Genomic DNA, 461,373 nt, shown 5'->3' with positions numbered 1-461,373 from the left:
GACTAGAATCTTTTTTCCGAAGAAAAATGGAAAGAGCTTTTGCAAGTTTTCAAAAACGAATTTTAGCCGGGTTATCACTGCCAGCAAAAGAACGTTATCTCGCTTTTATTAAAGCGTATCCGAATATCGAGCAAAGCGTTAAAAACTATCATATCGCTTCTTATCTGGGAATTACTACAGAAAGTTTAAGCCGAATCCGTAAGGAAGTGAGCACATTCTGATTTCTTACCATAGATCAATTTTTGCGATTACTATTCAGGGTAATTTTGCGATGTAATAAAATTACAACTGAAATTATAAATCATTTTTTGTTAGTGCTGGCTTAATGAAGTTTGCATTATTAAGAAATATAAAATTGAAAATGTTATGAAAAAATTAGTGTTTGTTTTAACCAGTCATGAAGATTTAGGAGATACTGGAGAAAAAACTGGTTTTTGGATTGAAGAATTTGCTTCACCATATTATATCTTAAAAGATCAAGGTTTTGAAATTACTTTAGCCTCACCAAAAGGAGGACAACCACCAATCGATCCTAAAAGCTATGAACCAGACTTTCAGACCGCTTCCACAAAACGTTTTGATGAGGATAAAGAAGCGCAGCATCAGCTAGCGAATACCTTAAAATTAGAGGGTGTAAGACAAGAGGATTATGATGCAGTATTCTATCCAGGAGGTCATGGACCATTATGGGATCTGGCAGAAGATAAATATTCTATTGCCCTAATAGAAAGCTTTTACAACAACGCTAAGCCTGTTGCAGCCGTATGTCATGCACCTGGAGTACTTAAGCATGTGAAAAATACTGAAGGTGAAGCATTAGTAAAAGGTAAAAGGGTAACTGGTTTTACCAATGGCGAGGAAGAAGGTGTGCAGCTTACTAATGTTGTTCCTTTCTTGGTAGAAGATATGCTTAAAGAAAAAGGAGGAATTTATTCTAAAAAAGAAGATTGGCAGGCCTATGCTGTGGAAGATGGTCTTTTATTTACCGGGCAAAATCCCGCTTCTTCTGAATTGGTAGCAGAATATCTATTGAAAAAACTTAGCTAGTATTTTTAAAATAGAATTAATAAAAAAGGCAGTCTAAAATAATCTTTAGACTGCCTTTTTTAATTTTTAATGGTTAGTTTTGCTCAGTGTTAATCAACCGCATCCTCTACTGCATCGCCAACGTCATCAGCCGCATCTTCAACACTATCGGCTGCTTTTTCTACACCCGATTTATCTTCTCGGCATGATGTCAAAATTAGCGTGGTAACCAATGCCGTTAAAATAATTAAACCTCTTTTCATAATTTTGTTTTTGTCTTTGTTAATAATCGTCAGATCCATCAATTTCATCGGCAGCATCATTTACAGCATTTTCTGTCTCGTTTGCTGCTTCATCGATAGCATCTCCGGTTTCATTAGCCGCATTTTCAATGGCATCCCCAGTTTCATTAGCAGCATTCTCTATGGCATCTCCTGTGTCATCTGCAGCTTGCTCTAAATCTTCTTTAACACCGTTATCATCATCATTCATGTCGTCATAGTCATCTGACTTATCTTCTATCATACCGTCATTTACTTCAGTATCATCGGTATCTTCATTCGCAGTCTCTCTACAAGAATTCATCGTAAGAGAAATAGTAAGGAATGAAGCTAAAATTAAAAAGTAACGCTTCATAAAAATTAGTTTTTTTGGTTAGGATAAATGTAAGGTGTAGAAAGACAGACGGATAAAAAATTATTCTAAAATTTTATTAAGAATTTTCTAAATCTTTCCTTTTATCTGAAAATTTCTTAATACACTTTAATTATCATCGCCAATCTTATCAATTTCTTCATCTATTTCTTTGTTAACTTTTTTATCTACTTTTTTTGCTGTACGCTCTAGAATTCCTTCATTCTCTTGCTTCTCAACTTGTTTTTCCTTTACGACAGTTTTTTGAGGTTCTTCACGGCAAGACCAAAATGAACCCGTTGTTATAGCTAAAAATCCGCCTATTACCATTAATCGTTTCATATCTAAATATTCTTTTATAGATCGAAATTACGATTAATACTATCCAGAGGATATATTTTTAATCAATTTTAGTAACAAATGTTAAAATCGACTAAATTCAAGAGTTGTGTTTTTTTAAATAGGAAATAACAGTAGAAGTAGCCCCGGTATTGCTATTTATAAAGTGCCCACTTATCATTCCTGTTTTTTCTCGGAATGTTTTATCTTCAACAAGTTTAGTTGTAACATTTTTAAATTCATCTGAGGAAGCAACGGAAAATAATCCGGCGAGTTTCTGAAGTTGCCTGGCTTCTGGAAATTTTTCGAAGTTTTTACCGATAATTATCGGGATACCAAATGTTGCTGGTTCTAAAATATTATGCAAACCACTTGTACCCGCTGCACCACCAACATAAGCGATATCAGCATAATTATATATTTTGGTTAATAATCCAATCGTATCTATAATTAGCACTTGAAATTGGTTAATTTCAGCATCCTTTTTTGCTGAAAATAATACTGTTTTCTTTACAAATTGAGCTTTTAGTCGCTCAATTTTTTCAGGCTTAATCTCATGGGGAGCAATAATGATTTTTACATTTTCAGGTGCCGTATTTATATAATCTAACAAAATCGCATCATCTTCTGGCCAGGTGCTTCCGGCAACGATACAGGTTTTATTTTCTTTGAATTTGGCTACAAAATCAAGTTGATTATTATATTCTAGCTGCCTCGCCACACGATCAAAACGAGTATCACCGCTTACCGTGGTATTTTCAATATTAATCGTTTTTAAAAGCTGCTTTGAAGATTCATTCTGAAGAAATATGTGTTCAAATACCTTTAGGGACTCTTTAAAGAGACTTCCGTAGGACTTAAAATAGATCTGTTCTTTTCTAAATGCTCCAGAAATTAAAAATGTGCGAATTTTATTTTCTTTTAATTCCTTTAGAAAGTTTGGCCAAATATCGTATTTAATAAAAAAAGCAAGCTTTGGTTTTATAATAGATACAAAGCGTTTTGCATTCTTAGGAGTGTCGATGGGTAAATAAACAATTGCATCGGCTAATGGATGTTCTTTTTTGTTCTCGTAACCAGATGGAGAATAAAAACTTACCAGAATTCTATAATCTGGATAGTTGTTCTTCAATGCTTCCATAATTGGTACAGCCTGCTCAAATTCGCCTAATGATGCTGCATGAAACCAAGCCCAATCTTTAGAGAAATCTAATTTCTCCAGTTCGCTAAAAACCTGTTTTCTTCCGGCCACAAACAATTTAAGTTTTGGATTGAATTTTGCAGGAATAGGTAATGCTGCTTTAGTTAAATAAGTAAGTAAATTATAAATACCTCTCAAAACACCGAATTTAGAATACAAAAGTAGGGGTTTCAATAAAAATGTATGGCAATAGCTGCTATATTTCGTAATTTTGAATTCACAAGAAAAAACAAATGAGAAAGATACAGATGGTTGACCTTAAAGGTCAATACGAAGGAATAAAAGATCAAATTAACTCTTCTTTTGATGAGGTTATTTCCTCAACTGCGTTTATAAACGGGCCTGAAGTTCAGAATTTTCAGAAGGAAATGGAAGAATATCTTGGTGCAAAACACGTAATTCCTTGCGGTAATGGGACTGATGCCTTGCAGATCGCAATGATGGGCTTAGGCTTAAAACCGGGAGACGAGGTGATAACAGCCGATTTTACTTTTGCTGCAACGGTAGAAGTTATCGCTCTTTTAGGTTTAACTCCGGTTCTTGTAGATGTAGAGCCAGATACCTTTAACATCGATCCTGAAAAAATAAAAGAAGCAATTACACCAAAAACTAAAGCGATTGTGCCGGTACATTTGTTTGGGCAAACTGCAAATTTAGATGCCATTATGGATATTGCTGCGGCACATAATCTTTTTGTAATTGAAGATAACGCACAGGCGATTGGTGCGAGTTATCACGATAAAACTGGGAATTCTTATAAAACCGGAACAATCGGTCATATTGGAGCTACTTCGTTTTTTCCTTCTAAAAATTTAGGTTGTTATGGCGATGGAGGAGCTATTTTTACAAATGATGATGAATTAGCGCATACCATACGTGGTGTCGTGAATCATGGTATGTACGAGCGTTATCACCATGATGTTGTTGGGGTAAACTCAAGATTAGATAGTTTGCAAGCTGTGGTTTTAAGAGCAAAATTGCCGAAACTTGATGCTTATAATGCTGCCAGAAGAAAAGCAGCAGATCTTTATGATGCCGCTTTAAAAGGACAGGAAAATATAAAAATTCCTGTTCGAGTTGGAGAAGATGATACTCATGTTTTTCATCAGTATACTTTAAAAATTACTAATGGAAAACGAGATGCTTTGGTAAAGCATTTTCAAGAAAAAGGAATTCCTTGCGGTGTGTATTATCCAATTCCGCTTCATAAACAAAAAGCTTATGCTGATGAGCGCTATAATGAAGCCGATTTTGAAGTAACCAATCAATTAGTTAAAGAGGTAATTTCCTTGCCAATGCATACCGAGTTGGATGAAGAGCAAATTGAATTTATTACTAAAGAATTGATCGAATTTGTGAATGCTTAGAAAGCATGCTCTATTTTTATATTTAATTAGTACCAAAATATTCTAAATAAAAAAAGCCCAAATTCATTGAATTTGGGCTTTTTTTATACTTAGGTTATTCCTCTTTTAATAACTATATCGTCGCAGAAGAAGTTTCCATTTTGCGATCTACTTTTTTAACAAGTCCTTGTAATACTTTACCAGGGCCTACTTCTGTAAAGCTTGAAGCTCCGTCTTTAATCATATTTTGTACTGATTGTGTCCATTTTACCGGAGCAGTTAATTGAAATACCAGATTTTTCTGAATTTCAACCGGATCGGTAACCGCAGTAGTACTTACATTTTGGTAAATAGGACAGCTTGGATTCTTGAAGTTTGTAGCTTCAATGGCAGCTGCAAGTTCTTTTCTTGCTGGTTCCATTAGCGGCGAATGAAAAGCTCCTCCAACCGGAAGAAGCAGTGCACGTTTAGCACCACGTGCTTTCAATTCCTCACAAGCTTTTTCAACAGCTCTGATTTCACCAGAAATTACTAATTGTCCTGGGCAGTTATAATTTGCAGCAACAACGGTACCATCAACTTCAGCACAAACAGCTTCTACTAACTCATCTTCTAGACCTAAAACTGCGGCCATTGTAGATGGAGTGATTTCGCATGCTTTTTGCATTGCCGTTGCGCGTTGTGAAACTAATTTTAAAGCGTCTTCAAATTCTAAGGTGTTGTTAGCCACAAGTGCAGAAAACTCTCCAAGGGAATGCCCGGCAACCATATCTGGTTTAAAATCTGCTCCTAAAACTTTACTCAAAATAGCACTATGCAAAAATACTGCGGGTTGAGTAACTTTAGTTTGTTTTAAATCTTCAGCAGATCCACTAAACATTATATCCGTGATAGAGAAGCCCAGGATCTCATTTGCTCTTTCAAATAATTCTTTGGCTTCAGCAGATTTTTCATAAAGATCTGCTCCCATTCCTGAGAATTGTGCTCCCTGTCCGGGAAAAACGTATGCTTTCATTTTCTAAATTTTATCCTTTCAAAAAGGCTTTAATAGCTTTCTCGATCCTGTTATTGCAGTTTCGAAACTCGAAATTATAAATAATATCATCATTTCTTCCGAAGAAAAAATAAGGAATCTATGGCAAAAATAGCAAGAATAAAAAAGACCTCACAACAAAAAATAGTTGCGAGGCCTTCTTCGACAAATACATCTTTAATTACAAATCTAATTTTCCTTTTTCTCCAATATCTTTTTGATCGCCTGTAACCGCAGCTACACCCATTTTAAATAGTGAAACATATTTATTGGATTTGGTATCCCAAAAATAAGCTTCTTTTGGATCGATCTTAAGTGCGCTTAAATTTGGATCGTCCTCTCCTTTAAACCAAGTATCATCTACTTTGCTGTAAAGATCTTCCAGAATATCTTTTTCAGTTACTATAGAAGCCTGTCCATAGATACTTATAAATTCATAATCCTTTGGATCACTATATAAAAGTTGTACATCACTATCTTTAGCAATATTCCCGTTGTGATCACTATTCATACCGCTTAGAAACCAAATATTTCCCTCAGTATCCACTTTTTTAGTGGTCATTGGGATCGCATCTACCGGCTTAGAACCAATATTTGTAATCATCATGGCAGTTTTAATATCTTCTACCATAGATTTCATTTTCTTTCTTGCCTCACTATATTCTAAATTCTCTGTGCTCATAGTTTTAATTTTTAATGAAGATACGATTACAAAAATCGCTAAGGCGCTAAGAAACTGCTAAAAACCGCCAGTTTGCTGTTAAGAATTGTGAAATTAGGTATAGCGTTCTATAATGTTTTTGCATGAACCTAAGTAGCCGGTACCAAATAAGTTAAGATGAACAAGTAAATAGTAAAGTTGCCAAATAGAAATACGATTTTCAAAGCCTTTTTCTAAAGGAAATTCTTCAGAATAAGTATTGAATAATTCAGCATCAAATCCACCGAAAAGCTTCATCATCGATAGATCCATTTCTCGGGGTGCATAAGCAACAGCGGGATCGATAAGGCAGGGATTGCCTTGAGCGTTTACCAGGTAATTACCATTCCAGAGATCACCATGAATTAATGCTGGTTTTTCCTGCGGAATAATATTGTATAATTCTGAACAAAATTTGTTAGTATCACCTAGACTATATCCTTGCTCTTTAGCTAGTTTGAATTGGGGCTGAAGTCGTTCTTTTATATAAAAATCAATAATATTTTCATGCTCTTTATTTTGCTGAGGTAAGCTGCCAATATAATTGTCCTCAGAAAAACCGAATTTTGGTTGTGTATTTCTATGAAGATCGGCTATTTGTTTCCCAAAATTAGTCCAGAAATTTGAAGATTTAGGACCTGTTTCCCGATAGTCCATAAGAAGGCATGAGTATCCGGCTTCAGTATAAACATCGATCATTTTGGGAACGTCTATAGCTTTAGCCGCTTTTAAAGCTTTCATTCCTTCCATTTCAGCTTCAAACATTCCTGGAAAACGCTGCGCGCTATTTATTTTTATTACTTTTTTACCTTCCGAAGTATTTAGCAAAAAAACAATATTAATATCACCACCAGATAATTGATTGATATTGTTAATTTTTAGATCGTTTTTTTCTTCAATTAGTTTAAAAAGTGGTTGGTAAGTTTCATTTACGCTCATAAGTTAGGTAACTAAAAGAGTATTTGTGCTTTTCGTCTTTTTCATGAAAAACTTCTTCCGTTAACGTCCATTCTTCCTCATCTATTTCAGGAAAAAAAGTATCGGCATCATCAAAGCTTTCATGAACACGGGTAAGTTCAATTTTATCAGTTCTATCCAATCCCATTTTGTAAATCTCCCCACCTCCAATAATAAAAGGATTAGGATCCAGATCCTGAGCAATTTTTAAAGCCAGTGATAAACTTTTTACGACATACACACCTTTACCGGGATCGTAATTTTCATTTCTGGTAATTACAAAATGTGTTCTATTTGGGAGCATACCATCAAAACTTTCAAATGTTTTACGCCCCATTATTATTGGGTGGTGACTGGTAAGCTCTTTAAAACGCTTAAAATCGTCTGGCAGACGCCATAAGAGATCATTTTCTTTTCCTAGAGCATTATTTTCGGCTGCTGCCGCGATCATGGTAATCATATACTAGTGGTTGTTTGGTTGGTTTGGATTATCAGGAGAAATGGGTTTAAACTTTTCGTTAGTGCTATTTTCTCCAATATTTTGTTTATAGTTTTTTTCGGGCAGGGGGTAATCCTGTTCTACCTGTCGCCCAAGCTTAGCAATTTTTTCTTTTTGCTTAGCAACCAGTTTTTCTATTTGTTTGGCCTGCCATTCTTTACCCATAAATGTGTTCACTAAAAACACATTAAAAAAATGAATTAAGAAAATAAATCCCCAAATAAGCACAATCCAAACAAACCAATTATAGCCCAATAATAACAGGTCTTCTTTAAAACCTATCACCACATTTAGAATTATAGCCAAAATAGAGACACTAAGAAATACTATAAAATGCTGAAATAATCTTTTTTTCTGAAGAGTTCTTTTTCTGGCGTTTTCGTACAACTCACGCTGTTCGGCGTCCATTTTAGAAGTGTTTTTCTTTTTCGAGAACATAAATAAAGGTACTTTAGTGCTATTAACAAATTTACATTTTTTAGAACTGAATTCTTTAAGGCTTATGAGTAATTTAAGAAAAGGCTTTCCTGTTTTAGAGCGATATACTTACCTAAACACCGCAGCTTCAGGCTTGCTAAACGAGAAAGTTTTAGAATTTCGGCAAGAGCATGATCTCGATTTTTTAATTTCTGGAAGTGTTTTAAAAGAAGGACAAAGTAAACTTTTAACGAGCGTTCGTGAAAAAGTTGGCGAGGCTTTTAGTTGTGCCCCAAATAGAGTAGGGCTGGTGCCTAATTTCTCATATGGTTTTAATACGCTTTTAGAAGGTATTGAAAAACCTAAAAAAGTTTTATTGCTGAAAAATGATTACCCATCGATCAATTGGGCGGTAGAATCCAGGGATTTTGACATTTGTTATGCTGAAATTAATGAATTTTTAGAAGAAAATATTGTTGAAGCTTTAAAGAAAGAACAACCAAATTTCTTCGCATTTAGCATTGTGCAATATATCAACGGAATTAAACTAAGCACTGCTTTTCTTACTCAGTTGAAAAAAGACTTTCCTGAAGTTATTTTTATTGCTGACGGGACACAGTATTTGGGAACTGAAGCTTTCGATTTTGATGCTACCGGAATAGATGTTATAATTTCCAGTACTTACAAATGGTTAAATGCCGGTTATGGAAATGGTTTTATGCTTTTCAATGAAGACATCGAGGGTAAAGTTTCACCAAAGCATTTAGGTTTTGGTTCGTTACAGGGGAAATATAAAGCACACGAAGGCAATTTTTTAGGCAAATTTGAACCGGGCCATCAGGATACTTTAAACTATGGGAGTTTAGGGGAAGCATTGAAAATGATCAAACAAATCGGAATTTCTACGATAGAAGACCAGGTGAATATTCTTAAGGTTCAGGCTAAAAAAGTATTTACCGAGATGGATTTGCTGGAGCATACCGTTGCGAAAAGAGGCGATCATTCATCAATTTTCAATATTAAAGGCGACGATAAATTGTATCAATATTTACGAGAAAAAGATATTATTGTTTCTCAACGTGGTGAAGGTCTGCGGGTAAGTTTCCACTATTTTAATACCGAAGGAGAATTGGATATTTTGGTAAAGGCTTTAGAAAATTATAAAAGATAGATACTATCTAAGAAACCAAAATTCTAAGTTTCCAATATACTTTTTGTCACTCCTTAATCTCTACTCCGTTTTTAAAGGCGACGTGATTTTGGATAGGCTTGGCAGCGTAACTTGCTTTTGGATAATACCATGCGGCATCTTCGTTTTTCTCACCATCTATTTCTATGCTGAAATAGGAAGCTAAGCCTTTCCAAGGGCAGCGGGTTTGCTTTTGGCTATTTTTGAAGTATTCTTTTTTAATGCTTTCCATGGGGAAATAATGGTTGCTTTCTACTGTTTTTGTTTCAGTACTTTCAGCAATAACCGTATTTTTCCAAATGGCTTTCATCAATAATTCTTTTATACTTTTAATTTATCTGGCTGTTTCTAGGTGTATAGGGAGTGTTGCATCTCCGTCAGACTTAAATAAAAAATAACTTCTAAAGTTATTTTCGGTCTCTTGCTCACTGTATGTTTTAACGAGTTCCCATCCTAAACTCTCCATATAATTTAACGCATGTACAATTGAATTAAATGTTCTTTTATTTCCATCTTCATCCCTGATATAAGAATTTTTAAATAATGCCTGTTCCTGGCCATAGTCAATCTGGATGTCGATATATTTCGACAAAAATTTCCCAGAAGGAATAATCAAACAGTATTTTACGGGAATATCCACACGATCTTTATAAGTACTATCCATGGTTTCTTTAGTGGCGCTTTGGGAAGTGGCTACCTGCGTAAAGAAAAATAATAGAAGGAAAAGTGTTGAAAATTTCATGTTGTTATTTTAGTTCATTTTCGATAAAAACCTGAGGTTTTTTAGTAGGTTGCTGAATTAAAATTCCCATGCGATTATCCTTAAGTTTTGCTAAAACTACTTTAGATTTTCCATTAGAATAAACAAAGCCACTCCAAGTGCTTTCAAAAGCATTTTCAGTATGGTTGATCGTCATTTTAGATGAAAAGACATAAGTTTTATGATCAAATGAAATCTTATTTTCTTCAGTGTTTAGACTAAAATCGGGATAGGCTTTTGTAGTTGATCGAAATTCGATAATTTTTGAATTCTTTTCTATATCGTAAATAAAACTTTCTTTCAGTTTAACAATTTTGAGATATTCATTTTGACTATACGCTATATCACTTTTTATTCTGGTCTTTTCTGAAAGGTACTTTATTACATTACCGTTTTCGATATCAACAAATGTCAGTTTTGTTTCATTTTCGTTGTTTATAGCAGATTTTTCGACAGATTCTATCTCAGAAAAATTAATTTTTCCCTGCGGAATAAACTCTTGTATAGCTCTATTTTCTGATGTTTCAGAATAATTCTGAACGGGAATAAAAGCGAAACTTAAAAGAATTGCCAAAAAAAGGAGTAGTAACTTTTTCATATAAAATGGCTGTTTATTAGCAAATTCAAAAACCTTTTCTTCTAAAGATATAATTTTTATAGCAGTTTTCCGAATCGCTAAATTCTCCAGTAACTGCTAATCCAGCTTCTTCGGCTAGCCATTGTACAATATTATCATCGTATTTCTGTGAAATTTCGGTATGAATGGTTTCCCAGGCATCAAAATGAATATCTAGGTTAAGTTTGTCGATTTTTACCTGTTGTTCTTTTTTACTAACAAGGTAGCTGGCAGCGGTTCCTGTTTCGGGATTGTAGGTTTCCCAGTGTTTAAATTCATGGGTATTAAAGTCGGCCTCCAATTCGTTATTCATTCGCACCAAAAGATTTTTATTAAAAGCTTCGGTGATTCCATGGGGGTCGTTGTAAGCATCCAGGATCTTTTGCGGATCTTTTTTCTGATCAAATCCCATAAATAGCATATCTTCTTCACTCATCGCTTCGCAGATATTCTTTAAAAAATCGATGGCTTTTTCGTGCAAAAGATTTCCAATGTTAGAACCCAAAACCATGATCACTTTTTTGCGTGAATTATAATCGGCCAGTTTCTCTAAGGTTTTAAAGTAAGTTCCTTGTTGTGTTTTAATTTTTACACCGGGAATTTCAGTCTTTAAAGCTTCTTCTAATTCATCTAAAACATGCTGACTAATATCCACCGGTAAATAATTAAAATCATAATTTTTACCGACTAAATGTTTTAATAAAACCTTTGTTTTTTTACCGTCGCCGGCGCCAAGTTCTATAAGGTCGAAACCTTTTTTACTGTTGAAAGAATCTGCGATTGCTGCCGTATGTCGCTGAAGAATACCGAGCTCACAATTGGTTAAATAATACTCTGGCATATTCATGATTTGCTGAAAAAGCTTGTCTCCTTTTTCATCATAAATATATTTTGAAAGCAGATATTTAGGAAAGCTGGTTAAGCCTTTGGCAACATCTTCTTCAAAAGCAGTTGCGTATGTTGTGGTAGTTGGTGTGGATTTCATAATGTAAGTTGATCGTTATTTTGCAAGGCGAATTCCGGTGAATTGCCAGCGTAAAGGGGCATGAAAAAAGTTGCGATAGGTTGATCGGGTATGATTTTCTGAAGTTGCTACAGAGCCACCACGTAAAACTTTTTGATTCACCATAAATTTCCCATTGTATTCGCCTAAAGCGCCGGGAGCTTTACTGTACCCGGGATAAGGGGAATAAGCGCTTTCTGTCCATTCCCAGCGTGAACCCCAATCAAATTTTGTGCTCGCAATTTCCCATTCCTGCTCGGTTGGTAGGCGTAAGCCTTTCCATTGCGCAAAAGCAAAAGCTTCGTAATAACTAATATGGCTTAATGGAGCGTCAGGATTTAATTTTTGTAAACCTTGCAAGGAGAATTGATGCCATTGGCCATCGATTTTATGCCAGTATGATGGTGCTGAAATCTGAGTGGTATTTACCCAATCCCAACCTTCAGCATGCCAAAGTAAAACATCTTTATAACCACCGGCTGCGATAAATTCGATATACTCGTTATTGGTTACCAATTTGTTTGAAATTTGATAATCGTTTAAATATACGGTGTGACGGCCAAGTTCGTTATCATAACAAAAATCGTTGTTATTATGCCCAATCTCATAGTTCCCCTTTTCTACGGAAATCCATTCTTGTTGAAAATCTTGAATCGGGTTTTCTTGAAATTGATCGTTGTATTTAGGGAACAAAGGATTGTTACCTAAAATATATTTTATATCGGTATAAAGTAATTCCTGATGTTGTTTTTCGTGGTGACAACCAATCTCGATAACTTCAAGAACTTCTTTGCTTAGGTTAGCAGATTCGAGAAATTGTTTTAACGTTTTAGAAACATAATCACGATATTTATAGACCCAGGCAACGGTAGGTCTTGAAAGATTTCCGCGATCTGTACGTATCACTTTTTCACCAACGCTTTCGTAATAACTATTAAAAACGTAAGCAGAATGTTCATCAAAAAGCAGGTAATTGCTTTTATAAGGTTTAAGCACAAATTCTTCAAAAAACCATGTAGTATGCCCAAGATGCCATTTGGGTGGTGAGACATCTACTATTGGTTGCACAACGTAATCTTCAGTTTCTAAAAAAGAACAAATAAGTTCAGATTGTGCTCGTGTACTTTTAAAAAGATCTAATAATTCTGGCTGTGTAAGCATAAAAGAGAAATACGGTTAGTGCGTATCTCTCAAATTTACAATTTTTTAGAAGCTAGCGGTTTTCACCAGCGTTAATCCAAAGTTAAAAAAGGAATAGTGATAGAAAGCCGATGTATTGTGTTAATTAGGCTATAATCTATAATTGCAAAGGGATCGTATATTTTATAGAAACAGGCTTTCCTGCCTTTTTACCCGGAGTCATTTTAGGCAGTTCAGCGAGCATTTTTTGTACAGCAGATTTAATTTTTGGCTCTTTAGTTTCGATCTTGTCGATCTTAGCATTACCGTTTTCATCAATATGCATTTTTATAGTAGCCTTACCACGAATAAAATCTCCAGAATCTTTCCGCGGATATTTATAAGTGGTCTTTACGTGATTTAAGAATTTGCTATTAAAGCAATTGTCCTTATTGTCTTCATTCTCACAACCGGGCCATACTAGTGCGATTTCTTTTACGGTAACAGTATTACCTTCGGTTTTTACATTTTCTTGTGCGTAGCTCATCAAGCTTACTAACAAACAACCAATAAATAGTATTTTTTTCATAAAAACTGAAGGTAATAAGTTATAGTATAATTTTTTTAGAATTTATAAGAGACCGTAAATTCTCTTGCATCCACCTCGCCCTGTAATTTTCCAGGTTTCATTTTAGGCATTTTTTTAATCATTTTTTTCGCTGCTTCGTTAACTAAAGGTTCATTCCCTTCGATATTCAAAACATTTACTTTGCCTTCTTCATCAACTTCAAATTTGATGGTTACTTTTCCTCGAACATATTCTCCGGCATCGTTTTGTGGATATTCGTAATTTTCTTTTACGTGCTGACTAAGCTTCTGATTAAAACAAGCCTTTACATCTTCACTGTCTTCGCAACCTGGCCAAACCGGAGAGGTTTGTTGAGCTGCGATTGTTCCTACAGTTCCGAATACAAAACTTGCGATAAGCAATAACCTTTTCATGATAATAAAAATTTTAAATTAGAATTAGTTTACACCGCAACTTTACCTTTTATAGGTGGATGCGGATCGTAACCCTCTAATTTAAAATCTTCAAACTTAAAATCAAAAATATCTTTAATTTCTGGATTGATCTTCATTTTTGGTAAATCTCTTGGCGCTCTACTTAATTGCAAATTCACCTGATCCATATGATTGCTGTAAATGTGTACGTCTCCAAAAGTATGAATAAAATCTCCAGCTTCGTAACCACAAACCTGAGCCATCATCATCGTAAATAATGCATAAGAAGCAATATTAAACGGAACGCCTAAAAATACATCGGCACTACGTTGGTAAAGTTGACAACTCAATTTTCCATCTGCTACATAAAACTGAAAAAATGCGTGGCAGGGTGGAAGCGCAGCTTTGCCATTGGCTACATTTTCTGAAAATGAAACCGAGGTATCTGGCATTACTGAAGGATTCCATGCAGAAACCAACATTCTACGACTATTAGGATTTGTCTTTAGAGTTTCAATAATTTCTGAAATTTGATCGATTTCCTCACCATTCCAATTTCTCCATTGATGGCCGTAAATTGGTCCTAAATCACCATTTTCATCGGCCCACTCGTTCCAAATACGTACGCCGTTTTCTTTTAGATATTCAATATTTGTGTCGCCCTTTAGAAACCAAAGCAGCTCGTAAATTATGGATTTTAGATGTACTTTTTTTGTGGTTACCATTGGGAAACCTTCGCTAAGATCAAAACGCATCTGGTAACCAAAAACACTTTTGGTTCCGGTACCCGTACGATCGCCCTTTTCTGCACCGTTATCTAAAATATGTTGTAGTAAGTCTTGATATTGCTTCATAATTCTGCTGCCCTTTTTTCAAAAAATGAACTAACTAATAGGGCGCTAAAATAATGAATTTGGATTACAGTAATGCTAGATTACTCAAGCATTTATTATCCCTGATTTTTTAACTAATTATTTAGTTGTATATTGCTACTATAAAATTATCAATCATGAGCCATCGCAACTATTACTTCATACTTTTAATTTTTTTTATCCTTTCAAGCTGTAGTACTTATCATCATTTAGCTGAATATAACTATGTTAATGGGGCTAAGCTTATAAATAAAGAAGCAGCGATTTCTGTTCAATATTTTGGGGATACGCAGTTCCTTCCTTTAAAGCAAATTGACAAAATTTCACTTCGAAATTTACTGAAGAAATACTCTTTTCTAAATAAGAAAGATCTTCTTTCGTATTCCAAAATAACGATTGCACCCAGATATACGGCATATTTATTTCTTAGGGAGTATGAAAAAAATATAGATAATTTAGAATTTCCCATAAAAGATACGGTAACGAACTCAGTATTATTTCAAACTGCTAATAATCAAAAAAGGGCTTATCTATTATTAACAAGGGATGATAGTATGAATATTGAAGGTATTATTAAAGATGGAAAAGAAATTTTAAAAAGTATTCAATTTAAGATAGATAGTAGTAATGCTTTAACCTATTCCAGTGTTTTCGAAGGCGTAAGGAAAGATATTAATTATCTACGAGCAAGTGAAAAACTAATAAATGCGCCAGTTGAAGATAGCCTTGGGCAAGACTGGATGGAATACCAGTTTTTGACTACCATCAATTCTTTTATGCAGAATAATACAATGTATGATAGCCTGATTAATGTTTATGAACAGAAGAGAATAAGTAAACAAAAAGTAAATATAGCAAGTATTGATACCTCAAAGGTTTATTATAATATCTCTGCCTTGAATAAAATTGCAAAAGAATCGAAATCTACCAACGTAGTTATGGTGAATGAAAATCACTGGTATCCAAAACATCGATTATTTACAATTCAATTACTGAAGAAATTAAAAAAGAACGGATTTAATTATCTGGCACTTGAATCTTTGAGTAGTTCTTTTCAGGCTTCAAAGATTAATGAAAGCCGACCTTATCCTATATTGAGTTCCGGCTACTATATTCAGGAATCATATTTTGCACATCTTATAAGAATAGCAAAAGAATTGGGATATAAAATTATTGCTTATGAAAGTAGCGATAAGGCAATAGATAGAGAATTAGGGCAAGCAAAAAAACTTGCAGAGACCATAGAAAATGATCCAAAAGCTAAAATCCTGGTACACGCGGGGATCGATCATATTTTGGAAGAGCCAACCAAGAACGGGAAGCGAATGGCTGTTTACTTCAAGGAGATCACTGGTATAAATCCTTTGACGATAAATCAGGTTGAAATTATTGATAAAACGGCTAATAGCCTTACACTAATACCATTTGATGAACTGCCACCTGGGCAAAAAAAGATAAATGACTTTTTTGTGATAAACAATATACCTGTTAATCTAAAAAATACTTACCCAGAAAAAGAATTTAAAAACTATAAACTGAATTTAAAAAACTACGATTTAGAAGATACCTTATTGTTGAAAATTTATAATAAAGAAGAATTCGATATTTATAAAAAGAATGCAGTGCCGGTTCTTAATTTAAAGAAGGAAAATTCTGATGATCTAGAAATCGCACTACCCGTAAATGATTATGTCCTTATTGTTTTAGGTGAGCAAGGGGAAACATCTAAAGGAGAAATAAGTTTAAAAGCAGAAATATAAAAAGTATTAGACTTAGATCAGATTAATTATTCCTGAATGTTTTCATCATAACACACAAATTCGATAATATTATTTTCCGGGTCTTTGATAAAAACAGATTTCCATTTAATCCACGGGAAAACTTCAGTAGTAGATTTGAGATTTAGCTCTTCAATTTTCAACAAAAAATTATCATAATCTTCTTTTGCAATTTCAAGGGCAAAGTGATGTAATGACGAATTTTTAGAATTTATGTCGCTTAGTTTTTCCCCGAAAGCTGTTGCATTTTCATTATGAAATAATGCAAGTGTTTGATGATGCCCTGCATTCCCTTCTGCAATTTTGAAAAAGGTGAATTTTGCTGAGTTTCGAATAAGTTCTAAACCAATAGCTTTATGATAAAATTCAGTCATAATTTCCATGTTATTTACTCTAATAACAATTTCACCAAGACTTTTTATCTTTCCTTTGATCATGCTAAATTTCTACCCAATAATCATTCCTGCAATAGTTGCTGAAAGTAACGAAGCTAAAGTTCCACCAATTACCGCTTTAATCCCGAATTCAGACAAATTTTTACGCTGTCCCGGTGCTAATGAACCAATACCGCCAAGCTGAATACCAATAGAAGCAAAATTTGCAAATCCGCATAGCATATAAGTCGCCATGATGATTGATTTTTGATAAGTAAAACTTAAACCAGAAGCAGCATTTTTAAGTTCTGCCAGCTGAATATATCCAACAAATTCACTTGCAGCCAGTTTAATGCCTAAAAGTTGTCCCATTAACATCATATCTTCCTTTGCAACACCAATTAGCCACATCAAAGGAGCGAATATGGTTCCCAACACGGCTTCAATAGAAAAGGTTTGATATGGAGTGTTTTCAGCTAAAAAGCCGTTTAGGTGTGTGAGTTCACCAACTTTGGCAAATCCGTAATTGATCATTGCTATTAAGCCTACAAATACTAATAACATCGCCCCCACATTTGCGGCTAGTTTTAAACCTTCAGTAGTACCAATGGCAATCGCATCTAAAACATTTGAGCCTATTTTTTCTGAAGAAACTTCGACATCTGTATTTACTTTTTCCTGTTGAGGGTAAAGAATCTTCGATATAACAATCGCTCCTGGAGCTGCCATTACTGAAGCTGCTAATAAATGTTTAGCAAATTCTAGTCGTGCAACGGGATCGTCGCCACCTAGAAAACCAATGTATGCGGCAAGAACACCACCTGCTACGGTAGCCATACCACCAATCATTACCAATAAGATTTCAGAACGCGTCATTCGTTCCAAATAAGCTTTAATCATTAATGGTGCTTCAGTTTGCCCTAAGAAAATATTTCCTGCTACGTTTAAACTTTCTGCTCCCGATATTCCTAGAAGCTTGGTAAGTACCAGTGCAAAACCTCTAACAACAATTTGTATTATTCCGTAGTAAAAAAGAATAGAAGTTAATGCCGAAAAGAAAATAATGGTTGGTAATACCTGAAATAAAAATATATAACCAAAACTAGAGGTATCCATAAGTCCGCCTAAAAGGAATTCGCTCCCGGCAGCGGTAAACTCCAATATTTTCACGAAAATCTTACCTACAAATTCAAAAGTAGATTGTACCCAGCCAATTTTTAAAACTCCGTAAGCTAGCAACAATTGCATTGCCAGGCCGATACCAACTGTTTTCCAGTTAATGGCTTTTCTATTACTACTACATAAAAATGCTAATAAAAGCAGCGAAAACATACCTAATACACCGCGTAATATTCCTGTAGTTGTAATTCCCTGATTGGCGATAATTTTTTTTGAAGTTTCAGCAGGAATAATTTCATTAATTTCTTGCTGATGTTCGATAAGTTGAATTCCTTTTTTTCCACTTTTAAGCACCATGGAAGAGTCTGATAGTTTAGTGACTCTATAATTCACCATGTTCTTTTTGGGTTGGGTATAGAAGAATACCAAAATATCGTTTTGGAACATATAATCACCACGAGAAATAGTGTCTTCTTCTTTGGTGAAATTAAATCTTCCGTTGTTTATGGTGAGAATGCTGCCCTTTTGAAAAATGTCGTTAGAAAGGCTATCTACGTTCGTTTCGATCTTCCAGCTTTTCGTAATACTTTGAGCCTGCAATGTTGGAAAACTCAAAATTATAAAAAAAAGAAAGCATAATAATCTCTTCATATTTTAAGTGGGGTGTTATTGTCTCTTAGAGATTTCATCTCTTAAACTGGCAGCTTTTTCGTAATCTTCGTTTTGTACAGCCTGTGATAATAAACTTTCAAGTTCGCTTAAGGATAGCTTCTTATAATTATTATCTTCTTTTGAAATTTCTATGTCGTCTGATAGTAATTCTTCAGAAATAATTTCTTCACGATCTTCCTCTTTTTCTCTATGTTGTTTCTCTTCACCCTGAAGAAAAATACCTGCTTTTTCAAGGATATTTTTATAGGTAAAAATAGGAGCATCAAATCTTAAAGCCAATGCAATGGCATCGCTTGTTCGAGCATCGATAATTTCTTCGATTTTATCGCGTTCACAAATTAAGCTTGAATAAAAAACACCGTCTACTAATTTGTGAATGATGACTTGCTTTACGTTAATTTCAAAACGATCAGAGAAATTTTTGAAAAGATCGTGGGTTAAAGGTCTTGGAGGCCTAATTTCTTTTTCTAGCGCAATGGCTATCGATTGGGCTTCGAACGCACCAATTACTATAGGTAATTTTCTATCCCCACCAACTTCATTTAATATAAGAGCATACGCTCCATTCTGGGTTTGACTGTATGATATTCCCTTGATATTCAGACGCACTAAACTCATATTCCATAAATTAAAAAAGGCTGTCTAAATAGGGCATTTTACCGGATTTAGACAGCCCTTTAAAGGGGTGCAAGTTATAAAATTTATGCGTTTTTCTCTTTAAATTCTTTCAATTTTTCATTTAGTTTAGGAACAATTTCAAAAGCATCCCCCACAACTCCATAATCTGCTGCTTTAAAGAAAGGCGCTTCTGGATCGTTGTTAATCACAACTTTAGTCTTAGCGGCATTAATTCCTGCTAGGTGTTGTATTGCTCCAGAAATTCCAACCGCGATATAAAGATTAGACGCTACAGGCTTACCGGTTTGCCCCACGTGTTCGCTATGTGGCCTCCAGCCCATATCACTAACCGGTTTAGAGCAGGCAGTGGCAGCGCCAAGGATATCTGCCATTTCTTCTATCATTCCCCAATTTTCTGGACCTTTAAGTCCGCGACCACCAGAAACAACAACTTCTGCATCGGCGATTGTTACTTTATCTTTGGCTTTATCTACCGATTCCACTTGTATTTTAAAATCTTCTTCTGAAAATTGAGGTTCAAAAGCTTCACTTGATGCAGCACCTTCACTTTCTTTAAGTCCGAATGCGTTTTTGGATAAGCCTAAGACTTTAATGTCTGTAGTTATCTCTGTAAATTTAAAAGCTTTATTCGTAAAAGCTGTCCTTTTTACCTGAAATGGAGAAGTGCTTTCTGGTAAATCCGTAACATTTGATACATATCCAGCTTCTAATTGCACTGCCACTAGAGGAGCAATGTATTTGCCATTAGCAGATTGGCTTAATACAACCACTTTTGACGATTCTTTTTGCACTGCTTGTTTTATAGCATCGGCATAGGCACTTGCATTAAAGTTGTTTAGTTTATCGTTACTAACGCTCAAAACTTTGTCTACACCATATTTACCTAACTCGCTGGTGTCTTCTGTGTTAAAAGAGATCGCAGTTAAGCTGGTTCCCATAGCATCGGCAACACCTTTTGCATAAGAAGCAACTTCTAGCGCTCCTTTTTTAAATTTTCCGTCTTCTGATTCTGTATATACTAAAACTGACATTTTTCTAATTTTGAAATGATTAAAAATCTTCTTGAAAATCTGCTAAAGGAAATTAAATAACTTTAGCTTCATTGTGAAGAAGATCGATTAACTCGTCTAGATTATCGGCATCTATCATTTTAACTGATCCTTTTGGAGCAGGTTTTTCAAATTTAACTGCTTTAGTGGCTGTTTCAGCTCCTGCTGGCTCCATGACATTTAGAGGTTTTTTACGCGCTTGCATAATTCCTCTCATATTAGGGATTTTAAGATCACTTTCTTCAACAAGACCTTTTTGTCCTCCAATAACTAATGGTAAACTCGCGATTAGCGTTTCCTTTCCTCCGTCGATTTCTCTAGTTGCTGTTGCTTTATCACCTTCAACTTCAAGAGCAATACACGTATTTATAAAGTTAGCTTTAAGTAAACCTGCCAACATTCCAGGAACCATTCCGCCATTATAGTCTATAGATTCTCTTCCGCAGATAATAAGATCGTAATTTCCTTCACCTGCTACTTTGGCTAATTCTTTAGCTACCTGAAATCCATCAGTAGGAGTAGTATCTATTCTAATTGCAGAATCTGCGCCAATGGCAAGAGCTTTACGTAAGGTAGGTTCGGTTTCTGCACCGCCAACATTTATAACATCTACACTTGCGCCTTGTTTTTCTTTAAACCACATGGCACGGGTTAAACCAAATTCATCGTTTGGATTTATAACAAACTGAACTCCGTTAGTGTCAAATTTACTATCACCATCGGTAAAGTTGATTTTTGAGGTTGTATCAGGTACGTGGCTAATACACACTAATATTTTCATATTTTTAGTTCTTTTTATTAAACGTATTGATTACGAAGTTACATAAATAAATTCAGGAATACTATGCATGCATAGTAAAATTTTCCTAAAAATTAGCCTGTAATTTAATTAAAGCTTAAAATAAAGGGTATTAGTTGAGGTTTTAGTAATAAATTATAGGTTTTGTTGGTTATATTTAAGGTGTGAGAATTTTGATGAAATTAAGTTGATCGTAAATCTAAATTTTTAATGGTTTATGTGGTAAAAACTTTATTGAATTACTATTTTTGTTTTCCTAAAGTCATAAATATTAATATTAAGAACTATAATGAAGACAATTCAATTTAGGGAAGCCGTTCAACAGGCTATGAGCGAAGAAATGCGCAAAGATGAGTCCATTTACTTAATGGGTGAAGAAGTAGCCGAATATAACGGTGCATACAAAGCTTCTAAAGGAATGTTGGATGAGTTTGGGCCAGATAGAGTAATAGATACACCAATTTCTGAGCTTGGATTCTCAGGTATAGGTATTGGTAGTGCCATGAATGGTAACCGTCCTATTATAGAGTTCATGACCTTTAACTTTTCCCTGGTTGGAATCGATCAAATAATAAATAATGCCGCTAAGATTCGCCAAATGAGTGGTGGGCAATTTAATTGTCCTATCGTTTTTAGAGGGCCAACAGCTTCAGCAGGTCAGCTTGGTGCAACACACTCTCAGGCTTTTGAAAGTTGGTATGCTAACTGTCCTGGTTTAAAAGTAATTGTTCCTTCTAATCCTTACGATGCAAAAGGTCTTTTAAAGGCGGCAATTAGAGATGATGATCCTGTAATCTTTATGGAAAGTGAACAGATGTACGGTGATAAAGGTGAAGTGCCAGAAGAGGAGTACGTAATCGAGATTGGAAAAGCTGATATTAAGCGTGAAGGATCTGATGTAACTATCGTTTCTTTTGGTAAAATTATCAAAGAAGCTTACAAAGCTGCAGACGAATTAGAGAAAGAAGGTATTTCTGCGGAAGTAATCGATCTTAGAACTATTCGTCCTATGGATCATGCTACCATTATCGAATCTGTAAAGAAAACAAACAGACTTGTAATTCTTGAGGAAGCATGGCCATTTGGAAATATTTCTACTGAAATTACTTACCAGGTACAGGAACAAGCTTTCGATTTTCTTGATGCACCAATCATTAAAATAAACACAGCCGATACACCGGCACCATATTCTCCAGTTCTTCTTAAGGAATGGTTGCCAAATAGTGAAGATGTTGTTAAAGCTGTAAAAAAGGTAATGTACAAGTAATTCAGATAAACTATCTTTGACCCCTCATCCCCTAAAAGATGAGGGGTTTTTTGATTATATATATGAAGTACTTTCTTTTATCTACCCTGTTTATTTTTAGTTGTTTACATGTCTTTTCCCAAACGGATATTAGTGGAGTTGTAGTAGATGAAGACGGAGCAGGAATACCTTTTGCTAACGTTATATTTACTGGCTCTAGCGAGGGTACTACTACAGATGAAGATGGTAACTTTTCCTTATCATCTCAAAAAACATATACTTCAGTAAGCTTTTCTTTTTTGGGATATCAGTCCAAAGACGTTAGTCTTCAAAACAAATCTAATAAAGATCTACAAGTAACGCTATACGCTTCTTCAGAATCACTTTCCGAAGTTAAAATTTATAAAGGAGAAACTTCTAAAAAGAATAATCCGGCTATCGATATTTTACGGAAAATTTGGGCAAACCGTAGAGGAAACGGCGTCAAGAAATTTGATCAATATGCTTATCGTAGATACGAAAAACTCGAATTCGATTTAAATACTATTGATAGTTCGCTTATCGAAAGTAGAATTTTCAATGGGATGGAATTTATTTTCGAAGATCTAGATACCAATAGGATTACCGGGAAAACCTATTTGCCAATATTTTTAAATGAATCGGTAAGCAGAGTATATGGCGATAATGAAACCGGACAAGAATTAACTGAATTAAAGGGAAATAAAAACTCAGGATTTAGCGATAACCAAATGCTAATTTCTACCGTTCGTGATATCTACGATGAGATCGATGTTTACGATAACTACTTAAAATTTTTTGATAAGAATTTTGTGAGTCCGCTTTCAAAAACAGGAATTAACGTTTATAACTACGTTCTTGCAGATACCGCTTATGTAGATGGAAAGTACTGCTACAATATTGTTTACTACCCTAGACGGGAAAATGAACTAACTTTTAGTGGAGATTTTTGGGTAAATGATACCACTTGGGCAATTAAGGATATTAATCTTGATATGTCTGAAGGTGCCAATTTAAACTGGGTTAAAGGTGTTTATATAGAGCAAGAATTTGAAGTATTAAGTGATTCGGTTTTTCTTTTAAAAAGAGATTTCTTTCAGGCAGATTTTGCATTAAGAGAAAAAAAAGAATCACGGGGTGTTTACGGTAAACGAACTGTACTTTATGATGAATATGAGTTTGATAAAGAACGTCCTTCTTCATTTTATAATAAACAGGTTAATCGCTTTCGCGAAGAAGTTTATAACAGGGATAACGAATTTTGGGAAACCAATAGATTAGAAGAATTAAACGGTGACGAGCGTGGGGTCTATGATATGTTGGATACACTAAGAACGGTAAAACAATTTAAACGATTGTATAACGTCTCTACCGCTTTGGCTACCGGTTATATAGATTTTGAAGGTTGGGATTATGGTCCGGTTTTTTCTACTGTTGGGTTTAACGACGTTGAAGGTGTTCGAGTACGAGGAGGAGGTAGAACCTACTTTTCTCAGCATGATAAATGGCGACTAGAAGGTTACGGAGCTTATGGATTTAAAGACGATAAATTTAAATACGGTATACAGGGGAAAGTTTTGCTAGATCCAGAAAATCGTTTAATTATTACCGCTGGTAATCGTAGAGACGTAGAGCAATTAGGCGTTAATTTAACCAATACTACAGATGTTTTAGGGCGTAGCCTTGCTTCTTCAGCTTTAATAAGTACAAGTTCAAATAATAGTTTAAGTTCTATAAATCTTACTGTTTTTTCTGTAGAAATTGAACCCTGGGAAAATTTAAGTTTTAGAGTTAGCGGTTCTTATCGTGAAGTGGAAGCAGCTTCAGAAGGTTTTAGTTTAGATTATTATACAGATGCGACCAGGACAAATTTATCTTCAGAATTAAACCAGACAGAAATTTCTAATCTTATCATGTATACTCCGGGACGTACAACTTCTGGATATGGTGTAGAACGAGAAGTCGTAGACGATGATCACCCAACGCTTTTTTTAAATTATACATTGGGAATTAAAAACCTTTTTAATAGTGATTTTGATTATAAAAAATTACAGCTTTTTTATAATCAGCCAATAATGGTTGGAGGATTTGGTAGAGCAAATGCCAGTATAGAGGCCGGTAAGACATTTGGCGAAGTACCTTTAGCTTTACTAAGTGTGGTACCAGGTAACCAAACCTATTTTCAGCTTTATAACACATTTTCGCTATTAGACTATTATGAATTTGTAACCGATACTTATGTTGCCGCTCATTTTGAACATAATTTTAATGGTCGATTTTTTTCAAGGATACCTTTGTTAAGAGATTTGAACCTGAGAGAAATTGTAGGAATTAGAGGAGTTTGGGGACAAATTTCTGAGGATAATAAACAATTAAATGCATCTGGGATTCCTTTGGTAGCGCCTAATGGAGAACCATATTGGGAGTACAGTGCCGGTGTAGGAAACATTTTTAAAATTATTAGAATAGATGCCCATTTTCGTGGAAACTATTTTGATAATCCCGATGCGCGATCGTTTGGAGTTACCGTGAATTTCGGTTTTCACTTCTAAATCAGCCTTTTTAAATACATATTTCATTATATTTGATAATCTATTAAAGTTCAACAAAAACAAAAAAAATGTCAGAAACTTTTGATGTACTAATTGAAATTCCAAAAGGAAGTAGAAATAAATATGAGTACGATTTTCAATTAAAAAAAGTACGTTACGACAGGATGATCTTTTCTTCAATGATGTATCCTGCAGATTATGGTTTTATTCCAGATACTTTAGCTTTAGATGACGATCCTTTGGATGTATTGGTGCTTGTTAGCGAACCTACGTTCCCAGGGATTGTAATGGAAGTAAAACCAATTGGCGTTTTCCATATGGCAGATGAAAAAGGACCAGATGAGAAAATTATTTGTGTTCCTGTATCAGATCCTATTTGGAATCGCTTAAATGACCTTAAAGAATTAAATGGTCACTTAATTAAAGAAATCGAACATTTCTTTAAAGTTTATAAAGACCTTGAAAAGAAAAAGGTTGATGTTGGTGGATGGGGCGATGCTGAAGAAGCTAGAAAAATCATCGAAGAATGTGTTAAACGATACGAGAATTATGATGGCGATAAAAACCGTCTAAGATTGTAATTCTAGTTTATATTTAAGATTACAGATTAAAGCAATAACTAAAGGTTATTGCTTTTTTGTTTTCTAACGTTTCTTTTTTAACTTCTTTACAACGTATCGCGGCGATTATTTATACTAACTTTCCTTTAAATGATAATCTATGAGATCGATATGGAATGGTTCAATTAGCTTTGGACTGGTGTCAATACCAATTAAATTATATTCAGGTTCAGAAGATCGAAAGTTAGATCTTGATATGCTGGATCGTCGTGATAATAATAGAATACGATATAAACGCGTCAACGAAGATACCGGTAAAGAAGTAGAATGGAAGGATATCGTTAAAGGCTACAAAAAGGACGATGGTTACGTGGTACTCGAAAAAGAAGACTTCGAAAATGCCAATATGAAGAAAAGTAAAACCATAGATATCGAGGAGTTTATCGAAGAAAAAGAGGTAGCCGATGTACTTTTTAAAAAGCCTTATTTCTTAGAGCCGCAAAAAGAGGGCGGCAAATCTTACAATCTTTTAAGGGATGCTTTAAAGAAAACCAAAAAGCTAGGTGTTGCTACTTTTGTAATGCGTCAAAAAGAACATTTAAGCTTGGTAGGCGTGTATAATGATGCATTGGTGCTTCATGTAATTCGTTTTGCAGACGAAATTCGTGATCCTTCAGATTTAAAATTGCCTAAAACTAAAGTTCAGAAGAAAGAGGTAGATATGGCAATTTCTTTAATCGATCAATATACCACAGATTTCAGTTTCGATAAATTTAAAGATGTTTATAATGAACAATTGATGAAGATTATCAAATCTAAATCTTCAGGAAAAACCACTAAGCCAGAAGAGTTTGACAGCAAACCAACGCCTGCAAAAGATCTTATGGCACAATTAAAAGCTAGTTTAGATAAAAAGAAAAAGAATAAAGCTTCCTGATTTTGAGTCTAGACGAGTACAAAAAGAAACGAAATTTTGAAAATACTCCCGAACCTGAAGACGGTGAAACTAGTGATAATCTAAATCGTTTTGTAATACAGCGACACCAGGCAACACGTTTGCATTACGATTTAAGATTAGAAATTGGTGGCACGCTAAAAAGTTGGGCCGTTCCCAAAGGCCCGTCTATGAATCCGATGGATAAAAGATTAGCCGTGCATACCGAAGATCATCCAATCAAATATCTAAAATTTCAAGGGGAAATTCCAAAAGGAAATTACGGGGCCGGCCAAATGGATATTTGGGACGCTGGGACATTTTCTAGTAAGCTTGATTCTAAATCGGTTTTAGAACAATATGAAGATGGGGATTTAAAAATCACACTTTCAGGCGGGAAATTAAAAGGTGATTTCGCTTTGGTGCATACCAAACAAGGTAAAGAAAATCACTGGTTATTGATTAAAAAGAAAGATCAATTTTCAACCGATTTGATTTATGATGCTGAAGTTTATGCTGAAAAAACTTCCGAAGAAAAAGCAAGTAAAGCAAAGCCGAAGGTAAGAACACTAAAGCCTGAAGATACCGTAAAACCAATGTTGGCCACTACAGCCAAAGAAATTTTTAATCATCCCGATTGGATTTACGAATTAAAATGGGACGGTTATCGATTAATAGCCCACGTCGATGATGGCGATGTAAGGATTTATTCCCGAAACGGAATTAACTACGGTTCTAAGTTTCCATTATTAGTTAAGGATTTAAAACAATTAGACCATCAGGTGATTTTAGATGGAGAAGTTGTAATTGTAGATAAAAATGGGATTCCGAATTTTCAGGCGTTGCAAAATTACGATCAAAACACTCCGGGTACATTGAGATTCTATGTTTTTGATATGCTTTTTCTTAATGGTCACAGCATGTTGGAACTTCCGCTTAAAGATAGAAAAAGTCTAATTCCGGAGATTTTAGAAGATTTAGATTATACGTTTTACTGTGATCATATAGAAGGTATGGGAACAGCGTTCTACAAAAAAGCGGTCGATAACGGTACGGAAGGCGTAATAGCTAAAAAAGCAGATTCTACTTATGCTCCCGGCTATAGAACCGAAAGTTGGCTGAAAATTAAAGCTGTTGAAAGTGAGGAAGCCATAATTTGTGGATATACCAACTCTAAAGGCGCTGTTTTTGGATCATTGATTTTAGGAATGTATCAGGATGGAAAGTTAAAGTATGTGGGAAACTGCGGAAGCGGATTTTCTAATGCACAGCAAAAAGAATTACTTCAGAAAATGGATAAACTGGCTTCGAAAGAGTCGCCATTTATATCTAAAATTAATTTGAAAGGAAGAACACCAAATTGGATAAAACCCCAACTAATTTGTGAAGTAAAATTTTCTGAATGGACCAAAGCAGGCTCTATGCGCCATCCTGTTTTTAAAGGACTTCGCGAAGATAAATCAACTATAGAAATTAAGCCTGAGGAAAAAACCGAAGCCCCGGAGCCAGAAAAAGTGAATGGAACTTCAGGAAATTTGGATATTGGTGGGATTTCAGTTCCTTTTACGAATCTTAATAAAATCTATTGGCCAAAAGACAATATCACCAAATATGATCTTATAGAATATTACTTGCAGGTTTCAGAGGTTATGCTTCCATATTTAAAAAATCGCCCACAAAATTTACATCGACATCCAAACGGAATTCAGCAAAAAGGTTTTTATCAAAAAGACAACGAAAGTTTACCAGATTGGATAAAAACAACAAATATTTATTCTGATTCTTCGGAAAAAAATATAGAATACATGCTTTGTCAAAATGAAGCTACCTTACTTTATATGGCGAATTTGGGATGCATAGAAATTAATCCTTGGCATTCTAAAGTAGGAAATTTAGATACGCCTAATTATGGTGTGATAGATTTGGATCCTTCAGCTAAAAATACTTTTGAAGATGTTATTGAAACTGCTAAAGTTGTGAAAGAAGTTTTAGATTCAGCTAAAATAGATGGATATTGCAAAACTTCAGGATCAAAAGGCGTGCATATTTACGTTCCTTTTGGAAAGAATTATTCTTACGAAGAGGGTAGGGATTTTATAAAATTAATATGTTATCTGGTTCAGGAAAGATTGCCCGAGCTAACAAGTATGGAACGCGCAGTGAAGGCGAGAAAGGATAAAATTTATCTCGATTATTTACAAAATCGCAGAGGGCAAACTATTGCGGCTCCTTATTCGGTAAGACCAAAGGCAGGAGCAACAGTATCGACACCAGTAAGTTGGGATGAATTAAAAAGCGGACTTAAAATTTCAGATTTCACTATTTTTAATGTTCCCGAAAGAATTTCAGAAGTAGGCGATCTGTTTGAGGGCATTCTCAAATCTAGTATAGACATGGAGAAGGCCTTAGCGAATTTGAGTGAATAAATAGCAACCAACCCCAAAGCAACGAAACAAATTTAATGTTTAAAAGAGTAAAAAAATTATTAGGTAGATATAAGAATTTGGATCAGGTACTAGTTGTTCCTTATAGAAGTTATGGCACGTATTCCAGACTTTTTGTAAAAGGCCGTGTGTTAGATAATGCGCCTTTAAAGATCCATGAAGATCAAAATACCTGGAAAACATTCGTAAATACATACAAGCAATTTGATAGTTTTGAAATTCCCGATGCTAAGATCGAACTTGAACTTCCCGGTAAAATCAAATTGGAGACCACAACTGATGATGAAGGGTATTTTCTTTTCAATCAAACTTTAGAGAACAATATTTCTGAATTATCGAATGATGAAGGTTGGGTAGATTACCACTTGTATTATCGTGAAGAATTAGAGCCAAAAACCGAACTTTTAGGAGATCCTTTTGAGGGGCAATTTTTAATACCCGCTGCAGATGCCGAATATGGTATTATTAGTGACATAGATGATACTATTTTGCATACAGGAGTTACATCTTTCCTAAAATGGCGTTTGCTGAAAAATTCTTTGCTAACCAATGCTTATAAACGCATGCCTTTAAAAGGCGCACCAGATTTATACAAACTGTTACATAAAGGAAAAGCTGAGGGTAATCGTAATCCTATGTTTTATCTAAGCAACAGCCCGTGGAATATGTACGAATATCTAAAGTTGTTTCTTGATTATAATGGATTTCCCAAAGGACCAATTTTACTGCGTGATATAAGAACACCTTTTGATACGACTATAAAGCCTGAAAAGCCTCACAAACAGCGCGAGATTTTTAATATTCTAAATACTTATCCAGATTTGAAGTTTATTTTAATTGGCGATAGTGGCGAGCATGATGCTACGATTTATACTGAAATTGCTGCGCAACATTCTGATCGTATATTAGCTATTTACTTAAGAAGTGTATCTAGTAAAAAAAGTATGAATCGTGTAAAAAGTATTATCGATAATTTTGATTCTACGCCTGTGCTTATGGTAAACACCTCTGCCGATGCTTTGGCACATGCGCGTCATAATGGATATATTAACTAACTACTTGAAGAATAGAATAGGCTTAAAGAAACATAAAGATTAGAAAAACAAGAAGTTCTCTTCTAAGAAGCCGCATTGCTCTGGAAATATGGTCTTCCACGGTTTTTTCAGAAATTTTTAAATAAGCTGCGATTTCTTTATTTCTAAGATTTTCATTCTGCTTCAATAAAAACACTTCTTTACATTTTTCGGGCAATTTAGTAATGGCTTTATGTAGAAGTTGCATTTTATAAGCTGTTTTTTCATCTGATTCATTTTCAGATTCTAAAACGCTTTCAAGATATAATTCATCGGTAAGTAAAATCGTATTTCGTTCTTTTCTATATCTGTCTATAAAGTTATTTCTACAAAGGGTAAACAAGTAAGCGTCGATTACGGTATCTTCAGCCAAATTCTTTCTTTTTTCCCACAACTTTATAAAACTTTGTTGTACAATATCTTCAGCGACGGCTTTGTCTTTGGTGTATCCAATTGTAAAGGCTAAGAGTTTTTCATAAAATGCGTCAAAAATATACCCAAAAGTATTCTCGTCGCCTTTTTTTAGCGAAATAAGAAGTTCTCCATTTAAAGAATGTTGAGAGGTAGACACTTTATTTTCGATTTCCGGGAATGTCTTCAAAAGTAAGCAACTCTACGAAATTCTTCTTCCGTAGCGATAATTTTTGTTCTAAATTATATTGAACAGAAAGAATTGTTAAAAAATGCTTTGAAGATTTATTATTTATACTGCCTTTAATTCGAGTTAAATTAGTCATTTTTTAATATAATACATCTATTAACTATAATTTAATATTAATTTGAATAATGTGAAAAAAATCAAAATTTGAGCAGGGGATTTGCTGATTCCAAACGTTTTTAAGTAAAACAGTGCATAGTTGAAGCTGAAATGAAAGAATTAGAATATTTAATTGAAAGATATATCGATGGCAAAATTACCTCTAAAGAATTGGAGGAATTAAACCGTCTACTAGAACACGCTGGTAATAAGGACCATTTTAAAAAAATGGCAGGATTGAGTTATGAGCTAAATTTGGAGCGTACACGTAGAAGCAGTAATAAAGATGCTGTACTGAAAAACATCAAACAAGCTACAACTCCTGTTAAATCGATAAATTTTAGAAGCTACTTAAGTATTGCAGCGGTACTGATTGTGGCTCTGTGCGCCACTTTGTTTTTCTTTTTTCAGAAGAAGGCTGTTAGTGAAGAAGAGCAATATGTGACTATAGAAATGGAAGATGGCGCTAAAGAAGTGCTGAAAAATACAGATTTTCAGATAAAAACTGAAGCTGACGAAATTATAGTTCAGCAAAAAGGAGATACTATAAAATATTCAGCGCTAGCGAATACTATCGCTATTAGTCAAAACACCTTGAAGGTTCCTAAAGGAAAGAAAATGGTAGTTGAACTTGCAGATGGAAGTATTGTTCATTTAAATTCCAATAGTAAGTTATATTATCCAACTGGTTTTAAATCTAATCAAGATAGAGAAGTGCGATTAGAAGGCGAAGCATATTTTGACGTTTTTCATGATGAAAGTAGACCATTTATTGTGCATGGAGAGCAATTAGATGTAGAAGTGCTGGGGACAAGTTTTAATTTCAGCTCTTACAACAATAATTCTTACGCTTTTGCTGTGTTGATCGAAGGTAAAGTTGCAGTAGAAAGACAAAGAGAAGCTACGGTTTATTTAGAACCTGGAATGATGGCGAGCTATTCCAAAAAATCAAAAACACTTAAAACCTCTGAAGTTGATACTGATGTTTACACGGCATGGATGGACGGAAGATTGGTTTTTGAAGAACGCTCTTTTGAAGATATAGCAAATACTTTAGAGCGCAAATTTGATATACAAGTAAAATTTGAAGATGAAAAATTAAAGCATGAACGCTTTACGGCAAAATTTGAAAATGAAAGTATCGAAAAGATTTTGGGATCATTTAAACAAAGCTACGATTTTGAGTATGTTATAAATGATACCAATGTGATTATACGTTAAAAAAAACAGGATATGCTGGCACATATCCTGTTGGATTAGCGTGATTTATTAAACCACAATTATCTACAATTTAAAAGTATGAAAAAAAACTCTATTGCAGAAGGGCTCAGGTTGTTATGGGCTAAATTTAACGACAGTTTAAAAATAGGTTTAATAACCTTATTGTTTGCACTATTTAGTATGCAAACCTACGCATCCTCTCAATCTATTAAAATTTCTTTGGAGGAAAATCAAATAAGCTTAAAAAAGCTTTTTAATAAAATCGAGAAAATTACAGATTATTCTTTCTTATATCATGTAGGGGATATCGATTTGTCCCAAAAAGTAGATATAAAAGCAAATGAGGTTGCCCTGGAAGATGTTTTAAAACAAGTGCTTACAAAGACAAATATTGATTTTCAATTAAACGATAAGCAAATAATTTTAAAGCAAAAAGAAGAAAAAGAAATACCCGGTACATTAGAGCAGCCTAAAAGAAAAGCGCAGCAACAGAGCATTGTTAATGGTACGATTAGAGACCTTAGCTTAGAACCTCTAATGGGTGTTACAGTAAGAATAAAAGATAAAAATCGTGGTGTTATAACCAATGAAAAAGGAGAATTCTCCATAAGAGTAAGTATAGGAGAAACATTAGTGTTTACCTATATAGGTTTTGAGAATATTAGTCGGGAAATTAGTAATTATGAGCCTTTAGACATTGTGATGGAGGAAGCTGTAAATGGCTTAGATGCTGTACAGGTAACCGCTTATGGTAAAACTTCTAAAAGATTAACTACCGGGAATATTGTAACCATTACCGGGGAAGAAATTGAGAAAAGTCCGGTAACGAATGTTTTAGAAGCAGTTCAGGGAAAAATACCGGGTGTATTTATACAGCAAACAAATGGACAGCCAGGTTCTCCTGTAAGTATCCAAATGAGAGGACAAAATTCGATTAGTTCTGTAACTGATTTAGATCCATTGGTAGTTATCGATGGGGTAAGATATCCTTATGGGAATTTACCAACTGCTAGTGGAACCGGAGCTTTGGTTGGAGGGAATGCTTTAAATTTTATCGATCCTAATAATATTGAAACTATTAACTTCTTAAAAGATGCAGATGCAACGGCAATCTATGGATCTAAAGGTTCTAATGGGGTTATTGTTATTACTACGAAAAAAGGTCGACTTGGTACGCAACAAATTTCTTTTTCCTCCAGAAACGGAGTGTCTTTTAGAGGAAAGAGTCCTGATCTTTTAAATACACAGGATTATCTTAATTTAAGAAGAGAGGCTATAGAAAATACAGGACAAAGTGTTGGATTTGGTGATTGGGACTTAAATGGAACCTGGAATACAGATAATGAAACCGATTGGACAGATTATTTTCTGGATGGGGCTGCTTTTACCAGTGTGAATAATTTAAGTTACTCTGGCGGTACAGATCGTATTTCTTATTTAGTTAGGGCTAATTATAACAGTCAGGAAAATATACAAAACGCGAATGGTAATAATCAAACCGGGGGAATTCATTTTAACCTAAATGTAAATAGTGAGAATCGTAAATTTAATCTAGGCTTAACAGGTACTTATAATACCACTAAAAACACAGTTGTACCATTTAATAATAGTTATTTATTATATGCACCCAATGCGCCCGAATTATATAATGAAGACGGAACCTTAAACTGGACAACTTACGATGATGCAAATGTTGCTCGAAACCCCGCTTCGATTTATGAATTAATTCATGAGAATAAAACAGATAATTTAATCTCGAATATCGATTTAAAATATATTCCGGTTAAAGGCCTCGAAATTAATACTATGGTAGGAATTAATATTTTATCTTCTAATGAAATTTATGTAAAGCCAGACACCTATTATAGTCCTAATAGTTGGGAGGTAAACTCCAGCGAGTTAAGTGTTTCTAAGCTAAGAACTTTAACTGTGGAACCAAATATTAGTTATAATACCAGTTTAGGAGACTTCGGGGAAATTACGGCCAAAGTGGGAGCAACTATCATTGATGGACTGCGTGAAAAAAATGATGTATTAGGTACAGATTTATTAAATAAAGAAGTTGCCAGAAATCCAACAATGGCAAATGCAGATAACATAACGACCAATTACACTAGTTTAACAGAGAGATATATAGGTGGCTTTGGTATTTTAAATTATAATTTGGGTAATAAATACCTAGTTAATTTTAATATAAGAAGGGATGGCTCCACTAAATTTGGATCAGGCAATCGTTTTGGAACATTCTGGTCGTTAGGAGCAGGTTGGATAATAAGCGAAGAAAACTGGTTTAAAGATTCCTTTGATTTTGTAAGTTTTGCAAAATTAAGAGGAAGTTATGGTACCAGTGGAATCGATGGAATCAATAACTATCAATATAAAACCACATATTTCTCAAGCTTTTCGTATAATAGCAATAGAGGGTTTTTGGCAAGTGGACCTGCAGATCCATATTTGCATTGGGAGGAAACAAGAAAAGCCGAATTAGCTGTAAACTTAGAATTTTTAGAAGGTCGAATTTCCGTAACTGAAAGTTATTACGATAATAAATCTTCAGATCAATTGGTTAGATTTCCTTTATCTATTGTTACCGGTGTTAATTTTTTAACAAAAAACACACCCGCTGAGGTAAGGAATTGGGGACACGAAATTACTTTGAATACACAAAACATTGTTTCGGAAAACTTTAAATGGTCTACCAGTTTTAATATTAGTTTACCAAAAAATAAATTAGTCTCGTACCCCAAGGATATGACTCTAACCGATCCCAATCTTAAAATTGGGAAGTCTGTTAATGGTAAAAGATTGTATAATTATCAAGGGGTAAATCCAGAAACCGGAAATTATAATTTTTGGAAAGATCTAAATGGTGATGGTGTTATTACAGATGATGAAGTTGGCGAATGGGAATCGGGCACTGTTTTAGACTATAATCAGGATCGTACTGAGTTTTTAGATTTAAACCCTAAATTTTTTGGAGGCTTTCAAAATAATTTCAGTTATAAAAATTTTAATCTAAGCGTGTTATTTTCGTTTACCAAAAGAAAGGCTCTTAATTTTATTGGTTCTCAAACCGATCAACCTGGGACATTTAATACCAATATTGCTAAAGATATTTATGATGCTCGTTGGCAACAACCGGGAGACATTACTGATGTAGCTAAGCCAAGAGCAGGATATATGGGGTATACTAATTTTGCTAACTTTAAAAATAGTACCGGTGCATATTCTGATGCTACTTACGCACGATTACAAAATGTGAACTTAAGCTATAACTTTCCTTCAGAATTTACTGATAAGATAAATTTTAAAAATATCAGCGTTTACTTACAAGGTCAAAATTTATTGACTATTTCAAATTATGATGGGTACGATCCAGAGACGCTTGCTGCAGGCACAGCGCCTTTAAGAACAATAGTGTTCGGACTTAATTTTACTTTATAATTTAATATAAGAAATATAAAACATGAAATTTAATATAAAAAATATAAAACTATTTTTAAGCTTAGGTGTAGTCTTTTGCTTATCTGGTTGTGACGATTATTTGGATATTCCCGCACCTTCAGATGCCTTTTACGAAGAAAATACTTTTGTTAACGATGCAACTACTGCTACGACAATTAATGGTGTTTTAGCGCAGCTTTCAGTAAATTATCCCTTCACTAATTTATCGCTGTATACCGGCCTTTATACAGATGAGTTTACGCTTAATGTGAATAATGCGCTTACATATCAGCGATATTATAATAATGATTTAAACAGTAACAACGCGCCATCGGCATGGTCTGATTTTTATCCTATAGTATATCGTGTAAACGCGATAATGGAAGGAATCAATACCACAAATGAGACGCTTAGTAACAAAGACCAATACTTAGGCGAAGCTTACTTTTTAAGAGGTTTATGTTTTTATTATTTAACTACATTATATGGCGATATAGCGCTGCCAACCACTTCAGATTACCAAGTAAATAATAAATTGTCGCGAGCACCACAGCAAGAAGCTTTTCAACAAATCATAGCCGATTTAGAAATGGCAGAATCGCTGCTATCAGAAAATTATGTAACTAGTGATGGATTAGAAACTTCATCTCAGGCAAGGCCTAATAAAACTGCAGCGCAAGCTTTGCTAGCGCGAGTACTTTTATATAACCAAGATTGGGAAAAAGCGCTAGAAAAATCGGAAGCAGTTATAAATGGTACACAACAAAGTTTGGTAGGTTTAAATCAGGTTTTTAAAACAGATAGTGAAGCGATGATCTGGGAGTTAATGCCAAATAATAATCCAGATTCTTATATGAGGTATGTGCCAGATTATAATATCTATTTTGGATGGAATTATGGTTTTAGTTCGATTGAAATCGAATTTGCTAATGCACCGGTATATTTAAGCGAAAGTCAATTGTCTGTTTTCGAAGAAGGAGATCAGCGTTTTGAAAACTGGGTTTCCCCGGTAGAACTGAATGATAGTACTACCTATTATTTGCCTTATAAATATCAAACACAAACCGCAGGAGAGGAGGCTTCGGCTATATTGCGTATAGCCGAGCAATACTTAATTATTGCGGAAGCCAATGCGGAATTGGGTAATCTAGGCGAAGCCGTTGCAAAAATTAATGCGGTGCGTAATCGCGCAGATTTACCTGCAATTAACCCAACTTCTAAAGAAGAAATATTGGCCGCTATTTTAAAAGAACGTAGAGCTGAATTTTTTGGTGAAGGGAGTTTCCGATTTTTGGATTTAAAAAGAACAAACAAGCTTGATGTAATTATGAATCAAGCCGTGCAACAAAAAACTGAATTTGGAGAAGCAACCTGGGAAAGTTATAAGCAATTTTGGCCAATTTCGTATAGCGAAATAAATGCAAATCCAAACTTAGAGCAAACCCCGGGATATTAATATAAAATGACTAGACAAACTTTATATATCGCCGTAACCTTAGCATTGATAGGGTTTACGGCTTGTAAAAAAGATAAAAAACAGGTTGCTTTTGCAGATCAAAAGATCGAAATTATCCAATCTAAGCTAGATTCTCTGGCAGCTTTGAATAATAAAGTTTCAGATAGCCTGCTTTTAGAAAAGCTGGAGCAATTAAGTAAAAGTGACGAGGAAGCCAAAATAAAATTATCCTATAACTACTATTATCGTCTTGACGAGCCGGAAATAGTAGATTCACTCACAAAATTATCTATTAAAAAATTCCCAAAAGGAATTCAAACCAGATTTGCCGAATATCAAAAGATTTTTTCCAAGGATAGTTTAAACGAGCAAATCAATCAATACGATGCCTGGGTAAAGCAATTTCCACCAGAGAATTATTCGTTTGATGATCGCGATATTTACAATATTGCTATTTATTACCTTTTAGAAAAAAGTGTAAATCAAAATAAAGCAGCGCTCACTACAGCTTTGAAAAATCGACTTTTAGACCATCCTTCTAAGGTAAACACGCTTTATAACATGGCGGTTTTATATCTTAACAATGGGCAAATCGATTTATCTAAGACTAGTTTGGATAAAGGATTGGCTGAAATAGACAAGTGGTTTAATAATTCTAATCTCACGAAAGAATCAAAAAAGGTACTTGAAAGCAGGCATCTTGATCTTTTGCGGCTTTATGCATTTCTTTTAGCTGAAAATGACGAATGTAATAAGGCTATCGATTATTTTGAAGCCTATAAGAATGAGACCAATTTTATAGATACTGAAGCCAATTTAAAATATGCCGATTGCCTTGAAGCTACCGGACAAAAAACTAAGGCATTCGAGCAGCTTAAAGAAGTGGTTAAACTTCATGATCAGGTTGCAGAAGAAAATTATCCTCGGTTTAAAAGCTTGTTTTTGGAATCACAGGGCAACGAGCAGGATTTTGCTGCTTTGGAGAAAGCGATGCAGCAAGAATTAGATGCTTCATTAAAAGAAGAAGTAATTGAAAATATGATTACTGAAAAAGCGCCAGAATTTAGTCTTATTAAAATGAATGGTGAAAAGATTTCCTCTTCAGATTTAAAAGATAAAATTCTTGTGGTAGATTTTTGGGCTACATGGTGTGCTCCTTGCAAAGCTTCTTTTCCCGCAATGCAACAGGTGAAAGATCACTATAATGATGATCCGAATATCAAGTTTCTTTTCGTTAATACGATGGAATCTGGATTGCCATCTGAAGTGAAACCTAAAATTGAAAAGCTACTAAAATCAAATTCGTATGATTTTGAAATGTTTTTGGATACCAAGGACGATAGCAATACTTACAAAATGGCTAAAGCTTATCAGATTAAGGCCATTCCGTATAAATTTATAATTGACGGAGAAGGTAATATTAGATATAAGATCAAAGGTTATGAAGGCAACCTTGAAATAGAGAAAAAGAAGCTAATCGCAATGATCAATGCTGTAAAGGATAAACAATCATAATTAATCGATTTACGAAGTAACTACGTTCAGGTAGTTTTCAGTCGAGTTTTGGATTTTATAGTTTCAGTCTCAATTTAGAGAAACGCATTACTTCAGGTTAATGTTCATAGTACAGTAAATCTTCAGAATATAAATCACATAAAATTTAAAAAATGATTAGAAAGAAAATATGCTTATTACTAGCCTTTTTTACACTTGCGCTTAGCGCGCAAGACAATAAGCTGGAAAAAGCAAAACTTATCCATGATAGCTTAAGTAATGGTCTTAACTATTACATTATGCAAAATAATGAGCCAGAAAATCGAGCTTCGTTTTATTTTGCTCAAAATGTAGGTTCAATTTTAGAAAATGATAGCCAGCAAGGATTGGCGCATTTTCTAGAGCATATGGCTTTTAATGGGACCGAGAATTTTAAGAATAAAGAAATGCTTACCTATTTAGAGCAAAATGGCTTAAAATTCGGAACTGAAATTAATGCCTACACCAGCTTCGATCAAACCGTTTACAATATTAATCAGGTTCCTGTAACTAATGAAAAATTATTGGATTCTGTATTGTTGATATTACACGATTGGTCTGGATATTTATCGTTAACAGATGAAGAGATTGATAACGAAAGAGGAGTAGTAAACGAGGAGTGGAGAAGTTCTAATACTGCAAATTATAGAGCTTCTACAAAAATCTGGTTAGACGGTTATCTTAAAGATTCGAAGTATAGCAAGCGTATGCCGATAGGCAAAATGGATATCGTTAATAATTTCGAATATGATAAATTAAGAGATTATTACGAGCGCTGGTATAGACCAGATCAGCAAGCAGTAATTGTTGTAGGAGATATCGATCCAGAACTGATGGAACAAAAAGTAAAAGATATTTTTTCAGAAATACCCCTTAAGAAAGATTTACCTGCAAGAGAATCATTTGATGTGACTTTAAACAAAGAACCACTATTTATCGTGGCTACCGATAAAGAACTGGGAAATCCTAATGTAGAATATTTTATTAAGCATAAAAAAGAAGATCTGTCGGTACTCGAAAAAGAGAAAAGATCCTTAGTGGGAAGCTTAACAAATTATATTCTAAATAATAGATTATCTGAATTATCTGTTGAGGATGATAGTCCCGTATTAGGTGTAGGTTTTGGTATACAGGATTTTGTGAGACCTCTGGAAGTGTTGAGTATTAATATTAGTCCTAAAAAAGATAGTTTATTAGCAGGCCTGGAATTTGCACTTTCAGAATACAAGCGTTTTGCAGAATACGGAGCTACATCTGCAGAGCTTGAGAGAGCTAAAGCGGCTTTTAAAACTAGCTATACTTCGGCAATTAAAAATGTAGATAAACGAAGTAATGATTCTTATGCTTCAGCAATTATAGATGCTTATTTAGAAAATGAACCGGTATTCGATTACAAATCGAGTTTAGTGTACGGGGAAAATTTAATCGAAAAAATTAATAATAACGATATTCTTGATTACTTGTCTGATTTTGAAGGTGAGTATGGCCGCGGAATCGGAATTAAAGGAACTACTGATTATAATTATCCTGAAAAAAATGAGATAGAAATTATTTTAGAAAACATAAAGAACAAATCTTTAGCACCTTACGAAGAAAATCTTCAGGAGAAAACTTTAATCAATGAAGAACTTCAGAAAACTGAAGTAACCAGAGAAACGAAACTTAAAGGAATTGATGCCAAGCAATATACTTTAGCAAACGGATTAAAAATCGTGACTTTCCCTACAGATTTTGAGAAAGACCAAGTTTACATGAGTGCTTTTAGCCCGGGTGGTCAATCATTGATCGCTACTAAAAATTTACCAAATGTAAATGTAGCTTCTTATGTGGTTTCGCAATCTGGTTTAGGAGATTTGGATAAAATCGAATTACAAAAAAAGCTTGCGGGTAAAGAAGTTTCTTTGGGAGTTTCAATCAATAATTATTCTGAAAATATCTCTGGAGGTGCTAGTACCAAGGATTTGGAAATACTGCTTAAAGAGGTCTATTTGAATTTTACATCACCTCGATTTGATGCCAACGCCTTGGATATTCTAAAGCAAAATTTTGAAAACAGTTTAGAAGCAAAGAAAAACAATGTTAATAGCGCTTTTCAGGATTCTTTAACCCTGGCGACTTCAGGCCATAGTGAGCGAGCTTTAATTTTTGATCGTGAACTTATAGATAATATCAGCTTAGAAGGAGTAGAGAACGTTTTTAAAAATAGAATTGCTAATGCCGGTGATTTTACGTTCGTTTTTGTAGGAGATTTTGATGAGAAAATTTTAGTGGAATTAGCTCAAAAATATCTTGGGAATATCCCAAAAGGAAAAAAAGAGACGATTAAAAATCATAACATGGTTCCTAAAAAAGGACTTACTAAAGTTCATGTTTCAGAAACTATGGAAACGCCACAATCTACAATTAGCATTTACATGAATGGTGAGATGAAATATACCAGAAAAGCTAATTTAGAAGTATATATTATAGCTGAATTGCTGAATAAAAAATACATGAAGCGTATTAGAGAAGAAGAAGGCGGAAGTTATGGCGTTAGTGTTGGAGGTAATGTTGTAAATAAACCAAAAGGTAATTTTAATCTAAATATAAGTTTTCAATGTAATCCAGATAAAGCTGAAGAACTCTTAGAGATAGTTTATGAGGAGTTAGAGAATATTTCTAAAAACATTGATTCTTCTAATTTTTCAGAAATTAAAAGTAACATCAAGAAGAACCATAGAGAGCTGCAAAAAGAAAATGGTTTCTGGATGAGTACCATTGTATCTAGTTTAGAGAACGATCTTCCAATTGATTCTCAAGAAAAATTTGAAGCTTTAGTAGATAAAATAACTATAAGCGATATCAAGATTACAGCCGTTCGTCTAAATAAAAATCCTGCGATTGTGGAAGGTGTTTTAAGCCCAAAAAATCAAGAAGACGATTTAAATACAGCTGTAGATTAATTTTTCATTTGAATGTCCGTAATCATAAAAAGTTTTGGTTAACCTGAACTGGATTCAGGGGCTAATCCAGAACTGATTCTGGATCAGTCCGTAATTACGAAAACTAACAGATTACAGATAATCAAGATTTATTAATATTAGATTTAGCCTAAAAAGGGGTTCAGAATATTTTCTGAACCCCTTTTTTATTCTTGGAGTATAAATTTCCCTTGAGAATTAATTTTTAAAGTCTGAAAACCTTTTTCCAAAAAAAAATCTGTTCGGCTTAGGATAGGGAAGTTTACTTTTAATTATTTTTTTCTGAATTTAATGGGTATGTGCCGGTCCTTTATGTTGGTCGTCAATACTTTTACCTACTGCTGTTCTTTCGCTTGCAGGGCTTTTTCTAGGCATTGTTCTAAAAATATGATCCCAAAGTGGCGACGAAACGCCAAAGGCGCGATCTGGCTCACGATAATGATGTATGCTGTGATGATGCCATAAAATCTTCAAAAAGTTATCGGGAACTTTAAAAGCATGTACCGAATAGTGTACGGCTAGATATGCAGCGTAACCAACCAGGAAACCAGATAGAAAACCAAAAACATAGTCGCCCAAAATCGCACGATAAATAATAAACAGGATTGTAGCTACAATCAAACTTAACACCGGGGGCATTGCTAATCTGGTTTTGTCTTTTGGATAATCATGGTGTACACCGTGCATTGTATAAGATATTTTTTGTCGCCTTGGTGTGGTTGCGGGAATATGATAAAGATAGCGATGCGCTATATACTCAATCAGCGTAAAAAATGCTAATCCTCCTAGAAACCATACTAAAATCTCTGGCGCCTGAAATCCTTTTTGGAAAATCCCATAATAAATAAGTGCAGCAGCTGTACCAAAAAAGATTATTAAAGGCGCAGCAATATGAGTATGTGTTAACTTTTCTAATAATGGGTTTTCAAATAATTTGGGTGAGCCTTTATGCTTAGGCCTTTTAAGTTTAGTAGATTCCATAATCTAAATTTTAAAATAATCCGTTTATCTCTCCGTCAATTCTATTGATGATATTTCCCAGATCTTCCGGTTCATCAACAAAGTTTATATTATCAACATCAATAACCAGTAAATTACCTTTATCATAACCATGAATCCAGGCTTCGTATCTTTCGTTTAGCCTGCTTAAATAATCGATAGAAATAGAGTTTTCATATTCTCTGCCTCTTTTTTGTATTTGCGCAACTAAATTGGGAATACTGCTTCTTAGATAAATTAGTAAATCGGGACCTTTAACTACACTTTCCATAAGCTCGAATAACGACTTATAATTCTCGAAATCTCTATTGGTCATTAATCCCATGGCATGCAAATTGGGAGCAAAAATGTGGGCGTCTTCGTAAATAGTACGATCCTGAATAATCTTTTTCCCACTTTCTCTAATCTGTAATATTTGTCTAAATCTGCTGTTTAGAAAATAGATCTGAAGATTAAAAGACCAACGTTCCATTTTGTTGTAGAAATCTTCAAGATAAGGATTTTCTAAAACGTCTTCATAATGCGCTTCCCATTTATAATGTTTAGCAAGTAGTCTTGTGAGCGTGGTTTTTCCTGCGCCAATATTTCCTGCAATCGCTACATGCATGGTGTTGAAATGTTATAAGTTAGAACTATTTTTTATTTTAAGATCGTAAATATAAAGCATTTCAATCACAGCATTTTTTGTAATTCGTCTAATATACTTTTGAAATTGATATCTAATTTTTTACAATATTTAAACGAAAATATGCATTCTATAATGTGAAATCCTAATTGTATAAGGAATTTAATATTTTTTTACAACTTTAGCGAATTTTTCAAAATTTCAAAATCATGCGGAATATTCTATTTTTTCATAATTTATCTGATTCAATTTACTACTAAGTCATTTCTTCAATTTAACTAATCATTTAGAAAAAGATAAGATCCACTTATCAATGCTACCGGTTTTAGGAGAGAAGGGTGCTTGTCAATTTTTTAATTAGAAACGTTGATTTGGATTAGTTGTTTTAAAGCTGAATCATCATAACAAGATCCACATTTATAAAACGTAAAAAGACAGTCTAGAAAATCCGTAAACATATGAAAACTAAGCCCTATAAAAATGAGTTTAAAAATTCCTTTTTTTAGAAAAACGGCGCCTAAAATATAAAAAATGATCGCAATTTGGGAGTGCAGGGGATGGAATCCTATACCACAACGATGAGGGTCAAAAAGCGGATTAGCGAAAATATGATCTATATCTACCAGCATGGTTAGTGCGAGAATAATCCAATTGTGCTTCCAATTCTTTTTGTCAAAAAAATAGGCAATTATTCCAATAACCAAAAAGTGCATCGAATAATGAAAAATGCTTTGTATCAATATTGGTGTTTAAATTCAGGTGTTTTCAGAAGAATTATCTGGCTTTAATAATTTATTCAATTTTTTGTTAAGATGAATATATCTTATAATACCAATAGACAAAAATATAATACTTACTGAAAATGCACCATAACCCAGCCAATGTAATTCTGGATATTCTTTTATTTGTAATAAAGCGAGTCCGCCGATTAGCAAATATAGCGAAGCTCTTATATAGGCCAATAGCGTACGTTCATTGGCCAATTTAGTTCGTTCTAAAGCAAGATGTTCTCTTATGAGTTTTTCATCAATTATTCTAGTTTTAAAGGGATTGCTAAGTTTTACTTTTCTCATTTTATTTAATTTCAAAAGGGAAAAATATCGGAATTATAAAAGATGCTGCGATCCAAATTATTAGATTTAAAGGAGTTCCAAACTTTAAAAAGTCATTAAATTTATAATTTCCAGGTCCATACACCATTGTGTTTGTTGGGTAGCTTACTGGTGTCATAAAGGTTAATGAGCACGCAAACATTACTCCAATCAATAAAGGTTTTTCACTAATGCCTAAAGCCGCAGAGAGACTAATTACAATTGGAGCCATTAATGCTGCCGCTGCTTTGCTGCTAAGTACATTGGTTGAAAGAAAGGTAATAAGAAAAATTAAGCTTAATATAATCCTGGGATCCAAACCGCCAATTTGATCAAAAATAAATTGTGAAATAACATCTGAACCTCCGGTTTTTTCTAAAGCTTTTCCCATAGAAAGTACACCGGCCATCATGAAAATTACTTTCCACTCTATAGCATCATAAGCTTCTTTAGGTTTTAAAATCGATGTGGTAACGATTAGTAAACCGCCAATCATAGCACTTATAAGTATCGAGGTGAGATTTAATGCCGCAGATAAAACTACACCTAATGTTATTAGCAATGCAGGTATTGCTTTTTTATAATTAACTTTTTTAGTTTGATAATTAGAGAGGATAACTATTAATTTTCGTGATAATAAGGTCTGAATATTTTTTTCAGAAGCGTAAACTAAAAGCATATCACCTTCTTTTAAAATGACATTTGATACATCCTGAGTGATAATTTCTTTGCGATGTCGCAGCGCTAAAACCGATGCATAATAAATATTTCTAAAGTTAAGCTGCCTTAATGATCGCTCTGCAAGCGAGGAACCATAAGGGATCATTACTTCGTAAATTTGTTTTTGTTCTTTACCATCCTTAGATTTTTCATTTTCCAAAAGATTAGCCTTATCACCAATAAGTTCGTAACCACCTTTCTCCATAAGTTCGGTAAGATGCTGGGGATCTATAATAATTTTAATAGAGTCCTCTGCTCTTAATATGGTATCTCCGTTTATCTCATAAACCCTATGATGTTTCCGTTTAATAGATAAAACCTGTGCTCCATAATGGCTTACAAGTTTAGATTTTCCTATACTATGATCTACATCTGTACTTTCAGCTTTGAGAAAAACTTCTGCTAAATAACTTTGTGCTTCTTTGGTTAATCCGCTTTCATGCGCCTCTGCTCTTTTTGGCAAGAGTAAAGGGCCTACTATAATTATGTAAGCTAAGCCAATGGCCAGCAGGCATAAAGCTGGTAAAGTAAATTCAAACATATTAAATGCTTCTAACCCACTTTTCTTGGCAATACCGCTTATTAAGATATTTGTAGATGTGCCTATAAGCGTACACGTGCCTCCAAATAATGCTGAAAAAGATATAGGAATCAATAAACGAGCTGGGCTAATACCGGTTTCCCTGCAGACCAATAATGCCATAGGAATTAAAATAGCGACCACGGCAGTATCATTAATAAAAGCAGAAAATAATGCTGCAGAAAAACAGAATATCATCAAAGCAAATACATAATTGATTTTGGCGATGCTTATAATCCTATCACTGAAGCTTTCGATAATTCCGCTTTTAAAAATAGCTGCACTTATAACAAACATGCATCCAAGGGTAATAGTTGCAGGGTGGTTAAAGCCAGAAAAACCTTCTTCAGGACTCAAAACGCCGCTTACTATAAATAATGCCATAATCAGGATCGATGTAGTATCGATCGTAAAATAATCTTTAATAAAGAGGAAAATACCAATCAGGATAATAGCGGTGGTGATATAAAGTTCCATGTATTATGAAGACTATTTTTAATTTGAATGTTTAATAAACAATGTAGAATGCATAAATATGCTTAACCATAAAAACATTAAGTTGTTTTTCGTTAAATCTTTCTTCAATTCTAATGTTAAAGATACTATATCTTTTGCCTGATAATAGTATATTATAACATCACCTTAAGAGTTTTATATGGAAAATGAAAAATCTAGAGAGGTTTGGCTTCGAGGATCTTTACCAGATATACCTTTACTTTTGCAACCAGCCGCCCATGCGCTTTTGCAGTCTAAGGAAGAGGTTTTTAAATATACAGCAACTTTTCCTGAAGCACTACTTTGGAAGAAACCTGCCGGAAGAGCAAGCGTTGGTTTCCACTTGCAACACATTACCGGGGTTTTGGATCGAATGCTAACCTATGCCGAAGAAAAATCTCTTTCTGAAATTCAATTTGAATATTTACGAAAAGAAGGTGTTGAAGATCGCGAGGTGAAAATCGCTAATTTGAAAAAAGCTTTTGCTGAAAAAGTAGATGAAGCGTTGCAGACTTTTAAAAATACACCTGAAGCGATATTAACCGAAAAGAGAACGGTAGGGAGAAAGAAGTTACCTTCTAGTGTGATAGGATTGTACTTTCATGCCGCAGAGCACAGCCAGAGACATATTGGCCAAATGCTAGTTACTATTAGCGTATTAGAAAGTGAAATTTAATAATTAAAAAAGGCTGAGATATATTCTCAGCCTTTTAATAAATTATAGCAAACTACCTAAGGATAAAATCACTAGATTTTTATCAGAAAAATATTCATTATTTCTAGGCAATCCTCGGAGCATTTCATCTCGATTATCGAGTAAAAGTAATTATCTCATTTCAGGATTATCTCTAAGCTCTTTAGCTCTAGAAGAAGGAATAAATACCTGAATACCGAAGTTGAGACCTAAAGAGTTTTGGTATGTAGTGTTTCCTCCACCAACTAAACCATTATACTTAAGATTAGTTTCTAATGCTACGTTATCTGTAAGGAAGTAAGAATATCCTGGGCCTACACCAAAAGCAAATCCGTTGGTAGTATTTCCACCGGCAACATTAACACCAGCGATACCTGCATTTGCTTCAACGAAGAAACGACCGTGGCTTAAAAGATTATCAATTCCTTTTTCACCTGGGCTTAAGTAATATCTAGATAAAGCCTGAAATCCGTATACAGTAGTTTCAGTAGATCCTTCACTCTCTGCAGATTTACTAAATCCGATATTAGCTACAGCTCCCAGCATAAAATTATCTTTTACAAAATATCCAAGTTTTGGACTTAAACCTAAATTGTAACCTGCACCATCGTTTAATCCGAAGTTTAAACCAAGAATACTGCTGTTTCCAGTATTGATTAAGCCACTACCAAAATCACTTCCAACCATAAAATTACCTTCTTGGATTTGAGCATTAGAAATACCAATGCTTCCTAGTAATGCAATCGCGCTTAAAATAATTAATTTCTTCATTTTGATTTTTTTTTGTTTCGCGCAAATTTAGTCAGCTTTCGAGGTTGAAAAATATCATTTAATTCAAGTTTAATATTACTTTAAAATTGCTGTTAAATTTAATTGTTCTAAAGGTTAATTTGGTTAAAATCTACATTTCCGCCTGAAATTATTATCCCGATTTCTTGGTTTTTAAAATCTTCTTTTTTCTTCAAGATAGCTGCTAATGCTACAGCGCTAGAAGGTTCCACTATAATTTTCATTCGTTCCCAAATTAATTTTAGTGCAGTCTTTATTTCATCTTCAGTAACTCGGATTATGCTATCGACATGTTTTTGAATAATTGGAAAGTTTTTATCTCCAAGTTGTGTTTTTAATCCATCGGCGATTGTATTGGAGCTTTTATTAATCTCTATTTTTCCTGAAATTAATGAGCGATAAGCGTCGTCTACTTCAAAAGGTTCGGCTCCAAATGTTTTAGTTTTTTCAGTAAATAGATTCACGGCAAGAGCAGTACCGGCAATTAATCCGCCTCCACCAACGGGAGTTACTACACAATTAAGATTAGGCTTTTTTTGAATCAATTCAAAAGCCGCGGTACCCTGTCCTAAAATCACATCAATATCATTAGAAGGATGAACGAATGTAGCGCCTTTTTTCTCAACGATGTTTTGCGCGGTTTCTTCGCGGTCTTTTAAAGTTGGTGGACATTCAGTAATAATTCCGTTATAAGTTTTTACGGCATCTTTTTTTACCTGAGGCGCAGTAGATGGCATGACTATATAAGCAGGAATTCCTAAACTTTTGGCTGCTAAAGATAGTGCCTGGGCAAAGTTACCTGAAGAATGTGTAACCACTCCTTTTTGCTGATCTTTTTTGCTTAGTTGTAAGATTGCATTAGTGGCACCACGCATCTTGAAAGCACCCATTTTTTGGAAATTCTCACATTTAAAATAAATGGAACAACCTGCAATTTGATTTATTAATGAAGAGGTGAAAATTGGCGTTTCGTGAATATATGGTTTTATGCGCTCATGAACCTGTAATAAGCTTTTTTGAGTAAAATTGTCCATAAATATAAATGCTGAAATTGGTTGGGAAATTAACCAATTTCAGCATTAGGAAAAATGATTTGTTATATAATTCTAATAACCGCGATCCTGTTCTACCACATTTTTCAATTCTTCACCATCTTTAAAACGTTCGTAATTATCAACGATCTGAGGAATTACAGATTCAGCTTCGGTTAAACTTGCGGTATGCGGAGTAATACTAATTCTCTTGTGATCCCAAAAAGCATGATCTTCTGGTAAAGGTTCTTCTTTAAATACATCTAAAGAGGCGCCTGCTAAATGGCCATTATCAATCATTTCTATAAGGTTATTTTCTTCTAAATGTTCGCCACGACCTACATTTATAACATAAGCACCTTTAGGCAGTTTCTCGAATAATTCTTTATTTAAAATTCCGGTTGTCTCATCAGTTAGTGGAAGAAGACAAATAAGAATTTCAGAATTACTTAAAAAATCATCTAAACTGCCATCACCAGAATAGGATTTGATATCTTCACAATCTTTCTCGGTACGAGACCAGCCTGAAACCTGAAAGTTATTTTTTGCTAAGAGTTTTGCGGTGGCGGTACCAATAACACCCATTCCCATAACACCTATTTTCATATCGCTGTTACGGCAATACTTCATCACATTCCAGTTATGATCTTTCTCCTGATGTTTGTATGCGGAAAGATGTCGAGTGTGATTCATCACCAAAGCAAGAACAAACTCACTTAAATCGCTGGTTAATTGCTCATCTACAACTCTGGTAATTTTAACTCCTTCAGGAAATTCAGGATCTGATGTGATATGATCTACACCGGCACCCATTGAGGCAACAACTTTTAAATTTGGATAATTTTTGAATAGACCACGAGGATGTTTCCAACTAATGGCAAATTCAACTTCTTCAGTGTCGTGGTCTTCGGGATAAGTATAAACATTCATTCCAGGATGTTGACCTTTTAAATTTTCTACCCATTTAGATACATCTCTACCTGGGGCTACAACTAATACTGACATTTAATTCTAATTTTTGCCCTCATCGAGGGTTTTGATTTTTAATTTTTAATTTGAAGTTTGTTAACTAACAAAAGCACTATAACCGGTAATTGCTCTACCAACAATTAAAGAATTGATCTCTTTGGTACCCTCGTAACTGTAAATCGCCTCGGCATCTGCCACAAAACGAGCTACATCGTGTTCCAATAAAATTCCGTTACCGCCCATTACTTCACGAGCACGGCTCACTACATCTCGCATTCGCATACTACAATACACTTTAGCTAGAGAAGCATGTTCATCGGTTAGCATATCTGCATCTTGCATTTCAGAAAGTCTAAAACATAAGGTTTGCATCGACGTAAGGTTAGAAACCATTTCTACTAAATGATTCTGCACTAACTGGTATGAAGCAATAGGGCGCCCAAACTGTTCTCTTTTACGAGTGTATTTAAGCGCACTTTCGTAAGCACCGCGAGCACAACCTACGGCTTGCCACGCAACACCGGCGCGCGTCATACGTAATACATTGGCGGTATCTTTAAAAGAATTTGCATTTTGTAATCTATCACTTTCTGCAACTTTACATTCGGTAAGCGTGATAAGGGCATTTTGTACAATACGAAGCGCCATTTTATCTTCCATTTTTTCGGCTTTAAAACCGGGATTATCTTTCTCTACCAAAAAGCCTTTTACCTGGTTGCTGTCTACATCTCTCGCCCAAATTATGATCACATCGGCAAAAGTGGCATTACCAATCCATTTTTTTTGTCCGTTTAAAATCCAGTTCTCACCATCATATTTACAGGTGGTTTCTAAACCTCCGGCAACGCCAGATCCTACATTGGGTTCGGTTAGACCAAAAGCGCCAATTTTCTCTAGTTTTTGCATCTGCGGAAGCCATTTTTGCTTTTGTTCCTCGCTACCACATAAATAAATAGATCCCATTGCCAGGCCGCTGTGAACACCAAAAAAAGTTGAGGTAGAAACATCGACTCTTGCAATTTCTTGCGCGATAATTCCTTCCATTAAAAACGGAAGATTAGGGCAACCATAACCTTCGTATGGAATACCGGCAATATTTAGTTTTTTGAATTTTTCGATAATTTCGAAAGGAAATTTTGCGCGATTCCAGTGGTCATTAATTAATGGACGAATTTCGTCTTCCATAAGATTGCGCACTTTCATCTGAAGTTCGCGTTGTTCTTTGGTAAGTTTATAATCAAGATTATAGAAATCGCCATCGATAGGAGGAAGGTCACTTTGTGATTTGTGACGCTTGGTTTTTAACATTTTCATGAGTCCGGCAAGCTGGCGCTCATCTAAAGTACCTAAAGCTTTCATTGCTTCAGACAAATCGATTTGTTTATTAATTTTTGCCAGCTGATCCATATCAACCGACTTTAACAGGTTTACCGTGTTTCTTACTTTTTTAAAAAAAGACATGAGACTGCTTTTGTTGTAATCTCAAGTTAATGATTAAAAAGTCCCGCCGCTGTTAAGGAATTCCGAAGAAAAAGATAAAATCGGAAAGGGTTTAGTTAGAACATTTTTAAATAAAAAATCCCCTGAAATGATCAGGGGATTTTAGATGTTTATGGGCTGTATTTTTAAGATTATACCGATGGCTTGTTTTCTAAAAAGTTCATGTTTTCGACATTTCCTTTTTCGGTTTTTTTCTTCTTATATGTATTTACAAAAGTATCTTTTACCCTTTCAGAATATATAAAGTATGGAATCCAAATTATGCACGCAATTAGTGATTTAAATACCTCTTTATATAAATCGGGACCGGGGGCTGTAGCATATACAGACGGAATAAAGGACGCTACCAGCGTATCTAAACTTACACCTACAAAATTGAAAACATAAAAAGCAATAATTAGTTTTGGCGCTATTGTTCTTCTTTTGAAGAAAATAATCAATATAAAAATATTGAAAGCAAGAGAAATAGCATTAAACATGATTTCAAAAAAGACTAGTCCAACTAAAGCTTTATTTCCGGTAGACCAAAGTAATAAATAATCGGAGGTAAAATACTCATTATTTATCATTGGCGATAAGGTAAATAACGGAGAAAGGCAAAGCCCTATTGCTATTAAAATTAGCCAGCCACCTATTGGGCGATGATCGTCTGGATGCGCTTTAGATGGAATGTCGTAATTGGTGTAAATTAAACGGCATAAGAATACCACCCCGGTAAATACTACTAGGAATAAAAACAATGCAAACCAGGAAAGATCAGAAACATCGTTATTGGCATAACTTTCTGCAAGGCTTTGATTATAGGTGAGGTAATAGGAAATGTTTTCTGAAGCTTTTTCATGAGCTTTTAGAAATTCTGAATAATCTTTAGCAGGTACATGATCGCTTAAAGATTTGTATTTGTGAGTAATATCGATTCTAGCATTGGAATATTTAGATTGGTAAGTATATTCAAAATAAGGATTATCAGACTTATAATATTCGGTATTTACTTCCCATTTCTCAGGAGTGAAAATAACAATGTTATAATCGATATTGGTGCTTTCGTTTATATAATATGGTGATTTACGTTTTGCTGTTTTCTGCGGAAACATAAAATTATCGATGGGCAATGCATAGTATTGTGAATAGATCTGGCTTGGATCATCTGGCATTTCTGTCCAGTGATTTGGGATCCTGTATTCTTCGTAAACTGTAAAGGTGTTTTTTTGATCGCGCTCATCCTTAAAATAAAGTTCTTCGGAAACTTCAATATCAGCATAGGCCAAACTATAAAAATCTAGATAGCTTTTTTGAATGCTGCTAATCCCATTTCCGTTAAACTCAGCCCTTGTTATATCTGCCTTATAACCGCTATAAACCGTTTCGACTTTAAGGCGTGTTGGTCCGCCAATGGAGTCGATAATAAAAGTTTCTGTAATATTAGTTTTTCCGTAATCTGGCTTTTCAAATTTTGTAAGTGTTGAAGTACCTTCGTCTAAAATGAGTCCGTAGCCATAATCTGGTGCAAAAATTGCTTCAGCATTACCACCCTGATTATTAATGGTAGGATCTATAAAATAATCTTTATTAAATCTGTGATATTGCACGATACAGTGATCAAAAGAATTTGGCGATGGTAAGTCTTTGTTTACGGTATTTCCAAAAGTTGAATTAACCAAAATCGGGTGCGCATCTATATTGTATGCTTTTAAAAGTTCACTTAATAAAAAAGATTTGTCTTTGCAATCACCATACCGGCGGTTGAAAATTTCTTTTGGATTACTGGGTTTGTGAGAACTTAAGCCATTTTCGAAACCTAAATATCTTATTTTATCCTGAACAAATCTTGTTAGCGGCACAATGGGATCGTCGAAAACAGTATCGGCTTCTATAATTTCTTTAGCTTTCGCCCGTAACCATTTTCTATCTGAAACAGATATTTGATAATATTGATTATAGTTTTTAGCGACGTCATTCCAGCTGGTAAACTGTGAAACTTGGTAAGATTTTGAAGCGTCGTACCAGGCCGGCGTATTATTGTCGTAAACAGTAGTTTTTGGGTTATTGTTTTTTATTACGTATTCTGTGTAATTGGGATGTTCGGTAATCTTAGGTTTATCGATGCCATTAAAAAATTTGATCTCAAAATCCTTGTTTTTAGGTACCAGATATTTTCCGTAGATATTTACTACAGGAAGCGAATATTCTAAGTATTCTTCCGTAGAAAAAAATCCATTATGCACAGGATTAAAACCTTTGCGAGTGTAGCTATATTCTATAATATCTCCCACTCTTACGTCTGTTAGATTAAAAAGTGCAGAAAGGGAACCGTCGTATAAATGTCTTTCCAGATTTGTTTCTCGCTGTACGGTTTTTATCCGATTTAGGTCCAATTGGTCGATCACTTGATCATCGCGGTAGATATTGATTTTGTGTAAAAATAAACTTTGATAATCTGGATCAAATTCGATAGTGAAATCGCTCATTTCCTGCACGCCGTCATTATTAAGGATTTTAAAAGCCAGATGGCGATAAGCTTTTTCTTCCATTAAATTGAATTGTGCATCTACCAATAAATACAAAAAAGGCGAATTATCAAGTTCTTTCTTTTCTGAAGAAAGTTTCGCTTGTATTGGTGTAACCCAGTCTGGTGTTTTTGATTGAAAAACTTGGTCGCTTTGTGCTGAAATTGCACATAGCCAAAGGCACGCGAATAACGTGCAGATCGATTGTAAGCGCTTCATAGAGATGTTAATGAAATCTCAAATAAACGTTAATAAAATTAAAAAAGGAAATTTTGTGGTATAAAAAATCCCCTGATTATTCAGGGGATTTTATTTAATTTATAGGATGAAAATTACAATCCAAAAGCTTCTTTTACTTTCTCTACGTAATCTAGTTTTTCCCAGGTAAATAATTCGACTTCTTTTTTAACTTCTCCGCTATACGGACTCTTGAAAATTTTAGTAACCGTTCTCGATTCTTTTCCCATATGGCCATAAGCTGCAGTTTCGCGGTAAATAGGATTTCTCAGATTTAAGCGCTCTTCAATAGCAAATGGGCGCATATCAAAAATCTCTCTTACTTTTTTAGCAATCTCACCATTACTCATTTCAACTTTAGAAGTACCATAAGTATCTACTGAAATCGATGTTGGTTCTACAACACCAATAGCGTAAGAAACCTGCACCAAAACTTCATCTGCAACGCCGGCTGCAACTAAGTTTTTAGCAATATGTCTAGAGGCGTAAGCGGCAGATCGGTCTACTTTACTAGGATCTTTCCCAGAGAACGCACCACCACCGTGAGCTCCTTTACCACCGTAAGTATCTACGATAATTTTTCTTCCGGTTAGTCCGGCATCTCCATGCGGCCCACCAATTACAAATTTTCCGGTAGGGTTTATATGATAAGTAATATCTTCGCTAAATAATGTTTGAACGTATTCTGGCAATTGAGCGATCACACGAGGCATCAAAATTTCAATAATATCTTTTTTAATTTTCGTCAGCATTTCCTCGTCTACTTCCATAAACTGGTCATGCTGAGTAGAAAGTACGATAGCTACAATGCGCTGCGGAATGTTATCATCACTATATTCAATTGTAACCTGGCTTTTAGCATCAGGTCTTAAATAGGTAATATCTTTATTTTCACGACGAAGTTTAGCAAGCTCGATCATCATTTTATGAGAAATATCCAGTGCAAGTGGCATATAATTCTCGGTTTCAGAAGTGGCATAACCAAACATCATTCCCTGGTCTCCTGCACCTTGTTCTTCTTTCGAAGCGCGATCTACACCCTGATTAATATCTGGAGATTGTTCATGGATTAATGAAATTACGCCACAAGAATCGCCACTAAATTGATAAGCGCCTTTGGTATATCCAATATCGTTAATAACATCTCTGGCAATTTGCTGAACGTCTAAGTATGTATTAGATCGTACTTCACCAGCCAAAACTACTTGTCCTGTTGTCACTAAAGTTTCGCAAGCTACTTTAGAATCTTCATCAAAAGCTAAAAAATTATCTAATAAGGTATCACTAATCTGATCGGCAATCTTATCGGGATGTCCTTCAGAAACACTTTCTGAAGTAAATAAATAAGCCATAAACTTTATCCTTTAAATTATAAAAAGAGGAAAATTTGACGTAAAGGCAGGCTATATAAGTAGTACTGCTTTAGCATTTTTAACCATCTAAAATTAGAAAGTTATAGGGTTGCAATCAGTCAAATCTTTCCCTGTTATTATTTCAGGGACAAATGTATAAAATAGTTTTTTTAATAAAGCGCTCTTTAACGTCTTTTTATTGGCACTATTTTTTTGCCGATCCTTAATTTAATAAGTTTCTTTTTTGAAATGATTATCAATTTTTAACAGCATTGGTATCTGTTTACCTCTTAATTTTAAAACGTAATTTTTTGTTTTACAAATAGATATCAATATGATTAAAATTATTTTTGTTGCTGTTTCTTTTAAGCTTTTCACAGCGAATATATTCTCAACCAAAAAATTCTAATGATTCATTGGTATTCACTAAGCGAATCATAGCCGAGAATTTAAAAGATCCCTGGGCTATTGTTTACGGCCCAGACGATTATTTATGGGTTGTAGAATCCAAAAAGTATTTGCTTAGTCGAATACATCTAGAAACAAAAAAGAAAACTGTTTTAAAAGATTTTACACCAAATCGAAATTTTTCCGGAGAGAAAAGCTGGCCCATGGGCGGACTTATGGGCTTGGCCTTACATCCAGATTTTACAAAAGGAAAGCCTTTTGTGTATGTTGCTTACGTTTATCAATTTAATGCTGAAAATACCGAAGATGGCTGTAAGGATAATTTTGGAGGTTGTTTTTACAAGATAAAATTGGAGCGGTATCAATATGATAAAACAACACAGGAATTGAAAAATCCATTCACTATTTGCGATACTATTCCCGGAAGTAGCGACCATAATGGTGGCGATTTAAAAATAGCACATATAAATAATAAACCGTATTTGTTTTATAGCACCGGAGATATGGGTGCCGGTCAATATGGAAATGCAGGCAGAAAAAATCGAGTTCAGGATATCAATTCTTATGAAGGAAAAATTTTACGATTTAATCTAGAGCCTGATAGTACTGCAGTGAATCAAAATTCATGGATTCCGAAGGATAATCCATTTAGTGCTGAAAAGCGAAACGCGGTTTGGACGTATGGTCATCGAAATCCGGAAGGTATTGCTGAAGGGAAAATTAACGGGAAATATAGGTTATATTCTTCAGAACATGGTCCGTTTGGAGATGATGAGGTTAACCAAATTAAGAAAGGCAAAAATTACGGACATCCTTTGGTTATAGGATATAACGATGGTAATTATAATGGATTTGCTGCCGGGGTTTCCAATCATGATTATTTGCCGGGAAAATGGAATACTGCTTATCCATTAGTAGAGGATGAAAGTGAAAATGCAAAAAAAATGGGACAAATTTTTGAAGAACCTATTAAAGTTTTAGGGTTAATTTCTTCGGAAACCTTATCAAAAATTTTTGAACATCGGTTGAAAAATGAGGATGGTCCAGATTGGGAAGCGGTCGCTCCCAGTAGTATTGCTGTTTACGATAAAAAAGCTATTCCCAGCTGGCAAAACTCACTATTAATACCTTCCTTAAAACAAGGAGAATTATTGCAATTGAAATTGAACAAAAAAGGACATAAGATAATTGGTGAACCCAAAAGCTATTTTAAAGGAGAAGTACGATATCGTGAAGTAGAAGTTTCACCAGATGGTTCAAAAATCTATCTCACTACCGATTATAGTTCACAAAGTTCAAATCCTTCAAAAAACAATAAAAATAAAGTGAATTGTAAGGGATGTATTATAGAATACACAATAAAAAATGAATAACGCAAAGCTTTCGGAAAAAGAATATTAATTTTTAAATTAAATTTGGATAGGAAAAAAATCTGTGTTTATATTTGCAGATATAGAATTGTAAGAAAATGATTTTGAATACTATGATGCGCTTTATGTTTATGATGTGGAAATCTTCCGCAGCGCGCGCTATTGTATAAATTTAAATAGTTATAATATATAAAAGCCGCTGCCAAAAACAGCGGCTTTTTTTATGCTAAAAAATGACAATATGAATGTAGTACCCGTATTCTTCAAGGTTAGTGTACCGATGTATATGTGCAAAAAAATGCACTGCTATTACCTAAATTGAGGAATAATTTCAATAAGGTCTCCCTGGTAATAGCTCAAAACGGAGATCGTTTCATTTTACTTGATAATCGAGATTAAATGCTCCGAGGCTTGCCTCGAGATAATAAATAATTTTCTGATAAATGCCTTTTGGGCTTGCCCTTGCCCTGAGGTAGTTTATTTAAAAAACAAAAAATATGAGTACTACTAAATTTGCTACAAACGCGTTACATGCCGGTCACGACGTAACTACTAACGGAGGAACAAGAGCCGTTCCTATTTACCAAACAACGTCTTACGTCTTTAAAGATTCTGATGAGGCAGCCGGTAGATTTTCATTGGCGCAACCGGGTTATATTTATACCCGTTTAAATAATCCTACCAACGATGTTCTAGAACAGCGATTAGCTGCTTTAGAAGGTGGGATTGGCGCCGTAGTTACCGCATCGGGAACCGCAGCTATCAATACTGCTTTGTTAACCCTATTGAAAGCCGGAGATCATATAGTTGCTTCCAATAGTTTATACGGAGGAACTTATAATTTACTGAGTGTTACCTTGCCACGATTTGGAATTACTACCACTTTTGTAGATCCTTCTGATCCTGAAAACTTTGGTAAAGCAGTTAAAGAAAATACCCGTGCTGTTTTTGCGGAATCGTTGGGAAATCCAAAATTGGATGTATTAGACTTAAAAAAGATTTCAGCACAGGCAAAAGCGCACAATATTCCGTTTATTGTTGATAATACGGTAGCAACACCATATCTTCTGAAACCTATAGAATTTGGAGCTGATATTGTGATTGAGTCTCTTACAAAATATATCAGTGGTAATGGAACTTCTCTTGGAGGCGCTATAATCGATGCAGGTACTTTTGATTGGGTCAGTGGTAAGTTTCCTGAATTTACTGAACCTTCAGCTGGTTATCATGGTTTGGTGTATCACGAAGCATTAGGAAATGCTGCTTTTATTGCAAAAGTTCGTGTTGAAGGATTACGTGATCATGGTGCAGCTTTAAGTCCTTTTAATGCTTTTCAGATTATTCAGGGATTAGAGACTTTGAGAATCAGAATAAAACAACATAGCGAAAATGCATTGGCTTTAGCCCAATGGTTGCAGGAACAAGAAGTGGTAACATGGGTTAATTACCCTGGTTTATCAAGCAGTCCGTATTACGAATTAGCAAAAGAATATTTGCCTGAAGGTCAAAGCGGAATTATCACTTTTGGCGTAAAAGGCGGGTACGACTCGGCTAAAATTGTAGCTAACGATACCAAATTATTTTCTTTATTGGCCAATATTGGAGATACTAAATCCTTAATAATACATCCTGCGAGTACCACGCACCAGCAGCTTGATGAAAAAGCACAAAACGATGCTGGTGTTACTCAAGATTTAATCCGTTTGTCGGTAGGTTTGGAAGATATTTCCGATTTAAAAGACGACCTGTTAAATGTATTTTCAACAATAAAATAAGTAATTTTCAATTCTGAATTGAATTTCAAACAATAAAACGTTAAGGTATGTCTACCCCAAATTTTGAAACCGAAGCTATTAGAACGCAAATGGAACGTTCGCAACATTTAGAACATTCTGCGCCTTTATATTTAACCTCTAGTTATATTTTTGAAGATGCTGAAGATATGCGCGCTTCATTTTCTGAAGAAAAAGAACGGAATATTTACAGCCGATTTTCGAATCCAAATACATCAGAGTTTGTTGAGAAAATTTGCAAAATGGAAGGAGCAGAAGCGGGCTATGCCTTTGCTACTGGAATGAGTGCGGTATTTTCTTCACTAGCTGCGTTGTTAAATGCCGGAGATCATATCCTTTCAGCTCGATCGGTTTTTGGAAGCACACATTCGTTGTTTACCAAATTTTTTCCGAAGTGGAATATATCTCACACCTATTTCAAGGTAAATGAGGTAGATAAAATTGAAAGTTTAATTAAACCGGAGACCAAAATTATTTTTGCGGAAACCCCAACAAATCCTGGAGTAGATATTATAGATCTTGAAGTTTTAGGTGAAATTGCTAAAAAACACAATCTAATTTTGGTGATCGATAATTGTTTTGCCACGCCATATATTCAGAATCCGATAAAATACGGAGCCGATTTGGTGATTCATTCAGCTACCAAAATGATTGATGGGCAGGGAAGAGTTTTAGGCGGAGTTACCGTAGGAAATTCAGAATTGATTAGAGAAATTTATTTGTTTTCAAGAAATACAGGGCCGGCATTAAGTCCGTTTAATGCCTGGGTGCTTTCTAAAAGTTTGGAAACTTTAGCTGTTCGCTTAGAAAAGCATTGTGAAAATGCACAAAAATTAGCTGAGTTCTTAGAGGCGCATCCTAACGTACAACTTGTAAAATATCCATTTTTAAAATCGCATCCGCAATACGAAATTGCTAAAAAGCAAATGCGATTGGGTGGTAATATTATTTCTTTTGAAATTAAAGGGGGAATCGATGCCGGGAGAAAATTTTTAAATTCCGTAAAAATGTGTTCCAGAAGTGCCAATCTTGGCGATACCCGTAGCATTGTAACACACCCGGCAAGTACCACCCATAGCAAATTAAGCGAAGAAGATCGATTAGAAGTGGGGATTACAGACGGTTTAATAAGAACTTCTGTAGGTTTAGAGCATATCGACGATATTATTGCCGATATTAAACAAGCCTTAGATTAAAATAGTATTGAAAGTATAACGGCGAATGGAAAGATTAAAATTATTTATATTCGCCGTATGCTTTCAAAGAAAACGAAATACGGAATTAAGGCACTTACTTTTATTGCCAGGCAACCAGGACGAAAACCGGTGCAAACTTCAGAAATTGCCAAGAGCGAGAATATCTCTCAAAAGTTTTTGGAAAGTATTCTTTTAATCCTTCGGAAGTCAGGCTTTTTGGGTTCTAAAAAAGGAAAAGGTGGTGGATACTATCTTATTAAAGAGCCAGAAGATATTCAAATGACTGCTGTTATTAGAGTTTTAGAAGGTCCTATTGCCATGGTTCCTTGTGTAAGTCTTAATTATTACGAGAAATGTGATGATTGCCCAGATGAAAAAACATGTTCTGTTCATAAACTAATGATTCAGGTTCGTGACAGTACTTTAAATGTTTTTGGTGAAAATACATTAGCCGACTTGGCTTTGTAGTAGTTATTTAAAACGTAAAATGTTAAAAATCAAAATTTAATCAACAAATTGTTGGTCTATATTAAAATGAAAGTTACTTTTGCTTTAATAACCTACTAAATCTATAGGTTATTAGATTTAAAATATAAAAGTGGACTTCAGGAAAGATAAGATTATGAAAAGGTATACAGAGAAAGAACTAAAAATCCTTAATCAGCAACTAAAAGGTATAAGCCCTGAAGAAATTATCCAGTGGGTAATTCTTAATAGTAAGCGTCCGGTGGTGACAACTAATTTTAGACCTTACGAAGTGGCAATTTTACATGCTGTCTCAAAAATTAAATCTGATGTTCAGGTGGTATGGTGTGATACGGGGTATAACACGCCGCAAACATATAAGCACGCTAGAGAAGTAATCGATACTTTAGATCTTAATGTGAAGGTTTATATGCCAAAGCAAACTGCAGCTTATAGAGATGCAATGTTTAACGGTATCCCGCAGGTAGACAGCGCAGATCATGATGAATTTACCCGGCAGGTTAAGTTAGAACCTTTCCAGAGAGCGATGAGAGAGCAGCAACCAGATATTTGGTTTACAAATCTTAGAAAAGGACAAACTGCGTTTCGTAATAGTATAGATATTCTTAGTTATAGTAAAGATGGTCTTTTAAAGGTGAGTCCGTTTTATCATTGGAGTGACCAAAAACTAGATCTTTATCTGGAAGAACACGGCTTACCTAACGAGCATAAATATTTTGATCCAACAAAAGTATTGGCAAATAGAGAATGTGGACTTCACGCTTAATATTATATTTTAAAAGAAGACTGAAAAATGACAAATTTTAATACAAAAATGATCTGGTGTAAATCGATGTGCATGCGCAGTTATTCCTGCACTTAAAAGTGTTTTTGTATTTAGTTATATAGGAAGTCCTTTTAAGTGTAAAACACAAAAAAGGACTTTTTTATTTACATCTGTTTCTAGCAGATAGCTCATTAAAATTATATTATCCATGCAAAGTTTTAGAACCGAAATTGAAAATCCTGTTGTCGAAAAAGACATCATCGATTTAGAAAAGAAAATTCGGCTGTTCCGTGAGGGACAAGCAGACGAAGAAAAATTCCGAAGCCTGCGCTTGGCGCGTGGAGTTTACGGCCAAAGGCAGGCTGGTGTACAAATGGTTCGTATAAAACTGCCTTTTGGAAAAGTAACTTCAGAACAATTGCATCGAATTGCCGATGTGTCTGATGAATATTCTACCGGAAGATTGCATATCACTACCCGTCAGGATATACAGATTCACTATGTAAGTCTCGATCGAACGCCAGAGCTTTGGGCGCAATTAGAGAAAGATGATATCACGCTTCGTGAAGCCTGCGGTAATACAGTAAGAAATATTACAGCTTCGCCAACGGCCGGTATCGATGTCGATGAACCTTTTGATGTTTCACCGTATGCCGATGCTGCGTTTCGATTTTTTCTACGGAATCCTATTTGCCAGGAAATGGGACGTAAGTTTAAAATCGCTTTTTCTGCAACCGATGAGGATACAGCACTAAGTTATATCCATGATCTGGGTTTTATCCCGAAATTAAAAGATGGAAAACGCGGCTTTAAGGTAATGTTAGGAGGCGGACTAGGTTCACAGCCACGTCACGCCGATAAATTATATGATTTTATTGAAGCTGAAGAAATTATTCCGCTGATAGAATCGGTGCTTCGCGTTTTTGATCGTCATGGCGAACGTGCTAAACGATTAAAAGCCAGGATGAAGTTTTTAATTAAAGATATTGGTTTAGATGCTTTTTTAGATTTAGTAGCAGAACAGAAAAAAGCACTTTCTACAAAGCAACCTGAATTTCATATCGAAAAGTTTGAAGCGGCTCCAGTACTTCAGGAAGTTGAAATTTCTTCCGTAGAAATTGAAGATCAAAAAGAGTTTGAAGTTTGGCGAAACACCAATGTTATTCCTCAGAAACAACAGGGATTATTTGCTATAGGAATTCGAGTTCCGTTAGGCGATTTTTATACTGGTGGTGCTAGAAAGTTGGCCGATTTGGTCAAAAAATATGCAGGTAACGAAATTCGTTTAAGCTTACGCCAGGATATTTTAATTCGTCATGTTCGGGAGCCATTTTTACCATTTTTCTATACCGAATTAAAAAAGTTGGGCTATGCGGAAACGGGATACAATAAAACAGTCGATATTACCGCTTGCCCAGGAACCGATACCTGTAACTTAGGAATCGCCAGTAGTACCGGAATTGCAGACGTATTGGAAGATGTTCTAAAAGAAGAATATCCGCAGTTTATTAACGGAAAAGATATTACTATAAAGATTAGCGGTTGTATGAATGCTTGCGGTCAGCACAATATGGCTGAAATTGGTTTTCAGGGCATGTCAATTAAATCGGGTAAAGCCGTAGCTCCGGCATTGCAAGTATTACTTGGTGGCGGTGTTCTTGGAAATGGTGAAGGTCGTTTTGCCGATAAAGTGGTAAAAGTTCCTAGTAAACGTGGCCCAGAAGCTTTACGATTATTGCTGAATGATTTTGATACTAATGCTGGAACTGATGAAAAATTTATCCATTATTACGATCGTCAGGGGAAAACGTATTTCTACGATTTACTAAAAGACTTAGCGGATACATCGAATCTTAATGAAAATGATTTTATCGATTGGGGCCACGAAAAACCCTATATCAAAGCCGTTGGTGTTGGTGAATGTGCGGGCGTGGTGATCGATCTTATTGCCACCTTACTATTTGAAAGTGAAGAGAAAATAGACAATGCACAGAGTGCGTTGGATCGCAAGGCATGGTCAGATTCTCTTTATCATTCCTATACTTCAATCGTAAATTCTGCAAAAGCATTGTTGTTAGCCGATGATGTAAAAACGAATACTCAAGCGGGAATTATCGCCCAGTTTGACGAATTGTTTGTAGAAACCGGAAAAATAGAACTGTCAACTACGTTTAAAGAATTTGCTTATCAATTGAATGAGCATGAACCTAGCGAAGAGTTTGCTCAAAAATATATTGAAGATGCGCGTTTATTCTTAAAAAGAGTAGATGCCTATAGAACGAAGGAGGTGCAAAATGTATAATTTACCAAAATTAAGTGTAGTTGGTGCCGGTCCTGGAGATCCGGAACTAATCACTCTAAAAGCTTTAAATACACTTAAATCTGCAAAAGTTGTGCTTTACGATGCACTCATTAATCGTGAGCTACTCGAATACGCACCGCAAGCCGAGCATATTTATGTTGGGAAACGGAAAAATAAACATCGGTATTCTCAGGATGAGATCAATGAGCTAATCGTGAATTATGCCAATGAACGGGGGCATGTTGTACGATTAAAAGGAGGTGATCCTTTTATCTTCGGAAGAGGTTCTGAAGAGATTAATTATGCCAAAAGCAAAGGCTTGGATACAGCGGTAATTTCAGGAATAACTTCATCTATTGCGGTTCCGGCCAATGTTGGAATTCCGCTTACACAACGCGGAACTTCAGAAAGTTTTTGGGTAATTACGGGAACAACTTCGGCTAGAAAATTATCGAATGATGTCTATCTGGCTGCGCAATCTACGGCTACTGTTGTGATTTTGATGGGAATGAGCAAGTTATCTGAAATTGTAAAGATTTTTAGCGAATTTGGGAAAGAAGATACGCCAGTAGGGATTATTCAAAACGGTACCACTATCAACGAGCAATCTGGTTTTGGAACCATTAAAACTATAGAAAAAGTAGTTGCTGAAAAAGAACTTACGGCACCTTCAATTATTGTAATTGGTGAAGTGGTGAAAGAAAGTCATCAATTACCGAAAGAACTAAAAGAAGCAAGCGGTTTTTCAGCTTCAGAATATTCAAAATTTCTTAAAATAGGAGCAGCATAGTTAGAAGTTAGATTTTAGAGCGCTATCGCTGTTAGAATTTTGAAATTTGACGAAAGAGGATCGAAATAAATGATTTCATGATGTCGATAGGATTGTCAGGCATCAAAGAAACAACACTAATTAATTTTTGAATTTTAAATGTTGGATTCCGATTTTAATTAAGTAGTTAGATTTTAAAAACAAGAACTTATATCATATTATTTCAAATTTAAAATATTGAATTTTGAATTTATTTTGAAAGCCAATCGCTAAAAAAATATGCAACCAAGAAATGAATTATATCCCGTATTTCTAAAAGTGAATAACTTGAACATTCTCGTTGTTGGCGGAGGAAATGTTGGGCATGAAAAGCTGCACTTTTTATTGAAATCAAGCCCTAATGCTAATGTTGAAGTAGTTGCCAAATGGTTCGCTCCTGAAACTGCTGCACTTGCTGAAAAACATGGGATTAAATTGACCAAAGGCAGATATCGAAAAAAATATTTGAAAAAAAGGCATATTGTAGTGGCAGCAACTAATGATGCGAGATTAAACAAAAGAGTACATCGCCACGCCAAGAGAAGATATTTGCTAGCGAATATTGCCGATACACCCGAACTATGTGATTTTTATATGGGCGGGATCGTCAATAAAGGCAATGTAAAAATAGCGATTTCTACTAATGGCAAATCGCCAACAACGGCCAAACGTTTACGTCAGTTTTTTGAAGAGGTAATTCCGGAAGATGTTAATCGAATGGTAGAAAATCTTAATGAATATAGAAAAACCATTAAAGGTGATTTTGAAGCCAAGGTGGAACAATTAAATACAATAACCGAATCTTTAATCGTAAAGAAAGATAAAAATGATTAAAACAGATATCCTAATTATAGGAGCAGGCCCCACAGGATTATTTACCGTTTTTGAGGCGGGATTATTAAAATTAAAAACACATTTAATCGACGCTTTACCGCAGCCAGGTGGTCAATGTTCAGAAATTTATCCCAAAAAACCGATTTATGATATTCCGGCTTTCCCGGAAATCAACGCAGGCGATTTGGTGAATAATCTAATGGAACAAATTAAACCTTTTGAACCTGGATTTACTTTAGGTGAGCGTGCTGAAACTTTAGAAAAGTTAGATGACGGTACATTTATCGTAACCACAAACAAAGGAACAAAACATCATGCCCCGGTTGTAGCCATTGCTGGAGGTTTAGGTTCTTTCGAGCCACGTAAACCGCCTATCCCAAATATCGCTGATTATGAAGATAAAGGCGTGGAATATTTTATTAAAGATCCTGAGATTTATCGTGGTAAAAAAGTAGTGATCGCCGGTGGTGGAGATTCCGCTTTAGATTGGGCAATTTATTTAGCGGATGTTGCTGAAGAAGTAGCGCTGGTACATCGTAGAAAAGAATTTAGAGGTGCTTTAGATTCTGTAGAAAAGGTTTCTGAATTATCGAAACTCGGTAAAATTGAAATGATCACTAATGCTGAAGTTGTTGGTATTAAAGGAAATAATGACCTGGAGCAGGTAGTGATTCGCCATAAAGATGAAGCCAGAGGTGAAGAGCTAAGAGAAGTAGATCATTTTATTCCATTATTTGGCTTGTCTCCAAAATTAGGACCAATCGGAAATTGGGGCTTAGAGATCGAAAAAAATGCTATAAAAGTTGATAATTCTTATGATTATGCGACTAATATCCCTGGAGTTTACGCCATTGGCGATGTCAATACATACAAAGGAAAATTAAAACTGATTTTATCTGGTTTCCACGAAGCAGCGATTATGTGCCAGAGTGCGTATCAGCGAATTTTCCCAGATAAAAAATATGTGCTTAAATATACGACAGTGGGCGGAGTAGAAGGATTCGACGGATCTAAAAAAGAAGCCAAGAAAGAAGTAGTACAGAGTATAGGCTAGAAAATCGATATTAGATCGCTTTGCTGTTAGATTTTAGATATTAGACATTAAAAAAGAAAAATGATTTTTAAATGTCAAATTTTTAAAAAAGATAGAAGCTCTAGATGAAGTCTAACTAGGAATTGAAGTTTTCGATTGCTAATTGAAATCGGCCTATCGAAAATTGCTTGTAAAATTGGAAATGAGAGAAGCGTAAAATTTTAGTCTGCTTGATCGCAGCGAGTTCCTAAAATTTAGCTTCCGAATGCACAATTTCAAGGAAGTTTCGTAAGCCTAGACTTTTTTGATTCTTTTTTCGTCAATGGAAAAAAGAAAATGTATAAACTAATATTGAAAGCGTCATTTCCTTTATAGAAATGGCGTTTTTTTAAATAGCTTCAAAGTAGCAAAGATTACAAAAGAATCACAACACGTTTCGTATATTTGAATCAAAATTAAAATAGATGAAAATCTTTCTGAAAAGGCTTAACGATGCCTATCACTTTGAGACTAAAAATGAACGTGGAGATATTGTTCATTTAGATAATAAATCTGAAGAAAATCCGCAAGGAGGAAGTCCGATGGACTTAATTCTTCGTGGTATTGCCGGTTGTAGTAGTATTGATGTGGTGATGATTCTTAAAAAACAAAAAGTAGAACTAGAAGATTTGCAGGTAGAAGTTGAAGGCTTCAGAGAAGATGGTGCAATTCCTAATGTTTTTAAAAAGATTCATTTAAACTTCATGCTAAAAGGCGATGTTTCTCCACAAAAAGCTTTACGTGCTGTAGAACTTTCTATGGATAAATATTGTTCCGTAGCAAAAATGTTAGAGAAAGCTGCTGAGATCTCTTACGAAGTAAATGTAAATGGGGAAGCTGTAAAATAACACTTGGGTTTTATTTTTAATATGGAATAAAAATGGCCTATCGAAAATTGCTTGTAAATTTGAAAGTGAGAGAAGCGTAAAAATTTTAGGCTTTTTGAGCGAAGCGAGTTTCTAAAATTTAGCTTCCGAACATACAATTTCAAGCAAGATTAGTAAGCCTAGATTTTTTTGGTTCGTTTTTTCATCAATGGAAAAAATGAACAGAATTGATATAATTAATTTCTTCAATACTAATAAAGAAGAAGCGAATCAAGATTTTTACTCATTTTCTTGTAATTATAATAGATCGCCGTATATTAGCGGGCTGAGTTCATTAAAATAATAGCGTTATCAAGAAAGGTTGAGGGATTAGACCCGATGAAACCTTAGCAACCCTCTTTGTCTCTAGTACAATGGAGAAGGTGCTACCTTCTACTACGTTTTTTCGTAGATAGATAACATCAAGACTTCCTTTTTCTTCTTTTTTGATAGCGTTTAGAACAGAATAACATGTCGAAATTAGAAGAAATATTAGCCGAAAAAATATTGATCCTTGATGGTGCAATGGGAACCATGCTTCAGGAATATAAATTTACTGAAGAAGATTTCCGTGGCGATCGTTTTAAGGATTGGCCGGTGTCGTTACAAGGAAATAATGATCTCCTTTCCATCACACAACCAGAGGCAATAGCCACAATTCATAAAAAATACTTTCAGGCAGGAGCCGATATTGTAGAAACCAATACGTTCTCGGGAACTACGATAGCTATGGCAGATTATCAAATGGAGGAACTTGTGGATGAATTAAACTACGAGTCCGCCAAAATCGCTAAACAAGTAGCTACTGAATTAACCGAAGCCAATCCCGACCAACCAAAATTTGTGGCCGGTGCTATGGGGCCTACCAATAAAACGGCAAGCATGTCTCCAGATGTAAATGATCCTGGATTTCGTGCCATTTCTTTTGATGAACTCCGACTTGCGTATAAACAACAGGCCAGCGCCTTAATAAGAGGAGGAGTAGATATTTTGTTGGTAGAAACTGTTTTTGATACCTTAAATGCTAAAGCAGCTCTTTTTGCAATCGATGAGCTTAAAGAAGAATTAAATCTAGATATCCCGGTGATGGTAAGCGGTACAATTACCGATGCTTCGGGTAGAACCTTATCTGGACAAACCGCAGAGGCTTTCTTAATTTCGGTTTCTCATATTCCATTATTAAGCATTGGTTTTAATTGTGCGCTTGGTGCAAAACAATTAACTCCGCATTTAGAGGTTTTAAGCTATAAAACACAATATGGTGTTTCAGCTTATCCTAATGCCGGTTTGCCAAATGCTTTTGGAGAGTATGATGAATCACCCGATGAAATGGCGATTCAAACGAAAGAATATCTCGATAAAAGTTTAGTCAACATCTTAGGAGGATGTTGCGGAACAACTCCAGCTCATATAAAGGCAATTGCTACCATTGCTAAAGATTACAAACCAAGACCTATAAAAAGTCTTCAACATAAAAAAGCTTCGGCCTAAAATGGAAGGATTAGATCATAATTTAGCTAATAATACTTCAGGGAAAACGGATTATCGCCCCTTGCAATTATCGGGTCTGGAACCTTTAATTATTACGCCCGACAGCAATTTTGTAAATGTGGGGGAACGTACCAATGTAGCCGGTTCTAAACGATTTTTACGATTAATTAAAGAAGAAAAGTTCGATGAAGCTTTAGATGTTGCTAGAGATCAGGTAGACGGTGGTGCGCAGATTATTGATATTAATATGGACGACGGACTTATCGATGGTAAAGAAGCCATGGTAAAGTTCCTAAATCTTATTGTTGCGGAACCGGATATTGCTCGTGTGCCAATCATGATCGATAGTTCGAAATGGGAAATTATCGAAGCTGGTTTACAAGTGGTACAAGGGAAATGTGTAGTGAATTCGATTTCCTTAAAAGAAGGCGAAGCGCAATTTATAGAACATGCCCGAAAAGTAAAGCGTTACGGAGCGGCAGTTATTGTAATGGCTTTTGATGAGGTTGGACAAGCTGATAATTACGATCGAAGAATTGAAATTTCAAAACGCTCTTACGATATTCTTGTAAACAAAGTAAATTTTCCGCCAGAGGATATTATTTTCGATTTAAATATCTTTCCTGTAGGAACAGGTATGGACGAGCATCGTAGAAATGCAATAGATTTTATCGAAGCAACCGCCTGGGTAAAAGAAAACTTACCATATTGTAGTGTAAGTGGTGGCGTTAGTAATGTATCTTTTTCTTTCCGCGGGAATAATCCGGTGCGTGAAGCGATGCATTCGGTATTTCTATACTACGCGATTAAAGCCGGAATGAATATGGGAATTGTAAACCCCGCATTATTGGAAGTTTACGATCAAATTCCAAAAGATTTACTGGAGCATGTAGAAGATGTAATTTTAGATCGTAGAGACGATGCTACCGAGCGTTTGTTAGATTTTGCTGAAACCGTAAAAGGCACCGCAAAAACCAGTAAAGTCGATTTAAGTTGGCGAGAAGGCAGTATTCAAGACCGGATAACCCATGCGCTGGTAAAAGGAGTAGATGCTTATATTGTTGAAGATGTTGAAGCAGCCAGACTGGAAGCAGAGCGGCCTATCGATGTAATTGAAGGTTCGTTAATGATTGGTATGAATGTGGTTGGAGATCTCTTCGGAAGCGGTAAAATGTTTCTTCCGCAGGTAGTAAAATCGGCGCGAGTAATGAAAAAAGCCGTAGCCTACTTATTGCCTTTTATTGAAAATGATAAAACCAGTAAACGCGAACCTGCCGGAAAAGTCTTGATGGCTACCGTAAAAGGAGATGTGCACGATATTGGGAAAAATATTGTAAGCGTAGTTTTAGGATGTAATAATTACGAAATTATTGATTTAGGTGTAATGGTGCCGCCAGAGAAAATTATTGATGCCGCAAAAGCTAATAATGTAGATGCAATAGGTTTAAGCGGATTAATAACGCCTTCTTTAGATGAAATGGTTTTTTTGGCTAAAGAAATGCAACGTCAAAATTTTAATGTGCCTTTGCTAATTGGTGGGGCTACAACTTCTAAAGCACATACAGCGGTAAAAATCGATCCGCAATATATGCACGCAGTCGCGCATGTAAACGATGCTTCACGAGCAGTTACGGTTGTTGGGGATTTATTAAATAAAAAAACAAGAGAAGCCTATAAAGAAAATCTTAAGGCAGAATATGAGGTTTTCCGCAAAAATTTTGGAAAACGTAGTAAAGTAAAAAGTTTTCTGTCTATTGAAGAAGCTCGCGAAAACAACTATAAAATAGATTGGAAAACCACCAATATCACAAAACCAAACCGTCTAGGAATTCAGATTCTTGAAGATTTCGATTTAAATGAATTAGTAGATTATATCGATTGGAGTCCGTTTTTTAGAAGTTGGGATTTACACGGGCGTTATCCTAATATTTTAGAAGATAAAGTAGTAGGTGAACAGGCAACATCTCTTTTTGAAGATGCTAAAGTTTTGCTGAAGCGTATTTTAGATGAAAAACTGCTAAAAGCGAAAGCAATTTACGGTTTATTTGAAGCGAATACCGTAAATCATGATGATATAGAGGTGTACTATAATCAAGATTCCGAAGAAAAAACAGCAATTTTTAGAACGCTACGGCAGCAATTAAAAAAGCATGCCGGAAAGCCCAATTTTGCACTTTCAGATTATATCGCACCTAAAGAAACTGGAATAAAAGATTATATAGGTTGCTTTTGTGTTTCTACCGGTTTTGGTACACAGGAACTAGCGGCAGAATTCGAGAAAAATCATGACGATTATAATTCAATTATGATCAAAGCGCTAGCCGACAGATTTGCTGAAGCTTTTGCCGAATACTTGCACAAAAAAATCAGGAAAGAAGATTGGGGATATGCTTCCGAAGAAAATCTAAGTAACGAAGAACTGATTAAGGAAAATTATAAAGGAATTCGTCCTGCGCCAGGATATCCGGCTTGTCCCGATCACCTAGAAAAATTAACGATTTGGGATATTTTAAAGGTTGAAGAAAATATTGGCGTCAAGCTTACCGAAAGTCTGGCCATGTGGCCGGCAGCCAGCGTAAGTGGTTATTATTTTGCCAATCCTGAAGCTCGCTATTTTGGTTTAGGGAAAATTAAGGACGATCAGGTAAAAGATTTTGCCGAGCGTAAAGGAATTGAATTAAAAAAAGCCGAAAAATGGCTGAATCCTAATATTGCAGATTAGGGTTATTGATGGGAAGGGTCGTCATTCCAGACTTGATCTGGAATCTCATCATATTAGTCAAACAAGATGAGACACTAAATCAAGTTCAGTGTGACGATTTTTTAAATGACAGCTATTAACAGCTAACAGCTTAAAACAATGAAAGTAACTGAGCATATAGAAAACGCAAAAGGAAAAACGCTTTTTTCATTTGAAATTGTTCCGCCGCAAAAAGGGAAGAACATTCAGGAATTATACGATAATATCGATCCTTTAATAGAATTTAATCCTCCATTTATTGATGTAACTACTTCTCGAGAAGAACATATTTATATAAAACGAGAAGATGGGTTGTTAGAACGTAAAATTACTAGAATGCGCCCAGGTACGGTTGGGATTTGTGCTGCGATCAAACAGAAATATAATGTAGATACCATTCCGCATGTATTATGTGGTGGTTTTACCAAAGAAGAAACTGAATATTTATTGGTGGATTGTCATTATTTAGGAATCGAAAATGTGATGGCATTGCGGGGTGACGCCATGAAACATCAGCGTTATTTTGAGCCTACAAGTGGCGGGCATTGTTATGCTAACGAGCTGGTAGATCAGATAAAAAATCTTTCTAGAGGAAAATATTTAAATGAAGTTATCGATTCTGAAAATCATGCCGATTTCTGTGTAGGAGTAGCCGGTTATCCTGAAAAGCATTTAGAATCCCCTTCCTTAGAAACCGATCTTAAAAAGTTGAAAGCAAAGGTTGATGCGGGAGCAGATTACGTGGTAACTCAGATGTTTTTTAATAATCAGGCCTATTTTGAATTTGTAGAGAAAGCAAAACAAATGGGAATAAACGTGCCCATAATTCCGGGGATCAAGCCTATTGCCGTAAAAAAGCATTTGCAATTATTGCCGCATGTGTTTAGCATCGATCTTCCGCAAGATTTAATTGATGGTGTAGAAGCTTGTAAAAATAATAAGGAAGTACGCGAAGTAGGAATCGAATGGGCTATTCAACAAACCAAAGAACTAAAAAAAGCTGGCGTACCGGTATTGCATTTCTATTCTATGGGAAAAAGCTCGAATATAAAAAAGATTGCTGAAGCGGTGTTTTAGTAATCAGAATTTAGATCGCTGGCGCTGTTAGATTTTAGAAAATCGATTATTAAAAATGTTGAATTTTAGATTCTAAATTTTGAATGAGATAAAATTTTATTATCAGTTAACTGAAAAATCTAATTACTCAATTCTCATTACTACCTTCTAAACTAAAACTCAAAAAAAATGTTGGTTGATCGCAAATTATTACCGTAATTTGTAGAGACAAAGTTCAAAAACTTACTGATTGTTATCAAGAAAGGCCGAGGGAATAGACCCGCTGAAGCCTTAGCAACCCTTTGCCAACAAAGAAGGTGCTACGTTCTACCGATTTCCGGATAGATAACAGATAGATTCTTCATCGAATTATTCTCACAAACTTTTCTTGATTGTAACAGAGCACGCACCCAGCAAATGGATGTTTAGCTTTTTTCAGTCTGTTTTAAGCTTTTAAAGTTTAAAAAATAGAAAAGTTGAAACAGGATTTATTACAAGTACAACTTCATAATTTTACCACGTTAAGTGGCGTAACTCAAGATATCACCTTGTCGTATCATGTGTTTGGCCAGCCGTTACATTCGGCGCCTATCGTGATGATAAATCATGCGCTAACGGGAAATTCTGAAGTTGCCGGAGAAACCGGTTGGTGGAAAGATGTTGTAGGACCAGAAAAATGTATCGATACCGATAAATATACCATCCTGGCTTTTAATGTTCCCGGGAATGGTTACGACGGAATCCTAATCGAAAACTATAAAGATTTTGTAGCGAGAGATATCGCCAGGATCTTTCTGTTAGGCTTAAATTCGTTAAAAATCGAGCATCTTTTTGCATTGGTTGGTGGTTCGCTTGGAGGCGGTATCGCCTGGGAAATGGCAGCTTTAAGTCCGGAGATTACCGATAATCTAATTACCGTGGCGACCGATTGGAAATCGACCGACTGGCTAATCGCGAATTGCCAGATTCAGGAGCTGTTTTTAAATAATTCTAAAAATCCGGTGCACGATGCTCGTATGCACGCGATGCTGTGTTACCGCACGCCCGAATCTTTTAAATCCCGTTTTAAAAGGACCCAAAATGAGGAACTTCAGGTTTTTAATGTAGAAAGCTGGTTGCTACACCACGGTGCAAAACTTCAGGAAAGATTTCAGGTGGGCGCTTATAAATTAATGAATCAGCTTTTAAAAACAATCGATGTTTCTCGTGGCAGGCCAGAGCTGGATAAGGTTTTAGAAAGTATCAATGCGAATATCTGCATTATCGGGGTAGATTCAGATCTCTTTTTTACTGCGGAAGAAAACAGGGAGACTTATAAACAACTGGCGCAAAGCAGCAATAAAGTGACGTATGGGGAAATACATTCGCTACACGGTCACGATGCATTTTTAATCGAATTTAAACAACTGGAAAATATAATTGCAGGCATTTTTCAAAAAGCAAATAAGATGAAAGTAGTAAAGTTTGGCGGAAAATCTCTAGCCAACGGAGAAGGTATCAATACGGTTTTAGAAATTATTGAAGAAAAAATCAAAAATGAAGAACGTATTGCGGTAGTGGTTTCAGCACGAGGAAAAACCACAGATCAGCTTGAAAATTTATTGGAAAAAGCTTCTGAGAATGAAGATTTTGCTTCAGCTTTCGATAAATTTAAAGCTTACCAGATCTCAGAATATGATTTTGTAGATTTTTCCGAAGAATTTAAAAATATCGAAAAACTACTTGAAGGTGTTCGTTTGCTTGGTGATTACAGCGCGAAGATCAAAGATCAGTTACTATCTCAGGGCGAATTAATGTCGGCTAAATTAATCACTGAAATTCTGAAAAAACGTGGTTACAAAACCAATTTTACCGATACTCGTAAATTGATTAAAACCGATGATATTTTTGGGAATGCACAGCCATTGGATGCACTTTCAAAAGAAAATGTTTTGCAGCATTTTGAAGAATTTAATGGCAAAACGGTGAATATCGTTACCGGTTTTATTGGCTCGAACGCTAAAAACGAAACCACAACTTTAGGTAGAAATGGTAGTAATTACACCGCTTCATTAATTGCAAATTATCTGGATGCTGAAGAGTTGCAGAATTATACACATGTAGACGGAATTTACACCGCGAATCCAGATTTGGTGCCGAGTGCACAACGAATCGACCAGCTTTCCTATAACGAAGCGAACGAGCTTGCGAATTTTGGAGCGACGATCTTGCACGCCAAAACCATTATTCCGTTAATCGAAAAAAATATTCCGCTTAGAATCCTGAATACATTTAATAACGATAATCAGGGAACTTTAATTACAGCAAAACCGAATAAGGAAGGAATGAAATCCCTTTCGGTTTTAGAACATACGGCTTTGCTGAATTTAGAAGGTCGTGGTTTACTTGGTAAATCTGGTGTGGATGCGAGGATTTTCCGTCCGCTTGGTGATGCACAAATAAGTGTGAGTATTATTTCTCAGGGTTCTTCGGAACGTGGAATTGGTTTGGTGGTAGATGCCGAAAATGCCGTACGTGCGGTAAAAGCTTTAGAGCGAGAATTTGAGAGTGATTTTTATTCAAAAGATGTGAATAAAATTTCGGTAGTAGATGATGTTTCTGTGATTTCAATAGTTGGGCAAGATTTAAGTACGTTTCATAAACCTTACGATGCGCTGATAAGAAACCAGATCGTTCCTTTGCTTTTTAACAATACGGTAACCGGGAAAAACGTGAGTTTGGTGGTGAAAAAATCACAGCTTAACAAAGCGTTAAACGTAATTCACGGAGAGATTTTTGAGATTTGTAAAAAAATCAATATTGCGATTTTTGGCCATGGAACGGTTGGAGGAACTTTAATCGATCAGATTTTAAATTCGGCAGCTTCAATAGAAGAGCGTAAAAAGGTAAAACTGAATATTTTTGCCGTATCTAATTCCAGAAAACTATTGCTTCATGCTACCGGAATTGGCGAAGATTGGAAAACACAGCTAGAAAACACAGAGCAGGAAGCTTCTTTAGATGAAGTGATTAATTACACCAAATTATTTCATTTAGAAAACCTGATCGCAGTCGATAATACAGCGAGTGAAGCTTTTGTTCAAAATTATAACAAACTGGTAGACCATGGTTTTGATCTGGTTTCTTCAAATAAAATTGCAAATACATTAAGTTTCGATTTTTATTCAGCATTACGGGAGAATTTAGAGAAAAATCAAAAGCAGTATTTATATGAAACCAATGTTGGTGCCGGGTTACCGTTAATCGATACTATTCGAATTTTACACCTTTCCGGAGAAAATATTACCCGAATTCGTGGCGTGTTTTCAGGAACATTAAGTTATTTATTCAATACTTTTTCTGAGGAAGATCGAAAATTTAGCAGTGTTTTAAAAGAGGCGATTGATAAAGGATTTACCGAACCCGATCCGCGTGAAGATTTAAACGGAAATGATGTTGGCCGTAAATTATTGATTTTGGCAAGAGAATTAGAGCTGAAAAATGAATTCAGTGATGTGAAAATAAATAATTTGGTGCCAGAAGATCTGAGAGGTGGCGATGCAAAAACCTTTGTGTCGAGATTGGAAGAATTAGACGCTACTTATCAAAAGATAAAAGAGCAGCAAGAGCCAAATCACGTATTGCGATATATCGGTGATCTATCTGGCGATTTACAGCAGGACAAAGGTGAATTGGAAGTAAAACTCGTTTCTGTACCCGATGAAAGTAGTTTGGGGCAAGTAAAAGGAGCCGATTCTATTTTCGAAATTTATACAGAATCGTATGGTGATCGCCCAATTGTAATTCAGGGAGCCGGAGCTGGCGCTGCGGTAACCGCTCGTGGTGTATTTGGTGATATTTTAAAACTTTCAGAAAAAAAGTAAAATTCCACCAAACCCCCGAAGGGGGCTTTTATAAAAATCACTAGTGATTTTATCAAATATGTTCTTAAACTCCGCTTTCGGGGGGCGGGAGAATAAAAGTACGAATGACGAGGTTAGAAAAGTTAAATTTTTAATGCTGAACATAAATTGAAGAAAATAGGATCAATAATCAAGATGTTGAATGTTTGATTCTGATGATTTTTATGTTAAATGAAATCCTGGCCTATCGAAAATTGCTCGTAAAATTGGAATTGAAAGAAGCGTTTAAATTTTAGGTGTTTGAGCGTAGCGAGTTCCTAAAATTTAGCTTCCGAACGAACAATTTAGAGCAAGGTTCGTAAGCCTAGACTTTTTTGGTTCTTTTTTCGTCAATGGAAAAAAGAAAGGAGTAATAGAAATTGGAATTAAGTAGTTAGTAGAAGGATCAAAACCTGATTTCTAATGTTGAATTCTGAATGAATTGAACACAAACACAATTATCTTCTAAGGATTTCTCAAATCTAAATTGATCTTTTTCTCGAGTATTTGTTTTAACTGAAAGCACTAAAAAGAAAACAAGATATGCTCTTAAACTCCGCTTTCGGGGGCTGGGGGGATAGAAGTCAGCTCCGTAAATAAACTTTCCAGATTTTTAGTTTTTTGATTAAGCTGAAGTGTTTTTAGTCCATTATCATGGGCAAAATCAAAAACCGCCGGGCGCATATCTTCAGACGTGGTAAATGTAAGCTCATACACAAAACCAGCAGGGTTTTTTACTTGTTTTAGATGCGGGAGTTTTTGCAGCGCGACTATTTCAATACGATAATCAAATTCAACTTCAATAATTTGTTCCTGGCCTTTACGAAGATCGGTTAGTTTTTGGTTGGCGATAATTTCGCCATGATTAATAATAATCACGCGATCACAAAGCGCTTCAACTTCCTGCATAATATGAGTAGAAAGAAAAATCGTTTTGTTTTTGGCGATATTTTTTATCAGACTACGAATTTCTACAAGCTGGTTAGGATCCAGTCCCGTGGTTGGTTCATCCAAAATTAAAACCTGTGGATCGTGCAATAAAGCCGCCGCCAAACCAACTCGCTGGCGATAACCTTTAGAAAGCTGATCGATTTTTTTATTAGCTTCGGGAGTAAGATTGGTTAATTTAATCACCTCTTCTATACGTTCTTTTGTGATTCCGTAAACTTTTGCATTAAAGCCCAAATATTCCCGAACATACATTTCAGTATATAAAGGATTATGTTCTGGTAGGTAGCCAATACTTTTTTGTAGCTCGTGAAGCTGATGCTCTACAGAAAATCCATTTACAGTTGCTTTTCCTTCTGAAGCTTGTAAATAACCGGTTAAAATTTTCATCAATGTAGATTTACCAGCACCGTTTGGACCAAGAAAACCAACAATTTCACCTTTTTCAATAGAAAAGGAAACCTGGTTAAGGGCTTTTTGATCCCCATAAAATTTTGATATTTTTTCTACTGAAATCGACATGTTGGAAGCTTTAGGCCAAAAGTAAGCATAAAATTGGCGCAGTAAAAACAGGTTTAGAGTATTAACGCACACTTTATTAAAACTGATTTTTTGGTTTTAATATTTATTATTTAAAAACACCCTGGTTAAAATTGTATTCGCTGCAAGATTTCTTCTGAAAAAACTTAAATATAAAAAGATTCGTAAAAAGTAAGATTATCTCAAAAAAAATATAAAAATGGTTTTTAATATTAAAATATAATTATACTTTAGTCAGCGTAATAACGAACAGATGAACAACTTATTTACTTGGAACGCATTCTTTTATTTTTATTTCTTTTTTAAGGAATAGAGATCGGGAATGGTATGTAATTAAGCAAACAATATTATATAAAAGTCTCGATCTAAAAATCGGGACTTTTTTTTATATCAAATTTTGAATGAATAAAGTCATAGGAATACAGGGAATTCAGGGATCTTTCCATCACTTGGTTGCTCAGCAATATTATGGTGAGGATGTAGCGATTTTGGAATGTATGTCTTTTCAGGAACTGGTAAGAAGTCTGGTTGCCGGAGAAACCCAGGAAATTGTGATGGCGATCGAGAATTCTATAGCAGGATCGATTCTTCCTAATTATGCATTGATCGATGAAAATGATCTGCATGTGGTTGGTGAACATTATATCCCAATTGCAATGAATATGATGGCCTTAAAAGGGCAACAGATCGACCAGATTAAAAAAGTATATTCTCACCCAATGGCTTTATTGCAGTGTAAAGAATTCTTCAAAAAATATCCCAATATTAAATTAATAGAAGATACAGATACTGCGGAGGTTGCCAGAAGAATTTCAGAAAAACAATCAAAGCATGTAGCGGCTGTTGCCAGCACTGCAGCGGCTTCAATTTTTGGACTGGATATTTTGGCTTCAGATATTCATACAAAAAAGAGTAATTCTACTCGATTTTTAATTATCAGTAAAACTAAAAAAGAGCCTAACGGAGAGAAGATAGATAAAGCTTCTTTGAAGTTTGAGTTAGAAAGCCGTACCGGGAGTTTAGTTTCAGTATTAAATATTATGCGTGATTTTGATCTTAACATGACCAAGATCCAAAGTATGCCAATTATTGAAACTCCCTGGAAATACAGCTTTTTTATAGATATCACTTTCGGTGATTACGAGCGATTTTCTAAAGCTATGGAAGTTTTGGGAATGATGACCGAGCAATTAAGAATTTTTGGAACATATAAAAACAACGTTTAATAATGATACCAGCCAATAGGTTAGAACATGTAAAAGAGTACTATTTCTCTTCAAAATTAAGAGAAGTTCGTGCCTTGCAGGCCGCAGGTAAACCCATTATCAATTTAGGAATTGGTAGTCCAGATTTACCGCCACCGCCACAGGTGATTGCCGCCTTAAATGAAGGATTAACTCAAAATGGTGCGCATCAATATCAGCCTTATAAAGGAACTGCTGATTTTAGGAATGCGATTGCCGGGTTCTATCGTAAGTATTATCAGGTATCATTAGATGCAGAGTCTGAGGTGATTCCATTAATGGGAAGTAAGGAAGGGATTTTGCATATTTCTATGGCTTATTTAAATGAAGGAGATGAGGTTTTAATTCCTAATCCAGGATATCCTACCTATACTTCGGTTTCAAAATTGGTTGGTGCAAAGGCGGTTTTTTATGATCTAAATGAAGAAGGAAACTGGTTGCCGAATTTTGACGAATTAGAACAGCAGGATTTGAGTAAAGTGAAAATTATGTGGGTTAATTATCCGCATATGCCAACAGGAGCATCAGCTACAGATGAAGTTTTTGAGCAATTGGTAGCTTTTGGAAAAAAGCATCAAATCCTTATTGTAAATGATAATCCGTATAGTTTTATCCTGAATGAAAACCCGAAAAGTATTTTAAAGGTTGAAGGAGCTAAAGAAGTTACATTGGAACTGAATAGTTTAAGCAAAAGTTTTAATATGGCAGGATGGCGTGTTGGGATGCTTAGCGGAAGCGCAAAAAATATCGATACGGTATTAAAAGTGAAAACCAATATGGATAGCGGTATGTTTTATCCTGTACAGGCCGGTGCTACTGAAGCATTGAAATTAGAGAAGGACTGGTTTGATTCTATGAATGCTATTTATAAAAGCCGAAGGGCTAAAATTCTAGAATTAGCTGAAGCTTTAGAATGTACGCCGGGAAAAGAGCAGGCAGGGATGTTTATTTGGTGCAAAGTGCCTGAAGGAAAAACTTCTGAAGAGTTTGTAGATGGTCTTTTACATGAGCACAGCATTTTTACCGCTCCCGGATTTATTTTTGGAGATATGGGAGAGGGCTACATTCGTTTTTCACTGTGTACAGACGAGAAAAACGTAGATGAAGCCATTAAACGAATAAAAGGATGAAAGTAAGTGTAATAGGAGTAGGCCTTATTGGTGGTTCGTTTGCTTTGGCAATTAAAGAATCTTTCCCTGAAAGTACCATTTTTGGTATCGATAAGAACGAAGGGCATGTAAAGGAAGCCTTAAAGATTGGATTTATCGATAAAGCAGGTAAGATGGAAGATCTGGCCGATAGTTATGTAGCGATTGTGGCAGTGCCTGTAGATATTAGTATTAAAGTCTTATCTGAGGCTTTAGATCATGCCGGTGATGATACTTTGGTAATCGATGCCGGTTCTACAAAATTCAAATTATGTGAAGCAGTAAAAGATCATCCAAAACGTAGAAATTATTTATCGGCACACCCGATTGCCGGGACCGAATTTTCTGGCCCTTCAGCGGCTATAAAAGATTTATATAAGGAAAAGACCAATATCGTTTGTGAAGTAGAGAAAACAGCTTTTAAACTTCAGGAGCGAGGTATGGAAATCTTTAGAAGAATAGGCATGCGTATTCGATATATGGATCCTGAGTCTCACGATCGCCATATTGCTTATGTATCGCATTTATCGCATATCAGCTCTTTTATGCTGGGAAAAACAGTGCTCGAAAAAGAGAAAAACGAGCGTGATATTTTCGATTTGGCGGGAAGTGGATTTGCTTCAACTGTTCGGCTGGCAAAAAGTTCGCCGGCGATGTGGTCGCCCATTTTTCAGCAGAATAAAGAAAACGTGCTGGAAACCTTAAATGAATATATTCAGAATTTAAGCTCTTTTAGAGACTTAATCGCCAACGACGAATTTGGCGAGGTGTACAATGAAATGGAACGTACAAATCATATTAAATCAATTTTAAACGGAATTAGCTAAATTTTTTATCATGGAAAACAAGAAAGAATTAAGAAACTGGTTAGACGCATTCGGATTAGATCATCCGTTGGTAATCGCAGGGCCATGTAGTGCAGAGACTGAAGAGCAGGTGTTAAAAATCGCTCATCAGTTAAAAGATACCGATGCAACAGTTTTACGTGCCGGAATCTGGAAACCAAGAACAAGACCAGGAAACTTTGAAGGTGTTGGTGCTTTAGGTTTAAAATGGTTACAAAAGGCCAAAGAAGAAACCGGGATGTTAACCACTACAGAAGTTGCAAATCCGCATCACGTAGAGTTAGCTTTAAAACATGATATCGATATTCTTTGGATTGGCGCCAGAACAACAGTTTCTCCTTTTATGATCCAAGAAATCGCAGATGCACTTAAAGGAACAGATAAGCCTGTTTTAATTAAAAATCCGGTAAACCCAGATTTAGCGTTATGGTTAGGCGCAGTAGAGCGTATGTACACTGCAGATATTAAAAATCTTGGTGTAATTCATAGAGGTTTTTCCAGCTACGAGAAAACAAAATATCGTAATAATCCAGAGTGGCAAATTGCAATCGAACTGCAAAACAAATTTCCAGATTTGCCTTTAATTTTAGATCCTTCGCATATTGCAGGGCGTCGTGATATTATTTTTGATCTTTGCCAAACTGCGCTAGATCTTAATTTCGACGGATTAATGGTTGAGACTCATTGGGATCCAGATAATGCATGGAGTGACGCTAAACAGCAAATAACTCCTGCTACATTAGTACAGATCATGAAAGATCTTGTTATAAGAAAAGAAATTTCTGAAAGTGAGGATTACCAAAATAAATTACAAAACCTTAGAGCAAAAATCGATATCGCAGATAATCAATTGATCGAGCTTTTAGCAAAACGTATGAAAATTTCTGAAGATATAGGTCATGTGAAAAAATCACAGAACGTAGCCATTCTTCAAACTAAGCGATGGAATGAGATTTTAGGAAAAATGGTTTTAGAAGGAGAGCAGGTAGGTTTAAGTGAAGAGTTTGTTTTAAAATTATTTAAAGCCGTTCATCAGGAATCAATTAATCACCAGCAAACTATTTTGGATAGTTAAGCAGCTAGTTTTGGATTGGAATAGTTAAATAACAGTTCTTGATTTTCCATAAATAAAGAAGGCTGTTCAGAATACCTGAACAGCCTTTCATCTTGAAGTTTAATCTAGTTTTACTTGGTATAAGCTAATCTTCTGGATGCTTTTCTCATTAGTTTATTAATAAGCTGGTCGTTAGAGCTTCCTAAGCTTCCAACAACACGTTTGTTGTAATTCCAAAGTAAGGTTCCATCTTCAGCATTATTTATACTCATATTTACTGTAGCCGAATTAGTCGTTCCCCAGAAACCAACAAGCAGTCCCAAAGCGACAGATGCTCCCTCAGACATGGGCTTGTCGGTTTCGAATTTACCAGTTATTACAGCATCTACCTCTAATAATTTGGCAAGTTCCTCGGGAGTGGTAATTTCCATATCTATTTCATTTTTCTTTAAAATAGCATTAGTCGTGTTTGGATCCTGAACATCGATTAAAAGTTTTCCACGTTTTTTTCTTTTCAAAAACCAAGAGTACATTGCAGTTTGGATGGACTGCCCCTCGCTAATTTCCATTTCTTTCAATTGTTCGGCAGTAATTTCTTTCATTTGTTTAGGACGAAGACTTACCTTTGCTGAAAATGGAATAATTGCTATAGATTTGTGATCTTTAGCAATAGTTTCGAAATCTGGATGCTCAAAAAGATTCGTTTGAGCTTCAACGCTTAGGCCTACTATCGAAGTAAGCATGATGAATAATGTAAATGTAATTTTGTTCATTTGTTAAAAATTGATTGGCGCTAATATATCTTAAAAATTTGTTAATCTGCAAATTTATTTAATGAAAGGAACGGTTTATAAATCTACAGGAAGTTGGTACCAGGTAAAGGCAGATGATGGTGTGTTTTACAACTGCCGTATCAAAGGGAAATTCCGCATAAAAGGGATCAAAAGTACCAATCCTGTTGCAGTAGGAGATAGGGTAGAAATCGATATTGATAAAGACTTAGAGGAAATTCAAGGGGTTATTAAAAACATTGGTGAACGCGATAATTATATTATCAGGCGATCTGTAAATCTTTCTAAGCAAACACATATTATCGCTGCAAATATCGATCAGGTTTTTCTGATGGTCACTTTAAACAATCCACCAACATTCACCACGTTTATCGATCGTTTTCTGGTTACTGCAGAAGCTTATCATGTAAAAGCGGTGTTGTTGTTTAATAAGATCGATACGTATAACGAAGACGAACTTTTAGAGATTAAATTCCTCGCAAAAATGTATCGAGAGATTGGTTATGAGTGTGTTGGTATTTCAGCAAAAGCAGGGAAAAATGTCGATAAAGTAAAAGAAATGATGTTAGGGAAAACTTCGATGTTTTCTGGACATAGCGGTACCGGTAAATCGACGTTGATCAATGCTTTAGAACCTTCCTTAAATTTAAAAACCTTAGAAATTTCAGAACAGCATAAACAAGGACAGCATACTACTACTTTTGCTGAAATGTTTGATTTGAGTTTTGATGCTCGAATAATAGATACGCCGGGAATAAAAGGATTTGGAGTTGTAGATATTGAAAAAGAAGAGCTTGGCAATTATTTTCCAGAATTCTTTGAATTAAAACAAGATTGTAAATTTCATAACTGTCTACATCTCAATGAGCCAAAATGTGCGGTGAAAGATGCTTTAGAGGAAGGTGAAATTCCATGGTCGCGATATAAAAGTTATTTACAAATTATTGAAGGGGAGGATGATCCTTATCGCATAGATCAATACAAAAAATGAGAGTAGTACTTCAACGGGTAACAAAAGCTTCGGTTACAATAGAAAATAGACTAAATGCGGAAATTGGACTTGGTCTTTTAATGTTAATAGGTATTGAAGCAGAAGATACTTCTGAAGATATAGAATGGCTGTGTCGTAAGATCGTAAATATGCGAATTTTTAATGATGAAACCGGAGTGATGAATAATTCGCTAATAGATGTTAGTGGGGATGCAATTATTGTAAGTCAGTTTACGCTACACGCCAGTACTAAGAAAGGCAATCGTCCAAGTTATATTAAAGCTGCAAAGCCAGATATTGCGATTCCGCTTTACGCAGAATTTATCCAAACTTTCGAAAGACATCTGGGGAAAAAGGTCGGTACAGGTGAGTTTGGTGCCGATATGCAGGTAGAACTTTTAAACGACGGTCCCGTAACTATCTTAATAGATTCTAAAAATAAAAGTTAAAATATCTTAAAATTTTGATATATTGCAAAACGAAATCCATCCGTTTTTGTAATGAAATTTTTATTCTCCAGCTTAATGCTCTTCACGGGAATATTGTGTTTTGCACAAGATTCTTATCAAAGTATCGTACTCAAAAATGAACTTACCGAGCATGCAAATGCTATTTTAAGGTACGAACATGTGCTCATCGAAATTGAAGATGTAGACGATATGACCATTACTACAAAAAGAGTGGTCACTGTTTTGAATAAATATGGCGATGATTATGTGAGAGCTTACGATTTTTACGATGATAATGATGCAAAGATAAAGAAGCAAAATGCATTGGTTTTAAATAAGTTAGGGGAGGAGGTTAAGCAATTTAAACAGCGTGATTTTAAAGATCAAAGTGCCGTAGGTTCTTCAAATTTATACTCAGATAATCGCGTAAGTTATCTAAATTATTCCCCTGCAGATTATCCCTATACGGTGATTTACGAAAGTGAAGTAAGCATGTCGACTACCGTTTTTATAAAGGCTTTTCAGCCAATTAATAATTACTTTTTAAGTGTCGCTTCAAGCAAATATGAATTGAAAAATCCAAATCATATACCAATACGTTACGTAGAGACAAATTTGGATAGCATTCAGGTAGAAAAAAAAGTAAGTGATTTTGAGCTTACATACACCTTTAAAAATATACCAGCCTATAATTATGAACCTTACAGTCCTAAAGTTGCAAATATGGCACCAATGGTAAAGGTTGCTTTAAATGATTTTAGCTTAATGGGTGTTATGGGAAGTGCAAGTGAATGGAGTACTTTTGGGAAATGGCAATTTGAAAATCTTTTAAAAGGAAGAGATGAGCTTAATACTAATACTATTGCAGAAGTTTCAGAGCTGGTAAAGGATGCCGCCAATGACTACGAGAAAGCTAAGATGATTTACGAATATATGCAAAGTAAAACCCGCTATATAAGCGTACAGCTTGGTATAGGTGGTTGGGAGCCGATTTTGGCCAGCGAAGTAGATCGTGTAGGATATGGCGATTGCAAAGGCTTAACCAATTATACAAAGGCTTTGCTAGCTTCACAGGGTATTAAGTCTAATTACGCTGTAGTTTACGCCGGTAACGAGCAAAAAGATATCGATCCGGGATTCGCATCGATGCAGGGAAATCATGTGATCTTAAACATTTCTAATATTGCAGAAGATGATGTTTGGTTAGAATGTACAAGCCAATCAATGCCTTTTAACTATTTGGGTGATTTTACCGATAATCGTCATGTTCTTTTAATAAAGGAAGAAGGTGGGGAAATTGTAAAAACACCACAATATACATGTCAAAAAAATCTTGAAGAGACATTTTGTAAAATCGAGCTTTCAGAAGATTCCTTCACGGCAACTGTGAAGCGGGAGAGTAAAGGGATTTCATACGGTAATAACTATCATATTCAAAATCAAAAAGAAAAGGATAAAAATATATACTATAAAGAGATTTTAGGGAATTTGCCTGGTATTCATATCAATACGTTGAATTTTGAAAATAACAAGGATCAAGTTAGCTTTTCAGAACAATTGGATTTTAGTGGCAAAAAATTTCACACCACAGCGGGAAACCGAATTTTACTTCCATTAAATTTTATACAGCCTGAAATTGATGCTGTAACTAGAGATGAAGATAGAAAGTATCCAATAGAAATATTGCGGGGCTTTACAAATAGAGATCAATTTGATTTTAAAATTCCAGAAGCCTATACGATAGAAGCTTTACCAAATGCTATAAATATTGAAACCGATTTTGGTAAGTTTAGTTTTTCAGTTGAGGTTGCTGATGATGATCCCAGACTTCTTCAGGTGAAGCGATCTATAACTATAAATGAAGGCAAGTGGTCTCCAAATCAATTTAGTGATTTTAGAGAATTTTTAAATAAGATCAATATTTTAAGTAATCAAAAAGCTGTCTTGATTAAAAACGGCTAAAACCTATAATTATGCTTTCGAAATTTTATCTTTTAGTTGCATTTCTAATCATAGGAAACGCAATGCAGGCTCAGAATTACAAATTTGGAAAAGTTTCTGAAGAAGAAGTTGCAGAGACTGAACATCCTTCAGACAAAGAAGCTAATGCAGCTTATCTTTATAAAAAACAATATACGTATTACGACTATAACAGTAATAATGGTCTATCGTTAGTAACTAAATATCGCTATCGTATAAAAATTTATAATGAAGATGGATTTGATTGGGCAACTGTGAACTTAACAAAACACATTAGCGGTAATGATAAAGAAGAAATTTACGGAATAAAAGGATTTACTTATAATCTGGAAGATGGAAAACTTGTTGAAGAAAAATTAAGAAAGGATGAAATTTTTCAAGAGGAAACGTCAAAATATCGCGAATCAGTGAAGTTCACAATGCCTTCTTTAAAGCCGGGTAGCGTGGTAGAATTTCAATATGAAAAAAGATCTCCTTTTTTAACCTCTTTAGATGAGACAGAATTGCAGGCTAGAATACCAACTAAAAAACTGGATGTAAAAATTGAAATACCAGAATTTTTTGGTTTTGTGGCTCATTATAATCAACTCTCTTCACTATTTTTTCCAATAGAGAAAAATAATGAGCAATACAATATGCATGCGCAGACCACTAAATATATGCAAACGGTTTATGAAATATCCGAGGAAAACATTCCTGCGTTGAAAGAAGAGGTATATATCGATTATTTAGACAATTATGCTGCAAGTATTAAATGGGAATTGCAGTATACTAAATTCCCAGATACTCCGATGGAATATTTTAGTGCTAATTGGGACGATGTAGCTAAATCTATTTATGATGAAGGAGGTTTTGCAAGTGAGCTTAGAAAAAGTAGCTTTTTTAAAGATGATCTTGAAGCTTTGTTGCAGGGTGTAGATAAACCTCAAGATAAGATTTTCGCAATTTATAATTTTGTAAAATCCAAAGTGGTTTGGAATGACTATATAGGTTTTATTGCGGAAAATGGTATTCGTAAAGCATATAAAGAAGGAAGTGGAAATACTGGCGATATAAATTTATTACTTACTGCGATGCTTAGATACGCTGGTTTGAATGCAGATCCTGTATTAGTAAGCACAAAAAGTAACGGCATACCTGTTTTTCCAACAAGATCTGGTTTTAATTATGTAATTACCAGTGTAGATTTCGATGGCCAAATAATTTTATTAGATGCGACAGATCTTAACGCTGCACCAGGGCAGTTACCCGAGAGAGCGAGAAACTGGCAGGGTAGAATTATTAAAGATGATGGTAAGTCTGGCTGGGTTTCTCTATTGCCTAACTACAGTTCTTTAAAGAGAAATTTCATAAATATTAAGATTACTGAAGATTTTAAAATTAAAGGAAAATATACAGGAATGTATAGTCAATTTGTAGCAAAAAGTTATCGTGATAAATACAAAGGTGTCGACGAAGAAAATTATAAACAACTTTTACAGGAAGATAAGGGAGATATCGTTATTACCGATATTAAAAAAGAAAATGTTAAGAAAGTAGGTGCAGATATAAAAGAAAGTTACCAATTTGAATTGAATCATGGCGTAGAGGTTATTGGAGATAATATTTATTTTAACCCTCTTTTATTTTTAGCTGAAAAAGAAAATCCTTTCAAAGCAGACGAGAGAACGTATCCTATATACATGGATTTTCCTGTAAATTATGTTTCGGTAATCAATTTTATGGTTCCAGAAGGCTATGAGTTAGAATCTATGCCAGAAAGTACCATTGTCAATATAAACGAAGACGGCGCTGTTTTTAAGTTTATAATTAATAAGAGCGCAAATTTCCTAAGATTAGAATCTTCAATCCTTTTAAATAAGTCTATTTATCCAGCTGAAGATTATGCTCATCTAAAAAACTTTTTCGATGAAATTGTGAGTAAACATTCAGAAGCTATAGTTTTGTCTAAAATTGAAAAAAGCGATGAATCTACAGAACTCACAAAAAGCCGTTGATAATTGGATTAAAGAACACGGAGTACGATATTTTAACGAATTAACCAATATGGCGCAGCTAACTGAAGAAGTTGGCGAAGTAGCTCGTATAATTGCGCGTCGTTATGGCGAACAAAGCGAAAAAGAAAGCGATAAGAATAAAGACCTTGGCGAGGAACTTGCAGATGTTATGTTTGTAGTTTTATGTCTTGCCAACCAAACCGGGGTAGATCTTCAGGAAGCTTTTGATAAAAAGTTAGATATTAAAACCAAACGAGATCATAACAGACATCATAATAACGAAAAACTGAAATAGCATGAAGTTTAAAGAAATTATGTCCAGTAAAAAATACTGGAAGTCTGTAGCTATTTTGGGCTTTTTATTTGTTTTAATTTATAATGTGGTGATGATGGTTATCGATTATGGAGGATTTGCCTTTAAAGATTACTATCAAGAGAAGATGGCAGACGGTAAAATGATTACTTTTGTTATAGGTCAGATTGTAGGAATGATTGTTTATGGGATGATTGTATCATACGGGCAATTCCGCAGAAAAGATAAAGACCAACTAAAAAAATAATCAACTTTACTTTCTATGAAATTTAAAGTAAACCATTCAGAAAAGAATATAAAAGGAACTCTGCAAATCACAGGATCCAAAAGTGAATCTAATCGCTTACTAATTATAGAGTCATTATTCAATAATCTTGAGATTACAAATCTTTCGAATAGTGACGACTCTCAGGTAATGAAAAAGGCTTTGGCTTCTAACGAAGTTGAGGTCGATATTCATCATGCAGGTACCGCCATGCGTTTTCTTACCGCTTATTTTGCTGTTAAGGAAGGTAGAGAGACGGTTTTAACCGGTAGTAAGCGTATGCAGGAGCGGCCAATAAAATTATTGGTAGAAGCGCTTCGATCTATGGGAGCTGAAATTACCTACGAGAAAAACGAAGGATACCCACCAATTCGAATTCAAGGTAAAAAACTTCAGGCAAATTCGGTTAGTTTACAGGCAAATATAAGTAGCCAGTATATTTCAGCATTAATGCTTATTGGCGCTTCACTTCCGCAGGGATTAACCATAAATCTTGAAGGCCAAGTAACCAGCGCACCATATATTCTTATGACGCTAGAGATGCTTCAGCGTTCGGGTATTCAGGGAAGTTTTGAAGGGAATACTATTAAAATTGAAGCTTGCTCAACATTAAGTCCTAAAACTATTCCGGTAGAATCAGATTGGAGTTCAGCTTCCTATTTTTATAGCATAGCTGCCTTATGTGAAGAAGCTGAAATTACTTTATCGAATTATAGAGAAGAAAGTTTACAGGGAGATTCTTGTCTGGCTAAAATTTATAAGCAATTTGGGGTGAAAACTAGTTTCGATGAAAATAGCATTACCCTTAAAAAATCGAAATGTTCGAAGCCCGCAAGTATCGCGGAAGATCTTAGAAATTCGCCAGATATTGCACAAACTATAGCAGTTACTTGTCTAGGCTTGGGAGTGGGATGTAAACTAACAGGATTACATACGCTTAAAATCAAGGAAACCGACCGTTTAGTGGCGCTTAAAAACGAAATAGAGAAATTGGGTGGAGAAGTTGTAATCTCCAAAGATCATTTAGAATTACTTCCTTCAAAAAGCTTAAAAGAAAATATTGAAATTGCAACTTACAACGATCATCGCATGGCAATGGCTTTTGCTCCAATTGCCTTGAAAACACCTGTGATTATAGACGATGCAATGGTGGTATCAAAGAGTTATCCCGATTTTTATAGTGATTTAGAAAGCTTAAAATTTGTGGTAGAAAAGGCTTAATGAAATTAAATTCTCAAATAATGTCGCAATTACTTGACAACCCCTGTTTTGAGGTTGTATATTTGCAGCCTTTAAAATTTCAAATATGGGAATGAAACTTTCAAACTTCAACTTCGAACTTCCGCCAGAATTACTTGCTGAGTATCCGGCTGAAAATAGAGATGAAGCGCGCCTAATGGTTCTTAACCGAAAAGAGCAAACTATAGAGCACAAACAATTTAAAGATCTTATTAGTTATTTTGAGCCAGAAGATGTGATGGTTTTAAATAATACAAAGGTTTTTCCCGCTCGTTTGTATGGGAACAAAGAAAAGACCGGTGCCAGAATTGAAGTTTTCTTGCTAAGAGAATTAAATCCTGAAACTAAACTGTGGGATGTTTTAGTAGATCCTGCACGTAAAATTAGAATTGGGAATAAACTTTATTTTGGAGACGACGAAAGTTTAGTTGCCGAGGTAATCGATAATACCACTTCTAGAGGAAGAACATTACGTTTTCTTTACGATGGGTCTTACGAAGATTTCAGAAGAAAATTAAAGGAGCTTGGGGAAACACCGCTTCCTAAATATATAAAAAGAGATGTGCAGCCTGAAGATCAGGAGCGCTATCAAACTATTTACGCAAAAGAAGAAGGAGCTGTTGCAGCACCAACGGCAGGACTTCATTTTTCTAAGCACCTACTTAAACGTTTAGAAATTAAAGGCGTTAATTTTGCTGAAGTTACTCTTCACGTAGGCTTAGGGACCTTTAGCCCAGTTGAAGTAGAAGATCTTAGCAAACATAAGATGGATAGTGAAGAAGCATTTATTAAAGGTGATGCTGTAAATACCATTAATAAAGCTAAAAACGAAAAGCGTAAAATTTGTGCAGTTGGTACTACCGTAATGCGCGTTTTAGAAAGTTCTGTTTCTTCTAATCAAACTTTAAACGAATTTGGTGGATGGACAAATAAATTTATTTTCCCTCCTTACGATTTTAGTATCGCTAATTGTATGGTGACAAACTTCCATACTCCAAAATCGACATTAATGATGATGATTTCTGCTTTTGCTGGTCATGATTTTATGATGAGAGCGTACGAAGAAGCAGTAAAAGAAAAATATAGATTCTATACTTATGGCGATGCCATGTTAATTATATAAGTAATTAGAATATCAATTAAAAAGCCGCAATTATTTCAATTGTGGCTTTTTGCATTTAATGAGGTAATAAATTATCCTTAGAATCTTTGTAATTTTGTAGCGTGGAAAAGAAGAAAAAAGATATACGAGCATTAACCAAAATACAACTGCAAGAGTTTTTTGTAGAAAACGGAGATAAATCATTTAGAGGATCGCAAGTCTACGAATGGCTTTGGAATAAGGGAGCGCATAGTTTTGACGAAATGACGAACATTTCTAAGCAAACACGAGCAATGCTATCTGATAATTTTGTGATCAACCACATTCGTGTCGATCAAATGCAGCGAAGTAGTGATGGCACCATTAAAAATGCCGTAAAATTACATGATAATCTTACCGTAGAATCTGTTCTAATTCCCACAGCCAAGCGTACAACGGCTTGTGTGTCTTCTCAGGTAGGATGTAGTCTCGATTGCCAATTTTGCGCAACAGCACGTTTAAAACGTATGCGAAATTTGAATCCGGACGAAATTTACGATCAGGTTGTTGCTATTGATAATGAAAGTAGATTATATTTTGACCGTCCTTTGAGCAATATTGTATTTATGGGTATGGGAGAACCGCTTATGAATTATAATAATGTGATGAAAGCTGTAGATAAAATCACCTCAGATGAAGGCTTAGGGATGTCTGCAAAACGAATTACGATTTCTACCTCTGGAGTTCCTAAAATGATTAAGAAACTGGCAGATGACGAGGCCAAAATAAAACTCGCAGTGTCTTTGCATGCCGCCACCGATGAGGTTCGGACAAAGATTATGCCTTTTAATGAAACTTTTCCACTAGAAGACCTAAGAGAATCCTTAGAATATTGGTACTCCAAAACGAAGAGTAGAATAACTTACGAATATATTGTTTGGAGAGATGTGAATGATACTCGTAAAGATGCAATGGCTTTAGTTAGATTCTGCAAATATGTTCCATGTAAAGTGAACTTAATCGAATATAATCCTATCGATGATGGTGATTTTCAGCAAGCTTCTTCACAAGCTACAGATATGTATCAAAATTTATTAGAACAAAATGGAATCACGGTAACCGTTCGTCGTTCTCGCGGTAAAGATATCGATGCTGCATGTGGACAGTTAGCAAATAAATCGGCGTCTTAATTTAACTTCAATTTTTCCGAAATAACCTATCTTTGGGCTCTTTATGAAGATAATCTCTCAAATAAAACTTCCTGTTGAAAAGGAAATGGAACTTTTTGAAAAGAAGTTCTTCCAATCGATGTCTTCACAAGTAGCGTTACTTAACAGGATCACACATTACATAGTAAATCGAAAAGGGAAGCAAATGCGTCCCATGTTCGTGTTTTTGGTAGCTAAGATGGTTTCCGAAGGGAAAGTGAATGAGCGAACTTATCGCGGAGCTTCTGTAATTGAATTAATTCATACTGCTACATTAGTGCATGATGATGTTGTGGACGATAGTAACCGTAGGCGTGGATTTTTCAGTATAAATGCACTTTGGAAAAATAAAATTGCAGTGCTGGTTGGGGATTATTTATTGTCAAAAGGATTATTGCTTTCTATAGATAATAATGATTTTGATTTGCTTAAAATTATTTCGGTAGCGGTGCGAGAGATGAGTGAAGGCGAATTATTGCAAATTGAAAAAGCCCGTCGCTTGGATATTACAGAAGAAGTTTACTACGAAATAATAAGACAAAAAACAGCAACCTTGATTGCGGCTTGTTGTAGTTTGGGAGCAGCTTCTGTAAAACCAGATTCTGAAGATGTAGAAGAAATGCGACGATTTGGAGAGCTTATAGGGATGGCATTTCAGATTAAAGATGATCTATTTGATTACGGTGATGATAAAATAGGCAAACCTACAGGTATTGATATTAAGGAACAGAAAATGACATTGCCTTTGATTTATGCCTTAAATAATTCAGATAAGAAAGAAAAGGCCTGGGTGATTAATTCGATTAAAAATCACAATAAGGATAAAAAACGCGTAAAAGAAGTTATTGCGTTTGTAAAGAAAAAGGGAGGATTGGATTATGCGACTAAAAGAATGGAAGCCTTTCAGGAAGAGGCTTTAAAAATCCTTAAAAACTATCCGCAATCTCAATTTAAAGATTCTCTAGAGCTAATGGTTAATTATGTGATAGAAAGAAAAAAATAAAGGCTTCAAAACTTGAAGCCTTTATTTTTGTTTCGATTTTTTACATATCGTCATTAGCCTCTTCGCCGTTGATATCATCGGTTTCATGAATTTCTTCATCTACCTCTTCTTTAACCTTATCGGCTCCTCTTTCAATTTTCTCTCCAGCCTTTTCTACGTTGTCTTCGATATCTTCGCCAATGGCTTCTACCGCTTCCTCTGTTTTTTCTCCAGTGGATTCTCTACATGAATATAGTGATAAAGCGAAAATAGCAACAAATAATGCTAAAATTTGTTTTTTCATGATTATATAGTTTAATGATAAATTAAAATAGCTAAAAAAAGCCACTACAGAGAGTGGCTTTTGTTTTTATTTTCACAGTAAGTGAAAATTACATATCGTCGTTGTTCTCTACTTCATCTTCAATTTCTTGACCAGCCTCTTCTACAGCATCTTCAGTATCTTCGGCAGCGTCTTCAACGCCATCTTCGATATCGTCACCCATTTGTTCCATATTTTCCTCAGCATTCTCTTCAGTAGTTTCTCTACAAGAATACATTGAAATTGTCATTGTTGCTACAGCAAATAATAAAAATAATCTTTTCATCGTTATAATGTTTAATTAGTTGAACAAGCAAATTTAAACTATTTTTTATTACATGACAGTGGTCTTTTCCGTTAAATATTTCCAATAACGTTTAGGGATATGTTGAAGGTGTAATTTAGAGTTTTTTCGAGATTTTATATTGGTTGAGGTGAAATATGATTTCCATAATTTTTGAAAGCTAATTTCTTCATTATGGAGAATATCGGCTTCATTTTTTGAATTATTGTTAAAATTAAGGCTTATAGGTTCTACTTTTTTTAAATTATAATAAAGGCCGAATTTGCGTTTTTCATCATAAATTATCCATTTTTGATCGGCATATCGGTTCTTAAAATGTTTTAAAATCAGGAGTAAAACGTTAAAATCTGGGGCTATTTTTGCAAAAAATATTCCATCTTTTAGCATTTCGAATCTAATAAAAGCTTCCATTCTATGCTTTTCGCGTCCTACTTTTCGATCGATCTGCGCAATTTTTAAGATCGGTGGATAGGAGAAATCATCGGAAAGATCAGTTTTATGTTTAAAAATATGCTGAAAAAAGGCGACAATATCAATTTCAATTCCTGGAATTTCTGAAAGAAAAGATCTATAAATACGATTTACCGCTTTTTTAGATGTGTACGATTGAAAACTTTGCAGTACTCTTTTTGATTTTTCAGTATCTGTATATATAAGTTCTTTCTCAGCGAAAAAGTCGGGTTTTTCGTTTCCTTCAGGATGAATGTTAAAATCCACGATTTTTTCTTCATATATCTGGAATATACATGTGAGCAACCCCTGAAAGGTGCCATCATAAATAAGAATTTTATGAGGCATGATCGAATAAATTTAATTGCGTAGAATAGTCTTTTCTGAACTTGCTCGAACTTGTTTTTATAATCTTAGATTTAATTTGCTCTGCAGTTAGATCTTTTTTCTCCCATAATCGCGAATCACAAACAATAAAATATTTTGCACGATTTAGTGCAAGACCAATAGCTTTAAGATGTTCCCAGTTCAGTTTTCGATATTTTCTAGCCTGTAAAATTTTAAAAACCGATCGCATTCCTAAACCGGGTACTCTTGCTAACATAGATTTGTCGGCAGAATTAATATTGATTGGAAATAAGTGCTGATTCCTAAGGGCCCAACTTAATTTTGGGTCTATATCTAAATCTAAATTGGGATGATTTGTGTTTAATAATTCCCTTACGTCAAAACCGTAGAAACGCAGAAGCCAATCGGTTTGGTATAATCTGTTTTCGCGTAGCATAGGCACCTGAGAGGTGATTGCAGGGAGTCTGGGGTCTACTGCAACAGGAACATATCCTGAATAATAAACTCTCTTCATATTGTATTTTTTATAATAGTAATGAGCAGAGTACATGATATCGCGGTCACTTTCTCCCGTTGCGCCAACGATCATTTGTGTACTTTGGCCCGCCGGCGCATACTTAGGCGTACTTCGTATTAACTTACGGTCTTCTTTAAACTGAATAATTTCATTTTTGACCTTCTCCATCGGTTTGGTGAAATCCTCATGCTTTTTTTCCGGAGCAAGTAGTTTTAAGCCCGAAACTGTAGGTACTTCAATATTTACACTTAAACGATCGGCATAGAGACCTGCTTCATACATTAGCTCATCACTAGCGCCGGGAATAGATTTTAGATGAATATAGCCATTAAAATTTTCTTCTTCTCTTAATTTCTTAGCCACTCTAATTAAGCGCTCCATAGTATGATCTGGACTTTTAAAAATGCCGGAACTAAGAAAAAGCCCTTCTATATAATTTCGTCTATAAAAGTTGATTGTTAAATCGACCACTTCCTGCACCTTGAAAGCAGCTCGTTTAATATCATTACTTCTTCTAGTAACGCAATATGCACAATCAAAAATACAATGGTTAGTAAGTAATATTTTAAGCAAAGAGACACATCGACCATCCTCTGTATAACTATGGCAAATTCCCATTCCAGAAGAATCTCCTAAGCCATTATTCTTATTTTTCCGATTACTTCCGCTGCTAGAGCATGAGACATCGTACTTAGCAGCATCAGCTAAAATTTCCAGCTTCTCATTTATTCTTTCGAAATTCATACTCTTCTTTTTTCAAAAATAGGAATAAATCCTATTGTAAGGATATATTCCAATGTTAAATATTTAGATAGGTGATTTTGGCTTATTTTATTCAATTTTTGTTGTAATTTTGAGACATGAAATGCATTAACCCTACTTGCTCAAATAGAATTTTTATAAACTTTCTATTGTTTTTCAATTTATTGTTGATCAGTATTTTAAGCACCAAAGTTTCTACTGCACAGCAATTAAATCCACCTATACAAAATTATACTTCATTCGAATACAGTGCGGCTAGTCAAAATTGGGATTTATCAATAGATGAACGCGGAATTATATACAGTGCGAACAACAAAGGTCTTTTAGTTTTTAATGGTTTAAAATGGAAAATTTTCAATTTAGAAAGTGGTTCCATAATTCGCTCTGTTTTTGCGTATAAAGATAGAGTTTATACAGGGTCATATTTAGAGTTTGGCTATTGGAAACGGAACTCTAAAGGCACTTTTGTCTATCATTCTTTAAAACATCTTTTTAAAGACATAGAACTTAGTAATGAAGAATTTTGGGGTATTAAACAATATCATGGCAATATCTATTTTCGATCTTTCGCAGGATTATATAAATATAACGGCGAAGAAATAGTGAAGATTGAAAGTGGTGTTTTTACCAGTATGATATTGTTCAAAGATCGGTTGTTTGTCGCTAAGGGCAGGGATGGTTTGTTTACAGTAGGTATGAATGATAAATTGACTCATTTTGAACCTTCAGAAATAATTAAAAATACTATTGCAGATATAATTGTACATAATAAGAAATTAATTGTAGGCTCTAAAGATCGGTTATATCAGTTAGATGAAGAGCTCAATCAGTTTGAACTAATTAGTCCTGAGGTTAATGATTTTATTAGTAGAGCTGAACTTAATAAACTTAGTTCTTTGTCAAGTAATGTTTTAGTAGTAGGAACTTTAAAAAATGGTTTTTTAACTTGGAATATTGATACTGGCAAGATCCAAACATTTGATAGAACAAACGGCTTGCAAAACAACACCATTCTTTCTATGGACGTCTTCAATGGAAATTTGTGGCTTGGTCTTGATAATGGGATTGATAGGGTAGAGGTGGAATCTCCCATAAACTTTTATACAGATAGTTATGGAGAACTAGGTACTGTTTATGATATGATTAAAGAAGAAGATCATTTTTTCCTTGCAAGTAATACGGGTGTCTATTATTTAGATGATGAAGGTCTCAAATTACTTAAGGGTGCCGAAGGTCACTCTTGGAATCTAACTAAAACAAAAAACAGGATTATAAGTAATAGTAATGCTGCGACTTTTCAGATATATAAAGACCGAGCTGTTGCTTTAGATAATTCTACGGGAAGTTTTGAAAGTGAATTGTCCCCTAACAAAGATTTTTGGATAGGAACTTATACCGGTTTAGCGAAGCTGAGTGATACCGCTTTCACTCGCTTCGAAAAACTGGATTTTCCGGTTAAAAAGATTGTGTTTGAAAATGAACGGGTTTTATGGGCGGCACACCCTTACGAAGGAATTTATAGGATTAGCCTGAGCGAAGATTTAAAAGGAACAACTGAAGTATATTCATTACCAAGTTCAGATAGTCTGGAGTTTTTTAATCCTGAAATTTATAAGATTAATAATCAAATTGCGGTTTATTCTAATTCAAAATGGTATCGATATAATTCATTTTTAGATAAATTAGAAATTTTCGATGAATTGAAGCACCTTAATTCAAATCGACTTTTAGAAGAACGGAATGGTTATTATTGGTTCATAAATGCTAAGAATAATGATTTGGTGTATACAGATCTTAAAAACCAAAACCTAATTTTGCCTTCCCATAGATTAGAAGATCGATTAGTTAAGGATTATGAGAATATTATCTCCACTTCAGATTCCATATATTATGTTACTCTTAAAGATGGTTTCGCAAAATTAAATATTAAAGGTTTGCAACAAGAGCAAAAAAAGGTATTTATAGCGAAGCCTTATGTAGCAGGTCTCGAGGGTGTTAAATTAGAATATGATATAATTGAGCATCCCGATATTGCCTTCGAGGATGCTAAATTCTTAACTTTTGATATAGGTTATCCACTTTCTGATTCTCAGAATATTCAATACCGTTTAATAGGTAACGATACGGTAAACGGGCTCTTGGATAGTGGCAATTTAGAATTTCAGAATTTATCTTCCGGTGAATACGAATTGCAACTACAACCCATTAGCAGTGAAGAGGATATGATTGAAACTTTCAATTTTAGAGTGCTTCCGCCATGGTATTTATCAACTATAATGAAGATAGTTTATTTTCTCTTTTTTGTGTGTTTAATAACGCTAATCTACTGGTACAATCGAAAACGCTTAAAAAAGCACCGTATTCTTATAGAACAGAAATTTGAAAAAGAGCATAACGAACGAATTAATCGTTTGGAAAAAGAGCGTTTGATGGATGAGATCGACATGAAGCGTAAAGAATTGGCGAATACAACCATGATCGCTGCTAAGAAGAATGAAGTGCTTATGGAAATTCAGGGTGAATTGAATAAGGATAAGTCTAAAATGAACGAATATCGCTTAAAAAACATTATGACTAAAATTAATGCTGCGATAAAAAACAAAGATGAGTGGCAGGTTTTTGAAACCAATTTTAATGAAATACACGAAGATTTCTTTAAAGATATTCTAGAGGTTTATCCAGCCTTAACAAGTAAGGATTTAAAATTATGCTCTTATCTAAAAATGAATCTCACTTCAAAAGAAATTGCTCCACTAATGGGAATTTCAGTAAGGGGCGTAGAAGTACATCGATATCGCTTAAGAAAGAAAATGGATTTGGATAAAAACGAGAATCTAACAAACTATCTTATTAAAAATTTCTAAATTTTTAAAAATTCACGCTTAATTTTCTAATTTATTACTACTACAACACTACATCACCGCTGTATTTTGCCCTTTGAATTTTACTACAAAATATATTTATAGTACTGATTTTTAGAATTTTAAAAATATAAATCTCTTGATGTAGTAGATGTGTACTATATCGTTTGCGTTGTTTTTGCTTCTAAAGCTATATTTCGGCAAAATTAAGTAAACATTAAACCGTATGAAATTCAAATTAATTACTGTTTTCGTCATGCTTCTATCCTATATAGGTATGGCACAAGAAACCAAGACCATTAGCGGTACTGTTACAGATACTGCTGATGTGCCGTTGCCTGGTGCTCAATTAAAAGTACAAGGGAAAGAGATTTTTACAGTTACCGATTTTGATGGTAATTTCTCTTTAGAAGACGTGGTTGAAGGTGATACTTTTCGAGTAACCTTTTTAGGTTTTCAACCTACTGATATTACTGTTGATTCCCAGAATCAATATAGTATTAAACTTAAGGAAGAAGCTGCAGCTTTGAACGAGGTTGTTGTAATTGGGTATGGAAAAGCTGAATCTCGTGATTTAGCGGGAACAATTTCAAACCTTAAGGCCGAAGAAATTAATGATTCCCCTACAACGTCTGCGTTGCAGGCTGCGCAAGGTAAACTTCCTGGTGTACAGGTCGTAAATGACGGATCTCCGGGATCTGTTGGTAATGTAAGAATTAGAGGTGCAATTTCAGTACTTGGTGGTGCAGATCCGCTTTATGTAGTTGATGGAGTTATTACTCAGGATATAAGTGGTATTGCAAACTCAGATATTGAAAGTTTTGATGTCTTAAAGGATGCTTCTTCTACTGCTATATATGGTGCTAGAGGTGCGAATGGTGTCGTTTTAATCACCACTAAATCAGGTAAGGGAAAAATGAACATCTCTCTTTCTTCTACTACAGGTATTAATACTTTGGTGAATGGAGTAGACATGGCTAATGCACAGGAGTATGCGCGTTATACAAATGAAGCTTTAATTCGTGGAGGCAACGAACCTGCATTTTCTGACTCAGAAATTGGAGGCCTTCAAACTACAGACTGGATGGACCAGATCACTAGAGAAGGTTTATATCAAAATTATAATATCTCTGTTTCAGGAAGTAAGGAAGATGTAGATTACTACGTTTCTGCCAACTATTTGGACGAAGAAGGAATATTAAAAGATAACGATTATGAACGTTTAACTGTACGCTTAAACAATACTTATCATCTAAGTGAAAATATACGTATTGGTCATAATTTAAGTTTAGTGAGACAAAGAGGGTTTAATCCTTCATTTGCCAATTTCACCAATGCTTATAAACAATCACCACATATTCCTGTAAGAGATGAAAATGGGAACTATAGAAGTACTAACGTGAATAATGTTGGTAATCCTGTAGCAAATATTGAAAATAATAAGAATGTTAACGAACAAGTTCGAATTTTAGGTAATGCTTGGGGTGAAATTGACATTTTTGATTGGTTAACCTATCGTTCTAGCTTAGGTGTGAATGTGCTTAGAGAGAAAAATAGAAGTTATGGTGCTAGATATATTGTAGCTAACGAAAGTGGTAATCAAATTAATAATCAAAATCAGGTTTTAACAATTCGTGATTATGATGAAGAGCGATTTAACTGGGATAACTTTTTAACTTTCGATAAAAAATTCGGTAAACATGACATTAATCTTACTTTAGGATTAACTTCAGAAAGAATAGCATCTGAGGAATTAGAAGCTGCGCGTCGAGGTGTACCACCTTCAGATAACTTATTGTATTTAGGTATAGGTGAGCAAGAAGGGCAAACGATAACTAATGAGGGTGACCGCTCTAGTCGTCTTGCTTATTTCTCACGTTTACTTTATAATTTTGATAAGCGATATGTTTTTAATGCAACAATTCGTAGAGAAGGATCTTCAAAATTTGCAGAATCTCAGCGTATAAAATACTATCCATCTTTTGGTGTAGCCTGGAATATTGATAACGAAGAATTTTTCAGCAATCAAAACTTCCTTAGTAATCTTAAATTAAGAGGTAGTTATGGATTGGTTGGTAATGATCGTATCGATTCTGGTCTCTTCCTTCAATTAATAGATTTTTCAGCTTATCCATTCCCAGGTGGTGTAGCTATCGGAGGTTCTTCAATTCAGCAGTATGATGAGAATCTTACTTGGGAAACTACTACAGAACTGGACTTAGGTATTGAGTTTGGATTGTTGGATAATAGATTGAGTGGTGAATTCACGTATTACGACAAAAAAACCGATGATATACTATTCCCATTGGCTTTGCCACAAACTTCAGGTGATGATAGTTTTGTAACCAACGCTGGAAGCATCCAGAATACAGGTGTCGAGTTTGCTCTAAACTGGTCTGATGTTTCAGAGAGTGGAGATTTTAGCTATAATATTGGTTTCAATATTACTAAAAATGAGAACGAGCTTACTAACATTAATCCGGTGATAGCAAATGCAACTCCGTTTATTGATAGTGGAAATTTAGAAAATGGACAGATCGTTACTAGAACCGTAGAAGGTAATGAACTTGGTACATTTTGGTTATATAAAACAGATGGTGTTTTTGAAAATCAAACGGAAATCGATAACAGCGCACAACCAGGAGCTAAAGTTGGAGATTTTAGATATGTAGATACTAATGGCGATGGCTCTATTACGCAAACCGATAGACAATACATGGGATCTTATCAGCCAGATTTTTACTACGGAATTAATTTGGGAGTAACATATAAGCAAGTGGACTTTTCTACCTCTTTATTCGGAAACTCAGGAAACAAAGTATTTAATGGTTTAAGAGCACAAAGATTTAGTGGAGAGAACATAGATTCAGATTTGTTTGGAGAGAGATATACTGGAGGTAATGCTAACGGAGGACCGGCAGCTTTTAATGAAGTGCCTCTTCCATCAGATTATTACTTAGAAGACGGCGATTTTCTTCGAGTAAATAACATCACTGTAGGTTATAATTTCTCAGACAATATTCTGGAAGCGATTCAACTTTCTCGCTTAAGAGTGTATGCTACAGCACAAAATGCATTAACGTTCACAAAGTATAGCGGATTTAATCCTGAATTACCAAGGGGAATTCTTGATAGCGGTTTAGAATTGGATGCATATCCAACGACAGCTAAATTTCTTTTAGGATTGAATATTGACTTTTAAAAAATAGTATGATAATGAAAAATTTAAGACTTCAATATAAAACAATGACAAAAACCTTAGTAGTGGTTTCTGCACTGCTGGCAATGTCTTGTTCAGATGATTATTTAGATGTAAAACCTGAAGGCCAGGCCACAACAGGCAGTGGGTATTTTCAGGGAGAAAATGTAGAGCAGGCAGTGGTTGCTTCTTATTCTCACTTGTTAGATTATAGTCAGCATTCTTTTTCTTTCTCTGGTATCTTCAGTATAGCATCAGACGATGCAGATAAAGGAAGTTCGCCAGGAGATACAGGAGCAGATAAAGCTAAATTGGATAATTTTACTCACGAGCCTACAGATGTTTCTGTAGCTGGAATATGGGGAGCAAATTATCGTGGTGTTGCTACTGCAAATACCGGGATTGATATTGTAAATGAACCTTCAAATAATCTGGCTGAAGCAACTATAGCAGAATATCAGGCAGAATTCAAATTCTTTAGAGCATACCATTATTTTACGTTGGTGAAAGTTTTTGGGGGAGTGCCAATTATTACTGAAGAAACAGATCCTAGTGATCAGGAAGCGCTACTTGTAAGAGACAGTAGCGAAGATGTTTACAATTTTATCGTAGAAGATTTAACTGAAGCTTCAGAAAACTTACCACAAACGCCTGCGCAAACAGGTAGAGTTACTAGAGGAACAGCTAAAACTTTACTTGCCAAAGTGCAAATGTATCAAGGGAACTGGGAAGAAGTTTTGGAACTTACTAATGAAGTGATTGCTTCAGGACAGTATGCTTTACATCCTAATTACGAAGAGCTATGGAGAATCCAGAATGAAAATACTGTTGAATCAATATTTGAAGTTCAGGGAAGCTCTTCAGAAAATTTAGGAATTAATAACCTTGCAGAACACCACGGCGTACGTGGCCAGTGGGGATGGGGATTTGATGTACCTTCACAAAGTCTCGTAGATGCTTATAACGCTGCTGGAGATGATATTCGTAAGGATGCAACCATTATTTTCCGTGGAGAAGAAATGTACGATAATGATCTTTACGACAGTGATCCAAATATCTCTGCAGTGGTAAGTGAAGATGCGCCTAATCCTTACTATAGTGAGAAGATGTATTTTGGGCCACTTGCAGCTAATGCCTTGGATAAAAATCTAATATTGCTTCGTTATGCAGATGTATTGCTTATGAATGCTGAAGCTAATAATGAGTTAGGAAATTCAAGTGCAGCCCTGGCCAGTCTTAATGAAGTAAGATCTCGTGTAGAGTTACCAGCAATTACTACCACCTCTCAATCTGAACTTAGACAAACTATTTGGAAAGAAAGAAGATTAGAATTTGGTATGGAATTCGATCGATATTTTGATGTAATTCGACAAGGAAGAGGACAACAGGTTTTTGGACCGCTTGGTTTCCAGGCTGGCAAAAATGAAGTTTTCCCTATTCCTCAAGATCAGATAAGCCTTTCAGGAGGTCTACTAAAACAAAACCCTGGATACTAATAAATCTATTTTAAAAGGTGTTTCGGGAGATTTCTGAAACACCTTTTTTATTTTAAGCTTAACCGATGAATCTAAATAAACACATTATATATCTTCTTTTTTTGGGCTTCGCATTTACCGCATGCAATGACGCTTCAAAAGAAAAATCAGAAGACAAAAAAGAAACTGCTCAGGATTCAACCAAACTGAGTGAAGAAGCTTTAATGGACACCGTCCAGAAGCAAACCTTAAAATATTTCTGGGATTTCGCTGAATCTAATAGCGGAATGGCCAGAGAACGATACCATCCAAACGGAGATTATGGAGAAAATGATCCTGATATTGTCACAACAGGAGGATCTGGATTTGGATTAATGGCAATTGTTGCTGGTGTAGAACGTGGTTTTATTCCTCGAGCAGAAGCCGTTAAGCGTTTTGATAAAATCGCAACTTTCCTAGAAGAAACACCAAAATATCACGGTGCTTTTCCTCACTGGATCAATGGAAGAACTGCCGGAACTCAGGAATTTGGCAACGACACTAAAGACAACGGTGGTGATATTGTAGAAACCTCATTTTTAGCTCAGGGATTTCTGGTAGTGCGCCAATATTTGCAAGATGGCAATGAAGAGGAAAAAGCTGTAGCAGCGAAATTCGATAAATTATGGAAGAATATTGAATGGGATTGGTACACCAATAATAAAAACGGCATTTTTTGGCATTGGTCACCAAATTATGAGTTTCAGAAAAACTTTATGATTGAAGGTTATAATGAATGTCTAATCACTTATATCATGGCAGCAAGTTCTCCAGAACATGCCATAAAACCCGAAGTTTACCATGACGGATGGGCAAGAAGCGGAAATATCACAACAGATAAAAAAGCTTACGGAATTCCGCTAATATTAAAATTTAATACTAATGGCGATAAAGCGGGACCACTTTTTTGGGCGCACTATTCTTACTTAGGTTTAAATCCAAAAGGGTTGAGCGATCGTTATGCAAATTATTGGGATTTAAATGTAAATCACAGCAATATTAATTATGAATATGCTCAGGAAAATCCTAATAACTTCAAAACATATAGCGAGAATAGCTGGGGCTTAACTGCAAGTTATACTAAGAATGAAGACGGAAGTGTAGGGTATACAGCACATTCTCCAGATGATGATAAAGGTGTAGTAGCGCCAACTGCAGCAGTAAGTTCTATCCCTTATACTCCCGAAAAGTCTTTAAAAGCAATAAGATATTTTTACGAAGATCAGCATGATTTACTTTGGGGACCTGCCGGTTTTTACGATGCCTTCAGTTTAGATGGCGGTGATTGGGTGGCTGAAAGATACTTAGCGATCGATCAGGGACCTATGATGGTTATGATTGAAAATTATAGAAGCGGACTCATTTGGGATCTATTTATGAGTGCTCCTGAAGTTAAAAATGGGCTTGAAAGACTCGATTTTAAAAGATAAGGGAATCAGAGTTCAGTTAAGATAAACTCACAAAAAGTAAATATGAAAATATCGAAAATCGTAATATTAGGACTGTTTATTTTCTTCGGAATTTCTGCGGAAGCACAAACCGACGGTATTTCAGAAAATCAATTTAAAGAGAAAGTAGAAATCCCTGTAGATATGGGCTATTTACTTTACAAACCTGAAGGCTATAAGAATTCTAAAAAAGATTATCCTTTAATTGTATTTCTACACGGTGCCGGGGAGCGTGGCACAGATCTTCAGAAAGTAAAAGTAGATGGACCATTTCAATATTTAAAAGATGGCAATGAAATTGATGCTGTAATACTTGCCCCGCAGTGCCCGGAAGGTACGTATTGGCAACCCGATGAAGTTGCAGGTCTAATAAAGAAAATTATTAAAGAAGAACATATTGATCCTAGTAGAGTGTACTTAACCGGTCTAAGTATGGGCGGTTATGGTGTGTGGGCTACCGGTGGAAAATATCCTGAATTATTTGCTGCAATGGCTCCGGTTTGTGGTGCAATTTACAGACCAATTTATAGAAATGCACAACATCTTAAAACAATGCCAATCTGGGTTTTTCATGGAGCGATGGACGATGTAGTTTTACCGCAAAACAGTAACAATATGGTGATGGCTTTAAAACAAGCCGGTAATGCAGATGTAAAATATACTATTTATCCTTTTGCAAATCACAACAGCTGGACAGAAACCTATAATAATCCAGAATTATATGACTGGTTGTTAAGTCAGGAGAAAAAGAAATAAAAAAGTATATTCTATTAGCAATATTAGGAATCTGGAAAGCATTTAAAAAGATTTTAGAAAAAAATAGACAATGCCTATAATTTTAAATAATGCGTGGCAAATCTATCTAATAATACTTAGTACAACCCTAAATAAATTTACATGATAAAGAAAAGTTTAATCACATTATCACTAATTACCGGATGCTTTTTTGCCCCAACAAAAAGCGCTACTGCACAAATTACAAGTGATTCGAAAATGAATGCTAAAGTTGATGAGATTTTAGCCGAAATGACCATCGAAGAAAAGATAGGTCAGCTTAACTTATTAAATCCAGGTGGCGGTGTTGCTACCGGTGCTGTAGTAAGTGATAACGTTCAGCAAAAAATTAAAGACGGGGAAGTAGGCGGACTTTTTGGAGTGGCCGGTCCCGATAAAATTAGAATTGCACAGGATTATGCAGTAAATGATACCCGATTGGGAATTCCGTTGCTAATTGGGTCAGATGTGATTCATGGTTATAAAACAACCTTTCCAATTCCGTTAGGAACTGCAGCTAGCTGGGATTTAGAGATGATCAAAAGAACTGCAGAAATTGCCGCTCAAGAAGCTACAGCAGATGGGATTAACTGGAATTTCTCTCCAATGGTAGACATCGCTCGCGATCCAAGATGGGGAAGAATTGCTGAAGGTGCAGGAGAAGATCCTTATTTAGGTTCTCAAATTGCAAAAGCAATGGTAGAAGGTTATCAGGGTGACGATCTTACTAAAGAAAATACAATGATTGCTACCGTTAAGCATTTTGCGTTGTACGGAGCTTCAGAAGCTGGTCGTGATTACAATACGACCGATATGAGTAGAGTAAAGATGTTCAATGAATATTTACCTCCTTATAAAGCGGCGATCGATGCCGGTGCAGGAAGTGTGATGAGTTCTTTTAACGATGTAGATGGTGTTCCTGCAACCGGGAATAAATGGTTGTTGACAGATCTGCTTCGTGACCAATGGGGATTTGATGGTTTTGTAACTTCAGATTATACTTCTCTAAATGAAATGATCGCTCACGGAATGGGAGATCTTCAGGCAGTTTCAGCATTAGCTTTAAAAGCCGGTTTAGATATGGATATGGTAGGTGAAGGTTTTTTAAATACTTTGAAAAAATCTTTAGATGAAGGAAAAGTAACCGAAGAAGAAATTACCACAGCAGCACGTAGAATCTTAGAAGCTAAATATAAGCTTGGTCTTTTTGAAGATCCTTATAAATACCTAGACGAAAGCCGACCTAAAAAGGATATTCTTTCTGAAGAAAATAGAGCTTTTTCAAGAAAAGTAGCAGCACATTCTTTTGTATTACTGAAAAAAGATGCCGGAGTTTTTCCGCTTAATAAAAAAGCTAAGATTGCACTTATCGGGCCTTTAGCTAACAACAAAAATAATATGTTAGGAACTTGGGCGCCAACTGGTGATCCGCAACTTTCTATTCCGGTTTTAGAAGGAATGAAAAATGTTGCTCCAAAGGCAAAGATTAGTTACGCTCAGGGAGCAAATATTACCGATGATAAGCAATTTGCTGAAAATATAAATGTTTTTGGTCCTCGTGCTGAAATTAGTGAAACTTCTCCTGAAAAAATGTTAGAAGAAGCATTAAAAGTAGCTAAAAAATCTGATGTTATTGTGGCTGTTGTTGGTGAAGCAAGTGAAATGAGCGGAGAAGCTGCAAGTAGAACTAACTTATTAATTCCTGAAAGTCAGAAAAAAATGATTCGTGAATTGGCTAAATTAGAAAAGCCAATGGCACTAGTTTTAATGAGTGGTCGTCCTTTAAATATTTCAGAAGAGTCTGAAATGAATTTAGATATTCTTCAGGTTTGGCATCCAGGTGTAGAAGCAGGTAACGCAATCGCCGATGTTATTTTTGGAGATTACAATCCTTCAGGAAAAATTACTGCATCTTGGCCAAGAAATGTTGGGCAGGTGCCGGTTTATTATTCTATGAAAAGAACAGGAAGACCTGGGGAAGCAGAAGGTTTTGAGAAATTTAAATCTGAATTTTTAGATGTAGATAACTCACCTCTTTATCCTTTTGGATACGGTTTAAGTTATACCAATTTTGAATATAGCGATGTAAAAGCAAGCGCTGATGAATTAAAAATGGACGGAAATATCACGCTAAGCGCTACAATAACTAATACTGGAGATCATGATGGTGAGGAAGTGGTTCAGCTTTACATTCATGATAAAGTGAGAAGCATCACACCGCCAATGAAGCAGCTTATAGGTTTTGAAAAAATTATGCTGAAAAAGGGTGAATCTAAGACGGTTACTTTTGACATGAGTGCTGAAGATTTAAAATTTTATAACAGCAGTTTAGAACACGTAGCCGAGCCAGGCGAATTTGATTTCTTTATCGCAGGAAGCTCTGATGCTGAATTTGAAAATAGCTTTATGCTTACAGAATAATTTGAAGCTTAACTAATTGATTATAATTCCAAAAAAAACCGATGCTAAAAGCATCGGTTTTTTAATTTTAAGATTTTTCGGTCTAAAAAGTATTCTCCATCTGTTGATTTTCAGAATTTAAAAATACATCATCGAAATATTGAAAAACCATTTGTAAATGATCAAAAGGGATTCTTGATATCTCATGTCCTGCTTCAGGGAAGGTATTTAGCATGTAAGATGTATTTAATTTCTTCAATTTATCAGATAAACTTCTGGAGCCATCTAAAATTAGATAGCCAGGTTCATTTTTTTTGCAAAAATGATGAGGTGCGGTAGCGTAAGGAACTAAATTATCAGCAGTTCCGTGGAAAAATATTGCGGGTACAGCATTTTCTTTATCGATATAACGCTTATCGACAATCGCGCCCGCTAAAGATAAAATACCCTTAAATTTAAGATTCTTGTATTCTGAAGCATTTTTTAAAAGCAAATCACGGTTAAAAGCAGCACTTAAAACAGCTTCAGCCCCGGCGCTACTTCCACCAATAATAATTTTATTAGGATCGATATTAAACTGGTCTTTTTTATCAATCATAAAGTTCACGGCATCCAAAAAATCTTCAGCAGCCAGCTGAAAAGTCTCGATTTTTCCCTTAGCATCAAAATCACAACCAAAAGATTGGTCTTTTCGTGTTAGCCGATAAGAAATTTGCACGGCAACATACCCATAACTGGCAGCGATTTTGGCCAATTTTACCTCGTCATCATTACGCGGACTTCCATAGCCAAAACCGCCACCATGCATAAAAATAAATACGGGTCGGTTTTTAAAAGTATTTTCAGGTTCGTAAACATCGAGATATAGTTCTTCATTATCTTTTTCAGCATAAACATGTGTTTTTCGATCTTTTGATCTGTAAATACTTTCGGTAAAATGTTGTTGCGCAGAAACTTGCAGGCTTATAAGGATAACTAAGCCAAAATAGAGGATTCTCATTACTTTATTATGTTTTGATATAAGCTGAAATTAGCGATTTTTGGCTGAATTTAATGTGGTTTTTTTGATTTTAAAATTTTATCTTCGCACTTCAAATTTATTACGATGAGCTTAGAAAAAGACGTAATGACACAGATGAAGGCTGCGATGAAAGCAAAAGATTCAGCAGCTTTAGAAGCTTTAAGAGCAGTTAAAGGAGCAATACTTTTAGCAAAAACTGAAAATAGTCAGCAGGAATTAACTGAAGAGCAAGAAGTGAAAATTGTTCAGAAGTTAGTAAAGCAGCGTAAAGATAGCGCGCAGGTTTACAGAGAGCAAAATAGAGAAGATTTAGCTGAACCGGAAGAGAAGCAGATTGAAGTAATTGCTCAATTTCTACCAGAACAGTTAAGTGAAGCTGAAATTGAAGCTAAAGTAGAAGCAATTATAGCTGAAACCGGAGCTGATGGAATGAAAGATATGGGAAAAGTTATGGGAATAGCTTCTCAACAACTTGCTGGTAAAGCTGACGGAAAAACGATTTCTATTGTAGTTAAGCAAAAGCTTAGCAACTAATAATATTTTCTGACTTTAGTCGGAAAAAAGGCCCCGTGGCGCAACTGAATAGCGCATCAGATTTCGGCTCTGAGGGTTGCAGGTTTGAATCCTGCCGGGGTCACTTTTGAAGAAGATAAATGATTACAAAACCACGCAAATCCTAGGAATTGCGTGGTTTTTTGTTTTGATATTTTAAATTAAATTTAGATCTTTCTTTTTCCAATAAATTGCTATATTGATCTAGTTTATTGTTTTTCGGTATAGAATTCTTTGCGTAATCTACTAAGCCTCTTTTTTAATTTTCTTCGACTCTTTTTCTATTCAAGCACTTGTCTCAAGATATATTTTTCTGAATTCTAAATAAATGCATAAGTGGAAAAAGTGAATGCTGTGATGCGCCTTCAATTATAAATATTACTCAAATTTCAATTCTTCTAAAATTCGTGCTTTCTTTCTAAAGACACTAGAATCAGCTTTTTTAAGTAACCGTTCTTTATCCGTAAAATAATATTTGTATTTGGCGCGGGTGATCGAGATATCATAATCGTCGAAATCTTTGCCGCTAACGTCAACGCCGGTTTTAAAAGGTACGGGAGATTTTAGTACCGAAATGTGATAATCATAGGTCATATCTAAATGTTGTACGCCGCCAATAGCTAAGCGATAGCGATCAATTTCAAGTAAAGCCGGAAGGATGTGTACATCATCTTCTTCAAATTCCATTTCGACTTCTAAATTTTTAACCGGGTTTTTCGCTTTGCTTTTAAACATAAACGTTTTGGCGAGTTCTCTAAACGTCGGCCCATCAAGAACCATAATATCTTTGGCTTTTAGTGCAGCAATACCGCGTAAACTTGAGGTTTCAAAATCTAATTGGTTAGTAAGGTTCACTTTACCTTTAATTCTAAAATCAGCTTTTCCTTCAAAAGCCTTGGCAGCAGGTAGTAAAGAATCTAATGCAGGAATTACTTCATCTAGTTTTCCCATTTCAATATCGGTCATATAAAACTCAAAATCGAGCGAAGGTTTCTGTTTCTCTTTTGCCGTATAGGTTAAGCTGGCATCTAAATTGGCAGCAAGCGTAGTAAAGTGTAAATGATTGAGCTTAAGATTGCCATTTTCAACCTTTGCTTTTCCGTAAATTTTGTTCAATTCCATCTTCCCAAATTCCAATTTTTTAATATTGGTGTTCAGCTGAAAAGCTGAATTTTCCGGTACTTTAAATGCGTGTTTTTCTTGGGCTAAGCTATCACTTGTATCGGTTGTGGTTGCATTCGTATCTTTTGTATTGGCAACTTGGTCTTCGATGCCTGCAAAAACTTGCATTAATTGGTTGGCATTAATCTTAGTAGAATTAACCGATAAATTAGCAGTAACTTGTTCTCCGTTTTTAAATCCTATGGCGTGATCAAGATTTCCGGTGAGTTCAACATCAGAATCTCCAAAGGTCAATTTAGTTTTATCTAACCTAAGGTTGTCATTTTCAAAAGCAATGGTAGAAGTTGGCATTTCCAAACGATGTATTAATTTAGGATTGTAAGCCATTAAATTTTTAAAACGTACCGAACCTTTAGGGAGCCATTTTTTAGGTGCTTTTTTGGTAAGCTCTAGCTCATAGTTTCCTTTGGCAATGGCTATATACGATTTATGGAGTCCTACCGCAACGCTATCAATGCTAAATTGAGAATTGATAGAAGCTGGGCGATCTTTTTCTTTGGTCTGTAATTCGGCATCAATTTGTGCATTTTCAACAAAACCCCAAATCGAATCTTGTGCGTCGAATTTTAATTTTTGAAGTTCAATTTTACTGTTTATATGCGCTTTTTGTTTTCCGGTTTTTGCTATCCAAACTTTTCCTGCTAATTTTTCTGCGGAAGCTTTCAATTGATTTTTAAATTCAACATTAGATTTGATAAGATCAATTTTAGAGGCTAAAGTGTTGTATTCTTCTTTATCTTTAAAGAAGTGAAGATCTAAACGTTTTGAATTAATCGACAGGCTGTCTTTTATCGAGGCAATGGCTAAGTCTTTCAGGTGAACTTCACCTTCAATTTCTAAATCTTTAAACTCGCTATTTTGAAGTTGAGAGGCTAAAAAATGAGTGTTTATTTTTGTATAAATAGTTCCAGCAGCTTTTATGATCTCATCAAAAGGAAAAGCTTGGTAAAGTTGCGTAAGGTTAAGATTTGCGTTCACCTGTACTTGAACTCGCGGATCTAGTAATATTTGCTGAATATTACCGGAACTTTGCAAATTAATTCCGGTACCCAATACTTTTAAATTCTGGATAGTGGCGAAAGAGTTTTCAGGGTTTTGAGCATCTATTTCTGAAGTGATATGCGCGGTCAAATCACTAATTTTTCCTGGAAATCTGTGTATGTCGAAGCGGCATTTTCTAGTTGTAAATTAGCACTAAGTTTAGCATATTCATTTTTAGCATAAAAACCTTCCGTATGCAATTGAAGTTGTAAATCTCCCTGTGTAGAGACTTCTCTTTTCTCTAAAATGGTATGTGGAATTAAATCGATAATATTCTTCAAGTATTTCGTTTGGAGTTCACTATCAATATTGATAAAAGTGCGCTTTTGATTAGGATAGAATTGAATTTCACCTTTATTCTGAAAATCAATATTGTTCACTATAAAATTACTTTTTTGAAGGCTCAATAAGGTGTCTGAAAATGAAAAATACAGCTCGGCATCCATTCTGGTTTTTTCAATTTTAAACTTTTTCTCCGGAACGCGATAAACGGCAATTTCTTTATTCAGATTTTTAAATTTAAGTTTTAAACCCTTGTCGTCTTTAGCAAGATTTAAAAGCATATTAAAATCGTTAACGGCTTAATTTAGCTGAGAAACGCCATCTTTATAGCGTGCTTGGGCGTGATTAATTTCTAATTTTTCAATAGCAAACGCCCTAATCTCTAGTTGCTCGGTAGTGTCTTGAGCTTCTTCTTCTGCGAATTCATGTTTTAAAATGTTCCAATTAGAATCGCCTAAAGAATCTAACTGAAAGTAAATTTGAGGCGCATCAAGTTGAATATTCTTAATATTAACTTCGTTATGTTTTAAGAATTTATAGAGATTAAAGGAAAGTTTTGCTTCTTTAAATTTCACTAAGGTATCTTGTTCGGGATAGCGAGGATTTGGCAATAAGGCGCCTTTCTGAAATTTTAATCCGAGATTAGGAAAGCTTGAAAAAAAGTAAGTTCAATACGTTTACAATCTACTTCACTTACTAAAAATTCGTTGGCAATAGCCAATGCTTTTGGAGTTTTTTTCGGCGTAACTATAAAATTCAGTAAAATGCCTATTGCTAAATTAAGTACTAAAACGAGCGTAACTAATATTCTTAGACTTCTTCTTATTATTATCTTTGTTTTCATTCTAGTATAGAATACAATTTTCTGAGGCTAGGAGAACGTATTTCTTTTATTACAAATATTGAAATCTTTCAACGTATTGTAAAATCTAATAATTTAAAAACGTAATTAATCTGCTGACAGATTTTAAAAATAAGAAAAGATTTTTTTGGAATAAGACCGCCTATTTTGAAGAAATAATCTAGTAAACAATGAGACATATCTTGATATTATAAAAAGAATATAAATATGAGTTACGACTAATTTCTTCATTAATTATAAATGAGTAAAGCTATGAATGACCACATTAAATATCTGAATTTTGCATAATATGAGAATTTCTTAAAACCATTCGATTTCATTTTAAATGAATTGAACGATACAGATTTGCAGCTTGTCGAATAAAAGGCATTAAGCCAAGGTTTTCAAAATAAATTTGTCTGGCTAAAAACCCTACAATATGAAAACCAATAAAATTTTTATAATAATCTGTCTTTTAATGTCAGGTTTTGCTTCAGCACAAATAGGTATAAATACAACCAAACCCGATCCTTCTTCTATAGTGGATATTAGAAGTAAACATGCCGGAGTATTAATCCCCAGAGTAGAATTGACTTCTTTGACCGATAGAATTACTGTTCCTAATCCTGTACTTGGGCTATTAGTTTATAACGATATTAAAAATAGAGATTTAGAAGAACGTTTTTATTTTTGGGATGGTGAAAAATGGGATAAAATTCAATCTCAAAATGATTTTGATTTTCTAAAAGCAAGAATAGATGATTTATCTTCTGGAGCTGGTAATAATGCCTCTGGATCTTGGTCTTTGGAAGGTAATGATCTTGGTTACTCTGGTAATTCAGAAAAGTATATAGGTAGCACTACTTATGCAGAATTAAATTTCCGAGTTAACGATAAGCAAATTGGTAAATTTCATCCTAATGGAGGCGTAAGTTTCGGTATAGGATCTGTGATAGATAATAGTCAGCGTTCTTTTGCGCTAGGACAAGAATCTGATGCCAGCGGAAATCAGGATGCGTTTGCCATAGGTACAAAAGCCAAAGCTAATACCAATAGATCTGTAGCCTTAGGTTATAATGCAGAAACAAATCAAACCAATGCTTTTGCTATGGGTGTAAATTCACGGGCAGATGGTACAAGTTCTTTTGCTGTAGGTAGCAATTCAAAAGCTTCAGCAACCGATGCTTTTGCTATAGGTACGGGATCAAATGCATCTTCTAGCGCCTCTTTAGCGATAGGAAAGAATAGTAAATCTTCCAATGTAAATTCATTAGCTATTGGAGTTTCAGCGAATGCATCAAATCAATTTAGTATCGCACTAGGTAATGGTGCTGCTTCTAGTGGAATGCACGCAATGGCCATTGGAGGAAGTTCTACCGCGACCGCAGACAAATCTATAGCATATGGTTTTAAATCTCGAGCAGATGGCGTAAATTCTATAGCTCTAGGTTACGAGGCTAATACAAAAGGCTTAAATGCTGTTGCTATCGGCTATGGAGCGAAAGCTGATCAAGACAATACTGTAATTATAGGAAATGCTGGATATGACAGTAACGGTGGGAAGAATGATTGGTATAAATCTAAAATAGGAATAGGCACCTATAAACCTGAAGCTAGTTTAGATCTTCACGGAAGTTTTAAATTAGTGGATGGGACTCAAGGAGCTGGTAAGGTATTAACTTCAGATGGCAACGGTAATGCGAGTTGGAAAGAATTTTCTAGTGGTGGAGGTGCTGCCGATAATAGTGCAGAAGTTTTTGGAGATCTTTATAATAATGGGACTCAATTTTTGAGAAACGATAGAAATGCTTTTAGTATCAAATTCAATAAATCTTCTTATTTGAAAAATTCTAGTATGTCTGGAGATGGCATACAGGTACAAAAGTCCGGAGTTTACGAAGCTAATTCTACTATCTCGTTGAAAATAGAAGATGATGATGCTGAAAATACAGTTTACGAATTCTATTTTGCAAAGTGGGGAAGTAAAATTGAAGGATCTTCAGTTTTTATAACAATAGATAGTGCAGTTAAAAATGGCGAAATTTATACAATCAGTTTAAATAAGCTTGTAGAACTTAATCAATGGGAACAATTAGCGGTCTATGCTAGAAAATATAATACTCGTGGGGAAGGCGATAAATTATCTGTGGTAAGTGGAAGTTCTAATTTCAACTTGAAAAGAATAGGAACACTCTAAAATAAAAATATCTTAATTCAAATTGCAATGTTTGAACAATAACTTTAAAGCCCCTATCATGGGGCTAAATTATTTTTAAAGAAATCTAATTATATCAAATCAGTAATTTTAGAGTTCAGCAATAACTAAATCTTAATATTGTTTAAATTTAATTGCGAATTTATTTTAATATTCGTTTTCCTCATTGTTTCAATAATAACAAGGTATTCAGAAAGTATTAAGTTTTATGAAGTAGAAAAGTTGATTAAAATTACAATGCTTCTTTTTGAAACTTGTAGAAAATGCTGTAATATTGCTTTTAAATGAAACAATAAATTATCTCGAAAACGATGTAACTCCCATGAGTGAAAAATTATTCAAACCTTTAGTTATTATTGCGATTCTGCTAGTTAATAGCATGTTTGCTCAGCAAAATAAAAAGCAGCCTAATATTATTTGGATTACATGTGAAGATATATCTCCTTATATGGCAACATTTGGTGATGATATTATCAATACACCAAATATAGATAAACTTGCGGAAGAAGGAGTGAAGTATAATTCTACCTACACTATCGCTGGTGTTTGTGCGCCTAGTAGGGCAGGTATAATTACAGGTATGCATCCAATCTCTGTAGGTGCGCAACATATGCGTACCAGAGCTATTGAAGAAAAATTTATGCCGGAAGGTGTGCCTTTATATGATGCTGTATTGCCGGAGAATGTGAAAGCATTTCCTGAGTATTTAAGAAAAGAGGGATATTACACTACAAATAATTCCAAAGAAGACTACCAGTTTCAAGCGCCGGTGACGGTTTGGGATGAAAGTAGTTCTGCTGCTACTTATAAGAACAGAGACAAAAATCAGCCTTTCTTCAGTATATATAATATTTTTATCACGCACGAGTCTCAGGTGATGAACTATCCAGATAATTTTAGAGTGAGCCCTGAAAGTATGAAGGCGAAAATTCCTGCGTATTACGAAGATTCTCCAACAGTACGTAAAGATTTTGCGAATTTATTTTCGCATATAGAAATGATGGATGATCAGGTAGGAGAGATTATCGCGCAGTTAAAAGAAGACGGAGTTTACGAAGATAGTTATATTTTCTTTTTTAGTGACCACGGCGGTAATTTACCATGGATGAAACGAGAAATTCTAGAAAGAGGAACACATATTCCTTTTTTAGTGAAATATCCTAAAGGTGAAAATGCTCATGCAGAAATAAACGACTTAATTAGTTCAATAGATTTTGCTCCAAGTGTACTTTCTATAGCCAATATCCAGCCACCAAAATATATGCAGGGAAAAGCATTTTTAGGTGAATTTGCAGAAGATACTAAAAGAGATTACGTATATGCTGCGCGTGACAGAATGGATTCCGAATATGATAGAGTGCGTTCTGTGAGAGATAAAGATTTTAGATATATTTATAATTTTAATCCAGAGATACCCAAATATCAAGATATTAAATACCGAAAAGGTATTCCTACAATGAAGGAATTTTTAGATAAAAAAGAAGCTGGAGAAATCACAAATCCTTATTTAGCAGATTGGTTCGAGCCTACAAAACCTGTCGAAGAATTATATAATGTAAGCGAAGATCCGGATGAAGTTCATAATCTAGCCGACAATCCTGAATACAAAGATAAGTTAGAAGAATTGCGTAGAGCCTATCAAAATTGGGTGTCTAGAGTTGGTGATCTTTCTTATATGTCTGAACCTTATATGGTTAAGGAATATATGTGGAATGGTGAAGGAGAAATACCACAAACCAAACCAGTCCAAATTATTCAGGCTAAAGAAGGAATTTACTTAAAAGAGCAAACTCCGGGAACTTCTATTGGTTATAGAGTTGTGAAAAAATCTGATAAAGAAAAAACTGAACTACACGAAGTGAAATCTTGGGATCTTGAAATTATTTTCAACATGAAATCTCAAGGTGAAAAAATAGAAGCTCCTAAACAATTTAAAGTTTATGATGGCGAAGCTATAAAGCTAAAAAAAGGAGAACAATTAGAAATTAATGCTCAGCGAATAGGTTACAAGCCATATTCAACCTTATTCAAAAACTAAAAAGATGTACAATCGTTTAAGCTACATATTTGTAATATTTATACTATTTGTTTCTTGCAAAAATGAAAAACATCAAGAAACAACATCTGTAACGAAAACGGTATCGAAAAAAGATTCCACGTATCTCAGTTGTCACGCTAATTTGCCGAGTCGATTTTCAGTTTCAGAAAAGTCCAACATTTCTGAAAAGAAAAGCGATAGAATTTCTACTAAAGGAATGGTGAAACTTGAAGGTGGTGTGTTTTTAATGGGGGCTTCAGATAATAGAGGTAGAGCAGATGAGTACCCTCAGCATAAAGTAAAAGTAGATCCTTTTTATATGGATGTAACTTCTGTAACGAATGCTCAGTTTGCTGAATTTGTAAAAGCAACAGGTTATGTAACCACTGCCGAAAGAGATGTAGACTGGAACGAGATGAAGAAACAATTACCTGCCAATACCCCAAAACCTGCGGATAGTTTTTTAAAAGCATCATCATTAGTATTTAAAGGTACTAAAAATGAAGTTCCTTTAAATAATCCTTCAGTGTGGTGGGAATGGAAAAGAGGGGCAGATTGGAAACATCCTCAAGGACCTCAAAGCTCTATTGAAGGGAAAGAGAATTATCCGGTAGTACATGTTTCTTGGGAAGATGCGAACGCTTACGCTAAATGGGCAGGAAAACGATTGCCTACAGAAGCTGAGTATGAATACGCTGCTCGCGGCGGATTAAAAAATCAACCCTATCCTTGGGGAAAAGAGGAGCCTTATCATGGTAAGCCTAAAGCCAATACTTGGGAGGGGGAATTTCCTTACAAAAATACAGAAAACGATGGAGCTTATGGAATTGCTCCTGTAAAATCCTATGCGCCTAATGATTTTGGTCTATACGATATGGCCGGTAATGTATGGGAATGGACTGCAGATAATTATAATTTCAATTATTACAAAACAATAACAGAAGAAGTACAGAATAATCCCTCCGGCTCTAAGAATAGCAACGACCCTCGTCAACCTGGAGTTCCGGTAAAAACAATAAAAGGTGGTTCTTTTATGTGTAATGAATCGTACTGTTCTGGCTATAGAGTTTCTTCTAAAATGGCCTCTTCATCAGATACAAGTTTAGAAAACACAGGATTTCGCTGTGTAAAAGAAGTAGTTAGTCAATAATCTATATGAAGTAGAAAAGAATTAAAGAGTTTAAAAAAGTCTTTTCTCATGTAGGGTGAGAAAATTTTATATCAATTTTTAAAAGTTTCAAAATGAAGCATTATATGAACAGGAATTTTACAAAAACAAGTTTAAGCTTATTCTTCGCAGGCTTTTCTTTATTTGCTTCGCAATCGATATTTGCGCAAGAAGATAAAGATAAAAATATAAGTGTTCAGGATTCCATTGCGTTACAGCAAGACTTGAAGGGTGATAAAGAAGTAGAAGGTAAAAAAAATGGCAGCGACAGAAACGTTATGCTAAATGCAGCTAATAATTCTGGTCCAAGAGATGTAAATATAGGTTTACCGGGAAGCGTTGGTGGTATTACTATTCTCGAAAACGATTTACCCGTGGTTTATCTTTTTTGGCCAGAATTGCCAAATAAAACCTGGAGACAAAGTGTAAGCCTTCAAAAAACTGGCCTTTTAAAAATGGATGAATTAGCAGGAACCATGGGAGATTTAGGTTTTGCAGTTAATTCTTACACACAAACAGGGACTGAAGAATTTCAATTAAAAGGAAAGCTTTCAGGAAGCCATTTTGGATGGTTTCAGGGGGATATTAATGTTTCTGGACCAATTTCAGAGAACGGATGGTCCTACACTGCTGGTGCATTTGTAAACTTTGATCCCAGTACTTACGATTTAGGATATAATAATTATGCCGATCAAACTAAAATATTTAGAGCTGGTTTAACCAAACGATTTAAGGATGGAAAAGGCATTTTTAATATTTCTTATAAATATGCGGATTCTTATACCACTACTAATTATGCGGTGGTCGAATACGGTCCAGATGGTGAAGCTAATGAAATAGATGATTTTCGCATTGGTCGTGATTCGTATATAGTTAGAGACGGTAAAGTTCGTTTTAAAGATGTAGATGGGGGAGATTATTATTGGGCATCTATGGATGGTAAAGAAAATACCAATACATCTCATAATATTGATATTTTCGGTAATTATCTTATGGATAATGGTTGGAATTTTAAATATTCTACGCGTTTACACTTGGCTAAAGCTTCTCTATTGAATATTATACCTATTAGTATCCTTTCTAATGATTTGGAAAGCGACGATCCAAATTATAAAGAATTTAGATATCCATCAAATGGAGATTTATATTCTGGGCCAGTAGGCACCCAGTTGGCTATGAATTCTCCTGAAATATCGACGACAGCAATTATGGGAAGATTTTCAATCAATAAGAAAATCGAAAATCACGATGTAACTTTAGGTGTTTTAGAACAATATTATCATGTAGATAATTATGTATCTAATCGTTCGTTGTTTTATCAAACTGTAGAAAATCAACCACAACGTTTGATAGGTTATGGAAATAATCAAGATTTGGTATTAAACCAAATTACTGATGATTATGGATTTTATGGTTATAATGGCAGTGCAGAGTTTCATACCGGAAAGGAAAACAAATTAGCAGCATACGCTAGTGATGATTGGCAAGTAAGTGATCGATTTAATTTAAGTTATGGTCTATTTTTTAGACACCATTATATCAATGGTGAATATTCTTTACAGGATAGAGGAGTAGATTTTACCATTCAGGATGCAGATATTGAATCGGTTAATAAAAACTGGTTTCATATAGCCGGTAAAGTAAACGCTACCTATAATGTAACCAACAAATTTGGAGTATTAGCAAATCTTCAATATACCGAAGAGAATCGTAGGTTAGAAAGTTATTCGGCAAATTTAACGCCAAATGCTAAAACAAGTAAGAGTCCTATGGGAGCTTTTGGTGTATTTTATAATGATAAATGGATAAGTTTAGTCTCACAAGTATCTTATTTAACTAAGAATAACTACTTAAAACGATTTAATTTAGTTAATCCGGACGACGATACTCAGCAACAACAAACTACTACGTACTATGATATTGAAACTTTAGGATGGACTACAGATGTAGTGCTTACGCCTTTTAAAGGCTTTAGTTTTCATGGTTTAGTAACGGTACAGGATCCAAAATATAAAGATTTTACTTTTGAAGCTTTTGGTAATACCTACGATGATAGTGATAAAACCGTATTAGAAATTTCTAAAGTATTGTTAGAGCTAGATCCAAGTTATACCTACAAAGACTGGAGAGTTTGGGCTAGTTTTAGATATTTTAGTAAACAATATGCTAATATCAATAATGCTTTAACTTTTGCACCACGTTGGGAAAATTTTGGAGGAGTTAACTATAAGTATAATGACCATTTAAATTTTGGTCTTACATTGGTAAATTTCTTAAACCAAGTTGGAGCTAAAGGAACTATTAATGGAGCTGAATTAAAAAATGATCCGAGTGAATATTATGGTAATTTATTAACAAGTTCTTATATCAGACCATTTACCGCACAGCTTTCAGTAAACTTTAACTTCTAAAAAACATCAACCAAAAGCATTCAAATTGAATGCTTTTGGCTTTTTTAAAAAGTATTATAATGAAAACAAAAACTTGCTTAGTACTAAGCTTAGCCTTAGGAATTCAAATGGGATTTTCACAACAAAATGATATAAAAACAGTAACCAGTAAATCGGGTACTGTTTTGAAGTATCATAAAAATTCTGGTGTAAAAATCATCAAAGACGGTAAAGAATCGTTTAAAGATTTAAATAAAAACGGAAAGCTAGACGCTTACGAAGATTGGCGTCTTCCTGTAGAAGAGCGTGCTAAAGATTTGGCTTCAAAAATGTCTGTCGAGCAAATCGCAGGATTAATGTTGTATAGTCAGCATCAATCCATTCCTTCCGGAGAGGTTGGTTTTGGAGCCGGAACTTATAATGGAAAACCGTTTTCTGAAAGCGGAGCTGAAGCTTCTGCAATATCAGATCAGCAAAAACAATTTTTAAAAGACGATAATTTACGCCACGTTTTACTTACTGCGGTAAAATCGCCGGAAGTTGCGGCGAAATGGAATAACAATGTGCAAGCTTATGTAGAAGGTTTGGGCTTAGGGATTCCTGCAAATAACAGTTCAGACCCAAGAAATACGGCAGAAGTTACTTCAGAATTTAATGCCGGTGCCGGTGGTACGATTTCATTATGGCCTGATGGTTTAGCAATGGGCGCTACTTTCGATCCGGAACTGGTAAAACAGTTTGGAGAAATGGCTTCTAAAGAATATCGTGCTTTGGGTATTACCACAGCACTTTCGCCTCAGGTAGATTTGGGAACCGAACCACGTTGGTACCGTATTGCTTACGTATTTAGTGAATCTCCGGAATTGGTAAAAGCAATGGGGAAAGCTTATATCGAAGGTTTCCAAACTTCAGATAAAGACTCAGAAATTAACAGTGGTTGGGGCTACCAAAGCGTTAATGCGATGGTAAAACACTGGCCTGGCGGAGGTCCGGAAGAAGGTGGGCGAGATGCGCACTGGGCAATGGGAAAATTTGCGGTTTATCCGGGAGATAATTTTTCAGATCACTTAAAACCGTTTACCGAAGGAGCTTTTAAATTAGATGGTGGTACCGAAAAAGCTTCTGCGGTAATGCCATATTACACCATTAGTTTTGATCGTGACGATGTTTATAAAGAAAATGTAGGTAACGGTTTCAGTAAATATATGATTACTGAGTTACTTCGTGATCAATATGGGTACGACGGAGTGGTGTGTACCGACTGGTTAATCACTTCAGATGAAGGCGCAACACCAGCTACTTTTGCCGGAAAACCTTGGGGAACCGAAGAACTTTCTATAGCCGAGCGTCATTATAAAGTGCTAAAAGCGGGTGTAGATCAATTTGGTGGAAACAACGAAAAAGGCCCTGTTTTAGAAGCTTACCAAATGGGAGTTGAAGAGTTTGGAGAAGATTATATGCGTAAGCGCTTTGAGCGTTCTGCCGTTCGTTTACTAAAAAATATCTTTAGAACTGGATTGTTTGAAAATCCATATGTAGATGTGGAAGAAACCAAAGCGATTGTTGGGAATGCCGAGTTTATGAAAGCGGGTTATAAAGCACAGGTAAAATCTGTGGTGATGCTGAAAAACAAAAATCAAGTATTACCTATAAAAGAAAAGCAAACGGTTTACATTCCTAAAATTTATACGCCGGTTGCAACCGATTGGTGGGGAAATGCTACTGAAGCACATTTCGATTATCCGGTAGATATCGATTTGATCAAAAAATATTATAAGGTTACCGAAGACCCAAAAAAGGCAGATTTTGCACTAGTTTTTGTAAGAAATCCGCAAACTAAAGAAGCGGGTTATAGCGAAGTAGATCGTAAAGAAGGAGGTAACGGGTATGTGCCTATTTCATTGCAGTATGAAACTTACACGGCCACGACTGCAAGAGAACACAGTATCGCTGCGGGAGATCCGGTGATTGACCCTGAAATTAAAGATCGATCGTACAAAGGAAAATCTTCTACTTCTTCCTATATTATGGATCTACGAACCATAGAAGATACTAAAATGTTGATGGGAGATAAGCCGGTTATTGTTTCAGTAACCGCAAATAAACCAATGATTTTTAGTGAATTCGAATCTCAGGTAGACGGTATTGTACTCAACTTTGGGGTTTCAACGCAAGCAGTGCTAGATATCGTTTCAGGTAAAGATGAACCTTCAGGATTATTGCCAGTTCAAATGCCAGCTAATATGGAAACGGTAGAAGCGCAACAAGAAGATGTGCCTTTCGATATGATTCCATATGAAGATTCAGAAGGAAATACCTACGATTTCGGTTATGGTCTAGACTGGAATGGTGTAATTAAAGATGAAAGGGTAACGAAATATAAAAAATAAGATAAAATGAAAAATTTATCAAAAATAATAACTATTGCTGTTTTATTGCTGGCTGTTTTTCAGCTTAGCGCACAAGATCAGGTCATAAAACTTTATGACGGAAAAGCTCCTGGTTCTGAAGATTGGAACTGGCAGGAGGCCCAAAAGTACTCTGATTTATTTCAAACTCAAGTAGTTTATAATGTAACCGATCCTGAATTACTAGTTTTTAAACCCGAAAATCCAAACGGAACCGCAATTATTATTGCTCCGGGCGGTGGTTTTCAAACTTTATCGATTAATAGAGAAGGGATAGATGTAGCTAAAGAATTAGCGGCAAAAGGCATAACTGCTTTTGTGTTGAAATATCGTTTAATTCACTCAAAAACAGATACACCAGCAAAAGAGTTGATGGAAGGTTTAAAAGATCGTGATGTACATTATAAAAGATCTGCTGCCGTACAGAAACTAGCGGGTGAAGATTGTAAAGCAGCTATTCAATATGTAAGAAATAACGCTGATAAGTTTGGTATTAATACCGATAAAGTAGGTGTTATTGGTTTTTCTGCGGGAGCAACGGTGATTCTTAGAACTGTTTTAGGCGAAGCAAATTCAGCAACTTTACCCAATTTTGCAGCTTCCCTTTATGGCGGGCCTAGCGATGAGTTAATGGCTAAAGATGTTCCAGAAATTCCGTTGTTCATCTCAGCTGCAAGTGACGATCAATTAAAATTAGCACCAAAAAGTGTTGCTTTATATAGCAAATGGCTTCAAGCCGAATATCCGGTAGAGCTGCATATGTATGCAAAAGGTGGACACGGCTTTGGAATGAAAACTCAAAATTTACCGGTCGATACTTGGTACAAGCGTTTTGAAGACTGGTTAACTCAATATAAATACCTCAAATAAATAATAAGTAATGAAAAAGAATTTTAAGAAATTAGGACTCTTTGCTGTTGTTGCACTTGGAAGTGTTCAACTAACGACGGCTCAAAAAGCACCGCAGTTAGGGAAAGCTTCTGTAGATGAAGTGATCAAAGCAATGACACCGGAAGAAAAAGTAGATTTATTAGTAGGTCCCGGGATGCCGGGCTACGCAGGTTTGGTGCCTCTAGAAGGTGAGCCTGACGTACGTGTGTTAGGACAAGCCGGAGGAAATGAAGAAGTGAACCGTTTAGGAATACCTAAAACCGTTTTTGCCGATGGTCCTGCGGGATTACGAATTCAACCGAAAAGAGAAAATAACCCGAACACCTATTATGCTACGGCGTTTCCGGTAGGAACTGCCTTGGCTTCTTCTTGGAACACCGAGTTGATTGAAGAAGTTGGTAAAGCAATGGGTGAAGAAGTAAAAGAATATGGGGTAGATGTTTTATTGGCTCCTGCTTTAAATATTCATAGAAACCCATTAAACGGAAGAAATTTCGAGTATTATTCGGAAGATCCTTTAGTGGCTGGTAAAATTGCTTCAGCTTACGTAAAAGGAATTCAATCTCACGATGTAGGTACTTCTATTAAGCATTTTGCAGCAAACAATCAAGAAACCAATCGTTTGTCAGTTAATGCACATATTACCGAGCGTGCAATGCGTGAAATCTATTTACGTGGTTTCGAAATTGCGGTAAAAGAAGCACAGCCTTGGACGGTAATGACGGCTTACAATAAAATTAATGGCGTGTATGCTTCTGCCAACGAAGATTTACTAACCAAAGTGTTAAGAGACGAATGGGGGTATAAAGGCTTGGTAATGACCGATTGGTTTGGTGGTTACCCTGGTTTTACTTCGATTAATGAAAAAACTAGCGTAAGTGATGTTGTTGCTCAGATGGAAGCTGGTAACGATTTATTGATGCCAGGTACTCAAAACCAAAAAGATGCTTTAATCAAAGCCATTAAAGAAGGTAAAGTAGATGAAGCAGCGATCGATAGAAATCTGCGTCATATTTTAAATTATATTTTAGAAACACCTACTGTAGCTAAATATAAGTATAGCGATGATCCAGACTTAAAAGCGCACGCTGAAGTAACACGTAACGCAGCTACAGAAGGAATGGTTTTATTAAAAAACGAAGACAACGCATTGCCTTATACCAGTAAAAAAGGCACCGTAGCTGTTTTTGGAGATACCTCTTACGATTTTATCGCCGGTGGTACGGGTAGTGGCGATGTAAATGAAGCCTATACCGTTTCTTTAATCGAAGGTTTAACCAATGCAGGTTATACCATCGATAACGATCTTCAAGAAGCTTATGTTCCTTTTGTGAAAGAAGCTACAGCAAAAGAAATGAAGCGTCGTAAAGAAGAAGGTGGTTTATTAGCTTCTGTACAACGAATCCCAGAAATGCCTTTAGATAAAGAAATGCTAGCTGAAAAAGCAAAATCTTCTGAGGTCGCCGTAATTACTATTGGTAGAAATGCCGGAGAGCAACACGATAGAAAAATAAATAACGATTTCTATTTAGGGCAAGATGAAATTAAAATGATCAATTCTGTAAGTGATGCTTTTCACGCCGAACGTAAAAAAGTGATCGTCATTTTAAACATTGGCGGAGTGATTGAAACTGCCAGCTGGAAAGATAAAGTAGATGCTGTTTTATTAGCGTGGCAAGCCGGACAAGAAGGAGGAAACTCTGTTGCCGATGTATTCTCTGGAGCTAAAAATCCTTCCGGAAAATTAACAATGACCTTCCCAATGGATTATAACAACGAACCTTCTGCAGCTAACTTCCCAGGCGTTCCTGCAAACGATCCTAAAGAAGTATTTTACGAAGAAGATGTTTATGTTGGGTACCGTTATTTTAATACCTTTAATGTAAAACCATCTTACGAGTTTGGTTTTGGTAAATCGTATACCACTTTTGAATATTCAGATTTAAAATTCAGTACAAACAATTTTAAAGATGAAATAGAAGTTTCTGTAAAAGTGAAGAACACAGGTAAAGTTGCAGGTAAAGAAGTAGTACAAGTTTATGTTGCTGCTCCTGCAAAAATGGTAGATAAACCTTCAGCAGAATTGCGTGCATTTGGTAAAACAAAAGTTCTAAAACCAGGAAAATCAGAGAAGTTAACCTTTACTCTAAAAGCAAGAGACCTTGCTTCTTTTGTAGATGCAAAAAGCGCTTGGATTGCTGAAAAAGGAACCTATACCGTAAAAATTGGAGCTTCGTCTTTAGACATTAAAATGGCTAAGAATTTTACGCTAGATCAAGATATCACTGTAGAAGAAGTGAACAATACGTTTGATCTTGATGTTGAAATGGAAACTCTGAAAAATTAATTTTAAAACTATTAAAAATGAGCATTAAAAAATCTAATTTTTTAATGCTTCTTCTTGTTGTTGGAGCTCTTTTTTCCTGTAAAAATGAAAAAGGCAGTAGCGAAAACAAGGAAGAAGAAGCAACCAAAAAAAGGCCAAATATCGTATTCATCATCAGTGATGATCACGCATATCAAGCGATAAGTTCTTATGGAGGCCGTTTAGCTGAAATTGCCCCAACTCCTAATATCGATAGGATTTCTGAAGAAGGTATGCGGTTTAATAATGCCTTGGTTACAAATTCTATTTGTGGACCTTCAAGAGCAACGATTCTTACTGGGAAATACAGCCATAAAAACGGATTTGTAGACAATACTATTGGTACCAAATTCGATTTTAGTCAGCAAACATTTGGCGAATTACTACAACAAGCGGGTTATAAAACCGGAGTTTTAGGGAAATTGCATTTAGGAACTACGCCTACTAAAGGTTTTGATTATATCGATATTTTACCGGGACAGGGATCTTATTATAATCCTACTTTTGTTAATGAAGAAGGGCAATATCAGGTAGAAGGCTATGCTACTGAAATTATTACAGATAAAGCCATTGAGTGGATGGACGGTGTAAAAAATGATGAAGAACCTTTTATGCTGTTTTTAGGTCATAAATCTCCGCACAGACCTTGGCAACCCGGTCCTAATGAGTTAGGAATGTACGAAGGTGTAGAAATCCCCGAACCAGAAACATTATTTGATGATTATTCTGGGAATAGAGAAGTAGCTGCGTTAAATTATATGTCTATTTCTGATGCAATGAAAATGGAGCAGGACATTAAAATTACCGATCAGCCACAAGCCGGTTTTAACGAGAAGCAGCAAAAAGCCTGGGACTCTATTTACGATCCTATTATTAAAAAATTCAGAAATGATAAACCTACCGGTAAAGACTTAACCCGTTTTAAATATCAGCGCTATATGAGGGATTATTTAGCCTCGGTAGCTGGTGTAGATAAAGGTGTAGGGAAAGTATTGGATTATTTAAAAGAAGCAGGTTTGGATGAAAATACTATTGTGATTTATACCTCAGATCAAGGATTTTATTTAGGCGAACACGGTTGGTTCGACAAAAGATGGATGTACAAAGAATCTTTAAAAACCCCTTTACTTGTAAAATGGCCGGGCAAAGTAAAAGCCGGTACCGTTAATAACGATTTGGTTTCTAATTTAGATTTTGCTGAAACATTTTTAGATATCGCCGAAACCAAAATTCCTGATGATATGCAAGGTAGAAGTTTAGTGCCTGTTTTAGAGGGAAACACTCCTGAAGACTGGAGAGATGCACATTATTATCATTATTACGAGCATCCATCTGAGCATAATGTAAGACGTCATTACGGGATCACTACCGATAAATATAAATTAATACATTTTTATTACGATATGGATGTGTGGGAATTATATGATCTGGAAAAAGATCCTAATGAAATGCAGAATGTTTATGGAGATCCTGCTTACGATGAAGTAAAAAAAGAACTGCACAAAAGGCTTGAAGCTTTACGCGATAAATATGATGATAACGATAGTTTAAATCAAAAATATATCGAAGAATATAAAGAGAAAGTAAAAGAGAATCCTTTAGTAGAATACTGGAAATTAGAACCTGAAGAAATGAAAAGATTATATCAGGAATATTTAGAAAAACAGAAATAAAGGATTTGCTTAAAAACAAAAAGCCTTATCATTTTGATAAGGCTTTTTTATGCATTGAAATATTTTCTAAGTGAAAAACTTATTTCTTTAAATCACCAATAGATTTATCCATAGGCTCTTCGTTATATTCAGCGGCATCAGCTATGGTCATTTCGCTAATAAAATCTTCTTTAGGCGTACGTACTTTTTTCATGTTTACCAACCAGTCGTTTTCTTCTTCACGGTATCCCAATGGTAGTAAAAGCGTACTCTTATAACCACTTCCTTCCAATTTAAGAAGTTTGTCCAGTTGTTCAGGCACAAAACCTTCTACCGGTGTAGCATCAACTTTTTGCTCGGCAGCTGCGGCGATAGCCATGGCGAAAGAAATATAACTTTGCTTAGAAGCATGTTCGGCTTGCCAAGTTTGTCCTAATGGCTCGTATAAACTTAAGATATTAGCTTTGTAATCGTCCATCGTTTCGTGGGGTAAACCACGCTCGTCCATCGTGTAATTAAAAACTTCAGAAACACGTTCGTTGCTGTAATGATCCCATGCAGCAAAAACTAGAAGATGAGAACAATCGGTAATCTGACTCTGATTCCAAGAAATTCCTTTTATTTTCTCTAATAAAGCTTTGTCTGAAATTACAATAATCTTATACGGCTGTAAGCCTGAAGAAGAAGGAGCTAAACGTGCCGCTTCTAATATATAATCCAATTTATCTTGAGGCACTTTTTTGCCATTCATTTTTTTGGTGGCATATCGCCAATGTAAATCTTCTAATAAACTCATTGTGCTATTTTTTTAAGTAGTGCCTTAGGCGTTGTAAAGATCATTTGCTTACAAAATAAACAATTTTAGATCTTCGATTATAGATATTCTGAATTAAACCTGCATACTTTTACCGTTGCTAACAGAAGGTTTTTTTCCGTTTAAATAAAAATCAATTCGGCCTAGATAAAGTCCGTAACATCCTACTTGATTAATCATTACCTCTTTGTCTACTTTGTTTTTAATCACAGTAGGTTTGTTTAAAAAAGTATGGGTGTGACCTCCAATAATTAAATCGATATTATCGGTTTTAGCGGCTAATTTATGGTCATCCATTTTTTGGCTGTCATATTTATATCCCAGGTGAGAGAGACAAATAACGAGATCGCAGTTTTCTTCGTTTTTCAAAACGTTACTCATGTCTGTGGCCATTTCAACAGGATCCAGATACTTCGTTTCTTTGTATAGCTTATCGTTAACCAGACCTTTTAATTCTATTCCTACACCAAAAACGCCGATTTTAATATCGCTTTTTGTGAAAATTTTGTACGGTTTTGTGTGCCCGTCCATAATAGTATTACTGAAATCGTAATTTGAGATCAGAAAATCAAAATCTGCATGAGGAAGTTGAGCATATAAACCATCGATTCCGTTATCAAAATCATGATTACCTAAAGTAGAAGCATCATACTTTAATTTGCTCATTAATTTGAATTCCAGCTCGCCGCCATAAAAATTAAAATACGGCGTTCCCTGAAAAATATCTCCGGCATCCAACAAAAGCGTATTAGGGTTTTCACGCCTTATTCTTTCAATTAAAACAGCTCTTTTAGCTACTCCGCCCATGTTTGGATTCCTATGGTGATCTGGGCCAAATGCTTCGATATGACTGTGTACATCGTTAGTATGAAGTATAGTAATGTGTTTTGGAGCTTCAGTAAAACTAAGTGAAGATAAACCACCTAATCCTACAAATGCTGAAGCTGCTGATGTTTGCTGAATAAAATTTCTTCTTTTCATAATGTTTATTTTCAGCTATTCTTTAATAAATCTATCGTCTTGTGTAGCCGTAATGGTATCGGTTTTTTCAAAATAATCGATAATAGCATTTCTCAATTTATAATCGATATTGTATAAATTAACTGGATCTTTAAAAAAGTTCATACTATCTCCACCTTGTTGTAAATAATCTGAAGTTGCTATGAAATAATTTTGAGATTCATTAATTTTTTGTCCGTTTACACTGGCTTCAGTAATGTGATAATCTTTATCCATATTTATTTTTATGCCGCTAACAGGATGTGCAGATTTTCCTTTTTCAAGATAAGAAAGTAAGTCTTTTACCTTTTTCCCAGATAATTCAGCAATTACAATTTGATTTTCAAAAGGCATCATGTTGTAGGCATCACGCGTTGTAATATCCCCTTTATTTAATTCGGCACGAATACCGCCATAATTCAGCAAAACAAAATCAATAGAATTACCGGTGCGATTTTCAAAAACAGGATTAGATTGTTCCATCACAATATCGGCCATTAGATTACCAATACCGGTATTCATCCCCTTTTCTCCTTTGCTTAAGACAGTTGGATTGTAGGCTATGGGCGTATCTAAGGTTTCATTAAGATGTTCTTTATAGGGAGCAATGTAATCTTCGATTTCTTTATCTGCTGAAATTGTGCTATCGATAGGAATTTCTTTGGCTTCAATTTGAGTCTTGGAATTTCCGGGGCCAGATTTACAGGCCGAAAAAGTAAGTATACTTATTGCTGAAAAAAATAATAGAATGTTTCTTTTCATAGAAATTTAAAATTGCGCTACAAAGGTAAACAGATTCAGAAAGTATGCCGTTTTTCTTCCGAAGAAATTAATGAAGGTAGGCGATAATGTGTATTTATTGTAACAAAAAAAACAAACCTGTTAAATATAGAAATAGGTAGCGATATTGAGGATCTCCTGCTAGTAAAATTCTATATGAAATTATTTACATTTGTCGACCAGCATCATGTGAAATTTGCTTGAATAAAGCTTTTGATAAAATAGGAATTTATTAACTGAAGAGTGAGAGTTAGTATAGGTTACTATTTAAAAATGACGCTGAAATATTGATGAAATTAAACGAATACGAGAAGATGAGCGCGTTTGTAGGCACAGGAGTGGCATTAGTAACTCCTTTTAAAAATGATCTAAGTGTAGATTTTGAAGCTTTAGAGCGATTGGTAGAAGATCAAATCGCAAATGGTATCGATTATCTTGTAGTTTTAGGAACTACAGGAGAATATACAACGCTTACTAAACAGGAAAAAGAACAGGTAATTAAATGTATTGTTACAGTAAATAATGGTCGTCTTCCTTTGGTTTTAGGGATAGGAGGAAATAATACTATGGCTGTGGTAGACGAAGTTAAATCTACAAACCTTAAAGATTTTCAGGCAGTTTTATCGGTTTCTCCATATTATAGTAAACCATCGCAGGAAGGGATTTTTCAGCATTTTAAAATGATAGCAGAAGCATCACCGCTACCTATAATTTTATATAATGTACCTGGAAGAACAGGATCTAATATGTTGCCAGAAACTATTGCTAGAATTGCTCTGGAATGTGATAATGTAATAGGAGTGAAGGAAGCAGCGGGAGATATAGTACAGGCTATGAAGTTGATTAGTCTTGTGCCAGAAGATTTTAAAGTGATTTCTGGTGACGATATGATTACACTGCCAATGACGCTTGCTGGTGGAGCAGGAGTGATTTCTGTAATAGGGCAGGCATTTCCTGCTGAATTTTCCCAAATGGTACAATTAGGTTTGGAAGGAAACGCAAAAGAAGCCTACCAAATACATTACAAAATAGCGCCTTCTATAGATTTGGCTTTTGCTGAAGGTAATCCGGTAGGTATTAAAGCAATATTAGAGAAAAAAGGAATCTGCGATAAAAATGTAAGATTGCCTTTGGTAAATGCTTCAGAAGGATTGCAAAACAAAATTGGTGAATTTATTAATCAATTTCATACCGCTATCGTTTAGCAAGAATTTGATTAATTTCGATATAAATTAAAGCTGCTTTAGGCAGCTTTTTTTCGTTTAGAGCAGAAGAAAATTTCCGAATAGAAAAATAAACTTCGCTCAGCTATAATAAATAAAGGCTTTTACTGTTAATGTTGTAGGTACGGAAAGTTTTTTTTATAATTCCAAAAACTGTACTTTTGCAAGATGTTTTTACAAATGATGAGAAAAGGATTACTCTTACTAGGTTTTATTTTTATTCTTCAGTCCTGTAGTGACTACCAAAAAGTGTTAAAAAGTGAGAATGCGGGTGATAAATACACCTTTGCTGAAAAACTTTACAATGAGGCTAAAGAAGAAGATAGCAACCGTAAATATAGAAAAGCGCTTCGTCTTTTTGAACAGATTTTACCCCAATACCGTGGAAAACCTCAGGGTGAGAAATTAAGCTATCTTTATGCCGATTCTTATTATCAGGTTGGGGATTATTATTTGTCAAGTTTTGAGTTTGAGCGATTTGTTCAATCTTATCCAAATAGTGATAAGGTAGAAGAAGCATCTTTTAAAGCGGCTAAAAGTTACTATGAAGAATCACCACGTTTCGAGTTAGATCAAACAGATACAAATAAGGCTGTAGAGGCACTACAAAATTATCTTAACAAGTATCCTGATGGTGAATATGTAGAGGAAGCCAATGTTATGGCAACCGAGCTGCGATTAAAATTAGAGAAAAAAGCATTTGAAATAGCTAAACAATATTGGAGAATTGGGGGGAATTATCGCGAAGGAAACTTTACCGCGGCAATTACCTCATTCAATAATTTTATAGCAGATTATCCTGGGACACCATATCGCGAAGAAGCGTTTTACCTAAGATTTGACGCAGCATATTCTTATGCTATTAATAGTTATAGGAATTTAATGCAAGAACGTTTACAAGAAGCGAAAGAATATTATCAGGCATACAAGAAGAGTTATCCTGATGGTGAGTATCTTGCGAATGTAGACGAAGCATACGAAGAGATACAAGCAAGGTTGAAAACTTTTAATTAGTTTAAGGAAAATGGATATTAAAAAAACTGAAGCAGCGGTTAATACTACTACGCTCGACAAAAACAAGATTGATGCCCCTACAGATAACATCTACGAGGCAATTTCAATTATCGCTAAAAGAGCTAATCAGATCAATTCAGAAATCAAAAAAGAGCTATTGGAAAAGCTGGATGAGTTTGCAACTTACAACGATAGTTTAGATGAAATTTTCGAAAATAAGGAGCAAATTGAAGTTTCTAAGTTTTACGAAAGACTTCCTAAGCCACATGCTTTGGCAGTAGAAGAGTGGTTAAGCGATAAGATTTACTATCGTAACACCAAAGATTCAGAAGAAGCAATCTAATTAAGATTCTTAATAATAGATTCTAATATTATGTCTGTACTACGAGGCAAAAAAATACTTTTGGGTATAACCGGCGGTATTGCGGCTTATAAAACGGCCTCGTTAGTTCGACTTTTTATTAAAGCCGGCGCAGAAGTCCGTGTGGTGATGACGCCGGCTGCAAAAGAATTTATTACTCCGCTTACCCTTTCTACGCTTTCCAAAAACGAAGTTTATTCTTCTTTTACTGAAGAAGAAAACGAAGTTTGGAATAATCATGTAGAACTAGGATTATGGGCAGATATTATGCTTATCGCGCCCGCAACAGCCAATACACTTTCCAAGATGGTTTCGGGTAATAGTGATAACTTTTTACTCGCAACATATGCTTCGGCCAAATGTCCGGTTTATTATGCACCTGCTATGGATCTGGATATGTACAAGCATCCTTCTACTAAAAATAATTTCGAAACTTTAGAAAATTACGGTAATCTTATGATTCCTGCGGGAACAGGAGAACTTGCTAGTGGATTAAGCGGTAAAGGAAGAATGGCCGAACCCGAAGAAATAATTAGTTTTTTAGAAAATGATTTGTCGGCATCTTTACCTTTAAAAGGTAAAAAGATAATGGTTACAGCGGGGCCAACTTACGAAGCTATAGATCCCGTACGTTTTATAGGCAATCACAGTAGTGGTAAAATGGGGTATGAAATTGCAAAAGTTGCCGCAAATTTGGGCGCTGAGGTAATTTTGGTTTCTGGTCCCACACATTTGCAGATAGAAAAAGATCTGGTGAATTTAATAAAAGTCACCAATACCCAGCAAATGTACGATGCAGTTATGGAGCATTTTGGAAGTGTACACGCAGTTATAGCAGCAGCGGCAGTTTCAGATTATACTCCAGAAAAAGTATCTGATCAAAAAATTAAAAAAGCAGATGAGAATTTAACTATAAAACTCATCAAAACACAGGATATTTTAAAAGCTTTAGGCGAAAATAAGCGTCATCAGAAATTAATTGGATTTGCTTTAGAAACTAATAACGAGTTAGAAAATGCAAAATCTAAACTGAAAAGAAAGAATCTCGATTTTGTTGTGCTAAATTCTTTACAGGATAAAGGCGCGGGTTTTCAAAGCGATACGAATAAAGTAAGTTTTGTTTTTGCTGAAGAAGTTAAAACTTTTGGGTTAAAACAGAAGTCTGAGGTAGCGCAGGACATTCTAAACGAATTAATTAATCTGTTTCATGAATAGGATAATTGCAATATTAGTTTTGTTTTCTTGCTTTCAGTTGAAGGCACAGGAACTTAATTGCAGTATTCAAATTAATGCAGAGCAAACGGGACAAGCGAACTTAAGCGTATTTAAAACCTTAAAAAGTTCCCTTCAGGAATTTGTGAATACTACGAGTTGGACGGGCCGTGAATTACCACCAGAGCAACGAATTAATTGTAGTATGTTTATCACGATTAATTCCTTTGAAGGAGAAAATTTTTCAGCCAGTATTCAGGTGCAATCTTCAAGACCTGTTTTTGGTTCAGATATGGTCTCTCCGATATTCAATTATAATGACGACGATTTTAATTTTGCATACCGAGAATATCAGCCACTAAATTATAACCAGAATTCTTATAGCTCTAATTTAGTTTCTGTAGTAAGTTTTTATGTTTATACTATTCTTGGTTTAGATGCCGATTCTTTTCAGCAGGATGGTGGGACACCTTTTTTTGAAGAAGCTAAACAAATTGTTACCGTTGCCCAGCAAAGTAATAGTGGTGGCTGGCAACCAACCGGTAATACCAGCTCTCGTTTTAGGATGAATGCAGATTTACTTTCAAATTCATTCAAAGAATACAGGAACGCCATGTACACTTACCATAGGCAAGGTTTAGATAGAATGCATGAGAATCTTGATGAAGGAAAAAAATCTATAGCTGCAGCTCTAGAAGGTTTAAGAGCTATGAATTCTATACGTCGAAATTCGCTATTGTTACGAATGTTTTTTGACGCAAAATCAGACGAAATTGTAGCTGTTTTTACTGGCGGTCCCGATGTGGGTACCAGAGGTCTTACTCAAAAGTTAACCAGTATGGCGCCAAGTTATGCTCGTAAGTGGCGACAAATTAAGTAATAATATTTATTTAGCTGGCGGTTGATTACTGCCAATATCTCCCTTATATTTAGACTCAAATTCTAAGAAAATTGCTTACATCTTTATCTATTAAAAATTACGCGTTGATCGAAGATATCAACATGAATTTGCAACCCGGTTTTACCATTATTACTGGAGAAACCGGAGCAGGAAAATCTATTATGCTGGGTGCATTAGGTTTGCTTTTGGGAAATCGGGCAGATTATAGTTCGATTAAAAATCCCGATAAAAAATGTGTGATAGAAGGAGTTTTTGATGTTTCTAATTATGGCCTAACAAACTTTTTTGAAAAAGCCGACTTAGATTACGAACCTAAAACGATAATTAGAAGAGAGATCCTAGCTTCAGGCAAATCGCGTGCTTTCGTAAATGATACGCCGGTAACTTTGGTAAGTCTTAATAGTTTAGGGAATTATTTAATAGACATCCATAGTCAGCACGAAACTTTAAGTTTAGGAAATACCGATTATCAGTTTCAGGTGATCGATACTATTGCCAACAATGAAGCTTTAAATTTAGACTATAGGGAAGCTTTAAAAGAACTTCGGGCTTTACAAAAGCGTCAGGACGTTTTAAAAGAAGAGCAGGCGCAGGCAACTAAAGAATACGATTATAATGTGTTTTTGCTGAATGAAATAGATGAAGCAAAACTAGAATCTGGAATGCTGGAAGAGCTCGAGACGCGATATGAAGAGCTGAATAACGTTGAAGAATTAACAGAGCAATTAAATGCAGCGATCAACTTTATCACTCAAGAGGAGATAGGAAGTTTAAGCACGCTTAAAGAGGTTCGAAATAATTTAGCTAAAATTTCAAGATTTTCAGCAAATTACGAAAGTATGCACGAACGTGTGCAAAGTGTTATCATCGAATTAGATGATATTAATGCAGAGTTAGAAGCCGCTTTAGAAAATACCGAAGCTGATCCTCAGGAATTAGAGAAAACCAACGATAAGCTTCAGCTAATTTACAATCTTCAGAAAAAGCATAATGTTTCAGAGATTTCAGAATTACTGGAAATAGCAGAAGAACTTAGAAAGCAGGTGGCGGTAAGTGAAAATGCAGACGAAGCTTTAGCTGAAATTGCTTCAGCAATACAAAAACAAGAAGATCGATTATCAAAATTGGCTAAAAATCTTCACGATCGCAGACAGAAAATAATTTCCCCTTTTGTAAAAGAAACCGAAGAAATATTAAGCGGATTGGGCATGCCAAATGCCAAATTGAAAATTAGCTTAGAACAAGGAGAAAAGTTTTTTGCTAATGGAAACGATACTTTAGGATGGTATTTAGCCGCAAATAAGGGCGGAAGCTTTAAAGAAATACGCAAGGCAGCTTCTGGTGGTGAGCTGTCCAGAATAATGCTTGCTGTTAAAAGTATTTTAGCAGCTCAAAGTAATTTGCCTACTATTATTTTTGATGAAATTGACACCGGTGTTTCTGGAGATATTGCACAAAAAATGGGAGAAATTTTACAGAAAATGGGACAGAGTATGCAAGTACTTGCTATAACTCACTTGCCGCAAATTGCCGGTAAAGGAAGTGCTCATTTTAAAATCTTTAAAGAAGATACCGGCGAAATTACAAGTACCAAAATACGCAAATTAGAGCGCGAGGAACGTATAGACGAACTGGCTATGATGCTTGGTGGAAAATCCATAGGAGAATCTGCGCGGGCGCATGCGGTATCGCTTCTTGAGAATTAATAGATTTTAAAAAACCTTTGGCTGCAGTGAATTTTACTATATTTACCGGCTGAAAGAATCTAAAAACATATTTCGACATGTCATATAACCTTTTAAAAGGAAAAAAAGGAATCATTTTCGGGGCTTTAGATGAGAATTCTATTGCATGGAAAACAGCCGTTAAAGCACATGAAGAGGGTGCAGAATTTGTGCTTACTAACGCACCAATTGCCATGAGAATGGGAAGCATCAAAACATTAGCTGAGCAAACCGGATCTGAAATTATTCCTGCAGATGCAACAAAAGTTGAAGACCTTGAAAATCTAGTAGATAAAGCAGTAGAAATTCTTGGCGGAAAAATCGACTTTGTACTTCACTCTATCGGAATGTCTGTAAACGTAAGAAAGGGTAATCATTACACCAATCAAAATTATGATTTCACAGCAAAAGGTTGGGATGTTTCTGCAGTATCTTTTCACAAAACCATGCAAGCGCTTTATAAAAAAGACGCCATGAACGAGTGGGGGAGTATCGTAGCGCTTTCTTATATGGCAGCACAGCGTGTATTTCCAGATTATAATGATATGGCTGATAATAAAGCATATTTAGAAAGTATCGCTCGTAGTTTTGGTTATTTCTTCGGAAAGGATAAAAAAGTGAGAGTAAATACTATTTCTCAGTCACCAACACCAACAACTGCTGGGCAGGGTGTAAAAGGTTTTGATGGATTTATTGCATACGCCGATAAAATGTCTCCACTAGGGAACGCAACAGCACAAGAGTGTGCAGAGTACACCATTACATTATTTTCTGACCTTACAAAAAAAGTAACTTTACAGAATTTATATCACGACGGAGGTTTCTCTAATGTAGGAGTAAGCCAGGAAGTTATGGAAGCTTTTGTAGAGAAAGAAGGCGAAAAGTAATTTTTGCTGAAATTTAAAACTGAATTTATCTTGAAGTTATGGCTTGGCAATATCGTTAAGCTTAGCTTAATTTGAGATAAATTCAGTTTTTCTTTTTTAACTTCACTTATTAAATCATCTTGCTATTATTCATCAGATGAATAGAGAATATTCTTTTATCGTTCCTGTTTATAACCGTCCTCAAGAGACTAGAGAATTGCTACAAAGCATGACGGCTCTAAACTTTAATCGAAAATTTGAGGTGGTTATTATCGAAGATGGTTCTAGCCATACCTCAAAAGAGGTTATTAAAGAGTTTGAAGATAAACTTCATATTAGCTATTATTTTAAAGATAATTCTGGCCCGGGTAAATCAAGGAACTATGGAATGCAAAGGGCTAAAGGAAATTACTTTCTTATTTTAGATAGCGATGTTATTTTACCTGAAGATTATTTAGCACAAGTTGATGAAGGCTTAGAAGAGAATTATTGTGATTGTTTTGGTGGTCCCGATGGGGCTCATAAAACTTTTAGCAATATTCAAAAAGCGATAGATTTTAGCATGACCTCTTTTCTTACTACCGGAGGAATTCGTGGAGGAAAAAAGGCTGTTAACAAATTTCAGCCAAGAAGTTTTAACATGGGGCTTTCTAAAGAAGCTTTTGAGGTTACCGGCGGTTTTGGTAGTATTCATCCTGGTGAAGATCCAGATCTTTCACTACGTTTGGAAAAACTTGGTTTTAAAACCTGTCTTATTCCTAAGGCAGTGGTATTTCATAAAAGAAGAATAGATTGGGAAAAGTTTTATAATCAGGTTCATAAATTTGGACTTACGCGGCCAATATTAAACCGTTGGCATAAAGGTAGCGCTAAAATCACCTACTGGTTTCCGTCTATATTTATAACCGGTTTTGTAATATCTGCACTGGCTACTCGTTTAGATATTTGGTGGATGTTAGGATTATATGTATTATATTTCCTGATATTGTTTTTAGCAGCGAGCATAAAAACCAAAAGTCTTAGAATAGGCTTTTTAGCTGTTATTGCAACTATTATTCAGTTTTTTGGATATGGTTATGGATTCATAAAATCGTCATATACCATGTTAATTCGTAAAACAGATCCGGAGGAAGCTTATCCGGGATTATTTTTTAAAGATGCGTAGTTACGGAAACATAGGAGGTAAAAAAATCAAAAAAGCCAACGTACAGGTGTTTGGTTTCTTTTTAATTTTTTCTGCAATTTTATGGGTTTTAGTTCAACTCTCTAAAGAGTATAACCGTAATGTGGAAATTCCTCTTACGTATGTAAATATGCCTCTTGATAAAAGCCTGCAAGACTCTCCTAAAAGTTTAAAATTTAATCTGGAAGCAAAAGGATTTTTATTGATTTGGAAATATCAGCTATTTAAACCGGGATTAACGATAGATCTAAGCAATACAAAAGAAGTTGGTTCGCAATTGGTATACAATATTCGGGATAATAGAAATACTATAGAGAATCAGTTAAATATAGATTTTGATAATGCTAATTTCCTTAAAGATTCTCTAGTTTTTGATTTTCAGCCCAGAAAAGAAAAACGCATCGTGGTTTTACCGAAAACCGATTTAAATTATGATGTAGGATTCTCGGCTATAGAAAATGTGCATCTTCAACCCGATAGCGTAACAGTGAGCGGCCCTCAAAATATTATAGATACCTTAACCAGTATTACTACGAAGTCCATTAAAGGTGATAATTTGAATAAAAGCATTTCTGGTACGGTGGCTATCGATACCAGTAATCTTGGGATGCTTAATTTTTACCGAAATACAGTAGACTATAACCAGAAAATCGAAAAATTTACGGAAGGAAATGTTGAAATTCCTGTTGAGGTAATTAATGTTCCAAGAGGAACAAATCTTACAATATTCCCCAAAAAAGTAATGGTATACTATCAGGTAAATCTTAAAAATTACGAATACGTAAAAGGAGAACAGTTTAAAGTTATATGTGATTTTACTGAAATTCAGGAAGGTGTTGGGTATATGTTGGCTAAAGTAAGTAAGAAGCCTAGAATTGTAAATAATGTACGTTTAAACGAGCGGAAAATTCAATTTATCATTAAAAGATGATTAAAGTAGGGCTAACAGGAGGCATAGGTGCTGGGAAAACTACAATTTCTAAAATGTTTAAGGAACTTGGAGTTCCCGTTTATATTGCTGATGATGCGGGTAAAGAACTGATGAACACATCTGCCGAGATTCGTAAGAAAATAATCGATTTATTGGGTGAAGAATCTTACAACAAGGATTTGCCCAATCGAGCTTTTATTGCTTCCAAAGTCTTTAACGACAAAGAGCTCTTAGAAAAACTGAATGCTATAATTCATCCTGCTGTAGCCCAGCATTTTAAAGAGTGGTTTAAGCGACAAACTTACCCATATATCATATACGAAGCTGCAATTTTATTCGAAAAGGGTAGTCAGAAGAACTTTGATTATACTGTTTTGGTTTCAGCGCCAAAAGAAATAAGAATTAAAAGGCTGCTTAAGCGAGAGGATAGTCTAAAAAGAGAAGATATTGAATCCAGAATGGATAATCAATGGGATGATGCCACCAAGCGTAGAATAGCCGATTTTGAGATAATTAATGAAGAAATTGAAGATTCTAAGAAACAAGTTGTACAATTAAACGATATAATCTTAAAGTCGGCTAAAATTTCCTAAGTTCTCTGTTAACATTTGGTTAAACCAGTTATGCTCTAAATGTTAAAATATTACTTTTGGGACATGAATAAGAAGTTGTTTGTACTACTCGTTGTCTTAATGAGTTTATCCCTTATAGGTATCATTTTTGTACAGGGCTACTGGATTAAGAGTACAGTTGAAGACAGAGAGGAACAGTTTTCTTACAGCGCAAAACAGGTTTTAATTAAAGTCTCAGAACAAATTCAAAACAAAGAGTTTGAACGCTATATTTTTGAATACGAATCTCAGCTAAAAAATACTGAACAAACGATAGATAAGGTTACACTAACCGAATATCTAATTGCTACTCGGGACGAGCTGAAGAATGAAGAGGTTTTTAACTTTGGTAGTATACAGGAAGCAGATTATAAAATTTCTTCTGATTTTTTGGGTGCCGAAAAAAAGAACGATAGCATTCAGATGAAGAAACTTATAAACCGTAAAGTTACCAAAATTGTAAAAGATGTAGGTAAGGATACAGGTGCTGCTAGAACACCTTCAGATATTATGGAGCGTGTAATGCGTTTGGAGGATTATGAGAAAGAAATCTTGCGAGATGTTATATCTGAAGCAGCTGCAAGACAACCCTTAAGAAAACGAGTTTCAGAGAAAACGATACGTAACTTGCTAAGACGAGAATTAGCAAGCCGCGATCTTGATACTAAATTTGAGTTTGCTGTATATAGCAATTCAATAGAAACAGGAGTACATTCAGATGGCTTTGATGTAGCTCATCCTGCTACTTACGGAGTTCCTTTATTTTTAGATAGAGCAGGGGATAGTAGTTATCAATTGCTTGTAAATTTTAAAGGCAAAAAAGGGGTCGTATTATCATCAGTAACGTTAATGGCTGTTTTATCCATAGTATTTACTTTAATTATTGTAATAGCCTACTCTAGTGCGTTATCACAGTTAATCAGACAGCGTCAAATATCGCAGATAAAAACTGACTTTATTAATAATATGACGCATGAATTTAAAACGCCAATTGCTACAATTAATCTTGCATTAGATGCGATTAAAAATCCGAAAATTATTGCAGATGAAACTAAAGTGTTTCGGTATCTTAAAATGATTAGGGATGAGAATAAAAGGATGCATGCGCAGGTAGAAAATGTTTTACGAATTTCAAAATTAGAAAAAAACGAGCTCGATTTAAGAAAAGAGCGTTTGCAACTGCACGACATTGTTTTAGATGCAATAACTCATGTAGAGTTAATTGTTGAAGATCGAGGAGGATATATTCAAACTCATTTTGGTGCCTTAAAATCTTCAATATTAGCCAACGAAGATCATTTTACCAATGTTATAGTAAATATCCTTGACAATGCTATTAAGTATAGTGAAAACGAACCCAAAATCGATATTTATACTGAGAATGTTAAGAATTATATTATCGTGAAAATAAGAGATCAGGGTGCAGGGATGACGAGAAATGTTCAGAAAAAAATATTTGAAAAATTTTATAGAGAACATACCGGTGATATCCATAATGTAAAAGGACATGGATTAGGATTAGCTTATGTAAAGCAGATTTTAGATGATCACCACGGTCAAATTAGCGTTAATAGCGAAAAAGGAAAAGGAAGTACGTTTATAATTAAATTACCACTAATATCATAATATATGGAAACTGAAAACAAGAAAATTTTACTAGTAGAGGACGATCCAAACTTTGGAACCGTTCTTAAAGATTACCTAGCAATGAACGATTACGAGGTAACTCACGCAAAAAACGGAATGGAAGGATTCGAAAAATTCAAAAAAGATGATTTCGACCTTTGTATTCTTGATGTGATGATGCCTTACAAAGATGGATTTACTTTAGCGAAAGAAATTCGTGAAAAGAATGAAGAAATTCCAATTATCTTCTTAACCGCAAAAGCGATGAAAGAGGATGTATTAAAAGGATACAAAGTAGGAGCAGATGATTACCTAAACAAGCCTTTTGATAGCGAAGTATTGCTTATGAAAATTAAAGCAATCATGCAGCGTAAAGCTACAGATAGCGTTGCCGATAGTAAGCAATTTGAATTCGAGATTGGAGGTTTTCACCTAAACTCTAAACTTCGATTTTTAACTTATAAGGACGAAGAAGCTCAAAAACTTTCTCCTAAGGAAAATGAATTGCTTCGTCTGTTAGCTTTGCATGAAAATGACTTAATGCCAAGAGAGTTAGCCTTAACTAAGATTTGGAGAGACGATAACTACTTTACATCTAGAAGTATGGATGTTTATATCGCAAAATTGCGTAAGTATCTTAAAAAAGACGAAAACGTGGAGATTTTAAATATTCACGGTGAAGGATTTAGACTTGTTGTAAAAAACAAAGAAGAAGAAAGCAAAGCATAGTTTTAATAAATAAAAATTTTCAGTTTCGAGGGAAGGAATATTCTGTTTCATTGGAAGCAGAATATTCCGATACCTTTACTGAATTAGCTTTGTCTAAATTATCAAGTTATTGTAGTTTTTTTAATTCTTCGGAAATAAAAGCATTAATCTTTTCAGGTTTGGTTTGATAATCAAACCAATGAATGTTGTCATTTTTTCTAAACCACGTTAGCTGCCTTTTGGCGAAATGGCGCGTATTTTTTTTAATTTCAGAAATGGCAAAATCCAGTGCAATTTCGTTATCTATATAACTGAAGAGTTCTTTGTAGCCAACAGTATTTAAGGCGTTGAGATGTTTTTTGGGATAGAGGTTCTTGGCCTCTTCTAAAAGTCCGGCTTGCATCATCAAATCTACCCGTTTATTAATGCGATCGTAGATTATTTGTCGATCTGCTTTTAGACCAATTTCTATAGTTTTAAAATCTCTTTGCGATTTTTTCTGACTACGGAATGAGGAAAATTTTTTACCAGTTCCCATACAAATTTCAAGCGCTCTAATAATACGATGCGGATTTTCGATATCGGCATTAGCAAAGTATTCAGGATCTAAATGTTTCAGTTTTTTCTGAAGTGGTTTTAGCCCTTCGTTATTTAATATTTCATTGAGCTCTTTGCGAATTTCAGGATTGATATCTGGGAAATCATCTAAGCCCTCAATTATACTTTTTACATATAATCCACTTCCGCCAACCAGAACTACTACATCGTGATCTAAAAATAATTCAGAAATTTTAGAAATCGCCTCTTTTTCAAAATCCCCAACCGAATAATGGTCTTCTATCGATATGTGTTGTATAAAATGATGTTTTGCAGCTAATAATTCTTCAGGGTCGGGCACTGCGGTGCCTATATTCATTTCCTTAAAAAATTGTCTTGAATCGGCTGAAATAATTTCAGTATCAAAATAATTAGCAATTTTTATTCCCAGTGCTGTTTTTCCAATCGCAGTTGGCCCAACAACACTTATAAGTATTTTATCAGTCATTTAATTTATTTCCGCAGTTATGGCAAAATTCGGCATCGGCTAAATGCTGTTCTTCATGGCAATGAGGACAAACCTGAGTATTATCGGCGATACTTTCGTCGGTAGCTCTGCTATATTCAGCGCCTACAATTCCAGTAGGCACTGCTATAATGCCATAGCCCACAATCATTAACAGCGAAGCCAGTAGTCGCCCAAGAGGCGTAATAGGTGCGATATCCCCAAATCCTACCGTAGTAAGTGTTACAATACACCAGTAAATGCTTATAGGGATGTTTGTAAAGCCGCCGGCTTTTCCTTCTATAAGATGCATTAAAGTGCCGGTGATAATACAAATAATAAAAACTGCAAATAAGAAAACAAGAATCTTAGCTTTACTTTTTTGAAGTGCAATCATTAATTTATTAGACTCGCCAACATAACGGGTAATTTTTAGTACTCTAAAAACGCGTAGTAACCTTAAGGCTCTTATGGCAAAAAATAAATTTTTACCGCCCATAAAAAAGCCGAGGTAGCTGGGTAAAGTAGAAAGAAGATCTACAATTCCGTAGAAACTAAAGATGTAACTTTTAGGCCGTTTTATGACCACTATTCTGGCAATATATTCTATAGTAAAAAATATGGTGATGATCCATTCTGCAATAAAAAATTCCCAGTAATACTTTACGTGAAGATGAGTTATGCTTTCTAACATGACTAAGGCAACACTAAATACGATAAGCACTAATAGGACAATGTCGAATATTTTCCCCATCGGGGTATCAGCTTCGTAAATAATTTCGTAGAGCTTCTTTTTCCACTCTGGTCTATTGTCTTTGGTCTTCAAGCGCAATTAGTTTTAGCGAATTTAAATATTCTTTTCTTGCAACACAATGATAGACTGGGTTTGAATAGTGACCAATTTGTCCATAAACTCTTTAAGATAAGGATAATATTCTGAAGCATACATGGTTTGTGAAAATACTACTCTTAAATTTACAAATATATTATTAGCATCTAATTTTTGTGCCGTAAATTGAATTTTTGCAGCACTGTTAGGGACTGCCACAACTTCTTGCGAAGGTATTTCTTCGATATCATAATTAGCCGGTATGCTAATTAATATACTGCTGGAATAAACATCTTTATAACCAAAATCTATTGGATATTTTCTACTTTCTAATTTAAAAGGATTTTCTTTCCAAAATAGAAAAGTAAATGGATTAAGGTAAATTTTATTGTTGAGTTTTTGCGAAGGGTTTTTAACTTCGTAATTGATAATTAAATTTTCATCTGTATCTTTTTCGCCTTTATAACTTAAATCAATAAGGTTATAGGAATCACGAAGCTCATTTAGTGCTTTAAATAGATTTTCTTTTTCGGTATTTTTTTCAATTTTTTTTCGTGCTGTAGAGGCGTGATAACCTACAAGATTTTGGATAGATTTAGTGGTGGAAGTTCCATCATCATGCACAATTAAACTATCGCGGTAAGCGATTTGAGAATAGCCTTCAGGATTAATATCAATCCAGCTACTTTCGTTATCGAAATCTAGTTTTCGGCCATATTGGTTAAGTGCTCTAAATGGGAGTTGACCAAATTCAACAAACTCGTCTGTAGCATCTAGCATATATTCTTTGCCATCAATATCTAATAGTACAAATAGATAATTGAAATCGGATAGTACTGGGATTATTTTTTTAGGAAATCCTCTGTTGCGCGTAGCACTAATAACAGGATAAACTTTAAACCCTTCATTGTCGTAAAAATTATGTAGAAGTACGTTTAATGAAGATACGTTGCCTGTGTGCTCTTCCAAAAGATCTTTTAGATTCATTTTATCAAAAATCCCATATTCTTCATTCCATTTGTAATTTTCTCTTACAAAATTGTAAATGGCTTTAGCTTTATCAAGATTATTTTCTTGAGATGCAATTTCGGGGGGTAGCAATTCTTTAACCAGTCTGTTTTTTCTTAGTTGTCTACCAATGTTTTTATCTGTTCTAAATTCTTTGTCTACGTCTTTCCATTCTTTTGTGTACTTGCGTTCATAGCCATCTAACATGGTGATTTGCTTCAACTCGTATTCGATACGCGAGATATAATTATACTTAGATGTAAGATAATCCTCTTCAATAAATGCCGGAATTTCTTTCATCGCATAAGTGGTCACAACGCAATCTCCAGCATTTTGAGATTGGCCTGCATAAAAACAATTTTTCTTTATTTCAGCATCATTTTGGTCTAATTGCAATTCTCCCATTTTTACGATGCCATATTCGTAATTTGCTGGAATTTCAGTTTTATATCGGCTGTAGGCTTTTGGAATTTCCTTTTGAAACCACCAGGTATTAAAATTGAATTTATACGGAGTTTCCTTCGTGTAAGAATAAACCAATACAGCGCCAGGTTGAATGTCTGGAAAGGTGAATTTTATGTAATCATATTTTTCATCCTCTTCAGTAAAAATTTTATTTTGGGATAACGTGGTGCTTTTAATCTTTGAGCCGTCCAGATAATATGTAGAAGCTTTTAAATCATGAATTTTTTCAGATTTGCTACTTCCTTTATAAAGAGGTATAACAATACTGGCTTCATCATAGCCTTCTTTGTTTAAAATTTTAATTTTTGCTTCGTAATTGATAAATAAATGATAATCGTCACCATCTTCAATTTTGCTAAAACCATTTTCAAAAATGTAAAAAGCATTTGCAGTGGTGTCTGGCAAATAAGTTTTTGCAGCTAGATCTTCTTTGGTAACTCTTATGTTATCTACATTGAAGTTTTGTTTGTTGAAGAGAGAATCTGCTTCTTGAGCGAAAAGGCTAGTGCTGAAAATTAGCAAAAGCGCAAGTATTATTTTATTCATTTTACTAAAAATTGATGATTTTAAGTTTTTTGTTTCTTCTTAAGTAGCTTTGGATGATGTGTTGGGCATCTCTATCATTCGTCATAGGTGTAATGATAGATTTAATTATATCTAACTTATTTATTTGATGATTAAGATTATAATAACCAACACCTTTAAATTTTCCGTCTTCAATTAAAAGTGCACTTTTTTCGTCTATTTCCCGACCACGATCAATAACCAGCATATTTTGATCGGTATAAGAATATTTCTGAATAAGTTGTAGCACTCTCTCATTGTATTCTTCCGGATTTTCTTCGCCCACGCAAGCACCATGACAGTGTTTAATGGTGTAGTTGAAGCAACTTCCTGAACCGGGATGTTCACCACAAAGTCTTGCGCAAAGCTCATATTCTTCAATCCAGTTAGTAAGCGTATTTCTAGCAGATCTTAAACTGCTAAAGGTGGTGATACAATTTTTTGCAGTTCTTGCTTTGCTAATTTTTAAATTGATATAACCATCTTTATCGGTATAATGATAAAGGCCATGAGTAAATATATTCTTCTTTAGAGCTCTGTTATACTTAGGCTTATTATTTTTTATTTCTTGATTTTCGCGAAGTAGGGCTATAAGTTCATTTCCGGTAGATTCGTAAGAAACCGATGCTACTTCTTTTTGCATTTCACGAGCTTTCGCATGCTCATTTGTAAAATGCTGATTAATACGCTTCTTTATATTCTTACTTTTACCAATATAAATAATCTCGCCGTCCTCGTCATGTAGATAATAAATTCCGGTAATGGCCGGTAGGTCCTCGAGTATATACACTAATTTACTATCTAATTGCCGTTTGGGCTCTTGCCTAACGTTATCCTTTAAAATGTCCTTTTGGGTGTCTTTTGCCAAAAGCATCTTAAATAATTTAACGGTAGCCTGAGCATCGCCATTTGCACGATGCCTATCGCTAAGCGGAATACCCAAGGCTCTTACCAGTTTTCCTAAACTGTAAGAAGGCATATCTGGGATTAATTTTTTAGACAGCTCTACCGTACATAAAGATTTTCGCTGAAATTCAAAACCAAGACGTTTAAACTCTGTCCTTAAAATTCGGTAGTCAAATTTAGCATTATGAGCAACGATAATACAATCTTCCGTAATTTCTACGATTCGCCTGGCAACCTCATAAAATTTAGGCGCGTTGCGAAGCATTTCATTGTTAATTCCAGTAAGTCCAACAACAAAAGGCTGTATAGGACGCTCTGGATTGATCAAACTTATAAATTGATCGACCACTTTTTCGCCGTCGAATTTGTAAATAGCAATTTCGGTTATTCCTTCCTCGTTATACTTACCGCCAGTAGTTTCTATGTCTAAAATTGCGTACAAAAAATCTTCTTTCTTTTTTCTTAGTTATAATTACGAGCGCCAAAGATCGAACTTCCTATTCTCACCATGGTGCTTCCATGTTTTACAGCGATTTTATAATCACCACTCATTCCCATTGAAAGCTCTTTAATTGCTGGGTATTTTACTCTGAAATCTTTAAAAACCGAATGCAGGTAATCGAACTCTTCAGCGACTTTATCATCATTTTCAGTGTTTGTTGCCATTCCCATTAGGCCCACAACGGCTACATTTTCGAAAGCTTTATAATCGGCAGATTGCAAGATTTCTTCAGCTTCACCGGCAGAAATACCGAATTTAGAATCTTCTTCAGCAATTTTTATCTGAAGCAAACATCTAATCACCCGGTCATGTTTTTTTGCCTGTTTATTCACTTCTTTTAAAAGTTTTAGACTATCAACTGCATGAATCAAGCCAACATAAGGCGCCATATATTTCACCTTATTTCTTTGTACGTGGCCAACCATATGCCATTCGATATCCTTGGGTAAAGCTTCCCATTTATCCGTCATTTCCTGAATTTTATTTTCTCCGAAAATGCGTTGTCCCACTTCATAGGCTTCCATGATATCTTCATTGGGCTTAGTTTTACTTATCGCCACAAGATCTACGGTATCAGGAAGTTCTTCAGTATATTTTTTGATATTTTTAGCAACACTCATTCTGCGTTATTTCTTCGGTTAGTTAGGTACTTCTTTAACTACTGCAAGATAATAATTAATAGAATCAAATAAAGTTTTCCTACTTAAAACTCGTAAATGGTAAGTCCGCTTCTTAATTTCGGTTCGATATAGGTGCTTTTTGGTGGCATGGTAAGGCCTTCGTCTGCAATTTTTTTAATTTCTGAAATAGAAACCGGTAGCATACCAAAACCAACCGAAAATTCGCCACTATCAATTAATTTCTTCATTTCCAGAATATCTCTTTTTCCTGGAATGTAATTGATACGTTTATCTTTACGTAGATCGTTGATTCCTAAAATTGGTTTTAGCACAAGATCGTACAGAATTTGGCTATCTAATTGGCTAAGCGTATCGGTGAAATTCATGCTTGTTTTACGCAGGTATAACGAATAAAATTCGCCATCAAGATACATTTTAAAATGATGTTTTTTTTCTGGTTGATATGCATCTAGCTTTCTATTTTCAATTCTAAAATGCTCATCAAGTTTAATTAGAAAATCTTCTTTAGAATAGCCATTTAAATCGGTAATTAGACGTCGGAATTGATATATTTTCAAATCATTTTCAGGAATAAAATAGCTTAGAAAATGATTGTAAGATTCCTTGCCTGTATGATTTTCGTTATTTTTAGCAGATTCTTGCGATAATAAAAAAGAAGAGGCGCAACGATGGTGACCATCGGCAATATAGATACTATCCATATTCGAAAAGAACTGCTGAATTTGCTCAATTTCAGCCTTATTGTCAATTTTCCACAGATAATGCATTTCTCGTTGTCGCGTCGCAAATTCATATTCAGGATTTTGTTGCATAATTTTAGCAAGAAATGCCTGAATTTCAGGTCGGTTTTCATAAGTAAGTAAGACCGGCTCGGTATTAAATCCAACCGTTTTTACATAATCTTTAAATAAAATTTCGCGACTGGCGATAGTATCTTCATGTTTTTTAATAATACCATTTTTGTAATCTTCGGCACTTGCAGCAGCGATTATTCCGCAGCAGGAAAGATCACGAGATTCCATTTTATAAACATAAAAACAAGGATTTTCATCCTGAATAAAGGTGTCTTCTTCTTTAAATTCCATATACCTGTTTTTAATCAGCTGAAATTTCTGCGTACCGCTAATGGTGTGCTGAAATTTATAGCCAGGATTAAGAATGTGAAGAAAAGAATATGGATTATAATCTAATCTAGCACGCATTTCGGCCTCATTATATTCACCGTAAGGGCGCGAAGCTACCAGACCCGCCTTTGCGCGTTGAGGTCGTACTGCTTTAAAAGGAGTTATTTTCACCAATTCTTTTGGTCTTTTTAGTCGTATTTTACTGTAATTTCTAACCTGCCTTGCTAAAAGACATATTAAGCATGGCAAGTAGAAATAACAATATTAATTAAGTGAGATCCCGTAAGGTGTCTGGCATGAGAGACTAAATAATACTAATCTGAATTTTAAACAAACTGAGCTGATACTTTTTCAGCCTTTTTGTTTTCAGAATAATCATAAAATCCTTCTCCCGATTTTACACCCAATTTTCCGGCCTGTACCATATTTACTAATAAAGGGCAAGGTGCATATTTTGGATTTTTAAAGCCGTTATACATTACCTCCAGTATAGAAAGACAAACATCTAAACCAATAAAATCGGCTAATTGTAAAGGTCCCATAGGATGTGCCATGCCTAATTTCATTACCGTATCGATCTCGTAAACACCGGCAACACCGTTGTAAAGTGTTTCGATAGCTTCGTTAATCATTGGCATTAAAATTCTGTTGGCTACAAATCCCGGGTAATCATTTACTTCAACAGGAACTTTATTTAGTTTTTCTGAAAGTTTCATGATCTTTTCAGTCACTTCATCAGAAGTATTGTAACCTCTAATAATTTCAACCAGTTTCATAATCGGCACCGGATTCATGAAATGCATCCCAATAACACGCTCTTGATTTTTTACTACGGAAGCAATTTTAGTGATCGAGATCGAAGAAGTATTCGATGCTAAAATTGTATTCTCATCGCAAATATCGTTTAGCTGACTAAAGATTTTGAGTTTTAAATTTTCATTTTCGGTAGCCGCTTCAACAACAAGATCAACATTTTTTACACCTGAAGGGATATCGATAAAACTTGAAATATTAGCTAAAGTCTGTTCTTTATCTTTTTCAGAAATCTTCTCTTTGGCCAACATACGATCTAAATTTTTAGTGATCGTATCCACTCCTTTTTGAAGATTTTCTTTAGAAATATCAATAAGATGTACCTTAAATCCAAATTGGGCAAAAGTATGGGCAATTCCGTTTCCCATTGTTCCCGCGCCAATAACTGCAATATTTTTCATACTGTACCGTTTTTGTGTGGTTTAAAAATTAGCGATCACCGCATTGGCAATCTTAAGCGCTTTTGCGCCCTGTTCTAAAGTCACGATCGGGGTAGTATCGTTATTAATTGCATCGGCAAAAGTTTCTAGCTCATCCAGGATGGCATTGTTTGCAGAAACCGATGGGTTATCGTAATATATTTGTTTTTTAACGCCTTCAGCATTTTGCAGGATCATGGCAAATTCATCTGGCTCGCTAGGTGCATCTTTCATCTTTACCACCTCGCATTTTTTCTCTAAGAAATCTACCGAAATGTAGGCGTCTCTTTGGAAAAATCTTGATTTACGCATATTTTTCATCGAAATTCGGCTAGCCGTTAAATTGGCAACACAGCCATTTTCGAATTCAATTCTTGCATTGGCAATATCTGGAGTGTCACTAATTACAGAGACTCCGCTGGCGTTAATGCTTTTTACTTCAGATTTTACAACGCTAAGAATGGCATCGATATCGTGAATCATCAAATCTAAAACTACGGGAACATCGGTGCCACGAGGATTAAATTCAGCCAAACGATGCGCTTCAATAAACATAGGGTTTTCAATACGATCTACAACCGATCGAAAAGCCGGATTAAAACGTTCTACATGCCCCACCTGTCCTTTTACACCATTTTCCGAAGCCATTTTTATAAGCTCTTTTGCTTCTTCATAAGTGTTGGTAATAGGCTTTTCTATAAATAAATGTTTTTTGGCTAAAATCACCTTTTTTGCTACATCAAAGTGAGCAAGTGTAGGAGTTACTACATCTACCACATCTACATCTGCAATTAGCTGGTCTAGATTATGGTATGGTGTGTAGCCAAATTCTACTGCAATTTTTTCTGAATTTTCCTTATCGGCATCGTAAAAGCCAATAAGATTATATTTTGAAGATTGTTTCAGTAATTTTAAATGGATTTTACCCAGGTGGCCGGCACCTAGTACCCCAACTTTAAGCATAAGCTTCGATTTTTTACAAAAATACTATTTTGATTGTAAACAGATTATATTTTTATCTTAATATCATGGCTGGTTTTGCTTGGAGCAATAGAATTTGTTTCCCTATTTTTGCTCGATAATTATTAGTTGAAAGAGCTATTTTTAATTGAAATGAATTAGAAAACTTAGGCTTTTTTAAAACTTAGAATATCCGATTTTAAGCCGTTTTAGACGGTTCGAACAATAAAAAAAACTGCTGAGAATTGTATAAAGATACTTTTAGACATAAAGGGAAAAGGCAACAATTGGTAAACATAATAACCAAGAAAGGGATTACAGATCGTCGTGTATTGCAGGCGGTTGGTAAAATTCCGCGTCATCTTTTTATGGACAGTAGTTTTGAAGATCATGCTTACCAAGATAAAGCTTTTCCAATTGCTGCAGATCAAACAATTTCTCAGCCTTATACGGTGGCATTCCAAAGTGAGCTTTTAGAAATCTCTGAAGGAGAAAATGTTTTAGAAATTGGGACGGGTAGTGGTTACCAGACCGCAGTTTTATGCGAGTTGGGAGCGCGAGTGTATAGTATCGAGCGTCAAAGAGAGTTGTATCGTAAAACCAAGACATTTTTAAATAAAATAGGCTATCGTCCTAAATATTTAAGTTTTGGTGATGGATATAAAGGCTTGCCTTCTTTTGCGCCTTTCGATAAGATTATTGTGACTGCGGGAGCGCCGTTTGTTCCAAAAGATTTGTTAGGGCAGTTGAAAGTAGGAGGAAGGCTGGTGATCCCCGTAGGGGACGATGTGCAGATTATGACTTTGTTTGTAAGAAAATCGCCAACCGAATTTGACAAAACTGAGTTTGGAGAATTTCGATTTGTACCGCTATTGGAGGATAAAAATTGAATTAATTATCAGTAAGCAGTAATCAATTAACAATTATCATTTTTCAATAAGCAGTAATCGGTAAATAATATCTCTTCAGAAAATTACTTCAGTACGATTTATAAATAAAAAAGCCTCATGAAGTTCATGAGGCTTTTTTGATTTTTTCCGCAGAAAATATTATTCAGCTTTATCCACAACTAAACGTTCGTCGCGGTTAGCAATTTCCCAAGCGGTTAAGAACACAAGTTGGGCTCTTTTGGATAATGCTTCGTAGTTAATTTTATCTGGTGTGTCGGTGATTTTGTGATAATCGGCATGTACCCCGTTAAAGTAAAAAATTACAGGAACATTATTTTTTGCAAAATTGTAATGGTCACTTCTATAATAAAAACGGTTTGGATCATTCTCATCGTTGTACGTGTAATCTAAATCCATATTCATGAAATTAGCGTTTACATTTTCACTAAGTTCATGAAGATCTGTACTTAATTTATCGCTACCAATAAGGTAAATATAATTGTCGTTTCCTTCGTGATCTGGATCGATACGACCAATCATGTCTATGTTGAGGTTGGCAACAGTTTCCTCTAATGGAAAAATTGGATTATCGGTATAAAATTTAGAACCCACTAAACCTTTTTCTTCTCCTGTGTTGTTAAGAAAAAGGATAGATCTTTTTGGAGTGTAACCATCTTTTATAGCTTCAGAAAATGCCTGAGCGATTTCTACAACGCCCATACTTCCAGAGGCATCATCATCTGCTCCATTAAATACATTCCCTTCGCTATCCATTCCTATGTGATCGTAGTGAGAAGAAATTACTAAAACTTCTTCTGGCTTTTCACTTCCTTTGATATATGCTACTACGTTTTCAGAAGCTTTGGTGTCTCCTCTAAAGTAGCTTTTTGGAACTTCTTGAAAATAATCATCGCCTCCCAAAGCAGAAGGGATATCAAACTTTTTATATTGCTCTTTCAAGTATTCGGCAGCTTTTTTCTGTCCTGGTTCTCCTGTTTCACGACCTTCAAATTCGTCGCTTGCAAAAGTGTAAACGCGTTCTTTTAAATCTGAAGGAGTAATAGTTTCAGCATATTTCATTGGATCGGCGTTGTCTACATCCTTTTGATGAGCGCCGCAGCCTACTAAACTTGCAGTTAAAGCAAATACTAGAATTTTTTTCATATGAATTTATCGAATTTTATATAAGATTGCACAATATAGCAGTTTATCTGATATTAGGAAGTTCTGCTTGTTTTTTTCTTCGGAAGTAAGATGATTATTACTCCTTCAGTGCCTTTTCGATAGCATTCTTCACCATAGGTTCCATGACATCGTATCCTGCTGAAGTTGGGTGAACACCATCTGTAGCGTATTCTTTTTTCATTCCTTGTTGATCGTTAGCCAAAGCAGGAAAATAATCCAAATAAACATGGTTGTTCTGCTCAGCGTAGTTTTTAAGCCAGTTATTTACTTCAGCAATTTTAGCAACTGGCTCTAGTCCTGGTCGCCATGGATAATCTTCTACCGGTAAAATAGAACTTAACACCACTTTTATATTATTGGCTTTGGCTAGTTGCGCCATAGCCTTAATATTGTCGGTAATCATTTTTACTGAAGAATATCCTGTGTTACCCGCAACATCATTTGTACCCGCTAAAATCACAACTACTTTTGGCTGAAGATCGATAACATCTTGGGTAAATCTTATAAGCATTTGTGGTGTTGTTTGTCCGCCAATCCCGCGGCCTATATAATTGTTTTCTTTGAAAAATTCTGGATGTTTGTCATACCAACCGTGCGTGATCGAGTTTCCCATAAAAACAGCGGTAACCGGTTTGCCTTCCATTTTTACTTTATTGTTGGCTTCACGATACCATTTTAAATTTGCCCAATCCTGGCTCATAAGTTTTTTGTATTGTTGTTGCTGAGCGAAAGCTCCGGCACTGATGGTTAAAACGCCTAAATATATTAAATGTTTAAGTTTCATGATGTTATTAAGTTATAGCGTAAATTTAACTAAAAGTAGGCTGGAATCTTTCTATGTTGAAAAATTCATTTCTTTTTTGTTGAAAATCAGTTTTGTATAAATTGAATTAATTTTTTTTCAATTTTTCTTGTGTAGAAATGAAAAAGCTTACTATATTTGCACCCGCAATCAGCGAATAGCTGATGAGACACTCAGGAGAAATGGCAGAGTGGTCGAATGCGGCAGTCTTGAAAACTGTTGAGGGTCACACCTCCGGGGGTTCGAATCCCTCTTTCTCCGCAACAAAAAACCGCAGATTTATCTGTGGTTTTTTTATTTATTGGAGTTTCTTAAATAAAATGGTTATTGCCTCTCAAGTTGGCCGCTGCGCTTTCCCATCATTGGTTTTAGTTTATCCCATAATGATTGTTCCAATACTTCCAATAGATTAAAATGTTCTTTTTCATTGTATTCAGGAATGATAGGTTTGAATACTGAAATTTTAAATGAAACATTATCAGGAATCCAATAGTTTAAGTTTAACGCGTAAGTAGATTTAGCTCCGGCTCCCAAATGCTCACGCATTCTTTTCTGGAAACTCTTTTCTTGACTTATCTTAAATAAAGTGTTTTGCTAGATCTTTCATTAAACTTAGAATAACAGCGATCTTCGAATTTATTTTCTTTAGCAGCTTTAAAAGCTTTCCCTATTTCTTCTTTGTTAGAATCATCAATTAATTGAATACAATAAATAGGATCAAAATCAATCTCGCTAAAAGCTTTTTTAGTTAGTTGGTCGATATCACAAATCGATTCTTTTAATTCAGTTAAATTTATTTCTAAACGCTTCAGCCTACTATGGAATTACTACATTAGACTGGACATAGAGTTGAATGAATATTATTGCAAGTTGTTAACTTAGCAATTATGAGACGTAAAGCCAAACATTACACCTTAGAGTTTAAGCAAAAAGCAGTAGAATTAAGTTATGCCAAAGGCAATGTAGCACAGGTTTGTGAAGACTTAGATATATTACCTGCTGTTCTTTACCGTTGGCGTAAAGAGCAAAAGAATTATGGCAAGAATAGTTTTCCCGGCCGTGGCAATCCTAAAATGACTGATGAACAAAAAGAGATAGCTCGTTTAAGAAAACAGCTTAAAGAGACTGAATTAGAACGTGATATCTTAAAAAAGGCGATTGGCATCTTTTAGCTCACTATTTATTATTTTAGATTAAGGTATTCGTGAATGCTTCGCATTTCCGCGAGCGACAAGAAAAATACAGGTTCATAAAACAGCATCGTATGAAATTTCCTGCCCGTAAGATGTGCACTATGTTAGCCGTTAGTAAAAGTGGTTATTACCACTGGTTGAAATCTGGTCCCAGCAACCTCTGGAAAGATAATCAGAAGCTCTCTTCATTAATCAAAGATATTTTTGAAGATAGTTACCAAAGCTATGGAGCTCCTAGAATAAAAGCGGAACTGGAAGCTTTAGGTTTTAAGGTATCAAAGCCACGGATAGCTCGCATAATGAAGGCAAACTATTTATACGCAAAGAGGAAACGTAAGTTTAAGACGACCACTAATAGTAATCATAAATACCCCACAGCTCCAAACTTGTTGAACCAATGCTTTAATGTAGCCAGAGCTAATCAAGTATGGGTAAGCGATATTACTTATGTTCAAACCAAACAAGGTTGGAGTTACCTAACAGTGATCATTGATCTATTTAACAGAAAAGTTATAGGATGGTCTTTAAGTGATACCCTAAATACCGAAGATACTATTATAAAAGCTTGGCAGATGGCTATTAAAAATACCACACTCACACAACCTTTGATATTCCATTCAGACCAAGGTATTCAGTATGCCAGCCAAAGATTTACTAATCTACTTAAAAGCTATAATGGCCTGGTAAAACAATCTATGAGTCGGAAAGGAAACTGCTGGGACAATGCCGTGGCGGAATCCTTTTTTAAATCTCTAAAAGTAGAGTGGGTATATTGGCATAAGTACAAGCTTAGATCACAGGCAGAGTTATCTATCTTTCAGTGGATAGAAACCTGGTACAATACCAGAAGAAGACATTCTTATTTAGGCAACAGAACCATTAAAGAATTTGAAATAGATATGTATAATCAAAAACTAGCAGCATAGTCACTCAACTTAAAGTCCTGTTTTTTATTGCAAGTCCACTATGCGAATAACAATACAAAAGTTGTAAAGAAATGATATTCAGGTTGGAAAAATGTTTTAGCAAAAAGGATAAAAGAACTCATTTGGGAATTATTAATTATCTTATGATTTTGATAACAAATTGACAAAATAATATTAATAAGCCAGTGAGATTAACTATAAATTTGATTTTAGTATTCTAGATGTCTTTTTTTAGTGAATACTTAAAATTCATTACGAAAAGGTTGTAGTTATTTAATTATATATCAATTTAAATTAGATCAAATGAACGTATTAAGGAAAGGCTTATGGATTCCTTTTTTGCTAATGGTTACTGTAACTGTCTTTGGTCAACAAAAGACCATACAGGGAACAGTAAGAGATTCAGATAGCATTCCGCTACCTGGTGTATCTGTAATAGAAAAAGGAACAAATAATGGTGTTATCACCAATTTTGATGGTAATTACAGTATAGAAGTTAGTGAAGGAGCAACTATTTTATTTAGCTATGTAGGTTACAATTCTAAAGAATTTAATGTTGCCGGCAAATCCTCCATTAATTTAATTTTAGAAGAAAATGTAGAAGGTTTGGGAGAGGTAGTACTTATTGGTTACGGATCCCAAAAGAAAGAGCAGATTAATAGTGCGGTCTCTGTAGTAGACATGGAAAATATAAAAGATCAACCTCAAGCCACTATAGATCAAATGTTACAAGGACAGGCTGCTGGTGTTACAGTAACAAACGATTCTGGAAAACCCGGTGCGGCCGTTTCAGTTAAAATAAGAGGAGCAACTTCTTTAACCGGTAGTAACGAACCTTTATATATTATAGATGGTATACCAGTTTCTGGAGATGCCCGTAATACCGCTACTAGTGGACGCCCCATAGCAGGTGGGAATTTTGCAGGTGATGGAGAAACTACAGTAAACCCACTAGCTTCTATCAATCCTAGCGATATAGAAAATGTGACAGTTTTAAAAGATGCATCGGCTACCGCAATTTATGGTTCACGTGGTGCTAATGGTGTCGTTTTGATCACTACAAAATCAGGGAAAAGTGAAATAGGAAAAATTACTTACGATTCTTATATCGCATTTAGATCACAATCTAAACTTTTGGATGTAATGAATCTTAGACAGTATGCAGTACAACAAAATGCATTGGCTGATATTTACGGTTTGGAAACCAGAATAGAATTTCAAAATCCAGATTTGTTAGGAGAAGGTACAGATTGGCAGGAAAAGTTATTTAGAACAGCTGCCACAAAAAATCATCAATTATCATTTTCTGGAAGAAAAAAAGACTTTACCTATTACCTTTCAGGAGGATATTACGATCAGGAAGGTACTATTGAGGGGTCTAGCTTGAAACGGTACACATTTAGAACTAATTTAGACGGTAATGTTAGAGATTGGTTGCGTATAGGTGCTAATTTATCTACATCGGTAACTAATGAGGATTTGGTATTTAATTCTAGTAGTAATGGTATTATAAATTACTCTGTACTATCTGCTCCAGATTTAGCGGCATACACTGGCGATGGTGAATTTCAGGTTCAGGAAAACAACGACTTAAATATCTTCTTCAACAATCCTTTAGGAATGGCATTGTCGATTGATACCGATCTTATCCGTAAAAGTTTTTTAGGAAATACCTATTTGGAAGCCGATATCATTGATGGTTTAAAGTACCGATTTGAGTTTGGTGCCAATACTGAGTTTAGTGAGTTTGATAAATATACACCAAAGGCAGAATTTTTAAATACTGAAGAGGCTGTCCTTAATGTAAGACGGCAAAATTGGTATAGCTGGAACCTGAAGAATTTATTAACTTATAATAAAAGTTTCGGTAAGCATAACCTTAATGTATTATTAGGACAAGAGTCTTCAGAGAATGTTTGGTCTGGAGTTATTTCTCAGGGAAATGGCTTTGTTAGTGATCAAATTAGAGTATTGAATGTTGCCGATGTTACTACTTCTACAGATTATAAAGGAAGCGCCGCGCTACTTTCCTTCTTTGGTCGTGTAATGTACGATTTCAATAACAAGTATAGTATTAGTGCTACCTACAGAGCTGATGGTTCTTCAAAATTTGCTGAAGGAAATAGATGGGGATATTTTCCGGGAGTTTCTGGATCTTGGAGAATATCATCAGAATCTTTTATGGATAATCTAGAATTTTTAAGTGATCTAAGATTACGTGCAGGTTATGGAGAAACGGGTAATCAAAATATCGGAAATTACTCTTACGGTAGTGCATTGTCTTCTTTTAATTCTTTAGACGGAGTTGGATTTTTGGTGTCCAATTTGGCAAATCCAGATTTGAAGTGGGAATCTATGAAACAAACCAACTTTGGTTTGGATATGGCGTTTTTTGAGAATAGGCTTCAGTTAACGGTAGAACGTTATAATAAAGTTTCAAAAGACTTCTTATATACCATTCCCTTGCCAGCTTATCTAACAGGAGATCAAGGTTACGAAGGCGGTGTAAACAATCCAACTGTTAATGTTGGTGAAATGGAAAACATTGGGTGGGATTTTTCTTTAAAGTATAATACTGCTGCCGATCATGATTTCTCTTGGAATACTTCTTTAATCGTTTCTCAATATAATAATGAATTGACACAAATAAATAAGAATCTTAATTTGATTCAGGAAATTGCAGATTTAAATTATAATGATTTAACGGTAACCAATTCAGTAATAGGAAAGGCAATTGGTCAGTTCTATGGCCTGGAAGCCGATGGATTAATCACAGCAGAAGAACTTGGGAATGTAGGAAGTTACTTTGGTGAAACCCCCGAAGTTGGTGATGTGAGATATGTGGATATTAACAACGATGGGAATATATCTGAAGATGATTTTACATTTATCGGTAATCCACATCCAGACTTTACTTTTGGTTTCACAAACAATTTTGAATACAAAGGAATTACACTTTCTGTATTTTTACAAGGTTCTTACGGGAATGATCTACTTAACTTAACTAGAAAATACGGAACTTTTAATGCAAATCTTTACATTAATCAATTAGCAGAAGCAGGTGATTTTTGGACACCGGAAAATACCGATGCTAGCTTACCAAGACCTCAGTTAGTAGACCACGATAATAATCGATTATCTTCACGTTTTGTTGAAGATGGTTCTTATCTAAGATTACAAAATGTAACGCTAGGTTATAATTTGCCTACAAATGCGATCTCTCAAATAAATTTATCCAGATTAAGAATTTATGTAGGTGCTCAAAACCTATATACACTTACAGATTACAGTGGATATGATCCAGAGGTGGGATCGATAAATCAAAATTCCTTACTCATGGGTATCGATAACGGTAGATATCCTTCACCGGTAACGTATACCATGGGACTAAATCTTGAATTCTAATTTAATAAAACATGATACAATTTTTATATAACTTCCGTAGACTTGCCTTAGGCTTGGTTTTATTAGCTAGTATTTTTTCTTGTAGCGACTTTTTAGAGCGACCACCAGAAGATAATTATTCAGATAACGATTTTTATTATACTAATGATCAGGTAAATTCTAGAATTGCTCCATTATATTATAAGCCTTGGTGGAACATGTTTAGTACTTCTTTCTGGCCTATGACAGAGACAATTTCCGGGAACATGTTTAATTACACGCACTTATCTTTTACTCAGTTCACGGTTACTTCTTCTAATTCGATGTTAGAAGATACTTGGGGTAGTTTATATTCTGTTATTACACAATCTAATGAACTAATAAATAATCTAGATGATCGTGCTGGTGGAGAGGTAGACCAAGAGACTATAGACATCGTAAAAGGGGAAGCCTATTTTCTAAGAGCAGTAGCTTATTTCTATCTTGTTCGATTTTGGGAAGAAGTTCCAATTATAGAAAATACGTACGATTATATCTATAGTCCACAAATTCCTAAAAATCCTAAAGAGGATGTTTACAGATTTATAGAAATGGACTTGGCTATGGCAATAGATTTACTGCCAGAGAAAATTAGAGGTGCAGATTATGCCAGTAATAAAAGAGTTTCAGTAGGTTCAGCTAAGTCGATTCTTGCAAAAGTATATTTATCTCAGGAGAAATTTGCTGAAGCTAAAAATTTAGCAGCTGAGGTAATTAACTCTTGAGAATTTCAGCTTTTAGATAATTATGCCGATTTATTTTTAACTGAAAATAACAATAACGAAGAATCGATTTTCGCTATACAGTGGACGATTTCTACCGATTATGGATCTGGTAACCAAAGTAATATTGCTAATTCTGCCGGTGGTTATGGACTTGGCAATATAGGGGATTGGAATGTTTTTGGTCCATCTCAGGACATTCAGGATATCTATCCTAACGGAGATCTACGAGAAGTAGAAAACATAATGGTTCCTGGATATACTTATGAAAACCTATATACTTCCTCTGGAGAACAATTTACTGTCCCAGAAGATATTGATGCTGCGACATCGGGTTCAGCTATTAAAAAATACGTTGTAGGAGGGGGTGATCCTTATGATAACTGGGGTATGACATCTAATAATACTTACGTGATGCGCTATGCAGACTTGCTTATGATTTATGCAGAAGCTGCTATGGCTGGGACAGGTGCAACCTCAGATGCTACTGCACTTATGTATTTTAACATGATACGGCAAAGAGCTGGATTGGTTGAGTTGCCAAGTATAACAAATGAAACCTTATTAGAAGAACGTAGAAGAGAGTTTGCTTTTGAGGGAGAATATTGGTTTGATATTCAGCGTTTGCTATCTACTAGTGATGCGATTGAACTTTTGAATTCTCAAAACAGAGGAGACAAAAATTTTGATCAATTTTATACGGCTACTGCAGAAGATCTAATATATCCTATCCCTGCAAACGAATCAGCATCAAACCCATTGCTATTAGAGGAAGCGGTGCCATATGATTTTGAAGACTAATCAAATAATATAAAAACGAATCAAAATGAAAAATATAAAGAATAATATCAAATATGGTATTTTGCTGGTTGGTTTGTTACTAAGCGTAATACTAACTTCTTGTGAAGATAATGATGATTTAGTTACAACGCCAGAAATAGAAAGTATAAGCCTTGCAGCGAATGATTCTGTAGTAATGGGCGGTATGCGACAAAATATGTATATAGTTAGAGGAAGAGGCTTTAGTTCTTTAGAAAAAATATATTTCAATGATTATGATACTTATTTTAACCCAACTCTTGTAACTGATGAGGTGATTTTTGTGACGATCGATGCAAATACACCGTACGATCAATCTTCAGAAATGTTGATACTGGTAACAAACTCAGCAGCAGTGGAATACGAATTTGATATTTTACAACCGGCACCGGGAATAACGTCTTTTAGCCCTAAAACAGGAGATGCAGGAACGCAGGTGACCATTTTAGGAAGTGTTTTCGAAAATTTAGAGAGTGTTTTTTTTGGTGAAAACGAAGCAACGATATTATCTAATTCTGATACAGAAATTGTTGTAGAAGCTCCAGCGATTTCCGCGCCGTCTCCAGTTATCGTAACAACAGCCGGTGGGTCTACATCCTCAGAAAAATTATTCGGAGGTCTTTTATTTAAATTTTATGACGAACAGTTAAATCCAGATTGGTGGATAGGCGGCTGGGGTGTAACTAATGATTTTGCTAATACAGAAAATGTACTTACCGGTGAGGTTTCTTTAAAAGTTGAAATAGCGGCATGGTCTGGTTTTCAAATTGGTAACGGAGGAGCTCCTGTTTTAGCTGAAGACTATAATACCTTGCAGTTTGAAATTTATCCTGAAAACGACGGTAATATTATGGTTGTAACGAATAATGATTATGAAAATGGTTATTTAATTTCTATTACTGGGGGAGAATGGCAAACAGTTTCAATACCAATAGAAAATTTAAGTCTGGCAGGGCTAGAGTCCTTAGATAACGTGGTACTGCAAGAATTTAATGGTACCGGTAATGTTTACTATATCGATGATTTTGGTTTACTGTAAAGGTTTATCAGCGACTTTTAAAAACAATCAATCAATTTTAGAATCTGAAAATAAAGATGAATAATAAACTAATATTAGCCATTGTATTTATATATTTTTCAGGGCTTAATATTCACGCTCAAAAATTTGATAACCTGGCTGAAACACCCCCTATGGGTTGGAACAGCTGGAATACTTTCGAAACTAATATCAATGAGCAGTTATTAAAAGATATTGCAGATAAATTTATAGAATTAGGGCTTAAGGATGCTGGTTATGAATATATAGTTCTTGATGATGGCTGGATGGCTAGAGAAAGAGATGAAGAGGGAAATCTCGTAGCAGATCCAGAAAAATTTCCCAATGGTATGAGGGCCGTAGCAAACTATGTGCATTCTAAAGGTTTAAAATTTGGATTATACAACTGCGCAGGAGGAAAAACCTGTGCAGGATACCCCGGTAGCAGAGGGCATCAATATCAAGATGCTAAATTATATGCCTCTTGGGGAGTAGATTTTTTAAAATATGATTGGTGCGATACCGGGAAATTAAATGCAAAGGAATCTTATATTACAATGAGAGACGCCCTTTATGAAGCAGGTAGACCTGTTTTGTTTAGTATTTGCGAATGGGGAGACAACGATCCTTGGGAATGGGGAGAAGATGTAGGCCATATGTGGCGAATAACCGGCGATATTATTGATTGTTGGGATTGTGCAGTAGGACATGGATCCTGGGCATCTTTCGGAATCTGGAAAATAATAGAGTTAAGAGAAAAGGAAAAAACAAGAGAAGTAGCAGGACCAGGACATTGGAACGATTACGATATGATGGAAGTTGGTAATGGAATGACAGATGCCGAGGATCGTAGTCATTTTGCAATGTGGAGTATGCTTAATTCACCATTAATTATGGGGAACGATCTTAGAGATGTATCTAAAGAAACTTTAAGAACACTTACTAATAAAGAAGTTATAGCCGTAAATAAAGATCCTTTAGCCGTGCCGGCTTTTCGATTTAATAATGAAAATAATATAGAAATTTGGGCTAAACCATTAGAAGATGATGCCTGGGCGCTCGTTTTTATTAACCGTAACGATGAAGCGGTTAGCATAGATTTCGACTGGAAGAAACATCAATTGGCAGACGATTTAAGTCAGCAGTACTTCAAGCCTTCATTTAAAGAATATGCAATCAGAGATTTATTTCAGCATAAAAATATTGGGAATACCAGTAAGAATTTAAAAGCATCAATTGGTGTACACGATGTTTTGATGGTTACTTTAACTCCAAAGTCGTAAATTTTGCTATGAATTTTAAATGTAGCCTTTTCGCTATTTTGATTTTGGTCTGTTTAAATTTAAGGGCACAAAAGCCTATGGATCGTTTGAAAGTAGCTCAAAATGAATTTGTAAATGCAAAAGGCGAGGTTCTAGTATTTAGAGGCGTAAATACGAGCGATCCAGACAAATTGGTGAAAGACGATTTATGGAACGAGGATTACTTTAGAGAAATAAAGAATTGGGGAGCAACAATTGTGCGATTTCCAATTCATCCTAAAGCATGGCGAGAAAGAGGAGAGAAAGAATATTTAAAAATTCTAGATCAGGGAATTGAATGGGCTAATAAAAACGGTTTGTATGTAATCTTGGATTGGCATAGTATCGGTAATCTTAAAACAGAACTTTATCTGGACCAGATGTATTTTACCACAATGCAAGAAACACGGGATTTTTGGAAACTTATAGCTCAGCATTACGGAAGAAATTCAACTGTTGCATTTTACGAGCTTTTTAATGAACCTACTACATATAATAAGAAATTTGGTTCAATTTCCTGGGGAGAATGGAAAAAACTGATGGAAAACCTTATAACGGTAATACGCGCAAATGGAGGAGAAGGAATTCCTTTGGTTGCCGGCTTTAACTGGGCGTATGATTTGAAGCCAATTAAAGAGAATCCTATTAATGCAACTAATATTGCGTATGTAGCGCACCCTTATCCACAAAAAAAGAAGAAGCCCTGGGAGCGAAAATGGTCAAAAGATTGGGGATTTGCTAAGGAAAAATATCCAGTTGTTTTAACTGAAATTGGTTTTTGTGATAAATCTTCCCCTGGTGCACATGAGCCTGTAATAGGAGACGAAGGTTATGGAGAAGCAATAACTAATTATTCAGATAACAATAACATCTCCTACTTAATTTGGGTATTCGATAAAGATTGGGCACCCAGAATGTTTAAGGATAAAAATTTTACACCAAGCCGTCAGGGTAAATATTTCAAGGAAAAAATGCTTAGTTATTAAAATTAAAGTTTAAATGATAACGTATTACTTATTAGGGTTGATTGTATTTTGTCATTATTTCACTTAAAATTATCAATTAAAGCACCCTTTTTATTCCGCTAAATTCTTCTCTATATTTACTTGGAGTACATTTTTTATTATTCTTAAAAACCCGGTTGAAGTTTGCAATATTATTGAAACCGCATTTATATGCAATTTCAGCAATGCTTAAATCTTTTTCAATTAGCCATCTTGCAGCGTAACCAATGCGTGTATCATTAACATATTCCACCAATGTTTTTCCGGTTCTTTTTTTAATGAATCTATTGAATGAGACCTGACTCATATTTACCAGATCGGCTACTTCATTTAAGCTTATTTTTTTGTGATAATTAAGCTGAACATATTCATAAATGATTTTTATTTTATCACTGTTCTCAAAATTTTTGAAATCTGAAGTGTACGTAGAAAGTAATTTTTGATTTCTTGATCGCGCTAAATCATGAAGTATGGATATAAGTTCTAAGAAATAATCTATACTATCGATTTTAGATAAATTCATGATTCTTGGTGCGATTTCGTCAGATATTTTTTCTGAAAATAAAATACCGTGTGCAGATCGTTCAAACATATCTTTTATTGGTTTCATAATACGTCTGTCCAAAAGTTTGGTATCAAATAAATCATTGTGAAACTGAATAGTTATCTCGTGGATTTTAGAACTTTCGCAGTTATGAAGTTCCCAGCCGTGTTGAAGATTAGGTCCAACAAGTACTAGTTCAATATCGCCAATTTCTTTCATCGAATCACCAACCACACGTCTAACACCCTTCCCGTTTTTTAAAAAATTTAATTCATATTCTGGATGAAAATGGATAGGGAAATCAAATTCATCTTTAATTCTGTCAAAAACTAAAAAGCTATCTTCAGGAGCAAGTGGTGTGATTTCGCGGTGTACATTAGTTTGTATCATATGAGTCAAAAAGAAAAAAAATAATTATTAAATGATAAAATTCTATTAATAGATGATCGCTTCCGCTGTTAATTTTGAGAATTGATAATTTATGATGCTAATTCGAAAGGAATTATTAAAATAATGCTTCAAACATTATATATTTAAAACTGTGTCTAATATACATTTAGCATAGAAAATAAAAAATTCAAATGAAATATTTTATCAGAATACTTATACTATTTAATCTTACTTTATTAATGTCTTGCGCTACAATGTCTAGAAATGCGAATAGTGTTCTTTCAGATCGCTACGCAAATAGTAATGTTATTAAGTTACGAGAACGTTTGAAAAATATTTCAAAAAAAGGAATGGCCTTTGGGCAGCAAGATGCCACCGCTTATGGCTTAAACTGGTATTTACAAGAAGAGCCGCAAGTATTAACTAGCGATATTAAAAAAGTAGTAGCTAAGCAGCCCGCTTTATTGGGTTTTGATTTAGGCCACTTAGAATTAGGAAACACCTTTAATTTAGATACCGTTTCATTTGCTATGATGAAGCAGCATACTCAAAAAATGTATAAAGAAGGTGGTTTAGTGACATTTAGCTGGCATTTAAATAATCCGGTAAGTGGAGGAAGCTCTTGGGATACTATTTCAGCTGTTTCAGAAATTTTAAAAGAAGGGCCAGTCAGTCAAAAATATAAAGGTTGGGTAAAGCAGCTTAGCCTATTCTTTAATTCTTTAAAAGATGAAGAAGGAAACGCAATTCCTGTTATTTTTAGACCTTTTCACGAAATGAATGGTGCCTGGTTTTGGTGGGGAAAAGGACGGTGCACTCCTGAAGATTACAAAAAACTTTGGATAAAAACACAGCAGTTATTTTTTGAAAATGGGGTTCACAATCTTTTATACGCTTATTCTCCTAACACCATGTCTTCTGCTGAAGATTTTGACAGGTTTTATCCGGGAGACCAATACGTAGATGTGCTGGGTGTTGATATCTATAACCATAGCGGAGATGAAGAATTTATTCGATCTGTTACTCAAAATCTTCAACTATTAAAAAAGAAAAGCATTGCTAAAAATAAGCCTTTTGCCTTAACCGAAACCGGAAATTTTAGTATGGCAAGTAATGCCAAGTGGTGGACAGAAGTATTATACCCTGCCATTAAAGAAAGCGGAATTGCTTGGGTATTGGTGTGGAGAAATGCCCGAAAAGACCATTATTTTAGTACCTATCCTTCCGAAAAAACCGAATCTAACTTTAAGAAGTTTGAGCAAAAACAAGATATATTATTCTTGCCCGAGCTCAAAACTATACACAACTAATTTAGCCCTATGTTACAATTAACCGATATTCTTATTATTCTTGCCTATTTAGCAGGAACAATAATAATTGGACTTGCTGCTAGAAAGCAAGCCCAAAAAAGTAAAGACGATTATTTAATGGGAGGGAAAAGCCTTCCGTGGTATATGTTAGGCTTATCTAACGCTTCGGGAATGTTTGATATTTCCGGTACCATGTGGTTGGTGACCCTAACCTTTGTTTATGGATTTAAAAGTATTTGGATTCCTTGGTTATGGCCTGTTTTTAACCAGGTTTTTTTAATGGTTTATTTATCGATGTGGTTACGCCGATCTAACGTAACAACAGGAGCCGAATGGATTTTATTTCGGTTTGATAGTGGAAAAGGAGGGAAACGATCGCATACCATTATCGTGATATTTGCCATATTAAGTTGTTTAGGATTTTTAGCCTATGGTTTTATAGGATTAGGGAAGTTTGTTGAAATTTTTATTCCCTGGGAATTAATTTCACCTTACGTTCCTTTTGAGGTCGCGCCAGCTTATATTCCTCACTTTTACGGTATCATTTTTACATTATTTGCTGTTTTTTATTCCGTGTTAGGTGGTATGTCCGGTATTGTTTGGACCGATGTTTTACAATACGGAATCATGACGATTTCTTCAATTGCTATTGCGATTATTGCATGGAATGCTTTTGGAGAAAATACGTTAAATGTACCTAACGATTGGATGAATCCGTTTTTCGGCTGGGAACTCAATCTCGATTGGACGGGCATCATTGATGAGGTAAACACCAAGATTGCAGAAGATGGCTATTCCTTATTTGGTCTCTTTTTTATGTTGATGCTCTTCAAAGGTATTTTATCGAGTATTGCTGGGCCAGCACCTAATTACGATATGCAAAAAATCCTTTCTACAAAATCTCCATTAGAAGCCGCTAAAATGAGTGCGTTCTCTTTAGGAGCTTTAATCCCAACTCGATATTTAATGGTTGGTGGTTTTTCTATTTTAGCTGTTCTTTTTTACGATCAGCTAGATTTGAGAACTGCCGGGGTACTCGATTTCGAAAAAATCTTACCGGCAGCCATTGGGCAGTTTGTTCCGGTAGGTCTTTTAGGCTTGTTGTTAGCGGGTTTACTGGCTGCTTTTATGTCGACTTTTGCGGGAACATTAAATGCTGCACAAGCCTATTTGGTTAATGATATTTATTTGAAATATAAAGAACCTGATGCCTCTTCTAAAAAAATTAAAAAGATGAATTATCTCAGCGGTATCGTGGTGGTAATTATCAGTATTGTACTTGGCTTTTTCGTTCAAGATGTAAACTCTATATTACAATGGATTGTTTCTGCACTCTACGGTAGCTACGTGATCTCTAATGTATTAAAATGGCATTGGTGGCGTTTTAACGGAGAGGGCTATTTCTGGGGAATGTTGTCTGGTATTATTCCGGCTTTAATATTTCCAATATTTACCGATACACTCGATTTGTATTATTTCCCGATTATTCTTGTTATTTCTCTATTTGGAGCTATTGTGGGAACCTACACAGCTCCTCCTACAAACGAGGAAGTACTAATGAATTTTTACGAGAAAACAAATCCTTGGGGATTTTGGAAACCAATTGCTAATAAAGTACAATCGGTTAATTCAAATTTCAAGAAAAATAAAGGTTTTTCACGTGATATGTTTAATGTCGTGATTGGGACATTAGCCCAAACCTTATTAGTAATTATCCCTATCTATTTAATAATTCGTGAATACTCGCTAGTACTATATTGTACAATCGTTTTATGTATTGCTATAGTTATTCTAAAGTTTAATTGGTGGGATAGAATAAAAAAAGAAAATTCCAAATCTGTAAATATGTAACTCAATGAAAAAGTCAGTAGATATAAATACCAGTTTGATGAAAACCATTCCTAATTTTTCTCAATTAAAAACTACCCATCGTGAACTGCTTGAAAAAAATAATAAGCCAGTTTCTAGCTTTAATGGCATATACCAACGTTATCAAAATCCGGTGGTAACCCATGCACATACGCCTTTAGAATGGCGGTACGATTTAAATCCGGAAACCAACCCTAACGGATTAGAACGTATCGGGATTAATGCGACGTTTAATCCGGGAGCAATTAAATGGAACGATAAGTATCTTTTGGCCGTACGAGTAGAAGGCAACGATCGTAAATCGTTTTTTGGTATCGCAGAAAGCCCTAACGGAATCGATAATTTTAAGTTTTGGGAAAAACCGGTTGCTTTACCACAATATGGTGAACCAGATACCAACGTGTACGATATGCGATTAACAAAGCACGAAGATGGCTGGATCTATGGTATTTTCTGTACAGAACGCAAAGATAAAGATCATTTAGAGGATACTACGGCTGCCGTGGCTAATGCCGGAATTGTTAGAACAAAAGATTTGCTAAGTTGGGAACGTTTGCCAGATTTAATATCTAACTCAGGTCAACAACGTAACGTAGTTATGCATCCTGAATTTGTTAATGGTAAATATGCATTGTATACGCGTCCGCAAGACGGATTTATAGAAGTAGGAAAAGGCGGCGGAATTGGTTTGGGCTATATTACAGATATGTCGAATCCTGTTTTAGAGGATGAAACAATAATCAATCATAAAGCATATCATACTATTTATGAAATGAAAAACGGGCAAGGTCCTGCGCCAATTAAAACCGAAGAAGGATGGTTACATTTAGCGCATGGGGTTCGTAATACCGCAGGAGGTTTACGATATACCTTGTATATGTTTATGACCGATTTAAATGATATTTCAAAAGTGATTTATCAACCGGCCGGTTATTTTATGGCGCCTAATTACGAAGAAACAGTTGGTGATGTTCCCAATGTGTTATTCGTAAATGGATGGATTAAAGATGAAGACGGAAAAGTATATATTTACTATGCTTCTTCAGATACACGCTGTCATGTAGCGGTAAGTTCCGTAGAACGATTAGTAGATTATGTAAAAAATACCCCGAAAGATAATTTCACATCAGCTAGTTCAGTAAACGAAATTATTGATTTAGTAAACCGGAATAAAGCTTATGGAAATTCTGCAGACTAATTTTAAAAAAGAACTTTTTCAGGAACTAATCAATATTGTTAATTATTGGAAAGAAAATAGCCTGGATATAGAAAATGATGGTTTTATAGGTAGAAGAGATCATTTTAATAAACCCGATTTTAATGCCGATAAAGGCGTTATTTTAAATACGCGTTTGTTATGGACCTTTTCCAGAATAGCGAATTTTAAGCCTGATTTTTCTACGGAAAAAGAAGCAGATAGAGCTTTTGAGTATCTGAAGCATTATTTTAAAGATGCTGAATTTGGTGGCGTATATTGGGTATTAGATTATCAGGGGAATCCTTTAAATACCAGAAAACAAATTTACGCGCAGGCATTTTTAATTTATGCTTTATCAGAATATTATAAGTTTTCTAAAAATGAAGAAGCCTTAAATTGGGCTTTAGAGGTGTTTAAATTAATTGAAAAACACGCGCTAGATAAAGAATTTGGCGGATATATCGAAGCTTTTAACCAAGATTGGTCGCCAATTGAAGATATGCGATTAAGTGAGAAAGATTTAAATGCTTCAAAAACTATGAATACGCATCTTCATATCCTAGAAGCCTATACAACTTTAGCTGAAGTAACTCATTCAGATAAGGTGAAAAAAGCATTACAGAATTTAATCAATCTTCATCTTGAAAAATTTTTTAATGCTGAAAATGGTCACTTTCAATTGTTTTTTGATACACAATGGAATTTGCAAAACCACGTGGTTTCATACGGTCACGATATTGAAGCAACCTGGTTACTGTTAGCTGCAGCAAATCAGGTTAACAATAAAAATTTGATTGAAAAAGTACAAAAAGCGGCAATTCAAATTGCAGATGTATTTTTAGCTGAAGCTTACAAAAAATCTGAGGGTATAATTAATGAAAAAGATTTAGAAACCAACCACGTCGATACCGATAGGCATTGGTGGCCTCAAGCTGAAGCGATGCTAGGTTTGGCGTATGCGAACAATATCCAAGCTTCAGAAAAATATAGAGAAGCTATAGAAGATATCTGGGATTTCACCAAAAAATATATTATCGATGAAGAACTTGGCGAATGGCATTTCAGAATCGATAGAAATCATAAGCCTTATGAAGATGAAAACCGAGTAGGAATGTGGAAGTGCCCGTATCACAATAGCCGAGCACTAATCGAACTAATTGAAAATTATTAAAATCTGTAAAAAAATACCCTAACTAAAATTATCATGATAAAACGACTCTTTTCAATATGTATACTTTGTATTGTTTGCTATTCGTGCCAAAGCGTAAAACCGATAAGCGTTAAAAACGGCCAATTTTATCAAGGCAATAAACCATACTACTTTGTAGGCGCTAATTACTGGTACGGGCCTTTAATTGCGGCACCTAATATTGGTGATCGGGATCGGTTAATTAAAGAGCTGGATATGCTGGATAGTTTAGGGGTTGATAATTTGCGAATTTTAGTTGGTGGTGAAGGAGGAATAGAAGATTCTCAGGTAAAACCGGCTTTACAGTACGAGCAAGGAAAGTATAATCAGGATTTGTTAGAAGGGCTTGATTTTTTATTGAACGAAATGCGTAAGCGTAATATGTATGCGGTTTTATATTTAAATAATAACTGGATTTGGTCTGGTGGAATGTCTACATATTTACGCTGGAATGGTTACGGAGATGTTCCTAATCCATTTTTAGAAGAATATACCTGGCCGGAATATTTTGCGTATACACAGCAATTTCACACGTGCAAACCTTGTCAAGAAGCTTTTAAAAAACACATTAAATTTATAATGACGAGAACCAATTCGGTTAACGGATTGGTGTATACCGACGATAATACCATTATGTCTTGGCAAGTAGCTAACGAACCAAGAATTTTTTCTGAAGAAGACCGCGAGCCTTTTGCATCCTGGTTATCAGAAACTGTAAATTATATGGATTCATTAGATCCGAATACTTTAATTTCTACGGGCGCTGAAGGAAAAGCGAGTTATCTGCAAGATTTAGAAACCTATAAAAACTTACATGCTACCGATAAAATCGATTATTTAACAGCTCACATGTGGCCAAAAAATTGGGGTTGGTACAATAAAGATAATGAAGAAGCTACCTTACAAACGTCTATAAAAAATGCACATGATTATATTGAAGAGCATAAAAAAGTAGCAAAACAACTTCAAAAACCTTTGGTACTTTCTGAATTTGGATTTCCTCGTGATGGCGAAAGTTTAGAGAGAGGTTCTTCGGTAAACTATCGTGATCGGTTTTATAAATCGATATTAGAAGAATTAAAAGCAAGTTTTAAAAATAAAAATGAGTTAAGCGGACTCAATTTTTGGGGATTTGCCGGAATTGCCAAAACAATTTCTGGGCAAGCTAAATGGGAAAAAGGAGATGATTTTACAGCCGATCCTCCACAAGAACCTCAAGGTTTAAATTCCGTTTTTGCTGAAGATACTTCTACTTTAAAAATGCTAAAAGAGTATAACACAATCTTTTCTAAAAAGTAAGCCATGAAATTAAAATCGATAACAACTCCTATTTTTATCGCAGCTATAAGTTTTACTGCACATGCACAAACTCCATCATCAATGAAACTTTCCGAAGAAGAAATAACAACAAAAGTCGATTCGCTACTCAGCTTAATGACGCTGGAAGAAAAAGTTGGTCAAACCGTGCAATATAACGGATTTTGGGATGTAACAGGCCCGGCGCCTAACGGTACTAACGAAGCCAAAAAATATGAAGACCTAAAAAATGGAAGGGTAGGTTCCATGTTAAGTGTTCGCGGAGTTAAAGAAGTGAGAGCGGTACAAAAGATTGCAGTTGAAGAAAGTAGGTTGGGTATTCCGTTAATTATTGGTTTCGATGTTATTCACGGGTATAAAACCCTAAGTCCAATTCCGTTGGCTGAAGCCGCCAGCTGGGATTTGGAAGCCATTAAAAAATCAGCTCAAGTTGCCGCTTCAGAAGCAGCAGCTTCCGGAATCAACTGGACGTTTGCTCCGATGGTCGATATTTCTAGAGATCCGCGCTGGGGTAGAGTAATGGAAGGCGGAGGAGAAGATCCGTTTTTAGGAAGCAAAATTGCTGCTGCTCGCGTAACTGGATTTCAGGGAGAAAATCTCGCCGATCCATTAACTATCGCGGCCTGTGCAAAACATTTTGCAGGATATGGGTTTGCAGAAGCGGGAAGAGAATATAATAAAGCCGATTTTAGCGCAGTCACTTTACATAACGTGGTATTACCACCTTTTAAAGCAGCTGTAGAAGCAGGAACACGCACTTTAATGAATGGTTTTAATGAATGGAACGGCCTCCCGGTTACTGCAAATAAATATTTATTGCATGATGTGTTAAAGGATGAATGGGATTTCAACGGATTTGTGGTATCCGATTGGGCTTCTATTGAAGAGATGATTACCTGGGGTTATGCTAAAGATAAAAAAGAAGCCGCTTTACGAGCCATGACAGCCGGAACCGATATGGATATGGAAGGCTATGTGTATAACGAAGCTTTAGAAGAATTGGTAGCTAATGGAACTATCGATGAAGAAGTTTTAGACGATGCTGTGAGAAGAATTCTACGTGTGAAATTTGAATTAGGATTGTTTGAAGATCCATATCGATATTGCGATGAAGAACGGGAAAGAACTATTATAGGTAGTAAAGAAAATCGTGAAGCGGTATTAGATATGGCAAAAAAATCGATTGTATTATTGAAGAATGAAAACAAGCTTTTACCACTTCAAAAGAAAAATCAGAATATAGCCGTAATCGGACCGTTAGCAGAAGATGATAATAGTCCGCTAGGAAGCTGGCGTTTAGGATCAGACGATCATACGGCAGTTAGTTTTTTAGAAGGGATGAGAGCGTATAAGGGAAATAATATTACCTACGCAAAAGGAGCTGATTTAATTACTAACGATCCACAATTTACCAAAGAATTACATGTAAATACGTCTAATAAAAGTGATTTTGATGAAGCTATAGAAACGGCTAAAAACGCTGACGTAGTTGTAATGGTACTTGGTGAGCATGGTTTCCAAACCGGAGAGGGAAGAAGTAGAACCGAATTAGGTTTATCAGGCGTACAACAAGAATTGCTAGAAAAAGTGTACGAAGTGAATAAAAACATCGTACTTGTTTTAAATAACGGTCGACCGTTGGTGATCGATTGGGCTGCAGCGCATATTCCTGCTATTGTAGAAGCATGGCAATTGGGAACTGAAAGCGGAAATGCGATTGCTCAGGTTTTATATGGCGATTATAACCCAAGTGGAAAGCTTCCAATGACTTTCCCGAGAAGCGTCGGGCAAATTCCTATTTATTATAACAAAAGAAATACCGGAAGGCCGGTAGATCCTGCACCAGGACAAGAGCAAGTATTTTGGTCAAAATATATCGATGAAGAAAATTCGCCATTATATCCTTTCGGATTTGGATTGAGTTACACCACTTTTGAATATGCAGATTTAAAATTGAATAAAGAATCCATTAAATCTTCAGATGAAATAAAAGTAAGCGTCACCGTTACCAATACCGGTAATTATGATGGTAAAGAAGTGGTGCAACTCTATATCCACGATAAATACGCTAGTATAATTAGGCCCATAAAAGAATTAAAAGGATTTGAATTAGTAACTTTAGAAAAAGGGGAATCAAAAACCATTCAGTTTACGTTAACCGAAAAAGAACTTGGTTTTTATGATGCTGAAGGAAATTATAAAGTAGAACCCGGAGAATTTTCAGTTTTTGTTGGTGGAAGCTCTGAAGCTGATTTAAAAAAAGAATTTACTATTAAAGAGTAGTATTTGCTTTTAGCATAAACTAAAAACCCTCGTTTGCAAACGAGGGTTTTTCATTGTAAATAAGTTAATATTATATAGTTTGACGACTAATTTTTTTGAAGAAATCAGTCTATTTTAATCTCAAAACTAGAAGCTGGTAAATTAGCTTTATTATAAAGATTAGGAACAATCGCATTTTTCCAGGCATAACGAACATAAAGCGGATTCTTAATAGAAGATCTCAGAATAACCGTATTGTTTTTAATGCTTGCTTTTACCGTTTCAAACTCTTTATTTTCTCCGGCAACTTCAAATTGACGGTCTGAATTTTTAAAATTCAATCCTTCGGAATGCGAAAAATTAAGGATGATTTTATTCTTTTTCAGATTTGCATTTTCTACTAAAGGCCCATATACTTCTCCTGAAAATTGATGATATTTTTGTTGTAAAGCGATATTCGCAAAACGTTCACCTACCGGTTTTTTATCTCTCGGATGGATATCTTCTAAATTTCCTAAATCTCCCGTTGGTATCATTGCTGTATTGGCTAGTTTTAAAACTTCACGCTGTATATTTCGAATTTGCACGCCGGTATCATGATCTTCTCCATAATTATAAGGTGCAATTTGTGCATAATAAAAAGGGAAATTATCGTTCCATTGCTTTCGCCAAGACTGAATTAAAGTCGTAAATGCATTTTTATAATAACCAGTATTCTCTGTATTACTTTCGCCCTGATACCACAAAACACCGGATATTTTAAAAGGAATGAGAGGTGCAATCATAGCATTAAAGCTATAAGCAGGCTCAGTAGGCCACCATTTTTCTTGCGGTAAATATTTAGTTCCTTGCGCCAAAGTCGAATCTTTTTTAAAAGCTTCAGACGGGATCCAAACTTCTGCAGGTGTTCCGCCCCAATACGACCCGATAATTCCAACCGGAACGTCTAATTCGTTTGTTAATTTTTCAGCAAAAAAATAGGCGATAGCACTAAAATACTGCATGTTTTCCGGGCTGTTAACTTGCCAAGTAGCATCGATATCGATTTGTGCAGTTTCTGCAGTACGTTTGGGAACTCTAAAAAAGCGAATGTTTTTATTGGTTGCATTTTTAATAGCTAAGCTATCACCAACTATTCCGGCAGAAGCGCTCCATTCCATATTCGATTGTCCGGAAGCCAGCCAAACTTCTCCTAATAATACATTTTTAATTTGTACATGATTGTAGCCAAAAATGTCTAAAGAAACTGGTTGTTTAGTATCGGTTGTTTTTAGGATCAGTTTCCATTGCGCATGCCTGTTCGTGGTTGTGGTAAGGGTATCGTTAGGATTCCAAGAAGCAACAAGCTTAATTTCTTCACCAGGATCAGCCCATCCCCAAATTATAATATCGCTGTTTCTTTGTAATACCATGTTGTCTGAAAATATACTGGGTAGGCTAACATTTGCGATAGCATTAATGCTAATTAAAAATAGTATAATGTAAATACTGAGATTTCTCATTTGATTTGAATTTTTTCTTTAGGAAATTACATAAAGTGCCTTCTAAAATATGATATTCAATTAAAAATGACTACTTATAAAAGATCATTTACTTATATTATTTTATATTCAAAACGGCACAATTTTATAATTGGAAGCTTCTAAAAACATCAACATTAAAATTCGATAAAAGAGCTAAATGCTTATCTTTAATTTATATGATCTGTATGGCGATCCATATTGACTGTTATTCATAGCCTTTTTGCAATAGAAATTTTTAATTTACAATCCATATTTGGCTACAATATAAAAATAAATTAAACTTGTAGTCATTTAAACTATTAGATTTTAAGAGAAAAGAAATCGTTTGAATTTCATTTGTACATAGTATCTTTAAATCTAAACATTATAATTTTATTGATATCATTTTTTGCCTTAGCATTTAACTTTTATTCAAGCTTTTATCTTATAAATTCATAACGTTCAATCTTTTAATTTTCTAATTTCATAATAAAATTAAAATCAATAATGAGAGGTGTTTTCTTCTTATTTTTTCTTCTGTTTTGTTTTTCTCCTACCTGCTTGTCCCAGTCAGGTAATGTTCTAGATGCATTAGATTCAAGATATAGATTTTCTCATAAAGGCGTCATCGACGGTCTTTCACCTGGAGTAGTTAATGATTTTTATAAGGAGAACAAGGGTTTTCTATGGATTGCGACAACTTCTGGATTAAATCGTTACGATGGTTACGAATTTGATCTTTACAGTCCTAAAACTTCGAATGCATCAGCCATTCAATCAAGACATTTCAGGAGAGTTTTTAGTGGGCCTTTAGGTCTTATATGGTGCAAAACGCCGGAAGGTATCAATATATTTGATCCTGTTTCTGAAAGTTTTACTGCAGATCAAACCGAGATTCTGAATAAATTAGGGGTTTCTGGTAAGCCTATAAGAGATATTGTGGAAATAGAGGGCGATATTTTTTTGTTTATTCATGAGGAAAATGAGATAACTAGGTATGATCGCAACAGCAAAAAGGTTTTTGTATCAGATGAATATAATGCCCTTTTAAAAAAGAAAGATTTAGAAATCTCTTCTGTGGTAGCACAAGAGGCTGGTAGTTTATTTATAATCTTTAAAAATGGTTTGATTCATCGGCTTAACTCAGAGAAGCTTTCCCTTATAGCGGAATTCGATCAACTTCAAAAGAAATTCAATAATACTTACCATGATTTTAGAATGATAAGCGATGACAAAGGAGATCTTTGGATTCATCTTTTTGAGGATTATGGTGTTTTTTATTTTAAATATAGAGAGGCAAAATTGTTCAATTTTACAAAAGATTCAGGACAGATTCAGCTAAGTACCAATCTGGTTAGTGATATTGAAAAAGATGCCGAAGGTAATATTTGGATAGGATCAGATTTAGGTGGAATTAATGTGATTAATCCCAAAGAACTGTCTGTAAAATATATTAAAAATAATCCAGAAATTGGAAACTCTTTATCCCAGAACAGTATTACTTCACTCTATTGCGATGATAAAGGAATAATGTGGGTGGGTACCTTTAAAAACGGAATTGATTATTATCATCCTAATATCATACGTTTTCCTTTACAAAAGAAAATACTGTCTGATCCCGAAAGTTTACCTTTTAATGATGTAAATGTTTTTGCTGAAGACAAAGCAGGTAATCTATTCATCGGTACTAATGGCGGTGGTTTAATTGAATTGAATAAAAAAACAGGGAAATATATACAATATCAAAACAATCCAGACGATCCAACCAGTATTTCCAGTGATGTAGTGGTTAGTATGTTATATGATAGTAAAGACCGGTTGTGGATAGGAACTTATTTGGGAGGTTTAAATTTAATGACTAAGAATGGTTTTAAACATTTCCGTAGTAATCCTAAAGATAGTACGACTATTGCAGGGGATAACATTTGGGAGCTTTTTGAAGATTCTACCGGTAAAATATGGATAGGTACTTTAACCGGTGGTGTTGATATTTATGATGAAGAGCGAAATCGTTTTATACATTCATATGATGGAGGAGGCAAGTTTCCAATCCATGCAAATTATATATCTTCTATTGCAGAAGACCAGTATGGTCAAATTTGGATAGGAACTTCTAACGGCGTAGATGTCATAAATAAAGAAAAGGGAACTGTCAATCATTTAACGCATCGACCAGATGATATGTCGAGTTTAAGTGATAATAACATTTTAGCCATTTATAAAGACGATGATAATCATATCTGGGTAGGATCACAGCAGGGATTAAATTTGTATAATCACCAAGAAAAAGTTTTTTATCACTACGGAAAAAAGGACGGTTTACCCGGCGAGAAAATTATTGGTATTGTTGAAGATAACGAAAAAGATCTATGGATAACTTCTTCTTTCGGTATTGCACAATTGAAGAAAGGTAATCGAGATTCTTTAAAGAGTAAAATCGATTCCAATTTCAAAATATATAATGATCTTGATGGTTTACAGGGCAATCTCTTTAATGAGAATTCTATTTTTAAAAATAGTGAGGGTGAAATTTTAGTTGGTGGTTTGCATGGTTATAATGTCTTCAAACCGCAAGAATTTAAATATAATCAGGAACAACCGGAGATCATTTTTACTAAATTCAACTTATTTAACCAGGAAATTAAAGCAGGTGAAATTGTAAAAAAAAGAACCATTTTAGAAAAACCTTTACATGAAACTGAAGCAATTACGCTGAAGCATAATCAGAATTTCTTTTCGATTGAATTTGCTGCTTTAGATTTCTTTCAGCCTTCCAAAAATAGTTATCGCTACAAATTAATTGGTGTAGATAATGGATGGCAAAACTTAAGAAGTTCGCAAAGAACAGCATCCTATACCAATATCGATCCCGGTGAGTATACTTTTGTAGTCCAGGCTTCTAATAATGATCAGGTTTGGAATAGGGAAGGGAAGCAGTTGAGGATAACGATTTTGCCTCCTTTTTATAAAACCATTTACGCTTATATACTCTATGTAGTATTCATTTTAAGCTTATTGTACTTTGCTCGAAGAAGAATTATTAAAAAGCAACAACGTAGTTTCGAAATAAGACAGGAAAAGCAAGAAGCAGACCATTTACACAAAATGGATCTAATGAAAATTAGATTTTTTACGAATATTAGTCATGAGTTTAAAACGCCGCTTTCAATGATTTTATCTCCAATTTCAAAACTGAAAGAACAGCAACATTTAGGTACTCATGTAAAGGAACAAATTGATACGATCAACGATAATGCTCAGCGTTTACTAAACTTGATAAATCAAATTCTGGATTTAGGTAACGTCAAGAATGATACACTTCTTAATTCTTCAAAAGCGAATATTGTTGAATTTATAGACGATATCGTTACCGATTTTAGGGAGTATGCAGAAAATCGTGGTATCAAGCTCAATTTTCATAGTAAACAAAAAACATTTTATACCGTATTCGATCTGGATAAACTGGATAAGATCATTTATAATTTATTATCAAATGCAGTTAAATTTACACCGAAAGGAGGGAAAATCAGTGTTTATTTAGATGTTCAGGGATCACTCTCAAATAGTTCGAAAGAGAATAAAAAATGGGTAATTATTGAAGTTGAAGATACTGGAGTAGGAATTGCTGAAAGAGATCAAGAACATATTTTTGATCGGTTTTATAAAGCAAATCTAAAGACTGATATTAATAAAACAGGTAGTGGCATTGGTTTAGCCTTGGTAAAGGAATATGTGAAGTTATATATTGGGAAAATTTCATGTGTTAGTGAACCAGGTAAAGGAACAAGCTTTACTATCAAATTGCCATTGCAGGAGATACCTGAAAAAGAAATGTCTAACAGTTTTCAGAAAAACACCAATAAAATAATAGGACAGGATGATAATCTCCCTACCGTATTGATCATAGATGATTCCCGAGAATTTTTAAATTATTTAGGGCAAGAGTTAAAAGAACAATACAATATTTTTATAGCTACAGATGCTGAAACAGGATGGAAGAAAACACTGTCCATAATACCAGATCTAATCGTTTGCGACTGGGAAATGCCTGGAATGAAAGGTACAGATCTATGTTTAAAAATTAGAAATGATTCTCGTACTAAGCATATCCCTTTTATATTATTATCGGGAAATCAAAATGAAGATTATAAATTGGTAGGTTTAAAGGCAGGAGCCAATGATTATGTGACGAAGCCTTTTAAAGTAGAAGTTTTAAAATCGAGAATAGAAAACCTTATACAGCAGCGAAAATCATTTCAAGAGGCCTATCGTAAAAAAATAGAATTACCGGATGTTGTGAACCGGGTACAAGTTGAGAGTGAAGATGAAAAATTGATGCGTAAAGTGCTTCAGCTTGTGAAAAAGAAATATCAAGATCCAGATTTTACCGTGAAGCAATTAGCTTCCGATATTGGAGTAAGCCGATCGTTTTTATACAATAAATCGATGAGCCTTTTTGAGAAATCTCCTTTAGAGCTTATAACCGATATCAGATTAGAAAAGGGAAAGGAACTATTGAAACATAGCCAACTTACTATTTCAGAAATAGCTTTTCAGACAGGTTTCAATAATCCAAAGTACTTTACAAAAAATTTCAAGAAAAAATACAAAATGTTGCCTTCAGTATATAAAAAGCAACATTGATAGATAAAATTTTAATATAATTTGCCTATTCTGATTTTTCATGAAAAAATATTTTCAATTTTATATATAAAATCAAATTGTCCAATTGTTAAAATTTGCTCGCTGCAGTGTTTCAGCGGTTTGTGATCGAACCTGAAAACATATTATCCCCTTATAAAACGATTTGATACCCTAGAACAGAGCTTCTATTCGATAATTTCGCAGTCATTACGATAACGTTTTAGTTTAATGTATATCCATATTATGAGCTATTAATTTTTGAATTGGAATAAAACTCAGGGTAATTTTAAGAATTTCTTATTAAAGAAGTGTATATGAAACAACAAACTATTTTTAAAATGAGGTTAAAACCTTATTTCTTAGCTACGATTTTTTTTATGTGCAGCATGTTTACTGTTTGGGCACAAGAAAAGGAAATCACAGGTGTGGTCACCTCCGCTGATGACGGAATGCCGATTCCCGGAGTTAGTGTTATTATAGAAGGAACCAGTAGAGGTACTACTACAGATTTTGATGGTAATTATCAAATAGAGGCTTCATCTAAAGAAAGTTTATCATTTAGCTACATCGGTTTCGAAACTCAAACACTTAGTGTTGGAAATCAAACTGAAATAAATGTGAGTCTACAAGTGTCAACATCAGAGTTAGATGAAATTGTAGTAGTTGGTTATGGTACGCAGCGTAAAAAAGTATCTACCGCTGCCACATCTATGGTAGAATCTGAAGATTTAATACAAACTGCGAGTATAGATGCAACAAGTGCTTTGCAAGGACAAACTTCTGGAGTAAATATTACTTCAACTTCAGGGCAACCTGGGGCTAATATGACCGTAAATATTAGAGGTGTAGGAACTGCTGGTAATAATTCTCCTTTATATGTTGTAGATGGAGTTGTGGTAGAAAACGGTATTGGGTATTTGGACCCTTCAATAATAGAACGAGTAGATATTCTTAAGGATGCTTCCGCTGCTTCTATTTATGGGGCTCGTGCTGCTAATGGTGTAGTACTGGTAACTACTAAAAAAGGTAAGGAAGGTGTAACTAGTGTTTCTGTGAATAGTTATGTAGGTTTTCAGGAAGTAGCCAGAACCCTTGATTTATTGGATAGCCGGGAATATGGATTAATTATGAATGAAGCCCGAGTAAATTCAGGATATGCTCCGCTTTATACTCAGGAAGAGTTGAATAATGCGGCAAATACAGATTGGCAAGACGAATTGTTTAATAATGGTGCCATCAAACAAAATCATTCAGTATTGATTTCAGGAGGAACTGAAAAAGTAAATTATTCTACAGGACTTTCTTATTATGGACAGGAAGGAATTATTGGTAGCCAAACCGATCAGTCACAATACGATCGTATTACTTTCAATAATAACATCACTTATGAGATAATTGAAGATCATTTGAAAATCGGAGAAAATTTCTCTTTCGCAAATGAATATAATAAAGGGGTGTCTGATGCCGGAATTTATAGTAATAATATAAGAGGGTTTTTGAATGCTCCGCCTACAATGCCGGTTTATGATGAAAACGGAGATTATGCAGGTTCAGATATTAGCTCTGATATTACAAATCCATTAGGCTCACTTTATTACGGTAACTTTAATGAAAGCAAAACGAATAGAGCAGTAGGTAATATTTTTGCTGAAGTTTCTCATAGTGACTTTACCTTTAGAACTAGTTTTGGAGCAGATATTAATGACAACACGTATAGAGCTTTTAATCCAATTTATGAGCTTTCAAGTGTAGCGTATAATAATACTTCTCAAGTTACTCAAAGCGCGAACAAATCGATTTCTTGGATTTGGGAAAACACCTTGAATTATCAAACTACATTAGCAGATGTTCATAATATTGATATTCTTTTAGGTACTTCGGCAAGACAAAATATTTACGAAGGTCAATCGGCTACCGGAAGAGATCTAACCTTCAATGATTTTGAGCATGCTTATCTATCTAATGCTACAGATCAAATTCAAAATTCTGTAAGCGGGCAAAGAGTAGATTACAGTATTCAGTCTTATTTTACAAGATTATTATACGATTATGACAGCAAATATTTATTTACAGCAACATTAAGAAGAGATGGTTCTTCTGAGTTCGGTAGTAACAATAAATACGCCTATTTCCCTGCATTTTCTGTAGGTTGGAATATCGATAGAGAGAATTTTTTCCCGGATAATTCTTTTATAAATTCTCTTAAATTAAGAGGAAGTTGGGGACAAAATGGTAATGATCAATTTAGCCAGCAGTTTGCTTATATTTCTACAATTAGTTCTTATAACAAAAATTACCATTTTGGTACTGGTGATAACGAGATGCCGTTAGAGGTAGGATCCAGTCCAGACGATTTATCGAATCCAGACCTTAAATGGGAAACTTCAGAACAGTTTGACCTTGGTTTTGATGCTAGAATATTTTCAGATATAAACGTAACCTTCGATTATTATCGTAAGGAAACGAAAGATTGGTTAGTACAAGCTTCTGTACCTCTTATCGCCGGAGCGAATGCTCCTTTTATCAATGGTGGTGATATTCGTAACGAAGGGGTAGAATTTAGTGCTAGTTACAACACCGATTTAGGTGAAGATTGGAGCCTTACTGTAAACGGTAATATTTCTTATAATAAGAATGAAGTTCTAAGAATTGCGAATTCTGAAGGCATAATTCATGGAGATAGTAATTTACTTTTTCAGGGATTGGACGAGATGAATAGAGTTGAAGTTGGGCATCCAATTGGTTATTTCTACGGTTTAAAAACCGACGGGATTTTTCAGAATGAAGATGAGATTCAGCAATACGCTCAAAACGGAGCTTTAATTCAACCAAACGCTCAACCCGGTGATGTGAGATTTGTAGATTTAAATGGCGACGGCCGCATTAATCAGGATGATAAAACTGAAATTGGAAATCCAAATCCAGATATAAACTTTGGTTTTAATGTGCAATTACAGTACAAAGCTTTTGATTTCTCTGTTTACACTTACGGTATGGCAGGTTTCCAAAATGTTTACGGGGTAAGAGATTATTCAAGACCGTTTAATAATTATACTACAGAAATTGTAAATCGTTGGACAGGAGAAGGTAGTTCTAACACATTACCAAGAACAACCTGGGGAACAACTTCAAACGGAAATTATACCCGCTTCTCTGATCTTTACGTAGAAGATGCCGATTTCTTGAGAATCAAAACAGTGAATCTAGGTGTAGATTTAACCAAACTTACCGATCAACTTGATGCCTTTTCAAGATTCCGTATATACGTGACAAGCAACAACTTGTACACATTTACAAACTATAAAGGAATGGATCCTGAAATCGGATTCGGAAATGCTAATCAATCATGGGCTAGAGGGATAGATGTAGGATATTATCCACAACCTAGAACTTACATGGTAGGCTTAAATGTGAATTTCTAAAAGATAAAAAAATGAAAAAGTATATAAAGATATTAGGGATAGCTACATTAGGGATTATGGCTTCCTGTTCTGATGATTTTATAGAAAACAGTCCTTATACTGAAAGAACTGAAGATAATTTTTATAAAACTCCAGAGGATGCTTTCGAAGGTTTAGTTGCAGCTTACGATGTTTTGCAACGAGAAGGTTATGGAGGATTCTTGATGGTTTCAGAAATTGCTTCAGACAATTGCTTCGGAGGTTTCGGTACAGCCGATAATCAGGTTTCTTTAGAATGGGATCGTTTTGAATATGGATCTGATTTAGAGATGAATCGTCCTGTTTGGGAAATTTGTTATATGGGTATTTATAGAGCTAACATCGTACTTGAAAATCTGGACGGTATCGATTGGACAGGAAATGAAGACCTAAGAACGCAATACGAAGCAGAAGCGAGATTTTTAAGAGCACATTATCATTTTGAGCTTGCTAGAATGTTTGGAGAAATTGTGCCTTTAGATCATTCTTTGAGTCCAGAAGAATTTGAAAGTCCACGAGCTCCTGCAGAAGAAACCTACGCACTGATAGCCGAAGATTTTAAATTTGCCGCAGATAATCTAAGCGACGACAATTACAGCTTAAATAATAGTGCCGATTACGGTAGAGTTACAAAATGGGCAGCTGAAGCTTATCTAGCTAAAACATTTTTATTCTATACCGATTATTACGAAACTTCAGATTTGGCCGGAGTTGTTTCTAAACAAGAAGCAACAACATACATTAATGATGTTGTAAATAATAGTGGTCACGAACTAATTGAAGATTTCTCAAGACTTTGGCTCGCTTCTTCTATGGAAAATTACGTAGGAGAAGGTAATGCTGAGATGGTTTGGGCAATTCGATTTAATGGTTCCGGTAATGGAGACTGGGGACTTAACGAAGGAAATCGCTTTCAGGTAAATATTGCAACTCGAGGAAGTAATTTGGGCCCATACGCTTATGGTTGGGGAGGTGCTCCGGTTAATCCTGAATTATACGATGCTTATCAAATAGGTGATACCAGACGTGATGCTACGATAATTAACTACGAAGAAGAAGGACTTGAATTTGATAACGATGTTCGAAGTCAACGCCAGCATACAGGATTATCCTGGAAGAAATATGCACCTATTACCAATGAAGCTGGGGAAGCAGTAGTAGCAGCAAATGGAGGTGATATTCAAATTGATGGTTACGAAGATTTTGCAGTGATCCGTTTTTCAGATGTCCTATTAATGGCTGCGGAATTAAATATGGATAGCGATCAGGGATTTGCGAAGGATTGTTTAGACCGGGTAAGAGCAAGAGCATTTCAAGACGATGATCATTCTATAGCTGTAACCAAAGAAAATATAATGGAAGAGAGAAGGCTAGAGCTTGCTTTAGAAGGAAAACGCTATTTCGACCTTATTCGTTGGGGATTAGATCGTGCAAAGCAAGCGATTGATAATTCTGGTGACGGTGCACAATTCGATGTGACTTTTAGAACTGAAACTAATGGATGGTTTCCAATCCCCCAATCTCAAATTCTTTTATCTAATGGTGCAATAGAGCAAAATCCAGGTTGGTAATTCTAATTTAAATTCAAAAAATTATGAAAAATATTAATTACATAGTACTTGCAATATTCGGTTTGTTGCTGGCTTCTTGCCAGGATGAATATAGCTTTCCAGAAGTAGCATTAGAAGGTGATCAGCTAAATTTCATGGTAACTCAGGCTAATGGAAATGACAATGAGATACATCTTCGTAGTATGGAGTCAAACTTTATTTCCTACTGGAGTTATACCGATTCCGAAGGAAATGAAATAGGTACATCTAATGAGGATAGTCTAAGTATTACCCTTCCTTTTGCGGGTACTTACAATGTTTACTATACCGCTTACACAAAAGGTGGTCCAGTTGAAGCCGATCCTGTTAATGTAGAAGTATCATCAAATGATGAAGAATATTTTAGCGCAGACGAGTGGGCAATGCTAACCAATGGTGTTGAAGGTAAAACCTGGGTTTTAGATATGGCTAGCCCTATTGGATGGGCAGGTTTGGACTACCCCCATAACGAAAGCGGAGCAGATTATTGGAACTGGTTTCCAGATTATGCTGGTAACGAATGGGTAATGGAAAATAAAGATTGGGGAGAGATTTCATTTAATCTTGATGGTGGTTACAATGTATCTGTAACACAAACAGCATTAAACTCTGATAGCCAAACAAGTTCGGCAGGAACTTTTAATTATAACATCGATAATCACAGAATAAGATTCAATGGTGGTGTAGAGTTACTTTACGGAGGTGATTATTATGGAGATGTGAGTAACTGGACTTCTGTAAATGTAGTTGAGATTTCAAACAATTCGTTAAGATTATCAGTAGTTCGTGATCAATCCAGAACTGGAGAAGGCATGGCTCAGATCGTTTTCCACTACAGGCCAAAAGAATAGATATCAATAAACCGATAGCAACAACATCTACCGGTTTTCTATAAATTAACTATGATTGCTTTGAAACAGTACATTACTCGTTACTTCTCTGTTGGAATATTTATTTTATTCTCATTGTCTTTTCTTTCTTGTAATAGTCAGGTTACAACATCTGATTTTGAGGATCGTAAAGTCTTATTTACAGAAGGATGGCAATTTCAACAGAATGACGATATAACCAATGTCAAAAAGATATTAGAATCAGATAGTTGGGAAGATGTCTACCTACCACATGATTGGAGTATTTATAAAGATTTTGATAAAAATAGTCCTACAGGTGTAGGAGGTGGAGCCCTTCGTGGAGGTGTTGGCTTGTACAAAAAAAGCTTTGCAATTTCAATTAAGGATAGTTCTTCTGTATTCAAAATTCAATTCGATGGAGTTTATCAGAATAGTGAGGTTTGGATCAACGGAACCAATCTTGGTAAACGGCCTAATGGATATATCGGTTTTGAATATGATATTACCAGATATTTAAAATTTGGAGAGGAAGAGAATATTATTTTGGTAAAAGCAGATAATAAAGATCAGCCAAATTCCAGATGGTATTCGGGTAGCGGTATTTATAGAAATGTGTGGCTTAAAAAGTTGAATAAAGTACACGTTCCACAATGGGGAACCTTTGTGACCACTCCTGAAATCAATAATGAAAAGGCCATTGTAAATATCAAAACTCAAATTGCAAACCAATTTTCAACGAAAAAAGATATTTCCGTAGAAATAAAAATTTTGGAAGATGATAAGCTTATCACTAATACCAAAGGTTCAGAATTTCAGATATCTTCAAATAAGGAGAATGAAATAGAAGAGCAGCTTACGATTACAAATCCAAAATTATGGTCTGTAGATAAGCCTTTCCTATATACGGCGCAAGTAAATATAATTCAGGGAGAAGAAGTTTTAGACCGCTACGAAACTAAATTTGGGATCCGCGATTTTAAATTTGACTTAGAAAAGGGTTTTATCTTAAATGGAAAATCCTTAAAAATTCGAGGTGTCTGTCTCCATCACGATCTAGGACCATTAGGAGCAGCAATTAACACCCGCGCTATAGAACGCCAGTTAGAAATTCTGAAAGAAATGGGCGTTAACGGTATACGTACTGCGCACAATCCACCGGCTCCAGAATTACTTGATTTGTGTGATCAAATGGGATTTATCGTAATGGACGAAGCATTTGATATGTGGACTAAACCTAAAACTGAAAATGATTATAGCCAATATTGGGAAGAATGGCACGAGAAAGATTTAAGAGATCTAATTAAAAGAGATCGTAATCATGCAAGTGTTTTTATGTGGAGTATCGGTAACGAAATTCAGGAACAATGGAGTGAAGAAGGTGCTAAAATAGGTAATGAGTTATCTGAAATGGTAAAGAGCATGGATACCACAAGACCAGTTACTGCAGGGATGAATCCACCAGTACATGTATCTGATGAAGAGGTTACCATACAATTTGAAGAAACCAAAGATCAACCTAATTCGCTTGCAGGCTCTGGAGCTTTAGATATTATAGGTTATAACTATGCACATCAAACCTGGGAGAAACATCAACTAAATTTTCCAAACACAGCATTTATTGCTACTGAAACCACTTCTGGTTTACAAACTAGAGGCTATTATGAATTTCCTTCAGATACTACTAAAATCTGGCCGGTACGCTGGGATAAAAAGTTTACTGGTGGTAATAAAGATAATACAGTTTCTGCGTTCGATCAGGTACGTACACCTTGGGGATCGTTGCACGAAACCAGTTGGAAAATCATTAAAAAGAATGATTTCCTTTCTGGATTTTATATCTGGACAGGCTTTGATTATCTAGGAGAGCCTACACCTTATGAGTGGCCTTCCAGAAGTTCTTATTTCGGAGTTATTGATCTAGCGGGTTTTCCTAAAGATGTGTATTATATGTATAAGAGTGAGTGGTCTAAAGATACCGTTCTTCATATTTTACCGCATTGGAATTGGGAGAAAGGACAAACTGTAGATGTTTGGGCTTATTATAATAATGCAGATGAAGTTGAATTGTTTTTAAATGGAGAGTCCAAAGGAACTAAACGGAAGAAAGAAGACGATCTTCATGTAATGTGGCGTTTCCCTTTTCAACCAGGAACGCTAAAAGCGGTTTCTAGAAAAGATGGAAAAATCGTCAAAGAAACCATTATCGAAACTGCTGGTAGCGCGGAAAAATTAGTGCTATCGCCAGATCGAAAAACAATAAAAGCAGATGGTAAAGACTTATCATTTGTTACGGTAACCATTAACGATAAACAAGGCAACATGGTTCCTAAAGCGAATCATAACATATCCTTCAGCTTAGAGGGGGCTGGAGAAATTTATGGAGTTGCCAGCGGCGATCCCACGAATCATCAATCTTTTAAAGGAACCGAGCATACCGCTCTAAACGGAAAATGCCTAGTTATCATAAAATCTTATGAAGAAGCTGGAGAATTAAAATTAACTGCAACTGCTGAAGGTTTAGAAAAAACTTCAGTAATCATACAATCGAAAAATAAATAGTGTACTCAATGATCTTTAAAACGTTTAAAAATTACCCTAGTCCTTTTAAGATAATGCTATCGGTAGCATTAGGTATTAGTTCTTTGGGATTTTCACAAGTTCAGAATACCGATGTTTTGAACGAACCCGTAGATGTAAGTAAGGATTTTGAAAACTATCAGAATACTTTTTATTTCGCTGATGAGTTGATGGATTTTAATCCGAAAACAGGGAAAGGAACTTTAAAATATAATCGTTACGAGTATCAAACTCGGCAGGCATTCAATAATATGTTGATGAAGCCAGATACCGTTGCTGCAAATGAATTTCCTTCTACAGAATACGCAGAAGCGCCTGAACTTCCTTTTGAAATTCAGTTTGTTTCAGATCGTACAGTTCGCTTAAAAATGACTTCCGGTCCGCAATTTAATCAACCTGAAACTTCACTAATGCTGGTTGACGGTACTGCCGCAAATCATCCTGAATTATGGAATTATTCTAAAATTGACAAAGGACATCAATTTAAAAGTGAGCACGGTAAAGTAGAAATTATTGCGAAACCATGGCACGTAAATATCTATGATGAAAAAGGGAAGCTATTAACCAGTACGTTACATAATTCAGATGTTCAAAATACGTACACACCTGTGCTGCCTTTTTCCTTTGTAAGAAGAAACAGCGATTATTCCAGAAGTTTTAGTCCGGTTTTCAGCCTTCAACCAGATGAGAAAATATTTGGATGTGGGGAATCTTTTACCCAGTTCAATAAACGAGGGCAAAAAGTTATTTTGTATACCGATGATGCTAATGGAGTACAGAACGAAACGATGTACAAACCAATTCCTTTCTACATGAGTAGTCGAGGTTATGGGGTATTTATGCATACTTCCTCTCCGATTACGGTAGATTTTGGAAAGTATTTTAATGCAGCAAATAAGATGATGCTAGGTGATGATGTTGCAGATTTATTTTTCTTCCTGGGAGACCCTAAAGATATTTTGGATGAATATACAGATCTTACAGGTAAAGCCGCAATGCCACCACTTTGGTCATTTGGTTTTTGGATGAGTAGAATTACATATTTTTCTGAAAAAGAAGGGCGTGAAGTAGCTAAAAACTTAAGAGATTATGAAATACCAAGTGATGTAATCCACTTCGATACGGGGTGGTTTGATGTTGATTGGAGAAATAATTATGAATTTGCCAAAGAACGTTTTGATGATCCTAAAGCCATGATGGCAGATATGAAGGAGGATGGTTTTCATGTAAGCCTATGGCAATTACCATATTTCACGCCAAAAAACACTCTGTTTAATGAAATCGTGGATAATGATTATGCGGTTAAAGATCGGAAAGGAAATATCCCTTACGAAGATGCAATACTAGATTTTTCGAATCCTGAAACCGTAGAATGGTATCAGGGAAAACTGAAACATTTGCTAGATCTTGGTGTAAGTGTTTTTAAAGTAGATTTTGGAGAAGCAGCACCTTATAGCGGTATCTATCATTCTGGAAGAACTGGTTTTTACGAACACAATTTATTCCCATTACGCTACAACAAAGCAGTTGCAGAAATTACTAAAAAAATTAATGGCTATACACTAATCTGGGCAAGAAGCACCTGGGCGGGGAGCCAACGTTATCCTTTACATTGGGGGGGCGATGCTGCCACTACAAATTCAGCGATGTCTGCAACCTTAAGAGGTGGTTTGTCTTTAGGACTTAGTGGTTTTAGCTTTTGGAGTCATGATGTTGGTGGTTTTGTAACCAAATCTCCTGAAAATATTTACAGAAGATGGACACCATTTGGGATGTTATCTTCCCATGTAAGAAGTCACGGCGAGCCACCTACAGAGCCTTGGGAATATAGTAAAAGTTTCTTGAAAGATTTTAGAAACGCAGATAATATGAGGTACAAACTTATGCCTTATATCTACGCACAGGCTAAAGAAAGTTCAGAAAAAGGACTTCCAATGATGAGAGCATTATTTGTAGAATATCCCAATGATGCGGGATCTTGGCTTATTGATAACGAATATTTATTTGGCGAAAGCATGCTGGTGGCTCCTTTATTTGAAGAAGAAACTTCCAGAGAGGTGTATTTGCCAAAAGGTACCTGGATAGATTATCAAACGCATAAAATTTATCAAGGTGGATGGCACACGATCGAGGCTGGTGATATTCCGATAATAGCTTTAGTTAAAAACGGTACCATTTTACCGCATATCAAACTAGCGCAATCTACTAAAGATATGGACTGGACACAGTTAGAACTTCAGGTGTTTGCAGATAAAGAAACCAATTCAGCCAAGGGAAAACTTTATTTGCCTGAGGGAGAAAAATTAGAAAATATTTCTGTTGAAAAAGATGGAAATTCATTTAAGCTGAAGCAAACTTCTTTATCAGATAAAATCAATTTCAAAACAGAAACAATAATAAAATAATCCCGAAAACCTTAAATCTTACTTACAGTCTTCAACTGATATTAGATGAATTCCGTAATAAAAAATTAAGATATAAATCCATTCAAAATGTATAATAAAATACCCCTTATTATTGCGGTAAACTTGCTATTTCTCAGCTGTACGTCACAAGAAAAAAAAGAATCTTATACTTTAGATTCTCCAGAAGGTAAGAATAGTATAACCTTCAGTTTAGACGGAAATTCCCCGAAATATGCCGTGAATCATGGTGAAACCAAAGTTATTTTACCTTCAGAAATGGGCTTTGTGTTTAAAGATGGCGATAGCCTTCAGCATAACCTAGAGATTATTGATGTCGAGGAATCTTCAGAAGATGAAACCTGGGAACAAGTATGGGGAGAAAAGCATGAGATTAGAAATCACTATAATCAGCTTACAGTTCATTTAAAAGAAAAGGCTGAAAAACAGCGGAAATTAGATATTGAATTTCGTGCTTTTGATGATGGTATTGCATTTAGGTATGTCTTCCCAGAGCAAGGTATCAAAGACAGTATTTTTATAATGGACGAGCTTACCACGTTTCAGCTAGCCGATGATGGCAAGGCGTGGTGGATTCCTGCTTACGATGAGCAACGCTATGAGAATCTATTTACAGATTCTAAAGTAAGTACACTAGATACTGTTCATACGCCGTTAACTATTGAGAGTGAGAGTGGATTGGCTATCAGTTTTCATGAAGCTAATCTTGTAGATTTTGCTAGCACTACTTTGGCTCATACTGGCGGCACTACGCTTAAAACCGATTTAGTGCCATGGGCAGATGGAGTAAAAGTAAGAACTACCAAATCTTTTACAACGCCATGGAGAACTTTGCAAATAGCTTCTAAACCTACAGATTTAATTACAAGTTATTTGATTCTAAATTTAAATGAGCCTAATGCAATAGCAGATACTAGTTGGATAAAGACCTTTAAATATTTAGGAATCTGGTGGGGTATGCATATTGGGAAATTCAGCTTTTGGGAGGGAGAAAAGCAAGGTGCGACCACAAAAAATGCAAAGGAGTATGTAGAGTATTCTAATAAGTTAGGAATAGACCATCTTTTAATTGAAGGATGGAATAAAGGCTGGACACCTTCTTGGTACGAAAATGCAATGCATCAGTTTAGTTTTACTAAAGACGCTGATGATTTTGACCTTAAAGAGGTTACCGATTATGCTGCTGAAAATGGAGTAGAGATCGTTGGTTATCACGAAACAGGATCTAATCTTGCGAATTATTTGAGTCAGATAGATTCAGCTTTTGCTTTATATAAAGAACGAGGAATTCACACCGTAAAAATTGGTCATGTAGGTTCTAAGCTGAATATGAAAGAATGGCATCATGGCCAGTATGGCGTGAATTATTTTAGATATGTGGTGAAAAAGGCTGCGGAATATGGACTGGAAGTTTATTTCCACGAACCTATAAAAGATACCGGTGAGCGTAGAACATATCCAAATATGATGGCGCGTGAAGGTGCCAGAGGACAGGAGTACAATGCGTGGAGTGATGGTAATCCGCCATCGCATACTGCAATCCTACCTTTTACACGCTTACTTGCGGGACCAATGGATTTTACGCCTGCAGTTTTCGATGTAGAAGTAAAACAAGGTTACCCCGGTAGAAGAGTGCATAGTACTACCGCTAAGCAGTTAGCATTAATGGTAGTTCTATATTCTCCATTGCAAATGCTTGCCGATCTTCCTGAAAATTATATAGACAAACCTGCTTTCCAATTTCTAACCGATGTTCCTACCGATTGGGAGGATACTAAAGTTCTAAATGGCGAAATTGGAAAATATATCACTACAGCAAGAAAAGATATAGCTAGCGAGGATTGGTATTTAGGAAGTATTACCAACGAAGAATCCAGAGCTTTAGAAATTACACTTGATTTTCTTGATGAAGGAGCAACTTACGAAGCTCAAATTTATGCAGATGCACCGGGCACCGGGCAGGAAAACAATCCAACCGCAGTTGCTATTCATAAGAAAAAAGTAAGCGCTGGTGATAGCCTAACATTGCAGCTTGGTGAGAGCGGTGGGGCGGCCATCAGATTTAAAAAACAATAATAGAAAACCATACCAATAAAAAAATTAAAAGCTTTCATAGCGTCTATAAACTGATTTTATATGAAAATTAAATCTAAAATAATAACTGTCTTTAGTTTGAGTCTTTTCTTGAATTTTATGGCCTGTAAAGGCGATAAAAAGCTTGTTAAAAATGACGAAAGTGAGCGTACAGAAAAGAGATATTTAGGAAAACCGGTTACTAAAGATTTTGATTCTAAAATAGATGAGCTTATCGCTGAAATGACCTTGGAAGAAAAAACCGGACTTTTACACGGTAATAGCATGTTTGCTACCAAAGCAGTAGAGCGCTTGGATATTCCAGAGCTGAAGATGGCAGATGGTCCTTTAGGAGTTAGAGAAGAATTGGAAAAAGAATCCTGGACACCATTAGGTCTTGATGATGATTATGCAACCTACTATCCAGCTGGTGCTGGTTTATCGGCAACTTGGAATCCAGAACTTGCTTACACTTTTGGGAATAGCGTAGGGGAGGAAACAAGAGCTAGAGGTAAAGATGTGCTTTTATCGCCAGCTATAAATATTATCCGTACACCGCTTGGAGGAAGAACTTACGAATACTTTACAGAAGATCCATTTTTGAATAAAAAGCTCGCTGTTCCTTTTGTTGTTGGAATTCAGGATAATAATGTTGCTGCATGTGTAAAGCATTTTGCTGCCAATAATCAAGAAACTCATCGTGATTATGTAAATGTGAAAATCGCTGAAAGACCTTTGCGTGAAATCTACCTACCAGCTTTTGAAGCTACTGTTAAAGAAGCTCATGCTTATTCTATGATGGGCGCTTACAACAAATTTAGAGGTGAATATCTTTGTGAGAATGATTATATGCTGAATCAGATTCTTAGAGACGAGTGGGGATTTGAAGGTGTTGTTATTTCAGATTGGGCTGCAGTACATACTACTGTAAATTCTTTAGAAAGTGGACTCGATATTGAAATGGGAACGCCTAAAGATTTTGATGAATTTTTCTTAGCCCAGCCGCTTATAGATGCTGCTAAGGCCGGTGAAATTTCTGAAGAAGAAATTAATAAGCATGTAAAGCGTGTACTTCGCGTAATGTACTCTGTAAAAAGTATGGGATCTGATGATCGCAAGAAAGGAAGTATAAGCACAGAAGCGCATTTTAAAGATGCTTACGATATTGCAGCAGAATCGGTTGTTTTGCTGAAAAATGAGCACGATTTATTACCCTTGAAAGCTAGCGGAATTAAAACTTTGGCTGTAATTGGTGATAATGCAAAGAAGAAAAATGCACTGGGAGGATTTGGTGCTGGTGTAAAAACTAAACGTGAAGTTACTCCGCTGGAAGGATTGAAAAATCGTTTACCAAAATCAGTGAATATTCAATTTGCCCAGGGATACGAAGAGCGTTATTCCAAAACCGAAAAAGCAAAATTAGGAGATGTTACGCTTAGTGGTCCTATAACTATCGACGAACTTGATCCCGAATTGGTAGAAGAAGCCGTGAACGCTGCTAAAAATGCAGATGCTGCAATTATATTTGCCGGTTCTAATAGAGATTACGAAACAGAAGCTTCAGACCGTGCAAGTCTAGATTTGCCATTTGGTCAAAAACAATTGATAGAAAAAGTATTAGAAGCAAATCCAAATACCATCGTTGTGATGATTGCGGGAGCACCATACGATATAGACGAGATTAGTCAAAAATCTTCAGCTTTAGTTTGGAGTTGGTTTAATGGTTCAGAAGGAGGAAATGCGTTAGCAGATGTTTTATTAGGAGATGTAAATCCTTCAGGTAAATTACCGTGGACAATGCCTAAAAAGCTGGAAGGTTCTCCAGCCCATGCAACTAACAGCTTTCCTGGTGATGAAACGGTAAGTTATGACGAAGGAATATTAGTGGGTTACCGCTGGTTCGATACTAAAAATATAGCTCCGCTTTATCCTTTTGGATACGGACTTTCATATACAGATTTCAATTTTTCTGATGTTGAAACAAATACTAAAACTTATACTCAAAACGATACAATTTCTATTAATCTTAATGTTGAAAATACAGGGGAATTAGCTGGAAAAGAAGTGGTTCAGGTGTACGTTTCCAAAATAGAAAGTGCAGTTGAAAGAGCCGATAAAGAACTAAAAGCATTCAAAAAAGTTGAGGTTTCAGCAGGTGAAAATACTAGTGTAAATATTCAGATTCCAGTAAAAGAACTTGCTTACTACGATGTTTCATCGAAAGATTGGGTTGTAGAACCGGGCATCTATAATTTGAAATTAGGAAATAGTTCCAGAAATATTTTAGAGGAATTAGAGATTACAATTCAGTAATTATGAAATCAAAATTTCTTCAATATTGGCTGTTTTCGATCTTAATTATTTTTGCGTCCTGTAATGATGATAAGAAAACGAGTTCAGCAGAAAAAGATACAGTTACTTCAAAAGAATATGCAGCAGATTGGGATTCTCTGGCCAAATATAACGAAGCCGCAGATTGGTTTAAGAAAGCCAAGTTCGGTATTTACGCGCATTGGGGAGTTCTTTCTGTTCCTGCTTATGCGAACGACTGGTATCCCAGAAATATGCATATTAAAGGGAGTGACGAATATAAACATCATGTAGCTACGTACGGCGAACCATCAGAATTTGGTTATCATGATTTTGTACCGATGTTTAAAGCTGAAAATTTTAATGCTGAAGACTGGGCGAAATTATTTAAAAAGGCTGGTGCAAGATTTGCGGGAATCGTAGCAGAACATCACGATGGCTGGAGTAACTGGGATAGTGAAACCAATCCTTGGAATGCGGCAGATATGGGACCCCATCGCGATTTGGTTGGGGAGTTGGAGAAAGCTATTCATGGCAATGGAATGAAGTTTATCACTTCTTTCCATAAAGCGAGAACATTACAATTATTTCAACAAGATTCTACAAAATGGGAGGATGATACTTCCTATTTTCCTTACGATCTAGAAATGCCAACTTCGTCTAAAGATTCGTTGTTAAGTATCATGTACGGGAATATTCCTAAAGAGCAGTTTTACAAAAATTGGTTGGCAGAACTTCATGAAGTGATTCATCAATATGGTCCAGATTTGATCTATTTTGATAGTAAACTCGATAAAATTCCAGATTCGATCAAAGTAAAATTTGTAGCCGATTATTTTAATTATGCTGAAAAGAATAATAAAGAAGTCGTTATCACTCATAAAGAAGGAGAATTACCTAAATCGGTAAGTCTAGAAGATCTTGAAAAAGGTAGAATGAACCAGAAAACCGAAGAATATTGGTTAACAGATGAAACTGTATCTGTTGGAAGCTGGAGTTATACCAATGATCTTGGATTAAAAACTTCAGACGAAATTATCGATTTACTAGCTGATATTGTAAGTAAAAACGGTGCTTTAATGTTGAACGTTTCTCCTATGGCTAATGGCGTAATTCCTGAAAATCAACAACAAATTTTGTTGGAAATCGGGGAGTGGCTTGATGTTAACGGAGAAGCAATTTACGGTACCGATACCTGGAATGTTTATGGCGAAGGCCCTACAAAACAGGATCAATCAGGAATGTTTGTAGATAAATTAACCTATACTGCAAAAGACGTTCGATATACTAGAAAAGGAGATACCATCTATGCTATTTTCTTAGGATGGCCCGGAAGTAATAAAGATATGTTATTAGAATCTTTTGCAGAATTAACATCTAACAATAAAATCTCTATTGCGAATGCAAACTTCTTAGGTAGTGAAGAGAAAGTTCAATTTCAGCTGCAAGCTGATGGCTTAAAATTATCTACACCTTCAAAAAAGCTTAACGAAAGCGCATGGGTTTTAAAATTAGAAACTACTACTAAATAAATTGATAACCAGCAAATCTTAGGATTTGCTGGTTAAAATATTAACCTAAAACTGTTATTATGAAATTACTAAAACTAACATTTATTTTTTTGGCTGTATTAGCCATACCTTTTTTAGTCTCTTGCTCAGACGACGATGAGGTTGTTGCTTCAAAGTCATTAGATTTTTCTGTTTATCCTAGCGAAATCGATTTTGCTTCTAATGGAGGAAATAATGTATTAAATGTCAATAGTAGCCAAGCCTGGACTATTGAGGGAGGAGGAGAATGGCTTTCCTGGTCTGAAGGTTCTGCAGAAGGAAGTAAAAAAGTGAATTTAAGCGCTTCACAAAATCAGGATACCATTGCGCGTTCTTCAATGATCACTATAACTTCAGGAGATCAGTCTTTCAACGTAAATATTTCTCAGCAGGCTATGGTTCCAGAACCTTCAGATGAAATTGTTTTTGCAGTAGAACCAGATAGTACAGATATGAGTGAAATGAGTGCTGTTGAATTTGCTAGCCAAATAGATATTGGATGGAACTTAGGAAATTCTTTGGAAGCTATTGGAGGAGAAACTGCATGGGGAAATCCTATGGTTACGAAGCGTCTCTTAGATTCTGTAAAAGCAGCTGGATTTGAGGCTGTTCGAATTCCGGTGGCTTGGAGTAAGTTCTCAGATGAAGCAAATTACGTAATTCAGGATAGCTGGATGGCCAGAGTAGAAGAAGTGGTAAACTATGCACTTGATAACGATATGTATGTAATTATGAATATTCACTGGGATGGTGGATGGATGCAGCCAACCTACGCAGATCAAGATGAAGTAAACGAGCGTTTGGATATCATGTGGACGCAAATTGGTAACCATTTTATGGATTATGGACCAAAACTTTTATTTGCCGGTACTAATGAAGTGATGGTAGAAGGAGATTATAACACACCTACAGAAGAATATTATACGGTGCAAAACAGTTTTAATCAAACTTTTGTGGATGCTGTTCGATCTACGGGTGGAAAAAATGCCTACCGATATCTAGTAGTACAAGGTTTCAATACCAATATAGATCATACTATTAATTTTGCTGAAATTCCTGATGATGTTGTAGAAGAACGATTGATGATGGAAGTTCATTACTACGATCCTTATAATTTTGCGTTAAATGCAGATAGCAATATTACGCAATGGGGAAGCAATGCAACCGATCCATCTAAAGTTGAAACCTGGGCTAATGAATCTCGTGTAGATCAACAATTTCAGCGAATGAAAACTACTTTTATCGATCAGGGTGTTGCCGTAATTTTGGGAGAATATGGAGCAATCGCTCGTACAAACATTTCGGGGCACAAGGCCTATAGAGAAGACTATTTTCGATACATAACCCAGGCAGCACAAGTCAATGGTTTAGTGCCAATCTACTGGGATAATGGAGATATGGGACAAAATGGATTTGCTATGTTTGATCGAAATACAGGAGCAACTTTATATCCAGATTTGATGGATGCTTTGGTAGAAACCAATCCATAATTTTTTAAAAAAAACATTTTGGAAAAACGAAAAGGAGCTATTTAGAGCTCCTTTTTTTATGAGTGTAATTTTCGATATCACTTGGCGCTGTCCTTAGATCACTCAAAATTGTAACAGTTGAAGCCAACAATTTTGCTTCTTTATAAATTCAATTTTGGCGCATTTAAAAAACTTGTATTACAACTATTTGTGGGTCAAAGTCTTATATACCCTCAATGTTAAGTTTTCTATGCTATGGCAAAACTTAATATGCTTCTTAATCGAAAGTTAACAAAAAGTTATATAATTGTGAAATAATTAGTTTCCGATGGAGATAGTAGTGCAAAAAATGAATAAAGTTTATATTGAAAAAAGGCGAACTCTAGGTCTTTATCATATCGTACATCAAAGTGATTGTCCTATAATTCCCAATAATTCAGATTTTATTGAAATGAGTAACTTACCTGAAATAGATGCAACTATAAGTAAGTTGAAAGATAAGTATGACGAACTTGAAAAATGTCAGGTTTGCTTCAAAAAAGAAGAATAACTAATTCAATTTTAATAGTAAATAAAGAAAGCTAAAGTCGTTTTATATGACTTTAGCTTTACCAACATTAGATTGCTTTTTGCTTACCAGATTCTAAGGCGTAATTATAATTTTCCTTCTCTATAATTTCAGTATTTTTTCGTTTATAATGAATCGCAATGTGTCCTAATTGAAAAACGATTTTGACTGAATCTTTCATCGATAATTTAGAACCATCTGCGTGTACCCATCTTTTTAAAGGCTGCTCACAGATAAACGATTCTGCTTTTTTGGCACCAAAATATTTTTTCATCCTCATAAATATTTCAACATCAAAAAGCCATTTGGTAATAAAGGTATCTTTAAATGCTATCTTGATAATTTCTTTATCCATTATTTTAGCGCCACATTGTGTATCTTTAAAATTCATTCTTAGAATTTTTCGGATTATATAATTGATTGTTAAGCTAATAATTTGTCTAGCAGATTCTTTTGCAATGTTCGCTCCCATTCTGGAAATTCTGCTACCACTCACAATCTTAAAATTAGAGTTTTCGATTGTTTTTACTAAATCATCAAAATCACTAAGATCTGTAGATAAATCGGCATCTAAAAAACCTATATAATCTAGATCGGTATATTCTGCCATATGCAACATTCCAAGCCTTACCGCTTCAGCTTTGCCTCCATTTTTTTCGCAATCGTAAACCGTAATATAGTCTTCACGTCCTTTTCTAAGATCTTTTAAAACTTTTAGTGTATTATCTTTACTTCCATCATTAACAAAACACAAATGATAGCCAGAATGTCCTTCAACAAAATCTGTAAATTCCTTGCTTAATAATCGGTCTTCTTCGTTGTAGCATGGGATTACAACACCAACACACCTTTTTTCGATAATCGTATTTTGTGAAACTTGTTTTCTTTCCTGATTAACTGAACCTATTAAACGCTTCACCCTGGCTGAAACTTCATCCAGACTTAAAGGCTTTTTCATATAATCCTCAACACCAAGATCAAAACTTTCAACAATTAGATTATCATCGGTGTTGCCGGATAGTACCATTATTGGTGTCTGCTTATTTTTTGTGCCTCTTATATATCTAATAATTTCAATTCCTGAAATTACTGGCATATTAATATCCACAATCACTAACTGGGGTTCAAAACTATCAAAGATAGATTTGGCTTTTAATGCATCAGTTTCAGTGATAACATCATAACCAAGTTCGGTTAATCTTCTTTTTAATGGTAAAAGAACTAATTGCTGATCGTCGATGGCTAAAATTTTCATGGCTTTGGTTTATTAATGTGGTTCAAAAATATATTGATTTAGAGTTAGTTAGCTTTGTAATTAGACGAAGCTTTATTTTTAGTTAGATGAATGGTGAGCTTCTATCGATAAATGGATAAGCGTTGCGTTAAACATTCTTTTATATTTATCGTAGTTTTATAGATGTATTTATATCAAATGAAGGAAAAGACTAATAAATATTTAATAGTAGCGTTGATTATTGGCGTTCTTTTTCACGGAACGGCAATCTTCTTTACTATAGAAAATACTTATGATGCTTTAATTCATTTATTTTTTGCAGATCATTATGCCAACAGTTGGTGGGAACCCTGGAATTACGAGTGGTACACAGGTTTTACCGTTATGGGTTATCCGCCGCTGGTACACCAGGCGATGGGACTGCTTAGTTATATTGGCGGACTCAAATTTGGATTATTCACGGTTGGGGTTATAGGTATCATTCTTTTCATTACTGGTGTATATCGATTTTCATTAATGATGTTGGGTGATCGTAAGGCAGCCGGTTATGCAGCGCTATTAGCAGTTTTTTCTTCTTCTTTTGTAGAAACACTGCATATCTTTGGCCAGTTGCCTAGCATCGTAGGAGTTTCGGTTTTGATGCATTGTATGCCCGAAATTTATATGTGGATAAAAACAGGAAAGCTGGGATCGCTGGTAAGAGCGATTTCATTATTAGCGGTAACCGTAACTTCGCATCATGTAACGCCAATCTTTGGAATGGTATTTTTTATTTTTCCACTAATCGGCATGGCAGTAATGGATAATTCTCGAGAACGAGTAAATCATATTAAAGAAGTCACTTTTAAGGTTTTTCTGAAATCTTTTTTTGAAGCTTTTAAACGTATCTTCTTGTTCGGCGGAATTTCGTTGGTAATCATCGTAACCTGTATTTTGCCGTACTGGGTCAATTCAAAGAAAAATCCAATTACACAGGTGCCTATTCCGCATGGGAGTAGGGATAATTTTCTGGAAGTTACCTCATCTGGTTTGGTGTTTTTTACCATTCCTTGGGGCATATTGCTATTTCTGTTACCTTATATATTTTATCGATATTATTCAAAAAGATACATCTTTTTTGGTCTTTCATTTACATTGTTAACCATTTTAGGAACCGGTGGAACTACGCCAATTCCAAGAATGATGTTGGGTGATACCGCTTTTAATATATTAACTTTAGATAGATTTACGCTTTGGGCATCGATTATGGCTTTGCCGATATTCGGGGAATTTGGTTATCGTTTTGCTGAAGGCGATTTGCGACTCAAAATTCAGGAGAAATTAGGCGCAGTTTATCATCGGGTTTTGGGCGCATTTTTAGTTGGGTTGTTCTTATTTATGGCAATATTCACTATAACTTTGGGCTATTTTAGGCCTATGCAGCCGCAAAAGATCAAAACTTTGCCTATTACCAATTTCCTTAGTCAGGATCAACACGATCACTGGCGATTTTTAACCTTAGGATTTGGGGATCAGATGGCATGGCTTTCAGCACAAACTAACGCATTAACTGTGGATGGAAATTATCACAGTGCTAGGCGTTTGCCCGAGTTAACTACCAGGGCTATAGAACGATTGGAAAATTCAAAATTTCGAGGTGTAGAAGGGATTGGGTCTTTGCAACAATTTTTAACAGTACCAGATAAGTATAATCTAAAGTATATATTTTCCAATGATAAATTTTACGATCCTATATTGTACTTTTCGGGTTGGCAGCGGCTTCAGCAATTAGAAAATGGGATTATGGTATGGGAAAGATTAAATGTCCCACCTTTAAGCCAAATTCTTCCAAAAGACGATGTTCCTGTTTTCCTAAAAATAATGTGGGGTGTAATACCGGTATTAACCGTTTTGATTGCTTTTTTTATTAATATTCAGTTGATTTGGTTTCAGACGCTGAAGATCAAAATTCCCGAGAAACCAGATTTTTTAAAATTTAAAACCAATTATAACGGCTTCAGCTGGAAGCTTATTAAGATTAGTCATCTTTGGGCGGTAATTTTATGCGGAGTTATTTTCTACGGAATTTACCTTTTTTACATTAAAAATGCGACACAGATTAGTGCTGAAAATGTCGTGCGATCTTATTACGACGCCCTCGATTTTAAAGAATTTGAAAGAGCACATTCCTATTTAGATCCTGAAAGTGATGTCACCATCGCCCAATATATGCTTGAAGTATCTGTGACAGATGGAATTTTAAGTTCCTATGCGAAAATGGATTCGATTGGGCTTGAAGTTTTAAGTGAATCTAAAAATAGGGCAAAGATCTTAGCGCATACCGAGTGGATTACCCCTTTAGAAAATATCGATAAAACCTACGAGCATGATGTAATTAAGATAGGAGGAAAGTGGTTTATAAAACCCAATACCTATGATTTAGATATTCCGCCAGATCAATTATTTTCGGATAATCTAACGCAGTTTTATAATCATGGCCGGCGAAGAATAACCACACAGCAAACCTACCATCAGGATGTTTTAAAACAACCGGTTTTAGAAGTTCTAACAGCCAAATTGGTTAAAAAAGGCGATCGTTATGCAATAATTGGTGAAATACAAAATGTCGATAATGTGCCTGCCGATGTGGTAATTAAAGGAACTTTATATAACGACGAGAATAAAGCATTGGCAGGTTATAGCGCTAAATATGTAATGAGTCACAAATTACTTCCTAAAGAAATTACTAGTTTTAGAGTGGATTTTGAGGGGATTGCCTGGTTAGGAAAGGATGATAAAATTCCGGAGACTTTTAATCCAGACGAATTTACGCCGGTAGAATTGCCAGAACCGCCAACCAAATTCAATTTGCAATGCGCAGGAAATGTAGCCAATACAGATCTTTATAAGTATGTAGCGCTGGCCGATGTAAATTATGCTGAAGACCAGATTTCTGGGACACTTTTTAACTACGGAATCCAGGAAGTGACCATTCCCGAGCTTATTTTTTCTTATTATGACGAGAATAAAGAACTAATTTGGGTAAATCAGGATTTTATGCGAGAAGGCGTACGAGTACAGCGAAAACAGTATTTTGACTATGATCTACCGAATCTCGAAGAGGTGAAGATCATCAATTCTTCATTGGAAAATATTTTCGTGAATGGATTACCAAATAAAGAGATTGCTATTAAAGTAATTCCCGATCGAAAGGAAGAACATCCAAAAGAGCAAATGCAACAATTAGAAGGTAAAGGCTATAATTTCATTAAATTAGAACTGAATAATTACGTTGGAAATCCAAAATAATGAGGCTAAAAATAAGATTCATCATATTGCTGAGTTTGGTCTTTTTAGGCTCGTCTTTTGGATTTTTTTATACTGAAGTTCCTATTGAAAAAATCGAGTTTGTAAATGATCAAGATCGGTATATAGCGGGTGAAAAAATTCAGCTGAATTTTAGCAATATCGATGAAAGTTTTAAACTCTATCTTCACCATTCGTATTCACAAACCATATTAAAACCCAAGGGAGCAGAAAATAAGTTCAGTTTTGTGCTACCTGAATTTTTAAGTTCGAAGACGGGGAAAGTCAAATGGATTTTGCTGAAGGATAAAGAGCAAGTGCAAACCGGAAGTTTCGAGATTTTGCCAAAAGTTGCATCAAAAACGGTGATTGAAAGTTATTTTGGGCCGAGAAGTATACAAGCCGGTGATCGCGATTATTCAATGTTAGTGGTGGTACCTATGGACGCGATGGACAATCCTTTGTCCGATAGTACAAGTGTGATGTTGCACAAACAGTTTTATCAGGAGATCGATTCCATAGAAATATTTACTAATAAATTGATGGCGTGGAGAAATATTATGGCCTATCGAAAAACAGGGAATATCAATGTTTCTTCAACAGTTTTGGGTATAAATTCAATCGAATTAACGACTAATGTTTTTCCTTCAAACGCTACAGATTTTCAGATCTCATCATTCAGAAATCATGATTTTGCCGATGGTAATCAGATTGCTGAATTTACCACTTCAGAAATTAAAGACGAATGGGGAAATACGATTAGCGATGGGACTTTGGTGTCTTTTTATATAGAAAATGAAGCCGGGACGATACTCACCACAAGAGGAAGTTCGATTGAGGGTGTGGCAACGGCAAAAATAATTCATCCAGATCATCCCGACACCTGGCAAATAAAAGGCTACGTGACCGGTTTAGCTGAAAGTAATGAGATTGAAATTAGTTTTAGGCAAGCTTTAAAAGATTTTGAAGTTGAATTTTCTAACGGAAATCGAACAATTAAAGTTGGGCCATTGCAAAGTTTTATGCAGCAGTTAATCCCAGATGGAGCAGTGGTGAAATTGCATGTTTTTCATCAAAATAAATTGGTTGAGGTAAAGCAAGAGACCTCAAATGAAGGTTTTGTGACTTTTAGATTAACCAAAAGTTTTTATCCTGAAAACAGCTATAGTTTTAAAATTGAAGCTTTGGGCAAAAGCAAAACCACAGAAGTACTGAATTATGAAGAATAAATTGAGTAAAAATATCTATCGCGCAGGTTTGATCGTCACTTTTGTGGCGCTAAATGCATTGGTACTTTTTGGGTTAAGTTCGGTTTTGGCGTGGTTAAATACAGGAGCCGAGCGCACGGGAATGTTACATACTGAAGTATTAAGCAAAGACGTGTATTTGCCGAATATTGAATGGGAAAGTTTAGAAAATCCCGGCCGGCCGATGGAGCAGCAGACTTTGGGTGAAATTCAGCAAGATTATTTAAACGCCTGGTATGTAAAACACGTGGCCTACAAAACCAATAATCCATACGGAATTGAAGATTATTATACCGATAGTTCTCGCGTTAACCTTTTTAAAACCATTGCTTTTAACAAAGAAAATGATATTCATTTAGAGGCAACGACTTTAAATCATCGTCCACAATTAGAGTTTTATAGTGCCGATGGACAGTTAGTGGTAATTACCGATAATGAGGTAATCGAGTATCAGGAAATTTACGAGCAGGATCAAAAGTTATTGACACATCAGGATACTTCTTCTTACCGGGTGATGCTGTTGTTGGAAGATGGTTTTTGGCGCATTCGGCATATGGTAAAACAATCGGCAAAAACGCAAAAAGATTCTGTTTCTACCAATAAACTTGCTGAAGTTAAAGGCAAAAAAATCTATATAGAAAATAAAGAATTTCAGATAAAGGGTATCAATTATTATCCAAAGGATTCGCCCTGGGATATGTTTGGGGAAAACTTCAGTCGAGATACGATTTCTCAGGATTTTGAAATTATTAGAAATGCAGGATTAAATAGTATCCGGATTTTTCTTCAGTATGAAGATTTTGTTAAGGCAGAAGTGCTTCCGCAGAAATTAGAAAAGCTTAGAACCGTTTTAGATTTGGCTGAAGAACATCAGCTAAAAGTAGTGGTAACCTTGTTTGATTTTTATGGTGATTATTCGGTTTTAGATTGGACGTTAACACATCGCCATGCAGATCAGATTGTTTCAGCCTTTAAAGATCATTCGGCAATTTTGGCCTGGGATCTAAAAAATGAACCCGATCTCGATTTTGATAGTAGAGGTAAAGATTTGGTTTTGCAATGGTTGTCCCATATTGCCGATCAGGTTAAAAAATACGATCCAAATCATCTAATTACGGTAGGATGGTCTTCTCCAGAAGCTGCAGTAAATCTTCAGCAGAAATTAGACTTTGTGTCCTTTCATTTCTATAAAGATCTTGAAAAGTTAGATTCAGATTTTGAAATTTTGGAACAAAAAATTCCGAATAAGCCGCTAGTAATGCAAGAATTTGGGATGAGCTCTTATCATGGTTTATGGAATCCTTTTGGTACTGATGAAAAAGATCAGGCTCAATATCATAAAAAAATGCAAGATTTCTTTAAAAAAGAAGATCTCGCATTTATGTCTTGGACGTTGTATGATTTTGAGGAAGTTCCATCTGATGTGGTAGGAAGATTGCCATGGAGGAAAAGCAGGCAAAGATTCTTTGGATTTCTAGACCAACGGGGAGAACCTAAACCTGCCTTTAACCACATTACTCACTAACATCATCACACTACGCTAACTCCATTTTTTAAGTTTCTATGTATAATTTTCTGAAATTCTTCTAAATACATGTCTGCTATTTTCTCCATTGGTAAAGAACAGGAGGCTTCGTAATTCTTTTTACCTAGTTCTTTTCGGTAACCATCGTTAGATACAATTGCATCTATAGATTTTGCAAGAGAATCTACATTAGAAGGCGTGAAAAACTGCCCACGATAACCTTCTTCTCTAACCAAAATACCTAAGTCACCAAGATCTGGAAGCACCACGGCTTTACCGTAACTGCCAGCCTGATGTAAAACTCCGGAGCTGCCGGTAGTTGAGGTGTAGGGAAACACAACTACCGCACTCTCTCCAAAGATCACCGGTACGTCTTTTTCTTCAACATAACCGGTAAATGTAAGATTAGGAACATCTTTATACTTCTCCTTCATGCTTTCTATATAACCCGGTGTATTAGGGCTATCTGTTCCTGCAATTACAATTTCCATTTCCTCATTCGAGGTTTTTCTTAGTTTTTCTATAGCTTCGATTAAGATTTCAACTTTCTTATAGGTTCCAAATTTGCCAAAAGTCATAATCTTTTTTGGACCTACTGGTAGATCGTAAGTTGGTTCTGGTGGCGTTTCGAAGGCACCATGCGGAATCAACATTACGTTCTTTTTTTTGTATTTTGACTTCAAAATATATTCATACTTACTAATGGTTACGGCCACAAGATCTGCCTGTAAAACCAATCTTGTAAGCGTTGTACCGATGCCATTGTATAATTTTTGCATCAATTTATTTTGAGTAAATCCTGCCTTTTCTAGATCTACCGTTTCAAGAATATTATGTAATAAAACTATAGTTGGGATTTTCTTTATTCTGAAAATCATAGGGAGCATTAAGCCTAAAGCTGCCGCAATTTTCTTGTCACCAAATTTCATGAATTGCAGATTGAATAAAATAGCATCTGGTTTTTCAGCTGAAATTGCTTTGTAAATATTCAAGATGTTTGCATAGCTATTAAACTTCCAGCAATCTTTAACCGTGATTTTGCAATTCGCATCAAAGTCAATTTGCTTTTCTTCTTCAGTATGATCTGTAATTAATACGATCTCTTCAACTTCATCTTTTAAAGCAAAATGCTTTACCAAATGGTATCCATACTCCGTTAATGTTACTTTGCTAGGAGGGAACGCTGTTACAATTGCTAGTTTCATGGTAATTTGGTTTTAAAATTCCTTTTTACAGGAGCTAGTTATGTGAGGAGTACCTCGATTAATTTTTATTGATAGTTCAAATATCTTTTAAAACTTCTCTTTATTTTTTCTTCTTCGATAGATGGTAATTTACTGTAGATGAGCTTTCTTTTTGTGTTGGTAAAAGAAATAACCAAGCTGAATTAAAAGCAATAAAACCATGATAATAATCTGTACAATAACCACTTGCTCTAAAGAATCATGGAAGAAAACGATTAATCCTACCTGGCCTAATCCAAATACTCCAGATAAAGCAACGGGTATATAGGTATCGATCGATAAAAAGTAGTACACAAATACGTTCGAGATCGCGAATAAAGAGGTTGCTAAAGCATACTTCCAAAGTAATGGTGCGATACTCGTATAAGCATCACCAAACATAATATCTATAATTAATTCGGGAACGAAATAGGTTACCGTAATAATGCTTATTGCCAAAAGACTAACAAAACCAACGTATTTAAAAAGTACCGGCAAGGTGTTCTCGCCATTCTTCTTTTTTTGCACAACGGTTGGCAATAAGATCATCACAAACATCCAGGCTACAAAGTAAACTAATCGACCAATCAAAGCTAAAGAAGCATATAATCCTGCATCGTAAGAGTCGAAATAATGTTTAACCAATAAGATGTCGCTATTATTAATAATTATCTGTGTAAGCTCGTAAAAAGCAGTAATAGCGATAAAGTTCACCAAGCTTTTACGATCAGACGCTTCTAAGGTTACTTTGGTAAAAAAGTTACCACTTTTTTTAAACGGAATTAACCCAAAAACAAAGGAGATTAAAATTCCTGAAGCAATTAAAACCGAAGAACCATTAGCCAAAAGCGTTACCAATAGCAAAGTGATCACTAATCGGCTAAACATTTCGGTTTGATAGGTTGCTGAAAGTTTGTAGAAACTTTTGCTTCCCTGATAAAAACCACGATTTACGCTCATTAAAAAGTAAAGCGGAATTCCAACACCAAAAATCACAAACATCCATTTACTATCGGTATTAAAAACCTGCTGTAGTTGCCCTGCAAATAAAACAACTGCAAGCGAAGCAATAATCCCAATAATTAGACTTGCTTTTTTTACGTAGTTTAGAAAATGAAGTTGTTTTTCAGTCTCATAACCGGCTGTAAATTTTGCTACGGTCAACTGAAATGTCATGGCGATAAACGACAAAACAAGTAAAAAAGTGATTAAAATCGCAGCATTGGCAAATTGCTCTGGTCCTAAAATTCTACCTAACAAGAGGTTGTAGAGGTAGTTTCCTACATTTACTCCCATTGCGCTCAACATAAAGAACTGTTCGGGAGTTATTTTTCTTACCTTTAGTTGTGATAAAATCATTTCAGTTCGGTTTTAGATTAGATATTGGAGCAAATATCTCTCACATTTCAATGAGAAGGGATTCTATTTCGTTGAGCGGAAGTTTTATGTAGATGAATGAAGACCAAAACAGGCTTAACTTGCAACTACAAAAATTAACCAAATACCCATGAAAAAACTTAGCCTATTATTATTCTTATTTATTGGAATTCAATTAGTTTCTGCCCAAGACATGCAAGAAGGTTTTGGATATCTGGAACAAGGCAATTTTGCAAAAGCAGAAACTTTTTTTGAAGGTATTCTAAAAGATTATCCCGATAATAAAACTGCAAATCTTTGTTACGGTAGAGCAGTAGGTTTAAATGGGCAGGCGCAAAAAGCGACTGCAATTTTTACTGATTTGCTTAAAGAGTATCCCGGCGACCTGGAAATCGAATTAAATTATGCCGAATCACTTTTATGGGGAAAACATTATGATGATGCTAAAGCATATTATAGCGATCTGGTACAAAAATATCCTGATAATTTTGCCGCACTTTTAGGTTTTGCAAATACCCTTTCTAACTTGAAAGAATACGATAATGCACTAATTTATGTTAATCGTGCTTTGGGAACTTCACCTGGAAATCCTAATGCTATGGTTTCTAAAAAATATATTCGTTTAGGATTTGCGTACCAAAAAATGCAGAATCAGGAATACGAGCCGGCGATAAGTTTATTGAACGAAAATTTAGAAGATTTTTCGGGCGATAGAGAATCTTTGCTGAATAAAGCCAATATCTACTTAATAACTAAAGAAACCGACGAAGCTAAAAATGTATATTTAGAATTAGCCAAAAACGCCAAAGATAGTATCGTCGCTTTAAACGGAATGTCGCTTGCCGCGCATATTGCTGAAGATGAAAAAGAAGCACAGACGCTTGCTGAAAAAGCGATTGAAAAAGCTGAAACTTTAGGAGATTCCACTTCTATACAGACTTCAAGAGAGCGCTATGCCCAGACTTTGGTTTGGAATAAAGATTTTAAAAATGCGGAAGCTTATATTTCAGAATTAATAAAAGAATACGGCGAAGAAAATTGGGTTTTGTCTTTGCGCGCAACATTAGGTATGTATCGAAGTGATTTTAAAGAAAGTATCGCTGATTATCGACAAATATTAGAAAAAGATACGGCTTCTTTTGATGGGAATTTGGGAATTGCCAATGCCTATTTTGCAGATGGTGAAACCGAAAACGCATACGATGCCGCTTATCAGACTTTAAAAGTGTTTCCTAATCAAAAAGATGCGACTAGTTTTATAGGAAAATTAGATCGCAGTTTTACGCCAACGGTAGAAGAAAAAATAAATTACACCTTCGATAATGGAGATAACAAGGCCTATGCTACCAATACGAATATTGAATTTCCGGTAAGTACAAAATTGAGCTTCAATGCAAATTACAACTATCGAAAAACCAGAAATAGCGTTACAGAAAATGAAGCAACTTCGAATAATTTTAGTTTAGGTGGAAGTTATAAATTTCATCCAAAAGCAAGTTTTCATGTTTTAGGAGGAATAAATTCAGCAAACTCTTTCAGCAATAATTATAACCAATTTTTAGCGCAAGCTTTTTTCAAGATAAAGCCTTACAAGTTACAGGATTTAGAAGTTGGGTATAACCGCGAAGTGCAGAATTTTAACGCTGATCTTTTAGATCGAGAAATTGTAGTAAATAATTACTATCTGAATTATAATATGGGAACTAATTTTAATTTAGGTTGGTTTACGCAGTATTATTTTAGCTCGCAAAGCGACGAGAATAGTAGAAATTTGCTGTTTACTTCTTTGTATTATAATTTCTTGTCGAAACCGGTTTTAAAAGGAGGTGTAAATTATCAATTTTTGAGTTTTAAAAATCAGGTGCCAACGATCTATTTTAGTCCGTCACGATTTAATGCGGTTGAAGTTTTTGCAGATTTCTTAATGGATGAAAATGCGGTCGAAGCCAAAAGTTTGTATTACGGTTTAACCGCAGCAGTAGGTTATCAGTTTATCGAAGATGATCCTAAACAGTCAACCTACCGAATTCAGGGAAAGTTTGGATATAAATTTTCTGAGCGTTGTTTGGCCAATTTCTACGGAACAAGAAGTAACATAGCTTCAGCCACTGCAGCCGGATTTACATTTACTGAATTTGGATTTAGACTGAAGTGGATCTTTTTGAATAAGCCGGTTTTTGAAACGAAGTAAAATAATGATCAGGAATGGGGAATTTAACTATTCCTGATTTTAGTATTAATTACCGTAAATATCTTTTAGAATTTCCAGTTCTTCTGTGGTCATAGGGAGCATCTCACTATTGGTCCATTGCTGCTTTTGTTTGAATTTAGCCACGGTTTTATTGAACGCTTTTTTAGAATTATAGTTGCTTCTAAATTTTTTGACTTTTTTTCCTTGAATTAATTTATTGAAGGCAATCTTGCCCTTCATCTCAAAATGATAGATGGAATCATTTTTAAAAAGCGCTGTTTTATCATTTGTGATTTCTGCATAAGACAAAAATTGTTTACTGTTCTTATCGGTGTTGTATTTAATGAACAAAGCAATTCTTGTAGTATAATTTGGTTCCTTACGTGTTAATTCTGGCATTTCGCTTCTTAGGTATTCAACTTTTATTTCTTTTATGGCGAGTTGGTTTTTATTTAAAAAAATATATCCGTTTGCTAAGTCTTTTTCTTCATCTCCAGATATGTCAATTTTATATATTTCTTCTTCCTCATTTTCAATTTTACCTGCATAGCTAAAGTTCATTGTTTTAAGTTTTTCTAACACGGGAGCGTTCTTTAGGCTAGGATCCATTATATTTAAAAACTCAGCTACACCACTTAAAAGATTCAATGGCTCATATTTTTCTGTCTTTTTAACCTCAGAAATTTTGGTTTTGGTTTCCTCTTCCAGCGATGCTTTGTAGGATAGAAAGTCGGTTTCGATCATTTCTACCCCTTTTCCATCTTTCTTTAAGCTATATCTAAATATGCCTGCTTGATTAAAAGGCTGTAAAAAGAAGTTTTTTGGAATGTTCTTAAATGCTTTTAAAATGGTGTCTTTCGCATTGAAGTTGTGTAAAACAACTTCATTCAAATTATAAGCGAGCGCTTTTAAATACAAGGTGTCCTTTAACTGTGTAGTAGTAAATTTTCGTGTTTGATAGCCTACATGAGAAAGTTTATAGTCTTTAAAATCCTTAGGCGTGAAAATAATCCCGTCCTGATTGCTCACACTTCCCTGATTAGTGCCATACTCTAGATTAGCGTAGGGAATAGGCTCTAGGCTTAGCGAATCTAAAACCAGCGCTTGTTGGGATAACATTGTTGCGGAACACGTCATAAAGACTGCCAACACAAGTACTCTGAAAACCTGAGAACAATAAATCATAGAATAAAGTCTTAAACTGATGGGGTAAATTAGTTAAAAGACTTATAACGGCAATGCCTAAAATTTAATTTTTTAGATTACGTTTAACTACTAAAATTTCCCCTTAAATTTAATCGCCTGTTCGATATGCGCCAGGTGGTGATTAGAATGCCATGCATACATCCCGATAGCGGTTTTTAAAGTGAACTTTTGTTTTCTTTCTGGGTGATAAAAAGTTTTTTGAAGTTCATCTTTGCTAAAATTCTCGATCAATTTTACCCAACGATAATGTAAACCTTCTAGCAAAATTAAGCTTTGGTGAATATCACATAAATAATCATCGAGATCTGACCACGCAGTTTCATCATAACCTCTAATCGCAGGATCATCTTCGGTTAAAGCGATTTTAAACCTGATGATACTGTTCATGTGGCTATCGGCCAGATGATGAATTACCTGTTTTATCGTCCAGCCTTCAGGGCGATACTGCCAATCTAATTGTTCTTCAGAAAGATCTTTAGTAAGATTCGATATTTTGGCGGGTAATTCTGCAATTTCTTTAGTCCAGGTTTTAAGCTGTTGCGGAGTAATTTCAGAAGGATTTATAAAAGTGCCAATGGGATATTTTAGTTGCTCGAGTGTCATGTTGTTAGATTGAAAAACGAATTTAGTAAATTATCTCGGGGTAAGCCCACAAGACTTTTTGGGGAAATAGATTTTTAATTTCGAGAGAAGCCTCGGGGGTATTCTACTCTTTGATGGTGCTAATAAAAAAGAAAATGCCGGGTAACCACTCCCGGCATTTTCACACATAACTAACCTAACCAACTAACCAATCATTAATTCACAACTAAACCAATTTGTGACTTCCCTTTATTATCTACGATAATTATGCTGTTATAGATTCCCGGCGGTACACTTTTTAATTGTATTGGGACTTCTATTTTTCCGTTTTCCAGTTCGTATTCTTTATTATGTACCATTTTACCAATCATATCAAAGATCATTACCTTTACTTTTTTACCTTTTTTTGGTAAAACCAGATTGGTATTATTTCTAAAAGGATTTGGATAATTATAGGCTTTCTTTGCAGGAGTATCTACTATCGCAATTGGATTTTCCTGTGAAGGAATTTCTCTAAAATTCGTAAACTGAACATTTTCTATGTTTACGCTAAATTGCTGAAATGCGCTATAATTCCCCTGTACAGAAAATACTATTCCTTTTAATGGCTCGCCTTTAAAACTTTCAGAATCATTTCGGAAATCTGACAATCTTAGGTTGTAGGTTTTTTTGTCTTCATTGGTTTCTATGGCGTAGCGATATCTTTTATTCCAATCTGTTAAGCCTTCGGTAACCAGGATCACTTCTACCGGAAGATTGCTTTTTGTAGTAAATTCTAAGGCTTCAAACCCATCAGTATAAAATTGTTGATCTCCGGCCAAAATGTTTCTGAAAACATTTAAAGTTTCATAAAGTTCACCATTTATAGCTACATTTCTTTCAATTTGATAAGAATTACTACTGAAACCATCCAAATTAGCCTCTTCTATACTAAAAGTATTAATTCGTGTTTCGGTATCGGCATAATCAATTCCCCAGGGACCATCGGCTAAATAAAGTGCGTCTGCTTTTGGCGAATTATTGCCCTGAATTTCTAAGCCAACATCAAATAAACTCCCGGCATCTACAACCACTTCTTCTTCATATTCAGAAGCTAAAGAGATGTTTTCATTGAATTCAGTTTCCGAAGCTACTTCGGTAGAACGAATTTTTCCCTGAACATGAATACCTGTAGCAGCAGAATTATTTTTAAGGCGTAGATATAATTGTCCGTTTTTATAAATTCCTTTTTTTACAAAAACACTGGGAATATCGCTTTCTTCTGTATTAAAACTTAAACCATTTGCAGTTTTAAACGTGTCGATAACGTGCTTAGCTAAAGTGCTCACCTGTCCCATAGCGCCTCCCCAAATTTGGAAGTTTGCATAATTTCCTTTTGGATAATCCCCAATATTCCAGAAGCTGTATAATTTATTTCCGCCAGATCCATTAAGCTGAACAGAAAAATTAAGTGCATATTCTACTTGCCCGCTTGCTCTAAGCATTTTGATCATAATAATCTCGTGTCCGGCTAATTTTATTGTTCTAATATCTTCTAAACTAGAGCTGTTTAATCGGTCACAAATTACTTTAGAATGATCGTAAATGTCATTATCGGTTAAGGTTGCTAAAGCGGCAGCGACACGTTTATCACCCTGGTAATAATCTACCGAGAAAATCTCTTTCGCATTTGTAATCGAAAGAAGATCTTCTGGACTAGATTCATAAGATTGCTCAGAACCAAACATCCCGGTTTCTGGTAGTAGGGATTCCAGATTCACCAGTGAGTTTTTCATGAATTGGCCCTGAGCTTTATATTTTGATTGTTTACGTTTATGATCTTTAAAGTTGTTTTGTTTAATTCTATTGAAATTTCTTTTTGCAATTAAAGAAGCTAAATCACCATTACTTTCTAATCCACCCATATTTGCAGAACTTACATCTGTCGCAGATTTTATATCCACAAAATTGGCAGTTCTAATCGCATCGTAAGGATTAGCAGTTACATAAAATAAAGCATCATTAAAATCCTGATCACAACTGGCATAATCTCTTCTAATATCTTCAAAACCAAGAATCACTCTTTCATTTTCTGGGTCTTCTAATAATACATTATGATATCTTAAATCTTCATCGGCTTCAGGATTATAATCTGGATTAGAAAATAATTGCCATAGCCCATCGGTTACGTGGCCTTTCCATGCATTTGCTAGAAGTACCCAGCCGATTGCGGTCCCTGCTTTAAAATCACCTATTTTAACTTTATCCCCAGCATAAAGTCCGCCGCCAGAACCAGCTCCAGATACGTTAGGGAAAATAATCGTAATATCTTCTCGATTAGGCCTTGGTGGTTTTGGAGCATTACTATCATAGGTATAAAAACCTAAAACATTTTTATAACCAGCACCTTCTTTTACGAATGTTACCCACACTGCAGCATCTTTGTCTAATATTAGATCGGTATCATAGCCGGCACTAATGTAGTGAGGATTATAATCTGGTACAGGATAACCTTCAGGAAGTGCATCAGAAATCATTTGCATGGTTTCTGCACTTATATCATCTCGACCAACTAAGTAATCTGGTACGCCTTGATCATCATAAGTTCCTAAGAATTTATAATTCTGTGCGCTTAAGGCTATAGAAAACAAAAGGCTAAAAAGAAGTAGTAGTGCTTTCATAACGCGACTTATTCACATCACGAAAATAAATCAGTTACTACTTTTATATTAAGTTAAATCGTTAAGCTATTTTTTAGTGTCGACGAGTGGTATTTGTTTTAAGGTAAACTGAATGGAATTTTACGATTTACAAAAATGAACTCGTAGAAGTAGGAAAGAAAATAATGAGTGTGCTGACTTATCCAACGAAAAATTACGGCTGATAAGTCAACACATCATATAAAATTAATTGAAACTGTCTGAATCGAATTTATTATCGATTCGACTGTAGAAGTTTACTTTTCTAAATTAACAACCACGATAAGCACATAATTGTCTTTACGGTTCATTGAGAGATTAACAGATTGGATGGTGTATTTCTCTTCCAAATGATTCAGCATTCGTTCTCTAACAAGGTTTTCTATTATAAAAGGATTTTCAAAATCAATAGGTTCATGAATTTCCAGATTAAAAATCTTCTGCATTATTTAAAATTTATAGTTTAATAGTTTCTCGCATCAACGAAGACCATCATCACATTATTGTAGCTATACCTTCTTTTATGTATTTTTTTAAGAAAGAAATCGTAATCAACTTTTAATGCTTTCTTCTGAAAGCATTTTTCAATTAATCCAAATCTAATATTCAATTAGAAATTAATAACTATAGGATAACTTCTAGTATATTTTCTTATTTTAATTTTGAAGCAATGAGAAGTTTTTTTATACAAAATCAGTTTAGTGGTTTAGAAATTGAGGAGCTATTTCTCCTCAATTTTCTAAACATCAATTTAACTATTCAAATTATATAGTATTTTTATTTTGTATTGTCTGCAATTACCTCTGAACTGAAGATTGAAATCATATATTGAAAATCCATGAAATACAAAGCTTTATTCATATTTCTGCTAATATCTAGGTTCTGTGGAGCGCAATCTAACTCTTCATTTCAGTACACTAACGAGAATCTTTTTGATCCTTCTCCTACTGTAATTCTAGTAGCTGCCCATAGAGGGATGCATACTAATTTTCCTGAAAATTCATTACAGTCTATCGAAGATGCTATAGTTCATAATATTGATATTGTTGAAGTTGATGTTCGTTTAACCAAAGATGGAATTCCGATTCTAATTCATGACAGGAAAGTGGATCGCACTACTACAGGTTCAGGTAAGGTGAAAAATTTGACTTATCAAGAAATTTGCGAATTATCTCTTTTGGATAAAGATGGAACGCCTACTGAGTTTAAAGTTCCGTCACTCGCAGAAGCTTTAAATTTTGGTAAGAATCAGATTGTATTTGATATTGATCTTAAAGTGAAGTCCAGACATATTAAAAAGGTGGCTCAGGTTATAGAAGATTGCAAGGCCGTTAATTCCGTATTTTTCTATGAAAGCAGATATGCAGTGATGCGAAAAATAGTTAAGTATCTTCCGTCAGCGATGCGCATGACAAAAGTAAATCCCAATCGACGAGCTATAAAAAGAGCAATGGTAAGTGTTAACCCAGATATTATTCATCTGGGTAATTCAGAAAGCCAAAGAGAATCATTGTTTATAGAAAAAATGCAAAAAAAATATCGAAAACCTGTTTTTGCAAACGCTCTAGGCAAATTGGACGAATCGCTGGAAGTTAGTCCAGATACCCTCAATTATTTTATAAATAAAAAAATCAATATTATTCAAACCGATAAACCCGATGTTGTATTGGAGTATCTTAAAACTAATGGTAAACATCGGTAGAAAAATTATACTGATGTCGAATTGATCTTTGTATTCTTATCAATACTATCCAGTTTTTATTCTTCAAATATTTCTCTAAAACGCTACTGCTTGTGGGAGCTAAATATTTTATAATGAGAGTCTATTTTTCAACATTTCTAGTTTTTTTATAGCAAGCTTAAAATAGATTTCGGAAACAAATTAATTCTTTGGTTATGTAAGGTTTTTTCACTATTCGCTACAAACTATGTGTAATGCTTTGTTAGCTAAATTATTTAATTAGAGAATTTGAATTTAAAAGAAGTAGAGAAAATAGCTAAGGCTTTAAGTGATCGAAATCGACTGATTATTTTGAAAGCGATCCAAAAAAACGAAGGAAAATTGGATTGTTCTGCGATTGTCGATTCATTAGATTTATCACAACCTTCAATAAGTCATCATATCAAAAGACTGGTAGAAGCCGATTTGATAATTCCGCATAAGGAAGGACGATTTTATTTTTATTCTCTGAATCAGAAAATTCTGGACGATTATTTAGCGACACTCAAGAACTTACAAAGCTTCAATGATTAATATATTGAAACATTTAAATATATGAATAGTAAAGACATAAAATACTCGATACTTGAGCTTGCTCATGTTTCAAAAGGAAATACATATAAACAAACTTTAAACAATTCGCTGGAATTAGCAAAATTAGCTGAGGATGCAGGTTATCATAGGTTTTGGTTTGCAGAACACCATAATATGGAGCACGTAGGGAGTACTGCGACTTCAATTCTTATGGGCTATATTGCTGATAATACTTCTAAAATTAAAGTAGGTTCTGGAGGAATTATGCTACCAAACCATTCACCATTGATGATTGCTGAACAGTTTGGAACTTTAGCACAATTATATCCTGGCCGTATCGATCTTGGTTTAGGAAGAGCTCCCGGAACAGATCCTAAAACTGCAAGTGCAATACGATCTGATTTTATGCAGGCTGCACAATCTTTCCCAAACGAAATTGCTAAGATTGAACGTTATTTTTCGTTAGAGAATAAAACTTCAGAAGTTAGAGCTCCCATAGCTGAAAGTGCAGATGTGCCGCTTTATATTTTAGGTTCTAGTACAGATAGTGCGCACTTAGCTGCCAGAAAAGGACTGCCGTATGCTTTTGCCAGCCACTTTGCGACAAAGCATTTACAAAATGCTTTAAGAATTTATAGAGAAGAATTTTCTGCTTCAGAAGTTTTAGATAAGCCTTACTGTATGGCAGGTGTAAATGTAATAATTGCTGAAACCGATGAAAAAGCAAATGAATTATTTACAACATTAATACGAATGTTTCTTGGAATTTTAACCGGAGAAAGAGAAGGATTAAAACCACCTACTCCTATGACATCTGAATTAAAAGGAGTATTAGAACATCCTTCAGTTCAGCAAATGCTTAAGTATTCTTTTGTAGGAAGCAAAGCAACCGTAAAAAGACAAGTACATGAATTTTTGGAAGAAACTAACGTAGATGAATTAATAGCAGTTTCTGCGATGTATGATGCTGAAGATCGAAAAAAATCTGTAAGTACATTTGCTGAAATAATGCAGGAAATCAATAAAGAATCCAAGAAATTTGAAGATCAAAAAGTGATGTAATTCTTGAAAAATAAAGATCACACTTCTTAAAGCTGACTATTCTGAAAATGAATGAGTCAGCTTTTTTATTGATAATAAGGGAGTCTTATACGGCATGTTCCAAGTTTTATTTAAAAGAACGATGAGGCACTAATCTTTTTTTACCAAGAGTTTTTTAAATAGATTTTTACTTGGTTCAACTTTAATCGGTTTACTAAGATAGCCATCCATACCAACCATTTTACCTTTTTCCATCATATTCTCCAATTTATTTCCGCTTAGGGCTACTATACGTGTGGAGTGCTTAGTTTCTATTTTTTTTATCAATCTAATTGCTTCAAATCCATCAATTCCCGGCAACTGGATATCCATTAAAATAAGATCAAAAATTGGCGAATTTCTATAAATCGCTACGCCTTCTTCACCTGTAGCAGCAGTTATAATTTCAGCACAATCAAAAATTTTATTTATAATCGTCTTTACTAAAAACAGATTAACTGGATTATCATCTACCGCTAAAATTTTAATAGGTTGCTTAAAATATTTCATAAAGAATATTAGTGATCTTTAGGTTTTAACGTTATAAGTCTTTTTAATAATTAATAAAAGTATTAAAGTAGTTAAGAATATTTATAAAAATTTAAATAATATCAAATTTTATTTAATTTAGATAAAAAACTGAATGTTAATTTCCAATAAAGTTAGAATCTCCAGAATTATTGAAGGTTCCTGGACTTATTTTTTAATTGATTTTTTAACTTGTAGCGTTACCTATGCCTTATCTGAGTATTTCAATATTATAAATATTCCCATCCCCGCATTATTGCCAACAATTCTTGGTACAGCACTTGCGTTTTTTATCGGTTTCAACAATAATCAGGCGTATGATCGCTGGTGGGAAGCAAGAAAAATTTGGGGAGGACTCGTAAACGATAGTAGAAGCTGGGCGAGACAATTATTATTTCTGAAAAAAACTACGGAAGAAATTAATGGAGAAGACAGAAATTTCATTGAAATTTTAGTACGCCGACATATAGGTTTTGTTTACGCTTTAAACAGAGGCCTGAGGAAATCTTCAGAAACCGATTATTTAAATTTCTTAAATGATGATGATTTTGAATACTTAAGACATGAGTCAAATAAAGCGAATGCGGTTTTAAATCTTCAGACAAGAGATTTAAACGAATGGTATCAAAAAGGAAAGGTTGATGGTTTTCAATTTATGCAATTAAATCAAATGCTTATTAACTTTTGTGACCAAATGGGCAAATCTGAACGTATTGCGAATACTGTTTTCCCAACTACATATAATTATTATACAAGAGTTTTTGTATGGATATTTATTGTATGCTCAACGCTTGTAACTGCTGAAAGTATTGGAATATGGTCTGTGGTTTTTGGAACTTTAATAGGCTACGTGTTTCTTACGATTCACAAAATTGGAGTATCGCTTCTTAATCCATTTGAAATGTTACCTACCGGAATTCCTTTAAACTTAATATCAAGAACTATAGAAATCAATTTATTAGAAATGCTTAGATGTAAGAATATTCCAGAACAAGTGAAAAGTGTAAATGAAGAATATGTACTTTAGGAAATAAAACCTTTGTTTTGGATATATTCCGATTAATTTCAAAATAACTGGGAAACATAGATTTAATACATAAGCAAAAAAAAGGGCTGGTTATTACCAGCCCTAAGACAAATCTACATTTTGAATAATGTAATGTCTTGAAACTAGTTTAAAGCTTCTTTTAATGCTTTAGCTGCTGCTGCTGGATCCTCAGCTCCATAAATAGCTCCACCGGCAACGGCAACAACTGCTCCAGATTCTTTAACTTTAGTGATACTATCAAGATTAACTCCACCTGCGATAGATACTGGTACACCAGCTCTAGAAGCTTCTTCTACAAGAACATCAATAGAGTATCCTGGTTTTGCCTGCTCATCTAAACCTGCGTGTAATTCTACGAATTCTACACCTAGTTTGCTTACTTCTTGCGCACGTTGCACACGATCTTTAACACCAATAGTGTCAACAACTACAGCTCTATCGTATTTTTTAGCCGCTTCAACAGCACCAATGATAGTAGCATCATCAATAGATCCTAAGATAGTGATATAATCTGCTCCTGCTTTAAAAGCCATTTCAGCTTCTAATCCACCTGCATCTGCAGTTTTAAAATCAGCAAAGACCATTTTGTCTGGAAATGCTTCTTTCATCGCAGTAATTGCACGTACACCTTCACTTTTAATAAGTGGTGTTCCTAATTCAATAATATCGATATAAGGAGCTACTTTTGTAGCTAAAGCTATTGCATCTTCTGTATTTAGTAGGTCGATTGCTACTTGTAATTTAGTCATAATCCTCTATGTTTAATTTATATTCTTCTTTTTTATTTTACTTTTTAATCTATTCCATATTGGCGTGCATCTCCCATAATTGTTCGGCACTGCTATCAGATTGTTTCCATAAATAATGGATAAGGGCATCGAAAATCAATAAAAATGATTGTTCAAAAAGACTGCCTGCATATTGCTGAGAAATGGAATTACCATGTTCTTGCTTTCCTGCTGCCGGAATAACTACAGTATGATCTGCCAGTTTAGCGAGCGGAGAAGACTCATCTGTTGTAAAGCATACTAAATCTGCTTCATTTTTGTGAGCAGTTTCAGCAGCGTTCAATATAGATTTTGTATTTCCAGAACCCGATACCGCGATTAAAAGATCATCTTTAGTAATTGCCGGTGTAGTAGTCTCTCCAACAACATATACATGGTATCCTAAATGCATTAAGCGCATTGTAGCTGCTTTTACCATAAAACCAGTTCTGCCTGCACCCGTTAAAAATATCTTTTTAGCATTTTTAATTGGCTTTTCTATAGCCTTAAGGCTTTCTAAATTTAAAGAGTGATATAGATTTACATGCTCATTTATAATGATCTCGTAAGCATTTTGGATGCTAGCATTTTTGTTATCGTGATTGTTATTATCCATTATGATCGTCTTTAAATTATCTCCCTTTTTAGGGAGGGACAAAATTAATCTACGCAAGAGATCAAATTGGTATAAAATCTGGCAGATATGTGGTACAATTTGCCATATCGTGATTTTTGTTGGGTGAAATTAGCTAGTTTTGTGGTACTTTTTGGAAAAGCCATTTTTTTCAATCTTTAATGACAAAGAATATGCTAAGTGATAAGGTTTTATATATACGCGATTTAATTGATTGTCCTCCTTCTTATTTGGATGATCCCGGCAGGAGAGAATTTTTTGAGATTGTATGGCTTAAAAATGAAAAAGCTTTACACGTTCCTCAGCATTCATTTCAGACCGTGCAGGGAGATTGGATCTATTTGATCCCGCCGTACCGCGTGCATCAATTGAATAAAGCAGGCAAAAAGGGAGTACTGCTATCTTTTAAAAGAGAATTGCTAGAAGATGATCTTAAAGAATTTTTGTTGGACGTTTTTAGAATGTTTAATATCCAGGGCGAATTTTCTTGTTTACAGGTAACCGAGCAAAGTTCTAAAGGATTAAATGCTGTCTATAATTTGTTGACAGAAGAATATCAAAAGGACGAGATGAATCTAATTATGATGAAAGCTCTTTTGAAGGTGTTTTTGTTGCAATTAATTCAGTTGAAAGAGGAACATTTTACTCAACATGATATTAACGAAAAGCGCATTTATGAGTTTATGCTGCTGCTGGAATCTAATTATTTAGAAGAGCGAGATACTTCTTTTTATGCTGAGAAATTAGGAATAAGCGCTAAGCGATTAAATCAGATTCTTAAAGAGAAATTAGAAAAAACCGGTTTGCAACTGATTCATGATCGACTAATTTTGGAGGCGAAACGTCAAATTATTCATAGCGAGAATACTATTAAAGAAATTTCATTCAATCTAAAATTTAAAGACAGATCGTATTTCAGTAGATTTTTTAAACAACATTCAGGAATGACACCACAGGAGTTTCAGGCTAGTGTAAAAAGTCACGTTATTCAGCATGAAAACACCTTAATTAGCTGATATTTAAATTCTAAATCTCTGCAATTGTAAATTAAATGTTTCTTTAAAGCTAATTCAATGTTAAGAAATTAATTATTTCTATTTTTGAAACCATACTAGTATAAGTTTATGAAGTGTGGGTTTTATAGTATTCTTAGTTTTTTAATACTCTTTTTAGGTATATTAAATTCAGATACCGTTTTTTCTCAAAGCGCCGAGGAAACTTCCGGAGATGTATTAAAAGATTTACAGGTGAATTATGGGGCTAATGGTTTTGAATTTAGAACCAATGATAACCAGTATTCACTTCAGATTCAAAGTAGATTACAGTTTCGCTATGCAACGCCGGGCGATCAAGATCCGTTATCTTTTAATGACTTTGATGATAATAGTGGTAATGTATTCAAAGTAAATCGTTCTCGGATAAAAGTAGGTGGACACGCTTACAAATCTTGGCTTAAATATTACTGGGAATACGATTTAGGACAATCTAATTTGCTGGATTATAGACTGATGATTGAGCCGTGGGAATTCCTTAATTTTAAAATTGGTCAATTTAAAGTAGAATATAGTAGAGAACGTCGTATTAGTAGTGGCGCACAGCAAACAGTAGATCGTTCTATTTTAAATAGAGCCTTTACGGTCGATCGGCAGCAGGGAATAGAACTTTATGGACGACTAAGAACTGTGGGAGCGGTCGATTTTAATTATTGGTTTGGTGTATTTACTGGGTCAGGTCGTGGGGCTACAGAAAATGACAACAAAGATCTTATGTATTTTGGCCGTTTACAATGGAATGTATTCGGAGAAAATATTGGCTTTACAGGTAGCGATTTAAGTATTCATGAAAAACCTGGAGCCATTATCGCTGTTGCCGGATCTACCAATAGAAGTCAGCATACCCGTTTTTCTTCATCCGGCGGTGGCTTTTTTGAAGGTTACGAGTCGGAAAACCCGGGGCAATATCGCCTAAATCAGGCTAACATCGAAACAGCTTTAGTTTACCAGGGATTCAGTTGGCAATCAGAAATTCATTGGAAAAAAATTGAAGACCGCATAAATCTAAGAGCAACCAATTTGAGTGGTTACTATCTACAGGCGGGATATTTGGCACATCAAAGTTTTAGCTGGTGGCCAAAACCTTTAGAAATAGCAGCACGTTATGCCAGTTATACTCCAAATACAAGAGTAAAATCTAATTTAGATGAATTAACCCTGGCCTTAAACTGGTTTTTTAAAGGGCATCGCAATAAACTCACCATGGAGATATCTGAATTTGATCTGGAAACCGAAGATATGGGAATAAAAGACGAGTTAAGATTCCGCATACAGTGGGATATTTCCATCTAATATTATTAGCAAGACTAATAATATGCTAAAATTGGGGATCCTAAGAGGGAATTTTGATATAAATGCCTGTAAAAATCGAATATTATTTTATTTTCGCTTGTCTAATTAATCTTATAAATATTATAACATGGAAAAATTGGTAGAAAATATCAATGAGACATTCGAATCTTTTAAAGCTGATGCTGATGCACAGTTAGAATCTGGTAACAAAGCAGCCGGAACTCGCGCTAGAAAAACTTCATTAGCTTTAGAAAAGCTTCTTAAAGAATTCCGTAAGGAATCTATCGCAGCTTCTAAAAAATAAAAGCAAAAGCCTCTCCAATTTGGAGAGGCTTTTTACTTAATGCCTGTTTAATAATATCACATCGCTTCCTTTTTAAGAATGCATTTGCTCTAAATTTTTGATAATTTTCAGTTCTTTTTTTATCTGAAAAGCAATTAAAAGTAGGAGCGCTACGAATGTTAATACAGCTGAAACTATAATATAAGTATAGAATCCCGAAGAAAGACTTTCTTTGAAACCGGGCAGCAGCAATAAAAATCCAATAACATATATCCCAAATAAAATTGGTGTCCAGATATAGTGAATTTTTTTTCTGGATTTGTAATAGCGCAGCAATTGGTTGTCAAATGCTTTCATACTTTGGTAACTGGCAAAATTTTCTTTTTTAATTCCACTCGCATATTCAATCCCCATTCGAATACTAAGACATGCAAGCATCAATCCTAAGCCTAAAAATGTCTGTGAATATTTATAAGCCGAGATATAGAAGAAAAATCCAATCAAAATGATAATCGTAATACCTAAAACTAATTTTGTTATTTTTTGTTTACGATTTATATAATTTGATTTTTTTATAATTTCTTCGGAATTGTTTTTTGGCGCTGGTGTTTCTGTTAACAACCATTGATTCTTTATATTTTCAAAATCATTCATTTTTTACACATTTAGAAAGTTGATCTTTAATTCGGTGAATTCTTGTTCTTACTGAAGCATGATTAATTCCAATCACCTTGGCAATTTCTTTTTGCGGCAAACCTTCAAGTTCTAATAATATGATCGATTTATTTTCTGCTGAAAGCTGATCGATACAACGATACATGCTAGCTAACTGACTTTCGGTTTCAGATTCTTCTATGGGATTATCGTCAGCAATTTCTATTTTTAGAGTTTTGGTCTTTTTCTTCCGTAGTTCCTGCAAGCACGTATTTACGGTAATTCTATAAATCCAGGTAGAAGTGGAAGCTTCACCCCTAAAATCATCTAAATATTGCCACACTTTTATAAAAACTTCATACGCTAAATCTTTAGATAAATCTTCGTTACCACTAAGGTACCCTAAACAAAGCCGAAAAACTTTTGGGTAATTGGCGGCATATATCCCTGAATATGATTTTCTTATTCATCGATACTTAAGGCGATATTAATTTGATTCTTTAACCATTCTGGCTGGTCAAACATTATAAAATGCTTTGAATTTTCAGCAAAACTAAGTTTATAGCTTTTCAGGTTTTCGTACTGGCTTTTATAATTTTTTTCAACTGTTTCTTTTCCGTAAGGAAGATCTGCAGCAAGAATATAAACCGGAATATCAATATTAGATAATTTCTGGCGTAAATCTAATTTCAGAAGATCAGTGTATCCATAAACATAGGTTTTGCGATCAGCTTTCATTAGATCTTCAATAATCAACTTTTGGCTTTCAAGGTTCATACTTATTCCAGTTGCCATTTGCGTAGCCATGTTTTTAAATTCTAAAGTATCCATTTTTAACAAGTGCTCATTATAGGGACTTTCATATTCTATAGAATCACTATTATAATCTGGCAATAAAAGCACCCATCGCAGGTAAGGCGTCGATTAAGATCAATTTTTTAAAGTTTGCGTGTTCTGAAGCCAACCACAATCCTAAAGTACCACCCATAATGTGACCTATTATTACAGGATTTTTAAGTTCATTATTTATAATGTAAGTTTCGATATCCTCTTTAATTGTTTTAAGCCATGGAGTAGGGATAGGAGCAACCTCACCGAAACCTGCAAAAGTGAATGCATGTATTTCATGATTTTTAGAAAGGTCTTCGATTAGACTTTTATAAACTGAAGATGTACTTGTAAAACCGGGAAAAAGTAAAATTGGCTCACCGCTACCAGACTTTGTAACTTTAAAACTGCTTTGACTAAATGTATGGTTTGTAAAAAGCAGAAAGCAAAAACTAAAGAGTAAAATGAAATTTTTCATAGGAAAAGATTTAAGATTTATCCTTTAGATACTTTTTGCACCAAATGTTACATGGATAATTTAAATATTTTTCAGGAGAGAGTGTATTGAGTTACTTAAATCTTTAATCCAATATTATTACTTTTTTTTGAGTAAATAAAAATCGCGAATCAGGCGATCTTTATATCCAGATTTGTTCGGGTTTACTTGATTTAAGTCATACCGATCAACTTTCTCGATAGAATACTTAGGAAACATTTCTGATGTGATAGTGTCATTTGGAGATATGAGTAAACCAAATATATTCTCTTTTGGAATAGAGAAGCTAGCATCATTTTTTAATATGGGAATTGGCTCGCCATAATTCCAAATAATTTCCGGACTAAAAGACTTGTATGCGTAAACTTCAAATTGCTGTTTTTCGGATAGCTTTCTTAATTCAGAAAATGCCTTGTAATTAGGATTATTAATAAGAGTATCCACGAGGGGAAAACCTAAAATTATGATCATACAGATGAAGCTTATAGTCAGATAAAAAATCTTCGCAATTTTTTTCCTTTTGAAGAAGTAGAATATTCCAAACCCAATACCTGCTAAGGCAATTGATGTTAGAGTGTACCATAAATAATAAATTCCGCTAAGTTTTAGGAAAAATGGAGCAATGATAGGAAAAGTGATACCTATTATTGCAATGAGTCCAAAATTGAAATAAACAATCCATTTCTCGTTCAGCTTTAAGATTGAATAATTTCTGAATAAATATTCTATGTAAAATGAAGTGTTTAATGCCATAGGGATTAGCACTGGTAAGAGATATCTAGACTTTTTCTCGGGAATAATGGAGAGAAGTATTACTGAAAGAAACGTCCAAAGAACAGTAAATCGGTAAGCTTTTTTATTGCTAACTTTATTTTTTAAGTAAGGGTAAAGCAGCGCAACGAATGACGGAATTGTCCAAATGCCACTTTGCGTAAAGAAGCTCCAATAATAATAAAACGGCCGAATGTTATAACTTCCCCAGTTTGATGCTTCATCTTTAGCGATATCTAAAAATGCAATAGGGTCGGCTATTCTTACATAAGCAAACCACCATAATCCAACTGATAAACCAAGAACTATAAAAACGATTAAAGCGCCCCATTTTTTGCTAAATTCCTGAAATTTATAAACAAGAAAATAAGCGATTACAAAAGGTAAAAACAATGCGTAAATCGAAACAGGGCCCTTACTAAGTATCGAAAAACCAAAGAAAATTCCGGCTAAAATAACGTTACGCCATAACTTTCTCTGGTCTCTAAAAAATTGGAAAAGGAAATAAATAGCCACCATCATAAATGCATGAGTAAAAATATCCCATTGGCCATTTCTCCCAGAAAAAATAATATAAAAAGAAGTAACTGCCACAAGCGCTGCTATAAATGCTTGTTTCCTAGTAATATTTAATAATTCTGAAAATTTATATAAATAAACTGTAAGCAAAGTTGCCGCACAGGCAGCAGGTATTCGTAAAGCCCATAAATTTTCTATACCAAAAATTTTTGCTGAAATTGCCGTGAGCCAGGTTGGCAACGGCGGTTTTTCATAACGCGGAATGTCGTTTAAGGTAGTTAGAAGCCAATGATCCATATTCAGCATTTCTCTGGCTGAACCAAAGTTTCTGGCTTCCATAATATTTACATAAATAGCATCCAGATTAAAGAAAAATATTAGGATGCAAACACCAATAAGAGCAAGTAGGTATCTATGAAATTTAGGCTTCATTTAGTTGTCGTTTAGACTTTTGGCTTAAGATAATATTTCTTACATAAACTACACTTCCAAAAATATGTCCTGTAAATAAAACAGGATCTCTTCTAATAATAGCGTAAATCAAAATAAGGCTCGCACCAATCAGGCTAAGCACCCAAAATCCTAATGGAAGTATACTTTCTTTTTTTCTTTCAGAATAGATCCATTGATATAAAAAGCGAAGATTGAAAATGATTTGAGCAACTGTTCCCAGTAAAACTAACCAGATAGGGATGCTGTCGTTACCGAAGAAACGTTGTAGATCTAAGGTGCCATTATTGTAATTGTAAAGCACTACAAAAGCTGGAAAAATATAAATGAAAAGCTGAAAAATACGCTTCATTTTATCCCATTCTCCCTGTAACTGTAAATTCTGAATATAAATATAATAGGTGATCGCCTGGCCAAACATAATCGAAAAATCATCCTGTAGATCCCCATAAACAAAAAGTAAAAAAGAGGCGATTAGGCTAAACTTCCAGAATAGGCTGGGCGTTAAAACCTTTTTGTGTTTTTCAGAAAGGATCCATTGCAACAGTAAACGTCCAGAAAAAAGGATCTGGGCAATAAAACCTACAGTATAGACGTACCATGGGCTCATCCTTTTTTAGCCACGTTATAATTGATGTATTTTTTCTTCATCCACAGGTAAGCAAAACAATCGACTAAAGGACCTAAAAGTCTGTTCCATAAATGAAATTTTGCTTTCCCCGCAATTCTTGGGTAGTGTCTTACAGGAACTTGTTTTACTGTTCCGTTTTGTAGCATGATCATGGCCGGTAAAAAACGATGAAGGCCTTTAAACATCGGGATTCTTTTTGCATAATCTGCCTTGATGATCTTTAAAGGACATCCGGTATCGTTCATCCCATCGTGGGTAAAGCTTTTACGAATACCATTGGCGATAAGCGAGGACATATTTTTCACAAAAGAATCTTTACGATCAGCGCGCCATCCAGTAACAAGATCGTATTCGCCAATATCCTGCATTAAAAGATTAAAATCTTCAGGATCTGTTTGTAGATCTGAATCGATATAACCTATAAGCTGAGTATCAGCATAATCGAATCCAGCTTTGATCGCGGCACTTAGTCCGCAATTTTTTTCAAAAGATATAAAAAAGAAAGCTTTATTGCGCTCGCAAATTTTTTCGATCATCGATAAACTATTATCTGAAGAACCATCATTAACTAATAATATACAGGTTGGTATCCTTGCAATTTCAAGGTACAGAGAAAGTTGTTTTTCTAAGCGATACAGATTTTCTTCCTCATTATAAATTGGTACAATAATCGTAAATTGATATTCCATGCTTACAAATTATTTACAAATGTATCTTTTAATAGAAAATGTAAGAAGGTTATAAAGATAAATATAGATTATAAGTGAAAATCGACGTAATTTGGACTCAATAGTTTTGTTTTACTCGTGTTTTTACAATTAAATTTATGAAAGTTTTAGTTACTGGTGCTGCCGGTTTTATTGGATCCCACGCTGCTGAGGCACTTAATAAAATAGGTTATCAGGTTACAGGAATAGATAATTTCTCAGAATATTATGATGTAAAATTGAAAAAGCTGAATGCTGAGTGTTTGCAAAAACAAAATGTAGAAGTTATTAATGCAGATTTAAGAGAAACTGAAGATTTCAAAAAGCTTTCAACTAATTTTGATTTTATTATTCATTTTGCAGCACAACCAGGAATTTCAGCAACCAGTACTTTCGATCAATACTTACAGAACAATTTTATTGCAACCCAGAATTTAATTGAATTTGCTCATCAAAACAGAAAACTGAAGCATTTTTTTAATATTTCTACATCTTCAGTTTACGGTTTAGAGGCTACCTTTTCTGAAAATACTCCAACGCAACCGGCTTCCTACTATGGAGTTACCAAGCTAGCTGCAGAGCAATTAGTCTTGGCAGAATCTCGTGCAAAACGATTAAATAGTAGTTCTTTTAGATTATATTCTGTTTACGGACCGCGAGAGCGTCCTGAGAAGCTGTATGCCAAATTAATATCCTGCGCATATCATAATGAAAAGTTTCCGTTTTTTTCTGGAAGTGAAAAGCATTTGAGAAGTTTTACTTATGTGGGTGATATTATAGATGGACTACTTTCCGCAATTGAAAAACATCATGAATTAAATGGCGAAATCATCAATCTAGGTACAGAAGCAGAGTATACTACTCAGGAGGGGATTGATTGTGTCGAAAAGCTTTTAGGTAAAAAGATCGAATTACAAATTGTGCCGAAACGGAAGGGCGACCAATGGCACACTAGAGCTAATATTACTAAAGCTAAAAAGATATTGGAATACAACCCGAAGACAACTTTAAAAGAAGGTTTACAAAAACAAATTAACTGGTATAAAAATAATTTTCTATAGTTTAGAAAACTTGTCTAAAAGCTGTTTTGCAGCAATAAAAGCAGTTGTTTTATTATCGAAAATAGCCTTTAATTGTTTTTCTAAAGCCACTTTAATTTCAGGGTTTTGATAAAAAGAATGCTTCAACTGTTCGTTAATGGTTTGTAATAACCAAAATTTACTTTGTTCTTTTCTATTTAGTAGAAAATAGCCATTTTCTGTGGTAATTTTATTAAAAGACTCGATAAGTTCCCATATCTCTGGAATGCCTTCGTTGTACAAAGCGCTACTGAGTAGAACTTCCGGTAACCAACTACTTTCTTTAGGTGGGTAGAGATGTAAAGCTCTTTTAAAATCTAATTTTGCGGTATTGGCAGCCTTAATATTTTCGCCATCTGCTTTATTGATCACGATGGCATCTGCCATTTCCATAATGCCGCGTTTTATTCCTTGAAGTTCATCACCAGCTCCTGCTAATTTCAATAATAAAAAGAAATCGCACATGCTATGTACGGTGGTCTCACTTTGTCCTACGCCCACGGTTTCAATCAAAATAATATCAAAGCCGGCTGCCTCACATAAAAGGATACTCTCTCGCGTTTTCCTGGCAACACCACCTAAAGAATCACCAGATGGACTTGGTCGAATAAAGGCATTTTCTTCTTTTACCAGATTTTCCATTCGTGTTTTATCTCCAAGGATACTTCCTTTAGAAATAGTACTGCTAGGATCTACAGCAAGCACAGCAACTTTTTTTCCTAATTTGAGTAAATAACCTCCAAAACTTTCTATAAAAGTGCTTTTTCCTACGCCTGGGACACCTGTAATTCCTATTCTTATAGATTTTCCTGCGGAAGCTAAGGCACCTTCAATAATTGCTGAAGCCTGCTCTTGGTGATTTACATTATTGCTTTCAACTAGAGTGATCGCTTTACCCAGTGCTGTATGGTTCCCCTGAAGAAGTTGATTTAAAATTACAGAATGATCTTGTTTTTCCTTCCGAAGTGATTTAATTTTTTCTGCGGCATTAGTGCTAACATTAGCCGAAGCAGGAATGCTGTTGCTTTGGGATAATGTAAATTTTTTGGAAGGCGTTGTCAATGTGTGCTGATTTATGACAAATTTATGAATACATTCTTTGAATGCGAATTTATGGAATGGTATATTGTTGTAGAATAATATAAAAATTCAAAAAGATGAAAACTTTGTATTCAGCTAAAGTAACTACAGAAGGTGGTAGAGATGGTAGAACGACTAGCGAAGACGGAATATTAGATATGAAACTTTCCAAGCCAAAAAGTCTTGGAGGAGAAGGTGGAGACCATAGTAATCCCGAGCAACTATTTGCAGCAGGATACTCTGCCTGCTTTGGAAGTGCTTTAGAAATGATCGCTAAAAATGCAGATGTAGATCTTGGCGATTATAGTGTAACTGCTACAATCGATCTTGGGCAAAATGAAGATAAAGATTTAGAGCTTTCTGCTATATTGGATATTTATATCCCAGATATAGACGTAGAGACTGGAGAAAACTTAATAAATGAAGCTCACGAAGTTTGTCCTTATTCTAGAGCAACAAGAGATAATATCGATGTGACTTTAAATCTACTTATAGACGAAGATTAAGATTAGATAACAATCTTTAATTATTTGAAGAGGCTTCTATCGTAGGAGTCTCTTTTATTTTTATAGGAACTCTTACAATCGTTTTATCCCAGGATATGGCTAAAAATACTAAGTCGTTAGCTTCTTCAAAATAAATAGTGAATTGGTCTACACTAATGTTTTGATTGCTTGCGGGAACTTCAACAACAAGCGCATCGAATTCAGGATCTCGATATGCATTTCCTTTAAGGTCAATCCCCCAGGGATACATTTTATTATTAAAGATAATTTTCCAGCTATCTTTTTTAGGGATCGTCCATAGCGTATATTCTCCTTTTTGCAACAAACTGCCATCTACCAGAATATCTTTATTGGTTTTAAAAACCGTCGCCTCGTTTGCACCGGTTCGCCAAACAGAGTCATATGGAACAAGATTCCCAAAAATCTCTCTTCCCTTTTTATAAGGTCTATTATAAAAAACTTCTAATGTAAGATCGTTATTGGTGTAAGATACGTTATCCTCTGGACTGTATGCTTTGGTGTTATAGTGAACTACAAAAAATATGACGGCGAACACCAAAAGGCTGATTCCTAAAATTTTTAGTAGTAACTTCAGGTTATTATTCATAGACAGATATTAGCGCTAAACTTAGCAATTTCATCTTGCATGTTTAATATTCTAAAATAAGCATATAAATTGATTCTACATTTGTAATTAAAAAAAATCGAGTTTTTGCAACATGCTTAAATTTAGCTCGTCTTTAAAGTGAACAACAACCAATCAAAAAACCATTTTGTTACAACATCAGTTAATAGAAGATTGTAAGAACAATAGCCGCAAAGCGCAGCTAAAGCTTTACAATAAATACTGTGAAGGTATGTATTACGTGGCATTTAGGTTTATGAACGATACCCAGGAGGCAGAAGATGCGATGCAGGAAGCTTTTATTAAGGCTTTTGCAAAACTGCATCAATTTACCGGAGAGGTCACTTTTGGCGCCTGGCTTAAAAGAATCGTTATAAACAAATGTCTGGATAAGCTAAAAGCAAAGAAGTTAGAGCTAGTTGCGATGAACGAGCATGTTCTTGGAAAAACCGACGAAGAAGACTGGCATGTTAACGACGGAATTACCGTTGAAGACATTAAGCAAGCGATTAGCGAGCTTCCAGAAAAGTATCGATATCCTTTAATGCTATTTTTAGTAGAAGGATATGATCATGAAGAAATTTCAGAAATACTGAATATTACTCAGGTGGCTTCCAGAACACTGGTGCACCGCGGAAAGAAAAAATTGCAGGAAAAGATTAGTAATCTTGAGCAGCAATTGGGAGGAATAAAAAGACAAACAAAATTGTAGAGGAGAAGCTGTTTAGCTCACAGTAGATCAAACATAAAAAAATTGAGATATGGGACAGGATATTAGAAAGATGCTGCAGGAGGATAAAGAAAAACAAAAGTTTCAAATTCCAGAAGGGCATCATGCAAGATTTGAAGATCGATTGAATAAATCGTTTCCTGAAAAGAAAAAGTCTGGTAACTATAAATGGTTTTTACAGATCGCTGCCGTACTAGTGGTTGCCTTGGGAGCAGGAGGATTTTTCTACTTCAGTTCTGGTAATTCAGTAGATCCTTATGGGAATCAGGTTGTAGAAAATTCAGAAGAAAATTCAGAAGAAAACCCAGTAGAAGAGAAAGAGAAGAAAAGCGAAAATTCAGCAAAACAATTTCAGCTAAGTGATGTGTCGCCACAGTATAAAAAGATAGAAGATTATTACATGGCAAGCCTTAATATGGAGTTGGCAAAGCTAGATGTGAATAATGAGAATAAAGCACTTATAGACTCTTTTATGAAGCAACTGGCAGAGCTGGATAAAGAATACAAAAGATTAAATAACGAATTAAATGAGTTAGGGCCAAACGAACAAACCATCGAAGCAATGGTTGCTAACTTACAGCTTAGGTTAGAGTTGTTGTTCAAACTAAAACAAAAGCTAAAAGAAATTAAAGAATCAAAAGACAACAGTTATGAAAATGCACAAGCTTAATTATATATTTTTATTCCTTTTGGGATGCACTTTGCATGTCACCGTCATCGCACAGGATATGATGCAGAGAAACTACAATGTGAATAGTGATGTTGTTGTAGAAGTAAATGCGAAAAACACCAATATTGTTATTGAGAATTGGGATAAAAATACCGTAGCGATCGAAGCTTATATTGATGGTGGTGTTCCACAAAATGAAGCTGCCAAAATTATGGATAGCTGGAAGCTTAACACTAAGGGATCAAAAAATAAAGTACAGATATCTTCTAAATCTGACATGCAAATTAATTGGAATGTAGATATTAATGATGAAGAGCTTAATGATGCCTTGGCGCAATTGCCAGAAATTATGGGGCCAATAATGAATGATCTTGTAACCCCTTTATTACAAAATATTTCTGAAAACCCTTTGCCACCAGATCTTTTTGCAAATATGGGAGCTTTAAATTTTGATTATCAAGCCTATCAGGAAGAAGGTGATGCCTATTTAGATCGTTATGAAAAGCAGGTCGATAAAAAGTTTGGAAAAGACTTTGAGAAGAAAATGGAAAAATGGGCGGCGAACCTTGAAAAGAATGTAGAGGGAAATAGCGAGGAGTTTGAGAAAAGCATGGAAGAATGGGGGAATTCTTTTGGAGCCAGTATGGAGAAGTGGGGAGAATCCTTTGGAAAGAAAATGGAAGCCTGGGGGAAGAATTTTGAAGAGAAAATGACCGCTAAACAAGAAGCTGGTGAAAAAATGCCTAATGTGATCTTTTTAAATCGAAATAAAGAAGGTGCCAACGCCCATAAGACCATAAAAATAAAAGCGCCTAAAAATGCTCAAATAAGACTTAATGTACGCTATGGTAAAATAGAACTGGATAATGCAGATAATCTTATTGCAGAACTATCTCACGCAAATTTTAAGGCGAATACAATCACCGGAAAAGATACTCACGTAAAAGTATCGTACACACCGGTTAGCATCTCAAATTGGGATTACGGTGTACTTAATGCAAGCTATTTGCCAAGCTGTTATATTAACACGGCCAGAAGTATAAAATTAATTTCGAACAGTAGTGATGTACATATTAATAGATTAAACGAAATGGGTATTTTGTCTGGTACCTTTGGTAACTTAACAATCAAAAATTTAGGAGGGAGCTTTAAGAATCTTGATATTACGTTAGAAAATAGCGATTTAAGATTAAAATTACCTCAATCGGCATTTAGGTTTAATTATAACGGTAATCAAAGTGATTTAGATTATCCAGCAGCATTAAATGTAGATAAAACTTCGTCTTACGATAACGAGATTCTAAAAGGATATTACAAAAGTTCTAATGTAGATCGACAAATCTCTATATCAGCAAGATTTAGCGATGTGTTGCTAAATTAGGACACAAAGATTACATTTGGCGAAAAAGCACTCTATGAAAGCAAGTTTCGCTGAATATATTTCCGGGTTAACTGCAGGTTTTACTCCAGTTGTTGGAGGAGAACTTAAACAGGAAGATTTTATTGCCATCGACCTATCTGCCAATAACCCGGAACTTTTAAAATTAGAGCAACTTTCTTCTGAAGCCTTTTCGGTATTTATAGATCATAATCTTAAAGTGGCTGGTAAAAAGCTTGCTTTTGGTGGTTATAACGAAGTAAGAAAACTATATCAGCGTAGCCAACTTTTCAATAAAAACGTAGATGAATTTTTAAACCGAAATATCCATATTGGTCTTGATATCTGGACTTCGGAAGGTACTGATGTGCTAGCAGTTTTAGATGGCGAAATCCATAGCTTTCAGGATAATGCCAATTTTGGAGATTATGGACCAACAATTATTTTGAAGCATACAGTTGAAGATGAAGTATTTTACTCACTTTACGGGCACTTAAGCAGAAAATCATTAGAAAACCTGAGAGTAGGCCAGCAAGTTAAAGCTCAAGAAAAAATAGCTGAACTGGGCGCTGCAGAAGAAAATGGTGATTATGCTCCACATTTACATTTTCAGCTTATTAAAGATCTTCAGGGAAATAGTGGAGATTATCCGGGTGTAGCTTCTAAAAAAGACCTGGATTTTTATTTGGAGAATTGTCCCGATCCTAATTTGTTGCTAAAAATATAGTTTTTAAAGCTTTATTTCTCTTTCCTTTTAGTAATTAGCGCTACAATCGCTCCGGTCACGATTCCCATAGCAAGTGCATTAAAAATCTGCATAAATAGATACATTTTTGTGCTATGCATCGTCTCGGCATTTTCTACAGTCATGCCTTGTTGCTCTGAAAAAGCAATCATATTCTGAAGATAATTAGGGCTAATAACAGTAATCGCAAAATACTGGATAAGAGGAGTAAGAATTGTAATTACACCAGTAAGTATAACTCCGCTCATAAAACCCTGTTGCCATCCAAAATCTTCGTTTGTAAAATATTTGTCACGCTTTTCCTTTAAGGCTGCATAGTAAATTAAAAAAGCAATTACCGCGAAAAATAAAGAATATACTCCTTGAACATTGATATGCTCATCGTGCCAGCCCATCACTTTTTCAAAAGCAATCCAGATAAGTTGAGCAATCACAAAAGTGATTCCCCATTTTACTTCGACCTTAAATTTTTTCATTGCGCTTAAACCTTTTAATACAGCAAAAATAAGAAAGCATTTTTAAGACTGGTAAGCTAAAAATGGAATTTTAGTTTTAAACCTTGCTGTTGGATTATGAAATAGACTAAAGATTATAGAAAAAAGACACAAGAATCAGGAAACACTAAGACATAAACAGAATCACGTAAAAACTATAAAAAAATTGAACCTTAAACTTTTCAACCTCAAACTGCACCTTAGGTTCGCTATTTGAAGTAAAAAAAAGAGATTCGAGAAGCAAGATTCAGGAATCAGAAAAAGGACTATTGAACTTACTAGTTCATGGATTAATTTGAAAATGAGCTGATTTGAAAACGGTATAATACAATGTTGGATATTGAACCGAATACCGAAAAATGAAATAAAAAAAGCTGCCTTTTGATAAAGACAGCTTTTTTAATCTATTTTAGATAAATTATTCCGCTTTTTTAACGACAACCCATTCGCCACTTTCGATTAGCGGAATAGCCTGCTTAAATTTTACTGTTTTGCTTTCACCTTTGGTTACATGTTTAATCACTACTTTATCGTTACGACCAATTTTTGGTTGTTCACGTTTAATAGTTTCGGTTACCTGAGGACGTTGTGGTTGCTGTGCGCCACTAGCAGCTTGTCCTGCCGCACGACTTTGTGCCGCACGCTCATCAAGATTCTGAATTTCTTCTTTAGAAGCTTCAATCTTTTCCTGACGGCGTTTTCGTGCTTCGTGAATATTAGACATATTTCCTTCAGGAATTTCTCCTTTAAACAAGAATCCAATTACATCGCGATTCACATCTTCTAACATCGCTTTAAAAAGTTCGAATGCTTCGAATTTGTAAATTAACAAAGGGTCTTTTTGCTCGTGTACCGCTAACTGAACGCTTTGTTTCAATTCATCCATTTTTCGAAGATGCGTTTTCCAGGCATCATCGATAATGGCAAGTGTAATATTCTTTTCGAAATCTTTGATTAACTGCTCACCTTTTGTTTCGTAAGCTTTTTCAAGATTTGTGACTACCTGAAGTGTTTTTTGTCCGTCTGAGAATGGAACTGAAATTCTTTCGAAATTATTAGTTTCATCTTCGTAAACTTGTTGGATTACAGGATAAGCACGAGCTGCACTATGCTTTGTTTTTTCCTGGTAATGCTCATAGGCTGCTTTATATACTTCAGCAGTTATTTTTTGCGCGTTCATTTTTCCGAAGTCAGCTTCAGAAACTGGCGAACTCATAGAGAAATAACGAATTAATTCGAATTCGAAATTTTTATAATCGTTGGCTTGTTTATTTGTTTCAGAAATTAATTCAGAAATATCGAATATCATATTAGCAAGATCTACACGTAATCGTTCACCAAATAGGGCATGGTAACGACGTTTATAGATTACCTCACGTTGGGCATTCATAACATCATCATATTCTAATAGACGTTTACGGATACCAAAGTTATTCTCTTCGACTTTTTTCTGCGCTCTTTCAATAGATTTAGAGATCATTCCGTGTTGGATCACTTCTCCTTCTTCGAGACCCATACGGTCCATAAGCTTAGCAATCCTTTCAGATCCAAATAAACGCATTAAATTATCCTCCAAAGAAACGTAGAACTGAGAACTACCTGGATCTCCCTGACGACCGGCACGACCTCTTAACTGGCGATCGACACGACGAGAATCGTGACGTTCTGTACCAATAATTGCCAAACCACCGGCGTCTTTTACTTCTTTAGAAAGTTTAATATCGGTACCACGACCGGCCATGTTCGTTGCGATGGTTACGATACCACCTTTACCAGCCTCGGCAACAATATCGGCTTCTTTTTTATGCAATTTCGCATTTAATACGTTATGCGGAACATTTCTAAGTTTTAGCATTCTACTTAAAAGCTCAGAAATTTCTACGGAAGTTGTACCAATAAGCACTGGTCTTCCAGCTCTGGATAGCTCGGTAACGTGATCGATAACTGCATTGTATTTTTCACGTTTTGTTTTATAAACAAGATCGTCTTTATCGTTTCTGGCAATTGGACGGTTGGTTGGTATTTCGACAACATCTAATTCGTAAATCTCCCAGAATTCTCCTGCTTCAGTCACCGCAGTACCCGTCATACCCGAAAGTTTACGGTACATTCTAAAGTAATTTTGAAGCGTTACGGTTGCAAAAGTTTGCGTAGCATCTTCAATCTTCACATTTTCTTTTGCTTCTATCGCCTGGTGTAAACCGTCGCTATAACGACGCCCGTCCATAATACGACCGGTCTGCTCGTCTACGATCTTTACTTTATTATCCATTACCACATACTCGGTATCTTTTTCGAATAGGGTATAGGCTTTTAAAAGTTGGCGAAGCGTATGAATACGCTCACTTTTTACGCTGTAGTCACGGAAAAGCTCTTCTTTTTTCTCTGCTTCCTCTTCTTTAGTAAGATCTTCTTTTTCAATTTTGGCGATTTCCATACCAATTTCTGGTAGTACGAAAAAGTTAGGATCATTAGAACCAGAAAGATATTCGATACCTTTATCGGTAAGGTCGATCTGATTATTTTTTTCTTCAATAGTAAAGTACAATTCGGCATCAACCTTATGCATTTCGCGGTTGTTGTCCTGCATGTAATGATTTTCTGTCTTCTGAAGTAATTGTTTATTACCCTCCTGACTCAAATATTTAATTAATGCTTTATTCTTCGGAAGCGCTCTATAAGCACGTAAAAGTTGTAATCCGCCTTCTTTTTGATCGCCTTCAGCAATTAATTTCTTTGCAGCCTGTAAAAACTCGGTAGCCTTTTTACGCTGAATTTCGAAGATATTAGCAACTGCTGGTTTAAGCTGGTCAAATTCGTGTACATCTCCTTTAGGAATAGGTCCTGAAATAATTAACGGCGTACGAGCATCGTCTATTAAAACTGAATCCACCTCATCGACAATCGCATAGTTGTGTGGGCGTTGCACCAAATCGTCTGGAGCATGAGACATATTATCCCTTAGATAATCGAAACCAAATTCGTTATTTGTACCGTAGGTTATATCTGCATTATATGCTTTTCGACGCGCAGCAGAATTAGGGCGGTGATAATCTACACAATCTACGCTTAGGCCATGAAATTCGAAAATAGGTGCCATCCATGCGCTATCACGTTTTGCTAAATAATCGTTTACAGTTACCAGATGAACCCCGTTACCGGTAAGCGCGTTAAGATAAACAGGAAGAGTAGCTACAAGGGTTTTACCTTCCCCTGTTTGCATCTCTGCAATTTTCCCCTGGTGCATAGCAACACCACCAATTAGCTGTACATCGTAGTGAATCATATCCCAGGTTACCGGTTTACCGGCCGCATCCCAGGAATTGTTCCATATCGCTTTATCGTCCTGAAGATTTACATAATCTTTCTCTGCAGAAATTTCACGATCGTAAGCAGAGGCAGTAACCTCTAAAGTCTCATTATTAGCAAAGCGTTTCGCAGTTTCTTTAACCGTTGCAAAAGCTTCCGGTAAAATTTCATTAAGAACACCTTCTGATATTTCGTAAGATTTATCTTTTAATCCGTCGATTTCAGCATAAATATCTTCTTTACGCGTGATATCATCAGAAGTATCTGCTTCTTTTTCAAGATTTTCAATCTGTTGATTTACATCTTTTAAAGCATCTGCTATTGTTGATTTAAACTGAGTAGTTTTAGCGCGAAGCTCATCTAAAGTTAATGCCTCAAAATCGGCCTCAAGCGCTTTAATTTTATTTACTATTGGTTGTATTTCTTTGACATCCTTTTTGGATTTGTCGCCAACAAATACTTTTAATACAGATTCTAAAAAACTCATAGTTTTCCTATTATTAGGGGTTCAAATATACGCAAAAAAAAAGCCTCATTAAATAATGAGACTTTTAACTTTATAGGTATAAATGTAATTTAATATTCATCTTCGTTCCACAGATAATCTTCATCTGTTGGATAGTCGGGCCATATTTCTTCGATAGAATCATAAGAGTCACCTTCATCTTCTATGGCCTGAAGGTTTTCCACAACTTCTAGTGGTGCTCCTGTTCTAATGGCATAATCAATTAACTCATCTTTGGTTGCCGGCCATGGTGCATCACTAAGATAAGATGCTAATTCTAAAGTCCAGTACATTAGTTAATCGGGTTTTTAATTTCTGCAAAAATAATTTTTTTACTGAAATTCCCAAGAAAAAAGTCTAATTTTTATTCAATATTATTAAGAACATAGGTGAAAGAACTAAAATGCAGCGAAAAAGACGATTTACGGATTTTTAATTTACCGATTTCTTAAGATTTTTCTGGAATCCATTTAATTTCTTCAGCTTGCAGTTGTTTAGTCAATAGTCGTGCCAGCACAAAGAGGTAGTCAGACAGTCGGTTTAAGTATTTTAAAACTTCTTCATCAAAAACTTCTTCGTTGTAGAGTGCTGTACTTAAGCGTTCTGCACGCCTGCAAACGCATCTGGCTATGTGACAGAATGACACGCTTTGATGCCCGCCCGGTAGCACAAAATGCGTCATTTCGGGAAGTTCCTCATTCATTCTATCCATTTCAGTTTCTAAGAGATGAATATCCTCTTCAGAAATTCTGGGAATATTAAGACGAGATTTTCCGTTTTTCAGGGTTGCTTTTTCGGGATCTGTTGCGAGAATTGAACCAATGGTAAAAAGTTTATGCTGAATATCCAGTAAAACTTCCGCAGTAATTTTATCAATTTTTTGATCTCTTATAAGACCAATATGGGCGTTAAGTTCGTCTACGGTACCATAACTTTCGATACGAATATGATGTTTTGGAACACGAGTACCTCCAAATAATGCGGTTGTTCCTTTATCGCCAGTTTTAGTATAAATTTTCATTCAGTATTTTTTTCAGAAGAACAAATAGGAGAGCGAAGTTACAAAAGTAAATAGTGTAGCTTATTTAGTAGTTCTATCTTTTTCTTCTTCTTTTTTGCGATCCTGATATCTTCTACGGAAGTCGGTGTTTTCGTTTCGTCTTTTTTTGCGTTGTTTGGCGCCCATCGAGAATACAAGCAAACCAATGGCTATGATAACGAGATAAATATAAGATTCTTGATCTAATTGAAACACAAGCTTAAGATTCTAGGTTAAGACTGCAAAGTTATGATTTTTATGGAAAGCAAATGACTGTTAGTGATCAACTACAAATTTTCTTTAGTTGAAATAAATGCTTTAAGAAGAAAAAAAACAAAAATTCTTCAGCTAAAATAATCTGAGAATATTTTGAAATAAAACATTCAAAATTTAAGATTTTAGATAAATAAATAGTTTTAGCTTCGAATTTATATATTTTCACTACTTACTACTTACTACTTCTTTCCTGGTATCACTTTCAATTACCCCATCACGAAGTCTAATTACCCTATGTGCATGTTCTGCAATATCTTCTTCGTGAGTAACAAGAATTACGGTATTTCCTGCGGCATGGATAGCATCAAAAAGACTCATAATCTCAACAGAAGTTTTGGAATCCAGGTTTCCTGTAGGCTCATCTGCAAGAATAATCGAAGGTTTATTTACCAAAGCTCTACCTACAGCCACACGTTGTCGTTGCCCTCCTGAAAGCTGATTAGGTTTATGATCCATACGATCACCAAGACCAACATCGGTTAAAACCTCTTCGGCTCTTTTTTTGCGATCGGCTTTTGAGGCACCGGCGTAGATCATAGGAAGTGCAACATTATCTAAAGCAGTTGTTCGTGGAAGTAAATTAAAAGTCTGAAAAACGAAACCAATTTCTTTATTACGAACTTCGGCAAGTTCGCTATCGGTCATTTGGCTAACATCTTTTCCGTTCAAGATATAAGAACCACCGGTTGGTGTATCTAAGCATCCCAATAAGTTCATTAAAGTTGATTTCCCTGAACCAGAGGGTCCCATGAATGCTACATATTCACCGCGATCGATATCCAGATCGATACCTTTAAGCACTTTTACAACTTCCTGTCCTAAAGGGAAATTTCGAATAATATTTCTAATTTCGATAACCTTCTTGCTCATAGAAAATCAATTTATAAAGGTATGACGCTAAGAGTTTGTTTTTGTTACAATCTAATTTTAAAATGTTCTTTTACTTGTTCCCTGCGGAAGAAAACTAAGCCTAAATGGAAGCTGTCGATAGTAACTTGTACTTTATGATGATTTTGAATTTCTAACCAAGCTTGTTCCATTTCTTCGGAAAGGTGAATATCATCAAAAATAAAAACAGAATTGTTATGTGCGGTTGGCAAAAGTGCTTTGAAATACTGAAGTGTAGCTGTTTTTTGATGATTACCATCGAAATAAATTAAATCGAATTTTTGGGAATTTGAGAAATCAGATACATAGTGTTGAAATTCGCCAATTTTAAGTTCAATATTTTTAAAACCGAATTTCTTCAATTGCTGTTGCGCAATATTGGCGGTTTTAGGGCAACCTTCTATGGTGGTTAAAGTTGTTTTTTCTGCGGAGGCAATTGCTGCGGATGCAATACCTAAACTGGTGCCAAGTTCCAGACAATTTCTGATCTCAAGGTATTGCGTAATGCGGAATAAAAATTTTGCTTTTTTTGAAGTAATTCCGGCGACTTTTGCGATTTTTGAAACCTTCCTTTTATTACTTTTAAAAACCCGACTACCCGCACCAAAATCGGTTACCTCAATTTCAGAAGTGTTTTTTAGAAGATCAACTTTGTATTTTTTGATTTGTTGATATTCGGGATATTTATTTTTATCGTAAAAACAATTAGTCACCAAATCGTACACAAAAGGAGAATGCAATCCGTGCTGATTTTGCGAAGCAAGTAGAAATTTTATGTAAGCTTTTAATTGATGCAATTTTTTAGTTAGGACGTTACGGTTTGAATGATCAATAATCAATTTTTAATCGTGCTTTAATAAAAAGCAGCTCAAAAATATACAATTTCGTATTTCGGTATTTTTCACTTCCAATTTTACAAACAATTTTAGATAATTCCAGGTTTCAAAATTAAAAGTCTTAACAAGAAATGATTCAAAATTCATCATTCAAAATTAATAATGATTTTTTATGCAGTAACAAATCACCGCATCTTAAAATTATTATCTCTTATCTCTTATCTCTTATCTCTTATCTCTTATCTCTTGTCTCTGGTCTGTTTTGTCTTTTGCTTTCAGAAATAAAATCTTAAATGAAGACGGTATTATATCAACATGCTAACTCTCCATTTTCTCCATCAATTCAAACCAGCGTTCGGTTTTGCTTTCGATCTGTTTCTCGATATCTTTTAACTCTAAAGAAGTTTTATCGATTTCCTCCCCGCTCAGCTCTTCCAGAAATTTTTTCTGAACTTCTTCTTTTTTCTTCTCGAGTTTAGCGATTTCCCGTTCTAATTTTTGATATTCTTTTTGCTCGTTATAGCTTAATTTGGTTCCTGTACTTTCGTCTTTCCAATCGTTTTTAGTTGACTTTTCTGAAGGTTCATTTTTATCCTCAGCAGCATCTAAACTTCCTTCATAGGCACGATAATCTGAATAATTTCCGGGGAAATCTTCAATTGTTTTATTTCCAGGGAAAACAAAAAGGTGGTCTACAATCTTATCCATAAAATAACGATCGTGAGAAACAACCAGCAAACAGCCAGGATAATCCAATAGAAAGCTTTCCAAAACATTTAAAGTAACAATATCTAGATCGTTGGTAGGCTCGTCCAGAATTAAAAAGTTTGGATTCTGAATTAAAACCGTACACAAATACAATCTTTTTTTCTCTCCACCACTTAATTTTTCTACGAAGTCATATTGTTTTTTTCTATCGAAAAGAAAACGTTCTAACAATTGCTGAGCAGAAATTTGCCTTCCTTTTTTAAGCGGAATAAAGTCCCCAAATTCTCGAATCACATCGATAACTTTCTGTCCTGGTTTTACTTTAATCCCGCGCTGGGTATAATATCCAAATTTTATGGTTTCGCCAACCACTACTTTACCGGTGTCTGGCTGAAGATCACCAGTAAGAATATTTAAAAACGTAGATTTTCCCGTACCGTTTTTACCAATTATACCGGCACGTTCTCCTTTTTGAAAATTGTAATCGAAATTTTCGAAAAGCACTTTATTTTCAAAACTTTTGGAAATATTATGCAGTTCTACCATTTTGCTTCCCAGGCGCTCCATGTTAATTTCTAATTGAACCTGATGGTCTTTGCGTCTTTTAGAAGCTCGATCTTTTATTTCGTGAAAATCGTCGATTCTGGATTTCGATTTTGTAGTACGTGCTTTGGGTTGTTTACGCATCCAGTCCAATTCCTTTTTAAAAAGCTGTTTTGCCTTAACGGTATTGGTATTTTCTAATTCAATTCGCGATTCTTTTTTATCTAAATAATAGGAATAATTTCCTTTATAAGTATATAAATTTCCTTCATCTAGCTCTACAATTTCATTACACACACGTTCCAAAAAATATCTGTCGTGCGTTACCATAAAAATGGTGAAATTTTCTTTTCTGAAAAATTCTTCCAGCCATTCGATCATATCCAGATCTAAATGGTTGGTAGGTTCGTCCATTACTATAAAATCTGGTTTTTGCAAAAGCATATTGGCTAAAGCTAATCGCTTTTTCTGGCCACCAGAGAGGTTTTTCACTTCTTTTTGAAGGTCTTCAAGTTTTAACTGAAAAAGAATTTGTTTGTATTGGGTTTCAAAATCCCATGCCTGGGCGGCATCCATTTCCTCGAAAGCTTTTTGATAAGCTTCAGCATCTGAAGGATTTTCTAAAGCAGCTTCGTAGCGCTTTATAATTTCTAGAGTTTCATTTTCCGCAGAAAAAATAGTTTGTTCTACCGTTAAATTTGGATTTAAGTCGGGTTCCTGAGGTAAAAAAGCCGTCTTAATATTCTTACGGTAGACTACATTTCCTTCATCTGGGGTGTCAAATCCGGCCAGGATGTTAAGAAGCGAAGTTTTTCCAGTCCCATTTTTGGCGACAAAGCCTACTTTTTGCCCCTCATTGATTCCGAAGGATATATCGGTGAATAATATACGTTCACCATAAGATTTTGCAATATTTTCAACAGAAAGGTAATTCACAATTTTTCAGTTTAACCGCAAATAAAGTTAAATTATCGATATTCATCTTAATTATTTTATTATTAATGCGCAAGAATTATATTTGTTAAAAATTTGTGAAGCCCCTTATGACTAGAATTTTATTACTACTAGTACTCGCGCTATCTTTAATGTCTACTTCTTGTATTTCTACAAAGAAGTTATCTTACCTTCAGGAAGATAAGGCAAGCATTGATAGTATTGTAGATGTTCATCGTCTAAATAAACCTTACCGCGTACAAGTTGGCGATCTTCTAAGTATAAGAGTGAAAGCTCTAGATCAAGATATTGTAGGGATGTTTAATCCTGTGAACGAAGGGAATGCCAATGCAACAGGAGAAGAAAGAATGTACTATGATGGTTTTGCTGTAGATGAACATGGTAATATTCGCGTTCCTACCTTGGGTGAAGTTAATGTGATGGGGTATACTGTTGAAGAAATAAGGGAAAAAATAGAAAATAGATTACTATCTGAATATTTTAGAGAGCAGGCGAACATCTTTGTCACTGTAAAGCTTGCGGGAATACGATATACAACTATCGGTGAAATAGGAGCAGGTAGTAATGTATTGTATAAAGAGCGAGTTACGATAATGGAAGCGATAGCTAATGCGGGAGGGATTAGCGACGTCGGCAATAGAGAAGATGTGAAGATTTTAAGGCAATATCCTCACGGCGAGGAAGTGCACCATATAGATTTAACAAATTTGGATGCTGTAAAGAGTGCCTATTACTACATACAGCCCAACGATCTGATAATCGTCGATCCCTTGCCACAAAAATCATTGGGTGCTGGTACAACCGGAATTGAGAGTTTTAGAACCATAGGTACAGTTTTTTCGTTAATTTCAACAACAATCTTATTATTTACTAGGTTTTAAATGGCGAATGAAGAAGATCACATATCTGATGTAGGTTCCACCTTCGATTTTAAAGGTTTTGTGCTAAAAGTGATTAGTTATTGGAAACTTATATTGTTTTCAGTAACGGTAAGTTTAGCCGTAGCTTATTACAACAATGTTAGGAAACTACCGGTTTATCAATTAGGTAATTCGATTTCTATAAAGGATGATCAAAATCCTTTTTTTACCAGTAATACGAGTTTGACTTTTAATTGGGGGGGAACATCAGATAAAGTTAATACAGCTATAACCATTTTAAGATCTAGAACCCATAATGAAGAAGTTGTAGAACGACTGGGATTTTATGTTGATTATAGAAAGGATGGGGAATATCAACGCGTAGATGCCTATGGAGAGACTCCTTTTGAAGTAATTGTTGATACCACAAAGTTTCAGGCATTAGATATAACTTATAAAATTGTGTCTGTAAGCGAGGACAATTTTCAAATTACAGCAGCAATCCCCGGCAGTTTTACATTACAATCTTATGGTTCTAAGGACAAAAAAAATGGTGGAACACAAGAAGAAATAGCTTTTAGTAAAACGTATAAGTTTGGAGAAAAAATTGAAACTCCTTTTTTGAATGCTAGGATAATACGCTCAGAAAACGGACTCCAGGAAGATAAGAGCTTTTATGTTCGTTTTTTAAATTTTGACTCGGCTGTTTCTAGATATAAAAATGTTTCTGTAAAGCCTGAGTCTAATGGAGCTTCGGTACTTAGCTTATCTCAAACGGGTAATAACAAGGCTCGATTAGTTGATTACTTAAATGGATCGGTAAACGTTCTTAGTGATAATATGTTAGCGAGAAAAAATCTTTTTGCTACAAAGACTATAGCTTTTATAGACAGTAGTTTAAATGTTAAATCTCGCGAATTGAGATTGGTGGAAAGCGAACTTAATTCTTATAAAAATGACAACGAGATTTTAGATATTTCGGCGGAAAGTCAGCAGCTTTCTAGTAAACTTTTTGATCTTGATTCCAGAAAAGAAAATATAAGCAGGCAGTTGTCGTATTACCAAACGCTGAGAACATATTTAGAAACACGTACAGATTATTCAGATATTCCGGCACCATCAGTAGCAGGAATTTCTGAAGGTAGTATAGCTAGTGCTGTTTCCCGGTTAATAACTTTAGCAGAAGAGCGAAGCAACTACCAGTACTCGTTAAAAGAAGGAGCTCCGATTTTCGCAGATATCGACAGGCAAATTAACAGTGTAAAATCAGTTTTGCTTGAAAATATTACAAGTTCCAAAGGATTGCTTCAAAGTGAATTGAGAGATATCAACGGGCAAATATCTACAGCTGAATCAAAAATTAGAGAGCTACCAAAGGAAGAGCAGGATTTACTTAAAATTCAGCGTAAATATAATATTAGTGAAAAAACGTATAATCTCTTTTTAGAAAAGCGTAATGAAGCAGGACTTATAAAAGCAGCTAATGTTAGTGATGTGCTGATTATCGATAAAGCTAAAGATATTGGAGGTGGCCGAATAGGACCGAACACTCAACTCAATTATGTAATGGCAGTTATGGTAGGTGGAGTTATTCCGTTAACCTTCGTTTTTTTATTGGTTTTCTTGAATACAAATATTCATAACGCGCAAGAAGTAGAACGTTTATCGCCTATTCCTATTTTAGGAATGATTGGTAGGAGTAAAATGAATAGTAATCTTGCTGTTTTTGAAAGCCCGAAATCTTCAATTTCTGAAGGATTTAGAGGTTTACGATCCAGCTTGCAATTTATGTACAAAAAACAAGGGGTAGAAGGAGCAAAAACTTTGCTTATTACGTCTTCTGTTTCAGGAGAAGGAAAAACATTTTCTGCGATGAATATGGCAACTGTCTTTGCCATGAGTCAGCGAAAAACCGTTTTGGTAGGATTGGATTTGCGTAAACCCAAGATTTTTGATGACTTTGGTTTGAACAATGATTTAGGAGTAAGTAATTATTTAATACAGGATGCCACTTCCGAAGAAATTATTCAGGAAAGTAAAATCCCTTTTCTTGATGTGATTACTGCCGGGCCGGTACCGCCAAATCCGTCAGAATTACTTATGAACGATCAAATGGAAATTCTAATCAATGAACTTCGTAAAACCTACGATTACATTATTTTAGATACCCCGCCTATTGGATTGGTTGCAGATGCATTGAATTTAGTAAAGTTTGCCGATGCTACTATTTATATGGTTAGACAGGATTACACAAAACGAGGAATGTTAGAGTCTATTAATCAGAAATATGCCAAAGGAGAGATAAAAAATATAAGTTTTGTACTGAATCACTTTGTACATCGAGCAAAATATGGCTATGGCTATGGTTACGGCTATGGTTATGGCTACGGCTATGGCTACGGCTATAATCGTTATAATAACGGGTATGGTGAAGCGCCATCTACACGATCTCAATTTAGGAAATCATGGGAGAAGTTTAAGCGCAAGTTTGAATAAAATAAGTTATTAGTGGATATCTAATATTATGAAAGCGAGAACAAGAGAAGAAATAAACCAGACCGAAAGAGATTACTGGAACGAGGGCAAATTAGATCGTACTAAAATAAAAAAGCTTAGAAGGCACGCTTTTTTTTATTCTTATAAACGCGAAAAAAAGATTATCAATAAATTACTTCTAGATTTTGATGATAAGGATGTGTTGGAAATTGGTTCTTATACATGGGCGGCCTGGTTTGATAAATCTACCAAACCTAAAAGTTTAACCTGTATAAATATTTCTGAACAGGAATTAGAAAATGGCAAAAAGCACGCGATTTCGAGAGATTTTCCGGTAAACCATTATTTGATGGACGCCAATGATTTAACTTTTGAAGATGAATCTTTTGATATCGTTTTTGGTGGCGCAATACTTCATCATTTAGATGTAGGAAAGTCAATATCTCATATTCACAGAGTATTGAAGCCTGGTGGAAAAATCATTTTTTTAGAACCTTTAAATATGAATCCTTTATATAAGATTTACAGGAAGATGAATCCTCAAGAAAGAACACCAGATGAACATGCTTTAGTATCGAAAGACTTTAAAATCATAAAAGAGAAATTTACATTTAATCATTACTTTTTCGACTTCTTTACTGTGATTTTTGGAGTTATTTCTTTAAAAGTTTATGGAGATAAAAATTATGATAACTGGATCAATAAATTAGCGTCTAATCTAGATATTTTTGTTTCTAAAATCCCATTTTTATATCCTTTATTCGCAAGGGTGATTATTTATGGAAATAAAAAATAGTCTGTATAAAATTTAGATGTTTCTAATATGAATAAAGAAATTTCCATTCAAGATACAAACAAGCACTTTAAATAAACCAAACGAAAAACAAACGGAACGGTAAAGCCTCCAAAGAAATTCATGAATCATACAGAAGATAACTGGTTATATGAAATTAGTCCTAAACGGAAACTGATCGACCTGAATTTTAAAGAAATTTGGCGATATCGGGATTTATTAGTTTTATTTGTTAAGCGAGATATCACGACGGTTTATAAGCAAACGATTTTAGGACCGCTTTGGTTTTTTATTCAACCTTTGTTTACGTCGGTAATTTACACACTGGTTTTTAATAATATTGCAAATATACCCACCGGTGAAGTCCCCAGTTTTTTATTCAATTTAACCGGAATAACGGCATGGAATTATTTTAACGAATGTTTTTCCAGTACCTCAAATACCTTTAATCAAAACGCCGCTTTATTTGGGAAAGTGTATTTTCCCAGGGTGATCATGCCCATGAGTAAAGTTATTGCAGGCTTGGTGAAATTTGGAATTCAGTTATTGATTTTAATCATATTTTACGCTTATTTTCTATGGCAAGGATTTAGTATATCGCCAAACATGAATATTTTATTATTTCCTGTATATGTATTATTAATGGCATTAATGGGCTTAGGTTTTGGAATGATCATTTCTGCAATGACCACAAAATATCGAGATTTAACAGTTTTGATTGGTTTCGCAACCTCGCTGTTAGTTTATGTTTCCGCTGTACCTTACCCTGTAAGTCAGGTAGAAGAGAAGATGCCCAAATTGGCGTGGTTGGTAAAAATGAATCCGTTAACCCAAATTATTGAAGGCTTTCGATATATGATTTTAGATGAAGGCGTGTTTACTAGCTTAGGACTTTTATATACTATCGCGGTGAGTGTGTTTATTTTTATACTAGGCTTGCTTATTTTTAATAAAACGGAAAAGAATTTTATAGATACGGTATAATGAGCGTAATATTAAAAGCTGAAAATATTTCGAAACAATACCGTTTAGGAACGGTTGGTACAGGTACTTTGAGTCACGACCTTAACAGATGGTGGCATCAAATTCGGGGAAAAGAAGATCCTTATTTAAAAGTAGGTGCCGTGAACGATCGGTCAGCGAAAGCCAGCGAAGATTATGTTTGGGCGTTACGTGATATTAATTTTGAAGTAAAACCGGGGGAGGTTTTAGGGATTATCGGCAAAAATGGCGCGGGAAAATCTACTTTATTAAAGCTTCTTTCCAGAATAACCGCTCCAACCACAGGAAGTATAAAAACCAGAGGACGTATCGCTTCTTTATTGGAAGTGGGAACGGGTTTTCATCCGGAATTAACCGGAAGAGAAAATATATTTTTGAACGGCGCAATTCTGGGCATGACTAAAACCGAAATTAGATCTAAAATCGATGAAATTATCGCGTTTTCCGGTTGCGAAATGTATATCGATACGCCGGTAAAAAGATACAGTAGCGGGATGCGTGTGCGTTTGGGGTTTGCAGTCGCTGCACATTTAGAACCCGAAATTTTGGTTGTTGATGAGGTTTTAGCAGTCGGAGATGCCGAATTTCAGAAAAAAGCGATAGGGAAAATGCAAGATCTTTCTACCGGAGAAGGTAGAACAGTGCTTTTTGTAAGTCATAATATGGCGAGTGTTAAGAGTTTGTGTACAAGAGGGATGGTTTTAGAGAATGGAGGAACGGTATTTCAAGGTAATATTGAACAAGCAATTAGCAATTATTTATCCTCGAAGGATCAAAAATTCAGTTTTAATAATTCCGGAAGGGTTAAAAAGTCTAATAAAATAGGTATCCAAAATCTTCGAATTCTAAATGAATATAATACAGAAATTGAAACAATTTTATCAGGAGAAACGCTTTATTTCGAAATTAAATTGAATGCATCCGAAAATTTGAATTCTTTACATATTGGTCTGGGAATATATAGTAATGAAGAAATCCCGCAGTTTCATTGTTCAACAGAAACTTTGAATCAGCCTTACTTCAATATCGAAAAAGGAGAAAAGACTGTCTATTTAAAAATACCAAAGTGGCCCTTGGCTTCAGGAAGCTATTATCTTAATATTTATTTGAGATATGAAAATGAAACTATAGATTATGTAAAAGAAGCGGTTTGGATTAAATCTGAAAAAGGCGATTTTTACAATACCGGATTTTTACCAAATTGGAATAAGGGATTTATGTGCGAATATGAGTGGAAATAAAAAAATAATACATTTTTTGTCTGCGTCAGATCGATTAAATTATGGGGATTTGCTTTTTCCTATAATTTTTAAAGAAATGCTGAATAGACATAATATACAAGCCGAGTTTTATAATTACGGGATTGTGAAAAGCGATCTATCATATTTTGGAGCGATGCCTACTAGAAGCTATAGGTCTTTTATGAAAAATGTAAAAAAACAAGGTGGGAATGTAGTCATTGGAGGAGGGGAGGTTTTATTTGTTGATTGGGGCTCCTTATTAGCTTTTATTAATATTAGATATTCTAAACTTTTATATAACAAGGTATTTAGTAGAATTGAAAGAAGATTTAATTTGACGAGGTATTTGTTGTCAAACGGACACGTTTTGGTTCCTTTTGCACCGAGCAAAAATGAACTAAATAATAATAATGTTTGCATCATTTATAATTCTGTGGGAGGTGTGTTTTCTAATTCAAGATTGATTTCTAAACGAAAGTTGTTTGCGAGAAATATTTCTAGTGCAAACTATTTATCAGTGAGAGATGCAAGAGTTAAAGAATCTTTATTAACAGAAAGAATTAAATCGAAATTAGTTCCTGATTCAGCTTTGATAATTTCGGATCTTTTTTCCATTGAAGAAGTATGTGATAGAATATCTTTTAATCCCGAACATTTTAAAGACTATATATTTCTTCAAGTAGGAAAACCGTATACACCAAAAGACAAAGAAAAATTTTATAAATCATTTGTAGAATTATCGGAAGACCTCAATACCAAAATTTTACTATGTCCGATAGGTCTGGCTCCAAGACATGAGGATGATTATTTTTTAAAAGAAATGCAATTATATAGTGATCAATTCATATTTTTTTATCCAAAAAATGTTTATGATATCATGTATCTTATTGGAAATTCTAAAATTTATGTTGGTACAAGTTTACATGGTTTAATAACGGCGCAAAGTTTTAGTGTGCCTTTTGTGCCTATTAACAATAAGATTAAGAAACTTAAAGAATACTGTAATACTTGGACTTCACAAAATATTGATGAATGCATTGAATATGATAATATAAGTTCTATCACGAAAATTTTTAATAATTGGAATTATTTAATCGCTGGACAAAATTTGGTAGAACAAAAGAATATGGTTTATGGAAATTTTGAAAATATTTTTTTAGAACTTAAATTTTAGATATGTCTCCTCCATTAGTTTCTATTTGTATCCCGACTTATAATGGCGAGACATATTTGCAGGATGCCTTGAATTCTATTTTAAAGCAAAATTTTAAGGATTTTGAGGTAATTATAAGTGATGATTGTTCTACAGATAATACTCTAAATATTATCGCAAGCTTTAAAGAAAATACAGATTTTCCTGTAAGGGTTTATAATCATATACCTCAGGGTATTGGGGCAAACTGGAATAATTGTCTAAAACATGCTAACGGAGAGTATATTAAATTTCTATTTCAGGATGATATACTTTATCCCGATTGTATCGAAAAGATGATTGCAGTACTGGAAAATAAGAAAGATTTAGCATTAGTTGCTTCGAAAAGAGATTTTATAATAGAATCTAATTTCAATCAAGAATTAGAGGTGTGGATAAATACGTATAGTGATCTTCAATCTGAATTTAAGCAGGCTTATTCTAAAACCTTAATTCTGGATAAAAAGATATTTAGTTCTAAAACCTTTTTAAAATCTCCATTAAATAAGATTGGCGAGCCATCAGTAGTGATGTTTAGAAAGGATGTGCTAAAAAAGACAGGAAACTTTAGAGGGGATTTAAAGCAAATATTAGATTACGAATTCTATTATCGTATTTTAAAGAAATATAAAATCGTTATTCTACCTGAAAAATTAGTAGGATTTAGAATTCACGAAAATCAGGCTACAAATATTAACCGATCATCAAAGATCGATGATTATAAAATCTACAATCAGATTTTATATAAGGATTATTTTTGGCTGCTTAATCGCAAACAACAAAAAAAGTTGTTTTTAAAATTTCATCCACTTTCACCTTTTATAAAACGAGCTATCAAGGCGAAGAATGTAATACTGAAATAATGATTGTAATTGTTACCTACAACGGCTTAAAATGGATAGACAAATGTCTTCAATCATGTGAAGATCATCCTATTGTTGTTGTAGATAACAATAGTTCGGATAGTACTGTAGATTTTATAAAACAAAATTATCCTAAAGTTCATTTAATTGAACAAGAGAAAAATTTGGGTTTTGGGCAGGCTAATAACATAGGGATTTCTTATGCATTAAATCATGGAGCACATTATGTTTTCCTATTAAATCAAGATGCTTATCTTATAGGGGACTGTCTTGAAAGGCTGATTGAAATTCAACAAAAAAACATGCAATTTGGAATAGTAAGTCCTATTCATTTAAATGGTGATGGAACGCATCTGGATTATAATTTTTCAAAATACGCAGCTATAAATCGAAACTTTTATTCAGATTATATTCTAAATAAATCTTTAAAAAATATTTATGAAGTTCCATTTGTAAATGCAGCAGGATGGTTAATTTCGAGAAAGTGCTTAGAAACCGTTGGCGGATTTGATCCTATCTTTTTTCATTATGGGGAGGATGATAATTATTGCCATCGTGTTAGATATCATCAACTTAAAATAGGTATAGTAACCGAAACATATATCAAACATGACAGGGTTCAAAAGAATATAATAAAGTCGGAAAGTTTAAGTTTAAAGGAACGAAAATATAAAGTTGAATATGCCAATCCGGCCAGAAAAGATTTTGAGCAACAATTTTCTAATAAATTACAACTTACTAAACGCTCTATTGTTAAAAATAAGTTCATGCTAAGATTTTCAAAATTAAAAAGTTTAGAAAAGCATTTAAAAATGCTTTTAAGAATCCAGAAAGAAATCTCAAATACTCGAAAAATAATCTCAAAACCAGGTACACATTTTTTAAAAATAAATGAATAATCCTATAGTTTCTATAATCATTCCAACTTATAATCGGGCTCATTTTATTGGTGAAACCCTGGAATCTGTAATCGCCCAAACCTATCAAAACTGGGAGTGTATTGTAATAGATGATGGTTCTACCGACTATACGGAAGAGTTGATGGAATTTTATTCCCAAGTAGACGCTCGCATACAATATCATCATCGTCCGGCTCATAGACCAAAAGGTGCTAATGCTTGTAGAAATTATGGTTTTGAATTGAGTACAGGGGAATATATCAATTGGTTTGATAGTGATGATTTGATGCATCATAACAAAATAAATATTCAAGTATCAGAATTATTAAAAAATAAATATAGTGTATCCCTATGTCAAAATTTGATATTTGATGAGAACCCTTTTAATATATTAGGTCATAGGAGTAAAGAATTTCAATCTTGTACGCCTTTTGAGGATTATTTGAAAACTAATATTGTATGGTTGACTCCATCGTTTTTGATTTTGAAAGAAAAATTATTTGAATTGGATTATTTATTCGATGAAGAACTCAAAGCTGCTCAAGAATGGGAGTTTTTTTCAAGATTTTTATTTCTTAAGCCAAAGATTGTTTTTACAAATGTCTCTTTGGATTTTATAAGGAAGCACAAAGAAAGTATATCTTACGATGAAAATAATTTTAGAATAAAAAACTTAAATTATTTTTTAGCTAGATTTAAAATCTATCAAAATGAATACTTATTCTTAAATTCAGATTGTAAAATGTATCTTAAGGATTTTTTACTTAACTATTTTAAATTTTTTTTAAAACGAAAATTTTTCAAAGAATCATGGTTGATTTTTCGTGTTTTTATTCTTTTTGATAATAGTTTGAATTTCAAGATAAAAATAATAAGTCTTTTATCTTTAGTGAGTTATTTTTTAACAGGACGAGGTTATTTATTCTTAAGGACACTAAATATTAATTAAGTCAGTTTATTGAAAAAATTAAAAACAATATTAAAAAATGTAAATTCATATTTTATTTTCTATTTCTATGTAAGTAGACGCAAAAAATATGATGAAGAAAATCCCAAAACTTATCCTATAATTATTATAAGTTTCAATCAATTTTTCTACTTAAAAAAATTAGTCGACTTTTTAGAAAAAAGGAATTACGAAAATATCGTAATAATTGATAATGCTTCGACCTATCCTGAATTACTAAAATATCTAGAATTGCTGAAAAAAAGTAAATCTGTAAGAATCCATAGATTACATAAAAATTATGGGCATCTAGTTTTTTGGAAAAGAAAAGAGTTTAGGATGCTCTATGGTAGAGGATATCACGTAGTAACAGATCCAGATGTTGTACCTATCAAATCTTGTCCAGATAATTTTTTAGCTATTTTTAAAGCCAAATTAGATAAATATTTAGAAGTTTCAAAAGTAGGATTTAGTTTATCCTTGGACGATATACCTATTTCAAATCCCCTAAAAAATAAAATAATGAAGTGGGAAAGCCAATTTTGGGAACACAAAACTAAAGATGGAGACTATTTAGCAGAAATTGATACAACCTTTGCACTATATAGACCTTATGAAACAAAATTGGAAGATAATTTCTTCAAAGCGATTAGAACAAAATTTCCTTTAACGGCTATCCATGGGGGCTGGTATATTGATGCTGAAAATCTAACGAAAGAGCAGCAGTATTATTTTAAAACTTCTAATAATTCAAATACATGGAAAATAAAATCTCTGTAGTAATAAGAAATAAAAACGAAGCTGAAGATTTAGAGTTTTTATTATTTAATTTAACCAATAGATATATTGATTCCATTGATGAAATTATAGTTGTTGATAACGAATCTACAGATGATAGTCAGAAGATTACTGAAAAATACGGGGCTCGATTCGAAACCATAAAAAATTTTTCATATGGCGGGAGTGCGAATTTTGCAGCTGAAAAGGCTAAAGGTGATATTATTGTAATATTTAGTGCTCATTCTTACCCCGTAAGTCCTGAATTTTTTGATGTTATAAACGAAAAATTCGATTTTAATGCAAGATTGGCAGGCGTTAGATGTTTGCATACTCCAAACGATTATCGGAATTATATTTTAAATATCGATGCCGAAAAAGACCCAAATAAATCGGGCTTAATTTTTACCGGTTCGGCATTTAGAAAAAAAGTATGGGAGAAAATTCCATTCAATGATAAAGTGCCCACTTTTGAAGATAAGGATTGGACAAAAAGAGTGCTTAAAAATGGATACCAGATAGAATTTGCTCCGGTAGTATTTGCCTACAAAGTAAGCAGAACGAAAGCGCAGACTTATTTTCGAAGAACAAATGATTTGCTAGGAAATTATCAAATATGGCATAGGGAAATAAAAGTGAGACAAGCTTTTAATAATGTTATGGCTACATTTTTAAATGGATTTAAAAATTTATTTTTAGACGTGTATTATGCAATTAAATTTTTCTTTTTCGTATTAAAATTTAAGAAAAGAAAGCCTGAAAAATTTAAATATTAATTTGATATCATGAGAGAAGGACACAATCCTAATAAAGATAGCGTAATCTCTGATATAAGGTTTATTCATCAAATCATAATTCCGGTTTATATTCCTAATCAACAAGACTATTTTAAAGACGCCTTTAGGATCTTTAAAAAGTGTCTTCAATCGATTTTTGAAACAGTAGCTCTGGAAGAGACCTATATTTCTATTGTAAATAACGGCAGTTGTAATGAGGTTGAAAATTACCTTGGAGCATTAAAAGAAGAGAATACGATTCAGGAGCTTATTAATACCTCTAATATTGGTAAATTAAATGCAATTTATAAAGGTTTAATAGGGCATAATTTTGATTTAGTAACTATTGCCGATGCCGACACGATGTTTTTGAGCGATTGGCAACAAGAAACGATTAAGGTTTTCAATACTTTTCCAAAAGTGGGAACGGTAGGGATCGTTCCCCAATTTAATATGTATTCCAATTTTTGTACAAATGTAATATTCGATAATTTCTTTAATAAAGAAATGCGGTTTTTTAAAGTAGAAGAACCAAGAGAAATGCAGAAATTTTATCATAGTATTGGATGGAATATGAAAGAAGACCATTATTACTTGCAATATATATTAGGTGTTGAAAAGGAGGGAACAAAAGCCTGTATTGGTTCTAGCCATTTTGTGACAACTTACAGGAAAGAGGTTTTTAACGAAATAAAAAAATATGTTCCTGCAAAAATGGGAAATAATAGTGAACGTTTATTAGATGTAACTGCCCAAAATAACGGCTTATGGAAACTTACAACCTTTAAAAATTACGCGTATCATATGGGAAACGTTTATGAGGATTGGATGGATGAGGTGAAATTTCAACAAACCCAAAAGAAATTAGAGTATAATAAATTTCAATTAAATCAAAATTCAAAATTAGGTTTTCTGGTAAAGAATAAGTTTTTTAAAAATGTTATGCGTATTAAATTTTTTAATGATTTCTATTTCAAATACAAAGGTTTACCTAAAAGTATTTTAGCTAAGTATGGTAAAGTTTATTATTAAGTAAATTATGATTTCTCATAAACATAAATGTATTTTTATTCACATACCTAAATGTGCAGGTATTAGTATTACTAAATTTTTACTAGGAGATGAATCTATAGCTTGGAATAAGCCTAATTACAATGTATTGTATGGATGGTGCCCCAAACATAAAACATTCCTACAACACGCTTCTGCTAAATTTTTGGTTGAAGAGGGGTTGATTACAGAAAACCAGTGGGCTGATTATTATAAGTTTACATTTGTTCGCAATCCTTGGGATCGGGTAATTTCTGATTATTTCTGGCTTCAAAAGGATCAAAACATAAAAGGAAGCTTAAAAGAATATTTAGATCAAAAAGGTGAATTTCAAGATACGCTAACTCAAAAAGGAACCTTAAAGTTTAGGGGAGATCATCTATATCCTCAAACTTCATTTTTTGATGTAAAGGGAGATTACCAACTAAATCATGTAGGACGCTTCGAATCAATAGACAGTGATTTTAAATTTATATTGAACCAATTACAAATTGAAGGCGATTTTACCTTGCATCTAAATAAACGTAATAAAAAAAGAAAACATTATTCAAGATTTTTTACGGAATCCAATAAAAGACGCGTAGAGGAATTATTTAAGCAAGATATAAAGTTACTTCATTACTCTTTTGAAGATGAAAGAAAAGGCATATCGAAACTCTATAAATATCTTTAATGACATCAGAGATTACTGTTAGTATTTTTATGCTCACCTTTAATCAGGAAAATTTGGTGGCACAAGCTATTGAAGGTGTTTTGAAGCAGAAAACCAATTTTAAATTTCAATTGGTTATTGGGGATGATGGAAGTACAGACGATACGATAAAAATATGCAAAGCATATCAGGAAAAATTTGGCGATGTAATTAAACTAATAACTCGTGATAAAAATATTGGATTAATTGCGAATTTTATTGAAACTGCTAAGTATTTAACCGGAAAATATGTAGCGATTTGCGATGGAGATGATTATTGGACCGACTATTATAAATTGCAAAAGCAAGTAGATTTTTTAGATCGTAATGATGATTACTCAATTACATTTGGAAAATGCTACCGATTAGATTCTAAAGGAAAATTAAGTACAAAAATAACCAATTTCGATAAAACTACATTTGACTTTTCGGATTTGGTAATGACTAATTTTATACCCTCGGTAACCGTTTTATTCAGAAACTCGGCTAGGCTGAGAAACTTACCTAGTTGGTTCTCAAATCTACCTTATGGAGATTGGCCTGTATATCTCTATACACTTAATATGAATAGTAAAATTTTTTTCTTAGATGAATATTTGGCGGTGTATAGAGTGGAAATAGGAGAGTCTTTTAAATTGAGGAAAAAGCTTAGTAATACATTTAAAACCGACATTTATATTTTAGAGAATTTGAGTAAGGATTGCGATTTTGAAAAATCTTATGGCTATTTTAAAAAAGCTATAGTGAAAAAGAAAAAATCTCTAATTCTGGCCTATAATAGAGAGCAAGATTATATAAAAGGATTTCAAGAATTTTCTAAATTATTGTTTATAAATAAGGACTTGAAATTTTTAAAATTATATTTTTATTCTTTAATCAAGACCTTTAATGTTTAGCCTCGTTTTAACATATCGTGATCGTGAATTAGAAATTGTAAAACGTTGTTTAAAATCTTTACAAGATCAAACCGATCAAGATTTCAAGGTTTTTTTAATTAATTATGGAAGTTCAGACAAATTTACCAATGCTTTAGATCAGCAAATTAAAAACTATAATTTTATAGACTATATTTTTGTACCAGCTTATGGCCAGTTATGGAATAAAAGCAGAGCGATAAATATCGCTTTAAAAAGGTGTACCACAAAGCTTTTTTGTGTTGCAGATATCGATTTATTATTTCATCCAAATTTCGTTCAGAAATCAAAACAGCTTTTTAAAGAAAAAGAGATTGTTTATTTTAAGACGGGATTTCTAAATCAGGAAACCACTGGGAAAAATCTAAGTTTTGAAAATTCTAAGGTCTCTTTTAACAGTAATAAAGAGGTTACCGGTATCACTTTATACCAAACCCAAATATTAAAAAAAATACATGGTTACGATGAGTTTTACCATGGATGGGGAGCAGAAGATACCGATGTTCATTTACGTTTAAAAAATGCGGGATATTCGGTGCGTTTTTATGATCAGGAAATTTTAGTAAAACATCAGTGGCACCCAAAACAGTACCGAAGTAAAAAAAGTAATTTTCCTTTCCATACCAATCTTGAAAAAATTAATCATCGGTATATGACTTTGCAAGATCAGCATAAAACAACCCAGGCCAATGGCGAATTTGAATGGGGTAAAATACCTGATATAACCAAATTGAAGGATTTACAAAAGCCGATGCATAAATACGAAATCAGTTCTGAATGTTTTCAATTTGATGCTTTTATTGTTGGTATCTTTCCTTGTCTCCAAGAAGCTTCTGAGATTAAAATTAAAATTGATACTCGTTCAAAATCAATAAAAAATCAGATAAAAAAAATTAGCGGCAAAAAACATATACAAACGTATTCGCTAGAAGGAGTCAATAATACACTTTTAGAAGCAATAATTCAGCATCATCGCTTAGCCCTTTATCATTATAATATCGATTGGGAAAATGAAGAAATACTATTAAAAATAGTACCCGATGCCTAACAAAAAGAAAATTCTGATGGTGGCGATGCCCAGTTTGCATTTTTTTAGATGGGTGGACCAGCTAAAAGATAGTGATTTTGAAGTTTTTTGGTTTGATATTACTGGAGCCGGGAATTTTGTAGAACGTATAAGCTGGGTACATCAAATCACTAACTGGAAATTACGATGGAATTTCCCGGGTAGAATCTTTTTGAAATCGAAACTTCCAAATCTATATCGTTGCTTACAAAAAATAAATGAACGCCGCATTTCTTCTGAGTTTGAAAGAATAATTACTGAAATACAACCCGACTTAGTGCATAGTTTTGCCCTTTATGTGTCCTGTACGCCAATTTTATCGGTTATGCAAAAGCATATGAGCTTAAAATGGATCTATAGCTCTTGGGGGAGCGATCTTTTTTATTTTCAACATAAAGCCAATTATTTAGCGGATATAAAGGAAGTGCTCAAGCGTGTAAATTATTTAATAACCGATTGTAAGCGAGATTGTACAATAGCCGAAAAGCATGGTTTTACCGGAACGTTTTTAGGAGTGTTTCCCGGTGGTGGCGGATTTGATTTAGAAGAGATAAACACTTATAAAAAATCAAAAGAAGATAGAAATATAATTTTAATTAAAGGCTATCAAGGCAGGTCGGGAAGAGCAATCCCGGTTTTGAAAGCTATTTTGAAATTAAAAGAAGAACTTCAATCGTATCAAATTATCGTTTTTGGAGCCGATCCGGTGGTTTTTCAATGGGTAAACCAAAAAGACTTAATCAATTGGAATAACTTTGAAATAGTAGGAAAAATACCTCATCAACAAGTTTTAAAACTAATGGGTAAATCCAAAATCTATATTGGGAATAGTAATTCTGACGGAATGCCCAACACATTATTAGAAGCCTTTTGTTTAGACGTATTTCCTATCCAGTCCAATCCCGGAGGTGTAAGTGCTGAAATTATTGAACATGGTAAAAATGGATTGTTGATTTCGGATTGTAATGATATTAAGGAAATCATTGTTTTAATTTCAACTTCGTTAAAAACCTATTCAATAGAAACTAATACAGAAATAAAAAAAGCATATTCATATAGTACAGTTAAGACGCTTTGTTTAAAAAGTTATAGAAAAGTATATAATGATCAAAATATTTAAAGCATCTAAAATGTCATATACTCCTTTTGATAATTTTGAAGAAGGGGATTTAGAATTTTTCCAAAGTAATAATGTAGAAATTGTAGATAATCACAAATCTGCCGATATTATAGTAAGTGATAATATTACTCACCTAAAGAAATTTTATAAGAGATACTTCTTTGGAGTAAAATTTTTGTTATGGACTAATGAACCAAGGTTCGATTTAGCTTTTGCTGATGTAATTAAGCATTTTGGTTTTATCAAAGTTCATCACATGAATATATACACCAAAAACGTTTTTGTTCAAAATTTATCTTTTCATGGGAAAATGATGAAAAATTCTCTGAAATTTTTAGAGAAGGATTTTTCATTAGAAAACAGAAGAATAGCAGCATTGATGTCTTATTACAAAGGTATAAACACACCTGCTTTAATGTTCGAGAATAAGAACATCGACTTAATATCCTTGCGATCTGAAATTGTTCTGGCTGGAAATAGATTAGATGTTTTAGATGTATACGGGAAAGACTGGCCAGATAATATTGCAATTGAAAATTCCAGACAAGGTAATTGGGGGACTAGAAAACAGGAAATTTTAAATGATTACAATTTTAATCTTTGCTTTGAGAATACGGCCTACCCAAATTATATGACTGAAAAAATATGGAATAGTATCGAAAATTATTGTTTACCAATTTACTATGCAAAGAACACAAATGCCTATAGCTTGTTTCCAAAAAAGAGCTTTATAGATTATAGCGAATTTCAATCGCCTGAGGATCTTTTCCTGTATATAAAGTCAATGGAAAATGATGAATTTATTTTTAGAATGAATAGATGCTTAGAAGTCTACAATAGTATTTGTGAAAAAGGAAAAGAGTTTGGTTTACAGCTTAGGCAAGAGGTTTTAACAAAAATAGTAGAAAAAATTCATTCAATTAAAGCTAGCTAATTATGCCAAAAAAAATCCGACTTTTCTGGTGGAACGAGCGTAAAATTCAAAATAAAGCTAAGGAGAATTATGGCGATATGTTGGGGAAGTATCTGGTAGAAAAAATATCAGGAAAGAAGGTTGAATTTGCCTGGCCTCAAAAAAATAGTTATAAAAATTTATTTTCGCCCATATATGTGACTATTGGTAGTGTTTTAGCGCATGTAAGTGAAAAATGTATTGTCTGGGGGAGTGGCATTATTAATAAAACACATCCGGTAAAAGAGGCTACTTTTTTAGCAGTACGAGGTCCACAAACAAGAAAATATTTAATAGAAAAAGGCTATCAGGTTCCCGAAGTATATGGCGATCCTGCCATTTTACTGCCTGATTTTTATACACCTGAAATACCTAAAGCCTATACGTTGGGTATTATTCCACATTACAATGATTATAAAGCGGCTAAAAAATTACTGGAAGGAGTGCGATGCATAATTGTGATAGATTTTATGACCAATGATGTTGAAAAAACTACTTGCGAAATATTAGCTTGTGAGCGTATTGTATCCTCTTCTTTGCATGGTCTTATTGTGAGCCATGCGTATGGAATACCTGCAGTTTGGCAAAAATTCTCAGATAAAGTATTTGGTGACGATATTAAATATCAAGATTATATGGAATCCGTTCAAATTCCTTTTTATAAACCCGCAATTCGACAAACTCCGTATACATTTTCAGAATTAGAAATGTTATTTACCAATTATCCTAGCTTACCGAATGCGCAAATAATGAAAAATCTCAAGGAAGGTTTAATCGAAGTTTGTCCTTTTGAGAAATAAAAAAGTACTACTCGTCGTCGAAAACCGATCAATTATGGAATAATTTGAGCGTTCATCGAAATTAATTTATGAGGAATTTATAAATAGTATATTAGCATTTAATTAACAAATTAATGAAGGCAGTAGGTTTTATTCCATTACGGAAAGGTTCTAAAGGTATTCCTGGTAAAAATAAACGTAAAATGCTAGGTAGGCCATTGTATTGCTGGGTCTTAACCGAAGCTATCTTTTCGAAACTAGATGAGATAATTGTTTTTACTGACGATACTGAAGTTATTGAATTTATCGAAAATCAATTTAAGTGGTCTTCAAAAGTGAAAGCAGTTTTACGTCCCGAAAATACGGCTAACGATACTGCTTCTACAGAAATTGCAATGCTAGACTATTGTGAGTCTGTTGATTATGATTTTGATGTATTCTGTTTATTACAAGCGACCTCTCCATTTACTAAAGCTGAGCATATTAACGAAGGTCTTTTAAAAATTGAAGAAGGAGCCGATTCTTCATTAAGCGTAGTGAAAACCCATCGTTTTATCTGGAATAATAATGGAGAATCTATCAATTATGATTATAAAAATAGGCCAAGAAGGCAAGATTTCGAAGGCTTGCTAGTTGAAAATGGAGCGGTATATTGTACCACAAAAAAAGCCCTTCAGACTAGCCAAAATCGAATAAGTGGCTCAATTGTTCCTTTTGAAATGCCCGAAATTTCTTATACTGAAATTGATAGTGAAGCCGATTGGAATATTGTTGAAAATCTTTTGGCAACCAATTTACAACAGCAAAAAAAGAATACTAAAATTACCCATTTGGTATTAGATGTAGATGGGGTTTTTACCGATGGAAAAGTACTATTTTCTGAAAACGGAGAACTCGCTAAATCTTTTGATATGCGTGATGGGATGGGACTAGAAATTCTACGACAATTTGGTGTAAAAGTTATGGTAATGACTTCAGAAAATTCTGCCTTGGTTGCTGCCAGAATGAAAAAACTCAAAATCGATACAGTATTTTTAGGAGCAAAAGATAAATTCGGATTGCTTCAAGATTATTGCTTGAAAAATGATGTAGAGATGAACAGTTTGGCGTACGTAGGAGATGACGTGAACGATATGGCTAATATGTGCCGTGTAGGTTGGAGTTTTGCTCCCGCAAATGCTATGGATGAAATTAAACGAATTGCCGATATAAATTTGGCAAAAAAATCAGGAGAAGGAGCTATTCGCAAAGCAGCTCAATTCATAAAAAAATACAATACTAGATTTTGAACACATATAAAGAACCTTACGTAATTGCCGAAATTGGTTGTAACCATAAAGGCGATATAAATATTGCAAAAGAGCTAATTAAAGTAGCTAAGATATTTTGCAAAGTAGATGCCGTAAAATTTCAAAAACGGAATAATAAAGAATTGCTAACTGAAAGTCAGTATAACGCACCGCATCCCAATCCGGTAAATGCGTATGGAGATACGTATGGTGAACATCGTGAATTTTTAGAATTTACGGTAGCGCAGCATCAAGAGTTAAAAGATTTTTGTGAAGAAATGGAAATTACGTATTCCACTTCAGTTTGGGATCTAACTTCAGCAAAAGAAATTGCCAGTTTACAGCCAAAGTTTATAAAAATTCCTTCGGCTTGTAATAATTATTATGAGATGTTGAATTGGTTGTGCGAAAATTATTCCGGCGAAATTCATATTTCTACGGGAATGACTACTAAAAACGAAATAGGAAATTTAGTTGATTTTTTCACTAAAAAGGGTAGAAACAAAGATTTAGTGATTTACAATTGCACATCGGGTTATCCGGTTCCTTTTGAAGACGTATGTTTATTAGAAATCACCAGAATGAAACAACTTTATGAAGATAAAGTAAAACATATCGGGTTTTCCGGCCATCATTTAGGAATTGCAGTAGATGTTGCGGCTTTTACTTTAGGAGCTAACGTGGTAGAACGTCATTATACGTTAGATCGAACCTGGAAAGGAACAGATCATGCCGCTTCGTTAGAACCTTCGGGACTGAGAAAGCTAAAACGAGATTTAAGCGCGGTTTATAACTCCTTAACGTTCAAAGAGAAAGATATTTTAGAAATTGAAGAAGTACAACGAGAAAAATTGAAATTCAGAAAAAATTAATGGCTAAAAAGGTTTTTGTTTTTCTTCCCGATGGTGTAGGGCTTCGGAATTTCGCGTATACCAATTTCAATACCCTTGGCCAAGAACTAGGCATGGACGTGGTGTATTGGAATAACAGTGTTTTTCCTTTAAAAGAACAATTGGGGCTAGAAGAGGTTAAAATCGACCCCAATAATGTGCATAAGCTTACGCCTGTTTATTCTAGGGCAAGGAAGCGAATAGAACTAAATTTATGGCATAAGGAGTTTGATGATTCGGTGTATCAGACCTACAAATTCCCTTTTGAATACAGCAATTTTAAGAAAGCTGCACGTAGTTTTTTAACTCGATTTTTAATTGCAAAACATAATTCTGAAAAAGGATTAACTGCAATTAAAAAACGTATTGATAAATTAGAACGACAAAATCCTAAATATGAATATTGCAAAAAGCAACTGGAAAAGCACAAACCCGATTTAATATTATGCACCAGTCAGCGTTCTACCCAGGCCATTAGCGCTCTGTTAGCGGCTAAAGATTTAGGAATTCCCACGGCTACGTTTATTTATAGTTGGGATAATGTACCTAAAGCGATGTTAGTGGTGGATACCGATTATTATTTCGTTTGGAGCGATTTGATGAAAGCTGAAATGCTGAAGTATTATCCATTTCTAAAAGATCATCAGGTTATTGTTACCGGAACACCTCAATTTGAGCCTCATTTTAATCCTGATTTAATTATACCTAAAGCTAAATTTTTTGCAGATTACGGATTAGATGAAGCAAAAAAATATATCTGTTTCTCAGGAGACGATACAACTACATCTCCACTAGATCAATATTATTTAGAAGATTTAGCCATTGCAGTACAAAATCTTAATAAAGAAGGTTATAACTTAGGAATTATATTTAGGAAAGCACCGGTAGACCATACAGGGAGGTATCAAGAAATTATAGAAAAATACAAAAAGGAAATTACAGAAATAGCACCGGCCTGGAAAGCGATGGGGAAACAATGGAATACCATACTTCCTGAACCTCATGATTTTTCATTATTATCAACAGTTTGTGAGTATGCAGAACTTGTAGTGAATATTTGCTCTTCTATGGTTTTCGATTTTGCAATTCATAATAAACCTTGTATCTATATAAATTACGAACAACCGCAACTGCAAAGCGGAATTCGAGATATCGGGCAGAATTATAACTATGTTCATTTTAGATCGATGCCTTCTAAAAACGCAGTAGCCTGGGGAACTTCAAAAGAAAGTTTACAAGTTACATTAGAAAATTTAATGGATAATCCTAAGCCTATTGTAACCCAGGCAAAAAACTGGTTTACAGTTGTGGCCGGTAAACATCCAAAAACATCCTCTTTAGCGATTTGGGAAACTATAAAAAATATTTTGAACTAATGCATATCGGTTTTCTAACTCCCGAATATCCACACCCAAAAATAAGTCACTCTGGTGGTTTAGGAAGTAGTTTGCAAAATTTGATTTTATCGTTACATGCACAAGGGGTAACTATTAGTGTTTTTGTATATGGTCAAAAAGAGGATACAGATTTTGAAGAAAACGGGATTCATTTTTACTGCATTAAACAGAAAACTTATAAAATTGGCGGATTTTATTGCTATCGAAAATACATAAATAAAAAGCTGAATTATTGGATTCAGCACACCGATATAGATGTATTAGAAGTTCCGGATTGGACGGGGATTACAGCTTTTATGAAATTTTCAGTTCCGGTAATAATGCGATTTCATGGCAGTGATACTTATTTTTGCCATTTAGAAAACCGATCTCAAAAATTCAAGAACCGATTTTTTGAACAGCAAGCGGTAACTAATGCAAATGCTTTTATTGCACCTACTACTTTTGCCGGTAATGTTTCAAAAGAATTGTTTCCTATTAAAAATAAAACTGTAAAAACCATTCATTATGGATTGAATTTGGAACAATTCAATAATGAAAATCCAGCGCAATTTGAGGCATTTACAATTTTATATTTAGGCACGCTAATTCGTAAAAAGGGCGTTTTAGAATTGCCTGATATTTTTGAAAAGGTTCAGCAAAAATATCCAAAAGCAATATTACTATTGATAGGTGGCGATAGTGCAGATATCAAAACCGGAAGTACATCAACCTGGGCGTTACTTCAGCAAAAGCTAAAAGAAAAACAACTTTTCGGAATTCAGTATTTAGGTAAAATGCCCTATGCTGACGTAAAAAAGCATATTAAAAAAGCGCATGTTTGTGTTTTTCCATCCTATGCAGAAACTTTAGGGATGGTAACTATAGAATCTATGGCTTTACAAAAAGCAGTGGTAAATACTAATATTGGTTGGGCTAAAGAAATAATAACTCATGGAGAAGATGGGCTTATGGCACATCCATCAAATCATGAAGCTTTTGCAGAAGCGATAAAACAGATTTTTGACGGGGATCATTTAAGAGAAAAGCTTCAAAAAAATGCGCGATTAAAAGTTGAAACAAATTTTGATATTCAGCAAAAAGCAATTGAAAATATTGAATTTTATAAGGAAATTTTAGCTACACAAAAATGATTAAGTTCGTTCATCGACATAGCGAAAAAATAGTAGGCATTTATAAAGGTGCTAAGCAATTAGAAGGCTATGCTGATGAGGTAGTAACAGCTTTTTGGGCAGTAGCCAACGATTATCCCGATCAATGGATTTGTTGGCTGGAAGAAGAGCAAGTTCATAATTTTAATGAACTGTTTTTTTTAGAAATTTTTCATCACAAATTAATCATGGCTTCTTGTGCGGTTAAAACCAGTTTTTTTAATAAAGACATTGGTTATGTCGATCAATTTCCGTTTGCAGTTGTTAATAGATCCGTAAATTACCCAACTTGGTTAATGAGTAGCGATATGGGAGCCATACATGCTACTGTAATATTGAAATTTCAAAAAAACTTTAGTGGATTTTCTGATTTTCAATATTTATTAAATGCTATTGCCAAATTAGGCCAGCACAATGGCTTATTTTGTTATCATGCACCGCAATTAGCTATAAAAAAAGCGACAGAAGTAGAATATAAAGCTACAACTAAGGATTTGTTTTCTTTTGCTTTTCAATTTTATAAAAAGGCAAGAGGAATTATTTTATTATTTTGTTTTGCGCGATATAAAAAAAGATATCCTTTACTATCACTTATTTCAACTGCTTTAAAAAGGAATTTTTTTAATACCGAAATTAATTTTGCTGATATTGAAGTTAAATCTTCTAAATCTGCTATCGATAATTCAATAGATGTAATAATTCCCACAATTGGTAGGCCAGAACATTTGCTGAATGTGTTAAAAGATTTAAAGAAACAGAGCTTACTTCCGCAGAAAGTTACTGTAGTGGAGCAAAATCCGGATATAGGGAGTAAAAGCGATTTTGATTTTGCTGCTGAAGATTGGCCATTTCTAATTCAGCATATTTTTACGCATCAAACCGGAGCCTGCAATGCAAGAAATTTAGCTTTACAAGAAGTTACTGCATCGTGGGTGTTTTTTTGTGATGATGATAATAAATTTGAAAATAATTTATTAGAAAAAGCTTTTTCTAAAATTGAAGAATACGGATTAGAAGTGTTGGTAACCGCTTACCGAACAAAACAAGAAGTTTTATTATATAAAAATGCCAAGCAATGGGGAACGTTTGGAGCGGGCAATGCTATTGTAAAAAAAGCTTGTCTTAGAAATGTAAAATTTGATCTGGCTTTAGAATATGGATATGCCGAAGATATGGATTTTGGAATGCAATTACGTAATCAAGGAGTAGATATTATTTATCATCCAGAAATTGAAATTGTACATTTAAAAGCACCAATGGGCGGATTTAGAACTAAAATTATAAAACCATGGGAGCAAACAGCACCAATTCCAAAACCTTCACCTACAGTAATGACGTATATTCAAAAGAACTATACGGTAGAACAGCAAAGAGGATATCAGCTTATTTTATGGTTGAAATTTTATAAATCGCAACACATAAAAAATCCATTTAAGTATGAAAGGATTATGCAAAAACGCTGGGCAGTAAGCGAGCGTTGGGCCGCTAAATTGCAGCAAAATAGAAGATCATGAAGTTTGGTTTAATAATATGTACTTTTGAAAGAGCAACGGCTTTACTTCGTGTGTTAGATTCAGTAAAAGCCCAAGCGGTATATTCCGATCAAATTCTTGTAATAGATGGATCGCTGACTCACAACACTAAGGAAGCATTACAAGCGTATTCTATTCCAAACTTAGATTATTATTATGTTCAAGAAAAGCATCGTGGGTTAACCCGACAACGAAATTTTGGAATAGCAAAACTTTCTTCTGAACTAGATATTGCTTTTTTTCTTGATGATGACGTAGTTTTAGCGCCTGATTATTTTAAAAATATATTGCTTACTTACAAAAGCTATCCAAATGCTTTAGGAGTAGGAGGCTATATATTAGATGATTCTATTAATTGGCAGAAAGCTGAAAATGGCCCTGTTCTATATGATGAATATGAATTTGACGGTTGGAAACGAAAGTTAGGTAGTCGAAACTTGTTACGAAAAAAACTAAATTTATTAAGCGATTGCGCACCTGGTATTATGCCGGCGTTTTCTAATGGTTTTTCAATAAGTTTTTTACCTCCTAGCGGAAAAACATATCCTGTTGAATTTTTTATGGGTGGCGTTTCATCTTTTAGGACAAAGATTTTGAAAGAGCTACAATTTTCAGAATATTTTCAAGGTTATGGCTTGTATGAAGATATGGAGTATTGCCTGCGAGTTTCTAAACTAGGGCAATTATATGTAAATACCTCAGCATGTCTGTATCATTATCACGATCCCGACGGACGGCCGAATCAATTTAGATATGGCAAAATGGTTATTGAAAATGGCTGGCATGTTTGGCGAACTAAATATGAAAAGCCATCGCTAAAAGCAACGCTAAAATGGTATAAAATTGCGTATTTATTAACTTTTGTGCGATTAGCAAATGTATTTTCTACCTCTAAAAGGCAGGAAGCATTTACTGAATTTTTAGGTAGAATGCGCGCATTATTGGTAATACCATTTAAACAATAATTTTGCTTATGAAATTTGTTGTAATCACACATGTTGTTCATAAAAAAGTCGGATCTAATTTTCAGGCTTATGCTCCGTATGTTTTAGAAATGAATAGATGGTTCAACTATGTTGATGCAGTAAAAATAGTAGCTCCTGCAAATATTAATCACGCATCGAAAATAACAACAGCATACCATCATAAACAACTAGATTTTGTAGAAGTTCCGCAATTTTCGTTGCTTTCATTACGGAGTGCTTTCATAACGCTACTGAAATTACCCATTATAATCTATACTATTTGTAAATCGATGAAATGGGCTGATCATATTCATTTACGGTGTCCGGGTAATATGGGATTACTAGGAAGTATAATACAAGTTTTTTTCCCTTCGAAAGCTAAAACAGTAAAGTATGCCGGGAACTGGGATCCAAATTCAAAGCAACCTTGGACGTATAAATTGCAAAAATGGATTGTTTCTAATCCGAAAATCAGTAAAAACATTCAGGTTTTGGTATACGGGGAATGGCTAAATCAATCTAAAAATATTCGTCCTTTTTTTACCGCTTCTTTTGGAGAAAATGATAAAATTCAAAATATAAAAAAATATAATCAGCCTTTTCATTTTGTGTTTGTAGGAAGTTTAGTAGTAGGGAAAAGGCCTCTGTTTGCTATTAAATTAGTTGAAAGTTTAAGGAATAGAGGATTTGATGTGGATTTGTCGATATATGGGGAAGGCGAATTAAAAGAAAGCTTACAAGACTATATCTCTGAACAAAACATTCAAAACTATGTAATTTTAAAAGGTGGAAGGCCATTATCTGAATTAAAAAAAGCTTACCAAAAAGCTCATTTTTCAATATTACCTTCAAAAAGTGAAGGGTGGCCCAAAGCCGTTGCGGAAGCTATGTTCTTTGGATGTATTCCTATAGCTACCAAAATTTCTTGTGTTCCTTGGATGCTAGGTTTTGGTGAGCGAGGTATATTGATTGAAGGAAATTTACAAAGGGATATTGAAACTCTAGAAACTCTATTAGGAGATAAATCACAATTAGTAAAGATGTCTCGAAATGCTCAAGATTGGTCTGAAGCCTATACAGTAGAATTTTTCGAACAAGAAATTGCTAAATTGGTATGAGAGTTTTACAACTTATCGATTCTCTAGATGCGGGAGGTGCTGAAAGAATGGCGGTTAATTTTTATAACGCCCTAAGTAATGTAGAAAACATAACCTCTTTTTTAGTGGTGACCAGAAAGGAGGGGATTTTAAAGAAAGAATTGAAGATTTCTTCAAATTATCTATTTTTAGAAAGGAAAAGAGTAATTGATATTAAAGCTATTTATGCTCTTATGAAATTTGTTAGAGCAAAGAAAATAACTCACATTCATGCGCATGGCAGCTCTTATTTTCTTGCGAGTTTGTTGAAGATTGCAATTCCCCGTCTAGTTCTTATTTGGCATGATCATTACGGTAACAGTGAATTTCTTAACGAAAGGCGCTATTCAGTTTTAAAATTATGCAGCTCTCAATTTGACGGAATTATTGCAGTAAATAAAAAATTGGCAGATTGGAATAGCAAAAAATTAAATTGTACCAATTGTATCCAAATAAATAATTTTGTTCAACTTGCTGAAAATGCAGTTGAAAACGTGAAGTTGGAAGGAAACCAAAAAGTAAAATTGATTTGTGTAGCAAACTTTAGACCTCAAAAAAATCATCTATTTTTACTTAATGTTTTTGCTAAACTGAGCGATAAGGATCTAAGTCTACACCTTTTTGGTAAGCACTTTAATGATGAATACGGTAATAGGATTTTAGAGCGGGTAGAGAAGACGGCTAATGTTTTTTATTATGGTCCAAAGTCAATTAATAGGGAAATACTGAATCAAGCTTCCATAGGAATTTTAGTTTCAAAATCAGAAGGCTTACCACTAGTATTATTGGAGTATGCTGAAGCTGAATTAGCTGTTATTTGTACAGATGTAGGGGAGTGTAGAGCGGTTGTTGAAGATGCCGGAATAATAATTAATTCTGGGAATGAAGATGAGTTGCTGGAGGCCATTAATTCATATGCCGAAGATAGTACAAAGCTAAATAGCGATGCATTAAAATTTCATGAATTAGTGAAAAGAAAATTTGGTGCTGAAGAAATTATAAAACAATCAATTGAGTTCTATAAAAGATGCAGTTGACGATAGATCAAAATAGAAAAGAATACTTTCGACTTTTGCTGCTTCATGTGGCTATAGCATTTGCTATATATTTATATAGACCTATCTCTGTACTTGTTTGCCATGGGATGTTATTATTTTGGCTAATTTATATTCTTCAGAAAAAGAATAAAAATAATGAAGCTTTAATGGCAGCAGCTTATGTTGCAGGAAGCGAAGTGTATTTTAGAATGACTGCCGGTATGATATTTTATGAAACCGGAAAATATATGGTTGTGGTTTACATCCTTATAGGGATGTTTTTTAAAGGAACATCTTCTAAAACTGTACCTTATTGGTTTTTTATTCTTATGATGGTACCTGGTATTTTGGTTTCAGCAATTAATATAAGCTATGGTGCTGAGTTTAGAAAATTGGTTGCGTTTAATTTAAGTGGTCCGGTTTGTTTAGGTGTCGTGGCAATCTATTGCTATTACAAAAAGATTAAAAAAGCAGATTTTGAAAAGGTTATTTTAATGTTGCTCTTACCGCTAATTTCAAATATGCTTTATTTATATCTGTATACACCTTCTTTAAAAGAATCACTCATAAATGTCTCCGCGAATTATTTAGCAACGGGGGGATATGGGCCTAATCAAATTTCGACTATTTTCGGAATGGGATTTTTTCTTATTTCAACCCGACTTTTTCTGGTTAAGGACAAATTAATAAATCTTGTGGATTTTGTTTTGCTTGGTTTAATGGCCTATCGTGCAATAGTTACGTTTTCTAGGGGTGGTGTTATTACTGGCGTAATTTGTATCTGCACATTTGTGCTCTTCTTTTATTATAAACAAAATGCAAAAACTAGATCAAGTATTTTCAGGAAAATATTATTTATAGCAGTTGCAGGACTTGCAGTATGGTCATTTACGTTAGTTAAGACTTCCGGGTTAATAGGGAATCGATATACTAATAAAGATGCCTCAGGGAAATTAAAAGAAGATATTACTACCGGAAGATCAGAATTGATAGAAACCGAATTGCATGCATTTACCAACAATCCTATACTTGGAATCGGAATTGGAAAAGGAAAAGAATATAGAGAGGAACAATTGGGTATCATAATAGCAACACATAATGAAATTAGCCGAATGCTATCAGAACAGGGTATTCTTGGTCTTATTAGTTTGTTGATTTTAATCTTTGTTCCTGTTGTATTTTGGTTTAAATTCGAAAACAATTATTATTTTTTAGCGTTTTTAGCCTTTTGGTTTTTAACAATTAACCATTCAGCTATGCGAATTGCTTTACCTGCCTTCGTTTATGGCTTGGCATTACTTTATATAGTAGATGACAAAAAAGATCCTGTACATAGGAAACGACTTGCGCGTTAATAGTTTTACAGCGACCTATATTTCATTCTTAAGTGAAATGCTTAGGCAAGAAGGCTATGAGGTTAAAACGGCTTCTTCGGTAACTAACAAAGCCGTTCGACTTATTGAAATGCTAGGTTTGATAAGCAAATTCCATAAATCAACAGATGTTGTTTTAATTGATACTTATGGCGCCACTAATTTTTATTACGCTTATTTGGTGGGAAGGTTGTGCCAGATATATAAATTGCCTTATATACCCATTTTGCATGGTGGTAATTTACCTGAACGTTTGGATAAAAATCCTAAATTCAGTCGGAATTTGTTTGGTAATGCATTTCAAAATATTGCCCCATCAAATTTTTTAAAAAACGAATTTGAAAAAAGAAATTTTGATCGAATCTGCCTTATTCCTAATTCTATAGATTTAAAAAATTATCCTTATAAATCAAGAACACATTTCAGGCCTAAGTTATTATGGGTGCGGCGCTTTCAGTATAGATATAATCCTAGAATGGCTTTAGAAGTTTTAGAGTTGTTATCGACCAAGTATAGTGATGCAGAATTATGTATGGTTGGACCTGAGAAAGATGGCAGCATGCAAGATTGTAAACGCTTAGTAAAAAAGAAGAATTTAAAAGTCAAGTTTACCGATAAGCTTAAAAAAATAGAATGGGCAGCATTATCTGAGGATTATGATTTTTTCATTAATACTACTACAATTGATAATACACCACTTAGTGTTATTGAAGCTATGAGCTTAGGTTTGCCTATCATCTCAACAAATGTAGGTGGTATGCCTAATCTAATTGTACATGCCAAAGATGGTATATTGGTTCCTTCAGGAGATGCGGAAAAAATGGCTTCAGAAATTTCCAGAATTATAGAAAATCCAACAACAGGAGAATCTCTAGCTTTAAATGCACGGAGTAAGGCTGAATTTTTTGATTGGAAAATGATAAAAAAGGACTGGTTAAAGATTATCAGTAATGTCGGTTAAAAAAGTGCTTTATATTGGTAATAAATTAGCACATACTGGGAGTACCCCAACCTCTGCTGATATTTTACCTGGGTTACTTGAAAAAGAGGGATATATTGTATATTCATTTTCGGCCAAAGAGAATAAAATTTTACGTCTGCTAGACATGCTTAAAAGTGTGCTGATGTTTAGCAATAAGGTAGATTGGATAATTATAGATGTGTACAGCACACAAAATTTTTGGTACGCCTATTTATGCGGAATGCTTAGTAAAATGAAAGGCGTTCAATATATAAATATTTTACATGGCGGAAATCTGGAGAAAAGACTACGCAAAAGATTCTTTTCGTTTTTCCAAAACGCTAAATACAATATCGCGCCATCCGAATTTTTTTATTCTAAATTTTCGACTGTAGGATTGTCGAATTTGAAGTTTATTCCAAATTCAATAAAACTAGATGAATATAATTTTAAAGAGCGTTTTCAATTTGCACCAAAGATAATTTGGGTTCGCGCATTTGCTGAAATTTATAATCCAATGCTGGCGATTCAGCTATTGGAGTTGTTAGTGCAGAAATACGGGAGCGCAGCGCTTTACATGGTTGGTCCCGACAAAGATGGTAGCATGCTAAAGTGTAAAAATTACGCTGAAATAAATAAGTTACCAATCACTTTTACAGGAAAACTAGATAAAAAACAGTGGCACAAATTAGCTGCAGAATGTGATATTTTCTTGAATACTTCTACCATTGATAATACACCTGTGAGTATCGTGGAAGCTATGGCCTTGGGTTTACCTGTGCTAAGCTCTAAAATAGGCGGTATTCCATATCTGATCGAAGATGGTAAAGATGGAATTTTATTTGAAAGTAATAATCTTAAGGATTTGGCAGATAAAACTTTTAAATTATTAGATAAGCAATTAGATGCGAATACTATAGCGAAAAATGCTAGAAAGAAAGTTGAAAAATTTGACTGGAAAAATGTAAAAGATCAGTGGAACGATTTACTGACTTAAAAGAGTATATTTGAAAGCGTAAATTAATGGAAATGGCAGACAAACCCCTACTACATTTCGAAATTTCAGAAAGGAAGGTTCTTCTACGAATATTCGACGTTCTGTTTGTTCTTTTAACGCTTACATTACTGCAAATTTTCACCAATTTTAGTTACTTCAGGATTAGTAAAGAGTTTTGGTATTGGACAGTTTTGCTTGTCGCCTATTTAAAACTGTTTGCTCATATTTTTGAACTATACGACCTTCAGAAAGCAAGCCAGTTTGATATAGTGCTCAAAAATGCATTGCTAACAACCTCTTTAACAGTTCTTTTTTTCATTTTAACACCGCTGTTAAGTCCGAGTTTACCCGATAACAGAATTCAAATTCTATATTTTTTCCTCACAATTTTATGCACAATTTTATTGTGGCGTTGGGCTTATATTTCTTTGATTGCCTCACCCAGATTCAATAAAAGAGTAATTGTAGTTGGGGATAGTTTTGATATTAAAATGATTGCAGAAGCCTTTAAAAAAGCAGATCCAAATTACGAGGTTGTAGGATTTGTAAATACTGATGGGCAGGTTGAAGTTGAAGATGAAAATTTGTTACAATTTGAGGTTGAGGATTTACGAAAAGCTGTTAAAAAATATCATATAAAAGAAATTGTGGTATCTAGTGGCTATAATGGATTAATGCTTCCGCTGTATAACGAACTCAGTTTTCTTCTGAATGAAGGCTTCCCAATTCGTGATTATATGCAGGTTTACGAAGATATTACTGCAAGAATTCCTGTGCAAAATGTAGATCACGATTTCTATAGGTATTTTCCTTTTAGCCGAAGTAATCAAAACAAATTTTATCTTTTTAGCTTACGTTTATTTGATATTCTATTTTCATTAATAGGAATAGTAATAGGCATTGCAATCGTACCATTTTTATTAATAGGAAACGCTTTAGCTAATCGCGGCCCTTTGCTTTATACACAAGAAAGAATTGGACAAAATAGTAAGCCATTTAAGATCATTAAATTTAGAACGATGGTTAAGAATGCAGAAGAGCAGGGACCAAGATATGCTGAAAAGAATGATCTTCGAACCACGCCCTTTGGTAAATTTATGCGAAAAGCAAGAATCGATGAAATTCCGCAGTTTCTGAATTTATTAAAAGGAGAAATGAGCTTGATAGGTCCAAGACCAGAGCGACCTGTGTTTGTTCAGGAACTTTCCAGAAGTATTCCTTTTTACAACATTCGTCATGTAATAAAACCTGGTTTAACGGGTTGGGCGCAGGTAAAAGGAGATTATAGCGGAGAAGAGGCCGGTGCTTTAGAAAAACTTCAGTATGATCTATTTTATATAAAACATCGCAGTATTTTCTTAGACCTCAATATCATTCTGAAAACCTTGAGTACCGTAATTTCTATGCGCGGACAGTAATCTGCATATATGCAGCTACGCAATTAAAATTGAGAAATTAGAATCTACTTTTGACAGCATAAAAAAAATGTTCTGAAATGTCGAAAAACGTAATTTTTATAAATCCAATTTCGATAAATTAGACATCAATTTTTAAATCTTTAGATTGAAAGCGAATAGATAATTCCACCGTTTTTTACTACAAATACTTACTGCGTTTAATCCCAACCATAGTAAAAAGAAAAATAAAGAGCGCTAAAAACTTCGAAACTCGAGCGATATAATCTCCATATTTGGAATAAAAAGTAATCTTATTATTCAGAATAATATCTCCGGAAATGCTACCGCGTTTTTCGTATTCTAATTTTTGCTGAATTTCGCCAATTGGATTTATGATTTCTGAAATTCCAGTATTTGCACTTCGTGCTACCGATCGTCTGTTTTCGATTGCTCTAAGTTTTGCGTAACTGGCATGTTGTCTATGTCCCGATGTATTTCCCCACCAGGCGTCATTGGTGATTATACTTAAAAAATTGGCTCCGTTTTTTACATAACCGGTAACATATTCGCCATAAATAGATTCGTAACAAATTATTGGAGCGGTTGAAATACTATCTTTTATGTTGAATACAGCTCTATCTTTTTGGGTAGTTTTCATAGCAACAGTTCCACCCAAATCGATCATTACATCGCCTAAAATTGGTTTAAGAATATCTTGGTAAGGAAAGTTTTCTACCCCAACAACTAATTTCGATTTGTGATAAACCTGGTTTTCAGTATTGTTTTTGATTAGAAAAGCTGAATTGTAATCATTAAACCAATCATTTTCTCCTAATCGATTGGATTGAGGATTCACTAAGTTTGGGTTAGAAAAGCGCTCGTAAAATGAGATTCCACCCAAAAAGCTCAAATTTGGCTTAAGTTGCGAAATCTGTCTTCCAAAAAATGCCGCTTCAGATTTGTTGAATCTTGATAAAACTGTTCCGTCAGCAAAAACCGTTTCAGGAGCCAAAACGATTTCGGTCGAATCTGTGATGTTTTCCGAAGTCATATTCAGCAATAACTCGCCAATTTTTGTATCGTTCGTATTATACTTTTCGGTATAAGGATTTATGTTGGGTTGAAGTATTAGGGCATTTATTGTTTCCCTTGGCATCTCATAATTCCACAACAAAATATAAGATAAGAGAATTGGGAGTCCAATAGTTAAGATAGATTTAATACCGGCGCGATATAAAATCGTTTTATCCTTAAATTCATTGAAAGCAAGTATGGCTTTAAAAAATATAAAATTCACAAGTAGGACCCATAATGTTCCCCCAAAGGTTCCTGTAAATTCGTACCATTGTATCCAGTTTGTGTATTCAGAGAATCCATTACCTAAATTTAGCCAAGGCCATGAAAAATCCCAGCCAAGATGTATCTTTTCGAATACGATCCAAAGGCTTATAAAAAAACTGGCAGAAGCTCTAAAACCTGTTCGTTTGGCGATAATGTGATAAATCAAAAATACGACCGACATGAGTAAGGAATTCGCTAAAATAGCGAACGCACCGCCAAAAGGAGTAGAAAAATAGATCCAATAGGTAGTAATAATATTCCAAATGAAAAAGCTAATATAAGCGACTCCAAAAATCTTCCATTTCTTAAACTTTGCTTCAGAATTTCGAATATTGAATTCTGCTAAAAGTAAAGGCGTAAATCCTAAAAAAAGGAGCAACGGAAAACCGTTAGTAGGCCAGCCAAAAGCAAGTAAAAGTCCGCTTAAAATTGCAAATAGAATATTCTTCATAATAAAAAAAATTAAACTGAAATTTGTCTTTTTACTGTTATCAGCTTTAAGGGAATTGCCTTTGATTTTTGTAGACAAAAATACTAAACTCAGTTAGAAAAAAGGTTTTAAGGAAATTTTATTAGACATTGAGTTGTAAATACCTATTTTAGTTGATTGCTAATCGAACCAATCAATGAAGAAACATATTCCGAATCTTATAACGCTTTGTAATTTATTTAGTGGAAGTATTGCTGTAATTTTTGCCGTTCAGGGGAACTTAGTTGCAGCAGCATTTTTCGTAGCTTTAGGAATATTTTTCGATTTTTTTGATGGTCTTGCGGCTAGAGCATTGAATGTTAAAAGTGAAGTGGGATTACAACTGGATTCTCTTGCAGATGTTGTAACTAGTGGGGTGGTGCCCGGTATTGTGATGTTTCAGCTGCTTACAATGGCATTGCCGGGTGAAAATGGAGTTCCGCAGTGGACTTCGGAAACGAATTGGTTAGAATTCACTTTTAACCCTTTAGCTTTATTTGGGCTTCTTATTATATTGGGATCGGGTTACAGACTAGCTAAATTTAATGTAGATGATCGCCAAACAGATTCTTTTATTGGTTTACCTACTCCGGCAAATGCGTTATTGATTTTATCGCTACCGCTCATTTTAACCTATCAGCCTAATAGTTTTGCTACAGAAATAATTCTAAACGAATGGTTTCTTTTTGCTTTAACCATCATTAGTTTTATTATTTTAAATGCGGAATTACCGTTATTCGCTCTAAAATTTAAAAACTATGGATTTAAGGGAAATGAGATCAGGTATATTTTCTTAATTCTCTGTGTGGTTTTAATCGTGTTGTTTCAGTTTCTGGCAGTGCCGATGATCATTTTGAGCTATGTACTTTTATCTATTTTTTCCAGAAACAAAAGCTGAAATTAGATTTTCTAGTCAAACAATTTCTTCTTTCTAAGCTCAAAGTTTTGTCCTAAATAGACTTTACGAACCATTTCGTCTTCGGCAAGTTCTTCCGGAATACCATGTTTCAGGATACTTCCTTCGAACATAAGATAGGTGCGGTCGGTAATCGCTAAAGTTTCCTGTACGTTATGATCGGTAATTAATATTCCGATGTTTTTGTTTTTCAATTGCGCCACGATACGTTGGATGTCCTCAACCGCTACAGGATCTACCCCGGCAAAAGGTTCATCTAAAAGAATGAATTTTGGATCGGTAGCTAGCGCTCGCGCAATTTCGGTACGCCGGCGCTCTCCACCACTTAATAAATCTCCTCGATTAGTACGAATATGGTTTAAGCTAAATTCATCGATTAGTGATTCCATTTTCATTTCCCGCTCCTTCTTAGAGAGCTTTGTGAGCTGCAAAACACTCATAATATTGTCTTCTATACTTAGCTTTCTAAAGACAGATGCTTCTTGTGCTAAATAACCTATACCATGCTGTGCTCTTTTGTACATCGGGAAATTGGTGATGTTTTCAGCATCCAGAACGATACTACCACTATTAGGTTTAATTAAGCCAACAATCATATAGAAAGAAGTTGTTTTTCCTGCGCCATTAGGACCCAGTAGACCAACAATTTCGCCTTGATTCACTTCAAGAGAAATTCCCTTAACTACTTTTCTACCTTTATATTGTTTTATAAGATTATCGGCTTTTAATTTCATTTCTTAGGTTTAGTTCAATAATAAACATAAATTATACCGATTTATTTTTCGGCATTTGCTTCTTCTAAAGAATCCCAGTATTCAAACGCACGGCGAAGGTGTGGAATCACAATGGTTCCGCCAATTAGAGTTCCTATACTTAGCGTTTCCATTACTTCTTCACGCTTTAGACCTTCTTTAAAACTGCTCTCTAAGTGATACTTTACACAATCGTCGCATCTTAATACAAGCGAAGCAACTAAACCTAAAAGCTCTTTAGTTCTTTTGTCTAAAGCACCTTCAGAAAAAGCATTCGTATCTAAATTAAAAATACGTTTTAGAACTTTATTATTCTCTCCAAGAATTTTATCGTTCATTTTTTGGCGATACGAATTAAATTCGTCAACCTGATTAATCATAGCTTAATTTTTTTCTTTAATTTCTCTTTTATAAATAATCTTCGATATTACAATACTTACCTCGTAAAGTATTAATACGGGTACTGCAACGATAATCTGACTTACAATATCAGGAGGTGTTATTACTGCTGAAATAATAAGTACAATTACTAATGCATATTTTCTATATTTTCTTAGGAATTGCGGCGTAACTACCCCAACTTTAGTCAAAAAGTAAATAAGGATAGGAAGTTCGAAAATTAATCCAGAGGCTATAACCGTGGTTCTCACCAAACCGATATAGTCACTCAAATCGAATTCGTTTAAAACTAGTTCGCTTACTTTATACTTTCCGAGAAAATTGATAGATAATGGTGTAACCACATAATAGCCGAAAACCACTCCCATAAAAAATAAAAGAGAGGTGACGAATATAAAACCTTTAGCATGTTTTCTTTCATTCTCGTGCATTGCCGGGGCAACAAACTTCCAGAATTCATATATAATAAATGGGAATGCGATTATAAAACCTGCCGTTATAGAGGTCCAAACATGGGCAGAGAATTGCCCACCCATCGTTCTACTTTGTATGGTAAACGGTAGCTCTTGAAAGCAAAATCCGCCATCAATGCCAAGTGCTTCAGATACTTTGCATAACATACTATACGACCAGAAATCTCCTTTACTCGGCCCAAATAGAAGTACATCAAAGATAAAACCTTTTAAAAGAAAGGCTACTGTTGCTGCAATTACTACTGCAAGAACAGATCGTATTAAATGCCATCTTAATTCTTCAAGATGATCTAAAAAAGACATTTCTGGTTCCTCTTGTTGAGGCTGGCTTATTTTTTTCATCATAAAATTCCTTCTCTTATTAAATTATGAATATGCACCACGCCACTATATTTTCCATTTTTTGTAGCTAACAACTGCGATATTTTGTTCGCCTGTAATGCATCAAGAGCTTCCACAGCCAGTGCATCTTCATCGATGCTTTTTGGCGATTTGCTCATAATATCTGCAGCGGTAAGATTCTTAAATTCATCATTATTTTTTAGCATTCTACGAATATCTCCATCGGTTATAATGCCTACAATTTTATTATTTTCTAAAACAGCCGTTACACCAAGCATATTTTCAGAAATAACTATAATAGCATCGGTTACTGTAGTCCCGGGAGAAACACTAGGTTTCAAATTCTGGGCTGCAATATCTTTAACTCGCAAATATAATTTTTTTCCAAGACTGCCACCGGGATGGTATTTTGCAAAGTCTTCACTAGAAAAACCGCGTAGTTTTAAAAGACAGATCGCTAGAGCATCGCCAATTACTAATTGTGCAGTGGTACTGGTCGTAGGAGCTAGGTTGTTGGGACAAGCTTCTTTTTCCACATAAGAATTAAGAATAAAATCGGCCGATTTGCCTAAAAACGAATCTTTATCTGCTGTCATTGCGATAAGCGTATTATGAAAATCTTTGATAAAAGGTACCAATACCTTTATTTCAGGGCTGTTTCCACTTTTGCTAATACAAAGTACAATATCGTCTTTTTGGATGATACCTAAATCTCCGTGAATTGCATCTGCCGCATGCATAAAAATCGCAGGAGTTCCGGTTGAATTCAGTGTAGCAACAATTTTATTTGCAATAGCAGCACTTTTTCCAACTCCGGTTACAATTACTCTGCCTTTAGCATTGTAAATTTTTTTTACCGCCTCTACAAATTCATTATCAATAAGATGTTCTAAATTTGCAATGGCTTTAGCTTCAATTTTTACAGTTTCCTTTGCGGTATTTAGAATTTTTTGCTGAAGTTTCAAATTTTGAAATAATTATGGATTGCAGATACTAAAGAAATATGTATATTTAGATGTGCAAATGTATGTAAAATTGTAACACAATTTAATGAGTTTGACTGAAATTGATTTACATAAAGAACTGAAGAAATATTTTGGTTTTAGCCAATTTAAAGGTCTTCAGGAAGATGTTGTAGCAAGTATCGTAAACAAAAACGATACTTTTGTAATTATGCCAACAGGAGGAGGTAAGTCCCTATGCTACCAACTACCTGCATTAATAGAAGAAGGAAATGCAATTGTTGTATCGCCCCTTATCGCCTTAATGAAAAACCAGGTGGATGCCATTCGAGGAATTTCTTCGGAATATGGCGTTGCCCACGTGCTTAATTCGTCGCTAAATAAGACTGAAGTAAAGCAGGTTAAGGAAGATATTGTGAATGGTGTGACCAAACTTTTATATGTCGCTCCCGAATCTTTAACAAAAGAGGATTATGTCGATTTTCTAAAACAGCAGAAAATTTCTTTTCTCGCAATTGATGAAGCGCATTGCATTAGCGAATGGGGGCACGACTTTAGGCCAGAGTATCGAAATCTGAAAAGTATAATACAGCGTATAGGCGAAAATATTCCAATTATCGCACTTACCGCCACGGCTACTCCAAAAGTACAGGAAGATATTCTTAAGAATTTGGGTATCCAAAAGGCAAAAACATTTAAAGCCAGTTTTAATAGACCTAATCTTTACTACGAAGTACGACCTAAAACTAAGAATATTGATGCCGATATCATTCGTTTTGTGAAGCAAAATAATGGTAAGAGCGGAATCATTTATTGCCTTAGCCGTAAAAAAGTAGAAGAGCTGGCCCAAACCCTACAGGTAAACGGAATTAATGCGATACCATATCACGCTGGTCTAGACGCAAAAACACGATCTAAACATCAAGACATGTTCTTGATGGAAGATGTAGATGTGGTTGTGGCTACCATTGCTTTCGGAATGGGTATCGATAAGCCCGATGTACGTTTTGTTATTCATCATGATATTCCAAAAAGTATCGAAAGCTACTACCAGGAAACCGGAAGAGCCGGTCGTGACGGTGGTGAAGGACATTGTCTCGCTTTCTACGCCTATAAGGACATAGAAAAATTAGAGAAGTTTATGAGTGGTAAACCTGTTGCAGAGCAAGAGGTAGGCCATGCGTTACTTCAGGAAGTAGTTGCTTATGCTGAAACTTCAATGTCGCGAAGAAAATTTATTCTTCATTATTTTGGAGAAGAATTCGATGACAAAACAGGAGAGGGAGCTTCTATGGATGATAATGTTCGTAATCCTAAAAAACAGCATGAAGCTAAAGAAGAATTAGGATTACTAATTAAAGTTATCAAAGAAACAAAGCAGTTATACAAATCAAAAGAAGTTGTAAAGACACTTGTAGGAAAAAGCAATGCTTTGATTTTATCCCATAAAACCGATCAAAATCCGCTTTTTGGAAAAGGGAAAGATAAAAGTGAGAGTTTTTGGATGGCTCTTACAAGGCAAGCACTTGTTGCAGGATATTTACGTAAGGATATAGAAACATACGGCGTAATTAAATTAACCGAGAAAGGGGAAGAGTTTCTGAAAAATCCTATACCTTTTATGATGACTCATGATCATATCTTTAACGAGTCTTCAGATAATGCTGCCGTTTCTTCCAAAGTCTCCACAGGAGTAGATGATAAATTAGTAAGCATGCTTAAAGAGCTGCGAAAAAAGGTTGCTAAGAAAAATGGCGTGCCTCCTTTTGTAGTTTTTCAGGATCCTTCTATAGATGATATGGCATTAAAATACCCTGTTGACCTAAAAGAGTTAGGAAATATTTTTGGAGTAGGTGAAGGGAAAGCAAAGAAATATGGTAAAGATTTTGTAAATCTTATAGCCAGATATGTAGAAGATAACGAAGTAATACGACCAGACGATTTGGTTGTGAAATCTACTGGGGCGAATAGTGCTTTAAAGTTGTTTATTATACAAAGTGTAGATCGAAAATTGCCATTAGACGATATAGCTTCAGCAAAAGGTATGGCTATGCCAGAATTTATTAAGGAAATGGAAGCTATTGTTTATAGCGGTACAAAGCTGAATATCGACTACTATCTGGAAGATGTTTTAGATGAAGATCAGCAAGAGGAACTTCACGAATATTTTCTAGAGGCTGAAACCGATAAAATCGAAGAAGCACTTGAAGAATTTGATGGTGATTATGACGATGAAGAAATTCGGTTATACCGAATTAAGTTTATTAGTGAAGTCGCCAATTAAAATTTTTTAAGATGAATAAACTAAAATCTGCTTTTCGAACAAAACAATTTAAGTACGGTCTTTATTGTGGAGTTGTAATTGGAGTACTTGCAGGAATCTATCTAATAAACTTAGGTGTCATTGAATAATATAGATTAATTATAATTAAAATACATGAATTTACTATCGAATCCGAGTAAAAATAAAGCCATTTGGTTATTAATTGTTGGTCTAATATTACTGGCCTTGGGCGGAAGTTTTGAATACTTTATGGGTGGATATGATTTCTGGAATGGTGCAATATATGGATTGTCATTTTCAGTAATGATTATTTCAATATCAGCTTTAGCTAAATTAAAAAGTTCAAAAATCAATTAGTAAATTGAATTTAGAAAACATAAAAAAGCCTTTTTAGAATTTCTAAAAAGGCTTTTTTATTATGATTTGTTCAAAATTTATTTTCCGCCATTAGCTCGTAAATCGGCAATACATTTTGGACCCATTTCTGGAGGTGTACCACGAACCTGATCTATAATTCCGCTTCCAAATTCAAGAGAGGCACGCATTAAACAGTTTTCTTCAGTACAGTGACCATTATTTTCTTCATCTTCATGATCACTTTGTAATTCGGTGCCCACATTTACGAGCCCAAATAAGTGCCCAAATTCGTGATTTAAAACAGCGGTTTCTATCACACTCTTACTAGGGGCGTTAACTCTTGCTGCAAACTTGTCGATAGTTTCTCCATAAATCACCATAGAGGTATTACGGTAAGCAGAACCTAAAATAAATCGCTTATCGGTGTCACCTTCATTACTTCCATCAGCAAAATAAATATACACGCTAATTTCATCTCCAACACTATAAAAGCTGCGTTTTTCCTTTTCAATATCATAAACTTCTTCTATCTCGAAAGGCGATAAGCCAGAAGATTCCACCTCTTGGTAAGAAATAGTAATGCCATCTGGTTTAAATGTTCTTTCTTCTAAGAATGATTTAAAATTTTCCATAGCAGCAGTAGTTGGCTGGAAACCGTTTACATAAAGTACTTCGATATTCATTGAAGTATACTTATCATCACTCAAAAGATCATGAGCAGATTCTCCCAAGCCACGTTGATTTAATGTTTTGTCGATTACTGGTAAATCATCTACAGCGTCGCTATTACTATCGCTAGAACAAGATGAAAGTATTACACAAAGGCAGATTACATAAAAATAGGTATAAAAATTCTTCATTTGTTGTTAAATTCAGATTTCAAATTTAATCATTTTTCAGTGTTAGTTTGGCTAAATAATCAAAGTGATCGCCTTCTAGAATTAATTCACAATTAAAATTGTTCTTTTCAGCGGCTAATTTCAGCATATCAAAATCTAGATAAAGCCAGGGAAAATATTCCGATTGTTCTTCTTTATAACTTATTTTAAAGTCAATTTCGCCAATATAATTACGATCAAAATCATTGTTTGGTTCTTCATCGTCTTCTAAAAAGCTAAGATCTGAGGAATCGATCAAAATTTGTCCACCAGGCTTTAAAACTTCTTTGCAGATATTCAAAAAATTGTCGGTGTTGATGAGGTTACCGATGATTCCTGTACCATTCATTAAGAATAACAAAGTGTCGTAGCATCCATTTTCAGCATAAAAATCCTGGACATTTACATTTTTTACACCGCGTTCTTTTGCTATAGCAATTGCACCTTCAGAAGTGTCAATTGCTTTTACGTCAATTTCTTTTTTCTGGAGATAAAGCGTATGGCTACCAGCACCACAGCCAACATCTAAAACTTTACCATAGGCGAGTTTTAATGCTTTTTGTTCGGTTTTAGGCATTTCAGAATAATTTCTGAAAAGATACTCGATAGCAATTTCATCGTCATCAAAATCTGGCGAATGCACAGTAATAGGGGTTTCATCTTTATCGAAATAGAAAGCTTTCATAGCCATCCCGAAGATATCTTTTTGCTTCATAATCTTATTATCTTTGCGGCATGCACGAAATATTGAAAGAGCTGCCAGGAAAGGCCAAAGATAAGCAGAAGGAAAATAAAAAGTTTTTTTCTAAGTTAAAGAAACGACCACCAAAAGATTTAGACGTCAAAATGCAGCAAATGCATGATGAAGAATTCTCCCGCACCAATTGTTTAGACTGCGCTAATTGCTGCAAAACTACCGGTCCCCTTTTTACCAATAAGGATATTGAAAGGATTAGCAAGTTTTTAAAATTGAAACCACAGCAATTTATCGATCAATACCTTAGGATAGACGAGGATAAAGACTATGTTTTGCAAGAAGTTCCCTGTGCATTCTTAGGGCACGATAATTATTGTTTAATCTACGAAGTGCGACCAAAGGCCTGCAGAGAATATCCACACACCGATCGTAAAGATTTCCATAAAATATCGAATCTTACCATAAAGAATACCGCAATTTGCCCGGCTGCTTACAATATTGTTGAAGAAATGAAAAGGAGAATAAAGGTTTAAAAGCCTAATTGGCATACAACAAATATTTATCTCTTTTGCGTTTAAATTTTTCAAGTCCCGGCTGCCAGGATTTTTTAATAGCTTCTGCAGTTAATCCTTTTTCGATTTGTTGCTGAAGTTTTTTCGTACCGGCGAGTTTGGTAAAAAAGCTATTGAAAAATTTCGATTTATCATCAGTGTTTTGGTAAGCTTCTATTAACCATTCCAAATTGATTTCATTTAGGTATTCTGTATGGCTAAGATCTTTTCCGTAGCATTTTACATTTAAATGCTTTGGGTTTTTAGCACCATCCATCGATTTTGGCGTATAAGAGTAATCGAACTTTTGAGCATTCAAATATGGAGAGCCAAAAACCTGAAACTGTTTATTGGTACCACGACCTGCATTAACATTAGTGCCTTCAAAAAAACAAAGACTGGGATATAAGTTTATAGATTTTTCGTTCGGTAAATTGGGAGAAGGTTTTACAGGTAAACTATATTTTTTTTGATGATCATAATTTAGCATGGTTACCACCTTAAGCTCACATGAAATTCCATTTTTCAACCATCCTTCACCATTAATCATTTTTGCATATTCTGCCATTGTAAGTCCGTGTACGGTTGGAATAGGATGCATACCCACAAAGCTTTGATACTCTTTTTCTAAGATAGGACCATCGACATAATGACCATTAGGATTTGGGCGATCTAATACCAAAAGCTGAATGTTATTTTCAGCACAAGCTTCCATTACATAATGTAGCGAAGAGATATATGTATAAAATCTTGCGCCAACATCTTGTAAATCGAAAATTAAAATATCGATATTTTTCAGTTGTTCTGCTTTGGGTTTTTTATTGTTTCCGTAGAGCGAAATTACAGGAAGGCCGGTTTTAGGATCTTTGCCATCTTCTACTTTTTCTCCCGCATCTGCTTTTCCTCTAAATCCGTGTTCTGGCGCAAAAACTTTAATTAGATTGACATTTAAAGCTAATAGCGAATCTACTAAATGTTTAGAAGCGTTATTTTTATTCTGAATTAAAGAAGATTGATTACCTACTAATCCTACTTTTTTATTCTGAAGAAGAGGTAAATAAATTTCAGTTCGATTAGCACCAACCACAATTTCTTCTGAAGTTTTATCGTTTACTTGTACTTCAACTGAAAGGTTTTTTTCAGGATCTTTTTTTTCCGCTTCCATGTTTCCGCAGGAAAGAATTAAAATAAGAGGGAATAAAAATGTACTTTTGAATAACCGATTAATCATATAATTGCAGATCTTGAATTTTGAGTTTTTCATAGTAAAACGTTTAATAAACGCCAATAAGGATAAAAGTAGTATTTCCTCACCTATAATAAAAATTGCGATTACAGCAATTGCAATTGGTGTAATAATGATGCTGGTTTCTTTTGCTACGGGGCTTGGGCTTCAGGAAAAAATTAGGGACAAAATTGCAGCTTTTAATGGGCATATCGTAATAACAAATTATGATAATAATAGTAGCGAGGTTACCTTAGAGCCGGTTTCTATAAATCAGGATTTTTATCCAGACTTTGAAAGCGTTAGCGGCATAACCCATGTACAGGGTACTGCAACTAAAACTGGCGTTATTAGAACGGCAGAAGATTTTGAAGGGGTGATCGTAAAAGGAGTTGGTCGAGATTATGATTGGCATTATTTTCAAGAATTTCTCGTAGAAGGTCGATTGCCAGATTTTTCTTCTAATCTAAACGATGAGGTTTTAGTTTCTCAATATTTAGCGAATAGGCTGGGATTGGCAGTTGGGGATCGTGCTCCAACCTATTTTTTACGCGAGGGTAAAGATCGTCCTCTAGTAAGAGGTTTTAAAATAGTAGGTATTTATAATTCGGGATTTCAGGATTTCGATGAATTGTATTTAATAGCCGATTTAAGACATATTCAAAAACTTAATGATTGGGAGGATGATCAAGTTGGAAACTTTGAGGTATTTATTGACGATTTTGATAAGCTTGATGAAAAATGGAACGAAGTTTATTTAAATACCGGTTCTTTTTTAGATGCTCAAAACATTAGTCAGAAGTATTATAATATTTTCGAATGGCTTTCACTTTTCGATTTTAATATTGCGCTGATAATCGGTATCATGATTTTGGTTGCAGGAATAAACATGATTACCGCCTTGTTGGTGTTAATCTTAGAAAGAACGCAGATGATTGGAATTTTTAAAGCACTGGGTACCCAAGATTGGTCGATTCGTAAGATCTTTTTATATAACGCCGGTTATCTAATTTTTCTAGGTTTGTTATGGGGAAATATTATTGGCCTTGGAATATTGTTTATTCAGAAATATCTAAAACTAATTCCTTTAGATCCTGAAACCTACTACGTGAGTGAAGTTCCTATTTCTATACAATGGGATTATATTTTGGCTGTGAATCTTGGTACGTTGGTACTTTGTATGATAATGCTTTTGATACCTTCTATGATTATTTCTAAGATATCACCAGTAAAATCAATAAAATTCGAATAAAGCTTTGGGATTTATTTACTAATCGAATCTTTAGAGATCATTCTTAATGTATAGCTCTTAGTACTATCTATCGCCATTCTTGCAACTTTAGGATTATTCCAAGAAAGTACATTATCAGAAACACGAAATTCTTGATTGTCCAATATAATTAAAGAATCATTTTCACTCCAATTATATTGTCCACTTTCGGTTTTAATTTCTCCGGCAGTATCGTCATTTTCGTTATAATTCTGTATGATTTTATAAGAACCATCTTCTTTTAAATGAAGTTGCACAACGATACCTTTACAATCGGTACAGGGTAAAGTTACCTGATAGCTTCCAGCATAATCCCATTTTTGTTTCGGGCTTTTTTGCTGCCATTCGGCCTTTGTGTTTTCCGGTTTTTCTTCAGTTTCGTTTTTACAAGAAACGCCAAATAATAAAGTTGTAACTGCTAGAAAGATAACCTGTTGCGCTATAAAATTTCTCATGTCTGCCAAATTTTGCGCAAAAGTAATTTGATTTTTAAAAAATCAAATCAAAAAAAATACTAAAATTTCGTTTCAAGTTTTAATTTTTCTTAAACACTATTCTCATCTTAGAATACCTACATTGTGACTTCAAAAGAAATTGATGAAATACGCAGAAAATATACTTGAAACCATAGGGAACACCCCTTTGGTTAAAATGAATAGGCTTACCAAAGAAATAGACGCTCTTGTTCTTGCAAAATACGAGACTTTTAATCCGGGAAATTCGGTTAAAGACCGTATGGCCATAAAGATGGTGGAGGAAGCAGAAGCACAGGGTTTAATTAAACCCGGAGGAACCATAATAGAAGGAACCAGCGGTAATACGGGAATGGGGTTAGCACTTGCGGCTATCGTAAAAGGCTATAAAATGGTTTGTGTTCTATCTGATAAACAAAGTAAAGAGAAAATAGATATACTTAAAGCTGTAGGTAGTGAAGTTGTTGTTTGTCCTACTGATGTTGCGCCAGACGATCCTAAAAGTTATTACTCTGTTGCAAAAAGAATGGCCAAAGAAACGCCAAATTCATGGTACGTAAATCAATATGATAATTTAGCGAATACTAAAGCTCATTACGAAAGCACAGGGCCAGAAATTTGGGAACAAACTGACGGAAAGGTCACTCATTTTGTGGTAGGAGTTGGAACCGGAGGGACGATATCTGGGGTAGGTAAATTTCTAAAAGAGAAGAATCCCAACATCAAGATTTGGGGAATAGATACCTATGGCTCAGTTTTTAAAAAATATCACGAAACCGGAGAATTTGATGAGAATGAAATATATCCTTATATAACCGAAGGAATTGGTGAAGATATCTTACCAAAAAATGTAGACTTTAGCGTTATAGACGGTTTTACCAAGGTTTCAGATAAAGATGCTGCTATTTTCACCAGAAGATTAGCTAAAGAAGAAGGCTTTTTTTTGGGGAACTCTGCCGGTGCGGCCGCTAAAGGACTATTACAATTAAAAGAGCATTTTACAAAAGATGATGTGGTGGTTGTTTTATTTCACGATCACGGAAGTCGATATGTAGGAAAAATGTTTAATGACGAATGGATGAAAGCACACGATTTTATATAGTGCATCTTAAGTTAACTAAAATTATTTGTTTTCTAGAATTGTTTTCATTAGCCTAAGCTCGTATAGGACTACTAATTTAATACATAACTTATGATAAGAAATTACATTTTCTTTCTTTTAATCTTTCAATTCTGTTCGGTACCGTTGTTAGCGCAGGAAGATTCCGATTTTAAAGTTACGATTGCTACTAGCAATCCGTCCCAGGAAATTAATGACGCTGAAGCAGTCGTTAAAGTACAGGGCGGAACCCCTCCTTACAAATATAAGTGGAGCCAGAAAAAAACGCCTTTAGATGCAAGTAAGGCTACAGGTTTTATTGAAGGTCGCGAGCAAGAAGTTGTAGTGACAGATGCTGATGGTAACGAGGTGAAAAAAACTTTTAAAGTAGAAGCAAAGGCCATTGCAGAAAAAGTAAATAGTAGGGTGCAACCCGCAGTAGATTTTCTGGAAAGTATTTTGTTTTGGGATCCTTTTGAGCCTTTAGGCTTATATGATCCTGTGGTATATACCGAAAATCGTCCCGTGCTTATTCCCGATTTTGATGCAAAAACAGAACAAAAGTATACCCTAAAGAGCTGGGTCGCCCCGGAAGGAAATAAAATAGAAGAAGGAGATAAAATAGCAGTAGTTCAAAAAGGTAGCGAAAAGAGTATCCCGGTTTATGCGCCTGCAGCGGGAACTTTAAAACACGTGGTAGATGAAGGAGCCGTTATTTTTAATCCTGAAGACAAAACAGATGTAATCGAACAAAATGCAGATCAGGTGGCAGAGATTAAATATGATTCTCCACAGCCGGTTTTGCATCCTAATGGAGATGTAAAGAAAAACAGTATTCCATTCATTGTAATCTGGCTTATTTTAGGAAGCATATTTTTTACCATTCGTCTCGGATTTATCAATGTTAGAGGATTTTCGCATTCTATAGAATTGGCGAAAGGGAAATATGATAATCCAGATGCTCCTGGTAGAATTCGACATTTTGAGGCTATGACTACTGCAGTTTCAGCTACAGTGGGTTTAGGTAATATTGCCGGCGTAGCCGTAGCTGTATCCTTAGGTGGAGCGGGAGCTACATTTTGGATGTTTATTGCAGGATTTTTTGCTATGTCCTTAAAGTTTGTAGAATGTACTTTAGGGGTAAAATATAGACATATCAATGATGAAGGTAGAATTTTTGGAGGACCCATGAATTATCTTCGTTACGGTCTTGAAAAAAGAAATATGAAAGGTCTGGGTAAAGGCCTTGCTATTTTATTCGCAATTTTGGGAGTTGGAGCGTCTTTTGGTGGTGGTAATATGATTCAATCCAATCAGGCCTTTAAAATTGTGTCAGACCAACTTCCTTTTCTAGAAGGGAATGGTTTCTTTTTTGGGATTGGTTTCGCCGTTTTGGTAGGAATTGTAATTCTTGGAGGAATACAGAGTATTGCCAAAGTAACTGGAAAAGTTGTGCCATTTATGGCATTAGTTTATGTATTAGGATGTCTTGTAGTAATAGGAACCAATATAGAAAATATTGGGAATGCGTTTAGCGCCATCTTTAACGGAGCGTTCTCTGCTAGTGCTATGAAGGGTGGCTTTATAGGTGTGCTAATTGTAGGTTTGCAAAGGGCTGCCTTTTCTAGTGAAGCTGGTGTTGGTTCAGCAGCGATCGCACATAGTGCTTCTAAAACAAAAAATCCAATTGCAGATGGATATACTTCACTGGTAGAACCATTTATTGATACTATGGTTGTTTGTACAATGACGGCTTTGGTATTAATATTCACAGGGATGCATGAAGTTGATGGAATGGGAGGAGTAGAATTAACTGCCGATGCATTTGGTAGCGTAATTTCCTGGTTTCCGGCGGTGCTTGCTTTTGCAGTGTTCCTTTTTGCATTTTCAACAATGGTGTCTTGGTCGTATTACGGAATGCGTTCCTGGACTTACCTTTTTGGTAGAAGTAAAAAGTCTGAAATTATTTACAAAGTCTTGTTTTTAATATTCGTGATTATAGGTGCTTCAGTAAGTTTAGGAGCAGTACTTAGCTTTTCTGATATGATGATTTTAGCGATGTCTTTTCCAAATATTATTGGTCTTTATATTATGTCTTCGGAAATTAGAGCAGATTTAAAAGATTATTTGAAACGTTTAAAGAATGGCGAAATCTTCATTAATCCGAAGTATAAAAATGCAGATTAAATCAATAAAAATCACACAATCAAAATAATAGAGTACTTTATGTTCTGGATTCTGTGATAACTTGCAGAATTCAGAACATCTCTTTTAGGGACTATCGAAATAATAAGCCTAATATGTATAGTTGTTGAATCGGTTTATTGTTGATGTTTTAAGAAAATCTTTCGGTTCTGAAGTTTTTGAAGTGTTATTTTTACAGCATAAAATGATGCTAAACTACTTTTATCAATATTGCTGCGCTAAACCTATAACTATGAGAATCTTTTACTTTCTTTCAATAATTATCTTTATCAATTTTAATACTTCTTGTAGTTCAGGTAAAAGTGTTAACCAAAGAAATACAACGACAGGGGAAGCAGCAGAGGATAAGCCAAAATATAGTTACCTGGCTTTGGGCGATTCTTATACGATTGGAGAAAGCGTAGATGCTTCTAAACGGTGGCCGGTTCAGTTAACCCAGCAATTAAAAAATCGTGGTTATGCCATGGCTGCGCCAAAGATTATAGCTAAGACAGGTTGGACAACAGCCGATTTAATTGCGGGAATAAATTCTGAATTAAATGTGCAGCGAGATTTCGATCTTGTTTCTATTCTTATTGGTGTTAATAATCAATATCAAAACAAGCCTATAACAGAGTACGAAGAAGAACTAAGAGAAATTTTTAGAAAAGCGATCAATCATTCTAAAACAATGGAAGCCGGAGTTTTCGCAGTGAGTATTCCCGATTATGGGTTTACGCCATTTGGTGCTGCACATAAAGATGAGATTGGACGAGATATTGATGCTTTTAATGAAGTTTTTAAACGTGTTGCCCAAGATTTTAATGTTAGCTTCTATAATATTACTCCTATTTCTAGAAGAGCAGAAGATAATCCTGATTTGGTAGCTGATGATGATTTACATCCCAGTGCGCTTATGTACAAAACATGGGTGGAAGATTTTATCCTGAATGTTGTAGAAAAATTACCTCAGGATTAAAAAAATCTTTAAAATTCTGATCATTAGTATTTTAATTATTTCTTTCTTAACTTTAATAGGTGAAGGAAGATTTTCTACATTATATATGGCAATTTCAAAAATTCAATCAGTCTCCACTTGAAACTGTAAATGGCGAGTTTTTAGAAATTTATCATCCTGGGATGCATAATATTGATTGTGGTCCAGATTTTTTTGCTGCTAAACTCAAAATTGATACGCAGGTTTGGGCAGGCAACGTCGAAATTCATTTAAAATCTTCAGACTGGTATTTGCATCAGCACGAAATTGATCCCGCATACGATAATGTGATTCTTCATGTAGTTTGGGAACATGATGTTGATATTTTTAGAAAAGATGAGTCAATTTTGCCAACTCTGGAACTTAAAGATATCGTCTTAACTGAGATTCAGCATAATTATTACAAATTGTTTGCGCCAGATAAAAAGTGGATTAATTGCGAGCAATTTTTTCCCAATTTCAACGAATTTGATATTGAAGCCTGGTTAACCCGTTTATATTTTGAACGTTTAGAAGCTAAGAACAATTTGATAACTGATTTACTTCACCAAAGTAAGAATAACTGGGAAGCAGTTTTATTTAAGTCGTTAGCTAAAAATTTTGGATTAAATCGAAATGGCGATGCATTTCTAAACCTTGCTCATTCCATAGATTTTGAAGTTATAAGAAAACTTTCTCAAAATCAATTCCAGTTAGAAGCAGTTTTACTGGGGCATTCTGGTTTATTAAATGATAATTTCGAAGCGGCTTATTTTATTCAATTAAAAAATGAATATGTATATCTTCAGAAGAAATTTAATTTAGGTCGCGCTATAGAAACAAGGCCGGTTTTCTTTAGACTTCGCCCAGATAATTTTCCAACGATACGGCTTGTTCAGTTAGCTTCAGTTTTGGTTAAAACCAAGGCTCTTTTTTCAGCAATAACGAGAGTGAAAAACAAACAAAATATTTATACTATTTTTTCTATTGAAGTTCCTGAATTTTGGAAAACGCACTATAACTTCCGAAGCGCTCATAAAACTAGAAATAAAAAGCTCTCCAAAAAATTTATCGATTTAGTGATTATCAACACCATAGTTCCTGTTATGTATGCTTTTTCAAAAAGCAAGGTATCTAAAACAGATTATTTTCTTGACTTAATTTCTGAGGTGAGCTTAGAGAAAAATAGTATTATTCAGAATTATCAGAGCTTAAAACCTGGGCTTTTTACAAATGCGATGCATTCTCAATCGCTACTTCAGCTCAAAAAAAATTATTGCGATCCTAATAATTGTCTAAAATGTGCTTTGGGAGCAAAGTTTATAAAAGGTAAATATTAGTTATATTTGGACTTTGATGAAGAATATGTACAATTTGCGATATTATTTAGAACGTAACGGATTTTACGTCTCCTCTCGCTTAGCAGATAAAATTGGTATGCGGGCTAAAAGTGTTCGGCTTTTTTTTATCTATGTTACCTTTTTTACCTTCGGGATTGGTTTTGCGGTTTATTTAACGCTTGCTTTCTGGTTAAAACTTAAAGATCTTATTTATACCAAGCGTACTTCAGTTTTTGATCTTTGATAAATGTCCCCTTAAAATATTAGGGGCTGTTGATGATTATTTGAAGTTTCATTAACAAAACCTTGACATTTTAACTACTAAAAATTTGAAATAGCCTAATTTTTTAGCATCTTGCTGGGCGGAAATTTTAATCTAAACTAAACACTAATCTTTATATGAGAAAGTACTTACTTTCAATGTTATTGCTATTCCCAATAGCATTACTTCAGGCTCAAGAGCTGGAAGTAAATACCAAAGTCGGGAACCCCACAAATAAAATTAACGACGGTTTTATAGATATTGAAGTAACTGGAGGAATCCCACCTTATACTTACAAATGGTCTGATAAAGATACCCCATTAAGCTCTTCTAAGGCTGAAGGACTTACAGAGGGTATTCCATATACGGTAGTTGTTCAGGATAGCAACGGTAATTCTAAAACAGTCGAAGCAAAAGTTAAAGCAGAGGCAATTACAGAAAATTTTAATGGTGTTTTTACTCCAGCGGTTCAAGGTTTAACCGCTGTTCTTTTTTGGGATCCTTTTGCAGCTATAGGTGTGTATGATCCTGTGGTTTATGCTGATGTCAAAAACGTGGAAACTCCAGGTTGGACTGCAGAAGTTCAAGATAAATTTGTTCTAAAAAAGTGGCTTGTAGAAGAAGGTGAGCATGTAGAAAAAGGAGATCAGATTGCTGTTGTTACGTCAACTAACAATCCTGAAAGGCCTGTGTATGCTAGCGCAACCGGTAATTTAAAATATCTTGTAAAAGAAGGCGGGACAATTTATGATTATCAAAAAACAGAAGATTTAATTGAAACCGGAGCGCATTTTTTAGGACAAATAGAATATGATGAGCCGGTAATATTAACGCATCCCAATGGCGATCCTCAAACCCATCCAATACCATTTATTGTAATATGGCTGGTATTTGGAGCGGCGTTCTTTACAATTAGAATGGGCTTTATTAATATTAGAGGATTTAAGCATTCATTTGAATTGGCTAGTGGTAAATATGACGATCCAGATGCACCTGGTACAATTACGCATTTCCAGGCTTTAGCAACAGCAGTATCTGCTACAGTTGGTCTAGGAAATATTGCAGGTGTGGCGGTAGCCGTTTCCCTTGGTGGGGCAGGAGCTACTTTTTGGATGATTGTTGCAGGTTTACTGGGAATGTCTTCAAAATTTGTGGAATGTACTTTAGGTGTTAAATACAGGCACATTAATTCTGAAGGTAGAGTTTTTGGAGGTCCTATGAATTACTTGCGTTACGGTTTAGAGAAGCGTAACATGAAGAGTCTTGGTAAATTTTTAGCAGGATTCTTTGCAATATTAGGAGTTGGTGCTTCTTTTGGTGGAGGTAACATGTTCCAAGCAAACCAGTCCTTCGAAATTTTGTCAGGGCAATTTCCAATGTTAGAAGGTAATGGGTTTTGGTTCGGTATTATCTTAGCTGTGCTTGTTGGTATCGTTATTATTGGTGGTATTAACAGTATTGCGAATGTAACTGGTAAAATTGTTCCTGTTATGGCAGCGGTTTATATTTTAGGAGCTTTTGTTGTAATCGGGATTAATATAGATAATATAGGACCTGCATTTAATGCAATTTGGGATGGTGCTTTTAGCCCATCAGCATTAAAAGGAGGTGTAATAGGTGTACTTATTGTAGGGTTTCAAAGAGCCGCATTCTCTAACGAGGCTGGTGTAGGTTCTGCAGCCATTGCGCATAGTGTTGTTAAAACAAATAATCCGCCATCTGAAGGTTTTGTAGCATTATTAGAACCTTTTATAGATACGGTTGTCGTTTGTACTTTAACGGCTTTAGTTCTAATATTTACAGGAATGCACGAGGTAGAAGGTGTTGGTGGAACACAGTTAACATCAGATGCTTTTGCGAGTGTTATAGATTGGTTTCCTTATGTGCTTTCTGTAGCGGTATTTTTGTTTGCTTTTTCTACTATGATATCTTGGTCGTACTACGGAATGAGAGCCTGGACGTTCCTTTTTGGAAAAAGCACAAAATCAGAGCTTATTTACAAAATATTCTTTTTAGTTTTTGTGGTTATAGGAGCTTCAATAAGTCTTGGTGCTGTACTTGATTTTTCTGATATGATGATCTTATCTATGTCTTTCCCTAATATTATTGGTCTTTACATTATGAGCGGTGAAGTTCGAGAAGATCTTCGTGAATATTTTAGAAAGCTTAAAGCAGGAGAATTGTTTACTAAAGATGGAAAGCCAAAGGCGACTATGCAATAGTGAAATTATAGTATTATGAAATACTGGAAATCCCATTTCGTTTTCAATAAAAGTGAACGGAATGGGATTTTTATTTTGGTTATTGTTATTGTTCTTCTTCAAATTATAAATTTTAGCGATCCTTTTTCTGCTTCAGAAGAACGTATTTCAGAAAAAGAAGCTACTGTATTAAAATCTTTTCAAAACAAACTTGATAGTTTAAAAAATACCGAACGTATTAAGGATACGATTTATCCTTTCAATCCTAATTATCTAACCGATTATAAGGCTTATCGTTTAGGAATGTCTGTTGAAGAGATTGATCGATTGTTAGCCTATAGAGCATCCGGTAAATGGATAAATTCTGCTTCAGATTTTCAAAAGGTTACTAAGGTTTCTGATAGTTTATTAGATATTATTTCGCCTAATTTTAAATTTCCAGCTTGGATAAAATCTACCTCTGTTTCAAAACAGTCTAATGTTGCAAAGGTTGATATTAATACCGCTACTGCAGAAGAACTTATGCAGATTAAAGGAATAGGCCAGACCCTTGGTGAAAGAATAGTAAAATATCGAACGCTTATTGGTGGTTATCGTAGCTTTATTCAGCTTCAGGATATCTATGGATTAAACGATGAAACCAGATTAGAACTTATAAAGCATTTAAAGAAAATTCCTCAAAATTTTTCGAAGTTAAATATTAATGAGATTGATGTTATTCAGCTTTCTGAAATTCCATATTTTGATTATGAACTTGCTAGAGCGCTTGTAAATTATAGAAATTTGCATGAGAAGATAAGCTCAGTTGAAGATTTAATAAAAATAGATGGATTTCCAGTCGATAAAATTGATAGAATTCAATTATATTTAAGTTTTAATTGATACATTGTAAAAAAAGAAGGTGTTCTTAATTTTAAGTGCGTTTTAGATTCTAATTTTAAAAATCGATATATTTTTGCGATATTTTTAATAGAATCATATCGAAGATTTTTTCAATAGTAGACTAAATGAATTCCATGTATTTTAACGAAGAGCATGCTCTTTTTAGAGAGAGTTTTAGAGATTTTTTACAGAAAGAAGTAGTTCCGCACATCGATAAATGGGAGGAGACCGGGACTATAGACCGTTTTATCTGGCAGAAGTTTGGCGAGATGGGATATTTTGGCTTATATCAGCCGGAAGAATATGGTGGTCTTAATCTCGATATATTCTATACAATAATATTTCTCGAAGAATTACAAAAGATCAATTCAGGGGGATTTGCAGCGGCTATGTGGGCACACGCCTATTTAGCAATGACGCATGTTAAAATAGAAGCTGGCGAAGCTTTAAAAGAAAAGTATCTAGCGCCTAGTATTCGTGGGGAGATGATAGGGGCACTTTGCGTTACTGAACCTTTTGGAGGCTCTGATGTAGCTGGTATGCGAACTACAGCAGAAAAGAAAGGAGATACTTATATATTGAATGGCTCAAAAACCTTTATAACCAATGGTGTTTATGCAGATTATTTGGTAGTTGCTGCGAAAACAAGTCCAGAGCTTAAGAGTAAGGGGATGAGTATTTTTATTGTAGATAGAAATGCTAAGGGAGTTTCTGCTTCCAAATTGAATAAGCTGGGTTGGAAAGCTTCAGATACTGGAGAAATTGCATTTGATAATGTAGAAGTTCCTGCAGATCATTTATTAGGTGAAGAGGATAAAGGTTTCTCATATATTATGCAGCATTTTGCTATGGAGCGATTAATTATGGGGGTGAATGCGCATGCGCGAGCAGAGTTTGCTTTAGATTATGCTATAGATTATATGAGTGAGCGGGAAGCTTTTGGAAAGAAAATAAATGAATTTCAGGCGCTAAGGCATAAAATCGCAGATATGGTAAGCGAGGTTACGGTAATAAAAGAATTTAATTACGCAACCGCATATAAATTGGGCAATGGTGAGTATCCGGTTAAAGAAGCTAGTATGTCTAAGTTATTAAGCACCAAAATTGCCGACGAGGTTATTTACGGGAGTTTACAAATGCTGGGCGGTTATGGTTACACAGAAGATTATCCACTGGCGAGAATGTTTAGGGATAGTAGGCTAGGGCCTATTGGAGGCGGAACATCTGAAATTTTACGAGAGATTATTTCGAAAATGGTAATTGATAAAAAAGAGTACAAAGCACCGGTAAAAGAAGTTTTTAAATCCTAAGAAAACTTTTTAAAAGTTTAGCCTATACGCTGCTGATCGATTTTAAAATATAATTTATTAATAATAATAAGATATTAGTTGGTTGTAAGTAAAATTCAATTATATTTGCAGCCTAATTTTCAACGAAAGGAGGTGGATCTATGTTAATAATACCAGTAAAAGACGGAGAGAACATTGATAGAGCGCTTAAGCGTTTTAAGCGTAAATTCGATAAGACAGGAACAATGCGACAGCTAAGAAGTCGTCAGCATTTTACAAAACCGTCTGTAGAACGTAGGGCTCAAGTTCAAAAAGCCGAATATATTCAGCACCTTAGAGATCAAGAAGATATCTAATATCTCCTTTCTTATTAAAGTTTGAATGTAATCATTGAAGCCCTGCTTCTTTGGTAAAATATATAACTGTTGGTAAATTAAGTTTCTTAACTTTGTTTATCAACAGTTTTTTTTATGTCCATTAATCAGTTTAATGACTACCTTCTCTTGGAGAAGAATTATTCAGCGCATACCATTAAGGCATATGAGGCTGATTTGCTTTCCTTTCAGGATTTTATTGAAATCGAATTTGGGGGCTGTGATTTTCAGCAAATAAATTATTCGCAAATTCGGAGTTGGATCATAAGCCTTTCTGAAGCAGGTCTTTCTAATAGAAGTATAAATCGTAAAATTTCATCTTTAAAATCTTTTTATAAATTCTTGCAAAAAGTTGAAGATGTAGTTGTGTCCCCACTTCAAAAGCATAAGCCTCTTAAAACGGGTAAGAAGATCCAGATTCCATTTTCAGAAAAAGAAATCCTTAGTGCATTAGATAGTATAAATATAGATGCCTTTGAGGGGGCTAGAGATAAGGCAATCATAGAAGTGTTTTATTCAACAGGATTAAGACGTAGCGAATTGATAAATCTAAAATTAATGGATTTGGATTCGTCACAACTTAATCTCAAAGTCTTGGGTAAAAGAAATAAAGAGCGTTACGTTCCTTTGCTAGAAAACGTATATCAAAACTTGCAATATTATATTGAAAAGAGACAAAATGAAGGGTTTGGGCTTTTTCCTGAAGATTATTTGTTTGTTTCTGCCAAGGGAGATAAAATGAGTGAAAGTCTTGTTTATAGAATTATAAATAACTATTTTAGTAAGGCGTCGAGTAAGTTAAAAAAGAGTCCTCATATACTAAGACACTCTTTTGCGACGCACTTACTTAATCAGGGAGCAGATTTAAACGCTGTGAAAGAATTGTTAGGACATTCTAGCCTGGCATCAACACAAGTTTATACGCATAATAGTATTGCAGAACTTAAAAACATTCATAAAACAGCTCATCCCCGTAATAGTAAGAACTAGCTTAACCTATTGTTTAATTAAATTTTTGACGTTATGAAAGTAAATGTGCAGTCTGTAAATTTTAATGCGGATCAAAAACTAATTGATTTTATTCAAAAGAAAATGGATAAACTCGAGAATTATTATAACAAGGTGGTTTTTGCAGATGTTTTTCTGAAAGTTCAGAATACAAGCGATAAGGAAAATAAAATTACAGAAATTTTACTAAGTATACCTGGTGAAGATATTATGGTGAAAAAGACCTGTAAAAGATTTGAAGAATGTGTAGATGAGTGTGTTAGCTCTTTGCAGCGCCAATTGATTAAAAGGAAAGAGAAATCTAAATTATACGCCTAGTGAAAAAAAACTCAAATTTTATTTTGAGAAAGGAATAATTTGTATACATTTGCAGTCCGTTAGAAATAGCGGACTTTTTTGTGAGAAGAAGTATGTTGCCGATGTAGCTCAGCTGGCTAGAGCAGCTGATTTGTAATCAGCAGGTCGTGGGTTCGAGTCCCTCCATCGGCTCTTGAAATTTTGAATCTGAAAGCTTTGGTTTTCTTAACTTGTTGAAAGTTAATTGACTGAAAATTTTTCAAAAAAATTTTGAAAAAAGCTTTGGATGGTGCTGATAAATTACTTTAATTTGCAGCCGATTTGATACCATCATAAAGCTAATCCTTTTGGGTTGTGGTTCTATGAAATAATGGTATAATAATTTTGAGGGGAGATACTCAAGCGGCCAACGAGGACAGACTGTAAATCTGTTGGTTTTTACCTTCGCAGGTTCGAATCCTGCTCTCCCCACTTAAATTATAAAAATCATCTTTTAAGGTGTTTTTTATTTTGCGGGAGTAGCTCAGTTGGTAGAGCGTCAGCCTTCCAAGCTGAATGTCGCCGGTTCGAACCCGGTCTCCCGCTCTAAGAAATTATTAAATGAGATCAATAATATCCGTAAGCTGTAAGTGGCTTATGGTTTTTGTTGTTTAGAGCAATTGGGTGTTGAGCCCTTTTTTTGCCGACGTAGCTCAGGGGTAGAGCGTTTCCTTGGTAAGGAAGAGGTCACGAGTTCAATTCTCGTCGTTGGCTCTGGTTTAGTATAAAATTGAACACTAATATATAACTAAGATTAAATAAGTATTAATTATGGCAAAGGAAACTTATGATCGTTCCAAACCGCACCTTAATATAGGTACAATTGGACACGTAGATCACGGAAAAACTACTTTAACTGCAGCTATAACTAAAGTTTTGGCTGACGCTGGATTTTCTGAAGCAAGAGCTTTCGATCAAATCGATAACGCTCCTGAGGAAAAAGATAGAGGTATTACTATTAACTCTTCTCACGTAGAGTATGCGACTGGAAACCGTCACTACGCTCACGTTGATTGTCCTGGTCACGCCGATTACGTAAAGAACATGGTAACTGGTGCTGCTCAAATGGACGGTGCTATCCTTGTTGTTGCTGCAACTGATGGTCCTATGCCACAAACTCGTGAACATATCCTTCTTGGACGTCAGGTTGGTATTCCAAGAATCGTTGTATTCTTAAATAAAGTTGACCTTGTTGATGATGAAGAGCTTTTAGAGCTTGTTGAAATGGAAGTTAGAGATCTTCTTTCTTTCTATGAATATGATGGTGATAACGGTCCTGTTATTTCTGGATCTGCTCTTGGTGCTTTAGAAGGTGATGATAAATGGACTCAGTCTGTTTTAGATCTTATGGAAGCAGTTGATAACTGGATTGAACTTCCTCAGCGTGATGTTGATAAAGATTTCCTTTTACCTATAGAAGATGTATTCTCTATTACAGGTCGTGGTACAGTAGCAACTGGACGTATCGAAACTGGTGTTGCTAACACTGGAGATCCTGTAGAGATCATTGGTATGGGAGCTGGAAAATTAACTTCTACTATTACTGGAGTTGAAATGTTCCGTAAAATTCTTGATAGAGGTGAAGCTGGTGATAACGTTGGTATCCTTTTAAGAGGTATTGAGAAAACTCAAATCTCTAGAGGTATGGTTATTACTAAGCCAGGTTCTGTAACTCCTCACGCTAAATTTAAAGCAGAGGTTTATATCCTTAAGAAAGAAGAAGGTGGACGTCACACTCCATTCCATAATAACTACCGTCCTCAGTTCTACGTACGTACAACTGATGTAACTGGAACAATTAATCTTCCAGAAGGAGTTGAGATGGTAATGCCAGGTGATAACCTTACTATTACTGTTGAACTGATCCAGCCAATCGCAATGAATGTTGGTCTACGTTTCGCTATCCGTGAAGGTGGTAGAACAGTAGGAGCTGGACAGGTAACTGAAATTTTAGACTAATATAGTTTGAATATATAAGGTATCCTGTTTATCAGGATACCTTCTCTTTATCTTACGGGTTTAGCTCAGTTGGTAGAGCACTGGTCTCCAAAACCAGGTGTCGGGAGTTCGAGCCTCTCAACCCGTGCAAATATACTTTAAGGAATGGCAGGAATAGTTAATTATATATCTGAGTCTTATAACGAATTAAAAAACCATGTTACCTGGACAAGTTGGCCTGAAGCTCAAAGGTTAACAATACTCGTTGCAGTTTTTTCTATTGTATTCTCTTTAGCTATATGGGGTATTGATACCTTGTTTAGCAATGTAATCGAAGGATATTTTGAATGGGTAAAATCGTAATCTAAGTTATGGCAGACGTTAAGGATAAAAAATGGTATGTTGTTCGTGCTGTAAGTGGACAAGAAAATAAAGTAAAAGATTACATAGAGCGGGAGATTTCTCACATGGGTATGGAAGACTGGGTAGACCAGGTATTAGTTCCTACTGAAAAAGTGATTCAGATTCGTAATGGCAAAAAGATTAATAAGGAAAGAGTTTATTTTCCTGGTTATATAATGGTTCAGGCTAATCTGGGTGGAGAAATTCCTCATATTATAAAAGGTATTAATGGTGTAATAGGTTTTCTTGGAGAAACAAAAGGAGGAGATCCTGTTCCATTAAGACAATCTGAAGTTAATCGTATGCTTGGTAAAGTTGACGAATTAGCTGTTAAAACCGATAACGTTGCAATTCCATTTACTTTAGGAGAGACTATTAAAGTTATTGATGGTCCTTTTAATGGTTTTAATGGAACTGTAGAGAAAATTAACGAAGAGAAAAGAAAGCTTGAAGTTATGGTTAAGATCTTTGGAAGAAAAACTCCTTTAGAGCTTAGTTATATGCAAGTTGAAAAAGTATAACTGTTACAAAGTTTTTTGATAGTTTTTTATTTGCTTCCACTCTAATAAACTATCTTCTAAAAATGTAAAAAATGGCAAAAGAAGTAAGTAAAGTTGTAAAACTACAAGTTCGCGGAGGTGCTGCTAACCCTTCACCACCAGTTGGACCTGCTTTAGGTGCTGCCGGAGTTAATATCATGGAATTCTGTAAGCAATTCAATGGTAGAACTCAGGATAAACAAGGAAAAGTGCTACCAGTAGCAATTACGGTTTATTCTGATAAGTCTTTTGATTTTGTAATCAAGACTCCACCTGCAGCTGTACAGCTAATGGAAGCAGCAAAGACTAAGAAAGGTTCAGGAGAGCCAAACAGAAAGAAAGTAGCAAGTGTGTCTTGGGATCAAATTAAAGATATCGCAGAAGATAAAATGCAAGATTTAAATGCATTTACTGTGGAATCTGCAATGAAAATGGTTGCTGGTACTGCTCGTTCTATGGGTATAACTGTAAAAGGTGATGCACCGTTTTAATCCAAAAAGAATTTAGAAAATGGCAAAGTTGACTAAAAAACAAAAAGAAGCTCAGTCTAAAATCGAAAACGGTAGAACCTATTCGGTAGCAGAAGCTTCTGCCTTAATAAAAGAAGTTTCTAGTGAGAGCTTTGATGCTTCAGTGGATTTAGCGGTTCGTTTGAATGTTGATCCTCGTAAAGCCAATCAAATGGTAAGAGGTGTTGTAACACTTCCTCACGGAACTGGTAAAGATGTTAAAGTTCTTGCGTTAGTTACTCCAGATAAAGAACAAGAAGCTAAGGATGCAGGTGCAGATTATGTTGGTCTTGATGAATACCTTGAGAAAATTAAAGGTGGTTGGACAGACGTTGATGTAATCATTACTATGCCTAGCGTGATGGGTAAATTAGGTCCGTTAGGTCGTATTTTAGGACCTAGAGGTTTAATGCCAAACCCAAAAACAGGTACAGTTACTATGGATATTTCTAAAGCAGTATCTGATGTAAAAGCTGGTAAAATCGACTTTAAAGTAGATAAAACTGGTATTGTACACGCAGGGGTTGGAAAAGTATCTTTCGAATCTGATAAGATTGCTGGAAACGCGAGAGAATTATTAACTACGCTTGTAAAACTGAAACCTCAGGCTGCTAAAGGTGTTTACATTAAAAGTATTCACATGTCCAGTACAATGGGGCCTGGTGTTGCAATAGATACAAAAAGGTTTACTGAGCAATAATAAGGTATTATGACAAGAGAAGAAAAATCAAAAGTAATAGAAGATTTAACTGCCCAGTTAGCTGATACTTCAACTATCTATATTGCAGATATCTCAGGTTTAGATGCCGGAACAACCTCTAATTTACGTAGAGCTTGTTTTAAAGCTAATGTACAACTTGCGGTAGTTAAGAATACGTTACTAACTAAAGCGATGGAGGCTTCAGATAAAGATTTTGGAGAACTTCCTACAACTTTAAAGGGTAACACCTCTATAATGATTTCTGAAACTGGTAATGCACCAGCTAAAGTAATCAAAGAATTTAGAAAGAAGAACGAAAAACCAATTCTTAAAGGAGCTTTTATAGACGAAGCTATTTATGTTGGAGATGAGTATTTAGAAGCTCTTTCTAATATTAAATCTAAAGAAGAGGTTATTGGGGATATTGTTGGATTATTACAATCTCCTGCTAAAAATGTTGTTTCAGCACTTAAATCTGGTGGTGGAAAAATTGCAGGAATCCTTAAAACTCTTTCTGAAAAAGAGGACTAGTATAGTACGCACTTTTTAATAAATATAACTTTTACAAAAATTTTAAAACGATAGAAAATGGCAGATTTAAAAGAATTCGCAGAACAGTTAGTTAACTTAACAGTAAAGGAAGTTAATGAGTTAGCTGATATTTTAAAAGAAGAGTATGGTATTGAGCCTGCTGCTGCAGCTGTAGCTGTTGCTGGTGGTGCTGCTGCTGGTGGTGAAGACGCTGCTGAAGAGCAAACAGAATTTGATGTAATTCTTAAAGCTCCAGGTGGATCTAAACTAGCTGTAGTAAAACTAGTTAAAGAATTAACAGGTCTTGGACTTAAAGATGCTAAAGAATTAGTAGACGGAGCTCCAAAACCAGTTAAAGAAGGAGTTGCTAAAGATGAAGCAGAAGCTTTAAAATCTCAATTAGAAGAAGCAGGAGCTGAGGTTGAGCTTAAATAAGCTTGACAAGAGCAATATTATTTAGGTTTAGACCTCAGGATACGCTCCTGAAGGTCTAAACCCTTTTTGCGTATATAGGGTTTAGTCTTTTTAACGCACCATTTTTTATAAATTATAATCCGTCCATTGATGTTAGCAAAGCAAACTGAAAGATTGAGTTTCTCTTCTGTAAAGAATAGACCTGACTATCCTGACTTTTTGGATATCCAAATCAAGTCTTTCCAGGATTTCTTTCAATTAGAAACAAAATCAGAAGAGCGGGGAAATGAAGGTCTCTACAATACCTTCCTTGAAAATTTCCCAATTACGGATACCCGTAACCAATTTGTATTAGAATTTTTAGATTATTTTGTAGATCCACCGCGATATTCTATTCAAGAGTGTATTGAACGTGGTCTTACTTATAGTGTACCTTTAAAAGCAAGGCTTAAACTATATTGTACAGATCCAGAGCACGAGGATTTCGAAACTATCGTTCAGGATGTTTATTTAGGGACTATTCCTTATATGACCCCTAGTGGAACTTTTTGCATTAATGGAGCAGAGCGTGTAGTTGTTTCTCAGCTTCATCGTTCTCCAGGAGTATTCTTTGGACAATCATTCCATGCAAATGGAACTAAATTATATTCTGCCAGAGTAATTCCTTTTAAAGGTTCTTGGATAGAATTTGCAACAGATATCAATAGCGTTATGTACGCATATATTGATAGAAAGAAAAAATTACCTGTAACAACTCTTTTCCGCGCAATTGGATTTGAGCGCGATAAGGATATTTTAGAAATCTTTGATCTTGCAGAAGAAGTTAAGGTTTCAAAAACAGGACTTAAAAAAGTTTTAGGTAGAAAGTTAGCTGCTCGTGTTCTTAATACATGGTATGAAGATTTTGTTGATGAAGATACTGGTGAAGTTGTATCTATCGAGCGTAACGAGATTGTTTTAGATCGTGATACTGAACTTGACAAAGATCACATAGAAGAAATCCTTGAAACGGGAACTAAGACAATTCTTCTTCACAAAGAAGACAATTCTACCGGTGATTATGCTATTATTCATAATACACTTCAAAAGGATCCAACAAATTCTGAAAAAGAAGCGGTTGAACATATCTATCGTCAGCTACGTAATGCTGAACCGCCAGATGAAGAAACTGCTCGTGGAATTATCGATAAGCTTTTCTTCTCAGACCAACGTTATAGTCTTGGTGAAGTAGGTCGTTACAGAATGAATAAAAAACTTGGTCTTGATATCGGAATGGATAAGCAGGTGCTTACCAAAGAAGATATTATTACCATTATAAAATATTTAATTGAGTTAATTAACTCTAAAGCAGAGATCGATGATATCGATCACTTGTCTAACCGTCGTGTTAGAACTGTTGGGGAGCAATTATCTCAGCAATTTGGAGTTGGTTTAGCGCGTATGGCTCGTACCATCCGCGAAAGAATGAACGTTAGGGATAATGAGGTATTTACACCTATAGATCTTATCAACGCGAAGACATTATCTTCAGTAATTAACTCGTTCTTCGGTACCAACCAGCTTTCTCAGTTTATGGATCAAACAAATCCATTAGCAGAGATTACTCACAAACGTCGTCTTTCAGCTTTAGGGCCAGGTGGTCTTTCTAGAGAAAGAGCTGGTTTTGAGGTACGTGATGTTCATTACACTCACTATGGAAGATTATGTCCTATTGAAACTCCTGAAGGACCTAATATTGGTCTAATTTCATCGCTTTCAGTTTATGCGAAAGTAAACGGAATGGGATTCATTGAAACTCCTTATAGAAAAGTTTCAGAAGGGCAAATAAATATTTCTGAAGAGCCAATTTATTTAAGTGCTGAAGAGGAAGAAGGAAAAATGATTGCGCAGGCAAACATTCCTACTGAAGATGATGGTACGATAGATACAGATAAAGTTATTGCTCGTATGGAGGGTGACTTCCCTGTAGTAGATCCTAAAGAGGTTCATTATACAGATGTTGCTCCTAACCAGATTTCATCAATTTCAGCTTCTTTGATTCCGTTCTTAGAACATGATGATGCCAACCGTGCATTGATGGGATCTAACATGATGCGCCAGGCAGTTCCGTTATTAAGAGCAGATTCTCCTATCGTAGGAACTGGATTGGAAAGACAGGTTGCTACAGATTCTCGTGTTTTGATTAATGCTGAAGGAGAAGGTGAAGTAGAATATGTAGACGCACAGAAAATTACAATTAAATACGATCGTACGGAAGAAGAGAGAATGGTTAGTTTCGATTCAGATTCTAAAACTTATAATCTTATCAAATTCCGTAAAACTAACCAAGGAACGTCTATTAACCTTAAGCCAATTGTAAGCGTAGGAGATAGAGTAACTAAAGGTCAGGTTTTATGTCAGGGGTATGCTACCGATAAAGGTGAGCTAGCACTAGGTCGTAATATGAAAGTAGCCTTTATGCCTTGGAAAGGGTATAACTTTGAGGATGCGATTGTAATTTCGGAAAAAGTTGTAAGAGACGATATCTTTACATCTATTCATATCGATGAGTATTCTTTAGAAGTTCGTGATACTAAATTAGGTAACGAAGAACTTACTAATGATATTCCTAATGTTTCAGAAGATGCTACTAAGGATCTTGATGAACACGGTATGATTAGAGTAGGTGCAGAAGTGAAGCCTGGGGATATTCTTATTGGTAAGATCACTCCTAAAGGAGAAAGCGATCCAACACCAGAAGAAAAACTTCTTAGAGCGATCTTTGGTGATAAAGCAGGAGATGTGAAAGATGCTTCATTAAAAGCCTCACCATCATTAAGTGGTGTAGTAATTAATAAGAAGTTATTTGCTCGTGCAATTAAAGATAAGCGCAAGAGAGCGCAGGATAAGGAAGATGTTGCTGTTTTAGAGAAGAAGTATGAAGCGAAGTTTGCGGTTCTTAAGTCAAATTTAATTGACAAATTATTTGCAATCGTTGGTGGAAAAACAGCTCAGGGTGTTCAAAATGATTTAGGTGAAGAGGTACTACCAAAAGGTAAGAAGTATACATTGAAGATGTTAAATTCTGTAGATGATTATGCTCACCTTACACAAGGTACCTGGACCACAGACGATCATACAAATGCACTTGTAGCAGATCTTCTTCATAATTATAAAATTAAAGAGAACGATCTTCAGGGTAATTTAAGACGAGAGAAATTTACTATTTCTGTAGGAGATGAGCTTCCTTCTGGAATCTTGAAACTTGCTAAAGTTTATATAGCTAAAAAGCGTAAACTTAAAGTAGGGGATAAGATGGCAGGACGTCACGGTAACAAAGGTATTGTTGCTCGTATCGTTCGTCAAGAAGATATGCCATTCTTAGACGATGGAACACCGGTTGATATCGTATTAAATCCGCTTGGGGTACCTTCTCGTATGAACATTGGTCAGATTTATGAAACTGTTCTTGGATGGGCAGGTCAGAAATTAGGTAAGAAATATGCTACACCAATTTTCGATGGAGCATCTTTAGATAAAATCAATGAGCTTACTGATGAAGCCGGTATTCCTAGATTTGGACATACTTACTTATTTGATGGTGGTACAGGACAACGTTTTGACCAGAGAGCAACTGTAGGTGTTATCTACATGCTTAAACTAGGTCACATGATCGACGATAAGATGCATGCACGTTCTATTGGACCGTACTCTCTTATTACTCAGCAACCACTTGGTGGTAAAGCTCAGTTTGGAGGTCAGCGTTTTGGTGAGATGGAGGTTTGGGCTCTTGAGGCATACGGTGCGTCGAGTACTCTACGTGAAATCTTAACCGTAAAATCTGATGACGTGATAGGAAGGGCTAAAACTTACGAAAGTATTGTAAAAGGAGAGCCTATGCCAGAACCAGGATTACCAGAATCTTTCAATGTATTGATGCATGAGTTGAAAGGTCTTGGACTGGATTTAAAATTAGAAGAATAAAACACTGGTTATCGGAGTGGGAAACTGCTCCGATTTTCAGGATTTTCACAATAATTAGATAGCAGCATTTATTATGGCTAGAAATAATGATAAGAATACAGTACAGAGATTTAATAAAATCTCTATCGGTTTAGCTTCTCCCGAGTCTATCCTCGCAGAATCTCGTGGTGAAGTTCTTAAACCGGAAACTATCAATTATCGTACGCACAAACCCGAGCGTGACGGATTGTTCTGTGAGCGTATTTTTGGTCCTGTAAAGGATTACGAATGTGCCTGTGGAAAATATAAAAGAATACGTTACAAAGGGATCGTTTGTGACCGTTGTGGTGTAGAGGTAACAGAAAAGAAAGTACGTAGAGACCGTGTTGGGCACATTAATTTGGTAGTTCCTGTAGCTCATATCTGGTATTTCCGTTCTTTACCAAATAAGATTGGTTATTTATTAGGCCTTCCTTCTAAGAAATTAGATATGATTATTTACTACGAAAGATACGTAGTAATCCAGGCCGGTAATGCTAAAAATGAAGATGGAGAGCCTTTAAAGAAAATGGATTTCTTAACTGAAGAAGAGTATCTTAATATACTGGATGAACTTCCTCAGGAAAATCAATATTTAGAAGACAGTGACCCAAATAAGTTTATCGCTAAGATGGGAGCTGAATGTCTAATCGAAATTCTTAAGAGAATTGATCTTAATGAACTTTCTTATGAATTAAGACATAAAGCAAATAACGAAACTTCTAAGCAACGTAAAACGGAGGCTTTAAAACGTCTTCAGGTTGTAGAAGCACTTCGTGACGCAAATAAAAACCGTGAGAATTTACCGGAATGGATGATTATGAAAGTAATCCCGGTTATTCCACCAGAATTAAGACCTCTTGTACCTTTAGATGGTGGTCGTTTCGCAACTTCAGATCTTAATGATCTTTATAGAAGGGTGATTATTCGTAACAACCGTTTAAAGCGTTTAATGGAAATTAAAGCTCCAGAAGTTATTTTACGTAATGAAAAGCGTATGCTTCAGGAGTCTGTAGATTCATTATTTGATAATACAAGAAAGTCTTCCGCAGTAAAAACTGATTCTAACCGTCCACTTAAATCTCTTTCAGATTCGTTGAAAGGTAAGCAAGGGCGTTTCCGTCAAAACTTACTTGGTAAGCGTGTGGATTATTCAGCACGTTCTGTAATTGTTGTGGGACCAGAGCTTAAAATGTTCGAATGTGGTCTTCCAAAGAACATGGCGGCAGAACTTTACAAACCTTTCGTAATTAGAAAATTAATCGAAAGAGGAATTGTGAAAACTGTAAAATCTGCGAAAAAGATTATAGATAAAAAAGAGCCGGTAGTATGGGATATCTTAGAGAACGTTCTTAAGGGGCATCCAATATTACTAAACCGTGCTCCTACGCTTCACCGATTAGGTATTCAGGCATTTCAGCCTAAATTAATCGAGGGTAAAGCAATACAATTACACCCATTAGCTTGTACGGCATTCAACGCCGATTTTGATGGGGATCAAATGGCGGTTCACTTACCATTAGGACCAGAGGCTATTTTAGAGGCGCAACTTTTAATGTTGGCTTCTCACAATATTCTTAACCCTGCAAATGGTTCGCCAATTACAGTACCTTCTCAGGATATGGTTCTAGGTCTTTATTATATGACCAAGCTTAAGCGATCTACAGAAGAAGAGACTGTACTGGGTGAAGGATTAACATTCTATTCTGCTGAAGAAGTAGTAATAGCTTATAATCAAAATAAAGTAGATCTTAATGCTCCAATTAAAATTAGAGCAAAAGATTACAACGAGGAAGGAAAACTTGTTTACCAAATTATAGAATCTACAGTTGGTAGAGTTTTATTTAATGAAACTGTACCAGAGGTTGCTGGATATATTAATGAGGTACTAACTAAAAAATCTCTTCGTGAGATTATTGGTAATATTCTTAAGTTAACTAGTGTTCCTGAAACTTCAGAATTCCTAGATAAGATTAAGTCTCTTGGATATGGATTTGCATTCCGCGGTGGATTGTCTTTTAGTTTAGGTGATATTATTATCCCTGCTGAAAAACAAACAATGATTGATGAAGCGAATGAGCAGGTAGAAGGAATTATTGGTAACTATAACATGGGTCTTATTACCAATAACGAGCGTTACAATCAGGTAATTGATATCTGGACATCTACCAATGCCGGTCTTACTGAATTAGCGATGAAGCGAATTCGTGAAGATAAGCAAGGGTTTAACTCGGTGTTTATGATGCTTGATTCTGGAGCTCGTGGATCTAAAGAGCAGATTCGTCAGCTTACCGGTATGCGTGGTCTTATGGCTAAGCCTAAAAAATCTAACTCTGGTGGAGGTGAAATTATTGAAAACCCAATTCTTTCTAACTTTAAAGAAGGTCTTTCAATTTTAGAATACTTTATCTCTACTCACGGTGCTCGTAAAGGTCTTGCGGATACGGCTCTTAAAACTGCCGATGCAGGATACTTAACCCGTCGTTTGGTAGATGTTTCTCAAGATGTAATTGTAAATGAAGAAGACTGTGGAACATTAAGAGGGGTAGAAGTTAAGCCGCTTAAAAAGAATGAGGAAATCGTAGAATCTCTTGGAGAAAGAATTCTAGGACGTATTTCTTTAAATGATGTTTACAATCCAAGTACCGATGAGCTAATCGTTGAGTCTGGAGCAGAAATTACTGAAGATATTGTAAAGGCAATAGAAAATGCACCTATAGAAAGTGTAGAAGTACGTTCTCCTCTTACCTGTGAAGCTAAAAAAGGTATTTGTGTTAATTGTTACGGTCGTAACCTTGCTACAAATAAACTTGTTCAAAGAGGTGAAGCTGTAGGTGTAGTAGCTGCTCAGTCTATCGGTGAGCCAGGTACACAGCTTACACTGCGTACCTTCCACGTTGGGGGTATTGCCGGAAACATTTCTGAAGAAAACAAGCTTATTACTAAGTTTAGTGGTATTGCTGAAATTGATGATCTTAAAGTAGTAAAAGGAGAAGCTCCAGATGGTAGCACTTCAGATATTGTAATTTCACGTACAGCAGAAATTAAAGTAAAAGATAAGAAAACAGGTGTTGTTTTAAGTACTAACAATATTCCTTACGGTTCTGAAATCTTTATAGAAGATGGTGTAGAGATTGCTGAGGGTACTACAGTATGTCAATGGGATCCATATAATGGTGTAATTATCTCTGAATTTGCTGGAAAGATCAAATACGAAAATATAGAACAAGGTGTTACTTATCAGGTTGAAATCGATGAGCAAACAGGATTCCAAGAAAAAGTAATTTCTGAATCTCGTAATAAAAAGCTTATCCCAACCTTGCATATTTTAGGTAAGAAAGACGAGGTAATTCGTTCTTATAACTTACCGGTAGGTGCTCACCTTATGGTGGATAATGCTGAAAAAATTGGAGTTGGTAAGATTTTGGTTAAAATTCCTCGTAAATCATCTAAAGCAGGTGATATTACCGGTGGTCTGCCAAGGGTAACTGAGCTTTTTGAAGCGCGTAATCCATCTAACCCGGCTGTAGTTTCAGAAATTGATGGTGTAGTATCATTTGGTAAAATTAAGCGTGGTAACCGCGAAATTATCGTGGAATCTAAACTTGGTGAGATCAAAAAATACTTAGTAAAACTGTCTAACCAGATCTTAGTACAGGAAAATGATTATGTTCGTGCTGGTATGCCATTATCTGATGGATCTATTACTCCAGAAGATATCTTGAATATCAAGGGGCCAAACGCAGTACAACAATATCTCGTTAACGAAGTACAGGAAGTATATCGACTACAAGGGGTGAAAATTAACGATAAGCACTTTGAGGTTGTAGTACGTCAAATGATGCGTAAAGTAAGAATCGTTGATCCAGGAGATACAATTTTCCTTGAAAACCAACTTGTGCATAAATCTGACTTTATTGAAGAGAACGATAAAATCTTCGGAATGAAAGTTATCGAAGACGCTGGTGAATCTGAAAACTTGAAACCAGGACAAATCGTATCTTTAAGAGAGCTTAGAGATGAGAACTCGACACTTAGAAGAGAAGATAAGAATCTGGCTACAGCTAGAGACGTTGTTGCAGCAACTGCAACACCGGTTCTACAAGGTATTACCAGAGCATCACTTCAAACTAAGTCATTTATCTCTGCGGCATCCTTCCAGGAGACAACTAAAGTATTAAACGAAGCTGCTGTAAGCGGTAAGATCGATGCTCTAGAAGGTCTTAAAGAGAATGTAATTGTAGGACATAGAATTCCTGCAGGTACAGGTATGCGTAAATACGATAGCATCATAGTTGGTTCTAAAGAAGAATTTGACGAAATGCTAGAGAAAAAGCAAGAAGTAAATTACAATTAAGAACGAAGTTCTGAAAACGAACATACGTTACAAATAGTAAAATCCCGTCCTGAAAATTTCAGCGACGGGATTTTTTGTATTTTTAAACCAATAAGTACATCGGGAATTATCGAAAATCGATATTTTGAAGTTTATCTTTTGAAAAAAGAAAGCCTCTCGATAACTGAAAAAACTTTTAAAGATGAGTGAAGAAAAGAAGCCAAAACAAGGCCAGATTAATATTGAATTAGACGAAGCTGTAGCAGAGGGAACCTATTCCAATCTTGCGATTATCAACCATTCGGTTTCAGAATTTGTAGTCGATTTTGTAAATATTATGCCTGGGAAACCTAAAAGCAAAGTAAAAAGTAGAATTATCCTTACACCGCAGCATGCGAAACGATTTTTAAAAGCATTGGCAGATAATGTAGAACGGTTCGAAAAGCAGCATGGTGAAATAAAAGATTACGAGAAAACACCAATACCTATGAATTTTGGTCCTACAGGACAAGCTTAGTTGTCCGCTTGTAAAAAGTAAAAAACCCACAGCGAATACTGTGGGTTTTTTACTTTTTACAACTAGTACATGATATTTGCTTAACTTTAGAAAACCTTAAAAGTAATTCCATTGTTTAAAACTATTTTATGGCCAATCAAAATTCACAATCCCAACCTACCAAAAGGATAGCAGCCGTCGATTTAGGTACAAATTCATTTCATGCAGTTTTAGTAGATATTTATCCCGATGGTAGTTTTCGCACTGTCAATAAATTGAAAGAAATGGTTAGTCTTGCTGAAAAGGGTATGGAAGATCGATTAAGTAGAGAAGCGATGGATCGTGGTCTAGAAGCTTTAAAACATATTAAATTCCTTTGTGCTAGTCATGACGTTGAGCAAATTCTTGCCTATGCTACCAGTGCCATTAGAGAAGCAAAAAATGGAGGTGATTTTATTAAGGAAGTTGCAGATGAAGTAGGTATAATTGTTCGAGCTATATCTGGTAAAATGGAAGCAGAGATGATAGGTCTTGCTATTAAACACAGTGTTGTTATAGAGGAAGAGATGGTTCTTATGGCAGATATTGGTGGCGGGAGTGTTGAGTTCATTATTGGGAATCAGAATGAATTTATCTATTACAATAGTTTGAAACTTGGAGTAGCAAGAATGGCAGCTGCTTTTATCGATGCAGATCCTATTCATAAAAAGACTATTAAGAATTTAGAAGACCATTTTGAAAAAGAATTAGCTGAAGTTCTAAAATTAGCCAAGAAACATAATGTAAAAACTATTATTGGTTCTTCTGGTACAATGGAAAATATTGCGGAAATGGTGGCTAAACGTAACGATATTACTGCAAAACGAACGCTAAATGAACTCACTTTCGATTCAGCGTCTTTTTTAGATTTGTATAATGATTTTATAAAACTTGATAAAAAAGGTAGATTAGAAGAGAAGGGTTTAGAAGAAAAAAGAGTTGATATTATAAATCCCGGAATGATTTTATTGAAATTTTTAATAGAGCAATTTTCTATTGAAAATATCAAAATTTCAGAGGGAGCTTTGCGAGAGGGAATGATTCTAAACTATATCGATAAGAAGAAAGACGAGCTTCATCTAGATCTAGTCGCAAGTTTTGAAGATCCAAGGCGTAGAAGTGTTTTTGAGTTATTGCGTAAATGTAATTGGGCAAAAGAGCATTCCCAACATGTCGCTAAATTTGCGTTACAGCTTTTTGATGAATTTCAGGCAGATCTTGATTTGGAAAAAAGTGATAGAGACCTACTAGAATATGCGAGTTTGATGCACGATATAGGCTATTATATATCTCATCGAAAACATCATAAACACGCGCTTTACTTAATTAGGTATTCAGATTTGCTTGGCTTCACAGAAGATGAGATTAATATTATGGCAAACGTCGCACGTTATCATCGAAAATCGGCGCCAAAGAAAAGCCACAAGCCCTATAAAAAATTAGATAAAAAATTACGAAAGAGAGTTAAAAAACTCTCTGCAATAATAAGAGTGGCCGATGGTTTGGATAGAAGTCACTATCAAAATGTTCAGAATCTGGAAATTGAAAAAACTAGAGAAAAAATCAATCTTATTATTACTACCCAAAGCGATCCAGAATTAGAAATATGGGGAGCAATGCGCAAAACCGATTTACTGGAAAAGTTAACCGGTAAGAATGTAGATGTATTTCAATAAGATGAAAAATAAGAAAAATTAGCCATATTTTTTAAAATATATTTTTGCTTGTTTCATTACTCTTGGAGCAAGGATTAGCGTAGAAATCATCGTAGGAATCGCCATCAGTGCAAAAAAACCATCAATTAAATTCAATATGATACTTTGTTCTGTAGTGGCGCCAATCATAATACTAATAATGTAAAAGTAATTATAATAATGTTTATGCTTTGCACCAATTAGGAACGACAGGCATTTTGTTCCGTAGTAGGAATAGGAAAATAGCGAAGAAATACTAAAAGCTGCAATACAAATAAGCAGTAAGTATGGACCAAAAACAGGTATAGAATCCCCAAATGCTTTGGCGGTTAAAGCGACACCACTGGCTTCACTAGTTTGCCAAACTCCAGTAACCAAAATGGTAAGAGCGGTAAGTGTACAAACCACTAAAGTATCTATTGCCGGTCCCAACATGGCCACTAAACCTTCCCGAATGGGCTGTGAGGTTTTACTGGCGCCATGAGCCATCGTAGCTGTCCCAATACCGGCCTCGTTAGAGAATGCACCTCTACGTATTCCAAGTAAAATTAAACCTCCTAATAATCCACCAAAAAGTGGATCGCCATGATAGTTATTAGCTGCAAAAGCATCGGTGAAAATTAAAGATAGATATTGTGGAAGTTGCTCGAAATTGATTCCCAAAATAGCGATTACAGAAATAAAATAAAGCACTACCATTGCCGGAACAAGTTTGGAAACCGTTCGGCTAATTCGGTATAAACCACCTAATACAACAATAGAAGTTATAATGGTTAAAATCACGCCTATGGTAAAATTTGAAACATTGCCTGTTTCGATTCCGTTAGGCTCCAATAAAATAAAATTGATGGCTTTGGTGAGCTGATTTACATTGAAAATAGGTAACGCGCCAATTAATCCTGCAATACTAAAAAAGATAGCTAAGAACTTCCAATTTCGGCCAAGACCTTCAGTAATAAAATACATTACGCCACCCTGAATTTTGCCTTCAGTATCCTTGCCGCGATACATCACTGCTAGTGTATTGGTGAAAAATTTTGTCGCCATTCCTACGATAGCACTAATCCATAGCCAAAAAACAGCTCCAGGACCACCAACTGCGATGGCAACAGCCACACCTGCAATGTTTCCCATTCCTACAGTACTACTTAAGGCTGTGGCTAAAGCTTGAAAATGACTGATTTCTCCTGGGTCATTAGGATCGTCATATTTTCCTTTTAACAGATCAATCGAATGCCCTAAATAACGAAACGGAAGAAATTTAGAGTAGATCAATAAAAATATTCCACCACCAATAAGTAAGATTACCAAAGGTAATCCCCAAACGGCAGAGGCAAAATCAGCGACAAACTTGTCGATACTTTCCATAATTCAGCTTTATGCCGAAAATATAGTAAATAAACCGCTAATCATGGCTTTTTCAGAATAAGTTTCGCGACCACCAAGAATATTTTTTAAGCATTGAAACTTCAATTATTCTGTAGTAAAATAAAAACTCCCCAGTTCTGATTTTATCAAAAACAGGGGAGTTTCCTTTGATCTTTTTATGATGATCCTAACTTAAAATTCCGAAGTGAAATGGAATTTAATAGATGGATATTTTTGCTGTGTCATTTGTAATGAGAATTGAGAATCGGCTAAAAACACCAATTGTCCTTGTTTATCTTTAGCCAAGAATTTGGATTTTACACGTTTAAAATCTTTAAATTCTTCACTCTTTTCATCTTCAGCTTCTACCCAGGTTGCTTTAAAAACATTCAGGTTTTCGTAAGTACATTTCGCACCGTATTCGTGTTCTAATCGGTATTGGATTACTTCAAACTGAAGCGCTCCTACGGTTCCTATTACTTTACGGCCATTAAATTCTAAAGTAAATAACTGCGCAACACCTTCGTCCATCAATTGATCTACACCTTTCTCTAATTGCTTAGATTTCATAGGATCGGCATTGTTGATATATCTAAAATGTTCTGGTGAGAAACTTGGGATCCCGCGGTAATTTAAAGTTTCCCCTTCGGTAAGCGTATCACCAATTTTAAAGTTTCCGGTGTCATGAAGTCCAACAATATCTCCTGCGTAAGAAGTATCTACAATCTCTTTCTTTTCAGCAAAAAATGCATTGGGACTAGAGAATTTTAGATTTTTGCCATGACGAACGTGTAGGTAGTTTTTATTTCTTTCGAACTTTCCAGATACGATTTTAATAAACGCCAGGCGGTCACGATGTTTAGGATCCATGTTGGCATGGATTTTAAATACAAATCCGGTGAATTTATCTTCAGCAGGTTCTACCACACGCACATCACTTTCTTTTGGTCTTGGAGGCGGAGCAATATCGATAAAACAATCCAGTAGTTCACGTACACCAAAATTATTTAAAGCCGAACCAAAAAATACTGGTTGCAAGCGACCTTCTAAGTAAGCTTTATTTTCAAATTCAGGATAAACACCTTGTGCAAGTTCTAATTCTTCACGAAGTTCATCGGCAGAATCACTACCAATTAAATCATCTAATTCTGAAGAACTTAAATCTGAAATTTCTATGGTATCTTCGATATCTTTCCTTGGATCGCCTGTAAACAGGTTAACGTTCTTTTCCCAAATATTGTAGATTCCTTTAAAGTCGTATCCCATCCCGATTGGATAAGAGAGCGGAGTTACCGTTAGATTTAATTTTTGCTCAATTTCATCTAAAAGTTCAAACGCATCCTTACCTTCACGATCCATTTTATTGATAAAAACGATCATTGGGATATTACGCATACGGCAAACTTCAACCAGTTTCTCAGTTTGTTCCTCAACACCTTTTGCAACATCAATCACAACTATTACACTGTCTACCGCTGTTAAGGTTCTAAAAGTATCTTCAGCAAAATCCTTGTGTCCAGGAGTGTCTAAAATATTAATTTTAATGTCTTTATATTCAAATGCTAAAACCGAAGTTGCTACCGAAATCCCACGTTGCCGCTCGATTTCCATAAAGTCACTGGTTGCTCCTTTCTTGATCTTGTTCGATTTTACAGCACCTGCTTCTTGTATTGCACCTCCAAAAAGTAGGAGTTTTTCTGTAAGCGTTGTTTTACCCGCATCTGGGTGAGAGATAATACCAAAGGTTCTTCTACGCCGTAATTCTTTCTGAAAAGTTTTCATCTACCGATATTTGTGGCGCAAAAATACTATTATTTTAAGGAATTTTAAACATGCCTTGTTAGTCATATTTAAAGTTGAATGACTAATATTGAATTTTGGAACCAAAAACTCAGGTTTTTAAGATAAGTACGATTTTGTACATTTGGAGCTCTAAATTTTATGATGGGAACAGATCAGGTAATATTAGTGAACGAAAAAGACGAGCAAATCGGCTTGATGGAAAAGATAGAAGCGCACGAGAAAGCATTGCTACATCGTGCATTTTCGGTTTTTGTTTTTAATAATAAAGGAGAGCTGATGTTACAACAGCGAGCGCTTACCAAATATCACACTCCTGGACTGTGGACTAACACGTGTTGCAGTCACCAAAGAGAAGGGGAATCTAACGTAGAAGCCGGGAAACGTCGCTTGATGGAAGAAATGGGTTTTACGACAGAACTTAAAGATACCATTTCTTTTATTTATAAGGCACCATTTCAAAATGGACTCACAGAACACGAATTTGATCATATTTTGGTTGGACATTACGATGAAGACCCTAAACCTAATCCAGATGAAGTAAATGCCTGGAAATGGGTAAGTCTTGAAGAAGTGAAAGAAGATATGAAAGCAAACCCAGATGTTTATACTGAATGGTTTAAAATCATATTCGATAAATATTATAATCATATTTCGTAATGAGGCTAACGGTACATAGAAAAGCTCATTTTAACGCGGCACATAGACTTTTTAAAAAAGGATGGAGTGACGAAAAGAATTTTGAAGTTTTTGGAAAATGCAGTAATCCCAATTATCATGGGCATAACTACGAGCTTACCGTATCGGTTACCGGAGAGATTGATCCTGAAACTGGTTTTGTGATGGATCTTAAGCGATTGAAGGATCTTATTTATACCGAAGTGGAAACCCCATTTGATCATAAAAACTTGAATGTTGAGGTGGAAGAATTTAAAAGTTTAAATCCAACTGCTGAAAATATTGCGGTAGTGATCTGGAATAAATTGCGTGATAAATTAAGAGAGAATTTAGATCTTCAGGTAACTTTATACGAAACACCACGCAATTTTGTGACGTATAAAGGCGAATAAATTTTTAGATTACATTCTGAACAAAGTTGATAAATTAAGATTTTTGAAAAAAAATACAGAAAAGTGTTTTTATATTCGGAAAATGAATTAAATTCGCAGCCGAAATTATAAGATATGGCAAGTAAAAGATTACTTAAGCGGGACGCGAATAATGTATTCGGTGATATTATTGAAGCTGCATACATCCATCAGGAAACAACTCCTGAAGATTCTGCAAAAACAGAAGCCATAGTGGACGAGGCTATCGCAGATTTTGATGAAATTATCGCTGAAATCAACAAAAAAGATGTTGAAAATAAAAAGCAACATTTTAAAGCAGTTCAAAAAGATTTAAAAGAAAAAGCTGAAAAGCTTGTTGGAAAAATAAATGCTCTATAATTAGAGTGACGCCGATGTAGCTCAGCTGGCTAGAGCAGCTGATTTGTAATCAGCAGGTCGTGGGTTCGAGTCCCTCCATCGGCTCAAAAAAAACTCCTTAGAAAATCTAAGGAGTTTTTTTATGTCTAATTTTTTATATTTAAACCAATCAAAATGAAAAAAAATTACTTTATCGTATTTTTAATGTTGTCTTTCGTTTTTTTTCAGGCTTGCTCTTCAGATGATAGCGAGATAACAGAAGCTTCTTACCAAGATATTAAAATACGTAAATGGGTATCGGCAACCTATCGTAGGAATTATGATGGATCCTGGAAGGTTAGTGATTCTATGGTATCACATTTAAAAAATAATAAATTATTAGAAAGCGTTTCTTATAATTATAGAATAAATTATAATAATGAAACTGTTTCAGTAGATACATCAACAATACATTATCAATATGATACAGATGGGAAAATTTTAAAATTCATGAAGAAACAAGACAATAAAGTTCTTGGTAGTTATGAATTTAGCTATGATAATGAAGGCCGATTAAAAAGTTACGTATATTTTTCTGAAGATGATTATGATGACAACTATTATAAATCTGTTCATACTTATGCCAATGATACCATATATACTAATTCTTCTACTAAAAATGAAATTAATGATGAATATATAGAAAATCGTGAAACGCATAAATATGTTCTTTCAGAAAAAGGAAATTTAGTTTATTATGAAGCAAATGGTCCGTATTATTCAGATAATAATACAGTTATTTCTACATATGATGAGAATTCTAACAAATTGACTGCGAATATGTTTGGGCATACGGAGTTTGTTTACACTTATACAGATGATATAAATCCCGAAGCATTTATTTACGATGCTACTTTTGGTAAAGAAGTTTACAATTTATTAGGCGGTGAAACTAATGCTTTTGCGACGAGCGAGACTTCTAAAAATGTTCTACAAAGTGTGAATAATATTTTAAAACTCGATGAAGAATATAAAATTGAAGCCATAATTGATTCTGATACTAATATTGCTACAAAAATTACTTATAATGATGGTTTCAATGACGAAGTGATCGTTAATGAGTTTATTTTAGAATAACAGCAAAACCTCCTTAAGATTTCTGGAGGTTTTTTATTTCTATAAACTAAGCAAGTTTAACATTTTAAATTCTAGGTCTAGAATCTAGTTTCTAAAGTCTAAATTCTCAATACTCACGACCAATTAATGTAATACATCTAGTTCTAGTAATTTTGACGTTTTTTTCTGAATTTCTCTAAACTCCTCTTTATTTTCTTCTGTAATTGTCCGGTTCCAAATTGGGATCATTTCATCGAGTTTGGTCTTTATCTGAGGTTGTTTCAGTTTTTCTGGAAAAGCGATTTTAAGAACGTCGATCATAATATGCACTGCTGTTGAAGCTCCAGGTGATGCACCTAAAAGTGCTGTAATTTTTCCGTCTTTAGAATGAACCACATCGGTCCCAAATTCTAGCGTTCCTCCCTGTTCTTCATCTTTTTTGATAATTTGCACTCTTTGTCCCGCTACTTTTAATTCCCATTCATTTGATTTTGCATCTTTAACAAAATTCCGAAGTTCATTCATTCGGTCTTCATGATCCATTTTTATTTGTTCCAACAAATATTTGGTTAGCGGAATATTATGCCAGAAAACACCCCACATGGACGGGATATTTTTAAAATTGATCGATTTAGGTAAATCTAGATATGATCCTTCTTTTAAAAATTTGGTACTAAAACCTGCAAAAGGTCCAAAAAGCAATTGTTTTTTGCCATTAATGTAGCGCGTGTCTAAGTGTGGTGTAGACATTGGTGGAGCATCTGGTCCAGCTTTACTATATACTTTGGCATCATGTTTTGCAATTACTTCTTGATTTTTACAAAACAGCCACTGGCCGCTTACCGGAAATCCGCCGTAACCTTCTTTTTCTTCGATCTCTACTTTTTGGAGTAGGGGCAATGCACCACCGCCGGCACCAATAAATACGTGTTTGCTATCGTAGTAGGTTTTATAACCGGTTTTGTTGTATTTTACCTCTATTAGCCAATCATCTTTGCCATCTGGATCAATATCCAATACTTCATGATCTAAGAGAATTGGAACCTCAAATTCCTCCTTCAAGATGCGAAAAAATTCCTCGGTTAAATTTCCAAAATTAACTCCTGTTCCCAGTTCCATTCGAGTTCCTGCCATAGGCTCGCTATCGTTACGATCTTTCATTATTAGCGGAAACCACTTTTTTAAGTCTTCAGTTTGCTCAGAAAATTTCATTTCTGAGAACATAAAACTTTTGGTCATTTCTGCATGTCTTTTTTTAAGAAAATCGACATTGTCTTTTCCTGTAACCCAGCTATGATGAGGTATGGAATGAATAAAGTTTTTGGGATTTTTCAGCAACCCTTTTTCTAATAAGTAAGACCAGAATTGCTTTGATTGTTCGAATTGCTGAAATATTTGTTTGGCTTTAGAAATATCTATTTTGCCATCTTTATTTTCTGGAGTGTAATTGAGCTCACAAAATGCGGAATGTCCTGTTCCCGAATTATTCCAGGCTTCTGTACTTTCTTGAGCTACTTTTTTAAGACGTTCAAAAATAATAATCTTTGCATCGGGATCTATAATTTTGGTCATAAGCGCTAAAGTGGCACTCATTATTCCGCCTCCAACACAAATTAAATCATATTTTTCCTTAGGATTAGGTTTCGCAATCATATAAGCCTTTTTCTCAAAGTTAAAGAAAAGGCTAGCGAACAACTACTAAGGTTCTCTTAAAGCTTTTTAGCAATGTTTTCTAAAATGTCGAATAAAAAAAGCCGCTATAATGCGGCTTTAAATTTTCTATCTATTGCAATTAAGAATTGGATTGTTCGTTATCTGCTTCTATTTTGTCTTCTAATTTTTCTTCTGCGCGACGCTCTTTTAGAAAACTTTTTAGTTGCTTACCGTATTTAGATTTTCTAACGTTCTTTTCTAAAGAATTATAAATAGTGTCTAGATATTTAATATTGGCATCAAATACTTCAGATAGGGCTAGGTAAGGGGCTACCTCTAAATCTTTGTTATTAAGAGCAAAGTTTACGGTGTAAAGATATTTACGCTTTAAAAGACTTTCGTAGCGCTTATCTAGTTCTATAAGCTTATCATCATCTTCAGCTTTTTGAGCTTCAAAGTTTTCTTTAATAATATCCAGATTACTATCATTAAACCTGCTCATCATTTTACGGTATTCTGTAAGCTTTTCCTGATTCTGAGAACCGGTAATTTTGGCATCGGTTTCAAACTTTTCAAGGGAGGTTGTTATTTTGGTTTCTCCTTCATCAGCAAAGAAATCTAAGCGATCATCAAATTCAGAATTGTCAACTTTATTCAGGTATAAATACATCATTTGCGGGCTATCAATATTAGCCTGAAGCAAGAAATTAGAGTCTCCGTTGATTTCTACAGAATCTACGCTTACCAAAGCAGTGTCCTCGATCATTTGAAGAAATAGCGTACCTTTTTTAAGTCCTTTAATGTTTCCGGAAACTTTAAGATTGGTTTCTTTTTGGGAACAGGCGATAATGCTAAGAACAGTAAGTAAAAGTAAGCTAGTTTTTTTCATTGTATCTTGGTTTAAGCAAGGCAAATATCCTATATTTTTCTATTTTATCTTAATATTGAAGATTTAATTTTTTTTAATTATACCGAAGTTAAAATTATCTACTATCCTAACTTCCTGAAGCGATCTGCATTAGCATAGTACATAATATCGCTCCATAGGTTCCCACTACATATCCAAAAACAGCGAGAAGGACGCCAACCGTAGCTAATGATGGGTGGAATGCTGCCGCAACAACAGGAGCAGAAGCTGCGCCACCAACATTGGCCTGGCTGCCTACTGCAAGGAAAAAATATGGGGCTTTTATCAATTTAGCGGTTACTAATAAAATAAGTACATGTATACTCATCCAAACTAAACCTATTGCTATTAATCCAGGATTTTCGAATACTGCGCCAAGATCCATTTTCATACCAATGGTTGCCACTAGAACATAAATAAAAATGCTTCCTATTTTACTAGCACCGGCGCCTTCGTATTTTTTAAATTTAGTAAAAGAAAGTAGAATTCCAATAGCAGTAGCTATGGTGATCATCCAGAAAAATTCAGAAGAAAAAGAAGCGAGTGTACTTTTTTTATCCTGAAAAACATCAAAAGTACTTATTAGAAACCTTGAAATCTCGTCGGCACCAAAATGAGCTATTCCAACAGCACCAAAAGCTAGTGCCAGAATAATCATAAAATCGGGTAAACTGGGAATGCGTTTAACGCTTTCGGAATATGCTGAAACCTTATTTTTTAAATCAGTTATAGCAGAGTTATCGGCTTGCAGCCATTTGTCTATTCGGTCACTTTTGCCAACTCCTAAAAGCACGATGGCCATCCAAAGGTTAGCGACAACAATATCAACTAACACCATCCCACCGTACTTTTCTTGGTTGTATTGATAAATTTCTAACATTGCTGCCTGGTTTGCACCACCGCCAATCCAACTACCTGCCAGGGTAGAAAGTCCACGCCATGTAGCATCGAATCCTGCACCACCAACAGTTTCTGGTGATATTGCAGAAATTAATAATATAGCGATTGGGCCACCAATAATAATTCCTAAAGTAGCCGCAAAAAACATAATTAAAGCTTTTGGTCCCAAATTAAATATTGCTTTTAGATCAATACTTAAAGTCATTAAAACCAAAGAAGCCGGTAATAAATATCGACTAGCAACAAAGTAAAGGTTAGAAACCGACGCGTCTATAAGTCCGGCAGAATTTAGAATCGCCGGAATTAGATAGCACATCAAAACGCCAGGCACTATTTTATAGAACTTTGCCCAAAAACCAGTTTTGATCGACGAGGTATAAAAAACAAAACCAAGCGATAGCATTAATAAACCTAATACTACAGCATCATTAGTAAAAACCGGCATGTCTTCCATAAAATTAAGATTTGCAGGCAAAATACAAATTATATTCTACCTACATAATTTAGTTTTCAGTAGATAATTGGGGTTAAATAGTAATCCCGATATCGATAGCTATAGATATCGGGATAGCTTGAAATAGATTTATTAAAATAAAAAGCTTGCTTGCTTAGCCTTTATTTTATTCACAACAGATTATAAAGAAAATATTTCCTGAAGCATTTGTGCTACACCATCTTCTTTGCCGTGTCCGGTAATTTTTGCAGCAACGTCTTTAACTTCCTGTCTTGCATTAGAAACAGCAACGCCCATTCCTACGCCACCAACCATTTCTATATCATTATAATTGTCACCAAAAGCTATAGTTTCTTCCGTAGAGATTTTGTAATGATTATCTAATAAATATTGGATTGCAGAAAATTTAGAAATTTCCTTATTCGCAATTTCCAGGTAGTTATTGTTAGAGCGGTAAAAGTGTAGATCGTCGCTATAATTTTTAGATAAAAACTCGCTAATTTTATCGATTTTTGCCTCGTCGCCCATAGCCATAATCTTATGTGGTCCTTTGTTTTCTGAAGTCCATTTTTCGATCACTTCAGCATTTGGTTTTATTTGTGGCGCCACTTTGGTATTGTTTTCTTCGCGCTCTGCCCAAAAATCGGTTTGCGGAACATACCATTCATCATGGTGATATAAACTCAAGTGTACATCAAGATTATTTTCAGTATTAAATTGATGTATAGCTTTTAAAGCATCCATTGGGATTTCAACAGAGCTAATTGGTTGGTCGTTAACCAAAACGAGTCCGCCATTATAAGCAATTATTGGTGAATCTCTAATATCAAGTTCTTCCTGAAGGTGGTGCATTGCATCTGGCATTCTAGCCGAAATGAGCACTACGGGAAGTTTTTCTTTTACCTCTTTAATTATTTTTATGGTGAATGGTGATAATTCTCTTTCTTTATTTAAAAGTGTACCGTCAATGTCTGAAAAGACAATTTTATAATTCATTATTTTTCTTGATTTTTATTTTTAGGATGTCTCTTTGCTTCCTTTAAACATTTGCTAAGCATCCATTCGATCTGCCCATTGGTGCTTCGAAATTCATCTGAAGCCCATTTTTCAACAGCTTTTAGCATGTCTTCATCTACCCGTAATGCAAATGCCTTTTTCTTAGCCATATTTTATAATTCCTGAATGAATTTTGTAAGTGCGGGAATTAGATCTGGATGCACTATCAATTCTCCTTCTTCATTTTTCTTAGTTTCGGCTTCAGACTTTAAAATATGATTCATATTTTCCAAAAGTAATAATTCGGCATCACTTACCACACTTTTTAAGCCTTCGGCATCGTGAACATTTATCTGAATGTCTTTGTTGCCATTTACAATTAATATAGGGATGTCGAGTTTTTTAAGCTCTTTTTTAGGTTCGTATTTATCCCAGGTTTTTATAAAATGCTGAACCGATGGTCTAAAAATGCTCATCAAAAATGGATTTACTTTTTCTATAGTATCTTTTTCGTGTAATTGCTGAAAGTAAACTTTAGTGGTATCGCCATAGGCTGCCGATTGGTTGCTAATCTGCTCAATTAATTTTGTGCTCATTTTTTCTGAAGGCCCGGCAAGAGAAATAAATCCTGAAGCACGATCTTTAGCTGCGATCATCCCAACCAAAGAGCCTTGGCTGTGACCAATAACAACTATTTTGTTGTAATGAAGCGAATCCTTTAAATACTGTAATGCGGTTATGGCATCTTCAATAAAATTATCGAAAGAAAGATCAGCTTCGGTAAATTGTAGCTCCTGCATTCTAAAGATCCTTTTATCGTATCTATAGCTGGCAATATTATTTTCAGCTAAACCGTGCGCCAGCATTTCTAGACTGTGGTTTTGTAGCATAGGATTATTACCATCACGATCTGTTGGTCCCGACCCTGCAATGATTAAAGCAGCAGTTTCTGTTGTTTCAGAGGGTTGGCAAAGGGTGCCATGAACATATTTGTTTATTTTAATTTCTTTATCTTCAAATTGAGCAAAACAAAAATTAATGTTTAAAATCGATAATATTAATAGTATTTTTTTCATTGTTCTGAATTATTAAAATATCTACGAATTACTCGGTCTACATTATCTGGTTGCTGAGTGCCGATAAGAAAATAGCGTCCTTTTCTTGTTTTTAACTGAATTCCTTTGTTCCCTTTTACATTATAAGCCTTTGGTTTGTTTAAGCCGCGAATTCCCCAGCCCCCATATTCGGTAACAGGTTTGTATTTTCTAGTATGTGCTTTTTCAAGCTCTTTCCATGTAAAAGATTTTCGAGTAAATCTAAATGGACTAAACCAAACTTCAACTCCAGATTTGTCGATTCTTGTGCGCATTTTTACTAAAAAAATACCTACGCCAATTATTATCCCTATTGTTTTACTCACTATACTGAAGGTAGAGAATTGCTGTAGCGGTTTTTCATAAGAAAAAAAGTTTAGTAAAATTCCCAGGATGACTATTGTAAAGATTGCGATAAGCCACCACTGTGTAAATCGTTGCTCTTCTTTAAATACTCTCATATTTAATGGTTAAGTGTACCGGCATTTACAACGGGAGAGGCATCTTTATCGCCACAAAGAATCACCATTAGATTGCTTACCATGGCAGCACGGCGTTCTTCATCTAAATGCACGATCTCTTTTTTGCCTAATTCATCCAAAGCCATTTCTACCATACTTACAGCGCCTTCAACAATTTTATGTCGAGCGGCTACAATGGCCGTAGCTTGTTGTCTTTTAAGCATGGCACTGGCAATTTCGTTCGCATAAGCCAAATAACCGATACGGGACTCTAAAACTTCGATTCCGGCGATTTCCAGGCGTTCATCTAGTTCTTTTTCTAGTGCATCGCTCACTTCGTTAACACTACTTCTTAAGGTAATATCTTCATCTAAACCTTCATCGGCAAAATTATCGTAAGGATACATACTAGCCAGCTTTCTTACCGCTGCATCGGTTTGTACCACTACAAAATTTTCAAAATTATCAACATCAAAAGAGGCTTTGTAAGTATCATTTACACGCCAAACCAAGATAGTGCTTATCATCACCGGGTTTCCCAGTTTATCGTTTACTTTCAATCGTTCACTGTCAAAGTTTCTGGCACGTAACGAAATTTTCTTTTTAGTGTAAAAGGGATTTACCCAAAAAAGCCCATTCTTTTTTACAGTACCGCGATAATCTCCAAATAATAGAAGCACCCGTGATTCATTAGGATTCACTAAAATAAATCCCGGTGCAAGTAATATCGCTAAGAAAATCCCTAAAATAAACCATGGATTTTTGATAGCAATAAACCCTAAAATACTTCCGAGAAATAGAATTGCGAAGATGAAAAGCATGAAATAGCCATTCGATGGAGATGAAGATTTTTCTTGTGTCATTGGTAGTTTAATTTTTAATTGATATTAAAATGATATTACTAATATATTGAATTAAAACCAGTCACTTTAGATGTTTAACATTTAAATTACTTAAGCTTAGTTATATTTGCAGCAAAATTGAAACAGAATGAAAAGAGTATTGATTGTACTTTGCGCTTTATTAATTAGCAATCTTGGTTTGGCCAATGGTATAGAGTGGGGTAAAACAGGCCATAGAACTACTGGTGAAATTGCGCAAGTTCATTTAAACAGGAGGGCTAAGAAAGCAATTGATAAATTATTAAATGGGCATAGCCTTGCATTTGTAGCAAATCATGGTGATGACATTAAAAGTGATCCTTCTTATAGAAAATATAGCCCTTGGCATTACGTGAATATAGATCCAGAGGCAACCGAGTACGATATTGAACATGCTAGTGAAGATGGAGATCTTGTGGTGGGAATTAGAAAGTGTATTGAAGTTTTGGAAGATAAAAACGCAACCAGAGAAGATAAGCAGTTTCATTTAAAAATGCTTGTTCATTTTGTAGGAGATTTGCATCAGCCATTTCACGTTGGGCATGCTGCAGATTTAGGGGGCAATAGAGTTGATGTAGAATGGTTTGGAAAAAAGACCAATATCCACAGCGTTTGGGATAGCAAAATGATCGATTCTTACCAGATGAGTTATACTGAGCTTGCTGAAAATCGTGATGAATTAAGCAAAATGCAAATTAAGGTTATCGAGAGCGGAAACTTATTAGATTGGGTGCACGAAAGTAGGGATCTTGCGGAAGAATTATACAAATCTGTTGAAGAAGATAATGACCTTGGTTACAAATACATGTACCAGTGGTTTCCAACAATTAGACAACAATTACAAAAGGGCGGTATACGTTTAGCAAAGATTTTAAATGAAATTTATGGCTAATCCAAGATTTGCCTAAAAGTGAGGTTAATTCTTGGCGAAACTTGTTTTTTAGTTTTAGGAAGCTGATGTTTCCAATAGTGCTGAGTTTCACCTGCCATTATAAGTAAACTACCATGAGCTAAAACAAACTTTTGTTTTAGCTCTTTTTTTGTTTTATGCTGAAGATGAAACATCCTTTCTCCTCCTAAACTTACCGAGGCGATAATCGGATTTTTCCCCAGTTCTTTCTCATCATCGCTGTGCCAGCCCATGCTGTCTTGGCCATCGCGATATAAATTAGCTAGACAAATATTGAATTTTGAATCTGTCACTTCTTCAATCTTAACTTGTAATTGCTGAAGTACTTCAGGCAGAGGATTTGGTTTCATTATAATATTGGAATAGGAATAAGGCTTCTTGCCAAAAAGATTCGTCAATCTTGGTTGCATCATTTCTTTTCCAAAAATTTTAATGGGTTCCTGAATCCAGTCGGTTTCCGTATATAATTTTTCAAAAACCAAATTTGCAAACTCGGTTTCTATAAAATTAGTAATGTAAATTAATTTAGCCTGTGGAAGATTGATCTCTTCAGTCATTTTAAAATTTCAAATAAAACCATGCCCACCAAATTAATAAAAACTGTAGTGGAATGCGAAGAATTAATACCCATTTAGGTAAACCTGCTCCGGCTTCAGGAGAGGAAAGCATGTGAAAATGAACGGTGAAAAATATGAGCAACATTGCTATAATTCCGTAGATAGCATAGTTTTTTGTTAAGGCAAAACAAACACCTATTCCTAAAATAATCTCTGCAATACCGCTAAGATAGACCATGTTGAGGTGTGCCGGAATATAGGGAGGCATAATGTTTACATACATTTTTGGTTTTATAAAGTGATTAATACCTGCTATAGCATACATGAAACCCATTAAATATAAATGCCACGGATAATGCATAAAAGTTCTTTTTTTTTAAATAGATAATAAATTTACGGTAGTTTGACTAAGTTTTTGTCGAGTTTAGCTTATTTTTTTTGGTAATTGGCTTAAATCGTGTAATTTTCGATGCTATTATTTTTAATTCTCCATCTGGCTTGATTAGTAAAATATTCATCTTAGGATTATTAACAAATCTGGTATTTCTTCGGATGGATGCTCAGGTGAGTAATGATAGCCTTGAAAATCTGCTAAATACATCTGTCCAATATTTGGATAATCACAATTACCATAAAGGCATCCAATCTGCGATGAATATTATAGGATTAGCAGGAGATAATAATTATTACCTGTATCATGCCCATAATAATTTAGGAACGGCTTACGAAGAGCTAAGAGATACAACTAGAGCTAAATCCCATTATAAAAAGTCTTTAAAGTATGCTACCGCAGCAAATGATGATACTTTATTGATGTGGGCCTTTAATAATTTAGGGAATATCTATTCAGAATCTAATAGAGATTATCAAAAAGGAATCGCTTATTACAATAGAGTAATAGATCTTGCTATCAAGTTGGATAATAAAGAAGAGCTGATAGCGCCAAACATTAATATTGCCTGGACGTATCTTGATAAAAATCAATCTTCTAAAGCGAAAAAATATTTAGATAATGCCACGAAAATCCTGAAAAATAGGCCGTTGTCTTATATAAACGCCGATGTTAATACGCTGTATGGAAGGTATTTCTTAGCATTAAATGAAGTTGACTCTGCAAGGGTTTATTTTGAGAATTCAGTAGAAATTGTAGATCGTGATAGTTTAGAATATGAGGGAGCAGAAGCTTATAAATGGTACGCTGAGATGCTTTTTAGAAATGGAAATTACAAAGAAGCCTTTTCAGCTTTAAAAAAACAAAATAAATATGAGTCTATCGTTTCTGATTATCAAAAGACTACTCAAATACAAGCAGCTAATGCAAGATTCGATGTAAATCAATATCAAAAAAATCTAGAACTGGTTAAAAAAGATAAGCAATACCAACAAAAAATTATCGAGAAGTCTAACGAAAAGCTTATTCTACTTGTGGTTGCTGCCATTGTTTTATCCATAATCCTAATATTTCTATATAAAATTAATAGTTCGCGGAAAATATTGATTGACGAGCTGAAAGAAAAAAATCTTGAATTACAAAAATCGAAGGAAGCTTCTGAGCGTTTATCAAACCTAAAAACGCAATTCTTTTCCACTGTAAGCCACGAGCTTCGAACGCCGCTCTACGGTGTTATTGGTTTAACTACTTTATTGTTAGAGGACAAGAGTTTAAAGGATCATAAAAACGATCTTAAATCGCTAAAGTTCTCTGCAGACTATCTTTTGGCTTTAATAAACGATGTATTGCAAATAAATAAAATGGAATCTAAGGAAGCGAAATTAGAATACATTTCTTTTCATTTAGGCGATTTGCTGGAAAGCATTAATAAAACACTAGAATTTACCAGGATTCAGAATAAAAATACCATACATCTTAAAATTGATCAAGATGTCCCTCAATTCTTAATAGGAGACTCGGTAAGATTATCCCAAATAATGGTAAATTTAATGGGGAATGCTCTAAAGTTTACCGAAAGAGGCAATATTTGGGTTCGGGTAAAATGCCTAAGTGCAACATCAGAGCAATGCAAACTTAGATTTGAGATAGAGGACGATGGTATAGGAATACCGCAAAGCAAACAAAAGGAAATTTTTCAGGAATTCTCTCAAATAAAACCTGCCAATTACAATTATCAGGGTACAGGTTTAGGTTTACCCATTGTAAAAAAGATGCTCAAATTATTTGAATCTGATATTCATTTAAATAGTATTGAAAACAAAGGTTCTAATTTTAGTTTTGAGATCTATTTACAAATCGATAAAGAAAAAGTAGTTTTACCTCAGCTTGAAATAAATAACGCAAACAATTCTATACCGGAAGAAATGCAAAAAGACTTAAAAAGCCGTATTCTAATTGTAGATGATAATCGCATTAATCAAATCGTTACCAAAAGAATTTTAGAGCAGAAAAACTTTGAATGCGAAATTGCTCAAAATGGAAATGAAGCGGTAGAGAAAGTTAGAAATGGCAATTTTGATCTTATTTTGATGGATGTAAATATGCCAGGAATAACCGGGATGGAAGCTACTCGTAAAATTCGTGAATTTAATGAGGTTATTCCGGTAATAGCATTAACAGCTGTAGAAGTCGAAGAATTTAGAGAAGAAATACATAGCGCAGGAATGAATGACATTATTATAAAACCTTACGATACACAAAAATTTTATCAGGTGGTTTATAGAAATATTCTGCCAGTAACTTTATAGCGTACTTTTCACTTTTCTGGAAAATTTGTAAAGAAATAAAAAAGCGTTGCTCTATTAAAGCAACGCTTTTTGAATATTCTTAAAGCGAAAAATTATTTCACCATATCAAAACTACGCTTAATAAAGTTAGTCAATTCTTCCCCTTTTAGGAGGTTTTGTGAAAGCCTCGCAAGGTCTAAAGATTGCTTAATTAGACGTTGCTGAGTTTCTTCATCTGCACCTAAAATTTCAGAAGTTAATGGGTGGTTTGTATTTACCACAAGATTGTACATCTCTGGCATGTTACCCATTCCAAACATACCGCCACCACCGGTTTGTTGCATTTCTTTCATTCTACGCATAAACTCTGGTTGCGTGATAATAAGTGGCGCAGCATTACTATCCATCGCTTCCATCTGGATGGTATATTTTTCTTTAGGTACTACTTTTTCAAAGTCACCTTTTAATTTCTCTTTTTCATCATCGGATAATTTAGAGATTTTCTCTTCATCCGTTTTGATGAGGTTATCTACATGATCAGAATCTACTCTGGTGAACGTAATTTTTTCTTCTGAAGATTCTAATTTCTGCAATAGGTGAGAAATAATAGGAGAATCTAATAACAATACTTTATAACCTTTGTCTTTCGCAGCCTGTATGTAGCTGTGTTGCTCATTTTGATTAGAAGCATATAGAACTACTAAATTACCGTCCTTATCGGTTTGGTTATCTTTAATAGTTTCTTTCAATTCTTCAAAAGTATAATACTCGTTATCGATTGTTGGGTAAAGAGCAAATTTCTGCGCTTTTTCGTAAAATTTATCTTCCGTAAGCATACCATATTCGATAACTACTTTGATATCATTCCATTTTTCTTGGAAATCTTCACGATTATTGTTGAACAGTGATTTCAGTTTATCAGCAACTTTTCTTGTGATATAGCTTGAAATTTTCTTCACTGCACCATCTGCCTGAAGATAAGAACGAGATACGTTTAAAGGAATGTCTGGCGAATCAATAACTCCGCGTAACATGGTTAAAAATTCAGGGACAATACCTTCAACATTATCGGTTACAAAAACCTGATTTTGGTAAAGCTGAATTTTATCTTTTTGAACGCTCATATCCTGAGTCATCTTAGGGAAATAAAGAATCCCGGTAAGATTAAATGGATAGTCTACATTTAAGTGAATATGGAATAAAGGATCCTCGAATTGCATTGGATACAATTCACGATAAAAATTGTTATAATCCTTTTCTTCTAATTCTGTAGGCTGCTTTGTCCAGGCTGGATTTGGATTGTTGATGATATTATCAACTGTCTTTGTTTCTGGCTTAGCATCTTCTGGTGCATCATCAGGAAGCGGAAGTGTTTCTTCTTTGGTTCCAAAACGAATTGGAATAGGCATAAACTTGTTATACTTCACCAAAAGCTCTTCAATTCTATTATCTTCTAAAAATTCTTCGTCTTCTTCGTTTACATGAAGAATAATTTCTGTTCCGCGTTCTTGCTTATCAGAATCTTCTAAGGTAAACTGGGTAGTTCCCTCACACGTCCAATGTGCTGCAGGTTCATCCTTGTAAGATTTTGTTATAATTTCTACTTTATGGGCAACCATAAATGCCGAGTAGAAACCAAGTCCAAAATGGCCGATAATTCCGCTATCTTTTGCAGAATCTTTATATTTTTCTAAGAATTCTTCAGCACCAGAGAAAGCTACTTCGTTAATATACTTTTCAACTTCCTCTTTAGTCATACCAATACCCTGATCGGTAATGAGTATTTTCTTGTTCTCTTTATCAACCTTAATGTCAATTACAGGATTCCCGTAATCAACGTCGGTTTCACCAATGTTTGTTAGGTGCTTTAATTTTAGTGTTGCATCGGTAGCGTTAGAAATTAACTCTCTCAGGAAAATTTCGTGATCGCTGTAAAGAAACTTCTTAATCAGCGGGAAAATGTTATCTACAGATACATTAATCTTTCCAGTTGCCATATATTTTTAGTTTTTAGTGTCAAATACAATTGCTATTAACCAAAAAAAATACCATTACGTATTTGCTGTCAACATGGCATAAGACTTGCAGTATTATAAACACTAAAATGTCTAAGTGATTGAATTTCAAAAATAAGAACTAATATTTTTAACAAACATTTTGTTTAACAAATATGTATTTAAGTTAAACAATTAATATCTTTGATAAGAGAAAAAGGAAATTATGGCAACGACAAAGAAAGCAACTACAGCAAAAAAGAAACTAGATTCGCATAAGCTTATAAGTATGTATATGGATTATGTGCTAGAAAACGAGCATGCGCCAAAAACGGTATATAAGTTTTGTAAGGAAAATGGAATTGCAGAGGAAGAATTTTATAATTTCTACGGAAGTTTTGAAGGCTTAGAAAAAGGAATTTGGGAAGCTTTTTATCTAAATACTATTAACGTTATCGAAAAGAGCCCAGAATATCCTGGTTTTTCGAATCGTGAAAAAATGCTAACCTTTTATTACACCTTTTTTGAAGTACTAACGGCGAATAGAAGTTATGTGATCTTCACGTTGAAGAAGGAAACAACCCGAATGAAAAATTTGGAGCAATTAAAAGGTTTACGAAAAAATGTAAAGTCTTTTGCTAAAGGTTTAATTCAGGATGACAATAAAGAAAAGTCTTTAAAATTTTTACAACAACCTGAAGAAGTATTTTCTGAAGCAGCGTGGATCCAATTACTTTTCCTACTAAAGTTCTGGATGGACGACAATTCCGCACAATTTGAAAGTACAGATGTGGCAATCGAAAAATCTGTAAATACAGTATTCGATGTTTTTGATAATTCTCCACTAGAAAGAGTGGTAGATTTTGGTAAATTCCTATACAAGGAAAGAATGGTAAAATAGACCCTTCAAAAATTGCTATGAAAAAGGCCGAAAGGTCACAAAGAAAAGATTAGATGAAATCGATAGATAAAATTCCCACAGGAAAAATCGGCAGAACCAGTAAGTTGGTTCAAACCGGGGCCAAAATCGGCGGTAATTATATTAAATATTATAGTAAAAAAGCATTCAATAAAGATTTAACGAGAGACGATCTTGATAGAGATAATGCAAGCGATATTTATGATGGATTAAAAAGTTTAAAAGGCAGTGCATTAAAGGTTGCACAAATGCTTTCTATGGAGAAAAGTTTGCTGCCTAGTGCTTATGTTGAGAAATTTAGTCTATCACAATTCAGTGTTCCACCACTTTCAGCTCCGTTAGTGCGCAAAACCTTCAAAAAGTATAACGGTAATTATCCCGAGGAATTGTACGATCAATTTACTATGGAATCGGTAAATGCTGCGAGCATAGGGCAGGTGCATCAGGCTACTAAAGACGGTAAGAAACTGGCCGTTAAAATTCAGTATCCAGGTGTAGCAGATAGTATTAGCTCAGATTTAGCGATGGTGAAACCGATTGCTACTAGAATGTTTAATTTACAAGGACAGGATTCTGAAAAATATTTTAAAGAAGTTGAAGGGAAATTACTAGAAGAAACAGATTATATTCTAGAAGTAAAGCAGAGTAAAGAAATTTCTGAAGCTTGTGCCCACATTCCAAATTTAAAATTCCCAAAATATTACGAAGAATTATCCAGCGAGCGAATTATTTCGATGGACTGGATGGACGGAAAGCACCTAAGTGAATTTGCTAAAGAAAACAAAGATCAAGACAAGGCAAATAAAGTAGGGCAGGCATTATGGGATTTTTATATGTTTCAAATGCATGGCTTAAAAGAAGTACATGCCGATCCTCATCCTGGTAATTTTTTGGTGGATCGAGAAGGTAATTTAATTGCCATCGATTTTGGATGTATAAAAAAAGTACCCGACGATTTCTATGTTCCGTACTTTGAATTAGCGAAAAAAGAAAATATCAATAATCCTGAATTTTTTAACGAGAAACTATATGAGTTGGAAATTTTAAGAAAAGATGATACTGAAAACGAGATTAAGTATTTCTCTGAGTTATTTCATCAAATGTTGAATTTATTTACAAGTCCTTTTCACTCTGAAACTTTTGATTTTTCTACTGAAGAATTTTGGGATTCAATTACAAAACTGAGCGAAAAATATAGCAAAGATGAACAGCTAAGAAAAATGAACGGAAATCGTGGTAGTAAGCATTTTCTATACATTAACCGGACTTTCTTCGGTTTATATAATTTGCTTCACGACCTAGAAGCAAAGGTTGAAATTAACAATTTCCGAAGTTATTTATAAGCAAGTTTTGATTTATTGGTTAGGTTGAAAAGCGTAATTCATTATTTGGAATTACGCTTTTCTTATTAAAAAAGCCTTCTGAAACTTCAGAAGGCTTTGTAAAATTTGAGTTAGTTTTATCTAATCTTTAATTTCCTCATCACCGGATTTTAGATCCGTTTTCGGTTTATTTTTTACGTATTTTTCTAACCACTGGTCTTGTTCCCAAAGCACATGTAGTACCGATTCTTTGGCGCTATAGCCATGACTTTCCTTAGGTAACATTACTAATCTTGCAGTTGCTCCAAGTCCTTTTAGTGCATTAAAATAACGCTCGCTTTGCATTGGATAGGTACCCGAGTTATTATCGGCTTCTCCATGAATCAATAAAAGTGGCGTTTTCATTTTATCAGCATGCATAAATGGTGACATCGTGTAATAAACTTCTGGAGCTTCCCAGTAATTACGTTCTTCACTTTGGAAACCAAAAGGCGTTAAAGTTCTATTGTAAGCACCACTTCTTGCAATTCCGGCGGCAAAAAGATCAGAATGTGATAAAAGATTAGCCACCATAAAAGCTCCATAGCTATGCCCACCAACAGCAACGCGATTGGGATCGATATACCCCATTTCATCTACGGCATCTATTGCAGCAGCAGCATTATCTACCAATTGCTTTCTAAAGGTATCATTGGGTTGTTCGTCACCTTCACCTATAATTGGGAATGCTGCATCATCCAAAACTGCATAACCACGGTTTACCCAATAGATAGGAGAGCCGTAATAGGGATAAGTAAAATCGTTAGCATTGCTGGTGTTTTGGGAAGCCGAATTTTTATCCTTGTATTCACGAGGATAGGCCCACATGATCATTGGTAGTTTTTCAGGATTTTCTTTATCATAACCTGCCGGTAAATATAAGGTTCCGTTTAATTCTAATCCATCTTCACGTTGGTAAGTGATCACCTCCTTACTTACATCTTCTAAACTTTTAAAAGGATTGTTGAAATTAGTAATCTGTTTTAAATCAGCTTTCTTTTTAATGTTTCTAATGTAATAATTAGGATATTCCGTCGAAGCTTCAATTCGTACTAAGATTTTTCCTTTGTCCATGTCTAAAGCTTCAACTATGCTCTCTTTTTTATCTTCGAAAGTTGATTGGTATAGTCGGTCAGTTTTTCCATTTTCAAGATCAATTTTGTCGATAAATGGATATTGCCCTTTATCAGAAAAGCCATCACCAATTAAGTAGGCATCTTTATCATCGAGTTCTAAAACATATCTTCCAAAATTATTCTTATGCGTTACAAAACTTCCGGGATCACTGTATACATCTTGATAATTTCTATCAAAAAGAATTTTTGGATCTTCGTTGTTGGTTGATGGATCAATTAAATATGTTTTTCTATTTCTGGTATTCCACCAGTAATCCATCGCGATAGCGGTTTTATTATCACCCCACATTATACCGCTATAACGATTAATCGTTTTCAAGAATGCTTTTCCTTCTCCTTTAAAAGGAGCTTCTAGCATAAAAACCTGGTCACGATGATCTACTTCAACTTCTGGATCACCGCCATCTAAAGCCATGGCATAAATTAAGGTTGCTGGTTTATCTGCTCGCCAGTTCAGGCTTCTGCGACCTTCTTGTGTAGACATGAAACCTTGTGGTAAATCTTCTAAAAGAGGTACATCATTAACCATATTTACTAAACTAGCATCATTCTTATAAATATTGGTTTCAGTAGGAAATCTATAATAAGGAACCAGATAAGAAAATGGTTTCTTTATATGGCTAACCATAACAAATTCGCCATCTGGAGAGAAACTAATATCATCATACATCTTAGCCGTCATCCATTCCGATTGATTTCCATTTAGATCTATCTTGAATAAACTGGAGCGTGCTAATTGTTCAAAATTATATTCATCATTAGGATCTTTAAGCAAATCTTGATAAGTTCGATTTTGTGCTTCTTTACCATCACTAACGCTAACTGTTGGGCCTGTAGGTACAGCCAGTGTTTCGTCTATCAGATCTTTGCGATCTTCAGGCAACATCTTTGCAAGAATTGCTTCGCTATCTTTAAACCAATTGATGGTGTTTCCCATGTTTGCATTTAAAGTAGCATCGGTAAGCTTTTTTGCTGTTGCAGATTTTATATCGATAACCCATAGCTCTACTCCGCTATCCGTTGTTTGCGTGAAAGCAAGTTTTTTTTCGTCTGGTGACCAGCTTAGATTGGCTATTCTTGGATTTTCTGGTAAACCTTTTACATCTGTAGGTTTGTTGTTTGTTATAGGTTTTATTTTTATATTGTTGTAATACCGTTCCCGGCTACTAATACTGGTTACAGGGTTAATTCTTAATCCACCAAGACGTAGTTCCTTCTCGCTAAGCTCTGCAATAGTTTTATATTGATCGCGATAAAGAAACAGCATTAAATCACCTTTACTGTTTATGTAGCTTCCTGGTGCTAAGGGTACATCAACTAAATCTAAAATAGGTTTTGGTGGTTTTTGATAGGTTAGGTTTTCCTGCGCATAATTGCTGAAAATTGAAGCAGCAAAACACAGCAAATAAACAATGACTTGTTTTTTCATTTATTGGGTTTTATAATATTTGTTGTGCTAAGATAAGATAATCTATAAAATGTTAATCTTTACTATATTGCAGATGTAAAAATTTAGATATTTGCTAAATTTAAGAGTGTAAATTTTAATAATTTAAAAATAAACTGAATGTATCAGTCTAAAATTGCTGGATTAGGAAAATACGTGCCAGAGAATGTAGTTACTAATGAAGATCTGTCCAAAATTATGGATACGAACGATGCGTGGATACAGGAGCGTACCGGTATAAAAGAGAGACGACATATAAGGAAAGGCGATGGAAATACTACCGCAGGTATGGGAGCTAAGGCAGCAAAGATAGCCTTAGAAAGGGCCAATATTAGCAAAGATGATATAGACTTAATTGTTTTTGCTACGTTAAGTCCAGATTATTATTTCCCGGGATGTGGAGTACAGATCCAAGAGATGTTAGATATTCACACGTGTCCTGCTTTAGATGTTCGTAACCAATGTAGTGGTTTTATATACGGCCTCTCGGTTGCCGACCAGTTTATCAAAACCGGGATGTATAAAAATGTACTTTTAATTGGAAGCGAAAATCATAGTGGAGGATTAGATTTTACAACTCGAGGTCGATCGGTTTCTGTGATTTTTGGAGATGGAGCAGGAGCAGCGGTACTAACAAGAAGTGATCATGTGGGACAAGGTGTATTATCTACGCATTTGCATTCTGAAGGTAAACATGCGCTCGAATTGAGTTTGAAGGCACCAAGTACCAATCATTGGGTTCCGGAAATTATTGCTGAAAATCCGCAAGAAGATATTCCTTACTATCCTTATATGAATGGTCAGTTTGTATTTAAAAATGCAGTTGTTCGATTTTCTGAAGTTATTTTGGAAGGTTTAAAAGCAAATGGTCTGGATGTTAAAGATATCGATATGTTAATTCCGCATCAGGCGAACCTTCGAATTTCTCAGTTTATTCAGCAGAAATTTAAATTGAGTGATGATCAGGTATATAACAATATTCAGAAATACGGAAATACAACCGCAGCATCTATTCCAATTGCGCTAACAGAAGCGTGGGAAGAAGGAAAAATTAAAGAAGGCGATACCATTGTTTTAGCTGCATTTGGTAGTGGATTTACCTGGGCTAGTGCCGTAATCGAATGGTAGTAACTTAGAATAGAAAAAATAAAAAGCGGCTTTAAGCCGCTTTTTATTTTTATTTTAATGATTTAAAGAATCTATATATACAAATAACACCAGCCGCAACAAAACCAATAGCGATGGCGAACTGGATTTCATATCTCTGATAATTTTCGTATAAACTTATAACCCGGTATGCGCCATATCCAAGGGAGAAAATACCAATTGCCAAATATGCATAATTTCGCCTGCTTGAGGGAACTTTATTTCCTTTACTAATGCTCTGCAACATCGTTTGGAAATGTCGCTTTCACTATAGCAGCAGCTTCGTTATAATGACTTTTTATCACGAAAAGCTGAACCTGTCCCGGTATTCCACCACCAAAACCTGCTCTCAATCCAGATTCCATATCATTTCTTACGCGATTAGAGATTCCAGATTTTTTAAATAGTTCTTGTAAATATTGAACATTTACTTCACTTCCTGTATAAACTCTATCGTATGTTTCTTCAGTACTCATAATTTTCAGTTTAAGAATTCTAAAATACGAAGATTACTAATCTTTACAGGATAATTTAATTAGAGTTTAACGTTCTTGAATGATAAGCTAAGCATTATAATATTTGCTTTCCCAGATGGTTTCGCTAAAATTTTTACCTTTTTTAAAGCCATAAAATATAGCAAGACCGCCAACCCATTTAAATACAAAAAATAGAATCATTAAAAATTCGCTAAGGCTTTGTTCGCCAGCATGAAAAAACAGCTTATCCGGTATTAAAAAGGTGATTGCCAAGCTTAGCACTAACATTGAAAAAATGAAGTTTTCTAGTTTTTTAAAAGGCCACATTAATAATTTTCTAAAAGGATGAAGGTCGTTGCCCCATTTATGAACCAAGTAATAATACTCATTGCCCATGGGCGCCATTAATAGAGGATCGTCAGCATTATCCAATTTAAAAAGGTGAGCCGGTGCAATAATTCTAAATCCTTTTAAGCTGGTTTTATGATCATTTTCCAGTTTTCTAATAGCCATTATAGCATCGTAAGGAATTTTGGCTTTAAAATATTTAGAACTCAAAAATCGTAATCGATAATTAACGCATATCTTTTCAATATCGCTTATATGAAAAATGCGATTGGTTTCAAGAAGATCAAAATTGAAAAAATTGATATCCTCTGCATTACCACCATTTTCTATTTTATGTAGGATAGCGGTTTCAATTTTATCGTTTTCCTTGAAAATAGAATGGATTTCCTGAAGAAAATGATCCTCTTTTTTTCGTTTATTTCTGGATTTTAGAAGTTGTTTTTCAATGTTAGTTCGGGGTAAGTTCATCATCATCAATCACTTTACATGAGCTACTAAATTATACATTATCAGTGTAAATACCAATCCTGTAAATGTTAATTCAGAATTTATGTTTCGGGAATTTTTTTCTTTACGTTTCTAAATGCCTGTTAAATTTATGTCTAAATTTTACTAAAAGTTTTTGATAGACCGTTGAAAGCTGGTATTATGCGCAAAAATTTTTAAATTATGAAATTACTTAAGTGGTCAGGATTTCTTATAACCATCCTTTTATTTGCAAGTTGCGGTGGTAGTAAATCTTCAGAAGTTGGTGAGAATCCAAAAGATTTGAAAAGTTACAATACCTATGCATTTTTGCCCAACCAAAATAAAATCACCACACCGGGTTATAACAATGAAGAAATTAATTATGAGATTGTAAATACGGTGAATGAAAACATGAAAGACGAAGGTTATCGCTATGAAAAAGATCAACCAAGCGTTTTAATTTATGTTCATACCATGTTCGACGATAAAGTTGAGGTGAACGCAGATCCTGTTTATACTAGCTATTCGTATTATCGTCCCGATTTTTATATTGGTGATTATTACAAGCCTTTTATGTATAAAGATTATTATACTATTCAACGAATTACAGGAGATAATATCGACCAAATTCCTTATAAATCAAAAACTATTGTGATCGATTTTATAAACCGAAAAAACAATAAAATTATATGGAGAGGTACAACCGATGAAGTAGAAATTACTGATCGTCGCACGGCACGCGCTGTTAGAAATTATGTAGATAAAATTTTCAAACAATTTCCGTAGTCACTTCAACATACACTGAAAAAACAAAGGCTGAAATTCGATAATTTCAGCCTTTGTTTTTATAACATTTTTCTTCGGAATTTATCTGATATATTCAACTTTTTAATTACTCTGAACTTGATTTGATTTTATGATGTATGCCCATTTTCAATAAGATAAAAATTAATAAAGCCGAACACCTTGTTTTGAAAAATTGATTCTAATAGAATCTTACCAGGTGTCCGGCTGCGGAAAAAACATCTAAACAAACAGTTCGACGCAATTGTAAATGTAAATGCTGTTTAATTTCCTTATTTATTCAATTTTTAATGCTGAAAACGCTAAATCTTTAGATATAATCTGATGCTTCAGACTTTTAATCTGTTTAAAATGATACTGAAGTCGATTTTTAAAAAGAGAATGTGCCTCTAAATATGTTGTTTCACATTCTATATCATCACATTCCCTGATTTTCGAAACTCTGTTTTTATAAAATAAACACGTGCGTAGATGAAATTTGTTTTGTTCTATTTGCTCATTTATACATGATAGTATTGAGTTTATTTTACTTTTTTTATCTACCGATTTTAAACAGTTATGATCTTGTAAATATGATTTATAGAGTACAAGTTCAAAATTGATAATTTCAAGTTTTTGAAGCCAGTCATACACATGTTCTTCAATTACAGCGATATTATTTTCATCACTGTTTTCAGGTTCATATTTCATAAGACAACTTTAAATTTCGAATTTCAGCTTTTATTTTCAGCATTAATGTTTAAGGGAAAATTCCACGTTGTTGGTAAGCCGTTTCAATTCTTGATATGGCTAGCATATAAGCAGCAGTTCTCCAATCGATATTTTTTTCTTCTACTTCACGCTGTATACGTCTAAAGTTTTCTGAAAGTTTTTTCTCCAGTTTACTCATACTTTCTTCCAGATCCCATAATTCTCCGTTACGGTTTTGGAGCCATTCAAAATAACTGGAAATTACTCCGCCTGAATTACAAAAAATGTCTGGAATAATAGTAACATTATTTCTTAGTAGAATAGTTTCACCTTCGCTATCGGTTGGGCCATTGGCACCTTCTAATACGAGAGGCGCTTTTATTTTTTCGGCAACAGTAGCTGTGATTTGATTTCCCAGTGCTGCCGGAATAATCATATCACATTCTAAACCAAAGAAATCTTCTGGTGGTATAGAAACCGCATCTGGATAATCTGCAATAGAACCTTTTCTTGGATTAGAATGTGCCGCTAAGCCTTCTACATCGATCCCGTCTTTTTTGCATAAAGTTGCATGAGCATCCTGTACGGCTAATAAGCTAGCGCCTTCTTTAAGCATAAAATGTGACGCCCAATAACCAACATTACCAAATCCCTGAACAATAAATGTTTTTCCTTCTAAAGTTTCTCCTTTACTTTCCAGGTAAAGTTTTGCTGAAAGGAAAACGCCAAAACCGGTAGCGCGATCTCGGCCTTCCAAACCACCAACTCCTAGAGGTTTACCAGTAACAATATGACGGTTATGGGAACGCTCTGCAGTTGGAATGGTAGACATATAGGTGTCTGCAATCCAGGCCATCGTTTGTGCGTTTGTATTAATATCAGGAGCAGGGATATCATGTTCTGGCCCAATATTTTCTCCCAGCGCATAGGTAAATCTTCGTGTAATACGTTCTAATTCTCCAATAGAATATGTTCTGGGATCTATTTCGATACCGCCTTTAGCACCCCCAAAAGGCAGGCCTGCAAGAGAAGTTTTCCAGGTCATCCACATGGCTAAAGCCCTTGCAGCATCGATATCTACGGTATCGTGATAACGCAAACCACCTTTATATGGTCCCAGGGCATTATTATGTTGCACTCGATAACCGGTAAAAACTTCTATACTGCCGTCGTCCATTTTTACAGGGAAGTGTACTATAATTTCACTATTAGAGATCGAAAGGATCTTTCTAATATTAGTATTTAACTCCATACGGTCTGCAGTTTTATTAAACTGGCTCATGACCGTAGTGTGCATAGATTGTTTTTTTGTTTTTTCCTTTTTCATAAGATTTATTTGCACCGCCAAAGGGCATAATACCCCGAGGCTTGGCTTGAAATTAAAAATTTGTTTCCAACGAATGCCTCGAGGGCTTGCCCCGAGGTAGTTTACTTAAAATGTTCACAAAACAACTTTCTGTGGTTTTGCCACGAACAATTCTTTTGATGATCGCAATTAAAGCAAAGCCCCTTAAGCATCTCCTGGGTTAAGAGGCTGCCTAAAGAAATTTTTGAAGCCGACTTATTTTTGGTACGATTGGTTTTCATAACTATTGAGGTTCGTCTATACCTAAAAGTCAAATGCTGTACCCAAAAAAGGAAAGTTTTATCTTAAATTGTTATAGTATTGAATTTGAGGTTTTTATAAATTTTAAAAATATTTATTTTTTAAAATTTACCGGGCATTTTACCCCTGCTAGGGAATTATGTACCACCTCCTATTTTAATTTATTTCGAAGTGTTTTTCGATCTATTTTAAGAATTGCGGCTGCCTTTGTTTTGTTTTGATCGGTATAGGCTAAAACCTTCAGGATATATTCTTTCTCAACTTCTTCTAAAGATTTAAAACTAGCATCGTAAGAACCAATATCGTATTTAAAATGTTCCGGAAGCTGTTCTGAAATAATTTCATCATCGCTTAAAATAATAGCACGCTGAATGATATTTTCTAATTCTCTTACATTGCCCGGCCAGTCATAATTTTGTAGTAATTCTAATGCTTTGTCACTAAGTTTAGTCCTTTTTCCATATTCTGAACCGTATTTTCGTAAAAAATTATTTGCCAGATATACAATATCGTCTTTGTGTGAACGCAGTGGCGGCGTACATATATTTACAACATTTAATCGGTAATAAAGATCTTCCCGAAACTTCCCGATCTTAACCATTTTATAAAGATCACTATTAGTCGCCGCAATAATGCGAATATCTATTTTCTTGGCATTCTGCTCGCCAATACGCTGTACTTCTTTTTCCTGAAGAACTCTTAGCAGCCTGGTTTGAACTTTCATCGGGGCATTACCAATTTCATCTAAGAAAATTGTGCCTTTATCTGCCGCCTGAAAAAAACCTTGCCTATTTTCTAAAGCCCCAGTAAATGAACCTTTGGTGTAACCAAATAATTCGGCTTCCAGTAAATCTTCAGGAATACCGCCACAATTCACTGCGATAAACGGCTGTGCAGCAAACCTGCCTTTGTAATGAATCGCCCGGGCGATAAGCTCTTTTCCCGTTCCGCTTTCACCTTGTATAAGTACCGTTGCTTTGTTGTCTTTAACCCGTTCTATAAGATCGATAAGCTTTTGCATTGGTTCAGAATTACCAATAATCCCAGCATAAGAAATACTGTTATTAGCTAACGAATCTCTTGTTGCTTCCTGTAAGTTTTGGGGTAAAGCTTTTGCTACTGCACTTTTTAATTCTTCTGTGGTAAATGGCTTAATAAGATAATCTACAGCTCCAGATTTCATCGCTTCTAAAGCTCCGTCTATAGAAGGGAAACCAGTAATGACCAATGTTGGTAATTTAGGGTAGTGGTCTAATACATATTTTATTAATGCAATCCCATCTACCTGTGGCATTTGCAAATCTGTAATTATTAGATCAATGCGACTATATTTTAGAATGTTTATAGCTTCTAATACGTTGGAAGCTTTATAGGCATGAAAGTTTTGATCGTGGAGTTGCCTTTGCAACAATTCTAACATATCGAAATCGTCATCAACGATTAAAATATTGGCCTTTTTATATGTCATATCTTAAGGGTGTAGCGGTAATGAAATTTTAAAATTACTTCCGTTAGGAATATTGTCTACAATTTTGATTTCGCCTTGATGCGCTTTTACAATACCGTGCACCACGCTTAATCCTAATCCTGAACCTTCGCCCAGTGGTTTTGTACTGTAAAAAGGATGAAATACTTTTTTTCTAAATGTTTTAGCAATCCCCGGGCCCTGATCTTTTACTTCCATAAGCATTGTATCTTTAGTATGGCTAACCAATATTTCAATGTAAGAATGAGTAGGGGACACGTATATAGCATTAATAACCAGGTTAAAAATTATCTGGGTAAATTGTACAATATCGATTGGAATGATTAAATTTTCTTCATCAATTTTAAACTGACAACTTATTCCAGCTTTTTTGAGGTTTGGCCCTAAAAGCGAAAGCGCCTGTTCTATAATAGGTTTTATTTGTTGAGCTTGTTTTTGGTGTGGCATTTCACAGGCAAAAAACATTAGTTTCTTTACGATTTCTCGAGAATATATGCTGGCTTTAATGATCTTGTCTAAATCATTTTTAGTCTGGTCGTCTTTATTATTCGCTTGTATAAGCTCAGCAAAACCAAGAATATTACCCAAAGGCGTGTTTAGCTCGTGGGCTATGCCGGCAGTAATTTCACCAAGTATAGCCAGGCGGTCATTATGTTCGGCTTTTCGACGTAGTAATTCTTCTCGCTCTTTTATACGCTCACGCTCAAAAAAGTCGCTAATTTCTATTGAAATTTGATCTAGTAATTGTTGCTCTTCCTCTAAGAATTCGGTGTTATCAAAAAAAACCGAATCATAATACACTCTAATATATCTCAAATTTTCCTGACGATCTGAGAGTCTGCTTTCCTGAAAGATATATTTAGAAGGAATAGCACCTGTTTTTATATCAAAATTGGTATACTTTAGCTGGACAATGGCAGCTTCAGGGTGTCTCCAGGCGTTTTTAGTAATTTCGCAAATCTCTTTTAAAGTGGCTTCTACATCGTCTTGATGTTTACGCAATACACGGGATATACTATAAAGACACGATAATTCTTTTATCCTTTCCTTTAAGCGATCTTCTACTGTAAATTCTTTATTCATTTTTAAAAATCTCTATGGCCTTTACAGCTATAATTAGGCAATAATCAATATGATTTTACATAAAGTCTAAAATCAAATTATAGTTGTTTGATAATCAGTTTAATAATTGTCTTTTTTTTGATTGTTTATTGGGGTGTTTTTACTCAGTGGTTCAATTATACTCAAATTTATTGTTTTTTTCTGAAATAAATTTTGGTTTATGGGCTTGTAAATCAGATTGATATAAATATTAGATAGTTCTGTTAAAATATCGGTATAGGCTTTGTCTTTATGAATTTGGGTGTAACATATTTAAAATAAGCATTGAATATCAATTTTTTTGAACAGGTATATTCCTATAGAGAACTCTGTATTAAAAAGGATTTAAGAGAAATCGCCATGTGGGGAAGTCTTCTTGAAGATATAAATGAAGAATTAGGAAATCTTTTAAAGCTTGAAAAACAGATGATAAAAGATTTAAAACTGGCCGGTACTTTACAGGCAATGCGTAGAGATGTGATTTTATGTACGGCTGGTTTTTGCAAGTTTGAACAGGAACTACAGAAGGAATTTGAATATGGGAAAAAGGAGTACGGAGATCTTCATATTCAACTAATGGAAAAGCATCGTGTGCGTTATCTCAAGATTGTTGAAAATCTGGCGATGTTAAAGAGAAAAGTACACCGAAGATTATTAGAAAAGAGAATAAAATAAGAATTAAAATTTTACATTTTGAGACGATTCAAATTTCTTATTATCCTCACATTTGTTGCCTTTTTAAGTATTCTTTTATTATGCTGGCTAGTTCCTGCGCCGATATTTCAGAATAACTAAATTAAAGTATCAGCACTTGACTGTTAAGATGAAGGATGCTTTTGGTGGTTCACATTTTTAATGGCACATTAATTTTAAACCAATGATAGAGCCAATAGGTGTGGTGATAAAAAAACAATCTCGAAAATGTTACTGTTTTTTTTGAAAAGGAATAGTCCTAAAATCAAGGTACCGGCTGCACCAAAGCCCGTCCAAACTGCATAACTTGTAATAATGAAAAGTACCTTTGTAACTTTTAAAAGCAAGCTCATGCTTATAAAAAGACATAGTAAAAAGCACCAAACCAAAGTTTTTATATCATCCCTTTAGTGTTATTTGCTTTTATAAAAAATCCTGTATAGCATCTTTACTATAATAGATATATAAATTGATAACCAGCATGCGCAATTTAACTTTCTTCCAAAAAAATATTGGAATAAAAAAAGGGGACCTTTAGTCCCCAATATTAATAAGCCTCTTAACTTTTAGTGCACAGGTTTTTTGCAAACAACCTCAGAGAAAGTTCATGAGACATGGAATTGAAAAAAATAATTTCAAGACAAGCCTTGGAGCATTTAATATCGATTATCGAGTTAAAACTTATATACTTCTGGATTCAAATTTAGTTGAACCAATAATCTAATATTTAAGTATATTTTTTTCTGAATTTATCGTAGTTCAGCTTTTAATTCGTTTTCGAATCTATACTGAAGTTTGCTCATAATTTTATCAATTTGCTTATCAGTCATAGTTTTGTTTTCATCCTGAAATGTAAAACTCACCGCATAACTCTTTTTACCTTCGGGAAGATTTTCGCCTTGATACACATCAAATAGATTTACTTCTTTTAGTAATTTCTTTTCTGTTTGTGTAGCGATGGTTTCAATTTCAGCATAAGAAATAGCATCGTCTAATAATAAAGCGAAATCACGTCTCACTGCCGGATATTTTGGAATATCTACAAACTTATTAGACTGTGTTTTAGTAATCTCGATAACTGCATCCCAATTAAAATCTGCAAATAAAACTTCTTGATCAATATCAAAATGTTTTAGTATCGATTTTTTAATCACTCCAAATTCTACCAATTTCGATTTTCCTGAACTCAAAATAATTCCTTCAGCAAAAACATCAGATTTTATAGCACTAGATTTTAAGCTTTTAATTCCCAATCTTTGGAAAACTGCTTCAATAACTCCCTTCATATAAAAGAAAGTTCCTTTTTGAGCAGCAGAGCTCCAGCTTTCTTTAGCTTTATCGCCACTTACAAAAATCGATAGATGTTTATTTTCAACACGACCACCAGTATAATTGTGATACGTTTTTCCGAATTCGAAAAGTTTTAGATCTCTTCTTTTTCGGTTTAAATTGTGTCTTATACTTTCTAAACCACTAAACAGCATTGATTGTCTCATTACTGAAAGATCGCCACTAAGCGGATTCAGCATTTCAACATTATATTCGCTTTTTAGTTGTTCACTCAGCTCTATGTGAGACGGACTTGTAAGTGAATTGGCCATGGTTTCGTAAAAACCTTGTCCTACTAATTGGTTTGCAATAATATTCTGAAGTTTATAATCTTCAAATTTCGATGAAATAGAAACCGAAGCATTAAACTTTTCATTGAATTTTATGTTGTTATATCCATACACTCGAAGGATCTCTTCGATAACATCAGATTCTCGTTGAACATCTACGCGATAGGAAGGAATTGTGAGTCCCATGCCTGTCTCGGTAACATTATTCACTCGAATTTCTAAAGAAGCTAAGATCGATTTTATAGTTTCTTCTTCAAGATTTTCGCCAATAAGCTTGTTTACTTTATCGAATGTTAGGAAAACCTGAAAATCTTCTATTTTTTTGAAATAAAGATCGTCAACATCGCTGGTTATTTCGCCGCCTGCTAATTCAGTAATCAAAAGAGCCGCACGTTTTAATGCATATTCTGTAATGCTAGGATCGATGCCACGTTCAAATCTAAAAGAGGCATCGGTATTTAAACCATGTCTTTTTGCTGTTTTGCGAACGCTTACGGGATTAAAATATGCACTTTCTAAGAATATTTGGGAGGTATTTTCTGAAACTCCACTGTTTAATCCTCCAAAAACTCCTGCAATACAAAGTGGTTTTTCCTTATCACAGATCATAAGATCTTCTTCATGAAGTTCTCTTTCCACTTCATCTAAGGTGGTAAATTTTGTGCCGGCTTCAAGTGTTTTTACATGAATTTCGTTACCTGCAATTTTAGAAGCATCGAAAGCATGTAAGGGTTGTCCCAACTCATGCAATACATAATTGGTAATGTCTACAACATTATTTTTTGGAGCGATGCCAATTGCTTTTAAACGGTTTTGTAACCATTTAGGCGATTCCTGAATTTTAACATCGCTTATGGTGATTCCGCAATATCGTGGCGCTAAAGAAGAATCATCAACAAAAATAGGGATTCTTAAACTTCTATTGTCAACATGAAAGTTGCTTACAGAAGGAGTGATAAGTTCTAAACTTTTATTCTCTTGTTGATAACCTGCTTTTAAATCTCTTGCTACGCCCCAATGGCTCATAGCATCGGCGCGGTTTGGCGTAAGACCAATTTCAAAAACCTGATCATTTTCTATTTCAAAAACTTCAGCAACAGGTGTCCCGGGAATTAGATCTTCTTCCATTACCATAATACCATCATGGCTAGATCCAAGACCAATTTCGCTTTCAGAACAAATCATTCCAAAACTTAATTCACCTCTAATTTTCCCTTTTTTGATTTTCCATTCTTCACCTTTTTCATCATAAAGAATGGTGCCAATTGTTGCTACCGGAACTTTTTGTCCTGCCGCAATGTTTGGAGCTCCACAAACAATTTGTACTTCTTCGCCATCACCAAGATTTACTTTGGTGATATTAAGTTTAGCGGCATTTGGGTGTTTCTCGCAGCTTAGTACATGCCCAACTACGATACCTTCTAAGCCACCTTTTACACTTTGAAAACTCTTAATTCCTTCAACCTCTAAACCAAGATCAGTTAATAGTTCGCCAGTTTTTTCGGCATCTTCAGGAAGCTTTATAAATTGTTTTAACCAGTTGTATGAAATTTTCATCTATGTAATTTTACAATCTACAAAGATAGTATTACCATTGATTTTGGCATAATCTAAGGTTTGTAAAATTATAGCCTATTTTGAAAGAATTTTATAGACTTTTTTAAGCTGAAATTCGGCATGCAAAAATATCGATACTACTGAAATTTCCGCTAAGAAATATAATTCCAGATATTTTGGTGTTTTGCGAGCTGCCCGTAGGTAAAACGTAGTACTTTATTTTTCTCTAAAGCTAATTTTGGATCTTCCTTCAACACTTTTAAAGCAACATGACGAGCTGTTTTAAGCAGGTCATTATCCTTAACAATATCGGCGATTTTTAAATTTAGGACACCACTTTGTTGCGTTCCCATGATATCACCAGGACCGCGAAGTTTCAAATCAACTTCAGCAATTTGGAAACCGTCGTTGGTTGCCGTCATGGTTTCTAGCCTTGTTTTACTATCGTTTGATAATTTATGTCCCGTCATTAAAATACAATAACTCTGTTCGGCTCCACGGCCCACGCGGCCTCTTAGCTGATGCAATTGAGAAAGTCCAAATCGCTCAGCGCTTTCAATAATCATAACACTGGCGTTAGGAACGTTCACGCCAACTTCAATGACAGTAGTGGCCACCATAATTTCGGTTTTTCCTTCCGCAAAGCGTTGCATTTCATAATCCTTATCGGCAGGCTTCATTTGGCCGTGAACGATCGAGATTTGATAATCGGGAAACTCGCGGGCAATACTCTCATAGCCATCCATCAAATCTTTATAGTCCATTTTTTCGGATTCCTGTATTAGTGGATAAACTACATAAACTTGGCGTCCTTTATCAATTTCTTCTTTTAAAAATCTGAAAACTTTTAAGCGATTACTATCAAAACGATGCACCGTTCTTATCGGTTTTCGTCCCGGTGGTAATTCGTCGATCACTGAAATATCCAAATCACCATACAAACTCATGGCCAGGGTGCGGGGAATTGGCGTTGCCGTCATCACTAAAACGTGCGGCGGAATTTTATTTTTTCGCCATAGTTTTGCTCGTTGTGCTACACCAAAGCGGTGTTGCTCGTCGATGATAGCTAAACCAAGATTATTAAATTTTACCTTATCCTCTAAAAGCGCATGTGTGCCAATTAGAATATCGATTTCTCCCGTTTCTAATTTTTCATGCAATTCTCGGCGATGTGCCTTTTTAGAAGAACCGGTAAGTAAAAAGATCGAAAGATCCATTTGTGCACAAAGTTCTACCAAACCATGGTAATGTTGAATCGCTAAAATCTCTGTAGGTGCCATTAAACAGGCCTGAAAACCGTTATCGATAGCAATAAGCATGCTCATTAAAGCGACAATGGTTTTTCCTGAACCAACATCACCCTGCAAAAGACGATTCATCTGCGCACCTGTTCCTAGATCTGATCTAATTTCTTTAATCACTCTTTTTTGAGCGCCGGTAAGATCGAAAGGCAAATGATTTTTATAAAATCCGCTGAAATTTTCTCCAATTTCGCCAAAAACAAAACCTTTTATTTTCTGTTTGCGAAGTTGATTTTTAAGTAATAATTGCAGCTGAATGTAAAAAAGTTCTTCAAATTTTAAACGAAACTGTGCTTTAGCAAGCAACTCGGCATTCTTTGGAAAATGAATATTAAAAAGCGCTTCGGCTTTGGAAATTAAGCGAAATTCTTCTTTAATTTCTTCGCTTAAAGTATCATAAAAACGGGCTTTAGTTTCAGCAAAAAGCTGTTGTAACATTTTATTAACCGCGCGATTGGTAATCCCTTTTTTCTGCAATAATTCTGTAGAAGGATAAATAGGTTGCATCGCGGGGCGCAATTGCTTTTTGTAGTCGGTCAGCGTATCCATCTCTGGGTGAGGCATACTAAAAATGCCACTAAACCAGTTAGTTCTGCCAAAAACAACGTATGGCGTATTCAATTTTAAATTCTCCCTAATCCACTTATGGCCTCTAAACCAAACCAGTTCCATACGGCCGGTGTCATCAACAAAGTCAGCAACCAAACGTTTTCCCCTTTTCTGCTCAACCATTTTAATATGGGTGATTTTTCCTACTACCTGTACTTCAGCCGAATTTCGTTGTAATTCAGAGATTTTATAAAATCGTGTTTTATCGAGGTAGCGATTGGGGAAGAAATTTACTAAATCCTGGTACGTATGAATGCCTAATTCTTTCCGTAGGACATCAGCCCGGTTTGGGCCAACACCTTTTAAATAATCAATCGGAGTTTGTAGAATATTAAGGTTCATAAAAAACGAAGATATTAAAAAGCCTAATTTTAGAATTATTTCGGGCATATTTTATGCTATTTCTTTTTAAAAATTATGGAAGGAAACCGAAAGATTAAGTTTAAAAGCGACCTCTGGCGCTAAATTTTGTAATTTGCCGTTACCAAACTATGTTTATCAATAATGAAGAAGATTTTCTTTTCCCTTATAATTCTAAACGCTTTTTTTCTTAAAGCACAATCGATCTCTAGCGATAATCAAATTGAATTTGTAGATTTTAAAACAGTTAATGCAGAAATTAGTATTTATCCCGAAGCTACCCGTGTGGAAGGGAATGTAAATTATGAATTTGAAGTTTTAAAGCAGGTAGATTCGATATTTATTGATGCTGAAAACATGAGTTTTCGCGAAGTATTAGTAAATGGAGAGGAAGCCGATTTTCGTTTAGCTGAAGACAAAATCTGGATTAAAACGCGACTTGATCGGTCTAAAGAAAATAAACTTCAGCTTAAATATTCAGTTTCGCCAAAACAAACCATGTATTTTATTAATTGGGATCAGCCAGATTCTCAAGAAATAAGTAAACAAGTCTGGACGCAGGGGCAGGGACGCTATACGTCACATTGGTTACCCAGTTTTGATGATATGCGCGAGAAAACCGTTTTTAATTTGAAGATCAATTTCAATAAAAATTATAAAGTAATAGCGAACGGAAAACTGGAAAATGAAGAAATGCTAAACGATTCTGTAAAGCAATGGAGTTTTAGTATGAAAGAGCCTATGAGTAGCTATCTGGTTGCAGTTGCAGCCGGGAATTATGAAAGTACTAAACTTCAAAGTGCCGGTGGTATTCCAATTTCGTTATTCTACGAGACAAAAGATGAAAATTTAGCAGAACCAACGTATCGATATTCTAAGAAAATATTCGATTTTTTAGTAAATGAAATTGGGGTAGAATTTCCTTGGCAAAATTATAAACAGATTCCGGTTGAAGATTTCCTCTATGCAGGAATGGAAAATACCGGTGCAACTATTTTTTCTGAATCTATGCTTACCGATAGCATAGGATTTAAAGATCAGAATTATGTAAATGTAAATGCTCACGAGCTGGCACACCAATGGTTTGGGGATTTAGTGACCGAGACTGAGGGTAAACACCACTGGTTGCATGAAGGATTTGCAACTTACTATGCATTGCTTACTGAAAAACAATTATTTGGTGAGGATTACTATTACTGGAAATTATATGAAACCGCCGAGCAGCTTAAAAAAAATAGCGATCGCGGTGAAGGTGAAGCGCTACTAAATCCAAAAGCAAGCTCTCTTACTTTTTATCAAAAAGGAGCCTGGGCATTACATATTTTAAGAGAAAAATTAGGAGACGAAGCTTTTAAAACCGGTGTAAGAAATTATTTAAAATTATATAGTTTTAAGAATGTAACCACCGATAATTTTCTTGCAGAAATGGAAAATGTTAGCGGGCAGGATTTAACCCAATTTAAAGAAGATTGGTTAGAGCAATCGGCTTTTAAGGCGAACGCCGTGCTTAATTCTTTAAAACAGTCTGCATTTATTAGAAGGTATTTAGATATTGCTGCTGTGAGAGAGCAAAGCGTTGGAATAAAATACAATATTTTAAATGGTGCTTTAGATTTTCCTGTAAACGATTATATTGGGCAGGAAGCAGTAATGCAATTACAGGGAAATACTTCACAAGAAACAATCGATCTTTATAAAAAGGCTTTTGAAACCGGTAATATTTTTGTGCGACAAACCATAGCTTCAAGCATGAAAGAAATTCCAAAAGCATTAAAATCTGAATATGAAGATTTACTGAATGATGATTCTTACCTCACTAAAGAGTATGCTTTAATGACGTTATGGACTAATTTTCCGGAAGAACGATCTAAATACTTAAGCAAAACGAAAAACATAGAAGGATTTTACAATAAGAATGTACGTATGTTGTGGCTCACTTTAAATCTGGTGACACCAGAATTTGATGCTGAAAATAGCCAAAAAAATTATGCTGAACTTTCCGGCTACACCCAAACAAAATATCCATTCGAAATTCGACAAAATGCCTTTAGTTATTTATTCCAGATTGATGCTTTTTCAGATCAAAACTTAAAAGATCTTATGCAAGGTACGCAACATCATACCTATAGGTTTAGAGATTATTGTAGACAATTGCTAAAGGAAATACTAACGCACCAAAAGTACCGTAAAAAACTACAAGACTTGTCTAATTCTTTTTCAGAAAAAGAGCAGCAATATTTACAATCTCAATTATAAATAATGAAGGCATTAGTGATTTCAGGTGGTGGTAGTAAAGGTGCTTTTGCGGGTGGTGTTGCGCAGCATTTAATAGAAAAAATGGGCAAAGATTACGATATGTATCTGGGCACTTCTACCGGTAGTTTGTTGATATCACACCTGGCATTGAAAAAAGTTGAAAAGATTAAACAGGTTTACACCTCGGTTAACGAGTCGAGTATTTTTAATCTTCGTCCTTTCTTAATTAAGCATAAAAATGGGTATGATCAAATTAGTATCAATCACTTCAATGTGCTACGGAATTTAGCCAGAGGCCGAAAAACATTTGGAGAAAGCAAAAACCTGAAAAAACTTATTTTAAATACCTTTTCTGAAGAAGAATTTCAGCAATTAAAACATTCAGAAAAAGATATTCTGGTAACCGTTTCTAATTTATCACTTAATGAAGTGGAATATAAATCGATAAAAGATTTCGAGTATCAAGATTTTATAGAATGGATTTGGATTTCCTGTAACTATACACCGTTTATGAGTTTAGTTCAGAAAAATGGATGTGAATATGCCGATGGTGGTTTTGGATCGATGGTGCCTATCGAAGAGGCGGTAAAACGTGGTGCTACAGAAATTGATGCCATTATCTTGAAAACTGAAGTTAGCCATTTTAACCGGATGCCTTCAAAAAATGTTTTCGGTTTAATTACAAACCTATTTAATTTTGTAACCGATAGGGTTGAAAATCAAAATATTAAAATTGGTAAATTTGCTGCCGCTAACAAAGATGTAATTATTAATTTTTACTATACACCAACTGTATTGACTACGAATTCCCTTATTTTTGAACAGGAAAAAATGAAGCGTTGGTGGGAAAGTGGTTTCAACTATGCTAAAATGAAGAGTGAAGAAATAAACCAAATCGAACCCTAATGCGAGCATTGGTCATCTCGGGCGGCGGTAGTAAAGGAGCATTTGCAGGCGGCGTAGCCCAATATTTAATGGAAGCCGAAAAGAAAAAATATGATCTTTTTTTGGGAACTTCTACCGGTAGTCTATTGATTCCGCATCTGGCGGCAGGAAATATTCAAAAAGTTTACGACCTCTACACGAATGTAAATCAGCGTAAAATTTTCAGTTTAAATCCGTTTATCGTTAAGAAGAAAGAAGGTCGGGAATATGTGACGATCAACTACTTTAATATGTTTTGGCAATTTTTAAAGAAAAAGCGAACTTTTGGAGAAAGTAAGAATCTCTTAAAGCATATCCGCAGGAATTTTTCTGAAGAGAATTTCAAAAATTTAAAGAATCAGGTAGGAGATGTAATTGTCACAGTATCCAATTTGTCTAAAAACCGAGTAGAATATAAGTCTATTCACGATTTCTCTTACGATGATTTTTGCGACTGGATCTGGATTTCCTGTAATTATATTCCGTTTATGAGCTTGGCCAAAAAAAATGGTTACGAATATGCCGATGGTGGTTTAGGCTGTGTGGTTCCTATTCGGGAAGCGATAAAACGAGGTGCTACTGAAGTTGATGCTATTATCTTAGAAGCAGAGAATATGGAGTATAATAAGGTTTTGGGCAAGAATCCATTCAGTTTAATGATGAATTTATATAGCTTTGTGCTAGATCAGGTAGAGTATCACGATGTGATCGAAGGAAAACTTGCTGCGCTGAATAAAAACGTGAAGTTGAATATTTTCTATACTCCGACAAAACTTACCGAAAACTCGCTTGTTTTCAACAAAAAACTAATGACCGAATGGTGGAAGCAAGGCTATGATTACGCCCAAAAAAAAGTAGCAGAAGATAAAAAGATTAAACCTGAGGTTTAAAAGAAAATTAGATTTTAGAAAAGAGAATTGAGACTGCTGCGCTTTTAGAAAATAGATGATTTGGTGATGTGCTGATTAGGAAATTTGATAATTTGGAAATGAATCGATTTAAAGATTAGATTTCTCGACTCGCACCTCTCTCGAAATGTCACGGAGTCTGAGGCTAACTGAAGAATAAAGTAACTAAAACAAGCTCGCAATTAAACTTTTCAAGTAATCCCAGTAAGAGAAAATAGTATAAAAAACTATAAAACTTAATCCTAGGACTAAAATATTTGTTTTTTCTTTTGGTTTCTGAGTTGCTTCACCTTTTTTCATAATTCTATTTAATTTTAGAAAATATAACTTTAAAAAGTTCTTTTTGCCTGAGAAAAATCTGGTTTAAAGTGTCTTTGTTTTATTGTGAATTCTCTCTTTAACTGAAAATAAAAGATCGATCCAAAAACTGGGAAGAATAAAACTATCAATAACCACACAAATTTAAGAAAAGTTTTCTTGAATCTGGATTTAGATAAATCCCATATCGCCCAAAACCATAGGAATAGACTCAAAATTAAAACTAGACCAATTAGTATATTCATAGCTGCCATTCGATAATTTCAATATATTTCTAAAAGATGTATTTTCATCTAAACACGTCCAGATAAAATCTTTAAGCGATAATCCAAAAACATTTAAGAACTAAAAATTCAGATTATAAATTTTCGGAATTAATTTAAACTGAAGGCTGAAGCTTAGCTAAGCTAAACAAACTCCTTTACTTCATTTTTAACGAAAGTAAGCGCAGCAACGGTAGGAGCATCTTCATCCATTAAAACTGTTAGTACTTTTTCTTGAAGCATTGCGGCATTTTCAACGTTATTATCTGCAGCGGTTTGTCTTATCAGTGAAATTGTAGCATTTTTAGCTGTTTTTATGTAATTCCAACATTCGTTAGAAACATAGATCTGCTGCGCTAAATTGTGCTCAAATTCCTGGTCGATCGCACTAATCAAAGTATTTGAGTACTGAATTTTATCTGAAGTATTTGGCTTTATCCTTACTAATAGATTTCCGGGAGAAATCCTTTCAAGAAATAAGACCATTCGTTCGTAGGCCTGAAGTTTAAGAGGAAGTCCTGTTTTTTGATTTTCTTGATGCAATAAAAATCTACGTCTACGATTCTCGTTTTCAGAAAAGGTCTTAAAAAAATAAAAAGCTACCGCGGCCACGATGATAGCCGGTAAAATGTTATAAAGTAATTGCAATAAATCTAAATCGTTCATGCTGGTTTGTTCTAAAAAAACGAAAGGTACTTTTTCTAAGTTAAACGTCAAAGTTAACGAAAAAGTACCTTTGATTGAATCCATAAATTCCTCATTAAAACTATTTAAAGCGAGAAGCTGAATCAAATTCAGCATGACAAGATTTTCCACCTATTTTATTGCGGAGGATCAAGATAGTCCAGAGCCAATTGTGTCATTGCTTTAACCCCCAGTAATAATCCGCTTTCATCAATAAAAAAGTCGGGTGTGTGATGCGGTGCTGGTTCTTCGCTATCCAAAGGTTGTCCACCTAAAAAGAAGTATAAGCCCGGAACTTCTTCCTGAAAATAAGAGAAATCTTCACCTCCGGTCGTCGCTTTAACCAGTTCTACATGATCTTCGCCGGCCACTTTTTGTAAGCTTGGCAGCATTTGATTAGTTAATGTAACATCATTATAAGTCACCGCAGTGTTATTTTGGATTTCGATAGTGGCTTCACCACCGTAGGCTTCCGCAAGTTTTGGCACCATTTCTTTCATTCGGCTTAAAATCTTTTCTCGCATTTTCGGTTCTAAAGTTCTAACAGTTCCAATCATTTCAGCACTTTCTGGAATAATATTAAAACGTACGCCACTGGTTATTTTTCCAACGGTAATTACCGCTGCAGCATCGATCAATTTAGCATCACGGCTAATAATCGTTTGTAAACCATCGATGATTTTAGCTGAAATAAGAATAGGATCTGTGCCACTCCAAGGTTGTGAACCATGTGTTTGTTTTCCTTTTACTTTGATTACAAAACGTTCTACCGCGGCCATTGTACCTTCCGGTTTGTAACGAATGGTGCCAACAGGAGTTTCAGAATTAATATGTAAACCAAAGATCGCATCAACATCTGGACTTTTTAGGACTCCTTCTTTGATCATTAGTTTTGCACCGCCTTCTTCACCTGGTGGTGGGCCTTCTTCAGCTGGTTGAAAAATAAATTTTATCGTTCCATGAATTTTATCTTTGTGCTGTGATAAAACTTCAGCAGCACCCATTAATATTGCAGTATGCGTATCGTGACCGCAGGCATGCATTACTCCGGTTTGCGCACCAAGAAATTCGGTGGTTACTTTAGATTTAAAAGGCAAATCATTTCTTTCGGTTACCGGCAACGCATCGATATCGGCTCGCAGAGCTACAACTTTTCCTGGATGGTCTCCTTTTAATAAAGCTACAACTCCGGTTTTTGCGATTTCAGTCTCAACTTCAAAACCTAAATTTTTTAAATGCTTGGCGATTTTTTCAGCAGTTTCAAATTCGCGATTCGAGAGTTCTGGGTGCTCATGGAAATCTCTTCGCCATTCGATCACTTTTTCTTCTACGGCAGCGATGTCCTTTTCAAGATCGGCATCCATTTTTTGCCCGTAGCTAAAAGCAGAAAGTAAAGAGAGGGATAGATAGTAAATTTTCTTCATTGAAATTCGTTAAAAGGGATTGTTATTTTTATTCGAAAAACACTTCCTTTAAAAATACTAAAAAATATAAACAATTAAAGCCTAGCGAATCGCTGTTTAAAAGTATTAACGAGCGGAGTTTAGAAATTGATTCATTTTGGTTAAATTCACGCTTTTAAAATTTGAAGGAAATTGGAAGCTTATTTAGCCGAATTAAATGATGCCCAAAGGGCACCAACGTTGCAGATTGAAGGTCCTATGATTGTAATTGCGGGAGCCGGTTCTGGTAAAACCCGTGTACTTACGTATAGGATCGCATACATGATGAGTAAAGGAATCGATGCTTTTAACATTCTTGCCTTAACTTTTACTAATAAAGCGGCGCGAGAAATGCAACATCGTATTGCCCAGATCGTGGGTAGAAGTGAAGCTAAAAATCTGTGGATGGGAACATTCCACTCGGTTTTTGCCAAGATTCTACGTTTTGAAGCCGATAAGTTAGGTTATCCTTCTAATTTTACAATTTATGATACGCAGGATTCACAGAGCGTAATTAGAGCGATCATAAAGGATATGCAGCTTGATAAAGATGTGTATAAATATAAGCAGGTCTATAGCCGAATTTCGTCTTACAAAAACAGCTTAATTACTGTAAAAGCTTATTTTAATAATCCTGAATTAATTGAGGCTGATGCGATGAGCAAAAAGCCGAGAATGGGCGAAATTTACCAGGAATATGTGCAGCGTTGTTTTAAGGCCGGTGCAATGGATTTTGATGATTTATTGCTGAAAACCAATGAGCTTTTAAACCGTTTTCCTGAAGTGCTTCAGAAATATCAGAATCGATTTCGATATATTTTAGTGGATGAGTATCAGGATACCAATCACTCGCAGTATTTGATCGTAAAAGCATTGTCTGATAAATTTCAGAATATCTGTGTGGTGGGGGACGATGCGCAAAGTATTTATGCCTTCCGAGGAGCGAATATTAATAACATTCTTAACTTTCAAAAAGATTACGAAGGCGTAGAAATGTACCGCTTGGAACAAAATTATCGTTCTACCGGAAATATTGTAAATGCAGCGAACTCGATAATCGATAAAAACCAGACCAAATTAGATAAAGTAGTTTGGACGGCGAATGACGATGGGCCAAAGATCGTGGTGAACAGGTTATTGACCGATGGTGAGGAAGGCCGATTTGTAGCCAGTTCGATTTTTGAAAATAAAATGCAAAATCAAATGGCTAATGGTGATTTTGCAATTTTGTACCGAACCAACGCACAGAGTAGGGCGATGGAAGATGCGCTGCGGAAGAAAGATATTCCGTATCGAATTTATGGAGGTTTGTCGTTCTATCAGCGTAAGGAAATTAAAGATGTGCTATCGTATTTACGATTATTAATAAATCCGAAAGACGAAGAGGCTTTAAAGCGCGTGATCAATTATCCTGCGCGCGGTATTGGAGCAACAACGATGGATAGGCTAAGTATCGCTGCCAACAAATACGGAAAATCGATCTTCGAAGTTTTAGAAAATCTGGATCATCTTCCTGAAATAAAGATTACTAAAAGTACCCGTACAAAACTGGACAATTTTGTAAATATGATTAAGCATTTTACAATTTTGGCTCAGAATGCCGATGCTTTTACTGTTGCCGATACCGTAGCGAAGAAAACAGGATTGGTGCAGGAATTAAAAAAAGACGGTACACCAGAAGGAATCGCCAGAATCGAGAATATCGAAGAATTATTAAACGGTATTAAAGATTTTGTTGAAGAACAAAAAGAACTTGCTGATGCTAATGGATCTATAGCAGAATTTTTAGAAGATGTCGCTTTAGCAACCGATTTGGATAAGGATACCGAAGATGAGGATCGCGTGGCTTTAATGACCATTCACCTTGCGAAAGGACTTGAGTTTCCTTACGTTTATATAGTTGGTATGGAAGAAGATTTATTCCCTTCTGGAATGAGTATGAATACCCGATCTGAACTCGAAGAAGAACGTAGATTGTTTTATGTTGCCGTAACTCGAGCTGAGAAACAAGCTTTTTTGACATATACGCAAAGCAGATATCGTTGGGGAAAACTTGTAGATGCCGAGCCAAGTAGATTTATTGAAGAGATTGATGATAAGTTTTTGGATTATATGATTCCGCAGGATGATTATAAATATAAGCCACTTATCGATACAGATATTTTTGGAGATGAAGTCGATAAGTCCAAACTTCGACAAACAAAACCAAAAGCTGGGACGCCACCACCGGCACATAAGCCAACTGAGGAGCAGCTTAGGAAATTACGAAAATTACGACCTGCAGCCTCAGAACCTGCTAAAGCTACCAATGCTATTCAACTGGAGGTTGGAAATGAGGTTGAACATATGCGTTTTGGTAAAGGAAAAGTTTTGGGTATCGAAGGGGTTGGCCAAGATAAAAAAGCTGAAATTAATTTTGAAAATGGCGGAATCAAAAAACTATTGCTAAGATTCGCTAAATTGAAATTGCTTTCTTAAAAGATTTTCTAAACATTCGAGAATTATAAATTGCTAGCGCTTACAAGGTTTTCGAGTTAAACTTCTGTTATTCAAAGCCGCGATTTGCGGCTTTCTTTTTATCTTCAAAAGAAAAAAGATGATTCAGAAAGGAAGTAATGTAAAATGGGAATGGGGAAATGGAACTGCTGAAGGTAAAGTAACTGAAACTTATACTGAAGAGGTTACAAAAACAATTGATGGCAATGAAATTACCCGAAAAGGAGAACAGGGCAATAAAGCGCTACTAATTGAACAGGAGGACGGAAGTAAAGTTCTAAAATTAGAAAAAGAAGTAGAAAAAGCTGATTAACTATGGCTGAAATTGTTCGTATATATAACGAAAATCCTAATCCGCGTGAGATTGCTAAAGTGGTAAAAACTTTGCGTAACGGCGGACTCGTAATCTATCCAACCGATACGGTTTATGGTTTAGGTTGTGATATTACAAATAATTCAGCCTTAGAAAAGATCGCTCAGATTAAAGGAGTGAAATTGGAAAAAGCGAATTTCAGTTTTATTTGTCACGATCTTAGCAATTTATCTGATTATGTAAAGCAAATCGATACCGCGACTTTTAAAATTTTGAAACGTTGTTTACCTGGTCCTTATACTTTTATATTACCTGGAAATAATAATTTACCAACCGTATTCAAGAAAAAGAAAACAGTTGGGATTAGAGTGCCAGATAATAACATTTGCCGGGCAATTGTAGAAGAATTAGGGAATCCGATCGTATCGACTTCTATTAGGGATGAAGATGAGGTGATCGAATATACTACAGATCCTGAGTTGATTCTCGAAAAATGGGATAATCTCGTCGATATTGTTATTGATGGTGGATATGGTGATAATACTCCTAGTACGGTAATTGATATGACTACTAATGAACCTGAAGTTATAAGAGAAGGTAAAGGAAGTTTGGAAATAATGTAAGCAATAATACTTTTAGGTAATAAAAAAATCCTCGGCCAAAAAACCGGGGATTTTTTATTGATTTCTCACGAAAATTTAAAAACAAGGAAAAAGAAAAAGCCTCGCATAGCGAGGCTTTTCAATATATTAAAATATTTGATTTTCTTAGTTTGAAGCTTTAGAAGCTTGCTCCATACCTTCTTCAATCATTCCGTAGAACTGATCTAGTTTAGGAAGTACAACGATTCTTGTTCTTCTGTTTCTTGCACGACCTTCAGCAGTATCGTTAGACGCTACTGGCATGTAGTAAGATCTACCTGCAGCAGTCATACGCTTAGGATCTACATTGAACTCGTCTTGAAGAATTCTAACTACAGATGTAGCTCTCTTTACTGAAAGATCCCAGTTATCCTGGAACATAGAAGTAGAGATAGATTGATCGTCTGTGTGACCTTCTACCATAAACTCGATGTCTGGCTTATTTTTAATCACAGTAGCAACTTTTCCTAGAACCTCTTTAGCTCTATTAGTTACATTATAACGACCACTGTCGAATAACAATTTATCAGAAATCGATACGTAAACAACACCTTTTTCAACATTGATTTCGATATCCTCATCGTTCATGTTTCCGATAGCTCCTTTTAGACTAGTAACAAGCGCTAAAGTAACCGAGTCTTTTTTGTTGATAGCATCCCTCATGCTCTTAATAGCAAGATCCTTTTCTTTGATACTTTCCAAAGAACGCTCAAGATTTTCTGCTTCTTTCTTAGAAAGGGTAGCAAGATCGCCAACGTTATTCAATAACGCTGCATTTGTGTTATTAAGGACTTTTATCCTTTCAGTCATTTCGTCTTTGCTATCAAGACAAGCGTTTAGTTTTACAGTGGCGGTATTAAGCTGATCCTGAGTTTCTTTTTGTTTTGCTTCGAGTTCAGCATATTTCTTGTTAGAAACGCATGAAGAAAGCAAGATGGCCGCAGAGGCCGATAAAAGCATGATTTTTTTCATAACTTGTTGTAATTATTGTTAATGTTAGATTTTCCAAAAGTATCAAAAAAATATAAAGCTTAAAAGTAGTATTAACAATACTTTAGGCAGGCTTTACATTATATTCTTAAAGGTTTTTTTTCGTAATACGAAATACTTAAAAACAACCGATTTAATCTCAAAATACTGAATATTAGACGATTTTTCAATTCTTTTTCTACTCATTTTTGAAAAATTAGCGTAAAAATGGGCATGGGCTTTTAAAACCGATATAAAATGCTTATAATCACCTTGAATTAAGAATTTTAAGCCGGCAATCCCATCCAAAATCATTCTTTGGAATACAATTTTACGCATTTCTTTCTTAGGGAGGTTTTTAACAAGCATAAAAAGACTATTTCTAAAATTATAATAGGTCTTTTTAGGATTCATTTTGTCTAAAGTTGCTCCTCCAACGTGGTAAACGACAGAATTGCCTGTATATTTTATATCGTAATCAAAATTTTTAATTCGCCAGCATAAATCAATTTCTTCCTGGTGGGCAAAGAAGTCTTCATCAAAACCTCCAATTTCTTTAAATACCTCGTTTCTAATAGCTAAACAAGCACCACTTGCCCAAAAAATTTCTGCATCATCATTAAATTGGCCGAAATCTTTCTCTATGGTATCAAATATTCTTCCTCTACAAAAAGGATATCCAAACTTATCAATAAAACCTCCCGCCGCACCAGCGTATTCAAAATGATCTTTCTTTTTATAATCTAAGATTTTTGGCTGTGCTACAGCGGTTTTAGATTGTTTGCTAAACGTTTCTAATATCGGTTGTAACCAATTTTTGGTAACTTCAATATCACTATTTAAAAGGATTAAGATCTCTTCGGAAAGATGCTTCAGGGCGTCGTTATATCCTTTAGCATATCCTCCGTTTTCTTTATTCTGAATAATTTTTACTTCAGGAAAGTTATTCCGTAGAAATTCTATCGAATCGTCGGTTGACGCATTATCGGCGACATAGATATTGGCTTCTGTAGAAAATTGAGTGACCGATGGTAAAAACTGCCTAAGCAAGTCTTTCCCATTCCAGTTTAAAATAACAACTGCTACTTTCATTTAAGCTTGTTTATATGCCGGGATTTCTGGTAAAAACTGATATTGTCCTGCTTCGTAATCCATTTTGCAATAGTAATGTGACAATCCATTGGTAACCATTAAATAATCTGCATCTAAGGTCATGTTATATTGTGCAATTTGATCGAAAACATTTTGTGTGATTTTAATATGCGGTGCTTTACACTCTACAATTAGATGAATACTTCCATCACTATTGTAAACTACGGCATCATAACGTTTGGTTAACTTACCTAGCTTCAGTTGCTTCTCTACATTAATCAAACTTTTAGGAAATTCTTTTTCCTTCATTAAAAATTGCACGCAGTTTTGGCGCACCCATTCTTCTGGGGTTAGAATTATAAATTTTTTCCGCAGTTCGTCAAAAACAGCTATTTTATTTTGACTATTTTTGAACCTGAAATTATATTTTGGAAAATTGAGGTCGATCATAGACCCCAAAAATACTAAAGTATACAACATCCAAAAGCCTTTAAAGGTAAAACTAATTTCAGCCTAAAAGTTTCTTTTCTGCATGGACGACGCAAAACAGATTGTTACCGATATTAAAAATGGAAAGATTGCTCCCATTTATCTTTTGATGGGGGATGAGCCTTATTTTGTTGATAAGGTTGCCGATTATATTGAAGATAACTTGCTGCGGGAAGATGAAAAAGGATTCAACCAAATTATCATGTACGGTAGGGACACTAATCCCGATGAAATTGTAGGGAATGCCAAGCGTTATCCTATGATGGCAGAACGCCAGGTAGTGATCGTAAAAGAAGCTCAAGATTTATCACGAACGATTGATAAATTGAGCGATTATGCTGAAAACCCACAACCTACCACGGTTTTAGTGTTATGTTATAAACACAAAACGCTAGATAAGCGAAAAAAGGTCTATAAAACCATCAAAAAAAGCGGCGTAATACTGGATAGTAAAAAGCTTTACGAAAATCAGGTTTCAGATTGGATCGTAAAGAATTTAAAATCTAGAGGCTTGGGAATTTCACCTAAAGCTTCGCAAATGCTGGTAGAATTTTTAGGTACAGATTTGGGTAAAATCGATAACGAGTTACAAAAATTACAATTGGTTTGCGAAAAAGGCACCGAGGTAACTCCAGAGCTTATCGAGCAGAATATAGGTATTAGTAAAGATTTTAATAATTTTGAGTTGCGTAAAGCTGTTGGTCTTAAAGACGAAATTAAAGCCCATCGCATCATAAATTACTTTTCTCAAAATCCTAAGGACAATCCTCTAGTAGTAACAATTTCACTATTGTTCTCTTATTTCTCCCAAATTTTGCAATATCATGGATTGCCAGATAAATCTAAAATGAATGTGGCAAAGCAACTAAAAGTGAATCCCTATTTTGTAAATGATTATACCGTGGCAGCAAAAAATTATCCTATGAAAAAAGTGAGCTACGCCATAAGTGTTTTGCAAGAGGCAGATGTAAAGAGTAAAGGTGTGGGAGCAGTAAACTTATCCTCGGGAGATCTTTTAAAAGAAGTTTTAGTAAAAATAATGCGCTAAATGAAAAAAATAAATTCATGGGTAAATGCTGCCCGACTACGAACTTTGCCTTTATCACTCTCGGGTATTTTAGTAGGAACTGCAATTGCTGCCCAGCAGGGATATTTTAATTTAGGTATTTTTTCGTTAGCACTTGCAACAACTTTAGGACTTCAGGTATTATCTAATTTTGCCAATGATTATGGCGACGGAGTAAAAGGTACAGATAACGACGAACGTGTTGGTCCTCAGCGAGCCATACAAAGCGGTTTGATTACACATGCAGAAATGAAAAATGGAATTATCGCAACCTCCATTCTTACATTTATACTTGCTGTTTTATTGATTTATGCTTCTTTTGGAAGAGAGAATTTTTTGTACAGCTTGATTTTTATAGGATTAGGTGTAGCTTCTATAGTCGCTGCGATTAAATATACCGTTGGTAATTCTGCTTACGGATATCGAGGTTTAGGCGATATATTCGTGTTTATTTTCTTCGGAATTGTGGGAGTTTTCGGCTCCTTTTTTCTGTATGCTAATAATTTAGAATGGACCGTGCTAATGCCAGCTGCGGCAGTCGGACTTTTAAGTGCGGGAGTACTTAATCTTAATAATATGCGAGATCGTATTCCAGATGAAAAATCAGGGAAAATAACGCTAGCGGTAAAATTAGGCCAAAAAGCAGCGAAAATATATCAGTATTTTTTAATTCTAGGTGCTATTTTATTGATGGTAATTTATTCAGCATTATTTTATGAGGGCTGGGACGATCTTATTTTTTATGTTACTTTTATTCCACTTGTGCTTCATTTAAAAAGAGTAATGCAAAACGAATCTCCGGCTTTGCTAGATCCTGAATTAAAAACATTGGCATTATGTACTTTCGCTATGTCCATATTATTTGGTTTAGGACAAATATTTTAGAAGGAAGTTTAACAAAATTATAGAATTCTAAATTCGGCTTCTCTTTAACTCAATTTGTATTTTAGAATCAATTCAAAAAAAAATAAATTGATTATGGAACTTACTTTTTACGGTCAAAATTGTCTTGGCCTTACTATAGGAAATATTAATGTGATTGTCGATCCTTTTATATCGGGTAACGAAAATGCAAAGGGGAAAGTAGAAATAGATGCAATTAAAGCAGATTTTATTCTAGTTACTCACGCCCACCAAGATCATGTACTTGATGTTGAAACTGTTGCTAAGAATAATCCAGATGCTGTAATTGTAAGTAATGCTGAAATCGCTTCTTATTACGAAGATAAAGGATACAATGTGCATCCAATGAATCATGGCGGTAGTTGGAATTTTGACTTCGGAAAAGTAAAATACGTACAGGCTTGGCATAGCAGTACTTTTCCTGATGGAGCATCAGGTGGTTTACCAGGAGGTTTTGTAATTCAGACGGGAGAAAAAAATCTTTATATCGCGGGAGATACGGCATTAAGTATGGATATGAAATTGATTCCGCTTTTTACAAAACTAGATTTAGCAGTGCTGCCAATTGGTGACAATTTTACTATGGGAATTGATGAGGCTATAGTGGCAAGTGATTTTATAGAATGTGATCGCATTTTAGGATGCCATTACGATACTTTTGGGTATATTGAAATAGATCATGCTGAATCTAAAAAGAAATTTGCCGATAAAGGAAAGGAACTTCTTCTAATGGAAATTGGAGAAAAGATGAGTGTATAAATGCAAGCAACATATAAAAAACATATTTTAGAATTTAAACGCCCCAGTGGAACTTCCCGGGGCGTTCTTACTGTTAAAGAAACCTGGTTTATCAAAATTGAAAATGGAGATAATATTGGGTATGGTGAATGCGGAATATTACGTGGTTTAAGTATAGATGACCGTCCCGATTATGAAGAAAAACTAAAATGGGCCTGTAAAAACATCGATTTAGGAAAAGATGAATTATGGGAACAATTAACCGAATTTCCAAGTATTCAATTTGGGATAGAAATGGCATTCCAATCTCTAGAAAATAAAGATGAATTCGAGCTATTTCCTTCCAAATTTACAAATGGCAAAGATGCGATTGCCATAAACGGACTTATCTGGATGGGAGAAAAAGACTTCATGAAATCTCAAATTGAAGATAAATTGAAGTCGGGTTTCAATTGTATAAAAATGAAAATTGGAGCTATCGATTTTGAAACTGAGTTAGAATTACTGAAGTATATTCGCTCGCAGTATTCCGCAGAAGAAATAGAACTACGTGTGGATGCAAACGGCGCTTTTGATCCTACAAATGCTTTAGATAAACTGAAGCATTTAAGCGAATTAGAGCTTCACAGTATTGAGCAGCCGATAAAGCAAGGAAATTGGGAAGAAATGGCGAAGCTTTGTGAAGATACGCCATTACCAATTGCTTTAGACGAAGAACTAATAGGTGTTTTCGACGTAACAAAAAAGGAGAAACTGCTACAAACCATACAACCACAATATTTGATATTTAAGCCGAGTTTGATAGGTGGTTTTAAAGGGACTCAGCAATGGATTGATCTGGCTGAAAAGAGAGATATTGGCTGGTGGAATACAAGTGCTTTAGAAAGTAATATTGGGCTAAATGCGATTTCACAGTTTACCTACGAACAGAAGGTAAGAATGCCACAAGGCTTAGGAACAGGAAGTTTATACACCAACAATATAGAAAGTCCATTGGAGGTAAAAGAAGGCGAAATAAGATATAATCCAGAAAAAAATTGGGATTTTAAATTTTAAAATAACGAATGTATATAGAGCAGGCCTTTAAAGGCAAAAGCAGCGGCGCAAGATATATAATTGGTGCATTAGCAATATTTTTTGGTTGGAGTTGTTTGCAAATAATTCCGTTTTTTATTGCCCTATCTATCAAATATGGATATAACGAAAAGATGATGGCTATTTTTCTAGATCAGAATAGTTTGATGTCGTCTTTCAATAGTAATACTACTTTTTTCTTAATGCTCCTCGGGTTTGCATTATCTCTATTATTTCTTTTTTTAATATATAAAAGAATTCATAAAAATAGCATTACGAACTTAACTACAAGCAGAAAAAAAATTGATTGGAGTCGAATTTGGTTTTCATTTTCAACAATAGCGATTTTAAATATAGTATTGATTCTGGTAGATTATTTCTTTGTAAGTCCGGATGATTACGTCTTTAATTTCAATTTGGTTCCTTTTCTGATCTTAACGCTTATTGCAATTGTGTTTGTACCTCTGCAAACTAGTTTTGAGGAATATTTCTTTAGAGGCTATTTGATGCAGGGAATTGGTATAAAAACAAAATATCGTTGGATTCCATTAGTGATTACTTCGTTTATTTTTGGAGCAATGCATTATGCAAATCCAGAGGTAGCGCAGATGGGGGATTTGGTGATGGTTTCTTATTTTGGTACTGCCTTGATGCTAGGAATAATGACATTGATGGACGAGGGCCTAGAACTTTCTTTAGGTTTTCATGCAGCCAATAATTTGGTAGCTTCGCTTTTAGTCACGGCAGATTGGACTGCTTTTAATACTGAATCTATTTTAAAGGATATATCTAATCCCACCGCAGATTGGGAAGTGTGGATTGGTGCATTAGTTATAAACCCTATTATTTTATTTATTTATGCAAAAAGATACAAATGGAATAATTGGGGGAATCGTCTATTTGGTAAGGTACAGCAGCCTATCGTTTCACATACTTCTGAAATAAGTGATATTGAAGATTTGTCAAAAATGGAAAAAGATTACTAAAAAATAATTAAATTTAAATAATCGTAGCAATTTAATAACTTTGACTAGTCAGGATTTATTGATTTTTGATAACATGGCAGACTATTATAAGGTTCCCGAGACACATCCTAATTTTAAGCTGAATAAACAGCACTATAGCAATGCAGAATTGCGCCAGCTTGCATTTCATTTCATAAAAGAAGGAGAAGCTTTTGAAGAAGAAGTAGGAAACTTCATATTAGAATGGTTGAAACCGCACAATTTTCTTGAGGTTAAAACTTCAGGTTCTACAGGAAAGCCAAAAATTATTCAGCTTAAAAAAGAATATATGGCAAATTCGGCGATGGCTACTGCAAAATATTTTGATCTTCCTGAAGATACCAAAGCTTTACTTTGTCTTCCTGCAACTTATATTGCAGGGAAAATGATGATTATTAGAGCTATAGTTTGTGGTTGGCAACTGGATTTGGTACCACCTTCATCCACGCCATTAGATCAGGTTTTTAAAATCTACGATTTCTGTGCAATGATACCGTTCCAATTAGATAACTCTGTTGGGCGATTGCATTTGGTTAGAAAACTAATTGTGGGTGGAGGAGCAATGTCGCTTAGACTTCAAAAGATGGTCAAAGAAGTTAATACTAAGGTTTACGAAACCTACGGAATGACCGAAACCATTACCCATATTGCTGCTCGTAGAATTAATCCTACGAAAAAGAAAAAACAAGCTCGCCCTTTTAAAGTATTGCCTAATATCAATATTAGTAAAGACGAGCGGGATTGTTTGGTAATAAAAGCTCCTAAGCTCTCCGACGAAGTTATTATCACAAATGATGTTGTTGAGATTGTTACTTATAAGAAATTCAATTGGAAAGGTAGGATTGATAACGTAATCAATAGCGGTGGTGTAAAATTACATCCTGAAGAAATAGAGAAAAAACTTGGTAAAATTATAGATTCTCGTTTTTTTATTACCTCTCTCCCAGATGATTCATTAGGAAACAAGTTAGTGCTATTTATTGAAGCTGCATTTTCAGAAGAACACCTCACAGAAATGAAAGATAAAATAGATAATCTAAAATCTTTAGAAAGATTTGAGCATCCTAAAAAGATCTATTTTGTTGAAAAATTTGAAGAAACCAGCAGCGGTAAAATTCATCGTGAAAATACACTTAAAAGCAGGGTGAGTTAAAATTTTCACTACTTTTGAATATTTAAAAATTCATTAATTTGAAAATGTGCTGATTTAAAAATCAAAACTTAATAATGAAATTTTAGGCTGCTTCGATTTTGGATATTGAGAAAATAATATGCCAATTTCGAGCCTTCGAAAAGTAGCAAGTACGGTTCTTTAATCCTAAGAAACTACTCTGACTTTGCTAAATATTCATATTCATAAAAAGTTTCTCTTATAGGATTAAATTCGGCAATTTCAAGAGATATTTTCGAGGTGGCAGCCACTTCATTAGCAAATTTTTCAAATTTTTCTTTGCTCTCCCATGTAGCGTAATTTACAACCTTATTTTGGTCTTCATTACTAAGAATGCGTGAAGAAATAAAACCAGGACATGTACTAACTTCTTTTTCAAAAAAAGATTTTATTAATTCAATGAGATTTGAAAATTGTTTAGGATCGATCTCGAAACTAACAATCACATAATATGGTTTTTTCATGATTTATTTATAAGATTATCGAATGTAAAAATACTCTGTGGCTTGATAAAGTTTTAAAAAAATACTGCAAAGAATTGCCCTGGGTAGTTTAATGAAAATCTATATCATTCTAGGTAAAAATACAGATTCTGTTCAAAATATGTTCTATTTTAACCCTAAAAAAACACCTGTTATCCTTTATGTTCGCTATTATTTTATGAAAGCCACAGGAATCAAGTCCAGAATCTTTAGTGTGTGACGAAACTATAAAATTTTTGATTATATCGAAATGTAAAATATTTTTGTCATTTAGACTTAAATTCTTTACAAATGAAAAATACAGATCTCAAATTACTTTCGCATAAATTTAAAATAGTTGGATATGTATTATCAGCAATTTCAATAGTTTTTTTGGAATTGCAGTCACAAAAATTATTTCCGTAGAAAAAGAGATTGCAAAGAATATATTTTTTGATCTGATCCTAATTGCTTGTTTAATATTGGCGCCTTCAAAAGAAAAAATAGAAGATGAACGTAGTATGAAATTAAGATTGGTTGCTTTTGCCGCTACTTTTTTATACGGAGTCCTATTTGTTGTTGTGAGTCCTTTTGTAAGTATTTTATTTCACGGAAGTTTTGAAATCGATATCCATGCCAGTCAGTTACTTCTTACCATGTTTCTATGGTATTTTGGTGTTTTCTACTTTATGAAAAAGTTCAATTAATGAAGAATTCGATTAAGGTTGAACGCGCCAAAAAGAATATGACTTAGGAGGATTTGGCGAAATTGCTGGGTGTTTCGCGGCAAACGGTAAATTCTATGGAAAAAAATAGATACGCTCCTTCTACAATTTTGGCTTTGAAGCTCTCTGAAATTTTTTGAATGTTCTGTGAATGAAATTTTTCAACTGGAAGAAACAGATTGATTTGTTTAAAATAATTATTTTAAACAAATCAATCAATGACAATTTTGAATCAAATTCTTGCCATCGGAGCTCCGCAAATTATTCTCATCTTAGTTTTTTCTCTTTAAGCTTTTTTATTTTCGTTATTGGCAATAATTGATATTGTAAGGAAATGATAAAGTGATATGGTTGCTTATAGTAATTTTCTTTAGCGTCTTCGGAACATTATTATATTTTATTCTTGGTATAAAACAGCAAATATCTAAAAAAAATAAAGCCTGAAATTATCGAATTTCAGGCTTTATTTTTAAGTATTAAAAGTTTTATGATTCAAACTTTACATTCACGTAAAATTCTAAATCATTTAATTTTATAGCATCTTCGCTAGAAACTTTTTTATCTAATTTTTTCCATTTTAAAGTTGGTTTCAGGCGAGTTTCTTTTCCGTCGATAAAAACATCTACTGGCATATTAAATCCTTCAACATCTGCTCTCCAGCGATAAGCGAAAGTTTTACCGTCTTTTTTGAATTGCAGCTCCGGAATTCTGCTATGTCTTAAATATTGATCGAAAACAGGTTGTAAATCGGTTTTGATAGGTTTGTTGAAAAAATCTTCTACCGTTTGAGTTTCAATTATTTTGTGCCTGTAAGTTGCGGTGTAATCTCTAAAGGTATTCCACCAAAGCTTATCATCGTCATAAATGCTTCTAATGGTATTTAGTAAATTAGATCCTTTAAAATACATATCACCAGAACCTTCAGCATTCACGCCGTAATCTCCTATAATGGTCGCTCTATTTTGAATATTAGCGCGTTGTCCTTTTATATATTTTAAAGCTGCTTCTTTTCCCCATCTGCATTCAGTATAAATCGATTCAGTATAAGTAGTAAATCCTTCGTGAATCCACATATCTGCGATGTCCTTGGCGGTGATACTATTCCCATACCATTCGTGTCCAGATTCGTGAATTATGATATAATCCCATTTTAAACCAATTCCGGTTCCAGATAAATCTCTGCCCAGGTAACCTTTCATATATTTATTACCGTAAGCAACTGCACTCTGGTGTTCCATTCCTAAATACGGAGTTTCCACCAACTTATAGCCATCTTCTATAAACGGATAAGGTCCCATTTTACTGTAGAAGCATTCCATCATATTCTGAACTTCTTTGAATTGTTTTTTGGCCTTATCAAGATTGTAAGGAAGTACATAATAATCTAGAGTTAGGTCTTGGAATTTATCTGAAAAATGCTCGTAGTTAGCGATGTTAATCATCACATCGTAATTGTTTATTGGATTCACAGTTTTCCAACTCCACTCGGTATAACCATTACCTAAATCCTTTTTACCGATCATTCTTCCGTTAGAGACATTCATTAGTCCGTTTGGCACTGCAATATCTAACTGAACACTTTCTGGTTCATCGCTTTGGTGATCTTTGTTAGGATACCAAAGACTGGCACCGGTGCCCTGCACAGCAACACCAACCCAGGGATTTCCATCTTCGTCTTCACTCCAAACAAAACCACCGTCCCATGGGGCATTTTTAGCTACAATTGGATGCCCAGAATAGAAAAATTCTAAAGAATCGGTAGTATTTTTATCCAAAGCTTCTTCAAATTCCACAAAAACAGCATTGTATTTTCTGTTGTATTCAAGGTTTTTTCCGTGGAAAACAATCGAATCGATATTCATATTTTCAAATAGATCGATTTGCATTGTTGGTAGTTTTTGTTCCGTTTTAAAGGTGATTACGTTACTACCACCAATAAATTTTTCTGAAGGATCTACCTTTAATTTTAGATGATATTTTAAAGCATCATACGCACGTTCTGCTCTTAAAGAGCCGCGCAGTGTATCAGCTTCAGTATATTTTTCTTTGTTGCTTAGCACTTGTGAGGAAGCTGCAAAAGCAAGCATTGAAAATAAAAATGTGGAAAAAACTTTTTTCATTCCTGATGGTTAAATTAAACAATATGGTTTCTAATTAGTTATTTGAGGTTAAGAAGATTTTCAAACCATTCTTGATTTTAAGTAAATTTTACACTTCAAAATTGGGAACATACATTACAATTTTGAATTTTTATATTAATGTAAATAAAATGACAGAACTATTATTAAGTCTGAATTACACCTAAATTAAAATCTTTTTCAATTGGGGCGTGATTCGCAGCTTCGATTCCGGTCGAGATCCATTTGCGGGTATCCATAGGGTTAATAACCGCATCTGTCCATAATCTTGCTGCCGCATAATATGCTGAGGTTTGCTCGTCGTATCTGGATTTAATTTCTTCAAAAACCTTTTTCTCTTTTTCAGCATCTACCTTTTCTCCTTTTTTCTCTAAAGAAGCGGTTTCGATTTGGGCCAATACCTTTGCGGCCTGTGTGCCGCCCATTACGGCAAGTTCGGCACTTGGCCAGGCAACAATCAATCTTGGGTCGTAAGCTTTACCACACATCGCATAGTTACCGGCACCGTAAGAATTACCAATAATAATGGTGAATTTTGGCACTACGGAATTACTTACTGCATTCACCATCTTTGCACCATCTTTAATGATGCCGCCATGTTCACTTTTGCTACCTACCATAAATCCGGTCACATCCTGAATGAATACTAACGGGATTTTCTTCTGGTTACAATTAGCAATAAAACGAGTGGCTTTATCGGCAGAATCAGAATAGATCACCCCACCAAATTGCATTTCACCTTTTTTGGTTTTTACAATCTTACGCTGATTGGCTACGATTCCAACCGCCCATCCATCGATTCTTGCATATCCGGTTATGATGGTTTCACCGTAACCTTTTTTATATTCTTCAAATTCAGAGTCATCAACTAAACGCTCAATGATTTGTGTCATATCATATTGATCTGAGCGCTTTTTAGGTAAAATTCCGAAGATTTCCTTCGGGTCTAATTTAGGCTGAGTTGCCTTTTTTCGGTTAAAACCAGCGGTATCAAAATCGCCAATTTTATCCATAATATTTTGAATCTTGGTGAGCGCGTCCTTATCGTCTTTGGCTTTATAATCGGTAACACCACTAATTTCTGTATGCGTTGTTGCGCCTCCTAAAGTTTCATTATCGATAGTTTCGCCGATAGCTGCTTTTACTAAATAACTGCCCGCAAGAAAAATACTTCCGGTTTTCTCAACAATAATAGCTTCATCACTCATTATTGGTAAATAAGCACCACCAGCTACACAGCTTCCCATCACAGCTGCAATTTGAGTGATTCCTATGCTACTCATTACAGCATTATTTCTAAAGATCCTTCCGAAGTGTTCTTTATCAGGGAAAATTTCGTCCTGCATTGGTAAATAAACCCCGGCGCTATCTACAAGGTAGATAATAGGTAGTCTATTTTCAATAGCGATTTCCTGAGCTCTTAGATTTTTCTTTCCGGTGATCGGAAACCAGGCACCTGCTTTTACAGTAGCATCATTTGCAACAATTATACACTGTTTGCCAGAAACCTTGCCTATTTTTACCACGACGCCGCCGCTAGGACAGCCACCATGTTCTTTATACATGCCATCGCCTGCAAAAGCACCTATTTCTATAGCAGCTTCTGGATTATCCAATAAAAAATTGATTCGCTCTCTGGCGGTCATTTTTCCTTTGGCATGATGTTTTTCTATACGTTTCTCGCCACCTCCCAGATGTACTCTCTTAAGATGGTGGTTTAAATCTGAAACTAATAATTTATTATGATCTTCATTTTTATTGAAGTTAATATCCATATAAACAGTTTTTTGGAAGCAATTTTATGGTTAGTAAAAATGAATTTTAATCTTGATTTGCTTAAATCTTTTCAAAAATAATTTAAAAAATTTCACAATATTGGCTAAAATACAAAATACAGGCAATTTGATTTTTAAATTACTAATCAAAATATGCGATATTTGTAAGAAATAATAATTTATGGGATTAAATAAGAACTCCATTTTTGCGTGGGCTTCGTTTATTATTTTTTTGATAGCCACCGCAATTGTACTACTGGGTGTTTTAAAATATAAAGATCATGCGATCGGTTTTTCTGTAGTTGGAATTGGTTTTTTTGCCATTTCATGGGTGTTTAATGCCCTTAAAGGTCGAATTTGATTTTAAAAATTGAAAGGATTTATGGAGAGAGAGCAGTTAGTAAAACATCTTAAGGGTGGCGAGGCGTTTATGCCTATTGATAAGGTTTTAGAAAAAGTTTCATTTGAAAATCTTGGTAAACGAATATAGGACTTACCATATTCTTTTTATGAAATATTTTATCACATTACCTATACGCAAAAAGATATTCTGGATTATCTAATCTTAGATGATTACAATACACCAAAATGGCCAGAAGGCTACTGGGACCAAAAACAAGCACCAGAAAGTGAACAGGAATGGCAGCAGCTAAAAGAGCAGTTTTTTAATGAAAGACAGCAATTGTCGAAATATATTCAGGACGATTCTAACGATTTGGATGCGCCGGTAAAAAATAGCGAAAAGCATTCTTTATTAAGAGAACTACTTTTAGTAATAGAGCATAATGCCTATCATACTGGTCAACTTATTCTTTTACTTCGACTTTTAGGAGATCACAAATAAATTGTATTCGTTTATTTGTATTTTTGCTCGATTTTATTTCTTTTCTATAGAAATGAAACTCGATTTCAAATTAAATTGATTCAACCAAAAAATTTAAAATTACATGGCAGACGATAAGAAAGTGATATTCTCGATGAGTGGGGTTACCAAAACCTACAAATCGGCGAATACACCAGTGTTAAAAAATATATACCTGAGTTTTTTCTACGGAGCAAAAATCGGGATTCTTGGTCTTAACGGTTCGGGGAAGTCCACTTTAATGAAAATTATTGCAGGCAGAGACACAAATTATCAGGGAGATGTAGTGTTTTCTTCTGGATACAGTGTTGGGTACTTAGAGCAGGAACCAGAATTAGATGAAGAGAAAACAGTACTTGAAGTTGTAAAAGAAGGTGTTGCTGAAACAGTAGCTATTCTCGATGAGTATAACAAAATAAACGATATGTTTGGTTTGCCAGAAGTTTATGAAGATGCAGATAAGATGCAGAAGCTTATGGACAAGCAGGCAGAACTTCAGGATAAAATAGACGCCAGTAATGCATGGGAATTAGATACCAAGTTAGATATTGCCATGGACGCTTTAAGAACTCCAGATGCTGATAAGAAAATTTCAGTACTATCTGGTGGCGAAAGAAGGCGTGTGGCCCTTTGTCGTCTTTTATTGCAAGAACCAGATGTCCTTTTACTAGATGAGCCTACAAACCATTTGGATGCCGAATCTGTACATTGGTTAGAGCATCATTTAGCACAATATAAAGGAACTGTAATAGCCGTAACTCACGACCGTTATTTCTTGGATAATGTTGCAGGATGGATTTTAGAGTTAGATAGGGGAGAAGGTATTCCATGGAAAGGAAATTATTCTTCTTGGTTAGACCAAAAATCTAAGCGTTTAGCACAAGAGCAAAAACAAGCCAGCAAACGCCAAAAAACTTTAGAACGAGAGTTAGAATGGTCTAAGATGAATCCTAAAGGTCGCCAATCTAAACAGAAGGCTCGTCTTAAGAATTACGATAAATTGCTTAGTCAGGATCAAAAACAGATGGATGAAAAACTTGAAATTTACATCCCAAATGGTCCAAGATTAGGAAACAATGTGATCGATGCTAAGGGAGTAAGTAAAGCCTTTGGCGATAAATTACTTTACGAAGATCTTAATTTTAATTTACCGCAAGCTGGTATTGTTGGAATTATTGGTCCAAACGGTGCTGGTAAAACTACTATTTTTAAAATGATAATGGGTGAAGAGCAACCCGATAAAGGTTCTTTTGAGGTTGGAGAAACTGCTAAAATTAGTTATGTAGACCAAAGTCACTCTGATATTGATACTGAAAAAACCATCTGGCAAAACTTTAGCGACGAGCAAGAGTTAATTATGATGGGGGGAAGACAGGTGAATTCCAGAGCCTATTTAAGCCGTTTCAACTTCAGCGGAAGTGAACAAAATAAAAAGGTAAGCGCACTTTCTGGTGGGGAACGTAACCGCCTTCATTTGGCGATGACCTTAAAAGAAGAAGGTAACGTATTATTACTAGATGAGCCTACCAACGACCTTGATGTAAATACATTAAGAGCTTTAGAAGAAGGTTTAGAGAATTTTGCGGGGTGTGCTGTAGTGATTTCTCACGACCGGTGGTTCTTAGATAGAGTTTGTACACACATTCTTGCTTTTGAGGGAGATTCTCAAGTTTATTTCTTTGAAGGTAGTTTCTCTGACTACGAGGAAAACAAGAAAAAACGTCTTGGTGGTGATATTATGCCTAAACGAATTAAGTATAAAAAACTTACTAGATAAATATAGAAAAAGGCTCCAAATCGGAGCCTTTTTTAATTAGATAATGTTCCTATTAATTATTCGCTCGTTAAATTTTTCATGGCGAAATGTAATAGCCCGCTTGAATTTTTAAGATTTAGTTTTCTTATCATATTTTTACGATGCGTTTCTATTGTAAATTGGCTTCGAAAAAGAAGATCAGCAATTTCTTTAGTAGTTTTACCTTCTTTGATGAGCTGTAAAATTTCAAGCTCTCGGTTAGTTAATTTAAAATCTGTAGTCCAAACCTGTATGTTGCTAACTGCTTTTACCTTTTCTTCATAAAAGACTTTTTCACCTTTGCCTACATTTCGTATAGCTTCGATAAGCTCTTCAGTATTTACAAATTTTGGTAAATAACCCGCAACGCCGATTTTCGTTAATTTCTCTCTGATATTTTCTTCAAAAAGCATAGAGAGGCAAATAATCTTCAACGAGCCAAAATAGGGTTTCATTTTTTTAGCTATACTAATACCCGAGTTTCCCGGTAAATTAATATCTAATAGCAAAACATCGGCTTTATGAATTTCATCCGATTGGAGCATCGTTTCACCATCTCTAAAAGTTGCGATTACCTGTAAATCCTCGAAAGGATCTAAAATTTGCATAATTCCTTCAGTGAAAAGCGAATGATCGTCAACTAGAACTATATTAATTTTTTTCATTTTTCAATAGGTATTTCGACGATGCTTATCATGCCTGATTCCGTATTTTCCATATGAAATATCCCCTGATGATAAGAAACTCTGGATTTTATATTTTTAATACCCATGCCTTTGGTGAAATTATTTTTTAGTCCAACACCATTATCTTCTAATTGTAAGCTACAGGTAGTCTCATCACAATTTATAACAATATCTATAACAGTTGCTTTAGCATGCTTTATGATATTAGATATTAGCTCCTGGAAAATTCTATAAATATTTACGGCTTTTATAGTTTCTATACGATCATCTTTTCCAAGGATGGTCAGATTTATTTCGATGTTGGTATTTTCCAATAGTTTTAAATCCTGCTGGATGGTTTTAAAAAGCCCGATACGTTCTATATTTTTAGGAGAGATCTGAAAAATTAAATTTTTAAATTGAATTTGAGCCAAATCAAATACACCATCAATTTGTTTTTTGTTATCAGATTTCGATTCTAATAGTAATCGCAGGGCATTCATGGTATTTCCTAATCCATCGTGAAGATTTCTAGCAATGATTTTCCGTTCTTTTTCCTGAACTTCAATAAGTGCGGTACTTAATTCCTCACTTTTTCTTTTAGCCTGAATAATTTTTTGATTCATAGCTCTCAATTCCTTTCGATAATTCAGTAAAAAGGCTATGGTAAGGCTTAAAATTTCAAAAGATACACTATTAATAATATTTCCGGGAGCCATATAAATTGTAGAACCACCCAGTTGAAGAGAATTTGTAATATAGAATATGAGTGACAGAATTAACAAAATATTGCAGCAGATGTAGTAAACTGCTTGTTTATTTCCTTTTGCGATAGAATATATCAAACTAACAACTAAAGCGCCTAGATTTAGAATGAAACATATGTGCAGAATTAATCGATATTGGTCAAAAATTGCATTGTTTTCTGGTAAAATTACTTTTGATGTTACGAATAGTAATAAAATAAAAAGAATAAAATTGTTTATATATTTTAAAAGTTTAAACCATTTAGGAAAGTTTGTTTTTTGATTAGTGAAATACTGAAATACTTTAGTATGAAAAAATGAAGCGAATAACGCAAAAAACATCTTCGGAAAGCGCACCCAAAAAGAATGTAAAAAGTCTGGTACTAAATGGGTGTCATACATGTATTCTATCGAATTAAAAGCCATCATGCTTATAATGTAGCCAAACATAAATCCGTATAATTTTCTTCGGATTATGATGTAAAGAAGTAGATTGAATAGTGCTGTGAAAATGAAGTAACCAAAATAGCGGCCCAATAAAAAAGCGTGATTCGTTTCGTAAATATAAATATCCTTTGCAGTCGTAAAATCAGTGGGAAAGTAGAGATTGGCATGTCCCTGTAATTCGGTTTTAAGAATTAAAGTCTTTGTTTCAAAAGGTTTCATTTTTATCTGAAAAGAAAGACATCGTATAGGAATTGATCTTTTAGCAAGGCTTTTTGATGCCGATGTTTTCCCTATTTGATGTAACTTCCCGTCTTTATACTCATAAAGGCTAAAAATTACGCCGTCGTTATAATAGCTCCAAAAGTAATCTTCTGTTTGATTTTGATCATTTTTAACAGTAAGTGCAAAATAGTGCTGGCATTTTGTAAATCCTTTATTGACAACCCGGTTGGAAGGCATGTTTTTAAATGCACCATCTTTAAAAGCATTGATTAATTTTTCTTCAGAAATTTCAGCACAACTTTTGTATGATTTCAAGAAATCTACAATATGGCCGGGATATGAGCCTTTAACATAAAGGGTATCGTCACCAGAAGCAAAGGTGAAAAAAGGTATTAGTAAAATTAGAAAATACAGAAAATTTCTTAGCACTTTAATTATCAAGTGTTTGGAGATAATTAAAAATAGCTAAATAGTTTGTAAATTAACTACCTATAGATAGGTATTTTAGCTATTAGGACTGAAAAATCTTGATAATTACGCTTCATCTAGATTAATATTCATTTTTTCAGCAAGACTTTTTATAAGTGAAATATCGGTATCACTTTCTACGGCTTGTATTCCACTATCAAAAAATAATTTGGCTTCTTCTCTTATAAGCTTTTTGTAGTAATCTTCTTTTTGTTCTTGCTCTAATAAATATTCAAACATTAAGCTAATCTTCTGGATAATGATTAGATCATGAGAACAATATGTTCTTATAGTCGCTAAAACATTATAAAGTAAACTTTTAAAATCTACTGTGTTTAATTTTAAATAACATTTTTTTTCTCGACTTATAACGCTCGTGTCCTTTTTCTGCATTCTTAGACCTAGCAGTTCAGTTAAATAATCAATCGCATTTATCGCGGTTCCTGGGTCGTTTATTCCAGGCGACATGGCTTTAGCTATAATTTCTGTAAGTTGTTTAAAAGCAAGAACATAATTGTCTGCCACTAATTCTTCCCGGGCAAAATTGAAATTTGCTAAAACTTCATCTAATTGTTCTTCATCTAATTTACGTTCAGAGCGAAGTATGGGATAATCTTTCAGAATAAAAATTCCTTTAACAGGAAGAATATGCAATTTTGTATCTAACTCGTCACAAAGTTTTAAAAGATTGGTTATAGAGATATTTTGAAAATAACCGCTCTTTTTTGCGCAGTAGGTATGCCAGTTCGTGGAGTCTGGAAATTGTTTAAATTCTTTTGCTTCACTTTCTAGCAGTCTATGTAATCTGTTTTTTGATAAATTATAGATGTTGTCTAATATATTATTTACCTGTATGCTTTTTGAGATGTTGTGTATAAAATAGATAAAAGCAGCCATACAGAAAACTGTAAATACAATTCCTGAAAATACCGAAAATCCAGGTAATTCTTTTCGGGGAGCATCTGGATTTATGGCAACCATAGTAAAAATACAGTAAAGAATTGTCGCGAGGTATACTCCCAAAACTGTTTGGTGTTTACGATCTGAAATCAAACCGGGAAGCAGCCTGGGTGAGTAATTAGTGGAAGCCTGGTTTAGCAGGACCATAACCATAGAGAAACTAAAAACCATCATAGAGATTAGCCCGGTAATAATAGCGCCAAGCACACTTAATGCGGTATCACCATTATTGACGATTATCGAGGGAACGTTTTCTCTTATAAAATCTGAAATTCCCAAGCTTTCTAGATAAAGCGTAAGCGCCGAAAATAAAAATCCTGAAAGAGCAAATAACGTAGGATAAAATGCAATCTGACTTCTTATAGAATTGAAAAAAGAGAGTAGTCGTGTAAAAAGTTTCTTCATCGAATAAATAAAAGTTCGCACAATATAGTACGAAAATAAGCTAGTATGTTAAAAAGTCATGTTAAAAACCTGGAATACTGCCAAAATGACGTTAAAATTTATTTGGAATTTAAATTGCTATTGGATTAGTGTCTTTAAAAGAAAAATGTTTAAATAAAAAATAAGAGTTATGAGTTTAATAAAAAGAAATGAAAACTGGTTACCATCTGTATTTGACGATATGTTTAAAACCGATTGGATGGGAGGAACTACAAATGTGAATAATATAGGAACAAGAATTCCTGCGGTTAATATTCACGAATCAGACGAGAATTTTATTGTTGAAGTTGCTGCTCCCGGAAAAGCAAAAGAAGATTTTAAAATTGAATTGGATAACGATGTATTAACCATTTCAGCTGAAGATAAAGTAGAAAAAGAAACTTCAGAAAAAAATGGAAAATATACTCGTAAAGAATTTAGCTATAGCACATTTAAAAGAGCTTTTAGTTTACCTGATACGGTAGATAACAGTAAGATCTCTGCAAATTACAATAACGGTGTTTTAGAAATTGCACTTCCTAAAAAAGAAGAAGCAAAAGTACAGGCTAAAAGAATGATAGAGATATCATAAGTTGAGGTTAGTTGATTAGTTAAAATGAAAAAGCCGAATCCTAAGATTCGGCTTTTTTTATTTTTTATTTTCTTCAGGAAGGTATCTTAAGAAATACATGGTATCTCCACTTGGGTGATCCCATTCATGAAATAACTGAAATCCGAATTTCTGATAAACGATCGCATTTTTTCGCATTCTCGTTTCGGCGTATAAAGGAAGATTATAAACCTTAGCTCTTCTGTAAAATTCATTTTTCATTTCTACACCAACCTGTGTGCCGGGACCTCTAGCTTCTTTTAAGATTCCCCAGAACCAGCAATATAAATATTCACCTTCTTGCGGTCGCTGTTTTTTAATGTAATCCTGAGTTTTTACAATTTTATAAGCGTTTTTTACTCCGGTTACATTAAAGACTAAACCTAATTCAGACCAGGCATTTTTCCAGAAATTTTCATCTTTCTTACTTGTTTTAAACAAAATGGCAATTCCGTTTCCATCTTCACTAACAATGAGCGCATCTTTCTCGATCGCTTTATTTACCATATGCGTTGCAAGATATTCGTATCTTTTATGCTCGTTCCCTCCCTTTTTTACAACGTCCATAGACGATGGGATCTCCTTTAAAAGAGTGGTCACTTTTCTTATAATATCTGCTTTTTCTTCCTGATTCAAAATTCGATGATTTAGGTTGCGAATATAATAAATTCATAAGGTTTATTATTCGAGAAGTGTTTTCAATTCAATTAGAAATTTAATATAGCTTCTTCAGCAAAAGATTTTACGGCCTTTGAGCTTAGAAAATTTTTCTATTGAATGATTTTGTAGTTATTTTAAACTCAAATTTATTCCGAAGAAATAAAGAGTGTTGCTTTATATTTTTAATAGTAGTTTTACTAGCTTTTGTGCAATCTACCTTTAAAAAGGATGCTATGAAATTGTATAAGATCAATAAATGAGAGCATTCAACTAGGTTGCGCAAGCATGACGCTCAAATTAACTTGATAGATAAGCACGGTTTTTAAATATTTTAAATTGATAAAATTTCCCGCAATAAATATTTCGAATCCTAATTGGAGCAGGGAAGAAGATCTAACTTCTTTTTTGCTTCAGGATAAATTCATTTATAATAATTCTGGAACCTATTTTCAGGAATATTTAAAAGACAACCTGTTTTGTGATAGCAACGGAAAAATCTTTAAAATTATAGGCGAAAAACAACCAAAATCGATCTTTAGAAAAGTGTTTTTCTTTTTACCCAATATCTACAAAACCGAACTTATTTTCGAACCTACTAACGAATATATGACATTAGAAGATCTTCGCGATTTTTTGATAGAGAGAATAAAAACTTTGGGTTATGGCAAATTTGAAGTGAAATGGATTTTAAAATTAAGGCAGGCAAATTCTTATGAAGAATTAATTTTAGGGAAGTAAAACTAAAATTCCAACAAAATTGCAGGCTTTAGAAATCTATTTTTTAATGATAAATCAATCTTAAGCCAGATAAAAGCTACTATCTTTGCAAACTTAAATTTTCGATTTTGCAGCTTTCAGATTATACAAAAGAATTCGGGAAAAACCTCAATATTGCTTATCCGGTAATGTTAGGGCAGTTGGGCCATGTTTTAGTGGGGCTTGCTGATAACTTGATGGTGGGTAGATTAGGAGCAGCGCCATTAGCCGCGGTTTCTTTAGGGAATAGTCTTGTATTTATTGCACTTTCTTTAGGGATAGGTTTTTCATTCGCGATCACTCCGCTGATTGCTGAAGCTGATGGATCTGGCGATATAGAGAAAGGAAGAAGCTATTTTCATCATGGTATTATTCTCTGCGGAATAAACGGAATACTACTATTTTTACTGTTATTGGTAGCAAAGCCATTATTGTATTATTTAAATCAGCCGCCCGAGGTTGTAGATTACGCGATCCCTTATCTGGAAATTGTAGCGTTTTCGATGTTGCCTTTAATGATTTTCCAAGCTTATAAACAATTTGCCGATGGTTTATCACAAACCAAATATGCCATGTACGCTACAATTTTAGCAAATTTGGTAAATGTACTTTTCAATTATTTATTGATTTACGGAATTTGGATTTTTCCTGAACTGGGTCTGGAAGGAGCAGCTATTGGCACATTGATTTCAAGGTTTTTTATGCTTTGGTTTGTTTGGGAAATCCTAAGACGAAAATCGAAGTTTAAACCTTATTTTGTTTGGTCTAAAAAAGAGTTATTTAAAACCGATATTTTCAAGAAAATATTGAATCTGGGCTTTCCAACCGCTTTACAAATGCTTTTTGAAGTTGCGATTTTTACGGCTACCGTCTTTTTAGCCGGACTTTTAGGAACTAATCCACAGGCAGCAAACCAAATTGCTTTAAATTTAGCATCGATGACCTTTATGATAGCTGTAGGCTTAGGAGTGACGGCAACCATTAGGGTGGGCAATCAAAAAGGATTGCGTCATTATAAAGAATTACGCCGAATTGCCATGTCTGTTTTTCTTTTAGTATTTATTATTGAAGCTATATTCGCGGTAGGTTTTATTTTACTGAAAGATTGGTTGCCTGGCTTTTATATTGAAAATACAGAGGTTGTACTACTTGCAGCCCAATTATTGATTGTAGCCGCTTTATTTCAGCTTAGTGACGGGATGCAGGTGGTAATTTTGGGTGCCTTGCGAGGCTTGCAGGATGTTAAAATTCCCACAGCAATCTGTTTTGTAGCCTATTGGATCATTGGTTTCCCGGTTTCTTGGTATTTTGGTAAAGCTGAAAACATGGGAAGTATGGGAATCTGGATGGGTTTGTTGGCGGGATTAACGGCTTCCGCATTGATGTTATATTTTAGATTCAACTATTTAAGTAATAAATTGATTGCGAATAAACCAAACGAAATTAAAGAAGAAACTGTTTAAAAATATATACAATGGAATTTCCTAAATTTTTATTGGGTGATAACACCGATTATTCAGATGCAATTTTTGTAATTCATACTGAATTTCCTCGTTTTATTATTAATCTTGAAAACGATGAGGTAGAATGGCTTGAAGATTTTGATAAATCTGATGAAGAAGAATTAACTAATGAAGCTGAAAGTTTGATTCAGCAGGCCAACGAATTTTATGATCGCGAAGTAGCGAGATACGAGGAAGATTAAGAAGTTTTTATGGAGAATTTAATAGAATTAGATCATAAATTATTCCTTTATTTAAACAATCTTGGCTCTGAAACCTGGGACTGGATGTGGATCGGCATTAGTGACAAATGGATGGCGATCCCTCTTTATGCACTTCTTTTATTTCTTCTTTTTAAAAAATTTGGTTGGAAATATAGCTTGGCCACAATGGTTTGCATTGCTTTGTTGATCACATGTACCGACCAGATGTCTAACGTCTTTAAAGACTTTTTTATGCGAGCTCGCCCGTGCCGGCAGGATGGTATAACCGAATTTGCTAGAATAGTAGCCGAAAGATGTGGCAAATATGGCTTTTATTCAGCGCATGCTTCTAGTACTTTTGCAGTGGCAGTTTTCTTGGGATCTGTATTTAAGAAAAGGATCCCAAAAATGATATGGTATCTTTTAATTTGGGCTGCAATCGTAGCTTATAGTAGGGTTTATCTTGGTGTACATTATCCTGCCGATATTCTAATAGGTGCTTTATTCGGTATTCTTTACGGTTACCTGCTTTATTTATTTCAGCAATATTTGGTTAAAAGATTTCATTTGGTGAAAAAATAATTTTCAGTTATAATAAACTCATTTTTTCTTATCAGGAGTTTTACAGTTTGCAATCTTTAACTTTTTTATTGTTTGAAATTTAGCATTTTCAATAATTATTTTCATTTAAAATTAATACCTGATAAAAAGATATTATAAAAATTGAAAATCATATAAATTTAAGCTAAACTTGTAGTCTAATTAACTATTAGTAAGATGGCAGATAAAAGCACTTTCAATAATAAATTGATAATTTTAATCACCTTGGTTGCAAGTCTTGGGGGATTATTATTCGGGTATGATACCGCTGTAATTTCAGGAGCAGTGGGAGCTATGAACGCATATTTTATTAATCCGCTAGATTCCGATAACGTTTTAGCTTCTGGAGCGATTATAGAATTTAAAAGTATTATTAGTATTGTTTCCGTAGGTGTTCTTATTCTATTTGGTTATTTTCTCTTTAAATTTTTCAAAAAAATAACTGCGATCGCAATCGTTATTGTTTTTCTACTCATAACGATTCCTCTTTTTAAAATTTATTTTCTGGATCTCCCCGATTTGCTTACCGAGAATCTAAGAAATTCGATTTTAGGGTTTATGACGAGTAGTGCATTAGTAGGTTGTATCTTAGGAGCTTCCTTTGGTGATTTTATAGCAAACTCGGTGGGTAGGCGAAATGGTTTGATTATTTCGGCGGTTTTATTTTTGCTCTCAGCATTGGGATCTGGCTATCCGGAAGCTTTCAATATTTTTGGAATACAAACACTTTCTTCTTTTATAATCTACCGAATAATTGGTGGAATGGGAGTCGGGATAGCAAGTATGTTGGCACCGCTTTATATTGCTGAAATGGCGCCTGCGAATATTAGAGGGAAAATGGTTTCCTGTAATCAACTGGCAATCGTTTCTGGTATGCTTATCGTATACTTCGTTAATTACTTTATAGTGCAAGGACAAACTGATGAATGGATATCTTCTTTGGGATGGCGTTATATGTTTTTATCTGAAGTTATTCCTGCATGCTTATTTTTCTTTCTCTTATTATTTATGCCGAAAACACCACGTTTTCATGTTTTAAAGGGGAAAGAGGAAAAAGCAAAATCGATTTTGGATAAATTAAATGTGCAATCTTCTTCAGATCGAATTCTTGCTGAAATAAAAAAGTCGTTTCAAACAAAGAAAGCACATTGGCTATTTTATGGGTGGCCTGTAATAATCGTAGGTCTTTTGCTTTCGGTATTTCAACAGTTTGTAGGAATAAATGTAGTTTTATATTATGCTCCTGAAATTTTTAAAGGGATGGGTGTAGATACCAATGCCTCTATGATTCAGACCATTATCGTTGGTGCTATTAACCTTATTTTTACCGTAATTGCGATAATGACAGTTGATAATTTTGGAAGGAAGAAATTATTATTAATTGGTAGTGTAGTGATGGGGATTAGTATGATTGGGCTTGGTTTCTCGCTTTTTTCTGGTACGGTTGGTTTTACTTCGCTAATTTTAATGTTGGTGTACATCGCAGCTTTTGCGGTTTCCTGGGGACCTGTAACATGGGTTTTACTTTCTGAAATTTTCCCGAATTCTATAAAAGGTGTGATGGCTGTAGCTGTAGCAGTGCAATGGTTAGCAAACTTAGTGATATCCTGGACTTTCCCAATTATGAATAATAATCCATTTTTGGTTGATAATTTCAACCACGGATTTTCCTATTGGGTTTATGGAGCTTTTGCAGTAATTTCAGGGGTATTTGTGTGGAAATTCGTTCCTGAAACAAAAGGACGTTCGCTTGAAGATATGGAACAGCTTTGGCTGAAAAAGGAAAAATAATAGAGTACCCTTCAGAAAAAATAACTTCAGTAAAAAAGATTTAAAACCAGTGAAATGCAGGATAAAAACTGAAATTTGAAAAAAATTTCAGCTATTTTCATGAGGTTGCTACGGAATAATTTGTGGATTATAATCTTGTAAGCGTTCAAATAGTTATTACATTTGCGTCTCATGAAAAATTCATCTGGATATATTTCTCTATTTACTGCGCTCTTAGTAGTCTTTGCGCTGGTATATCCTTATGTTCATATTTTTGATCATGATTTTTCAGCAAATTTATCAAAAGAGCATCATCATATCGCTCAAATGGATAAGACATTCGTAAAGTCCAATCTGGATTGTAAGATTTGTGATTTCCATTTCTCAGGAGCAGATGATTTAGAATTTGTCTCTTACGATCTTTTTATTCCGCTTAAAGAAAGTATATATTCACTTTCACTTACCCAAACACTTAGGGATTATCCAAATCCTTATTTTTCTTTACGAGCACCACCTGCTCACCGTGTATAATTAGGTTTAATTCTTGGTAATTGATTTTACTAATACTTTGTTACATTTTTATTTACGGTTTATTTCTATGAAAATCTTTTGGATAGGTTTATTCTTATCCCTGTTTTTTTATAATTCTTACTCGCAAGATTATAATACATACACGTTATCAGGTAAAGTTTTATCTGAAACAGGGGATGCCTTAGATGGCGCTTACATTAAAATTAATGACCAATTTTACTGGACATCGGCAGATGGTGATTATTCGGCAAAGTTAACTGAAGGTGATTACCAACTTCATGTTTCCATAATTGGGTATCAGTCGGTTGATTCTTTAGTCCATCTTACAGGAAATTCAGTATTAAATTTTGAGTTAAAACGAGCGGTAAACGGTCTTGATGAAGTTTTGCTGGAAGGGCATCAACATAAAAAGACAAGTCAAAGTGTTTTATATGTCGATAACGAATATTTAGAAGATCAGTTTAGCGGTTCTTTGGCAGCGAGTTTAGAAAAACTACCGGGCTTTAATGCCATGCAAATAGGATCGGGAGCTTCTAAACCAATTATTCGAGGCTTAGGGCTGAATAGAGTTGCAATAGCAGAAAATGGCGTAAAACAAGAAGGCCAGCAGTGGGGAGCAGATCACGGTTTAGAAATCGATGCACTACAAGTAGAAAATCTTGAAGTGATTAAAGGAGTTGGCTCAATTGCTTATGGTAGTGATGCCTTGGGAGGGGTTGTTCGCATTAATAATAATAAAGTCCCTAAGGAAGGAATTTCAGGTAGCATTTATAGCTTTACTAAAAGTGTAAATAATAGCCTGGGAAGCTCGGTGCAGGTAGCATATAGGAAGAAAGATTGGTTTGCAAAAGCAAAAATTACCGGAATCAGTTTTGCAGACTATAAGTTACCAGCAAAACAGATTTCCTATCTAAATTTCGATATACCCATATTTGATGAGAAACTTAAAAATACAGCGGGGAAAGAGCTAGATTGGTACGGCCAATTTGGAGTAATTAAAGATAATTTCACCTCTACAATTAGTGTAAGTAATGTATATCAAAAATCTGGGTTTTTTCCTGGTTCTCATGGTATACCAGATATTAGTAGAGTACAACCCGATGGTGATGCTAGAAACATAGAAGAACCCTTTCAGCGGGTAACTCACTTTAAAGTGATTAGTAATTCTGATTTTGATTTTAAGAACGGAAAACTTGATGTAGATCTTTCTTATCAAAAAAATCATCGGCAGGAATGGAGTTTATTTCATACGCATTATGCCGGCCAAGAACCGCCAGAGGTAAACCCAAATTTAGAACTTGATTTTGATTTAGAAACTTATGGCGCCAAGGCAACTTACCATCATAATTTTAGTAAAGAACATGAGACCCAAATAGGAGCTGATTTTCAATGGAAAAATAATACAATTGAAGGCTTCAATTTTCTTTTGCCAGAATATCAGTCGGTTAATTATGCCATGTTTCTCATCCATGAGTTTAAACCTTCTTCAGAAAATTTATGGACGTTGGGAATGCGTTTCGATTACGGAACCATAGATATGGAAAGATATTATGATCCTAATTTATATGAATTCCTTCTCGGAAATAATCAATCTGAAGAAACTGCAAATAGCTACGCTCAAAGAAGTCAGGATCTGGATAGAGATTTTAATAGTTTCAATATAAGATTAGGCTGGGATCACGAATTTGATGAGCACTGGAACAGTAAAATTAATATCGGAACAGCGTTTCGTTTGCCAACCGCAATAGAACTTGGAGCTAACGGAATTCATCATGGTTCTTTTAGACACGAGCAGGGTGATCCAAATTTAGATCCAGAAAAGGGTTTTATGGCCGATATTAGCCTAAATTTTGCTCAAAATTCATGGAAAATCAATCTTAGTCCGTATGCTTATTTTTTCAGTAATTACATTTTTTTAGAACCAACTGGAACATTCTCTTTATTGCCACATTCTGGGCAATTGTACAGCTATACTGAATCTGAAGCTTTATTAACCGGACTCGAATTTAGCATAGACAAACAAATAGCACGATGGCATTTTGGATTGGCTGGGGAATATTTGTATAACCAGCAATTAACTTCAAAAAGTTCACGTAATTTCCCGTTGCCTTTTACGCCGGCCAACAATCTTTTTACAGAAGTAGGTTATCAACTTTTTAATTCTTCGGAGACTTTTAATAATTCAGAAATAAGCATCAATAACCGGTTGGTTATGGAGCAGGATCGCATTGCCCAGGGAGAGGAAATCACGCCAGGTTATGGATTATGGGGTTTAGGATTACGTAGCGATTTAAGATTCAATAAATTTTTGGCTAAAATTAATTTAAGAGTAGATAATCTTTTTAATAAAAAATACTTTAATCATACCAGTTTTTATCGCAGACTACAGATTCCAGAGATGGGAAGAAATATTCAACTAAGTATTAAAATTCCATTTGGACAATCATGAGGAATTTGTTGTTGATATATATTAGTCGATTGCTATTGCTGCTTTTACCATTTGGGCAAATTTTATGGTCTGCACATTTGGTTTTAGAAGAGCATGCCAATTCTTTTGAGGTAAATGATCTAAAATTTGAGAAAGTAAGCTCACCGCACTGGTGTTCAGATTTTTTACATGGCGAAAATCGTGGGTTACTTCCCAATATTACGCCCGAAGAAGAATTTTTTAGCATAGCAGTAAAAAAACGAACTTATCTTGATGTTAGTTCTTATATCAAGACTTTAAATTATTTAAGATTTTATGTGCGAGGACCGCCCGTGTGTAGTATTTAATTCAGCAAAAAAATTAGAATACAGATTTAAAGAAATACACATTTAAACATAGAATTTTAAAATGAAAAATTTTTCAATAAAAGTAATAGGTCTATTAACAATAGCATTCTTCGCATCTTGTAGTAGTGACGATGATAATATTTTAGATACAGAGGCACCGGAAATAACGATTAACGATCCCGTAGAAGATGAAGCTTTTGCAGTAGGCGGGGAGCTGCATTTTGATGTCGATTTAAGCGATAACGACGCTTTAAAATCTTACAAGGTAGATATTCATAATAATTTTGATGGGCATACACATTCTGGTGTTTTAAACAGTACTGTGGCTGTAGGTACAAAGCAGGCTACAACAGTTAGCCCATGGTCTTATAATGAAACTTTCCAGATCGAAGGGATGCCTCAAACCTATCATGCACACGAGCATATCCAAATTCCAGCAGACATTGCAGAGGGGCCTTATCATTTAGGAATAACTGTAGTTGATGCTTCAGGAAATGAAAATCAGGTTTATGTTCAGGTGATTATTGGTGAAGATCATACAGGAGAAGAGCATGGTATTAGCATTACTGATATCGAAAGTGAAGATGTTGGGAGAGGATCAGAGATGCATGCTGAAGCTCAAATAAGCGCTGAACACGAAATCAGCTCAATCTCAGTAGGTATTCACGGTCACAATCTTAATCCTGAAGATGGAGAAATCAAATGGACTTTCGATGAAACTTTCGATGATTATAGTGGTACTTCTGCAGAATTTCATGAGCATATCGATATTCCAGAAAATGCTGCTTTAGGTGAGTATCACATGTCAATTACCGTTGTTGATGCGGAAGGACATTCTCATACAGAAGGAGTTCATTTTCATATCACTGAAGCAGGTAACAATGCAGAAGCCATTTCTTTCTCAGAGTTAACTGTAGATGAAGAAGTAAAAGCTGGAGAAGAAATGGATGTAGATACCGAGATTACCAGTGAGCATGGTATCGAAAATGTAGAAGTTCATATTCATTTTGAGGACGGTGAAGGTTGGTCTTACGAGGAAGATTTTCCTTATGAAGAAGAAACTTCGATCGATTTTCATAAGCACATCGATGTACCGGCAGATGCTGCAATCGGCGAATATCATATATCTATAGAAGTTACAGATCACGATGGTAATACAGCAAATACAGATGCGCATTTTAAGGTCGTTGAATAAGTAATAGGTATTTCCACTTTTTAAAAGAAAAGTGATTTGATTTAAAAAGGAGATCTTTCGGGGTCTCCTTTTTACTTTTATACTGAAAGGAAATTTAATATTTATTGTAAGTGTTACCGGCTAGTCTTTAATCTTCTTTTATTTTTGCATATATAAAATTTAAATTATCCTTTTTCAAATAGAAATATGAAAATAGAACAAATATATACCGGATGTTTAGCTCATGCAGCTTATTACGTAGAAAGTAATGGAGAAGCCGCAATATTCGATCCTTTAAGAGAAGTAGATTCTTATATAAAAAAAGCTGAAAGTGATAATGCTAAAATCAAGTTTGTATTTGAGACTCATTTTCATGCAGATTTTGTAAGCGGACATTTAGATCTTCAGAAAAAAACAGGAGCAGAAATTGTTTTTGGTCCAAATGCGAAACCAGATTACCCTGCTTTGATAGCTAAAGATGGTCAGGTTTTCAAAATTGGGGATTATACCATTAAAGCCATGCATACACCCGGCCATACGATGGAAAGTACCACCTATTTATTGATAGACGATAAGGGCAAAGAGCACGGCATAATAACAGGCGATACTTTGTTTATAGGAGATGTTGGTCGCCCAGATCTTGCCCAACATGTGGTTTCAGATTTAAGCCAAGAAAAACTTGCAGGCTACCTTTACGATTCGCTAAGAAATAAAATAATGCCCCTAAGCGACGATCTTATAGTGTATCCAAATCACGGTGCGGGATCTGCTTGTGGTAAAAAGATGAGTAAGGAAACTACCGATACCTTGGGTAATCAAAAGAAAACAAATTATGCACTAAGAGCCGATATGACCAAAGATGAGTTTATAGATGAACTATTAAATGGTCTTACCGCACCTCCTAAATATTTTCCGCAGAATGTTTTATTGAATATCGGTGGTTACGAAAGTTTTGATAATGTAATGAAACAGGCCGGTAAAGCATTAACTCCAGAAGAATTTGAGCTAAAAGCAAATAGTGATGCATGTCTTATTTTAGACACCCGTAATGCGACCGCTTATGCAGAAGCGCATGTGCCAAATAGTATTAATATTGGTTTAAGCGGAAGTTTTGCGCCATGGGTTGGAGAAATGATACCAAGTTTAGAAACGCCTATTTTATTAGTGACCGAAGAGGGAACTGAAGAAGAAGCGATTACCAGATTATCCAGAGTAGGTTATGATAATGCACAGGGATACTTAAATGGCGGTATCCAGAGCTGGAAGGAAGCAGGTAAAGAAGTTGCGCGTATAAACCGGATTTCTGCGGAAGAACTAAAGCATGAATTTGAAAATGGAACTGCAATAATAGATGTTCGTAAAAAAAGTGAATTCGATTCAGAACATATTGAAGGAGCCATAAATGTACCGCTTAGTCAGATTAATGAGCATTTAGAAAGCTTTCCACAAGAACAGAAGTTTATTATTCATTGTGCGGGTGGTTACCGCAGCATGATTGCAGCTTCAATCTTACAACAGCGGGGGTGGACTGATCTTACAGATGTTACCGGAGGTTTTAAATCTATAAAAGAAACTTCAATTCCAAGAACGGAATATGTTTGCCCAAGTACGTTATTATAGTTTTTCAAAATAATTTAGATAATACAAAGGCTAGCTTTAAAAGCTAGCCTTTTTTATTCAATAATCCGAGGCTCGCCTCGCCAGTAATCTTTAAAGTTTAAAATGCGTTCCGATAAAATGCTGCTTGGGCTTGCCCCTGGAGAAATTTGTTTCTATTTAACTACGATCAAAATCTAGGTGAGAATTTCAATAAAGTGAAAAATCTAAAATTATGTTTATAGCGAAATTTTAAATTTTTTCTTTCTCGATGATCCGTTAATCGTTTATATCTTAATATTTCAAATTTAATTTCATTATTAGTCATTTTTAGTCTTTAATTTTTGATAATAGTCAAAATTTAAATTATACTTGTAGTCAAATAAACTATTAGTAGTTCGAATCTAAAATTATAAAACCATCATTGAATGTATTTTTTAGGAATAGATCTGGGAAGTAGCTCTGTAAAATTATCCATTTTCGATGCTCACGCGGGCAAAAGTATAGCCGCAGTGGGAGAGCCAAAGTCTGAAATGGCCATGGAAGCCGCAAAGCCTGGATTGGCAGAGCAAGATCCAAACCAATGGTGGGAAAATGTAAAGATTGCACTACAACGTTTACATACTGAATTTGATATTGATTTATCCAAAATAAAGAGTATTGGTATCGCCTATCAAATGCATGGATTAGTTTTAACAGACAATGCCTTAAAACCAGTTAGACCCTCAATAATTTGGTGTGATAGTCGTGCGGCAGAGATAGGAGAAAATGCTTTTCATGAAATAGGTGAAGAAAAATGCCAGGAAATGATTTTGGGAAGTCCCGCTAATTTTACTGCTTCAAAATTGAAGTGGGTAAAAGAGAATGAACCTAAGATTTATCAAAAAGCGGCTTACATGATGCTTCCTGGAGATTATATAGCAGCTTGTTTTAGCGAGAAAGCACAGATTAGTAAAGGAGGTTTGTCTGAAGGGATGCTTTGGCACTTCAAAGAAAATCGTCTAGCTACTGAGATTTTAGATTATTATGAAATTTCAGTAGATTTAATTCCAGAGGTTGTTTCTAATTTTGGTGATCATGCCACGATATCTTCAAAAATCGCTAAAGAATTAGGGCTTTCAGAAGATGTGAAAATTACATATCGTGCCGGGGATCAGCCTAATAATGCAATGTCTCTAAATGTACTTAGCCCGGGAGAAATTGCCACCACTGCAGGAACTTCCGCAGTAATTTATTCGGTTAGCGAAAATCATGCTTTCGATAAAGATAACCGTATTAATACTTTTTTACACGTAAATAATCAAGAGCAGGAAAATAGAAACGGAGTAATGGTTTGTATTAATGGTTCGGGGATTTTATATCAGTGGTTACGCAATATTTTATCTACCGGAAATGAGCAATTATTGGATTATGATTATTTAAATGAACTGGCTGCAAAGTCTAAACCGGGGAGTGAAGGTTTAATTTTTCATCCTTTTGGGAATGGTGTAGAAAGAATTTTTCAGAATAAAGAAGTATCCTCCGGAATCTCAAATCTTAACTTTAATATCCATAAAACTCCGCATCTTGTTAGAGCAGCTTGTGAAGGTATTGTGTTTGCGATGAATTACGGTTTTGAAATTATGCAAGAAGTTGGAGCCTCAGGAAAAACGGTGCGTGCAGGTAAGGATAACTTGTTTTTGAGCGAAGTTTTTAGAGAAATTTTCGTGAATACTACAAATACCACACTTCAACTTTACAAAACGAATGGTGCTGATGGTGCGGCAAGAGGAGCGGCTTTTGGTTACGGGCATTACGAAACATTAGAAGAAGCTTTCAACAGCCTAGAATGCTTACAAACTATAGAACCAAAACCAGAGTTGGTAGAAGAATACAAGACAATATATAATAACTGGAAAAAAGCGATTAAATTTTAATATTATGAGTAATTATTTTAAAAATATCGATACCATAAAATTTGAAGGTAAAGAGAGTGATAATCCTTTGGCTTTTAAATATTATGATGAAAATAAAGTAGTAGCAGGGAAAACTTTAAAAGAGCATTTAAGGTTTGCGGTGGCTTATTGGCATACGTTCAACAACAAAGGGGGAGATCCATTTGGTGCTGATACCGAAGTGTTTGAATGGGATAAAAAAGAAGATCCTGTGGCGCGCGCAAAAGATAAAATGGATGCTGCTTTTGAATTTATGACAAAGCTTGGTGTACCTTATTACTGTTTTCACGATGTAGATCTTGTGGATGAAGCACCAACTTTGGCAGAGTTTGAAAAGAGAATCCAGACCGTTACAGAATATGCTAAACAAAAGCAGGAGGAAAGCGGACTCAAATTACTTTGGGGAACGTCGAATTTGTTTAGTAATCCAAGATACATGAATGGAGCATCTACAAATCCTAATTTTGATGTGGTTGCTTACGCTGGTGCACAAGCTAAAATAGCCCTGGATGCCACGATTGCTTTGGGAGGCGAAAATTATGTTTTCTGGGGTGGTCGTGAAGGTTATATGAGCCTGCTAAATACTGACATGAAAAGAGAGCAGGATCATTTGGCTAAGTTTTTAGGAATGTGTAGAGATTATGCTAGAAAAGAAGGTTTTAAAGGTAATTTCTTTTTAGAGCCAAAACCTATGGAACCTACAAAACATCAATACGATTACGATGCTGCAACTTGTTTAGGTTTTATTAATAAGTACGGACTTAAAGATGATTTCAAGCTAAATATTGAAGTAAATCACGCAACACTAGCCGGGCATACGTTTGAGCATGAATTGCAAACAGCGATTGATGCCGGGATGTTAGGAAGTATAGATGCTAACCGCGGAGATTACCAAAACGGCTGGGATACCGATCAATTCCCAATCGATCTTTTTGAAGTAACCCAAGCCATGATGATTATTCTTGAAGGTGGTGGTTTACAAGGTGGCGGAATTAACTTTGACGCAAAAGTTAGAAGAAATTCTACAGATCTTGAAGATAAATTTATAGCTCATATTGCAGGTATGGATGTATTTGCAAGAGGTCTTATTACTGCAGATCATATTCTTAAAAACACAAAATATAACAGCTTAAGAAAAGATCGTTATGCAAGTTTCGATAGTGGTAGCGGTAAGGATTTTGAGACTGGAAAACTTACTTTAGAGCAATTAAGCGAATTAGGAAAAGCAAATGGAGAACCAAAACAAATAAGTGGAAAACAGGAGCTTTACGAGCAAATAATCGCTAACGCCTATTAAATTTTTATAATTTATTTTGAAAAAAGATCGCTATAATGCGGTCTTTTTTTGTTTAATGAAAAAGAAATCCTAAAAGTATTTGTATGAAAATCATAGTGTTTACGGCGGTTTTCAAAAGAAATAGACTGAACTTTCATGTAGGGTGAATTCTAAAAAAAGTAAGAATATCCCTTCTTGAGGGTATTGAGATGGCTAAAACCGAATAATACATTTGTACGTATAATAGTTTAACCAATTATACTTATATCAATTATGAATTATTTAGTTTTTCGTCACTTTTCGGTTTTAGAGAAATTTATTTCAGAATTTAATGAAAGTAAATCTTTGCTATCAGCGGCTTCAAATAAAAGAGAGCAATCTAAGGCAGAGTATAAAATGGATCTTGTAATTTTCAATTTTGAAATTTATACTTCAAAATATCCGGAAATTTATAACTTCTTTCTTGGTAAAATTAATGATGAATTTAAAAGACGTGAAGCGTGGGATAAATTACGATCAAAAGATAATTTTGTGCCTTATCTTAAAAATTTAATGAATTCTTTTCAGGTTGAAACTGCCTAGTTTAATTTAGAAATTTTAAAGGAATTCTAACTTACAAAGTTTTATTTTTAACCTTAATAATGGCATTCATTCCGCCATCAATATTTATAAAATTACCGTTTAATCCTAATTCTTTAAGTAAGCGAATAGCCTTTAAACTGCGCACGCCCGACTGGCATAAAAAGAATACTGGTTTTTGCGTTTCGATAGTTTTATATTTTGAATTAAGTTTGGTTAACGGAATATTTTGCCACTGCTGATGAGAGGTATTTTCGAGATTTTGCTTTTTGATTTCATCAGGATTTCGAACATCGATTAATTGAATATTTTCAGAATTCCATTTTGCTAAAAAGGCCTCAGCACTAATATCATTAATTTCTGAAGTACAACTAAATTCATAGGATTTTTGAAGCTTTTCAATTTCTAAATTCTTAGGATTTAAGCTGAATTTTATTTGCTGCTGAAGTTGACTTAATCCGTCAAACAATACTAATTTACCAGAAAGTGTTTCACCAATTCCGGTAATCACTTTTACCGTTTCTAAGGCTTGTAAACTTCCTATGATTCCGGGGATAATTCCCAAGACGCCATTTTCGTTGCAATCTGGAATTTCTTCAGGATTTGGCATTTCAGGAAATAGACATCTATAAGTAGGACCGCCTTGATAATTAAAAACACTAACCTGACCTTCAAAAGCTTGTATCGCTCCGTAAATCAATGGTTTTTTTAGTATTACACAGGCGTCATTTACTAAATATCGCGTTGCAAAATTGTCTGAAGTATCGACAACGACATCAAAATTTTCAATAATTTCTAAGGCATTTTCCGTAGAAATAAAAGTTGAGAACGTTGTAATCTCAATTTCGCTATTTAAAGCTTGCAATTTTTGTTTCGCTACTTCAACTTTAGATTTGCCTATATCACTTTCTGTATATAAAATTTGGCGTTGTAAATTGCTTATATCAATACTATCATTATCTACGATACCCATTTTGCCAACACCCATTCCGCATAAATATTGTAGAACAGGAATACCAAGGCCACCTGCTCCAACTACCAAAACACTTGCTTCTGCTAGTTTTTGCTGGCCTACTATGCCAAATCCCTGAAGTCGAGTTTGTCTTGTATATCTTTCGTTATTCACTGGCAAAGCTTTTTAAATGCTAAAATAGCTGCTGGATTCAAGCCATAAATATAAAAACTAGCTTATAAGTTTAACAACAAATCTTAAAAAGATCCCGATTAGTTTGAGTGATAAGTAAAGGACAATAAGAAAAATCTGAAGAAATTAATCTTCAGACTTTACCAGTATCGATTATCTGTAATTTATAATACTTCCTACTTTCGTCATTCTGGCACTTGATCGGGAATCTCATTCTATTTTGTAAAATAAATTAGTGAAGAGACCCTGAACCAAATTGAGGGTGACCACAACTCTTTATGATCTATTGTCGAAATTCAAAAAATATTAGTTAAGTGTATAAATTAATGCCGAATAAGCCGGAATATTAATTTTACCGGTCCATTCTTTTTGATCGGTAGTTTCATGTAATTTTTGAACGTCTTGAACTTGAAGTTCTGAAAAATCTTCGTCATAACCTTTCCAAGTACTGTTGAATTTTATTTTCCAGTCCATTTGTTCCAGTATGCCAATTCCGTAATCCTGATAATCCTTATTGCAAAAATTGAGTACTACAAGCACAGGATTTTCATCGGTAGTTCGCTTAAAGGCTAATATTTTAGTTTCGTTATTACAATGGACAATTTCTGTATGTTGCCCTCTTAAACCATCTGCACCCGATATTGCTCCTGTTCTAAGTTTTATAAGATCGGAGCTTAAATGGTCAATACCTTCCATTCTGTTTAATTTCTCCCAATTTAACTGAGCATTATCCTGAAAATAACCATCTTCCATAAATTCCTGTCCTTGGAAAATCATAGGGATTCCCGGAGAGGTCATCACCAATGCTAAACCTAAGATCGCACGTTTCTTAGCGAAAACACTTTCTGCATCTCCCGGCTGTATTTCTTCTGGTACGCGAGCTTTGCCGTTAGCAACTTCGTCATGAGATTCAGTATAAATTACACGATTAAATGCATCGCTATTATATCTATAAGTGATCGCATCGACAATTTTTTTTATATCACGGTCATCATCTTGCATAGTGGTTAAAACCTCACGAACCGGATGCACAAATTTCATATCCCATTGCGTACCATAGCCCAAGCCGCCATTTTCAACATCTGCAGTAACAATATTATCAGCTTTCAGATCTTCAGCAACAGTAATAATATTAGGATATTTCGATCTTATTTCAGCATTGATATCTCGCATCATCATAATACCTTCTAAAATTTCGGTATCAAATCCCAAACCACCACCTTCGTAACGAATGTATGAGGTCGCATCCATTCGTAGACCATCGCAATGGTATTTTTCTATCCACATTAGAGCGTTATCTCTAAAATATTGTCTTACTTCAGCACGGCCATAATCTGGGCGCGTGTCTCCCCAAGGTGTAGCACTGCGGTGATCGTTGTAAAAATAAATACCTCCTTTATTATTTTCGTGCCATCCATCAAACTGCCAAAGATCAACATCAGATGGGCCAAGATGATTGTAAACAACATCCATAATTACTCCAATTCCGCTTTGATGCGCAGCTTTTACCAAACGAAACAATCCTTCAGGTCCTCCATAATCCTGCTCGATAGCGAAAGGATGAGCTGGATTATATCCCCAAGAAATTCCACCGGCAAACTCTGCCACCGGCAATAATTCGATACAATTTATGCCGAGATCTTTTAAGTAGTCTAGTTTTTCAATAACATCGTCAAATGTTCCTACTTGATCTGGATGTTTGCGATTAAAAGTTCCCACGTGTAATTCGTAGATCACAAGAGAGTTCCAGGAAGGTAACTGATATTCATCATTTTCCCAGTCAAAATTAAGGTCTCTAACTATAGAATTTCCGTCACTATTGGTTACTTCAAAAGCATAAGGATCATTTCTGTAAAGAGATTGGTCGCCATTGTGGATAAGAAATTTGTATTGGTCGCCTTTTTTAGCTTTATCTGTAGTGCCGGCCCAATAGCCATTATCTTCAGCTTCCAGTTCTAGATCATCTGGATTCCAATCATTAAAATCTCCGGTAACCGCAACACGATTTGCATGGGGTGCCCAAACTCTAAATGTGGTAAAGTTTTCTTCTATAATCGCGCCCATGCCAAGTGATGGCGCTATAGGATAAGTAGTGGAATCATTTTTCATTTTTATGGTTCTATTAGTGATCTAAATTTACAATTCAAAAGAGTTGGAAATATTTATTTGTGAGATATTTAACCACGCATAATTATTAAAATTCATGACAGAACAGGACGAGTGATTTAAGTAGTTTACTATATTTATACTTAAAACGTTTTAATGCTCCAATTGAGATATATTTTATGTTGTTTTTGCTTCCTTACGATTAGCTGTTTTGCATTTCAAAAGCAAAAAATGGAAAGTGAAGCCTTCTCGATTAGCGCTATTTGCTACGATAAAAATGGGAATAGTCTTGATTCTATTTCAGCTCATTTACTTGCGGAAGATATTTTTCAAGTGACCGGTAAAAAACCAAATGTGCTTACTTCAGAAAAAGCCTTTCAAAAATCAGCAATCTTAGTAGGTAGTATTGATTCTGAATTTATTCAAAAAAATCTTTCAGAAGACATTCCAAAGTCATTTCAGCAACAAAAAGAAAGTTATTATCAAGGTTGGTCTAAAAACGAAAAGTACTTTATTATTGCAGGAACCGATCCTCGCGGAACCGCTTATGGAGTCTTCGATTTTGCTGAAAAAAATGGCGTTTCACCTTGGTATTGGTGGGCAGATGTTCCCGTAAAAAAGTCTGGAAAATTAAAGTTTCTTGAGAACGATTATTTTTCTAAAAAACCTTCGGTAGCATTTCGGGGTATATTTTTAAATGATGAAGATTGGGGATTGCAACCCTGGGCTGCCAAAAATTTTGATTCGGAAACAGGCGATATTGGGCCGAAAACGTATTCAAAAATCTTTGAATTATTATTACGATTGAAAGCGAATACCATTTGGCCGGCAATGCACCCGTCGACTAAAGCATTCTTTCATTATCCCGGAAATCCTGAAATAGCAAAAAAGTATCATATTGTTTTAGGAAGCTCGCATGCCGAACCCATGTTGAGGAATAATGTCGATGAATGGAAAGATGATTTTGGACATTTTGATTATAAAAATAACAAAGCAAAAATCAACGAATATTGGGGAAGTAGAATATCAGCATCTAAAGATATCGATGCTATTTTCACTGTCGGAATGCGTGGCATTCACGATAGCGGGATGGAAGGTGTGAAGAGTATCGAAGAAGCGGCGAGTTTGTTAGAAACCGTAATTGCCGATCAGCGTGCAATGCTTGAAAAACATCGTGGAAAAAGTGCAACTGAAATTCCACAAGCCTTTACGGTGTATAAAGAGGTGCTAGATTTGTACGATTACGGCATGAAATTACCAGAGGATATTACGCTGGTTTGGACCGATGATAATTATGGATACATAAGGCGTTTAGGAAATGAGAAAGAGCGTGCCAGAAGCGGTGGCGCTGGAGTCTATTATCACGCTTCGTATTGGGGACGACCACATGATTATTTATGGCTTAGTACGACCAATCCTGCCTTAATTTGGGAAGAAATGCATAAAGCTTATCTAATGAACGCTCGCAAAATTTGGATCCTGAATGTTGGAGACCTGAAACCGGCAGAATATAACATGCAGCTTTTTTTAGATATGGCTTACGATATGAGTCAATTTAAATCTGCTTCAAAAGTTGAAAATCATAGAAATGAATTCTATGATACGATTTTCGGAAAAGAATTAGGAACTCAAATTTCAGCATTAAGAAAAGAGTATTACGATTTAGCCTGGGAACGTAAACCGGAATTTATGGGTTGGAGCCAAACCGAACCTACTACGGAAGTAAAACCTACTGCTTATTCTCCTTTTAGTTATGGAGATGAAATTCAGCATCGATTAGAAACGTACCAGAATTTAGGTCGACAATCAGATCGTGTTTGGAAAAAGGTACCAGATTCGTTGAAAGCTTGCTACTTTCAATTAGTGCATTATCCGGTTAAGGCTGAAATGTTTATGAATGAAAAGCAGTTGAATCGCGATTTAGCCGAAAAATATGCAAAACAGGGAAGATTAAGTACAAAAATATTTCAGCAACAATCATTAGCGGCGTATGATAGTATTCAGAAAATTACAGAAAGATATAATAGAATAGCTGATGGAAAATGGAACGGAATCATGTCCATGAAACCTAGAAATTTACCGGTTTTCAAGAAACCAGAATTCAGTTCTAAAATCAAGAATACCGAAAAATCAGTTGATTTTTATATTGAAGGAGATTTTGACAAAGTGAATAAACTACCAACTTTTTATAAAGGCGCTAACAATACCTATTTTATGGATATTTTTCTTACCAAAGAAGGAATCGTAAAATGGAGTTTAAATGATCTTCCGGAATGGATAATGGTTTCGAATAGAAATGGTGAATTAAATTCAGATTTCAATGAACTTCAAAACCGAATTTATTTTCAAATAAACTGGAATCAATATAGAAAATCTAGAAATAATGATGATCATTTTATACTTCAACTAGGTAGAGATTTTCACCAAATAGATCTTCAATTTAAAGAATATCAGTATTTAGAATCAGGTGTTTTCGAAAAAAACGGGATAGCTGTTGTGTATGCTGAGAACTTTCAAAAACAATCATCTTTTAAAAATAATAAATGGCAAAAGATTGATGGTTTAGGATATTCTGGTGCGATAATGCAGGCAATGCCATTCGATAAAAATCCCTTAGATACTTTAAATTTTGAAAAAAATCATGCAAAATTGAGTTATGAGATTATTACAGAAAGTATAACCGATAATGCTGAACTTATTATTTATGCGCTTCCTACGCATCCAATAACTAATAAACATGGCGTGAGAGTAGGTGTTCAATGGGATAATGAACCGATTAAGATTCTGAATTTTGAAACCCATGGAAGAAGTGCAATTTGGAAAGAAAATGTTCTTAGTAATAAAGCTGAAGCAAGATTACCGGTAAAACTTTTAAAGTCGGGAAAACATACTTTAAATATTTATATGATCGATCCGGCAGTTGCTATAGATTTTATATATTTAAAAACAATCGATAAACCCTTACCTTACGGTTTATTAAAAGAAACAAAATTAGAAAACTAAATAAATAAAATGATTTTCGAACAAAGCTGGCGATGGTATGGTCCCAATGATCCTGTCTCGCTAAATACTATAAAACAGGCCGGTGCTCATGGTGTGGTTACGGCATTACATCAAGTTCCTGTAGGCGATATTTGGACACAGGAAAAGATTCAGGAACGGATTAATTTGCTCGAAGAGAGCAATCGATTACATTCTTTTAAACTACATTGGAATGTGGTAGAAAGTTTGCCTGTACATGAGTTTATAAAGCAAGGACGACCAGAAAGAGATCAGTTAATCGAAAATTATAAAGAAAGTATCAAAAATTTAGCGGCTTGTGGCGTTAAAACAATTTGTTACAATTTTATGCCGATTTTGGATTGGCTAAGAACAAATATTCGGTTTGAATTAGAAGACGGAAGCACGGCATTATTACATGAAATGATCGATGTCGTGATTTTCGATGTGTATATGCTGCAACGTAAAAATGCCGAAAAATCATATTCAGATGATATTTTGCTAAAAGCGCGTGAAAAATACGATAGTCTTTCAGATGAAGAAATTAAAGTCTTAAAACAAAGTCTTTTAATGGCATTGCCAGGTGATAAAGATGGTTTTACTATTGAAAAGTTGAAAAATGGATTAGCGCAATACGATAACATTTCCAGAGAACAACTTCAGGATAATCTGATTTATTTTTTGGAGGCTGTTATTCCTGTAGCTGAAAAGTATGATGTGGTTTTAGCGGTACATCCCGATGATCCGCCATGGCCGGTTTTTGGACTTCCAAGAATTGTGAGCAATGCTGAAGACTTGAAATTTATTTTTGAAAAAGTCCCTTCAAAGCATAACGGACTCACATTTTGTAGTGGAAGTCTAGGTGCTTCAGAAGACAATAATCTTCCCGAAATTATCAAAACTTGGTATGATCGTATTCACTTTGTGCATTTACGCTCGGTAAATCGCGTAGAACCTTATCATTTTTATGAAGCCAATCATTTAGAAGGAAGCGCTAAAATGTTCGATTTGGTAAAAACTTTTTATGAATGCTCCAAAGGCAAAGATCGACTTTTACCAATGCGACCAGATCACGGTCACGAAATGATGGACGACCAGGGGAAACCGTATTATCCTGGATATTCTGCAATAGGAAGGTTACGTGGTTTAGCAGAATTACGCGGATTAGAATTTGGAATTATAAACGCATTGAAATAATAATATGTTTGAATTAAACGGAAAAGTAGCTATTGTCACTGGAGGAAATGGAGTTTTAGGCGGAGCAATCGCTCATGGTTTGTCAAAAAACGGTGCTAAAGTGGCGATTTTGGGTAGAACGGAAGAAACAGTTAATAGTAGAGTTGAAGAAATTAAAAATAGTGGAGGAGAAGCTCTAGCCTTGGTTGCTGATGTTTTGGAAAGATCAAGTTTAAAAAGCGCAAAGGAAAAAGTACTTTCTGAATGGGGAAGTATCGATATCTTGGTAAATGGCGCCGGCGGAAATAAAAAAGGCGCGGTGATTACTCCAGATCAGGAATTTTTTGATCTTTCTATGGATGCTTTAGATGGTGTAAATCAACTGAACTTCAACGGAACTATATTGCCAACGCTTGTTTTTGCTGAAGAAATGGTAAAACAGAAAAAGGGAAGTATTATCAATATTTCATCGATGGCCGCACAAAGAACTATTACTCGAGTGATGGGGTATTCCGCTTCAAAAGCAGCGATCGATAATTTCACCAAATGGCTTTCCGTAGAAATGAACCATAAATACGGCGAAGGAATTCGCGTGAACGCCATAGCGCCCGGATTTTTTGTAGGGGAACAAAACAGAGATCTATTATTAAACGAAGATGGTTCTTTAACCAGTCGCGGACAAAAAATTGTAAATCAAACGCCTATGGGGCGTTTCGGTGAACCAGAAGAATTACAGGGTCCTGCAGTATGGTTAGCGAGCAATGCCTCAGCTTTCGTAACCGGAACGGTAATTCCAGTCGATGGGGGCTTCAATGCGTTTAGTGGAGTTTAATATTATTTCTAAACTGAGATTATATTAAATATTTACTAAAAAAAGAGAAAAATAATTTGTGTAATCGATTGCATAATTCTAAATTAGTATCAAATAATTCTCAGGCTAGTCCGGGATGCAATTTTCGCTAATTATGAATAAATTGCTCTTTTATTCTATAAAATAAGAAAATAACCAAAATTATGACAACATCAGAATTTAGATATGCACATCATCCCGAAGATGTGAAAAGATATACAACAGAAGAACTTCGTGAACATTTTCTTATTCCGGAACTTTTTGTAAAGGATCAAATAAAATTAACATATACCATGTATGACCGCTATATCGCCGGTGGTGCATTTCCGGTAAATAAGGCGTTAAAATTAGAACCTATCGACGAGTTAAAAGCAGAAAACTTTTTAGATCGTCGTGAATTAGGAGTGATTAATGTTGGTGGTAAAGGAAAAGTTACCGTTGATGGTAAGGTTTATGAAATTGGTCACCGTGAAGCTATTTATGTAGGTAGAGGTTCTAAAGAAGTGATTTTCGAAGCTACCGATGAACAGCCTTATTTCTACATTAATTCTGCGCCAGCACATCGAATAAATCCTACTAAAAAAGTAACTCGAGCAGAGGCAGAGATTGTTGAGTTGGGAGATAGTAAAACGTCAAACAAACGTGTGATCAACAAATTGATCGTAAATAGCGTGGTAGAAACTTGTCAGCTACAAATGGGGATGACAGAGCTTCAGGAAGGATCTGTTTGGAACACCATGCCACCGCATACGCACGAGCGTAGAATGGAAGTTTACTTTTATTTCGATTTAGAAGAAGGGCAAACCATTAGCCATTTTATGGGACAACCAAATGAAACACGTCACGTGTTTATGAAAAATCATCAAGCAATTATTTCTCCGGAATGGTCTATTCACGCAGGTGCAGGAACCTCAAACTATACATTTATTTGGGGAATGGCCGGTGAAAATTTAGATTATGGAGATATGGATAAAGTAACTCCAGACGAACTTAAATAAGAAGCAATCTATGAGTTTATTTAGTTTAGAAGGAAAAACAGCTTTAGTCACCGGATGTAAACGCGGTATTGGTTTTGCAATGGCAGAAGCCTTAGCGGAAGCCGGAGCAAATATTTTGGGAGTTTCTGCTTCTTTAGAATTAGAAGGTTCGGCAATTGAAAAGCGAATCAAAGAATTAGGAAAAGAATTTAAAGCCTATCAATGTGATTTTTCAGATCGAAAATCGCTTTACGAATTTATTGAGAAAGCAAAAGCTGAAAATCCGCAAATAGATATTCTAATTAATAATGCCGGTACCATAATGCGTAAGCCGGCAGCAGAGCATCCAGATGAATACTGGGATAAAGTGATTGAAGTTAACCAAAATGCGCAATTCATCTTAACTCGAGAAATCGGAAAAGAAATGATTAAGCGTGGTCACGGTAAAGTAATTTTTACCGCTTCATTGTTAACCTTCCAAGGTGGAATTACGGTTCCTGGTTATGCGGCTTCCAAAGGTGCAATTGGTCAATTAACGATGGCTTTTTCTAACGAATGGGCTGGCAAAGGCGTTCAGGTTAATGCGATTGCTCCTGGTTATATTGCGACAGATAACACTCAAGCTTTGCGTGATAATGAGGAAAGAAGCGAAGCAATTTTAGCTAGAATCCCAGCAGGACGTTGGGGCGAACCAAAAGACTTTAAAGGTCCCACTATTTTCTTGGCTTCAGAAGCTAGTGACTATATGAGTGGAAGTATAGTTACCGTAGATGGTGGCTGGATGGGAAGATAATTTTTCTCAAAATATTGAAAAATAGAAAAATGAGTACAAAAACTTTTATAACCGATAATTTCCTTTTAGAGAATAAATATGCAGAAGAGCTGTATCATTCTTATGCAAAAGATCAGCCAATTATCGATTACCATAATCATTTACCACCGGCACAGATCGCTGCCGATAAACAATTCGAGAATATTTCTAAAGTGTGGTTGGCCGGGGATCATTACAAGTGGCGTGCGATGCGAACTTTGGGTATAAACGAAAAGTTTATTACTGGCGATGCAAGCGATAAAGAAAAGTTTGAGGCTTGGGGTAAAACAGTTCCGTATACGCTTAGAAATCCACTTTACCACTGGACACATTTAGAATTAAAACGTTATTTTGGGATTGAGGAGTTGCTGAATGAAAAAAATGCTTCTTCAATTTATGAAAATGTAAATGCACAACTTCAACAAAAAGAAAATTCTTGTAGAGGTTTGTTGAATAAGATGAATGTAGAAACTTTATGTACCACAGAAGATCCTACAGACAACTTAAAGCATCATCAAACCATCAAAGAACAAAATATTGGTATTAAAGTAAGTACAGCTTTTCGTCCGGATAAATCTATTTTAATTGATGCGGAAGGTTATACCGATTATTTAAAAGAGTTAGGGAAAGTTGCCGAGATAGATATTCAGAGTTTTCAGGATCTAAAAGATGCACTTTTAAAGCGTATTCAATATTTCGACGAAAATGGATGCAAATTGTGTGACCACGGGCTAAATTCTATGAGCTTTGAGAACTTTACAGAAGCTGAAGTAAACGCTGTTTTCAAAAGTAAGCTTGCAGGAAAAGAAATCTCATTTGGTGATATAGAGAAATTTAAAACTGCTTTACTATTATTTTTAGGGAAAACTTATCATCAATTTGGATGGGTGCAGCAATTCCATTTAGGAGCGCTACGTAACAATAACAAGCGTATGTTGGCGCAGTTGGGACCAGATACTGGTTGGGATTCAATTGGTGATTATAGTCAGGCTGAAAAACTTTCTAAATTTTTAGACGCGCTCGACGGAAAAGATAAATTAACTAAAACTATTTTGTATAATCTTAATCCGGCTGATAACGAGATTTTTGCCACAATGATTGGTAACTTTAATGACGGTAGTGTAAAAGGAAAAGTACAGTTGGGTTCTGGTTGGTGGTTTTTAGACCAAAAAGATGGTATGGAAAAGCAGATGAATGCACTTTCTAATATGGGCTTAATTAGTTGTTTCATAGGAATGTTAACCGATTCTAGAAGTTTTCTTTCTTTCCCAAGACACGAATATTTTAGAAGAGTATTATGTAATCTCTTCGGAAAAGAAATAGCTTTAGGAGAACTACCAGAAGATATGGAGTTGGTAGGAAATACTATTTCAAAAATTTGCTACGGAAATGCCAAAGATTATTTCAATTTTTAGATGAAGAAATTAAATCAACATACAAAGATCGTCTCTTTTGGAGAAGTTCTAATGCGATTATCACCTGCGGAAAATAGAAAGCTTCCGCAGGCTACTTCCATGGATTTTTATTTCGGGGGAACTGAAATGAATGTAGCAGCTTCACTATCTTATTTCGGTGAAAAAACACAACAAATAACTAATGTTTCAAACGATTTAGTGGGTGAAGCAGCTATCGCTGCTATGAGAAAATTCGGGATTGATGTATCTGCTGTTAACAAAGTAGACCATCCTCTTGGGCTTTACTTTTTAGAAGTAGGATCAGGCCTTCGAGCTAGTAAAATTGCTTATAATCGTTTACAAGGAAGTTTTGCCAATATTACACCAGAAAGTGTAAATTGGGAGGAAATTTTAGAGGACGCCGGTTTTCTACATTGGACGGGGATTTCTCCTGCAATTTCAGAAAGTGCTTACCAAACTTTGAAAGAAGGCTTGCAGATCGCTAAAGAAAAAGGAGTTGCAGTTACTGCAGATCCCGCTTACCGCAGTAATCTTTGGAAATATGGTAAAGATGGCCATCAGGTTTTGAAAGAATTAGTGGGGATGTCTACCATATTTATTGGTGGCGTTAACGAAATTAATGAGATTTTAAAAACTGATTTCGATTTTTCGCAGGAAGGCTTTATCGAGGCGAGCAAAGCATTGATTAAAGAATGTCCTTCTATTGAAAAAGTGTTTGATAAAATAAGAGAAGGCGTTAGTGCAAGCTGGCAGAAGGTTTACGCTCATGCTTGGACAGGTTCAGAATATATTGAAACTCAACAATTAGAAATAACAAATGTTGTAGACCGAATAGGAACGGGGGATGCTTATGCGGCCGGACTTATCTATGGATTGCTTCATTTTGATGATCAAAAAGCAATAGAATTCGCAAATGCAGCTTGTGCTTTAAAACATACCATCTTAGGTGATGCCAATTTGGTAAGTCCTGAAGAAGTTTTAGAAGTAGCAGAGGGGAGTACCGGCGGAAGAATAAAAAGGTAGATTTTACAAAACTAGGTATTAGAATATAGACGCTAGATTTTAAAAGAAGGAAACAAGAAAGAAGGTTTTCTTAGATCTATTTCAGGATCACATCTTGATAAACTTGAATAGATTCTGTATTAAACCAAAACTAAAAATCTAGAAATAGGAAATAATTTAATTTATAACCATTATTAAATGGCAACATATTCAAGAATAGCGGTAGCGCAACAGATGAAAGAGACAGGAATTGTTCCTGTTTTTTACCATTCTGATATAAAAACCTGTAAAGAAGTTTTAAAAGCATGTTATGATGGCGGAGCTCGTGTTTTCGAATTTACCAATCGAGGTGATTTCGCTCATGAGGTTTTTGGTGAATTAGTAAAGTATGCTGTGAAAGAATTGCCAGGAATGATGCTTGGTGTGGGTTCGGTGATAGATGCAGGTACAAGTACACTTTACCTTCAGCTAGGAACAAACTTTATTGTTTCTCCTTTGGTTAATGCTGAAATGGCTAAAACCTGTAATCGACGCAAAGTTGCATGGATGCCGGGATGTGGTTCGGTAACAGAAATTAACTATGCGGAAGAGTTAGGTGCTGAGGTTGTAAAGATCTTTCCAGGCTCTCAGGTAGGTGGCCCTTCGTTTGTAAAAGCGGTAAAAGGTCCTTTACCGTGGGCAAGTATAATGCCTACAGGCGGGGTTTCCCCAACAAAAGAAAACTTAAGTGAATGGTTTGCAGCTGGCGTACATTGCGTCGGGATAGGATCTAAACTTTTTATTAAAAATGAAGATGGAAAGTTTGATTTACAAAAAGTTCAGGCAAAAGTAGCAGAAGCCATAAAAATAGTTGAATCTTTAAGATAATGAAGATACTAAGAAAAACATACCTGTTTTACTTTTCGTTGTGTAGCCTGCTTATTTTAGCAGGTTGCCAATCGGAAGATCAAACAAAGATAATACGATTGGGGCATGGTTTAGATACTTCTCATCCAGTACATAAAGCAATGAAATTCATGGCTGATCGTCTAGAAGAAAAATCTGGTGGAACCATGACAATCGATATCTACCCCAATCAGCAATTAGGGTCAGAAAGAGAGTGTCTCGAATTGTTACAGATAGGGAGTTTGGGAATGACAAAGGTTTCTACTGGAGTATTAGAAAATTTTGCTCCAGAACTAAAAGTCTTCGGTTTACCTTTTTTGTTTAGAGATAGCGATCACCGTTTTAATGTTTTAGAAGGTGAGATAGGACAAGATCTTTTGCTAGCGAGTGAACGAAATCGTTTGAGAGGACTTACGTTTTATGATGCCGGAAGTAGAAGTTTCTACAGCACAGAACCATTAAATAATCCTGATGATTTAGTAGGGCAGAAAATACGAGTTATGGAATCCCAAACTGCAATCAATATGGTGAAAAATCTTGGAGGTTCTCCAACACCAATTAGTTGGGGAGAACTTTATACTGCATTGCAGCAAGGCATTGTAGATGGCGCGGAAAATAATCTACCAAGTTTTTACCTTTCTTATCATTACGAGGTATGTAAATACTTTATGGTCGATGAGCATACAGCACTACCGGACGAATTAATAGTGAGTACCATTGTATGGGATAAATTGAATGAGCAGGAGCAAAAATGGTTAAAAGAAGCCGCTATGGAATCTGCTGAATATGAGAAAAAAATCTGGCACGAAGCTGAACAGCATGCTTTAGAAGAAATTCAAAAAGCGGGAGTAAAAGTTACCTATCCTGATAAAAAAGTATTTCGTGAAAAGGTAGAGCCTATGTACGAAAAATTTAAAGAAGACCCTGTAATGAAAAAAACAATAGAAGCAATACAAGCTGTACAATAAAATTATGAAAAAAGTATTAGACAAGCTACTGGGAGGCGTTTTGGTGTTTTTAATGACCTTGATAGTAATTGCCGTTTTGTGGCAGGTTTTTTCAAGGTATGTTTTACAAAATCCCAGTTCAGTAACCGAAGAAATTGCCCGATATCTCTTAATTTGGATTGGTTTACTTGGCGCGGCTTATGCCTCTGGACAGCAAGAACACTTAGCAATCAATATTTTACCACCAAAATTAAATCCAGACAACAGAGTTAAATTAATGATTTTTATAAACATTCTAATAATTCTATTCTGTGTGACGGTATTGATTATCGGAGGAGGAAATTTAGTATTAATGAATATAGAACTCGGTCAGGATTCCGCAGCTTTACATTTGCCATTATCAGTGGTGTATACGGTAATACCATTAAGTGGCGCGTTAATTATTATTTATAAGCTGAACGAAATTTTTAATCCTAAAAAATACTTATTATGATTACAGAAATACTCATATTGGTCATTTCGTTTGTGATCTTGTTAAGTATAGGAGTTCCTGTAGCCTGGTCTATTGGGATTTCGTGTTTGGTGACGATTTTATTTTCTATCGATCCAATAGCTTCTTTTACTACAGTGTCTCAACGTATGGCAACAGGCTTAGATAGCTTTTCGCTATTAGCAATCCCGTTTTTTATTCTGGCGGGACAAATAATGAATCAGGGGGGAATCGCGAATCGCTTAATTAAATTTGCGAAAGCTTTAATAGGCTCCCTGCCCGGTGGTTTAATCTACGTAAATGTGATTGCTGCGATGTTATTTGGAGCCATTTCCGGATCTGCAGTTGCAGCAGCTTCTGCAATTGGAGGGATCTTAGGGCCGCCAATGGAAAAAGAAAATTACTCTAAAGAATTTGGAGCAGCGATTAATGTAACAGCGTCGACAACGGGATTGATTATTCCACCTTCAAATGTCTTAATTGTTTATTCGCTAGCAAGTGGAGGGGTTTCTATTGCAAGTTTGTTTTTGGCGGGATACATTCCAGGAATTTTGATGGGATTAGCGTTAATGCTTGTTGCTTCCATATGGATTAAAAAGAAAAAATATCCGCCCGGTACAAAGTCTAGTTTTAAATTGATTACCGTAACTTTTCTGGATGCTTTACCTAGCTTGTTATTATTGGTGGTTGTAATTGGAGGAATTGTCTCCGGAATTTTTACAGCTACAGAAGCTTCAGGAATTGCCGTCCTATATACTTTGATTCTTGCAACCATTTATCGTGAAATAAACCTCAAAAAGCTTTATAATATTTTTCTAAGTTCAGTAGGAACTACATCAATTGTATTATTACTTATTGCAACATCTATGAGTATGAGCTGGGTAATGTCTTTTGAAAATATTCCGCAGACGGTTAGTGATCTTTTACTAGGCTTAAGCGAGAATAAATATGTGATTCTTATTATAATCAATTTGCTCTTACTTTTTGTAGGAACGTTTATGGATATGACGCCGGCCGTATTAATTTTTACGCCAATTTTACTTCCTGTTATGCAGAATTTAGGCGTAGATCCTGTGCATTTCGGGATGATTATGGTAATGAATTTATGCGTTGGATTATGTACACCGCCAGTAGGAGCCGTACTTTTTATAGGGGTAGGAGTAGCGAAGACGACCATACAAAAAGTGATGAAACCTTTATTACCATTGTATGTGGTTATGTTTATTGTTTTATTATTAGTGACTTATATCCCAGAAATTAGCCTTTGGCTGCCAAAATTATTTGAATAAAATAAGATTTTAAAATGGAAAAATTAAACCGAAAAAATGCAAATCTAACAACAACTTTACCAATAAAGGTAGTTCAGTTTGGCGAAGGAAACTTTTTGAGAGCCTTTGTAGATTTTGTAATAGATAAATTAAATAAAGAAGCCAATTTTAATGCCGGTGTCGCCGTAATTCAGCCTTTAGCAGGCGGATTAGTGGAAATGCTTAATGAACAAGACGGGTTGTACAACCTGTTTATGAAAGGAGTAAAGCAGGGTGAAGAAATTCAGGAGCAAAGAACAATTTCTTGTATTCAGAAAGGAATAAATCCTTATAAAAATTACGAAGATTATTTAAAACTAGCGGAAGAAGAAACCTTAGAATTCGTAATTTCTAACACTACAGAAGCAGGTATTGCTTACGATGAAAGCGATACTCTGGAAGAAACACCACATAAAAGTTTTCCAGCAAAATTAACCGCTTTATTGTATAGAAGGTTTAAGCATTTTGGCGGGGATTCAGCGAAAGGATTAACCATTATTCCTTGTGAATTAATAAATTATAATGCCGATACTCTAAAGAAAATTATACTTCAATATGCAGAATTATGGAAATTAGAAGCCGATTTTGTAGCTTGGATCAACAACAGTAATAGTTTTCATAATACCTTAGTAGATCGAATTGTTCCCGGGTATCCTAAAGCTGATATTGATGCGTATCAAAGTGAACTTCAGTTTGAGGATAAATTAATTGTTTCTGCAGAAGTATTTTTACTTTGGGTAATCGAAGGAGGAGAAGCTTTGAAAGCCAAAATTCCATTTGATAAAATAGACGAAAATATAATCGTTGTAGAAGATATGCAGCCCTATCGAACAAGAAAAGTTCGAATTTTAAATGGCGCGCATACCACGATGGTTCCTTTTTCTATGCTCTTCGGAAATGAAACCGTTAAAGAAACTGTAGATCATGAATTTACGGGAGCCTTTGTAAAAGAAGCAATTTTTAAAGAAATAATTCCAACACTTTCATTGCCAGAGGATGAATTAAAAACGTTTTCTGAAGAAGTTTTAGACCGTTTTAGAAATCCGTTTATTAAGCATCAATTAGCGAGTATTGCTTTAAATTCAATTTCAAAATTTAAGGTTAGAGTACTACCTAGTTTATTAGCTTTTCAAAAAGATTGCAATCGATTACCTTTGCATCTTACTTTTGCATTTGCTTGCTTAATAAGATTTTATAGAGGCGAATGGAATAATCATACTTTGCCAATTAATGATGATGATGCGGTGGTTGCTGAACTCAAGCGAGTTTGGGAAATGCACAGTTATCAGGAAATTAGCGGCGAAATATTGAAAAATGAAAAATTTTGGGACAGCGATTTAACAAAAGTTCCAGGTTTACAAGACAACATCGCCTTAGCTTTAGAATTGATTGAAACTAAAGGTATAGAAGAAGGATATAAAAATTTTACTGAAAAAGCTACAATCTAGTACTTATTCAGCTTAAAACTTAGGAGAAATGAAGAATAAATTAATTAAAGTACATCCAGATGATAATGTAGCTATTGCCTTGATAGATCTTTGGCAGGGTGATAAGATAAATTTTGAGGGCGAAGATGTCATCATACTTTCTGATGTTAAAGCGAAGCATAAAATTACAATGGTTGATCTAGAACCTGAAAGTAAAATTTTTATGTATGGCGTGTTAGTAGGAAAAGCAACTAGCAGCATTAAGAGAGGTGACGTACTTACAGTAGATAATGTAAAGCATCAAGCGAGTATTACCACCGGTAAAACCGAAAGTACAAGTTATATAAAACCTGATATTTCTAAATGGAAAGATAAAACCTTTATGGGTTATCATCGTGAAGATGGGCAGGTGGGAACAGCGAATACGTGGTTATTTTTTCCTTTGGTTTTTTGCGAAAATCGTAATGTGGAATTATTGAAAGATGTTTTTGAAAAAGAATTATCCCTTCATAAGTCTACCAAGCAGCGAAAATTATTGAGAAATCTTATTAGTGGTAACGATATAGATTTTAATGAAGAGGAAAGCGAAAAGGAAGAAGAGGTTTTTAGTAATGTAAATGTTCGTTTTATAACACATCAAGGAGGTTGCGGGGGTATACGCCAGGATGCTGTTTCCTTATCGAAACTTTTAGCGGGATACGTAAATAACCCAAATGTTGCGGGTGCAACTGTGTTAAGCTTAGGATGCCAGAATTTACAAATAGATATTTTTCAGAAAGCTTTGGATGCTATAAATCCAAATTTGAAAAAGCCGGTATTAATTTACGAGCAGCAGCAAGAGGGCACTATTGATGATATGCTGAATAAAATTATCCGAGAATCTTTTCAGGGTATTAAAAAAGCAAACGAAATTCAACGAAAACCAGCACCATTATCAAAACTTAAATTAGGTTTAGAATGTGGGGGATCTGATGGATTTTCAGGAATTTCAGCCAATCCATCTTTAGGCTACGCGTCAGATTTATTGGCAGCCTTAGGCGGGTCGCCTATTTTATCTGAATTTCCTGAATTGTGTGGAGTAGAACAAGAATTGGTAAATAGAATTGTTGATGATGAAAAAGCCAAGCGTTTTCTTGAACTAATGCGAGCTTACGAAGATGCTGCCGAAGCTTCCGGTTCCGGTTTTGATATGAATCCGTCTCCGGGAAATATCAAGGATGGTTTGATAACTGATGCGATGAAATCTGCCGGAGCTGCCAAAAAAGGAGGTACATCACCTATTCAGGATATTTTGGATTACGGGGAATATGTAACTAAGCCAGGATTAAATTTACTGTGCACACCGGGTAACGACGTTGAAAGTACAACCGCCATGGTAGGTTCTGGAGCTAATGTAGTTGTTTTTACCACTGGTTTAGGAACGCCAACAGGAAATCCTATAGCGCCTGTAATAAAGCTTTCATCAAACTCAATTTTAGCAGCCCGAATGCCTGATATTATTGATATTGATAGCGGAGCGGTTATTAAGGGAGAAAAAACGATCGAAGAGATGGGAGAAGAAATTTTGGAATATATTATTAATGTTGCTAGTGGCGAGATCACCTCAAAAGCAGATCAAAATAATCAAAATGACTTTATTCCGTGGAAACGTGGAGTTTCTTTATAATTTTCTATTAGAAGAATCTCTAACATAAAGCTCGGGAGCCAGCACAACTTTCTTTTCTGTAGTAAGTGGCTGGCTCTCTTTTGTTTGTTCTAAGAAAACCTGAGCTGCAATTTTACCCATTTCAAGTGGGGTTTGATCTACAGAGGTAATTGGTAGTTCCATGTATTTTGTAAAAGGCTCGTTACTGAAACCAACCACACATACTTCTTCAGGTATTTTTATCCCATTTGCTTTTAATTCTTGAATGGCACCTAAAGCCGCATAATCACTAGAAGAAAAAATAGCATCGGGCTTTTCATCAAATTCCCATAAATCTTTAATTGCTGAAGCACCAGATTCTAATTTACTATTTACCTGAACACTAAACCTTTTTAATGGTGTAATTTTATGATCCTTAAGGGCTTTTAGATAACCTTCGTGTCTATTCTTGTAAATTTCTAAATTTAAGTCTCCAGAAAAGTGAGCTATTTTTTTGCAACCTTGTTTTATAAGATGCTCGGTAGCTAAATAGCCGCCTTTAAAATCGTCGATAACTACAGCGCTTAAACCTTCTACATCTTTTTTACGGTCAAAAAAGATCAAAGGTGTGTTTTCGGCAATTGCTTTCTTAATATGAGAAGTATCCTGTGTGGTTTTTGCGACAGACATAAAAATTCCATCAACCTGTGTGTTTAGTAAAGTATCTATTTGTTTAACCTCATTACGAACATCTTCATGTGTTTGGCAGATGATAACATGATAACCGTGAGGCGATAATTCCTCTTCAATACCACGAATAACGCTAGAGAAAAAACTACGGTTTATATAAGGAACAATAACTCCAACATTATTTGTACGTCCACTTTTTAATGCCTGAGCAAGTCGATTTTGCTTATAATTCATCGCTGCTGCCGTTTCCATAACTAATTCCCGAGTTTTCTGACTAATTTTAGGATTGTCGTTCAACGCTCTAGAAACAGTTGCTGCGCTAATTTTCAGCTTCTTGGAAATATCATAAATGGTAACTTTTTCTGCCATTCAGGAACTCACTTTTAAAGTTAAAGTTTGTACTTTACGAGACGCAATATAGGAATAAGAATTAAAACATATGGATTCCGATATTAGTAATATAAAGCCATTAGGTTTGGTTAAATGTTAATAAGGAAAACCATTTTTCATATTTTATCATTTTTTTGAAGTTTTTATTTGGTTATTGGTAATAATTACATAATTTAGTGCAATCGATTACAAAAAAAGATTCATTCAATCTAATCTTTCAATATGAAACAAACAATTACGCATTCTTATTTTAGGAGATACTTAATTTGCTGTGTGGTATTTCTTATTTATGGGACTATTAATGCATCTATACATGCTATAGGTGATCCAACAAATCAGCAAAGAACCATTTCGGGTAAAATCACCGATACTGATGGCGTGCCATTGGCCGGAGTAAACATCTTTGAAAAGGGAACCAGTAATGGAACGGCATCTGATTTTGATGGTAATTACGAAATCGTTGTAGGCAAGGCTTCAGGTACGTTAGTTTTTTCTTACATTGGATTTCAAACGATTTCGAAAGAATTCAATGATCAAGCTACTATCGATGTAGTAATGAATGAGGAAGCAAATCAGCTAGAGGAATTAGTGATTGTTGGATATTCTAAGGTTTCTAGGGAAGATTTAACATCTTCAGTAGCCACTGTAAAATCTGAACAGATTAAGGATATTCCATTAAATACCGCAGCTCAGGCAATTCAAGGACGTTTAGCAGGAGTAAGAGTTACTCAATCTCAAGGAGCTCCGGGAGCTGAGGTAAGTATTAGAGTACGTGGCGGAACTTCAATTACTCAGGACAATAGTCCGCTTTATATTGTAGACGGTATTCAGGTAGATGACGCCCTTTCCATACTTTCTCCGCAAGAAATTGCATCTGTAGATGTCCTGAAGGACGCAGCCTCTACTGCTATTTATGGAGCACGAGGTGCTAATGGTGTTATTTTGATTACTACTAAAAGCGGTTTTAACGCACCTACCAAAGTAACTTACTCTGGATTTGCAGGTGTTAGGGAGATTACAAATAAGTTAGACGTAATGAATCCTTACCAGTTTGTAAAACATCAATATGAAGTATACAATATTTATGGAGGAGAAGAAGCGGCAAGAAATTTCGAAAGACGTTATGGGACTTATGCTGATCTAGAGAATTATCGCAATATAGATGCAATAGATTGGCAAGATGAAATTTTTGGTAGAAGTGCCTTTAGTTATAATAACAACTTATCTGTAACCGGAGGTGACAAGAGAACTGATTTTAGTATCGATTTAAATGCCATGGAGGAAGATGGTATTATGATTAATTCAGGATATAAAAGAAAACTTGCCAATTTCAAAATGAACCATAAGATCAGCGATGCCGTAAAGGTTGGTGCAAATGTTAGGTTTAGTAAGCGTTTAATTACAGGAATCGGTACCAGTAGTACCCAAAGTAATAGTGCTAACCGTTTGCGTAATGCAGTAAGATTTCAGCCTTTCGAGAGCGCTACTGGTAGTTCTTTTGATAATCAATTTGATGCAGATTATGCCAGTCAGACTAATCTGGTTAGTCCACTTGTTCTTGTAAATAATGAGATCAAAGAAGATCAGCGAGATGACCTTTATTTAAATGGATATTTTCAATGGGAAATTATAGATAACCTGACCTTTAAATCTGTTTTTGGTTACGTTCAAAACGATCGTCAACAAAATATCTTTAATGGTAGAGGATCTTATAGATCTAGAATAAATGCAGATTTACCAGTCGTTCAAATGAGTGATCAGCAGTCTAGAAAATTGACCAATTCAAATACATTGCAGTATGACTTTAGGCTAGGTGAGAAAAATAAATTTAATGTCCTTTTAGGACAGGAAATTGTGAAAACAGATGGGGAATCACAGAGTTTAGAAGTTAAATGGCTTCCTGAGGATATCACACCTTCTCAGGCATTTGCAAATATTCAAAGTGCAGTACCACCAGAAGGAGGAATTCAGGATGCACCATCTACTTCAGTAAATATAGATCGTCTGGCTTCTTTTTTCGGAAGAGTAGGATATACTTTTGATCAAAAATACGTTGCTAATTTTACTATAAGAACTGATGGTTCAACGGTATTTTCACCGAATAATCGATACGCAGTTTTCCCAGCGGCCTCTTTCGCCTGGAATATTGGTAAAGAAAACTTTTTACAAGAATCTAGATGGGTAGATGATTTAAAATTAAGATTAAGCTATGGAACTTCTGGTAATAACCGTATTCGTCCATTCTTATATTCTACCTTTTTCACAAGTTCTTCAGATTATGGATATTCTTATACTAGTAGTATAATTCCAGGTTTAGCGGCAGGATCTATTCTTGCAAATCCTAATACAAAATGGGAAACCACAAAAACTAAGAATATTGGTTTAGACTATACTTTATTTAACAATAGAGTTTACGGTAGTATAGATGCCTATATTACAGATACAGACGATTTACTTTTGCTAGCTAATATTCCACAAACTAGTGGTTATTCTTATCAATATCAAAATACTGGTAGTACAAGAAATACAGGAGTAGAATTAAACCTTGGAGCGGATATTATAAGTAACGATAACTTCAAATGGAGTGCAAATTTGAATATTTCTCACAACAATAATGAAATTCGCTCACTAGGTACAGATGTTACCGGAGAGGGACTTCAATACTACTACGAACGTTCAGGATGGGTAAATAACCTGAATGATTTTAAAGTGGAGGTAGGAAAGCCAGTAGGTCAGTTTTACGGTTTCGTAACTGATGGATGGTATACTTTAGATGATTTTAACTACAATGAAACAGATCAATCTTACACACTAAAAGAAGGTGTACCAAACGGTAGCCAGGCAGCGCTTGGAGCTAAAGAGGTAAAGCCTGGAGATCTAAAATTGAAAGACCTTAGTGGTGATGGTATTATTGGAGAAGAGGATAAAACAGTGCTTGGAAATGCCCAACCAGATTTTTATGGTGGTTTTAACCAACAGTTACAGTGGAAAAACTTTGATATGAGCGTATTCTTCACATTCTCTGTAGGCAACGATGTGTATAATGCCAATAAAATAGAATTTACAACAGATTACAATTACACAGATAATAACTCACTTGCAATAGTTTCAGATTCTTGGAGAAATTTTGATGACAGCGGGCAGCGAGTTACAAATCCTGACGAGTTGGCTAGTTTAAATCAAAACGCACAATTATGGACACCAAGTCGTGGGAATTATATTCTTCATTCTTGGGCTATCGAAGATGGATCTTATCTAAGACTTAGTAATCTTACTTTAGGATATTCAATTAACGAAGATTGGTTAAAGAAGTCTAATGTAGTTAGCAATATAAGAATTTACGGTACTGTTAATAATTTATTCACTTTAACAGGCTACTCAGGTTATGATCCTGAGGCGAATACTAGAAATTCTAATCCGCTTACACCAGGTGTTGATTATGCCGCATATCCACAGAGCAGATTTATCCTTGGCGGAATTAATATTACTTTTTAAAAAATGGCTATTTTAAATATAGATACGATGAAATGGAATTATAAAATATTAAAAGGAATAGCATTAGCAGGTGTTATTGCAGGATTATTTTCTTCCTGTGATGATTATCTAGATGTTTCAAGTCCGTCAAATCTTACCGAAGCTGAGGTTTTCGAAGATTTGTCTTATACTTCTTCTGCTTTAACAGCGGTGTATAGTGATTTGGTAGGTGATAACGGGTACGGAATCAGAATGTCTTTATATTATCCAATGTCTGCTGATGATATGGAGACTTCAGGAGATTATAATTGTAATGATAGAAGGGCGTTTAGTATGTATCAGGTTTGTTCTTCAAATGCTGAGTTAAATAGACCATTCTTACAATTATATAGTGGTATCGAAAGAGCAAATCTTATCATTTTCAATGTTCCGAAGTCTAATATCTTCAATAACGGAACAGAAAGTGAGCAACAAGAGATGCGACAATACCTAGGTGAAGCAATGACCTTGCGAGCGCAGTATTATTATGAGCTTATAAGAAATTGGGGAGATGTGCCTTTTCAAGATAAACCTGCGTCACAATATGAAAATATCTATTTACCTAAAACAGATAGAGATAGTATATACGAGGTTTTGTTAACAGATCTAGAGGTAGCTAAAGAATATGTACCATGGAGAAGCGAATCTTCTGCTACTACAACACGTGTGACCAAAGCATTTGTAAAAGGCCTAAGAGCTAGAATTGCGTTAGCACGAGCGGGATATTCTCTAAGAAGAGATCCTGTAGATATGATTCAGGGCACAAATCCAGAAAAATATTACCAAATAGCAAGAGAAGAATGCTACGAAATTATGCAAAATCGTAATCAACATAATCTAAATCCAGATTACGAAGATATTTTTAGAGCGTTACACGAAAATCGAGAAGATGCCACTAACGAAATGATTTTTAAAGTTGGTGCTTATGGAGCAAATTCTAAGACAGATACAAAACTAGGTTTTTACAACGGTTTGAGAATTGATGCAGCTTCTTCTTACGGAAGAGGCGGCGGCGGAGTAAATGCTTTACCAACTTACTTCTATGAGTTTGACAGAAATGATGAAAGAAGAGATGTAACGATTAACATATTTCAGATTGATGCTGAAGACAAAACGAAACTTACATCTACAAATAGTTTCACAGACGGGAAATTCAAAAAAACTTGGACTAATATTACTGGTTCAACTCAGCAGTTAGGAATAGAATGGCCAATTATGCGATTTGCAGATATATTATTGATGTATGCTGAAGCAGAAAATGAATTAAATAACGGGCCAACCTCTGGTGCCATCGAAGCTTTAACTGAGGTTAGAGCAAGAGCTTTTAGCGATAATCCTGAAGAAATGCCAGAAGTTAATGCTAATAATTATCAAGAATTTTTCGCAGAGATTATGCATGAAAGACTATTAGAATTTGGCGGGGAAGGTATAAGACGCTATGACCTAATTAGATGGAACGAGTTGGAAAGCACTATAGCTGAAACTAGACAAAAATTGACTGATTTTATGAACGGTACTGGAGAATACAAAAATGTACCTGATGCTATTTACTACCAGCCCTCAGATTACGATCCTTCTACTTCAGCATCGCAAACCGTTTCTAATTTAGATATTTTCTTTAACGGTACAAGCCAGGCAAATGTTTTCTATCAACCAACGGCAGAATCTGTTCCTGCCGGTTACAGTAAAGTGAATTGGAGAGCACAAATAGACGATGATTATATAAACGGAGAACGTAGTGGTTTTGCTTACTATTTTCAACCAAATCATTCAGAACTTGTTCCTTTTTATGATGAGATTATTAATACCAATTACAATTTAAGTCAGGACTATGGATACTAAAAACTATACATTTAAAAATATACTCCCTAAAGCCACAGGTTTAGGAGTATTTTTAGCACTGGGCGCATTATTTGTTTCCTGTGAAGACGAAATGTTCGATGATCCTACTGGAGAAATGAAAATGTTTACGCCTTTATCACTTAGCGTATCCAATTTGGAAAATAGTTCTGAGATTAGCTGGGACGCTGCTTTATTTACGAGCGAAGTAGATGAAACATATACAGCACAAGTTTCTGAAGACTCTCTTTTTGAAAATTCTGAAGATATTATTCTCACCAAAGAAACAGATTCTACGGGCGTTGTATTTTATAGTGATGAAGTTTCCGTTCGTCAAAAATATTTTGTTCGCGTTAAAACTAATGCAGAAACTGATGATTTGGCTTCTAACTGGTCTACAAGTACAAGTTTTAGAATTGTAGGAACTCAATTTTTACAAAAAGTTTATGATCCTAACGTAAATGCTACAACAGCGGTTATAAAGTGGAATGTTACTGAAGGTGTTACCACAATCCAAGTACAGGAGTATACTCAGGAAGAAGATGAAGATGCTGTCTTGATTGGAGATCCTATATCGTACGATATCTCTTCTACTGAAGCTGCTGAAGGATCCAAAACGATAACAGATTTAAAGCCCGATACTAGGTATAACGTAGATTTGTATAGCGGAAATACCAGTGTAGGTTATGGTTCCTTTAAAACAAAGACAATTACTGAATTCACGATTATGGTGTCAGAAGGAGAAGACCTTGTAACCATTGTAAATTCTGCAGAAGATGGAGCGGTTATAGGTTTAAATCCTGGTAATTACGAAGCGACAGAGAATTTCTTATTAGATGGAAAATCTATTACTCTTCAGGGAACTACCAATAATCCATCTGATACGAAAATATCATTTAAGGAATTTCAACTGAATGATACCGGAGCAGGTATTACGCTAAAAAATCTTGAATTAGATGGAGCTACCATAGGAGCAAATTACCTGATCAATCTAACAAGTACTGGTGGTGAACCAGCAGATTTTGCAAATGTAAGTATAGAAAACTGCGAAGTTTATGGCGTAGGGACCAGTGCTTTTAGAGCTAATAGAGGGCCAACTGGAGGTTATACAATGGAATCTTTTTCAATCAATTATTCCATCTTCCATGATTTTAGCATCTCTAATTACGCGTTTTTACATTTGGAAGAACTAATTTTCGAAAATGTTTCTCTAAAAAACTCAACTTTCTATGAAATTAGTGATCTGTTTATGAGGTATAGAGCAAACTTTTCAGATCCGGCACCAGCTCAAACGCCTAATATCACTATAGATAACTGTACTATTAATAGTATTGGGTATGCACAAAGCTATACGCTAATCGATGCAAACACTGTAGACGTTAATCTTACCGTTCAGAATAGTATTATTGCAAACATTCCAAGAGTTGACGGAGAATTAGGTAGTACCGATCTGTACAGATTAAATGGGCAAAATAGTTCTATAATTATGAGTTACAATAACCTTTATAATTTAACTACTGGTGGAGATGATGCTCAGCCAATTACCTTCCCAGAGGTAGCTACAAATGCCATTAACAATAATTTCGAAATTGAATTAGATTGGGATAACCAAACAACCAATTTCACATTGCCAAGCGGTTCTGCTTTACAAACGGCATCTTCTAGCGGAGGTCCTATTGGCGATCCCAGATGGTGGTATTAATTAAAGTTAGCTAAGAAAAATAATTGCTATTAGTTCCCTGAGCCTGATAATTGATAAATTAGATGCTCAGGGTTCTTTTTAAATAAATACTTATGTCGAAAGTACTTAAAAAATCAATTTTCTCGCTTTTTTGTGTATTATGCGTAATTCAGTTCGCTAATTCACAAACCTTGTCTTTTCCTACTGCAGAAGGATTTGGTAGATATACCTCTGGAGGAAGAGGAGGTATAGTTTATAAAGTAACCAATTTGAATGATGATGGAGAAGGAAGTTTGCGTAAAGGAATTTTAAAACATGATCCTAGAATTATTGTTTTTGAAGTAGCAGGAACGATTGATTTAAAATCGTCTTTAGACATTAATCATGGCAATTTAACTATTGCGGGACAAACAGCGCCAGGTGGGGGTATAACCTTAAAAGGATTTCCTATGAAGATTAAAGCAGAAAATGTTATAATACGTTATGTGCGTTTTAGAATGGGAGATGAAAATGAAGTTGAAGATGATGCCTTAGGGGGGCGAGGTCAAAAAAATGTTATCATTGATCACTGTTCAATGAGTTGGGCTACAGATGAGAACGTATCCTTTTACTGGAATAAGAATTTTACCATGCAATGGTGTATAATTTCAGAAGCTCTAAATAGATCAGTTCATCATAAAGGAGCTCATGGATATGGCGGAATATGGGGAGGTGAAAAAGCAAGTTTCCATCACAATTTAATTATGAGTAACAATAGTAGAAATCCACGATTTGGAGGGTCTAAAAGTGTACCAAATACACCAGATGAGTTAGTAGATTTCAGAAATAATGTGATCTTTAATTGGGGGGATAATAATATTTACGGTGGAGAAAAAGGTTCTTACAATATAGTAAATAACTATTTTAAGTCGGGTCCAGCAACCACTTCTTCTAAAAAAGATCGCATTGCAGCACCATCTCTTCCTTACGGTAAATTTTATGTTGAAGGAAATTATATGTACAATTTCCCAGAAATAACTAAGAATAATTGGGATGGAGGAATCCAATGCGAAGATCCTTTAGCGGCTAAAAGTGAAACGGAATTTTCCATAAACGATAATATAAAAACTCAATCTGCTTTAGAAGCTTACAATTCTGTTTTAAGATATGCAGGTTCTAGCTATGCACGGGATGAAGTGGATAAGCGACTGGTTGCAGAGGTAAGAGCAGGAGAAACAACTTTTAAGAATGGAATAATTGATTCTCAGGAAACCGTAGGAGGATGGCCCGTTTTGAGAAAAGGAAAAAAATTAGAAGATCTGGATGACGATGGAATGCCGGATGTTTGGGAAAAAAAATACAATTTGAATCTAAATTCAAACGATGCTAATGCATACGACCTGAGTAAAGAATATACGAATATTGAAGTATATATGAATAGTCTGGTGGAAGAAAACAATTCAGATGAAATTAAAAGTTATGACTTTTTGGTTGCAAAAGATGGTTCAGGTGATTTTAGTACACTTACAGATTTGATTAATCATTTACCAAACTTCAGAAAAAAAGAAACTCGAGTTTTTATCAAAAATGGGATTTATAAAGAAAAATTAGTTTTACCATCCACTAAAACAAATATTACTTTTATAGGCGAAGATCAAGATAAAACTATAATTACTTACGATGATTATGCAACTAAAGTAAATGATTTTGGGGAAGAATTGGGAACAACAGGTTCTTCTTCATTTTTTATATTCGGAGACTCTTTCACCGCTAAGAATCTTACTTTTCAGAATAATGCAGGGCAAATAGGTCAAGCTGTAGCTGTTAGAGTTGACGGAGATCATGCAAAATTTGAAAATTGCTCTTTCTTAGGAAATCAGGATACATTGTATTTGCATGGTGAAAACAATACACAATACTATAAGGACTGTTATATAGAAGGTACGGTTGATTTTATATTTGGTTGGTCATCAGCTGTTTTCGAAAATTGTGAAATCTTCAGTAAGTCTAAAGGATATGTAACGGCGGCTTCAACTAAAAAAGAATCTAAATTCGGTATGATTTTTATTGAATGTGATTTTACTGGTAGTGTAGATGAAGATACTGTATACCTAGGTAGACCTTGGCGAGATTATGCGCAGACCATTTTGATAAATTGCAATTTGGGAGCACATATTAAAGATGAAGGTTGGCATAATTGGGATAAGCCAAATGCTGAAAAAACTGCATTTTATGCGGAATTTAACTCTCAAGGTCCTGGAGCCGATGGCGACCGAGTAAAATGGGCGAGAAAATTGTCCAAAGAGGAAGTTTCTAAATTTTCGATTTCTAATATTATTGATTTCTAATTTAATTTTGCAATAAATTAAACTTAATAATATTAATACCACATTTCGTTAGCTATGATTTTTAGTTTTTCTTAGTTTTAAGACTATAAATTATGTTAATTGCTAAAGGTTTTATATTTTAGTGCAATCGATTACAAAACATAATAAAGATAATTATATGAAAAAACTGCTTTTAGTTTTTACGATTATTACGGCTTTTATGGCCTGTAAAACCAATACCGATAAAAAAAAGAAAAAAGAGGATATTAAAAACGAAATATCAGAATCTGATGTTTGGAAAAAAGCAGATAAAATTATCGCAGATATTATAGTACCTCAGTTTCAAGATCAATTGTTTGATATTACGGAATATGGAGCGGTTGCAGATGGTACAACTAATAATTCAGAAGCATTTAAAAAAGCGATTGCAGCTTGTAATGAAGCAGGAGGAGGTAAAGTTATCGTTCCCGAGGGAAAATATCTCACAGGTCCCATTCATCTAAAAAGTAATGTAAATTTACATTTAAGTGAAGGAGCAGAGGTTCTGTTTAGTAAAGATGCAAACGATTATCTTCCGGCAGTACATACCTCGTATGAAGGTGTAGAATTAATGAATTATTCTCCTTTAATCTATGCTTTCGAACAGGAAAATATTGCTGTTACCGGAAAGGGAACGTTTAACGGTCAAGCCGATAATGATAATTGGTGGCCATGGTCTGGTGCAGAGCGTTATGGACATAAGGAAGGTGAAGCACACCAAAAGCAAGATCACAATCTACCCGCACTAAGAAGAATGAATGAAGAAAATACACCAGTTTCAGAACGAAAGTTTGGAAAAGGACACCAACTGCGTCCAACTTTTTTTCAGCCCTTCGGTTGCGAAAACGTTCTAGTTAAGGATGTAACTTTTACTAACGCCCCTTTTTGGGTAATTCATCCAATTAAATCGAACAACGTTACTGTAGATGGCGTAACGGTAAATAGTCATGGCCCTAATAACGATGGATGTGATCCGGAGTATGCCAAAAATGTACATATTAAAAATTGTTTATTTAATACAGGTGATGATTGTATAGCTATTAAATCTGGCCGAAATAATGATGGAAGGCGTGTCGCTATTCCTAGTGAAAATATTGTTGTTGAAGACTGTAATATGAAGGATGGCCATGGAGGTGTTGTTATGGGAAGTGAAATTTCTGCTGGTGTTCGCAATGTTTATGTTCGAAATTGTATAATGGACAGTCCCAATTTAGATCGTGCGATTCGTATAAAGACAAATACTTTAAGAGGTGGTTTTGTAGATGGAGTTTATGTTAAAAATATTGAAGTAGGACAGGTGAAAGAAGCAATGCTAAAAGTGAATCTTCATTATGGAATCTACGATAATCAGGAGGGTGAATTCTTTCCAAATATTTCTAATATATACCTAGAAGATATTAATGTTGAGAATGCAGGAAAATATGGAATCTTAATTATTGGACGCGAAGGTTCAAAAATTTCGAATATTAATCTGAAGAATATAACCATTAAAGGAGCAGAAACTGCTACAAAAATTACCGATGCTGATCCTGTTAATTACGAAAATGTAACTATAAACGGTTCAAAAATGGAATAGGAATCAGACTTGAAATAAGTAACTAATCGAATACTAATTCTAAATACTTGGATGAATAATGAAAACGAACTTTAGAAATTATCTAACGATGTTTTTTTTAATCCTGTCCATTGGAATTTCCAATGAAATTTATGCGCAGGATTTAAAAACAATATCCGGTACCGTAAGCTCTGAAGCAGATGGTATTCCTCTTTCGGGCGTGAATATTTTTGTGGAAGGAACAAATTACGCTACGGTATCAGATTTTGATGGGAATTTTACAATAGAAGCTCCATCAGACGCAACACTAACTGTAAGTTATATAGGCTTTACAACGAAAACGATTGAAGTGGATGGGAGATCAACTATTGATATTCAAATGCAGGACGATGTTCAGGCATTAAGTGATGTTGTAGTTGTAGGTTACGGAAAGGTAAAGAAAACCGATTTAACCGGTTCAGTAGGAACGGTAGGAGGTGAAGACTTAGCAGAAAGGAATATGACCAATCCTCTAGAGGCCTTACAGGGAAATGTTCCAGGAGTACAGATTAGCACTTCTACCGGTAGAATAGGAGATGGTTTTGATATTACTATTCGTGGAAAAAACTCTATTAGCGGCAATGTTTCTCCGCTATACGTCGTAGATGGAGTGCCTACAAATAGTATTGATTTTTTAAATCCTCAGGACATTGAGCGAATGGATATCCTAAAGGATGCGTCATCAACTGCGATTTATGGCTCCAGAGGTTCAAACGGAGTAGTGATTATATCCACTAAGGATGGAGCGGGAGCAAAAGCTGGCTTTAATGTTTCTTTCGATAATTTTGTTGGTGTACGTGAAGTTACTCGTTTGCCTGAACTAATGTCTCCTGAAAAATGGTGGAGATATCATCAATCGGCTTACTTACCAACCGCAGCTAAAGATCCGTTAACGGGAACAGTTACACCAGAGACGCTAAGAGATGCTGTATCAGCCGGTGGACAAAATGATGAGTTATTTCGAAGAGTGGTAGATGGGGAATCGTTCGATTGGTATGATGAGGTGCTTCAAACCGGAATCCAACAAAATCATTATTTGAATGTATCTGGAAGATCAGATAATGGAGTTGGTTATAACTTAGGTTTGGGTTATCAAAAAGAGACCGGAAATATCGAAAATGAGAGTTTAGAAAAATATACCCTTAAATTAGGTATTAATCATCAGGTAACCGATAAAGTATCTTACGGTACTAATCTTACCATTACTTTATTGGAACAAAACTTTGGAAGTGATGTTGCCATGCGTGATGCCTTTCGATTGAATCCTTATTTGAGTCCGTATGGATTGGATGGCGAACTTTATCCATTACCAGGAAAACTTCAGGATAACGACGGAAACTTTTTAATCAATAAAACAAGTACGTACAATCCTATTCTGAATATAAATAATACCACCGATGTTAATAAAAGCTGGAATATACTTTCTAGCACTTATTTTCAATATGATCCATTAGAATGGTTAGAATTAAAAACAACTTTTTCAACAGGAATTGAAAATTATAGAATTGGAAGGTCTTGGGGTGCACAAACTGCTGTAGGTATTGATAATGATAATCTACCTTCTGCTCAGATACAAAATGGAGAAAACTTCAACTATACTTGGGACAACCAATTTAATATTTCAAAAACCTTTAATGAGGATCATAATATTAATTTACTTGGATTATTTAGTCTTTATTCTGCTGAAGGAGAAACATCCTCTCAGTCTGCTAGAAGAATTCCATTCGAAACTAAATTCTATAACATTGGTAGTGGTGATCCTGGTACTTATGATATGAATTCTAATTACCAGAAACAAACGCTGGCATCTTATGCTTTAAGAGCCAATTATTCGCTTATGGATAAGTATTTGGTAACCGCTTCTGCTAGATGGGATGGTTCGTCTTTGCTAGCAGATAATTGGGATAGCTTTTTTTCTGGAGCATTCGCATGGAAATTAAAGCAGGAAAACTTTCTTAAAGATGTAGACGCTATTTCAACCCTTAAGTTGAGAGTAAGTTATGGATTTACAGGAAATAATATTATTGCTCCATATTCAACAATTAATACCTTAGATTCTCGATATTTCTATGATTTCGGCGGTCAGGTTACTACAGGTTGGGTTCCTGGATCTTTAGCGAATCCATTTTTAAAGTGGGAAAAAACCCGAGAAGTTAATTTCGGGATAGATTTTGGATTCCTGAATAATAGAATCGAGGGTAGTGTAGATTATTACGATAAACTATCAGACGATCTATTATTAGAGCAACAATTGCCATTGGAAAGTGGATGGGATAATATTACGGCAAATATAGGATCTGTAAGTAATAAAGGGGTAGAAATTGCATTAACGACCAGAAACATCCAAACATCAGATTTTAACTGGACTACAAATTTCACTTTTACTAGAAATGTAAATGCTATTGAATCAATTTATGGTCAAGATCAGGTAGATGATATCGGTAATAACTTGTTTATAGGAGAGTCTATAGATGCACATTATAATTATAAATTTAATGGTATCTGGCAGGCAGATGAAGTCGACGAAGCTGCTGGTTATGGTATGGAAGAAGGACAAGAGAAATTGGTAGATGTTAATAATGATGGCCGCTATACTCCAGAAGATAGAATTATTCTTGGATCTTCAAATCCAGATTGGTCAGGGAGCTTATTTACTAATTTTAGATATAAAAACTGGGATCTATCCGCATCTTTAATCACTAATCAGGGCGTGTTAGTGTACAGTAATTTCCACTCTAATTTTGCAGATGTAAGAGATCGTGGTCGCCAAAAATTAGATGTGAATTGGTATATTCCAGAGAACGATGCAGGTATTCCTGCGCAAGTATCAAATACATATCCACAGGCGAGAAATGAAGGTTCCTTCTGGAGAAATGATGGAGTTGGATATTATCACGACGCATCTTTCGTAAAAGTCAAAAACATTGGTTTAGGATATAATATATCTGATAAAATGCTAGATAATTTGAACCTGAAAAAATTAAGGGTTTATGCGAATGTTTTAAATCCATTTGTTTTTACAGATTATGAAGGGTATGATCCAGAGTGGGCAGGAGCATCTTTAAATACAGGTAGGCCTAGTTCGGTTACATATCAGTTAGGATTTAATTTAAATTTTTAGGAGATGAATAAAATATATAAAATCAGCTTTCTATTATTTTCCATGATTTTGATATCATGTCAGGATTATTTAGAAGAAGATAATAGATCCAACGAAACAACAGATTTTTATTTAACAACTGAAGGATATAATTTGCTGGTAAATGCTAATTATGGATTCTTACGGGAAATTTATGGAGGCGAGCCTTGGCTTTTTGCTGCAGGAACAGATATGTATGCTGAAGGACGTGAGAATGAGCCACCAGGTTTAAGTAGATATACACAGCTTAATTCTAATTCTGATGGTGTAGGTCATTTATATAATGTTTGTTACAAAGCCATACAAACTGCTAATATGGGAGTTTACTATGGGGATTTAACAGAGCAATCTTCAGAGCTATCTCAACAAATTGGAGCTATAAAGTTTTTAAGAGCAAATTCTTATTTTTTACTGGTTCAAACTTACGGAGGTGTTGCTTTAATTACAGATTATATACAAGAACGTAAACTAGAATTTGATCGTAATTCGGCCGAAGAGGTTTATAGTTTTATCATCGCTGAACTGGAAGAAAGTCTAGAAATGGTAGACGACAACCCTTATAATGGAAGAGTAAACAAAAGAGCAGTAAAAGATTTATTGGCGAAGGTCTATCTTACCAGAGCGTACGAAGATTTTGGAAGCTCAACTGATTTTACACAGGCAGCAGAGTATGCAGATGCGGCCATAAATGGGGAAGAATTAAGTCTTTCTTTTGCTGAACTTTGGACTCCTGATTATTCCATTAAACAAGGAACTATATTTTCTGTTCAGTACGACGAAAGTTCTGTTAGTACAGATCCTTTTGAATTAGGACATAGACAATCTTCGTATTTTGGCCCATATCAAGGAGGATCTGAAATAGCTGGTGAAGCACCTTATAGAACTTATACGCTATGTCCTACACAGTATGCTATAGATTTATTTACTGAAGATGATGATAGATGGTATACAACGTTTATGACTGAAGTATACGATCCATATTTTGCTTTTTATGAAACCGATGATTATGAAGGTTTACCAGTACAACATTATTATGAGGCAAGTTGGAATGATACAGATGATTTTAAGCAGGCTTATTTAGAAGAGCATCCAGATGCCGTATACCATGATTATGGAAGCTATGTTCCTTCAGTAAATCCTTCTAATGATTATCAAACGATACCAGTTAAGAAATTTGACGATCCAGAAGCACCTTTCGGAATTAGTACAAATAGAAATGATATTGTAATCTCTAGACTGGCAGAAACATATCTTGTAGCTGCAGAAGCCTATCTGCAATCTGGTGATGCAACAACGGGTCTAGCAAGATTGAATGCAGTAAGACAGCGCGCAGGAGTAGAAGATGCAACTTTAGCAGATTTTGATATTGATTATATTTTAGATGAAAGAGGTAGAGAGCTTTTAGGGGAATATCATAGGTGGTTTGATCTTAAAAGAACAGGAACTTTGGTAGATAGAGCTTCTAGGTATCATTACCTTATAGAGGCGTCGAATTTCAACGGAGCTAATGGAGAGTTGAAAATTCTAAGACCAATACCTCAATCAGCATTAGATCTTAATCAAAATAATGAATTTCCACAAAATCCGGCATATCAATAGTTAGTACATGTTTAGATTTTATTTTTAAGTTGATTGGTTAGTCAGAAGAGGAGCTTTGAATTTTAAAGCTTCTCTTTGGCTATTTATAAAACTAAAAACCGAAAAAATTATGAAGAGAATTATCCTACCAACATTTATGGTTTCAGCCTTATTTTTTACCGCGTGTAAAGAAGAAAAAAAAGAAGCTGAAAATCAAAATGAAACAACAGTAGAAACCAAAGAAACCAGTTGGCAAAAACCTGATAAAACTGCAAAAACCTACGCAGAGCTTTCCATTAGAAAAGGAGATGACTGGGAACCAAAAAAGTTTGGCGGAGGTGAATTCGAAAATGTAGATTCACTTCAACTTCCTGAGGGGCATTCCGATCATGCGTATTATATTCGGTATGAAGGTCCGGGCTGGGAAAACAGTAAGGTTGGATTTCGATTTTATTTAGATTGGAGAAATGCGATAGATATTTGGGGTAAAAAAACAGATACCATTGTTTTGCCCTATATAGGCCAGGAAAACTATGAGGATTATCACCATGATTCTGGGTGGGGGCAGGATATTCTTAAAGCTGGAAAATCTGTAGGTCTTGGCGGTTACGGAAGGTTTATGAACGATTCTGTAGCGCATTTCAGAAATGTTGAAAAAACCATTGCTTCCGTAGAAAATTCGTCTGCAAGTTCGTCTGTGATGATTGATTATGATGGATGGAAAACAGGAGAGGATACAATTGATCTTGATGCTAAATTTACGATTTATCCAGAAGGAAGGTTTAGCAAAATTAGCTTGACTCCTTCTACTGAAATTGATGGATTAACTACTGGAATCGTGAAATTTGAGGATATTGATCTTGTCGAAAAGAAAAGTAAAGATGGAGAATGGGGTTATATAGCAACCTATGGCACTCAAACTTTGGTGAGTGATGAAGACCATTTAGGAATGGCAATTTTCTATAAAGTTTCAGAAATTGAAAAGGTTCATGATGGACCTCATGATCACCTGATTATTTTTAAACCTACTACGAAAGATATCAATTATTACATCCTAGCTGCTTGGCAGCAGGAAAAAAACGGAATACAAAATAAAGAAGACTTCATGAAAAGTCTTGATGAACATTTAAACAAGCTCCAGGAAAACGGTAAATTATATTAAGATGAATAAAAAAGAATATAGTATAATTATAAGTTCGGCAGTTATAGCTTTGATTTTATTTGGAATGTTTTCTTGTAAAAATGAAAATAGTTCCAAAGAGGATGCTGAATCAAAGAAAGAGGTTTCAGCAAAAGAAATTTCTGAAGATCTTAAATGGTCAGAACGTATGATGCTTTCTGAAATAAAAAGATTTCCTGAAGCGTCGAAACTTGATTTCGTAGATAAGCCGAGGTGGAGTTATACGAACGGATTGGTGTTAACCGCAGCACAAAGAGTATATGAACAAACGCAAAAAGAAACATATTACGATTATATCTACGATTATGCAGATGCTTTAGTTCAGGAAGATGGTACTATCAAAACTTATGATATAGAAAAATATAATCTGGATATGATAAAATCTGGAGATGTTTTATTGTACTTATATCCAAAAACTAAAGAAGAACGCTTCAAAAAAGCCGCAGATACTTTAAGAAAACAACTTGCTGGGCAGCCAAAAACTTCAGATGGTGGATTTTGGCATAAAAAACGTTACACACATCAAATGTGGTTAGATGGACTTTATATGGCAGAACCTTTTTATACGCATTATACTAAAATGTTTTCGGAAGGTGAAAAAGCTGAAGAAGCGTATAACGAAATTGTACATCAATTTGATTTAATTCAAAAACATACTTTAGATCAAGAAACCGGGTTGTTATATCACGGTTGGGATGAAAGCAAAGAACAAAAATGGGCAAATAAAGAAACCGGTACTTCTCCTAACTTTTGGTCTAGAGCAATGGGCTGGTACGGTATGGCGATGGTAGATGTTTTAGATTACTTACCAGAAGATCACCCTGGTAGAGAAAAAATAATCGGTTATTTAAACCAATATGCTGAAGCTTTACTAAAAGTTCAGGATCAAGAAACCGGACTTTACTATCAGGTTTTAGATAAAGCCGATAAAGAGGGCAATTATCTTGAAGCTACAGGCTCATCAATGTTTGCTTACACGTTTGCTAAAGGAGCCAATAAAGGATATTTACCTGAAAGTTTTAAACAGGAAGCTGAAAAAACCTATCAGGGAATTATAAATAATCTGGTAACTGTTGAAGATGACGGGACTGTGAACTTAAATCAATGTTGTGCGGTAGCGGGGCTTGGCGGAAATCCGTATCGTGATGCTTCGTTTGAATATTATGTAAATGAAGAAATCCGTTCTAACGATCCAAAAGGAACCGGACCATTTATTATGGCTAGTTTAGAACTAAATAAGTAATCAAAATGAAGTTTTCTCCCATATATTTATTTTTATTCATTGCCGGTTCCGTTTTGGCACAAAAAAATGATAATTACGTTTCTGAAGTATGGGTGGCAGATCAGGGAGATGGTACTTATAAGAATCCGATTCTGCATTCAGATTATTCAGATCCAGATGTAATTAGAGCAGGCGACGATTATTATATGACGGCTTCTAGTTTCAATGCAGCTCCAGGATTACCAATTTTACATTCTAAAGATATGGTGAATTGGGAGTTGATTAATTATGCGCTTCCTAAACAGGTTCCGGTAGCAAATTTTGAAACACCACAACACGGTAACGGAGTTTGGGCTCCGGCAATTCGCTATCACAACGACGAATTTTATATTTATTGGGGAGATCCTGATTTTGGGATTTATATGGTAAAAACCGACGATCCGGCCGGTGAGTGGTCAGCACCTGTTTTAGTTATGGAGGCAAAAGGCGCTATCGATCCTTGTCCGCTTTGGGACGAAGATGGGAAAGCCTATTTAGTACACGCCTGGGCAGGAAGTCGTGCCGGTGTAAAAAGTTTATTAACGGTACGTAAAATGTCTCCCGATGGTACTAAGGTTTTGGACGAAGGTCGACACGTTTTCGATGGTCACGAAGATCACGAAACTGTAGAAGGTTCAAAATTCTACAAAAGAAATGGCTATTATTACATTTTTTCTCCGGCTGGCGGAGTTTCCACGGGATGGCAATTAATTCTTCGTTCTAAAAATGTTTACGGTCCTTATGAAGAAAAAGTTGTTCTTGAGCAAGGAAGTACCAAAATTAACGGTCCGCACCAAGGCGCTTGGGTAGAAACTCCAAAAGGAGAAGATTGGTTCTATCACTTTCAAGATAAAGATGCCTACGGAAGAATTGTGCATTTGCAACCGATGAGCTGGAAAAACGATTGGCCGGTAATGGGAAAAGATCAAGATGGTAACGGTATTGGAGAACCGGTACTTCAGCATAAAAAACCGAATGTTGGCAAAACATATTCCGTAGTAACCCCTAAAGAAACCGATGAATTTACCGGTGATAGTTTAGGAATTCAATGGCAATGGAACGCGAATCCAAATGTATTATGGCACGCTAAATTACCGGGGAATGATTATTTAAGGTTATTCAGTATAGCTCAGCCTGAAGAAGCTAAAAATCTTTGGGATGTTCCCAACCTACTTTTACAAAAATTTGCGGCACCAGAGTTTACGGCAAGTTCTAAAATTACATTGACTCCTGAAGATGCTGAAATGCAACGTAAAGCTGGTTTAATCGTTATGGGTAGAGATTATTTTACCTTGACAATTACAGAAAAAGACGGTGATTTTTATATACAACAAACCGAGGCTAAAAATGCTGATAAAGGTGAAAAAGAAAAAGTTTTAGAAGAGAAAAAATTAAAATCGAATACGGTTTACGTAAAAGTTGAGGTATCAAAACCAGATGCGCAATGTCAATTTTTATATAGCGAAAATGATAAAAACTATAAAGAAATAGGAAAGCCTTTTAAAGCACGGGTAGGAAAATGGATTGGCACAAAAATAGGTTTGTTCAGTATAAGCCCCACCGGTGCTAAACGAGGAGGTTATGCTGATGTTGAATATTTTAGAATTACCAAGTAGAAAAAGATGAATTTGTTAAAAAAAATTGTAATTATTAGTTGTGCCGCTTTTTTAGTGCAGGGCTGTGCTGAAGAAAAGAAAGAATCTTCTGAAGCTTCTAATCAGGAAAAATCGACTCAGCAAAACTCTCAAACTATATATTTAATTGGCGATTCTACAATGGCAAATTATGCCGATGATTATGAACCCGGCAAAGATTATATGGAAACTCGCTATCCGGTTACGGGCTGGGGACAAGTATTTCAGGAATTTTTTGTAAAAGATAGTTTAGCTGAAGTAAAAAACATTATTCACTCCGATTCTGTTATTGTAGACGATCGTGCTCGTGGCGGCCGTAGTACCCGTACCTTTTTTCAAGAAGGTAGATGGCGAAGTGTTTTTGAAAATTTAAAAGAAAACGATGTAGTGATTATGCAATTTGGGCATAATGATGCTGCCGAAGATAAAACAGAACGTTATGTAGATATTGAAGGTTATAAAGAGTTTTTAAGACTTTTTGTAAGTCAGTCTCGAGAGAAAGGAGCTACTCCTATTATTTTAACTCCGGTGGCTAGAAATTATCCTTGGGAAGACGGTCATTTACAAAATGTACACGGAGAATACGATCAGGCCCCAAAAGATATTGCTAAAGAAATGAATGTAGAATTAATTGATTTAAATCAGTTGTCGATGGATTACTTTTCTAAAAAAGGCAAAGATTTTGTAACCGAAAATTACTTTATGAATTTACCTGCGGGTAAATATGAAGCTTATCCCGATGGTCAAAAAGATAATACTCATTTTCAACCAAAAGGTGCAGAAGCAATTGCACAGTTGGTATTTAACGAGTTGAAGAAAATCAATACAAAATAATGTATAGTAGTAGCATTAAAAATTTCATTGTTGTGTTTGTAACTTTGGTTATAGGGGCTTGTGCTTCTGCTCAAAAAAAAGTAGAAGTACGCCCTTATACCATTACCACGACGGTAGAGAAGTTTAAAAAAGACTATCCTTTTATAAAGCCAATTCAGCCTTTAGAATCAAATAGTTTTATTGCTGCCAAGGACATCACTTATAAAAAAACAAAGACGTCAAACTTAAAGTTAGATGTTTATTACCCTTCAGTAAAAAATGATAAAAATTGTCCTGGCGTGCTGTTAATTCACGGCGGCGGTTGGATTTCCGGTAGTAAGGAAAACCAGCGAATTATGGCGCAACATCTTGCTGATAATGGATTTGTAGCGGTTACCGCTTCATATCGGTTAAGTCCCGAAGCAATTTACCCGGCAGCAGTAATCGATTTAAAAGATGCTTTACGGTGGATGCGAAAAAACGCTGAAACCTATAAATTAAATCCGAATAAGATTGCCGTTTTAGGCACTTCTGCAGGAGCGCAATTAGCAGCTTTAGTTGGGGTAACGCCTAATTCAGAATTGTACAATGAAAAAAATGAAGCAATTTCTTCAGCAGTTCAGGCTATTGTAAATGTAGATGGTATTGTTTCATTTGTTCATCCTGAGGCCAGTGCGGAAGGTGAAATTGCCGGACTTTGGTTGAATGGATCTCGTACTGAAAATCCAAAAAATTGGAAAGAAGCTTCACCTTTAGAGTATGTCGATGAAAATACACCACCAACTTTATTTATCAATAGTTCCATGCCAAGATTTCACGCAGGTCGTGATGATATGGTTAAAATTTTAAATAAAAATAATATCTATTCTGAAGTTCATACGTTGGAGGGTTCTCCACATTCTTTTTGGTTATTAGAACCTTGGTTTGAGCCTACGGTAGAGTTTACCGTTTCATTTTTAAACAAAATATTTAATCAATAATCTATGAAAATACTAGTAAATATCTTCGCTTTCTTATTGGTAGTTCAGTGTGCTACGGCAAAAGACCCTTATCTTAAACTAACAGTCGCTCAGGATGGAAGTGGCGATTTCAGAACTATTCAAGAAGCGATAAATTCCACTCGAGATTTAGGTCCGGGCGAGGTTGAAATATTCATTAAAAATGGAACTTATCAAGAAAAACTGGTTATTCCCAGCTGGAAACATCAATTAACCTTAATTGGGGAGAATAAAGAAAACACGATTATTACAGGAAATGATTATTCCGGTAAAATTGATGCGGTTACTGGGAAAGAACTGTCAACATTTACTTCTTCTACCGTATTAGTACAAGGCGATGATATTCATTTTAGAAATCTAAGCGTTCAAAATACCTGGTGCAATCGTGGGCAGGCGGTAGCGCTTCATGTAGAGGGCGATCGATTTATTGCTGAAAACTGCAATTTATTAGGTTGTCAAGACACTTTGTACACAGCTACTGAAGGAAGTCGTCAATACTACAAAAACTGCTATATTGAAGGCACGACCGATTTTATTTTTGGGGAAGCGACCTGTGTTTTTGAAGATTGTACGATTAAGAGTTTAGCAAATTCTTACGTTACAGCGGCAGCTACACCCCAAAATCAGGAATTTGGCTATGTGTTTTTCAACTGTAACCTAATTGCGAAAGATGGTATAGATAAAGTGTATTTGGGCAGGCCTTGGCGTTCATATGCTAAAACGGTTTTTATCAATTCAACTTTAGGCGATCATATTGTAGAAAAAGGTTGGGATCCGTGGACGGGCGATAAAATGTTTCCGCAGAAAGAAAAAACTACTTATTACGCAGAATATAACAGTAAAGGCGAAGGGGCATCGCCAAATACTCGTGTAAGCTGGTCGCATCAGCTGAATAAAAAAGAGGTAAAAAAATATACACTGAAAAATATATTTTCTGGAAACTACAATTCTTGGATTCCTAATAACTAATATCAGCTACAAGGAATATGAAAAAACTACTCATAAATTATAGAATATTGCTTTTAGCCGTAGTGTTAATTACAGCTTGTAGTTCTTCAGACGATGATTCAGTTACTGATGAGCCTACTGGTGAAATTCCTGAAAATCCAGAGACTTCTTCAGCAATTTCGGTGAATACTTCTCAAGAATTTAGAGAGGCTTTACAAAATGCTGTTGCTGGAGATTCAATTATTGTGGCTTCGGGAGTTTATGAATTTTCAACTTCTTTAAAAATTTCAGCATCAGGAACAGAAAATGAACCAATTGTGGTTTTTGCAGAAGATGAAAGACCTTTAATTGATTTTTCAGCAATGCAAGAAAATAGTGCTAATCGAGGCTGGATAATCGATAGAGATTATTGGAAAATCAAAGGTTTTAAAATTGAAGGTGCCGGTGATAACGGCATGTTTATAAGTGGAAGTAATAATCATATTGAATTTTGTGATTTCCTAAGAAATAAAGACAGCGGGTTACAAATTGATAATGGAGGAGCTAATAACCTAATTTTAAATTGTGATTCTTATTTCAATGCAGATTCTTCTATTGAAAATGCTGATGGTTTTGCGTGTAAACTTACTGCCGGCACAGGTAATACATTTGAAGGCTGCCGCGCTTGGAATAATCTAGACGATGGTTGGGATGGTTATTTAAGAAATAACGATAATATTTCAACTACCTACATAAATTGCTGGGCGATTAAAAATGGCTATTTAGAAGATGGCACAAAAGGTTTGGGAGATGGTAACGGCTTTAAAACCGGTGGTAGTGATACTAAAGATTTAAAGCATCATGCCACATATATACGATGTTTATCGGTGGGGAATATTTATGATGGCTTCGATCATAATAGTAACCGAGGAACAATTGAAATTTATAATTGTTCGGCGTATTTAAATGGTAGAGATTATGCTTTTGGTAGTACAAATCCGGCTGAAAAACTGATTATTAAAAATTCTATTTCCTTAAACGGAACCAATAGTTTTAAAGCAACTTCTACAGATATTTCTAATAATAGCTGGAATGATGGTTTTTCTGTTGCTGAAGATGATTTTGAAAGTTTGGTAGTAGAAGAATTAACTGCAGCGCGAAAAGCCGATGGTAGTTTGCCTGAAATTAACTTTATGCATTTAGTTTCAGAAAGCAGTTTGATTGACGCAGGAGTTGCAATAGATAATATTGAATTTAATGGAACCGCTCCTGATTTAGGAGCATTTGAATTTTAAAATAAAAATTATGAGAGTTTTATTTGCTAGTTTTTTAATGCTTTTATCGTTGCAAATAGTTGCACAAAAATCCCCAACTTTATATTTAATAGGAGATTCTACTATGGCCGACAAAAGAGATCCAGAAGAAAACCCTGAACACGGTTGGGGACAAATGCTTCCGGACTTAATGACCGATAATATTACGATAGAAAACCATGCAGTGAATGGCAGAAGTAGTAAGAGTTTTATAAGTGAAGGTCGATGGAAAACGGTATACGATAAATTAAAATCAGGCGATTTTGTTATTATTCAGTTTGGTCATAACGATCAAAAAGTTAATTCACCAGATCGCTATACCAATCCTTTTACAGGCTACCGTTATAATCTCGAGAAATACATCAAAGAGACTCGAGAAAAAGGTGCAATACCAATTTTAATGACTTCAATTGTACGTAGAAATTTTAACGAAAACGGAACTTTGGTCGATACGCATGGAGAATATCCCCTAGTGGTTAGAATGGTTGCAAAAGATTTTGATGTTCCTTTTATAGACATGCAGTGGTTGACCGAACAGCTAGAAGAAAAATATGGGGAAGAAGAATCTAGAAGCCTACACTTGCATTTTGCACCGGGAGAAGTAGCGTATTATGAAAAGCGAAAAGATGATGATACGCATCTTTCTGAAAAAGGCGCAACTTTAGTCGCAACACTGGCTTTAAAAGCAATTGCAGAAAAAGACTTAACCTTGAAAAAATATATTAAACCAACTACCCTTAAAAAAGAAATTTTATAATGTATACGCCACCATTATTTTTCAAAGACAGCGATAGTGAATGGGAATATGCTGCAGAAGGAATTACCCGAAAATTTATCGGTTATAATCCGCAGTTGATGTTGGTAAAAGTAAAGTTTGAAAAAGGCGCTATTGGCGATTTACACGATCATTTTCATACGCAAGGATCGTATGTCGCTTCCGGTAAATTTAAAATTACAATCAATGGCGAATCGAAGATTTTAGAAGCAGGCGACGGTTTTTTTGTATTGCCAAATACAGAGCATGGTGCTGAATGTTTAGAATCTGGCGTGCTAATAGACGTATTCAATCCGATTCGTGAAGATTTTTTGAAAGATGCAAAATAAAATCGTTTTTTACTGTTTTCTGTTATTTCCTATGCTGAATTTCGCTCAGCTATCTTCTGAAGAAAAACAAAAGCGAATCGATGAAATCGTCAACCGAATTAAGTTGCCGGAAATTCCTGAAGTTGATGTTTCAGTTTTAGATTATGGCGCGAAACCCAATTCAGCAAAAGACAGTAAAAAAGCATTTGATAAAGCGATAAAAGCACTCCAAAAAAAAGGCGGCGGTAAATTAATTGTGCCAAAAGGCGAATATCAGCTGGAAGGACCAATTCATTTAATCAGTAATATGGAACTTCATTTAGCGGATGGCGTATTGCTGAATTTCGGCACCAATCCTAAAGATTATCCCATGGTGTTAACGAGTTGGGAAGGTACGATGCTGTACAATTATAGTCCGCTAATTTATGGCAACAACCTCAAAAACATTGCCATCACCGGTGGAGGAACCATTAACGGAAACGGAAAAGAATTCTGGCAAAGCTGGAAAAGTAAGGAAGATCCCGCAAAGCAAAAAAGTCGGGAAATGAATCATAATGCTACTCCGCTTCAAGATCGACAATTTGGTGAAGGCAGTTATTTGCGTCCGCAATTATTGCAATTGGTAAATTCAGAAAATATTTTAATTGAAGATATAAGAATAGAAAACGCACCGTTTTGGTGTTTGCATTTACTAAAATGTAAAAATGCGACGTTACGCGGACTTTCATACGATTCACATAACAGCAATAACGATGGCATCGATTTAGAATATACCAGCGATGTTTTAATCGAAGACGTTACATTTGATAATGGCGATGATAACGTGGCCATAAAAGCAGGAAGGGATGATGAAGGTAGAGCAAATTCAGCAACTCCTTCAGAAAATATTGTGATGCGAAATTGTTTACTGAAAGGTTTACATGCTTTTGTAATTGGGAGCGAAATGAGTGCCGGCGTTCGCAATGTATTTGTGCAGAATTGTAAAGCGCACGGCTACCTAAAACGCGGGATCTATTTTAAGACCAATCCCGATCGTGGCGGTTACATTAAAGATATTTATATCGATAACCTGAAATTCGATAAAACCGAGGATCTTTTTTACATTACTTCATTTTATCATGGTGAAGGAGAGGGATATAACTCAAAAATTTCCGATATTTATATCAATAATATTCAATGTGAAGAAGTTACAGGTACAGCCGTGGTGATTCAGGGATTTGAAGAAAGTAAGGTTGAAAATGTTCAGCTTAAAAACATCAAAGTCAATAAATCCAACAACGGAACTTCCATAACAAACACAAAAAATGTAGTGGTAGACAATTTAATTATTGGTAAAGAAGCCGGTGTACCCACCGCGGCAGGGAAAGATGTAGAAAATTAATAATCTAAATTTTTAAATATGGCAGAATTAAGCAAGTTTTCATTTGGGACAGGGGATCGATTTGGAAAAGAAGGAAAAGCACAATTAGAGGCCATTTTAAAAATTCAGAAAGACGGTATTGCGGTAACGCCGGTTTGGAACAAATCAAATCGAGAGCATGAAACCGTTAATACCAATCCCAAAAGTGTTCTAGAGGAAGCCCAAAAAGCCACTAAAGCTTTAAATTTTACTCAAGATTATTTTATCGATGCCGATCATATAGATAAAGAAACAGTGGATCCTTTTTTGGATCACAGTAATTTCTTTACGATAGATGTGGCTAAGTTTATCAATAAAAAGGCTTCTTCAGAAGAGATTACTGAGTTTATTAGTTTTTTTCAACAGTATTTGAGTGCTTTTAAAATAGAAGGAATAGAAGCGGAAATAGCTATTTCTGAAGCACAATTTCAGAAAATGATCGATACTTTTTTATTTGCCATGAAGAAAGCTTCAGAAGTCTATTTCTATATAAAATCCAATAAAAACGATAAATTTTATACGGAAGTTTCTATAGATGAAGTTGAAAATCCGCAAACACCCACTGAATTATTTTTTGTGCTTGCCGCATTAGCTTTTTATCAGGTTCCGGTAAACACCATCGCGCCAAAATTTACAGGTAACTTTTATAAAGGTGTTGATTATGAAGGGAATTTAAATCAGTTTAGCCAAGAGTTTGAAGCTGATTTATGTGTTCTGAAATTTGTAAAAACAGAATTCGGTTTGCCAAAAAACTTGAAACTAAGTGTGCACAGTGGAAGCGATAAATTTTCGATTTATCCGGTGATCAACAAACTTATCAAAAAACATGAGAGCGGTTTGCATTTGAAAACAGCTGGCACCACGTGGCTGGAAGAAGCCATAGGACTCGCTGAAAGCGAAGGAAAAGCATTTGATTTTATAAATCGTCTGTATGCTGAAGCCTTAGATCGCTATGATGAACTTACTGAAAATTATACCGAAGTTTTAGATATCGATAAGGCAAAGCTTCCAGAGAAAAATGTATTCAAAAACGGCGAAGCTTTTGCAAATGCGTTACGGCACGATCAAAGAAATGAAGCTTACAATCCATATTTTCGGCAATTGATGCATTGTGCTTATAAAATTGCTGGCGAAAAAGATGAGTTTTATTGGTTACTAGAAACTTGCCGAGATAGGATTGAAGAAAATGTGACTTATAATTTATACGAACGTCATTTGAGGCCTTTGTTTGGGGATTTAAATTAATTATATTTTATGCAAAGAATTTTAATAGTACTGAGCATGTTTTTCACATTAGCTAATAGTGCCCAGGATATGGAAATAGCACTTTGGGATGTGGAAATTCCGGATAGCAAAAAACATTCAGATTATCAGGAAGACCAAAAAATTGATGGCGGTATACTATCGCGAGCAAGTAAAGTAACCGAGCCTAAAGTTTATGCTTTTTTCGCTAAAGAGAATACTTCTAAAACTGCAGTAATTATTTTTCCCGGAGGTGGTTATGGTCATTTATCAATGAGTAAAGAAGGATTTAAAGTAGCAGAGTGGTTGGCATCAGAGGGGATTTCAGCATTTGTAGTTAAATATCGATTGCCAGATGATCGAATTATGAAAGATAAATCTATAGGACCCCTTCAGGACGCTCAGCGAGCAGTTAGATTAATTAGACATAATGCTGAAAAATGGAATTTAGACTCTGATAAAATAGGGATTATGGGATTTTCAGCCGGAGGTCATTTAGCCGCAACGCTTTCCACTCATTACGATAAAAAAGTATACTTAAATAAAATAGAAGAAAGCGCCAGACCCGATTTTTCGATTTTAGCTTATCCTGTTATTAGTTTAACTTCCGCAATTACTCACGAAGGGTCTCGCAGACGCCTTTTAGGAGAAAATCCATCTGATAATTTAGTTACACAATTTTCTAATGAATTTCAGGTTTCAGAAAATACGCCACCAACATTTTTAGTACATGCGTTAGATGACCATTCTGTTCCGGTAGAAAATACTTTAAACTATTTTAATGCATTAAGAGAGAATAATATACCAACAGAGTTGCATATTTATAATGATGGAGGGCATGGATTTGGTCTTGCAGAACATCTACCTAACAATCTTTGGCCCAAATTATTATTGGAATGGTTAAAAACTCAAAACTAAATTAGATAACTCAAATTTTACTGGGAGGTACAGGATAGAATAAATATAGATAGGTTATAAGTTTAGAAATTAATCAAAGTTTAGTTTTTAATGGTAAAATATAAATATATCCTTATCGCAATAATTTTGGGTATTACTGGAACGATAAATTCTCAAAATCTGAAAGACATGTCAGAAAGTGACAGAGATCAGTATTCCAGGGCTTCAAAATGGGTTTCAGATCTCAATATAATGGATAGCAGTAAAACTGAAAAAGTTCGTACTCTTATATTCGAACACCTTAAAACTATTCGAGATTATCATAATTCACATTCATATACTATAGTTCCTGAGGGGATTAATCCAAAAACGGGAGATAAATTAAGTGATTTAGACAGACGTATAATTGCGCATTCTGCACAACCTGCAGATATTCATGAAAATTTTATTTCATCTCTAAGAAAAGAATTGACAGAAGAGCAAGTTGTTAAAATTCTAGATTATCATACGGTAGGAAAAGTTGATTTCACAATGAAGGCTTATAAGGAAATAGTGCCAGATCTATCAACTGGTGAAATTAAGCATATAAGGGGGCTTTTAGAAGAAGCCCGGGAGCGTGCAATCGATTTTAAAAATATGGAAGAAATATCTGCAATTTTTGAAATTTATAAGACAAAAGCGGAGGCTTATCTAAATAGTAATGGAAGAGATTGGAGACAGCTTTATAAAGATTATGTACATAAGAATAATTAGAAGATTATGAAGTCAAGTTTTGATTTAAAACGGAAGAAGGTAGTGATAACAGGCGGTAGTAGTGGAATTGGTGAAGCAATCTCTAAAAAGTTAGTAGCTCACGGAGCAGATGTAGTTATTTTAGACATTAATATCGATAAAGCAAACCAATTAAAAGCTGACACTTCAAAATTTGAAGGAAGTTTAAATTTAGTGGCCTGTGACATTTCTAATTATAAAGAGACAGAGATAGCATTTGCTGCTATTGAGAAAGAACATAATATTGATATATTAATAAATAATGCTGGTGTAGCACATGTTGGTAATATTGAAAATACCTCAGAAGAAGATCTTGATAAAATTTATAATATAAATGTAAAGGGTGTCTTTAATTGCTCAAAAGCGGTTATTGCAGGAATGAAATCGCAAAAGAGTGGACTTATATTAAATATGGCTAGTATTGCTTCTGTTGTAGGAATTGAAGATCGATTCGCTTATTCAATGTCTAAGGGAGCTGTTTTAACTATGACTTATTCTTTAGCTAAAGACTATTTAAAATATAATATTCGATGTAATGCGATCTCACCAGCTAGAGTACATACGCCTTTTGTAGATGCCTTTATCAAAAAGAATTATCCTAATGAGATTGATAAAAAATTCGAGGAATTATCTAAAACTCAGCCAATAGGCAGAATGGGGGCACCTGAAGAAGTCGCCGCGCTAGCACTATATTTGTGTTCGAATGAAGCTAGCTTTATAACAGGAACTAATTTCCCTATTGACGGAGGATTTATAAAGTTAAATGGATAAAAAATATATTATGAAATTAATAAGATTTGGATCCCCAGGAGAAGAAAAACCAGGGATAGAACAGGAGGATGGTACACGTATTAGCGTAACTGCATACGGCAGTGATTATGACGAAGATTTTTTTGCTAATGATGGGATTAAAAAGCTTGAAAAATGGCTTGAAAATCATAAAGAATCCTGTGAAATATTATCTAAAGAAATAAGGTTAGGACCTCCAGTAAAAAGACCGTCTAAATTAATTTGTATAGGTCTTAATTATGCTAAACATGCTGAAGAAAGTGGAGCTGAGGTTCCTAAAGAACCGGTGATTTTCTTTAAAGCTACCAGTGCTATTGTAGGCCCTAATGATAATCTAGTAATTCCAAAAGATAGTCAGAAAACAGATTGGGAAGTGGAATTAGGCATTGTTATAGGAAAGAAAGCTAGTTACATTTCCAAAGAAGAAGCAATGGATTATGTTGCTGGATATGTATTACACAACGACTATAGCGAAAGAGAATTTCAGTTAGAGCGATCCGGTCAATGGGTTAAAGGTAAAAGCTGTGATACGTTTGCACCTTTGGGTCCATTTCTAGCCACGAAAGATGAAATTTCTGATCCCGAAAACCTTGAGTTATGGTTAAAACTAAATGGCGAAATTAAACAGCAAAGTAATACTAACGATATGGTATTTGGAATTGCCGAAGTTGTTAGTTACTTAAGTAAATTTATGAGTTTGCTGCCTGGTGATATCATTTCAACTGGTACTCCTTTTGGTGTAGGTATGGGACTTAAACCGCAAAGATATTTAAAGCCTGGTGATGTTGTAGAATTAGGAATTGAAGGTTTGGGAAGTTCGAAACAAAAAGTTATTTCCTGGAGTTAATCTTTAGTTATAGCTCCAAGACGGTACAGGATGGTTTATTTCTTTTAAGATAATATTTTTGAGAGAAACCTACATATCTTTTTGAGCACATGACTAACAATACAGAAAATCAATTTAGAGGTATTATACCTCCCATGATCACACCTTTAAATAATGAGAGCGAGCTCGATCTAAAAGGTCTTAAAAATTTAATAGAACATATTCTTAAAGGTGGGGTCCATGGATTATTTATATTGGGTACTACGGGGGAAAGCGCAAGTTTGCCATATGCATTAAGACATCGATTAATAGAAGAGACCTGCGATATCGTGAAAAGTCGTGTTCCTGTTTTAGTTGGTATTACAGATACAGCGGTTTCTGAAAGTCTTAAATTGGCCGAAACCGCTAAACAGTGCTGTGCTTCTGCCTTAGTCGCCGCTCCTCCTTACTATTTTAGCCTCGGCCAGCCGGAATTAATTGAGTATTACGAATATCTAGCTGATAGATTGCCATTACCTCTGTTTTTGTACAACATGCCTTCACATACAAAGATAAATATAGAACCAGATACAGTAAGTTATCTTTCCAGGCATGAAAAAATTATAGGCTTAAAGGACAGTTCAGGCAATACTGCATATTTCAATAAGCTTTTACATAAAATGAAAGATCAAAAAAACTTTGCATTATTTGTAGGGCCGGAAGAAGTTACAGCTGAAACCGTTATGTTGGGAGGAGCTGGTGGTGTAAATGGTGGTGCTAATATGTTCCCTAGACTTTATGTTGAATTATATAGTGCAGCGGTAGCTGGAGACATCGAAACTGTTAGGAATTTACACGAGCTAGTAATGGAAATTTCTGCAGAAGTCTACTCTCTAGGAAAATATGGCTCTAGCTATTTAAAAGGATTGAAATGCGCTTTAAATCTTATGGGAATATGTAGTGACTTCATGTCTTCACCATTGCATAGGTTTAACCAACAGGAAAAAGATCAACTTCAAGGTATTTTGCATAAAATTCAAAAGAAACTTCGATAATGGGATTACCTATCGTTGACCTCCTGGTATTTACACTTTATCTGCTCGCAATTCTATTTTTTGGAATATCATTTTATTTTAAAAAGAATAGAACGACAAAAGATTATATGACTGGAGGTCAGCGAATACCGTCTTGGGCAATAGGAATGTCTATTTTTGCTACGTTTGTAAGTAGTATTAGTTTCTTAGCATTACCAGGCAAAGCTTATTTAAGTAATTGGAATAGTTTTGTATTCAGTCTTTCTATTCCCATAGCTGCATTTTTTGCGGTTAAGTTTTTTGTACCCCTTTATAGGAAAATCAATAGTCAGTCTGCTTATTATTACCTAGAAGAAAGATTTGGCTCGTGGGCAAGAAATTACGCTTCTATATGTTATTTATTAACCCAACTTGCTCGAATGGGCACCATTTTATATTTATTAGCTTTACCAGCTAACGCCTTATTAGGTTGGGACATTAACACTATTATTATTGGTACAGGAGTATTTGTGATAATCTATGCAGCTATGGGAGGAATAGAAGCTGTAATCTGGACGGATGCAATTCAGGGAATTGTTCTTATTTCAGGAGCTTTAGCCTGCTTAATAATAATTATTATTTCTGTGCCTAATGGAGCTGAACAAATTATTCAAATAAGTCAGGAAAACAACAAATTTAGCCTGGGAAGCTTAGACCTAAATTTTAAAGAATCTACGTTTTGGGTAATTCTTATTTATGGGATTTTTATAAATCTTCAAAATTTCGGGATAGATCAAAATTACGTTCAGCGTTATATGAGTGCGAAAACAGAAAAAGAAGCCAAAAAATCTACTTGGTTTGGAAGTTTACTTTATATACCAGTCTCGCTATTATTCTTCATGATCGGCACAGCACTTTATGCTTATTATAAAATTAATCCAGAGCTGCTTCCTGAAACACTTATGGATATTGCTGAAGCCGATAAAATTTTCCCTTATTTTATAGTATCGGAACTTCCAAAAGGGGTAACGGGATTACTAATAGCTTCTATTTTCGCAGCTGGCATGAGCACAATTTCCACCAGTATAAATAGTAGTTCTACAGTTATTTTAACCGATTTTTTCAAACGAAAAAATAAGTTTTTTTCTAGTAAAGCTGAATTTCGAATTTTGGCTATTTCGGGGATTGTCATGGGGTCTATAAGTATAATAGTTTCACTTGCTATGACTTCAGTGAAAAGTGCTCTAGACACCTGGTGGGCATTATCCTCAGTATTTAGTGGTGGAGTGCTTGGCCTTTTTTTATTAGGTTTTGTATCTAATAAAATAAAACAAACCGAGGCTGCAATTGCCGTTATTCTAGGTATTTTGGTTGTAGGATGGATGAGTCTTACACCCTTATTAATCACGTCTGGAAAATGGCTGGCTTTTAAAAATCCTTTACATACCAACCTAACTATAGTCATTGGAACAATGGTAATATTTTTAAGCGGTTTTTTATTGAATATACTTTTACGAAAAAATAAGCGTCTAATCTAAAATTTTAACTATGAGTGCCAGATTGCTATCTAAGGAAATAAATCAAAATACGTCTAAGGCTGTAATAGGAATTTTTGCGCCTTGCGATCCAAGAATAGATGAAAACAGTCGCAACCGATGTAAAAATTTGGTGAGAAACACGGCAGAACAACTTTCGGGTGCTATAAAACTTCCATGCGGTAATGAAGTAGAAGTCGTTTATTCAGATATATTAGTTGATCTTGAGCCCCAGGCCGATATGGTAGCTAAGCAGTTCTTACAGGCTGGTGTTAATATTTTAGTGTGCATACCAGATACGTGGTCGTTTCCTCAACTAACTACAATTTCATTATTATCTCATTTTCCTAAGGACATTCCAATTAATTTTACTACTGGAAATTCAGCTGCTCGTCCAGGAGTTGTATATACTCATGCCACTAATGGAGCAATTGCACAATACGGTAAACTATCTCATATTAATATAGGTGCATGGCCTGATAAAGGGCAAAACCCTAAAATGATTGCTGAAACTTTAGTTTCATTGATAGATTGGTGTTACGCAGCAATAACTTTTCAAGGTCTAAAAGGAAGAAGAATCGTGATTTTTGGTCATGATTCTATGGGGATGGAAACAGCGCTACCTCATGTAATGGAAACCAGAAATCGATTTGGAATTGAAATCACCAGACTGGATATGAAGCTTTTGTCGGATATGCTTCAAAAACAATCCTACGATAAAAAAGAAGTTGAAAAACTAAAAAACTGGCTTTATTCACACGGAAAGGAAAAGATTGAACTCCCTACAGAAAAGGATGAAGAATTATTGGAAAAAAGTCTTGCATTATACCTAATCGTGAGAGATATTATAAAGGATCTCGATGCCGTTGGTGGTGGTTTTATGAGCCAATTAGAATGGGGGTCTGATGATCGGGGGATTCAATTGCCTGTAGCCGATATTATGGAATCTTTATTTAATTCTACCTTCGATCATAATGGGGAGAAAAAAGTAATCCCTTTTGCAACTGAAGCCGATGTCCAAGGGCTTTTAACGCAGCTTTTTATGACCTGGCTCTCTGGTGGTAACCCTCCATTATTTATGGATTTCAGAAAAGTATATGAAAAAGAAGACGCAGCGGCGCTAGCTAAAGATCATGGAATCAAAGATCTTAAAAATAAAAAGTGGATAGAAAAAGGATTTGTTGATGGTGTTAATTCCGGTTCTGCATCGTTTAATTGGGCTGCTGCGCCTGGTGCTTCAGAAAAGGAAATTATGAATAAAATCCAGTTCCCAAAAGCAGTAGATTACTTTTTCTATTTAGGTAATTCGGTTCATTTTAAATCTCCAGGAGAGATTAAAGGTGTAGCTGCGAGACTATCCTATTCATCTTTGAGCGGAATGTTCTCAATGCTCTGGGATGAAGCGGAAACAGTAGAGCTTCCAGCAGAAGTCGCTCAAAAAGTTTGTGATGGAGCTAATCCAACCTGGCCACACACTTTTGTAATTCCCAAATATGCTTCAATGATAGAATATAAACAGTATGCTCCTGCAAATCATTTTCATATGACATGGGATTTGAGACCTGCCAGATTGCAGTACTGGATGGATTTTGTGAATGTTATCTCACTAACGCCATGGGCGGCGCGACCGCAATTTATAGAAGGAAAAGATAGGCCATTACCTTTAGTTTATCTTCTGAATGGAGGAGAAGATCTAGCCAAAACAAAGCTGGCAGGAAAATAATATAAAGTGTTATTGATGAGATATTTAATGAAATACCTTTTTTACATACTTTCTTTTTTAATAATAGTTTCTTGCAAAAAAGAATCAAAGAAATTAGCATTAGAGAAAGAAAAATTTTATAATTTGGATAGCCTGCCGACTATAGATGAAGTTGGAGCAGCAAACCTTCCAGACACTATAGCTGCAATTGAAGCTCCTTTTAAAATGCCAAAATTTCAGAAACCGGTTTTTGCTGATCATACGATCAATATTTTGGAAAAGGGAGCAAAACAAAAAGAAAAAATTACAGAAATAATTCAGAAATCTATAGATGACTTAAGCGCAATTGGAGGTGGTAAAGTTATTATTCCTAAAGGTAAATGGA

General features: G+C 34.9%; 388 protein-coding genes, 8 tRNA genes, 1 pseudogene and 2 riboswitches (2 of these 399 cut by a window edge). Of the genes and pseudogenes, 261 read left to right on the top strand and 136 right to left on the bottom strand.

What is annotated here, in order from left to right; translation table 11 throughout:
• Positions 1-221, top strand: the 3' portion of a protein-coding gene (locus tag PBT91_RS14325) for a Crp/Fnr family transcriptional regulator (RefSeq protein ID WP_270059141.1). Its footprint begins 322 nt before the window's first position; 221 of the gene's 543 nt are visible here — the last part of the coding sequence; its start codon lies off the left edge, out of view; the stop codon is at positions 219-221.
• A 145-nt stretch (positions 222-366) separates the two neighbouring features.
• A complete protein-coding gene (locus PBT91_RS14320; protein ID WP_270059140.1) occupies positions 367-1,047 on the top strand; it encodes a type 1 glutamine amidotransferase domain-containing protein in 681 nt (226 codons plus the stop codon).
• Positions 1,048-1,136: 89 nt separating this feature from the next.
• On the opposite strand, the gene PBT91_RS14315 is transcribed toward PBT91_RS14320, so the two are convergent.
• From PBT91_RS14315 to PBT91_RS14300, 4 genes are all read right to left on the bottom strand, one after another.
• Positions 1,137-1,328, bottom strand: coding sequence for a hypothetical protein (locus PBT91_RS14315; RefSeq protein ID WP_270059139.1), 192 nt, complete (start codon positions 1,326-1,328; stop codon positions 1,137-1,139).
• Positions 1,309-1,662, bottom strand: a complete 354-nt coding sequence (locus PBT91_RS14310) for a hypothetical protein (RefSeq protein WP_270059138.1) — start codon at positions 1,660-1,662, stop codon at positions 1,309-1,311. Before PBT91_RS14310 ends, PBT91_RS14315 begins: the two co-directional genes overlap by 20 nt.
• Before the next feature lie 126 nt (positions 1,663-1,788).
• A complete protein-coding gene (locus PBT91_RS14305) occupies positions 1,789-2,001 on the bottom strand; it encodes a hypothetical protein (RefSeq protein WP_270059137.1) in 213 nt (70 codons plus the stop codon).
• 97 nt (positions 2,002-2,098) lie between these two features.
• The gene (locus PBT91_RS14300; RefSeq protein WP_270059136.1) at positions 2,099-3,358 is read right to left on the bottom strand and encodes a 3-deoxy-D-manno-octulosonic acid transferase; all 1,260 of its coding nucleotides are present in this window, start codon (positions 3,356-3,358) and stop codon (positions 2,099-2,101) included.
• A gap of 74 nt (positions 3,359-3,432) precedes the next feature.
• Between PBT91_RS14300 and PBT91_RS14295 the strand changes: the two genes are divergently transcribed.
• Entirely contained in the window at positions 3,433-4,566 is a 1,134-nt protein-coding gene (locus PBT91_RS14295) for a DegT/DnrJ/EryC1/StrS family aminotransferase (protein WP_270059135.1), read from the top strand.
• Positions 4,567-4,678: 112 nt separating this feature from the next.
• Here PBT91_RS14295 and fabD read toward each other — a convergent pair whose 3' ends face one another.
• The 5 genes from fabD to PBT91_RS14270 form a co-directional block, all read right to left on the bottom strand.
• Positions 4,679-5,560: an ACP S-malonyltransferase gene (fabD, locus tag PBT91_RS14290; RefSeq protein ID WP_270059134.1), complete on the bottom strand. Its 882-nt coding sequence runs from the start codon at positions 5,558-5,560 to the stop codon at positions 4,679-4,681.
• A 199-nt stretch (positions 5,561-5,759) separates the two neighbouring features.
• On the bottom strand, positions 5,760-6,260 hold the full coding sequence (locus tag PBT91_RS14285) for a pyridoxamine 5'-phosphate oxidase family protein (RefSeq protein WP_270059133.1): 501 nt from the start codon (positions 6,258-6,260) through the stop codon (positions 5,760-5,762).
• A 93-nt stretch (positions 6,261-6,353) separates the two neighbouring features.
• A complete protein-coding gene (locus PBT91_RS14280) occupies positions 6,354-7,217 on the bottom strand; it encodes a fructosamine kinase family protein (RefSeq protein ID WP_270059132.1) in 864 nt (287 codons plus the stop codon).
• The gene (locus tag PBT91_RS14275; RefSeq protein ID WP_270059131.1) at positions 7,204-7,695 is read right to left on the bottom strand and encodes a dihydrofolate reductase; all 492 of its coding nucleotides are present in this window, start codon (positions 7,693-7,695) and stop codon (positions 7,204-7,206) included. Before PBT91_RS14275 ends, PBT91_RS14280 begins: the two co-directional genes overlap by 14 nt.
• A gap of 3 nt (positions 7,696-7,698) precedes the next feature.
• On the bottom strand, positions 7,699-8,142 hold the full coding sequence (locus tag PBT91_RS14270) for a 2TM domain-containing protein (protein WP_270059130.1): 444 nt from the start codon (positions 8,140-8,142) through the stop codon (positions 7,699-7,701).
• Between the two features lie 94 nt (positions 8,143-8,236).
• Here PBT91_RS14270 and PBT91_RS14265 point away from each other — a divergent pair, with 94 nt between their 5' ends.
• Positions 8,237-9,322, top strand: coding sequence for an aminotransferase class V-fold PLP-dependent enzyme (locus tag PBT91_RS14265; RefSeq protein WP_270059129.1), 1,086 nt, complete (start codon positions 8,237-8,239; stop codon positions 9,320-9,322).
• Between the two features lie 46 nt (positions 9,323-9,368).
• Here the strand turns inward: PBT91_RS14265 and PBT91_RS14260 are convergent, their stop codons facing one another.
• The 8 genes from PBT91_RS14260 to PBT91_RS14225 all read right to left on the bottom strand — a co-directional run bounded on the left by PBT91_RS14260 (position 9,369) and on the right by PBT91_RS14225 (position 14,694).
• Positions 9,369-9,650, bottom strand: a complete 282-nt coding sequence (locus PBT91_RS14260) for a DUF427 domain-containing protein (RefSeq protein ID WP_270059128.1) — start codon at positions 9,648-9,650, stop codon at positions 9,369-9,371.
• A gap of 24 nt (positions 9,651-9,674) precedes the next feature.
• Entirely contained in the window at positions 9,675-10,082 is a 408-nt protein-coding gene (locus tag PBT91_RS14255) for a hypothetical protein (protein ID WP_270059127.1), read from the bottom strand.
• Positions 10,083-10,086: 4 nt separating this feature from the next.
• Positions 10,087-10,698 (bottom strand): hypothetical protein, encoded by a 612-nt coding sequence (locus tag PBT91_RS14250; protein WP_270059126.1) that lies wholly within the window; start codon positions 10,696-10,698, stop codon positions 10,087-10,089.
• A gap of 25 nt (positions 10,699-10,723) precedes the next feature.
• Positions 10,724-11,701 carry an L-histidine N(alpha)-methyltransferase gene (locus PBT91_RS14245; protein ID WP_270059125.1) on the bottom strand — a complete coding sequence of 326 codons (978 nt, stop codon included), beginning with the start codon at positions 11,699-11,701 and terminating at the stop codon, positions 10,724-10,726.
• Between the two features lie 15 nt (positions 11,702-11,716).
• Complete coding sequence (gene egtB, locus PBT91_RS14240; RefSeq protein WP_270059124.1) at positions 11,717-12,880, bottom strand: ergothioneine biosynthesis protein EgtB; 1,164 nt, start codon at positions 12,878-12,880, stop codon at positions 11,717-11,719.
• Between the two features lie 136 nt (positions 12,881-13,016).
• Positions 13,017-13,427, bottom strand: a complete 411-nt coding sequence (locus PBT91_RS14235; RefSeq protein WP_270059123.1) for an energy transducer TonB — start codon at positions 13,425-13,427, stop codon at positions 13,017-13,019.
• Between the two features lie 35 nt (positions 13,428-13,462).
• Positions 13,463-13,840 (bottom strand): TonB family protein, encoded by a 378-nt coding sequence (locus PBT91_RS14230; RefSeq protein WP_270059122.1) that lies wholly within the window; start codon positions 13,838-13,840, stop codon positions 13,463-13,465.
• A gap of 29 nt (positions 13,841-13,869) precedes the next feature.
• A complete protein-coding gene (locus tag PBT91_RS14225) occupies positions 13,870-14,694 on the bottom strand; it encodes a thymidylate synthase (protein WP_270059121.1) in 825 nt (274 codons plus the stop codon).
• Positions 14,695-14,849: 155 nt separating this feature from the next.
• Here PBT91_RS14225 and PBT91_RS14220 point away from each other — a divergent pair, with 155 nt between their 5' ends.
• Positions 14,850-16,472, top strand: a complete 1,623-nt coding sequence (locus PBT91_RS14220; protein ID WP_270059120.1) for a hypothetical protein — start codon at positions 14,850-14,852, stop codon at positions 16,470-16,472.
• 26 nt (positions 16,473-16,498) lie between these two features.
• On the opposite strand, the gene PBT91_RS14215 is transcribed toward PBT91_RS14220, so the two are convergent.
• The 5 genes from PBT91_RS14215 to PBT91_RS14195 form a co-directional block, all read right to left on the bottom strand.
• Positions 16,499-16,927 (bottom strand): VOC family protein, encoded by a 429-nt coding sequence (locus PBT91_RS14215; protein WP_270059119.1) that lies wholly within the window; start codon positions 16,925-16,927, stop codon positions 16,499-16,501.
• 9 nt (positions 16,928-16,936) lie between these two features.
• Complete coding sequence (locus PBT91_RS14210; RefSeq protein ID WP_270059118.1) at positions 16,937-18,634, bottom strand: NupC/NupG family nucleoside CNT transporter; 1,698 nt, start codon at positions 18,632-18,634, stop codon at positions 16,937-16,939.
• Between the two features lie 15 nt (positions 18,635-18,649).
• Positions 18,650-19,273 carry a bifunctional nuclease family protein gene (locus PBT91_RS14205; protein ID WP_270059117.1) on the bottom strand — a complete coding sequence of 208 codons (624 nt, stop codon included), beginning with the start codon at positions 19,271-19,273 and terminating at the stop codon, positions 18,650-18,652.
• An 83-nt stretch (positions 19,274-19,356) separates the two neighbouring features.
• The gene (locus PBT91_RS14200; RefSeq protein WP_270059116.1) at positions 19,357-20,325 is read right to left on the bottom strand and encodes an electron transfer flavoprotein subunit alpha/FixB family protein; all 969 of its coding nucleotides are present in this window, start codon (positions 20,323-20,325) and stop codon (positions 19,357-19,359) included.
• A 52-nt stretch (positions 20,326-20,377) separates the two neighbouring features.
• Positions 20,378-21,124: an electron transfer flavoprotein subunit beta/FixA family protein gene (locus PBT91_RS14195; protein WP_270059115.1), complete on the bottom strand. Its 747-nt coding sequence runs from the start codon at positions 21,122-21,124 to the stop codon at positions 20,378-20,380.
• A 307-nt stretch (positions 21,125-21,431) separates the two neighbouring features.
• On the opposite strand from PBT91_RS14195, the gene PBT91_RS14190 reads away from it, so the two are divergent.
• From PBT91_RS14190 to PBT91_RS14165, 6 genes are all read left to right on the top strand, one after another.
• Complete coding sequence (locus PBT91_RS14190) at positions 21,432-22,409, top strand: pyruvate dehydrogenase complex E1 component subunit beta (RefSeq protein ID WP_270059114.1); 978 nt, start codon at positions 21,432-21,434, stop codon at positions 22,407-22,409.
• A 62-nt stretch (positions 22,410-22,471) separates the two neighbouring features.
• Entirely contained in the window at positions 22,472-24,958 is a 2,487-nt protein-coding gene (locus PBT91_RS14185; RefSeq protein ID WP_270059113.1) for a DUF5686 and carboxypeptidase-like regulatory domain-containing protein, read from the top strand.
• Between the two features lie 68 nt (positions 24,959-25,026).
• Positions 25,027-25,539, top strand: coding sequence for an inorganic diphosphatase (locus tag PBT91_RS14180; protein ID WP_270059112.1), 513 nt, complete (start codon positions 25,027-25,029; stop codon positions 25,537-25,539).
• A 139-nt stretch (positions 25,540-25,678) separates the two neighbouring features.
• Positions 25,679-26,455, top strand: a complete 777-nt coding sequence (gene ku, locus PBT91_RS14175; protein WP_270059111.1) for a non-homologous end joining protein Ku — start codon at positions 25,679-25,681, stop codon at positions 26,453-26,455.
• Between the two features lie 2 nt (positions 26,456-26,457).
• On the top strand, positions 26,458-28,878 hold the full coding sequence (gene ligD / locus PBT91_RS14170; protein WP_270059110.1) for a DNA ligase D: 2,421 nt from the start codon (positions 26,458-26,460) through the stop codon (positions 28,876-28,878).
• 35 nt (positions 28,879-28,913) lie between these two features.
• Positions 28,914-29,951, top strand: coding sequence for an App1 family protein (locus PBT91_RS14165; protein WP_270059109.1), 1,038 nt, complete (start codon positions 28,914-28,916; stop codon positions 29,949-29,951).
• 22 nt (positions 29,952-29,973) lie between these two features.
• Here PBT91_RS14165 and PBT91_RS14160 read toward each other — a convergent pair whose 3' ends face one another.
• Together PBT91_RS14160 and PBT91_RS14155 are read right to left on the bottom strand one after the other, a co-directional pair.
• On the bottom strand, positions 29,974-30,570 hold the full coding sequence (locus tag PBT91_RS14160) for an RNA polymerase sigma factor (protein ID WP_270059108.1): 597 nt from the start codon (positions 30,568-30,570) through the stop codon (positions 29,974-29,976).
• The gene (locus tag PBT91_RS14155) at positions 30,542-30,706 is read right to left on the bottom strand and encodes a hypothetical protein (RefSeq protein ID WP_270059107.1); all 165 of its coding nucleotides are present in this window, start codon (positions 30,704-30,706) and stop codon (positions 30,542-30,544) included. The genes PBT91_RS14160 and PBT91_RS14155 overlap by 29 nt, the downstream gene beginning before the upstream one ends.
• A gap of 131 nt (positions 30,707-30,837) precedes the next feature.
• Between PBT91_RS14155 and PBT91_RS14150 the strand changes: the two genes are divergently transcribed.
• The 5 genes from PBT91_RS14150 to PBT91_RS14130 all read left to right on the top strand — a co-directional run bounded on the left by PBT91_RS14150 (position 30,838) and on the right by PBT91_RS14130 (position 41,322).
• Positions 30,838-31,947, top strand: a complete 1,110-nt coding sequence (locus PBT91_RS14150) for a FecR family protein (RefSeq protein ID WP_270059106.1) — start codon at positions 30,838-30,840, stop codon at positions 31,945-31,947.
• A 78-nt stretch (positions 31,948-32,025) separates the two neighbouring features.
• Complete coding sequence (locus PBT91_RS14145; RefSeq protein WP_270059105.1) at positions 32,026-35,391, top strand: SusC/RagA family TonB-linked outer membrane protein; 3,366 nt, start codon at positions 32,026-32,028, stop codon at positions 35,389-35,391.
• Between the two features lie 22 nt (positions 35,392-35,413).
• Entirely contained in the window at positions 35,414-36,847 is a 1,434-nt protein-coding gene (locus PBT91_RS14140) for a RagB/SusD family nutrient uptake outer membrane protein (protein WP_270059104.1), read from the top strand.
• 6 nt (positions 36,848-36,853) lie between these two features.
• Positions 36,854-38,362 (top strand): TlpA disulfide reductase family protein, encoded by a 1,509-nt coding sequence (locus PBT91_RS14135; protein ID WP_270059103.1) that lies wholly within the window; start codon positions 36,854-36,856, stop codon positions 38,360-38,362.
• 152 nt (positions 38,363-38,514) lie between these two features.
• Positions 38,515-41,322: a M16 family metallopeptidase gene (locus PBT91_RS14130; RefSeq protein ID WP_270059102.1), complete on the top strand. Its 2,808-nt coding sequence runs from the start codon at positions 38,515-38,517 to the stop codon at positions 41,320-41,322.
• Positions 41,323-41,628: 306 nt separating this feature from the next.
• Here PBT91_RS14130 and PBT91_RS14125 read toward each other — a convergent pair whose 3' ends face one another.
• The 5 genes from PBT91_RS14125 to PBT91_RS14105 all read right to left on the bottom strand — a co-directional run bounded on the left by PBT91_RS14125 (position 41,629) and on the right by PBT91_RS14105 (position 45,832).
• Entirely contained in the window at positions 41,629-42,321 is a 693-nt protein-coding gene (locus PBT91_RS14125; protein WP_270059101.1) for a sterol desaturase family protein, read from the bottom strand.
• Positions 42,322-42,331: 10 nt separating this feature from the next.
• Positions 42,332-42,946: a deoxynucleoside kinase gene (locus PBT91_RS14120; RefSeq protein WP_270059100.1), complete on the bottom strand. Its 615-nt coding sequence runs from the start codon at positions 42,944-42,946 to the stop codon at positions 42,332-42,334.
• Positions 42,947-43,317: 371 nt separating this feature from the next.
• A complete protein-coding gene (locus tag PBT91_RS14115; RefSeq protein ID WP_270061474.1) occupies positions 43,318-43,677 on the bottom strand; it encodes a DUF6122 family protein in 360 nt (119 codons plus the stop codon).
• Between the two features lie 42 nt (positions 43,678-43,719).
• Positions 43,720-44,037 (bottom strand): DUF202 domain-containing protein, encoded by a 318-nt coding sequence (locus PBT91_RS14110; protein WP_270059099.1) that lies wholly within the window; start codon positions 44,035-44,037, stop codon positions 43,720-43,722.
• A 1-nt stretch (position 44,038) separates the two neighbouring features.
• Positions 44,039-45,832: an SLC13 family permease gene (locus tag PBT91_RS14105; RefSeq protein ID WP_270059098.1), complete on the bottom strand. Its 1,794-nt coding sequence runs from the start codon at positions 45,830-45,832 to the stop codon at positions 44,039-44,041.
• A 178-nt stretch (positions 45,833-46,010) separates the two neighbouring features.
• On the opposite strand from PBT91_RS14105, the gene PBT91_RS14100 reads away from it, so the two are divergent.
• Positions 46,011-46,526 (top strand): DinB family protein, encoded by a 516-nt coding sequence (locus PBT91_RS14100; RefSeq protein WP_270059097.1) that lies wholly within the window; start codon positions 46,011-46,013, stop codon positions 46,524-46,526.
• A gap of 150 nt (positions 46,527-46,676) precedes the next feature.
• On the opposite strand, the gene PBT91_RS14095 is transcribed toward PBT91_RS14100, so the two are convergent.
• The 6 genes from PBT91_RS14095 to metK all read right to left on the bottom strand — a co-directional run bounded on the left by PBT91_RS14095 (position 46,677) and on the right by metK (position 54,929).
• The gene (locus PBT91_RS14095) at positions 46,677-47,315 is read right to left on the bottom strand and encodes a hypothetical protein (protein WP_270059096.1); all 639 of its coding nucleotides are present in this window, start codon (positions 47,313-47,315) and stop codon (positions 46,677-46,679) included.
• Positions 47,316-47,422: 107 nt separating this feature from the next.
• Complete coding sequence (locus PBT91_RS14090; RefSeq protein WP_270059095.1) at positions 47,423-48,367, bottom strand: pyridoxal-phosphate dependent enzyme; 945 nt, start codon at positions 48,365-48,367, stop codon at positions 47,423-47,425.
• Positions 48,368-48,439: 72 nt separating this feature from the next.
• Entirely contained in the window at positions 48,440-49,369 is a 930-nt protein-coding gene (locus PBT91_RS14085) for a 2-hydroxyacid dehydrogenase (RefSeq protein ID WP_270059094.1), read from the bottom strand.
• A gap of 60 nt (positions 49,370-49,429) precedes the next feature.
• Positions 49,430-50,794 (bottom strand): acyl-CoA dehydrogenase family protein, encoded by a 1,365-nt coding sequence (locus PBT91_RS14080; RefSeq protein WP_270059093.1) that lies wholly within the window; start codon positions 50,792-50,794, stop codon positions 49,430-49,432.
• A 170-nt stretch (positions 50,795-50,964) separates the two neighbouring features.
• Positions 50,965-53,559 carry a DUF3857 domain-containing protein gene (locus PBT91_RS14075; RefSeq protein WP_270059092.1) on the bottom strand — a complete coding sequence of 865 codons (2,595 nt, stop codon included), beginning with the start codon at positions 53,557-53,559 and terminating at the stop codon, positions 50,965-50,967.
• A 113-nt stretch (positions 53,560-53,672) separates the two neighbouring features.
• On the bottom strand, positions 53,673-54,929 hold the full coding sequence (metK, locus tag PBT91_RS14070; RefSeq protein ID WP_270059091.1) for a methionine adenosyltransferase: 1,257 nt from the start codon (positions 54,927-54,929) through the stop codon (positions 53,673-53,675).
• A 353-nt stretch (positions 54,930-55,282) separates the two neighbouring features.
• Here metK and PBT91_RS14065 point away from each other — a divergent pair, with 353 nt between their 5' ends.
• From PBT91_RS14065 to thrA, 14 genes are all read left to right on the top strand, one after another.
• Positions 55,283-56,710, top strand: coding sequence for a PQQ-dependent sugar dehydrogenase (locus PBT91_RS14065; protein ID WP_270059090.1), 1,428 nt, complete (start codon positions 55,283-55,285; stop codon positions 56,708-56,710).
• Between the two features lie 494 nt (positions 56,711-57,204).
• Positions 57,205-58,482, top strand: coding sequence for an O-acetylhomoserine aminocarboxypropyltransferase/cysteine synthase family protein (locus PBT91_RS14060; protein ID WP_270059089.1), 1,278 nt, complete (start codon positions 57,205-57,207; stop codon positions 58,480-58,482).
• Positions 58,483-58,529: 47 nt separating this feature from the next.
• Positions 58,530-59,696 carry a trans-sulfuration enzyme family protein gene (locus PBT91_RS14055; RefSeq protein WP_270059088.1) on the top strand — a complete coding sequence of 389 codons (1,167 nt, stop codon included), beginning with the start codon at positions 58,530-58,532 and terminating at the stop codon, positions 59,694-59,696.
• A 57-nt stretch (positions 59,697-59,753) separates the two neighbouring features.
• Positions 59,754-60,164 carry an RrF2 family transcriptional regulator gene (locus PBT91_RS14050; protein WP_270059087.1) on the top strand — a complete coding sequence of 137 codons (411 nt, stop codon included), beginning with the start codon at positions 59,754-59,756 and terminating at the stop codon, positions 60,162-60,164.
• A gap of 154 nt (positions 60,165-60,318) precedes the next feature.
• Positions 60,319-60,948 carry a phosphoadenosine phosphosulfate reductase domain-containing protein gene (locus tag PBT91_RS14045; protein WP_270059086.1) on the top strand — a complete coding sequence of 210 codons (630 nt, stop codon included), beginning with the start codon at positions 60,319-60,321 and terminating at the stop codon, positions 60,946-60,948.
• Between the two features lie 208 nt (positions 60,949-61,156).
• A complete protein-coding gene (locus tag PBT91_RS14040) occupies positions 61,157-63,250 on the top strand; it encodes a HEPN domain-containing protein (RefSeq protein ID WP_270059085.1) in 2,094 nt (697 codons plus the stop codon).
• The gene (cobA, locus tag PBT91_RS14035; protein ID WP_270059084.1) at positions 63,243-64,040 is read left to right on the top strand and encodes a uroporphyrinogen-III C-methyltransferase; all 798 of its coding nucleotides are present in this window, start codon (positions 63,243-63,245) and stop codon (positions 64,038-64,040) included. The genes PBT91_RS14040 and cobA overlap by 8 nt, the downstream gene beginning before the upstream one ends.
• A 258-nt stretch (positions 64,041-64,298) precedes the next feature.
• Positions 64,299-64,892 carry a precorrin-2 dehydrogenase/sirohydrochlorin ferrochelatase family protein gene (locus PBT91_RS14030; RefSeq protein ID WP_270059083.1) on the top strand — a complete coding sequence of 198 codons (594 nt, stop codon included), beginning with the start codon at positions 64,299-64,301 and terminating at the stop codon, positions 64,890-64,892.
• The gene (locus PBT91_RS14025; protein WP_270059082.1) at positions 64,885-65,946 is read left to right on the top strand and encodes an NAD(P)/FAD-dependent oxidoreductase; all 1,062 of its coding nucleotides are present in this window, start codon (positions 64,885-64,887) and stop codon (positions 65,944-65,946) included. Before PBT91_RS14030 ends, PBT91_RS14025 begins: the two co-directional genes overlap by 8 nt.
• Before the next feature lie 443 nt (positions 65,947-66,389).
• Positions 66,390-66,812, top strand: a complete 423-nt coding sequence (locus tag PBT91_RS14020) for an OsmC family protein (RefSeq protein WP_270059081.1) — start codon at positions 66,390-66,392, stop codon at positions 66,810-66,812.
• Between the two features lie 324 nt (positions 66,813-67,136).
• Positions 67,137-67,253, top strand: a riboswitch (SAM riboswitch).
• Between the two features lie 48 nt (positions 67,254-67,301).
• Positions 67,302-68,321, top strand: coding sequence for a homocysteine S-methyltransferase family protein (locus PBT91_RS14015; protein ID WP_270059080.1), 1,020 nt, complete (start codon positions 67,302-67,304; stop codon positions 68,319-68,321).
• Position 68,322: 1 nt separating this feature from the next.
• A complete protein-coding gene (metH, locus tag PBT91_RS14010; RefSeq protein ID WP_270059079.1) occupies positions 68,323-71,043 on the top strand; it encodes a methionine synthase in 2,721 nt (906 codons plus the stop codon).
• A gap of 138 nt (positions 71,044-71,181) precedes the next feature.
• On the top strand, positions 71,182-72,138 hold the full coding sequence (metF, locus tag PBT91_RS14005; protein WP_270059078.1) for a methylenetetrahydrofolate reductase [NAD(P)H]: 957 nt from the start codon (positions 71,182-71,184) through the stop codon (positions 72,136-72,138).
• A gap of 229 nt (positions 72,139-72,367) precedes the next feature.
• Positions 72,368-72,469, top strand: a riboswitch (SAM riboswitch).
• A gap of 124 nt (positions 72,470-72,593) precedes the next feature.
• Entirely contained in the window at positions 72,594-75,980 is a 3,387-nt protein-coding gene (thrA, locus tag PBT91_RS14000; protein ID WP_443089628.1) for a bifunctional aspartate kinase/homoserine dehydrogenase I, read from the top strand.
• A 567-nt stretch (positions 75,981-76,547) separates the two neighbouring features.
• Here the strand turns inward: thrA and gldA are convergent.
• Positions 76,548-77,468 (bottom strand): gliding motility-associated ABC transporter ATP-binding subunit GldA, encoded by a 921-nt coding sequence (gene gldA / locus PBT91_RS13995; RefSeq protein ID WP_270059077.1) that lies wholly within the window; start codon positions 77,466-77,468, stop codon positions 76,548-76,550.
• 419 nt (positions 77,469-77,887) lie between these two features.
• On the opposite strand from gldA, the gene PBT91_RS13990 reads away from it, so the two are divergent.
• The 4 genes from PBT91_RS13990 to PBT91_RS13975 are packed head-to-tail and all read left to right on the top strand — an operon-like array spanning position 77,888 to position 81,798.
• Complete coding sequence (locus tag PBT91_RS13990) at positions 77,888-78,712, top strand: prephenate dehydratase (RefSeq protein ID WP_270059076.1); 825 nt, start codon at positions 77,888-77,890, stop codon at positions 78,710-78,712.
• Between the two features lie 2 nt (positions 78,713-78,714).
• Positions 78,715-79,860: a pyridoxal phosphate-dependent aminotransferase gene (locus PBT91_RS13985; RefSeq protein ID WP_270059075.1), complete on the top strand. Its 1,146-nt coding sequence runs from the start codon at positions 78,715-78,717 to the stop codon at positions 79,858-79,860.
• The gene (locus tag PBT91_RS13980) at positions 79,857-80,705 is read left to right on the top strand and encodes a prephenate dehydrogenase (RefSeq protein WP_270059074.1); all 849 of its coding nucleotides are present in this window, start codon (positions 79,857-79,859) and stop codon (positions 80,703-80,705) included. The genes PBT91_RS13985 and PBT91_RS13980 overlap by 4 nt, the downstream gene beginning before the upstream one ends.
• A 10-nt stretch (positions 80,706-80,715) precedes the next feature.
• Positions 80,716-81,798: a bifunctional 3-deoxy-7-phosphoheptulonate synthase/chorismate mutase type II gene (locus PBT91_RS13975; protein WP_270059073.1), complete on the top strand. Its 1,083-nt coding sequence runs from the start codon at positions 80,716-80,718 to the stop codon at positions 81,796-81,798.
• A 110-nt stretch (positions 81,799-81,908) separates the two neighbouring features.
• On the opposite strand, the gene PBT91_RS13970 is transcribed toward PBT91_RS13975, so the two are convergent.
• Positions 81,909-82,550 carry a hypothetical protein gene (locus PBT91_RS13970; protein WP_270059072.1) on the bottom strand — a complete coding sequence of 214 codons (642 nt, stop codon included), beginning with the start codon at positions 82,548-82,550 and terminating at the stop codon, positions 81,909-81,911.
• Positions 82,551-82,611: 61 nt separating this feature from the next.
• Between PBT91_RS13970 and rsgA the strand changes: the two genes are divergently transcribed.
• The 10 genes from rsgA to PBT91_RS13920 all read left to right on the top strand — a co-directional run bounded on the left by rsgA (position 82,612) and on the right by PBT91_RS13920 (position 93,094).
• Entirely contained in the window at positions 82,612-83,559 is a 948-nt protein-coding gene (rsgA, locus tag PBT91_RS13965; RefSeq protein WP_270059071.1) for a ribosome small subunit-dependent GTPase A, read from the top strand.
• Positions 83,556-84,008 (top strand): D-aminoacyl-tRNA deacylase, encoded by a 453-nt coding sequence (gene dtd / locus PBT91_RS13960; protein ID WP_270059070.1) that lies wholly within the window; start codon positions 83,556-83,558, stop codon positions 84,006-84,008. Before rsgA ends, dtd begins: the two co-directional genes overlap by 4 nt.
• A 51-nt stretch (positions 84,009-84,059) precedes the next feature.
• Positions 84,060-85,970 carry a DUF3857 domain-containing protein gene (locus PBT91_RS13955; RefSeq protein ID WP_270059069.1) on the top strand — a complete coding sequence of 637 codons (1,911 nt, stop codon included), beginning with the start codon at positions 84,060-84,062 and terminating at the stop codon, positions 85,968-85,970.
• Positions 85,971-85,981: 11 nt separating this feature from the next.
• Positions 85,982-87,985: a DUF3857 domain-containing protein gene (locus tag PBT91_RS13950; protein WP_270059068.1), complete on the top strand. Its 2,004-nt coding sequence runs from the start codon at positions 85,982-85,984 to the stop codon at positions 87,983-87,985.
• Complete coding sequence (locus PBT91_RS13945) at positions 87,954-88,280, top strand: nucleotide pyrophosphohydrolase (RefSeq protein WP_270059067.1); 327 nt, start codon at positions 87,954-87,956, stop codon at positions 88,278-88,280. Before PBT91_RS13950 ends, PBT91_RS13945 begins: the two co-directional genes overlap by 32 nt.
• Before the next feature lies 1 nt (position 88,281).
• Positions 88,282-88,545 carry a hypothetical protein gene (locus PBT91_RS13940; protein WP_270059066.1) on the top strand — a complete coding sequence of 88 codons (264 nt, stop codon included), beginning with the start codon at positions 88,282-88,284 and terminating at the stop codon, positions 88,543-88,545.
• Between the two features lie 15 nt (positions 88,546-88,560).
• Positions 88,561-89,784: a 3-phosphoshikimate 1-carboxyvinyltransferase gene (aroA, locus tag PBT91_RS13935; protein ID WP_270059065.1), complete on the top strand. Its 1,224-nt coding sequence runs from the start codon at positions 88,561-88,563 to the stop codon at positions 89,782-89,784.
• Positions 89,785-89,875: 91 nt separating this feature from the next.
• The gene (gene queA / locus PBT91_RS13930) at positions 89,876-90,925 is read left to right on the top strand and encodes a tRNA preQ1(34) S-adenosylmethionine ribosyltransferase-isomerase QueA (protein ID WP_270061472.1); all 1,050 of its coding nucleotides are present in this window, start codon (positions 89,876-89,878) and stop codon (positions 90,923-90,925) included.
• 101 nt (positions 90,926-91,026) lie between these two features.
• On the top strand, positions 91,027-92,073 hold the full coding sequence (rlmN, locus tag PBT91_RS13925; RefSeq protein ID WP_270059064.1) for a 23S rRNA (adenine(2503)-C(2))-methyltransferase RlmN: 1,047 nt from the start codon (positions 91,027-91,029) through the stop codon (positions 92,071-92,073).
• Positions 92,074-92,116: 43 nt separating this feature from the next.
• On the top strand, positions 92,117-93,094 hold the full coding sequence (locus PBT91_RS13920; protein WP_270059063.1) for a polyprenyl synthetase family protein: 978 nt from the start codon (positions 92,117-92,119) through the stop codon (positions 93,092-93,094).
• A gap of 40 nt (positions 93,095-93,134) precedes the next feature.
• Here the strand turns inward: PBT91_RS13920 and PBT91_RS13915 are convergent, their stop codons facing one another.
• From PBT91_RS13915 to PBT91_RS13900, 4 genes are all read right to left on the bottom strand, one after another.
• Entirely contained in the window at positions 93,135-93,377 is a 243-nt protein-coding gene (locus tag PBT91_RS13915; protein WP_270059062.1) for a hypothetical protein, read from the bottom strand.
• Between the two features lie 88 nt (positions 93,378-93,465).
• Positions 93,466-93,681: a hypothetical protein gene (locus tag PBT91_RS13910; RefSeq protein ID WP_270059061.1), complete on the bottom strand. Its 216-nt coding sequence runs from the start codon at positions 93,679-93,681 to the stop codon at positions 93,466-93,468.
• Between the two features lie 48 nt (positions 93,682-93,729).
• Positions 93,730-94,497: a TIGR03915 family putative DNA repair protein gene (locus PBT91_RS13905; protein WP_270059060.1), complete on the bottom strand. Its 768-nt coding sequence runs from the start codon at positions 94,495-94,497 to the stop codon at positions 93,730-93,732.
• The gene (locus PBT91_RS13900) at positions 94,487-95,758 is read right to left on the bottom strand and encodes a putative DNA modification/repair radical SAM protein (protein ID WP_270059059.1); all 1,272 of its coding nucleotides are present in this window, start codon (positions 95,756-95,758) and stop codon (positions 94,487-94,489) included. The genes PBT91_RS13905 and PBT91_RS13900 overlap by 11 nt, the downstream gene beginning before the upstream one ends.
• 185 nt (positions 95,759-95,943) lie before the next feature.
• Between PBT91_RS13900 and PBT91_RS13895 the strand changes: the two genes are divergently transcribed.
• The 6 genes from PBT91_RS13895 (at position 95,944) to bglX (PBT91_RS13870) (ending at position 107,993) form a co-directional block, all read left to right on the top strand.
• Positions 95,944-98,640: a helix-turn-helix and ligand-binding sensor domain-containing protein gene (locus PBT91_RS13895; protein WP_270059058.1), complete on the top strand. Its 2,697-nt coding sequence runs from the start codon at positions 95,944-95,946 to the stop codon at positions 98,638-98,640.
• Positions 98,641-98,863: 223 nt separating this feature from the next.
• Positions 98,864-101,839, top strand: a complete 2,976-nt coding sequence (locus PBT91_RS13890; protein WP_270059057.1) for a SusC/RagA family TonB-linked outer membrane protein — start codon at positions 98,864-98,866, stop codon at positions 101,837-101,839.
• 14 nt (positions 101,840-101,853) lie between these two features.
• Positions 101,854-103,332: a RagB/SusD family nutrient uptake outer membrane protein gene (locus PBT91_RS13885; RefSeq protein ID WP_270059056.1), complete on the top strand. Its 1,479-nt coding sequence runs from the start codon at positions 101,854-101,856 to the stop codon at positions 103,330-103,332.
• Positions 103,333-103,397: 65 nt separating this feature from the next.
• On the top strand, positions 103,398-104,780 hold the full coding sequence (locus tag PBT91_RS13880) for a glucoamylase family protein (RefSeq protein ID WP_270059055.1): 1,383 nt from the start codon (positions 103,398-103,400) through the stop codon (positions 104,778-104,780).
• Between the two features lie 42 nt (positions 104,781-104,822).
• Positions 104,823-105,554 carry a prolyl oligopeptidase family serine peptidase gene (locus PBT91_RS13875; protein WP_270059054.1) on the top strand — a complete coding sequence of 244 codons (732 nt, stop codon included), beginning with the start codon at positions 104,823-104,825 and terminating at the stop codon, positions 105,552-105,554.
• A 141-nt stretch (positions 105,555-105,695) separates the two neighbouring features.
• A complete protein-coding gene (bglX, locus tag PBT91_RS13870; protein ID WP_270059053.1) occupies positions 105,696-107,993 on the top strand; it encodes a beta-glucosidase BglX in 2,298 nt (765 codons plus the stop codon).
• Between the two features lie 82 nt (positions 107,994-108,075).
• Here the strand turns inward: bglX (PBT91_RS13870) and PBT91_RS13865 are convergent, their stop codons facing one another.
• Positions 108,076-108,972 carry an alpha/beta hydrolase gene (locus PBT91_RS13865; RefSeq protein WP_270059052.1) on the bottom strand — a complete coding sequence of 299 codons (897 nt, stop codon included), beginning with the start codon at positions 108,970-108,972 and terminating at the stop codon, positions 108,076-108,078.
• A gap of 105 nt (positions 108,973-109,077) precedes the next feature.
• Here PBT91_RS13865 and PBT91_RS13860 point away from each other — a divergent pair, with 105 nt between their 5' ends.
• Positions 109,078-109,527 (top strand): GatB/YqeY domain-containing protein, encoded by a 450-nt coding sequence (locus PBT91_RS13860; RefSeq protein WP_270059051.1) that lies wholly within the window; start codon positions 109,078-109,080, stop codon positions 109,525-109,527.
• A 29-nt stretch (positions 109,528-109,556) separates the two neighbouring features.
• A tRNA-Arg gene (locus PBT91_RS13855) sits at positions 109,557-109,630 on the top strand.
• A gap of 293 nt (positions 109,631-109,923) precedes the next feature.
• Here the strand turns inward: PBT91_RS13855 and PBT91_RS13850 are convergent.
• From PBT91_RS13850 to PBT91_RS13840, 3 genes are read right to left on the bottom strand one after another with little or no spacing between them, the layout of a single operon-like run.
• Positions 109,924-111,858 carry an AsmA-like C-terminal region-containing protein gene (locus tag PBT91_RS13850; RefSeq protein WP_270059050.1) on the bottom strand — a complete coding sequence of 645 codons (1,935 nt, stop codon included), beginning with the start codon at positions 111,856-111,858 and terminating at the stop codon, positions 109,924-109,926.
• The gene (locus PBT91_RS13845) at positions 111,855-112,331 is read right to left on the bottom strand and encodes a hypothetical protein (protein WP_270059049.1); all 477 of its coding nucleotides are present in this window, start codon (positions 112,329-112,331) and stop codon (positions 111,855-111,857) included. The genes PBT91_RS13850 and PBT91_RS13845 overlap by 4 nt, the downstream gene beginning before the upstream one ends.
• Positions 112,332-112,349: 18 nt before the next feature.
• Positions 112,350-112,661, bottom strand: a complete 312-nt coding sequence (locus PBT91_RS13840; RefSeq protein ID WP_270059048.1) for a hypothetical protein — start codon at positions 112,659-112,661, stop codon at positions 112,350-112,352.
• A 669-nt stretch (positions 112,662-113,330) separates the two neighbouring features.
• On the opposite strand from PBT91_RS13840, the gene PBT91_RS13835 reads away from it, so the two are divergent.
• The 8 genes from PBT91_RS13835 to PBT91_RS13800 all read left to right on the top strand — a co-directional run bounded on the left by PBT91_RS13835 (position 113,331) and on the right by PBT91_RS13800 (position 128,039).
• Positions 113,331-115,088 (top strand): hypothetical protein, encoded by a 1,758-nt coding sequence (locus PBT91_RS13835; RefSeq protein ID WP_270059047.1) that lies wholly within the window; start codon positions 113,331-113,333, stop codon positions 115,086-115,088.
• A gap of 265 nt (positions 115,089-115,353) precedes the next feature.
• Entirely contained in the window at positions 115,354-117,144 is a 1,791-nt protein-coding gene (locus tag PBT91_RS13830; RefSeq protein WP_270059046.1) for a sulfatase family protein, read from the top strand.
• 4 nt (positions 117,145-117,148) lie between these two features.
• Entirely contained in the window at positions 117,149-118,294 is a 1,146-nt protein-coding gene (locus PBT91_RS13825) for a formylglycine-generating enzyme family protein (RefSeq protein ID WP_270059045.1), read from the top strand.
• A gap of 92 nt (positions 118,295-118,386) precedes the next feature.
• Positions 118,387-120,723 (top strand): TonB-dependent receptor, encoded by a 2,337-nt coding sequence (locus PBT91_RS13820; RefSeq protein WP_270059044.1) that lies wholly within the window; start codon positions 118,387-118,389, stop codon positions 120,721-120,723.
• A 59-nt stretch (positions 120,724-120,782) separates the two neighbouring features.
• Positions 120,783-123,092 (top strand): glycoside hydrolase family 3 protein, encoded by a 2,310-nt coding sequence (locus tag PBT91_RS13815; RefSeq protein WP_270059043.1) that lies wholly within the window; start codon positions 120,783-120,785, stop codon positions 123,090-123,092.
• A gap of 6 nt (positions 123,093-123,098) precedes the next feature.
• On the top strand, positions 123,099-123,980 hold the full coding sequence (locus PBT91_RS13810) for an alpha/beta hydrolase (protein ID WP_270059042.1): 882 nt from the start codon (positions 123,099-123,101) through the stop codon (positions 123,978-123,980).
• Between the two features lie 10 nt (positions 123,981-123,990).
• Complete coding sequence (locus PBT91_RS13805) at positions 123,991-126,348, top strand: beta-glucosidase family protein (protein ID WP_270059041.1); 2,358 nt, start codon at positions 123,991-123,993, stop codon at positions 126,346-126,348.
• Positions 126,349-126,365: 17 nt separating this feature from the next.
• Positions 126,366-128,039: a sulfatase family protein gene (locus tag PBT91_RS13800; RefSeq protein ID WP_270059040.1), complete on the top strand. Its 1,674-nt coding sequence runs from the start codon at positions 126,366-126,368 to the stop codon at positions 128,037-128,039.
• 79 nt (positions 128,040-128,118) lie between these two features.
• Here PBT91_RS13800 and PBT91_RS13795 read toward each other — a convergent pair whose 3' ends face one another.
• From PBT91_RS13795 to PBT91_RS13785, 3 genes are all read right to left on the bottom strand, one after another.
• The gene (locus tag PBT91_RS13795) at positions 128,119-128,814 is read right to left on the bottom strand and encodes a nitroreductase family protein (protein ID WP_270059039.1); all 696 of its coding nucleotides are present in this window, start codon (positions 128,812-128,814) and stop codon (positions 128,119-128,121) included.
• 93 nt (positions 128,815-128,907) lie between these two features.
• Positions 128,908-129,813, bottom strand: coding sequence for a bifunctional metallophosphatase/5'-nucleotidase (locus PBT91_RS13790; RefSeq protein WP_270059038.1), 906 nt, complete (start codon positions 129,811-129,813; stop codon positions 128,908-128,910).
• A gap of 15 nt (positions 129,814-129,828) precedes the next feature.
• Positions 129,829-130,593 (bottom strand): 5'-nucleotidase C-terminal domain-containing protein, encoded by a 765-nt coding sequence (locus PBT91_RS13785; protein WP_270059037.1) that lies wholly within the window; start codon positions 130,591-130,593, stop codon positions 129,829-129,831.
• A 332-nt stretch (positions 130,594-130,925) separates the two neighbouring features.
• Between PBT91_RS13785 and dapA the strand changes: the two genes are divergently transcribed.
• From dapA to PBT91_RS13725, 12 genes are all read left to right on the top strand, one after another.
• Complete coding sequence (gene dapA / locus PBT91_RS13780; protein WP_270061471.1) at positions 130,926-131,816, top strand: 4-hydroxy-tetrahydrodipicolinate synthase; 891 nt, start codon at positions 130,926-130,928, stop codon at positions 131,814-131,816.
• Between the two features lie 198 nt (positions 131,817-132,014).
• Positions 132,015-132,848, top strand: a complete 834-nt coding sequence (locus PBT91_RS13775) for an outer membrane protein assembly factor BamD (RefSeq protein WP_333474193.1) — start codon at positions 132,015-132,017, stop codon at positions 132,846-132,848.
• 10 nt (positions 132,849-132,858) lie between these two features.
• Positions 132,859-133,191 carry a DNA-directed RNA polymerase subunit omega gene (locus PBT91_RS13770; protein WP_270059035.1) on the top strand — a complete coding sequence of 111 codons (333 nt, stop codon included), beginning with the start codon at positions 132,859-132,861 and terminating at the stop codon, positions 133,189-133,191.
• 30 nt (positions 133,192-133,221) lie between these two features.
• Entirely contained in the window at positions 133,222-134,424 is a 1,203-nt protein-coding gene (coaBC, locus tag PBT91_RS13765) for a bifunctional phosphopantothenoylcysteine decarboxylase/phosphopantothenate--cysteine ligase CoaBC (protein ID WP_270059034.1), read from the top strand.
• Complete coding sequence (porD, locus tag PBT91_RS13760; RefSeq protein ID WP_270059033.1) at positions 134,417-135,301, top strand: type IX secretion system protein PorD; 885 nt, start codon at positions 134,417-134,419, stop codon at positions 135,299-135,301. The genes coaBC and porD overlap by 8 nt, the downstream gene beginning before the upstream one ends.
• 71 nt (positions 135,302-135,372) lie before the next feature.
• On the top strand, positions 135,373-137,028 hold the full coding sequence (gene recN / locus PBT91_RS13755) for a DNA repair protein RecN (RefSeq protein ID WP_270059032.1): 1,656 nt from the start codon (positions 135,373-135,375) through the stop codon (positions 137,026-137,028).
• Between the two features lie 77 nt (positions 137,029-137,105).
• Complete coding sequence (locus PBT91_RS13750; protein ID WP_270059031.1) at positions 137,106-137,933, top strand: enoyl-ACP reductase FabI; 828 nt, start codon at positions 137,106-137,108, stop codon at positions 137,931-137,933.
• Between the two features lie 136 nt (positions 137,934-138,069).
• Complete coding sequence (locus PBT91_RS13745) at positions 138,070-139,077, top strand: glycosyltransferase (protein ID WP_270059030.1); 1,008 nt, start codon at positions 138,070-138,072, stop codon at positions 139,075-139,077.
• Positions 139,070-140,026 (top strand): YbbR-like domain-containing protein, encoded by a 957-nt coding sequence (locus PBT91_RS13740; protein ID WP_270059029.1) that lies wholly within the window; start codon positions 139,070-139,072, stop codon positions 140,024-140,026. Before PBT91_RS13745 ends, PBT91_RS13740 begins: the two co-directional genes overlap by 8 nt.
• Positions 140,023-140,619, top strand: a complete 597-nt coding sequence (gene coaE / locus PBT91_RS13735) for a dephospho-CoA kinase (RefSeq protein ID WP_270059028.1) — start codon at positions 140,023-140,025, stop codon at positions 140,617-140,619. Before PBT91_RS13740 ends, coaE begins: the two co-directional genes overlap by 4 nt.
• A 63-nt stretch (positions 140,620-140,682) precedes the next feature.
• On the top strand, positions 140,683-142,263 hold the full coding sequence (locus tag PBT91_RS13730) for a sensor histidine kinase (RefSeq protein WP_270061470.1): 1,581 nt from the start codon (positions 140,683-140,685) through the stop codon (positions 142,261-142,263).
• Positions 142,264-142,266: 3 nt separating this feature from the next.
• The gene (locus tag PBT91_RS13725) at positions 142,267-142,992 is read left to right on the top strand and encodes a response regulator transcription factor (RefSeq protein ID WP_270059027.1); all 726 of its coding nucleotides are present in this window, start codon (positions 142,267-142,269) and stop codon (positions 142,990-142,992) included.
• Between the two features lie 106 nt (positions 142,993-143,098).
• On the opposite strand, the gene miaA is transcribed toward PBT91_RS13725, so the two are convergent.
• The 8 genes from miaA to PBT91_RS13685 all read right to left on the bottom strand — a co-directional run bounded on the left by miaA (position 143,099) and on the right by PBT91_RS13685 (position 152,247).
• Positions 143,099-144,016, bottom strand: coding sequence for a tRNA (adenosine(37)-N6)-dimethylallyltransferase MiaA (miaA, locus tag PBT91_RS13720; protein ID WP_270059026.1), 918 nt, complete (start codon positions 144,014-144,016; stop codon positions 143,099-143,101).
• Positions 144,009-144,839 (bottom strand): ion transporter, encoded by an 831-nt coding sequence (locus tag PBT91_RS13715; RefSeq protein WP_270059025.1) that lies wholly within the window; start codon positions 144,837-144,839, stop codon positions 144,009-144,011. The genes miaA and PBT91_RS13715 overlap by 8 nt, the downstream gene beginning before the upstream one ends.
• A 21-nt stretch (positions 144,840-144,860) precedes the next feature.
• Positions 144,861-146,861, bottom strand: a complete 2,001-nt coding sequence (locus tag PBT91_RS13710) for a DUF3857 domain-containing protein (RefSeq protein WP_270059024.1) — start codon at positions 146,859-146,861, stop codon at positions 144,861-144,863.
• Positions 146,862-146,865: 4 nt separating this feature from the next.
• Complete coding sequence (locus tag PBT91_RS13705; RefSeq protein ID WP_270059023.1) at positions 146,866-148,227, bottom strand: exonuclease domain-containing protein; 1,362 nt, start codon at positions 148,225-148,227, stop codon at positions 146,866-146,868.
• Positions 148,228-148,247: 20 nt separating this feature from the next.
• Positions 148,248-148,907, bottom strand: coding sequence for a YggS family pyridoxal phosphate-dependent enzyme (locus tag PBT91_RS13700; protein WP_270059022.1), 660 nt, complete (start codon positions 148,905-148,907; stop codon positions 148,248-148,250).
• An 83-nt stretch (positions 148,908-148,990) separates the two neighbouring features.
• A complete protein-coding gene (locus tag PBT91_RS13695; RefSeq protein WP_270059021.1) occupies positions 148,991-150,226 on the bottom strand; it encodes a DUF1015 domain-containing protein in 1,236 nt (411 codons plus the stop codon).
• Positions 150,227-150,378: 152 nt separating this feature from the next.
• Positions 150,379-151,266 (bottom strand): 3-hydroxyacyl-CoA dehydrogenase family protein, encoded by an 888-nt coding sequence (locus PBT91_RS13690; RefSeq protein ID WP_270059020.1) that lies wholly within the window; start codon positions 151,264-151,266, stop codon positions 150,379-150,381.
• A 21-nt stretch (positions 151,267-151,287) separates the two neighbouring features.
• Positions 151,288-152,247 carry a Gfo/Idh/MocA family protein gene (locus tag PBT91_RS13685; protein WP_270059019.1) on the bottom strand — a complete coding sequence of 320 codons (960 nt, stop codon included), beginning with the start codon at positions 152,245-152,247 and terminating at the stop codon, positions 151,288-151,290.
• 242 nt (positions 152,248-152,489) lie between these two features.
• Between PBT91_RS13685 and PBT91_RS13680 the strand changes: the two genes are divergently transcribed.
• On the top strand, positions 152,490-153,134 hold the full coding sequence (locus tag PBT91_RS13680; protein ID WP_270059018.1) for a protein-L-isoaspartate(D-aspartate) O-methyltransferase: 645 nt from the start codon (positions 152,490-152,492) through the stop codon (positions 153,132-153,134).
• A 159-nt stretch (positions 153,135-153,293) separates the two neighbouring features.
• On the opposite strand, the gene PBT91_RS13675 is transcribed toward PBT91_RS13680, so the two are convergent.
• Together PBT91_RS13675 and PBT91_RS13670 are read right to left on the bottom strand one after the other, a co-directional pair.
• Positions 153,294-154,298, bottom strand: a complete 1,005-nt coding sequence (locus PBT91_RS13675) for a M28 family metallopeptidase (protein ID WP_270059017.1) — start codon at positions 154,296-154,298, stop codon at positions 153,294-153,296.
• Between the two features lie 97 nt (positions 154,299-154,395).
• A complete protein-coding gene (locus tag PBT91_RS13670; protein ID WP_270059016.1) occupies positions 154,396-155,103 on the bottom strand; it encodes an SGNH/GDSL hydrolase family protein in 708 nt (235 codons plus the stop codon).
• Between the two features lie 194 nt (positions 155,104-155,297).
• On the opposite strand from PBT91_RS13670, the gene PBT91_RS13665 reads away from it, so the two are divergent.
• Positions 155,298-155,382: transfer RNA gene (locus PBT91_RS13665), tRNA-Ser, on the top strand.
• 63 nt (positions 155,383-155,445) lie between these two features.
• Here the strand turns inward: PBT91_RS13665 and PBT91_RS13660 are convergent.
• Positions 155,446-155,667 carry a hypothetical protein gene (locus PBT91_RS13660; RefSeq protein ID WP_270059015.1) on the bottom strand — a complete coding sequence of 74 codons (222 nt, stop codon included), beginning with the start codon at positions 155,665-155,667 and terminating at the stop codon, positions 155,446-155,448.
• Positions 155,668-155,984: 317 nt separating this feature from the next.
• Here PBT91_RS13660 and PBT91_RS13655 point away from each other — a divergent pair.
• The 7 genes and pseudogenes from PBT91_RS13655 to PBT91_RS13625 all read left to right on the top strand — a co-directional run bounded on the left by PBT91_RS13655 (position 155,985) and on the right by PBT91_RS13625 (position 165,527).
• Positions 155,985-157,240: pseudogene (locus PBT91_RS13655) on the top strand (IS3 family transposase).
• Positions 157,241-157,543: 303 nt separating this feature from the next.
• Positions 157,544-160,645 carry a SusC/RagA family TonB-linked outer membrane protein gene (locus PBT91_RS13650; RefSeq protein ID WP_270059014.1) on the top strand — a complete coding sequence of 1,034 codons (3,102 nt, stop codon included), beginning with the start codon at positions 157,544-157,546 and terminating at the stop codon, positions 160,643-160,645.
• An 11-nt stretch (positions 160,646-160,656) separates the two neighbouring features.
• Entirely contained in the window at positions 160,657-161,388 is a 732-nt protein-coding gene (locus PBT91_RS13645; RefSeq protein WP_270059013.1) for a RagB/SusD family nutrient uptake outer membrane protein, read from the top strand.
• 66 nt (positions 161,389-161,454) lie between these two features.
• Positions 161,455-162,186: a RagB/SusD family nutrient uptake outer membrane protein gene (locus PBT91_RS13640; RefSeq protein ID WP_270061469.1), complete on the top strand. Its 732-nt coding sequence runs from the start codon at positions 161,455-161,457 to the stop codon at positions 162,184-162,186.
• Between the two features lie 25 nt (positions 162,187-162,211).
• The gene (locus tag PBT91_RS13635) at positions 162,212-163,243 is read left to right on the top strand and encodes an IPT/TIG domain-containing protein (RefSeq protein ID WP_270059012.1); all 1,032 of its coding nucleotides are present in this window, start codon (positions 162,212-162,214) and stop codon (positions 163,241-163,243) included.
• A gap of 56 nt (positions 163,244-163,299) precedes the next feature.
• Entirely contained in the window at positions 163,300-164,523 is a 1,224-nt protein-coding gene (locus PBT91_RS13630) for a glycoside hydrolase family 27 protein (RefSeq protein WP_270059011.1), read from the top strand.
• Between the two features lie 8 nt (positions 164,524-164,531).
• Positions 164,532-165,527, top strand: a complete 996-nt coding sequence (locus tag PBT91_RS13625; RefSeq protein WP_270059010.1) for a glycoside hydrolase family 5 protein — start codon at positions 164,532-164,534, stop codon at positions 165,525-165,527.
• Positions 165,528-165,603: 76 nt separating this feature from the next.
• Here PBT91_RS13625 and PBT91_RS13620 read toward each other — a convergent pair whose 3' ends face one another.
• Positions 165,604-166,479, bottom strand: coding sequence for an AraC family transcriptional regulator (locus tag PBT91_RS13620; protein ID WP_270059009.1), 876 nt, complete (start codon positions 166,477-166,479; stop codon positions 165,604-165,606).
• A gap of 191 nt (positions 166,480-166,670) precedes the next feature.
• On the opposite strand from PBT91_RS13620, the gene PBT91_RS13615 reads away from it, so the two are divergent.
• From PBT91_RS13615 to bglX (PBT91_RS13590), 6 genes are read left to right on the top strand one after another with little or no spacing between them, the layout of a single operon-like run.
• A complete protein-coding gene (locus tag PBT91_RS13615) occupies positions 166,671-167,789 on the top strand; it encodes a glycoside hydrolase family 26 protein (RefSeq protein ID WP_270059008.1) in 1,119 nt (372 codons plus the stop codon).
• A 9-nt stretch (positions 167,790-167,798) separates the two neighbouring features.
• Positions 167,799-169,640, top strand: coding sequence for a sodium:solute symporter family protein (locus tag PBT91_RS13610; protein WP_270059007.1), 1,842 nt, complete (start codon positions 167,799-167,801; stop codon positions 169,638-169,640).
• A 4-nt stretch (positions 169,641-169,644) separates the two neighbouring features.
• Positions 169,645-170,856 carry a glycoside hydrolase family 130 protein gene (locus tag PBT91_RS13605; RefSeq protein ID WP_443089627.1) on the top strand — a complete coding sequence of 404 codons (1,212 nt, stop codon included), beginning with the start codon at positions 169,645-169,647 and terminating at the stop codon, positions 170,854-170,856.
• A complete protein-coding gene (locus tag PBT91_RS13600) occupies positions 170,837-172,027 on the top strand; it encodes an AGE family epimerase/isomerase (protein ID WP_270059006.1) in 1,191 nt (396 codons plus the stop codon). The genes PBT91_RS13605 and PBT91_RS13600 overlap by 20 nt, the downstream gene beginning before the upstream one ends.
• Before the next feature lie 33 nt (positions 172,028-172,060).
• The gene (locus PBT91_RS13595) at positions 172,061-173,344 is read left to right on the top strand and encodes a glycoside hydrolase 5 family protein (RefSeq protein WP_270059005.1); all 1,284 of its coding nucleotides are present in this window, start codon (positions 172,061-172,063) and stop codon (positions 173,342-173,344) included.
• Between the two features lie 3 nt (positions 173,345-173,347).
• Positions 173,348-175,645, top strand: a complete 2,298-nt coding sequence (gene bglX / locus PBT91_RS13590; protein WP_443089626.1) for a beta-glucosidase BglX — start codon at positions 173,348-173,350, stop codon at positions 175,643-175,645.
• Between the two features lie 104 nt (positions 175,646-175,749).
• Here bglX (PBT91_RS13590) and PBT91_RS13585 read toward each other — a convergent pair whose 3' ends face one another.
• The gene (locus PBT91_RS13585; protein WP_270059004.1) at positions 175,750-177,126 is read right to left on the bottom strand and encodes a sialate O-acetylesterase; all 1,377 of its coding nucleotides are present in this window, start codon (positions 177,124-177,126) and stop codon (positions 175,750-175,752) included.
• Between the two features lie 561 nt (positions 177,127-177,687).
• On the opposite strand from PBT91_RS13585, the gene PBT91_RS13580 reads away from it, so the two are divergent.
• The 11 genes from PBT91_RS13580 to PBT91_RS13530 all read left to right on the top strand — a co-directional run bounded on the left by PBT91_RS13580 (position 177,688) and on the right by PBT91_RS13530 (position 200,602).
• The gene (locus PBT91_RS13580) at positions 177,688-181,770 is read left to right on the top strand and encodes a two-component regulator propeller domain-containing protein (protein ID WP_270059003.1); all 4,083 of its coding nucleotides are present in this window, start codon (positions 177,688-177,690) and stop codon (positions 181,768-181,770) included.
• A gap of 314 nt (positions 181,771-182,084) precedes the next feature.
• Positions 182,085-185,192 carry a SusC/RagA family TonB-linked outer membrane protein gene (locus tag PBT91_RS13575; RefSeq protein WP_270059002.1) on the top strand — a complete coding sequence of 1,036 codons (3,108 nt, stop codon included), beginning with the start codon at positions 182,085-182,087 and terminating at the stop codon, positions 185,190-185,192.
• Positions 185,193-185,203: 11 nt separating this feature from the next.
• Positions 185,204-186,781 (top strand): RagB/SusD family nutrient uptake outer membrane protein, encoded by a 1,578-nt coding sequence (locus PBT91_RS13570; protein ID WP_270059001.1) that lies wholly within the window; start codon positions 185,204-185,206, stop codon positions 186,779-186,781.
• Positions 186,782-186,804: 23 nt separating this feature from the next.
• A complete protein-coding gene (locus tag PBT91_RS13565) occupies positions 186,805-187,650 on the top strand; it encodes a hypothetical protein (protein ID WP_270059000.1) in 846 nt (281 codons plus the stop codon).
• A 51-nt stretch (positions 187,651-187,701) separates the two neighbouring features.
• Complete coding sequence (gene galB, locus PBT91_RS13560; protein ID WP_270058999.1) at positions 187,702-190,209, top strand: beta-galactosidase GalB; 2,508 nt, start codon at positions 187,702-187,704, stop codon at positions 190,207-190,209.
• A gap of 53 nt (positions 190,210-190,262) precedes the next feature.
• On the top strand, positions 190,263-192,632 hold the full coding sequence (locus PBT91_RS13555) for a glycoside hydrolase family 31 protein (protein ID WP_270061466.1): 2,370 nt from the start codon (positions 190,263-190,265) through the stop codon (positions 192,630-192,632).
• Positions 192,633-192,719: 87 nt separating this feature from the next.
• Positions 192,720-194,726, top strand: a complete 2,007-nt coding sequence (locus tag PBT91_RS13550; RefSeq protein WP_270058998.1) for a glycoside hydrolase family 97 protein — start codon at positions 192,720-192,722, stop codon at positions 194,724-194,726.
• A gap of 60 nt (positions 194,727-194,786) precedes the next feature.
• The gene (locus PBT91_RS13545) at positions 194,787-197,036 is read left to right on the top strand and encodes a glycoside hydrolase family 3 C-terminal domain-containing protein (RefSeq protein ID WP_270058997.1); all 2,250 of its coding nucleotides are present in this window, start codon (positions 194,787-194,789) and stop codon (positions 197,034-197,036) included.
• Positions 197,037-197,038: 2 nt separating this feature from the next.
• Positions 197,039-198,565, top strand: a complete 1,527-nt coding sequence (locus PBT91_RS13540) for an alpha-L-fucosidase (RefSeq protein ID WP_270058996.1) — start codon at positions 197,039-197,041, stop codon at positions 198,563-198,565.
• Positions 198,566-198,624: 59 nt separating this feature from the next.
• Positions 198,625-200,073, top strand: a complete 1,449-nt coding sequence (locus PBT91_RS13535; protein ID WP_270058995.1) for a cellulase family glycosylhydrolase — start codon at positions 198,625-198,627, stop codon at positions 200,071-200,073.
• A 307-nt stretch (positions 200,074-200,380) separates the two neighbouring features.
• Entirely contained in the window at positions 200,381-200,602 is a 222-nt protein-coding gene (locus tag PBT91_RS13530) for a hypothetical protein (protein ID WP_270058994.1), read from the top strand.
• A 67-nt stretch (positions 200,603-200,669) separates the two neighbouring features.
• On the opposite strand, the gene PBT91_RS13525 is transcribed toward PBT91_RS13530, so the two are convergent.
• Positions 200,670-201,875 carry a response regulator gene (locus PBT91_RS13525; protein WP_270058993.1) on the bottom strand — a complete coding sequence of 402 codons (1,206 nt, stop codon included), beginning with the start codon at positions 201,873-201,875 and terminating at the stop codon, positions 200,670-200,672.
• Between the two features lie 177 nt (positions 201,876-202,052).
• Here PBT91_RS13525 and PBT91_RS13520 point away from each other — a divergent pair, with 177 nt between their 5' ends.
• From PBT91_RS13520 to PBT91_RS13510, 3 genes are read left to right on the top strand one after another with little or no spacing between them, the layout of a single operon-like run.
• A complete protein-coding gene (locus PBT91_RS13520) occupies positions 202,053-205,142 on the top strand; it encodes a hypothetical protein (protein ID WP_270058992.1) in 3,090 nt (1,029 codons plus the stop codon).
• Positions 205,142-206,368 (top strand): hypothetical protein, encoded by a 1,227-nt coding sequence (locus PBT91_RS13515; protein WP_270058991.1) that lies wholly within the window; start codon positions 205,142-205,144, stop codon positions 206,366-206,368. Before PBT91_RS13520 ends, PBT91_RS13515 begins: the two co-directional genes overlap by 1 nt.
• The gene (locus PBT91_RS13510; RefSeq protein ID WP_270058990.1) at positions 206,358-207,911 is read left to right on the top strand and encodes a glycoside hydrolase family 2 TIM barrel-domain containing protein; all 1,554 of its coding nucleotides are present in this window, start codon (positions 206,358-206,360) and stop codon (positions 207,909-207,911) included. The genes PBT91_RS13515 and PBT91_RS13510 overlap by 11 nt, the downstream gene beginning before the upstream one ends.
• Before the next feature lie 5 nt (positions 207,912-207,916).
• Here PBT91_RS13510 and PBT91_RS13505 read toward each other — a convergent pair whose 3' ends face one another.
• Both PBT91_RS13505 and PBT91_RS13500 read right to left on the bottom strand, forming a co-directional pair.
• A complete protein-coding gene (locus tag PBT91_RS13505) occupies positions 207,917-209,116 on the bottom strand; it encodes a glycosyltransferase (RefSeq protein ID WP_270058989.1) in 1,200 nt (399 codons plus the stop codon).
• Positions 209,117-209,245: 129 nt separating this feature from the next.
• Positions 209,246-210,493, bottom strand: a complete 1,248-nt coding sequence (locus tag PBT91_RS13500) for an oligosaccharide flippase family protein (protein WP_270058988.1) — start codon at positions 210,491-210,493, stop codon at positions 209,246-209,248.
• Positions 210,494-210,641: 148 nt separating this feature from the next.
• Here PBT91_RS13500 and PBT91_RS13495 point away from each other — a divergent pair, with 148 nt between their 5' ends.
• A complete protein-coding gene (locus tag PBT91_RS13495; RefSeq protein ID WP_270058987.1) occupies positions 210,642-212,702 on the top strand; it encodes a tetratricopeptide repeat protein in 2,061 nt (686 codons plus the stop codon).
• Between the two features lie 45 nt (positions 212,703-212,747).
• Here the strand turns inward: PBT91_RS13495 and PBT91_RS13490 are convergent, their stop codons facing one another.
• The 4 genes from PBT91_RS13490 to PBT91_RS13475 all read right to left on the bottom strand — a co-directional run bounded on the left by PBT91_RS13490 (position 212,748) and on the right by PBT91_RS13475 (position 217,614).
• Positions 212,748-213,887 carry a hypothetical protein gene (locus tag PBT91_RS13490; RefSeq protein WP_270058986.1) on the bottom strand — a complete coding sequence of 380 codons (1,140 nt, stop codon included), beginning with the start codon at positions 213,885-213,887 and terminating at the stop codon, positions 212,748-212,750.
• A 90-nt stretch (positions 213,888-213,977) separates the two neighbouring features.
• Positions 213,978-214,511: a YfiT family bacillithiol transferase gene (locus PBT91_RS13485; protein WP_270058985.1), complete on the bottom strand. Its 534-nt coding sequence runs from the start codon at positions 214,509-214,511 to the stop codon at positions 213,978-213,980.
• A gap of 194 nt (positions 214,512-214,705) precedes the next feature.
• Entirely contained in the window at positions 214,706-217,150 is a 2,445-nt protein-coding gene (locus PBT91_RS13480) for a DUF4114 domain-containing protein (protein ID WP_270058984.1), read from the bottom strand.
• A 275-nt stretch (positions 217,151-217,425) separates the two neighbouring features.
• A complete protein-coding gene (locus PBT91_RS13475) occupies positions 217,426-217,614 on the bottom strand; it encodes a hypothetical protein (protein WP_270058983.1) in 189 nt (62 codons plus the stop codon).
• A 392-nt stretch (positions 217,615-218,006) separates the two neighbouring features.
• Between PBT91_RS13475 and PBT91_RS13470 the strand changes: the two genes are divergently transcribed.
• The 3 genes from PBT91_RS13470 to PBT91_RS13460 all read left to right on the top strand — a co-directional run bounded on the left by PBT91_RS13470 (position 218,007) and on the right by PBT91_RS13460 (position 220,484).
• Entirely contained in the window at positions 218,007-218,870 is an 864-nt protein-coding gene (locus PBT91_RS13470; protein WP_270058982.1) for a glycerophosphodiester phosphodiesterase family protein, read from the top strand.
• A gap of 267 nt (positions 218,871-219,137) precedes the next feature.
• Positions 219,138-219,422 (top strand): ArsR/SmtB family transcription factor, encoded by a 285-nt coding sequence (locus tag PBT91_RS13465; RefSeq protein WP_270058981.1) that lies wholly within the window; start codon positions 219,138-219,140, stop codon positions 219,420-219,422.
• A gap of 21 nt (positions 219,423-219,443) precedes the next feature.
• Positions 219,444-220,484 carry an LLM class flavin-dependent oxidoreductase gene (locus tag PBT91_RS13460; protein WP_270058980.1) on the top strand — a complete coding sequence of 347 codons (1,041 nt, stop codon included), beginning with the start codon at positions 219,444-219,446 and terminating at the stop codon, positions 220,482-220,484.
• A gap of 129 nt (positions 220,485-220,613) precedes the next feature.
• Here PBT91_RS13460 and PBT91_RS13455 read toward each other — a convergent pair whose 3' ends face one another.
• A complete protein-coding gene (locus tag PBT91_RS13455) occupies positions 220,614-221,012 on the bottom strand; it encodes a response regulator (RefSeq protein WP_270058979.1) in 399 nt (132 codons plus the stop codon).
• 133 nt (positions 221,013-221,145) lie between these two features.
• Here PBT91_RS13455 and PBT91_RS13450 point away from each other — a divergent pair, with 133 nt between their 5' ends.
• Complete coding sequence (locus PBT91_RS13450; protein WP_270058978.1) at positions 221,146-222,057, top strand: bestrophin family protein; 912 nt, start codon at positions 221,146-221,148, stop codon at positions 222,055-222,057.
• A 143-nt stretch (positions 222,058-222,200) separates the two neighbouring features.
• On the opposite strand, the gene hxlA is transcribed toward PBT91_RS13450, so the two are convergent.
• Together hxlA and hxlB are read right to left on the bottom strand one after the other, a co-directional pair.
• Positions 222,201-222,827 carry a 3-hexulose-6-phosphate synthase gene (hxlA, locus tag PBT91_RS13445; protein WP_270058977.1) on the bottom strand — a complete coding sequence of 209 codons (627 nt, stop codon included), beginning with the start codon at positions 222,825-222,827 and terminating at the stop codon, positions 222,201-222,203.
• 49 nt (positions 222,828-222,876) lie between these two features.
• The gene (gene hxlB, locus PBT91_RS13440; RefSeq protein WP_270058976.1) at positions 222,877-223,461 is read right to left on the bottom strand and encodes a 6-phospho-3-hexuloisomerase; all 585 of its coding nucleotides are present in this window, start codon (positions 223,459-223,461) and stop codon (positions 222,877-222,879) included.
• A gap of 179 nt (positions 223,462-223,640) precedes the next feature.
• On the opposite strand from hxlB, the gene PBT91_RS13435 reads away from it, so the two are divergent.
• The 3 genes from PBT91_RS13435 (at position 223,641) to PBT91_RS13425 (ending at position 226,128) form a co-directional block, all read left to right on the top strand.
• Positions 223,641-224,495, top strand: a complete 855-nt coding sequence (locus PBT91_RS13435) for a helix-turn-helix domain-containing protein (protein WP_270058975.1) — start codon at positions 223,641-223,643, stop codon at positions 224,493-224,495.
• Between the two features lie 108 nt (positions 224,496-224,603).
• Positions 224,604-225,824 (top strand): porin, encoded by a 1,221-nt coding sequence (locus PBT91_RS13430; protein WP_270058974.1) that lies wholly within the window; start codon positions 224,604-224,606, stop codon positions 225,822-225,824.
• Between the two features lie 127 nt (positions 225,825-225,951).
• Entirely contained in the window at positions 225,952-226,128 is a 177-nt protein-coding gene (locus PBT91_RS13425) for a histone H1 (protein WP_270058973.1), read from the top strand.
• A 72-nt stretch (positions 226,129-226,200) separates the two neighbouring features.
• Here PBT91_RS13425 and PBT91_RS13420 read toward each other — a convergent pair whose 3' ends face one another.
• From PBT91_RS13420 to PBT91_RS13390, 7 genes are all read right to left on the bottom strand, one after another.
• Complete coding sequence (locus tag PBT91_RS13420; protein ID WP_270058972.1) at positions 226,201-226,761, bottom strand: hypothetical protein; 561 nt, start codon at positions 226,759-226,761, stop codon at positions 226,201-226,203.
• Entirely contained in the window at positions 226,754-227,206 is a 453-nt protein-coding gene (locus PBT91_RS13415; protein ID WP_270061465.1) for an RNA polymerase sigma factor, read from the bottom strand. Before PBT91_RS13415 ends, PBT91_RS13420 begins: the two co-directional genes overlap by 8 nt.
• A gap of 17 nt (positions 227,207-227,223) precedes the next feature.
• Positions 227,224-227,592 (bottom strand): hypothetical protein, encoded by a 369-nt coding sequence (locus tag PBT91_RS13410; RefSeq protein ID WP_270058971.1) that lies wholly within the window; start codon positions 227,590-227,592, stop codon positions 227,224-227,226.
• Between the two features lie 49 nt (positions 227,593-227,641).
• Positions 227,642-228,067, bottom strand: coding sequence for an alpha/beta fold hydrolase (locus tag PBT91_RS13405; RefSeq protein WP_270058970.1), 426 nt, complete (start codon positions 228,065-228,067; stop codon positions 227,642-227,644).
• Positions 228,068-228,184: 117 nt separating this feature from the next.
• Positions 228,185-229,807, bottom strand: a complete 1,623-nt coding sequence (locus PBT91_RS13400) for an ArnT family glycosyltransferase (RefSeq protein ID WP_270058969.1) — start codon at positions 229,805-229,807, stop codon at positions 228,185-228,187.
• Positions 229,797-230,435 (bottom strand): lipid-A-disaccharide synthase N-terminal domain-containing protein, encoded by a 639-nt coding sequence (locus PBT91_RS13395; protein ID WP_270058968.1) that lies wholly within the window; start codon positions 230,433-230,435, stop codon positions 229,797-229,799. The genes PBT91_RS13400 and PBT91_RS13395 overlap by 11 nt, the downstream gene beginning before the upstream one ends.
• Positions 230,432-231,145, bottom strand: a complete 714-nt coding sequence (locus PBT91_RS13390; RefSeq protein ID WP_270058967.1) for a glycosyltransferase — start codon at positions 231,143-231,145, stop codon at positions 230,432-230,434. The genes PBT91_RS13395 and PBT91_RS13390 overlap by 4 nt, the downstream gene beginning before the upstream one ends.
• A gap of 137 nt (positions 231,146-231,282) precedes the next feature.
• Here PBT91_RS13390 and PBT91_RS13385 point away from each other — a divergent pair, with 137 nt between their 5' ends.
• The gene (locus tag PBT91_RS13385) at positions 231,283-232,224 is read left to right on the top strand and encodes an NAD-dependent epimerase/dehydratase family protein (protein WP_270058966.1); all 942 of its coding nucleotides are present in this window, start codon (positions 231,283-231,285) and stop codon (positions 232,222-232,224) included.
• Here PBT91_RS13385 and meaB read toward each other — a convergent pair.
• Positions 232,219-233,304: a methylmalonyl Co-A mutase-associated GTPase MeaB gene (gene meaB, locus PBT91_RS13380; RefSeq protein ID WP_270058965.1), complete on the bottom strand. Its 1,086-nt coding sequence runs from the start codon at positions 233,302-233,304 to the stop codon at positions 232,219-232,221. The genes PBT91_RS13385 and meaB overlap by 6 nt on opposite strands.
• 95 nt (positions 233,305-233,399) lie before the next feature.
• Between meaB and PBT91_RS13375 the strand changes: the two genes are divergently transcribed.
• A complete protein-coding gene (locus tag PBT91_RS13375; RefSeq protein ID WP_270058964.1) occupies positions 233,400-233,828 on the top strand; it encodes an organic hydroperoxide resistance protein in 429 nt (142 codons plus the stop codon).
• 16 nt (positions 233,829-233,844) lie between these two features.
• Here the strand turns inward: PBT91_RS13375 and PBT91_RS13370 are convergent, their stop codons facing one another.
• Positions 233,845-234,435: a DUF2911 domain-containing protein gene (locus PBT91_RS13370; RefSeq protein WP_270058963.1), complete on the bottom strand. Its 591-nt coding sequence runs from the start codon at positions 234,433-234,435 to the stop codon at positions 233,845-233,847.
• A gap of 166 nt (positions 234,436-234,601) precedes the next feature.
• On the opposite strand from PBT91_RS13370, the gene PBT91_RS13365 reads away from it, so the two are divergent.
• Genes PBT91_RS13365 through PBT91_RS13350 form a run of 4 tightly spaced genes read left to right on the top strand, consistent with a single transcriptional unit; the run spans position 234,602 to position 237,958 of the window.
• Complete coding sequence (locus PBT91_RS13365; RefSeq protein WP_270058962.1) at positions 234,602-235,165, top strand: RNA polymerase sigma factor; 564 nt, start codon at positions 234,602-234,604, stop codon at positions 235,163-235,165.
• Between the two features lie 49 nt (positions 235,166-235,214).
• Positions 235,215-235,853 (top strand): hypothetical protein, encoded by a 639-nt coding sequence (locus PBT91_RS13360; RefSeq protein ID WP_270058961.1) that lies wholly within the window; start codon positions 235,215-235,217, stop codon positions 235,851-235,853.
• Positions 235,834-237,234 (top strand): hypothetical protein, encoded by a 1,401-nt coding sequence (locus PBT91_RS13355; protein ID WP_270058960.1) that lies wholly within the window; start codon positions 235,834-235,836, stop codon positions 237,232-237,234. Before PBT91_RS13360 ends, PBT91_RS13355 begins: the two co-directional genes overlap by 20 nt.
• Positions 237,235-237,268: 34 nt before the next feature.
• Entirely contained in the window at positions 237,269-237,958 is a 690-nt protein-coding gene (locus tag PBT91_RS13350) for a peptidoglycan DD-metalloendopeptidase family protein (protein ID WP_270058959.1), read from the top strand.
• Positions 237,959-237,969: 11 nt separating this feature from the next.
• Here the strand turns inward: PBT91_RS13350 and PBT91_RS13345 are convergent, their stop codons facing one another.
• From PBT91_RS13345 to PBT91_RS13310, 8 genes are all read right to left on the bottom strand, one after another.
• Entirely contained in the window at positions 237,970-238,452 is a 483-nt protein-coding gene (locus PBT91_RS13345) for a DUF4199 domain-containing protein (protein WP_270058958.1), read from the bottom strand.
• Between the two features lie 436 nt (positions 238,453-238,888).
• Positions 238,889-242,266 carry a preprotein translocase subunit SecA gene (gene secA, locus PBT91_RS13340; RefSeq protein ID WP_270058957.1) on the bottom strand — a complete coding sequence of 1,126 codons (3,378 nt, stop codon included), beginning with the start codon at positions 242,264-242,266 and terminating at the stop codon, positions 238,889-238,891.
• A gap of 89 nt (positions 242,267-242,355) precedes the next feature.
• Complete coding sequence (locus PBT91_RS13335) at positions 242,356-242,577, bottom strand: DUF2795 domain-containing protein (RefSeq protein WP_008272287.1); 222 nt, start codon at positions 242,575-242,577, stop codon at positions 242,356-242,358.
• Positions 242,578-242,732: 155 nt separating this feature from the next.
• On the bottom strand, positions 242,733-243,305 hold the full coding sequence (locus PBT91_RS13330; protein WP_270058956.1) for a cob(I)yrinic acid a,c-diamide adenosyltransferase: 573 nt from the start codon (positions 243,303-243,305) through the stop codon (positions 242,733-242,735).
• A 60-nt stretch (positions 243,306-243,365) separates the two neighbouring features.
• Positions 243,366-243,539, bottom strand: a complete 174-nt coding sequence (locus tag PBT91_RS13325) for a hypothetical protein (protein WP_270058955.1) — start codon at positions 243,537-243,539, stop codon at positions 243,366-243,368.
• Between the two features lie 225 nt (positions 243,540-243,764).
• A complete protein-coding gene (locus tag PBT91_RS13320; protein ID WP_270058954.1) occupies positions 243,765-244,469 on the bottom strand; it encodes an ABC transporter ATP-binding protein in 705 nt (234 codons plus the stop codon).
• Positions 244,470-244,513: 44 nt separating this feature from the next.
• Positions 244,514-245,284 (bottom strand): O-methyltransferase, encoded by a 771-nt coding sequence (locus PBT91_RS13315; RefSeq protein WP_270058953.1) that lies wholly within the window; start codon positions 245,282-245,284, stop codon positions 244,514-244,516.
• 357 nt (positions 245,285-245,641) lie between these two features.
• Complete coding sequence (locus PBT91_RS13310) at positions 245,642-247,510, bottom strand: ABC-F family ATP-binding cassette domain-containing protein (RefSeq protein ID WP_270058952.1); 1,869 nt, start codon at positions 247,508-247,510, stop codon at positions 245,642-245,644.
• Between the two features lie 107 nt (positions 247,511-247,617).
• Here PBT91_RS13310 and PBT91_RS13305 point away from each other — a divergent pair, with 107 nt between their 5' ends.
• The 30 genes from PBT91_RS13305 (at position 247,618) to PBT91_RS13160 (ending at position 280,091) form a co-directional block, all read left to right on the top strand.
• Complete coding sequence (locus tag PBT91_RS13305) at positions 247,618-248,409, top strand: polysaccharide biosynthesis/export family protein (RefSeq protein WP_270058951.1); 792 nt, start codon at positions 247,618-247,620, stop codon at positions 248,407-248,409.
• The gene (locus PBT91_RS13300; protein ID WP_270058950.1) at positions 248,410-250,884 is read left to right on the top strand and encodes a polysaccharide biosynthesis tyrosine autokinase; all 2,475 of its coding nucleotides are present in this window, start codon (positions 248,410-248,412) and stop codon (positions 250,882-250,884) included.
• A gap of 28 nt (positions 250,885-250,912) precedes the next feature.
• Positions 250,913-251,680 carry a class I SAM-dependent methyltransferase gene (locus PBT91_RS13295; protein WP_270058949.1) on the top strand — a complete coding sequence of 256 codons (768 nt, stop codon included), beginning with the start codon at positions 250,913-250,915 and terminating at the stop codon, positions 251,678-251,680.
• Between the two features lie 120 nt (positions 251,681-251,800).
• On the top strand, positions 251,801-252,661 hold the full coding sequence (locus PBT91_RS13290; RefSeq protein WP_270058948.1) for an ABC transporter permease: 861 nt from the start codon (positions 251,801-251,803) through the stop codon (positions 252,659-252,661).
• Positions 252,661-253,920, top strand: coding sequence for an ABC transporter ATP-binding protein (locus tag PBT91_RS13285; protein ID WP_270058947.1), 1,260 nt, complete (start codon positions 252,661-252,663; stop codon positions 253,918-253,920). The genes PBT91_RS13290 and PBT91_RS13285 overlap by 1 nt, the downstream gene beginning before the upstream one ends.
• On the top strand, positions 253,907-255,094 hold the full coding sequence (locus tag PBT91_RS13280; protein ID WP_270058946.1) for a polysaccharide pyruvyl transferase family protein: 1,188 nt from the start codon (positions 253,907-253,909) through the stop codon (positions 255,092-255,094). The genes PBT91_RS13285 and PBT91_RS13280 overlap by 14 nt, the downstream gene beginning before the upstream one ends.
• A 2-nt stretch (positions 255,095-255,096) precedes the next feature.
• Positions 255,097-255,975: a glycosyltransferase family 2 protein gene (locus PBT91_RS13275; protein WP_270058945.1), complete on the top strand. Its 879-nt coding sequence runs from the start codon at positions 255,097-255,099 to the stop codon at positions 255,973-255,975.
• The gene (locus tag PBT91_RS13270; protein ID WP_270058944.1) at positions 255,975-256,874 is read left to right on the top strand and encodes a glycosyltransferase family 2 protein; all 900 of its coding nucleotides are present in this window, start codon (positions 255,975-255,977) and stop codon (positions 256,872-256,874) included. The genes PBT91_RS13275 and PBT91_RS13270 overlap by 1 nt, the downstream gene beginning before the upstream one ends.
• Complete coding sequence (locus PBT91_RS13265; protein ID WP_270058943.1) at positions 256,867-257,823, top strand: glycosyltransferase family 2 protein; 957 nt, start codon at positions 256,867-256,869, stop codon at positions 257,821-257,823. The genes PBT91_RS13270 and PBT91_RS13265 overlap by 8 nt, the downstream gene beginning before the upstream one ends.
• A 9-nt stretch (positions 257,824-257,832) precedes the next feature.
• Positions 257,833-258,600 carry a glycosyltransferase family 2 protein gene (locus PBT91_RS13260; RefSeq protein ID WP_270058942.1) on the top strand — a complete coding sequence of 256 codons (768 nt, stop codon included), beginning with the start codon at positions 257,833-257,835 and terminating at the stop codon, positions 258,598-258,600.
• On the top strand, positions 258,579-259,373 hold the full coding sequence (locus PBT91_RS13255) for a glycosyltransferase (RefSeq protein ID WP_270058941.1): 795 nt from the start codon (positions 258,579-258,581) through the stop codon (positions 259,371-259,373). The genes PBT91_RS13260 and PBT91_RS13255 overlap by 22 nt, the downstream gene beginning before the upstream one ends.
• A 9-nt stretch (positions 259,374-259,382) precedes the next feature.
• Positions 259,383-260,405 carry a glycosyltransferase family A protein gene (locus PBT91_RS13250; protein ID WP_270058940.1) on the top strand — a complete coding sequence of 341 codons (1,023 nt, stop codon included), beginning with the start codon at positions 259,383-259,385 and terminating at the stop codon, positions 260,403-260,405.
• Positions 260,406-260,412: 7 nt separating this feature from the next.
• Complete coding sequence (locus PBT91_RS13245) at positions 260,413-261,096, top strand: sulfotransferase family 2 domain-containing protein (protein WP_270058939.1); 684 nt, start codon at positions 260,413-260,415, stop codon at positions 261,094-261,096.
• Positions 261,096-262,010 (top strand): glycosyltransferase, encoded by a 915-nt coding sequence (locus PBT91_RS13240; protein WP_270058938.1) that lies wholly within the window; start codon positions 261,096-261,098, stop codon positions 262,008-262,010. The genes PBT91_RS13245 and PBT91_RS13240 overlap by 1 nt, the downstream gene beginning before the upstream one ends.
• Complete coding sequence (locus PBT91_RS13235; protein WP_270058937.1) at positions 262,003-263,076, top strand: glycosyltransferase family 2 protein; 1,074 nt, start codon at positions 262,003-262,005, stop codon at positions 263,074-263,076. Before PBT91_RS13240 ends, PBT91_RS13235 begins: the two co-directional genes overlap by 8 nt.
• Entirely contained in the window at positions 263,069-264,214 is a 1,146-nt protein-coding gene (locus PBT91_RS13230; RefSeq protein WP_270058936.1) for a glycosyltransferase, read from the top strand. Before PBT91_RS13235 ends, PBT91_RS13230 begins: the two co-directional genes overlap by 8 nt.
• Positions 264,198-265,148: a glycosyltransferase family 10 domain-containing protein gene (locus PBT91_RS13225; RefSeq protein WP_270058935.1), complete on the top strand. Its 951-nt coding sequence runs from the start codon at positions 264,198-264,200 to the stop codon at positions 265,146-265,148. The genes PBT91_RS13230 and PBT91_RS13225 overlap by 17 nt, the downstream gene beginning before the upstream one ends.
• 2 nt (positions 265,149-265,150) lie before the next feature.
• Complete coding sequence (locus PBT91_RS13220) at positions 265,151-265,966, top strand: polysaccharide pyruvyl transferase family protein (RefSeq protein ID WP_270058934.1); 816 nt, start codon at positions 265,151-265,153, stop codon at positions 265,964-265,966.
• Positions 265,967-266,079: 113 nt separating this feature from the next.
• Complete coding sequence (locus PBT91_RS13215) at positions 266,080-267,234, top strand: acylneuraminate cytidylyltransferase (protein WP_270058933.1); 1,155 nt, start codon at positions 266,080-266,082, stop codon at positions 267,232-267,234.
• Positions 267,231-268,106, top strand: coding sequence for an N-acetylneuraminate synthase family protein (locus PBT91_RS13210; protein ID WP_270058932.1), 876 nt, complete (start codon positions 267,231-267,233; stop codon positions 268,104-268,106). The genes PBT91_RS13215 and PBT91_RS13210 overlap by 4 nt, the downstream gene beginning before the upstream one ends.
• On the top strand, positions 268,106-269,500 hold the full coding sequence (locus tag PBT91_RS13205; protein ID WP_270058931.1) for a UDP-glycosyltransferase: 1,395 nt from the start codon (positions 268,106-268,108) through the stop codon (positions 269,498-269,500). Before PBT91_RS13210 ends, PBT91_RS13205 begins: the two co-directional genes overlap by 1 nt.
• Positions 269,500-270,654, top strand: a complete 1,155-nt coding sequence (locus PBT91_RS13200; RefSeq protein ID WP_270058930.1) for a glycosyltransferase family 4 protein — start codon at positions 269,500-269,502, stop codon at positions 270,652-270,654. Before PBT91_RS13205 ends, PBT91_RS13200 begins: the two co-directional genes overlap by 1 nt.
• A complete protein-coding gene (locus PBT91_RS13195; RefSeq protein ID WP_270058929.1) occupies positions 270,651-272,186 on the top strand; it encodes a glycosyltransferase family 2 protein in 1,536 nt (511 codons plus the stop codon). Before PBT91_RS13200 ends, PBT91_RS13195 begins: the two co-directional genes overlap by 4 nt.
• Positions 272,183-273,169: a glycosyltransferase family 2 protein gene (locus PBT91_RS13190; RefSeq protein ID WP_270058928.1), complete on the top strand. Its 987-nt coding sequence runs from the start codon at positions 272,183-272,185 to the stop codon at positions 273,167-273,169. Before PBT91_RS13195 ends, PBT91_RS13190 begins: the two co-directional genes overlap by 4 nt.
• An 8-nt stretch (positions 273,170-273,177) precedes the next feature.
• Entirely contained in the window at positions 273,178-274,287 is a 1,110-nt protein-coding gene (locus tag PBT91_RS13185) for a glycosyltransferase family 4 protein (protein ID WP_270058927.1), read from the top strand.
• Positions 274,284-275,342, top strand: a complete 1,059-nt coding sequence (locus PBT91_RS13180) for a glycosyltransferase family 4 protein (RefSeq protein WP_270058926.1) — start codon at positions 274,284-274,286, stop codon at positions 275,340-275,342. The genes PBT91_RS13185 and PBT91_RS13180 overlap by 4 nt, the downstream gene beginning before the upstream one ends.
• Positions 275,333-276,697 carry an O-antigen ligase family protein gene (locus tag PBT91_RS13175; RefSeq protein WP_270058925.1) on the top strand — a complete coding sequence of 455 codons (1,365 nt, stop codon included), beginning with the start codon at positions 275,333-275,335 and terminating at the stop codon, positions 276,695-276,697. Before PBT91_RS13180 ends, PBT91_RS13175 begins: the two co-directional genes overlap by 10 nt.
• Positions 276,654-277,676 carry a glycosyltransferase family 4 protein gene (locus PBT91_RS13170; RefSeq protein WP_270058924.1) on the top strand — a complete coding sequence of 341 codons (1,023 nt, stop codon included), beginning with the start codon at positions 276,654-276,656 and terminating at the stop codon, positions 277,674-277,676. Before PBT91_RS13175 ends, PBT91_RS13170 begins: the two co-directional genes overlap by 44 nt.
• Entirely contained in the window at positions 277,666-278,673 is a 1,008-nt protein-coding gene (locus PBT91_RS13165; RefSeq protein WP_270058923.1) for a glycosyltransferase family 4 protein, read from the top strand. Before PBT91_RS13170 ends, PBT91_RS13165 begins: the two co-directional genes overlap by 11 nt.
• Before the next feature lie 32 nt (positions 278,674-278,705).
• Positions 278,706-280,091, top strand: coding sequence for an exopolysaccharide biosynthesis polyprenyl glycosylphosphotransferase (locus PBT91_RS13160; protein ID WP_270058922.1), 1,386 nt, complete (start codon positions 278,706-278,708; stop codon positions 280,089-280,091).
• A gap of 178 nt (positions 280,092-280,269) precedes the next feature.
• On the opposite strand, the gene lnt is transcribed toward PBT91_RS13160, so the two are convergent.
• The gene (gene lnt / locus PBT91_RS13155; RefSeq protein ID WP_270058921.1) at positions 280,270-281,862 is read right to left on the bottom strand and encodes an apolipoprotein N-acyltransferase; all 1,593 of its coding nucleotides are present in this window, start codon (positions 281,860-281,862) and stop codon (positions 280,270-280,272) included.
• A gap of 175 nt (positions 281,863-282,037) precedes the next feature.
• Between lnt and PBT91_RS13150 the strand changes: the two genes are divergently transcribed.
• Positions 282,038-282,778 carry a CDP-alcohol phosphatidyltransferase family protein gene (locus tag PBT91_RS13150; protein ID WP_270058920.1) on the top strand — a complete coding sequence of 247 codons (741 nt, stop codon included), beginning with the start codon at positions 282,038-282,040 and terminating at the stop codon, positions 282,776-282,778.
• Positions 282,779-282,789: 11 nt separating this feature from the next.
• Here PBT91_RS13150 and lptB read toward each other — a convergent pair whose 3' ends face one another.
• Genes lptB through PBT91_RS13130 form a run of 4 tightly spaced genes read right to left on the bottom strand, consistent with a single transcriptional unit; the run spans position 282,790 to position 285,727 of the window.
• Entirely contained in the window at positions 282,790-283,530 is a 741-nt protein-coding gene (lptB, locus tag PBT91_RS13145; protein WP_270058919.1) for an LPS export ABC transporter ATP-binding protein, read from the bottom strand.
• A 41-nt stretch (positions 283,531-283,571) separates the two neighbouring features.
• Positions 283,572-283,928 (bottom strand): carboxymuconolactone decarboxylase family protein, encoded by a 357-nt coding sequence (locus PBT91_RS13140; protein ID WP_270058918.1) that lies wholly within the window; start codon positions 283,926-283,928, stop codon positions 283,572-283,574.
• Between the two features lie 3 nt (positions 283,929-283,931).
• Positions 283,932-284,762 carry a twin-arginine translocase subunit TatC gene (tatC, locus tag PBT91_RS13135; protein ID WP_270061464.1) on the bottom strand — a complete coding sequence of 277 codons (831 nt, stop codon included), beginning with the start codon at positions 284,760-284,762 and terminating at the stop codon, positions 283,932-283,934.
• Positions 284,762-285,727 carry a KpsF/GutQ family sugar-phosphate isomerase gene (locus PBT91_RS13130; protein WP_270058917.1) on the bottom strand — a complete coding sequence of 322 codons (966 nt, stop codon included), beginning with the start codon at positions 285,725-285,727 and terminating at the stop codon, positions 284,762-284,764. The genes tatC and PBT91_RS13130 overlap by 1 nt, the downstream gene beginning before the upstream one ends.
• An 85-nt stretch (positions 285,728-285,812) precedes the next feature.
• Between PBT91_RS13130 and recQ the strand changes: the two genes are divergently transcribed.
• Together recQ and PBT91_RS13120 are read left to right on the top strand one after the other, a co-directional pair.
• The gene (recQ, locus tag PBT91_RS13125; RefSeq protein ID WP_270058916.1) at positions 285,813-288,008 is read left to right on the top strand and encodes a DNA helicase RecQ; all 2,196 of its coding nucleotides are present in this window, start codon (positions 285,813-285,815) and stop codon (positions 288,006-288,008) included.
• Between the two features lie 153 nt (positions 288,009-288,161).
• Positions 288,162-288,365, top strand: coding sequence for a hypothetical protein (locus tag PBT91_RS13120; RefSeq protein ID WP_270058915.1), 204 nt, complete (start codon positions 288,162-288,164; stop codon positions 288,363-288,365).
• Between the two features lie 77 nt (positions 288,366-288,442).
• Here PBT91_RS13120 and PBT91_RS13115 read toward each other — a convergent pair whose 3' ends face one another.
• Positions 288,443-289,225 (bottom strand): hypothetical protein, encoded by a 783-nt coding sequence (locus tag PBT91_RS13115; protein WP_270058914.1) that lies wholly within the window; start codon positions 289,223-289,225, stop codon positions 288,443-288,445.
• 25 nt (positions 289,226-289,250) lie between these two features.
• A complete protein-coding gene (locus PBT91_RS13110) occupies positions 289,251-289,958 on the bottom strand; it encodes a class I SAM-dependent methyltransferase (protein ID WP_270058913.1) in 708 nt (235 codons plus the stop codon).
• Positions 289,959-289,978: 20 nt separating this feature from the next.
• Here PBT91_RS13110 and PBT91_RS13105 point away from each other — a divergent pair, with 20 nt between their 5' ends.
• Positions 289,979-290,473, top strand: coding sequence for a YkgJ family cysteine cluster protein (locus PBT91_RS13105; protein ID WP_270058912.1), 495 nt, complete (start codon positions 289,979-289,981; stop codon positions 290,471-290,473).
• Positions 290,474-290,477: 4 nt separating this feature from the next.
• On the opposite strand, the gene PBT91_RS13100 is transcribed toward PBT91_RS13105, so the two are convergent.
• Positions 290,478-291,722 carry an exo-beta-N-acetylmuramidase NamZ family protein gene (locus PBT91_RS13100; protein ID WP_270061463.1) on the bottom strand — a complete coding sequence of 415 codons (1,245 nt, stop codon included), beginning with the start codon at positions 291,720-291,722 and terminating at the stop codon, positions 290,478-290,480.
• Between the two features lie 13 nt (positions 291,723-291,735).
• Here PBT91_RS13100 and PBT91_RS13095 point away from each other — a divergent pair, with 13 nt between their 5' ends.
• Complete coding sequence (locus PBT91_RS13095) at positions 291,736-292,968, top strand: ABC transporter permease (RefSeq protein ID WP_270058911.1); 1,233 nt, start codon at positions 291,736-291,738, stop codon at positions 292,966-292,968.
• 11 nt (positions 292,969-292,979) lie between these two features.
• Here the strand turns inward: PBT91_RS13095 and PBT91_RS13090 are convergent, their stop codons facing one another.
• Positions 292,980-293,441 (bottom strand): copper resistance protein NlpE N-terminal domain-containing protein, encoded by a 462-nt coding sequence (locus PBT91_RS13090; RefSeq protein ID WP_270058910.1) that lies wholly within the window; start codon positions 293,439-293,441, stop codon positions 292,980-292,982.
• A gap of 142 nt (positions 293,442-293,583) precedes the next feature.
• On the opposite strand from PBT91_RS13090, the gene PBT91_RS13085 reads away from it, so the two are divergent.
• From PBT91_RS13085 to PBT91_RS12955, 27 genes are all read left to right on the top strand, one after another.
• Positions 293,584-294,561 carry a PLP-dependent cysteine synthase family protein gene (locus PBT91_RS13085; protein ID WP_270058909.1) on the top strand — a complete coding sequence of 326 codons (978 nt, stop codon included), beginning with the start codon at positions 293,584-293,586 and terminating at the stop codon, positions 294,559-294,561.
• 90 nt (positions 294,562-294,651) lie between these two features.
• A complete protein-coding gene (locus PBT91_RS13080) occupies positions 294,652-296,745 on the top strand; it encodes an amino acid carrier protein (protein WP_270058908.1) in 2,094 nt (697 codons plus the stop codon).
• A 250-nt stretch (positions 296,746-296,995) separates the two neighbouring features.
• A complete protein-coding gene (locus tag PBT91_RS13075) occupies positions 296,996-297,721 on the top strand; it encodes an SGNH/GDSL hydrolase family protein (RefSeq protein WP_270058907.1) in 726 nt (241 codons plus the stop codon).
• A gap of 59 nt (positions 297,722-297,780) precedes the next feature.
• Positions 297,781-299,058, top strand: a complete 1,278-nt coding sequence (locus PBT91_RS13070) for a DUF2851 family protein (RefSeq protein WP_270058906.1) — start codon at positions 297,781-297,783, stop codon at positions 299,056-299,058.
• Positions 299,059-299,074: 16 nt separating this feature from the next.
• Entirely contained in the window at positions 299,075-299,302 is a 228-nt protein-coding gene (locus tag PBT91_RS13065) for a PspC domain-containing protein (protein WP_270058905.1), read from the top strand.
• A gap of 155 nt (positions 299,303-299,457) precedes the next feature.
• Positions 299,458-301,542, top strand: coding sequence for an amino acid carrier protein (locus tag PBT91_RS13060; protein WP_270058904.1), 2,085 nt, complete (start codon positions 299,458-299,460; stop codon positions 301,540-301,542).
• A gap of 15 nt (positions 301,543-301,557) precedes the next feature.
• Positions 301,558-302,403, top strand: coding sequence for a ComEA family DNA-binding protein (locus tag PBT91_RS13055; protein WP_270058903.1), 846 nt, complete (start codon positions 301,558-301,560; stop codon positions 302,401-302,403).
• A gap of 125 nt (positions 302,404-302,528) precedes the next feature.
• A complete protein-coding gene (locus PBT91_RS13050; RefSeq protein WP_270058902.1) occupies positions 302,529-303,713 on the top strand; it encodes an acyl-CoA dehydrogenase family protein in 1,185 nt (394 codons plus the stop codon).
• Between the two features lie 140 nt (positions 303,714-303,853).
• On the top strand, positions 303,854-304,048 hold the full coding sequence (gene rpsU, locus PBT91_RS13045; protein ID WP_270058901.1) for a 30S ribosomal protein S21: 195 nt from the start codon (positions 303,854-303,856) through the stop codon (positions 304,046-304,048).
• Positions 304,049-304,162: 114 nt separating this feature from the next.
• The gene (locus tag PBT91_RS13040) at positions 304,163-305,056 is read left to right on the top strand and encodes a tyrosine-type recombinase/integrase (protein ID WP_270058900.1); all 894 of its coding nucleotides are present in this window, start codon (positions 304,163-304,165) and stop codon (positions 305,054-305,056) included.
• A 33-nt stretch (positions 305,057-305,089) separates the two neighbouring features.
• A complete protein-coding gene (gene hpf / locus PBT91_RS13035; protein ID WP_270058899.1) occupies positions 305,090-305,392 on the top strand; it encodes a ribosome hibernation-promoting factor, HPF/YfiA family in 303 nt (100 codons plus the stop codon).
• A 97-nt stretch (positions 305,393-305,489) separates the two neighbouring features.
• Positions 305,490-305,563: transfer RNA gene (locus PBT91_RS13030), tRNA-Thr, on the top strand.
• A gap of 196 nt (positions 305,564-305,759) precedes the next feature.
• Positions 305,760-305,842: transfer RNA gene (locus tag PBT91_RS13025), tRNA-Tyr, on the top strand.
• A gap of 41 nt (positions 305,843-305,883) precedes the next feature.
• Positions 305,884-305,956: transfer RNA gene (locus PBT91_RS13020), tRNA-Gly, on the top strand.
• 96 nt (positions 305,957-306,052) lie between these two features.
• Positions 306,053-306,124: transfer RNA gene (locus tag PBT91_RS13015), tRNA-Thr, on the top strand.
• 57 nt (positions 306,125-306,181) lie between these two features.
• Positions 306,182-307,369 carry an elongation factor Tu gene (gene tuf, locus PBT91_RS13010; protein ID WP_270058898.1) on the top strand — a complete coding sequence of 396 codons (1,188 nt, stop codon included), beginning with the start codon at positions 306,182-306,184 and terminating at the stop codon, positions 307,367-307,369.
• Between the two features lie 54 nt (positions 307,370-307,423).
• Positions 307,424-307,496, top strand: a tRNA-Trp gene (locus PBT91_RS13005).
• 17 nt (positions 307,497-307,513) lie between these two features.
• The gene (secE, locus tag PBT91_RS13000; protein WP_270058897.1) at positions 307,514-307,711 is read left to right on the top strand and encodes a preprotein translocase subunit SecE; all 198 of its coding nucleotides are present in this window, start codon (positions 307,514-307,516) and stop codon (positions 307,709-307,711) included.
• A gap of 8 nt (positions 307,712-307,719) precedes the next feature.
• Positions 307,720-308,271, top strand: coding sequence for a transcription termination/antitermination protein NusG (gene nusG / locus PBT91_RS12995; RefSeq protein WP_270058896.1), 552 nt, complete (start codon positions 307,720-307,722; stop codon positions 308,269-308,271).
• A gap of 71 nt (positions 308,272-308,342) precedes the next feature.
• Entirely contained in the window at positions 308,343-308,780 is a 438-nt protein-coding gene (rplK, locus tag PBT91_RS12990) for a 50S ribosomal protein L11 (RefSeq protein WP_270058895.1), read from the top strand.
• Positions 308,781-308,799: 19 nt separating this feature from the next.
• The gene (gene rplA / locus PBT91_RS12985) at positions 308,800-309,498 is read left to right on the top strand and encodes a 50S ribosomal protein L1 (protein ID WP_270058894.1); all 699 of its coding nucleotides are present in this window, start codon (positions 308,800-308,802) and stop codon (positions 309,496-309,498) included.
• 9 nt (positions 309,499-309,507) lie between these two features.
• A complete protein-coding gene (rplJ, locus tag PBT91_RS12980) occupies positions 309,508-310,029 on the top strand; it encodes a 50S ribosomal protein L10 (protein ID WP_270058893.1) in 522 nt (173 codons plus the stop codon).
• Between the two features lie 57 nt (positions 310,030-310,086).
• Positions 310,087-310,464: a 50S ribosomal protein L7/L12 gene (rplL, locus tag PBT91_RS12975; RefSeq protein WP_270058892.1), complete on the top strand. Its 378-nt coding sequence runs from the start codon at positions 310,087-310,089 to the stop codon at positions 310,462-310,464.
• Between the two features lie 129 nt (positions 310,465-310,593).
• Positions 310,594-314,406: a DNA-directed RNA polymerase subunit beta gene (gene rpoB, locus PBT91_RS12970; RefSeq protein ID WP_270058891.1), complete on the top strand. Its 3,813-nt coding sequence runs from the start codon at positions 310,594-310,596 to the stop codon at positions 314,404-314,406.
• A 73-nt stretch (positions 314,407-314,479) separates the two neighbouring features.
• The gene (gene rpoC, locus PBT91_RS12965; protein WP_270058890.1) at positions 314,480-318,781 is read left to right on the top strand and encodes a DNA-directed RNA polymerase subunit beta'; all 4,302 of its coding nucleotides are present in this window, start codon (positions 314,480-314,482) and stop codon (positions 318,779-318,781) included.
• A 181-nt stretch (positions 318,782-318,962) separates the two neighbouring features.
• Entirely contained in the window at positions 318,963-319,277 is a 315-nt protein-coding gene (locus tag PBT91_RS12960) for a DUF3467 domain-containing protein (RefSeq protein WP_270058889.1), read from the top strand.
• 128 nt (positions 319,278-319,405) lie between these two features.
• Entirely contained in the window at positions 319,406-320,971 is a 1,566-nt protein-coding gene (locus PBT91_RS12955; RefSeq protein ID WP_270058888.1) for a Ppx/GppA phosphatase family protein, read from the top strand.
• Positions 320,972-320,989: 18 nt separating this feature from the next.
• Here PBT91_RS12955 and PBT91_RS12950 read toward each other — a convergent pair whose 3' ends face one another.
• Together PBT91_RS12950 and PBT91_RS12945 are read right to left on the bottom strand one after the other, a co-directional pair.
• The gene (locus tag PBT91_RS12950) at positions 320,990-322,357 is read right to left on the bottom strand and encodes an alanine/glycine:cation symporter family protein (protein WP_270058887.1); all 1,368 of its coding nucleotides are present in this window, start codon (positions 322,355-322,357) and stop codon (positions 320,990-320,992) included.
• Positions 322,358-322,549: 192 nt separating this feature from the next.
• Complete coding sequence (locus PBT91_RS12945) at positions 322,550-324,139, bottom strand: peptide chain release factor 3 (RefSeq protein ID WP_270058886.1); 1,590 nt, start codon at positions 324,137-324,139, stop codon at positions 322,550-322,552.
• 162 nt (positions 324,140-324,301) lie between these two features.
• Between PBT91_RS12945 and idi the strand changes: the two genes are divergently transcribed.
• From idi to PBT91_RS12920, 5 genes are all read left to right on the top strand, one after another.
• Entirely contained in the window at positions 324,302-324,817 is a 516-nt protein-coding gene (gene idi, locus PBT91_RS12940) for an isopentenyl-diphosphate Delta-isomerase (RefSeq protein WP_270061462.1), read from the top strand.
• Positions 324,817-325,227, top strand: coding sequence for a 6-pyruvoyl trahydropterin synthase family protein (locus PBT91_RS12935; RefSeq protein WP_270058885.1), 411 nt, complete (start codon positions 324,817-324,819; stop codon positions 325,225-325,227). The genes idi and PBT91_RS12935 overlap by 1 nt, the downstream gene beginning before the upstream one ends.
• A gap of 114 nt (positions 325,228-325,341) precedes the next feature.
• Entirely contained in the window at positions 325,342-325,605 is a 264-nt protein-coding gene (locus PBT91_RS12930) for a hypothetical protein (protein ID WP_270058884.1), read from the top strand.
• A gap of 10 nt (positions 325,606-325,615) precedes the next feature.
• Positions 325,616-325,689 (top strand) — tRNA-Thr (locus PBT91_RS12925).
• Positions 325,690-325,758: 69 nt separating this feature from the next.
• The gene (locus tag PBT91_RS12920; RefSeq protein ID WP_270058883.1) at positions 325,759-326,700 is read left to right on the top strand and encodes a hypothetical protein; all 942 of its coding nucleotides are present in this window, start codon (positions 325,759-325,761) and stop codon (positions 326,698-326,700) included.
• Positions 326,701-326,823: 123 nt separating this feature from the next.
• Here the strand turns inward: PBT91_RS12920 and mqo are convergent, their stop codons facing one another.
• From mqo to PBT91_RS12880, 8 genes are all read right to left on the bottom strand, one after another.
• Positions 326,824-328,332, bottom strand: coding sequence for a malate dehydrogenase (quinone) (gene mqo, locus PBT91_RS12915; RefSeq protein WP_270058882.1), 1,509 nt, complete (start codon positions 328,330-328,332; stop codon positions 326,824-326,826).
• Between the two features lie 139 nt (positions 328,333-328,471).
• Positions 328,472-329,221, bottom strand: coding sequence for a DUF4369 domain-containing protein (locus PBT91_RS12910; RefSeq protein WP_270058881.1), 750 nt, complete (start codon positions 329,219-329,221; stop codon positions 328,472-328,474).
• 106 nt (positions 329,222-329,327) lie between these two features.
• Complete coding sequence (locus tag PBT91_RS12905; RefSeq protein ID WP_270058880.1) at positions 329,328-330,593, bottom strand: DUF819 family protein; 1,266 nt, start codon at positions 330,591-330,593, stop codon at positions 329,328-329,330.
• A 180-nt stretch (positions 330,594-330,773) separates the two neighbouring features.
• A complete protein-coding gene (locus PBT91_RS12900) occupies positions 330,774-331,589 on the bottom strand; it encodes an HAD family hydrolase (RefSeq protein WP_270058879.1) in 816 nt (271 codons plus the stop codon).
• The gene (locus tag PBT91_RS12895) at positions 331,589-331,759 is read right to left on the bottom strand and encodes an Arc family DNA binding domain-containing protein (protein ID WP_270058878.1); all 171 of its coding nucleotides are present in this window, start codon (positions 331,757-331,759) and stop codon (positions 331,589-331,591) included. The genes PBT91_RS12900 and PBT91_RS12895 overlap by 1 nt, the downstream gene beginning before the upstream one ends.
• A 3-nt stretch (positions 331,760-331,762) precedes the next feature.
• Positions 331,763-332,665 (bottom strand): alpha/beta hydrolase, encoded by a 903-nt coding sequence (locus PBT91_RS12890; protein WP_270058877.1) that lies wholly within the window; start codon positions 332,663-332,665, stop codon positions 331,763-331,765.
• Positions 332,662-333,144: a hypothetical protein gene (locus PBT91_RS12885; protein ID WP_270058876.1), complete on the bottom strand. Its 483-nt coding sequence runs from the start codon at positions 333,142-333,144 to the stop codon at positions 332,662-332,664. The genes PBT91_RS12890 and PBT91_RS12885 overlap by 4 nt, the downstream gene beginning before the upstream one ends.
• A 2-nt stretch (positions 333,145-333,146) precedes the next feature.
• The gene (locus tag PBT91_RS12880; protein WP_270058875.1) at positions 333,147-334,007 is read right to left on the bottom strand and encodes an SPFH domain-containing protein; all 861 of its coding nucleotides are present in this window, start codon (positions 334,005-334,007) and stop codon (positions 333,147-333,149) included.
• Between the two features lie 127 nt (positions 334,008-334,134).
• Between PBT91_RS12880 and PBT91_RS12875 the strand changes: the two genes are divergently transcribed.
• Positions 334,135-334,917, top strand: a complete 783-nt coding sequence (locus tag PBT91_RS12875; RefSeq protein WP_270058874.1) for a S1/P1 nuclease — start codon at positions 334,135-334,137, stop codon at positions 334,915-334,917.
• On the opposite strand, the gene PBT91_RS12870 is transcribed toward PBT91_RS12875, so the two are convergent.
• The gene (locus PBT91_RS12870; protein WP_270058873.1) at positions 334,914-335,492 is read right to left on the bottom strand and encodes an alpha-ketoglutarate-dependent dioxygenase AlkB family protein; all 579 of its coding nucleotides are present in this window, start codon (positions 335,490-335,492) and stop codon (positions 334,914-334,916) included. The two genes, PBT91_RS12875 and PBT91_RS12870, sit on opposite strands and share 4 nt — an antisense overlap.
• 1 nt (position 335,493) lies before the next feature.
• Entirely contained in the window at positions 335,494-335,853 is a 360-nt protein-coding gene (locus PBT91_RS12865; protein ID WP_270058872.1) for a DoxX family protein, read from the bottom strand.
• Positions 335,854-335,930: 77 nt separating this feature from the next.
• On the opposite strand from PBT91_RS12865, the gene PBT91_RS12860 reads away from it, so the two are divergent.
• A complete protein-coding gene (locus PBT91_RS12860; protein WP_270058871.1) occupies positions 335,931-338,192 on the top strand; it encodes a tetratricopeptide repeat-containing hybrid sensor histidine kinase/response regulator in 2,262 nt (753 codons plus the stop codon).
• A gap of 92 nt (positions 338,193-338,284) precedes the next feature.
• Here PBT91_RS12860 and htpG read toward each other — a convergent pair whose 3' ends face one another.
• On the bottom strand, positions 338,285-340,168 hold the full coding sequence (gene htpG / locus PBT91_RS12855; protein ID WP_270058870.1) for a molecular chaperone HtpG: 1,884 nt from the start codon (positions 340,166-340,168) through the stop codon (positions 338,285-338,287).
• Positions 340,169-340,391: 223 nt separating this feature from the next.
• Between htpG and PBT91_RS12850 the strand changes: the two genes are divergently transcribed.
• Positions 340,392-341,066: a TetR family transcriptional regulator C-terminal domain-containing protein gene (locus PBT91_RS12850; protein WP_270058869.1), complete on the top strand. Its 675-nt coding sequence runs from the start codon at positions 340,392-340,394 to the stop codon at positions 341,064-341,066.
• A gap of 53 nt (positions 341,067-341,119) precedes the next feature.
• Positions 341,120-342,427: an ABC1 kinase family protein gene (locus PBT91_RS12845; protein WP_270058868.1), complete on the top strand. Its 1,308-nt coding sequence runs from the start codon at positions 341,120-341,122 to the stop codon at positions 342,425-342,427.
• Positions 342,428-342,547: 120 nt separating this feature from the next.
• Here the strand turns inward: PBT91_RS12845 and PBT91_RS12840 are convergent, their stop codons facing one another.
• Positions 342,548-345,010, bottom strand: coding sequence for an alpha/beta hydrolase family protein (locus PBT91_RS12840; RefSeq protein WP_270058867.1), 2,463 nt, complete (start codon positions 345,008-345,010; stop codon positions 342,548-342,550).
• Between the two features lie 138 nt (positions 345,011-345,148).
• Between PBT91_RS12840 and PBT91_RS12835 the strand changes: the two genes are divergently transcribed.
• Entirely contained in the window at positions 345,149-346,156 is a 1,008-nt protein-coding gene (locus tag PBT91_RS12835) for a 3-oxoacyl-ACP synthase III family protein (RefSeq protein ID WP_270058866.1), read from the top strand.
• 248 nt (positions 346,157-346,404) lie between these two features.
• Here the strand turns inward: PBT91_RS12835 and PBT91_RS12830 are convergent, their stop codons facing one another.
• Together PBT91_RS12830 and PBT91_RS12825 are read right to left on the bottom strand one after the other, a co-directional pair.
• Positions 346,405-346,650, bottom strand: a complete 246-nt coding sequence (locus PBT91_RS12830) for a putative signal transducing protein (RefSeq protein ID WP_270058865.1) — start codon at positions 346,648-346,650, stop codon at positions 346,405-346,407.
• 87 nt (positions 346,651-346,737) lie between these two features.
• Entirely contained in the window at positions 346,738-347,472 is a 735-nt protein-coding gene (locus PBT91_RS12825) for a hypothetical protein (protein ID WP_270058864.1), read from the bottom strand.
• A 195-nt stretch (positions 347,473-347,667) separates the two neighbouring features.
• Here PBT91_RS12825 and PBT91_RS12820 point away from each other — a divergent pair, with 195 nt between their 5' ends.
• Positions 347,668-348,252 (top strand): DUF4136 domain-containing protein, encoded by a 585-nt coding sequence (locus tag PBT91_RS12820; protein WP_270058863.1) that lies wholly within the window; start codon positions 347,668-347,670, stop codon positions 348,250-348,252.
• Between the two features lie 294 nt (positions 348,253-348,546).
• On the opposite strand, the gene PBT91_RS12815 is transcribed toward PBT91_RS12820, so the two are convergent.
• From PBT91_RS12815 to PBT91_RS12800, 4 genes are all read right to left on the bottom strand, one after another.
• A complete protein-coding gene (locus PBT91_RS12815) occupies positions 348,547-348,960 on the bottom strand; it encodes a hypothetical protein (protein WP_270058862.1) in 414 nt (137 codons plus the stop codon).
• 49 nt (positions 348,961-349,009) lie between these two features.
• Positions 349,010-350,287, bottom strand: a complete 1,278-nt coding sequence (locus PBT91_RS12810; RefSeq protein ID WP_270058861.1) for a Glu/Leu/Phe/Val family dehydrogenase — start codon at positions 350,285-350,287, stop codon at positions 349,010-349,012.
• 430 nt (positions 350,288-350,717) lie between these two features.
• The gene (locus tag PBT91_RS12805; protein WP_270058860.1) at positions 350,718-352,034 is read right to left on the bottom strand and encodes a sigma-54-dependent transcriptional regulator; all 1,317 of its coding nucleotides are present in this window, start codon (positions 352,032-352,034) and stop codon (positions 350,718-350,720) included.
• Positions 352,035-352,037: 3 nt separating this feature from the next.
• On the bottom strand, positions 352,038-353,135 hold the full coding sequence (locus PBT91_RS12800; protein ID WP_270058859.1) for a sensor histidine kinase: 1,098 nt from the start codon (positions 353,133-353,135) through the stop codon (positions 352,038-352,040).
• Positions 353,136-353,438: 303 nt separating this feature from the next.
• On the opposite strand from PBT91_RS12800, the gene PBT91_RS12795 reads away from it, so the two are divergent.
• Complete coding sequence (locus PBT91_RS12795) at positions 353,439-353,828, top strand: hypothetical protein (RefSeq protein WP_270058858.1); 390 nt, start codon at positions 353,439-353,441, stop codon at positions 353,826-353,828.
• A 194-nt stretch (positions 353,829-354,022) separates the two neighbouring features.
• On the opposite strand, the gene PBT91_RS17660 is transcribed toward PBT91_RS12795, so the two are convergent.
• The 3 genes from PBT91_RS17660 to recG all read right to left on the bottom strand — a co-directional run bounded on the left by PBT91_RS17660 (position 354,023) and on the right by recG (position 359,274).
• Positions 354,023-354,199: an SMR family transporter gene (locus PBT91_RS17660; protein WP_443089625.1), complete on the bottom strand. Its 177-nt coding sequence runs from the start codon at positions 354,197-354,199 to the stop codon at positions 354,023-354,025.
• Between the two features lie 396 nt (positions 354,200-354,595).
• Positions 354,596-357,022, bottom strand: coding sequence for a phenylalanine--tRNA ligase subunit beta (gene pheT, locus PBT91_RS12790; protein WP_270058857.1), 2,427 nt, complete (start codon positions 357,020-357,022; stop codon positions 354,596-354,598).
• A 152-nt stretch (positions 357,023-357,174) separates the two neighbouring features.
• Positions 357,175-359,274, bottom strand: coding sequence for an ATP-dependent DNA helicase RecG (gene recG, locus PBT91_RS12785; RefSeq protein WP_270061461.1), 2,100 nt, complete (start codon positions 359,272-359,274; stop codon positions 357,175-357,177).
• A gap of 162 nt (positions 359,275-359,436) precedes the next feature.
• On the opposite strand from recG, the gene PBT91_RS12780 reads away from it, so the two are divergent.
• From PBT91_RS12780 to PBT91_RS12770, 3 genes are read left to right on the top strand one after another with little or no spacing between them, the layout of a single operon-like run.
• Positions 359,437-361,548, top strand: coding sequence for a M1 family metallopeptidase (locus PBT91_RS12780; RefSeq protein ID WP_270058856.1), 2,112 nt, complete (start codon positions 359,437-359,439; stop codon positions 361,546-361,548).
• 3 nt (positions 361,549-361,551) lie between these two features.
• Complete coding sequence (locus tag PBT91_RS12775) at positions 361,552-362,454, top strand: patatin-like phospholipase family protein (protein ID WP_270058855.1); 903 nt, start codon at positions 361,552-361,554, stop codon at positions 362,452-362,454.
• On the top strand, positions 362,454-363,362 hold the full coding sequence (locus tag PBT91_RS12770; RefSeq protein ID WP_270058854.1) for a patatin-like phospholipase family protein: 909 nt from the start codon (positions 362,454-362,456) through the stop codon (positions 363,360-363,362). The genes PBT91_RS12775 and PBT91_RS12770 overlap by 1 nt, the downstream gene beginning before the upstream one ends.
• A 347-nt stretch (positions 363,363-363,709) precedes the next feature.
• Here the strand turns inward: PBT91_RS12770 and PBT91_RS12765 are convergent, their stop codons facing one another.
• The 3 genes from PBT91_RS12765 to PBT91_RS12755 all read right to left on the bottom strand — a co-directional run bounded on the left by PBT91_RS12765 (position 363,710) and on the right by PBT91_RS12755 (position 366,069).
• Entirely contained in the window at positions 363,710-363,943 is a 234-nt protein-coding gene (locus PBT91_RS12765; protein WP_270058853.1) for a PLDc N-terminal domain-containing protein, read from the bottom strand.
• Between the two features lie 162 nt (positions 363,944-364,105).
• Positions 364,106-364,711, bottom strand: a complete 606-nt coding sequence (locus PBT91_RS12760) for a DUF7935 family protein (RefSeq protein WP_333474191.1) — start codon at positions 364,709-364,711, stop codon at positions 364,106-364,108.
• Between the two features lie 71 nt (positions 364,712-364,782).
• Complete coding sequence (locus PBT91_RS12755) at positions 364,783-366,069, bottom strand: amidohydrolase (RefSeq protein ID WP_270058852.1); 1,287 nt, start codon at positions 366,067-366,069, stop codon at positions 364,783-364,785.
• Positions 366,070-366,240: 171 nt separating this feature from the next.
• Between PBT91_RS12755 and PBT91_RS12750 the strand changes: the two genes are divergently transcribed.
• From PBT91_RS12750 to PBT91_RS12740, 3 genes are all read left to right on the top strand, one after another.
• Complete coding sequence (locus tag PBT91_RS12750; protein ID WP_270058851.1) at positions 366,241-368,565, top strand: ATP-dependent helicase; 2,325 nt, start codon at positions 366,241-366,243, stop codon at positions 368,563-368,565.
• 118 nt (positions 368,566-368,683) lie between these two features.
• Positions 368,684-368,896 carry a DUF2945 domain-containing protein gene (locus tag PBT91_RS12745; RefSeq protein ID WP_270058850.1) on the top strand — a complete coding sequence of 71 codons (213 nt, stop codon included), beginning with the start codon at positions 368,684-368,686 and terminating at the stop codon, positions 368,894-368,896.
• A 2-nt stretch (positions 368,897-368,898) separates the two neighbouring features.
• Positions 368,899-369,519: an L-threonylcarbamoyladenylate synthase gene (locus PBT91_RS12740; RefSeq protein ID WP_270058849.1), complete on the top strand. Its 621-nt coding sequence runs from the start codon at positions 368,899-368,901 to the stop codon at positions 369,517-369,519.
• Positions 369,520-369,663: 144 nt separating this feature from the next.
• Here PBT91_RS12740 and PBT91_RS12735 read toward each other — a convergent pair whose 3' ends face one another.
• The 3 genes from PBT91_RS12735 to PBT91_RS12725 form a co-directional block, all read right to left on the bottom strand.
• Positions 369,664-370,509 carry an OmpA/MotB family protein gene (locus PBT91_RS12735; protein WP_270058848.1) on the bottom strand — a complete coding sequence of 282 codons (846 nt, stop codon included), beginning with the start codon at positions 370,507-370,509 and terminating at the stop codon, positions 369,664-369,666.
• Between the two features lie 93 nt (positions 370,510-370,602).
• On the bottom strand, positions 370,603-371,598 hold the full coding sequence (locus PBT91_RS12730) for a glycosyltransferase family 2 protein (RefSeq protein WP_270058847.1): 996 nt from the start codon (positions 371,596-371,598) through the stop codon (positions 370,603-370,605).
• Entirely contained in the window at positions 371,599-372,048 is a 450-nt protein-coding gene (locus PBT91_RS12725) for a type I restriction enzyme HsdR N-terminal domain-containing protein (RefSeq protein ID WP_270061459.1), read from the bottom strand.
• An 82-nt stretch (positions 372,049-372,130) separates the two neighbouring features.
• Here PBT91_RS12725 and holA point away from each other — a divergent pair, with 82 nt between their 5' ends.
• The 6 genes from holA (at position 372,131) to PBT91_RS12695 (ending at position 378,025) form a co-directional block, all read left to right on the top strand.
• Complete coding sequence (gene holA / locus PBT91_RS12720; RefSeq protein WP_270058846.1) at positions 372,131-373,135, top strand: DNA polymerase III subunit delta; 1,005 nt, start codon at positions 372,131-372,133, stop codon at positions 373,133-373,135.
• The gene (gene menA / locus PBT91_RS12715) at positions 373,136-374,038 is read left to right on the top strand and encodes a 1,4-dihydroxy-2-naphthoate octaprenyltransferase (RefSeq protein ID WP_270058845.1); all 903 of its coding nucleotides are present in this window, start codon (positions 373,136-373,138) and stop codon (positions 374,036-374,038) included. It begins immediately after the preceding gene.
• Between the two features lie 93 nt (positions 374,039-374,131).
• Positions 374,132-374,815, top strand: a complete 684-nt coding sequence (locus PBT91_RS12710) for a metal-dependent hydrolase (protein ID WP_270058844.1) — start codon at positions 374,132-374,134, stop codon at positions 374,813-374,815.
• Positions 374,816-375,850 (top strand): o-succinylbenzoate synthase, encoded by a 1,035-nt coding sequence (locus PBT91_RS12705; RefSeq protein ID WP_270058843.1) that lies wholly within the window; start codon positions 374,816-374,818, stop codon positions 375,848-375,850.
• A gap of 8 nt (positions 375,851-375,858) precedes the next feature.
• On the top strand, positions 375,859-376,854 hold the full coding sequence (locus PBT91_RS12700) for a CPBP family intramembrane glutamic endopeptidase (RefSeq protein WP_270058842.1): 996 nt from the start codon (positions 375,859-375,861) through the stop codon (positions 376,852-376,854).
• Positions 376,855-376,927: 73 nt separating this feature from the next.
• Positions 376,928-378,025 carry an AMP-binding protein gene (locus PBT91_RS12695; protein ID WP_270058841.1) on the top strand — a complete coding sequence of 366 codons (1,098 nt, stop codon included), beginning with the start codon at positions 376,928-376,930 and terminating at the stop codon, positions 378,023-378,025.
• A 173-nt stretch (positions 378,026-378,198) separates the two neighbouring features.
• Here the strand turns inward: PBT91_RS12695 and PBT91_RS12690 are convergent, their stop codons facing one another.
• A complete protein-coding gene (locus tag PBT91_RS12690; RefSeq protein WP_270058840.1) occupies positions 378,199-378,507 on the bottom strand; it encodes an antibiotic biosynthesis monooxygenase family protein in 309 nt (102 codons plus the stop codon).
• A gap of 479 nt (positions 378,508-378,986) precedes the next feature.
• On the opposite strand from PBT91_RS12690, the gene PBT91_RS12685 reads away from it, so the two are divergent.
• From PBT91_RS12685 to PBT91_RS17655, 3 genes are all read left to right on the top strand, one after another.
• Positions 378,987-379,211 (top strand): hypothetical protein, encoded by a 225-nt coding sequence (locus PBT91_RS12685; protein WP_270058839.1) that lies wholly within the window; start codon positions 378,987-378,989, stop codon positions 379,209-379,211.
• Positions 379,212-379,306: 95 nt separating this feature from the next.
• Complete coding sequence (locus tag PBT91_RS17620; RefSeq protein ID WP_333474262.1) at positions 379,307-379,369, top strand: hypothetical protein; 63 nt, start codon at positions 379,307-379,309, stop codon at positions 379,367-379,369.
• Positions 379,370-379,571: 202 nt separating this feature from the next.
• Entirely contained in the window at positions 379,572-379,673 is a 102-nt protein-coding gene (locus PBT91_RS17655) for a hypothetical protein (protein WP_443089624.1), read from the top strand.
• Positions 379,674-379,714: 41 nt separating this feature from the next.
• Here PBT91_RS17655 and PBT91_RS12680 read toward each other — a convergent pair whose 3' ends face one another.
• Positions 379,715-381,349, bottom strand: coding sequence for a M1 family metallopeptidase (locus PBT91_RS12680; protein ID WP_270058838.1), 1,635 nt, complete (start codon positions 381,347-381,349; stop codon positions 379,715-379,717).
• 164 nt (positions 381,350-381,513) lie between these two features.
• Complete coding sequence (locus PBT91_RS12675; RefSeq protein ID WP_270058837.1) at positions 381,514-383,142, bottom strand: acyl-CoA carboxylase subunit beta; 1,629 nt, start codon at positions 383,140-383,142, stop codon at positions 381,514-381,516.
• 181 nt (positions 383,143-383,323) lie between these two features.
• Between PBT91_RS12675 and PBT91_RS12670 the strand changes: the two genes are divergently transcribed.
• From PBT91_RS12670 to ettA, 3 genes are all read left to right on the top strand, one after another.
• Complete coding sequence (locus tag PBT91_RS12670) at positions 383,324-383,503, top strand: CAL67264 family membrane protein (RefSeq protein WP_270058836.1); 180 nt, start codon at positions 383,324-383,326, stop codon at positions 383,501-383,503.
• Between the two features lie 153 nt (positions 383,504-383,656).
• Complete coding sequence (locus PBT91_RS12665; RefSeq protein ID WP_333474261.1) at positions 383,657-383,986, top strand: DinB family protein; 330 nt, start codon at positions 383,657-383,659, stop codon at positions 383,984-383,986.
• A gap of 103 nt (positions 383,987-384,089) precedes the next feature.
• Positions 384,090-385,781 (top strand): energy-dependent translational throttle protein EttA, encoded by a 1,692-nt coding sequence (gene ettA, locus PBT91_RS12660; RefSeq protein WP_270058835.1) that lies wholly within the window; start codon positions 384,090-384,092, stop codon positions 385,779-385,781.
• Positions 385,782-385,837: 56 nt separating this feature from the next.
• Here the strand turns inward: ettA and PBT91_RS12655 are convergent, their stop codons facing one another.
• The 3 genes from PBT91_RS12655 to PBT91_RS12645 all read right to left on the bottom strand — a co-directional run bounded on the left by PBT91_RS12655 (position 385,838) and on the right by PBT91_RS12645 (position 389,712).
• Positions 385,838-386,464 (bottom strand): response regulator, encoded by a 627-nt coding sequence (locus PBT91_RS12655; RefSeq protein ID WP_270058834.1) that lies wholly within the window; start codon positions 386,462-386,464, stop codon positions 385,838-385,840.
• Positions 386,461-388,308 (bottom strand): sensor histidine kinase, encoded by a 1,848-nt coding sequence (locus tag PBT91_RS12650; RefSeq protein ID WP_270058833.1) that lies wholly within the window; start codon positions 388,306-388,308, stop codon positions 386,461-386,463. Before PBT91_RS12650 ends, PBT91_RS12655 begins: the two co-directional genes overlap by 4 nt.
• Positions 388,309-388,413: 105 nt before the next feature.
• Entirely contained in the window at positions 388,414-389,712 is a 1,299-nt protein-coding gene (locus PBT91_RS12645) for a DUF2254 domain-containing protein (RefSeq protein ID WP_270058832.1), read from the bottom strand.
• 169 nt (positions 389,713-389,881) lie between these two features.
• Here PBT91_RS12645 and PBT91_RS12640 point away from each other — a divergent pair, with 169 nt between their 5' ends.
• Positions 389,882-390,322: an Hsp20/alpha crystallin family protein gene (locus PBT91_RS12640; RefSeq protein WP_270058831.1), complete on the top strand. Its 441-nt coding sequence runs from the start codon at positions 389,882-389,884 to the stop codon at positions 390,320-390,322.
• Positions 390,323-390,379: 57 nt separating this feature from the next.
• On the opposite strand, the gene PBT91_RS12635 is transcribed toward PBT91_RS12640, so the two are convergent.
• Positions 390,380-390,976: a hypothetical protein gene (locus PBT91_RS12635; RefSeq protein WP_270058830.1), complete on the bottom strand. Its 597-nt coding sequence runs from the start codon at positions 390,974-390,976 to the stop codon at positions 390,380-390,382.
• A gap of 360 nt (positions 390,977-391,336) precedes the next feature.
• Between PBT91_RS12635 and PBT91_RS12630 the strand changes: the two genes are divergently transcribed.
• The 13 genes from PBT91_RS12630 to PBT91_RS12570 all read left to right on the top strand — a co-directional run bounded on the left by PBT91_RS12630 (position 391,337) and on the right by PBT91_RS12570 (position 405,699).
• Complete coding sequence (locus PBT91_RS12630) at positions 391,337-391,738, top strand: hypothetical protein (RefSeq protein WP_270058829.1); 402 nt, start codon at positions 391,337-391,339, stop codon at positions 391,736-391,738.
• A gap of 107 nt (positions 391,739-391,845) precedes the next feature.
• Positions 391,846-393,219: an MATE family efflux transporter gene (locus PBT91_RS12625; RefSeq protein ID WP_270058828.1), complete on the top strand. Its 1,374-nt coding sequence runs from the start codon at positions 391,846-391,848 to the stop codon at positions 393,217-393,219.
• 11 nt (positions 393,220-393,230) lie between these two features.
• On the top strand, positions 393,231-393,461 hold the full coding sequence (locus PBT91_RS12620) for a hypothetical protein (protein ID WP_270058827.1): 231 nt from the start codon (positions 393,231-393,233) through the stop codon (positions 393,459-393,461).
• Positions 393,462-393,470: 9 nt separating this feature from the next.
• The gene (locus PBT91_RS12615; protein WP_270058826.1) at positions 393,471-394,043 is read left to right on the top strand and encodes a phosphatase PAP2 family protein; all 573 of its coding nucleotides are present in this window, start codon (positions 393,471-393,473) and stop codon (positions 394,041-394,043) included.
• Between the two features lie 195 nt (positions 394,044-394,238).
• A complete protein-coding gene (gene xylE / locus PBT91_RS12610; RefSeq protein ID WP_270058825.1) occupies positions 394,239-395,852 on the top strand; it encodes a D-xylose transporter XylE in 1,614 nt (537 codons plus the stop codon).
• Positions 395,853-396,023: 171 nt separating this feature from the next.
• A complete protein-coding gene (locus PBT91_RS12605; RefSeq protein WP_270058824.1) occupies positions 396,024-396,362 on the top strand; it encodes a hypothetical protein in 339 nt (112 codons plus the stop codon).
• 67 nt (positions 396,363-396,429) lie between these two features.
• Positions 396,430-398,811 (top strand): TonB-dependent receptor, encoded by a 2,382-nt coding sequence (locus PBT91_RS12600; RefSeq protein ID WP_270058823.1) that lies wholly within the window; start codon positions 396,430-396,432, stop codon positions 398,809-398,811.
• On the top strand, positions 398,808-399,137 hold the full coding sequence (locus tag PBT91_RS12595) for a hypothetical protein (RefSeq protein WP_270058822.1): 330 nt from the start codon (positions 398,808-398,810) through the stop codon (positions 399,135-399,137). Before PBT91_RS12600 ends, PBT91_RS12595 begins: the two co-directional genes overlap by 4 nt.
• Positions 399,138-399,198: 61 nt before the next feature.
• Positions 399,199-400,332 carry a DUF4625 domain-containing protein gene (locus PBT91_RS12590; RefSeq protein WP_270058821.1) on the top strand — a complete coding sequence of 378 codons (1,134 nt, stop codon included), beginning with the start codon at positions 399,199-399,201 and terminating at the stop codon, positions 400,330-400,332.
• Positions 400,333-400,518: 186 nt separating this feature from the next.
• The gene (locus tag PBT91_RS12585) at positions 400,519-401,931 is read left to right on the top strand and encodes an MBL fold metallo-hydrolase (protein ID WP_270058820.1); all 1,413 of its coding nucleotides are present in this window, start codon (positions 400,519-400,521) and stop codon (positions 401,929-401,931) included.
• Positions 401,932-402,335: 404 nt separating this feature from the next.
• Positions 402,336-403,823, top strand: a complete 1,488-nt coding sequence (locus PBT91_RS12580) for a xylulokinase (RefSeq protein ID WP_270058819.1) — start codon at positions 402,336-402,338, stop codon at positions 403,821-403,823.
• 4 nt (positions 403,824-403,827) lie between these two features.
• Positions 403,828-405,138, top strand: a complete 1,311-nt coding sequence (gene xylA, locus PBT91_RS12575) for a xylose isomerase (RefSeq protein WP_270058818.1) — start codon at positions 403,828-403,830, stop codon at positions 405,136-405,138.
• A 252-nt stretch (positions 405,139-405,390) separates the two neighbouring features.
• Positions 405,391-405,699, top strand: coding sequence for a hypothetical protein (locus tag PBT91_RS12570; RefSeq protein ID WP_270058817.1), 309 nt, complete (start codon positions 405,391-405,393; stop codon positions 405,697-405,699).
• 31 nt (positions 405,700-405,730) lie between these two features.
• Here PBT91_RS12570 and moeB read toward each other — a convergent pair whose 3' ends face one another.
• Together moeB and PBT91_RS12560 are read right to left on the bottom strand one after the other, a co-directional pair.
• Positions 405,731-406,822, bottom strand: coding sequence for a HesA/MoeB/ThiF family protein (moeB, locus tag PBT91_RS12565; protein ID WP_270058816.1), 1,092 nt, complete (start codon positions 406,820-406,822; stop codon positions 405,731-405,733).
• 324 nt (positions 406,823-407,146) lie between these two features.
• Positions 407,147-408,949, bottom strand: coding sequence for an alpha-amylase family glycosyl hydrolase (locus PBT91_RS12560; RefSeq protein WP_270058815.1), 1,803 nt, complete (start codon positions 408,947-408,949; stop codon positions 407,147-407,149).
• A gap of 228 nt (positions 408,950-409,177) precedes the next feature.
• On the opposite strand from PBT91_RS12560, the gene PBT91_RS12555 reads away from it, so the two are divergent.
• The 13 genes from PBT91_RS12555 (at position 409,178) to PBT91_RS12495 (ending at position 424,899) form a co-directional block, all read left to right on the top strand.
• On the top strand, positions 409,178-411,949 hold the full coding sequence (locus tag PBT91_RS12555; protein WP_270058814.1) for a glycosyl hydrolase 115 family protein: 2,772 nt from the start codon (positions 409,178-409,180) through the stop codon (positions 411,947-411,949).
• A 9-nt stretch (positions 411,950-411,958) separates the two neighbouring features.
• Positions 411,959-413,143, top strand: coding sequence for a mannonate dehydratase (gene uxuA, locus PBT91_RS12550; RefSeq protein WP_270058813.1), 1,185 nt, complete (start codon positions 411,959-411,961; stop codon positions 413,141-413,143).
• Positions 413,144-413,147: 4 nt separating this feature from the next.
• Positions 413,148-413,954 (top strand): SDR family oxidoreductase, encoded by an 807-nt coding sequence (locus PBT91_RS12545; RefSeq protein ID WP_270058812.1) that lies wholly within the window; start codon positions 413,148-413,150, stop codon positions 413,952-413,954.
• Between the two features lie 182 nt (positions 413,955-414,136).
• A complete protein-coding gene (gene kduI / locus PBT91_RS12540; protein WP_270058811.1) occupies positions 414,137-414,970 on the top strand; it encodes a 5-dehydro-4-deoxy-D-glucuronate isomerase in 834 nt (277 codons plus the stop codon).
• A gap of 10 nt (positions 414,971-414,980) precedes the next feature.
• On the top strand, positions 414,981-415,742 hold the full coding sequence (locus PBT91_RS12535; RefSeq protein ID WP_270058810.1) for an SDR family NAD(P)-dependent oxidoreductase: 762 nt from the start codon (positions 414,981-414,983) through the stop codon (positions 415,740-415,742).
• Positions 415,743-415,771: 29 nt separating this feature from the next.
• The gene (gene uxaC / locus PBT91_RS12530) at positions 415,772-417,175 is read left to right on the top strand and encodes a glucuronate isomerase (protein ID WP_270058809.1); all 1,404 of its coding nucleotides are present in this window, start codon (positions 415,772-415,774) and stop codon (positions 417,173-417,175) included.
• On the top strand, positions 417,176-418,198 hold the full coding sequence (locus tag PBT91_RS12525) for a sugar kinase (RefSeq protein WP_270058808.1): 1,023 nt from the start codon (positions 417,176-417,178) through the stop codon (positions 418,196-418,198).
• Between the two features lie 177 nt (positions 418,199-418,375).
• A complete protein-coding gene (locus PBT91_RS12520; RefSeq protein WP_270058807.1) occupies positions 418,376-419,044 on the top strand; it encodes a bifunctional 4-hydroxy-2-oxoglutarate aldolase/2-dehydro-3-deoxy-phosphogluconate aldolase in 669 nt (222 codons plus the stop codon).
• Positions 419,044-420,030 (top strand): TRAP transporter substrate-binding protein, encoded by a 987-nt coding sequence (locus PBT91_RS12515; protein ID WP_270058806.1) that lies wholly within the window; start codon positions 419,044-419,046, stop codon positions 420,028-420,030. Before PBT91_RS12520 ends, PBT91_RS12515 begins: the two co-directional genes overlap by 1 nt.
• 4 nt (positions 420,031-420,034) lie before the next feature.
• Positions 420,035-420,502, top strand: coding sequence for a TRAP transporter small permease (locus tag PBT91_RS12510; protein WP_270058805.1), 468 nt, complete (start codon positions 420,035-420,037; stop codon positions 420,500-420,502).
• Positions 420,499-421,788, top strand: coding sequence for a TRAP transporter large permease (locus PBT91_RS12505; RefSeq protein WP_270058804.1), 1,290 nt, complete (start codon positions 420,499-420,501; stop codon positions 421,786-421,788). The genes PBT91_RS12510 and PBT91_RS12505 overlap by 4 nt, the downstream gene beginning before the upstream one ends.
• A 14-nt stretch (positions 421,789-421,802) precedes the next feature.
• Positions 421,803-423,254, top strand: a complete 1,452-nt coding sequence (locus PBT91_RS12500) for a tagaturonate reductase (protein WP_270058803.1) — start codon at positions 421,803-421,805, stop codon at positions 423,252-423,254.
• 28 nt (positions 423,255-423,282) lie between these two features.
• On the top strand, positions 423,283-424,899 hold the full coding sequence (locus PBT91_RS12495; RefSeq protein ID WP_270058802.1) for a UxaA family hydrolase: 1,617 nt from the start codon (positions 423,283-423,285) through the stop codon (positions 424,897-424,899).
• Here the strand turns inward: PBT91_RS12495 and PBT91_RS12490 are convergent.
• Entirely contained in the window at positions 424,894-425,916 is a 1,023-nt protein-coding gene (locus PBT91_RS12490) for a LacI family DNA-binding transcriptional regulator (RefSeq protein WP_270058801.1), read from the bottom strand. The genes PBT91_RS12495 and PBT91_RS12490 overlap by 6 nt on opposite strands.
• A 243-nt stretch (positions 425,917-426,159) precedes the next feature.
• Between PBT91_RS12490 and PBT91_RS12485 the strand changes: the two genes are divergently transcribed.
• The 26 genes from PBT91_RS12485 to PBT91_RS12360 form a co-directional block, all read left to right on the top strand.
• A complete protein-coding gene (locus PBT91_RS12485; protein WP_270058800.1) occupies positions 426,160-429,432 on the top strand; it encodes a SusC/RagA family TonB-linked outer membrane protein in 3,273 nt (1,090 codons plus the stop codon).
• Positions 429,433-429,435: 3 nt separating this feature from the next.
• On the top strand, positions 429,436-431,292 hold the full coding sequence (locus PBT91_RS12480; protein WP_270058799.1) for a RagB/SusD family nutrient uptake outer membrane protein: 1,857 nt from the start codon (positions 429,436-429,438) through the stop codon (positions 431,290-431,292).
• A complete protein-coding gene (locus tag PBT91_RS12475; protein WP_270058798.1) occupies positions 431,282-432,991 on the top strand; it encodes a DUF4957 domain-containing protein in 1,710 nt (569 codons plus the stop codon). Before PBT91_RS12480 ends, PBT91_RS12475 begins: the two co-directional genes overlap by 11 nt.
• Before the next feature lie 92 nt (positions 432,992-433,083).
• Positions 433,084-435,297 carry a pectinesterase family protein gene (locus PBT91_RS12470; protein WP_270058797.1) on the top strand — a complete coding sequence of 738 codons (2,214 nt, stop codon included), beginning with the start codon at positions 433,084-433,086 and terminating at the stop codon, positions 435,295-435,297.
• A 157-nt stretch (positions 435,298-435,454) separates the two neighbouring features.
• The gene (locus PBT91_RS12465; RefSeq protein ID WP_270058796.1) at positions 435,455-436,891 is read left to right on the top strand and encodes a glycoside hydrolase family 28 protein; all 1,437 of its coding nucleotides are present in this window, start codon (positions 435,455-435,457) and stop codon (positions 436,889-436,891) included.
• Positions 436,892-436,949: 58 nt separating this feature from the next.
• Complete coding sequence (locus PBT91_RS12460; RefSeq protein ID WP_270058795.1) at positions 436,950-440,030, top strand: SusC/RagA family TonB-linked outer membrane protein; 3,081 nt, start codon at positions 436,950-436,952, stop codon at positions 440,028-440,030.
• Positions 440,031-440,033: 3 nt separating this feature from the next.
• The gene (locus PBT91_RS12455; RefSeq protein WP_270058794.1) at positions 440,034-441,647 is read left to right on the top strand and encodes a RagB/SusD family nutrient uptake outer membrane protein; all 1,614 of its coding nucleotides are present in this window, start codon (positions 440,034-440,036) and stop codon (positions 441,645-441,647) included.
• A gap of 109 nt (positions 441,648-441,756) precedes the next feature.
• Positions 441,757-442,788 carry a DUF4861 family protein gene (locus PBT91_RS12450; protein WP_270058793.1) on the top strand — a complete coding sequence of 344 codons (1,032 nt, stop codon included), beginning with the start codon at positions 441,757-441,759 and terminating at the stop codon, positions 442,786-442,788.
• A 1-nt stretch (position 442,789) separates the two neighbouring features.
• A complete protein-coding gene (locus PBT91_RS12445; protein ID WP_270058792.1) occupies positions 442,790-444,049 on the top strand; it encodes a glycoside hydrolase family 88/105 protein in 1,260 nt (419 codons plus the stop codon).
• A 5-nt stretch (positions 444,050-444,054) separates the two neighbouring features.
• Positions 444,055-445,683, top strand: coding sequence for a glycoside hydrolase family 43 protein (locus tag PBT91_RS12440; RefSeq protein ID WP_270058791.1), 1,629 nt, complete (start codon positions 444,055-444,057; stop codon positions 445,681-445,683).
• Between the two features lie 6 nt (positions 445,684-445,689).
• Entirely contained in the window at positions 445,690-446,535 is an 846-nt protein-coding gene (locus PBT91_RS12435) for a rhamnogalacturonan acetylesterase (RefSeq protein ID WP_270058790.1), read from the top strand.
• The gene (locus PBT91_RS12430; RefSeq protein ID WP_270058789.1) at positions 446,535-447,494 is read left to right on the top strand and encodes an alpha/beta hydrolase; all 960 of its coding nucleotides are present in this window, start codon (positions 446,535-446,537) and stop codon (positions 447,492-447,494) included. Before PBT91_RS12435 ends, PBT91_RS12430 begins: the two co-directional genes overlap by 1 nt.
• Before the next feature lie 3 nt (positions 447,495-447,497).
• A complete protein-coding gene (locus PBT91_RS12425) occupies positions 447,498-448,481 on the top strand; it encodes a pectinesterase family protein (protein ID WP_270058788.1) in 984 nt (327 codons plus the stop codon).
• Between the two features lie 17 nt (positions 448,482-448,498).
• Positions 448,499-449,734 carry a right-handed parallel beta-helix repeat-containing protein gene (locus PBT91_RS12420; protein ID WP_270058787.1) on the top strand — a complete coding sequence of 412 codons (1,236 nt, stop codon included), beginning with the start codon at positions 448,499-448,501 and terminating at the stop codon, positions 449,732-449,734.
• 10 nt (positions 449,735-449,744) lie between these two features.
• On the top strand, positions 449,745-450,509 hold the full coding sequence (locus PBT91_RS12415; RefSeq protein WP_270058786.1) for a rhamnogalacturonan acetylesterase: 765 nt from the start codon (positions 449,745-449,747) through the stop codon (positions 450,507-450,509).
• Complete coding sequence (locus PBT91_RS12410; protein WP_270058785.1) at positions 450,509-450,856, top strand: cupin domain-containing protein; 348 nt, start codon at positions 450,509-450,511, stop codon at positions 450,854-450,856. Before PBT91_RS12415 ends, PBT91_RS12410 begins: the two co-directional genes overlap by 1 nt.
• Complete coding sequence (locus PBT91_RS12405; RefSeq protein WP_270058784.1) at positions 450,846-452,216, top strand: glycoside hydrolase family 28 protein; 1,371 nt, start codon at positions 450,846-450,848, stop codon at positions 452,214-452,216. The genes PBT91_RS12410 and PBT91_RS12405 overlap by 11 nt, the downstream gene beginning before the upstream one ends.
• Before the next feature lie 18 nt (positions 452,217-452,234).
• On the top strand, positions 452,235-453,479 hold the full coding sequence (locus tag PBT91_RS12400; protein ID WP_270058783.1) for a tagaturonate epimerase family protein: 1,245 nt from the start codon (positions 452,235-452,237) through the stop codon (positions 453,477-453,479).
• A 9-nt stretch (positions 453,480-453,488) separates the two neighbouring features.
• Positions 453,489-454,394, top strand: a complete 906-nt coding sequence (locus PBT91_RS12395; protein WP_270058782.1) for an alpha/beta hydrolase — start codon at positions 453,489-453,491, stop codon at positions 454,392-454,394.
• A gap of 168 nt (positions 454,395-454,562) precedes the next feature.
• Complete coding sequence (locus PBT91_RS12390) at positions 454,563-455,126, top strand: DUF3826 domain-containing protein (RefSeq protein WP_270058781.1); 564 nt, start codon at positions 454,563-454,565, stop codon at positions 455,124-455,126.
• Between the two features lie 6 nt (positions 455,127-455,132).
• Complete coding sequence (locus PBT91_RS12385; RefSeq protein ID WP_270058780.1) at positions 455,133-455,915, top strand: SDR family NAD(P)-dependent oxidoreductase; 783 nt, start codon at positions 455,133-455,135, stop codon at positions 455,913-455,915.
• Between the two features lie 10 nt (positions 455,916-455,925).
• Positions 455,926-456,780, top strand: a complete 855-nt coding sequence (locus tag PBT91_RS12380; RefSeq protein WP_270058779.1) for a fumarylacetoacetate hydrolase family protein — start codon at positions 455,926-455,928, stop codon at positions 456,778-456,780.
• Between the two features lie 89 nt (positions 456,781-456,869).
• On the top strand, positions 456,870-457,793 hold the full coding sequence (locus PBT91_RS12375; RefSeq protein ID WP_270058778.1) for a dihydrodipicolinate synthase family protein: 924 nt from the start codon (positions 456,870-456,872) through the stop codon (positions 457,791-457,793).
• Positions 457,793-459,289: a sodium:solute symporter gene (locus PBT91_RS12370; protein WP_270058777.1), complete on the top strand. Its 1,497-nt coding sequence runs from the start codon at positions 457,793-457,795 to the stop codon at positions 459,287-459,289. The genes PBT91_RS12375 and PBT91_RS12370 overlap by 1 nt, the downstream gene beginning before the upstream one ends.
• A gap of 10 nt (positions 459,290-459,299) precedes the next feature.
• A complete protein-coding gene (locus PBT91_RS12365) occupies positions 459,300-461,009 on the top strand; it encodes a hypothetical protein (protein WP_270058776.1) in 1,710 nt (569 codons plus the stop codon).
• A gap of 27 nt (positions 461,010-461,036) precedes the next feature.
• A protein-coding gene (locus PBT91_RS12360) for a glycoside hydrolase family 28 protein (protein ID WP_270058775.1) crosses the window boundary here: on the top strand, positions 461,037-461,373 show its 5' portion. The gene runs 1,250 nt beyond the window's last position; only the first 337 of its 1,587 coding nucleotides appear in the window; it begins with the start codon at positions 461,037-461,039; the stop codon falls past the right edge of the window.

Origin of the sequence: Zunongwangia sp. HGR-M22, from assembly GCF_027594425.1 — a bacterium.
Lineage (GTDB): Bacteria > Bacteroidota > Bacteroidia > Flavobacteriales > Flavobacteriaceae > Zunongwangia.
The sequence above is the reverse complement of the archived record's forward strand: the minus strand, read 5'-3'. Positions and strand labels throughout refer to the sequence as shown.

Coding starts and splice junctions, on each gene's coding strand:
- PBT91_RS14015 (WP_270059080.1), top strand. CDS start 67,302: ATGTCGAAATTAGAAGAAATATTAGCCGAAAAAATATTGATCCTTGAT.
- PBT91_RS13650 (WP_270059014.1), top strand. CDS start 157,544: ATGAACGTATTAAGGAAAGGCTTATGGATTCCTTTTTTGCTAATGGTT.
- PBT91_RS13825 (WP_270059045.1), top strand. CDS start 117,149: ATGTACAATCGTTTAAGCTACATATTTGTAATATTTATACTATTTGTT.
- PBT91_RS14205 (WP_270059117.1), bottom strand. CDS start 19,273: ATGAGTTTAGTGCGTCTGAATATCAAGGGAATATCATACAGTCAAACC.
- PBT91_RS13530 (WP_270058994.1), top strand. CDS start 200,381: ATGGAGATAGTAGTGCAAAAAATGAATAAAGTTTATATTGAAAAAAGG.
- PBT91_RS12450 (WP_270058793.1), top strand. CDS start 441,757: ATGAAGAGAATTATCCTACCAACATTTATGGTTTCAGCCTTATTTTTT.
- PBT91_RS13140 (WP_270058918.1), bottom strand. CDS start 283,928: ATGATTAATCAGGTTGACGAATTTAATTCGTATCGCCAAAAAATGAAC.
- PBT91_RS12805 (WP_270058860.1), bottom strand. CDS start 352,034: ATGACATATAAAAAGGCCAATATTTTAATCGTTGATGACGATTTCGAT.
- ettA (WP_270058835.1), top strand. CDS start 384,090: ATGGCAGACGATAAGAAAGTGATATTCTCGATGAGTGGGGTTACCAAA.
- PBT91_RS13290 (WP_270058948.1), top strand. CDS start 251,801: ATGAATCATACAGAAGATAACTGGTTATATGAAATTAGTCCTAAACGG.
- PBT91_RS13835 (WP_270059047.1), top strand. CDS start 113,331: ATGAAAACCAATAAAATTTTTATAATAATCTGTCTTTTAATGTCAGGT.
- PBT91_RS13675 (WP_270059017.1), bottom strand. CDS start 154,298: ATGAAAAAAATTCTAGTATTTGCTTTAACTGCAAGTTTAGTAGGCTGC.
- PBT91_RS13435 (WP_270058975.1), top strand. CDS start 223,641: ATGACAAAGAATATGCTAAGTGATAAGGTTTTATATATACGCGATTTA.
- coaE (WP_270059028.1), top strand. CDS start 140,023: ATGATTAAAGTAGGGCTAACAGGAGGCATAGGTGCTGGGAAAACTACA.
- PBT91_RS14135 (WP_270059103.1), top strand. CDS start 36,854: ATGACTAGACAAACTTTATATATCGCCGTAACCTTAGCATTGATAGGG.
- PBT91_RS13555 (WP_270061466.1), top strand. CDS start 190,263: ATGCTATCGGTAGCATTAGGTATTAGTTCTTTGGGATTTTCACAAGTT.
- PBT91_RS13215 (WP_270058933.1), top strand. CDS start 266,080: ATGAAGGCAGTAGGTTTTATTCCATTACGGAAAGGTTCTAAAGGTATT.
- PBT91_RS12870 (WP_270058873.1), bottom strand. CDS start 335,492: ATGACTGAAGAGATCAATCTTCCACAGGCTAAATTAATTTACATTACT.
- PBT91_RS14165 (WP_270059109.1), top strand. CDS start 28,914: ATGTTTAAAAGAGTAAAAAAATTATTAGGTAGATATAAGAATTTGGAT.
- rpoB (WP_270058891.1), top strand. CDS start 310,594: ATGTTAGCAAAGCAAACTGAAAGATTGAGTTTCTCTTCTGTAAAGAAT.
- porD (WP_270059033.1), top strand. CDS start 134,417: ATGAATAGGATAATTGCAATATTAGTTTTGTTTTCTTGCTTTCAGTTG.
- PBT91_RS13800 (WP_270059040.1), top strand. CDS start 126,366: ATGAGCATTAAAAAATCTAATTTTTTAATGCTTCTTCTTGTTGTTGGA.
- PBT91_RS13570 (WP_270059001.1), top strand. CDS start 185,204: ATGAAAAAGTATATAAAGATATTAGGGATAGCTACATTAGGGATTATG.
- PBT91_RS13235 (WP_270058937.1), top strand. CDS start 262,003: ATGTTTAGCCTCGTTTTAACATATCGTGATCGTGAATTAGAAATTGTA.
- hxlA (WP_270058977.1), bottom strand. CDS start 222,827: ATGACTAAATTACAAGTAGCAATCGACCTACTAAATACAGAAGATGCA.
- menA (WP_270058845.1), top strand. CDS start 373,136: ATGAAAAAAATAAATTCATGGGTAAATGCTGCCCGACTACGAACTTTG.
- PBT91_RS12740 (WP_270058849.1), top strand. CDS start 368,899: ATGGCTGAAATTGTTCGTATATATAACGAAAATCCTAATCCGCGTGAG.
- PBT91_RS14230 (WP_270059122.1), bottom strand. CDS start 13,840: ATGAAAAGGTTATTGCTTATCGCAAGTTTTGTATTCGGAACTGTAGGA.
- PBT91_RS13725 (WP_270059027.1), top strand. CDS start 142,267: ATGGAAACTGAAAACAAGAAAATTTTACTAGTAGAGGACGATCCAAAC.
- holA (WP_270058846.1), top strand. CDS start 372,131: ATGGACGACGCAAAACAGATTGTTACCGATATTAAAAATGGAAAGATT.
- PBT91_RS13750 (WP_270059031.1), top strand. CDS start 137,106: ATGTCATATAACCTTTTAAAAGGAAAAAAAGGAATCATTTTCGGGGCT.
- PBT91_RS12430 (WP_270058789.1), top strand. CDS start 446,535: ATGTATAGTAGTAGCATTAAAAATTTCATTGTTGTGTTTGTAACTTTG.
- PBT91_RS12435 (WP_270058790.1), top strand. CDS start 445,690: ATGAATTTGTTAAAAAAAATTGTAATTATTAGTTGTGCCGCTTTTTTA.
- PBT91_RS13545 (WP_270058997.1), top strand. CDS start 194,787: ATGAAAATTAAATCTAAAATAATAACTGTCTTTAGTTTGAGTCTTTTC.
- PBT91_RS13905 (WP_270059060.1), bottom strand. CDS start 94,497: ATGCCTCATAAAATTCTTATTTATGATGGCACCTTTCAGGGGTTGCTC.
- PBT91_RS12410 (WP_270058785.1), top strand. CDS start 450,509: ATGTATACGCCACCATTATTTTTCAAAGACAGCGATAGTGAATGGGAA.
- PBT91_RS13495 (WP_270058987.1), top strand. CDS start 210,642: ATGAAAAAACTTAGCCTATTATTATTCTTATTTATTGGAATTCAATTA.
- hpf (WP_270058899.1), top strand. CDS start 305,090: ATGAAAGTAAATGTGCAGTCTGTAAATTTTAATGCGGATCAAAAACTA.
- PBT91_RS13455 (WP_270058979.1), bottom strand. CDS start 221,012: ATGAAATATTTTAAGCAACCTATTAAAATTTTAGCGGTAGATGATAAT.
- PBT91_RS13120 (WP_270058915.1), top strand. CDS start 288,162: ATGAATTTACTATCGAATCCGAGTAAAAATAAAGCCATTTGGTTATTA.
- rplK (WP_270058895.1), top strand. CDS start 308,343: ATGGCAAAAGAAGTAAGTAAAGTTGTAAAACTACAAGTTCGCGGAGGT.
- PBT91_RS13595 (WP_270059005.1), top strand. CDS start 172,061: ATGATAAAACGACTCTTTTCAATATGTATACTTTGTATTGTTTGCTAT.
- PBT91_RS12695 (WP_270058841.1), top strand. CDS start 376,928: ATGGCAGACTATTATAAGGTTCCCGAGACACATCCTAATTTTAAGCTG.
- PBT91_RS12875 (WP_270058874.1), top strand. CDS start 334,135: ATGAAAAGAGTATTGATTGTACTTTGCGCTTTATTAATTAGCAATCTT.
- PBT91_RS13635 (WP_270059012.1), top strand. CDS start 162,212: ATGAAAAATATAAAGAATAATATCAAATATGGTATTTTGCTGGTTGGT.
- PBT91_RS12395 (WP_270058782.1), top strand. CDS start 453,489: ATGCAAAGAATTTTAATAGTACTGAGCATGTTTTTCACATTAGCTAAT.
- egtB (WP_270059124.1), bottom strand. CDS start 12,880: ATGCTTACACAGCCAGAATTATTAGATCTTTTTAAAAGTACACGAGCA.
- PBT91_RS13710 (WP_270059024.1), bottom strand. CDS start 146,861: ATGAATAAAATAATACTTGCGCTTTTGCTAATTTTCAGCACTAGCCTT.
- recG (WP_270061461.1), bottom strand. CDS start 359,274: ATGAACCTTAATATTCTACAAACTCCGATTGATTATTTAAAAGGTGTT.
- PBT91_RS13920 (WP_270059063.1), top strand. CDS start 92,117: ATGAAGATAATCTCTCAAATAAAACTTCCTGTTGAAAAGGAAATGGAA.
- PBT91_RS13890 (WP_270059057.1), top strand. CDS start 98,864: ATGAAATTCAAATTAATTACTGTTTTCGTCATGCTTCTATCCTATATA.
- PBT91_RS13565 (WP_270059000.1), top strand. CDS start 186,805: ATGAAAAATATTAATTACATAGTACTTGCAATATTCGGTTTGTTGCTG.
- PBT91_RS14285 (WP_270059133.1), bottom strand. CDS start 6,260: ATGAGCACAGAGAATTTAGAATATAGTGAGGCAAGAAAGAAAATGAAA.
- PBT91_RS12760 (WP_333474191.1), bottom strand. CDS start 364,711: ATGGATTCAATCAAAGGTACTTTTTCGTTAACTTTGACGTTTAACTTA.
- PBT91_RS14315 (WP_270059139.1), bottom strand. CDS start 1,328: ATGGATCTGACGATTATTAACAAAGACAAAAACAAAATTATGAAAAGA.
- PBT91_RS13185 (WP_270058927.1), top strand. CDS start 273,178: ATGAAATTTGTTGTAATCACACATGTTGTTCATAAAAAAGTCGGATCT.
- mqo (WP_270058882.1), bottom strand. CDS start 328,332: ATGATTGCGAAACCTAATCCTAAGGAAAAATATGATTTAATTTGTGTT.
- PBT91_RS13280 (WP_270058946.1), top strand. CDS start 253,907: ATGAGTGGAAATAAAAAAATAATACATTTTTTGTCTGCGTCAGATCGA.
- PBT91_RS13265 (WP_270058943.1), top strand. CDS start 256,867: ATGAATAATCCTATAGTTTCTATAATCATTCCAACTTATAATCGGGCT.
- PBT91_RS12780 (WP_270058856.1), top strand. CDS start 359,437: ATGAAGAAGATTTTCTTTTCCCTTATAATTCTAAACGCTTTTTTTCTT.
- PBT91_RS13550 (WP_270058998.1), top strand. CDS start 192,720: ATGTATAATAAAATACCCCTTATTATTGCGGTAAACTTGCTATTTCTC.
- PBT91_RS12765 (WP_270058853.1), bottom strand. CDS start 363,943: ATGAATATACTAATTGGTCTAGTTTTAATTTTGAGTCTATTCCTATGG.
- PBT91_RS13975 (WP_270059073.1), top strand. CDS start 80,716: ATGGAAAACAAGAAAGAATTAAGAAACTGGTTAGACGCATTCGGATTA.
- PBT91_RS13485 (WP_270058985.1), bottom strand. CDS start 214,511: ATGACACTCGAGCAACTAAAATATCCCATTGGCACTTTTATAAATCCT.
- PBT91_RS13775 (WP_333474193.1), top strand. CDS start 132,015: ATGATGAGAAAAGGATTACTCTTACTAGGTTTTATTTTTATTCTTCAG.
- PBT91_RS12800 (WP_270058859.1), bottom strand. CDS start 353,135: ATGAATAAAGAATTTACAGTAGAAGATCGCTTAAAGGAAAGGATAAAA.
- PBT91_RS14025 (WP_270059082.1), top strand. CDS start 64,885: ATGATTAAAACAGATATCCTAATTATAGGAGCAGGCCCCACAGGATTA.
- rpoC (WP_270058890.1), top strand. CDS start 314,480: ATGGCTAGAAATAATGATAAGAATACAGTACAGAGATTTAATAAAATC.
- PBT91_RS13610 (WP_270059007.1), top strand. CDS start 167,799: ATGTTACAATTAACCGATATTCTTATTATTCTTGCCTATTTAGCAGGA.
- PBT91_RS13190 (WP_270058928.1), top strand. CDS start 272,183: ATGAAGTTTGGTTTAATAATATGTACTTTTGAAAGAGCAACGGCTTTA.
- metK (WP_270059091.1), bottom strand. CDS start 54,929: ATGGCTTATTTATTTACTTCAGAAAGTGTTTCTGAAGGACATCCCGAT.
- recQ (WP_270058916.1), top strand. CDS start 285,813: ATGAGTTTGACTGAAATTGATTTACATAAAGAACTGAAGAAATATTTT.
- PBT91_RS13510 (WP_270058990.1), top strand. CDS start 206,358: ATGAAGAATAAATTGAGTAAAAATATCTATCGCGCAGGTTTGATCGTC.
- PBT91_RS12840 (WP_270058867.1), bottom strand. CDS start 345,010: ATGAAAAAACAAGTCATTGTTTATTTGCTGTGTTTTGCTGCTTCAATT.
- PBT91_RS14115 (WP_270061474.1), bottom strand. CDS start 43,677: ATGCACTTTTTGGTTATTGGAATAATTGCCTATTTTTTTGACAAAAAG.
- PBT91_RS14195 (WP_270059115.1), bottom strand. CDS start 21,124: ATGAAAATATTAGTGTGTATTAGCCACGTACCTGATACAACCTCAAAA.
- PBT91_RS13515 (WP_270058991.1), top strand. CDS start 205,142: ATGAGGCTAAAAATAAGATTCATCATATTGCTGAGTTTGGTCTTTTTA.
- PBT91_RS13790 (WP_270059038.1), bottom strand. CDS start 129,813: ATGAAAAGAAGAAATTTTATTCAGCAAACATCAGCAGCTTCAGCATTT.
- htpG (WP_270058870.1), bottom strand. CDS start 340,168: ATGGCAACTGGAAAGATTAATGTATCTGTAGATAACATTTTCCCGCTG.
- PBT91_RS13100 (WP_270061463.1), bottom strand. CDS start 291,722: ATGATTAATCGGTTATTCAAAAGTACATTTTTATTCCCTCTTATTTTA.
- PBT91_RS12580 (WP_270058819.1), top strand. CDS start 402,336: ATGTATTTTTTAGGAATAGATCTGGGAAGTAGCTCTGTAAAATTATCC.
- PBT91_RS13225 (WP_270058935.1), top strand. CDS start 264,198: ATGATCAAAATATTTAAAGCATCTAAAATGTCATATACTCCTTTTGAT.
- PBT91_RS13110 (WP_270058913.1), bottom strand. CDS start 289,958: ATGAAGCAAAAAGATATCTTCGGGATGGCTATGAAAGCTTTCTATTTC.
- PBT91_RS13355 (WP_270058960.1), top strand. CDS start 235,834: ATGAAAATGCACAAGCTTAATTATATATTTTTATTCCTTTTGGGATGC.
- PBT91_RS12910 (WP_270058881.1), bottom strand. CDS start 329,221: ATGAAAAAAACTAGCTTACTTTTACTTACTGTTCTTAGCATTATCGCC.
- PBT91_RS13175 (WP_270058925.1), top strand. CDS start 275,333: ATGCAGTTGACGATAGATCAAAATAGAAAAGAATACTTTCGACTTTTG.
- tuf (WP_270058898.1), top strand. CDS start 306,182: ATGGCAAAGGAAACTTATGATCGTTCCAAACCGCACCTTAATATAGGT.
- PBT91_RS13165 (WP_270058923.1), top strand. CDS start 277,666: ATGTCGGTTAAAAAAGTGCTTTATATTGGTAATAAATTAGCACATACT.
- PBT91_RS14125 (WP_270059101.1), bottom strand. CDS start 42,321: ATGGAATCTACTAAACTTAAAAGGCCTAAGCATAAAGGCTCACCCAAA.
- metH (WP_270059079.1), top strand. CDS start 68,323: ATGGAAGGATTAGATCATAATTTAGCTAATAATACTTCAGGGAAAACG.
- PBT91_RS14250 (WP_270059126.1), bottom strand. CDS start 10,698: ATGAAAAAGTTACTACTCCTTTTTTTGGCAATTCTTTTAAGTTTCGCT.
- PBT91_RS12900 (WP_270058879.1), bottom strand. CDS start 331,589: ATGAATTATAAAATTGTCTTTTCAGACATTGACGGTACACTTTTAAAT.
- PBT91_RS13115 (WP_270058914.1), bottom strand. CDS start 289,225: ATGAAGAATTTTTATACCTATTTTTATGTAATCTGCCTTTGTGTAATA.
- PBT91_RS13805 (WP_270059041.1), top strand. CDS start 123,991: ATGAAAAAGAATTTTAAGAAATTAGGACTCTTTGCTGTTGTTGCACTT.
- PBT91_RS12440 (WP_270058791.1), top strand. CDS start 444,055: ATGAAGTTTTCTCCCATATATTTATTTTTATTCATTGCCGGTTCCGTT.
- PBT91_RS13330 (WP_270058956.1), bottom strand. CDS start 243,305: ATGAAAATTTATACTAAAACTGGCGATAAAGGAACAACCGCATTATTT.
- PBT91_RS12605 (WP_270058824.1), top strand. CDS start 396,024: ATGAAAAATTCATCTGGATATATTTCTCTATTTACTGCGCTCTTAGTA.
- PBT91_RS13945 (WP_270059067.1), top strand. CDS start 87,954: ATGAATCTACAGAACTCACAAAAAGCCGTTGATAATTGGATTAAAGAA.
- PBT91_RS13050 (WP_270058902.1), top strand. CDS start 302,529: ATGAATTCCATGTATTTTAACGAAGAGCATGCTCTTTTTAGAGAGAGT.
- PBT91_RS12960 (WP_270058889.1), top strand. CDS start 318,963: ATGAGTGAAGAAAAGAAGCCAAAACAAGGCCAGATTAATATTGAATTA.
- PBT91_RS14200 (WP_270059116.1), bottom strand. CDS start 20,325: ATGTCAGTTTTAGTATATACAGAATCAGAAGACGGAAAATTTAAAAAA.
- uxuA (WP_270058813.1), top strand. CDS start 411,959: ATGATTTTCGAACAAAGCTGGCGATGGTATGGTCCCAATGATCCTGTC.
- cobA (WP_270059084.1), top strand. CDS start 63,243: ATGTATAATTTACCAAAATTAAGTGTAGTTGGTGCCGGTCCTGGAGAT.
- PBT91_RS12690 (WP_270058840.1), bottom strand. CDS start 378,507: ATGAAAAAACCATATTATGTGATTGTTAGTTTCGAGATCGATCCTAAA.
- PBT91_RS14320 (WP_270059140.1), top strand. CDS start 367: ATGAAAAAATTAGTGTTTGTTTTAACCAGTCATGAAGATTTAGGAGAT.
- PBT91_RS14225 (WP_270059121.1), bottom strand. CDS start 14,694: ATGAAGCAATATCAAGACTTACTACAACATATTTTAGATAACGGTGCA.
- PBT91_RS12770 (WP_270058854.1), top strand. CDS start 362,454: ATGCGAGCATTGGTCATCTCGGGCGGCGGTAGTAAAGGAGCATTTGCA.
- PBT91_RS12745 (WP_270058850.1), top strand. CDS start 368,684: ATGATTCAGAAAGGAAGTAATGTAAAATGGGAATGGGGAAATGGAACT.
- PBT91_RS14210 (WP_270059118.1), bottom strand. CDS start 18,634: ATGAAGAGATTATTATGCTTTCTTTTTTTTATAATTTTGAGTTTTCCA.
- PBT91_RS13150 (WP_270058920.1), top strand. CDS start 282,038: ATGAAGAAACATATTCCGAATCTTATAACGCTTTGTAATTTATTTAGT.
- PBT91_RS13740 (WP_270059029.1), top strand. CDS start 139,070: ATGCGTAGTTACGGAAACATAGGAGGTAAAAAAATCAAAAAAGCCAAC.
- PBT91_RS13685 (WP_270059019.1), bottom strand. CDS start 152,247: ATGCTTAAAGTTGGGGTACTAGGTGCCGGCCACCTGGGTAAAATCCAT.
- PBT91_RS14100 (WP_270059097.1), top strand. CDS start 46,011: ATGGAAAATGAAAAATCTAGAGAGGTTTGGCTTCGAGGATCTTTACCA.
- PBT91_RS12935 (WP_270058885.1), top strand. CDS start 324,817: ATGAGGCTAACGGTACATAGAAAAGCTCATTTTAACGCGGCACATAGA.
- PBT91_RS12475 (WP_270058798.1), top strand. CDS start 431,282: ATGGATACTAAAAACTATACATTTAAAAATATACTCCCTAAAGCCACA.
- PBT91_RS12500 (WP_270058803.1), top strand. CDS start 421,803: ATGGAAAAATTAAACCGAAAAAATGCAAATCTAACAACAACTTTACCA.
- PBT91_RS13220 (WP_270058934.1), top strand. CDS start 265,151: ATGCCAAAAAAAATCCGACTTTTCTGGTGGAACGAGCGTAAAATTCAA.
- PBT91_RS13335 (WP_008272287.1), bottom strand. CDS start 242,577: ATGTACTGGACTTTAGAATTAGCATCTTATCTTAGTGATGCACCATGG.
- PBT91_RS14280 (WP_270059132.1), bottom strand. CDS start 7,217: ATGAGCGTAAATGAAACTTACCAACCACTTTTTAAACTAATTGAAGAA.
- PBT91_RS14075 (WP_270059092.1), bottom strand. CDS start 53,559: ATGAAGCGCTTACAATCGATCTGCACGTTATTCGCGTGCCTTTGGCTA.
- idi (WP_270061462.1), top strand. CDS start 324,302: ATGGGAACAGATCAGGTAATATTAGTGAACGAAAAAGACGAGCAAATC.
- PBT91_RS13080 (WP_270058908.1), top strand. CDS start 294,652: ATGATAAGAAATTACATTTTCTTTCTTTTAATCTTTCAATTCTGTTCG.
- PBT91_RS12880 (WP_270058875.1), bottom strand. CDS start 334,007: ATGACACAAGAAAAATCTTCATCTCCATCGAATGGCTATTTCATGCTT.
- nusG (WP_270058896.1), top strand. CDS start 307,720: ATGGCAGACGTTAAGGATAAAAAATGGTATGTTGTTCGTGCTGTAAGT.
- PBT91_RS14130 (WP_270059102.1), top strand. CDS start 38,515: ATGATTAGAAAGAAAATATGCTTATTACTAGCCTTTTTTACACTTGCG.
- PBT91_RS12945 (WP_270058886.1), bottom strand. CDS start 324,139: ATGAAAACTTTTCAGAAAGAATTACGGCGTAGAAGAACCTTTGGTATT.
- PBT91_RS13820 (WP_270059044.1), top strand. CDS start 118,387: ATGAAGCATTATATGAACAGGAATTTTACAAAAACAAGTTTAAGCTTA.
- PBT91_RS12545 (WP_270058812.1), top strand. CDS start 413,148: ATGTTTGAATTAAACGGAAAAGTAGCTATTGTCACTGGAGGAAATGGA.
- rplL (WP_270058892.1), top strand. CDS start 310,087: ATGGCAGATTTAAAAGAATTCGCAGAACAGTTAGTTAACTTAACAGTA.
- bglX (WP_270059053.1), top strand. CDS start 105,696: ATGATAAAGAAAAGTTTAATCACATTATCACTAATTACCGGATGCTTT.
- PBT91_RS12480 (WP_270058799.1), top strand. CDS start 429,436: ATGGCTATTTTAAATATAGATACGATGAAATGGAATTATAAAATATTA.
- PBT91_RS14305 (WP_270059137.1), bottom strand. CDS start 2,001: ATGAAACGATTAATGGTAATAGGCGGATTTTTAGCTATAACAACGGGT.
- gldA (WP_270059077.1), bottom strand. CDS start 77,468: ATGTCGATTTCAGTAGAAAAAATATCAAAATTTTATGGGGATCAAAAA.
- pheT (WP_270058857.1), bottom strand. CDS start 357,022: ATGAAAATTTCATACAACTGGTTAAAACAATTTATAAAGCTTCCTGAA.
- PBT91_RS13090 (WP_270058910.1), bottom strand. CDS start 293,441: ATGAGAAATTTTATAGCGCAACAGGTTATCTTTCTAGCAGTTACAACT.
- PBT91_RS13785 (WP_270059037.1), bottom strand. CDS start 130,593: ATGAAAAGAAACATTCTATTATTTTTTTCAGCAATAAGTATACTTACT.
- PBT91_RS13605 (WP_443089627.1), top strand. CDS start 169,645: ATGAAAAAGTCAGTAGATATAAATACCAGTTTGATGAAAACCATTCCT.
- PBT91_RS13060 (WP_270058904.1), top strand. CDS start 299,458: ATGAGAAAGTACTTACTTTCAATGTTATTGCTATTCCCAATAGCATTA.
- PBT91_RS13900 (WP_270059059.1), bottom strand. CDS start 95,758: ATGAATTTCGAAAGAATAAATGAGAAGCTGGAAATTTTAGCTGATGCT.
- PBT91_RS14245 (WP_270059125.1), bottom strand. CDS start 11,701: ATGAAATCCACACCAACTACCACAACATACGCAACTGCTTTTGAAGAA.
- uxaC (WP_270058809.1), top strand. CDS start 415,772: ATGAGTACAAAAACTTTTATAACCGATAATTTCCTTTTAGAGAATAAA.
- PBT91_RS13645 (WP_270059013.1), top strand. CDS start 160,657: ATGATACAATTTTTATATAACTTCCGTAGACTTGCCTTAGGCTTGGTT.
- PBT91_RS12755 (WP_270058852.1), bottom strand. CDS start 366,069: ATGAAGAAAATTTACTATCTATCCCTCTCTTTACTTTCTGCTTTTAGC.
- PBT91_RS12425 (WP_270058788.1), top strand. CDS start 447,498: ATGAAAATACTAGTAAATATCTTCGCTTTCTTATTGGTAGTTCAGTGT.
- queA (WP_270061472.1), top strand. CDS start 89,876: ATGAAACTTTCAAACTTCAACTTCGAACTTCCGCCAGAATTACTTGCT.
- PBT91_RS12460 (WP_270058795.1), top strand. CDS start 436,950: ATGAAAACGAACTTTAGAAATTATCTAACGATGTTTTTTTTAATCCTG.
- PBT91_RS12845 (WP_270058868.1), top strand. CDS start 341,120: ATGAAATCGATAGATAAAATTCCCACAGGAAAAATCGGCAGAACCAGT.
- PBT91_RS14090 (WP_270059095.1), bottom strand. CDS start 48,367: ATGGACAATTTTACTCAAAAAAGCTTATTACAGGTTCATGAGCGCATA.
- PBT91_RS13700 (WP_270059022.1), bottom strand. CDS start 148,907: ATGAGTGTTGCTAAAAATATCAAAAAATATACTGAAGAACTTCCTGAT.
- PBT91_RS13085 (WP_270058909.1), top strand. CDS start 293,584: ATGAAATACGCAGAAAATATACTTGAAACCATAGGGAACACCCCTTTG.
- PBT91_RS17660 (WP_443089625.1), bottom strand. CDS start 354,199: ATGAGCTTGCTTTTAAAAGTTACAAAGGTACTTTTCATTATTACAAGT.
- PBT91_RS14140 (WP_270059104.1), top strand. CDS start 35,414: ATGAAATTTAATATAAAAAATATAAAACTATTTTTAAGCTTAGGTGTA.
- PBT91_RS13105 (WP_270058912.1), top strand. CDS start 289,979: ATGCACGAAATATTGAAAGAGCTGCCAGGAAAGGCCAAAGATAAGCAG.
- PBT91_RS13585 (WP_270059004.1), bottom strand. CDS start 177,126: ATGAGAAATCTCAGTATTTACATTATACTATTTTTAATTAGCATTAAT.
- PBT91_RS13230 (WP_270058936.1), top strand. CDS start 263,069: ATGCCTAACAAAAAGAAAATTCTGATGGTGGCGATGCCCAGTTTGCAT.
- PBT91_RS12365 (WP_270058776.1), top strand. CDS start 459,300: ATGAGTGCCAGATTGCTATCTAAGGAAATAAATCAAAATACGTCTAAG.
- PBT91_RS12415 (WP_270058786.1), top strand. CDS start 449,745: ATGAGAGTTTTATTTGCTAGTTTTTTAATGCTTTTATCGTTGCAAATA.
- PBT91_RS13285 (WP_270058947.1), top strand. CDS start 252,661: ATGAGCGTAATATTAAAAGCTGAAAATATTTCGAAACAATACCGTTTA.
- PBT91_RS14050 (WP_270059087.1), top strand. CDS start 59,754: ATGCTTTCAAAGAAAACGAAATACGGAATTAAGGCACTTACTTTTATT.
- PBT91_RS13815 (WP_270059043.1), top strand. CDS start 120,783: ATGAAAACAAAAACTTGCTTAGTACTAAGCTTAGCCTTAGGAATTCAA.
- xylE (WP_270058825.1), top strand. CDS start 394,239: ATGGCAGATAAAAGCACTTTCAATAATAAATTGATAATTTTAATCACC.
- xylA (WP_270058818.1), top strand. CDS start 403,828: ATGAGTAATTATTTTAAAAATATCGATACCATAAAATTTGAAGGTAAA.
- rpsU (WP_270058901.1), top strand. CDS start 303,854: ATGTTAATAATACCAGTAAAAGACGGAGAGAACATTGATAGAGCGCTT.
- PBT91_RS13395 (WP_270058968.1), bottom strand. CDS start 230,435: ATGAGCCCATGGTACGTCTATACTGTAGGTTTTATTGCCCAGATCCTT.
- PBT91_RS13575 (WP_270059002.1), top strand. CDS start 182,085: ATGAAACAACAAACTATTTTTAAAATGAGGTTAAAACCTTATTTCTTA.
- PBT91_RS13525 (WP_270058993.1), bottom strand. CDS start 201,875: ATGAAAATTTTAGCCATCGACGATCAGCAATTAGTTCTTTTACCATTA.
- PBT91_RS13540 (WP_270058996.1), top strand. CDS start 197,039: ATGAAATCAAAATTTCTTCAATATTGGCTGTTTTCGATCTTAATTATT.
- dapA (WP_270061471.1), top strand. CDS start 130,926: ATGAGCGCGTTTGTAGGCACAGGAGTGGCATTAGTAACTCCTTTTAAA.
- PBT91_RS12710 (WP_270058844.1), top strand. CDS start 374,132: ATGGAACTTACTTTTTACGGTCAAAATTGTCTTGGCCTTACTATAGGA.
- PBT91_RS14030 (WP_270059083.1), top strand. CDS start 64,299: ATGCAACCAAGAAATGAATTATATCCCGTATTTCTAAAAGTGAATAAC.
- PBT91_RS13295 (WP_270058949.1), top strand. CDS start 250,913: ATGAAAGCGAGAACAAGAGAAGAAATAAACCAGACCGAAAGAGATTAC.
- PBT91_RS14235 (WP_270059123.1), bottom strand. CDS start 13,427: ATGAAAAAAATACTATTTATTGGTTGTTTGTTAGTAAGCTTGATGAGC.
- PBT91_RS13065 (WP_270058905.1), top strand. CDS start 299,075: ATGAAGAATATGTACAATTTGCGATATTATTTAGAACGTAACGGATTT.
- PBT91_RS13660 (WP_270059015.1), bottom strand. CDS start 155,667: ATGCGTGAGCATTTGGGAGCCGGAGCTAAATCTACTTACGCGTTAAAC.
- PBT91_RS13475 (WP_270058983.1), bottom strand. CDS start 217,614: ATGCAGAAGATTTTTAATCTGGAAATTCATGAACCTATTGATTTTGAA.
- PBT91_RS13745 (WP_270059030.1), top strand. CDS start 138,070: ATGAATAGAGAATATTCTTTTATCGTTCCTGTTTATAACCGTCCTCAA.
- PBT91_RS13970 (WP_270059072.1), bottom strand. CDS start 82,550: ATGAACAAAATTACATTTACATTATTCATCATGCTTACTTCGATAGTA.
- PBT91_RS13195 (WP_270058929.1), top strand. CDS start 270,651: ATGATTAAGTTCGTTCATCGACATAGCGAAAAAATAGTAGGCATTTAT.
- PBT91_RS13490 (WP_270058986.1), bottom strand. CDS start 213,887: ATGATTTATTGTTCTCAGGTTTTCAGAGTACTTGTGTTGGCAGTCTTT.
- PBT91_RS12525 (WP_270058808.1), top strand. CDS start 417,176: ATGAAGAAATTAAATCAACATACAAAGATCGTCTCTTTTGGAGAAGTT.
- PBT91_RS12375 (WP_270058778.1), top strand. CDS start 456,870: ATGACTAACAATACAGAAAATCAATTTAGAGGTATTATACCTCCCATG.
- PBT91_RS12570 (WP_270058817.1), top strand. CDS start 405,391: ATGAATTATTTAGTTTTTCGTCACTTTTCGGTTTTAGAGAAATTTATT.
- PBT91_RS13620 (WP_270059009.1), bottom strand. CDS start 166,479: ATGATACAAACTAATGTACACCGCGAAATCACACCACTTGCTCCTGAA.
- galB (WP_270058999.1), top strand. CDS start 187,702: ATGATTGCTTTGAAACAGTACATTACTCGTTACTTCTCTGTTGGAATA.
- tatC (WP_270061464.1), bottom strand. CDS start 284,762: ATGAAAAAAATAAGCCAGCCTCAACAAGAGGAACCAGAAATGTCTTTT.
- PBT91_RS13345 (WP_270058958.1), bottom strand. CDS start 238,452: ATGAAAAAATTTAAGGTCGAAGTAAAATGGGGAATCACTTTTGTGATT.
- PBT91_RS12590 (WP_270058821.1), top strand. CDS start 399,199: ATGAAAAATTTTTCAATAAAAGTAATAGGTCTATTAACAATAGCATTC.
- PBT91_RS13450 (WP_270058978.1), top strand. CDS start 221,146: ATGTTAATTTCCAATAAAGTTAGAATCTCCAGAATTATTGAAGGTTCC.
- kduI (WP_270058811.1), top strand. CDS start 414,137: ATGACAACATCAGAATTTAGATATGCACATCATCCCGAAGATGTGAAA.
- PBT91_RS13040 (WP_270058900.1), top strand. CDS start 304,163: ATGTCCATTAATCAGTTTAATGACTACCTTCTCTTGGAGAAGAATTAT.
- PBT91_RS12655 (WP_270058834.1), bottom strand. CDS start 386,464: ATGAAAAAAATTAATATAGTTCTAGTTGACGATCATTCGCTTTTCACT.
- ku (WP_270059111.1), top strand. CDS start 25,679: ATGAGATCGATATGGAATGGTTCAATTAGCTTTGGACTGGTGTCAATA.
- PBT91_RS12730 (WP_270058847.1), bottom strand. CDS start 371,598: ATGAAAGTAGCAGTTGTTATTTTAAACTGGAATGGGAAAGACTTGCTT.
- PBT91_RS13055 (WP_270058903.1), top strand. CDS start 301,558: ATGAAATACTGGAAATCCCATTTCGTTTTCAATAAAAGTGAACGGAAT.
- PBT91_RS13240 (WP_270058938.1), top strand. CDS start 261,096: ATGACATCAGAGATTACTGTTAGTATTTTTATGCTCACCTTTAATCAG.
- PBT91_RS14085 (WP_270059094.1), bottom strand. CDS start 49,369: ATGTCAGTATTAGTTGTAGCCCCAGGTAGAGATGTATCTAAATGGGTA.
- PBT91_RS12835 (WP_270058866.1), top strand. CDS start 345,149: ATGTATCAGTCTAAAATTGCTGGATTAGGAAAATACGTGCCAGAGAAT.
- PBT91_RS12640 (WP_270058831.1), top strand. CDS start 389,882: ATGAGTTTAATAAAAAGAAATGAAAACTGGTTACCATCTGTATTTGAC.
- PBT91_RS12490 (WP_270058801.1), bottom strand. CDS start 425,916: ATGGCAGAAAAAGTTACCATTTATGATATTTCCAAGAAGCTGAAAATT.
- PBT91_RS12920 (WP_270058883.1), top strand. CDS start 325,759: ATGAAAAAAAATTACTTTATCGTATTTTTAATGTTGTCTTTCGTTTTT.
- PBT91_RS14020 (WP_270059081.1), top strand. CDS start 66,390: ATGAAAATCTTTCTGAAAAGGCTTAACGATGCCTATCACTTTGAGACT.
- PBT91_RS14275 (WP_270059131.1), bottom strand. CDS start 7,695: ATGATTACCATGATCGCGGCAGCAGCCGAAAATAATGCTCTAGGAAAA.
- PBT91_RS12955 (WP_270058888.1), top strand. CDS start 319,406: ATGGCCAATCAAAATTCACAATCCCAACCTACCAAAAGGATAGCAGCC.
- PBT91_RS13625 (WP_270059010.1), top strand. CDS start 164,532: ATGAATTTTAAATGTAGCCTTTTCGCTATTTTGATTTTGGTCTGTTTA.
- PBT91_RS12645 (WP_270058832.1), bottom strand. CDS start 389,712: ATGAAGAAACTTTTTACACGACTACTCTCTTTTTTCAATTCTATAAGA.
- PBT91_RS13630 (WP_270059011.1), top strand. CDS start 163,300: ATGAATAATAAACTAATATTAGCCATTGTATTTATATATTTTTCAGGG.
- PBT91_RS14145 (WP_270059105.1), top strand. CDS start 32,026: ATGAAAAAAAACTCTATTGCAGAAGGGCTCAGGTTGTTATGGGCTAAA.
- PBT91_RS13300 (WP_270058950.1), top strand. CDS start 248,410: ATGGCGAATGAAGAAGATCACATATCTGATGTAGGTTCCACCTTCGAT.
- metF (WP_270059078.1), top strand. CDS start 71,182: ATGAAAGTAACTGAGCATATAGAAAACGCAAAAGGAAAAACGCTTTTT.
- PBT91_RS13470 (WP_270058982.1), top strand. CDS start 218,007: ATGAAATACAAAGCTTTATTCATATTTCTGCTAATATCTAGGTTCTGT.
- PBT91_RS12465 (WP_270058796.1), top strand. CDS start 435,455: ATGAAAAAACTGCTTTTAGTTTTTACGATTATTACGGCTTTTATGGCC.
- PBT91_RS12470 (WP_270058797.1), top strand. CDS start 433,084: ATGTCGAAAGTACTTAAAAAATCAATTTTCTCGCTTTTTTGTGTATTA.
- PBT91_RS14310 (WP_270059138.1), bottom strand. CDS start 1,662: ATGAAGCGTTACTTTTTAATTTTAGCTTCATTCCTTACTATTTCTCTT.
- PBT91_RS13875 (WP_270059054.1), top strand. CDS start 104,823: ATGAAAATATCGAAAATCGTAATATTAGGACTGTTTATTTTCTTCGGA.
- PBT91_RS12390 (WP_270058781.1), top strand. CDS start 454,563: ATGTCAGAAAGTGACAGAGATCAGTATTCCAGGGCTTCAAAATGGGTT.
- aroA (WP_270059065.1), top strand. CDS start 88,561: ATGAAATTTAAAGTAAACCATTCAGAAAAGAATATAAAAGGAACTCTG.
- PBT91_RS14105 (WP_270059098.1), bottom strand. CDS start 45,832: ATGGAACTTTATATCACCACCGCTATTATCCTGATTGGTATTTTCCTC.
- PBT91_RS13270 (WP_270058944.1), top strand. CDS start 255,975: ATGATTGTAATTGTTACCTACAACGGCTTAAAATGGATAGACAAATGT.
- PBT91_RS12510 (WP_270058805.1), top strand. CDS start 420,035: ATGAAAAAAGTATTAGACAAGCTACTGGGAGGCGTTTTGGTGTTTTTA.
- PBT91_RS13940 (WP_270059066.1), top strand. CDS start 88,282: ATGAAGTTTAAAGAAATTATGTCCAGTAAAAAATACTGGAAGTCTGTA.
- PBT91_RS14295 (WP_270059135.1), top strand. CDS start 3,433: ATGAGAAAGATACAGATGGTTGACCTTAAAGGTCAATACGAAGGAATA.
- PBT91_RS12725 (WP_270061459.1), bottom strand. CDS start 372,048: ATGATCGACCTCAATTTTCCAAAATATAATTTCAGGTTCAAAAATAGT.
- PBT91_RS12775 (WP_270058855.1), top strand. CDS start 361,552: ATGAAGGCATTAGTGATTTCAGGTGGTGGTAGTAAAGGTGCTTTTGCG.
- PBT91_RS12445 (WP_270058792.1), top strand. CDS start 442,790: ATGAATAAAAAAGAATATAGTATAATTATAAGTTCGGCAGTTATAGCT.
- PBT91_RS13200 (WP_270058930.1), top strand. CDS start 269,500: ATGCATATCGGTTTTCTAACTCCCGAATATCCACACCCAAAAATAAGT.
- PBT91_RS13305 (WP_270058951.1), top strand. CDS start 247,618: ATGACTAGAATTTTATTACTACTAGTACTCGCGCTATCTTTAATGTCT.
- PBT91_RS12620 (WP_270058827.1), top strand. CDS start 393,231: ATGGAATTTCCTAAATTTTTATTGGGTGATAACACCGATTATTCAGAT.
- PBT91_RS13405 (WP_270058970.1), bottom strand. CDS start 228,067: ATGAAAAATTTCATTTTACTCTTTAGTTTTTGCTTTCTGCTTTTTACA.
- PBT91_RS12615 (WP_270058826.1), top strand. CDS start 393,471: ATGGAGAATTTAATAGAATTAGATCATAAATTATTCCTTTATTTAAAC.
- PBT91_RS12905 (WP_270058880.1), bottom strand. CDS start 330,593: ATGGAAGACATGCCGGTTTTTACTAATGATGCTGTAGTATTAGGTTTA.
- PBT91_RS13255 (WP_270058941.1), top strand. CDS start 258,579: ATGGAAAATAAAATCTCTGTAGTAATAAGAAATAAAAACGAAGCTGAA.
- bglX (WP_443089626.1), top strand. CDS start 173,348: ATGAAATTAAAATCGATAACAACTCCTATTTTTATCGCAGCTATAAGT.
- PBT91_RS13845 (WP_270059049.1), bottom strand. CDS start 112,331: ATGCTTTTAAATCTTGCTAAAGACGACAAGGGTTTAAAACTTAAATTT.
- PBT91_RS12705 (WP_270058843.1), top strand. CDS start 374,816: ATGCAAGCAACATATAAAAAACATATTTTAGAATTTAAACGCCCCAGT.
- PBT91_RS13275 (WP_270058945.1), top strand. CDS start 255,097: ATGTCTCCTCCATTAGTTTCTATTTGTATCCCGACTTATAATGGCGAG.
- lnt (WP_270058921.1), bottom strand. CDS start 281,862: ATGAAGAATATTCTATTTGCAATTTTAAGCGGACTTTTACTTGCTTTT.
- PBT91_RS14095 (WP_270059096.1), bottom strand. CDS start 47,315: ATGAAGAAATTAATTATTTTAAGCGCGATTGCATTACTAGGAAGCATT.
- PBT91_RS14040 (WP_270059085.1), top strand. CDS start 61,157: ATGCAAAGTTTTAGAACCGAAATTGAAAATCCTGTTGTCGAAAAAGAC.
- PBT91_RS12600 (WP_270058823.1), top strand. CDS start 396,430: ATGAAAATCTTTTGGATAGGTTTATTCTTATCCCTGTTTTTTTATAAT.
- PBT91_RS12485 (WP_270058800.1), top strand. CDS start 426,160: ATGAAACAAACAATTACGCATTCTTATTTTAGGAGATACTTAATTTGC.
- PBT91_RS13770 (WP_270059035.1), top strand. CDS start 132,859: ATGGATATTAAAAAAACTGAAGCAGCGGTTAATACTACTACGCTCGAC.
- PBT91_RS13320 (WP_270058954.1), bottom strand. CDS start 244,469: ATGAGCAAGAAGGTTATCGAAATTAGAAATATTATTCGAAATTTCCCT.
- PBT91_RS13990 (WP_270059076.1), top strand. CDS start 77,888: ATGAATAAAGTCATAGGAATACAGGGAATTCAGGGATCTTTCCATCAC.
- PBT91_RS13420 (WP_270058972.1), bottom strand. CDS start 226,761: ATGAATGATTTTGAAAATATAAAGAATCAATGGTTGTTAACAGAAACA.
- PBT91_RS13810 (WP_270059042.1), top strand. CDS start 123,099: ATGAAAAATTTATCAAAAATAATAACTATTGCTGTTTTATTGCTGGCT.
- PBT91_RS14220 (WP_270059120.1), top strand. CDS start 14,850: ATGAGCCATCGCAACTATTACTTCATACTTTTAATTTTTTTTATCCTT.
- PBT91_RS12370 (WP_270058777.1), top strand. CDS start 457,793: ATGGGATTACCTATCGTTGACCTCCTGGTATTTACACTTTATCTGCTC.
- PBT91_RS13425 (WP_270058973.1), top strand. CDS start 225,952: ATGGAAAAATTGGTAGAAAATATCAATGAGACATTCGAATCTTTTAAA.
- PBT91_RS13505 (WP_270058989.1), bottom strand. CDS start 209,116: ATGAAACTAGCAATTGTAACAGCGTTCCCTCCTAGCAAAGTAACATTA.
- secE (WP_270058897.1), top strand. CDS start 307,514: ATGGCAGGAATAGTTAATTATATATCTGAGTCTTATAACGAATTAAAA.
- PBT91_RS14155 (WP_270059107.1), bottom strand. CDS start 30,706: ATGACTAATTTAACTCGAATTAAAGGCAGTATAAATAATAAATCTTCA.
- PBT91_RS12735 (WP_270058848.1), bottom strand. CDS start 370,509: ATGAAAAAAATCATGCTTTTATCGGCCTCTGCGGCCATCTTGCTTTCT.
- PBT91_RS13885 (WP_270059056.1), top strand. CDS start 101,854: ATGAAAAATTTAAGACTTCAATATAAAACAATGACAAAAACCTTAGTA.
- PBT91_RS12830 (WP_270058865.1), bottom strand. CDS start 346,650: ATGAGTACTGAAGAAACATACGATAGAGTTTATACAGGAAGTGAAGTA.
- PBT91_RS12515 (WP_270058806.1), top strand. CDS start 419,044: ATGAAGATACTAAGAAAAACATACCTGTTTTACTTTTCGTTGTGTAGC.
- lptB (WP_270058919.1), bottom strand. CDS start 283,530: ATGAAATTAAAAGCCGATAATCTTATAAAACAATATAAAGGTAGAAAA.
- PBT91_RS12950 (WP_270058887.1), bottom strand. CDS start 322,357: ATGGAAAGTATCGACAAGTTTGTCGCTGATTTTGCCTCTGCCGTTTGG.
- PBT91_RS12595 (WP_270058822.1), top strand. CDS start 398,808: ATGAGGAATTTGTTGTTGATATATATTAGTCGATTGCTATTGCTGCTT.
- fabD (WP_270059134.1), bottom strand. CDS start 5,560: ATGAAAGCATACGTTTTTCCCGGACAGGGAGCACAATTCTCAGGAATG.
- PBT91_RS12385 (WP_270058780.1), top strand. CDS start 455,133: ATGAAGTCAAGTTTTGATTTAAAACGGAAGAAGGTAGTGATAACAGGC.
- PBT91_RS13915 (WP_270059062.1), bottom strand. CDS start 93,377: ATGAAAAAACAAATTTTAGCATTATTTGTTGCTATTTTCGCTTTATCA.
- PBT91_RS12585 (WP_270058820.1), top strand. CDS start 400,519: ATGAAAATAGAACAAATATATACCGGATGTTTAGCTCATGCAGCTTAT.
- PBT91_RS13520 (WP_270058992.1), top strand. CDS start 202,053: ATGAAGGAAAAGACTAATAAATATTTAATAGTAGCGTTGATTATTGGC.
- PBT91_RS12890 (WP_270058877.1), bottom strand. CDS start 332,665: ATGAAAAAAATACTATTAATATTATCGATTTTAAACATTAATTTTTGT.
- PBT91_RS13865 (WP_270059052.1), bottom strand. CDS start 108,972: ATGAGAATCCTCTATTTTGGCTTAGTTATCCTTATAAGCCTGCAAGTT.
- PBT91_RS14190 (WP_270059114.1), top strand. CDS start 21,432: ATGAAGACAATTCAATTTAGGGAAGCCGTTCAACAGGCTATGAGCGAA.
- PBT91_RS14215 (WP_270059119.1), bottom strand. CDS start 16,927: ATGATCAAAGGAAAGATAAAAAGTCTTGGTGAAATTGTTATTAGAGTA.
- PBT91_RS14045 (WP_270059086.1), top strand. CDS start 60,319: ATGAAAAGGTATACAGAGAAAGAACTAAAAATCCTTAATCAGCAACTA.
- PBT91_RS14110 (WP_270059099.1), bottom strand. CDS start 44,037: ATGAGAAAAGTAAAACTTAGCAATCCCTTTAAAACTAGAATAATTGAT.
- rsgA (WP_270059071.1), top strand. CDS start 82,612: ATGAAAGGAACGGTTTATAAATCTACAGGAAGTTGGTACCAGGTAAAG.
- PBT91_RS13430 (WP_270058974.1), top strand. CDS start 224,604: ATGAAGTGTGGGTTTTATAGTATTCTTAGTTTTTTAATACTCTTTTTA.
- PBT91_RS12535 (WP_270058810.1), top strand. CDS start 414,981: ATGAGTTTATTTAGTTTAGAAGGAAAAACAGCTTTAGTCACCGGATGT.
- PBT91_RS13795 (WP_270059039.1), bottom strand. CDS start 128,814: ATGAGTTTATTAGAAGATTTACATTGGCGATATGCCACCAAAAAAATG.
- PBT91_RS13180 (WP_270058926.1), top strand. CDS start 274,284: ATGAGAGTTTTACAACTTATCGATTCTCTAGATGCGGGAGGTGCTGAA.
- PBT91_RS12680 (WP_270058838.1), bottom strand. CDS start 381,349: ATGAAAAAAGTTTTTTCCACATTTTTATTTTCAATGCTTGCTTTTGCA.
- PBT91_RS13500 (WP_270058988.1), bottom strand. CDS start 210,493: ATGATTTTATCACAACTAAAGGTAAGAAAAATAACTCCCGAACAGTTC.
- PBT91_RS13370 (WP_270058963.1), bottom strand. CDS start 234,435: ATGAATAATAACCTGAAGTTACTACTAAAAATTTTAGGAATCAGCCTT.
- PBT91_RS13400 (WP_270058969.1), bottom strand. CDS start 229,807: ATGAAGCCTAAATTTCATAGATACCTACTTGCTCTTATTGGTGTTTGC.
- PBT91_RS12850 (WP_270058869.1), top strand. CDS start 340,392: ATGGCAACGACAAAGAAAGCAACTACAGCAAAAAAGAAACTAGATTCG.
- PBT91_RS12675 (WP_270058837.1), bottom strand. CDS start 383,142: ATGGATATTAACTTCAATAAAAATGAAGATCATAATAAATTATTAGTT.
- PBT91_RS12825 (WP_270058864.1), bottom strand. CDS start 347,472: ATGATGATGAACTTACCCCGAACTAACATTGAAAAACAACTTCTAAAA.
- PBT91_RS13350 (WP_270058959.1), top strand. CDS start 237,269: ATGAAAGCAAGTTTCGCTGAATATATTTCCGGGTTAACTGCAGGTTTT.
- secA (WP_270058957.1), bottom strand. CDS start 242,266: ATGAGTTTTTTAGAATCTGTATTAAAAGTATTTGTTGGCGACAAATCC.
- PBT91_RS12520 (WP_270058807.1), top strand. CDS start 418,376: ATGGCAACATATTCAAGAATAGCGGTAGCGCAACAGATGAAAGAGACA.
- PBT91_RS12400 (WP_270058783.1), top strand. CDS start 452,235: ATGGCAGAATTAAGCAAGTTTTCATTTGGGACAGGGGATCGATTTGGA.
- PBT91_RS12815 (WP_270058862.1), bottom strand. CDS start 348,960: ATGAAATATGAACCTGAAAACAGTGATGAAAATAATATCGCTGTAATT.
- PBT91_RS13170 (WP_270058924.1), top strand. CDS start 276,654: ATGACAAAAAAGATCCTGTACATAGGAAACGACTTGCGCGTTAATAGT.
- PBT91_RS12380 (WP_270058779.1), top strand. CDS start 455,926: ATGAAATTAATAAGATTTGGATCCCCAGGAGAAGAAAAACCAGGGATA.
- PBT91_RS12885 (WP_270058876.1), bottom strand. CDS start 333,144: ATGAGAGTATTTAAAGAAGAGCAACGATTTACACAGTGGTGGCTTATC.
- PBT91_RS12405 (WP_270058784.1), top strand. CDS start 450,846: ATGCAAAATAAAATCGTTTTTTACTGTTTTCTGTTATTTCCTATGCTG.
- PBT91_RS14080 (WP_270059093.1), bottom strand. CDS start 50,794: ATGTCTTTTTTTAAAAAAGTAAGAAACACGGTAAACCTGTTAAAGTCG.
- PBT91_RS12930 (WP_270058884.1), top strand. CDS start 325,342: ATGGCAAGTAAAAGATTACTTAAGCGGGACGCGAATAATGTATTCGGT.
- PBT91_RS12420 (WP_270058787.1), top strand. CDS start 448,499: ATGAAAAAACTACTCATAAATTATAGAATATTGCTTTTAGCCGTAGTG.
- rplJ (WP_270058893.1), top strand. CDS start 309,508: ATGACAAGAGAAGAAAAATCAAAAGTAATAGAAGATTTAACTGCCCAG.
- PBT91_RS13390 (WP_270058967.1), bottom strand. CDS start 231,145: ATGGAATATCAATTTACGATTATTGTACCAATTTATAATGAGGAAGAA.
- PBT91_RS13860 (WP_270059051.1), top strand. CDS start 109,078: ATGAGCTTAGAAAAAGACGTAATGACACAGATGAAGGCTGCGATGAAA.
- miaA (WP_270059026.1), bottom strand. CDS start 144,016: ATGACTGATAAAATACTTATAAGTGTTGTTGGGCCAACTGCGATTGGA.
- coaBC (WP_270059034.1), top strand. CDS start 133,222: ATGTCTGTACTACGAGGCAAAAAAATACTTTTGGGTATAACCGGCGGT.
- PBT91_RS13375 (WP_270058964.1), top strand. CDS start 233,400: ATGAAAACTTTGTATTCAGCTAAAGTAACTACAGAAGGTGGTAGAGAT.
- PBT91_RS14185 (WP_270059113.1), top strand. CDS start 22,472: ATGAAGTACTTTCTTTTATCTACCCTGTTTATTTTTAGTTGTTTACAT.
- PBT91_RS13535 (WP_270058995.1), top strand. CDS start 198,625: ATGAAATTACTAAAACTAACATTTATTTTTTTGGCTGTATTAGCCATA.
- PBT91_RS12555 (WP_270058814.1), top strand. CDS start 409,178: ATGGAAAGTGAAGCCTTCTCGATTAGCGCTATTTGCTACGATAAAAAT.
- rplA (WP_270058894.1), top strand. CDS start 308,800: ATGGCAAAGTTGACTAAAAAACAAAAAGAAGCTCAGTCTAAAATCGAA.
- PBT91_RS12670 (WP_270058836.1), top strand. CDS start 383,324: ATGGGATTAAATAAGAACTCCATTTTTGCGTGGGCTTCGTTTATTATT.
- PBT91_RS13600 (WP_270059006.1), top strand. CDS start 170,837: ATGGAAATTCTGCAGACTAATTTTAAAAAAGAACTTTTTCAGGAACTA.
- PBT91_RS13410 (WP_270058971.1), bottom strand. CDS start 227,592: ATGGATACTTTAGAATTTAAAAACATGGCTACGCAAATGGCAACTGGA.
- PBT91_RS13205 (WP_270058931.1), top strand. CDS start 268,106: ATGGCTAAAAAGGTTTTTGTTTTTCTTCCCGATGGTGTAGGGCTTCGG.
- PBT91_RS14060 (WP_270059089.1), top strand. CDS start 57,205: ATGAGTACTACTAAATTTGCTACAAACGCGTTACATGCCGGTCACGAC.
- PBT91_RS13615 (WP_270059008.1), top strand. CDS start 166,671: ATGAAATATTTTATCAGAATACTTATACTATTTAATCTTACTTTATTA.
- PBT91_RS12865 (WP_270058872.1), bottom strand. CDS start 335,853: ATGCATTATCCGTGGCATTTATATTTAATGGGTTTCATGTATGCTATA.
- PBT91_RS12700 (WP_270058842.1), top strand. CDS start 375,859: ATGTATATAGAGCAGGCCTTTAAAGGCAAAAGCAGCGGCGCAAGATAT.
- PBT91_RS13980 (WP_270059074.1), top strand. CDS start 79,857: ATGAAAGTAAGTGTAATAGGAGTAGGCCTTATTGGTGGTTCGTTTGCT.
- PBT91_RS14150 (WP_270059106.1), top strand. CDS start 30,838: ATGAAAGAATTAGAATATTTAATTGAAAGATATATCGATGGCAAAATT.
- PBT91_RS12820 (WP_270058863.1), top strand. CDS start 347,668: ATGAAATTACTTAAGTGGTCAGGATTTCTTATAACCATCCTTTTATTT.
- PBT91_RS13460 (WP_270058980.1), top strand. CDS start 219,444: ATGAATAGTAAAGACATAAAATACTCGATACTTGAGCTTGCTCATGTT.
- PBT91_RS12495 (WP_270058802.1), top strand. CDS start 423,283: ATGAAGAATAAATTAATTAAAGTACATCCAGATGATAATGTAGCTATT.
- PBT91_RS13950 (WP_270059068.1), top strand. CDS start 85,982: ATGCTTTCGAAATTTTATCTTTTAGTTGCATTTCTAATCATAGGAAAC.
- PBT91_RS12895 (WP_270058878.1), bottom strand. CDS start 331,759: ATGGCTAAGAAAAAGGCATTTGCATTACGGGTAGATGAAGACATGCTA.
- PBT91_RS13245 (WP_270058939.1), top strand. CDS start 260,413: ATGATTTCTCATAAACATAAATGTATTTTTATTCACATACCTAAATGT.
- PBT91_RS14260 (WP_270059128.1), bottom strand. CDS start 9,650: ATGAAAGCCATTTGGAAAAATACGGTTATTGCTGAAAGTACTGAAACA.
- PBT91_RS13730 (WP_270061470.1), top strand. CDS start 140,683: ATGAATAAGAAGTTGTTTGTACTACTCGTTGTCTTAATGAGTTTATCC.
- PBT91_RS13670 (WP_270059016.1), bottom strand. CDS start 155,103: ATGAAACTTAAACATTTAATATATTTAGGCGTTTTAACCATCAGTGCC.
- PBT91_RS13250 (WP_270058940.1), top strand. CDS start 259,383: ATGAGAGAAGGACACAATCCTAATAAAGATAGCGTAATCTCTGATATA.
- PBT91_RS14180 (WP_270059112.1), top strand. CDS start 25,027: ATGTCAGAAACTTTTGATGTACTAATTGAAATTCCAAAAGGAAGTAGA.
- PBT91_RS13910 (WP_270059061.1), bottom strand. CDS start 93,681: ATGAAAAGATTATTTTTATTATTTGCTGTAGCAACAATGACAATTTCA.
- PBT91_RS13880 (WP_270059055.1), top strand. CDS start 103,398: ATGAATCTAAATAAACACATTATATATCTTCTTTTTTTGGGCTTCGCA.
- PBT91_RS12505 (WP_270058804.1), top strand. CDS start 420,499: ATGATTACAGAAATACTCATATTGGTCATTTCGTTTGTGATCTTGTTA.
- PBT91_RS14265 (WP_270059129.1), top strand. CDS start 8,237: ATGAGTAATTTAAGAAAAGGCTTTCCTGTTTTAGAGCGATATACTTAC.
- PBT91_RS13385 (WP_270058966.1), top strand. CDS start 231,283: ATGAAAGTTTTAGTTACTGGTGCTGCCGGTTTTATTGGATCCCACGCT.
- PBT91_RS14270 (WP_270059130.1), bottom strand. CDS start 8,142: ATGGACGCCGAACAGCGTGAGTTGTACGAAAACGCCAGAAAAAGAACT.
- PBT91_RS13360 (WP_270058961.1), top strand. CDS start 235,215: ATGGGACAGGATATTAGAAAGATGCTGCAGGAGGATAAAGAAAAACAA.
- PBT91_RS14055 (WP_270059088.1), top strand. CDS start 58,530: ATGTCTACCCCAAATTTTGAAACCGAAGCTATTAGAACGCAAATGGAA.
- PBT91_RS13160 (WP_270058922.1), top strand. CDS start 278,706: ATGGCAGACAAACCCCTACTACATTTCGAAATTTCAGAAAGGAAGGTT.
- PBT91_RS12560 (WP_270058815.1), bottom strand. CDS start 408,949: ATGAAAAATGATTCCACTACTTATCCTATAGCGCCATCACTTGGCATG.
- dtd (WP_270059070.1), top strand. CDS start 83,556: ATGAGAGTAGTACTTCAACGGGTAACAAAAGCTTCGGTTACAATAGAA.
- hxlB (WP_270058976.1), bottom strand. CDS start 223,461: ATGGATAATAACAATCACGATAACAAAAATGCTAGCATCCAAAATGCT.
- PBT91_RS12810 (WP_270058861.1), bottom strand. CDS start 350,287: ATGAAAAAGGAAAAAACAAAAAAACAATCTATGCACACTACGGTCATG.
- PBT91_RS13985 (WP_270059075.1), top strand. CDS start 78,715: ATGATACCAGCCAATAGGTTAGAACATGTAAAAGAGTACTATTTCTCT.
- PBT91_RS13690 (WP_270059020.1), bottom strand. CDS start 151,266: ATGAAAAATATTGCAGTTATTGGCGCGGGAACAATGGGAAACGGAATT.
- PBT91_RS14255 (WP_270059127.1), bottom strand. CDS start 10,082: ATGAAATTTTCAACACTTTTCCTTCTATTATTTTTCTTTACGCAGGTA.
- PBT91_RS12455 (WP_270058794.1), top strand. CDS start 440,034: ATGAATAAAATATATAAAATCAGCTTTCTATTATTTTCCATGATTTTG.
- PBT91_RS13075 (WP_270058907.1), top strand. CDS start 296,996: ATGAGAATCTTTTACTTTCTTTCAATAATTATCTTTATCAATTTTAAT.
- PBT91_RS14120 (WP_270059100.1), bottom strand. CDS start 42,946: ATGCATGTAGCGATTGCAGGAAATATTGGCGCAGGAAAAACCACGCTC.
- PBT91_RS13955 (WP_270059069.1), top strand. CDS start 84,060: ATGAAATTTTTATTCTCCAGCTTAATGCTCTTCACGGGAATATTGTGT.
- PBT91_RS13480 (WP_270058984.1), bottom strand. CDS start 217,150: ATGAAAGCACTACTACTTCTTTTTAGCCTTTTGTTTTCTATAGCCTTA.